This is a genomic window from Cupriavidus sp. H18C1, from assembly GCF_049311595.1.
Taxonomy (GTDB): domain Bacteria; phylum Pseudomonadota; class Gammaproteobacteria; order Burkholderiales; family Burkholderiaceae; genus Cupriavidus; species Cupriavidus cauae.
Genome location: NZ_CP186008.1, coordinates 296782 through 758154 on the forward strand (window position 1 = coordinate 296782; position 461373 = coordinate 758154).

312 protein-coding genes, 9 tRNA genes and 89 pseudogenes (2 of these 410 cut by a window edge) are annotated in these 461373 nt (G+C 68.2%); 181 read left to right on the forward strand and 229 right to left on the reverse strand.

Annotated elements, in window-relative coordinates; all coding sequences use genetic code 11:
- Positions 1 to 962: the 5' portion of a sigma-54-dependent Fis family transcriptional regulator gene (locus OJJOAM_RS01480; RefSeq protein ID WP_422648667.1), read on the reverse strand. Its footprint begins 1060 nt before the window's first position; the window shows 962 of its 2022 coding nt (coding positions 1-962); it begins with the start codon at positions 960 to 962; its stop codon lies beyond the left edge, outside the window.
- 289 nt (positions 963 to 1251) lie between these two features.
- On the opposite strand from OJJOAM_RS01480, the pseudogene pedF reads away from it, so the two are divergent.
- Both pedF and OJJOAM_RS01490 read left to right on the forward strand, forming a co-directional pair.
- A pseudogene (pedF, locus tag OJJOAM_RS01485) lies at positions 1252 to 1738 on the forward strand (cytochrome c-550 PedF).
- 132 nt (positions 1739 to 1870) lie between these two features.
- Positions 1871 to 2752, forward strand: coding sequence for a substrate-binding periplasmic protein (locus OJJOAM_RS01490; RefSeq protein WP_422649461.1), 882 nt, complete (start codon positions 1871 to 1873; stop codon positions 2750 to 2752).
- A gap of 13 nt (positions 2753 to 2765) precedes the next feature.
- Here the strand turns inward: OJJOAM_RS01490 and OJJOAM_RS01495 are convergent, their stop codons facing one another.
- The 5 genes and pseudogenes from OJJOAM_RS01495 to OJJOAM_RS01515 all read right to left on the reverse strand — a co-directional run bounded on the left by OJJOAM_RS01495 (position 2766) and on the right by OJJOAM_RS01515 (position 8263).
- Positions 2766 to 3482, reverse strand: a complete 717-nt coding sequence (locus tag OJJOAM_RS01495) for a DUF2894 domain-containing protein (RefSeq protein ID WP_422648668.1) — start codon at positions 3480 to 3482, stop codon at positions 2766 to 2768.
- Positions 3475 to 4122 carry an OmpA family protein gene (locus OJJOAM_RS01500; RefSeq protein WP_422648669.1) on the reverse strand — a complete coding sequence of 216 codons (648 nt, stop codon included), beginning with the start codon at positions 4120 to 4122 and terminating at the stop codon, positions 3475 to 3477. The genes OJJOAM_RS01495 and OJJOAM_RS01500 overlap by 8 nt, the downstream gene beginning before the upstream one ends.
- Positions 4119 to 6398, reverse strand: a complete 2280-nt coding sequence (locus OJJOAM_RS01505; RefSeq protein WP_422648670.1) for a DUF802 domain-containing protein — start codon at positions 6396 to 6398, stop codon at positions 4119 to 4121. Before OJJOAM_RS01505 ends, OJJOAM_RS01500 begins: the two co-directional genes overlap by 4 nt.
- A 10-nt stretch (positions 6399 to 6408) precedes the next feature.
- Positions 6409 to 7216: pseudogene (locus OJJOAM_RS01510) on the reverse strand (DUF3348 family protein).
- Positions 7217 to 7360: 144 nt separating this feature from the next.
- Complete coding sequence (locus OJJOAM_RS01515) at positions 7361 to 8263, reverse strand: LysR family transcriptional regulator (protein WP_422648671.1); 903 nt, start codon at positions 8261 to 8263, stop codon at positions 7361 to 7363.
- Between the two features lie 187 nt (positions 8264 to 8450).
- Here OJJOAM_RS01515 and OJJOAM_RS01520 point away from each other — a divergent pair, with 187 nt between their 5' ends.
- Entirely contained in the window at positions 8451 to 9659 is a 1209-nt protein-coding gene (locus OJJOAM_RS01520; RefSeq protein ID WP_422648672.1) for an amidase, read from the forward strand.
- A 14-nt stretch (positions 9660 to 9673) separates the two neighbouring features.
- On the forward strand, positions 9674 to 10735 hold the full coding sequence (locus tag OJJOAM_RS01525) for a Bug family tripartite tricarboxylate transporter substrate binding protein (protein WP_422648673.1): 1062 nt from the start codon (positions 9674 to 9676) through the stop codon (positions 10733 to 10735).
- On the opposite strand, the gene OJJOAM_RS01530 is transcribed toward OJJOAM_RS01525, so the two are convergent.
- Complete coding sequence (locus OJJOAM_RS01530) at positions 10713 to 10967, reverse strand: hypothetical protein (protein ID WP_422648674.1); 255 nt, start codon at positions 10965 to 10967, stop codon at positions 10713 to 10715. The genes OJJOAM_RS01525 and OJJOAM_RS01530 overlap by 23 nt on opposite strands.
- 388 nt (positions 10968 to 11355) lie before the next feature.
- Positions 11356 to 11511 (reverse strand): hypothetical protein, encoded by a 156-nt coding sequence (locus OJJOAM_RS01535; protein ID WP_422648675.1) that lies wholly within the window; start codon positions 11509 to 11511, stop codon positions 11356 to 11358.
- Between the two features lie 100 nt (positions 11512 to 11611).
- Here OJJOAM_RS01535 and OJJOAM_RS01540 point away from each other — a divergent pair, with 100 nt between their 5' ends.
- Positions 11612 to 12022 (forward strand): hypothetical protein, encoded by a 411-nt coding sequence (locus OJJOAM_RS01540; RefSeq protein ID WP_422648676.1) that lies wholly within the window; start codon positions 11612 to 11614, stop codon positions 12020 to 12022.
- Positions 12023 to 12032: 10 nt separating this feature from the next.
- Here the strand turns inward: OJJOAM_RS01540 and OJJOAM_RS01545 are convergent, their stop codons facing one another.
- Positions 12033 to 12779 (reverse strand): NADPH-dependent F420 reductase, encoded by a 747-nt coding sequence (locus tag OJJOAM_RS01545; protein WP_422649462.1) that lies wholly within the window; start codon positions 12777 to 12779, stop codon positions 12033 to 12035.
- A gap of 393 nt (positions 12780 to 13172) precedes the next feature.
- On the reverse strand, positions 13173 to 13517 hold the full coding sequence (locus OJJOAM_RS01550) for a hypothetical protein (RefSeq protein WP_422648677.1): 345 nt from the start codon (positions 13515 to 13517) through the stop codon (positions 13173 to 13175).
- Positions 13518 to 13863: 346 nt separating this feature from the next.
- Between OJJOAM_RS01550 and OJJOAM_RS01555 the strand changes: the two genes are divergently transcribed.
- From OJJOAM_RS01555 to OJJOAM_RS01565, 3 genes and pseudogenes are all read left to right on the forward strand, one after another.
- Positions 13864 to 14685 carry a methyltransferase domain-containing protein gene (locus OJJOAM_RS01555; protein ID WP_422648678.1) on the forward strand — a complete coding sequence of 274 codons (822 nt, stop codon included), beginning with the start codon at positions 13864 to 13866 and terminating at the stop codon, positions 14683 to 14685.
- Between the two features lie 214 nt (positions 14686 to 14899).
- Positions 14900 to 15022 (forward strand): annotated as a pseudogene (locus tag OJJOAM_RS01560) (LacI family DNA-binding transcriptional regulator); the annotation flags it as partial.
- 358 nt (positions 15023 to 15380) lie between these two features.
- The gene (locus OJJOAM_RS01565; RefSeq protein ID WP_422648679.1) at positions 15381 to 15950 is read left to right on the forward strand and encodes a substrate-binding domain-containing protein; all 570 of its coding nucleotides are present in this window, start codon (positions 15381 to 15383) and stop codon (positions 15948 to 15950) included.
- A gap of 24 nt (positions 15951 to 15974) precedes the next feature.
- Here OJJOAM_RS01565 and OJJOAM_RS01570 read toward each other — a convergent pair whose 3' ends face one another.
- The 4 genes and pseudogenes from OJJOAM_RS01570 to OJJOAM_RS01585 form a co-directional block, all read right to left on the reverse strand.
- Positions 15975 to 16685, reverse strand: coding sequence for a sulfite exporter TauE/SafE family protein (locus OJJOAM_RS01570; RefSeq protein WP_422649463.1), 711 nt, complete (start codon positions 16683 to 16685; stop codon positions 15975 to 15977).
- Positions 16685 to 18106, reverse strand: a complete 1422-nt coding sequence (locus OJJOAM_RS01575) for an amidohydrolase family protein (protein ID WP_422648680.1) — start codon at positions 18104 to 18106, stop codon at positions 16685 to 16687. Before OJJOAM_RS01575 ends, OJJOAM_RS01570 begins: the two co-directional genes overlap by 1 nt.
- Positions 18107 to 18345: 239 nt before the next feature.
- A complete protein-coding gene (locus tag OJJOAM_RS01580) occupies positions 18346 to 19677 on the reverse strand; it encodes a uracil-xanthine permease family protein (protein WP_422648681.1) in 1332 nt (443 codons plus the stop codon).
- A 265-nt stretch (positions 19678 to 19942) separates the two neighbouring features.
- Positions 19943 to 20843: pseudogene (locus OJJOAM_RS01585) on the reverse strand (LysR substrate-binding domain-containing protein).
- A 109-nt stretch (positions 20844 to 20952) separates the two neighbouring features.
- Between OJJOAM_RS01585 and OJJOAM_RS01590 the strand changes: the two are divergent.
- The 4 genes and pseudogenes from OJJOAM_RS01590 to metC form a co-directional block, all read left to right on the forward strand.
- Positions 20953 to 21552, forward strand: coding sequence for a cysteine dioxygenase family protein (locus OJJOAM_RS01590; RefSeq protein ID WP_149318761.1), 600 nt, complete (start codon positions 20953 to 20955; stop codon positions 21550 to 21552).
- A 145-nt stretch (positions 21553 to 21697) separates the two neighbouring features.
- Positions 21698 to 23392 (forward strand): rhodanese-like domain-containing protein, encoded by a 1695-nt coding sequence (locus tag OJJOAM_RS01595; RefSeq protein ID WP_422648682.1) that lies wholly within the window; start codon positions 21698 to 21700, stop codon positions 23390 to 23392.
- A 50-nt stretch (positions 23393 to 23442) separates the two neighbouring features.
- A pseudogene (locus OJJOAM_RS01600) lies at positions 23443 to 24442 on the forward strand (Bug family tripartite tricarboxylate transporter substrate binding protein).
- A 22-nt stretch (positions 24443 to 24464) separates the two neighbouring features.
- Positions 24465 to 25628 (forward strand): annotated as a pseudogene (metC, locus tag OJJOAM_RS01605) (cystathionine beta-lyase); the annotation flags it as partial.
- 98 nt (positions 25629 to 25726) lie between these two features.
- Here the strand turns inward: metC and OJJOAM_RS01610 are convergent.
- Positions 25727 to 26728, reverse strand: coding sequence for a tripartite tricarboxylate transporter substrate-binding protein (locus tag OJJOAM_RS01610; RefSeq protein WP_422648683.1), 1002 nt, complete (start codon positions 26726 to 26728; stop codon positions 25727 to 25729).
- A 250-nt stretch (positions 26729 to 26978) separates the two neighbouring features.
- On the opposite strand from OJJOAM_RS01610, the gene OJJOAM_RS01615 reads away from it, so the two are divergent.
- Positions 26979 to 28301 (forward strand): NAD(P)/FAD-dependent oxidoreductase, encoded by a 1323-nt coding sequence (locus tag OJJOAM_RS01615; RefSeq protein WP_422648684.1) that lies wholly within the window; start codon positions 26979 to 26981, stop codon positions 28299 to 28301.
- Here the strand turns inward: OJJOAM_RS01615 and OJJOAM_RS01620 are convergent.
- Positions 28277 to 29200, reverse strand: coding sequence for a LysR substrate-binding domain-containing protein (locus OJJOAM_RS01620; RefSeq protein WP_422648685.1), 924 nt, complete (start codon positions 29198 to 29200; stop codon positions 28277 to 28279). The two genes, OJJOAM_RS01615 and OJJOAM_RS01620, sit on opposite strands and share 25 nt — an antisense overlap.
- A gap of 635 nt (positions 29201 to 29835) precedes the next feature.
- On the opposite strand from OJJOAM_RS01620, the pseudogene OJJOAM_RS01625 reads away from it, so the two are divergent.
- Together OJJOAM_RS01625 and OJJOAM_RS01630 are read left to right on the forward strand one after the other, a co-directional pair.
- A pseudogene (locus OJJOAM_RS01625) lies at positions 29836 to 30588 on the forward strand (porin); the annotation flags it as partial.
- Positions 30589 to 30604: 16 nt separating this feature from the next.
- Positions 30605 to 30928, forward strand: coding sequence for a hypothetical protein (locus tag OJJOAM_RS01630; protein WP_422648686.1), 324 nt, complete (start codon positions 30605 to 30607; stop codon positions 30926 to 30928).
- Here the strand turns inward: OJJOAM_RS01630 and OJJOAM_RS01635 are convergent.
- Together OJJOAM_RS01635 and OJJOAM_RS01640 are read right to left on the reverse strand one after the other, a co-directional pair.
- Positions 30919 to 32025, reverse strand: a pseudogene (locus tag OJJOAM_RS01635) (glycine betaine ABC transporter substrate-binding protein); the annotation flags it as partial. The gene OJJOAM_RS01630 and the pseudogene OJJOAM_RS01635 overlap by 10 nt on opposite strands.
- Before the next feature lie 108 nt (positions 32026 to 32133).
- Positions 32134 to 32521, reverse strand: a pseudogene (locus tag OJJOAM_RS01640) (glycine betaine ABC transporter substrate-binding protein); the annotation flags it as partial.
- On the opposite strand from OJJOAM_RS01640, the gene OJJOAM_RS01645 reads away from it, so the two are divergent.
- The 4 genes and pseudogenes from OJJOAM_RS01645 (at position 32427) to OJJOAM_RS01660 (ending at position 36820) form a co-directional block, all read left to right on the forward strand.
- A complete protein-coding gene (locus tag OJJOAM_RS01645) occupies positions 32427 to 32798 on the forward strand; it encodes a hypothetical protein (protein ID WP_422649646.1) in 372 nt (123 codons plus the stop codon). The pseudogene OJJOAM_RS01640 and the gene OJJOAM_RS01645 overlap by 95 nt on opposite strands.
- Before the next feature lie 110 nt (positions 32799 to 32908).
- Positions 32909 to 33790, forward strand: a pseudogene (locus OJJOAM_RS01650) (LysR family transcriptional regulator); the annotation flags it as partial.
- Between the two features lie 300 nt (positions 33791 to 34090).
- Positions 34091 to 35597: pseudogene (locus OJJOAM_RS01655) on the forward strand (NAD(P)-binding domain-containing protein).
- A gap of 56 nt (positions 35598 to 35653) precedes the next feature.
- The gene (locus OJJOAM_RS01660; protein ID WP_422648687.1) at positions 35654 to 36820 is read left to right on the forward strand and encodes a CMD domain-containing protein; all 1167 of its coding nucleotides are present in this window, start codon (positions 35654 to 35656) and stop codon (positions 36818 to 36820) included.
- A 244-nt stretch (positions 36821 to 37064) separates the two neighbouring features.
- On the opposite strand, the pseudogene OJJOAM_RS01665 reads toward OJJOAM_RS01660, so the two are convergent.
- The 3 genes and pseudogenes from OJJOAM_RS01665 to OJJOAM_RS01675 all read right to left on the reverse strand — a co-directional run bounded on the left by OJJOAM_RS01665 (position 37065) and on the right by OJJOAM_RS01675 (position 42220).
- Positions 37065 to 40448: pseudogene (locus OJJOAM_RS01665) on the reverse strand (DNA translocase FtsK 4TM domain-containing protein).
- Positions 40449 to 40544: 96 nt separating this feature from the next.
- Positions 40545 to 40958, reverse strand: coding sequence for a DoxX family protein (locus OJJOAM_RS01670; protein ID WP_422648688.1), 414 nt, complete (start codon positions 40956 to 40958; stop codon positions 40545 to 40547).
- A gap of 295 nt (positions 40959 to 41253) precedes the next feature.
- Positions 41254 to 42220: pseudogene (locus OJJOAM_RS01675) on the reverse strand (LysR family transcriptional regulator).
- Positions 42221 to 42370: 150 nt separating this feature from the next.
- Between OJJOAM_RS01675 and OJJOAM_RS01680 the strand changes: the two are divergent.
- Complete coding sequence (locus OJJOAM_RS01680; RefSeq protein WP_422648689.1) at positions 42371 to 42994, forward strand: FMN-dependent NADH-azoreductase; 624 nt, start codon at positions 42371 to 42373, stop codon at positions 42992 to 42994.
- A 245-nt stretch (positions 42995 to 43239) separates the two neighbouring features.
- A pseudogene (egtB, locus tag OJJOAM_RS01685) lies at positions 43240 to 44542 on the forward strand (ergothioneine biosynthesis protein EgtB).
- 39 nt (positions 44543 to 44581) lie between these two features.
- Here egtB and OJJOAM_RS01690 read toward each other — a convergent pair.
- The 6 genes from OJJOAM_RS01690 to mltG all read right to left on the reverse strand — a co-directional run bounded on the left by OJJOAM_RS01690 (position 44582) and on the right by mltG (position 49588).
- The gene (locus OJJOAM_RS01690; RefSeq protein WP_422648690.1) at positions 44582 to 45298 is read right to left on the reverse strand and encodes an ankyrin repeat domain-containing protein; all 717 of its coding nucleotides are present in this window, start codon (positions 45296 to 45298) and stop codon (positions 44582 to 44584) included.
- Positions 45291 to 46088, reverse strand: coding sequence for a TatD family hydrolase (locus tag OJJOAM_RS01695; RefSeq protein ID WP_422648691.1), 798 nt, complete (start codon positions 46086 to 46088; stop codon positions 45291 to 45293). The genes OJJOAM_RS01690 and OJJOAM_RS01695 overlap by 8 nt, the downstream gene beginning before the upstream one ends.
- 108 nt (positions 46089 to 46196) lie before the next feature.
- On the reverse strand, positions 46197 to 46715 hold the full coding sequence (locus OJJOAM_RS01700; RefSeq protein ID WP_422648692.1) for a GNAT family N-acetyltransferase: 519 nt from the start codon (positions 46713 to 46715) through the stop codon (positions 46197 to 46199).
- 78 nt (positions 46716 to 46793) lie between these two features.
- A complete protein-coding gene (locus tag OJJOAM_RS01705) occupies positions 46794 to 47831 on the reverse strand; it encodes a DNA polymerase III subunit delta' (RefSeq protein WP_422648693.1) in 1038 nt (345 codons plus the stop codon).
- Positions 47832 to 47960: 129 nt separating this feature from the next.
- The gene (gene tmk, locus OJJOAM_RS01710) at positions 47961 to 48575 is read right to left on the reverse strand and encodes a dTMP kinase (RefSeq protein WP_422648694.1); all 615 of its coding nucleotides are present in this window, start codon (positions 48573 to 48575) and stop codon (positions 47961 to 47963) included.
- 17 nt (positions 48576 to 48592) lie between these two features.
- Entirely contained in the window at positions 48593 to 49588 is a 996-nt protein-coding gene (gene mltG / locus OJJOAM_RS01715; protein WP_422648695.1) for an endolytic transglycosylase MltG, read from the reverse strand.
- Positions 49589 to 49940: 352 nt separating this feature from the next.
- Between mltG and OJJOAM_RS01720 the strand changes: the two genes are divergently transcribed.
- The 3 genes from OJJOAM_RS01720 to OJJOAM_RS01730 all read left to right on the forward strand — a co-directional run bounded on the left by OJJOAM_RS01720 (position 49941) and on the right by OJJOAM_RS01730 (position 52264).
- Positions 49941 to 50948, forward strand: a complete 1008-nt coding sequence (locus OJJOAM_RS01720) for a YgfZ/GcvT domain-containing protein (RefSeq protein WP_422648696.1) — start codon at positions 49941 to 49943, stop codon at positions 50946 to 50948.
- 122 nt (positions 50949 to 51070) lie between these two features.
- On the forward strand, positions 51071 to 51361 hold the full coding sequence (locus OJJOAM_RS01725; RefSeq protein ID WP_422648697.1) for a DUF4936 family protein: 291 nt from the start codon (positions 51071 to 51073) through the stop codon (positions 51359 to 51361).
- A gap of 60 nt (positions 51362 to 51421) precedes the next feature.
- Entirely contained in the window at positions 51422 to 52264 is an 843-nt protein-coding gene (locus OJJOAM_RS01730) for an NRDE family protein (RefSeq protein ID WP_422648698.1), read from the forward strand.
- 111 nt (positions 52265 to 52375) lie between these two features.
- Here OJJOAM_RS01730 and OJJOAM_RS01735 read toward each other — a convergent pair.
- The 5 genes and pseudogenes from OJJOAM_RS01735 to OJJOAM_RS01755 all read right to left on the reverse strand — a co-directional run bounded on the left by OJJOAM_RS01735 (position 52376) and on the right by OJJOAM_RS01755 (position 57280).
- A pseudogene (locus OJJOAM_RS01735) lies at positions 52376 to 53489 on the reverse strand (MFS transporter).
- Positions 53490 to 53839: 350 nt separating this feature from the next.
- A complete protein-coding gene (locus OJJOAM_RS01740; protein WP_265632385.1) occupies positions 53840 to 54280 on the reverse strand; it encodes a GNAT family N-acetyltransferase in 441 nt (146 codons plus the stop codon).
- Between the two features lie 306 nt (positions 54281 to 54586).
- Entirely contained in the window at positions 54587 to 55024 is a 438-nt protein-coding gene (locus OJJOAM_RS01745) for a YbgC/FadM family acyl-CoA thioesterase (protein WP_023264187.1), read from the reverse strand.
- 188 nt (positions 55025 to 55212) lie between these two features.
- A pseudogene (locus tag OJJOAM_RS01750) lies at positions 55213 to 56200 on the reverse strand (tripartite tricarboxylate transporter substrate binding protein).
- A gap of 102 nt (positions 56201 to 56302) precedes the next feature.
- Positions 56303 to 57280 carry an alpha/beta hydrolase gene (locus OJJOAM_RS01755; RefSeq protein WP_422648699.1) on the reverse strand — a complete coding sequence of 326 codons (978 nt, stop codon included), beginning with the start codon at positions 57278 to 57280 and terminating at the stop codon, positions 56303 to 56305.
- Positions 57281 to 57654: 374 nt separating this feature from the next.
- Between OJJOAM_RS01755 and OJJOAM_RS01760 the strand changes: the two are divergent.
- Together OJJOAM_RS01760 and OJJOAM_RS01765 are read left to right on the forward strand one after the other, a co-directional pair.
- Positions 57655 to 58804 (forward strand): annotated as a pseudogene (locus OJJOAM_RS01760) (iron-containing alcohol dehydrogenase).
- 105 nt (positions 58805 to 58909) lie between these two features.
- Positions 58910 to 59446, forward strand: a complete 537-nt coding sequence (locus OJJOAM_RS01765; protein WP_149318789.1) for an O-acetyl-ADP-ribose deacetylase — start codon at positions 58910 to 58912, stop codon at positions 59444 to 59446.
- A 119-nt stretch (positions 59447 to 59565) separates the two neighbouring features.
- Here OJJOAM_RS01765 and OJJOAM_RS01770 read toward each other — a convergent pair whose 3' ends face one another.
- From OJJOAM_RS01770 to OJJOAM_RS01855, 18 genes are all read right to left on the reverse strand, one after another.
- Positions 59566 to 60483 carry an alpha/beta fold hydrolase gene (locus OJJOAM_RS01770; RefSeq protein ID WP_422648700.1) on the reverse strand — a complete coding sequence of 306 codons (918 nt, stop codon included), beginning with the start codon at positions 60481 to 60483 and terminating at the stop codon, positions 59566 to 59568.
- Positions 60484 to 60586: 103 nt separating this feature from the next.
- Positions 60587 to 61489: an SDR family oxidoreductase gene (locus OJJOAM_RS01775; protein ID WP_150082965.1), complete on the reverse strand. Its 903-nt coding sequence runs from the start codon at positions 61487 to 61489 to the stop codon at positions 60587 to 60589.
- 113 nt (positions 61490 to 61602) lie between these two features.
- A complete protein-coding gene (locus OJJOAM_RS01780; RefSeq protein WP_422648701.1) occupies positions 61603 to 62466 on the reverse strand; it encodes a class II aldolase/adducin family protein in 864 nt (287 codons plus the stop codon).
- Positions 62467 to 62526: 60 nt separating this feature from the next.
- The gene (locus tag OJJOAM_RS01785) at positions 62527 to 63537 is read right to left on the reverse strand and encodes an NADP-dependent oxidoreductase (protein ID WP_422648702.1); all 1011 of its coding nucleotides are present in this window, start codon (positions 63535 to 63537) and stop codon (positions 62527 to 62529) included.
- Positions 63538 to 63619: 82 nt separating this feature from the next.
- Positions 63620 to 64885 (reverse strand): serine hydrolase domain-containing protein, encoded by a 1266-nt coding sequence (locus OJJOAM_RS01790; RefSeq protein WP_422648703.1) that lies wholly within the window; start codon positions 64883 to 64885, stop codon positions 63620 to 63622.
- 216 nt (positions 64886 to 65101) lie between these two features.
- Positions 65102 to 65548 (reverse strand): PaaI family thioesterase, encoded by a 447-nt coding sequence (locus OJJOAM_RS01795; RefSeq protein ID WP_149318794.1) that lies wholly within the window; start codon positions 65546 to 65548, stop codon positions 65102 to 65104.
- Positions 65545 to 66351, reverse strand: a complete 807-nt coding sequence (locus OJJOAM_RS01800) for an SDR family oxidoreductase (RefSeq protein ID WP_422648704.1) — start codon at positions 66349 to 66351, stop codon at positions 65545 to 65547. The genes OJJOAM_RS01795 and OJJOAM_RS01800 overlap by 4 nt, the downstream gene beginning before the upstream one ends.
- Positions 66352 to 66411: 60 nt before the next feature.
- The gene (locus OJJOAM_RS01805) at positions 66412 to 68277 is read right to left on the reverse strand and encodes an acyl-CoA dehydrogenase (RefSeq protein WP_422648705.1); all 1866 of its coding nucleotides are present in this window, start codon (positions 68275 to 68277) and stop codon (positions 66412 to 66414) included.
- An 80-nt stretch (positions 68278 to 68357) separates the two neighbouring features.
- Positions 68358 to 68783 (reverse strand): PaaI family thioesterase, encoded by a 426-nt coding sequence (locus OJJOAM_RS01810; protein WP_422649464.1) that lies wholly within the window; start codon positions 68781 to 68783, stop codon positions 68358 to 68360.
- Positions 68784 to 68896: 113 nt separating this feature from the next.
- Complete coding sequence (locus OJJOAM_RS01815) at positions 68897 to 70075, reverse strand: acetyl-CoA C-acyltransferase (RefSeq protein ID WP_422648706.1); 1179 nt, start codon at positions 70073 to 70075, stop codon at positions 68897 to 68899.
- 73 nt (positions 70076 to 70148) lie between these two features.
- A complete protein-coding gene (gene pncA / locus OJJOAM_RS01820) occupies positions 70149 to 70796 on the reverse strand; it encodes a bifunctional nicotinamidase/pyrazinamidase (protein ID WP_422648707.1) in 648 nt (215 codons plus the stop codon).
- 35 nt (positions 70797 to 70831) lie between these two features.
- Positions 70832 to 72925: a 3-hydroxyacyl-CoA dehydrogenase NAD-binding domain-containing protein gene (locus tag OJJOAM_RS01825; protein ID WP_422648708.1), complete on the reverse strand. Its 2094-nt coding sequence runs from the start codon at positions 72923 to 72925 to the stop codon at positions 70832 to 70834.
- 321 nt (positions 72926 to 73246) lie between these two features.
- Positions 73247 to 73960 carry an ABC transporter ATP-binding protein gene (locus tag OJJOAM_RS01830; protein ID WP_422648709.1) on the reverse strand — a complete coding sequence of 238 codons (714 nt, stop codon included), beginning with the start codon at positions 73958 to 73960 and terminating at the stop codon, positions 73247 to 73249.
- Positions 73960 to 74784, reverse strand: coding sequence for an ABC transporter ATP-binding protein (locus OJJOAM_RS01835; RefSeq protein WP_422648710.1), 825 nt, complete (start codon positions 74782 to 74784; stop codon positions 73960 to 73962). The genes OJJOAM_RS01830 and OJJOAM_RS01835 overlap by 1 nt, the downstream gene beginning before the upstream one ends.
- Entirely contained in the window at positions 74781 to 76094 is a 1314-nt protein-coding gene (locus OJJOAM_RS01840; protein WP_422648711.1) for a branched-chain amino acid ABC transporter permease, read from the reverse strand. Before OJJOAM_RS01840 ends, OJJOAM_RS01835 begins: the two co-directional genes overlap by 4 nt.
- 4 nt (positions 76095 to 76098) lie before the next feature.
- Positions 76099 to 77046, reverse strand: coding sequence for a branched-chain amino acid ABC transporter permease (locus OJJOAM_RS01845; RefSeq protein ID WP_150082973.1), 948 nt, complete (start codon positions 77044 to 77046; stop codon positions 76099 to 76101).
- 168 nt (positions 77047 to 77214) lie between these two features.
- A complete protein-coding gene (locus OJJOAM_RS01850; protein ID WP_422648712.1) occupies positions 77215 to 78453 on the reverse strand; it encodes a branched-chain amino acid ABC transporter substrate-binding protein in 1239 nt (412 codons plus the stop codon).
- 158 nt (positions 78454 to 78611) lie between these two features.
- Entirely contained in the window at positions 78612 to 80237 is a 1626-nt protein-coding gene (locus OJJOAM_RS01855; protein WP_150082975.1) for a 3-(methylthio)propionyl-CoA ligase, read from the reverse strand.
- A 567-nt stretch (positions 80238 to 80804) separates the two neighbouring features.
- Between OJJOAM_RS01855 and OJJOAM_RS01860 the strand changes: the two are divergent.
- From OJJOAM_RS01860 to OJJOAM_RS01880, 5 genes and pseudogenes are all read left to right on the forward strand, one after another.
- Positions 80805 to 82338: pseudogene (locus tag OJJOAM_RS01860) on the forward strand (protein adenylyltransferase SelO).
- 116 nt (positions 82339 to 82454) lie between these two features.
- Positions 82455 to 82895: a peptide-methionine (R)-S-oxide reductase MsrB gene (msrB, locus tag OJJOAM_RS01865; RefSeq protein WP_422648713.1), complete on the forward strand. Its 441-nt coding sequence runs from the start codon at positions 82455 to 82457 to the stop codon at positions 82893 to 82895.
- A gap of 86 nt (positions 82896 to 82981) precedes the next feature.
- Positions 82982 to 83545 (forward strand): septation protein A, encoded by a 564-nt coding sequence (locus OJJOAM_RS01870; protein ID WP_422648714.1) that lies wholly within the window; start codon positions 82982 to 82984, stop codon positions 83543 to 83545.
- Positions 83546 to 83559: 14 nt separating this feature from the next.
- Positions 83560 to 83888, forward strand: a pseudogene (locus OJJOAM_RS01875) (BolA family protein).
- 75 nt (positions 83889 to 83963) lie between these two features.
- Entirely contained in the window at positions 83964 to 84758 is a 795-nt protein-coding gene (locus OJJOAM_RS01880) for a peptidylprolyl isomerase (RefSeq protein ID WP_265632377.1), read from the forward strand.
- Between the two features lie 196 nt (positions 84759 to 84954).
- Here the strand turns inward: OJJOAM_RS01880 and OJJOAM_RS01885 are convergent, their stop codons facing one another.
- Both OJJOAM_RS01885 and OJJOAM_RS01890 read right to left on the reverse strand, forming a co-directional pair.
- The gene (locus OJJOAM_RS01885; protein ID WP_149318809.1) at positions 84955 to 85557 is read right to left on the reverse strand and encodes a DUF1439 domain-containing protein; all 603 of its coding nucleotides are present in this window, start codon (positions 85555 to 85557) and stop codon (positions 84955 to 84957) included.
- Between the two features lie 82 nt (positions 85558 to 85639).
- Positions 85640 to 85840 (reverse strand): SlyX family protein, encoded by a 201-nt coding sequence (locus tag OJJOAM_RS01890; RefSeq protein WP_149318810.1) that lies wholly within the window; start codon positions 85838 to 85840, stop codon positions 85640 to 85642.
- A 794-nt stretch (positions 85841 to 86634) separates the two neighbouring features.
- On the opposite strand from OJJOAM_RS01890, the gene OJJOAM_RS01895 reads away from it, so the two are divergent.
- On the forward strand, positions 86635 to 87675 hold the full coding sequence (locus OJJOAM_RS01895) for a DMT family transporter (protein WP_422648715.1): 1041 nt from the start codon (positions 86635 to 86637) through the stop codon (positions 87673 to 87675).
- Between the two features lie 210 nt (positions 87676 to 87885).
- Here OJJOAM_RS01895 and OJJOAM_RS01900 read toward each other — a convergent pair whose 3' ends face one another.
- From OJJOAM_RS01900 to OJJOAM_RS01910, 3 genes are all read right to left on the reverse strand, one after another.
- On the reverse strand, positions 87886 to 88260 hold the full coding sequence (locus OJJOAM_RS01900; RefSeq protein WP_422648716.1) for a hypothetical protein: 375 nt from the start codon (positions 88258 to 88260) through the stop codon (positions 87886 to 87888).
- 58 nt (positions 88261 to 88318) lie between these two features.
- Complete coding sequence (locus tag OJJOAM_RS01905) at positions 88319 to 88837, reverse strand: deaminase (RefSeq protein ID WP_422648717.1); 519 nt, start codon at positions 88835 to 88837, stop codon at positions 88319 to 88321.
- 72 nt (positions 88838 to 88909) lie between these two features.
- Positions 88910 to 90322, reverse strand: coding sequence for a nucleobase:cation symporter-2 family protein (locus OJJOAM_RS01910; RefSeq protein WP_422648718.1), 1413 nt, complete (start codon positions 90320 to 90322; stop codon positions 88910 to 88912).
- 165 nt (positions 90323 to 90487) lie between these two features.
- Between OJJOAM_RS01910 and OJJOAM_RS01915 the strand changes: the two genes are divergently transcribed.
- Complete coding sequence (locus tag OJJOAM_RS01915) at positions 90488 to 91510, forward strand: LysR family transcriptional regulator (RefSeq protein ID WP_422648719.1); 1023 nt, start codon at positions 90488 to 90490, stop codon at positions 91508 to 91510.
- Between the two features lie 169 nt (positions 91511 to 91679).
- Here OJJOAM_RS01915 and OJJOAM_RS01920 read toward each other — a convergent pair whose 3' ends face one another.
- From OJJOAM_RS01920 to OJJOAM_RS01990, 15 genes and pseudogenes are all read right to left on the reverse strand, one after another.
- On the reverse strand, positions 91680 to 91889 hold the full coding sequence (locus tag OJJOAM_RS01920) for a hypothetical protein (RefSeq protein WP_422648720.1): 210 nt from the start codon (positions 91887 to 91889) through the stop codon (positions 91680 to 91682).
- 58 nt (positions 91890 to 91947) lie between these two features.
- Positions 91948 to 92535, reverse strand: a complete 588-nt coding sequence (locus OJJOAM_RS01925) for a hypothetical protein (RefSeq protein WP_422648721.1) — start codon at positions 92533 to 92535, stop codon at positions 91948 to 91950.
- A gap of 19 nt (positions 92536 to 92554) precedes the next feature.
- Entirely contained in the window at positions 92555 to 93178 is a 624-nt protein-coding gene (locus OJJOAM_RS01930; RefSeq protein ID WP_422648722.1) for an energy transducer TonB, read from the reverse strand.
- A 260-nt stretch (positions 93179 to 93438) separates the two neighbouring features.
- Positions 93439 to 94371: a DUF6708 domain-containing protein gene (locus tag OJJOAM_RS01935; protein WP_422648723.1), complete on the reverse strand. Its 933-nt coding sequence runs from the start codon at positions 94369 to 94371 to the stop codon at positions 93439 to 93441.
- A 1-nt stretch (position 94372) separates the two neighbouring features.
- Complete coding sequence (locus tag OJJOAM_RS01940; RefSeq protein WP_422648724.1) at positions 94373 to 96934, reverse strand: T6SS effector BTH_I2691 family protein; 2562 nt, start codon at positions 96932 to 96934, stop codon at positions 94373 to 94375.
- Between the two features lie 162 nt (positions 96935 to 97096).
- Positions 97097 to 97966: a DUF4123 domain-containing protein gene (locus tag OJJOAM_RS01945; RefSeq protein ID WP_422648725.1), complete on the reverse strand. Its 870-nt coding sequence runs from the start codon at positions 97964 to 97966 to the stop codon at positions 97097 to 97099.
- 5 nt (positions 97967 to 97971) lie between these two features.
- Positions 97972 to 100815, reverse strand: a complete 2844-nt coding sequence (locus OJJOAM_RS01950) for a type VI secretion system Vgr family protein (RefSeq protein ID WP_422648726.1) — start codon at positions 100813 to 100815, stop codon at positions 97972 to 97974.
- Positions 100816 to 100861: 46 nt separating this feature from the next.
- Positions 100862 to 103617: pseudogene (gene tssH, locus OJJOAM_RS01955) on the reverse strand (type VI secretion system ATPase TssH).
- Between the two features lie 33 nt (positions 103618 to 103650).
- The gene (gene tssG / locus OJJOAM_RS01960) at positions 103651 to 104844 is read right to left on the reverse strand and encodes a type VI secretion system baseplate subunit TssG (protein WP_422649465.1); all 1194 of its coding nucleotides are present in this window, start codon (positions 104842 to 104844) and stop codon (positions 103651 to 103653) included.
- Positions 104841 to 106696: pseudogene (tssF, locus tag OJJOAM_RS01965) on the reverse strand (type VI secretion system baseplate subunit TssF). The gene tssG and the pseudogene tssF overlap by 4 nt, the downstream one beginning before the upstream one ends.
- A 116-nt stretch (positions 106697 to 106812) precedes the next feature.
- On the reverse strand, positions 106813 to 107286 hold the full coding sequence (tssE, locus tag OJJOAM_RS01970; protein WP_149318824.1) for a type VI secretion system baseplate subunit TssE: 474 nt from the start codon (positions 107284 to 107286) through the stop codon (positions 106813 to 106815).
- Positions 107287 to 107384: 98 nt separating this feature from the next.
- Positions 107385 to 107888, reverse strand: a complete 504-nt coding sequence (locus OJJOAM_RS01975; RefSeq protein ID WP_006577978.1) for an Hcp family type VI secretion system effector — start codon at positions 107886 to 107888, stop codon at positions 107385 to 107387.
- A 99-nt stretch (positions 107889 to 107987) separates the two neighbouring features.
- Entirely contained in the window at positions 107988 to 109475 is a 1488-nt protein-coding gene (tssC, locus tag OJJOAM_RS01980; RefSeq protein ID WP_149318825.1) for a type VI secretion system contractile sheath large subunit, read from the reverse strand.
- The gene (gene tssB, locus OJJOAM_RS01985; protein ID WP_149318826.1) at positions 109468 to 109989 is read right to left on the reverse strand and encodes a type VI secretion system contractile sheath small subunit; all 522 of its coding nucleotides are present in this window, start codon (positions 109987 to 109989) and stop codon (positions 109468 to 109470) included. The genes tssC and tssB overlap by 8 nt, the downstream gene beginning before the upstream one ends.
- Positions 109990 to 110074: 85 nt before the next feature.
- Positions 110075 to 110708, reverse strand: a pseudogene (locus tag OJJOAM_RS01990) (hypothetical protein).
- Between the two features lie 302 nt (positions 110709 to 111010).
- Between OJJOAM_RS01990 and tssJ the strand changes: the two are divergent.
- The 6 genes and pseudogenes from tssJ (at position 111011) to OJJOAM_RS02020 (ending at position 118744) form a co-directional block, all read left to right on the forward strand.
- Positions 111011 to 111641: pseudogene (tssJ, locus tag OJJOAM_RS01995) on the forward strand (type VI secretion system lipoprotein TssJ).
- 71 nt (positions 111642 to 111712) lie between these two features.
- Positions 111713 to 113060, forward strand: a pseudogene (tssK, locus tag OJJOAM_RS02000) (type VI secretion system baseplate subunit TssK).
- A complete protein-coding gene (icmH, locus tag OJJOAM_RS02005; RefSeq protein ID WP_149318828.1) occupies positions 113057 to 113848 on the forward strand; it encodes a type IVB secretion system protein IcmH/DotU in 792 nt (263 codons plus the stop codon). Before tssK ends, icmH begins: the two are co-directional and overlap by 4 nt.
- An 82-nt stretch (positions 113849 to 113930) precedes the next feature.
- Positions 113931 to 116768, forward strand: a complete 2838-nt coding sequence (locus OJJOAM_RS02010; RefSeq protein ID WP_422648727.1) for a type VI secretion system Vgr family protein — start codon at positions 113931 to 113933, stop codon at positions 116766 to 116768.
- Positions 116708 to 118189 carry a hypothetical protein gene (locus OJJOAM_RS02015; protein WP_422648728.1) on the forward strand — a complete coding sequence of 494 codons (1482 nt, stop codon included), beginning with the start codon at positions 116708 to 116710 and terminating at the stop codon, positions 118187 to 118189. The genes OJJOAM_RS02010 and OJJOAM_RS02015 overlap by 61 nt, the downstream gene beginning before the upstream one ends.
- A 228-nt stretch (positions 118190 to 118417) precedes the next feature.
- A complete protein-coding gene (locus tag OJJOAM_RS02020) occupies positions 118418 to 118744 on the forward strand; it encodes a hypothetical protein (RefSeq protein WP_422648729.1) in 327 nt (108 codons plus the stop codon).
- Between the two features lie 1331 nt (positions 118745 to 120075).
- Here the strand turns inward: OJJOAM_RS02020 and OJJOAM_RS02025 are convergent.
- The 4 genes and pseudogenes from OJJOAM_RS02025 to OJJOAM_RS02040 form a co-directional block, all read right to left on the reverse strand.
- Complete coding sequence (locus OJJOAM_RS02025) at positions 120076 to 120213, reverse strand: hypothetical protein (protein WP_422648730.1); 138 nt, start codon at positions 120211 to 120213, stop codon at positions 120076 to 120078.
- A gap of 472 nt (positions 120214 to 120685) precedes the next feature.
- Positions 120686 to 122368, reverse strand: a complete 1683-nt coding sequence (locus OJJOAM_RS02030; RefSeq protein WP_422648731.1) for a M23 family metallopeptidase — start codon at positions 122366 to 122368, stop codon at positions 120686 to 120688.
- Between the two features lie 24 nt (positions 122369 to 122392).
- Positions 122393 to 125234 (reverse strand): annotated as a pseudogene (locus tag OJJOAM_RS02035) (type VI secretion system Vgr family protein).
- Between the two features lie 140 nt (positions 125235 to 125374).
- Positions 125375 to 126148, reverse strand: a complete 774-nt coding sequence (locus tag OJJOAM_RS02040; protein WP_422648732.1) for a hypothetical protein — start codon at positions 126146 to 126148, stop codon at positions 125375 to 125377.
- Positions 126149 to 126640: 492 nt separating this feature from the next.
- On the opposite strand from OJJOAM_RS02040, the gene OJJOAM_RS02045 reads away from it, so the two are divergent.
- From OJJOAM_RS02045 to OJJOAM_RS02065, 5 genes and pseudogenes are all read left to right on the forward strand, one after another.
- The gene (locus OJJOAM_RS02045; protein WP_422649466.1) at positions 126641 to 127486 is read left to right on the forward strand and encodes a M15 family metallopeptidase; all 846 of its coding nucleotides are present in this window, start codon (positions 126641 to 126643) and stop codon (positions 127484 to 127486) included.
- Between the two features lie 105 nt (positions 127487 to 127591).
- Positions 127592 to 127843, forward strand: a pseudogene (locus tag OJJOAM_RS02050) (PAAR domain-containing protein); the annotation flags it as partial.
- A gap of 1735 nt (positions 127844 to 129578) precedes the next feature.
- Entirely contained in the window at positions 129579 to 133547 is a 3969-nt protein-coding gene (tssM, locus tag OJJOAM_RS02055; RefSeq protein ID WP_422649467.1) for a type VI secretion system membrane subunit TssM, read from the forward strand.
- Positions 133544 to 134570, forward strand: a pseudogene (gene tagF / locus OJJOAM_RS02060) (type VI secretion system-associated protein TagF). The gene tssM and the pseudogene tagF overlap by 4 nt, the downstream one beginning before the upstream one ends.
- A gap of 75 nt (positions 134571 to 134645) precedes the next feature.
- Positions 134646 to 135374: pseudogene (locus OJJOAM_RS02065) on the forward strand (OmpA family protein); the annotation flags it as partial.
- A gap of 160 nt (positions 135375 to 135534) precedes the next feature.
- Here OJJOAM_RS02065 and tssA read toward each other — a convergent pair.
- From tssA to OJJOAM_RS02100, 7 genes and pseudogenes are all read right to left on the reverse strand, one after another.
- The gene (gene tssA, locus OJJOAM_RS02070; protein ID WP_422648733.1) at positions 135535 to 136632 is read right to left on the reverse strand and encodes a type VI secretion system protein TssA; all 1098 of its coding nucleotides are present in this window, start codon (positions 136630 to 136632) and stop codon (positions 135535 to 135537) included.
- Between the two features lie 102 nt (positions 136633 to 136734).
- Complete coding sequence (locus tag OJJOAM_RS02075) at positions 136735 to 137112, reverse strand: helix-turn-helix domain-containing protein (protein ID WP_422648734.1); 378 nt, start codon at positions 137110 to 137112, stop codon at positions 136735 to 136737.
- A complete protein-coding gene (locus OJJOAM_RS02080; protein WP_422648735.1) occupies positions 137109 to 137366 on the reverse strand; it encodes a type II toxin-antitoxin system RelE family toxin in 258 nt (85 codons plus the stop codon). Before OJJOAM_RS02080 ends, OJJOAM_RS02075 begins: the two co-directional genes overlap by 4 nt.
- 164 nt (positions 137367 to 137530) lie before the next feature.
- A pseudogene (gene purL / locus OJJOAM_RS02085) lies at positions 137531 to 141579 on the reverse strand (phosphoribosylformylglycinamidine synthase).
- Positions 141580 to 141789: 210 nt separating this feature from the next.
- Positions 141790 to 143307: a hydantoinase B/oxoprolinase family protein gene (locus OJJOAM_RS02090; RefSeq protein ID WP_422649468.1), complete on the reverse strand. Its 1518-nt coding sequence runs from the start codon at positions 143305 to 143307 to the stop codon at positions 141790 to 141792.
- A gap of 83 nt (positions 143308 to 143390) precedes the next feature.
- A pseudogene (locus OJJOAM_RS02095) lies at positions 143391 to 145505 on the reverse strand (hydantoinase/oxoprolinase family protein); the annotation flags it as partial.
- An 82-nt stretch (positions 145506 to 145587) separates the two neighbouring features.
- Positions 145588 to 146151 carry a winged helix DNA-binding protein gene (locus OJJOAM_RS02100; protein WP_422648736.1) on the reverse strand — a complete coding sequence of 188 codons (564 nt, stop codon included), beginning with the start codon at positions 146149 to 146151 and terminating at the stop codon, positions 145588 to 145590.
- Positions 146152 to 146645: 494 nt separating this feature from the next.
- Between OJJOAM_RS02100 and OJJOAM_RS02105 the strand changes: the two genes are divergently transcribed.
- From OJJOAM_RS02105 to pgi, 8 genes and pseudogenes are all read left to right on the forward strand, one after another.
- A complete protein-coding gene (locus tag OJJOAM_RS02105; RefSeq protein ID WP_422648737.1) occupies positions 146646 to 148013 on the forward strand; it encodes an amidase in 1368 nt (455 codons plus the stop codon).
- A gap of 205 nt (positions 148014 to 148218) precedes the next feature.
- Positions 148219 to 149208, forward strand: coding sequence for a TRAP transporter substrate-binding protein (locus tag OJJOAM_RS02110; RefSeq protein ID WP_422648738.1), 990 nt, complete (start codon positions 148219 to 148221; stop codon positions 149206 to 149208).
- A gap of 284 nt (positions 149209 to 149492) precedes the next feature.
- Positions 149493 to 149888 carry a TRAP transporter small permease gene (locus tag OJJOAM_RS02115; RefSeq protein ID WP_422649469.1) on the forward strand — a complete coding sequence of 132 codons (396 nt, stop codon included), beginning with the start codon at positions 149493 to 149495 and terminating at the stop codon, positions 149886 to 149888.
- A gap of 44 nt (positions 149889 to 149932) precedes the next feature.
- Positions 149933 to 151232 (forward strand): annotated as a pseudogene (locus OJJOAM_RS02120) (TRAP transporter large permease).
- A gap of 5 nt (positions 151233 to 151237) precedes the next feature.
- Positions 151238 to 152512, forward strand: coding sequence for a D-amino acid dehydrogenase (locus OJJOAM_RS02125; RefSeq protein ID WP_422648739.1), 1275 nt, complete (start codon positions 151238 to 151240; stop codon positions 152510 to 152512).
- A 33-nt stretch (positions 152513 to 152545) separates the two neighbouring features.
- Positions 152546 to 154244: pseudogene (locus OJJOAM_RS02130) on the forward strand (NAD(P)H-hydrate dehydratase).
- Between the two features lie 551 nt (positions 154245 to 154795).
- A pseudogene (locus OJJOAM_RS02135) lies at positions 154796 to 155185 on the forward strand (EamA family transporter); the annotation flags it as partial.
- An 81-nt stretch (positions 155186 to 155266) separates the two neighbouring features.
- On the forward strand, positions 155267 to 156931 hold the full coding sequence (gene pgi / locus OJJOAM_RS02140; RefSeq protein ID WP_422648740.1) for a glucose-6-phosphate isomerase: 1665 nt from the start codon (positions 155267 to 155269) through the stop codon (positions 156929 to 156931).
- 21 nt (positions 156932 to 156952) lie between these two features.
- On the opposite strand, the gene OJJOAM_RS02145 is transcribed toward pgi, so the two are convergent.
- The gene (locus OJJOAM_RS02145) at positions 156953 to 157651 is read right to left on the reverse strand and encodes an ABC transporter ATP-binding protein (protein ID WP_053823111.1); all 699 of its coding nucleotides are present in this window, start codon (positions 157649 to 157651) and stop codon (positions 156953 to 156955) included.
- A gap of 88 nt (positions 157652 to 157739) precedes the next feature.
- On the opposite strand from OJJOAM_RS02145, the gene OJJOAM_RS02150 reads away from it, so the two are divergent.
- Entirely contained in the window at positions 157740 to 158399 is a 660-nt protein-coding gene (locus tag OJJOAM_RS02150) for a GDSL-type esterase/lipase family protein (protein ID WP_422649470.1), read from the forward strand.
- Between the two features lie 153 nt (positions 158400 to 158552).
- On the opposite strand, the gene OJJOAM_RS02155 is transcribed toward OJJOAM_RS02150, so the two are convergent.
- The 8 genes and pseudogenes from OJJOAM_RS02155 to mnmC form a co-directional block, all read right to left on the reverse strand.
- The gene (locus OJJOAM_RS02155) at positions 158553 to 160487 is read right to left on the reverse strand and encodes a SurA N-terminal domain-containing protein (protein ID WP_422648741.1); all 1935 of its coding nucleotides are present in this window, start codon (positions 160485 to 160487) and stop codon (positions 158553 to 158555) included.
- Positions 160488 to 160683: 196 nt separating this feature from the next.
- Positions 160684 to 160760 (reverse strand) — tRNA-Asp (locus OJJOAM_RS02160).
- 68 nt (positions 160761 to 160828) lie between these two features.
- A tRNA-Val gene (locus tag OJJOAM_RS02165) sits at positions 160829 to 160905 on the reverse strand.
- A 229-nt stretch (positions 160906 to 161134) separates the two neighbouring features.
- Positions 161135 to 163549 (reverse strand): endopeptidase La, encoded by a 2415-nt coding sequence (lon, locus tag OJJOAM_RS02170; protein WP_422648742.1) that lies wholly within the window; start codon positions 163547 to 163549, stop codon positions 161135 to 161137.
- 242 nt (positions 163550 to 163791) lie between these two features.
- Complete coding sequence (gene clpX / locus OJJOAM_RS02175) at positions 163792 to 165066, reverse strand: ATP-dependent Clp protease ATP-binding subunit ClpX (protein ID WP_149318861.1); 1275 nt, start codon at positions 165064 to 165066, stop codon at positions 163792 to 163794.
- 215 nt (positions 165067 to 165281) lie between these two features.
- Positions 165282 to 165932, reverse strand: a complete 651-nt coding sequence (gene clpP / locus OJJOAM_RS02180) for an ATP-dependent Clp endopeptidase proteolytic subunit ClpP (protein WP_006575957.1) — start codon at positions 165930 to 165932, stop codon at positions 165282 to 165284.
- 83 nt (positions 165933 to 166015) lie between these two features.
- The gene (tig, locus tag OJJOAM_RS02185; RefSeq protein ID WP_149318862.1) at positions 166016 to 167374 is read right to left on the reverse strand and encodes a trigger factor; all 1359 of its coding nucleotides are present in this window, start codon (positions 167372 to 167374) and stop codon (positions 166016 to 166018) included.
- A 362-nt stretch (positions 167375 to 167736) separates the two neighbouring features.
- A pseudogene (mnmC, locus tag OJJOAM_RS02190) lies at positions 167737 to 169707 on the reverse strand (bifunctional tRNA (5-methylaminomethyl-2-thiouridine)(34)-methyltransferase MnmD/FAD-dependent 5-carboxymethylaminomethyl-2-thiouridine(34) oxidoreductase MnmC); the annotation flags it as partial.
- Positions 169708 to 169967: 260 nt separating this feature from the next.
- Between mnmC and OJJOAM_RS02195 the strand changes: the two are divergent.
- On the forward strand, positions 169968 to 170825 hold the full coding sequence (locus OJJOAM_RS02195; protein ID WP_422648743.1) for a 23S rRNA (adenine(2030)-N(6))-methyltransferase RlmJ: 858 nt from the start codon (positions 169968 to 169970) through the stop codon (positions 170823 to 170825).
- An 81-nt stretch (positions 170826 to 170906) separates the two neighbouring features.
- Here the strand turns inward: OJJOAM_RS02195 and OJJOAM_RS02200 are convergent, their stop codons facing one another.
- The 5 genes and pseudogenes from OJJOAM_RS02200 to OJJOAM_RS02220 all read right to left on the reverse strand — a co-directional run.
- Positions 170907 to 171380: an aminoacyl-tRNA deacylase gene (locus tag OJJOAM_RS02200; protein ID WP_149318865.1), complete on the reverse strand. Its 474-nt coding sequence runs from the start codon at positions 171378 to 171380 to the stop codon at positions 170907 to 170909.
- 274 nt (positions 171381 to 171654) lie between these two features.
- Positions 171655 to 172053 (reverse strand): hypothetical protein, encoded by a 399-nt coding sequence (locus OJJOAM_RS02205; RefSeq protein WP_422648744.1) that lies wholly within the window; start codon positions 172051 to 172053, stop codon positions 171655 to 171657.
- A 166-nt stretch (positions 172054 to 172219) separates the two neighbouring features.
- Positions 172220 to 172307 (reverse strand) — tRNA-Leu (locus OJJOAM_RS02210).
- A 219-nt stretch (positions 172308 to 172526) separates the two neighbouring features.
- A complete protein-coding gene (locus tag OJJOAM_RS02215; protein ID WP_422648745.1) occupies positions 172527 to 175634 on the reverse strand; it encodes an efflux RND transporter permease subunit in 3108 nt (1035 codons plus the stop codon).
- 164 nt (positions 175635 to 175798) lie between these two features.
- Positions 175799 to 176947: pseudogene (locus tag OJJOAM_RS02220) on the reverse strand (efflux RND transporter periplasmic adaptor subunit); the annotation flags it as partial.
- Positions 176948 to 177362: 415 nt separating this feature from the next.
- Between OJJOAM_RS02220 and hpnC the strand changes: the two are divergent.
- From hpnC to OJJOAM_RS02240, 4 genes are all read left to right on the forward strand, one after another.
- A complete protein-coding gene (gene hpnC / locus OJJOAM_RS02225) occupies positions 177363 to 178262 on the forward strand; it encodes a squalene synthase HpnC (protein WP_422648746.1) in 900 nt (299 codons plus the stop codon).
- Positions 178263 to 178380: 118 nt separating this feature from the next.
- The gene (gene hpnD, locus OJJOAM_RS02230) at positions 178381 to 179217 is read left to right on the forward strand and encodes a presqualene diphosphate synthase HpnD (RefSeq protein ID WP_422649471.1); all 837 of its coding nucleotides are present in this window, start codon (positions 178381 to 178383) and stop codon (positions 179215 to 179217) included.
- Positions 179190 to 181043 carry a hydroxysqualene dehydroxylase gene (locus OJJOAM_RS02235; RefSeq protein WP_422648747.1) on the forward strand — a complete coding sequence of 618 codons (1854 nt, stop codon included), beginning with the start codon at positions 179190 to 179192 and terminating at the stop codon, positions 181041 to 181043. The genes hpnD and OJJOAM_RS02235 overlap by 28 nt, the downstream gene beginning before the upstream one ends.
- Before the next feature lie 35 nt (positions 181044 to 181078).
- Entirely contained in the window at positions 181079 to 182341 is a 1263-nt protein-coding gene (locus OJJOAM_RS02240; protein WP_422649472.1) for a Zn-dependent hydrolase, read from the forward strand.
- Between the two features lie 84 nt (positions 182342 to 182425).
- Here the strand turns inward: OJJOAM_RS02240 and OJJOAM_RS02245 are convergent, their stop codons facing one another.
- Positions 182426 to 182815 (reverse strand): hypothetical protein, encoded by a 390-nt coding sequence (locus OJJOAM_RS02245; RefSeq protein WP_422648748.1) that lies wholly within the window; start codon positions 182813 to 182815, stop codon positions 182426 to 182428.
- A 205-nt stretch (positions 182816 to 183020) separates the two neighbouring features.
- Here OJJOAM_RS02245 and ompR point away from each other — a divergent pair, with 205 nt between their 5' ends.
- The 5 genes and pseudogenes from ompR to OJJOAM_RS02270 all read left to right on the forward strand — a co-directional run bounded on the left by ompR (position 183021) and on the right by OJJOAM_RS02270 (position 187464).
- Positions 183021 to 183743, forward strand: a complete 723-nt coding sequence (gene ompR, locus OJJOAM_RS02250) for a two-component system response regulator OmpR (protein ID WP_006576352.1) — start codon at positions 183021 to 183023, stop codon at positions 183741 to 183743.
- Between the two features lie 15 nt (positions 183744 to 183758).
- Positions 183759 to 185109: pseudogene (locus OJJOAM_RS02255) on the forward strand (ATP-binding protein).
- A gap of 354 nt (positions 185110 to 185463) precedes the next feature.
- Entirely contained in the window at positions 185464 to 186012 is a 549-nt protein-coding gene (locus tag OJJOAM_RS02260; protein WP_422648749.1) for a peroxiredoxin, read from the forward strand.
- A gap of 109 nt (positions 186013 to 186121) precedes the next feature.
- On the forward strand, positions 186122 to 186643 hold the full coding sequence (locus OJJOAM_RS02265) for a carboxymuconolactone decarboxylase family protein (protein ID WP_006576349.1): 522 nt from the start codon (positions 186122 to 186124) through the stop codon (positions 186641 to 186643).
- 245 nt (positions 186644 to 186888) lie between these two features.
- Positions 186889 to 187464 carry a GNAT family N-acetyltransferase gene (locus tag OJJOAM_RS02270; RefSeq protein ID WP_422648750.1) on the forward strand — a complete coding sequence of 192 codons (576 nt, stop codon included), beginning with the start codon at positions 186889 to 186891 and terminating at the stop codon, positions 187462 to 187464.
- 104 nt (positions 187465 to 187568) lie between these two features.
- Here OJJOAM_RS02270 and ispF read toward each other — a convergent pair whose 3' ends face one another.
- Positions 187569 to 188078 (reverse strand): 2-C-methyl-D-erythritol 2,4-cyclodiphosphate synthase, encoded by a 510-nt coding sequence (gene ispF / locus OJJOAM_RS02275; RefSeq protein ID WP_422648751.1) that lies wholly within the window; start codon positions 188076 to 188078, stop codon positions 187569 to 187571.
- A complete protein-coding gene (locus OJJOAM_RS02280; protein WP_422648752.1) occupies positions 188075 to 188920 on the reverse strand; it encodes an IspD/TarI family cytidylyltransferase in 846 nt (281 codons plus the stop codon). The genes ispF and OJJOAM_RS02280 overlap by 4 nt, the downstream gene beginning before the upstream one ends.
- A 206-nt stretch (positions 188921 to 189126) precedes the next feature.
- On the opposite strand from OJJOAM_RS02280, the pseudogene mfd reads away from it, so the two are divergent.
- The 10 genes and pseudogenes from mfd to OJJOAM_RS02330 all read left to right on the forward strand — a co-directional run bounded on the left by mfd (position 189127) and on the right by OJJOAM_RS02330 (position 201850).
- Positions 189127 to 192601, forward strand: a pseudogene (mfd, locus tag OJJOAM_RS02285) (transcription-repair coupling factor).
- Between the two features lie 241 nt (positions 192602 to 192842).
- Positions 192843 to 193532: pseudogene (locus tag OJJOAM_RS02290) on the forward strand (M20/M25/M40 family metallo-hydrolase); the annotation flags it as partial.
- Positions 193533 to 193569: 37 nt separating this feature from the next.
- Positions 193570 to 194094, forward strand: coding sequence for a M20/M25/M40 family metallo-hydrolase (locus OJJOAM_RS02295; RefSeq protein WP_422649473.1), 525 nt, complete (start codon positions 193570 to 193572; stop codon positions 194092 to 194094).
- A 250-nt stretch (positions 194095 to 194344) separates the two neighbouring features.
- A complete protein-coding gene (locus OJJOAM_RS02300) occupies positions 194345 to 195838 on the forward strand; it encodes an amidohydrolase (protein WP_422648753.1) in 1494 nt (497 codons plus the stop codon).
- Between the two features lie 178 nt (positions 195839 to 196016).
- A complete protein-coding gene (serB, locus tag OJJOAM_RS02305; RefSeq protein WP_422648754.1) occupies positions 196017 to 196871 on the forward strand; it encodes a phosphoserine phosphatase SerB in 855 nt (284 codons plus the stop codon).
- Between the two features lie 257 nt (positions 196872 to 197128).
- A complete protein-coding gene (locus OJJOAM_RS02310) occupies positions 197129 to 197404 on the forward strand; it encodes a hypothetical protein (RefSeq protein WP_422648755.1) in 276 nt (91 codons plus the stop codon).
- The gene (locus tag OJJOAM_RS02315; RefSeq protein WP_149318875.1) at positions 197401 to 197685 is read left to right on the forward strand and encodes a hypothetical protein; all 285 of its coding nucleotides are present in this window, start codon (positions 197401 to 197403) and stop codon (positions 197683 to 197685) included. Before OJJOAM_RS02310 ends, OJJOAM_RS02315 begins: the two co-directional genes overlap by 4 nt.
- 10 nt (positions 197686 to 197695) lie before the next feature.
- Positions 197696 to 199329, forward strand: a pseudogene (locus OJJOAM_RS02320) (PepSY-associated TM helix domain-containing protein).
- A 26-nt stretch (positions 199330 to 199355) separates the two neighbouring features.
- Positions 199356 to 199487, forward strand: coding sequence for a hypothetical protein (locus OJJOAM_RS02325; RefSeq protein ID WP_422648756.1), 132 nt, complete (start codon positions 199356 to 199358; stop codon positions 199485 to 199487).
- A gap of 149 nt (positions 199488 to 199636) precedes the next feature.
- The gene (locus OJJOAM_RS02330) at positions 199637 to 201850 is read left to right on the forward strand and encodes a TonB-dependent siderophore receptor (RefSeq protein ID WP_422648757.1); all 2214 of its coding nucleotides are present in this window, start codon (positions 199637 to 199639) and stop codon (positions 201848 to 201850) included.
- 138 nt (positions 201851 to 201988) lie between these two features.
- On the opposite strand, the pseudogene OJJOAM_RS02335 reads toward OJJOAM_RS02330, so the two are convergent.
- The 8 genes and pseudogenes from OJJOAM_RS02335 to phaC form a co-directional block, all read right to left on the reverse strand.
- Positions 201989 to 203159: pseudogene (locus OJJOAM_RS02335) on the reverse strand (cystathionine beta-lyase).
- A gap of 455 nt (positions 203160 to 203614) precedes the next feature.
- Positions 203615 to 204049 carry a hypothetical protein gene (locus tag OJJOAM_RS02340; RefSeq protein WP_422648758.1) on the reverse strand — a complete coding sequence of 145 codons (435 nt, stop codon included), beginning with the start codon at positions 204047 to 204049 and terminating at the stop codon, positions 203615 to 203617.
- Between the two features lie 2 nt (positions 204050 to 204051).
- Positions 204052 to 205236 carry a beta-ketothiolase BktB gene (bktB, locus tag OJJOAM_RS02345; RefSeq protein WP_422648759.1) on the reverse strand — a complete coding sequence of 395 codons (1185 nt, stop codon included), beginning with the start codon at positions 205234 to 205236 and terminating at the stop codon, positions 204052 to 204054.
- 121 nt (positions 205237 to 205357) lie between these two features.
- Positions 205358 to 206770: a 30S ribosomal protein S12 methylthiotransferase RimO gene (gene rimO / locus OJJOAM_RS02350; RefSeq protein ID WP_422648760.1), complete on the reverse strand. Its 1413-nt coding sequence runs from the start codon at positions 206768 to 206770 to the stop codon at positions 205358 to 205360.
- Positions 206771 to 206954: 184 nt separating this feature from the next.
- Positions 206955 to 207523: pseudogene (gene phaR / locus OJJOAM_RS02355) on the reverse strand (polyhydroxyalkanoate synthesis repressor PhaR).
- Positions 207524 to 207992: 469 nt separating this feature from the next.
- Positions 207993 to 208733 (reverse strand): 3-ketoacyl-ACP reductase, encoded by a 741-nt coding sequence (locus OJJOAM_RS02360; RefSeq protein ID WP_149318881.1) that lies wholly within the window; start codon positions 208731 to 208733, stop codon positions 207993 to 207995.
- Positions 208734 to 208831: 98 nt separating this feature from the next.
- Positions 208832 to 210010, reverse strand: coding sequence for an acetyl-CoA C-acetyltransferase (locus OJJOAM_RS02365; protein WP_149318882.1), 1179 nt, complete (start codon positions 210008 to 210010; stop codon positions 208832 to 208834).
- Positions 210011 to 210185: 175 nt separating this feature from the next.
- Positions 210186 to 211913 (reverse strand): class I poly(R)-hydroxyalkanoic acid synthase, encoded by a 1728-nt coding sequence (gene phaC, locus OJJOAM_RS02370; RefSeq protein WP_422648761.1) that lies wholly within the window; start codon positions 211911 to 211913, stop codon positions 210186 to 210188.
- Positions 211914 to 212350: 437 nt separating this feature from the next.
- On the opposite strand from phaC, the gene OJJOAM_RS02375 reads away from it, so the two are divergent.
- Positions 212351 to 212671: a hypothetical protein gene (locus OJJOAM_RS02375; RefSeq protein WP_422648762.1), complete on the forward strand. Its 321-nt coding sequence runs from the start codon at positions 212351 to 212353 to the stop codon at positions 212669 to 212671.
- 79 nt (positions 212672 to 212750) lie between these two features.
- Here OJJOAM_RS02375 and pgeF read toward each other — a convergent pair.
- Positions 212751 to 213655, reverse strand: a pseudogene (gene pgeF / locus OJJOAM_RS02380) (peptidoglycan editing factor PgeF).
- Positions 213656 to 213664: 9 nt separating this feature from the next.
- Positions 213665 to 214885, reverse strand: a pseudogene (locus OJJOAM_RS02385) (RluA family pseudouridine synthase); the annotation flags it as partial.
- A gap of 16 nt (positions 214886 to 214901) precedes the next feature.
- Here OJJOAM_RS02385 and OJJOAM_RS02390 point away from each other — a divergent pair.
- Positions 214902 to 215737 (forward strand): annotated as a pseudogene (locus OJJOAM_RS02390) (outer membrane protein assembly factor BamD).
- Between the two features lie 308 nt (positions 215738 to 216045).
- Here OJJOAM_RS02390 and OJJOAM_RS02395 read toward each other — a convergent pair.
- The 3 genes from OJJOAM_RS02395 to OJJOAM_RS02405 form a co-directional block, all read right to left on the reverse strand.
- On the reverse strand, positions 216046 to 218352 hold the full coding sequence (locus tag OJJOAM_RS02395) for an ATP-dependent DNA helicase (protein ID WP_422648763.1): 2307 nt from the start codon (positions 218350 to 218352) through the stop codon (positions 216046 to 216048).
- An 80-nt stretch (positions 218353 to 218432) separates the two neighbouring features.
- Positions 218433 to 218636 carry a DUF465 domain-containing protein gene (locus tag OJJOAM_RS02400; RefSeq protein WP_149318886.1) on the reverse strand — a complete coding sequence of 68 codons (204 nt, stop codon included), beginning with the start codon at positions 218634 to 218636 and terminating at the stop codon, positions 218433 to 218435.
- Positions 218637 to 218671: 35 nt separating this feature from the next.
- A complete protein-coding gene (locus OJJOAM_RS02405; RefSeq protein WP_422648764.1) occupies positions 218672 to 219535 on the reverse strand; it encodes a hypothetical protein in 864 nt (287 codons plus the stop codon).
- A 151-nt stretch (positions 219536 to 219686) separates the two neighbouring features.
- Between OJJOAM_RS02405 and OJJOAM_RS02410 the strand changes: the two genes are divergently transcribed.
- The gene (locus OJJOAM_RS02410; protein ID WP_422648765.1) at positions 219687 to 222041 is read left to right on the forward strand and encodes a Tex family protein; all 2355 of its coding nucleotides are present in this window, start codon (positions 219687 to 219689) and stop codon (positions 222039 to 222041) included.
- A gap of 172 nt (positions 222042 to 222213) precedes the next feature.
- On the opposite strand, the gene OJJOAM_RS02415 is transcribed toward OJJOAM_RS02410, so the two are convergent.
- From OJJOAM_RS02415 to OJJOAM_RS02460, 10 genes and pseudogenes are all read right to left on the reverse strand, one after another.
- Entirely contained in the window at positions 222214 to 222888 is a 675-nt protein-coding gene (locus OJJOAM_RS02415) for a DUF799 domain-containing protein (RefSeq protein ID WP_422648766.1), read from the reverse strand.
- The gene (locus OJJOAM_RS02420; protein WP_422648767.1) at positions 222889 to 223302 is read right to left on the reverse strand and encodes a DUF4810 domain-containing protein; all 414 of its coding nucleotides are present in this window, start codon (positions 223300 to 223302) and stop codon (positions 222889 to 222891) included.
- Between the two features lie 30 nt (positions 223303 to 223332).
- Positions 223333 to 223977: a CsgG/HfaB family protein gene (locus OJJOAM_RS02425; protein ID WP_149318955.1), complete on the reverse strand. Its 645-nt coding sequence runs from the start codon at positions 223975 to 223977 to the stop codon at positions 223333 to 223335.
- A gap of 306 nt (positions 223978 to 224283) precedes the next feature.
- Positions 224284 to 226183: pseudogene (locus tag OJJOAM_RS02430) on the reverse strand (potassium transporter Kup).
- A 367-nt stretch (positions 226184 to 226550) separates the two neighbouring features.
- Positions 226551 to 227252, reverse strand: a complete 702-nt coding sequence (locus OJJOAM_RS02435) for an ABC transporter ATP-binding protein (protein ID WP_422649474.1) — start codon at positions 227250 to 227252, stop codon at positions 226551 to 226553.
- 102 nt (positions 227253 to 227354) lie between these two features.
- Positions 227355 to 228116, reverse strand: a pseudogene (locus OJJOAM_RS02440) (ABC transporter ATP-binding protein); the annotation flags it as partial.
- Positions 228113 to 229234, reverse strand: a complete 1122-nt coding sequence (locus OJJOAM_RS02445; protein ID WP_422648768.1) for a branched-chain amino acid ABC transporter permease — start codon at positions 229232 to 229234, stop codon at positions 228113 to 228115. The pseudogene OJJOAM_RS02440 and the gene OJJOAM_RS02445, both read right to left, overlap by 4 nt.
- A gap of 4 nt (positions 229235 to 229238) precedes the next feature.
- Entirely contained in the window at positions 229239 to 230105 is an 867-nt protein-coding gene (locus OJJOAM_RS02450) for a branched-chain amino acid ABC transporter permease (RefSeq protein WP_149318893.1), read from the reverse strand.
- A gap of 114 nt (positions 230106 to 230219) precedes the next feature.
- Positions 230220 to 231414, reverse strand: a pseudogene (locus OJJOAM_RS02455) (ABC transporter substrate-binding protein).
- 360 nt (positions 231415 to 231774) lie between these two features.
- Positions 231775 to 233449 (reverse strand): annotated as a pseudogene (locus OJJOAM_RS02460) (benzoate-CoA ligase family protein).
- 252 nt (positions 233450 to 233701) lie between these two features.
- Here OJJOAM_RS02460 and OJJOAM_RS02465 point away from each other — a divergent pair.
- The 12 genes and pseudogenes from OJJOAM_RS02465 (at position 233702) to OJJOAM_RS02520 (ending at position 244454) form a co-directional block, all read left to right on the forward strand.
- Positions 233702 to 234631 carry a helix-turn-helix transcriptional regulator gene (locus tag OJJOAM_RS02465; RefSeq protein ID WP_422648769.1) on the forward strand — a complete coding sequence of 310 codons (930 nt, stop codon included), beginning with the start codon at positions 233702 to 233704 and terminating at the stop codon, positions 234629 to 234631.
- A gap of 353 nt (positions 234632 to 234984) precedes the next feature.
- Positions 234985 to 235381: pseudogene (locus tag OJJOAM_RS02470) on the forward strand (MbcA/ParS/Xre antitoxin family protein).
- Positions 235341 to 236099 (forward strand): RES family NAD+ phosphorylase, encoded by a 759-nt coding sequence (locus OJJOAM_RS02475; protein WP_150083088.1) that lies wholly within the window; start codon positions 235341 to 235343, stop codon positions 236097 to 236099. Before OJJOAM_RS02470 ends, OJJOAM_RS02475 begins: the two are co-directional and overlap by 41 nt.
- Before the next feature lie 79 nt (positions 236100 to 236178).
- Positions 236179 to 236255: transfer RNA gene (locus tag OJJOAM_RS02480), tRNA-Met, on the forward strand.
- Between the two features lie 175 nt (positions 236256 to 236430).
- Entirely contained in the window at positions 236431 to 237015 is a 585-nt protein-coding gene (locus tag OJJOAM_RS02485; RefSeq protein ID WP_053821981.1) for an NUDIX hydrolase, read from the forward strand.
- Positions 237016 to 237180: 165 nt separating this feature from the next.
- Positions 237181 to 237930, forward strand: coding sequence for a leucyl/phenylalanyl-tRNA--protein transferase (gene aat / locus OJJOAM_RS02490; RefSeq protein ID WP_422648770.1), 750 nt, complete (start codon positions 237181 to 237183; stop codon positions 237928 to 237930).
- A gap of 46 nt (positions 237931 to 237976) precedes the next feature.
- Positions 237977 to 238729 carry an arginyltransferase gene (locus OJJOAM_RS02495; protein WP_149318899.1) on the forward strand — a complete coding sequence of 251 codons (753 nt, stop codon included), beginning with the start codon at positions 237977 to 237979 and terminating at the stop codon, positions 238727 to 238729.
- 354 nt (positions 238730 to 239083) lie between these two features.
- The gene (locus OJJOAM_RS02500) at positions 239084 to 240118 is read left to right on the forward strand and encodes a quinone-dependent dihydroorotate dehydrogenase (RefSeq protein WP_422648771.1); all 1035 of its coding nucleotides are present in this window, start codon (positions 239084 to 239086) and stop codon (positions 240116 to 240118) included.
- A gap of 130 nt (positions 240119 to 240248) precedes the next feature.
- Positions 240249 to 241307, forward strand: a complete 1059-nt coding sequence (locus OJJOAM_RS02505; RefSeq protein ID WP_422648772.1) for an aldo/keto reductase — start codon at positions 240249 to 240251, stop codon at positions 241305 to 241307.
- A gap of 282 nt (positions 241308 to 241589) precedes the next feature.
- Positions 241590 to 242561, forward strand: coding sequence for an ABC transporter substrate-binding protein (locus OJJOAM_RS02510; RefSeq protein ID WP_149318902.1), 972 nt, complete (start codon positions 241590 to 241592; stop codon positions 242559 to 242561).
- A gap of 199 nt (positions 242562 to 242760) precedes the next feature.
- Positions 242761 to 243658, forward strand: a pseudogene (locus OJJOAM_RS02515) (ABC transporter permease).
- A 1-nt stretch (position 243659) separates the two neighbouring features.
- Positions 243660 to 244454 carry an ABC transporter ATP-binding protein gene (locus tag OJJOAM_RS02520; protein WP_422648773.1) on the forward strand — a complete coding sequence of 265 codons (795 nt, stop codon included), beginning with the start codon at positions 243660 to 243662 and terminating at the stop codon, positions 244452 to 244454.
- Between the two features lie 165 nt (positions 244455 to 244619).
- On the opposite strand, the gene OJJOAM_RS02525 is transcribed toward OJJOAM_RS02520, so the two are convergent.
- From OJJOAM_RS02525 to OJJOAM_RS02535, 3 genes are all read right to left on the reverse strand, one after another.
- On the reverse strand, positions 244620 to 244856 hold the full coding sequence (locus OJJOAM_RS02525) for a hypothetical protein (RefSeq protein ID WP_422649475.1): 237 nt from the start codon (positions 244854 to 244856) through the stop codon (positions 244620 to 244622).
- Between the two features lie 98 nt (positions 244857 to 244954).
- Positions 244955 to 246367 carry a LutB/LldF family L-lactate oxidation iron-sulfur protein gene (locus OJJOAM_RS02530; protein WP_422648774.1) on the reverse strand — a complete coding sequence of 471 codons (1413 nt, stop codon included), beginning with the start codon at positions 246365 to 246367 and terminating at the stop codon, positions 244955 to 244957.
- A 51-nt stretch (positions 246368 to 246418) separates the two neighbouring features.
- Positions 246419 to 247144 carry a (Fe-S)-binding protein gene (locus tag OJJOAM_RS02535; protein ID WP_422648775.1) on the reverse strand — a complete coding sequence of 242 codons (726 nt, stop codon included), beginning with the start codon at positions 247142 to 247144 and terminating at the stop codon, positions 246419 to 246421.
- A 251-nt stretch (positions 247145 to 247395) separates the two neighbouring features.
- Between OJJOAM_RS02535 and OJJOAM_RS02540 the strand changes: the two genes are divergently transcribed.
- Together OJJOAM_RS02540 and OJJOAM_RS02545 are read left to right on the forward strand one after the other, a co-directional pair.
- The gene (locus tag OJJOAM_RS02540; RefSeq protein ID WP_006578410.1) at positions 247396 to 248181 is read left to right on the forward strand and encodes an IclR family transcriptional regulator; all 786 of its coding nucleotides are present in this window, start codon (positions 247396 to 247398) and stop codon (positions 248179 to 248181) included.
- A 142-nt stretch (positions 248182 to 248323) separates the two neighbouring features.
- Positions 248324 to 249737, forward strand: a pseudogene (locus tag OJJOAM_RS02545) (FAD-binding oxidoreductase).
- 130 nt (positions 249738 to 249867) lie between these two features.
- Here the strand turns inward: OJJOAM_RS02545 and pbpG are convergent.
- The 3 genes and pseudogenes from pbpG to OJJOAM_RS02560 all read right to left on the reverse strand — a co-directional run bounded on the left by pbpG (position 249868) and on the right by OJJOAM_RS02560 (position 252939).
- Positions 249868 to 251100, reverse strand: a complete 1233-nt coding sequence (gene pbpG / locus OJJOAM_RS02550; RefSeq protein ID WP_422648776.1) for a D-alanyl-D-alanine endopeptidase — start codon at positions 251098 to 251100, stop codon at positions 249868 to 249870.
- A 402-nt stretch (positions 251101 to 251502) separates the two neighbouring features.
- A pseudogene (locus OJJOAM_RS02555) lies at positions 251503 to 251948 on the reverse strand (acyl-CoA thioesterase).
- Positions 251949 to 251994: 46 nt separating this feature from the next.
- The gene (locus tag OJJOAM_RS02560; RefSeq protein WP_422648777.1) at positions 251995 to 252939 is read right to left on the reverse strand and encodes a DMT family transporter; all 945 of its coding nucleotides are present in this window, start codon (positions 252937 to 252939) and stop codon (positions 251995 to 251997) included.
- A 509-nt stretch (positions 252940 to 253448) separates the two neighbouring features.
- On the opposite strand from OJJOAM_RS02560, the gene OJJOAM_RS02565 reads away from it, so the two are divergent.
- A complete protein-coding gene (locus OJJOAM_RS02565; RefSeq protein ID WP_149318958.1) occupies positions 253449 to 254024 on the forward strand; it encodes a phasin family protein in 576 nt (191 codons plus the stop codon).
- Between the two features lie 279 nt (positions 254025 to 254303).
- Here the strand turns inward: OJJOAM_RS02565 and lpdA are convergent.
- The 3 genes and pseudogenes from lpdA to aceE all read right to left on the reverse strand — a co-directional run bounded on the left by lpdA (position 254304) and on the right by aceE (position 260715).
- Positions 254304 to 256125, reverse strand: a pseudogene (gene lpdA / locus OJJOAM_RS02570) (dihydrolipoyl dehydrogenase).
- 24 nt (positions 256126 to 256149) lie between these two features.
- A pseudogene (gene aceF / locus OJJOAM_RS02575) lies at positions 256150 to 257842 on the reverse strand (dihydrolipoyllysine-residue acetyltransferase).
- A 185-nt stretch (positions 257843 to 258027) separates the two neighbouring features.
- Positions 258028 to 260715: a pyruvate dehydrogenase (acetyl-transferring), homodimeric type gene (gene aceE / locus OJJOAM_RS02580; RefSeq protein WP_422648778.1), complete on the reverse strand. Its 2688-nt coding sequence runs from the start codon at positions 260713 to 260715 to the stop codon at positions 258028 to 258030.
- Positions 260716 to 261172: 457 nt separating this feature from the next.
- Between aceE and OJJOAM_RS02585 the strand changes: the two are divergent.
- The 7 genes and pseudogenes from OJJOAM_RS02585 to OJJOAM_RS02615 all read left to right on the forward strand — a co-directional run bounded on the left by OJJOAM_RS02585 (position 261173) and on the right by OJJOAM_RS02615 (position 273652).
- Positions 261173 to 263754, forward strand: a pseudogene (locus OJJOAM_RS02585) (PAS domain S-box protein).
- A gap of 150 nt (positions 263755 to 263904) precedes the next feature.
- Positions 263905 to 264537, forward strand: a complete 633-nt coding sequence (locus OJJOAM_RS02590; RefSeq protein WP_006578226.1) for a response regulator transcription factor — start codon at positions 263905 to 263907, stop codon at positions 264535 to 264537.
- A 356-nt stretch (positions 264538 to 264893) separates the two neighbouring features.
- Positions 264894 to 267104: a hypothetical protein gene (locus tag OJJOAM_RS02595; protein WP_422648779.1), complete on the forward strand. Its 2211-nt coding sequence runs from the start codon at positions 264894 to 264896 to the stop codon at positions 267102 to 267104.
- A 234-nt stretch (positions 267105 to 267338) separates the two neighbouring features.
- Positions 267339 to 268190: a bifunctional methylenetetrahydrofolate dehydrogenase/methenyltetrahydrofolate cyclohydrolase FolD gene (folD, locus tag OJJOAM_RS02600; RefSeq protein ID WP_422648780.1), complete on the forward strand. Its 852-nt coding sequence runs from the start codon at positions 267339 to 267341 to the stop codon at positions 268188 to 268190.
- Between the two features lie 190 nt (positions 268191 to 268380).
- The gene (locus OJJOAM_RS02605) at positions 268381 to 270465 is read left to right on the forward strand and encodes a M3 family metallopeptidase (RefSeq protein ID WP_422648781.1); all 2085 of its coding nucleotides are present in this window, start codon (positions 268381 to 268383) and stop codon (positions 270463 to 270465) included.
- Between the two features lie 104 nt (positions 270466 to 270569).
- On the forward strand, positions 270570 to 271367 hold the full coding sequence (xth, locus tag OJJOAM_RS02610; protein WP_422649476.1) for an exodeoxyribonuclease III: 798 nt from the start codon (positions 270570 to 270572) through the stop codon (positions 271365 to 271367).
- A 362-nt stretch (positions 271368 to 271729) separates the two neighbouring features.
- Positions 271730 to 273652: a SulP family inorganic anion transporter gene (locus OJJOAM_RS02615; RefSeq protein ID WP_422648782.1), complete on the forward strand. Its 1923-nt coding sequence runs from the start codon at positions 271730 to 271732 to the stop codon at positions 273650 to 273652.
- 166 nt (positions 273653 to 273818) lie between these two features.
- On the opposite strand, the gene OJJOAM_RS02620 is transcribed toward OJJOAM_RS02615, so the two are convergent.
- Complete coding sequence (locus OJJOAM_RS02620; protein ID WP_006579010.1) at positions 273819 to 274082, reverse strand: DUF1488 domain-containing protein; 264 nt, start codon at positions 274080 to 274082, stop codon at positions 273819 to 273821.
- Between the two features lie 214 nt (positions 274083 to 274296).
- Between OJJOAM_RS02620 and OJJOAM_RS02625 the strand changes: the two genes are divergently transcribed.
- Positions 274297 to 274372 (forward strand) — tRNA-Lys (locus OJJOAM_RS02625).
- Between the two features lie 273 nt (positions 274373 to 274645).
- Here OJJOAM_RS02625 and OJJOAM_RS02630 read toward each other — a convergent pair.
- The 3 genes and pseudogenes from OJJOAM_RS02630 to OJJOAM_RS02640 form a co-directional block, all read right to left on the reverse strand.
- Positions 274646 to 276025 carry an 8-oxoguanine deaminase gene (locus tag OJJOAM_RS02630; protein WP_422648783.1) on the reverse strand — a complete coding sequence of 460 codons (1380 nt, stop codon included), beginning with the start codon at positions 276023 to 276025 and terminating at the stop codon, positions 274646 to 274648.
- A 260-nt stretch (positions 276026 to 276285) separates the two neighbouring features.
- Positions 276286 to 277013: pseudogene (locus OJJOAM_RS02635) on the reverse strand (LysR substrate-binding domain-containing protein).
- Positions 277014 to 277073: 60 nt separating this feature from the next.
- Positions 277074 to 277199, reverse strand: a pseudogene (locus OJJOAM_RS02640) (helix-turn-helix domain-containing protein); the annotation flags it as partial.
- 167 nt (positions 277200 to 277366) lie between these two features.
- On the opposite strand from OJJOAM_RS02640, the gene OJJOAM_RS02645 reads away from it, so the two are divergent.
- The 6 genes from OJJOAM_RS02645 to OJJOAM_RS02670 all read left to right on the forward strand — a co-directional run bounded on the left by OJJOAM_RS02645 (position 277367) and on the right by OJJOAM_RS02670 (position 287092).
- Positions 277367 to 277442: transfer RNA gene (locus tag OJJOAM_RS02645), tRNA-Lys, on the forward strand.
- A 242-nt stretch (positions 277443 to 277684) separates the two neighbouring features.
- The gene (locus OJJOAM_RS02650) at positions 277685 to 278674 is read left to right on the forward strand and encodes a Bug family tripartite tricarboxylate transporter substrate binding protein (protein ID WP_422648784.1); all 990 of its coding nucleotides are present in this window, start codon (positions 277685 to 277687) and stop codon (positions 278672 to 278674) included.
- Positions 278675 to 279009: 335 nt separating this feature from the next.
- On the forward strand, positions 279010 to 283869 hold the full coding sequence (locus OJJOAM_RS02655; protein ID WP_422648785.1) for an NAD-glutamate dehydrogenase: 4860 nt from the start codon (positions 279010 to 279012) through the stop codon (positions 283867 to 283869).
- A gap of 490 nt (positions 283870 to 284359) precedes the next feature.
- Positions 284360 to 284815 (forward strand): hypothetical protein, encoded by a 456-nt coding sequence (locus OJJOAM_RS02660; protein ID WP_422649477.1) that lies wholly within the window; start codon positions 284360 to 284362, stop codon positions 284813 to 284815.
- Positions 284816 to 285572: 757 nt separating this feature from the next.
- A complete protein-coding gene (locus OJJOAM_RS02665) occupies positions 285573 to 286106 on the forward strand; it encodes a GMC family oxidoreductase (protein ID WP_422649478.1) in 534 nt (177 codons plus the stop codon).
- Between the two features lie 50 nt (positions 286107 to 286156).
- Positions 286157 to 287092 (forward strand): aldo/keto reductase, encoded by a 936-nt coding sequence (locus tag OJJOAM_RS02670; RefSeq protein WP_422648786.1) that lies wholly within the window; start codon positions 286157 to 286159, stop codon positions 287090 to 287092.
- A gap of 129 nt (positions 287093 to 287221) precedes the next feature.
- Here OJJOAM_RS02670 and OJJOAM_RS02675 read toward each other — a convergent pair.
- Positions 287222 to 287501, reverse strand: a pseudogene (locus OJJOAM_RS02675) (hypothetical protein).
- Between the two features lie 122 nt (positions 287502 to 287623).
- Between OJJOAM_RS02675 and OJJOAM_RS02680 the strand changes: the two are divergent.
- The 8 genes from OJJOAM_RS02680 (at position 287624) to OJJOAM_RS02715 (ending at position 291608) form a co-directional block, all read left to right on the forward strand.
- Positions 287624 to 288046 carry a YkvA family protein gene (locus OJJOAM_RS02680; RefSeq protein ID WP_422648787.1) on the forward strand — a complete coding sequence of 141 codons (423 nt, stop codon included), beginning with the start codon at positions 287624 to 287626 and terminating at the stop codon, positions 288044 to 288046.
- 107 nt (positions 288047 to 288153) lie between these two features.
- Entirely contained in the window at positions 288154 to 288378 is a 225-nt protein-coding gene (locus OJJOAM_RS02685; protein WP_149319205.1) for a DUF2188 domain-containing protein, read from the forward strand.
- A gap of 34 nt (positions 288379 to 288412) precedes the next feature.
- Complete coding sequence (locus OJJOAM_RS02690) at positions 288413 to 288664, forward strand: DUF2188 domain-containing protein (protein ID WP_187829258.1); 252 nt, start codon at positions 288413 to 288415, stop codon at positions 288662 to 288664.
- A gap of 64 nt (positions 288665 to 288728) precedes the next feature.
- Positions 288729 to 289016 carry a DUF2188 domain-containing protein gene (locus OJJOAM_RS02695; protein WP_422648788.1) on the forward strand — a complete coding sequence of 96 codons (288 nt, stop codon included), beginning with the start codon at positions 288729 to 288731 and terminating at the stop codon, positions 289014 to 289016.
- Positions 289017 to 289093: 77 nt separating this feature from the next.
- Complete coding sequence (locus tag OJJOAM_RS02700; RefSeq protein ID WP_422648789.1) at positions 289094 to 289741, forward strand: sugar O-acetyltransferase; 648 nt, start codon at positions 289094 to 289096, stop codon at positions 289739 to 289741.
- Positions 289742 to 289775: 34 nt separating this feature from the next.
- Positions 289776 to 290327: a GNAT family N-acetyltransferase gene (locus OJJOAM_RS02705; protein WP_422648790.1), complete on the forward strand. Its 552-nt coding sequence runs from the start codon at positions 289776 to 289778 to the stop codon at positions 290325 to 290327.
- A 58-nt stretch (positions 290328 to 290385) separates the two neighbouring features.
- Positions 290386 to 290820, forward strand: coding sequence for a hypothetical protein (locus OJJOAM_RS02710; RefSeq protein WP_422648791.1), 435 nt, complete (start codon positions 290386 to 290388; stop codon positions 290818 to 290820).
- A 554-nt stretch (positions 290821 to 291374) separates the two neighbouring features.
- Positions 291375 to 291608, forward strand: a complete 234-nt coding sequence (locus OJJOAM_RS02715; protein WP_422648792.1) for a hypothetical protein — start codon at positions 291375 to 291377, stop codon at positions 291606 to 291608.
- A gap of 482 nt (positions 291609 to 292090) precedes the next feature.
- On the opposite strand, the gene OJJOAM_RS02720 is transcribed toward OJJOAM_RS02715, so the two are convergent.
- Positions 292091 to 292321 (reverse strand): hypothetical protein, encoded by a 231-nt coding sequence (locus OJJOAM_RS02720; RefSeq protein WP_422648793.1) that lies wholly within the window; start codon positions 292319 to 292321, stop codon positions 292091 to 292093.
- A 362-nt stretch (positions 292322 to 292683) separates the two neighbouring features.
- Here OJJOAM_RS02720 and OJJOAM_RS02725 point away from each other — a divergent pair, with 362 nt between their 5' ends.
- Both OJJOAM_RS02725 and OJJOAM_RS02730 read left to right on the forward strand, forming a co-directional pair.
- Positions 292684 to 292908 (forward strand): DUF2188 domain-containing protein, encoded by a 225-nt coding sequence (locus OJJOAM_RS02725; protein ID WP_422648794.1) that lies wholly within the window; start codon positions 292684 to 292686, stop codon positions 292906 to 292908.
- 349 nt (positions 292909 to 293257) lie between these two features.
- Positions 293258 to 293698 (forward strand): acyltransferase family protein, encoded by a 441-nt coding sequence (locus OJJOAM_RS02730; RefSeq protein WP_422648795.1) that lies wholly within the window; start codon positions 293258 to 293260, stop codon positions 293696 to 293698.
- A 529-nt stretch (positions 293699 to 294227) separates the two neighbouring features.
- On the opposite strand, the gene OJJOAM_RS02735 is transcribed toward OJJOAM_RS02730, so the two are convergent.
- The 13 genes and pseudogenes from OJJOAM_RS02735 to OJJOAM_RS02795 all read right to left on the reverse strand — a co-directional run bounded on the left by OJJOAM_RS02735 (position 294228) and on the right by OJJOAM_RS02795 (position 306497).
- Positions 294228 to 294304: transfer RNA gene (locus OJJOAM_RS02735), tRNA-Pro, on the reverse strand.
- 58 nt (positions 294305 to 294362) lie between these two features.
- Positions 294363 to 294806 carry a MerR family transcriptional regulator gene (locus OJJOAM_RS02740; protein WP_422648796.1) on the reverse strand — a complete coding sequence of 148 codons (444 nt, stop codon included), beginning with the start codon at positions 294804 to 294806 and terminating at the stop codon, positions 294363 to 294365.
- Positions 294807 to 294964: 158 nt separating this feature from the next.
- Complete coding sequence (locus OJJOAM_RS02745) at positions 294965 to 295384, reverse strand: integration host factor subunit alpha (protein ID WP_422648797.1); 420 nt, start codon at positions 295382 to 295384, stop codon at positions 294965 to 294967.
- A gap of 61 nt (positions 295385 to 295445) precedes the next feature.
- A pseudogene (gene pheT / locus OJJOAM_RS02750) lies at positions 295446 to 297894 on the reverse strand (phenylalanine--tRNA ligase subunit beta).
- A gap of 122 nt (positions 297895 to 298016) precedes the next feature.
- Positions 298017 to 299054 carry a phenylalanine--tRNA ligase subunit alpha gene (pheS, locus tag OJJOAM_RS02755; RefSeq protein WP_190286290.1) on the reverse strand — a complete coding sequence of 346 codons (1038 nt, stop codon included), beginning with the start codon at positions 299052 to 299054 and terminating at the stop codon, positions 298017 to 298019.
- A 176-nt stretch (positions 299055 to 299230) separates the two neighbouring features.
- Complete coding sequence (gene rplT, locus OJJOAM_RS02760; RefSeq protein WP_006575465.1) at positions 299231 to 299587, reverse strand: 50S ribosomal protein L20; 357 nt, start codon at positions 299585 to 299587, stop codon at positions 299231 to 299233.
- Positions 299588 to 299615: 28 nt separating this feature from the next.
- Positions 299616 to 299813: a 50S ribosomal protein L35 gene (rpmI, locus tag OJJOAM_RS02765; RefSeq protein ID WP_006575466.1), complete on the reverse strand. Its 198-nt coding sequence runs from the start codon at positions 299811 to 299813 to the stop codon at positions 299616 to 299618.
- Between the two features lie 162 nt (positions 299814 to 299975).
- Positions 299976 to 300497 (reverse strand): translation initiation factor IF-3, encoded by a 522-nt coding sequence (gene infC, locus OJJOAM_RS02770; protein ID WP_149319229.1) that lies wholly within the window; start codon positions 300495 to 300497, stop codon positions 299976 to 299978.
- A gap of 41 nt (positions 300498 to 300538) precedes the next feature.
- A complete protein-coding gene (thrS, locus tag OJJOAM_RS02775; RefSeq protein ID WP_422648798.1) occupies positions 300539 to 302446 on the reverse strand; it encodes a threonine--tRNA ligase in 1908 nt (635 codons plus the stop codon).
- A gap of 327 nt (positions 302447 to 302773) precedes the next feature.
- Positions 302774 to 302850: transfer RNA gene (locus OJJOAM_RS02780), tRNA-Val, on the reverse strand.
- A gap of 21 nt (positions 302851 to 302871) precedes the next feature.
- On the reverse strand, positions 302872 to 305100 hold the full coding sequence (locus OJJOAM_RS02785) for a RelA/SpoT family protein (RefSeq protein ID WP_422648799.1): 2229 nt from the start codon (positions 305098 to 305100) through the stop codon (positions 302872 to 302874).
- An 87-nt stretch (positions 305101 to 305187) separates the two neighbouring features.
- On the reverse strand, positions 305188 to 305550 hold the full coding sequence (locus OJJOAM_RS02790; RefSeq protein WP_422648800.1) for a RidA family protein: 363 nt from the start codon (positions 305548 to 305550) through the stop codon (positions 305188 to 305190).
- Between the two features lie 56 nt (positions 305551 to 305606).
- Positions 305607 to 306497 (reverse strand): alpha/beta fold hydrolase, encoded by an 891-nt coding sequence (locus OJJOAM_RS02795; protein WP_422648801.1) that lies wholly within the window; start codon positions 306495 to 306497, stop codon positions 305607 to 305609.
- Positions 306498 to 306701: 204 nt separating this feature from the next.
- Between OJJOAM_RS02795 and OJJOAM_RS02800 the strand changes: the two genes are divergently transcribed.
- Together OJJOAM_RS02800 and OJJOAM_RS02805 are read left to right on the forward strand one after the other, a co-directional pair.
- A complete protein-coding gene (locus OJJOAM_RS02800; RefSeq protein WP_149319234.1) occupies positions 306702 to 307478 on the forward strand; it encodes a 3-hydroxybutyrate dehydrogenase in 777 nt (258 codons plus the stop codon).
- A gap of 22 nt (positions 307479 to 307500) precedes the next feature.
- Positions 307501 to 307998: pseudogene (locus tag OJJOAM_RS02805) on the forward strand (DUF411 domain-containing protein); the annotation flags it as partial.
- A 221-nt stretch (positions 307999 to 308219) separates the two neighbouring features.
- Here OJJOAM_RS02805 and OJJOAM_RS02810 read toward each other — a convergent pair.
- Both OJJOAM_RS02810 and OJJOAM_RS02815 read right to left on the reverse strand, forming a co-directional pair.
- Positions 308220 to 308858, reverse strand: a complete 639-nt coding sequence (locus OJJOAM_RS02810; protein WP_149319238.1) for a CoA transferase subunit B — start codon at positions 308856 to 308858, stop codon at positions 308220 to 308222.
- An 18-nt stretch (positions 308859 to 308876) separates the two neighbouring features.
- Positions 308877 to 309578, reverse strand: a complete 702-nt coding sequence (locus OJJOAM_RS02815; RefSeq protein WP_149319239.1) for a CoA transferase subunit A — start codon at positions 309576 to 309578, stop codon at positions 308877 to 308879.
- Between the two features lie 173 nt (positions 309579 to 309751).
- Between OJJOAM_RS02815 and OJJOAM_RS02820 the strand changes: the two are divergent.
- Positions 309752 to 310298, forward strand: a pseudogene (locus tag OJJOAM_RS02820) (LuxR C-terminal-related transcriptional regulator).
- Between the two features lie 56 nt (positions 310299 to 310354).
- On the opposite strand, the gene OJJOAM_RS02825 reads toward OJJOAM_RS02820, so the two are convergent.
- The 5 genes from OJJOAM_RS02825 to OJJOAM_RS02845 form a co-directional block, all read right to left on the reverse strand.
- Entirely contained in the window at positions 310355 to 310768 is a 414-nt protein-coding gene (locus OJJOAM_RS02825) for an acyl-CoA thioesterase (RefSeq protein ID WP_422648802.1), read from the reverse strand.
- A gap of 125 nt (positions 310769 to 310893) precedes the next feature.
- On the reverse strand, positions 310894 to 311922 hold the full coding sequence (locus OJJOAM_RS02830; RefSeq protein ID WP_149319241.1) for a DctP family TRAP transporter solute-binding subunit: 1029 nt from the start codon (positions 311920 to 311922) through the stop codon (positions 310894 to 310896).
- An 89-nt stretch (positions 311923 to 312011) separates the two neighbouring features.
- Positions 312012 to 313316: a TRAP transporter large permease gene (locus OJJOAM_RS02835; RefSeq protein WP_422648803.1), complete on the reverse strand. Its 1305-nt coding sequence runs from the start codon at positions 313314 to 313316 to the stop codon at positions 312012 to 312014.
- On the reverse strand, positions 313313 to 313918 hold the full coding sequence (locus OJJOAM_RS02840) for a TRAP transporter small permease (RefSeq protein ID WP_422648804.1): 606 nt from the start codon (positions 313916 to 313918) through the stop codon (positions 313313 to 313315). Before OJJOAM_RS02840 ends, OJJOAM_RS02835 begins: the two co-directional genes overlap by 4 nt.
- A gap of 410 nt (positions 313919 to 314328) precedes the next feature.
- Complete coding sequence (locus tag OJJOAM_RS02845; RefSeq protein ID WP_006578585.1) at positions 314329 to 315114, reverse strand: SDR family oxidoreductase; 786 nt, start codon at positions 315112 to 315114, stop codon at positions 314329 to 314331.
- Positions 315115 to 315532: 418 nt separating this feature from the next.
- Here OJJOAM_RS02845 and OJJOAM_RS02850 point away from each other — a divergent pair, with 418 nt between their 5' ends.
- Positions 315533 to 317221, forward strand: a complete 1689-nt coding sequence (locus OJJOAM_RS02850) for an electron transfer flavoprotein-ubiquinone oxidoreductase (RefSeq protein ID WP_149319244.1) — start codon at positions 315533 to 315535, stop codon at positions 317219 to 317221.
- Here the strand turns inward: OJJOAM_RS02850 and OJJOAM_RS02855 are convergent.
- Positions 317148 to 318173, reverse strand: coding sequence for a flagellar brake protein (locus OJJOAM_RS02855; protein WP_422648805.1), 1026 nt, complete (start codon positions 318171 to 318173; stop codon positions 317148 to 317150). The genes OJJOAM_RS02850 and OJJOAM_RS02855 overlap by 74 nt on opposite strands.
- Before the next feature lie 412 nt (positions 318174 to 318585).
- On the opposite strand from OJJOAM_RS02855, the pseudogene OJJOAM_RS02860 reads away from it, so the two are divergent.
- Together OJJOAM_RS02860 and OJJOAM_RS02865 are read left to right on the forward strand one after the other, a co-directional pair.
- Positions 318586 to 319306, forward strand: a pseudogene (locus OJJOAM_RS02860) (FadR/GntR family transcriptional regulator).
- 114 nt (positions 319307 to 319420) lie between these two features.
- Complete coding sequence (locus tag OJJOAM_RS02865; RefSeq protein WP_422648806.1) at positions 319421 to 320521, forward strand: NAD(P)/FAD-dependent oxidoreductase; 1101 nt, start codon at positions 319421 to 319423, stop codon at positions 320519 to 320521.
- A gap of 226 nt (positions 320522 to 320747) precedes the next feature.
- Here the strand turns inward: OJJOAM_RS02865 and aroC are convergent, their stop codons facing one another.
- The 3 genes from aroC to OJJOAM_RS02880 form a co-directional block, all read right to left on the reverse strand.
- Positions 320748 to 321860: a chorismate synthase gene (gene aroC / locus OJJOAM_RS02870; protein ID WP_422648807.1), complete on the reverse strand. Its 1113-nt coding sequence runs from the start codon at positions 321858 to 321860 to the stop codon at positions 320748 to 320750.
- Positions 321861 to 322054: 194 nt separating this feature from the next.
- On the reverse strand, positions 322055 to 323962 hold the full coding sequence (locus tag OJJOAM_RS02875; RefSeq protein ID WP_422648808.1) for an MFS transporter: 1908 nt from the start codon (positions 323960 to 323962) through the stop codon (positions 322055 to 322057).
- Positions 323963 to 324171: 209 nt separating this feature from the next.
- A complete protein-coding gene (locus tag OJJOAM_RS02880; RefSeq protein ID WP_149319249.1) occupies positions 324172 to 324618 on the reverse strand; it encodes a CBS domain-containing protein in 447 nt (148 codons plus the stop codon).
- Positions 324619 to 324916: 298 nt separating this feature from the next.
- Between OJJOAM_RS02880 and OJJOAM_RS02885 the strand changes: the two genes are divergently transcribed.
- A complete protein-coding gene (locus OJJOAM_RS02885; RefSeq protein ID WP_422648809.1) occupies positions 324917 to 326263 on the forward strand; it encodes an O-acetylhomoserine aminocarboxypropyltransferase in 1347 nt (448 codons plus the stop codon).
- Positions 326263 to 327090 carry an alpha/beta fold hydrolase gene (locus tag OJJOAM_RS02890; protein ID WP_422648810.1) on the forward strand — a complete coding sequence of 276 codons (828 nt, stop codon included), beginning with the start codon at positions 326263 to 326265 and terminating at the stop codon, positions 327088 to 327090. The genes OJJOAM_RS02885 and OJJOAM_RS02890 overlap by 1 nt, the downstream gene beginning before the upstream one ends.
- A 121-nt stretch (positions 327091 to 327211) precedes the next feature.
- On the opposite strand, the gene OJJOAM_RS02895 is transcribed toward OJJOAM_RS02890, so the two are convergent.
- Complete coding sequence (locus OJJOAM_RS02895) at positions 327212 to 328582, reverse strand: YihY family inner membrane protein (RefSeq protein ID WP_422648811.1); 1371 nt, start codon at positions 328580 to 328582, stop codon at positions 327212 to 327214.
- A gap of 196 nt (positions 328583 to 328778) precedes the next feature.
- Here OJJOAM_RS02895 and wrbA point away from each other — a divergent pair, with 196 nt between their 5' ends.
- The 8 genes and pseudogenes from wrbA to OJJOAM_RS02935 all read left to right on the forward strand — a co-directional run bounded on the left by wrbA (position 328779) and on the right by OJJOAM_RS02935 (position 336731).
- Positions 328779 to 329399 carry an NAD(P)H:quinone oxidoreductase gene (gene wrbA / locus OJJOAM_RS02900; RefSeq protein ID WP_422648812.1) on the forward strand — a complete coding sequence of 207 codons (621 nt, stop codon included), beginning with the start codon at positions 328779 to 328781 and terminating at the stop codon, positions 329397 to 329399.
- On the forward strand, positions 329396 to 329851 hold the full coding sequence (locus OJJOAM_RS02905) for a DUF2069 domain-containing protein (protein ID WP_422648813.1): 456 nt from the start codon (positions 329396 to 329398) through the stop codon (positions 329849 to 329851). The genes wrbA and OJJOAM_RS02905 overlap by 4 nt, the downstream gene beginning before the upstream one ends.
- 90 nt (positions 329852 to 329941) lie before the next feature.
- Entirely contained in the window at positions 329942 to 331375 is a 1434-nt protein-coding gene (locus OJJOAM_RS02910; RefSeq protein ID WP_422648814.1) for an FAD-binding oxidoreductase, read from the forward strand.
- Between the two features lie 259 nt (positions 331376 to 331634).
- Positions 331635 to 333045: pseudogene (locus tag OJJOAM_RS02915) on the forward strand (selenium-binding protein SBP56-related protein).
- Positions 333042 to 333698, forward strand: coding sequence for a hypothetical protein (locus OJJOAM_RS02920; protein WP_422648815.1), 657 nt, complete (start codon positions 333042 to 333044; stop codon positions 333696 to 333698). The pseudogene OJJOAM_RS02915 and the gene OJJOAM_RS02920 overlap by 4 nt, the downstream one beginning before the upstream one ends.
- Before the next feature lie 200 nt (positions 333699 to 333898).
- Positions 333899 to 334894: a Bug family tripartite tricarboxylate transporter substrate binding protein gene (locus OJJOAM_RS02925; RefSeq protein ID WP_422648816.1), complete on the forward strand. Its 996-nt coding sequence runs from the start codon at positions 333899 to 333901 to the stop codon at positions 334892 to 334894.
- Between the two features lie 121 nt (positions 334895 to 335015).
- Positions 335016 to 336371 carry an acyclic terpene utilization AtuA family protein gene (locus OJJOAM_RS02930; RefSeq protein ID WP_422649479.1) on the forward strand — a complete coding sequence of 452 codons (1356 nt, stop codon included), beginning with the start codon at positions 335016 to 335018 and terminating at the stop codon, positions 336369 to 336371.
- Positions 336372 to 336380: 9 nt separating this feature from the next.
- On the forward strand, positions 336381 to 336731 hold the full coding sequence (locus tag OJJOAM_RS02935) for an AtuA-related protein (RefSeq protein ID WP_422648817.1): 351 nt from the start codon (positions 336381 to 336383) through the stop codon (positions 336729 to 336731).
- Here the strand turns inward: OJJOAM_RS02935 and OJJOAM_RS02940 are convergent.
- Both OJJOAM_RS02940 and OJJOAM_RS02945 read right to left on the reverse strand, forming a co-directional pair.
- Complete coding sequence (locus tag OJJOAM_RS02940) at positions 336699 to 337547, reverse strand: IclR family transcriptional regulator (protein ID WP_422648818.1); 849 nt, start codon at positions 337545 to 337547, stop codon at positions 336699 to 336701. The genes OJJOAM_RS02935 and OJJOAM_RS02940 overlap by 33 nt on opposite strands.
- 10 nt (positions 337548 to 337557) lie before the next feature.
- Positions 337558 to 338751, reverse strand: coding sequence for an acyl-CoA dehydrogenase family protein (locus OJJOAM_RS02945; RefSeq protein WP_422648819.1), 1194 nt, complete (start codon positions 338749 to 338751; stop codon positions 337558 to 337560).
- 346 nt (positions 338752 to 339097) lie between these two features.
- Between OJJOAM_RS02945 and OJJOAM_RS02950 the strand changes: the two genes are divergently transcribed.
- Positions 339098 to 340258 (forward strand): mechanosensitive ion channel family protein, encoded by a 1161-nt coding sequence (locus OJJOAM_RS02950; protein ID WP_422648820.1) that lies wholly within the window; start codon positions 339098 to 339100, stop codon positions 340256 to 340258.
- Between the two features lie 88 nt (positions 340259 to 340346).
- On the opposite strand, the gene OJJOAM_RS02955 is transcribed toward OJJOAM_RS02950, so the two are convergent.
- From OJJOAM_RS02955 to tilS, 4 genes and pseudogenes are all read right to left on the reverse strand, one after another.
- Complete coding sequence (locus OJJOAM_RS02955; RefSeq protein WP_422648821.1) at positions 340347 to 341189, reverse strand: hypothetical protein; 843 nt, start codon at positions 341187 to 341189, stop codon at positions 340347 to 340349.
- Between the two features lie 419 nt (positions 341190 to 341608).
- A tRNA-Ser gene (locus tag OJJOAM_RS02960) sits at positions 341609 to 341702 on the reverse strand.
- A gap of 136 nt (positions 341703 to 341838) precedes the next feature.
- Positions 341839 to 343090 (reverse strand): annotated as a pseudogene (locus tag OJJOAM_RS02965) (aspartate kinase).
- Positions 343091 to 343408: 318 nt separating this feature from the next.
- Positions 343409 to 344762 (reverse strand): annotated as a pseudogene (gene tilS / locus OJJOAM_RS02970) (tRNA lysidine(34) synthetase TilS).
- Here tilS and OJJOAM_RS02975 point away from each other — a divergent pair.
- Entirely contained in the window at positions 344643 to 344912 is a 270-nt protein-coding gene (locus tag OJJOAM_RS02975; RefSeq protein ID WP_422649647.1) for a hypothetical protein, read from the forward strand. The pseudogene tilS and the gene OJJOAM_RS02975 overlap by 120 nt on opposite strands.
- Here the strand turns inward: OJJOAM_RS02975 and OJJOAM_RS02980 are convergent.
- From OJJOAM_RS02980 to cysS, 3 genes and pseudogenes are all read right to left on the reverse strand, one after another.
- Positions 344887 to 345858: an acetyl-CoA carboxylase carboxyltransferase subunit alpha gene (locus OJJOAM_RS02980; RefSeq protein ID WP_023264370.1), complete on the reverse strand. Its 972-nt coding sequence runs from the start codon at positions 345856 to 345858 to the stop codon at positions 344887 to 344889. The genes OJJOAM_RS02975 and OJJOAM_RS02980 overlap by 26 nt on opposite strands.
- A gap of 146 nt (positions 345859 to 346004) precedes the next feature.
- Positions 346005 to 346904: a DNA-3-methyladenine glycosylase family protein gene (locus OJJOAM_RS02985; RefSeq protein ID WP_422648822.1), complete on the reverse strand. Its 900-nt coding sequence runs from the start codon at positions 346902 to 346904 to the stop codon at positions 346005 to 346007.
- Positions 346889 to 348278: pseudogene (gene cysS, locus OJJOAM_RS02990) on the reverse strand (cysteine--tRNA ligase). Before cysS ends, OJJOAM_RS02985 begins: the two are co-directional and overlap by 16 nt.
- Before the next feature lie 8 nt (positions 348279 to 348286).
- Here cysS and OJJOAM_RS02995 point away from each other — a divergent pair.
- The 4 genes and pseudogenes from OJJOAM_RS02995 to OJJOAM_RS03010 all read left to right on the forward strand — a co-directional run bounded on the left by OJJOAM_RS02995 (position 348287) and on the right by OJJOAM_RS03010 (position 351493).
- Positions 348287 to 349321: a tetratricopeptide repeat protein gene (locus tag OJJOAM_RS02995; protein ID WP_422648823.1), complete on the forward strand. Its 1035-nt coding sequence runs from the start codon at positions 348287 to 348289 to the stop codon at positions 349319 to 349321.
- A gap of 151 nt (positions 349322 to 349472) precedes the next feature.
- Positions 349473 to 350081 carry a peptidylprolyl isomerase gene (locus OJJOAM_RS03000; protein ID WP_422648824.1) on the forward strand — a complete coding sequence of 203 codons (609 nt, stop codon included), beginning with the start codon at positions 349473 to 349475 and terminating at the stop codon, positions 350079 to 350081.
- A 12-nt stretch (positions 350082 to 350093) separates the two neighbouring features.
- Positions 350094 to 350594 carry a peptidylprolyl isomerase gene (locus tag OJJOAM_RS03005; protein WP_023264649.1) on the forward strand — a complete coding sequence of 167 codons (501 nt, stop codon included), beginning with the start codon at positions 350094 to 350096 and terminating at the stop codon, positions 350592 to 350594.
- A gap of 115 nt (positions 350595 to 350709) precedes the next feature.
- Positions 350710 to 351493, forward strand: a pseudogene (locus tag OJJOAM_RS03010) (UDP-2,3-diacylglucosamine diphosphatase).
- A gap of 52 nt (positions 351494 to 351545) precedes the next feature.
- Here OJJOAM_RS03010 and cysE read toward each other — a convergent pair.
- Both cysE and OJJOAM_RS03020 read right to left on the reverse strand, forming a co-directional pair.
- Positions 351546 to 352289, reverse strand: coding sequence for a serine O-acetyltransferase (cysE, locus tag OJJOAM_RS03015; protein WP_006577564.1), 744 nt, complete (start codon positions 352287 to 352289; stop codon positions 351546 to 351548).
- A gap of 386 nt (positions 352290 to 352675) precedes the next feature.
- Complete coding sequence (locus OJJOAM_RS03020; protein WP_422648825.1) at positions 352676 to 353635, reverse strand: RNA methyltransferase; 960 nt, start codon at positions 353633 to 353635, stop codon at positions 352676 to 352678.
- Between the two features lie 196 nt (positions 353636 to 353831).
- On the opposite strand from OJJOAM_RS03020, the gene OJJOAM_RS03025 reads away from it, so the two are divergent.
- From OJJOAM_RS03025 to OJJOAM_RS03045, 5 genes are all read left to right on the forward strand, one after another.
- Positions 353832 to 354650, forward strand: a complete 819-nt coding sequence (locus OJJOAM_RS03025; protein ID WP_149319271.1) for an inositol monophosphatase family protein — start codon at positions 353832 to 353834, stop codon at positions 354648 to 354650.
- 160 nt (positions 354651 to 354810) lie between these two features.
- A complete protein-coding gene (locus tag OJJOAM_RS03030) occupies positions 354811 to 354987 on the forward strand; it encodes a type II toxin-antitoxin system HicA family toxin (protein WP_422648826.1) in 177 nt (58 codons plus the stop codon).
- 40 nt (positions 354988 to 355027) lie between these two features.
- Complete coding sequence (locus OJJOAM_RS03035) at positions 355028 to 355444, forward strand: type II toxin-antitoxin system HicB family antitoxin (RefSeq protein WP_174105795.1); 417 nt, start codon at positions 355028 to 355030, stop codon at positions 355442 to 355444.
- A gap of 194 nt (positions 355445 to 355638) precedes the next feature.
- Positions 355639 to 358326: a DNA mismatch repair protein MutS gene (gene mutS, locus OJJOAM_RS03040; RefSeq protein WP_422648827.1), complete on the forward strand. Its 2688-nt coding sequence runs from the start codon at positions 355639 to 355641 to the stop codon at positions 358324 to 358326.
- A complete protein-coding gene (locus OJJOAM_RS03045) occupies positions 358323 to 359426 on the forward strand; it encodes a hypothetical protein (protein ID WP_422648828.1) in 1104 nt (367 codons plus the stop codon). The genes mutS and OJJOAM_RS03045 overlap by 4 nt, the downstream gene beginning before the upstream one ends.
- A gap of 75 nt (positions 359427 to 359501) precedes the next feature.
- On the opposite strand, the gene OJJOAM_RS03050 is transcribed toward OJJOAM_RS03045, so the two are convergent.
- Positions 359502 to 360029: an FKBP-type peptidyl-prolyl cis-trans isomerase gene (locus tag OJJOAM_RS03050; protein ID WP_006576455.1), complete on the reverse strand. Its 528-nt coding sequence runs from the start codon at positions 360027 to 360029 to the stop codon at positions 359502 to 359504.
- Positions 360030 to 360040: 11 nt separating this feature from the next.
- Here OJJOAM_RS03050 and OJJOAM_RS03055 point away from each other — a divergent pair.
- Positions 360041 to 361250 (forward strand): annotated as a pseudogene (locus tag OJJOAM_RS03055) (JmjC domain-containing protein).
- 199 nt (positions 361251 to 361449) lie between these two features.
- Positions 361450 to 361686 (forward strand): hypothetical protein, encoded by a 237-nt coding sequence (locus OJJOAM_RS03060; RefSeq protein ID WP_043437644.1) that lies wholly within the window; start codon positions 361450 to 361452, stop codon positions 361684 to 361686.
- 141 nt (positions 361687 to 361827) lie between these two features.
- On the opposite strand, the gene OJJOAM_RS03065 is transcribed toward OJJOAM_RS03060, so the two are convergent.
- From OJJOAM_RS03065 to OJJOAM_RS03100, 8 genes and pseudogenes are all read right to left on the reverse strand, one after another.
- Positions 361828 to 362616 carry an MBL fold metallo-hydrolase gene (locus OJJOAM_RS03065; RefSeq protein WP_422648829.1) on the reverse strand — a complete coding sequence of 263 codons (789 nt, stop codon included), beginning with the start codon at positions 362614 to 362616 and terminating at the stop codon, positions 361828 to 361830.
- 106 nt (positions 362617 to 362722) lie between these two features.
- Positions 362723 to 363961, reverse strand: coding sequence for an outer membrane protein assembly factor BamC (bamC, locus tag OJJOAM_RS03070; protein ID WP_422648830.1), 1239 nt, complete (start codon positions 363959 to 363961; stop codon positions 362723 to 362725).
- A 58-nt stretch (positions 363962 to 364019) separates the two neighbouring features.
- Positions 364020 to 364904: a 4-hydroxy-tetrahydrodipicolinate synthase gene (gene dapA, locus OJJOAM_RS03075; RefSeq protein ID WP_422648831.1), complete on the reverse strand. Its 885-nt coding sequence runs from the start codon at positions 364902 to 364904 to the stop codon at positions 364020 to 364022.
- A gap of 161 nt (positions 364905 to 365065) precedes the next feature.
- Positions 365066 to 365647 (reverse strand): class I SAM-dependent methyltransferase, encoded by a 582-nt coding sequence (locus tag OJJOAM_RS03080; protein ID WP_422648832.1) that lies wholly within the window; start codon positions 365645 to 365647, stop codon positions 365066 to 365068.
- A 65-nt stretch (positions 365648 to 365712) separates the two neighbouring features.
- Positions 365713 to 366915, reverse strand: coding sequence for a tryptophan--tRNA ligase (locus OJJOAM_RS03085; RefSeq protein ID WP_149319277.1), 1203 nt, complete (start codon positions 366913 to 366915; stop codon positions 365713 to 365715).
- A gap of 40 nt (positions 366916 to 366955) precedes the next feature.
- A complete protein-coding gene (locus OJJOAM_RS03090; protein WP_422648833.1) occupies positions 366956 to 367621 on the reverse strand; it encodes a site-2 protease family protein in 666 nt (221 codons plus the stop codon).
- An 82-nt stretch (positions 367622 to 367703) separates the two neighbouring features.
- Positions 367704 to 368327: an L-threonylcarbamoyladenylate synthase gene (locus tag OJJOAM_RS03095; RefSeq protein ID WP_422648834.1), complete on the reverse strand. Its 624-nt coding sequence runs from the start codon at positions 368325 to 368327 to the stop codon at positions 367704 to 367706.
- A 16-nt stretch (positions 368328 to 368343) separates the two neighbouring features.
- Positions 368344 to 369190 (reverse strand): annotated as a pseudogene (locus OJJOAM_RS03100) (3',5'-nucleoside bisphosphate phosphatase).
- A gap of 321 nt (positions 369191 to 369511) precedes the next feature.
- On the opposite strand from OJJOAM_RS03100, the pseudogene OJJOAM_RS03105 reads away from it, so the two are divergent.
- Positions 369512 to 370610 (forward strand): annotated as a pseudogene (locus OJJOAM_RS03105) (NAD(P)/FAD-dependent oxidoreductase).
- Positions 370611 to 370641: 31 nt separating this feature from the next.
- On the opposite strand, the gene OJJOAM_RS03110 reads toward OJJOAM_RS03105, so the two are convergent.
- Positions 370642 to 371535 carry an alpha/beta fold hydrolase gene (locus OJJOAM_RS03110; RefSeq protein ID WP_422648835.1) on the reverse strand — a complete coding sequence of 298 codons (894 nt, stop codon included), beginning with the start codon at positions 371533 to 371535 and terminating at the stop codon, positions 370642 to 370644.
- 288 nt (positions 371536 to 371823) lie between these two features.
- On the opposite strand from OJJOAM_RS03110, the gene OJJOAM_RS03115 reads away from it, so the two are divergent.
- Complete coding sequence (locus tag OJJOAM_RS03115) at positions 371824 to 373578, forward strand: acyl-CoA synthetase (RefSeq protein ID WP_422648836.1); 1755 nt, start codon at positions 371824 to 371826, stop codon at positions 373576 to 373578.
- Between the two features lie 96 nt (positions 373579 to 373674).
- Here the strand turns inward: OJJOAM_RS03115 and OJJOAM_RS03120 are convergent, their stop codons facing one another.
- The gene (locus OJJOAM_RS03120; protein ID WP_422648837.1) at positions 373675 to 374580 is read right to left on the reverse strand and encodes a ferritin-like domain-containing protein; all 906 of its coding nucleotides are present in this window, start codon (positions 374578 to 374580) and stop codon (positions 373675 to 373677) included.
- A 215-nt stretch (positions 374581 to 374795) separates the two neighbouring features.
- Here OJJOAM_RS03120 and OJJOAM_RS03125 point away from each other — a divergent pair, with 215 nt between their 5' ends.
- The 3 genes and pseudogenes from OJJOAM_RS03125 to OJJOAM_RS03135 all read left to right on the forward strand — a co-directional run bounded on the left by OJJOAM_RS03125 (position 374796) and on the right by OJJOAM_RS03135 (position 377115).
- Positions 374796 to 375320 (forward strand): gamma carbonic anhydrase family protein, encoded by a 525-nt coding sequence (locus tag OJJOAM_RS03125; RefSeq protein WP_149319284.1) that lies wholly within the window; start codon positions 374796 to 374798, stop codon positions 375318 to 375320.
- A 37-nt stretch (positions 375321 to 375357) separates the two neighbouring features.
- Positions 375358 to 376386 carry an Hsp33 family molecular chaperone HslO gene (locus OJJOAM_RS03130; RefSeq protein WP_422648838.1) on the forward strand — a complete coding sequence of 343 codons (1029 nt, stop codon included), beginning with the start codon at positions 375358 to 375360 and terminating at the stop codon, positions 376384 to 376386.
- A 323-nt stretch (positions 376387 to 376709) separates the two neighbouring features.
- Positions 376710 to 377115 (forward strand): annotated as a pseudogene (locus tag OJJOAM_RS03135) (hypothetical protein).
- A gap of 168 nt (positions 377116 to 377283) precedes the next feature.
- Here the strand turns inward: OJJOAM_RS03135 and ftsB are convergent.
- From ftsB to edd, 11 genes and pseudogenes are all read right to left on the reverse strand, one after another.
- Positions 377284 to 377627, reverse strand: a pseudogene (ftsB, locus tag OJJOAM_RS03140) (cell division protein FtsB).
- Positions 377628 to 377721: 94 nt separating this feature from the next.
- On the reverse strand, positions 377722 to 379011 hold the full coding sequence (gene eno / locus OJJOAM_RS03145; RefSeq protein WP_422648839.1) for a phosphopyruvate hydratase: 1290 nt from the start codon (positions 379009 to 379011) through the stop codon (positions 377722 to 377724).
- A gap of 136 nt (positions 379012 to 379147) precedes the next feature.
- Positions 379148 to 379439, reverse strand: a pseudogene (locus OJJOAM_RS03150) (DUF1330 domain-containing protein).
- Positions 379440 to 379569: 130 nt separating this feature from the next.
- Positions 379570 to 380440, reverse strand: a pseudogene (kdsA, locus tag OJJOAM_RS03155) (3-deoxy-8-phosphooctulonate synthase).
- 25 nt (positions 380441 to 380465) lie between these two features.
- The gene (locus OJJOAM_RS03160; protein WP_149319290.1) at positions 380466 to 382121 is read right to left on the reverse strand and encodes a CTP synthase; all 1656 of its coding nucleotides are present in this window, start codon (positions 382119 to 382121) and stop codon (positions 380466 to 380468) included.
- 136 nt (positions 382122 to 382257) lie between these two features.
- Entirely contained in the window at positions 382258 to 383079 is an 822-nt protein-coding gene (locus OJJOAM_RS03165; RefSeq protein ID WP_422648840.1) for a peptidase, read from the reverse strand.
- A 259-nt stretch (positions 383080 to 383338) separates the two neighbouring features.
- Positions 383339 to 384157 carry a transglutaminase family protein gene (locus OJJOAM_RS03170; RefSeq protein ID WP_422649480.1) on the reverse strand — a complete coding sequence of 273 codons (819 nt, stop codon included), beginning with the start codon at positions 384155 to 384157 and terminating at the stop codon, positions 383339 to 383341.
- Between the two features lie 71 nt (positions 384158 to 384228).
- Positions 384229 to 385182, reverse strand: coding sequence for an alpha-E domain-containing protein (locus tag OJJOAM_RS03175; RefSeq protein WP_422648841.1), 954 nt, complete (start codon positions 385180 to 385182; stop codon positions 384229 to 384231).
- Between the two features lie 90 nt (positions 385183 to 385272).
- Positions 385273 to 386745 (reverse strand): annotated as a pseudogene (locus OJJOAM_RS03180) (circularly permuted type 2 ATP-grasp protein).
- Between the two features lie 211 nt (positions 386746 to 386956).
- Positions 386957 to 387466, reverse strand: coding sequence for a gluconokinase (locus tag OJJOAM_RS03185; protein WP_149319295.1), 510 nt, complete (start codon positions 387464 to 387466; stop codon positions 386957 to 386959).
- Positions 387467 to 387706: 240 nt separating this feature from the next.
- Positions 387707 to 389576 (reverse strand): annotated as a pseudogene (edd, locus tag OJJOAM_RS03190) (phosphogluconate dehydratase).
- Positions 389577 to 389874: 298 nt separating this feature from the next.
- On the opposite strand from edd, the gene OJJOAM_RS03195 reads away from it, so the two are divergent.
- Positions 389875 to 390879, forward strand: a complete 1005-nt coding sequence (locus tag OJJOAM_RS03195; protein WP_422648842.1) for a MurR/RpiR family transcriptional regulator — start codon at positions 389875 to 389877, stop codon at positions 390877 to 390879.
- 90 nt (positions 390880 to 390969) lie between these two features.
- On the opposite strand, the gene OJJOAM_RS03200 is transcribed toward OJJOAM_RS03195, so the two are convergent.
- A complete protein-coding gene (locus OJJOAM_RS03200; protein ID WP_422648843.1) occupies positions 390970 to 393393 on the reverse strand; it encodes a DNA internalization-related competence protein ComEC/Rec2 in 2424 nt (807 codons plus the stop codon).
- A gap of 128 nt (positions 393394 to 393521) precedes the next feature.
- Here OJJOAM_RS03200 and OJJOAM_RS03205 point away from each other — a divergent pair, with 128 nt between their 5' ends.
- The gene (locus OJJOAM_RS03205; RefSeq protein ID WP_422648844.1) at positions 393522 to 393716 is read left to right on the forward strand and encodes a hypothetical protein; all 195 of its coding nucleotides are present in this window, start codon (positions 393522 to 393524) and stop codon (positions 393714 to 393716) included.
- A gap of 112 nt (positions 393717 to 393828) precedes the next feature.
- Here the strand turns inward: OJJOAM_RS03205 and OJJOAM_RS03210 are convergent.
- From OJJOAM_RS03210 to OJJOAM_RS03220, 3 genes and pseudogenes are all read right to left on the reverse strand, one after another.
- Positions 393829 to 394666 (reverse strand): annotated as a pseudogene (locus tag OJJOAM_RS03210) (TatD family hydrolase).
- Between the two features lie 26 nt (positions 394667 to 394692).
- Positions 394693 to 395440, reverse strand: a pseudogene (gene lolD, locus OJJOAM_RS03215) (lipoprotein-releasing ABC transporter ATP-binding protein LolD).
- Entirely contained in the window at positions 395433 to 396683 is a 1251-nt protein-coding gene (locus tag OJJOAM_RS03220) for a lipoprotein-releasing ABC transporter permease subunit (RefSeq protein WP_149319302.1), read from the reverse strand. Before OJJOAM_RS03220 ends, lolD begins: the two are co-directional and overlap by 8 nt.
- Positions 396684 to 396874: 191 nt before the next feature.
- On the opposite strand from OJJOAM_RS03220, the gene OJJOAM_RS03225 reads away from it, so the two are divergent.
- Positions 396875 to 398053 carry a hypothetical protein gene (locus OJJOAM_RS03225; RefSeq protein ID WP_422648845.1) on the forward strand — a complete coding sequence of 393 codons (1179 nt, stop codon included), beginning with the start codon at positions 396875 to 396877 and terminating at the stop codon, positions 398051 to 398053.
- Positions 398054 to 398234: 181 nt separating this feature from the next.
- A pseudogene (gene recJ / locus OJJOAM_RS03230) lies at positions 398235 to 399934 on the forward strand (single-stranded-DNA-specific exonuclease RecJ).
- A 147-nt stretch (positions 399935 to 400081) separates the two neighbouring features.
- Here the strand turns inward: recJ and OJJOAM_RS03235 are convergent.
- A complete protein-coding gene (locus tag OJJOAM_RS03235; RefSeq protein WP_422648846.1) occupies positions 400082 to 400825 on the reverse strand; it encodes a peptidoglycan DD-metalloendopeptidase family protein in 744 nt (247 codons plus the stop codon).
- A gap of 327 nt (positions 400826 to 401152) precedes the next feature.
- Here OJJOAM_RS03235 and prfB point away from each other — a divergent pair.
- From prfB to lysS, 3 genes and pseudogenes are all read left to right on the forward strand, one after another.
- A protein-coding gene (prfB, locus tag OJJOAM_RS03240; RefSeq protein ID WP_422648847.1) for a peptide chain release factor 2 occupies positions 401153 to 402258 on the forward strand; the annotation gives its coding sequence in 2 pieces (ribosomal slippage) (positions 401153 to 401224 and positions 401227 to 402258; 1104 coding nt in all).
- A gap of 119 nt (positions 402259 to 402377) precedes the next feature.
- A complete protein-coding gene (locus OJJOAM_RS03245; RefSeq protein WP_422648848.1) occupies positions 402378 to 403160 on the forward strand; it encodes an SDR family oxidoreductase in 783 nt (260 codons plus the stop codon).
- 41 nt (positions 403161 to 403201) lie between these two features.
- Positions 403202 to 404734, forward strand: a pseudogene (gene lysS, locus OJJOAM_RS03250) (lysine--tRNA ligase).
- A 186-nt stretch (positions 404735 to 404920) separates the two neighbouring features.
- On the opposite strand, the gene iscX reads toward lysS, so the two are convergent.
- The 11 genes and pseudogenes from iscX to uvrB all read right to left on the reverse strand — a co-directional run bounded on the left by iscX (position 404921) and on the right by uvrB (position 415877).
- Positions 404921 to 405115 carry a Fe-S cluster assembly protein IscX gene (iscX, locus tag OJJOAM_RS03255; RefSeq protein WP_149319309.1) on the reverse strand — a complete coding sequence of 65 codons (195 nt, stop codon included), beginning with the start codon at positions 405113 to 405115 and terminating at the stop codon, positions 404921 to 404923.
- Positions 405116 to 405181: 66 nt separating this feature from the next.
- The gene (fdx, locus tag OJJOAM_RS03260; protein WP_053821506.1) at positions 405182 to 405520 is read right to left on the reverse strand and encodes an ISC system 2Fe-2S type ferredoxin; all 339 of its coding nucleotides are present in this window, start codon (positions 405518 to 405520) and stop codon (positions 405182 to 405184) included.
- A 54-nt stretch (positions 405521 to 405574) separates the two neighbouring features.
- Positions 405575 to 407441, reverse strand: a pseudogene (hscA, locus tag OJJOAM_RS03265) (Fe-S protein assembly chaperone HscA).
- A gap of 124 nt (positions 407442 to 407565) precedes the next feature.
- Positions 407566 to 408084 (reverse strand): Fe-S protein assembly co-chaperone HscB, encoded by a 519-nt coding sequence (gene hscB / locus OJJOAM_RS03270; protein ID WP_422648849.1) that lies wholly within the window; start codon positions 408082 to 408084, stop codon positions 407566 to 407568.
- Positions 408085 to 408199: 115 nt separating this feature from the next.
- Complete coding sequence (iscA, locus tag OJJOAM_RS03275; protein ID WP_023263777.1) at positions 408200 to 408520, reverse strand: iron-sulfur cluster assembly protein IscA; 321 nt, start codon at positions 408518 to 408520, stop codon at positions 408200 to 408202.
- Between the two features lie 23 nt (positions 408521 to 408543).
- Positions 408544 to 408948 (reverse strand): Fe-S cluster assembly scaffold IscU, encoded by a 405-nt coding sequence (gene iscU / locus OJJOAM_RS03280; protein WP_053821503.1) that lies wholly within the window; start codon positions 408946 to 408948, stop codon positions 408544 to 408546.
- 48 nt (positions 408949 to 408996) lie between these two features.
- The gene (locus tag OJJOAM_RS03285; protein WP_422648850.1) at positions 408997 to 410214 is read right to left on the reverse strand and encodes an IscS subfamily cysteine desulfurase; all 1218 of its coding nucleotides are present in this window, start codon (positions 410212 to 410214) and stop codon (positions 408997 to 408999) included.
- 64 nt (positions 410215 to 410278) lie between these two features.
- A complete protein-coding gene (gene iscR / locus OJJOAM_RS03290) occupies positions 410279 to 410848 on the reverse strand; it encodes a Fe-S cluster assembly transcriptional regulator IscR (protein ID WP_422648851.1) in 570 nt (189 codons plus the stop codon).
- A 129-nt stretch (positions 410849 to 410977) separates the two neighbouring features.
- Positions 410978 to 413204: pseudogene (locus OJJOAM_RS03295) on the reverse strand (site-specific recombinase).
- An 88-nt stretch (positions 413205 to 413292) separates the two neighbouring features.
- Entirely contained in the window at positions 413293 to 413769 is a 477-nt protein-coding gene (locus OJJOAM_RS03300; protein WP_422648852.1) for a low molecular weight protein-tyrosine-phosphatase, read from the reverse strand.
- Positions 413770 to 413780: 11 nt separating this feature from the next.
- The gene (gene uvrB, locus OJJOAM_RS03305; protein ID WP_422648853.1) at positions 413781 to 415877 is read right to left on the reverse strand and encodes an excinuclease ABC subunit UvrB; all 2097 of its coding nucleotides are present in this window, start codon (positions 415875 to 415877) and stop codon (positions 413781 to 413783) included.
- A gap of 153 nt (positions 415878 to 416030) precedes the next feature.
- Between uvrB and OJJOAM_RS03310 the strand changes: the two genes are divergently transcribed.
- Both OJJOAM_RS03310 and OJJOAM_RS03315 read left to right on the forward strand, forming a co-directional pair.
- Complete coding sequence (locus OJJOAM_RS03310; protein ID WP_149319317.1) at positions 416031 to 417227, forward strand: amino acid aminotransferase; 1197 nt, start codon at positions 416031 to 416033, stop codon at positions 417225 to 417227.
- A gap of 376 nt (positions 417228 to 417603) precedes the next feature.
- A pseudogene (locus OJJOAM_RS03315) lies at positions 417604 to 418846 on the forward strand (polyhydroxyalkanoate depolymerase).
- Between the two features lie 162 nt (positions 418847 to 419008).
- On the opposite strand, the gene OJJOAM_RS03320 reads toward OJJOAM_RS03315, so the two are convergent.
- Complete coding sequence (locus OJJOAM_RS03320) at positions 419009 to 419644, reverse strand: TetR family transcriptional regulator (RefSeq protein WP_006577706.1); 636 nt, start codon at positions 419642 to 419644, stop codon at positions 419009 to 419011.
- A 32-nt stretch (positions 419645 to 419676) separates the two neighbouring features.
- Between OJJOAM_RS03320 and OJJOAM_RS03325 the strand changes: the two genes are divergently transcribed.
- The 3 genes from OJJOAM_RS03325 to nth are packed head-to-tail and all read left to right on the forward strand — an operon-like array spanning position 419677 to position 421336.
- Positions 419677 to 419853, forward strand: coding sequence for a hypothetical protein (locus OJJOAM_RS03325; RefSeq protein WP_422648854.1), 177 nt, complete (start codon positions 419677 to 419679; stop codon positions 419851 to 419853).
- A 47-nt stretch (positions 419854 to 419900) separates the two neighbouring features.
- Positions 419901 to 420695, forward strand: coding sequence for an electron transport complex subunit RsxB (rsxB, locus tag OJJOAM_RS03330; protein WP_422649481.1), 795 nt, complete (start codon positions 419901 to 419903; stop codon positions 420693 to 420695).
- The gene (gene nth, locus OJJOAM_RS03335) at positions 420692 to 421336 is read left to right on the forward strand and encodes an endonuclease III (protein WP_422648855.1); all 645 of its coding nucleotides are present in this window, start codon (positions 420692 to 420694) and stop codon (positions 421334 to 421336) included. The genes rsxB and nth overlap by 4 nt, the downstream gene beginning before the upstream one ends.
- Positions 421337 to 421411: 75 nt before the next feature.
- Here the strand turns inward: nth and OJJOAM_RS03340 are convergent, their stop codons facing one another.
- Positions 421412 to 421999, reverse strand: a complete 588-nt coding sequence (locus OJJOAM_RS03340; protein ID WP_422648856.1) for a malonic semialdehyde reductase — start codon at positions 421997 to 421999, stop codon at positions 421412 to 421414.
- Between the two features lie 84 nt (positions 422000 to 422083).
- On the reverse strand, positions 422084 to 423016 hold the full coding sequence (locus OJJOAM_RS03345; protein ID WP_422648857.1) for a DMT family transporter: 933 nt from the start codon (positions 423014 to 423016) through the stop codon (positions 422084 to 422086).
- Positions 423017 to 423272: 256 nt separating this feature from the next.
- Here OJJOAM_RS03345 and OJJOAM_RS03350 point away from each other — a divergent pair.
- Positions 423273 to 423705, forward strand: a pseudogene (locus tag OJJOAM_RS03350) (DUF1841 family protein).
- Positions 423706 to 423842: 137 nt separating this feature from the next.
- Positions 423843 to 425144, forward strand: a complete 1302-nt coding sequence (locus OJJOAM_RS03355; protein WP_422648858.1) for a phospholipase A — start codon at positions 423843 to 423845, stop codon at positions 425142 to 425144.
- Positions 425145 to 425263: 119 nt separating this feature from the next.
- On the opposite strand, the gene OJJOAM_RS03360 is transcribed toward OJJOAM_RS03355, so the two are convergent.
- Complete coding sequence (locus tag OJJOAM_RS03360; RefSeq protein WP_422648859.1) at positions 425264 to 425680, reverse strand: thioredoxin family protein; 417 nt, start codon at positions 425678 to 425680, stop codon at positions 425264 to 425266.
- An 89-nt stretch (positions 425681 to 425769) separates the two neighbouring features.
- A pseudogene (gene grpE / locus OJJOAM_RS03365) lies at positions 425770 to 426361 on the reverse strand (nucleotide exchange factor GrpE).
- A 264-nt stretch (positions 426362 to 426625) separates the two neighbouring features.
- Between grpE and OJJOAM_RS03370 the strand changes: the two are divergent.
- Positions 426626 to 426811: a hypothetical protein gene (locus tag OJJOAM_RS03370; RefSeq protein WP_422648860.1), complete on the forward strand. Its 186-nt coding sequence runs from the start codon at positions 426626 to 426628 to the stop codon at positions 426809 to 426811.
- A 36-nt stretch (positions 426812 to 426847) separates the two neighbouring features.
- Here the strand turns inward: OJJOAM_RS03370 and OJJOAM_RS03375 are convergent, their stop codons facing one another.
- The 3 genes and pseudogenes from OJJOAM_RS03375 to hrcA form a co-directional block, all read right to left on the reverse strand.
- A complete protein-coding gene (locus OJJOAM_RS03375) occupies positions 426848 to 427243 on the reverse strand; it encodes an RNA-binding S4 domain-containing protein (protein WP_422648861.1) in 396 nt (131 codons plus the stop codon).
- Positions 427240 to 428356: pseudogene (hemH, locus tag OJJOAM_RS03380) on the reverse strand (ferrochelatase). Before hemH ends, OJJOAM_RS03375 begins: the two are co-directional and overlap by 4 nt.
- 64 nt (positions 428357 to 428420) lie before the next feature.
- Positions 428421 to 429458, reverse strand: coding sequence for a heat-inducible transcriptional repressor HrcA (hrcA, locus tag OJJOAM_RS03385; protein WP_174105851.1), 1038 nt, complete (start codon positions 429456 to 429458; stop codon positions 428421 to 428423).
- Between the two features lie 102 nt (positions 429459 to 429560).
- On the opposite strand from hrcA, the gene OJJOAM_RS03390 reads away from it, so the two are divergent.
- The 4 genes from OJJOAM_RS03390 (at position 429561) to mprA (ending at position 434809) form a co-directional block, all read left to right on the forward strand.
- Entirely contained in the window at positions 429561 to 430478 is a 918-nt protein-coding gene (locus tag OJJOAM_RS03390) for an NAD kinase (RefSeq protein ID WP_422648862.1), read from the forward strand.
- A gap of 63 nt (positions 430479 to 430541) precedes the next feature.
- Positions 430542 to 432263 (forward strand): DNA repair protein RecN, encoded by a 1722-nt coding sequence (gene recN / locus OJJOAM_RS03395; RefSeq protein WP_422648863.1) that lies wholly within the window; start codon positions 430542 to 430544, stop codon positions 432261 to 432263.
- A gap of 190 nt (positions 432264 to 432453) precedes the next feature.
- Entirely contained in the window at positions 432454 to 432945 is a 492-nt protein-coding gene (locus tag OJJOAM_RS03400; protein WP_422648864.1) for a hypothetical protein, read from the forward strand.
- Positions 432946 to 433180: 235 nt separating this feature from the next.
- The gene (gene mprA, locus OJJOAM_RS03405; RefSeq protein ID WP_422648865.1) at positions 433181 to 434809 is read left to right on the forward strand and encodes an MprA protease, GlyGly-CTERM protein-sorting domain-containing form; all 1629 of its coding nucleotides are present in this window, start codon (positions 433181 to 433183) and stop codon (positions 434807 to 434809) included.
- Between the two features lie 100 nt (positions 434810 to 434909).
- On the opposite strand, the gene rrtA is transcribed toward mprA, so the two are convergent.
- The 3 genes from rrtA to OJJOAM_RS03420 form a co-directional block, all read right to left on the reverse strand.
- The gene (rrtA, locus tag OJJOAM_RS03410; protein WP_422649482.1) at positions 434910 to 435491 is read right to left on the reverse strand and encodes a rhombosortase; all 582 of its coding nucleotides are present in this window, start codon (positions 435489 to 435491) and stop codon (positions 434910 to 434912) included.
- Positions 435492 to 435584: 93 nt separating this feature from the next.
- A complete protein-coding gene (gene glnE, locus OJJOAM_RS03415; protein ID WP_422648866.1) occupies positions 435585 to 438500 on the reverse strand; it encodes a bifunctional [glutamate--ammonia ligase]-adenylyl-L-tyrosine phosphorylase/[glutamate--ammonia-ligase] adenylyltransferase in 2916 nt (971 codons plus the stop codon).
- 46 nt (positions 438501 to 438546) lie between these two features.
- Entirely contained in the window at positions 438547 to 440124 is a 1578-nt protein-coding gene (locus OJJOAM_RS03420; protein WP_422648867.1) for a hypothetical protein, read from the reverse strand.
- Between the two features lie 205 nt (positions 440125 to 440329).
- Between OJJOAM_RS03420 and OJJOAM_RS03425 the strand changes: the two genes are divergently transcribed.
- The 4 genes from OJJOAM_RS03425 to aroG all read left to right on the forward strand — a co-directional run bounded on the left by OJJOAM_RS03425 (position 440330) and on the right by aroG (position 446991).
- Positions 440330 to 442969, forward strand: coding sequence for a YhdP family protein (locus tag OJJOAM_RS03425; protein WP_422648868.1), 2640 nt, complete (start codon positions 440330 to 440332; stop codon positions 442967 to 442969).
- Between the two features lie 119 nt (positions 442970 to 443088).
- Positions 443089 to 443901 carry a carbon-nitrogen hydrolase family protein gene (locus OJJOAM_RS03430; protein ID WP_422648869.1) on the forward strand — a complete coding sequence of 271 codons (813 nt, stop codon included), beginning with the start codon at positions 443089 to 443091 and terminating at the stop codon, positions 443899 to 443901.
- Positions 443902 to 444049: 148 nt separating this feature from the next.
- Positions 444050 to 445510: a metalloprotease TldD gene (gene tldD / locus OJJOAM_RS03435; RefSeq protein WP_422648870.1), complete on the forward strand. Its 1461-nt coding sequence runs from the start codon at positions 444050 to 444052 to the stop codon at positions 445508 to 445510.
- Positions 445511 to 445911: 401 nt separating this feature from the next.
- The gene (aroG, locus tag OJJOAM_RS03440; RefSeq protein WP_422648871.1) at positions 445912 to 446991 is read left to right on the forward strand and encodes a 3-deoxy-7-phosphoheptulonate synthase AroG; all 1080 of its coding nucleotides are present in this window, start codon (positions 445912 to 445914) and stop codon (positions 446989 to 446991) included.
- A gap of 49 nt (positions 446992 to 447040) precedes the next feature.
- On the opposite strand, the gene OJJOAM_RS03445 is transcribed toward aroG, so the two are convergent.
- The 4 genes from OJJOAM_RS03445 to OJJOAM_RS03460 form a co-directional block, all read right to left on the reverse strand.
- The gene (locus OJJOAM_RS03445; RefSeq protein WP_422648872.1) at positions 447041 to 447295 is read right to left on the reverse strand and encodes a DUF2442 domain-containing protein; all 255 of its coding nucleotides are present in this window, start codon (positions 447293 to 447295) and stop codon (positions 447041 to 447043) included.
- Positions 447296 to 447299: 4 nt separating this feature from the next.
- The gene (locus OJJOAM_RS03450) at positions 447300 to 447560 is read right to left on the reverse strand and encodes a DUF4160 domain-containing protein (protein WP_422648873.1); all 261 of its coding nucleotides are present in this window, start codon (positions 447558 to 447560) and stop codon (positions 447300 to 447302) included.
- A gap of 126 nt (positions 447561 to 447686) precedes the next feature.
- On the reverse strand, positions 447687 to 448085 hold the full coding sequence (locus OJJOAM_RS03455; protein WP_422648874.1) for a c-type cytochrome: 399 nt from the start codon (positions 448083 to 448085) through the stop codon (positions 447687 to 447689).
- Positions 448086 to 448096: 11 nt separating this feature from the next.
- Complete coding sequence (locus OJJOAM_RS03460; protein WP_006578948.1) at positions 448097 to 448444, reverse strand: c-type cytochrome; 348 nt, start codon at positions 448442 to 448444, stop codon at positions 448097 to 448099.
- Positions 448445 to 448769: 325 nt separating this feature from the next.
- On the opposite strand from OJJOAM_RS03460, the pseudogene OJJOAM_RS03465 reads away from it, so the two are divergent.
- The 3 genes and pseudogenes from OJJOAM_RS03465 to OJJOAM_RS03475 all read left to right on the forward strand — a co-directional run bounded on the left by OJJOAM_RS03465 (position 448770) and on the right by OJJOAM_RS03475 (position 451613).
- Positions 448770 to 449662, forward strand: a pseudogene (locus OJJOAM_RS03465) (AAA family ATPase).
- A 69-nt stretch (positions 449663 to 449731) separates the two neighbouring features.
- Positions 449732 to 450337: a GNAT family N-acetyltransferase gene (locus tag OJJOAM_RS03470; RefSeq protein ID WP_422648875.1), complete on the forward strand. Its 606-nt coding sequence runs from the start codon at positions 449732 to 449734 to the stop codon at positions 450335 to 450337.
- 100 nt (positions 450338 to 450437) lie between these two features.
- Entirely contained in the window at positions 450438 to 451613 is a 1176-nt protein-coding gene (locus OJJOAM_RS03475; RefSeq protein WP_422648876.1) for a vWA domain-containing protein, read from the forward strand.
- Between the two features lie 113 nt (positions 451614 to 451726).
- Here OJJOAM_RS03475 and gcvA read toward each other — a convergent pair whose 3' ends face one another.
- Complete coding sequence (gcvA, locus tag OJJOAM_RS03480; RefSeq protein WP_006578944.1) at positions 451727 to 452629, reverse strand: transcriptional regulator GcvA; 903 nt, start codon at positions 452627 to 452629, stop codon at positions 451727 to 451729.
- Positions 452630 to 452827: 198 nt separating this feature from the next.
- Here gcvA and OJJOAM_RS03485 point away from each other — a divergent pair, with 198 nt between their 5' ends.
- The 3 genes and pseudogenes from OJJOAM_RS03485 (at position 452828) to OJJOAM_RS03495 (ending at position 455815) form a co-directional block, all read left to right on the forward strand.
- Entirely contained in the window at positions 452828 to 453814 is a 987-nt protein-coding gene (locus tag OJJOAM_RS03485) for a Bug family tripartite tricarboxylate transporter substrate binding protein (protein WP_422648877.1), read from the forward strand.
- Positions 453815 to 453839: 25 nt separating this feature from the next.
- Positions 453840 to 454724, forward strand: a pseudogene (locus tag OJJOAM_RS03490) (N-formylglutamate amidohydrolase).
- A gap of 263 nt (positions 454725 to 454987) precedes the next feature.
- On the forward strand, positions 454988 to 455815 hold the full coding sequence (locus OJJOAM_RS03495) for a BspC domain-containing protein (protein ID WP_422648878.1): 828 nt from the start codon (positions 454988 to 454990) through the stop codon (positions 455813 to 455815).
- 149 nt (positions 455816 to 455964) lie between these two features.
- Here the strand turns inward: OJJOAM_RS03495 and OJJOAM_RS03500 are convergent, their stop codons facing one another.
- Positions 455965 to 457122, reverse strand: coding sequence for a M14 family metallopeptidase (locus tag OJJOAM_RS03500; protein ID WP_422648879.1), 1158 nt, complete (start codon positions 457120 to 457122; stop codon positions 455965 to 455967).
- 126 nt (positions 457123 to 457248) lie between these two features.
- Positions 457249 to 458046 carry a peroxide stress protein YaaA gene (gene yaaA / locus OJJOAM_RS03505; RefSeq protein ID WP_422648880.1) on the reverse strand — a complete coding sequence of 266 codons (798 nt, stop codon included), beginning with the start codon at positions 458044 to 458046 and terminating at the stop codon, positions 457249 to 457251.
- Between the two features lie 188 nt (positions 458047 to 458234).
- On the opposite strand from yaaA, the gene OJJOAM_RS03510 reads away from it, so the two are divergent.
- A complete protein-coding gene (locus OJJOAM_RS03510) occupies positions 458235 to 458678 on the forward strand; it encodes a putative toxin-antitoxin system toxin component, PIN family (RefSeq protein ID WP_422648881.1) in 444 nt (147 codons plus the stop codon).
- Positions 458679 to 458772: 94 nt separating this feature from the next.
- A pseudogene (locus OJJOAM_RS03515) lies at positions 458773 to 459937 on the forward strand (pyridoxal phosphate-dependent aminotransferase).
- Between the two features lie 236 nt (positions 459938 to 460173).
- Here the strand turns inward: OJJOAM_RS03515 and OJJOAM_RS03520 are convergent.
- Complete coding sequence (locus tag OJJOAM_RS03520; protein WP_422648882.1) at positions 460174 to 460818, reverse strand: glutathione S-transferase; 645 nt, start codon at positions 460816 to 460818, stop codon at positions 460174 to 460176.
- A 162-nt stretch (positions 460819 to 460980) separates the two neighbouring features.
- On the opposite strand from OJJOAM_RS03520, the gene OJJOAM_RS03525 reads away from it, so the two are divergent.
- On the forward strand, positions 460981 to 461373 hold the 5' end (the start) of the coding sequence (locus OJJOAM_RS03525) for a 3-hydroxyacyl-CoA dehydrogenase (RefSeq protein ID WP_422648883.1). Its footprint extends 1131 nt past the window's final position; 393 of the gene's 1524 nt are visible here — the first part of the coding sequence; the start codon lies at positions 460981 to 460983; the stop codon falls past the right edge of the window.

Below are 461373 nucleotides of genomic sequence, written 5' to 3' on the forward strand. Positions count from 1 at the left end.
GGCTGCTGGGCGTTCGGCAGGCGGCCGCGCCGCGGCGCAGGCGTTTCGCGGGCCTCGGGCATCAGCCCGCCGGACGGCACCACCGTCGAGCGCGTGATTTCGACCCGGGCCCAGACCTTGACGCCGCTCGACAGCTGCAGCGGCATCACGCCGCCGGGCGCGCTGCGCAGCGCGTCGAACAGCTGGCCCATCGACAGCCCGAACAGCGACGAAAACGTATGCGCCCGCAACGCGCCCACCGACAAGCCGAGCTGGAACTGGCCGCTGCGGTTGGCCGACAGGAAGCGCCCGCCCGGCGTGAACGAGGCCAGCCCCTCGGCAATTGTGCCGATGAACTCCTGCCGCGCGTGGAAATGCACGCGCACCATGTCCTGGAAGGCGTTCTCGAACAGATGGTTCTCGATCATCTGCGCCGACATGCGCACCAGCGCCATGGTGTGCTTGTGAAAGCCCCGATGGTCGCCGGTCACGTCGAGCGCGCCGACCGTCTTGCCGTAGGGATCGAAGATCGGCGAGCACGAACAGGTCAGGAAATGATTGGCGCGCAGGAAGTGTTCGTCGCCGTGGACCAGCGTGGGCAGCCCCTCGGTCAGCGCGGTGCCGATCGCATTGGTGCCTTTGCTCTCCTCGGACCACACCGCGCCGGGACGCAGCGCGACCTTGTCGGCCTTTTCGAGGAAGTCGTCGTCGCCCAGCGAATGCAGGATCAGGCCGGCCGTATCGGTCAGGATCACCATGCTGTGGGTGTTGACGATCTGGTCGTACAGCATCTCCATGACCGGCAGCGCGTGCGTGAACAGCGACTGGCTCTTCTCGATCTGGCTGCGCAGGTCGACCGGCGCGACCGGGCCGAAGTCCGGCGACTCGTAGGGGCGCAGCCCGTAGGACTGCGATCGCTGATGGGCCTGGGCGATGGTGTCGGCGTGCGTGCCGCCGTGCGGCTCCGGCTCGTGCGGGGTCATGGATTGTCTCCTGTTCGGCTGCCCGGCATCTTGGTGCCGGATCTTCGGCGATCGGCGCATCCGGGCGAAACCTGCGCACAGTGGGGTGCGCAGTGTTCCGCCGGGGCACTGTTGCATTGTGGAGCAAAATGCTTGCCAGGGTGTTGAATTCGAGGGCGCCCCGGCGGCCATGCTGCGACGCGAGGACGCCGCCGCGTGGCGATTTCCGCCGTTTCCTGGGCCTGGCGCGAGTGGCACAGCTCTTGCGGACGATCGGGACAAACGATCCCGACAACACCAGGAGACCCCCATGGCGACTTTCCGCCCGCTTCTTTCCGCCCTCGCCCTCTGCGCCGGCCTGGCCGCCGCCACGATGCCCGGCGCCGCCCATGCCCACGGCGACGTCACGCCCCAGGCCGTCGACACCAGCACGTTGCCGCAGCTCGGCAAGGAGTGGAAGCAGGAAAACCCCCTACCGCACGGGCCCCGCGCACGACGAGGCGCTGCGCATCGGCAGCTCCGCCTATAACCAGAACTGCGCGCGCTGCCACGGCCTCGACGCGATCTCGGGCGGCATCGCGCCGGACCTGCGCAGTCTCGACTCCGACTGTTCTGCGCTGGCCGACCCGAAGAAGAAGCAAGGCTGCTACAGCGAGATCGACCAGTACTTCGCCACCACCGTGCGCCGCGGCCGCACGCGCGACGGCCGCGTCTACATGCCGCCGTTCGACGAGACGCTGACGCAGGAAGCCGTGTGGGCACTGAAGACCTATCTGGAATCGCGCCGGCCGCAGTGATGGCACGCCGACGAGGCGCTCGCCGCGCGCGGGCGCGCCCGATTCCGCTGCCCTCCCATTCCATTCAGGAGACGACGATGCCCACGCCGCCCCCGCTGTCCCCTCTCTCCCCCGCTGTCCCCTCTCTCCCCGCTGTCCCCCGTGCCTTCGAGGCGCGCCGGTCCGGCCGCGCGCCGCCGCCGCGCCGTCGCCTTGCTGCTGCTGTCGGCCGGACTGGCATGGTCCGCCGGCGCCTGGGCGGATCTGGCCAGGATCCGCGAAAGCGGGCGGCTGAAGGTCGCGGTCTACAAGGCCTTCGCGCCCTTCTCCGATGTCGTCGACGGCAAGCCGACCGGCGTCGATGTCGCGATCGCCGAAGCGCTGAGCCGCCAGCTGAATCTGTCGCTGACGCTCTTGCCCTTCGACGCCGACGAGAACATGGCCGACGACCTGCGCAATATGGTCTGGCGCGGCCACTATCTCGGCTATGGGCCGGCCGACGTGATGCTGCACGTGCCGGTGGACCGCGCCTTCATGCGAGAGAACGACAAGGCGACGATCTTCGCGCCGTACTATCGCGAGCAGTTCGTGCTGGTCCACGACACCGCGCGGCTGCCGCAGATCCGCGATCTCGCCGATCTGGCAGGTCTGCCCGTCGGCGCGGAAGCCGGCTCGGCCGGCGCCAATGCGCTGCTGGCCGGAGCCGGCGGCACGCTGCGCGACAAGGTCCGCATCTATCCGTCGCCGCGCGACACGCTGCGCGCGCTGTTTGCCGGCGAAATCGCGGCCGCGATGGTCACGCGTTCGCAGTACGAGAGCGCCCTCAAGGCCGATGGCCGCACGGCGTCGCAATACGCCGCGGCCGAGGTCTCGTCGCCGCTGCTGCCGCCGCGCGGATGGGCGGTCGGCATGGCGGTAAAGGCGGACAACGCGGAACTGGCCGACGCGGTGCAGCGCGCTGTCGATACGCTGCGCGGCAACGGCGAACTGCAGAAGATCTTTACCGCGGCAGGACTGACGCCGGTGGCGCCGTGATGCGGGTGAGGCGCTACGGTTTCGGCGGCGCCGCGGGCCTGGCGCGCGACTGACGCGCCTTGCCGCGTACGGCCTTCGCCTGACCGCCGGCCGGCGGCGCGCCCTTGCTGTCCGGCGCACTATTGCCGTTCATGCGCTCGAGCCGCGACAACGTGTCGACATAGGACAGCAACTGCTGCAGATAGCCGGGCGACAGCTCGCGCATCGCGGACAGCGCGCGGTGGATCAGGTGGTTCGAGTTCAGCGGTCCGGCGTTTTCCGGGACGCGTTCGAATGACTGCCGCCAGGCGCGCTCCGCGCTGAGGCGGGTCCATGTCTGGCGGACATATTCGACCAGCGCCGGGTCGGGCTGGGGCGGGTGACGCGGCGCGATCGCGGTGGCGGTGGCGGTGACCGTGGATATCGCCGCAGGATCGGCGCCCTGCCCGTCCACATCGCCCCTGAGTTCGCGCGCCAGTGCCGCCAGCGGTCCTGCCATGCGCTGGCGTTGCGCCGGACCTTGTCCGGCCTGAGCGGACTCGGCCTTTGCGCGGCCGAGCGCATCCTCAAAGGCCTGCACCAGCTCCGCCAGCCTTTCCGCCAGCCGCCGCCGCGCCTCGCCGCGATGGGCGGACATCCGTCGCGCCAGTGCCTCCAGCAGGCGAAAGCGGACCGGATCCACGCGATCCGCGCCGCTGTCGCGCCATGCCGCGATGCGCGCCAGCATGTCGTCGGCGCCGAGGTCAGCCACCGGACTTCCCCGTTCCCATCGACACGCGCGGGATCGGCGCGATCTCGACGCGGCGGTTGCGGGCGCGGCCCTGCGCGTCCTTGTTCGAGGCCACCGGCTGCTGCGAGCCGAAGGCCGCCGAGAATACCGACGCGGCCGGCACGCCCGCGTCTATCAGCGCGCGCGTCACCGTCAGCGCGCGCTGGGCCGACAACTCCCAGTTGTCGGCGAACTGGCGGTTGCCGTCGCGCACCTGCCGGTCGTCGGTGAAGCCGCTGACCATCAGGATCTCGTCGCGATTGCGCAGATAGGCCTTCAGGGGCGCTGCCAGGCTCTTGAGCACCTCCTGCCCCTCGGGCTGCAGCTCGGCCGAGTTCAGCGCGAACAGCACGCTGCCGCTGATGCCGATGCGCCCGTTCACCAGCGTCACGCGCCCCGCGGCCAGCGGGCCGGCCAGCGCCTGTTCCAGGCTCTCGCGGCGATGCATCTCCTGCTGGCGCTGCTTGACCTCGTTGTCCAGCCGCGAGGCGAGTTCGAGCTGGATGCCGATCACCCCCAGCAGAATCAGCACGAAGGCGCCGAGCACCACCGACATCAGGTCGCCGAAGACGGCCCAGGTCGGTACGGTCGGCTCGACGCCGGCGTCGATCTCCTCTTTCATGCCGCCTCTGCGTCCGGTGCGCGTTGGCCGGCGACCTGTTGCAGGTCTTCGAGGATCTGCTTCTGCGAGCGCATGCTGAGGTCAACCACTTCGCGGGCCTGCGCCACGTAGTAGGCCAGCTGCTCGTCGCTGCGGGCCATCGACTTGTCGAGCGCGGCCTCGATGCGCTGCAGATGCGCGACCAGCTTGTCGTTCGATTCGCTGAACAGCTGCACCGCCACGCCGAACGCTTCGCCCAGGCTGGCGACCTCGGCGGCGCTGCCGGTGACTTGCGCCGCCACGTCGGTCAGCTTGCCGGTCTCGGCCTCGACCTTGTCGGTGAAGCGCGAGCCAATGCGTTCGAGCAGTTCCGCGCTGGTACCGACCAGCGTGTCGACCGCCTCGCGCTGCGCGGTGGAGGTCCGGCTGACCTGTTCGAGCAGCGTGGACAGGCTCTCCATCAGCCGGGTGCGTTCCTCCAGCATCGCGTTGTCGCGTGCCATTTCATCGGACAGCTTGCGCCGCAGTTCGGCAATGGCGTCGGCCGCCACGCGCGGCGCTTCGCCGGCGACCTGCGCCAGACGGGCGACTTCGGCGATGGTGGCACCGGCCTGCGCCTGCGTCTGGGCAGTGATGTCCTGCGCGGTGCGCTCCAGCGTCTCGCAAATCTGCTGCTGCCGCTCCACGGTCTGCGCGCCGGTCGCTTCCCATTGCTGGCGCAGCCCCGCGGCAATGCCGTCCAGCGTCGCGCTCCAGTTGGCGAGGCGCTGTTCGTCCTGCGCGGCCAGTTGCGCGCGCAGCTCGGCCTGCGCCTGCGCGACCGTGGTCAGCAGCGTGCCGGCATTCTGCTCGAAGGCGCCGGCGGCCCTCGCCAGCGCCTGCTGGTTTTCGCTTGCGATCGCACCGATGGCGCGTTCGTGGCTGGACAGCGTCGCGCTCCAGTTGGCCAGGCGCTGTTCGTCCTGCGCGGCCAGCTGCGCGCGCAGCTCGGCCTGCGCCTGCGCGACCGTGGTCAGCAGCGCGCTCGCATTCCGTTCGAAGGCGCCGGCGGCGGTCGCCAGCGCCTGCTGGTTCTCGCTGGCGATCGCGCCGAGGGTGCGCTCGTGGCCGGACAGTGCTTCGTTCCAGCGGGCCGAAGTCGCGGCGGCTGCCGTGTCCATGCGCTGCGCGACCTGCTCCAGCCATCCCGCCGAGCGCTGCTCGAAGTTGGTGGTGAACCCGTCGAGCGTGCCGCGCAGGCCGTCGGCCAGCGCCGCGCTGGTACGCCGATGGTCCGCCAGCGCCTCGCTCCACAGGCCGGCCACCTGCGTCGTGGTGGCGTCGAAGCGCGACGCCAGGCCTTCCAGCTGCTGCTGCATCGATTGCGTCACGGTGTCGCGCAGCCCGGCCGCTTCGCGCGCCAGCCCGCTCATGGTGGCTTCCACCGCCGGCTGGATCGCCGCGCTGGCGGCGCGCGCGCTCTCGGCCACGCCGTCCTTCAGCGATTGCTCGACGGACGCGGCCAGGCGCATGTACACCGCTTCGGTCTTGCCGTGGAAGGCGTCCTGGCTGGCGGCGAGCCGTTCCGTCAGCGCCTGGCTCTGCTGCTCCATCGCGGCCATCATCGCGTTCAGCCGGTCGACCAGCACCGGCATCGTCTCGGCCTGGCGCTGCATCAGCCTGAACGCCTCCTCGCGCTGATGGACTCGCGAGTGGACGCGCAAGGTTGTCGCGATATGGGCGTCCAGGGCCTGCGCGGCGTCGATCCGCTCGCGCCGGCACAGCGCCGACAGCAGGCCCAGCATGGCCGAGGTCGCCACGCCCGCCACCGAGGTACCGAAGGCGAAGCCCAGGCCCTTGACCGGCGCGGCCAGCGAGGCGCGGATCGCCTGCAGGTCGGTCGCGGTTTCCAGCGCCAGGCCGGTGCCCTTCAGCGTGGCCACCATGCCCAGAAACGTCCCCAGCATGCCGAGCAGCACCAGCAGGCCGACGAAATACGAGGTCAGCGCGGGTCCCGGCAAGGCGACGCGCTCGCCTTCGACGCGCAGCCGCACGGCCTGGCGCAGGCCCGGATCGATGCGTTCGAGCCAGGCGGCCAGGGTCGCCGGCGTCTCGGACAGGCCGCCGACGGCCTGTGTCAGGCTCGCCGTCGCGCGGCGATAGCGTTGGAGCTCGTAGGCGCCGCCGACATAGAAGCCGCCGATCAGCAGCGTCACGGCGAACGCCAGCGCATTCGAGCCCGCGTAGCCGGCGCCGATCCAGCAGACGGCCAGCAGGCCCGCCAGGAACACAACAAGTTGAATAGGGAATCGGATCATGATGTTCTGGTTAGCTGCCGGGTCGATTGGCGCCAAGGGCCGCGACCAATCCCTCGACGGGTTGGAAACGCAGGTCCAGCTCGGCCAGCAGCAGGTCTTCCATATCGCGGCGGAACACGCGGCGCCATGCGCCGGGCGTAACCGTCGCCGCCACGCCGGCCGGCTCGGGCCTTGCGGTGGTGTCGGTGGGTTGCGCGGCTTCGGCGGCTTTGGTTGCTTCGGTGGCTTCGGCCGTATTGTCGGTATTGGCGGTATTGACCGTACTGGCGCTCGCGGCCTGGGCCAGCGCGCTTTCCTCCGCCTGCCGCAGCCGCTGGTAGTGCGCCTCGAGCACGGCCGGGACGTTCGCCAGCAACGCCTTGCTCGCGCGCGCCCATCACGCGTTCCATCACCGCATCGAGCATCGCCAGCCTGCCCTGCCCGGGACGCCGCGCCAGCGCCGCGCGCAGGCGGCCGCGCAAATCGCCGATGGCGGTCTCCATGCGCTGCTGAAGCGTCTGATAGCGCTGGCGGTAGATCGCAAAGTCGGCCGAGGCATCGAGCGCCTCCTGCGGCAAGGGCCGGACCGGACTGCGCCGCCCCCTGGCCGAGGCCCGGTCGTCGCGGATGGCGTCGACCAGCATCGCCCGCACCCGCGCGCTGTCGGCGGCTTCGTCGCCGACGGCCGCACGCGCGCCGGCCGCGGGCACGGCCGGCGGATTGCCGTTGAGTGCCGACGACAAGGCGATCGCATCGGTCCAGCCCAGCCATTGGCTCAGCTGTCCCGACAGCGACGGGGCCGATTCGGGGGCCTGGGCTTCGGTCAGGTGCGCAAGCAGCCGGATCAGCGTCTGTCCGCCGGGGCCTGCGCTCGGGGGGCACTTGCAACATAGCGCCTGAGTGAAAAACCCCGCAGTTTTACACTGCCCGGACCGCGTTTCGGCCGCGGCGCGGGCAAGCCGGCTGCCAGCAGCGTCCCGCGCTCATTGGCGGGCCGGCCGGCGGTCCGCCTGGCGCAGCGCGGCGCGGAAATGATCGACGGCCGGATTGGCGCGCCGGTGCAGGCTGGCGACCACGATGGTGGCCATCGCGTGGGACGGGTCCTGCAGCGGCACGAAGGCGAGCGACTCGCTGCGCAGGCGCGCCAGCGAGCGCGGCACGATGGCGGCGCCGACGCCGATCTCGACCAGCGTCAGCACGGTCGGTATCACGCTGTCCTGCACGAAGCGCGGCGACTTGCCGGCGTCGGTGAACATCGCCTGGAGCATGCCGCGGAAATACGGCGACGCCTGCTGCGAGTAGCCGATCAGCGGCAACGTCGCCGCCTGCTCGACGCTGACGCGGCGGCGGCCGGCCCAGGGATGGTCCCGCCGCAGCGCCAGCATCATCGGCTCGCGGAAGACCTCGACGCGGTCGAACTCCGGATCCAGCGACATCGGCCGCATCACCGCGACATCGATCGTCTGCGCGCGCAGCATCGCCTCCATCGTCACCGAGTTCATCTCGCGCAGGTCGAGCGTGACGTGCGGATGCGCGACGCGGTAGCGGTACAGCGCCTCGGCGACCGGCGAGTACGCGGCGGTCGGCGCGATGCCGACCACCAGCGAGCCGCCCTCGCCTTCGGCCGCCTGCCGCACCGCGCGCAGCATCACGCGCGTCTGCCCGGCGATGGTCCGGGCGTGCTGGTACATGACCTCGCCGGCCGGCGTCAGCCGGACCGATCGCGTGGTGCGCACGAACAGTGGCGCGCCCACCATGGCCTCGAGCCGCTTGATCTGCTGGCTGAACGGCGGCTGGCTCATGAACAGGCGCGCCGCCGCGCGGCCGAAATGCAGTTCCTCGGCCGCCGCGCAGAAGCAGGCCAGCAATCGGTCGTCGACAAACATTATGTCGCTGTTGGTCATAATGCAGGCTGGATTTGGAATTGGACGATACACAGTAGTGTAACTAGCATTGGGGCATCTTTTTGGTGTCCCATCGTGATTCGCTATTCCGCTTCTTCCTTCCCCTCCCCTCGCCGACGCCGACGATCTGTCGCGCTGGGTCCGCCGCGTGGCCGAGCAGGATCGCGCCTTGCACGCCTGGGTTCGGCTTGCCGGCGATGCCGCCCTTCGCGACGCCGGTGTGCGGGCCGGCCCGCTGCAAGGCATGCCCTTCGGCGTCAAGGACGTCCTCGATGTGGCCGGCATGCCGACGCGGTGCGGCTCGCCCGCAAGTGCGGACGACCCTGCGCCGGCCGACGCCGATTGCGTCGCACGGCTGCGCGCGGCAGGCGCGGTGCCGATAGGCAAGACGGTGACGGCGGAGTTCGCCCATGTGACACCTGGGCCAACATGCAATCCCGCCAATCCCGGCCACACACCGGGCGGCTCGTCGAGCGGGTCGGCGGCGGCGGTCGCGGCCGGCATGGTGCCCTTTGCGCTCGGCACGCAGACCGGCGGGTCGATGATCCGGCCCGCGGCGTTCTGCGGGGTGGTGGGCTTCAAGCCGACTTACGGGCTGCTGTCGCGCCGCGGCATGCGCGTGATGTGCCCCTCTTTGGACGTGATCGGCTGGCATGCCGACACGATGGACACCGCCGGCCGCGTCGGCGCCGTGCTGCTGCCGGGCGGCGATGACCAAGCCGACGCGAGCGCCGATGCCGATCACGGCTCCGCATTGCGTATCGGCTTCCTGCCCGAGCCGCCCGGGTATCGGCTCGAACGGGCAGCGGCCAACGTCCTCGAGCAGGCGCGTCGCGATCTGCTCGAAGGGGGCCATGCGGTGGCGATCGTTGCCCCGCCGCCATCGTCGATGCGGCTGCTGGACGCGCACGGCGTGCTGGTCGCTCATGAGATGGCGCGCCGCCTGGCGCCCATCGCGTCCGCCTCGGCCGCGCTGCTGAGCCCGGCGCTGCGCGACACGATCCGCCGTGGCCTGTCGCTGTCCGATGCCGATCATGCGCAGGCGCGCCGCTTGCAGGAAGCCGCGCGCGACAGCTGGGAGCACGGCTTCGGGGACCTCGACCTGGTGCTGACCAGCAGTGCATTGGGGCCGGCGCCGGCAGGCCTCGCGCATACCGGAAATTCCGGCTTCAACAAGGCCTGGTCGGTGCTGGGCTGGCCCTGCCTGCATCTGCCCGTGACGTTCGATGCCGCCGGGTTGCCGCTGGGCGTGCTGCTGGTGGCCCGGCCCGGCGCCGACCGGCAACTATTGGCCTGGTCCCGCCGCCTGCATGCCGCGATCGATCGGCGCGGCACCGCGCCGCATACGCGCCATAACGCTTACCCTTCCCTACCATGACGGAGACCTCCACCATGATCCTCGCCATCCGAAAGCTGGCCGGCCATGCCGCCCTGCTGGCGACCGCCGCGCTGACCGCTGCGCTGACCGTTCCAGCCCCCGCCGCGCTCGCCGCCTATCCGGAGCGTCCCATCGCCATCACCGTGCCCACGGCACCGGGCGGCACCGTCGATATCGTCGCGCGCATCATGGCGGAGCAGCTCGGTGGCACGTTGGGTCAGCCCGTGGTGGTCAATAACAAGGCAGGCGCCGGTGGCGTGGTTGGCACGCAAGCGGCCAGGCGCGAAGCTGCAGATGGCTACAACCTGCTGTTCACCGCCAACAGCAATCAGCTGATCGTGCCGTGGGTGTACAAGAAGCCGGGCTTCGATCCCATCAAGGACTTTGCGCCGATCGCCGCGGTCGGGATGGTACCCAACGTGCTGTGCGTCCATCCGTCGTTTCCCGCCAAGGACCTGAAGGGCTTTCTGGCCGAAGTGAAGGCGAATCCGGACAAGTACCGTTATGCCTCGGCCGGCAGCGGCACGCTGAATCATCTGCTGGGCGAGATGATGAACGAGAAAGGCGGCCTCAAGATGCAGCACATCCCCTACAAGGGTGTCGCGCCGGCGATGACGGACGTGCTTGGCAATCAGGTGCCGATGCTGTTCGCCAGCCTGCCTTCCGCGGTGGAGGCGGTGAAGGCCGGCAAGCTGCGGGCCATCGGCGTCAGCAGCGCGACGCGCGCCCCGCTGCTGCCGGACGTGCCGGCGATCGCCGAGGCACTCCCCCGGGTTCAGCGGGGACCTGTGGGTTGCCTTCTACGCGCCGCGCGGCACGCCGCAGCACGCCGTCGACAAGCTGCATGCCGCGATCCGGAGCGCGCTCGCTTCGCCTGCCCTGCAGCAGCGCTTCCAGCAATTGGGCGTGACCGTGCTGCGCGACGGCCCCGAGCAACTGGCCGCGCGGCAGGAGAAGGAATTCGCGCAATGGAAGCAGATCGTCGAGCGATCCGGCGCCGCGGTGGACTGAGCGTTGGGGCGTGGGCGTCGCGGCGGTGCAGGCCGGTGACCGCTACGGTCGGGCCTGCGCCCTGAGCTGATCGTTCGCCAGTTGCAGCATGCGCAGCGCTTCGTCGAAGACGCCGGCAGTACGTGGATCGGCCAGCCCCTGCGCCTGCGCGCCGTCCCGGTCCGCCGTGACACCGCGGATCAGCGCATCCAGCATGCCGGGCTGCTGCTGTTCCGCGCGCTGCAGCAGCATGTGCAGCAGGTAAGCGCAGGCGCCGAGGCGGTGCTCGTCGGGGTGCTGGGGAATTGGGGCGCTCATCGTCATCCTCCCTGGTCGATGTCACCGGAAATCCGGCCGTTGAGACGGAGCGGTCCGGCGCGCAGGCATTCTACCGTCGCGCGGCGCAGGGGCCGGCGACATTGCGTGCTGCGGCGCGACACGCTTCCTGCGGTCCGTGCCGCAAATCGGAAGCGCGCGGCGGCGGGGCTCGCCAAAATCGCGCGGTCCGCATCGCGGACACGAGCCGGACCGCGGTGGCGGCGCAGCAGCACGCCAGCCGGCACGCCGCGGCTCCTCCCTCAACGCTTACTTCCTGACTTCACCCATGCACACCTCTTCGATGGGCGCCGCCGCGCCCCAGCAGCTCATTTTCCTTCCTCTCCCGCCCGAGTCCGACGCCAGACCGGCGGCAGCCGGCGAATTACCTCTAGTGGAGTCCGGCGCCGGCGAAGCGCGCGTCGCGCTCGAATCGCGCCCCGACAGCCTCCCCTTGAACGAGGTATTCGCAGCGCTGGAACAGGAAAGGCAGCGGGATCCCGGCGCGCACCCGCGCGATCTGCTTGGCACGCTGCTGGAAAGCCATCACCTCCGGCTGAGCAACTGGCTGATCCAGGACGTCGAGCAGGCGGCTGGCCTCACCAACCGGCGCGACACCACGTCGGCCGAAACGCTGGCGGCCAGCATTGCGCCGTACCTCGCCGGCCCGAATCCTCTGCGGGATGACACGCTGCGGGGGGCGTCTCGCCTCGGCCCTCGGCGACGCCGAGCGGCCGCAGGCAGCCGGCGGGACAACGGCGCGCGCCGAACTGCTGGAGCAAGCCGTCCACCTCGCGCTGCGTCCGGACGCTTCCCCTGCGTTGGTCTCCGCCATGGAGCAAGGGCTGGCAGCGATGCCGGCGGATCTGCAGGCGGCCTGGCTGGCCGAATGGCTGTCGTGGCCGCAGCCGCCCGCCGGCCTCCAGGACAAGGCGATGGCGCTGATCCACGGCGGTCAATTGAGCGACGCGGCGCGGACCAATCTGCTGGCAAAGGTCACCGTGCGCAATCTGATGGGTCCGCAGGCAGGCTCGTCAGCGTCCCTGCATCGGCTCTGACCGTCGAGCGCTAGCGCCCGGCAGGCTGCGCCGGCACTGCGGCCCTCGCCTTCTGCCGCAGTTCCTCGGCGCTGCCGACCTGCCGGAACAGCGGCCCGCCGGGTGCGAAGCTGTCGGCAATCTTCAACGGGCCGACGACGACGGGCTCGAAGCCCGCGGCCCGCACCAGTTCGGAGGCGGTGTCGAGCGCGGCCCGGTCGTCCCCGGCGATCGGTATCGCGATCCGCGGTTCCTGATGGTGCCGGGTCGCAAAATCGCTGGCGCTGGTGAAATTGAAGGCGCGCACGATGCGCGCCCCCGGCAGGTATTTCGACGTGGTAGGACCGATGCCGTTGGCCAGCGCATCCTCGCCGGCGGCGCCATCGCGATGGCGATACGCGTTGGTCGCGTCCAGCACCACCTTGCCGGCCATTCCGCGGGCGTGTTCCTTGCCAATCTCCGGCAGCGCGCCATAGGGCACGGCAACGAACAGCACGTCGCCGAACGCGACCGCTTCCGCCACGGTGCCCGCCCGGGCCAGCGGCCCCAGGCCATCGACGAGCGGCTTCAGCTGTTCCGGATGCCGCGACGAGAACAAGACCGGATAACCGGCCTTGACCCATAGCCCTCCGACCGTGCCACCGATCCGGCCGCTGCCGATCACGCCGATCTGCATCGGCTTGCTGCCCGATGGACGGGGCACCGACTGCTGCGGCGATGGCGAAGGCGAAGGAGATTGCGCCGAGGCGAGGCCGGGCCATGCGGCCGGCAGCAGCATCGCGCCACCGACCTCCAGCAGCCGCCGCCGGTGTGGATCGGGCCGCTGCCGCAGCGGCAATGGATGCGACGGCGGCAACGGGGTCCGTAACTGAGTCGGCAACTGAAGCGGTAACCGGGCCGGCAACCCGGTCAGTAGCAGGCGCGGAAGCCGACGCAACAACGGGCGGTTCATGGCGATGTCCTCCAAACGGCAAGCGGTGGCGGGAAGCGCGGCGCGAACGCTGCCCTGACCGCGGCCACTGACGCCACTCTAGGTCAAATTGCCGGCGCCCTCCATGCCGCGCCCCACTGGCCGCGGCATGGGGTTGCTGCGGATGACGGTGCCGGAATATCACCCCACAGCCGAGTAGCGGTCAGGACGCCGCGGTGCCGGGCCGCTTCCGCTCATGCGCTACCCCAACACGCGGTTCATGATGCAGCTTCCCGCGCAGCCCATCAGGGTGTTGCCCAGCCCAAATACCGCGGCCGCGGCGAGCCAGTCATGCGTGGCGGCGAAGGTGATGCCGCTCGCGCCAGCGACCAGGCCGAAGGCGACGGCGCCAGCCAGCACGCCGGCCAGTTTGGGATGGGCCAAGCACCAATGGAGGCGGGCGCCATCCCGCCCTGCATCGGTGTCGATGGCGATGCGTGTTTCGCGAAACAAGCCGTAGCCATCATGGTGATCGTCCTCAAGGTCGAGCGTGGCAAGGTTGACGGCAAGGTGAGGCGGAAGCAGCGGAGTACGGTTGGTCTGCAAGATCAGGCTCCTGAGTAGATGGATTGGTGGATCGATGGTTGGAACGACGCGGTGCGCCGATCGCCCAGCCGCTCGGCATGGCGATGCGCCGGATCGTATGCAGCCGGGTCAGGCGGCCAAAGTCCCGCGCTTTGCCTCGCGCCCGAGAACGAACAAAGCGAGCACAAAAGCACAGATCGAGGTCGCGGGCCTTGCGCCCGCCTTGGTGAAGCCGCGCCGCCTGCGCATTTCGCCGGTAGGTCCTCCGGTCGCGCCGCCCCGGCCGTGATCGCCGTCTAGCATGGACTGGCAGGACAAATGAAGCGGCGGGCGCCCCGCCCCCCGCAGGCCTGCCAGGAGACCCGCCATGACCACACCGAATGCCGACAAGCTGTTCACCGGCCCGATTCCCGAGCTGTACGAGCAATACCTGGTGCCGATGATCTTCCAGCCCTATGCCGACGACCTGGCCCGCCGCGTGGGCGAGCGGCGCCCTTCCCGCGTGCTCGAGATCGCCGCCGGCACCGGCGTGGTGACGCGCGCGATGGCCAGGGTGCTGCCCGACGAGGCCGAACTCGTCGTCACCGACCTGAACGCGCCGATGCTGGCGCGTGCCGAGGCGGCGGGCCTCGACGGCCGCGTGGCCGAATGGCGCCAGGCCGATGCGATGCAGTTGCCGTTCGACGATGGCAGCTTCGATCTGGTGGTGTGCCAGTTCGGCGTGATGTTCTTCCCGGACAAGGCCAGGGCTTTCGCCGAAGTGCGGCGGGTGCTGCGGCCCGGCGGCACCTTCGTGTTCAATGTCTGGGACCGCATCGAGGAGAACGACTTCGCCAACGCGGTGTCGCGTGCGCTGGCCGAGTGCTTTCCCGACTCGCCGCCGGACTTCATGGCCCGGACCCCGCATGGCTACCATCAGCGCGACGCCATCGAACGCGATCTGCGCGCGGGCGGCTTTACCTCGGCACCCAGCTTCGACACGGTAGGCAAGCGCAGCCAGGCCGCGTCGGCGCGCGTGCCGGCGGTCGGCTTCTGCCAGGCGACGCCGATGCGCGCCGAGTTCGAAGCGCGCGGCGGCGATGCGATGCAGCGCGCCACCGGCCATTGCGAGGCCGCGCTGCGCAGCCAGTTCGGCGAAGGACCGATCGAGGGCCGGATATCGGCGCATGTGATTGCGGTGACCGCCTGATGGCGCGCCCTGCATGATGGCGGGGGGCTGCATGATGGCGCGGGCTGCATGATGGCGGCATGACAGCTGCATGGCGGCGCGGCGCGATCGCTGGTGTATGCTTGCCACCGCGCCGATCGAAGGCGGCGCGATCGCGCGCATCGTCGAGGCGATCGCCGCGACGTCGCTTCCCGCGCGGCATTCCACCGCTACCCTGCTCCGTCACCGACAACGCATGAAAGACCCGAGGCCGAGCGCATCCGCCCCGCACCGACGCATCACCATCCATGACGTGGCCCGCGAGGCCGGCGTCTCGCTGACGACGGTATCGCATGCGCTGAACGATCGCGGCGTGGTCGACCCGGCCACGCGAGCTCGGGTCAAGCAGATCGCCCAGCAGCTCGGCTATCGGCCCAGCGTGCGCGCGCAGCGGCTGCGCTCGGGACGCGCCAACAGCATCGCGCTGGTGTCGTCGATGCCGTTCGCGGTGGCCGGCGGCACCTCGCGGCTGGGCTTCATGATGGAAGTGGCGGCCATCGCCGCCGAAGCGGCGCTGGGCCGCGGCCTTGGCGTCGTGCTGGTGCCACCGCTGGAGGGCGCCGGCGGCCTGCTGGACAGCCTGGACATCGATGGCGCGATCGTCATCGAGCCGGTCGCCAATGACGCGCATATCGCCCTGCTGCGCCAGCGCGGCGTCAGCATCGTGTCGATCGGCCGTGAGCCCGGTACGGACGACCCGGTGCCCTTCGTCGATCTGCAATCCGGAATACACCGCGCGGCTGCTGCTCGAGCATCTGCATGCGCAGGGCCGACGCCGCATCGGCCTGCTGATCGGCGCGACGCCGCGCCAATCGTATGTGGAAACCGAGCGCGCCTATCGCGCCTTCGTGGCCGCGGCCGGCCTGCCCTGCCATATCGTCACCGCGCAGGAGAGCGAAGGCGAAGCGGGCGGCGCCGCCGCGTGCGCGACGCTGCTGCGCGAGCAGCCGGACATCGATGCGCTATGCGCGCCGGTCGATGCCTTCGCGGTCGGCGCGATCGCGCATGCGCAATCGCTCGGCAAGCGGGTACCGCAGGACCTGATGGTGGTGACCCGTTACGATGGCATTCGCGCGCGCAGCCACCAGCCGCCGATCACCGCGGTCAATCTGCATCTCGAACGGGTCGCGTCGCTGGCCGTCGAACTGCTGTTCGAGCATATCTCGGGCGGGCGCGAACGCGCGTCCGTGGCGGCGCCGCTGCCCGAGCTGGTGCCGCGCGAATCGTCGGCTACGTCGGCTACCTAGACCACGTCCGCTACGTCCGCTGCGTCAGCCGCGCACCAGCACCACCAGTCCCGATACCAGCGCGAACACCAGCACGCCGATGCGCAGCATGCGCTGGTTGATGCGCCGGTGGACCAGATGGCTGGCCAGCATGCCGGCGCCCAGCACCGGCAGCATGCCGAGCGCGTAGTGCCACTGCGACGCGCCCAGCCGCTCGCCCACCGCCAGCACGATCAGCGAGATGATCTCGCCCACCAGGAAGCACAGCGCCACGGTCGCGCGCAGCGTGGCCACCGGCGCATGCTGGTAGGCCAGCGCGAGCGGCGGGCCGCCGACGCCGGTGGCGGTCTCGGTGACGCCGGTGATCAGGCCGGTCGAGGCGAAGGTCATCTTGCCGGGCGTGAATGCCGGCGCAATCAGCGACACCACGGCCGCCAGGATCGTGCTGCCGCCGACCAGCGCATTGAGCCAGGCCATCGGCACCGCCACCAGCACCCACAGGCCACCGAAGGTACCGGCCAGCCGTCCGGCGCTGATCCAGCCGGCGCCGCGCAGATCGATCGCATGCCGCTCGCGCCAGGCCACATAGGCGTTCAGCGGCAGCATCGCGATCAGCAGCGAACCGGGCAGCATCGCGGGCGCGGCCAGCGCGAGCACCGGCACCACGATCAGCGCGAAGCCCATGCCGGTGGTGCCCTGGACCAGCGCGCCGGCGAACACGGCGAGCCAGACGCTCAGCATCGTCGTATCGAACATCATGCCTGCGCCCCGCCCTTCGCCGCCTCGGGACGCGACGCACGATTGGCGGCGCGGTGAACGTCGGCCGGATCGTGCAGTTTGGTGATCGGCGCGTTGGCGATGGTCTGTTCGGCCATCTGGCGGATCTCGCGCATCAGCGCGCGCGCATCCCAGTCCAGCGGCCAGCCGTCCCACAGGCGAAGCCGGCCGTCGACGAAGACGCCGCGGATCTGGTCGCGATTGGCCAGCCGCACCAGCTCCCAGCTCAGGTCCCACGACGGCGTCATCTCCGGCACATCGCAATCGACCAGCAGGAAGTCGGCCTGCTTGCCGGCCGCAATCTCCCCAGTGACCTTGCCCAGGCCGGCCGCATCGGCGCCGTCGTGCGTCGCCATGTCGAGCCAGCGCCAGCCGGCGCCGCAGGACGAGTCGCCGACGCCGATGCCGAAGGCGAAGCGCTGCGCGGCCTCGGCATAGTCGAGCAAGCGGAAGCCGTCGCTGCGGGTGCCGTCGGTGCCCAGGCCCAGGCGCACGCCGAAGGTCGCCATGGTCTCGGCCGGCGCCACCGCATTGCCCTTCCAGGCGCTGGCGACGGGGTTGTAGGCCACCGCCGCGCCGCGCTCGGCCAGCAGGCGGATCTCGTGCGGCGTCACCAGGGTCGCGTGCGCCAGCAGCGCGGCCGGGCCCAGCGCGCCGACCGCCTCCAGATGTTCGATCGGCCGCTGGCGGCGCGTATTGAGCGAGCGCTCGACCGCGACCAGATGTTCGTTGGCGTGCGTCTGGAAGACGCGGCGCGCTTCCTCGCACAGGCGATAGACGTCGTGCAGCATCGCGTCGCTGGCCACCTCGGGAATCGAGATCGCCAGCGACGGCACCACCAGCGGATGATCGTCGTACATCGCCAGATGGCGCTCGGCACGGCGCAGGATCGGCTCGGCGTCGAGGGTCTGCCCGCCGGGGCGATCGTTGCAGATCAGGCCCAGCACGCAGCGCACGCCGGCCTCGCCGACCGCCTGCGCGATTGCCTCCAGACCCGCATCGGCACGCGTGCCGGCATCGCAAACCGTGGTAAAGCCGCCGCGCAGCGCCTCGAGCGCGGCCAGCTTCGACGACAGGTACAGGTGCGTCTCGGTCAGGCTGCCCTCCAGCGGCACCCACACGCGCCGGAAAATCTCCGAGGGCTCGCCGAACACCAGCGACTTGCCGAACGATTGCGTCAGATGATGATGGGTATCGATCATGCCCGGCATCAGCAGCATGCGCGTCAACGACAGCGTGGGCAGATGCGGGAATTGCGCGGCGATTTGCGCGGCCGGGCCGACCGCGGCGAAGCGGCCGTCCTGCACCACGATCGCGTGGTCGCGCACGATGCCGTCGCGCAGCAGGGTCCATTCGGGCAGCAGCACCTGCGGGCGGTCGAAGGACGCGGGGCGCAGCACGGCGCGGTCTGAATCGGCGGAGGGATCGGTGAAGCGATCGGTGAAGGGAGCGGGGGAAAGCGGAGGAAGAATGCGACATACGTTCTACGAGTTGCGGCGCATGCAGGCGGCGGCATGGCCAGATAAGCGGATGACTGCCCCCTCTCCCGCTTGCGGGAGGGGGAAAAAACCTGCGGACTACAAGGCGCGACTCAATGCGCGACTCAATGCGCGACTCAATGCGCGACTCAATGCGCGACTCAATGCGCGACCGGCACCTTCTCCATGCCGCGCCGCAGCCCGGTATGGAAGAACAGGAAGTTCATCAGCGCCGCCGTGATCGCGCCCATCGCCACGCCGTTGCCGACCAGGATGCGGATGTTGGCCGGCACGCTGGCATAGATGCCCGGCACGAGGATCGGCAGCAGCCCGACCGCCAGCGCCACCGCGACGATGTACATGTTGGCGTGGTCGCGCAGGTCCACCTTGCGCAGCATGTCGATGCCCATGGTGCCGACGATGCAGAACACGATCAGCCCGGTGCCGCCGACCACGGCCTCCGGAATTGCGGCGATCAGCGACGACACCGGCACCAGCAGCCCGAACACCACCAGGATGCCGCCCGATACCGCGGTGACGAAGCGCGAGCGCACGCCGGTCGCCCGCACGATGCCGATGTTCTCGCCGCTGGTGATGATCAGCGAGGTGCCGAACAGCCCGCCGAGCAGCGAGGTCAAGGCGTCGCCGCGAATCGTGCGCGGCACGTCGCGCTGCTCGTCGATCGGCTTGCTAACCGCATCGCCGATCGCGATGGTCTGGCCGGTCGCCTCCACCATCGACACGATCGAGAACACCATCAGCGGAATCGCCGCTATCAGGTCGAACTTCGGCATGCCGAACGGCAACGCGGACGGCAGCGCCAGCACCGGCCACAGCGACAGATGCTCGCTGTGGAAGGCACCTACTCCGACCGCCACCAGCGCCCCGCCCAGCAGCCCGAGCAGGATCGCCAGCTGCCCCAGCATGCCGGTCAGCACGCGCGAGAACAGCACGGTAAAGGCGATCGTGGCGAACGCCAGCAGCAGGTTCATCGGCGCGCCGAAGCCCGGCGTGCCCGGCTGCCCGGCGATCAGCTTGCCCGAGACCTGCGCCAGGTTGATCGCCACCAGCAGCAGCATGGTGCCGACCACCGCCGCGGGGAAATAGCGCAGGCAGCGCCGAAACACCGGCAGCACGAGGAAATAGAAGACGCCGGTCAGGATCACCGCGCCGGCCGCCGTCTGCACATCGGTCTGCTGCGCGATCAGGATGAACAGCACGATCGGCGCGCCGCCGGGCAGCATGATGAACGGCAGCCGGGCACCGATGCCCTTGGGCCCGAACGATTGCAGCAAGGTGCCCAGGCCGCAGATCACGAAGGTCGCGCTGAGCAGCTGCATCGCCAGCGCGGGCGGGAAATTGAGCGCCTTGCTCATCAGGAATACCGAGGCAATCGGCGATGCGGCCATCACCAGCACATGCTGCATGCCGAAGGCGAACAGCCGCCGCCATGGCAATACCTCGTCGACGGCCGCGGGAGCGGGTTGGGTCATGGGGATCTCCTCCTTGGATGGCAGCGGCGTGTGTTGGCGAGTGGCGCGATCGGTGAGCCGCGCCGGTGCCTCTATGCCTTTATGCGTCTATGCGCCCGTCTGTGCGTATTCGCCGCTGAATGATAAAAACCGCGTAACCAAAACGTTTTGGTTAGTCTATGCGGAAATCGGCGGCCGTGCAAGCGGGCGTTCCAAACCAGCGGTATCGGCTGTGTTGCCCTGTGCTGTGGGCCGGCGAAGGTCGTGACGGGAATGCGCGACAGAATCAGGCCGGCGAAGGTCCGGCCACGCTTGCATTCAGTCCCAGCGTGGCATTCAGTCCCAGCGTGGTCTTGAGCATCTCGTAGACCTGCCGCGTGGCCGGATTGATCACGTCCGGACGCATCCACAGGTAGTACGCGACATCGGGCAGGCGCGGCATGCCGTCGTTCTCGCCCAGCACGCGCATATCGGGGGCCCAGCAGTTCGATGCTGCGCGCGGTCACGCCCAGGCCGGCGCGGATGGCGGCCTTGATGCCGATCAGGTTCGGCGCCAGATAGCCCGGCCGCCATGGCACCTGCGCCAGTTCCAGCGCCTCCAGCGCGAGCCGGCGGAACAGGCTGGGCTCGTCGGCCAGGATCAGGGGCACCGGCCGCGAGATGTCGTGCACGTAGTCTGCCGCGCAGATCCATACGGTCGGCGAGGTCCGCAGCACCACCCCTTCCAGCGTCGGATCGCTGCGCGTGGACAGCGTCAGGTCGATCTCGCCCCGGCGCAGCGATTCCATCAGGAAAGGGCTGCGCCCCACGTGGATTTCCAGCTGCAGCTTCGGCGAGCTGCGCGCGATATGCGCCAGCAGCGGCGGCAGCATGGTGTCGGCGATATCGTGCGGCGCGCCGATCCGCAGCGCGCCTTCCAGATTGCCCTCTCGCAGCGCGCGCAGCGCCTCGTCGTTGATCGCCAGCATGTGCTTGGCGTATTCGAGCAGCTTCTGCCCATGCGGCGACAGCCGCTTGCTGCGCCCGAGCTTGTCGAACAGCGGCAGCCCGACCTGCTCTTCCAGCCGCTGCATCTGCTGGGTGACGGCGGACTGGGTCTTGTGGGTCGCATCGGCCGCGGCCGCAAAGGTGGTGTGCTCGGCGATGGCGACCAGCGTCCGCAGCAGTTCGAGGTCGAGATGACGCATGAATGATATATAAGGGATGCTTATATGATTGCGCAATATTCTAAGTTGTTCGGCCCGATCGCGTTCAGTACAGTGTGGCTCCAGACCCGTATCTTTCAGGAGTTGTTCGATGAGCCTCGCTCCCGCGCGCGCCGAAGCCCGCACCGCAGCCGTCCAGGGCGCCATGCAAAGCATTAAGGATATTGTTGAAAACAAGGCGCTGACGCGCGAGGCGCTGGACCGGGTGCTGGCCGTGGTCAAGGACCTGGCGTCGCACCGCGAATGGTGGAGCGAGGCCGATTTCGCGCCGCCCGAGGCCGGCGAGCGCCAGGCCCGCTATCTGATCACCGAAGATCCGGACCAGCGCTATGCGCTCTATCTGAACGTGATGCGCCCGGGCAAGCGGATTCCGCCGCATAACCACACGACCTGGGCCTGCATCGCCGCGGTCGAGGGCGAGGAACAGAACTACGTCTATCGCCGTCTCGATGACGGCTCGCAGCCCGGCATCGGCCAGCTCGAGCAGATCGATACCGTTCGCGTCGGCCCCGGCGAAGGCATCGCGCTGATGCCCGACGACATCCACTCGGTCGAGATCCAGGGCGAGCAGATCATCCGCCATCTGCACATGTATGGCCGCGCGCTCGAAACGCTGAAGGAACGCATTGCGTTCGACCTCGAGACCGGTCGCTACCAGGTGATGTCGGTCGGCGTGCAAACGCGCCGCTGACCTCCCGCGGCCGTCCTCGATCCGCGACAGCGCGGCGACGGCGGCCCACCTCCGACCCATTCCCCCTCCCCTTGCCACGCATGGCTGTCCTCGGCCAGGGGAGCGTTTTGCCCGAATTCGGCCGCCCTGGGCGGCCCGTGAGCCGATGACCGATTCCGTGACCGATTTCAATCCCGCTTCCAAGCCCGCTTCCATTCCAGCTTCCGCGACCCATGCCGTCACCGATCGCGCCACTGATCGCGCCACCGATCGCGCGGCCGATTACGTCGATGCCCGGACCTTGAAGGCCTGGCTGCACGACGGCGCCGAGTTCGCCCTGCTCGATGTGCGCGAGCACGGCCAATACGGCGAATCGCATCTGTTCCTTGCCGTGCCGCTGCCCTACAGCCGCCTCGAGCTCGAGATCGGCCGCCTGGTGCCGCGCCGCGATGTGCGCGTGGTGGTCTACGACCATGACGAGAGCGTCGCCGTGCCGGCCGCCGCCGCGCTGCGCGCCGCGGGCTACACCAACGTGCACGTGTTGCGCGGCGGCACCGCGGCGTGGGCCGCGGCAGGCTATGCGCTGTTCGCCGGCGTCAACGTGCCATCGAAGACCTTCGGCGAGCTGATCGAACACAAGCTGCATACGCCGCGCATCGGCGCCGAGCAGCTGCACGCGATGCAGGCCCGCGGCGACAAGCTGGTGGTGCTCGACGGGCGGCCGCTGTCCGAATACCGCAAGATGAATATCCCCGGCGCGATCTGCTGCCCGAACGGCGAGCTGGCCTATCGGCTGCGCGACCTGGTGCCCGACGACGACACGCCGATCGTGATCAATTGCGCGGGTCGCACGCGCAGCATCATCGGCGCGCAGACGCTGATCAACCTGGGCATCCCCAATCCGGTCTACGCGCTGGAGAACGGCACGCAGGGCTGGTATCTGGCCGACTACCAGCTCGAGCACGGCAACGACCGCCACTATCCCGAGAAGACGGACACCACCGGGCTCGAACCGATGCGCGCGGCGGCGGCACGGCTCGCCGAGCGCCACGGCGTGGCCACCGTCGACGCCGCCACCGTGCACGGTTGGGCCCGCGACACCACGCGCACGCTGTTCCTGTGCGACGTGCGCACGCCGGAGGAATTCGCGCGCGGCACGCTGCCGGGCGCGCAACACACGCCCGGGGGCCAGCTGATCCAGGCCACCGATCAATACGTCGGCGTGCGCGGCGCGCGGCTGGTCCTGTTCGATGACGACGGCGTGCGCGCGCCGGTGGTGGCGAGCTGGCTGCGGCAGCTGGGGCACGACGCCCATGTGCTGGAGGACGGCCTGCGCAGCGGCCTGGCGTTGACCGGGCTAACGGTCCCCGCCACCGCCGCGCTGCCGGCCCTGCCGGCCCTGCCGACCGTCGATGCGGCGCGCCTGGCCCGCGCGCTCGACAGCGGCGAGGTTGTCGCGATCGATCTGCGCGCCAGCATGGATTACCGCAAGGCCCACATCCCCGGTGCGCGCTGGTCGATCCGCCCGCGCCTGGCGCAGGCGGTGGCCAACGACGGCCGCCCACTGGTGCTGATCGCCGATCAGCCGGAGATCGCCGCGGCCGCCGCGCTGTCGCTGCCCGCGCCGCAGCGCACGCTGGCGCGCGTGCTCGACGGCGGCATGGCGTCGTGGACCGCCGCGGGCCTGCCGCTGGCCGCCTCGCCGAACGAGCCTGCCGATCGTGACTGCATCGACTACCTCTTCTTCGTGCACGACCGCCACGACGGCAACAAGGCCGCCGCGCGCCAGTACCTGGCGTGGGAAACCAATCTGATCTCCCAGCTCGATGACGCCGAGCTGGGCAGCTACCGCCTGCCGTAGTCCCCACCACGCCTGGAGGAGTCCCCATGAAAAGAACCCTATCCCTGTCGATGCTCGGCCTGCTGACCGCGGCGCAACTGACCGCGGTCCCCCTCGCCACCGCCACCGCCATCACCACCGCGAGCGCGCAGCCGCTGACGCCGGTCGGCGGCTATCCGAGCCAGCCGATCCGCTTCGTCTCGCCCTTCCCCTGCCGGCGGCGGCAACGATGCGATCACGCGCATCGTCACCAACAAGCTGGCCGCCATCACGGGCCAGCCCGCGGTGGTCGATAACCGCGGCGGCGCGGGCGGCAATATCGGCGCGAAGCTGGTGGCCGAGACCAAACCGGATGGCTATACGCTGCTGACCTCTCAGGTGTCGCTGATGGCCGTCAATCCGACGCTGTACTCGTCGGCGGGCTTCGATCCGATCAAGAGCTTCACGCCCATCACGCAGCTGAACGCCGCGCCGCTGGCCATCGTCGTCGCCGCCGATTCGCCGCTGAAGACCTTCGCCGATCTGGTCACGCAGGCCAGGGCCGAGCCGGGCAAGCTGACCTACGCGACGCCGGGCAACGGCACGCTGTCGCATCTGGTCGGCGTGGTGCTGGACAAGGACCACAGGATCGCGCTGACGCACGTGCCGTACAAGGGCGCGGGCCCGGCCATCACCGATCTGCTCGGCGGCCAGGTGGCGACGCTGATTACCTCGACCTCGTCGGTCGCGGGCTTCGTGCAGAGCGGCAAGATGCGCGTGCTGGCGGTGACCAGCCCGAAGCGCCTGGGCGTGTTCGCCAAGGTGCCGACGCTCGACGAGCTTGGCTACAAGAACACCAGCTTCGAGGACTGGTACGGGATCTTCGCGCCGGCCGGCACCTCGTCGGAGCGCGTCGCCTACCTGCGCGCCTCGATCGTGCGGGTGCTGCAGTCGCCCGAGGTCGTCAAGCTGATCCACGACGGCGGCAGCGAGGTCGTCGCCAGCACGCCGGAGGCCTTCGCCGCGCAGCTCAACAGCGATATCGCGAAGTGGTCGCGCATCGTCAAGCTGTCGGGCGCGAAGATCGACTGATTGCCGATGCCGCTTGGACGCCATGCCAGATCCCACCCAACATTCGCCGCTGACCACGCTGGTCCACGCCGGCAAGGCGCTCGACTATCCGGGCGGCCGCCCCGTCAATCCTCCGGTGGTGCGCAGCAGTACGGTGCTGTTCGACACGGTGGCGCAGCAGCGCGAGGCACGCGCACGGCGCGGCGAGGAACGCCTGTTCACCTACGGCGCGCGCGGCACGCCGACCAGCTTCGCGCTCGAGGACGCGGTCTGCGCGCTCGAAGGCGGCCACCGGACGCGTCTGTATCCGACCGGGCTCGCCGCGATCGGCATGACGCTGCTGGCCTATCTGCGCCCCGGCGACCATGTGCTGATGGCCGACTGCGTCTACGAGCCGGTGCGCCATCTGGCCAATACCTTCCTGCGCGATCACGGCATCCGCGTCGATTTCTACGCCGCCGACGGCAGCGATATCGAGGCCCGCATCGAGCCCGCCACGCGCATGCTGTACGCCGAATGCCCGGGCTCGCTGGTCTACGAGATGTGCGACCTGCGCCGGCTGTCGGCGCTGGCGCAGCGGTACGGGCTGCTGCTGGTGGCCGACAACACCTGGGGCTCCGGCCTGCAATACCGGCCGCTGGCGCTCGGCGCCGACGTCTCGATCATGGCCGCGACCAAATACCTGTCCGGGCATTCCGACGTGATGATGGGCACGGTGACGACCACCGAGGACGCCTGGCAGCCGCTGTCCGCGCTGGCCGACAGCTTCGGCATCGCGGTGAGCCCCGACGATGCCTATCTGGTGCTGCGCGGCATCCGCAGCCTGGCGCCGCGGCTGGCGATGCACGAGGCCAACGCGCTGGCGGTGGCCGACTGGCTGACGCAGCGTCCCGAGGTCGCCACGGTGTTCTGCCCCGCGCTGCGCGGCGATCCGGGCCACGCGCTGTGGCAGCGCGATTGCACCGGCACCAACGGCCTGCTGTCGTTCGAACTGCGTAGTCACGACCTTGCCGCCGCGGAGCGCTTCGTCGATGCGCTGACGCTGTTCGGCATCGGCGCTTCCTGGGGCGGCTACGAAAGCCTGGCCACGCTGTCGGACGTCAAGCGCGCCCGCAGCGTCGGCGACTGGTCGGGCCGCGGGCCGATCGTCCGGCTGCATGTCGGGCTCGAGGATCCGCGCGATCTGATTGCGGATCTCGAGCAGGGGGCTGGCGGCGATGGGCCGATGAACTGCAGGACGGCCGCGCAGCCGCCCGCCGTCGATCGCCCTTATCGCCCTTATCGCCCTTATCGTCTTGAGCGCCCTCAATCGCCCTTGTACCCCGAGGTCCGGACGATGGGCGTCCATTGTTCGCTCAGGCGCTTCCTGCGTTCGACCACCTGTGCCGGCGTCGAGCCCGGCTGCGGCTCGTATCCGATCGCACGAATGCGTGCCTGCACGTCGGGCTGGGCGAGCACGGCGCGCATGGCCGTGTTCCAGCGCGCGATCTGCGCGGGCGGCGTACCGGCCGGCGCGTACAGGGCATAACCGGAGCTGGCCAGCAGCGACGGGTAGCCCTGCTCGCCAAAGGTCGGCACATCGGGAAGCTGGCTGCTGCGCTGCTTGCCCGATACGGCCAGCACGCGCACCTTGCCGGCGCGGTGCTGCTCGACGAAGACGCCGATCCCGTCGATCGCCGAGCCGATCTGGTTGCCCACCAGATTGGTCACCATGGCGGGCCCGCCCTGGAACGGCACGATCGACATGTCGACGCGGGTCTGGCGGGTGAAATCGAAGGCGAGGAAGTGCAACACCGATCCGAGTCCCGAAACGCCCAGCGTGGCGGCGGCGGGATTCGCGTGGGCCGCCTTGACGTAGTCGTCCAGCGTCCGGTAAGGCGAACTTCCGCTGACCGCGATGCCATAGTCGAGCCCCGCCACCTCGGTGATCGGCGCAAAGTCCTTGTCCGGGTCGTACCGCAGATTGCGGTAGACCAGCGGGGCAATGACCATCGTGTCGAACAGCGTCATCAGCACCGTATTGCCATCGGGCGCCGCCTGCTTCAACGTTTCGGCGGCCACCCGGGTGCTGGCACCGGGCCGGTTTTCCACGATCACCGGCTGCTTCAGCTGGTCCTTCAGCCGGTCCACCAGCACGCGCGCCATCGCGTCGGCCGCGCCACCGGCGGGAAACGGAACGATAAAGCGGGCCGGCGCCTCGGCACGGGCCTGTCCCGGCGAACCCAAACCCAGGATGCAGCCCGCGGCCAGCGCGGAAATGGTGCCAATGGCGCGACGGCGCCCCGCTCGTGTTGCATTGCTCGACATGCGTGGTCTCCCCTTGTCGTGTCTCGTGTGCTCGTGTGCTCGTGTGCTCGTGTGCTCGTGTGCTCGTGTGTCGTGTTCTCGCGTGCTGGTGTGCTCGTGCCCTGTGGCGACGCCAGGTCATCATGGTCAAGCCCGGCCGGAATGTCGAATCACGGTTCTGAATGCGCCATCACGAATCCGAAATGGCGGGACGGCGAGGCGGTGCCGCATGATGGCGAGGCGTATTTCCGCCGACTCATCGTCTTGACCCATGTCCCTGTCATCGCCCTGCACCGTCTCGACCACCGCTGTTCCGCCACGGCCGCATGCCGCGCCACGCCGCCCGGCCGCTTCGGCCAGGATCGCCGTCGTCGGCGCCGGCATCGTCGGGCTGTGCATCGCGCTGTCGCTGCGGCGCCTGGGCCGCGATGTGGTCCTCTATGATGCGTTGCCTCCCGGCGGCGGCGCGTCGTTTGGCAATGCGGGCCTGATCAGCGTGGACAGCTGCATTCCGATCGCGCTGCCCGGCATGGTATGGCAGCTGCCGAAGTGGCTGCTCGACCGGCACGGGCCCCTGGCGATCCATCCGCCGCGGCTGCTGGCCGCCGCGCCATGGTTGCTGGCATGGGTGCGTGCCAGCCGTCCGCGGCAGGTCGCGCACGCCTCGCGCGCGCTGCGCGCCCTGCATGCGCCGGCGCTCGACGGCTATCGGGAACTGCTGGGCGACACCGCGGCCGGCGCGGTGATCCACGCCACAGGCCAATTGCACCTGTGGTCGGCGCAGAGCCCGCCATCACGGGCCGATCGGCTCGTCGCGCGCTTGCGGCAGGAACAGGACGTGGCCACGGAACCGTTGACGCAGGCCCAGCTGAAGGCCCTGATGCCGGACCTGGCCGATCACGTCCGAGGCGGCATCCGCTTTCCGCGGCATGCGCACGCGATCGATCCGCAGCGGCTGACGCAAGCGCTGGCAAGCCAGTTCGAGCGCGAAGGCGGCAAGATCCGCCTGCGCCGCGTGCAGCGGCTACAGCCTTGCCACGACGGCGGCTTCCGCTTGTGGACCCATCAGGGTGACGACCGTGCCGACCGTGTGGTGGTGGCGGCCGGCGCCTTCTCCGGCGAATTGCTCGAGCCACTCGGCGTGCGCCTGCCGCTGGAGGCCGAACGGGGCTATCACGTGCAATTGCCCAACCCCGGCGTGGCGGTGCCGGTGCCCTTCATCTACAAGGATCAGGCGGTCGCCGTCACGCCGATGGAAGGTGGCCTGCGCTTCGCCGGCACCGTCGAAATCGCCGGGCTGCGCCATCCGCCGGACGAGCGCCGCACCGAGGCGATACTGGCCACCGCGCGCCGCTTGTTCCCGGGCATCGATACGCGGGGCGCGAGCGTCTGGCTTGGCCTGCGGCCCTCCACGCCGGACAGCGTGCCGATCATCGACGAGCTGCCCGCGCATCCGGGCCTGTATCTCGCCTGCGGCCACGGCCACACCGGCTTGACGGGCGCGCCGATGACCGGCCGGCTGATGGCCGCGCGCGTGGCCGGCGTGCCGTGCGCGCTCGACCCGTCGCCCTACCGGCTCTCGCGCTTTTTCTGAGTCCCCATCTGCAGCAGGATGTCGCGGGCCAGGTCGATCAGCGCGCGCGGCTGCAGCTCCTGTGTTCGCGATTTCAGCCAGTAGGCGCGGTACGACAGCCGGCGCGACGACGACAGCGGCAGCACGCTCAGGCGGGAAGCCCCGAACAACTGCGCCGGCAGGCCGTCGAACAGCATGAAGCCGAGCCCCTCGGCCACCATGCCGCACGCCGAGATCGCCGCCGGACATTCGGCGACGGGTACGGGCATGGCGCCGCAGGGTTCGAACAGCCGCTCCACCACGTCCTCGATGCCCTCGATCCGGGACAGCGAGATCATCGGCTCGTCGAGCAACTGGCTCGGCTCCACCACCGCCTGGCGCGCCAGACGATGGCCAGGCGGCAGGTAGCACACCATCGGCAGCTCGGCCAGCAGTTCGCTCTCGACGCCCGGAATATCCGGGACCTCCAGCGCAAAGCCGATGTCCGCCTTGCGCGAGCCGATCAAGGCGGCCACATGGTGCGCGACGCGCGAATGCACCGAGAAAAAGATATCGGGATACTGCCGCGCATAGGTGGCGGCGAGCCGAGGCAGCACGGTCGCGCCAAAGGCCGGCGTGCACGCGATCGAAATCCGTTGGCGCTGGTCTTGCTCGATGCGCTGGCAGAAGGCGTTGATGGCATCGAGGCCAATGAAGGACTTCTCGATTTCCTCGAACAGCATGTCGGCACCGGGCGTCGGCACCAGCCGCCCGCCACGGCGATCGAACAGCAGGAAGCCAAGGCGCTCCTCGGCGTCGCGCAGCACGTTGCTGATCGCGGGCTGCGTCACATGCAGGCGGGTGGCCGCGCCCGTCACCGAACCGGTCAGGATGATCGCGTGGACCGTTTCGATATGGCGGAAACTGAGTTTTCTTCTCATGACGGTACCGGGAATGGCCGGTGGCCTGCTGCCTGCGGCCGGGTGGAGGCACATCGTAGGACGGCGCGCAGAGCTGGCGATCGGGCTGTCGCTCGCGCTCCTCGGCGTTTAATCGAAGCTGTTTACCGATTAAATCTAGCCCACTTTCACAAAAATTATTTAAACATCACATTTCAGCGATGCCGCGAGGGCGTTCGCCAGGACAGTTTTCGCCGGCCAATGGCGCCCGTCACGCGGTCCCCAGGACCGCGTTTTCCGGGCCGGCTCGGCAAAGCAGGTAAACTACCGCCCGTTCGCCGTACCGGGGACGACCCGGAACACGCCTTCACCGTCCGCCCTGCACGAGCCGGAACGACGCGCGAGGTGGGCGCCGGCGAACCCAGCCACAAGGCCCTCGGGCCCACTCCCGCGGCGCCGGACCGTCCGGCACCGCACAGGCTTGCCCGGCTCCACTGCCGGCATTCGCCGCCAGCAAGGCAACGTCGCCCACCTCGACCTTCGCCCGGGACACGCGCCACCGCGCACGTCCCGATGACGACCCGCGTGCCCGCGCGGGACTGGTACCGCAGGCCATCGGTCTGACGGGTCCGCCGGCGCCCTGCGTGCCGGACGGGTCCGACCTCGGAGGACAATCCATGAAGAAGACAGCCAGCCCCTGGCTGCTGGCGGCCGGGCTGTTGCCCGTCGCCGCTCTCCCCGGCGCCGCGCAAGCCGAGCCCGGCGTCACGCTGTACGGCATCGTCAGTTCGGCGGTGCGCTACACCTCGAACCTCGACGGCCATCACAACGACCAGCTTGCGCTGGTCTCCGGCGGCATGGTCGGCAGCCGCTTCGGCATCAAGGGCGACGAAGATCTCGGCGGCGGCAATCACACGATCTTCCAGCTCGAAGCGGGCGTCGGCAGCGACGACGGCCGCCTGGGCTACAACGCGCTGTTCGGCCGGCAGGCCTATGTCGGCCTGAAGGGCGACTGGGGCAGCCTGACCTTCGGGCGCCAGTACAACGCGCTGAACAATATCGGCTGGGCCTTCAATCCGCTCGACCAGGGCTGGGGCAACTTCTGGTCGGACCCGCTGTACCTGGGCGGCGACATCTTCATCCAGGACTACCGCATCAACAACAGTGTGGTGTACCAGCGCACGATGGGCCCGCTGACCGTGCAGCTGGACTACGGCGCCGGCGAGCAGCCCGGCAGCATGGTCCGCGGCACCACGCTGGGCGGCGGCGCGCTGTACCAGCAGGGAGCGGTCGCGTTCGGCGTCGCCTACGACCAGCGCAAGAACGACGATGGCAGCGGCACGGTGCGCAACTACACGGTCGGCGGCTCGTATGCGTTCGGCAAGGCCAAGGCGTTTGTCGGCCATATGGGCCGACGGGAATCGGCCAGCGATGCGCGCTACGCCATTGCGTTCGCGGGGGCTCGGCTATCAGCTGACGCCGGCGCTGCATCTGTCGGGCGCCTACTACCGCTACTGGCAGAACGGCAACGTGGCCACGCAGTTCCAGGAAGTGCCGGTGCCGCTGGGCAGCGGCAATGCCGACAGCGTCGCGGTGGTGGCCGACTACGCGCTGTCCAGGCGCACCCACGTCTATGTCGAGGCCGATGCCGCGCGAGCGCGCGGTGGCGCGGTCGGGCGCGAGACCGAGTACTGGGCCGGCACGCCCGCGCTCGATGTCGACAGCACCACGCGCGTCGGCGTGATGGTCGGCATGCGTCATCACTTCTGAGCGTTGCGCTGGCCGCGGAACAGCAGCCAGCGCTCGATGCCCTCGAAGATGCCCTGCGCCAGCAGCGCGAGCAGCGCCGAGGGAATCGCCCCGGCCAGCAGCAGCGTGTCGTCGTTGAGCGCGAGGCCGGTGGCGATGCGCTCGCCATAGCCGCCGGCGCCGACGAAGGCCGCCACGGTGGCCGTGCCGACGCTGATCACGACCGCCGTCTTGATGCCGGCGAGAATCACCGGCAGCGCCAGCGGCAGTTCGACATGCCGCAGGCGCTGGCGCGCGGTCAGACCCAGCGCGCGGCCCGCGTCCGACAGCCCGGCCGGCACCTGCTGCAGGCCCGTGCAGGTATTGCGCACGATCGGCAGCAAGGCGTAGAGAAACAGCGCCACCATCGCGGGCCACAGGCCGATGCGGCCGAGCAGCGGAATCAGTCCCGCCAGCAGCGCGAGCGACGGCACGGTCTGCAGCATGCCGGCGATGGCCAGCACCACCTGCCCGAGCCGCCGGCGGCGCGCGGCAACCACGCCCAGCGGCACACCGACCACCACCGCGGCGCCGACCGCGCCGGCCACCAGCGCCAGATGCTGGCAGGTCAGCCGCCAGGTGTCCGGCCCCAGCAAGGCGCCGAGCAGCCCTGCCCGCTTGTCCGCCGCCGCGCCATCGCCCTGCAGAAAACCCCGCGCCACCGACGCGAAGCTGGCGCCGTCGAGTTCGGCCTGCGCGTTCATCGCGATCATCCGCTCGCCGTCGATGCGGCCTTCCAGCCCGGCGATCGCACGCCATCCGGCGGGATGGCGCTGCGGCACGTCGAGGCGGTACAGCACGATGGCGTCGTAGCGCGGAAACACATGGCGGTCGTCGTCGAGCACGCGCAGCCGATAGGCGCGGATCTTGGCGTCGGTCGAATAGATGTCGATCGCATCGACCTGTCCGGCCGCCAACGCTTCGTAGGCGATGCCGTGGTCCAGTCCGACCGGCTGCTGCGGCAGGCCGTAGCGGCTGGCCAGCATGGGCCAGCCGTCGGCGCGGCCGAGGAACTCGTGCGACAGGCCGAGCCGCAGTGCCGGTGCATGGGCCAGGTCGGACAGCGTACGCAGGCTGGCGGGCGCGGCGGCGGCCTGGGCGCTTTTGCCCCCCATGCGACCCGTGCCGCCCTCGCCGCCCGCCGCAGCGGCGTGGGGGGCTCTTGTCGCCCGCGCCTCCCATGCCGCCCGTGGCGCCCTCGCCGCGCACCGCGATCGCATAGGTGTTCTGGAAGCCGAACGGCACCGCCGCGCCCAGGCCCAGCGGCGCGAGGGCCGCGTTGATCTGCGCCAGCGTCGCGGTGGCGGGCAGCTTCAGCAGCTCGGCCGCGACGGTGCCGGTGTAGTCGGGATACAGGTCGATGCTGCCGGCGCGCAGCGCGGCGAAGACGATCGCGGTATTGCCGAGCCCGGCCAGATGGCGGGCGGGACCGGCCGTCGCAGCGGTCTGGGTCAGGATTTCGCCGAGGACATAGGACTCGGTGAAGCGCTTCGAGCCGATCTTCAGCGGGGCATTGGCGGCGGGAGCGGCGGGAACGGCGGACGAATCGCCCTGCGCCCAGCCGGCGGGCGGCATGCCGAAGAACAGGGACAGCACGGCCAGCAGGCCCAACAGCGGCCGCCACAGCGGCTCCAAAAGTGGTCCCCGCAGCGGCCGCAAGAGCGATCCCCGCGGCGGCTTCAACAGCCGCCCCAACAGCGGTCCCCGCAGCGTGCCGGAAGCCCGGCCGCATGATTGCCTCATCCCGTCTCTCCAGGCACACGACCGGCCCATGATAGCGACCCGCCGCCGCGACGCACCTGCCGGCCCGCCCGGCATCGGCGCCGGGCGGCAGAAGCGTATGCCGAAATAGTATTTGCATTCGGCATCATAAGCGCGCAAGAATGCGATATACGCATAGTGCGCTGCGTGCCTTGAGTCAGGGCCCTGCGTGCCTCACCAGCCTGTTTGCCACCCGGAACCATGGAAATCCGCCAGCTCGAAGCTTTCGCCGCAGTGATGTCGACCGGCAGCGTCACCGCCGCCGGCCGCCTGCTGGGCCGCTCGCAGCCGGCGATCACGCGCTCGATCCAGGAGCTGGAGAGCGAACTGGGCTTCGCGCTGTTCGCCCGCAGCGGCCCCCGCGTCAGCCCGACGGAGCGCGGCTTCCTGCTGTACGAGGAAGTCGAGCCGGTCCTGCTCGGCATGCAGCAGATCCGTGCCAGCGCCGCGGTGATCGGCCGCGAAGGCAGCCGCTCGCTCAATGTGGTGGCGACCCCGGCGCTGGCCGCCGGCCTGGTGCCCGCCGCGCTGGCCGCCGATCCGGCACTGCCGGCGCAGATCCATCTGCACAGCGCCTCGCCCGAGAAGGTCGTCCACGCGGTGCTGACCGGCGCCGCCGAGGTTGGCGTCACGAGCCTGCCGCTCGAGCACCGCGGCGTGGCGGTGCACTGGATCGGCGAGGTGCAATGCGTGGCCGCGCTGGCCGCCGACGATCCGCTCGCCGCCGCCGATACCGTGCCGCTGGCCGCCTGCGCCGAACGCGCGCTGGTGACGATGCAGAACCCCTACCGGCTGCGCCAGCTGGTCGACCGGGCGCTGGAGGACGCCGGCATCGCGGTGCCGCGCCGGATCGATACCAATACCTCGCTGAACGCGCTGGCGCTGGTGCGCGCCGGCCTTGGGCTTGCCGTGCTCGAGCCCGTCACGGCGTATGGCATGCCGGTCGACGGCGTGGCCGTGCGGCCGATCGACGTGCCGATCCCCTTCCATTTCTGCGTGATCACGCCGCAGGGACGGCCGCCGACGCCGGCCGTGCAGAGCCTGACCGAACAGCTGGCCGTGGCCGCGGCGCGGCTGCTGCCGGGCTTCGTGCGGCGCGACGAGCGCGAGGGCGACGGCCTGGTGGCGCAATACGAAACGGGCAGTGATGCGGGCAGCGACGCGAGCAGCGACACCGGCGGCGGCTCCGGTGACCGCACTGCCGACGACACCGCGCGCGAGTCGGTCCGCACCGGCGCGCGCCGACGCCAGCAGCCAACCCGGCCGGCCCCATCCACCCACGCGGCCGAACCCACCCGATCTGCCCAGGCGGCCCAGGCAGACCAGATGGCCCGGCGCGCTCCATCCCGACAGAACGATTGATGTCCGCCTGAGATGTCCCAGATGTCCACCACCGAATCCACCCTCTCCCCCGCTCCTGGCGGCCTGCCCGCGCTGGAAGCCCGCCTGCGCCAGGACCTCGCCTGGCTGGACCTCCCCCGCCAAGCCCTGGGTGCCGCCGCGCCAGTTCGACGGCGCGCCGGTGCTCGACGTCGCCATCATCGGCGGCGGCATGGCCGGCCTCGCGGCCAGCGCGACGCTGAAGCATCTGGGCATCGAGGCCCGCATCTTCGACCGTGCGCCGGCGGGCTTCGAAGGGCCGTGGGCCACCACCGCGCGCATGGAGACCTTGCGCTCGCCCAAGCAGCTGACCGGCCCGGCGCTGGGCCTGCCGGCCCTGACCTTCCGCGCCTGGTACGAGGCGCAGTTCGGCACGGCGGCCTGGGACGCGCTCGACAAGATTCCGCGCCTGCAATGGATGGACTATCTGCGCTGGTACCGGCAGGTGCTGGAACTTGACGTCGCCAACGAGCACACCGTCGACACCGTGGTGCCGCGCGCCGACGGCCTGGTCGAGCTGCGCATGACGACGCCCGCCGGTCCGCTGCGCGTGATGGCGCGGCGCGTGGTGCTGGCCACCGGCCGCGACGGCCTGGGCGGCGCACTGCTGCCGGCCTTCGCGCAGGACCTGCCGCGCCATCTGTGGGCGCACTCGTCCGATCCGATGGACTACCGCGTGCTGCGCGGCAAGCGCGTCGGCGTGGTCGGTGCCGGCGCTTCGGCGATGGACAGCGCCGCCACCGCGCTGGAGGCCGGCGCGGCCAGTGTCGACCTGCTGATCCGCCGCGCCGAGATCCCGCGCATCAACAAGAGCAAGGGCTCGGGCAATCCGGGGCTGACGCACGGCCACTACGGGCTGCCCGACCAGTGGAAATGGCGGCTGCGCCATTACATCAACAGCGAGCAGGTGCCGCCGCCGCGCGGCAGCACGCTGCGCGTTTCGCGCCATGACAACGCGCGCTTCCATGTCGGCTGCCCGATCGAGCGAATTGAGGTCCACAGCGACGTCCGCAGCGACGTCCGCGGCGACACGCTGCATGTGCACACCGCCAAGGGCCTGTTCGAGCTCGACTTCCTGTTGCTGTCGACGGGGTTCCGCGTGGATTTCGGTGCGCGCCCCGAGTTCTCCGTCATCGCGCCGCAGATACGCCTGTGGCGCGACCGCTTCCAGCCGCCCGCCGGCCAGGACGACCAGGAACTGAGCGATTCGCCCGACCTCGGCCCGGTGTTCGAATTCCAGGAGAAGACGCCCGGCGCCTGCCCCGGCCTGTCGCGCGTGCATTGCTTCTGCTATCCGGCCGCGCTGTCGCACGGCACGATCTCCGGCGATATCCCGGCGATCAGCGACGGCGCGCGCCGGCTGGGCCAGGGCATCGCCGCGCTGCTGTACCAGGAAGACGTCGAGACGCACTTCGCCGACCTGCAGGCCTATGCAGAGCCGGAGCTGTATGGCGACGAATGGACTCCTGCGCCGCCGCCTTCGCAGCCCGGCCAATGCATGGGCCAATGAATGGGCCCATGCATTGGCCCTGCTCCGCTGACCGCTTACTTTTTCATCCCGACACCATGACCGCTTCGTCCACCCAAGCCAACGCCACCTTCGAACTCGACCTGATCGACCGCCTCGCCGGTCTTGCCGCCGGCAGCGCCACGCATGCGCTGCGCCATCAGCGCGACAAGGTGGCGGTCGCCACCGAAGGCAGCTATCGCACGATGTTCGATCCGGCCCTGCCCGGCCTGACGCTGACCGAACGCCTCGCGGTCGCGCTGTACGCGTCGCGGTTGACGCCGTCGGCCGAACTGGCCGCGCACTATCTCGATCGCCTGCAGGCGGCCGGCGCCGATGCGAAGACCGTGGCGGCCGTCGATGGCGCCCGCCTCGAGGCCGTCGCCGATGCGCGGCTGCGCGCGATGCTCGCCTTCACGCGCAAGCTGATCGAAAAGCCGGTCGAAGGCGACCGCGCCGCGCTGCTGAGCCTGCCGGCCGCGGGGCTGTCGACGCCCGAAGTCGTGACGCTGGCGCAGCTGATCGCCTTCCTGTCGTACCAGGCGCGGCTGGTCGCGGGCCTGCGCGCGTTGAGCGGCGCGGCGCAGGGCGAGGCGCTGCCGAGCGGCCTGGCGCCGGCCGCGGCGGCCACCACCAAGCCGGGCGACACGATCCGCATCAACGGCTTCACCAACGAAGTGCTGGACTGGAAGGCGTGGCTCGACGTGGTGCCGGTGGACCGCGCGACGCCGGAGCAGATCGCGGTGCTGGAGGAAAGCCACCCGAAGGCCAAGGTGTCGGACTACTACCTGTTCCTGGTGCACCAGCCGGAAATCCTGCGGCAGCGTTCGGCGGCATTCAACGCGATCATGTACGCGCCCGGCGGCATGGCGCGCGCCGAGCGGGAACTGGCGAGCACCGTGGTGTCGTGCATCAATGGCTGCGTCTACTGCGCGTCGGTGCATGCGCAACGCTTCGAACAGCTGGCCAAGCGCAATGACGCGATCGCACAGGTCTTCGACAATCCGCGCACGGCGGGCACCACCGCTCGCGAACAGGCCATCGCGCGCTTCTCGGTGGCGCTGACCGAGCATCCGGACCGCATTGGCGCCGCCTCGCTGGCGGCGCTGCGCGAGGCGGGACTGAGCGACGCCGAGATCCTCGACGGCATTCACGCCATCGCGATTTTCGCGTGGGCGAACCGGTTGATGCTCAATCTGGGCGAGCCGGTGGTGGCGCAGGCGTAAGCGGGGATCGGTTGCCCTCTCCCTCAGCCCCTCTCCCGCAAGCGGGAGAGAGGGGGAGCAACAGCGCGCGCAAGCAAGGGCGGCGTATTCTCCTTCGCCCCAAGCGGGAGCAGCGAGCAACCAATCGCGTAAGCAAAGGCTGGGAGTGTCCTCCCTCTCCCGCTTGCGGGAGAGGGCCGGGGAGAGGGCAAACAGCGCCCGCATGACCGCGATCGTCTGACCCCGGCAACATCAATCCAAGCCCCTACTCCTGCCCCCCAGGCGCCAGCACGTCGCGCGCGCCATTGCGCCCCATCGGCGAAACCAGCCCCGCCACTTCCATCTGTTCGATCAGCCGCGCCGCACGGTTGTAGCCGATGCGCAGATGGCGCTGCACCGCGGAGATCGACGCGCGGCGCGACGTCAGCACGAAGGCCGCGGCCTCGTCGTACAGCGGATCGGCCTCGGCATCGCCGCCGGGCCCGTCGCCGAACAGATCGCCGCCGCCGGCCTCGGCCGGGTCGGGCGCCAGGATCGCGTCGTCGTAGTCCGGCTCGCCGAACTGCTTCCAGTGCTCGACCACGCGATGGACTTCGTCGTCGCCGGCGAAGGCGCCGTGCACGCGTTGCGGATAGCCGGTGCCCGGCGGCAGGAACAGCATGTCGCCCTGCCCCAGCAGGCTTTCCGCACCCATCTGGTCCAGGATCGTGCGCGAGTCGATCTTCGACGAGACCTGGAAGGCCACGCGCGTCGGGATATTGGCCTTGATCAGGCCGGTGATCACGTCGACCGACGGGCGCTGCGTGGCCAGGATCAGATGGATGCCGGCCGCGCGCGCCTTCTGGGCCAGCCGCGCGATCAGTTCCTCGATCTTCTTGCCGGCCACCATCATCAGGTCGGCCAACTCGTCGATCACCACTACGATCAGCGGCAGCGTCGACAGCGGCTCGGGCGCGTCCGGGGTCAGCGAAAACGGATTGCGGACCTTGTCGCCCGCGGCCTCCGCGGCGCGGATCTTCTGGTTGTAGCCGGCCAGATTGCGCACGCCCAGCGCCGACATCAGCCGGTAGCGTTTCTCCATCTCGCCGACACACCAGTTCAGCGCGTGCGCGGCCTGCTTCATGTCGGTGACCACCGGCGCCAGCAGATGCGGAATGCCCTCGTAGACGGACAGTTCCAGCATCTTCGGATCGATCATGATCATCCGCACGTCGTCCGGCGTCGCCTTGTACAGCATCGACAGGATCATCGCGTTGATCGCCACCGATTTGCCGGAGCCGGTGGTGCCGGCGACCAGCAGGTGGGGCGCGCGCGCCAGGTCGGTGACCACCGGATTGCCGGTGATGTCCTTGCCCATCGCCAGCACCAGCCGCGACGCGTGGGACTGGAACGACGAGGCTTCGACGATCTCGGACAGGCGGATCATCTCGCGGCGGGCGTTGGGCAATTCGAGACCCATGCAGGTCTTGCCCGGAATGGTCTCGACCACGCGGATCGAGCTGACGCCCAGCGCGCGCGCCAGATCCTTCATCAGCCCGACCACCTGCGCGCCGCGCACGCCCATCGCCGGCTCGACCTCGAAGCGCGTGATGACCGGACCGGCCGAGGCGCCGACCACGGCCACCGGCACCTTGAACTCGGCCAGGCGCTGCGCGATCAGCTCGCCGGTTTCGGCCAGATGCTGCTCGGAGACCTGCTCGGCGTGTTCGACCGCCGGTTCGAGCAGATCGATGCCGGGCAGGCGGTAGTCGACGATGCGGGGCGGTGGTGGCGGGGCAATCGGCGCAGCCGGGGCGATGGCCGCTGCGGCCGCGGCGGGCTTCGCCACGGCATTGGCGCCGGGCGGCTGCGATGCCGCGTCGAGCGGCACGGCGCGGCCGACCACGGCCGGCAGCACGATGCGGGGCTTTTTGGGCCGGAGGCGGCGTGGGGGCCGTCGATTCGGCCGATTCGGTCGATTCGATTGATTCAGCTGCTTCGGTCGGTTCGAACGTCTCGGATACCTGGGCCGCCGTTTCCGTTGATTCCGTTGCTTCGGTTTCCGTTGGTTCGGCTGCCGCGGCGATCTCCGCGGCCGATTCCTCCCACGGCGGTTCCCACGCGGCCGTGGGCGTCGCGACAGTCGCCGGCGCCGGCTCGTACACGGCTACGGCGTCGGGCTTGGGCTCGGCGTCCTGCGCGGCCGTGTCGGTCGCAGGCACGAACGCAGGCGCCGGCTCGGGCTGGGACGCTTCGGGCAACGTCAAGGCCGGCGTCGCGACATCCCGCTGCGTTGGCGCAGCCTCGGCGCTGCCGGCAACCGGGATGTCCTGTGCCTCGACGGGATCGCCTCGCACGCCGTCAGCCGCGGGCTCGCTCACCGGCTGTCCTTCCTCCGCGCCGGCCAGGGCGCGCAATTCGGCCAGCAAGGCCTGCGCCTCGGCGCGGATCGCCTCGTAGGCCGCGGTCTGTTGTGCGTCGGCGAGCTCGGACTCGGCTGCAGCAGAGTCGGCCGGCGTGGGGGGCCTGTTCTACAGCCAGGGCTGCGGCATCGGCAGCATTTGAAGCAGCATCGGCAGCGTTTGGCCCGGCGGCGGCATCGGTTAGCGAGGTGGTGCCCTGCCCCCGCGGGCGGCGCGACCGACGAAGGCGCGGCTACGGCCCCATGCAGCGGCGCAGCGCCTGCCGGCCTCGCCTGCGGCTGCGCTTCGGGCAACGTCGTGATCGCGCTGCGCAAACCCAGTTGCGGCTGATGGAAGGGGCTGGCGACGACGGTGGCGCGCAGCTGCCCCCGCGAGGCTGCAGAGGCTGCAGAGGCGGAAGCAGCGGCAGAGGACGCGGTCGAGGCCGTGACGGCCGGCGCGGCGACACCTGCCGGGCGCGATGGCGCCGCAGGGGCCGGACGGACCGAAGGAGCCGAAGGAGCCGAAGGAGCCGAGCCGGCAGTCCTGGCCGGCGCCGCTCGTTGCGCTGGCGGCGTCGGCGCGGAAGGGGTCGGTTGAGCCGAGTGAGCCGAGTGAGCCGATTTAGCCGATTGAGCGGCCCGGGCCGGCTGCCTCGAATGCAGCCAGATCTCGCCGGGCTGCGGCGGCGATACGCGCGTGCGCGGCGGCGGTTGCCACGCCGGGGCGCGCCGCGCCGATACCGCTTCGATGCCCTTGTGGCGCGCCGTGGGCCGGCGCGCGCTGTCGTCGCCGACCGGCGTCCAGCGCGTCGCCACCGGGGCCGGCATGGAGGCTTCGCGCACCGGCCGCGAGGCGGCCGGCATCGCTTCATCGCTCGCGTCGGCGGCAGCGGCATGGCGCCGCGGCTTGCGCGCGAACAGGCTGTGCCACGTCTCGCCGAACACCATCGGCGCGGCCAGCGCCAGCACACCGAGCATCAGCAGCAGCGCACCGGTCCAGCCGAACAGGTCGGCGGCGATGCCCGCCACCCCTGCCCCGGCGGCGCCGCCGGAGGATGCGGTGGGTTCCACATCGGACGACGCCGACGTACTGGCGGTCAGCGCTTCGAGCGTCGCGCTCGCGCACAGCGTCAGCGCACTGCCGAGCCAGACGCGCAGCGTGCCGGGCCCGGAAAACACCGGCTGTCCCGCCAGCATGCGCGCCACCATGCGCCACGCCAGCGGCAATAGCCAGAAGGTCGACAATCCGAACCAGCCCAAACCCATATCGCTACGCCATCGAAAAAACCACGGGCAGCGATTGTAGCGGTTATGCCGCCGGTGCCGGCCCTGCCACAAGCAAAAAACGCCGCGCGGGACGTATCAATTCAGCGGCCCGCCCGCTCCGCCGACGCTGAAGCGACCCGCACCGAGCAGCATCACCGCGACCGCGGCGCCGAGGAACATGCCCTGCAGCTCCAGCTCCCAGCCACCGCTCTTGTTCAGCATGCCGAGCTGATGCATGTGGACCAGGCCGACCGCGAACAGCATGTTGATGGCGATCACCAGCGCGGCGGCGCGCGTCCACAGGCCGATGATCAGCAGCACGGGCGCCAGCACTTCGCCGATGTAGACGCCATAGGCGATGAAGGAAGGCAGGCCCGCCTGGTCGACCATCTGCACGATGCCTCCGGGGCCGTTGATGACCTTCGCGATGCCGTGCAGCAGGATCAGTATCCCCAGCACGATACGCAGCACCGCCTTGCCCAGATCCTGAGAACCATGAGTAGCAGCCATCGATGTCACTCCTTTGGTGGTTGACGCAAACGGGTCCCCGGTTCGATCCGTGCGCAGAGGTTGTAGGCGCCTTGCGCTGCACGCGCAGGCGCCCCTGTACCTTAGCGCCGGTTCGCGTGAAGGTAAAGCCGCAAATGCGCGCCGAACCCTTGCTGGGCGCGGGTTGTGGCGCCGACCGCAACACCGCGGCGGACCACGCTTCCCGCCGCGCGGCCAACGGCGGCGCGTTGCGCCGCTCGCAGCGCGGGCAAGGGCGGCGGCCGCCCGCCTCGGAACCCGGTGAACGGCGAGCGGATCAGCCCGGCGCCGTCGGCGGCAGCGGCTGATGCATGCCGGGCGGCATGATCGGCTGCATGCCGGCCTGGCGCACGTTCTCCGGCAGGATCTCGGTCAGGAAATCCAGGAAGCGCCGCACTGCCGGCGGCATGCCGTGCCGCGACGGGAATACCGCGTGCAGCGTGCCGACCGGCATGCGCCATTGCGGCAGCAGCACCTCCAGGTCGCCGCGCTCGATCGCCTCGCTGCAATACATGCGCGGCAGCATCGCGACGCCGATGCCTTCGACCGCCGCCGACAGCAGCACGGCGAACTCGTCGCAGACCAGGCGGGGATCGTAGGGAATCTGCGTGGGCGGCTCGTCGCCGATGGACAGGTTCCACACATGGCGCCCGTCGTGGGGTTTTTGCCCGACGCCGGGGACGCCCGCCAGCGCCTTGGGCGTGCGCGGACGGCCAATCGCGTCCAGCAGGCCGGGGCTGGCCACCAGCGTCAGCGGGCTCGAGCCGAAGGTGCGGATCGCCAGCGACGAATCGTCGAGCACCTCGCGCACGCGCAGCGCCAGGTCGTAGCCCTCCCCCGATCACGTCGACGCGCCGGTTGGTGGCGTCGATCTCGACCTGCACGCCGGGGTTCTCGCGCATGAAGCGCCCGATCGACGGCGCAAGCAGGTTCTGCGCGATGCCGACCGCGCAGGCCACGCGCAGATGGCCGCCGGGCTGGGCGCGCGCCTGCTCGACGACGTCGCGGGCGGCCTGCGCCTCGGACAGCATCGCCTTGCAGCGCTCGTAGAAGGCCTCGCCCAGCGGCGTGACGCGGACCTGCCGGGTGGTCCGGCGCAGCAGCTGCACGCCAAGCTCCCGTTCCAGCTGGGCGATGCGCCGGCTCAGGCGCGACTTGGGCACACCGGTGGCGCGGCTGGCGGCGGAGAAGCTGCCGTGCTGGACCACCTGGGCATAGAGATAGAGATCGTTGAGGTCTTGCATGGTCGCCATCGTAAGGGCTGGGCGGCCGCTCGGGCCGGCGCAATGCGTTCCACAAGTAGAACAATAATTTCCATTATGGATCACTACCGACATCAATCGCCAGCCTTTATCTTTCCTCACATCCAAACCAATTCCGATGTGGAGAGCGTGATGAAGATTCTGCAAATCGATTCGAGCGTGCTGGGCGACAACTCGGTGTCCCGCAACCTGACGGCGCAAGTGGTGGCGGATCTGCGCACCCGCCATCCGGAAGCGACCCTGACGGTGCGCGACCTGGACAAGGAGGCCGCGCCTCACCTGTCCGGCCATCTGCTGCCGGTGCTGGGCGGCCCGAAGGAAGGGCTGGACCCGGTGCAGCAGGCCGAGCTGGAGCGCACCGAGGCCTGGCTGAAGGAATTCCTCGAGGCCGACGTGCTGGTGCTGGGCGTGCCGCAATACAACTTCGGCATCCCGAGCCAGCTCAAGGGCTGGATCGACCGGATCGCCCAGGCCGGCCGCACCTTCCGCTATACCGAAAACGGTCCGGTGGGCCTGGCCGGCGGCAAGAAGACCATCGTCGTGTCCTCGCGCGGCGGCGTACGCCAGGACCCGAACGGGCTGGACCTGCACGAGGTCACGATCGACACGGTGCTGCGCTTCCTCGGCATCACGGACATCACCTACGTCCGCGCCCATGGCCTGGCGATGGGCCCGGAATACCGGGCCGCCGGCCTGGACGCCGCCAAGCGCGAGCTGGCCGCGCTGAACGACGAGGACGGCCGCCTGGCCGCCTGATCGCGGTGCTCCCGCGTGGGGCGCCGGCGCGGTGCTTGGACATGCCGCTGGCGGCCCGCGCCGTCAGCGGTTGACCGACTCCCCGCAGGGAGGGATCGCGTCTATGATGGAGCGGTTCGTACCTGCGGTTTCGGCGTACGCCCACTCGGGGGGAGCAGGCGCTGCCGCGCGATGCGCGGGCTGGCCGGAACCGGCCACGGCGACGGTGCCAGGCAGGCATCGGCGCCATCGACCCCGGAGCCCGCATGCCCTCTTCCCTGTTGCCCGCCAGCGTCGTCCATCCTCCCCAGGAACCGGCGCTGCTGTCCCGGTATCGCCATATCCGCGCCGCCACCGAAGCGATGGTGGCCGATATCAGCGACGCCGACGCGACGGTGCAATCGATGGACGATGCCAGCCCGGCCAAATGGCATCTGGCCCATACCACCTGGTTCTTCGAGGAATTCGTGCTGACCGCGCGCATCCCCGACTACGAGCCGGTCGATGCGCGCTACCGCTATCTGTTCAATTCGTATTACGAGGCGGTCGGCGCCCGCCATCCGCGCCCGCGCCGTGGCCTGTTGAGCCGGCCCACGCTGGACGAGGTGCTGGCCTACCGGGAAGCGGTCGACGAGGCGATGTTCGACCTGCTGATGCGCGCGCAGACCGACGAGGAAGCCGCGCTGATCGAGCTGGGCCTCAATCACGAGCAGCAGCATCAGGAACTGCTGCTGACCGACATCCTGCATCTGTTCGCGCAGAATCCGCTCAAGCCGGCCTTCGCGCCCGAGCTGGTGGCACCGGTGATCGCCGACCCGCGGCCGGTGCCGGAATGGCTGACGTTTTCCGGCGGCGTGGTGGCGATCGGCCATGAGATGGGCCCGGACCGCGCGGGCTTCGCCTTCGATTGCGAGGGGCCGCGGCACCAGGTGCTGCTGCGCCCCTATCAGCTGTGCTCGCATCCGGTAACCAACCGGCAATGGTTCGAATTCATCGAGGATGGCGGCTATCGCAGCGCCGGGCTGTGGCTGTCGGACGGCTGGCGCTGGGTCGGCGAGCAAGGCATCGAGGCGCCGCTGTACTGGGAGGAGCGCGACGGCACCTGGTGGCAGATGACGCTGCGCGGTATGCATCCGGTCGATCCGGAGAGCCCGGTCACCCATATCAGCTACTACGAGGCGGACGCCTTCGCGCGCTGGGCCGAGCGCCGGCTGCCGACCGAGGCCGAATGGGAGCACGCGGCGCGCAACCTGCCGGCCACCGGCAATTTCCTCGAGGGCCGTGCGCTGCGGCCGCTGCCGGACCGGCAGAACACCGCCGGCGCGCTGCGCCAGATGTACGGCGATGTCTGGGAGTGGACCGCCAGCGCCTTCCTGCCCTATCCGGGCTTCCGCCCCAGCCCCGGCGCGGTCGGCGAGTACAACGGCAAGTTCATGAGCAACCAGATGGTGCTGCGCGGGGGGATCGTGCGTGACACCCGAATCCCATATCCGCGCGACCTACCGCAACTTCTTCTATCCCCACCAGCGCTGGCAGTTCACCGGCGTGCGGCTGGCGGACGACGCCTGAGCGGCGTGAACGGAGTCAGCGGCGTCAGCGGCGCAGCCCCTACCAACCGGCCTTGCCCTTCCCCTTGCCGCCGTCCATCGGCGTGTCCGGGAACTGCTTCTGCCAGCGCGAGCGCAGCCCCTGGGCGATCTCGGGCTGGTTGTAGCGGTCGGCGAAATCGATCGCCGTCATGCCCTGCTGGTTGCGGATCCGGATGTCGGCGCCCTCGTCCAGCAGCAGCTTGACAGTCTCGATATGGCCGCCGCGCGTGGCCATCATCAGCGGCGTGGTGCCGTTCGGGCTCTCCGCGTCGACATAGGCGGATTCCTCCAGCAGGTAGCGGACGATCTCCAGATGGCCGTTGGTGGCGGCGTAGTGCAGCGGCGTCCAGCCGGTCTTGTTGATCTCGACCTGGCGCTGCTCGACCATCCGCTTGACCATGTCCAGCTGCCCTTGCAGGCTCGCCATCATCAGCGCGGTCTCGCCGGCGGCGTTGGTCTTGTCGAAGTCCAGGTTCTTGGCCTCGATCAGCGCCTCGGCCGCCTTCAGCGACTTTTCCCGCAGCGCCGCCACCAGCAGCGGATCGCCGCGGCGGTCGGTCAGGTTCGGATCGACGCCGCGCGAGAGCAGCTTGCGGACTTCATAGCCATTGTCGAGTTCGACCGCCAGCCGGAGGTCGTCGGCCGGCGCCGCCAGCACCGGCAGCGCGCCGCCGGTCAGCGCCGCGGCCAGCACGGTGGCCAGCAAGGGGCTGCGCAACGACTTGATATCAAGCATTAGCAGTCCTTTCCATGTGCTTGAACAAATTGAAGAAGTTGTCCGTCGTCTGCTGCGCGACCTGCTCCACCGGCAGCCCGCGCAGCGTGGCGATGAACTCGCCGACATGCCGCACCCAGGCCGGCTCGTTGGTCTTGCCGCGGTACGGCACCGGCGCCAGGTATGGCGAATCGGTCTCGATCAGCATCCGCTCCAGCGGCACCTTGCGCGCGGTCTCCTGCAGGTCGACCGCGTTCTTGAAGGTCACGATGCCCGAGAACGAGATATGAAAGCCCATGTCCAGCGCCTGCCGGGCGACGTCCCAGGTCTCGGTGAAGCAGTGCAGCACGCCACCGACCGCGCCGGCATCCTCTTCGCGCATCAGCCGCAGCGTGTCCTCGGCCGACGAGCGGGTATGGATGATCAACGGCTTGCCGGTCTGCCGGGCGGCGCGGATATGGGTGCGGAAACGCTCCCGCTGCCACTCCATTTCGTCGATGCTGCGGCCGTTGAGCCGGTAATAGTCCAGCCCCGTCTCACCGGTGCCGACCACGCGCGGATGGTTCGACAGCGTGACCAGCCGCTCGACCGTCGGCTCCTCGGCGCCCTCCTCGTAGTCCGGATGCACGCCCACCGAGGCGTACAGGTTCGCATGCTGCTCGGCCAGCGCCAGCACGCGCGGGAAGTCCTCCAGCGTCACCGAGATGCACAGCGCATGGGTGACCTGGTTCTCCCGCATGTGCGCCAGCAGCTCGGGCAGCCGCGCGGACAGGTCGGGGAAATCGAGGTGGCAGTGGGAGTCGACGAACATGGCAGATGGGGAATCGGACGGGCGGGCGGATTTGAGCGGATTGGAGCGGATCTGGGCGGATCTGGGCGGATTTGGGTGAGTGATGCGAATTTGAGCCGATTGGTCGGATCAGGCGCCCTGATCGACGCGCCGCCCCATGATGATCAGGTCGCGCTCGATGCCATCGAGCACCGCGACGCGCGGCAGCTCGCCCCAGCGGGCAAAGCCCAGCCGCTCGAACAGCGCCAGGCTGGGCGCGTTGTGGCCGAAGATGAAGCCGAGCAAGGTGTTGACGCCAATGGCGGGCGCGTGGGCCATCGCCCGTTCCAGCAGCAGCCGGCCCAGGCCCTGGCCGCGGTAGCGATCGTCCAGGTAAATGGAAACCTCGCTGGTGCCCGCATAGGCCGGACGGCCATAGAAATCCGAATAGCTGAGCCAGCCGGCCAGTTGGCCGCCGGCGTCCTCGACCACCCACAACGGCCGGCGCTCGGGGCCGTGGGCATCGAACCAAGGCTGGCGCGAGGCGACGCTGACCGGCTCGGTATCGGCGGTGACCATGCGCGAGGCAACCGTGCCGTTGTAGATCGCGACGATGCCGGGCAAGTCCTGGCGCTGTGCGTCACGCACGGTGAAACCGCTTGCTTCCATGTTTCTCTTCTTTTAAATCAAGTCGTTATCGTAGGTACTTCAAGTCTTGCATAAGGTTACCGTGGCGCCGGGCACCGGTCACGCCGAGGCCGGCTGCCGCTGGAACAGGTGCCGGTAGTCCATCAGCACCGCCTCCATCACCAGCCGCGCCGCCAGCGGATGCTGCTCGTGGCGCCGCTGCTGGACCAGCCGTGCCGCAAACGCCTGCAGCCGATGCGCGTCGGTCGCGCCGGCGCAGCGCCGCAGCGCCGCCATCTCGCCGGGGAAGTAGCGCGCCCCGGCCTCGCCGCCCAGGCACAGCGCCAGCAGATCGTAGGTCCAGCGCTGCAGGATACCCAGTACCGACGGCACCGGCAGTTTCTGCAGCTGCTCAGCGGCGGCCAGCGCGTCAAGCGCCGGCCCGTTGGCGAGCTGGCCCACCAGCCAGCGCTGCAGCGGCAGCTCCTCGGCTTCGGCCGCATGCAGCGCGGTCAGCGGCGCGCCGCCGGCCTGGGCCAGCTGGGCCGGCGCGTCGGCGACGCCTTGGGCTTTCAGCCATTCCAGCGCGGCCTGCTCGCTCGGCCGGCGCAGCGCGACCTGACGGCAGCGCGACAGGATGGTCGGCAGGATCCGGTCGATGCGGTCGGTGACCAGCAGGAACACCGTCGCGGGCGGCGGCTCCTCCAGCGTCTTCAGCAGCGCGTTGGCGCCCTCGTGCTGCAGCGCATCGAGTGGGTAGACCACCACCGGGCGCAGGCCCGAGCGGTGCGTGCCGATGCCGACCGCCTCGATCAGCGCGCGCACCTGCTCCATCCGGATGATCTTGCTGGGCGCCTTCTTCTTGCCGCCGCCGTCGTCCGCCTTGGCGTCGGCATCCGCATCGCCGCCCTCCATCGCCTCCGGCCGCACCACGGTGAAGTCCGGGTGATTGCCCTGGCCGAACCAGTGGCAGGCGGCGCAGGTGCCGCAGGGCTGGCCGTCGGCGAGCGGCGTGTCGCACAGCAGCGCCTGGGCAAAGTGCAGCGCCAGGTCGCGCTTGCCGATGCCCTGCTGGCCATGCAGCAGCAGCGCGTGCGGCAGCCGATCGCGCAGCGCCATCAGTTGCCGCCAGTCTTCGGTTTGCCAGGGATAGAGCATGGAAATCAAGGGGTTATCGGCAGAAGTTGATGTTGCTTGAGAGAATGTGGCGTGGTTGCGGCGTTATTGCGGTTTCCGCAACGACGACGCACCCCTTTCATATCATCGGATGCTGATACAGCCATAAAATCAAAGACTTGCAAGAATCTGCTCAAGCGTTTTCTGAATCTCCGCGATCGGCCGCGTGCTGTCGATCAACCGGAAGCGCGCCGGCGCCTCCTCGGCCCGCCGCAGGTATTCGGCCCGTGTCCGCGAGAAAAAGGCGGCCGATTCGGCCTCGAACTTGTCGGGCTCGCGCGCCCCGGCCAGGCGGGCGCTGGCCACCTCGAGCGGCACGTCGAACAGCAGCGTCAGGTCCGGCTGCAGATCGCCCTGCACCCAGCGCTCCAGCGTCTCCAGCCGCTCGCGGGCCAGGCCGCGGCCGCCGCCCTGGTAGGCAAAGGTCGCATCGGTAAAGCGGTCCGAGATGACCCAATCGCCACGTGCCAGCGCCGGTTCGATGACCTCGGCCAGATGCTCCCGGCGGGCGGCAAACATCAGCAGCGCCTCGGTCTCCAGATGCATGGACCGGTGCAGCAGCAACTGCCGCAGGTCCTCGCCGAGCGCGGTGCCGCCCGGCTCGCGGGTGGTCACCACGCGCCTGCCCTGCCCCAGCCGCTGCTGCAGCCGCTCGGCGAACCAGGCGAGGTGGGTGCTCTTGCCGGCCCCGTCGATGCCTTCGAAGGTAATGAATGTTCCGCGCATGGCGATGCTGTTCGTGATTATTTGCCGCGCTGGTATTGATCGACCGCGCGATTGTGTTCGGGAAGCGAGTTGGAGAAGTGGCTGGTGCCATCGCCGCGGGCAACGAAATACAGCGCGTCGGTCGGCGCCGGCGTGGTCGCCGCCGCCAGCGACGCCACGCCCGGCAAGGCGATCGGTGTGGGCGGCAGGCCGGTGCGGGTGTACGTATTGTACGGAGTGTCGGCCTGCAGATCGCGCTTGCGCAGGTTGCCGTCGAAGACCTCGCCGATGCCGTAGATCACGGTCGGATCGGTCTGCAGCATCATGTTCTTGCGCAGCCGGTTGATGAAGACCGCGGCGATCATCGGCCGCTCGGCCGCCTGCCCGGTCTCCTTCTCTACGATCGACGCCATGATCAGCGCCTCGTAGGGCGTCTTGTACGGCAGGTCGGGCGAGCGCGCGTTCCAGGCCTCGTTCAGCCGTCGCTGCATCGCCCGGTAGGCGTGCTTGTACAGCTCGACGTCGCTGCTGCCGCGCGCGAACAGATAGGTATCCGGGAAGAACAGCCCCTCGGCCGAGGGCTCGGTGGCGCCGATCACCTTCAGCAGCTCGGCCTCGCTCATGCCTTTGGTGTCGTGCCGCAGCGCGGGATGGGCGTCGACGGCGGCGCGCATGCGGCGGAATTCCCAGCCCTCGATCACGGTCAGCACATGGTGATTGACCTCGCCGCGGGCGATGCGGCCGATTACCTGCAGCGGCGTGACGCCGCTCTCGAACTGGTAGCCGCCGGCCTTCAGGCTGGCGTGGTTGCCGGTCAGCCGCGCCAGCAGCACGAACAGCCGGGCATCGATCGGCACGCCGCCGCGGGCCACCTGGCGGGCGACGCTCGGCACGCTGGAATTGGGTTTGATGATGACTTCGAGCGGCGAGCTGCGCAGCGTCAGCGGCTGGTTGGCCCACCAGGCGAAGGCGCCGGCGGCGGCCAGCGCGAATGCCACGGCGGCCAGAACCAGCCGGGAAAGAAAACGTTTCATCGACAAGCTTGGATAAGAGCGGATCGGAATGCGGACTTAAGGGCGGATCAAATGCCGACCAGTTTCGGATTGAGTGCAGATCAAGCGCGGATCGGGCCGCGGGTCTGCGTGAATCGAGGCCGCCGGGCCTGCCGGGCCGCCGGAAACGGACAAACGGCAGTCGGCCAGGCCCGGCGAATAACCAACGAGTGACCGGGAAGACGGCCGCCGGCCGCAATGACGGCAGACCCATATAATACCGGGAGCCTTGTCCGGGGCCGCCGCTCACCGCGTCACAAGTTGTGACAGGCCCTGCACAAGCCATCCGCCAACCGTGCCGGCCCGCGCGCCGGCTTCGACTCGAATTCCATCCATGCACGCCCCCAATCCCGCCCGCGCCGCCCAGTTCGCCGCCCTGCGCCAGGACGGCGTCGTTTGCCGCCCCGCCGATCTGGGCCTGATCCGCGTGGCCGGCGATGACGCCGCCACCTTCCTGCATACCCAGCTCACCAATGCCGTCGAGGACCTGCCCGCCGGACAGGCCCGGCTGGCCGGCTACTGCTCGCCCAAGGGCCGCCTGCTGGCGACGCTGCTGATCTGGCGCGATGCGCAGGGCATCGCCATGCAGCTGTCGGCCGACCTGCAGCCGGCGATCCAGAAGCGGCTGTCGATGTTCGTGCTGCGCGCCAAGGCCAGGCTGTCGGACCTGGGCGCCGAATCGGGCATCGTCGGGGTGGCCGGCGACAAGGGCGCCAGCGCGCTGTCCGCCGCCGGTCTGCCCGCACCCGCCGAGCCCTGGACCACCGCCAGCGCCGGCGAGGCGACCGTGATCCGCCTGCCCGACGCCGACGGCGTGCCGCGCTGGCAGGTCGTGGCGCCGGCCGCGCAGGCCGAGGCCCTGCGGGAAACGCTCGGCACCACGCTGCTGCCGGCCGACGCCGAGCTGTGGGACTGGCTGGAGATCCGCGCCGGCATCCCGCGCATCGTGGTCGCGACGCAGGAACAGTTCGTGCCGCAGATGATCAATTTCGAGCTGATTGGCGGCGTCAATTTCCGCAAGGGCTGCTATCCGGGCCAGGAAGTCGTCGCGCGCAGCCAGTATCGCGGCACACTCAAGCGCCGCATGTGGCTGGTCAGCGGCGAAGGCGAGACGCCGGACGCAGGCGCCGAGATCTATCGCGCAGACGATCCCGGCCAGCCGAGCGGCATGATCGTCAACGCCGCGCCCAAGCCCGATGGCGCCGGCTGGGACGCGCTGGCCGAGCTGAAGATCGATGCGGCCGGCGCCAGCCTGCACCTGCGCCATGCCGAGGGGCTGGCGGTTACCGTGGGCGAGCTGCCCTACCCCGTGCCGCTGCTGGCCACCGATCCCGCCGCGTGACGCCTCGTGAGGCCGGGCAGACCGCAGTGTCCAAAAGGTCCATCAATGGTCAATCAGCTCCATCAGGCCCATCTGGTCCATCAGGCCCATCAGGTCCATCGGGTCCGCAAGGAGACGCCGCGATGAGCGACCACCTGTTCGTCTACTTCCGCGTGCGCGAGCACGAGGCCGCCGAGGCGCTGCCGCACTGGCACCGCTGGATGGCCACGGTGGCCGAAGCCACCGGGATCGGTGGTACGCTGATGCGCAGGCCGGAAACCCGCGCCGGGCTGCAGACCTGGATGGAGGCCTACGCCGACGTGCCGCCGGCCTTCGATGCGACGCTCGACGGTCTGTGGCGGCAAAGCGGTTTGCAGCACTGGCTCGAAGGCGAGCGCCAGGTCGAACGGTTCGTCGACCTGGACCTGTTGTAGCGCGGCGCCGCTGCACGGATGCACTGCACCAATGCAGCGGCCCGCAACAAGGAATGGCTTATGTGTTTGATCCTCGTCGCCTGGCAGGCCCACCCCGACTATGCGTTGGTGGTCGCGGCCAATCGCGATGAATTCTATGTCCGCCCGGCGGCGCCGGCGCACTGGTGGGACGATGCCCCCGAGGTGCTGGCCGGGCGCGACCAGGCGGACGTAATCGGCGAGCCCGGCACCTGGATGGGCGTGACCGCCGGCGGGCGCTTTGCCGCGCTGACCAATTACCGCGCGCCCTCCGAGAAGCGCACCGATGCGCGCTCGCGCGGCGAACTGGTGGCGGGCTTCCTGCGCGGCGAGGCTTCGCCGGAGCAATATGTCGGGGATCTCGCCCGCGGTGCCGGCATCCGCGGCCCCGGCGCCTACAACGGCTTCAATCTGCTGGCGGGCGATCTGGATGCGCTGTGGTGGTACAGCAACCGCTCGCCCGACGGCGCGCCGCAGCGGCTCAAACCCGGCCTGTACGGCCTGTCCAACGCGCTGCTCGACACGCCCTGGCCCAAGGTCCGCAGCCGCGTCGGCGCGCTGGCCGAGACGCTGGCCGCCGATACCGGTGCGCCCAACGCCAGCGTCGAACCCTATCTGGCGCTGCTGGCCGATACCCGCCAGGCCTGCGATTTCGAATTGCCGCAGACGGGCGTCGCGCCCGAATGGGAAAAGCTGCTGTCGTCGGCCTTTATCCGCTCGCCCTCGTACGGCACGCGCGCCAGCACGGTGCTGCGGGTGCGCCACGATGGCCGCTTCGACCTGAGCGAGCGCAGCTTCGATGCGGCCGGCCCGATCGGCGAGGTGTCGTACCGCGGCCAGATGAACGTGGCCAGCCGCGCCGGGACGATTCCGGCGCCACGCTGATTCCTTGCGTCGTTCCCGCGCAGGCGGGAACGACGCGACGTTGACGAGCGTAGACCCGTAGGCCGATAAGCACGCCGGGCCCCGCGTGCGCGCGGCCGGCAACCTTGGCACTCAGCTCGACAGATAGCGCCGCACCGTCCGCGCCCCCGCCAGCGCGATCCATCCCATTGTCAGCGCCACCAGGCCGAGCCCGTAGCGCAGGTCGCTGGCATGCGCGACGCCGCCGATCATCACCGGCCCAAGCATCAGCCCGATATAGCCGAAGCGCGCCACCCGCGAAATCCCCCTCGGCCGGCGGGACCCCCGGCAACTTCGACGCCGCCACGAAGAAGATCGGCACCATATTGGCCGCGCCCAGGCCCATCATGGCAAAGCCCAGCAGGCTCGCCCACGGCGCGGGCCACAGCAGCGCCAGGCTGATGCCGACAAAGGCCAGCCAGGCGCTCGCCGTCAGCGTGCCGGCGTCGCTCCAGCGCGCCCGCGCCAGATCGCCGGTGAAGCGGCCGACCGCCATGCCGCCGGAGAAGGCGGCATAGCCGAAGCTGATCCAGCCGATCGGCGCCTGCGCGATCTCGCGCATATAGACGCTGGTCCAGTCGTACATTGCGCCCTCGCCCACCAGCCCGAGAAACGCCATCAGGCCCAGCAGCCACAGCGCGCGGCCGGCATGGTCGTGGCCCTTGTCGGCGTGCGGCGCGGTCGGATGGTCCGGCAGCAGCCAGCATTTGGAGGCCAGCCCGACGCCGGCGGTCAGCAGCGCCATGCCGATCGCGTGCGCCAGCGGCGCGACCTGCAGCGACAGCAACAGCCCGCCCACTGCCGCGCCGACCATGCCGCCGAGGCTGAACATGCCGTGCAGCGCGGACATGATGGGTTTGTGGCGCTGCGATTCGACCGTCGCGGCCTGCGCGTTCATCGCCACGTCGAACACGGCGCTGGCCATGCCGAAGGCGATCAGCGCCGGCACGAGTGCGTAGAAATGCGGCATCGCCAGGATCGCGATGGTGGCCAGGCCATAGGCGACGCCGCCCGACATGCAGGCGCGCGTGCTGCCGACCCTGGAGATCCACCGTCCCACCGGCCCCATCGCGATGATGGCGCCGAAGGCGACCGCCAGCATGGCCATCGACAGCACGGCGTCGGAGAGGCCGAAGCGTGCCTTGATGGTCGGGATATGAACGCCCCAGGTGGCGAAGGTCGCGCCATTGACGAAGAACAGCGCCATCGTGGCCCAGGTGGCCGGCGCGGTGCGCGGCGGCGGGGGCGGATCGGCGGGTGCGGGAGATGGCGATACGGGCGCGGCGGACGGCCGCGGCAGATCGGTCGAAAGGTCGTTCATGCGAGACGGTTGGTACGGCTCGGCGCGGCTTGGTGCGGCTTGCGGCTTGGTGCGGCTTGCGGCTCGATGTGGCTTGGCACGGCGCCAAACGAGGACAGCCGCGCCAAGTGCAAAGCAATCTCAAGGCATGCCCAAGAGTGCGCCGACGGACCCTGCATGGTCTCATACCGCCGCCGCGGCGGCCGTCGGCCGATGGCTGACGCGCCGGCCGTCCGAAGTCCCGAGCCCGCCCGGGACTAGCCTTGCGCCCCGCCCCCCAGCCGCTTGCGCATCTCGATATGGGGAATGCCGGCTTCCTCGAACGGCTCGCCGACCTGCTGGAAGCCGACGCGGGCGTAGAACGGCGCCGCATGCGACTGCGCGTTGAGCACCAGTTCGGGATAGCCGAGTTCCTCGGCCTTGGCCATCAGCGCATCGAGCACCCGCGCGCCGATGCCGGTGCCGCGCGCGCTGGCCAGCACCGCCATGCGGCCGATATGGCCGTCCGGCAGCAGCCGGCCGGTCGCCACCGGGACGCCCTGCGCGTCATAGGCGATCGCATGCCAGCTGGGCTCGTCCCACTCGTCCCATTCGAGTTCGACCGGCACGCCCTGCTCTTCGACGAACACGGCATAGCGGATCGCGCGCGCGGTCTCGCGCGCTTCGGACCAGGGCAGCAGGCGAACGGTGAGAGTCATGATGGGAGGGATGACGCGACGGTTGCGAGGATCGGCATGATACTCGCGTCGGGCCGATCTTTCAGCGGACCTGGTCGGCGCCGGCGGGATGGCGAGATCGCGGGATGGCGAGATCGCGGGATCGCGAGATGGCGAGATGGCGAGATGGCGAGATGGCGAGATGGCGAGATGGCGAGATGGCGAGATGGCGAGATGGCGAGATGGCGAGATGGCGAGATGGCGAGATGGCGAGATGGCGAGATGGCGAGATGGCGGTCGCGCGCGGCAGGCGCGCGACCGCCTCTCGACCACCCCCCGAAGGCAGGCTTACTGCTCCGGCGCCACCGTCTCGTAGGTCACGATCGCCTCGCGCACCGCGGCCGGCACCGGCGCCGAACGCTGCGTCGCCGGATCGGCGCAGACGTAGACGATCTCGCCGGTGATCAGGTGCTCGTCGCCGCGGTACATCTCGACGCGGAACAGCATGCTGGAGCGGCCGATGCGCGCGATGCGGCCGCGAATGTCGAGCATGTCGTCGAAGCGGGCCGAGCCGTGGTATTCCAGCGTCGATTTGACGACGTACATGTCCACGCCATGCGCGTGCAGCACGTCCTCGGGATAGCGGATGCCGACCGCGCGCCAGTACTCGGTCACGCAGATGTCGCAATAGGTCAGGTAATGCGCGTTGAAGACGATCGACTGCGGATCGACCTCGGCCCAGCGCACGCGCAACGGCATGCTGTGGCGAAACTCTTCCTTGGCCATGCGGATTCCTCGGAGTGAGTCGTGAAGGAGGCCGTCGTCCCGGCTTTGGCGGGGACGACGGCGAGGACAGCGGCGGCGGGCCCATGTTGGGGCGCCTTGCGCCGGCCCTTATTGCGAGCCCTTATTGCGAGCCCTTATTACCGGCCCTTATTGCCGGCCCTTGCTGAGGGCCCTTACCGCAGGGACCCTTACTGCGGCCGTGCCAGGCCCAGCTTCTCGATGATGGCCTTTTCCTTCTTGACCGTGTCGGCGGCGAACTTCGCGTACTGCTCGCTGTTCATGTAGAACGGCTCCATGTCGAACTTGGCCAGCGACTCGCGGTAGTTCGGCATTTCCATCGCCTGCTTGAAGGCGTCATGCAGCTTCTTGACGATCTTCGGATCGGTGCCCTTGGGCGCGGCCAGGCCGAACGGCGAGGTCTGCACGATGCCCAGGCCCAGCTCCTTCAGCGTCGGCACGTTGGGGAAGCGCGGCGAGCGCTTGTCGCCCCACACCGACAGCAGGCGCAGGCGGCCCTGTTCGACGTACGGCGCCCACGCCGGCGTGTCGGCCACCGACATCACGTGGCCACCCAGCAGCGCCTGCATCGACTCGGAATTGCCCTTGAACGGGATGTGCGAGAACTGGACGTTCTGCTTCATCGCCAGCTCTTCCATCGTCAGATGCAGCGTCGTCATCGAGCCGGGCGTACCGTAGGTCAGCTTGCCCGGATTGGCCTTGGCGTAGGCGATGTACTCCTGCATGGTCTTGATCGGCGAATCGGCCGGCACGACCAGGCCGAAGGCATAGCCGGCCAGGTTGATCACATAGGTCAGGTCCTTGACCGGGTCCCAGTTGATCTTGGTGGTGTACGGCAGGCGGAACACCGGCAGCGGGATCTGCGCCAGCGTGTAGCCGTCGGGCGGCGTGGCCTGCATCATCTGCGCCGGCAGCACGCCGCCGGCACCGGGCTTGTTCTCGACGATCACCGGCTGGCCCAGGATCTTCGAGGCATTCTCCGCGAGCACGCGGAACGGGATATCGGTGGATCCGCCCGCCGTGTAGCCGATGATGAGGCGGATCGGCTTCTGCGGGAAATTGTCCGCCTGGGCGTGGGCCGCGGGGGGTGGCGGCCATGCCGGTGACCGCGGCGGCGGCGATGGCGCCCGCACGGGCGAGGAAGTGGCGGCGTTGCATCTGTAGTCGTCTCCTGTTGCTACAAGGTACTGCTTGGGTACGCGATAACTGCCTGAAAAACCGGGGTTCTGCGACCGCCTTGGCTTGGCATCGAGCGCGGCCCTAGACGGGCGGCGCGGTGCCGAAGGCCGTTCGCAACGCGCGCACGGCATCGTCGTGCGCGCGCGCCACTGCCGGGACAAAGCGTCCCAGCTTGAAGAAATCATGGATCATGCCGGGGTAGTCCGCCACTTCTGCCGGCACGCCGGCCGCGCGCAGCTTCCGCGCATACGCGACGCCTTCGTCGTGCAGCGGGTCGTAGCCCGCCACCGCGATCCAGGCCGGACAGCAACCGGCCACCTCGGCACCGCTGCCGCCGCCGTCGAGCGGCGCAAAGCGCCAGTCGTCGCGGCTCTGCTCGCGGTCCAGATACTGCGCGAAGAACCACTGGATCATCGACGCGGTCAGCAGGTAGCCGTCGGCCAGCGCTCGCTGCGACGGCGTGTCCTGGCGCGCACTGGTGCCCGGATACAGCAACATCTGCAGCACCGGCGCGAGGCCGCGCTCGCGCGCCTCGACCGCGCAGGCCGCCGCCAGCGTGCCCCCGGCACTGTCGCCGCCGAGCGCGATGCGGCTCGCATCGGCGCCGAGCCGCGGCGCCTGCTCGAAGACCCAGTGCAGCACGTCGAAGGCATCGTCGACCGCCGTGGGGAACTTCCATTGCGGCCCGAGCCGGTAGTCGACCGACAGCACCATCGCATCGGCGCGCGCGCACAGCAGCCGGCACAGCGGATCGTGCGTGGCGATGCTGCCGACCGTGAAGCCACCGCCGTGGAAGTACAGCAGCAGCGGCAAGGGCTCGGCCCAGCTCGCCTCGCGCGGCGCATAGAGCCGCACCGGAATCGCATGGCCGTCGCGCGCGGGCACCGTCATGTCCTCGACGCCGTGCACCGGTGCGGGCGCCACGTCCAGGATCAGCGCGCTTTTCTCGTAGGCGATCTTCGCGTCGGCCGGGTCCAGATGATGCAGCGGCGGCCGCTTGGCGCGCGCCACCATGTCCAGCAGCTGCGCGATCTGCGGATCGAGCGGCTGCGCCGGCATGCCGGGCGGGATCGATGAGGCGGGGGACGCGGGGGAACGCGGACGGAACGGCTGACATGAAGGCGAGGCGACGGTGCGGTGCGTCTGGCTTGGGCCGCGAACGGCGGAGATCCTTGGGGTTCGTCCGGCAGTTCGTCCGGCGAAGTTCGAATTGTGAACGAGCGTTCGATTTTAGTATGATGCCACTGCTTTGTGGGCATACCGGCATGGAAAATGTGGCAATGCGACACCGCGTTTGCCCCCTACCCGTCCGACGGAAAACGCTGCGACAATCGTCCGGGCCTGGATTTGCAACGCCCCGCCGGCATGGCAGCGCAGCACGACGCCGCCACCCGCCCGCCCTCGCCGACATAACAATCACGGAGACAAGCACGATGGCCTTTATCTATTACCTGACCCATATCCATCTCGATTTCGGCGCGGTCAAGCTGCTGAAGTCGGAATGCGAGCGCATCGGCATCCGCCGGCCGCTGCTGGTCACCGACAAGGGCGTGGTCGCCGCCGGCATCGCGCAGCGCGCGATCGACGCGCTCGAAGGGCTGCCGGTCGCCGTGTTCGACGACACGCCCTCCAATCCGACCGAAGCGATGGTGCGCCAGGCCGCGGCGCAATACCGCAGCGAGGGCTGCGACGGCCTGATCGCGGTCGGCGGCGGTTCCTCGATCGATCTGGCCAAGGGCATCGCGATCCTGGCCACGCACGAGGGCGAGCTGACCACCTACGCCACCATCGAGGGCGGCAGCGGCAAGATCACGGAGCGCGCCGCGCCGCTGATCGCAGTGCCGACCACCTCGGGCACCGGCAGCGAGGTCGCGCGCGGCGCCATCATCATCCTCGACGATGGCCGCAAGCTCGGCTTCCACTCCTGGCATCTGCTGCCCAAGTCGGCGATCTGCGATCCGGAACTGACGCTGGGCCTGCCGCCGGGGCTGACGGCGGCCACCGGCATGGACGCGATCGCGCATTGCATCGAGACCTTCCTCGCCCCCCGCCTTCAACCCGCCGGCCGACGGCATTGCGCTCGACGGGCTGGAGCGCGCCTGGGCCCATATCGAGCGCGCCACGCGCGACGGCAGCGACCGCGAGGCGCGCCTGAACATGATGAGCGCGTCGATGCAGGGCGCGATGGCCTTCCAGAAGGGCCTGGGCTGCGTCCACTCGCTGTCGCACCCGCTCGGCGGCCTGAAGATCGACGGCCGCACCGGCCTGCACCACGGCACGCTGAACGCGGTGGTGATGCCCGCGGTGCTGCGCTTCAACGCCGACGCGCCGAGCATCGTGCGCGAGGACCGCTATGGCCGCCTGCGCCGCGCCATGCATCTGCCGGCGGACGCCGATGTCGCGCAGGCGGTGTACGACATGACCGCGCGCCTGGGCCTGCCGACGGGGCTGGCCGCGATGGGCGTCACCGAGGCGATGTTCGACAAGGTGGTGGCCGGCGCGCTGGCCGACCATTGTCACAAGACCAATCCCAAGGAAGCCAGCGCCGAGGACTACCGGCGTATGCTGGCGGAATCGATGTAAGGCTCGATCGGTGTAGGGCGCAGTCGATGTAAGACGCAGTCGGTGTGAGGCTCGATCGTGTAAGGCTCAACCGATGCCACGCGCATCGGGTCCAAGGAGGCAGGCATGGCTGGCGAACACTTGCAGGTGGTGCACGGCGATATCACGCGGATGGAGGTCGATGCCATCGTCAACGCGGCCAACAGTGGCCTGCTCGGCGGCGGCGGCGTCGATGGCGCGATCCACGGGGCGGGCGGTCCGGCCATCATGGCGGCCTGCCGCGAGATCCGCGAGCGCCAGGGCGGCTGCCCGACCGGCGAGGCGGTGATCACGACCGGCGGGCTGCTGCCGGCACCCTACGTGATCCACGCGGTCGGCCCGGTCTGGCGCGGCGGCGGCGAGAACGAAGACGCGCTGCTAGCCAGCGCCTATCGCAACAGCATCAGGCTCGCCGCCGAGCATCGGCTGCGCACGCTGGCCTTCCCGAACATCAGCACCGGCGTCTACGGCTTTCCGCGCGAACGCGCGGCCGATATCGCGATCGCCGCGGTGCGCCAGGCGCTAGCCGAGGCCGACACCATCGAACAGGTGACCTTCGTCTGCTTCGACGACGAGAACTACCGGCTGTATCGGGAGCGGCTGGGAGCGTTCGGGGGGCTTTGATTCAACCGGCGAAAAGGCGCGCGCTTGCCCGCTCCGCCGCGCCCCTCTCCCGCAAGCGGGAGAGGGGCTGGGGGAAAAGGCAACAGCGCACCAGCGCTTGCTATCCCCTCCGCACCCCATTACCCCAACGCGCTGCGGATCAAGCGATTGATCCGTTCCGGCTGCTCGTGCACGACCCAGTGCGTGCCTTCCGGAATCCGCTCCAGCCGCAGCTGCGGCACGAAGCGATCGAGCCCGTCGACCAGCGACTTCGGCAGCGCGCGATCGTTCTCGCCCCAGATCACCAGAGTAGGCACGCGCACGACGAAGGCCTCGGGATCTAGCCGCGACAGGTCGGGCGGCGGTTCGCCCGGCGCCGGCGGATGCAGCGGCGAGGCGCGATAGTAGTTGACGCTGCCGGTCAGCGGATGGGAACCGCCCTCGCCCGGCTGCGACCAGGCGGCGAGATACTTGTCGCGGGTCTCGCCGGTAAACCAGTCGGGCGGCGTGTCGCCGCCGGACAGCAGCCCGGCCAGCTTGGCATGGTTGTCGGCCGCCAGTACTTCCTCGCAGCCCGGCTTGCGCAGCCAGTTCATATAGGCCGATGCCGCCTGCTGCCGCGGGTCCTCCGCCAGCGCGCGGGCGAACAGATACGGGTGCGGCGCGTTGACGATGACCAGCTGCTCCACCAGCGCCGGGAACTGGATCGCCAGATTCCAGCACACCGCCCCGCCCCAGTCGTGCGCCACCACCACGCAGCGGTCGTAGCCCAGCGCGGCGATGAACTGCACCAGGTCCTCGACCAGATGGCGCGGCTTGTAGGCCTCGACCGCGGCGGGCTTGCTCGACAGGTTGAAGCCGCGCAGATCCGGGGCAACCGCGAAATGGGTCTGGCCGAATTCGGCGAGCTGCGCCTCCCACGCATACCAGAACTCGGGAAAGCCATGGACGAACAGCATCAGCGGCTTGCCGCGCTGCCCCGCGCTGGCGTAATGCAGCCGCGTGCCGTTCGGCAGCGAGGCGTACTGCAGATGATGGATCACGGCCGATGTGCTCATGGTCTCCTCTCTGTGGTTTGCCGTTGTCGTCGCGCCCGCCCCATGCGGGCGCGGCGCCGGCCGTGCCGATGCACGCTCCGTGCCTGCGCGCGAATCGCCCGCCTCAGCCGCGCAGCGCCGCCACCAGCTCGTCCCGCACCTGCGGCTTGCCGGCGAACGGATCGCCGGGATTGCGCTGGCCGACGATGTCCTCGAAGCGCTGCTGCACCGGCGCCAGCGCGTGCGGATGCGAATAGATGTAGAAGCGCTGCTCGCGGATCGCGTCGAAGGTCATCCGCGCCACGTCCTCCGCGCTGACCTTGCCCGAGGTGACCGCCTTGTCCGACAGCGCCTGTGCGACCAGCTGCGAACGCGTCGGCGGCGCCTCGTTGCTGAGGTCGGCGGGACGATTGCGGTGCGACTGGTGGATGCCGGTCGGCACGAAATACGGGCACAGCAGCGAGCAATGCACCTGTTCGGTCACCAGCGCCAGGTCCTGGTACAGCGACTCGGACAGCGACACCACCGCATGCTTGGAGACGTTGTAGATGCCCATCGCCGGCGGATTCAGCAGGCCGGCCATCGACGCGGTATTGACGATATGGCCCTCGTACGAGGCATCGCGCGCGGCGGCCTCGAGCATCAGCGGCGTGAAGATGCGCACGCCGTGGATCACGCCGTGCAGGTTGACGCCAAGCACCCAATCCCAGTCCTTCTGCGAGTTTTCCCAGACCAGGCCGCCGGCACCGACGCCGGCATTGTTGAACAGCAGGTTGACCTCGCCGAAGGCCTCGATCGCGGCATCGGCCAGCGCCTGCACCTGCTCGGCCTTCGATACGTCGACGCGCAGCCCGATCACGCGGGCGCCCTGCGTGCGCAGCTCGGCCACGGTGGCGTCGAGCGCGTCCTGCTGGACGTCGGCCAGCACCAGCCGCATGCCCAGCGCCGCGCCGAGGCGCGCGAATTCCTTGCCGAATCCCGACGCGCCGCCGGTGATCACGGCCACCCTTTCCTGGAACTGCTTCATCGTGGTCTCCTTCTCGATGCCGGCGCGGTCCGGTGTCGGTGCGGTTTCCCGCTGGCCCGCTCTGCCGGCGGCCTTCCGCGTTGCGCGCGCCGGTCTCCCCGGCCCTGCCTGCCTCAATCGAGCAGGTCGGGCTGCTCCTTGACGATGCGCGCGTACAGCGGCTGGAACTGGAACCAGCCGGCCTGCGCGGTGCCGACGATCGAATAGGCCTGGCGCGCGGCGGCGTCCGAGATCGTCTTCGGCGCGCCGCCGGTGCGCGCCGCGGCGGCCTCGGCCAGCAGCTGCACCTGGCACGAGCGCTCCATCGTGATGAACCACCAGGCCGCCTCGTCGACGGTGCGGCCCACCGTCAGCAGCCCGTGGTTCTGCAGGATCACGGCCTTGTTGGGCCCCAGCGCATTGGCGATGCGCTGGCCTTCGTCGAGCTCCACCACCACGCCGCCGAAGTCGTCATAGACCGCGTGGTCCTGATAGAAGGCGCAGACGTCCTGCGTCAGCGGATCGAGCGGCCGGCCCAGGGTCGACCAGGCGCGCCCATAGGTGCTGTGCGAATGCGCGGCGGCGACCGCGTCCTCGCGCGTCTGGTGCACGCGCGAATGGATCGCGAAGGCGGCGGCGTTGACCGGATGATCGCCCTCCACCACGTTGCCGTGGTGATCGCAGCGGATCAGGTTCGATACCTTGACCTGGCTGAAATGCACGCCGAACGGATTGACCCAGAACGTATCGGGAAACTCGGGGTCGCGCGCGGTGATATGGCCGGCCACGCCCTCGTCGAAGCCGAACTTCGAGAACAGCCGGAAGGCCGCCGCGAGCCGCTGCTTGCGATGCAGGCGCTCCTCGGCATGGGTCTCGAAGCGCGGCGGGCGCGGCAGCACGCGGTACTTGGCCTTGATTTCCTCGGGCAGGTCGGCGCCGATCTCGTCGGCACGGCTGGCACGCTGCGGTGCCTGCGTGGCATGGATGGGAGCGTTCATCGCGGTCTCCTGCGGGTAGCGGGTAGCGGGGAGCGGTAGCCGATAAGGGGAGCCGGCCGATCAGATCAGCTTGACCAGCTGCTTGCCGAAGTTCTTGCCCTTGAGCAGGCCCATGAAGGCCTCGGGCGCGCTCTCCAGCCCCTGCGCCACGCTCTCGCGGAACTTGAGCTTGCCCTGCGCCACCGCGCCGCCGAGCTCGGACAGCGCCTGCGGCCACACGTCCATGTGCTCCGAGACGATGAAGCCCTCGATCTTCAGGCGCGACACCAGGATCAGCTGCGGATTCTTCAGGGGCAGCGGCTCGCCGTCATAGCCGGCGATCATGCCGCAGACCGCGATGCGGCCGAACGGATTCATGCGCGACAGCACGGCATCGAGGATCTCGCCGCCGACGTTCTCGAAGTAGCCGTCGACGCCCTGCGGCGTGGCTTCCTTCAGCATCGTGTACAGCGCCTTGGGATCGGATGCCGCCTTGTAGTCGACGCAGGCATCGAAGCCCAGCTCGTTGACCACGTAGTCGCACTTCTCCTTGCCGCCGGCGATGCCGACCGCGCGGCAGCCCGCCATCTTCGCCAGCTGCCCCACCACGCTGCCGACGGCGCCCGAGGCCGCGCTGACCACCACGGTCTCGCCGGCCTTCGGCGCGATGATGCGATTCAGGCCGTACCAGGCCGTGACGCCGGGCATGCCGACCGCGCCCAGGTAGGCCGACAGCGGAATCCGGCTGGTGTCGACCTTCTGCATGCCGCTGCCGTCGCTGACGCCCATCTCCTGCCAGCCGAACATGCCCAGCACCTTGTCGCCGACCGCGTACTTCGGATTGCGCGAGGCCACCACCTCGCCGACGGTGCCGCCGATCATCACCTCGTTCAGCGGCTGCGGCGTCGCGTAGGACTTGCCTTCGTTCATGCGGCCGCGCATGTACGGGTCGAGCGACAGAAAATGGTTGCGGACCAGCACCTGGCCGTCGGCCAGTTCGGGCACCGGCACCTGCTCGAGGCGGAAGTTGTCCGGCGAGACGGCGCCGCTGGGACGGGAGGCGAGGACGATGCGCTTGTAGGTATCGGACATGGGACGTTCCTTTGTCAGGGGGTCGTGGGACGTTGTTGGGCTGGATGTTGGCCTTCGGGATCCGTGCTGCATCGACGTGGCATCAGCGCGGCATCAGCGCGAGCGCCAGCGCGCGGTAGGCGCGCAGCGTGATCGGGTCGTTGGCGGCATTGCCGGCGATCGGGTGCGAGGCGTAGCGCACGATGGTCATCTCGGCCTTCGGATCGATATGGATGCGCTGGCCGAAGATGCCGCGGGCCTCGAACACGCCATGATCGTCGTGCGAGACCCACCACATATCGCGGTAGCTCCAGCCAGACAGATGAGCATAGACCGATTTGGCGAACTTCGCGCGATCGCCGCCGGCGCGCACGTCGGCAACCACCGCGCTGGGGATCACCTGGCGGCCGTTGAAGCGGCCGTCGTTGCGCATCGCCTCGCCGAAGCGGGCCAGGTCGCGCAGCGTGGTGCTGATCGCCCCGCCGCCGCCCGGCGTGCCGATGCTGTCGACGGTGAAATAGGCGTCCTCCTCGGCGCCAAGTGGCTGCCACAGCTTGTCAGACATCAGCTTGGGCAGCGGCACGCCCGAGGCGCGCTGGACGATCCACGCCAGCACCTCGGCGTTGACGGTCTTGTAGGCGAAGGCCTGGTCGTGCTCGCCCTCCTTGCGCAGCGTGGTCAGGAACTCGTAGAAGCTGCGCGGGCCCGCATAGTCCGGCGCGCGCGGAATCATGCCGCCGGCGCGCGCATAGTCGTTGACCTCGGCCTTCGGATCGGCGTAGTCCTCGGAGAATTTGACGCCGATCGTCATGTCCATCACCTGGCGCACGGTGGCGTCGCCATAGGCGGTGTCCGCCAGTTCCGGCACGTAGCGCGTGACCGGCGCCGCCGGATCGAGCTTGCCCTCGGCCACCAGCATCGCGGCCAGCGTGCCGACGAAGCTCTTGGTGATCGAGAACGCCGCGTGCGGCAGCTGCGGCTGCAGCGCGCCGAAGTACTTCTCGTAGACGACCTTGCCCTTGTGCATCACCAGGATGCCGTCGGTATAGGTCAGCGCCAGCATGTCGGCGAAGGTGCGGCGCGTGCCGTCGGCATCGACGAAGGGCACGCCGCCGATGTCGCGCTCGGCGCGCGGCAGCGCGGACACGGGGCCCGGGCCGCGCCACACGGAAACGGTGGGCACCAGCTCGCGCACGTGCGAGAAGGTCCAGCGGTGGCGCGGGAAGCCGTTGCTCTTGCCGCTGAAGCTGATGACCTTGTCCGGCGCCGGCGGAAAGCCCTGCATCCATCCCATCGTGACGGGATCGGTGGCGGCCGCATCGGCATAGGTACGCGCGGGCGGCGTCTGTGCTTGCGTGGGAATCGTCATGGCGGTCAGCAGCACGGCCGCGACGGACAGCGGCGAGGGGACGAAACGGCGGACACTACGACGAACGATGCGCCGAGCGATACGTTGAACGATCTGGCGAAGGCGCGTACGCCCGCGTCGATTGGCCTGCATGGTGTCTCCATTTGTTTTTTCTCTTTGGATTCGTTGGGTGCCGCGCTGCGGGCCGCGCAGCGATCTGCGGTCTGCGCGCGGCGGTCAGCCGTCGGCGCCGGCATCCGGCGCGGTCTCGGCCCGCTGCGGCGGCGAGCGCCGCACGTACTTGAAGGTGCCGGAACTGCGCGCCACCAGCTTGCCGTCGGCATCGACGATCTCCGCCTCGCAGAACGCCATCGACGTGGTGCGATGCACGCAGTCGCCGCGCGCGATCAGCGTGCCTCGCCCCGGCGCCATGAAGCTGGTCTTCATCTCGATGGTGACCACGCCGCGCCCATCCTCGGTATCGGCCGAGCGGCAGGCCACCGCCATCGCGACGTCCAGCAGCGTCATCAGCACGCCGCCGTGCGCCATCTCCCAGCCGTTGTGATGGCGCGGCTCGATCTCCAGCTCGAGCTCGCTGACGCCGCCGCCCATATGGGTGCAGCGCAGGCCGAGGTCGTCGACGAAGGGAATCGGGATCGGGAAACCTTTGCGGGGCTCGGTCATGGTGTGGTGGTCCTTTGGTTCAAATCGCGCTGACGCCCCCCATCCACCGCCAGGATCTGCCCGGTAATGTGCTTGCCCGCCTCGGTCGCGAACAGCAGCGCGGCGCCCTTCAGGTCCTCGTCGTCGCCCAGCCGATGCAGCGGCACGCCCTCGCACATCTTGTCGACGCCCAGGCGCGCCAGCGAGCCCTGCGTCATCTTCGACGGGAAGAAGCCCGGCGCCAGTGCGTTGACGGTGATGTTGTGCTCGCCCCATTCGGCCGCCAGCGTGCGCGTGAAATTGACCACCGCGCCCTTGGACGTGTTGTAGGCGATCGTCTCCATCGTGCCCGGCGGATTGCCGGCGAGCCCCGCGATCGAGGCGACATTGATGATGCGGCCATAGCGGCGCGGAATCATCGACTGCTTGCCGATGCGCTGCGTCAGCAGGAACAGGCCGCGCACGTTCAGGTTCATCACCTTGTCCCAGGCCTCGACCGGATGGTCCTCGGCGGGCGCACCCCAGGTCGCGCCGGCGTTGTTGACCAGGATGTCGACATGGCCCAGGCGCGCCAGCGACTCGTCGGCCAGGCGCGCGATCTCGTCGTCGCGCGAGCCGTCGGCGGCGATCCAGTCGGCCTCGATGCCGCGCGCCTTCAGATGTTCCTGCGCGGCCTTCAGCTCGTCGGCCTTGCGCGCCGACAGCACCAGCCGCGCGCCCTGCTCGCCCAGCGCCTCGGCGATCTGCAGGCCCAGCCCGCGCGAGCCGCCGGTGATCAGCGCGGTGCGCCCCTTCAGATCGAACAGCTGTGCGATCGTCTTCATGGTGTCCCCTCCTTGTCCTGCGTGTCCGATGTCTCGTGGATGCTGGTGAATGCGCCCGTTCTAGAACCAGGCGTCCTGCATGTCGAGCGTGGTGCGGTCCAGCGACGCCAGCAGATCGAGCTGCGGGCCGACCTTCGGCAATTCCCAGCGGAAGAAGTAGTCCGCCGCCGCGAGCTTGCCGCGATAGAAGTCCGCGTCCGCATGACCCGACGGCAGCGCCGCCAGCGCGCGGTGCGCCAGCATCGCCTGCTCCAGCCAGATCCAGGCGACCACCACGTGGCCGAACGCCTCCAGATAGACCGAGGCATTGGCCAGCGTCACCGCCGGATCGCCGGCCGCCCACAGTTGGGCCGTGACGTCGGACAGCCGCGCAACGCGCGCCGCCAGCGCGCGCGCATGCGTGCCCAGCGCCGCGTCGCCGCTGGCCATCGCGCGCTCGATGGTGGCCTGCACCACCTGCCCCAGCGCCTTGAAGGCGGCGCCGTCCTTCATCACGACCTTGCGCCCGAGCAGGTCCAGCCCCTGGATGCCGTGCGTGCCTTCGTGGATCGGATTCAGGCGGTTGTCGCGATAGAACTGCTCGACGTTGTACTCGCGCGTATACCCGTAGCCGCCATGCACCTGGATCGCCAGGCTGTTGGCCTCCAGGCACCATTGCGACGGCCAGCTCTTGGCGATCGGCGTCAGGATGTCGAGCAGCAAGGCGAGGCGCTGATGCTCGGCCGTATCCCCGGCGGTGGCCGCGGCGCGCTCCTCGTCGACCAGCCGCGCGCAGTACAGGTTCAGCGCGAGCCCGCCCTCGACGTAGCTCTTCTGCGCCAGCAGCATGCGGCGCACGTCGGCATGCTCGACCAGCTTGACCTGCGGGCTCGACGGGTCCTTGCCGCCGGGGCCGACCGGCCGGCCCTGCGGCCGGTTGCGCGCGTAGTCCAGCGCGTGCAGATAGCCGGTATAGCCGAGCATCACCGCGCCCAGGCCCACGCCGATGCGGGCCTCGTTCATCATGTGGAACATGCAGGCCAGGCCCTGGTGCGGCTGCCCGACCAGGTAGCCGATCGCGCCCGGCTTGCCGCCGGGCCGGTAGCGCGTGCCCTCGCCGAAGTTCAGCAGGCAGTTGGTGGTGCCGCGATAGCCCATCTTGTGGTTCAGGCCGGCCAGCACGACGTCGTTGCGCTCGCCCAGCGAGCCGTCGGCATTGACCAGGAACTTGGGCACGATGAACAGCGAGATGCCCTTGACGCCGGGAATCAGCTTGCCGTCCGGGTCCGGGATCTTGGCCAGCACCAGATGCACGATGTTGTCGGACAGCTCGTGCTCGCCCGCCGAGATCCACATCTTGTTGCCGCGCAGCCGGTATTGCGCGCCCAGCGGCGATTCGCCCTCGTACTCGGCGCGCGTGGTGATGTCCGACAGCGACGAGCCGGCCTGCGGCTCGGACAGGCACATGGTGCCGAAGAAGCGCCCTTCCAGCTCCGGCTTGACGAAGGTGTCGATCTGCGCCGGCGTGCCGTGCGTCAGCAGCAGATTGGCGTTGCCGATGGTCAGGAAGGGATAGGAGCTGGTGCCGACGTTGGCGCCCTTGAAATACGCGAAGCCGGCCTTCTCGACCACCACCGGCAGCTGCATGCCGCCCAGTTCGTAGTCTTGCCCGGCCGCCATCAGGCCGGCGTCGCAGAACGCCTTCAGCGCGGTCCTGACTTCGGGGATGATGGTGACGGTGTCGCCGTCGAAATGCGGTTCCTGCTGATCGTTCTTCTTGTTGTGCGGCGCGAACAGATCGGTGGCGATCTTCTCGCAGGTATCGAGCGCGGCGTCGAAGGTCTCGCGCGAGTGGTCGGCATAGCGCGGGATGCGCGTCAGCGTTTCGACATCGAGCCACTCGTAGAGCAGAAAATCGAGGTCGCGGCGGGAAAGGATCAACGACATGGCGATTGCCGCTCCTTGGGATGGGAATGGATGGGGGGGAATGCGGACGTCGCCGTCCGCATCGCCGCCGGAAGGACCGCTCAGCCCGCCTCGCCCATCCGCGCGATGGTGCCCTGCGCGACCGCGCACAGCTTTTCCTCGCCGTCCTGGACGGCAAAGACATCGCAACGGACCACGGCCTGCTGCCGCCCGCGGCTGACGCACTCGGCACGCGCGATCAAGCGCTCGCCCAGCGCGGGGCGCACGTAATTGATCTTGTATTCCGAGGTCACCACCGGCGCCGCCATCGCGGCGCCGCCGGCATAGGTCAGCGCGTTGTCGGCCAGATAGCTGACCACGCCGCCGTGGGCAAAGCCATGCTGCTGCCTCAAGGGCTGGCGCAGCGGCAGTTGCAGCTCGGCGCGCTGCGGCGTCAGCGCGGTCAGCTCCGCGCCGAGCAGCACCGAGAACGGCTGCTCGGCGAGGATCGCGCGGCCGTGGGCCAGCAGGTCCTCCGACGCGCCCAGGTCGCGCGGCTGGCCGCGCTCGCCGGGCTCGTTGGCAGAGCCTGCAGAGCCGTTGGCCGCGGCCGAGCCGGCGGACGGTGTGGCGGACGGTGCGGACACCGGGGGGCCTCGGCTTACAGCACCTCGAACAGGCCGGCCGCGCCCTGGCCGCCACCGATACACATGGTGACGACCACGTACTTGACGCCGCGGCGCTTGCCTTCGATCAGCGCATGGCCGACCAGGCGCGCGCCCGAGACGCCGTACGGGTGGCCCACCGCGATCGCGCCGCCATTGACGTTCAGGCGGTCCATCGGGATGCCCAGCGTGTCGGCGCAGTACAGCACCTGCACGGCAAACGCCTCGTTCAGCTCCCACAGGCCGATGTCCTCGACCTTCAGGCCGGCCTTCTTCAGCAGCTTGGGCACCGCGAACACCGGGCCGATGCCCATTTCATCGGGCTCGCAGCCGGCCACCGCGAAGCCGCGGAAGGCGCCGAGCGGCTTCAGGCCGCGCTGCTCCGCCAGCTTGGCGTTCATCACCACCGCGGCCGAGGCGCCGTCCGAGAACTGCGACGCATTGCCGGCCGCGATCACGCCGCCGGGCATCGCCGTGCGGATCTTGGACACGCCTTCGTAGGTGGTATCCGGGCGGATGCCTTCGTCGGCCGAGACCGTGACCTCGCGCGTCACCAGCTGCCCGGTGGCCTTGTCGGCGACGCCGGCCAGCACCGTCAGCGGCACGATCTCGTCGTTGAACTTGCCGGCCTCCTGCGCCGCCGCCGCGCGCAGCTGGCTCTGCACGCCGTACTCGTCCTGGCGCTCGCGCGGGATGTTGTAGCGCTTGGCGACGTTCTCCGCGGTCTGCAGCATGCTCCAGTAGATTTCCGGCTTGTTCTTGACCAGCCAGCCTTCCTGGATCATGTGGCGGTTCATTTCCTGCTGCACGCAGGAGATGCTTTCCACCCCGCCGGCCACGAACACGTCGCCCTCGTCGGCAATCACGCGCTGCGCGGCCATCGCGATGGTCTGCAGGCCCGACGAGCAGAAGCGGTTCACCGTGGCACCCGGCACCGTTACCGGGCAGCCGGCGCGCAGCGCGATCTGGCGCGCGATATTGGCGCCGGTTGCGCCTTCGGGATTGGCGCAGCCCATCAGCACGTCCTCGACCTCGCCCGGCTCGATGTTGGCGCGCGCGATCGCGTGCTGGACCACATGGCCGCCGAGGGTGGCGCCGTGCGTCATGTTGAAGCCACCCTTCCAGCTCTTGGCCAGACCGGTCCGTGCGGTCGATACGATCACTGCCTCGTTCATTTGTTGCTCCTCAGTATTCTCGGTGTCTGGTGTGTCTCGATGTCTCGGTGCCCGCGCCCTCGCGCGGGCCATCTCAGCTCAGCAGCTCGGCGGCGCGTACCCTGCCGACGCCCGCCTCGGCGAGGCTCGCCCAGGCGGCGTCCAGCGATCCGTTCAGGTCGATCGCGCGGCAGGCGTCCTCGACCACCACCGCGTCGAAGCCCGCCGCGCGCGCGTCCAGCGCGCTCCAGGCCACGCAGTAGTCGGTCGCCAGCCCGACGCAGACCACCCGGCGCACGCCATGCTCGCGCAGGTAGCCGGCCAGCCCGGTCGGGGTCGTGCGATCCGCCTCGACAAAGGCGGAATAGCTGTCGACCTCGCGCTGATGGCCCTTGCGGATCACCAGCCGCGCGTGCGGCACCGCCAGTTGCGGATGCAGCTCGGCGCCCGCTTGCCCCTGCACGCAGTGCGCGGGCCACAGCACCTGCTCGCCATACGGCAGCGTGGTGGTCTGGAACGGCGCCGCGCCGGCATGGTTGACCGCGAACGACACGTGGTCGGCCGGATGCCAGTCCTGCGTCAGCACCACATGCGCGAACGCCTCGGCCAGCCGGTTGATCACCGGAACGACCTGGTCGCCTTCGGGCACGGCGAGCGCGCCGCCGGGCATGAAGTCGTTCTGCACATCGATCACCAGCAGGCAATCGCTGTTGCCGAAGCGTCTGCGCAAGGTCGTGTCCATCGCGTCGCCGTTGTCGCCGTGGCCGCCGTCGCCGCTCAGCCGTTGAAGCCCTTGCCCTCGGCCGCCAGCTTCTTGAGCAGCGGCGCCGGCTCCCACGCTTCGCCGTGGTAGCCCTTGGCATAGCGCTGCATCGACAGCAGCACGTTGTACAGGCCGACCTGGTCCGCGTACAACATCGGGCCGCCGCGATGCAGCGGGAAGCCGTAGCCGGTCAGGTAGACCATGTCGATGTCCGAGGCCTTCGAGGCAATGCCTTCCTCGAGAATCTTCGCGCCTTCATTGACCAGCGCGTACACCAGGCGCTCGACGATCTCCTCGTCCGAGATCTTGCGGCGCGTGATGCCGAGATCCTTGGAATGCTGGACGATCATCTCGTTGACCTGCTGGTTCGGATACGGCTTGCGGTCGCCCGGCTTGTAGTCGTACCAGCCCGCGCCGGTCTTCTGGCCGAAACGGCCCATCTCGCACAGCAGATCGGCGGTCTTCGAATACTGGATGTCCGGCTTCTCGACCGCGCGGCGCTTGCGGATGGCCCAGCCGATGTCGTTGCCGGCCAGGTCGCCCATGCGGAACGGGCCCATCGCGAAGCCGAACTTCTCGATCGCCTTGTCGACCTGCTCGGGCAGCGCGCCCTCGTCCAGCAGATAGCCGGCCTGGCGGCTGTACTGCTCGATCATGCGGTTGCCGATGAAGCCGTCGCAGACGCCCGACACCACGGCGGTCTTCTTGATCTTCTTGGCGACCTGCATGACCGTGGCCAGCACGTCCTTGCCGGTCTTGTCGCCGCGCACCACTTCCAGCAGCTTCATCACGTTGGCCGGGCTGAAGAAGTGCATGCCGACCACGTCCTGCGGACGCTTGGTGAACGAGGCGATCTTGTTGACGTCGAGCGTCGAGGTGTTCGAGGCCAGGATCGCGCCGGGCTTGGCGACTTCGTCCAGCTTCTTGAACACGGTTTCCTTGACGCCCATTTCCTCGAACACCGCCTCGATGATCAGGTCGGCGTCCTTGATGTCGTCATAGGACAGCGTCGTCGACAGCAGGCCCATGCGCTGCTCGACCTTCTCCTGCGTCAGCTTGCCCTTCTTGGCGCTGTTCTCGTAGTTGCGGCGGATCGTCGCCACGCCGCGGTCCAGCGCTTCCTGCTTGGTTTCCAGCACCGTGACCGGGATGCCCGCGTTCAGGAAGTTCATCGAGATGCCGCCGCCCATGGTGCCCGCGCCGATCACCGCGACCTTCTCGATCTTGCGGGTCGGCGTGTCCGACGGCACGTCGGGGATCTTGCTGGCGGCGCGCTCGCCGAAGAAGGCATGGCGCAGCGCGCGCGATTCCGGCGTATTGACCAGGAACATGAAGCCTTCGCGCTCCAGGCGCAGGCCCTCGTCGAAGGGCTTGAGCGACGCGGCCACGGCCTCGACGCACTTGCCCGGCGCCGGGAAGTTCTTCGCCACGGCGGCGACGGTGTTCTTGGCGAAGGCGAGGAAGCCTTCGGCGTTTTCATGGCGCACCTTCAGGTCGCGCACCTTCGGGTGCGGGCCGGGCGCGGACGCCGCCTTGCGCGCGAAGGCGATCGCGGCGGGCAGCACGTCCCCCGCAGTGGTCCCTTCCACGATCTCGTCGAACAGCTTGGTGCCGGCGAACTTCTCCGACGGCACTGGATTGCCGGTGACGATCATGTTGAGCGCGGCCTCCAGGCCGATCACGCGCGGCAGGCGCTGCGTGCCGCCGGCGCCCGGCAGGATGCCCAGCTTGACTTCGGGCAGCGCGATCTGCGCACCCTTGGCGGCGACGCGGTAGTTGCAGCCCAGCGCCAGTTCCAGACCGCCGCCCATCGCCACCGAATGCACCGCGGCGACGACCGGCTTGGTCGAATTCTCGATCACCTTGATCACCGAATGCAGCGTCGGCTCCTGCGTCGCCTTCGGCGTATTGAACTCGCGGATATCGGCGCCGCCCGAGAACGCCTTGCCGGCGCCGGTGATGACGACCGCCTTGACCGCGGCATCGTCCAGCGCACGGGTCATGCCTTCGACGATGCCAAGCCGGGTGCTGTGACCCAGGCCGTTGACAGGGGGATTGTCGAGCGTGATGACGGCGATGCCGTCCTGAACCTGATACTGCGCTGTCATGCTGGTTCCTTTGGTGTCTTGGTTGTCTCGGGATTCGAATTCTCGAATATTGTTTTACTTCGGCTGCGCCATGGGCACCCTGGAATGGTACGCGCGAGCGGCCGACCCGGGAGGCGCAGCGAAACAAGCATACACAAAATAGAACGGTCGTTCAATTTCTATTTTGGGGGGAGAAATTCGCCGCTGCAGGCACAAAAAAAGCGCGCCATGCGGGGGCTGCATGGCGCGCCTTCATGGCATGCATGGTCGAAACGGAAGCGGTCGATAACAGCCGCTTCACGGCCTCTTTAGCGGCCTCTTCAACAGCCTGTTCTGGGGCCCTCAAACCTCCAACCACTCCTTGCGCACCTGCGCATTGCCCTTCAGCTCGGCCGGCGTTCCCTCGAAGACGATATGGCCGTGGCCCATCACGTAGACGCGCTGCGAGATGTCGAGCGCGATCGCCAGTTTCTGCTCGATCAGCAGCACCGAGACGCCGCGCTCCTTCAGCACCTTCAGATAGTCGGCGACCTGGGCGACGATCATCGGCGCCAGCCCTTCGGTGGGCTCGTCGATCAGCACCAGGTCGGGGTCGCCCATCAGCGTGCGGCACAGCGTCAGCATCTGCTGCTCGCCGCCGGACAGCACGCCGGCCGGCGTGTTCTCGCGCTCCCTCAGGCGCGGGAACAGCGCGAACATGTCGTCGGTGCTCCAGCGCGGCCGGCTCTGGCGCGGGTTCGGCTTCTCTCCCAGCAGCAGGTTCTGGCGCACCGTCAGCGTGGGGAAGATGTCGCGGTTCTCAGGCACGTAGCCGACGCCCAGGTGCGCGATCTCGAAGGTACGCCGCCCGAGGATCTCGTCGCCGCGAAAGCGCACCGAGCCCTCGGCCTTGACCATGCCGAGGATGGCCTTGGCCATGGTCGAGCGCCCGACCCCGTTGCGCCCCAGCAGCGCGACGATCTCGCCCTCGTCGATATGCAGATCGACGCCATGCAGGATATGGCTCTTGCCGTAGTAGGCGTGCAGCCCCTGCACTTCCAGCATGCGCTTGCCCATCAGTGCGCCCCCTCGCTTGCGCTTGCGCCCACCGCGCCCTCGTCTTCGCCCCCGCCTTCGCCGTCGTCCAGCGTCGTGCCCAGGTAGGCCTCCTTGACGCGGCGATCGTTGCGGATGGCCTCGGGCGTGCCGGTGGCGATCACCTCGCCGTAGACCAGCACCGAGATGCGGTCCGCCAGCCCGAACACCACGCTCATGTCGTGCTCGACCATCACCAGCGTCTTGCCCACGGTGACCTTGCGGATCAGCTCGACCGCATGGTCCGACTCGGAGCGACTCATGCCGGCGGTCGGCTCGTCCAGCAGGATCACGTCGGCGCCGCCGGCGATGGTGATGCCGATCTCCAGCGCGCGTTGCTCCGCGTAGGTCAGCAGGCCCGATTGCGTATGGCGCCGGTGCTGCAGGCCGATCAGCTCCAGCACCTCCTCGGCCCGTTCCCGCGCGTCGCGCAGCTCCGACAGCCGGTGCCAGAACGAGTACTTGTAGCCCAGCGCCCACAGCACCGCGCAGCGCAGGTTCTCGAACACCGTCAGCCGATGGAAGATGTTGGTGATCTGGAAGCTGCGCGACAGCCCCTTGCGATTGATCACGAAGGGCTGCAGGCCGCCGATCTCCTCGCCATTGAGCCGCACCGAGCCCGAGGTCGGCGCGAAGCGGCCCGAGATCAGATTGAAGGTGGTCGACTTGCCCGCGCCGTTGGGGCCGATCAGCGCATGGCGCTCGCCGCGCGCGATGTTCAGCGTCACGCCGCGGATGATCTCGGTCTGGCCGAAGCGCTTGCGCACATCGGTCAGCTCCAGCGCCGCCGTGGTATCCCGCCTCATGCCGCTCCTCCCGCGATTTCCGCCTGCACCTTGTCCCAACGCAGGCGTGCCTGCCCCACCGTGAAGCGCCATGCGGCCAGCCCCACCAGCCACAGCGCGGCCGCCACGCCCCACGGCGCCAGCGTGCCGGCATCGAACGCGATGCCGAACAGCGACATCGCGGTGCCGTTGGCGCTGTCGACCTGCACCTTGTAGACCAGCTCCACCGTCAGGATGATCGCCGCCAGCAGTACCACCCCGGCCAGCGCGCACAGCCCGTAGGACGGCAGCATCTGGCGGAACTTGCCGCGCGCCACCAGCGGCAGCTGCATCATCAGCAGGCTGGCGAGCCCGCCCGGCACGAACATCACCATCAGCACGAAGAACAGGCCCAGGTAGAGCAGCCAGGCCTTGGTCAGGTCCGACAGCGCGACCGCGAACAGCACGAACACCACCGCGCCGATGATGGGCCCGAAGAAGAAGCCGGCGCCGCCGATGAAGGCGGCCAGCAGCACGCCGCCGGAGCGCACGGCGCTGACGTTCTCCGCCGACACGATCTCGAAGTTGATGGCCGCCAGCGCGCCCGAGATGCCGGCGAAGAACGCCGACAGGATCAGCACCAGATAGCGCACGCGCTGGGTGTTGTAGCCGATGAATTCGGCGCGCTCCGGGTTGTCGCGCACCGCGTTGGCGATGCGGCCCAGCGGCGTCTGCGTCCACGCGTACATCGCCGCCATCGACAGCAGGCACCAGATCGCGATCAGGTAATAGACCTGCCGGCCCGGCCCGAACGTGATGCCCAGGAACGGCTCGCCGACCACGCGGTTGGTCGAGATGCCGCCCTCGCCGCCGAAGAACTCCGGGAACATCAGCGAGCTGGCGAACACCATCTCGCCGATGCCAAGCGTGATCATCGCAAAGGTAGTGCCGGACTTCTTGGTCGTCACGTAGCCGAAGATCACGCCGAAGAAGGCGCCCGCCAGGCCCCCGACCAGCGGCAGCAGCGACACCGGCATCCATACCGTGCCGGCGCCGGCCATGTTGAGCACATGGACCGCGATGAACGCGCCCAGGCCGGAGTAGACCGCGTGCCCGAACGACAGCATGCCGGTCTGCCCGAGCAGCATGTTGTACGACAGCGCGAACACGATCATGATGCCCATCTGCGACATCAGCGTGATGGCAAACCCGCCGGTGAAGATCAGCGGCAGCACCAGCATCAGCAGCGCCGTGGTGCCCCACAGCAGCCAGCGGCCCAGGTTCAGCGGCCGGTAGCGCATCGTGCCGCCGCTCAGCGCGGTGTCTTGCGTGCGTTGCATCGTCGATTCCATCGCCTCAGCTCTCCCGGGTTCCCATCAGGCCGCGCGGGCGGAAGATCAGCATCACGACCAGCAGCAGATACGGCAGCACCGGCGCGACCTGCGCCACCGTCAGCCGCCACAGCGAATAGAACGGCGTTTCGCTGGTCACGTTCAGCCCCAGCGAATTGAACATGCCGGCCAGCGACGCGTCGATGGTCACCGCGAAGGTCTGCAGCAGCCCGATCAGGATCGACGCGATGAACGCCCCGACCAGCGAGCCCATGCCGCCGACCACCGCCACCACGAACACGATCGAGCCGACCGCCGCCGCCATCGACGGCTCGGTGACGAAGGCATTGCCGCCGATCACGCCGGCCAGCCCCGCCAGCGCGGCACCGCCGCCGAACACCAGCATGAAGACGCGCGGCACGTTGTGGCCCAGCGCCTCGACCATCTCGGGATGCGTCAGCGCGGCCTGGATCACCAGCCCGATGCGCGTGCGCGTCAGCACCAGGTAGATCGCCACCAGCATCGCCAGCGACACCAGCATCATGAAGGCGCGGTATTTGGGGAAGGCCGAGGTGAACACGGTGAAGAGCGGACCGTCGAGCTCGGCCGGAATCCGGTACGGCACCGCCGCCAGTCCCCACACCAGCTTGACGCCCTCCTCAATGAGGTACGCCAGGCCGAAGGTGAACAGCAGCTCGGCGACGTGGCCGTACTTGTGCACCGCCCGCAGGCCGAAGCGCTCGACCAGCGCGCCCGCCACCGCCACCAGCAGCGGCGCGACGATCAGCGCCGGCCAGAAGCCGATCGTGGTCGAGATCGAATAGGCGAAATAGGCGCCGAGCATGTAGAAGCTCGCATGCGCGAAGTTCAGCACGCCCATCATGCTGAAGATCAGCGTCAGGCCCGACGACAGCATGAACAGCAGCAGCCCGTAGCTGATGCCGTTCAACAGCGAGATGATGAAGAATTCCACAGCCAGTCCTTCCATCTGGCGCCGGGCCGGCGGCATGGGCCGCCGACCGGCGAAGGCGAAGCGAGGGCGGGCGCGGCGGCCGTATCTGTGCCCCCAGGGGCCGGCAGCATACCACCGGCACTGGCGGGCATCGACTCCACGGGCGCGCCGCGCGTGGCGCGTCCGGAATCAGCCTGGACGCTTCATCTGGCAGGAGGTGGGTTGAGCGGCGACATGCGCGTCCAGCACCGCGTTGGTCTTCCAGCCGTAGCCGGTGTTTTCCTGGTCGTACTTGACTTCCTTGCCGTCGACCTTGGTCCAGGTGGCGATGGTCAGCGGCTGCTGGGCCTGGTGGTCGGTGGCGCGCATCTCGACGGTGCCGTTCATGCTCTCGACCTTCATGCCCTCGAGCGCCTTGGCGACCTTGACCGGATCGGTCGACTTGGCGGTCTGGAACGCCTTGCTGAGCATGGCGATGCCGGTGTACGAAGCCATCACGTAGAAGTCGTCGTTGTACTTCTTCTCGTAGCCTTCGATGACGTCCGAGCCGCGGAAGCCCTTGTTGTTCGGGTTGTAGTAGCCGACATAGCGCACGCGGTCGGCACCGGCCGCGCCCATCGCCGTCGGCACCCCGGTGGTGCCCGCGTAGTAGGTGTAGAAGTTGGCGTTCAGCCCGGCGTCCTTGGCGGCCTTGATCAGGAGCGCGAGGTCGCTGCCCCAGTTGCCGGTGATCACGGTATCGGCGCCGGCGGCCTTGATCTTCGCCACGTACGGCGAGAAGTCCTTGACCTGCGCCAGCGGGTGCAGGTCCTCGCCGACGACCTGGATGTCGGGACGCTTGCGCTTCAGATATTCCTTGGCGGCGCGCGCGACCTGGTGGCCGAACGAGTAGTTCTGGTTGATCAGGTAGACCTTCTTGACGTTCTGGTCCTGCGCCAGATAGGTGGTCAGCGCCTCCATCTTCATGTCGGAGTTCGCGTCCAGACGGAAATGCCAGTAGTTGCATTTCGAGTTCGTCATGTCCGGATCGACCGCGGCATAGTTCAGATAGATGATCTCCTTGCCGGGGTTGCGCTCGTTGTGCTTGGCCACCGCGTCCTGCAGCGCCAGGCCGACCGACGAGCCATTGCCCTGCACCACGTAGCGGATGCCCTGGTCGACCGCCTGCTTCAGGATCGTCAGGCTCTCCTGCGGCGACAGCTTGTTGTCGAATCCCACGACCTCGAACTTGTGCCCGCCGGCCCAGTTCTTCTGATTGGCCAGCTCGGCGACGTACTGCCAGCTCTTGAGCTGGTTCTGGCCGACCGGCGCCATCAATCCCGACAGCGGATCGATGAACGCGATCTTCACCGTATCCGCCGCGGCGGCCCCCGGACCCAACGCAGCGAGCAATGCCACGCCGGCGACGAGCGGACGCAATCTGATCATGGTTTGTCTCCTTCTCTCTTTCTCTCGTTGGCTATCGTGATGAGCGGGCGACCGGGGCCGCCGCTTGTCTCGCGGCTTTCCCCATGGGCCCGTTTGCTTCTACGGCGGCGCCACCGAAGGCGCCGCCGCTGCTGCACGTGCTCTGCGACGGCCCCGCCTCAGGCCGTCGGCAGCCGATAGTCCTTGAACTGCTCGCGCAGCTTCAGCTTCTGCATCTTGCCGGTGGCCGTCAGCGGGATCTCGTCGACGAAGGCGACATCGTCGGGAATCCACCATTTGGCGACCTTGCCCTCGAAGAAGGCCAGCAGCTCCTCGCGCGTCAGCTCGGTGCCGGGCTTCTTCATCACCACCAGCAGCGGCCGTTCGTCCCACTTGGGATGGTGGACCGAGATGCAGGCGGCCATATGCACCGCCGGATGCGCCGCGGCCACGTTCTCCACGTCGATCGACGAAATCCATTCGCCGCCGGACTTGATCACGTCCTTGCTGCGATCGGTGATCTGCATGTAGCCGTCGGCATCGATGGTGGCGACGTCGCCGGTCGGGAACCAGCCGTCGACCAGCGGCGAGCTGTCGCTGCGGTAATAGCGGTCGATGATCCACGGGCCGCGCACCATCAGGTCGCCGAAGGCCTTGCCGTCCCACGGCAGCTCGCGGCCCTCGCCGTCGACGATCTTCATGTCGACGCCGTAGATGACCCGGCCCTGCTTCTCCAGGATGGCCTGCTGCTGCTCGGGCGGCAGCGCCAGATGCTTGTTCAGCAGCTTGCACGTGGTGCCCAGCGGCGACATCTCGGTCATGCCCCAGGCATGGATCACCTCGACGTCGAGCGCGTTCAGCGCCTTGATCATCGCCGGCGGCGCGGCCGAGCCGCCGATCACCGTGCGCTTGAAGCTGGAGAAGCGCAGCTTGTTGGCCTGCACGTGCTGCAGCAGGCCGAGCCAGACCGTCGGCACGCCGGCCGAGAAGGTGACCTGCTCCTGCTCGAACAGCTCGTACAGCGAGGCGCCGTCGAGCTTGGCCCCGGGGAACACCAGCTTGGCGCCGACCAGCGGCACCGAGTACGGCAGGCCCCAGGCGTTGACGTGGAACATCGGCACGACCGGCAGGATCACGTCCTTGGCCGAGCAGCCGAGCGCGTCCGGCAGCGCCGACGCATACGAATGCAGCACCGTGGAGCGATGCGAATAGAGCGCGCCCTTCGGATTGCCGGTGGTACCGGAGGTGTAGCAAAGGCTGGACGCGGTGTTCTCGTCGAAGCTCGGCCAGCTGTAGTCGCCGTCCTGGCTCTCGAGCAGATCCTCGTAGCACAGCAGCGGCAGCTTCGATTCGGCCGGCAGGTGCGCGCGGTCGCTCATCAGCACCCAGCCCTTGACCTGCGGGCAATGCGGCGCGAGGCCCTCGACCAGCGGCAGGAAGGTCAGGTCGAAGAAGACGTAGCGGTCCTCGGCGTGATTGACGATATAGGCCAGCTGCTCGGGGAACAGCCGCGGGTTGATGGTGTGGCAGACCGACCCCATCCCCGACACGGCATAGTAGATCTCGAGATGGCGGTAGCCGTTCCACGCCAGCGTGCCGACCCGCTCGCCGGGCTGCACGCCCAGCTTGCCCAGCGCCTGCGCGAGCTTGCGCGCGCGCAGCTCGCAATCGCGGTAGGTATAGCGGTGGAGATCCCCTTCGGTGCGCCGCGAGACGATTTCGGTGCTGCCGTAATGGCGGGCGGCGTGGGTGATGATGGAGGAAATGAGCAACGGCGCGCCCATCATTTGTCCCATCAATGCCATGGGAATGGTCTCCTGTATCGGTTGCGATGTCCGCTGCGGCCAAGCCGAGAAGCGAACAATCGTTCTTTTTTAGGCCGACAAAAACCTTCCAGCGGAAGGCGTCGACAAACACGCTCGCACTGCCCTCTCATGCACTACCCCCGGTGCACTGCGGGCGTGCAAGCGGGCGACATGACGGGAAGACTGCCGGTGATGGCCGCGCCGCCGCGATGGGAACAAGCGAACAAGCGGGAACACCGGCGGCGGCGCCGCGGTCAGACCAGGGAAAATGCGGCGTGCAAGTACAATACTGCCAGCCATGTTGCACCTCAACATGTCGTTTTCCCTAGCCTGCAAGCGCACTTCCAGGCAGGCCACCGATAGCAGGCTGTTGCACCGCGCCGGTCCCAGCCCCCCGCCTGCCCGGCGCGTCATGCCAAGGCCCCGATCTCATGTCCTCTCGTCCGTCTTCCGCTTTGCCACCGTCGGGGTCCACTCGGGCGTCCGACGATTCCCCCCGTTTTCACTGGACTCGATGCTTCGGCCGAGACGAGCGCGAATCCCGCCCCGAGCGAACCGCCCTTCTCCGTGGCGCCCGGTTTTGCCGCGCTCGGCGAGCGTTTCTTCACGCGCCTGCAGCCGACCCCGCTGCCCTCACCGTACCTGGTCGCCGTGGCCCCGGCCGCGGCGGGAACTGCTCGGCTGGCAAGCGGGCGACCCGACCAGCCCCGACCAGGCGCCGCCGCTGCAGGACTTCGCCGAGATCTTCATCGGCAACCGCGTGCCCGACTGGGCCGATCCGCTGGCGACCGTCTACTCGGGCCATCAGTTCGGCGTGTGGGCCGGCCAGCTCGGCGACGGGCGCGCGATCCGACTGGCCGAGGCGCAGACCGCGAACGGCCCGTGGGAGATCCAGCTGAAGGGCTCGGGCAAGACGCCGTATTCGCGCATGGGCGACGGCCGCGCGGTGCTGCGCTCGTCGATCCGCGAATACCTGTGCTCCGAGGCCATGGCCGCGCTGGGCATTCCGACCACGCGCGCGCTGTGCATCGTCGGCTCCGACGCGCCGGTGCGCCGCGAGACGATCGAGACCGCCGCGGTGGTCACGCGCCTGGCGCCCACCTTCATCCGCTTCGGCCATTTCGAGCATTTCGCCGCGCACGACGACGTGGCCGCGCTGCGCCAGCTGGCCGACTTCGTCATCGACCGCTTCATGCCGGAATGCCGCGACAGCGTCGGCGGCGAGACCGTCAGCCCCTACCAGGCGCTGCTGCGCGAGGTGTCGCTGCGCACCGCCGACCTGATGGCCCAATGGCAGGCCGTGGGCTTCTGTCACGGCGTGATGAACACCGACAATATGTCGATCCTCGGCCTGACCATCGATTACGGCCCGTTCGGCTTTCTCGACGCCTTCGACGCCAACCATATCTGCAACCACTCGGACAACCAGGGCCGCTATGCCTACAGCCAGCAGCCGCAGGTCGGCTTCTGGAACCTGCATTGCCTGGCGCAGGCGCTGCTGCCGCTGTGGCTCGAGCGCGAGGACGGGCAGGCCCCGACCGAGGCGGCCAAGGAGGCCGCGATCGAGGCCGCGCACGCCGGGCTCGATCCCTTCCGCGACCGCTATGCGCTGCGCTTCTTCCAGCTGTACCGCGCCAAGCTGGGCCTGGCCAGCACCGGTATCGACGACAGCGCCGACGAGGCGCTGCTGACCGACCTGTTCCGCCTGCTGCATACGCAGCGGGTCGACTACACCTTGTTTTGGCGCAATCTCGCCCGCATCTCCTCGGCGGACGGCAGCCGGGACGCGCCGGTGCGCGACCTGTTCATGGACCGCGCCGGCTGGGACGCATGGGCCGAGCGCTACCGCGCCCGCCTGCGCGCCGAGAGCTCGGACGACGCGGCGCGCGCGGTGTCGATGCTGGCCGTCAATCCGAAGTACGTGCTGCGCAACCATCTGGCCGAGGTGGCGATCCAGCGCGCCAAGGAGAAGGATTTCACCGAAGTGCAGCGGCTGCTGGCGGTGCTGTCGCGGCCGTTCGACGAACAGCCCGAGGCAGAGTCGTACGCCGCGCTGCCGCCCGACTGGGCGTCCGGTATCGAGGTAAGCTGTTCGTCCTGATCGCCCTGATCGCCCCGGCATCGGCCGAGACAGGCCGATACAGCCGATACAGGTCGATATAGGCCCATATCGCCCCCGACACCGACCGTCCGATCATCCCCACGAGGATCCGCATCATGCCCGTCAACAAGACCGAAGCCGAATGGCGCGCGCAACTGTCCGACATCGAATACCGCGTCACGCGCGAGGCCGCCACCGAACGCGCCTTTACCGGCCGCTACTGGGACCACTGGGAGCCCGGCATCTACCGCTGCGTGGGCTGCGGCACGCCGCTGTTCGAGTCCACCACCAAGTTCGACGCCGGCTGCGGCTGGCCCAGCTATTTCCGCCCCATCAACGGTGAGGTGATCGACGAACAGGTCGACCGCAGCCACGGCATGGTCCGCATCGAGGTGCGCTGCAAGGAATGCGGCAGCCACCTGGGCCATGTCTTCGAGGATGGCCCCGCCCCGACCGGCCTGCGCTATTGCATCAATTCGGCTGCGCTAAAATTCGACGACCGCGAGCCCGAACCGGGCGCCGCCGACGACGCCGGCCAGTCCGGCAACCCTGGCTGACCCGCGGCGCTGACCCTGCGGCCAGGCCCCACGATAACGATTCCGCGATGCCGCCTGCCGGCATCGCCTTCCCCTGACGGACCCGCATGAAATTTCTGTTCGACCTGTTCCCGGTCATCCTGTTTTTCGTCACCTTCAAGCTGGCGGGCATCTTCGCCGCCACGGCGGTCGCCATCGCGGCGACCATCGTGCAGATCGGCTGGGTCTGGCTGCGCCACCGCAAGGTCGAACCGATGCAGTGGATCAGCCTGCTGATCATCGTGGTGTTCGGCGGCGCCACGCTGCTGCTGCACAACGAGACCTTCATCAAGTGGAAGCCGACCGTGCTGTACTGGCTGTTCGCGGTCGCGCTGCTGGCGTCCGCCGCGATCTGGCGCAAGAACCTGATCCGGGCGATGATGGAAAAATCCGTCAAGCTGCCCGAGCCGGTCTGGGGCCGTCTCAATACCGCCTGGGCCGGCTTCTTCGCCGTGATGGGCGTGCTGAACCTGTGGGTGGCCTACCAGTTCTCGACCGACATCTGGGTCAATTTCAAGCTGTTCGGCAGCATGGGCCTGATGCTGGTCTTCATCGTCGCGCAAAGCCTCTGGCTGTCGCGCCATATGCACGAAAACGCGCCGGAAAAAGCGCAGGAACGCGCCCGCGACTGAGCGGGCATCGCACCATGAACGACGTCTCTTCTTCGCTGCCTCCCGAAGGCGCCGCCGGCACCGCCGACAACACCGCCGCGCAGATCGATGCCCTGCTGCGCGCCGAACTCGCCCCCCTCGCAACTGACGGTGCGCGACGACAGCGCGCTGCACGCGGGGCATCCGGGCGCCGCCTCGGGCGGCGGCCACTATCATGTCACCATCGTCAGCGAACGCTTCGCCGGCGCGAGCCGGGTCGCCCGACATCGCATGGTGTATGATGCGCTGCGCAGTCTCTTCCCCCATGCGGATCCATGCCCTGGCAGTGTCCGCATTCACCGAGCAAGAGTATTCCGCGCAATGATCATCATCCGCGCGGTGTCTGCACAAGCCTCTGCATATTCGTCCAGCCTTCCCCAGACTTCCCAACACTGATTCCATGAAGACCACTGTCCTCTCGTTCAGCCTGGCGGCTGTGCTTGCCGCTGGCAGCTTGCCCGCACTCGCCCAGAATGCCGCCGTCGTCAATGGCAAGGGCATTCCGTCGGCCAAGCTCGACAAGCTGATCGCCGGCACCGGCCAGCCGGATTCCCCGGAGCTGCGGGATCGCGCGCGCAACATGCTGATCGATCGCGAACTGCTGGTGCAGGAAGCGACCAAGCGCGGCGTGACGCAAAACCCGGACGTGCAGGAGCAGCTGGAACAGGCGCGCCTGAACGTGCTGGCCGGCGCGGTGTTCGAGGACTATGTGCGCACCCACGGCACCAGCGATGCCGAGCTGCGCAAGCAGTACGACAAGATCAAGGCCCAGTTCGGCAACGGCAAGGAATACCGCGCCCGCCATATCCTGGTCGAGAAGGAAGCGGAAGCGCAGGCCATCATCGCCAAGATCAAGGGCGGCGCCAAGTTCGCCGACGTGGCCAAGGCCTCGTCGAAGGACCCGGGCTCGGCCGCCAACGGTGGCGATCTGGACTGGGCCAGCAGCAACAGCTATGTGCCCGAGTTCTCGGCCGCGATGGCCGGCCTGAAGAAGGGCCAGATGACCGAGACCCCGGTCAAGACGCAGTTCGGCTGGCACGTGATCCTGCTCGAGGACGAGCGCGAGACCAAGATCCCGACCTTCGAGGAAGCCAAGCCGCAGCTGCAGCAGATGCTGATGAGCGATCAGAACTGGCAACGCGAGCAGTTCCAGTCGATGATGAAGTCGCTGCGGGACAAGGCCAAGATCCAGTAAGGCTACCTGCCCTGACGCCCCGGTCGAGACCGGGCGTCGACGAGAAAACCGGCGCTTCATGCGCCGGTTTTTCTTTGGGGCCTTGGGCCTTGGGGCTTGAACTTGGGGGGGCTTGGACTTGGGGGGCTTGGACTTGGGGGGCCTTGGACGCCTTGCCGCCCAATGGGGGGCATTCGCCCCGCGCGATGTCCGCGCCCTACTTCGTCTCGATCTTCACCGCGATACCGTCCTCGGTCACGGTGATCGCGCCGGGCTCGACCTGCTTGCCGTTGACCTGCAGTTCCTCGGGCTTGAAGGTGTGCAGCGGATAGTCCTTCAGCAGTTCCTGTGCCACCAGATTGCCCACCGCATTGAGCTGCGCGCTGTATTGGCCCGGCACGCCGTCGACCTGTACCTGCTCGACGGTCGGGTTGTCGAGCAGCACCGCGCGCTTGACCGGGTCGTAGCGCAAGCCGCTGTTCAGGGCCAGCGTGCCGTTGACCGGTGGCGCCGGCAGCAGGCTGTTGGTCAGCTGCGCGTCGACCTGCGTGGTGATGCGGTTGCCCACCGCATCGAGCGTCAGCCGCGGCCGGGTCAGCCGGACGTCGAGCACCTGGGCATAGCGCAGCGTCGCCGGAAAGCGGCCTTCGACGGCGCGCTGCAGCTCCTGCCTGGTGAAGGTGTATTCGCCGGTCCAGATGTTGTAGCCGGCGAGGGCCGCGCCGGACAGGACGCCAAGGCCCAGTGCCGCGGCGGCGGCCGTGGCCGCCAGGGGTCGCCGGATGCCCCGGCGGCGGCCGTGCGAAGAGATCGAAGACATGCGCGATGCTGGAGTGGTCACCTCGGTCAGACCCGGGCGGCGTCCCGGCGTTCCACCATCGGCAAATCAGCGCCGTGGGCGCTCAGTAGTGCGGCGGGATTTCCTGCACCGATCCGTCGGCGGCGGTGCCGGTGGCCGCGGGCAACTGCTGGTAGAGCGCCTGCATTTGCTCCTGCAGCAATTCGATCTGCCGCTGCTGCCTGGCGACGGTCAGGTTCAGCGTTTCCAGCAGGTCTTCCTGGAAGGCCAGCTTGACCTCCAGCTCGGTGATTCGCGATTCCATGAGGTCCTCCAATGCCAGATGTCAGACATGCGCGCAGGCATGTGCCCGCGGGGCGCGCATTGTACCGGACCGGCGCACCGGTCCGGGCGCAAGCGCGGGCGGGTTGTCAGCACATCATAGAGCGTGTACGCTAGCGCGAGTCGTGCCGCGGACGGCATTCGATGTTCATCGACGGTTCGTCGATTGATAGTCGATTGATAGTCGATTGATAGTCGATTGATAGTCGATTGATAGTCGATTGATAGTCGATTGATAGTCGATCCTACCCGCCGCCGGCGCACCGGCCGTCCCATGACGGTCGTGTGACGGTTTTCCACCCCCTTCGGTTCCATTTGGTTCCATGACGCCTGTACGCTGCGCTTCCTCGATTGCCGATCCGGTCCTGCCGGCCGGTGGCACGCGCGCGTCGGCACCTCCCCGCGTTTCTCCTGTCTGGTCGCCGCCGGCCGCTGTCGGGTCGCCGCCCGCCGCTGTCGGGTCGCCGCCGGTCGCCGCCGTCGTGGCAGGCGTAGCACCGCCCCGCGCTGTCGTGGCCGGTGTTGCACCGCCGCCGCGCGCCGTCGTCGCAGCGGCAGCGCCGCCGCCCGCGGCCGTCCGCGACCGCGTCTTCGGCCGCGTCTTCGGCTGACCCCAGCCGACCTCCCGTCTTCCGTCTGACCGTGCGCGCCCGGCGCGCGCGAACGCCTTTGCTGCCTGCTCGATGCCGCGCATCTCGACGATGCCCGGCTGGCATTCGCCGCCGGCGTTCGCCCACGGTCGGCCGAAGCCCGTCACCCCCAATGACAGGTGAAACGATGAACTTCCAAAGATTCGCGCATGCGGCGCGATCGACCTTGTCCCTGCTGTCCTTGTCGGCGCTGTCGTCGGCGCTCTCGTCCCGACTGAGCTCGTCCCGACTGAACTCGTCCCGACCGAGCTCGTCGCGGCTGACCTCGTCCCGGCCCTCCTCCTCCGGGCCGTCGTCACGCTCGCGCGTCAAGCTGCCCGATGCCTGGGCCGCCCACGGCTCCACCGCGCTGTTCGTGCTGCTGTGGAGCAGCGGCGCGATCGTCGCCAAATGGGGCCTGGCCTATGCCTCGGCCTTTGCCTTCCTGACGCTGCGCTTCGTGCTGGCCTTCGGCGTGCTGCTGGCGATCGCCGCATGGCGGCGCCGCTGGCTGCCCGAGCCCGGGCAGCGCGCGCGGGTCGCGATGGTCGGGCTGCTGCTGACCGGCTGCTATTCGATCTGCTATCTGCTGGCGCTGGACCGCGGCGTCACGCCCGGCATGCTCGCCACGCTGCTCGGCGCCCAACCCATCCTGACGCTGCTGCTGACCGAGCGCCGCTTCTCGCCGCTGCGACTGGTCGGGCTGATGCTGGCGCTGGCGGGACTGGTAATGGTGGTCTACCAGGGCATCGGCATCGCCGGCACGCCCGTGGCCGGCATGCTCTATGCGCTGACCGCGCTGGCCACGATGACGGCCGGCACCATCGTGCAGAAAGGCATCCGGCAGGCGCCGATCGACGTGATGCCGCTGCAATACGGCATCGCGCTGCTGATGTGCCTGGCGCTGCTGCCGTTCGAGCCGATCCAGGTCTCGCTGACGCCCGCGCTGCTGCTGCCGCTGGGCTGGATGGCGCTGGTGATCTCGATCGGCGCGACGCTGCTGCTGTACCGGATGATCCAGGGGGGCAATCTGGTCAACGTGACCAGCCTGTTCTACCTGGTGCCGGCCGGCACCGCGGTGCTCGACTATCTGATCCTGGGCAACCGGCTGGCGCCGCTGGCGCTGGGCGGCATGGTCACGATCCTGCTCGGGCTGGCGCTGGTGTTTCGCAACAAGCCGGGAGGCTGATTCGTGCCCTGCGCCGTCTCCGTCGCCGTCTGAACGACGCCTGCATGGCCTCTGAACGATGTCTGAACGCCGCCTAAACGCCGCTTGAACGCCGCTTGAACGCCGCTTGAACGCCGCCCCAACCGGCACCCAAGACGCCGTCCCAGCGCCGTCCCCGGCGCCGGCCCAGGGCGGTGGGCGGCACGGCTTAGCGCGGTGACCGGCGCCGGCTTACGGCGGCGGGCGGCGTCGGCGCGACAGCACGGCGCCGAGCACCAAGCCGATGACGAGGGCGATCACGATCCATAGCCACGAGGCCGCCATCGGCGGCGCGGTCGCCGGTGTCCCCGGCGTGCCCGGGGCGGCGGTCGGCGTCACGCCGGCCATCGTCGCGGTCAGCGCCTGCCAGTCGGCCTTCGTGATCTGCGTCATGCGGGCCGCATCGGGCAGCCCGAACACGCAGATCTCGCCGCCGGGCAGCTGGCAGAAGCGCTCGGCCGGACAGCTTTTCAGGATCTGTGGAGTCTCTCCCGTGCCGCAGCGCGCGCCGGCGCTGCGCAACACCTGCAAGGTGACGTCCGGATGCTTGGTCAGTTGTTCCGGCATGGTGCCTCCCGCTGACTACGGTGACAAACAGTCGCAAGCGCGAAGCCCCTGCCCCGCCTTACTTCCAGAACCCAGTATGGGAGCGCGCGGCCTCCTCTTCCAGCATCGGGCCGTGCACCTCGATATGGCGCTGCCCCCGCACGAACACCTCGCGGCATGGCAGCGAGAAGGTCGGATTCTCCGGATGGTCGCCGGTCAGCCCCAACAGCGTGTGCTCCGACAGCGCATAGACCACGCGGCCGATATTGCACCAGTAGATCGCGCCGGCGCACATGCAGCAGGGCTCGGCGCTGGTGTACAGCGTGCAGCGGGCCAGTTGTTCGGGGCTCAGGCGCCTGGCGGCCAGCGCCGCCGCGGCAAGCTCCGCATGCTGGGTCGGATCGCCCTGCGGCGGCATCGAGTTGTTGCCCGCCGAGGCGACGATATTGCCGTGCTCGTCGGCCACGATGGCGGCGAACGGATGGCGGCCGTTCTGCTTCGATTCCTCGGCCAGCGCGATCGATTGGCGCAGCAGACGGAGGTCGAGCTCGGTCAGGGTGTCGGTGGTGGTACGGGTCTGGGTGTCGATGGCTGGCATCGGACGATTCTCCTGCGAAGTAGGCGCCCTGGTGGCGCGATGCGATGGCGGCCGGCATGGCCGCGTCGGGAATCAAGGCTGGCTGGTGGCGACGGCGTCGGCATGCTCGCTGTCGATTGCCGCCGCTTGCGAAGTCCCGCGATTGAGCAGCAGGTTCAGCAGCACGGCCGTGATCGCCCCGAGAAAGATGCCACTGTCGAGCACCAACTTCAGTGGCCCTTCGACGCGCTCGAACAGCGCCGGCAGCGACATCGGCAGCACCCCCACGCTGACGGATGCCGCGACGATGATCGCGTTGCGCGTGCCGTCGAACCTCACGCGCGACAACTCCTGGATGCCCGCCACCGTCGTCATGCCGAACATCACGATCGCGCAGCCGCCCAGCACCGGCCGCGGTACCGAAGCAATCAGCGCGCCAAGCTTCGGGAACAGGCCCATCAGCACCATGATGGCGCCCGCCGATGCCACCACATAACGGCTCTTGACGTTCGAAAGCGCGATCAGCCCCGTGTTCTGCGTGAAGGCGTTATAGGGAAAGCTGTTGAAGACGCCGCCAAGCATGGTCGACAGCCCATCGGCGCGGAAGGCATCGCCCAGCGTGCGCTGCGTCGAGGGACGGCCGACGATGGTGCCGATCGCCAGCACATTGCCGGTGGTCTCGGCCATGATCACCAGCATCGCCAGCAGCATCACCAGCGTCGGCATCGGCGCGAACGACGGGGCGCCGAACGCGAACGGCGGGCTGATCTCGAACCAGGCGGCGCGCCCGACCGCGTCGAAGCTCGTCATGCCGCAGGCCATGGCGATCGCGGTGCCCGCCAGCAGGCCGATCAACACCGACAGATTGCCGATCAAGCCGGAGAAGCGCGCGTAGACGAACAGCGTGATGGCGATCGTCGCCAGGCCCAGCAACAGATTCGGCGTCGCGCCGAAGTCCGGCGCGGCCGGATTGCCGCCGCCCAGCCAGATCGCCGCCGCAGGCATCAGCGTGACACCGATGATCACGATCAGGCTGCCGATTACCACCGGCGGAAACCAGCGCAGCAGCCGGCTGAACAGCGGCGCAATCGCGATGGTCAGCGCGCCGGCGGCGATCACCGCGCCAAACACGTGGCTGAGCCCGTATTGCTGGCCGATCAGGATCATCGGCGCGATCGCGATAAAGGAACAACCCTGGATCAGCGGCAGGCGCGCGCCAAAGCGCCAGAAGCCCAGTGTCTGGATCAGCGTCGCGATGCCCGAGGTCAGCAGGTTGGCGTTGATCAACGTGACCATCTGCTGCTGGGTCAGGCCGAGCGCGCTGCCGAGGATCAACGGCACCGCGACGGCGCCCGCGTACATCACCAGCACATGCTGCAGGCCGAAGCTGGCCAGCTGCCGCAACGGCAATCGTTGATCGACCGGATGGACGGCCGGCTCCTTGGCCGGGTGCGCGGCGGGGTTCTGCTGCATCGGGTCGGGGTGCGCCTGCTGCTGCGAATTCATCGTGGTCTCCTCCGTCTGGTCTGTGGTCCCGCGCTTTTGCGCCGGCCGGATCGGTGCGCCATAATCCGGCGGGTTTGCGCGGCGGGCCAAATCGGCAGCCATCGATTTTTTTGATAGGCAGTTTTCTGACAGGCAGTTTTTTGACAGGCAGGAGTCCAGGCCGCGATGCGCTATTCGCTCGATCAGCTGGAAATGTTCACCCTGGTGGCCAGCACCGGCTCGTTCTCGGCCGCGGCCCGGCAATTGCGCAAGACGCAGTCCGCGGTCAGCACCGCCATCGCCAACCTGGAGGCCGACCTCGGCCTGGTGTTGTTCGAACGCGGCGGCAAGGCGTCGACGCTGACGCCGGCCGGAGAAAAGCTGCGTAACGAAGCCGAACTGGTGCTGGAGCGCTGCCTGCAGCTGGAGGCGCATGCCAACGAGCTGGGCGAACGCGTCGAACCGGCGCTGACGCTGGCGATCGAGGTCCCCTACTCGACCTTGATGCCGCCGCTACGCGACTTCGCCGAACGCTTTCCGCACGTCGACCTGCAGATTCGCCATCCGCTGCATGGCGACGTGGCCGAACTGCTCGCGCGCGGCGAAGCGGACCTGGGCATCGCGTTCTCGCAGCCCGCCTATCCGCGCGATCTGGGCTTCACGCAGATGGGCAAGCTGATCCTGTCGCACGTCGCGCACCGCGACCATCCTCTTTCGAAGCTGAAGCGTGTCGACTTCGCCGACCTGCGCGCGCACCGGCGCCTGGTGTTCAGCGGCCACAACCACAAGCTGCCCAGCAGCGAATACCTCGACGCGACGCGCTGCTGGCAGGCGGAAAGCTACGCGGCGCTGCTCGAACTCGCGCGCACGGGCCTGGGCTGGACCACGCTGCCGCGGCAACTGATCCTTTCGGAACTGGGATCAGGTGAATTGGTGGAGCTGCCGCTGACCGCCTATCCGTACACCGACTGGCTGGTCGGCGTGGATCTCATTTGGGCAAAGGCGCATGTGCTCGGCAAGGCCGGGCTGTGGCTGAAGCGGCGGCTGGGCGAGCACAAGGTGTTCGAGGTGGATCGGGAGGGGGAAGAGGACAACGTTGTAGCGCAGTATCACAGCGATGCAATCGCGCGGGCCAGCGCTTCCTCGGTACCCCAACGGCGCAGGAACGCCAGTTCATCGTCCTTCGACAGCTTGCCTTTGGCGCGATAGACCATCGCCGTCATGACCGCCCCCCGCCTGCACGGGCCTATCTTCCGGCTCGCCAACTCCAGAGTCGCTTTGCCACTCGTCCGGGAATCGTGGCCAGCGGCACGTTGCCTGGCTCAGCGTCTGATAGAAGGTCTCCATGACGCCCGGGCGCATTTCGAGCCTGTATTGTTCAGCGCTCGGCATTCCGCAGAAAGTCGTATAGATAGGGGGGAAGGTGTCTTGGAATGGCGCGATACCCCTCTGGAGCGTTCTTTGGGATGTATTCGACCGTCGGCCCCTCTTCCATATAAAGGCGGATGTATTCCCACAGACCTGCGGTGTACTCGTATGAAGGCATGGTCGGCCCGACGAAGATCACGTCCTCGTCCTTCCCCGACATGTCGGCAGGATTGGCAGGCGGGTGATATAGCGCCAGTGCTTTCAGAATCTGTCGATCCTTAGGTGCCGTCCCCCTCGGGCGCCAGCACCGCCAACATCCGGTCCCAGTCATACACCCGGTTTCCACCGCAACAGCGGGGACGCAGCACATAGACCTTGCGTGTCCTGCGATTGAAGCGGATGCGGCCTCGCGGGTAAGTGAAGAAGGCAGTGCGGCCCGCCATATGATGAAAGAATATCAATAAGAGCGCGGCCGCAGCGATCGCCATTGGGAAGAACAACAGCCACCCTCCCCAAAACAGCGGCGCCATATCGGACTCGTAGGGTAGCGAAGAAAAGAACGGAACAATAGTTCCGAACAAGAGCGGGTGAACGGCCACGCTGTACCAGGCCCAGATGGCTGGCGGGCAGAATATCAATACCGTTGCTGCCGCCATCGCGTACTTCCATTGATATTCCCAGCCTGGATTGGTCAACTCCAGGTAGGTATCGTTCTGGGCGTACACGGAGTGATTTGGCAGAATTACCCCCTCCTGATCCAGGCTCTCCTTGACGCTCCACAAGCGCTGTTCGTTGAGGCCGAGGCGTTCCCTGCTTCGGGCGATGGAGCTTCGGCTGCGCCAGTAGTCGTACTCACGAGGGAACATCGTCGCAGCAACTCCTTGGCTAGCCGCCTGCTCGTACCACAAACGACTGCGTCGTCGTGAACGGCACCAAGGCACCGCTACCTCGAGTCGAACAACGCATGCCGTTCATCGCCCGGCGCGCCGCGTTGTCGACAGGCTGAAAGCCCGACGGTTTTTCCACCGCGGTGCGGGCGACCGAGCCATCCTCGCCGATCCAGACCCGCACGGTCACGGAGACCGGCTTGTCAGGCAACTCGCTGACCAGGCTCAGCCGCGGCTGGGAGCAGCCGACATTGGGCGGCAGCCCTTCCCGATAGCTGGCCGGCGCGGACGCTGCGGGACGCGATGAGGTTTCTTCATTGCGGCAGATCGCCTGCTGCTCCTCGAACACCTTGCGCATCGCCTGCAGCGTCTTCGGTTGCGTGGCAGCGCCGGCTGACCACTTGGCCGCCAGCGGCGCCGGCAGCGCCTTGCCAACCGCCGCGGACTCCTCGGGCGTCAACCGGAAAACGAGATTGCCCGACGCCAGCCGTTCCGCTCGGGCTTGCTGGATACGCTTGCCTTCCGGGGTATCGAGGAAACGGGTCAGGGCCAGGAATTCCTCCTTGGAGAAATCCTCCGCCAGCGGATAGCCGATCCGGTTGGCGACCGTGCGCGGCTCCATCGCCGACAGGCAGGCGGCGCGTTGCGGCGGGACCTTGTCGCCTTGCTGCTTCAGTGTGCCCTTCGCGGCGGGGGATCACTTCGCCGGTGGCGACGGCTTCGGAAACGCGCTTGGCGGCCAATTCCAGCGCCGCGCTATCGGCGCCCGCTGCACCCGCCGCGCCCGCCACACCTGCAACGACCATCAAGGCCACCGCAGCCGTCAGCGACGCCTTCCATCCGGCGCGCCGCGACGCCCCGAAATCGCCCGCGACCCGGCGATCAGCGCAGATGGCGCGGATTGATGCTTGCATCCTTGACATAGGGATCGTCCTTCGAGACCGGCGCGGCCTCCTCGATGTTCTTGGGCCAGACCGGCACGCGGCAAGTCGCCATCACCAGCGCGCGGCTGCACGCCAGCAGAAGATTGAACGGCCACATCAGCCAATAGATCGGCGCGGAACCGGCGTCGTTGGCGAAGACACGTTCCAGGCCGACGCGAAAGCGCTCGCGCCGCCCGTCGATCGGCACACAGTACCGGATCCGCTCGATCACGTCCTTCGGCCCCTCTTCCATATACCGCCGCAGGAATTCCCAGTGCGCCTTCAAGCGCTGCGGATCGACTTCCCACAACGAGAACGCGAACTGCTCGCGCACCGTGACGCCGTCGCGATCCAGCACCAGACCGCGGATATCGCGCACGGGCTGAACCGAGCCGGAACAGCGCCCCAGCGTGAAGAACACATCGTCCCAGCGCACGCTCAGGATGCTGCCATCCAGCCGGAATACATGCAGCATCCGGTTGCGCCGATCCAGCCGGATCGGATAGTGCGTGTAGCGCCCGAGTTCCCGGCGCGCCATCCATACCGACAGCGCCACGATCGGCGCCATCACGAAGGCCGCGAACCCGAGGAAGGCGGCAACGGTGCCCGGCGTGTACAGGCCCAGCGCCAGCGGCCGCTGCGCGGCCAGGCTCATGGCGACGAAACCGCCGACGCAGACGGCGATCACGACCAGCGCCATCAGCGTCAGCGCACCGCGGGAATCGTAGTAGCGGTCGACCGAATCCAGATAGCTCGAATTGATCTTGATCACGCAGAGCTGATCGTGCGGTTCGACCTGCAGACGCTGCCCCTGGCGCAGGCGGTGAGCGCGCTCGTCGTCGTCGATTGGCCGGTTGACGCGATACTTGCGCACCAGTCCCGTGAAATCCATATCAGTCCTTCGTGGCCAGCTTCAGCTCTTCCATCTCCTCTTCGACGTCCCCGTAGCGCTCGTCGCTGAGGCTGCCCCAGTAGCAGCGTTCCAGCCAGTCCTGGATCTTGTCGTCGGCAAGCCAGGCGATCAGCCCCGCGATCACGAACATCACAATGGCAATCACGATGCCCCAGCCGGTCATGCCGACATAAACGGCCCAGACCATCAGCAAGCCCACCGCCGCCGACAGTACGTAGAGACCGCCGACGACGACATTGCCCTCCGAGAATTCGAGCCGCGCCTGGTTCAGGTCCAGCACGGCGATGATGACGCCACCGACCGCGGTCGCCCGGCGCCCCAGGCTCTCGAGCATCTTGGCCAGCGACGCGTCCAGTGCGCGGCCGAACTGCAGGCCGAATGTGACGCGCGCCTTGGCGACCTTCGACACCAACTCGATGATGCCGCCCGCCACGCCGACGACCCCGCCGAGGATGCGCCCCCAGGTATCGGCGACCTTGTGGTTCATCGAATCGTCGCTGTCGCTCCACAGTTTGATCAGCAGGACGATATCGAGAACGGACGAGGCCGCGCCGACGCGCACATCGGTATTGATGACGCCCTTCCAGGCGCCGGGCAGGCGCATCAGCGCATACTGGTTCGGCAGCCGCAACGAGCGCGCCAACCATGCCGTACGCTGCGCCTTGGTCAGACCGGAAGGCATGCTCTTCAGATGACCGGGATCGACCAGCACCAGGAACGATTTGCTTGTCGTTCCCTCCATCGGCAGCCCATGCACCTCGAGGCGCCGCAGTTCCAGCTCGACCGGGTCATACAAGGCCCGGCGCGACGGCACATCGTGCCCCGCCTCGGCGCTCAGGTTGCGGATCTTGCGGATCAGCTCGCGGCGGAACGTCCGGTAGTCGCCCTGGACCTGCAGCGGCACCATCGCCTTCCTGGACAGCATGCCGAACAGAACGGCGATGCCCTTGATGGGACCATCGGCGGTCGCCTTGCTCAGCGCCCACGCCAACGGGCCGTTGATGCCGAGGATGAAATTGGCGATCAGGCACGAAGCCGTGCCCGGGTTCGACACGCGCTGGAAGGCAAAGTCGTAGACCTTGATCAGCGAAGGCCAGGACAGGTTCCACGGATCCACGCCGCTCGACGACGCCTTGGCGGCCGCCGCGAGCACGTCCTGCTGATTGAAGCCAAGCGCGCGCAGCAGCAGGTTCTTCTGGTCGTCGGGACTGCCCTCCAGCCATTTCTTGTACAGCTCGAAGCAGACCGGCTTGTCCTGCGTGTTCCCGATGCAAAGCATGACCGCGCCGGTATAGGCCTCGCCGCTACGCATATTCGTCTCGTCGTAGTTGCAGGCGAACACGTTGGCCATGGACTCGCTCTCCAGCCAGGCACGGTGCGCCCTGGCGAGCGGATCGATCGTCTTCTTGTTGAACCCGTCCAGTGCCCGGTCGAATGCCTTCTGGAAATCGTCGCGCGCCTTCTCGTCATAGCGCTTCGCGCCGGTCACCATGCGCGTCTCGTACTTGGTCCACGAGTTGCTGCGCGCCTGGTGCAGGCGTGCCTTGGGCACGTCGCGGTAGGCCTCGGCGATACTGCGATTGCGCGCCTTCTCGGGTTCCCCGAGCAGCCATTCGGCCAGCATCTTGCCGGCCGCCATGGTCTCCGGACCCGCACCGCCCGGAATCGGCATCGCGTGCGGATCCGCGGTTCCGTAGATCTCGACGTTCTGGGCGCTCTCCTCGGCCGTACGCATGACCTCGAGTTCGGCATGGTTGCCGATCGACTCGCGTATCGACATGATCGCCTGCGACACGGCCAGCTTGCGCGCGCGGTCGGGGTCCTCGTACAGGAAGTCCTCGTAGCACTGGTGCATCAGCGGGTCGAGGTCGGAGGCGATGCCGACCGGGTCCCACAATGCCGCAAGGGCCGGCCGATACGGGGCGGCGGCCGTCTCGGCCCATTTGAGCAGATCGGCCTCCTGCTCCTTGCAGGCGTTGAAGTCGTGCGGCGAGAAGCTGAAGGCAGGATATGCCTTGACCACGATGGTCGGCAGGGTGATCGCGTCCGGGTGGCTTTCCGACATGGGCGCCGCGGGCGTGTCCTCGACCGTCGCGCCCTCCGCACGGAACTCGGCCACCAGCTTGCTGGCGTCCGTCAGCGGGGCCACGTGCGGCAAGGCCGCGCCGCCCCCGCGCCATTTGTCGATATCGATCCGACGCATATGCTTCTCGCGCCAGGCCTGGCGCTTGTGCCGTTTCTTGACCTCCTCGGTCCACATCACGTCCGAGAAGCCCATCCAGACCGGTCCGGCGACATGGGCGTCCTTGACCGTGATGCAACGCGCGATCACCGCATCCTGCTTGTTGCTGCAGGTGAACTCGATGTCCTCGGGCAGCGGCGGCGCCGGGTCGTTGAAGTCGAATTCATACAAGTAGCCGGCCTCCGTCACGACGTAGGCGGACCACAGGCCGCGCTTCTCGTTGAAGACGTAGAGGTAACCTGCGCGGAGCAGCCGCAGCGTGTAGCGCGCCACGTCCTCGGGCAACGGGATGGCCGTCACCTTGTCCCCCGAACTGCGGATCCAGCACCGGCGGCACCGGCCCCAGCGGCCGGCCGCTCTTGCTCTTGCCGGTGCGGCCGATCGCGTAGCGGACGGGCAGGATCGGCAGGCCTTCCTTGTCGCAGAACGGGCATTTGGACGCTTCCTCGATGGCGGCTGCGTTCATGTCGCTTTTTCCCATAGTCGATCGTTGTCGTGCGTCCCGGTCGCAGGCGGAACGCCCAGCGGGTCATCGGTCAGTTCGGCACAGGCGCCGACGTAGCTCAGTTCGCCGGCCTTTGCCCTCGACAGTGCTGCCTTCAGGGCGGGATGCGCCTCCGGGCGGCCTTGCATCGCCACACACTGGACCGCGTAAAGCCGGCGGTCCGCTTCATCGCGCAAGCCGTGCCCTTGCGTGGCCTCGACCAGCGCGTCATCCAGCTGGCGGCCCAGCGAAACGGCGTCCGTGCACGGCCAACCGCTTCTGACCAGCGTTTGCAGGCAGCCGTTGACCAGGCCCACGCGACGCAGCGGCCCGATCTGCCTGGCCCGGACCCGCAGCGGCAGATGGGGATCGTGGCTCGACAGGCGCTGGCGCCGCTGTCCGGTCGGATCGACCCAATGCCACTGCGCCACCGGCCCCATCAGGGCGTCGAGTTGCGCGTCGTCGAGGATGCCGAGCAATTGCGTCATCACGCGCGGATCGGTGAAGCGCAGCAGAAAGCGGCCGCCGTCCGGCACGCTCAGCAGCTGCGCCGTACCGAGATGATGGGCAAGCCGTTCGGTCGAATGCTCGCTGACCAGGCAGGCGCTGAAATACGGGCGCCGGTAGTCCTCTTGCCAGCGCAACGCGGCATCGATCAGGCCGATTCTTGCCTGCCGATCCAGCTCCGCCAGCGCCAGCAGTGCCGGCATCAGGTGCGGCTGCACGTCGACGCCGCGAGGAAGCAACGGCGTCACCGGATACGCCGCCACGGCTTGCCGTCCCAGCTGCAGCGGGCTCAGCACGACGTGCGTGAAATCGTCCAGAAAGCGATGATGCAGATCGAACATCGCCATCAGCTCAATGGCACCAGCGCATCGCCGGCGGCTTCCGCGCCGCGCGTCTTGAACTCGCACAGCCCCAGGTCACCCTTGGCCAGCGAATTGCTAGCCTCGCCGCCGCCCGGTCCCACAAACCGATGCCCCGCCCCCTTGAACTCCACCTTGCCCGGCGCATGCAACTCAATCTTGCCGCCCAGCACGCGAATCTGCGCCCCGGCGGCGTTCAGCAGCACATGCTGCTTGCCCTCGACGGTGACATTGGCCTGCGTCGAGGCGATCGTCACCGTGCGCTCGGCGGCGTAGCGGCTGGCGCCGGTCAGGCTGGCGACTTCGACCTTGCCGGTGGCGGCGTGCAGGGCCATGCCGTTCGCGTCGCCGCCCTTCTGCGCGGCCTGCGTTCGCTGGCCACTCGATGCGGAGCCCGATCCGGAGCCCAATACCGAGCCCGATCCGGCGCCCGCCCCGGAACCAGATCCCGCCGATCCGCCCTGCCCATCGGTAAACAGGCTCAAGCCATCGGCCACCGCGACGGCCAGGTTGCCGCCGGCCGCCACATTGACATGCTCGCCCGCCACCAGCGTTGCATTGGTGCCAGCGACCAGCACCGCATCGGCCGGCGTCGACAGCGCCACGCCTTTCGGGCCCGACACGACCAGATGCGGCTCGCTGTAGGCGATCGCCGAGCCGCCGTCCTCTGCCTTGGCTTCGGTCCGCAACACTTCACCGCTGCGCTTCAGCGATTCGAGCGCCGGCAGCGTATCGGCGGCCGGCTCGCCTGGCAGCGCGGCCTTCTGCTTGGCCGCCTGCTGCGCCAGCGTGCGGGCGAGCTCCAGGCTGTCCTCGACCTGCGTCGCGGCCTGCTCGCTCTGCAGCAGCGGTTGCGTGACGCTGCCGTCCTCGGCGGCGATCAGCAGGCCGGAGCCGGCGCGGACGCTGCCGGAGGCGTCGGTGGCCAGCGCCGCGCCGTGGCCCAGATCGGCCTCGCGGGCGTTGTCGCGCTGGAACAGGTGGTGGCCCAGCGTCAGCGACGTCGCGGCCTGCGTGGTCGACAGCAGCGTGCGGCTCTGACCCTGGGTGTCGTCGAACACCAGCTGGTTGTAACCGCCGTTGCCGGTCTGGCTGGCGGACAGCGCCTGCGTCTTGATGCCGGACAGCACGGCGTTGTGCGCGTGCGCCTTGTCGTTCTTGCCCTCGCCGGCAAACCAGGCGGGCGCGTTGCCGGTCGCGTTCGCGGCGCCGGCCTGTTGCTTGTTGATCTGCGCGTCGGTCTCGCCGGCGCCGTTGTAGGCCGCGCCGACGACCACCGGGCGGTCGATATCGCCATTGACGAACTCCACCACCACTTCCTGGCCGACGCGCGGCAGCGCGACGCCGCCCCAGTTGTCGCCGGCCACCGGCGTGGCGACGCGCAACCAGCAGCCCAGCGCGGACTCGGCGCGGGCGTTGTCGTCGCCGGCGGGGTGGGACTGCCGGCTGGACGAACGCCCCCCGCGTTGCCAATGGAATTGGACCTTGATGCGGTGATCGCGGTCGGTGTGGACGGGCCCGCCATCGCCCACGACCAGCGCGGTCTGGCTGCCGCGCACGGTCGGCCGCGGATGCAGCAGGCGGCCGTCCTCGCCGCGCAGCGCCGGCCGGTATGGGACGCTCGCGCGCACGGCGGTGAAGCGGTTGCGGTATAGCGGCAGGGTTTCGTTGTCGCCCGCGGTGGCAAGGCCCGTCATTGCCAGCAAGGCCTGGCCGAAGCCCTCGTTGAAGTTGTTGCGCGCCTCGTGCGTGACCGACAGCACCACGAAGCGGCGGCCGTCTTCCTCGTCGCCATCGTGCTCGTAGTGGTCCAGCAGCGAGAACGCGGTGGCCGGCGCCAGCGTGCGGACCGTGCCGCCGCCATGGAAGGCCTTGTTGCGGACCTCGAGCGATTCCATCGCGATGCGTGCGATGCGCTGCGCCTGCTCGGCGTCCTCGAAGGCGTACTGGCCGACGTAGTCGGTGTCGGTCAGCGGGCTGGCCTGCTCGCCGTTGTCATGGTGCGTGCTCAGCGTCGCGCTGCGCAGCGAGGCGGTGCGATAGTCCCAGGTCGCCAGTTCGACCGCATTGGTCTGCCATTGCCGCTCACCCTGCCATTCGGTGATCACGTCCTCCGAGGCGGTGGCATCGGCGCGGCCGAAGCGGATGCTGGCCTGGGCGTTGTCCTTGAAGACATCGTTGCGATCGGCGATCACCATCCGATGCAAGCCGAGGGCATCGCCATCGGCCGCCTCGTGCTCGAAGTAGTAGAACAGCCCTTCCTCGGCCAGCAGCCGGGTCACAAAGTCGAAATCCGACTCGTCGTACTGCGTCACCACGCTGCGCTTGGGGTAGACCGCGGTGTCCGCCACCGCCCAGCGCCATTCCGGCACCAACTTGCCCTGCCCGCGGTAGTCGCCGAGCACGCTGTCGACGACCTCGATCACCGACATGTCCTGGAACAGGAAGCTGTCGCGGCGATGCCGCAGGAAGGCCAGCCACGGTTCGATCACGAGCCGGTAGCGCGCCAGGCCGCCATTGGCGCCGACGCGCTCGAACACCGTCACATGCCCGTGCAACGCGCGCGGCTTGTCGCGGCTGAGCTGCGTCAGCAGATCGATGCGGACCGGCTGCCCCAGCAAGGCGACCGGGTCCAGCCTGGCGTCGTCCGACAGCGCCGACAACTCGATGCGGAAGCCGCCGCCATCGAGCTGTTCGCGCGCGAGCAGACGCTCGGCAAGCAGCACGTCCTCGCCCAGCGGCGTGGCAAGCCGCAGCAGCCGGTCGTGCTGGCGGAAGGCGGCGCGCAGTTGCGCCGCCAGTTCATGCGCCATATCGGTCAGTACGCCCATCGCTGCCTCGACTGTGAGTGACGGAGTCAATTGATTTCAATGGATTTCAATTGACCTTGTAGCGGAAGCCGCCGTTCTTGTTGACGCCCACCTTGATCTTCTGGATCGCCTCGCCCTGCGCCATCTTCGCCAGCACCGACTGCGCGATCTCGGGCAGCAGCGTGCCGTTCAGGATATGGTCGACCGCGCGCGCGCCGGTATCGACTTCGGTGCAGCGCTGCAGCACGGCCTCGGTCACGGCCGCTTCCCATTCGAACGCCGCGCGGTGGTTCTGCTGCACGCGCTCGCCGATGCGGCGCAGCTTCAGCTCGATGATCTCGGCCAGCGTGTCGTCGCTGATCGGGTAGTACGGCACCACCTTGGTCCGGCCGATAAAGGCGGGCTTGAAGGTCTTGTACAGCGTCGGGCGCAGCGCCTCGGTCAGCGCGTCGGCATCCGGCAGTTCCTCGGCGGACTTGTTCAGGCACGCCTGCATGATCGAGGCCGAGCCCGCGTTCGAGGTCAGGATGATGATGGTGTTGCGGAAGTCGATGGTCCGGCCCTCGGCGTCCTCCATCCAGCCCTTGTCGAAGACCTGGAAGAACATCTCGAGCACGTCCGGATGCGCCTTCTCGATTTCGTCGAGCAGCACCACGCTGTACGGGTTGCGACGCACCGCCTCGGTCAGCACCCCGCCCTCTCCGTAGCCGACATAGCCCGGCGGCGAGCCCTTGAGCCCGGAGACGCTGTGGGCCTCCTGGTACTCGCTCATATTGATGGTGATCAGCTTGCGCTCGCCGCCGTACAGGATGTCGGCCAGCGCCAGCGCGGTCTCTGTCTTGCCGACGCCGGATGGGCCGACGAACAGGAACACCCCGCGCGGCTTGTGCGGGTCTTCCAGATTGGCCGCCGCGGTACGCACGCGCTGCGCCACCGCTTCGAGCGCGTGCGGCTGGCCGACCACGCGTTCCTCGAGCAGCGGCTTCAGGTTCATCACCGTATGCAGTTCGTCCTTGACCATGCGGCCCAGCGGAATGCCGGTCCAGGCCGAGACGATCTCGGACACGACCTGGCCGTCGACCTGGATCGGCACCAGCGGCTTTTCGCCCTGCAGTTGGCGCAGTTCGTCCTTCAGACGCGACAGTTCGTCGGTGGGCGCGATCGGGGCGGCCGGGGTGGCGGTCTTGCGGCGGCGGCCGGCGGGGGGCGATATCGCTGTTGGCGGCCACCGGTTCGGCCTCCTCGGTGGCGATATCGACCGTGTCGGCGCCGGTGTCGCCAACCGCGACCGCATCGCCCGCACGCGCGTCGCGCGAACGCAGCAGTGCGACGATCCGCTCGACCAGCTCGCGCTCGCGTGCAAGCCGTTCGTTGCCGGCGGCAATGCGCTCGCGCAGCGCCTGCTCCTGCTTTTGCAACTCGGCCAGCCTCGCCTGGTGCTGTCCGCCGGTCGACAGCTCGCGTTGCAGCGCGCCGATCTCGACGGTCAGGCGCTCCAGCGCCTTCTGGTCCTGCTCGATCTCGGCGGGCGTCGCGCTCTGGGCCAGCGCCACCTTGGCGCAGGCGGTGTCGAGCACGCTGACGGCCTTGTCCGGCAACTGCCGGCCGCTGATATAGCGGTGCGACAGCCGCACCGCCTCGGTGATCGCCTCATCCAGCACGCGGACGTCGAAGTGCCGCTCCATCAGGCCGACCATGCCGCGCAGCATCGCCGACGCCAGCGCCTCGTCCGGCTCCTCGACCTTGACGACCTGGAAGCGCCGCGCCAGCGCGGCATCCTTCTCGAAGTACTTCTTATATTCGGCCCAGGTCGTCGCCGCGATCGTACGCAGTTCGCCGCGCGCCAGCGCCGGCTTCAGCAGATTGGCCGCGTCGTTCTGGCCGGCCTGTCCGCCCGCGCCGATGATCGTGTGAGCCTCGTCGATGAACAGGATGATCGGCTGCGGGCTGCGCTTGACCTCGTCGATCACGTTGCGCAGCCGGTTCTCGAACTCGCCCTTGACGCTGGCGCCGGCCTGCAGCAGGCCCATGTCCAGCGTACGCAGCGCGACGCCGCGCAGCGGCGGCGGCACGTCGTCGGCGGCAATGCGCAATGCCAGCCCTTCGACCACCGCGGTCTTGCCGACCCCCGCCTCGCCGGTCAGGATCGGGTTGTTCTGGCGGCGGCGCATCAGGATGTCGATCATCTGGCGGATCTCGGCGTCGCGGCCGATCACCGGATCGATGCGGCCGTCGCGCGCCGCCGCGGTCAGGTCGAGGGGTGTACTGGTCGAGCGCCGGGGTCTTCGACAGCGCGCCCTGCCCGGAAGGCTCCTCGGCCGGCGCGGCGCCCGCGTCCGCGAAGGCCACCGCCTGCTCGGCCTCTTCCGAGCCCTTGGTCAATGCGGCCAGTTCATGCTTGAGGCGTTCGACCGGGAATTGGCCAAAGCGCCGGGAGCCGCGCTCGGCCAGCGGCGCCAGGCTCGGCTCGGTCAGCAGCGCCAGCAGCAGATGGCCCGAGCGGATGCGCGTGGTCTGCGAATCCAGCGAGGCGATCAGCCAGGCATGCTCGAACAGCTTGGGCAGCCAAGGCGAGAACGCCGGCGTGCGGCCATTGCCGGTCTGGAAGCGGCCGAGCTCCCTGTCGAGGTCGCTCTGCAACGCGGCAGGATCGATGCCGCTGGCCCGCGCCGCGACCGACACGTCGCTGCGCGGATTCTCCAGCAGCGCCAGGAACAGATGCTCCAGGTCGACCTCATAGTGGCCGCGCGCCATGCATAGCGAGGCGGCCCGTTCGGCGGCCTGCCGGCTGGTGGCATTGAGCTTGGCGATCAGCGTCTTCAAGGGGGGTGGCCATGATGGCTCGGCTCCGGTCTATCAATGAATGGGCGACAGCGTGTAATGCGCGTCGCTGCGATCCTGCGTGGCGGGTCGCGAAACGAGGAAGGTGTCCCAGCCGACGTGGCCGCTGCCCGCGGCGCCGAGCCGGGACCCGGTCACGTCCTGCCGGCGCAGGATCGGCTTGACTTCATATTCGAGCGTGGCGCCGCCGAGCACGGTCAGCATCTTGCGCAGCGCCAGCGCGCCCTCGGCGCCGGGCAGGAAGGCGCGGTACTGCTCGCGCGCCAGCGGACCGATCCACACGCGCACCCGCAGGTCGCGCTGCCAGACGCGCTGGCCGGCCAGCGCGGTGGCACCGAGCACGTTGTTGACGCCGCCCAGGCGCGACCACTGCGATGGCGGCACCCGATACCAGCCGCCGACGAACTGCTCGACGCGGACGGGCACGCGGAAATAATCGGACAGCACCTGCTGCAGATACGACGCCGACATCGGCCGATGGCGCACCGCGGTCGCATAGCCGGCGACCGCCTCGTCGTGGATGGTCCCCGGCGTCTCGCGCAGGCCGCGGCGGACGCCCGCATCGGCCACGCCGGCCAGCGACAGCAGCAGCGGCAGGTAGTGGCGCGTGCGGTCGACCTCGTGCTGGAACGGCAGCCGGTACTTCTTCCACGCCAGATAGAAGAGCGCGGCGGCGCGGTTCGAGAAGATATCGAAGAAAGCGCGCGCGGCGCCGTCGCGGCGCAGGGTTTCGCGCTCGGCCACCACTTCGGTGTAATGCAGCGGCAGCGCGCCCTGCCCGCCCAGCATGCCAAAGAAGGCCGGCGTCACCGCCACGTCGTCGAGCGGACGCTCGGCGATCGCCTCGGCGAAGGCCGCATCGCTGTCGAGCGCCTGCTGCGCGATGCCGCCGGCCTCGGCCTGCACGATCTCGCTGGCGGGAAACGACAGCGACAGCGCATTGGGAAAGCGCACGCGCGTGGCGAGCTGGTGTTCGGGGGTGTCGGCGACACGGGCGACGGCATTGCCGTTCGCGGCGCCGTACGCCGCGCCGTTTGCGCGATTCGCCACGCCGTTCGCCGAGCCGTTCGCTGTGCCGGTCGCCACGCCATGCATGCCGCCATTGGCACCGCCCTGCGCCCTGCCCTGACGCGCGAACTGGATCTGCAGCAGCCGCACTGCCTGGAAGAACTGGAAGCGATACGGCTGCCGCAGCAGCCGGCGTATCACACCAGGATCGATTCGCCGCTTCGGGGGAGCGCATTGGATCAATTCCTTGCCGGTGCGGCGCGAGACGGCGACGAGCTGCACAAAGCTGTTCAGATGGACGTAAAGGCCGAAGAAATGGTCCATCACGCGGATGAAGCGGTGCAGGCCGGTGCCGACGAAGGCTTCCTCGTCCAGCGTCAGGCGGACCTGCAGGCCGCGCACGAACGTTGCAAACGGCTTGCCCGCCAGCCATTGCGTGCTGGGCTGATAATCCAGGCCGACGATGCCCTCGATCTGGCGCGCCGAGATGCCGCTGCGGGCCAGGTCGTGCAGCCGCAGCATCTCCTTGAGCGCCGGCAGACCGTCCTGCACCAGCGACAGGTGGTTCAGCGCCAGCAGCGAGATCAGGCGCCATTGCGCCGCGCGGCCGCCGGGCAGCCGCAGCGACGGCGTCGGCTTGCGCAGGAACGTGATCTGGCGCGCGATCGACGTGCCTTCCATGGTCAGGTCGCCGTCGGCATGGCCGAACGACAGGCTGGCCGGCAGATCGCGATTGGTGCAGGTGACGTCGATGCTCAGCGTATCGGTCTGCGGCTGCGCCGGATCGAAATCCAGGTCGACGATCGAGATCTCGGTCTCGTAGCCCGGGCTGCGGCGCGCCACCAGCTCGTCGCGGCGCGCCAGCCAGAAGTGGCCCGCGCGGTTCGGATCGTCGGCGTGATGCAGCGAATAGAACGGCCGGAACTCGATCACGTCGTTGCCGTTGGCGGTCTCGCGCACCAGGTGGACGCGGTCGATCGAATAGATGTCGTAGCCGTGCGCACGGCGGCCGTCGGCCACCACCGGATAGGCGCTGGCCGTATGCTCGATGCGGATCGGATCGGCCTTCTGCGCGAACAGGTTGACCACCGGCGTGCAATGCAGCCGCAGATGCTCGGCCTGCAGGCTCTCCAGCAGGCGCGCGGTGTGCGAGTCGCTGCGGATGTCCGTCATCACCAGATGCAGCTGCAGGCGTCGGGTGTTGCCGCCCGCCAGCCCCAGCGCACGGCGCAGCGCCGCCAGGTCGATGTCGACGAAATTGAATTTCTCGGCGAAGGCGAAATGCTCGCTGAGCAGGCGATAGGCCGGATGCGAGCGCGCCGGCGTGTCGATCAACGCTTCGTTGGCGGCAAAGCCCACCTCGCGCAGCGGCACGCCGGACAGCCGCTGCCAGACGCCGGGCCGTGGTCCCTCCAGATACGCCGCCGCGGTATGCAGGAACAGCGCGTCGCCGAGCGCAGCGACGAAGGACGGCTCGCCGTCCAGATAGACGCGCAGCGTATCGAGCGCCAGCGTGTCGAAGCCGCCCCGCTCGCCCTGGTATTCGAGCGAAATGGTGAGCGCCCCGGTCGCGCCCTTGGGCAGCACGGTGGCGGCCGGCGCCACCGCCGCGCCCCGATAGCTGGCCTCGGCGATGCGGACCGGGGGCGAACGTCACGTCGTAGGCGGTACGGAAGCGGCATTCGACCCGGTTGACCGGGCGGGTGCTCAGCATCGTGCCGCGCGGCACCGTCATCGGCGCGGACAATTGCGCGGCCGCGCCACGGACATCGAAATGCGCGATCGAGCAGGACGGAAACGGCCGCAGGTAATGCGGATACATGACCTCCAGCAGCGCTTCGGTCAGTTCCGGGTAGTCGTCGTCGAGTTTCTTGCTGATGCGCGCCGTCAGGAAGGCGAAGGACTCGACCATCCGCTCGACGTGCGGATCGTCGCAACCGTCGGCCGACATGGCGAGCCGCCCGGCGATCTTGGGATATCGCTCGGCGAAGTCGCGCGAATACCGGCGCAGATACGCCAGTTCACGCTCGTAGTAAGGCAGTAGCTCTTCCATGGCTGCTCGGCGGTCGGTGCGTGGCGGTGGCGGATGGGATCGGCTCGGGCATGGAGGCTGGCATGAACGAGGGCGTCGAGCCCGTCAATGTCCCGGCCATGCGCGTGCCCGCCCTGTCAGGTTCGTCCGCGCGTCACCGAGTACTGCAGCGTCGACGGCTGCAGCAACGCATCGAAACTGACCGGCTCCCGCGCCGGCCCGACCAGCAGCATGGCGGTAATGCCGAAGCACAACGCATTGGTGTTGCGCTCGCTGACATCCAGCGACACGGTGACATTGCGCAGCCGCGGCTCGTGGCGCTCGATGGCCTTGGTCAGCGACTGGCAGATGTAATTGCGGTCGTAGTAGCTGGCCAGACTGAGCCCGGCGAAATCGTTGAGCCCGTACGTCAGCAGCGAACGCTTGCACTCCGGCAGGCCGCCCAACTGCGCTTCGTCGATCACGATGCGCGTATTGAGCAGCGCCTCGATGTCGCGCGCGACCGTCGACTTCAGCTCCTCGAGCGTCAGCTGCCGCATCGCGGTGGGCAGCGGCGCGTGGGGCTCGTCGTCGAACAGCTTGTCGAGCAGACTCGGTTCGAAACCTTTCATGGCAAGCGCCGGCACCCCGGCAATAGGCGCGTTGTCGCGCCGAATCGCCAGGATGCCGGCATCCGCATCAACCGATCATCGGCTGACCAGGAACGGCATCAGACCGAGTAGGTCTTGTCGTTCTTGGTCAGGCTCCAGGCGCCCTGCGAGTTGCCGCCCTGGTTGCCGCCGATCTTCTGCTGGGTGTACTTCCACTGCACCGCGGCGTACTTCAGCGAGAACTTGTCGGTCGGCAGGCCTTCGGCCGCGACCTTCGCGTCCACCGCGCCCAGGATCGCGTTCTTCAGCTTGATTTCCAGGTACTTGACGCGCTTGCCTTCGCCGTCGGCGCGCATGAAGTCGATCGTGACCTCGTCGAAGGTCGTGCCGCCCGACGCGTGCTGATACAGCAGCGGGCTCACCACGTCCATGTCCTTGGTAAAGATCATTTCGCCGTGCTCGCAGCGCTCGGCGGTGTGACCGCCCGCGGTCGAAGCGGTCGCCGAACGCGGCTGCTTGATGTTGTGCTCCCAGCTGAGGACTTCGATCCAGTCCTTGTGGTCCTTGTCCTGGGATTCACCCTTGATGGCGGGATTACCGAACTTGACGTAGATATCCTTCATGAGACCCTCGTTGAGATTGTGGCTTTGTTTTCGCCTGATAAGTACTGCTGCCTCGACCGACGGACGCCGGCACGAACGCCGGCGCCCGACGGCAGCCGGTTACGAGTTGGCGGCCTGCGGCAGGTCGGCGACCAGACGCAGCGAAATCGACAGCTCGTCGAGTTGGAAATGCGGACGCAGGAAGGCTACCGAACGGTAAGCGCCGGGCTTGCCCGGGATTTCGGAAACCTGGATCGACGCTTCGCGCAGCGGGAACTGCGCCTTCTGTTCCTGGCTGGCGTTGTCGTCCAGCAGAACGTATTGCGAGATCCAGCGGTTCAGGAAACTTTCGACGTTCTGGGCCGAAGCGAAGCTGCCGATCTTGTCGCGCATCATCGCCTTCAGGTAATGGGCGACACGCGAGACCGAGAAGATGTACTGCAGCTGGGCCGACAGCACCGCGTTGGCATTGGCGCTGTCTGTGTTGTACTTCTTCGGCTTCTGCACCGATTGCGCGGCGAAGAAGGCCGCGTAGTCGGAATTCTTGCAATGGACCAGCGGGATGAAGCCCAGGTCGCTGAGCTCCTTCTCGCGGCGATCGGTGATCGCGATCTCGGTCGGGCACTTGAGCGCAATCTCGCCGTCGTCGGTCTTGAAGGTGTGAGTCGGCAGGTCTTCCACCAGGCCGCCACCCTCGACGCCGCGGATCGCCGCGCACCAGCCGAAGTCCTCGAACGCGGCGGTCAGGCGCGCGCCGAAGGCCCAGGCGGCGTTGCACCACAGGTACTTGCTGTGGTCGGTGCCATCGACGTCCTCAACGAAGTTGAAGCCCTCGACCGTGGTGCCGTCCTTCGGGTTGTACGGCAGGCGGCCCAGGAAGCGCGGCATCGTCAGGCCGACATAACGCGAATCCTCGGATTCGCGGAACGACTTCCACTTGGCGTATTCGACCGTATCGAACACCTTGGCGAGGTCGCGCGGCTTGCCCAGGTCGGCGAACGACTCCAGGCCGAACAGCTCCGGCGAGGCCGAGGCGATGAACGGCGCGTGCGCGGCCGAGGCGACGTGCGACATCTGCTCGATGAAGTAGATGTCTTCCGGCTGGCGCGTGATTTCATAGTCGCCGATCAGCGCGCCGAACGGTGCGCCGCCGAAGGTGCCGAACTCTTCCTCGTAGACCTTCTTGAACAGCGCGCTCTGGTCGAAATCGATCGCGGTCTTGAAGTCGCGCACCAGGTCGCGCTTGGTCGCGTTCAGCGCCTTGATCTTGATCATCGTGCCGGTCTGCGTTTCCTTGACCAGGTACGACAGGCCGCGCCAGGTGCTTTCCAGTTTCTGGAATTCCGGGGCGTGCATCACGGCGCTCAGCTGCGCCGAGATCAGCCGGTCCAGCTCCGCCACGCGGGCATCGAGCGTGGCCGACAGGTTGTCCGACACCACCACGGTGCCGTCCAGCACTTCCTTGACCAGTTCGCCGATGATGTCCTTGGCGCGCGCGTGTTCGGCGTCGGACTTGGCGACACGGCTCTGCTCGACGATCTCGTCGAGCAGGCTGGCATTGGCGACGGGCGCCGCCTGCGCGGCGACTGCGGCTTGCGTCTCAGGCATCCTGACCACCCTTCGGTTCATTGCCGCCATGGCCGAGCTGCTGCAGCTTCTCGGTATTGGTCAGCACTTCGCTAAGCAGATCTTCGAGCTTGTCGTTGCCGGCAAGCTTGTTGCGCAGGTCGGCCAGCTTCGAACGGGCCTCGAGCAGCTTGCGCAGCGGCTCGATCTGGTCGACCACCGCTTCCGGGCTGAAGTCGTCGAGCGAGCGGAACTTCAGGTCGACCCCGAACTTGCCGCCGTCCTCGGACAGCTTGTTGGGGACCTGGAAGGCCGCGCGCGGCTCGACCGCCGACATCACGTCGTCGAAATTGTCCCGATCGATATTGACGAACTTGCGGTCGCGCAACTTCGGCAGCGCGACTTCGGACTGACCGGACAGGTCCGCCACCACGCCGACGACGAAGGGCAATTCCTTCTGCTCGATGGCGTCGCCCTTCTCGACGTCATAGGTGAGCTGCACCCGGGGCGGACGCACCTTCTGCAGACGCTTTTGCACGCTTTCCTTCTTGGCCATGCGGATTCTCCGGTTGTTCCGGTCGTGTGTTTGTCGGGAAGTCGGGACGTTTGTGACGTTCGGGACTTGGGCGCCGGAGCGCCGGTCAGCGCAGCGCGCCGAACGGATCGGCGGAACCACCGCCGGCATTGGCGGCGGCCGGCGCGGCCGCCGGAGCAGCCTGCTCGGCCGGCGCGGCCTTGGCGCGCGGCGCCGGACGGGCGACCGGACGCTTGCGCACCGGCGGCTTCGCCTTTTCCTCGGGGGAACAGCACCTGCTCACCCAGCGTTTCGCGCAGCATCTTGGCCAGGACCTGCGCGTCGGTGCGCACGTCCCCGGCCAGCGCGCTGTCGTCGCGCAATTCCATCACCGAGCGGCGGGCCACGCGCAGGCCGCTGACGGCCAGGATGCTCTTGGCCTTGCGATCGTTGCCGTCGCGCTGCAGCGCCTCTTCGGCGGCCAGGATCGCCTGCGGATACTTTTCGTCGGCGTACTGGATCTGCGCGATCTGCGACCACGGCTCCTGGCGCGCGGGATTCGTCTTCGCGATCTCTTCGTACAGGCTCACCGCCTGCTCACGCTGGCCGCCCTTCAATGCCGCGTCGGCCTGCGCCATGCTTTGCGCGAATGCCTCCTCCGATTGCGGACCCGTCGTGCTCCCAGTGGAGGCGCAACCGGAAAACAATGCGGCGGCACCAATGGCAATTGCAAAAGATCGTGAAAAGCGAAAAGGGATCATGGCTCTGACCGTCGCGTGGCTTTGTTGTTGACGTATTGTTCGATGCCGTCTCCGCAATGGATAAAACAAGGCGGAGTAATAGATTGGCAAGCAATATTGGCCCAATCGGCGCGCAATAGTACACTCTGCGCGTCGCGGCTGACAACCATACCGAGGGTAGGTTCCAAACCGTGAATTAAATGAAACTGAACTCTGGTTTTCATGCGGCAATGCACCGTTGTGCAAGCCTTTTCATAACGCTGCAACCAGTCGCCAGGGTCGCGCGCCGCATAGCACAGGCCAATAAGAAGAATCCAATTTGTATGACTTTTTTACAATTCTTTATAAATCCACGGACGGTGCTGGCCGGACTGGCCGTCGTCACGCTGGCGTCATGCTCAGTTGGTACGCAGGTGCTGGCCGGCGCGGCCGGTGGAGCGCTGGAGGCGCTCGGAATCAAGCCTACCAACGTACCGGATGCGCAAAAGCCGCCGCGGCAGGTACCATTGCGGCTTTATGCCGGCAATAACCTGAATGCGGCCAATGACAATCGGGCGGCGGCATTGGTGGTGCGGGTTTTACACCTTAAAGGAATCGACCGCCTTTATGCAGGCGCCCTTCGACGCCTTTGTCGATCCGGCGCGGGAAAAACAGGTGCTGGGCTCCGAATTGGTCAATGTTCGCGAAATCACGCTGATTCCGGGACAGCGTTATGACGTGATGGAGAAAGTCTCGCGCGAAGCAGGTGCGATCGGGGTGGTCGCCTTGTTCCGCAGTCCGGCGCCGCAGCGCTGGAAATTCGCCTTCGATGCAGCAAAGGGAGAGAAGTCCGGTATCACGATCGGCCTGCACGCCTGCGCCATGACGCTGACGGCGGGCGAACCGCTGACGCCCAGCGATGGCGTGCCGCGGTCCTCGTTGAACCTGCTGTCGCCGACCAGTTGCCGGGCGTGAGACCGCAGCCATGATGGCGATCCATTGCCGGCCGCCTGGCCAATTGGAAAAGAAAGACAACAAGGCTTATTGTGAGTGATTCCGCCAAGATCCTCTGGGGCGAAGGGCTATTCCTTCGCCCGCAGCATTTCCAGCAGCAGGACGCCTATCACGAGGCGCGCCTGCACGCCACCGCGCAGGCGATCCAGCCCTACGCCTGGGGGGTGCGCCATGCCCGCTTCGATACCGACGCGCTCGCCAGCGGCATGCTGCGCATCAGCGAACTGTCGCTGTTCTTTCCCGATGGCGAATGGTATTGCGCGCCGCAATCGGACGAATTGCCGGCCCCGCTAGCCCTGGCCAATCTGCCGGCCGGCGTTTCCGAATCGACCTTCCATCTCGCGCTCTATCCTTTGCGCGATTTCGGCGGCAATTACCGCGAGGCCACCGAGGGCTCGCCCTCTTCCCCGCTTCGTCGGCCAGCAGCGCGATACCGCGGACCTCTTTACCGAGGCCGAGCCGGCGTCCATTACCTATCTGAAAAAGGCGGTCAAGCTGATCGCCGATTCCGAGCCGCGCGACCAATATATTTCGCTGCCGATCGTCCGCGTGCGCCGCACGGCCACCGGCGGCTTCGAACTCGACGAGAACTTCGTGGCGCCGAGCCTGGCGATCAATGCCTCGGCGGTGCTGTACCAACGGCTGCGCCGGCTGCTCGATGCCTTGCAGGCCAAGGTCAATGCGCTGTACGGCTTTCATCGCGAGCCGACCAAGAACATCATCGAATTCCGCTCCGGCGATATCGCGTCGTTCTGGCTGCTGCATACGGCCAATGCCTCGTTCGCCGCGCTGTCGCACCTGTACCACCATCCCGAGGTCCATCCCGAACGGCTGTTCCAGGAATTGCTGCGGCTCGCCGGCGCGTTGATGACCTTCTCCAAGTCGTACTCGCTGGCCGACCTGCCGGTCTACGACCACGGCAATCCGGGCAAGGTCTTCGCGCAACTCGACACGATGGTGCGCGAGCTGCTCGATACCGTCATTTCCACGCGCTATTTCGCCATTGCGCTCGACGAATCGCGGCCATCCTTCCATCTGGGCCGGCTGGACTCCGGCAAGATCGACGACAAGACCCGCTTCTACCTGTCCGTCTCGGCCGATATGCCGACCGTCGAACTGGTCGACGCGATTCCGGCGCGCTTCAAGGTCGGGGCGCCCGACGATGTCGACAAGCTGGTGCTGTCGTCGATGCCGGGCGTGCCGCTGACCTATACGCCGCAGGTGCCGCCGGCCATTCCGGTGCGTCCGGGGGCCTGCTACTTCGCCGTCGAGGCGCGCGGGCCGCTGTACGAACGCATGCTGCAGGCGGGCACGATCACCATCTATACGCCGGCCGGTATCCGGGAACTTCAACTTGAACTGATCGCGGTGACCTCATGAGCTCCACTTCGATGCCCTCGCTGTTTGGCGATGCCCCGGCCGGCACGGCCAGCACCTTCGCCGATGGCGGCGACGCCTCGCGCCACGCGCGCACGCTGCTCGATCTGCTGTACGACGGCTTCTTCATGCTGTTCCTGCTGCGCAATGGCCAGCCGCCGGACAGCGCCGAGAATTTCCTCGCCAAGGTGCGCGGCTTTCTCGACGAGTTCGACCGCGGGGCCAAACGCCTGCACGTGTCGGCGGACGATGTCTTCGATGCCAAGTACGCGTTCTGCGCGGCGATCGACGAGACCATCCTCGCATCGGACTTCGCGATCCGCGCCGATTGGGAACGCCGCCCGCTGCAACTGGTGCTGTTCGGCGAGCAGCTTGCCGGCGAGACCTTCTTCACCAAGCTCGAGGCACTGCGCGCGCAGGGCGCCCCGCGGCTGCAGGCGCTGGAAGTCTTCCACATGTGCCTGCTGCTGGGATTCCGCGGTAAATACATTCTCGAAGGACCGGAGAAGCTTTCCTACCTGACCGCGCGGCTCGGCGACGAGATCGCGGCAATCAAGGGCAAGCGCGCGCCGTTCGCCCCGCACTGGCCGCTGCCCGACAAGATCGCGCACACGCTCAAGCGCGAGACGCCGCTGTGGATCTTCGGCGCCGTGTTCGCGCTGATCGCGCTGCTGGGATATCTCGGCCTGTCGTCGGTGCTGAACAAGCAGACCAACGATGCGATGCAGGAGTACTCGCAGGTGATCAAGCTCGGCCCGCGCTTCTCGCATCTGACGATTTCCCTGCCGTAAGGCCAACGTCCATCGATCATCGGGTGGCCGTGCGCCGACCAAGCCCGACGCCGGACGCCAACCACCACTCGCCAAGGTAGCCATGATGCCCACCACGTCGCTGCCGTCGGCCGTACTTGCCACGCTGCTCGGCCAGGGCACAAGGCAGATCGCGCTCGACACACCGCTTCGCGATGCGAATCTGATCGTCGAGCGCTTTACCGCGATCGAAGCGGTCTCGCGGCCCTTCGCCATCGAGATCGACTGCCTGTCGCCGTCCGCGCATCTCGATACCGTCGAGCTGGCGCGGCAGGAGATCACGCTGCGGCTGATGCTGGCCGATGGCCGCTACCGCGCCTGGCATGGCTTCGTCGTCGATTGCGCGGCAATGGGCGGAGACGGCGGACTGGCCCGTTACCGGCTCACCGTCGCGCCGTGGCTCGAACGCCTGCGCGGCCGCGTCGACTGCTACGTCTACCAGGACAAGACCGCGCAGGAGATCGTCGAGGAGGTCTTCCGCGACTATCCGGCCGCCAACTTCCAGTTCACCGTCTCGCAACCGCTGCGCCGCCGCTCGATCTGCGCCCAGTATCGCGAGAGCGATTTCGACTTCGTGCAGCGGCTGCTGGCCGAGGAAGGCCTGTCGTATCGCTTCGAACACCTGCAGGGCGAGGACGACAAGCCAGAAGGCAGCCAGGCGCGCCATCGTCTGGTGGTGTTCGACAACGATGCCGAACGGCCGCCCTGCCCTCAGTCAAGCATCCGCTTCCATCGGGCCGACATGACCGAGGAGTCGGACACGATGACGGTCTGGTCGACGCGGCACAGTGTCGGATCCAACGCGGTCACCGTCTCGTCCTGGGACTACAAGACGCTGACCGCCGCCTCGGCGCAGGCCAATGCCACTTCGGTGCCGGGCGAATGGCCGGCCCTCGAATCGTTCGATGCCCAGGGCCCCTATCGCTATCCCGATGCGGCGACCGCCGACCGGGCGGCGCAACTGCGCATGCAGGCCGAGGAAAGCGGCTTTGTTCGCTTCGACGGCGCCGGTACCGTGCGTCAGCTGGGCGCCGGCCAGCGCTTTGCCCTGACCGAACACTTTGCCGGTGACGGCGACGAATTCGTCGCGCTGTCGGTGCGCCACGAGGCCGCCAACAACCTCGGCACCGATGTCGCCAGGCTGCTCGGCACCACCGAGGTCGAGGCCGGCGGCTATCGCAATACGCTCGAAGCGGTGCGCGCCGATGCCCCGATCGTGCCGCGATTCCGCGCCAAGCCGACCGCGCCGGAAGGCCAGACCGCCATCGTGATCGCCGAGGGCGAGATGCCCCTGCACACCGATCGCGATCATCGCGTACGCGTTCGCTTTCCGTGGCTGCGGGCGCCTGCGCCGGCAGACCAGACGGGCAACGCGGGCCAAGCTGCCGCCTTCGCCGATCCCGCTTCCGATGACCTGACACAGGTCACCGCCTGGGTGCGCGTCGCCGGCGCCATGGCCGGTCCCAACTGGGGCACCCACCACCTGCCGCGCGTCGGCACCGAACTGCTGCTGACCTTCCTCGACGGCGACATCGACCGGCCGCTGGCCGCGATGCAGCTGCACAACGAGCAGGACACCCCGCCCTGGGCCAACGACGACAAGCCGCTCGCTTCCGTGCTGTCCGGTTGGCACACGCGCGGCCTGGGCGGCGACGGCTACAACCAGTGGGTCGTCGACGACTTCAAGGGCCGGCTGCGCATGCGGCTGGCCAGCTCCGCGGCGCAGACCCAGCTGAACCTCGGCTATCTGGTCGCCCAAGGTCCGCAGGACGCGCAACGCGGCCCATGGCGCGGCACGGGTGCCGAACTGCGCAGCGATGCGTGGGCGACGGTGCGCGCCGGCCAGGGTCTGCTGCTGTCGACCACGGCGCGGCCTCGCGCCACCGGCACCGTGATGGGCATGGCCGAGGCGATCGCGCTGCTCAAGGGCGCGCAACGCACCGCCGACCGCTTGTCAACCGCCGCGCAGACGCAGACCGCCCTGCCCCTGGCCGCCAACGCCGTCTTCGAGCCGCTGCTGACGATGGTCGAGCCGGAGCAGGATGGTCACTACACCGACACCGTCAACGGCCAGGACGCCAAGCAGCCGGACGGCAAGCCGGTTGAGCGATTTGCCGAGCCGCTGCTGGTGGCGGAGGCCCCCACTTCCATCGCCGTGTCGAGCCAAGAGACCACCGCCGTCTATTCAGGCCGACATCTGCATGGGACCGTGCAATCGGACTGGCAGCTGACCGCCGGCAAGACCATTGCGATGGCTGCTGCGCAAGGCGTTTCGCTGTTCGTGCAGCGCAACGGCCTGAAGGCCGTTGCCGCCAACGGACCGTTGTCGGTGCAGGCGCATGGCGGCGCGATGTCGATTCTGGCGGACAAGGAAGTGGTGGTGACTTCGTCAAACGAGGCGGTCGAGATTCTGGCGAAGAACACCGTCGTGCTGCATGGAGCGGATTCGGCGATACGGCTGGAAGGGAATGCGATTACCTTCGAGACGCCGGGGATGTTTGAGGTTAAGGGGGCTGGCCATCCGTTTAGTGGTGGGGCTGGAAATGCCGCTAGCCTCGCCGCGCTGCCCACCGGCGCCACCGCGCTCGACCATTGGATCGAAATCGATCACCGCGACGTTGACGGTGAGCCCTTCGAAGGTCAAGCCTACAAGATTCACTTCGAGGACGGTCAAATCATCTCGGGCAAGCTCGATGCCGCCGGTCATGCCCGCCACGACGGTGTACCGCCTAACGCCGTCCGCGTCGAATACGAAATACCCTCCCCCCGGCGAAGACGAGCCGTGGGATCCCATCGCCAAACTGATTCAAGCCTCTCGCTCCAAGCTCGGATAAAAGAACAATGTGGGAAGAACTTGAGAACGCGCTTGCGTGGTTCAAAAGCGCACCATCCGACTGGGTAAAGAGCGGCAAGCAGAATCTCGCTGCGGCGGCCGAGTGGATCTGGACCGTGATCCAGGGCGATTTCGCCGACGAGCAATCCACCGCGCAAGTGGCAACGGGGACGGTCATCTCGATGATTCCCTTCGTCGATCAGCTTTGCGACGTGCGAGACGTGGTCGCCAACTGCCGCAAGATCAATCAGGACACCTCGAACAAATGGGCCTGGATCGGGCTGATCCTGACCCTCATCGGGCTGTTTCCCGTGCTGGGCTCGCTGGCAAAAGGCTGCTGCAAGATTTTGTTTGCATATGGACGGAAGTCCGTATTCCGCGCCGGCAAGGCCGCGCTGGACTCCAACTTCTGGAAGGCTAGCAAACCGTTCGTGGAGGCCGGTATCCAGACCCTCAACCGCCATCTGAAAACGCCCGCGGTACGGCGCGCACTCAAGGTCGCAAAAATTGCCAACCCCTATAAGTGGTTGGCGGGCAAGGTGAGGGAAGTCATCGGCAAGCTCAACGCGCGGGAGCTGACCGCCGCCTTCGACAAGGTGATGGTGGCATTCAAGTACTTTGTCGACCTGATCAAGCGCTGGGGCACGGACGCCATGGGTTCGCGCGCGGGTCAATTGTTAGCCAGCGTGCAGCGCATTCGCCAGATGCTGACCAGCAAGCTGGACGAGTTGCTAGGGCCGGTGATCGATTGGCTCAACCGGCTCGCGCGCCGGCTGGAAATCGAAGGCGACATGCTGTATCGCGCCAACGTGGACGCGGTGAATCCCCACAAATATCAATGGCTAAAGCCGGATGACGAGGCGAGATTGCTCGATGGGCATCCGCCGAAGTGGGTGGATAAGACTGGCAAACTCCCCTATCAGCCGATGACGCGCTTCCGCCCTGTTGCGGGCTGGCCGGACCTGAATCCGACGGTTAAACCTGGGGAACGCCACCCTCTGAAGACGGCGTATAACACCTTCCACCGTGCCCGTAATGTCACCATCAGGCCCGGCGAGGTGCTGTATCGTGTTGTGGACCCCTCCTCCGCAGATAACAGCATCTGCTGGATGCGAAAGGAAGAATTCCTGAAGCTGAAGAGCCGCAGCGATTGGCGCCGCCGCTTTGCAGTCTGGCGCCATTGGAACCGAAACGGGGAGTACATCACGTACACCGTGCCTCCCGGTGCGGGGCTGAACGTATGGGAAGGGCCGGCCGCCAGTCAAAGCCTGGCAGGACATCCGCAGTACGTACTGGAAGGCGGTGCGAACCAGATCGTCCTCGATCCGAAACACCTGCATCCGGAATACCTCAGCAAGCGCAAAGCGACGGGCTGGGGCTATACCGATTTCCCCGGTGAAACCGATCAATTCCTCGGGTTGCCGAAGCTCACCAATAACGTGAATCCGAACCTTCTTCCGGACAACCACCCCATGAGAGGCAAAAAGTGAGCACCCCGCTCTACCCCCAGGAGATCTACCTGCTGGAGCGCTATAGCTCGGTCGAGTATTTCGATGCCATGCGCCGCGCATGGGAAGCCATGCTCGATCATATCGAGGACTGCATGGCACGCTTTATGACGCAGTTGCCTCCCGATTACCGCAGTCGTCCGCAGCCGCTGCAACCGGATATCGTCTGGGGGGCAGCGCGTCATTCCAAATTTCCGCAACACTTCGCTGGTGTTGGACGACGGTTTTATCAAACTCACGCACGGCGACGCCCAAGGACTTTTTGCTGCATCCGGCATCGTGGAAGGTGTACGGGGACAACGCGACTTTTCAGCCGACTGGATGGACGAAGTCACCCCGGGTGCTGCGGCACGCTATGAAGCTCTCCTCTACGCCGCCCATGACTACGCCATCAATGTCAGCACGACGGCTCAAGCCGGTTGGGTGACGACGGTCCTGTCCACCGATTACTCGGACCAATTTCAGGGCCCGTTAAATCCCCCCAGCAACTTGGCCGCGTTACCAGTTGGACAGTGCCGTTCGAGTGTCGAGCGATGATGCTGTTCCTGAATCCGGCGTCTATCTTCCCGATGTGGACGATTCGTGCGCACAGTTTCTGATTGCTGGAAGTCAAGCTCCGGACGCCCCGGTTGGCTTCGATGGACAACAATATGTTTCGAAGACTGCAGCCCTTTGGACCCGCGTCCGTCGCGTGGAAGGGCAAACCGTAGCCGACGGCCTGACCGATCTGACAGCCTCGACGGAGGTTCGACAGTCTGCCCGTGTGCCTGGCGGCGACGTATGCCCAAGCAGCGGATGGTGGTTCACACCATCGAAGTCCGATTCCCGGCGGTATTTCAAGCAGGGGGGAAGTATTTCCGATTGTGGAAGGAAGCGAGTATGGCGCGACCTTCTGGCAGTGGGATATCGATCAGACTCAGCCGAAGTTGTAAACGCTCACCTCGGATCGACGTGCCATACCGATTCAGCAAGTCCATCTTCGGAACGCTCGCGCCCTCAAATTTTGCCAGTGATAGCGTCCATGCCGCTCCAAATCGCTTCGGCACTTGAAGTTGTACGCTCGTGAAGTCCCCACATGTTGCGTTCAGCACCGTTTCTGTTTAGCGGGCGACGCCGATCGGCGATTCACACGCACATTCTTGTATTTTTTGGGCTGCCCCTCTCAATAATACGTCCCAAGCACAAAACCTCTATGAAGAGGGAAACAGAGTTCGACACCATTCCTCTACGGCCTCGCTTCCTTTTTCCAGCACCTTCTTGGGTGCGACGACCTTCCGATTTTTTTAATATATCCCATACACCTGGATAAGCGTTAGGTCCGCAATCTATCTCACCATTTGGTGATACATAGCGCCCATCCAATGATATCCTCCCTCTAGCCCGCGATTCGTCATACGAAAAACCAAATCTTTGGAGCTGGTTTAAAGAAAGGGATTCCACATACGATCCAGGTATCGTGGTCAGATTTCGAGAAGTTCCCACACGAGCCACCGTAGCAAGAAAACTAAGTGGCGAGGTCGATATTGGATCAATAGCAAGATAAACACGCTTTCTTATGTTTATATCGGCCAATGTTCCAACGGTGCTAGGAATACTACTCCTCCGTGGTCTCACCTTGTCGCAGGAAAACAAGTCTTTTGTCGGAATATATTCCGTATCCGACACAATAAGGGCATCCCCATCTGAAGATGGCTGCGCACGCGTCGCCGAGAATCCTAACGGGCAAACGTGCTTGTTCCTTTCATCTACCTGTATAGCGACCTCTCGACCATCGGCCTCAAGCGTAAACTGGGGGTGAGGTGGCGCCTTACCTTCCGAATGAGCAATAGAGGTAAAAGATAAAATGACCAACCCAATAATTCGCAAGATCACAATAGCACCTCTTTTGCGCGTCGCGAATATTGCAAACGTCTCACTTCATCAATGTAGCCGCCGTTGATGGCGTAAGTTACGCGTCGCGAAATTTGCTGCTCAGCAGCACGCTCAGCTTGTGTATTTGCTTCCACGCGCCTGTCGGCATCAATAGTTCTAATAACATTAGGGCGCCTGAAGGTCATGTACCACCCACCACTATCCATACAAGAGTGCGGGTCCGCAGATGCAACCTGCGGGTTATTGATTATTGGTGGCCGTCTATTCATTCTGGCGACATTTCTTTCACGATATTGTGGATCATCCCACCACCGCGCCGAGAAGCTTCCACGCGCTAACCAGCCGCGATAAACCCAGTACTCAGCATAGTTATCCAACCCCGTCAGTTGCTTGAATCCTCGCCCGCGAAATTTTTGGGCGTCAATATCACCGCAGTTCCCATTAACCCAACTATACGATCCGGTAATTCGGACGCCTCTGCTATTATATTTTTCAAGATAAAACCAAGGATCTGTTTCGCCGTCTGCGGCACCATACCAATGCCCGAGCTGATTCTCTGACTGTGCAGACCTCGGGTTTATACGGCGCCCGCGCACACGACCTTCTTCAACCCGCCCCCTCCATGCTCTTTTCTTGCATGGATCTTAGGAAATCGGATTCCACTGCCCCTTGTCCGAGAAAGTGACTTTGTCGAACTCCGCTGGTTATCATGTACTTGCGCATCATCCGGCTTAAATGAGGCGCGTAGTCAGACATAGTTGGAGCCGGCGTTTCAACATATATACGTTGAAGCTCACTAGCGCTTAGCCATCCGCAACGACTTAGAACGCGGACGAATTCTCTTGGATCAAGATGCCAATGTGCTCCGTGGAGGGGCCGTTGATTCGTTGACTCGCCACGTTCGTACACCGGCACCTGCAACGCAGCCTGCCCCCAAAACGCCAACGCTTCAATATGCGCCCGAAACCGCCCAAACTGATCTTCCGTCATCGGCCTCGGATTGTTCGGGCTCTGTGCCTTCAGCCATCCCCATCGCGCTTCTACTGTACTGGCATCCCACTCAGTCGGAAACTTGCAGATCAGCCGCTTCAAGAACGCCTGAATCTGTGGCGACCTCAGGCGCTCATGCGCTTCGTCTGCTGAGACACTGCCGTCGCGATTCATATCGACTGCGCGCAGGATGGTTGGTGCATTGCAAAGGCTGTTGCCGTCCTGAGTGTCTTCAATCAGAAACCAACCGCGCCAGTGCGGAAAATCTGCATCGCTGTACTTCGTTACTCCAGCGGCGTTGAGGTTCACCCAACCCGTACCAGCAGGCGTACGAATTTGGCGCCAGTGCGGTACGTCCTCAGGCGCCAAGGCGTCAGGTCCTATAACACGCCCGAAGCGAAGCAGCTCATATACCGCGCTCGGTGCCGGGCGAGCGTTGGCCGGATAGGCCTCGCTGATGGCATTGGCATCGCGATACAGATTGTATTCAGCGTCGCGTTCAGTGAGCGGGTCACCCAATGCCGTTCCGACCGGACGATAGGTCGTCACGTACGCATTGCCGCGCGCGTCTTGCGCGCCGTCTCCTTCGGCATAGCGTAGGCCAACAAAGAGCTCTTCACCGAGTGGCGTGCCGCCTGCGGGCGCGGGTTGGTTCAGTGGCGGACGTTGTGCGTATACCGGTGTATTGGCTGGCAGCCTGAAATAGAGCTCGCCGAACACCGCGTCGTCACGGCCATTCTGGGTTAGCGGGACATCGCCGCTCGTCCTGCCGATCAGTTGGCGCAGGTTGTCGTCGTCACAGATGATTTCGAAGTGAATCCGATTCGCCTGCCCGCGCACGTATCCTGCCTGTCCAAGTTCCGCCTTTCGATTGACTCGACTGCCGACCTGAACCGTGTTCCGGACCGTATGCAAGTGCATGTAGATGGAGAAGAACACCACACGGGTTGGTGCATTGCCCTGACGAGCGGCGCCAATCTCCGTCTCATGCCGAATCACGATCACGCCATCGCTAGTCCTACCACCGAAACTCAACGGGCTGTCAGCAGCAGGCGGAGGCGGCGGCTCGTGTGAACCGCGTCGATAAACCACAGTGCCATCGGCAATGGCTCTCACCGGCTCGGTGCCATTGGTGCCGCGCGCAGGCGCGGTCAAGTGCAGGCCTCCGTGCCAACCGAGGTTGTAGCTGACCGGATACGACCCGTCGCCCGGCTCACCGCCAGGCATTGCGGCGTCGATCCACTCGCTTTCGGTTTGGTTGGCGCCGCGCGGTGGGAGAAAGGGAGGACTGATCAGCATGGGACTTAGCCTGAGAACTCAGGCTCAGATAGAGAACGGGTAGTCGTTATCGAGGGAAATGCTGTTCTGCGGGAATAGCGGCAGATCACGATCCGTACGGACCGGCCCCTCAAACTTCCTCTGCGCACTCTTGTACGTAATCGCCCCCGGACACTCGACCGTAATATTCCCACCCTCGATCGTGATCGACGCCCCACCAGCCGTCGCCACCCGAATCCGCTTCGCCGCAGCAAAGTCCACCTGCATATTCGCCGACACGACCTTGAGTTCATCCTTGGCCTGCAGCTTCATCACATCGTGCTGCGCCTGCACGTCGATGTCCTCGCTGCCGGCGATCAGCTTCAGGCCGGTGTCGCCCTCGCCCGCTTTCTCCAGCGCCGCGGCGATGCCGATGGCCTGACCGCTGTGCAGGCGCCCCTGCTTGCCGATTGCCAGGTTGGTGTCCTGGCCCGACACCAGGCCCAGCGATTTGCCGTTGACCAGCTGCAGTTCCTGCCCGGCGACCATGGCAAGGCCCGCACGGCCAGCAAGCTGGACGATCGCTTCGCTCGGATGCGGTACCTTGCCTTGCGTCTGCTGATTGCCGCTGGCCGCGTCCTGCATTGCCGCGTCGTAGTCCTTGCCGTCGACCATGCCGGACGCCGCGGTTTCCAGCTTGGCCAGCGGGGCCTCGTCGTCCTTGGCGGTCAGCAGTGCAGCGGTCTGGTGCTTGACCGCGCCCTCGCCCAGCGTCTGCGTCAGCGACTTCGCCTGGCGGATCAGCGCGATGCCCGCCGCGTTGTCACCGGTGGGCACCGGCCGCTGGCTCTGCGCGTCGCGATAGGTGCTGATCAGCACGCCAGCCTTGCCGCGAATCGCGCCGTAGCCGTCGGTGCGCAGCTCGAAGCCTTCGCCGCGGAAGCTGCCGCGGTAGTTGTCCTGCTGGTGGATCAGGTGACCGAGATTGAGTTGGGTGTGCTGGACCGTGGTCGCCAGCTGGCTGCGCAACTGGTTGTCGCTGTCGTCGAACACCAGCTGGTTGGCACCTTCGCCGCCATGTTCGCGGCTCTTGAAGCCGCTCAGGGCGGCGGCGTTGCGATGGCCGTCCGGGTCGGCACTCATGCCGTGCCAGGCGGGAGCATGGCCGTCGGCCACATTGGCCTGTGCGCTGGGCGCGGTGTCGCTGCCTTGCTGATAGACGGAGCCATCGGTAGCAGCCGCCTGCTTGCCGCCCGGCGTCGGCGCAATGCCGCCCTCGCCCTGTCCGTTGTACAGCGCGCCGATCACGATCGGCTGGTCGATATCGTCGTCGGCGAACTTGACCAGCACCTCCTGGCCGATGCGCGGCAGCCATTGCCAGCCCATGCCGGCACCAGCCTGGCGCTGCGCCACCCGGATCCAGCGGGTGCTGCGGTCGTCCTCGCGCTCGCCCTTCTGCCACGGGAAGCGGACCCGGATCTCGCCGCGCGGGCTGACATGGTGTTCGGCATCGCCGCTCGGCTGCGTCTCGCCTTGCGGGCCGACCACGGTGGCGGTCTGCACGCCGAGCGCGGTAGGAGCGGAGAACAACCGTGCACCATCGGCATCGACCACGCGCGGGCGCCACGGGCGCCGCGCATCGCAGGCGCGGAACAGGTTGGCGTAGCCGTATTGCTCGGCGGCCTGGCGCAGCGAGGCCGTCGGCACGCTGCGTTCCACCGTATGACCCTGCGCCAGGAAGCCCATCGTCATCGGCCCATTCTCCGGCGCGCTGGGCGGCGTATCGAAGCACAGCGCCGCATCGAGCGGGCCGAGCCGCTGGCCCAGCGCCGCACGCGTCTCCGCTGCCAGATTGTTCAGCCCACAATGCTCGACGATATCGAGCAGCAAGGGATACGCGGCCTCGGCGTCTTCCTGCCTGGGCAGGTGCGGGCAATCGGAAACGGCCACACGGGTGCCGCTGGCGAAGGTGCGCACCGTGCCCTGCCCGGCGAACAGCTGCGCGCGTGCCTCGATGCTCTCCATCAATTGCTCGGCCAGCCGCTGCCCGCCGGCCGCATCGCCGACCACCGACTGGCTGACCGACAGATAGGGCTCCGGGCATTGCGCGCCGCCGCCGAGCTTGGCCGGGGCATGGCCGCGCAGCGTACGCTTGCCATTGCCGTCCCATGCCACCACCGCGACACCGGGCACCGTCACGCGGCTATGGCAAGCGAGCTGCTGCACGGCATCGGCTTCTTCCTGGCTGTGGGCGCGGTGATAGCGAACCGAAGGCGATTGCCCCTCGGGCAATTGCGGACTGTCGGCGAAGATGGATAACGCATGGCCCGACGGCGCCTGCTCGTCCTCGACAAAGCCAAAACCCAACCCCGCCTCGGCCAGCAGCCGCGACAGGAACGCGTAATCGGTCTCGCGGTATTGGCTGACGTGCTCGCGCGGGCCCAGCGCGTCGATGCGCTGCTGCGCGCCCGCGGTGTAGCGCCACACCGCATGCGGTGCGTATGGCGTCAGGATCTGTTCGGCGATATCGGCAAGTGTACGGTGCTGGAATACCTGGCTGTGCCGCTGCTGCGTGGCCAGCCACAGCCACGGCACCACGGTCAGCCGATAGCGCGCCAGGCTGCCATCGGCGCCGAGCTTCTCGGCCTTGCGCACCAGGCCGCTGCGGCGAATACGCCCGCCGTCGGCCAGCGTGGTCCACAGCGTCACCTTCGCGCCGAGCAGCGACTTGAGCGGCAATCGCGCGTTGGCGCTGACCGCGACGATGCGCCATTCGCTCAGCTCAGACAGCGCCTCGCGGCCGAGCCACGCCTCGACGGCCAGTTCGCCGATGGCCCCCCTCGCCTTCGAGCTGGAACAGCCGCCGCGCCGGGGAAAACAGGGTCTGAATCAGGGTGGTGTGGTCCATGGCGGTTCGGTGTTACAGCGGGTGTCGCAGCAAGGTGTCACAGCGAAGGACAGATACGCCGATCAGCTGCCCGACAACGTCAATGGCCGCGTCCACGCCGCGGCCATGTCCTCTGTCAGCACCCTTGCCCCTCGCCGTCGTTACTGCGAACGCTGGGCGGTGCCGCTCTTGCGCGTCCGCGAAGCGGTCGTGGTTTTCTCTTCGGGCGTGGGCGCCAGCAATGCCGCGAGCAATTCGGCGTCGCGATCATTGCCCATATTGGCGCCCGTCTTTTTTGAAACTCGGCGCGTATTGTTGGAGGCAATACGCGAGCGCTCGGTTTTCGTCTTCCCTACGGTCGTAGGGCCGGTATTCGAACGCGACGCGACCTTGGTGTCGGTATTGGAATGTTGCCGTTTTGCAGCGGCCTGATTCGACGCAGTGATCTTCGTCTTATTTACTTCTTGATTTCGGATTTTTTTATTCGGCTCGTTGGAGGCCACTGTCGCCGTTTTGGACTTGTTGCCGGCGGCGGTTTTCTCCGGAGTCCGAGTCGCGTTGGCTGCCAGCGCGGTGCCGCCCGCCAGTGCCGCGGCACCGAGCCCGGCCGCGGCCAGATCGCCCGACGGCATCTTGCCGAGACTGTCCAGCGCATCGTCGTCGGCATCGCGCGCGGGGCTGACATCGACAATGGTGGCCGAACCGGCCGGCGCGTCGATAAGAGCGTCAGCGGGCGCTGCGCTGGCCGCAGCGGCCTGCATTTCAGGGGGCTGGATCACGCTGGAAGCGGCCCCAGTGGCGGGCTCGGAGGCAGAATTGGCGCTCTCCGCGGGCACAACGGTGGCCACCATCGGGGCCTCGCCATCGCTGCCCTTGCCCAGCCAGAAGGCCACGGCGCCCGCGCCGACCAGCAGGAGCGCCAGCGTGGCGAACACGCCGTGGCGCTTGATGGCGGGGGGTCTTCTTGACGGGCGCGTGACTGGCGACCCGCCCTTCGAGGCTGGCCAGAATGCGCGTATCCGGTCCCTGGCTGTCGGCATTGCCCGAGCCGAACAGCGACGGCGGTCCATTTCCTTTCAAGTCGTCGCTGTGGCTCATCTTTTGGCTCTCGAATTGCAATAAAATGCGCGTCGGGCAGCGCAGGGATGGAATTGAGTCAAGCGATCGGCAACATAACTCGAAGACAGGGCCCGAGCAGAAATTCGACGAGGTGGCGCCAGCTGCCGATGCGGACGAAGCGCGCAGATTTTATAGCTGGCTGCAACAAAAATGCAAATATGTGAACGCCGCCGTGACAACTCGCAGACGGCGAATTTTTTGCAGCCGAATGTCAGCCCGGAATCGAGCCAAATAAATGTCACAAAATGTAACTATTGAAGCGGCTGTCATGCGCGGTTTGGGCGTCGCGTGGTACGCGGACTGAGCGGATGATCTTTATTACGCTGTTCTTCTATTTCGCGCTGATGGTCGCCATTGCGGCCATTCTGCTGCTGCCGGACGTGCGCGAGCGGGTGGTGCTGGCCGCGCGTACGCAGTGGCAGCGGCTCAGTATCAATGCGAGCGCGGCAAGCCAGCGCTCGGCCGGAACCCTACGAACGTCGGCTTCCCAGGCGGCCGATTCGATGGAAGCATTGCGCGCCTTCGTTGCGCGCCGAAAGGTCTTTCTGCTGTGCGCGGCGGGCGTCGTCGCGACCCCGCCGATCGTCGCCCTCGCCTTGCGACCGAAACTGCTGTTCGAGTACGATGACGCGCTGCGCGAGCCGGACCAGAAGATTTCCGCCTTATTGAATGGCGAACGGCTGATTCCTCCGGCGCCATTGCCGCCCGAGGTATTCACCACGCAGGAAGTCGAACGGATTCGCCCGACCATTCGCGAAGCCAGCCGCAATTGGGATCTGCTCGACGCCGATTTCCGTCAGCGCCTGCTGCTGGTCTACAAGATCATGCGCGACGAGCATGGTTATGAAATGGCGCTGCTGGAGGGCTATCGCAGCCCCGAGCGCCAGGCCAGGCTCGCCGCGATGGGCACGCATGTCACAAAAGCGGGCGCCTATCACAGCTACCATCAGTTCGGCCTCGCCGCCGACAGCGCCTTCTATCGCGACGGCAAGCTGGTGATCAGCGAGAAGGATCCGTGGGCGATGCGCGGATACGAGCTGTACGGGCAGATCGCCGAGTCCGCGGGGCTGACCTGGGGCGGGCGCTGGAAGATGATGGATCTTGGGCACGTCGAGTTGCGCCGGCCCGGCGTGCTCGGCAAGAAGCCCGGCTAGCGTGCGATGTGCGGGGGGCACGGCGCAGGCAACGGCGGCCGGCGAAAGCAGGCCGCGAATCGATAGCTGTTGGCGGGATCGCCCTTCTCAGTCGAGAGAACAACAATGACACGGCCATTTATCGTATTGGGTGACAAGACCGACCACGGCGGCGTCGTGATCAGCGCGTCGGGCACCACGTCGACCAACGGCAAGGGCATTGCCTGCGTCGGCGATCGCGTGACCTGCCCGAAGTCCGGCCATGGCGAAACCACCATCGTCACCGGCGATCCGACCGTGATCATCGACGGCCGCGCCGCGGCCCGCCACGGCGACAAGACGGCATGCGGCGCGACGCTGCTGTCCAGCCAGGGGAGTCACCGGCAGCGCGTAAGCGGGCGCCGTTCCGCTGCCGCGCTGTTGCGCTCCCTGTGCCGACCCTCCCCCGACACCATGCTTGCACGCCTGTTCCGTTCCGGCCTGATCCTGTTCGCCGTCTTCGCGCTGGTCTGGACCGCGACGATCCTGTGGTGGCAATCGATCCATCGGATGCCGACCACGACCGATATCGTCACGCATCTGTTCCTGCTGCCGGCCGGCATGATCGCGGGCTATCTGGTCATTCGCCGCGCGCTGGACGGTATCCGCCGCAATGTCGCGGCCGCGGTCAGCACGCCGGCCGCCGCGCAGGATGGCGTGGCTCCGTCGGACGGCGCCGTGCCCGACGACGACCCCAGCCGCCGCTGGCGCGCGCTGGTATTGGGCGCCGCCCTGCATACCGCCAAGGGCGGCGACACGGCCGCCACCGCCGCGGCCACCGCCGAGCAGCAGCGGCCGGACGTGGTCGACGTACTGCACGATGGCATGCCGATCTTCGCCGCGCCCGCCGAGGACATCGATGTCGATGGCACGCGCGAGGCGCTGGAGCAGGCCTTCGCGGATCTGCCGTGGAATGACGAGGCCGTGCGGACCGTCGCGCTGGCCAGCGACGTGGCCGAGCGGCTGGTGGCCCAGGTCCTGGAGCAATATCCCGGCCTGTACTTCCCTTCCGCCGACGAGACACCCACGGCGCCGCAGGCCGAGGAGCCGCCGCGGCTGGTGCTGACGCTGCTGCTGCCGGAGCGCTGGCAGGCGCCGATGGCGGCGGCCGCCGGCCAATACGTGCGCGGCCGCCTGACCGGGCTGTGGCCGATCGAGCGGATCTCGATGGAGACGTTGACCGCCAAGGGCGACGGCGATGCGATGGTGCAGGTCGATCGCGCGATCCTCGCGCTGCATCGCGAACCGACCCACGAATTGCGCGGCGTGATCGCCGCCGATTCGCATATCGGGGGCCGAAGCGATCGACCGGCTGCGCGCGACCAACCGGCTCTTCAGCGCCCAATGCGAGCACGGCGTCGCGCCCTCCGAGGCGGCGGCGGGCATCCTGCTGTATCCGCCGCAGGGACCGCTGGCCGCGATGCTCGCGCAGGACGCGCCGCCGACATCGATCGTCCGCGCCACGCTGACGCGGCTGGACGCGCCGACTCCCGACAAGGGCCAGCCGCGTACCGCGGCGCTGGATCAAGCGATCGCGCAGACGCTGGGCCTGCTGGCCGAACCGGCCGACGGCTCCAAGGCCCAGGCCAAGGACAAGGACGAGAAGCCCGAAGCGTCCGCCGCCGAGCCGGCGCCCGCGCCCCAACCTATCGTGGTCACCGCCGACATCAGCCCGCATCCGGTCCGCACCGTCGAACTGGCACGGGTGTTCTCCGAACGCTTCGGGGAGCTCGACGTCAGCGCGGACCTGCTGCCGGTGGGCACCGCTTGCGGCCACACCGGCAATGCCGGCGCGCTCTTGGCCATCGTGCTCGCCCATCAGCAGTGCGCCGAGCGTGGGGGGCCCGGCGCTGGCGCTGACCGCGGCCGACCCGCAGCAGCGCGGCGCGATCGCGGTGGTGCCACCGGCCACCGCCTAACGGACATCCTCGCCAAGCACGAACAAGTCAGAACAAGCGAGAACGAGCAAGAACAAGCCAAAGCCCAAGCCCAAGCCCAAGCCAGGCAAGCACAAGCAAAACGCACCAGCAAACGCACCAGAACCAGCACACGCATTCGCAAACCGCAGGCCAACATGCACCGATTCCTCAGTTTCCTGACCAACACGCGCACGCTGTCCGTGATAGGCGTCGTCGCGCTGACGCTCTTCCTGCTGCTGGCGGCCGATACCTTCGAGGTCGGGCTGACCTGGGTCGGCATCGTGCTCGGCCTGCTGGTGGTGGCGTGGCTGATCGCCTTCGCGTGGCGGCACTATCGCGCGCGACAAGCCAGCGGCAAGCTCGGCGCGCTGCTGGAGCAGCAGGCGAATGCGGCCGCCCAGGAAGCGCCGCAGGAAAAGCGCGGCGAAGTCGAGGCCCTGCGTACGCGGCTGGTCGATGCGGTCAAGACGATCAAGACCTCCAAGCTTGGCCAGTTGTCGGGCAACGAGGCGTTGTACGAACTGCCGTGGTACATCGTGATCGGCAACCCAGCGGCGGGCAAGAGCACCGCGGTGCTGAACTCGGGCCTGCAATTCCCGTTCGCCGACAAGAACAACGCGATCATCCACGGCATCGGTGGCACGCGTAACTGCGACTGGTTCTTCACCACCGAGGGCATCCTGCTCGATACCGCGGGCCGCTATTCGGTGCACGAGGAAGACCGCAAGGAATGGCTCGGCTTCCTGGACCTGCTCAAGCGCTACCGTCCGCGCGCGCCGATCAACGGCATCGTGGTCACCGTCAGCATTCCAGAGCTGACGCAGAACCGCCCCGAGTTCGCCATCCAGCTGGCCAAGAACCTGCGCCAGCGCGTGCAGGAACTGACCGAACGGCTTGAAGTGTTCGCGCCGGTCTACGTGATGTTCACCAAGGCGGACCTGATCACCGGCTTCACCGAGTTCTTCGGCGACAGCGACAAGCACGAGCGCGACCGCGTCTGGGGCGCCACCCTGCCCTTCGAGCCGGGCGAAAAGCGCGATGCCGCCGCGATGTTCGACGAGCGCTTCGACGAGCTCTACGACGGCCTGAAGGAAATCAGCGTGGCGCAGATCGCCCAGCACCGCAACGGCAAGCTGTCGCCAGGGCTGCTGAGCTTCCCGCTCGAATTCGCGTCGATCAAGCCGGCGCTGCGCGCCTTCCTGGTGACGCTGTTCGACGAGAACCCGTTCCAGTACAAGCCGGTGTTCCGCGGCTTCTACTTCACCAGCGCGGTGCAGGAGGCAAGCACCACCAGCGCCTCCGCCGAACGGATCGCGCGCCGCTTCGGCCTGAAGCTCGACAGCGCCGCGCATAGCCGCGAGGTGTTCTCGAAGAACGGCTTCTTCCTGCGCGACCTGTTCTCCAAGGTGGTGTTCGCCGACCGCAAGACCGTGCGGCAGTTCTCGAGCCCGGCCAAGACGCGGATGCGCTTCGTCACCTTCTTCGGCCTGGTGCTGGTGCTGGGCCTGCTGCTGGGCGGGTGGACCTGGTCGTTCATCGGCAACCGGCAGCTGACGGCCAACGTGCAGGCCGACCTCGACAAGATCGTCAAGCTGCAGCAGAACCGCATCGACCTGCAATCGCGGCTGGAGGCGCTCGATATCCTGCAGGACCGCATCGAGCAGCTGGAGCGCTTCCGCGCTGATCATCCGATCGCGCTGTCGCTGGGCCTCTATCAGGGCGATACGCTGCAGCACAAGCTGCTCGACGAGTACTACAACGGCCTGCGCCAGGTCATGCTGAAGCCCGTCGGCACGTCGATCGAACGCTTCCTGGCCGAGGTCAACGCGCATCCGGACCAGCTCGCGCAGAACGTGCGTGCCCCGGCCGCCAATGGCGCGGTGGTGCCGGCCTCGGCCCAGTCCGGCGCGGCAGGCGCGAGCGCGGCGGCCGCCGCACCGGCTGCCACTACGGCCACGGCTGCCGCGGCCGCCGCGACCGGACCGTCCGCGGCCGACATGACGGCGGCCCTCAACACCGAATCGCCGAACGCCAAGCGCTATGCCGATGCCTCCCCGACCAACGTCGAGGACGCCTACAACGCGCTGAAGACCTATCTGATGCTGGCGGACAAGCGCCATGTCGAGGTCGCGCACCTGACCGACCAGGTCACGCGCTTCTGGCGCGGCTGGCTCGAGGAAAACCGCGGCAACATGCCGCGCGAGCAGCTGATCCGCGCGGCCGAGCGCAACATCTCGTTCTACCTGGCGCGCGTCAACGACGACAACTGGCCGCTGCTCGAGAGCAACCTGTCGCTGATCGACCAGACCCGCGAGAACCTGCGCCGCGTGGTGCGCGGCATGCCGGCGCGCGAGCGCGCCTACGCCGAGATCAAGGCGCGCGCGGCGACCCGCTTCGCCCCGATGACGGTGGCCCGCATCGTCGGCGACGCCGGCGCGACGGTGGTCGCCGGCAGCTACGCGGTGCCCGGCACCTTCACCCGGGAAGCCTGGCTGCAATACGTGCAGCCGGCCATCCGCGAGGCGGCCAGCAAGGAGCTGCAGAGCAAGGACTGGGTGCTGAACGTCGCCGCCCGCGATGACCTGACGCTCGAGGGCAGCCCGGAGCAGATCCAGAAGACGCTGGTGTCGATGTACAAGAACGAATACGCCAAGGAGTGGCAGCGCTTCATGCAGGGCGTGGCCGTGCAGGAGTTCAAGAGCTTCGACCAGGCCGTGACCGCGATGAACCTGCTGGGCGATCCGGTCAACTCGCCGATCCGCAAGCTGTTCGACGCCGCCTATGAGCAGACCTCGTGGGACAACCCGTCGATCGTCAACGCGGGCCTGAAGCAGGCCAAGACCGGCGTGATCGAATGGTTCAAGCGCTGGGTCTCGCGCGGCACGCCGTCCGGCGTCAGCGTCAATGTCGACAGCGCGAGCCTGGCCTCCGCGTCCGACGCCGGCAACATCCCGATGGGGCCGGTCGGCAAGGAGTTCTCGGGCCTGGCCAAGATCGCCGTGATGCGCGACAACAATTCGCTGCTGCGCGGCTATATGGAGGCGCTGTCGAAGGTCCGCACGCGCTTCAACACCATCAAGAACCAGGGCGACCCCGGCCCCGGCGCGCGCCAGCTGATGCAGCAGACGCTCGACGGCAACGGCTCCGAGCTGGCCGACGCGCTGAAGTACGTCGACGAGCAGATGCTGACGGGCATGACCGACAGCCAGCGCCAGACGCTGCGTCCGCTGCTGGTGCGTCCGCTGCTGCAGTCGTATGCGGTGACGATCCGCCCTGCCAGCGTCGAGATCAACAAGGTGTGGAACGCGCAGGTCTACCAGCCGTTCATGCAGACGCTGGCGACCAAGTACCCGTTTGCCTCGGATGCCAAGATCGAGGCCAGCGCGGCCGAGATCGGCCAGGTGTTCGGTCCGGACGGCGCCATCGCCAAGTTCGCCGGCACCACCATCGGGCCGCTGTCGGTGCGCCGTGGCGACATGATCGCCGCGCGGACGTGGGGCGATCTGGGCGTGACCTTCGCGCCGGAGTTCACGACCAACTTCACGCGCTGGATCGCGCCGCTGACCGGCGGCGCGGCGGCCGGTGCCGGCGGTGCCGCCGCTGCCGCCCCGCAGACGGTATTCCAGATCCTGCCGTCGCCGGCGGCCGGCACCACCGAATACACGATCGAGATCGACGGCCAGCAGCTGCGCTATCGCAATACGCCGCCGCAGTGGACCAACTTCGTCTGGCCCAATCCGCAGGGCACGCCGGGCGCGCGCATCACCGCGACGACCTTCGATGGCCGCACCGTCGAGGTGCTCAGCGAACCGGGCCGCTTCGGTCTGGAACGCTTGATCGCCACGGCCTCGCGCAAGCGTCGCCCGGATGGCGCGTTCGAGCTGTCGTGGACGCAGGGCGGCACCACCGTCGCGGTGGCGCTGCGCATCGTCAGCAGCCCGCAGACCACCACCGCGGCCGCCGACTCGCCGCAGGGACAGGGCCTGCGCGGCCTGAAGCTGCCGCCGGCGATCGCCGACGCGTCGGCGCCTGTCACCGCCACGGAGGCGGCGCAGCCTGCCCCCGCCGCCTCGGCTCCCGTCGCGCAGTCCGGCGCACCCGTGCGTGCAGGAGGTGCGCAATGAGCCAGGCAGCGCAATTGCAGCTCGCGTACTTCGGCAAGCTCCCGTCGCGCGGAGACTTCGTCAAGAGCCCGAACCAGACCCAGCTGCTCGATACGCTCGATCGCTGGCTGTCGCAGGCGATGGAGATGCTGGCCGAAGACCCGGGCTGGAAGACGGTCTACGACGCGTGGCAGCCGGTCCAATTTGCCTTCCTCGGCTCGCAGAGCCGGCTGGCGATCGCCGGCACGGTGATGGCCAGCAACGACCAGTCGTCGCGCCGCTTCCCCTTCCTCGCCGCCGCCGCGCTGGAGATCGACCAGCCGCTGCCGTTTATCGCGCGCAGCCCGCTGGCGCTGACGCGGCTGTGGACGCGTGCCAGCCATCAGATGCAGGAGCTGGTCTCCGCCGCCGATCCGGCCGAGGGCCTGCGCAATCTGGCGCAGACCCAGTTCGCGGTCGAGATCGGCGCGGGCGCGCAAGCCTACGACGCCAGCTTCAAGGACTTCATCGAATTCCAGACCGTAGCCGGCCTGGAGCAGATGCTGCGAGCCGACGGGCAGACGCTGTGCCTGCGCCGCACGCTGGTCGCGCTCGGCATCCTGCTCGAACCGGTGATGAGCGCCGGCACGTCGCGGCTCGACAAGGGCCTGACGCTGCCGTTGCCGTCCGACCCGGTCTATCGCAGCCTGGTGGCGAGCTTCTGGCTCGACCTGGTGTCGGGCTTCCTGAAGCGGGGGCGACTTCGAGCTGTCGCTGTTCCTGGGCCGCGTGGGTAACGAGACCACGGGACAGGGACAAGGACAACGCGGCCGCAGCGAGCGGCTGGTGATCGGCTTCAACGGGGCCTCGTCGCGCACGCTGCACGGCATCATGTCGCCGCTGGCGTACGGCGAAGTCAATATCGACATCGACGACCCGCAGTGGGTGGACCAGCATGCCGGCTCGCGCTATGGCGTGGCCAAGCTGGCCAGCTATCTCGAGCAGCCGCAGCTGTCGCTGCGCGCGGCGCTCGACACCTTTCGCGAAGTCTTCATCGGAGAATGATCATGCGTTCGGTTTTCCCGGCCTGCCGCGCTGTTGCGCTGGCGACGGCCCTGACCTGGCTGCTGGCGGCGCCCGCCTCCGCCCAGACGCCTTGCCGGCGCGGATGCAGCGGCAGGCCGCGTGGTGGCCGGCGGCGCGGTGCCGGACGAGGCCACCAAGGCCGAGGTATTGGCGCGGCTGCGCGAGCTGTATGGCGCGGCCAATGTCGTCGATCAGATCGAGGTCGGCGGCGTGGTGTCGCCACCGAACTGGACCGCCAACGTGCAGAAGGTGCTGTCGCCGCAGATCAAGCAGGTCAAGCGCGGTCAACTGAGCATCGACGGCACGCAGATCGCGCTGTACGGCGATGTCGCCGACGAAGGCCAGCGGCAGCAGATCGCCACCACGATGTCGAGCGGGCTGGGCCAGAACTATACGGTCAAGAACGGCCTGCGCGTGCCGGCCTCGGGGCAGGATCTGCTGGATCGCACGCTGGCGAACCGGATCATCGAATTCGAGACCGGCAGCGCCACGCTGACGCCGAAGGGCCGCGTGATTCTCGACGAGATGGCGGCGGTGCTGCCGAAGCTGTCGGGACGCAAGATCGAGATCGTCGGGCACACCGACAATTCGGGCAGCCGCGCGCTCAATCTGGCGCTGTCGCAGTCGCGGGCGGAGACGGTCAAGAGCTATCTGGCCGGCAAGGGGATCGAACCGTCGGTGCTGTCCGCGGTCGGCGTGGGACCGGATCAGCCAATCGCGCCGAACGACAAGGAAGAGAACCGGGCACGGAATCGGCGCATCGAGTTCAGGGCGAGTCAGTAAGGGCTGGCGGCACTGACTGTGTCGTCCCAGCTTTCGCGGGAACGACGGTGTCGGGGCCGCCTGTCCACGACTTCCGGTCACGACGGTTTCGGCGGGGTGTTTGCCCCCACCGTCTTTCTGGGACGACGGTGTCGGTGAGGCGTCGGCCCCACCGTCACCTTCAATGGCTCGAATCGCTCTCCGCGTCCGGCATCACGCCCAGCAATTCCTCGATCTGCGACAGCGTGGCGTCGTCCTTCACGACGGTGCGCAGCCAGGCGTGCAGCGGCATCTCGCCCCACTTGGCCGCGCGCGCGGCCAGGTACGCGACCGGGCTGTGCGGCTCGGTACGGCGGAAGAAATCGGCGACTTCGCGCAGCTGCGCGAGGGCCTGCTGGCGCGTGCGGATCGGGCCGCTGACCGCGGCTCCGCCCTGCCCGCCGACGACCGGCGCTTCGGCGCGGCTGACGGCGGCAGGCGTGGCCGCCTGCCCGGCCTCGTTCGCGCCGGCAGCCGGCGCGGCGGGCTTGCCGACGAAGCGCTCGACCAGCGCCCGCACGGCCTCCAGCGCTTCACGCGCCTGCCGGAAGCTCGGCGCGTGCTCGCCGGCCTTGGCGTCGAGCACATCGCTGAGCCTGGCCAGCGCCTGCTGGCACGACACCACGTCCTGCAGCAGCGCGACATGGAAGTCGGCCGGCGTCGCCTTGCGCGCGGCCTCGAACGCTTCCTGCGTGACCTTGCCTTCGGCCAGTTCGTCGGCGTGGTCCGGATCGCGGCGGATCGCCTCGGTCAGCGCGGTCGCGACCTCCCAGTCGACATAGCCGTAGCCGCCCGCTGCCTCGTCGACCAGCGGAATCTCGCGAATCAGCTGGCGCGAGCGCGTCGCCAGCCAGGCCACGCTGCCGGTGCGGTATTCGAGATCTTCCTCGTCGGCGCGCGGATGCAGCCCGCTCCAGAACGCCTCGCACAGCTGCGCGGCCAGCGTGTAGCCGTCGCGCAAGCCGGCGAATCCTCTTGTCTTGGCCAGCGCCTCGGTCAGCCACACCGCCAGCCGCAGATCCTTGGTCCGCTCCGACAGCAGCCGCGTCGACAGCTCGACCACCTGGCGCCAGTCCGCCTCCTTCAACTCGGTCACCCACTCGCCCTGGTCCAGCGAGGGATCGTCGAAACGGCGCGCCTCCTGAATGCGGTCGAATTCGGCCGAGAACAGCAGATCCTCGCCGCAAGGGTCGTCGCCCGAAACAGGTTGCAGCAAACGGTCGAAGGAGAGAGTCGCCATATCAGCCCGCAGGAAATGGAATGGCGGGTAGTGTAGCGCGTGGACATGCTGACAACCAATGCCAGAGCCATCGCCGCGGAAACGGATGCCGCATTGGAAGACTCAGTCGCGTCGTTCGAGCAACAGTTCGATCGGTACGTTGAGCGCATCGGCAAGGCTCTGCAACACATTGATGCTGCCGCCCCGCTTGCGGCCCTCGATCTGGCTGAGATAGGGCTTGCTCAGGCCCGCGGCGTTGGCCAGTGCATCCTGCGTCAGCCGGCGATAGTCGCGCCACGCCTTTACGGGATGGTCTCCGGCCAGTTCGGCGTCCAGTACGGCCGCCGGAACATGAAAGCCGTCGTCCTCGGACTTCGCACGGTCGAACAGCGCGACGTCGTCCAGGTCCTCCATCAAATGCTTGACCTGCTCCCAGACCTCGATGGGAACAACGGCAAACTGCGGCTTGCCGTCGCGCTGGATGAATTGGATCTGGGTCATTGGTATGCACCTCCGCGTGGTTTTACAGCCAGCACCACGATAACCAGCCGGCCATCCTCGATCTGATACAAGACTCGCCAGTCGCCGACGCGCAAGCGGTAGCCGTCGCGGCCTACCAGTTTCTTGACGTTGCGATTCGGCGCGAAAGGATCGGCGGCAAGCGCTTCGATCTTTGCCCGAATATTGACGGCCATGTTCGTCGGCATTGCCCTCAGCGCCTGGGCGGCCTGCCTGGTGAATTCGACGGAGTACATGGCCGCATGTTAGCGGCCAGCTAATATTGTAGCTAATAAAGTTAGCTACGAAAAGGTGAAGATTCGTGTCACCCCGACAAAGCAAAAAAGGCCCGCATCACGCGGGCCTTCTGCTTCAATCGAACCTCAACCGGAATCGAAACCGGAATCGGAACCGGAACGGCTTACCCCACCCACTTCCGCGCATTGCGGAACATGCGCATCCACGGGCTGGCGCCGTCCGGGATCTGCTTCCAGGCGTCGGGGGCCCAGCTCATCGTGGCGGCGCGGAACACGCGTTCCGGGTGGGGCATCAGCACGGTGAAGCGGCCGTCGACCGTGGTCACCGAGGTGATGCCGTCCGGCGAGCCGTTCGGGTTCAGCGGATAGGCCTGCGTCACCGCGCCGCGGTTGTCGACGAAGCGCAGCGAGACGTCGACCTTGCTCTTGTCGCCCTGCTGCGAGAAGTCGGCGTAGCCCTCGCCGTGCGCGACGACGATCGGGATGCGGCTGCCTTCCATGCCGGCGAAGAAGATCGAGGGCGATTGCTGGACCTCGACCGTGACGAAGCGCGCTTCGTACTGCTCGCTCTGGTTGCGCGTGAACTTCGGCCAGGCACCGGCGCCGGGGATGATCGGCGCGAGGTTGCTCATCATCTGGCAGCCGTTGCAGACGCCCAGCGCGAAGGTGTCGGTGCGGTTGAAGAAGGCCGCGAACTGCTCGGCCATCGCACCGTTGAACAGGATGGTCTTGGCCCACCCTTCGCCAGCGCCCAGCACGTCGCCGTAGCTGAAGCCGCCGCAGGCGACGAAGCCGACGAAGTCGTCCAGCTTCGCGCGGCCCGCGATCAGATCGCTCATGTGGACGTCGTAGGTATCGAAGCCCGCGCGGTCCATGCTGTACGCCATCTCGATCTGCGAGTTGACGCCCTGCTCGCGCAGGATCGCCACGCGCGGCCTGGCGCCGCTGGCGATGAACGGCGCGGCGATGTCCTCGGCCGGATCGAAGGTCAGGCTCGGCGTGATGCCGGGATCCGCGGCGTCGAGCAGCAGCTCGTATTCGCTGTCGGCGCAGGCGGGGTTGTCGCGCAGCCGGGCGATGCGCCAGCTGACCTCGCTCCAGACCCGTTGCAGCTCGGCACGCGGGGCGCCGAAGACCTTCTTGGCGTCGCGATAGATCTCGATCTGGTCGCTGCCGTTGGGCTTGCCGACCACATGGCTGCAGGCCGACAGGCCGGCCTCGCGCAGCGCGGCGAACACGGCGTCGCGATCCTCGAGCTTGACCTGGATCACCGCGCCCAGTTCTTCCGAGAACAGCGCGCGCAGCGTCTGGTCGTTGCGGCGCTCGGCGATCTGCTGGGCCCAGTTCTTGGCGTCGCCGTAGTCCTGCTCCTGCGTCGGATCGAGCGTTAGCATGTCGACGTTCAGCGACAGGCCGCAATGGCCGGCAAACGCCATCTCGGCCAGCGTCGCCATCAGGCCACCGTCCGAGCGGTCGTGATAGGCCAGCAGCTTGCCCTCGCGGTTCAGGCGCTGGATCGCGTGGAAGAAGTTGCGCAGATCGGCCGCGTCGTCGACGTCGGGAACGCTGTCGCCGACCTGTTGGGTGACCTGCGCCAGGATGCTGCCGCCGAGGCGGTTCTTGCCGCGGCCCAGGTCGATCGCGATCAGCACGGACTCGCCCAGGTCGGTGCGCAGCTGCGGCGTCAGCGTGCGGTTGACGTCGTCGACCGCGGCGAACGCCGAGATGATCAGCGACACCGGCGCGACCACTTCCTTGGCCACGCCCGCATCGTCCCACTTGGTGCGCATCGACAGCGAATCCTTGCCGACCGGAATGCTGATGCCCAGCGCCGGGCACAGCTCCATGCCGACCGCGTGCACCGTGTCGTACAGCTTGGCGTCCTCGCCCTCGACGCCGCAGGCGGCCATCCAGTTGGCCGACAGCTTGACCTTGCCGAGGTCCTTGACCGGCGCGGCGGCCAGATTGGTCAGCGCCTCGCCGATCGCCATGCGGCCCGAGGCCGGGGCGTCGATCACGGCCAGCGGGGTGCGCTCGCCCATCGTCATCGCCTCGCCGGCCTTGCCCTGGTAGTCGAGCGTGGTGACCGCCACATCGGCCACCGGCACCTGCCACGGGCCGACCATCTGGTCGCGCGCGTTCATGCCGCCGACGCTGCGGTCGCCGATCGTGATCAGGAAGGACTTGCTGGCGACGGTCGGGTGTCGCAGCACGTCGCGCACCGCCTGCTCCAGCGCGATGCCGGTGACGTCCACCGCCGGCAGCGATTGCTCGACGCGCTTGACGTCGCGATGCATGCGCGGCGGCTTGCCAAGCAGCACGTCCATCGGCATGTCGACCGCGTAGTGCTCCTTCAGCGCCTGATCGACGCTGGCATCGACCAGCTGCAGCTGCTTTTCCTCGGTGGCCACGCCGACCACCGCGAACGGCGAACGCTCGCGCTCGCACATCGCGGCAAAGCGCGGGAAACTGTCCGGCGCGATCGCCAGCACATAGCGCTCCTGCGATTCGTTGCACCAGATCTCCGCCGGCGACAGGCCCGACTCTTCCAGATGGATCTGGCGCAGCTCGAAGCGCGCGCCGCGGCCGGCGCCGTCGACCACTTCGGGGGAAGGCATTGGACAGGCCACCCGCGCCCACGTCGTGGATCGACAGGATCGGGTTCTCGTCGCCGAGCTGCCAGCAGGCGTTGATCACTTCCTGCGCGCGCCGCTCCATTTCCGGGTTGCCGCGCTGGACCGAGTCGAAATCGAGGTCGGCGGTATTGGCGCCGGTCGCCATCGAGCTGGCCGCGCCGCCGCCCATGCCGATGCGCATGCCCGGGCCGCCCAGCTGGATCAGCAGCGAACCGGCCGGCAGCGGCTCCTTGTGCGTATGCGAGGCGTCGATATTGCCGATGCCGCCGGCAATCATGATCGGCTTGTGGTAGCCGCGCACGGTGCCGCCGACGTTCTGCTCGTAGACGCGGAAATAGCCGCCCAGGTTGGCGCGGCCGAATTCGTTGTTGAAGGCGGCGCCACCGAGCGGGCCTTCGATCATGATCTGCAGCGGCGAGGCGATGCGCTCGGGCTTGCCGGTCACGGCGGGCCGTTCGTCGGGATTGCGGAAGGCCAGCGGCTGGGCGGCGTCGCGCGCGTTCTCCCACGGCTCGACCGCGTCGGGCAGCATCAGGTTGGACACCGTGAAGCCGGTCAGGCCCGCCTTGGGCTTGGCGCCGCGGCCGGTCGCGCCCTCGTCGCGGATTTCGCCGCCGGCGCCGGTCGAGGCCCCGGGGAACGGCGAGATCGCGGTCGGGTGGTTATGCGTCTCGACCTTCATCAGCGTATGGGTCAGCGCCTGATGGCGGCCATACTGGTGCGCGTCGCCGCGCGGGAACCAGCGTTCGGCGACATCGCCCTCCATCACCGCCGAGTTGTCCGAATACGCGACGATCGAACCCTGCGGGTTCAGCTGGTGCGTGTTGCGGATCATCGCGAACAGCGACTTGTCCTGTTCCTCGCCGTCGATGGTCCAGGTCGCGTTGAAGATCTTGTGGCGGCAATGTTCGCTGTTGGCCTGCGCGAACATCATCAGCTCGACGTCGGTCGGGTTGCGGCCCAGCTTGGCGTAGGCATCGACCAGATAGTCGATCTCGTCCTCGGACAGCGCCAGGCCCATCGCGACGTTGGCCTCGGCCAGCGCGGCACGGCCGCCGGCCAGGTCGATGAAGCGCAGCGGCTTGGCCGGCAGTTCCTCGAACAGCGCGGCCGCGGCGTCGCGCGTGGCGACCACGGTCTCGGTCATGCGGTCGAACAGCAGCGCGGCCACGGCGTCGCGCGTCAGCGGGTCCAGCGTCTTGCGGCCGCGCAGCAGGCCCTTCTTGCAGATCACCGTGAATTCGATGCCCCGCTCGATCCGGTGCACATGCGACAGGCCGCAGTTGTGCGCGATATCGGTGGCCTTGCTGGCCCACGGGGGAAATCGTGCCGAAACGCGGGATCACGACGAAGCGGTCGCCCTCGGGCTGCTCGACGAACGGCGCGCCATAGGTCAGCAGCGCGCGGATGCGGTCGGTATCGCCCTTGTCCAGCGGCTGGTCGGTGTCGACGAAGTGCAGGAACTGGCCGTGCACCGACTCGATGTCGGTGTCGATCTGTTGCAGGGCGGTGAGCAGGCGTTGCTGGCGGAAGGCCGACAGGGCCAATGCGCCGGGGAAGCACGAGAAATGCGCCATGATCTGAGCGGTCGGAGGGCGATGGAGGTGGGACTGCGGCCGGGACCCGGCCGTGGCGTCCGGCCGGACGGGCCGCAAGCCAGCCGGGCGGCGCCGGCGAAAACCGCTATTGTACCCTGCCGAGGGGGGATTTCTTGCAGTGCAGTATCGGGCGCGGATTGGGCGGATCGGCGGATCGGAGCGCCGGGGCTGCCCTCTCCGCCGCCCGGCCTACGCCGCCCCGTATCCCCCGCCTCCCGGCGTCTCGATCACGAACACATCGCCCACGCCCATCTCGGTGCGCGCCACGTGGGGCAGCGTCTCCTCGCGGCCATCGGCGCGGATCACGCGGTTGCGGCCCGTCGCCCCGGGCTCGCCACCCGCCATGCCGAACGGCGCATGCACCCGGTTGTTCGACAGGATCGACGCCGTCATCGGCTCGAGGAAGCGCACCTTGCGCACGCCGCCGTTGCCGCCGTGCCAGCGCCCCGTCCCGCCCGATCCGTGCCGGATCTCGTAGCTGTCCAGCCGCACCGGGAAGCGCCACTCCAGCACCTCGGGATCGGTCAGGCGCGAGTTGGTCATATGCGTCTGCACCACGTCGCAGCCGTCGAAGCCGTCCCCGGCGCCGCTGCCGCCCGAGATCGTTTCGTAGTACTGGTAGCGCGCGTTGCCGAAGGTGAAATTGTTCATCGTGCCCTGGCTCGCGGCCACCACGCCGAGCGCGCCGTACAACGCGTTGGTGATGCACGACGACGTTTCGACATTGCCCGACACCACCGAGGCCGGATAGCGCGGATTGAGCATCGACCCTTCGGGAATCACCACATGCAGCGGCTTCAGGCAGCCGGCGTTCAGCGGGATGTCCTGGTCGACCAGCGTGCGGAACACGTACAGCACCGCCGCCATGCAGACCGCGCGCGGGGCATTGAAGTTGTTCGGCAGCTGATCCGACGTGCCGGTGAAATCGACGGTCGCCTCGCGGCGCTCGCGGTCCACCGTCACCCGCACGCGGATCTGCGCGCCATTGTCGAGCGGATAGACGTAGCTGCCGTCCTTGAGCGCCGTGATCACGCGCCGCACCGCCTCCTCGGCGTTGTCCTGCACATGGCCCATATAGGCGCGCACCACCGGCAGGCCGAAGTGCGCGACCATCTTGCGCAGTTCCTCGACGCCCTTCGCGTTCGCCGCGACCTGTGCGCGCAGATCGGCCATGTTCTGGTCGGCATTGCGGGCCGGGTAGCGCGCGCCGGCCAGCAGTGCCCGCATGCCGGCATCGTCGAGCACGCCGCCGTCGACGAGCAGGAAGTTGTCGATCAGCACGCCCTCCTCCTCCACCACGGTCGAGTCCGGCGGCATCGAGCCCGGCGTGATCCCGCCGATATCGGCATGGTGGCCGCGCGAGCCGACGTAGAACAGCACCTCGCGGCCCTCGGCGTCGAACACCGGCGTGATCACCGTCAAGTCGGGCAGATGGGTGCCGCCGTTGTACGGGTCGTTCAGCACATAGACGTCACCGTCCTTCATCCGTCCGGCATTGCGCGCGATCACGGTCTTGATGCTCTCGCCCATCGAGCCCAGATGCACCGGCATATGGGGCGCGTTGGCGATCAGATTGCCTTCGGCGTCGAAGATCGCGCAGGAGAAGTCGAGCCGCTCCTTGATGTTGACCGAGTAGGCGGTGTTCTGCAGCCGCAGGCCCATCTGCTCGGCGATCGACATGAACAGGTTGTTGAAGACCTCGAGCATCACCGGATCGGCCTCGGTGCCGATCGCCCGTCGTTGCTGACGCGGCACTGCGCGCGTCAGCACCAGATGGTCGCGCTCGGTCAGCAGCGCCTGCCAGCCGGGTTCGACCACCGTGGTGGCGTTCTGCTCGGCGATGATCGCCGGGCCCGCGAGGCGGTCGCCGGGACGCAGCGTATCGCGCCGGTAGAGGCCGGTGTCGTGCCAGGCGCCGCCGCTGAACATGCGTACCGTCTCGGCCGGCTGTGGCGGGCCCTCGCGCGGTACCAGCGCGGGCGGACGCTCCTGCGGTGCCTGCGCGACGCCCACTGCCTCCACCGACACCGCCTCGACGATCAGGCCCTTGTCGGGCATCAGGAAGGCATAGCGCTGGCGGTACGTGGCCTCGAAGCCGGCGCGCATCGCGGCGGCGTCGCCGAACGGCACCACCAGCGCCGAATCGGTACCTTCGTAGCGCAGATGGACGCGCCGCAGCACCTCGATGCGGCCGGCGTCCTCGCCCTGCTCCAGCAGCTCGTCGCGCGCCTGCTGCGCGAGCGCATCGAGCCGCTGCGCCAGCATCGGCACCGCGGCCTCGTCCAGCTTCGCCTCGATCGACAGCTCGCGCATCGCCGTGCGGTCGGCCAGGCCCATGCCGTAGGCCGACAGCACGCCGGCCAGCGGATGGACGAACACGGTCTGCATGCCCAGCGCATCGGCCACCAGGCAGGCGTGCTGCCCGCCGGCGCCGCCGAAGGTGGTCAGCGTGTAGCCCGTCACGTCGTGGCCGCGCTGCACCGAGATCTGCTTGATCGCGTTGGCCATGTTGCCGACCGCGATCTCGATGAAGCCCTCGGCGACCTGCTCCGGCGTGCGGCGGTCGCCGGTCTGCTCGGCGATTTGCGCGGCCAGCTCCTCGAAGCGCGCGACCACGGCATCGCGATCGAGCGGCGCGTCGGCGCGCGGGCCGAACACCGCCGGGAAATGCGCGGGCTGGATCTTGCCCAGCATCACGTTGCAGTCGGTCACCGCCAGCGGGCCGCCGCGGCGATAGCTGGCCGGCCCGGGATTCGCGCCGGCCGAATCGGGGCCGACGCGATAGCGGCTGCCGTCGAAATGCAGCACCGAGCGCCGCCGGCGGCCACCGTATGGATGCTCATCATCGGCGCCCGCATGCGCACGCCGGCCACGCTGGTCTCGAACACGCGCTCGAAGTCGTTCGGGTGCCTGCCGCTGAAGTGCGACACATCGGTCGACGTGCCGCCCATATCGAAGCCGATGATGCGGTCGAAGCCGGCGCGCTGCGAGGCGCGCACCATGCCGACGATGCCGCCGGCGGGCCCGGACAGGATCGCATCCTTGCCCTGGAAACGATGCGCATCGGTCAGGCCGCCGCTGCTCTGCATGAACTGCAGGTTCACGCCCGGCATCTCGCGCTCGATCTGCTCGACATAGCGGCGCAGGATCGGCGACAGGTAGGCGTCGACCACCGTGGTGTCGCCGCGCGGCACCAGCTTCATCAGCGGCGATACCTCGTGCGACACCGAGACCTGGGCGAAACCGAGCTCGCGCGCGATCCGGGCGGCGCGGGCCTCGTGATCGGCATGGCGATAGCCGTGCATCAGCACGATCGCCACCGCGCGGATGCCGTCAGCCCGCACGCGCAGCATCTGTTCGCGCAGCGCCGCCTCGTCCAGCGGCTGTACTACCTCGCCATGCGCGCCGATGCGTTCGTCGACTTCCACCACCTCGCGATACAGCAGCTCGGGCAGCACGATGTTCAGGTCGAACAGCCGCGGCCGGTTCTGGTAGGCGATGCGCAGCGCGTCGCGATAGCCGCGCGTGATGAACAGCGCGGTGGGCTCGCCCTTGCGCTCGAGCAGCGCGTTGGTGGCCACCGTGGTGCCCATCTTCACCGCGGACACCAGGCGCGGCGTGATCGGCTCGCCCGGGGCCAGACCCAGCAGATGGCGGATGCCGGCCACCGCCGCATCGGCGTATTGCTCGGGGTTCTCGGACAGCAGCTTGTGCGTGACCACGGTGCCGTCCGGGCGCAGGCCGACGATATCGGTGAAGGTGCCGCCGCGATCGATCCAGAACTGCCAGCGTGGGTCGGGCGTGGCGGCTTGCGTTTCGGCTTGCGTTTCGGCTTGCGTTTCGGCTTGCGATGCGGACTGCGATGCGGCGGACTGCGATGCGGCTTGCGACTCGGAATGGGACACGCGGAAGTACCTCGGAAGGAAATGAGGATCGTCGTCGGGCGTGCAGCCGCACGCGAGCTCGACGCGGTGAATTCGTGCGGCGCTACAGCGACGTGGCGGAACGCGCCGCCTGCTCGTACAGTCCGGTCAGCACGCGCAACAGCCGTGCCAGCTCGCCGATCTCGGCGTTCTCCGCGCTGCCCGGGTTCATATTGCTGGTCAGGCATTGCTCACGGATTTCGCGATACCGCGCGCACGCCTCGGTGCCGGCGGCCGTGGTGCTGTAGGTCGCCTCCTTGCCCACGCGCACACCCGCGACCAGGCCCATGCCCTGCAGCTTCTTCAGCGAGTAGGTCACCAGATGGGTGTCCTCCACGTTCAGCACGAAGCAGATGTCGGCGAGCCGCTTGGCGCGGCCCCGGTGGTTGACGTGGTGGAGCACCAGCACGTCGAGAAAGGTCAGGTCGCGCACGCCGGCCGCGCCCATGCAGCGCACCACCCAGCGGCTATAGGCGTTGTAGGCGGTGTTCAGGCCGAACTCGAATTCGGACAGCTCGGGACTGCGCGACGACACCAGGTGCGCGGAGGACACGATGCCGGCGCCGGCCTTTCGCGCAACACCATCGGTGGCCGCGGCATCGGTGGACGCGCCCCCGGCGGCAGGCATATCGGGGGGAAGCAACGTCGTCGCGGCGGCTCGGCTTTCGGGCCATGGACAGGACTCCTGCAGTGGGACAGCGGAGAACGAACGGCTTGGCGCGTCGCGGATCGCGTGGTTTGTGGATCGCGGATTCCTGATCGCGAATCTTCGATCACGGGCGCCGTCTAGGGATTTCCCGGGGGCCGCGGCAGTAATTTCAGCTTGACAGTTTATCGACAAATTATGAGCATGAGTACCCGGTAACGATGGGGATTGCGCGGCACCGCAGCGACCGCTTCCGTGCGCAATTCGCGCACGAATCCTGGGCATCCGGGGCACCGCGCACTGTCGCGGGGCAAGCGGGAACGACATTCAGGGCGCGCGCCCGCCTGCGTCTTCACGCTTTCCCTTGTCTGCATTGTTTGCCTTATCGTTGTCTGCTTGCAGCGAACGTACGGTCTCGATGCGCATTACCGTTCCCGACTCGTATCCAACGCTGTTCACCGCCCGAGCCTGTACCGATGACGATGCCCGCCGCGCTGCTTCCCGATATCGACACGCTGAACCGACTGGCCCGCGATGGCCGGCTCTCGCGCACGGCGCTGTTGCAGCAGGCGCAGGCGCGTGCCAAGGAACCGGCGGCACAGGCGGTATTCCTGCAGACCAGCTTCGATACCGCCGCCAGCGCGGCGCAGGCTGCCGATGCCGCGGCGCTGGCCGACAAGCCGCTGCATCCGCTGGCCGGGCTGCCGGTATCGATCAAGGACCTGTTCGATATCGGCGGCGAAATCACGCGCGCCGCCTCGACGGTACGCGCCGATGCGGCACCGGCAAGCGAAGACGCGCCCGTGGTCGCACGGCTGCGCGCGGTGGGTGCCGCGCTGGTCGGCCGCACCAACATGACCGAGTTCGCCTTCTCCGGCGTCGGCATCAACCCGCACTACGGCACGCCGGTCAATCCGCACGACGGCGCGGTGGCGCGCATCTGCGGCGGCTCGTCGTCGGGCGCCGCGGCCTCCGTGGCGCTCGGCCTCTCTGTCGCGGCGCTGGGCAGCGATACCGGCGGTTCGATCCGCATCCCGGCCGCTCTGTGCGGCCTGACCGGCTTCAAGCCGACCGCCCGGCGCGTGCCGCTGACGGGTGCCTTTCCGCTGTCCTTCTCGCTCGACACCGCCTGCGCGATGGCCCGCACCGTGACCGACTGCGTGCTGGTCGACGGCGTGATCGCGGACCAGGCGCTGGTCCCCGTGCGCAAGGCCGCCGGCGCGCTGCGGCTGGCGGTACCGCGTCAGCTGCTGCTCGACGATCTCGACGAGACCGTGTCGCGCGCCTTCGATCGCGCGCTCGGACGGCTGTCCGCCGCCGGCGTGCAGATCGAACATGTGGACCTGCCCGAGCTGCTGGAACTGTCGACGCTGAACGCGCAGGGCGGGCTGACCGCGGCCGAAGCCTACGCGATCCATCGCGGCACGCTGTCTTCGCGGCGCGCGCTGTACGACCCGCGCGTGGCGGCGCGCATCGATCGCGGCGCCGCGATCGGTGCCGCCGACTATGTCGATCTGGTTCGCGCCCGCGCCGCCTGGAGCGCGCGCGTGATGGCGCGGCTCGACGGCTACGACGCGCTGGCCTGCCCCACCGTGCCGGTGGTCGCGCCGCCGATCGCGCCGCTGGTGGCCGACGACGCGCTGTTTACGCGCACCAATGCGCTGCTGCTGCGCAATCCCTCGACCATCAACTTCCTCGACGGCTGCGCGATCTCGCTGCCCTGCCACCAGGCCGACGAACTGCCGGTCGGACTGATGCTGGCGCATGGCCCGATGCGCGACGCTTCGCTGCTGGGCACGGCGCTTGCATTGGAAGCCGTGGTCGCGCCCGCGCCGCAGGCCTGAGCCGGGCCGCCGGACCGGGACACCGGCGAGCAACGACGCGCGACAACCTAGTGGACGACCCAGTGGACGAGCCACCGCTGGCGGCGCAAGATCCTCGCACGCGCAACGATCAGGCGCACCGACCACGCGCGACGACGGCGCGCACCGGCGACGCCCAAAAAACGACGCGCAACAACGCGGTAAAGACACAACCAGGAGAGAAATGATGCAGCGCAAGGGATTGCTCAAGTCGATGTCTGCGTGCGGGCTGCTCGCCTGCGCCTTCGCGATGGCGCCGCTGGCGCAGGCCCAGGTCAAATGGGATCTGCCGACCGGCTATCCGGCCAACAACCCGCACACGGTCAACCTGGACCAGTTCGCCAAGGAGGTCAGCGCCGCCACGCAGGGCAAGCTCGCCATCACGCTGCATCCGAACGGCTCGCTGTTCAAGGCCAACGAGATCAAGCGCGCGGTGCAGAGCAACCAGGCCCAGGCGGGCGAGGTGCTGATGTCGCTGCTGGAGAACGAGAATGCGCTGTTCGGCGTCGACGCGGTGCCCTTCCTCGCCACCGGCTTCGATGCCTCGTACAAGCTGTGGCAGGCGCAGCGCCCGGTGATCGACCGCCTGCTGGACCGCCAAGGCATCAAGCTGCTGTATGCGGTCGCGTGGCCGCCACAGGGCATCTACGCCAAGAAGGAAATCCGCTCGGGCGCCGACATGAAGGGCCTGAAGTGGCGCGCCTACAATCCGGCCACGACGCGCATCGCGCAGGCGGTCGGCGCGCAGCCGATGACGATCCAGGCGGCCGAGCTGTCGCAGGCGCTGGCCACCGGTGTGGTCGACAGCTTCATGTCGTCGGGCGCCACCGGCGTCGACAGCAAGGTCTGGGAGAGCCTGTCGCACTTCCATACGGTGGACGCCTGGCTGCCGAAGAACATGGTGATCGTCAACAAGCGCGAGTTCGACAAGCTCGACAAGCCGTCGCAGGAGGCGCTGCTGAAGGCCGCGCAGGCGGCCGAGACCCGTGGCTGGCAGCGGATGCGCGAATACACCCAGCAATCGCTCGACACGCTGGCCAAGAACAAGATGACCATCGTCAAGCCCACGCCGCAGCTGCAGGCCGACATGAAGAAGATCGGCGACGAACTGCTGGCCGAGTGGGAAAAGAAGGCTGGGCCCGAGGGCAAGGAAATCATCGCGGGGTATCGCAAGTAAGGCGAACAAGATGGTGCCGGCCTGTCCGTGATGCCTTCGTCCCCGCGAAAGCGGGGACCCCAGGAGGCTCGCGAAGAAGCAGCAGGTCCTCGCCCTCGCGGGAACCACAGCAAGACACCGGCGCGGCACCGCCCTCCGCTTCCCTCCCCTGCCTTCCGGACGCATCATGACTTCCCGCTTCCAGTGGTTCTACCCAGGCGCTCGGCGCGCTGGCCGCCGTCTTCATCTGCCTGACGCTGCTGATCGAACTGGCCATCATCGTCGGGCGCTTTGCCAATTTCCAGATCGACGGCGGCGACGCCTATGCCGGCTATTTCATGGCCGCAGGGTCCTTCCTCGCGCTGGCGGCGACGCTGCGCCAGGGCGACCATATCCGCGTGACGCTGATCCTGCAGCGCCTGCATGGCAAGCCGCGCGTCTGGGCGGAGATCTTCTGCCTGGCGGTGGCCACGCTGCTGACCGCGTACTTCACCTACTACGCCGGCAAGCTCGCGTACGACTCGTACATCTATCACGACATCTCGCAGAACACCGACGCCACGCCGCTGTGGATTCCGCAGCTGTCGATGGCGGTGGGCCTGTTCGGGCTGTTTGTCGCCTTCGCCGAGGAGTTCGTCTACGTGCTGCGCACGCGCCGTCTGCCGCGCGAGGAAAGCGGCGAAATGGCGCGCACCGAGTAACGCCGACGTATCGACCGGTCAGCCCCCCACAGGAACGCAACCACATGGATCTCTGGATCACCTTCTTCCTGATCGTCGCCATCTTCGCCGTGCTCGGCGCCGGCGTCTGGATCGGCATCGCGATTCTCGGCGTCGCCTGGATGGCGATGGAGCTGTTCACCAACAAGGTCGGCGGCGAATCGATGGCGCTGACCGTCTGGGGCTCGCTGTCGAGCTGGACGCTGACGGCGCTGCCCCTGTTCATCTGGATGGGCGAGATCCTGCTCAAGACCAAGCTGTCCGAGGGCATGTTCCGCGGGCTGTCGCCGTGGCTGCAGCGCCTGCCCGGCCGGCTGCTGCATGTCAACGTGATCGGCTGCACGATCTTTGCGGCGGTGTCGGGCTCGAGCGCCGCGACCTGCGCGACGATTGGCAAGATCTCGCTGCCCGAACTGGCCAAGCGCGGCTATCCCGAGTCGATGGCAATCGGCTCGCTGGCGGGCGCCGGCACGCTGGGCCTGCTGATTCCGCCGTCGATCATCATGATCGTCTATGGCGTCACCGCCGACGTGTCGATCGGCAAGCTGTTCATCGGCGGCGTGCTGCCGGGCCTGATGCTCGCGCTGCTGTTCATGGGCTACGTCGCGGTATGGGGCTGGCGCCATCGCGATGCGATTCCGGTGCCCGAGCACCGGCTGGACCTGCATGCCAAGCTGGCCGAATCGCGCCACCTGATCCCGGTGGTGCTGCTGATCGGCGCAGTGCTGGGCTCGATCTACGCCGGCATCGCCACCGCCACCGAGGCGGCCGCGCTCGGCGTGGTCGGCGCGCTGGTGCTCGCGCTGGCGCAGCGCACGCTGACGTGGGAGACGTTCCGCGATTCGCTGATGTCCGCCACACGGCTGTACTGCATGATCGCGCTGATCCTGGCCGGCTCGTCGTTCCTGACGCTGGCGATGGGCTTCATCGGCCTGCCGCGCCATCTGGCCGAATGGATCGTCGGCCTGAACCTGACGCCGTTCATGCTGATCATCGCGCTGATGGTGTTCTTCATCATCCTGGGCTGCTTCCTCGACGGCATCTCGATGGTGGTGCTGACGATGTCGGTACTGCTGCCGACCATCCAGGCGGTCGGCATCGACCTGCTGTGGTTCGGCATCTTCGTCGTGCTGGTGGTCGAGATGGCGCAGATCACGCCGCCGGTCGGCTTTAACCTGTTCGTGCTGCAGGGGGATGACCCGGCGCAATATCAGCTATATCGCCTGGGCCGCCTTCCCCTTCTTCGTGCTGATGGTGGTGGCGGTGCTGCTGATCTGGGCCTTCCCCGGCCTGGTGACCTACCTGCCCGCGCAGATGAAGATGTAGGCGCCATGCGTGCGATCGTGATCGGGGCCGGCGTGATCGGCGTGTGCTCGGCCTGGTATCTGCGCGAGGCCGGCTTCGAGGTCACCGTGCTGGACCGGCGCGCCTCTCCCGCGCAGGAGACCAGCTTCGGCAACGCCGGCGTGATCGCGCCCGGCTATGTGACGCCATGGGCCGCGCCGGGGATGCCGGCCAAGGTGCTGCGCACCCTCTTCGCCAGCACCTCGCCGGTGGTGTTCCGGCCCAGCGCGGACCCCGCGATGTGGCGCTGGATCGCGCGCTGGCTCGGCGAATGCCGGCTCGAACGCTACCGCGTCAACAAGCTGCGCATGCAGCGGCTGGCCTTCTACAGCCGCGCCTGCCTGCACCAGCTGCGCGACCAGCTGCAGATCGACTACGAGCAGTCGCAGGGCTATCTGCAGCTGTTCAGGACCGAGCGCGATCTCGACATGGCCCGGCCCGCGCTGGCGCTGCTGCGCGAGAACGCGGTGCCCCACCGGCTGATCGATGCCGCCGAATGCCGCCGCCTCGAGCCCGGCCTCGCTCCGGATACCGCGCTGGCCGGCGGGCTGCATCTGCCCGAGGACGAGTCGGGCAATTGCCCGATGTTCACGCGCCGGCTGCGGCAATTCGCCGAGGCGGCGGGCGTGCGGTTTCAGATGGACACCACCGTGCACGGCATCGGCGCGCCTCGCGACGGCATGCTGTCCGTATCGCTGCGGCACCAGGGCAGCGAGTCGACCCTGCGCGCGCCGCACGTCGTGGTGGCCGCCGGCGTCGCCAGTGCCGCGCTGCTGCGCCCGCTCGGCCTGCGCGTGCCGCTCTATCCGGTCAAGGGCTATTCGGCGACGGTGCCCGTGCGCGATGCCCTGCAGGCGCCGCTGGCCGCGCTGATGGACGAGTCGTACAAGGTCGCGATCACCCGCATGGGCAATCGCATTCGGCTGGCCGGCACCGCCGAGCTCGGCTCGCGCAAGCTGGACCTGCGCCAGGCCGCGGTGCGCACGCTGCTGAAGGTGGGACGCGACTGGTTCCCGGGCGCCGCCAACTACGGCGAAGCGTCGCTGTGGACCGGTGCCCGGCCGATGCTGCCGGACGGACCGCCCTTGATCGGCGCCACCGCCGTGCCGGGGCTGTTCCTCAATCTCGGCCATGGCTCGACGGGCTGGGCGATGGCCTGCGGCTCGGGCAAGCTGCTCGCGGCGCAGGTGGCCGGCGCGCCGGCCGAGATCGACCTGGAAGGGCTGACGCCGGACCGCTACGGCCTCGGTCCGCGGCGATGAGCCGCATGCCGGCGGCGCTGCGATAATGCGCCGATGACGCCCTTCTCCTCTCCCGGCGCTGCGGGGACGGCCGCTGCAGGGACGGCCGCCGATACCGCCCACGCCGCCCAAGCCACCGAAACCACCAAAACGGCCCAAGCCACCGTGAGCGCGGATTGGCTGCGCTTCGATCCCGCCAGCGGCACGCCGGTCCCCTTGTTCGACAGCGCCGCGATCCGCCGGCTCGAACAGGCGGCCTACGCCAGCCTGTCGCCATTCACGCTGATGGCCCGCGCCGGCGCCGCGACTGCCGCCTGGCTGAATGCCCACGCGCCGGCCGGACCGCTGCTGCTGCTGGCCGGTCCCGGCAATAACGGCGGCGACGCGCTGGTCGCGGCCACGCACCTGCATCGGGCCGGGCGCGAGATCCAGGCTTGGCTGCTGGCCGACCCCGCGCGCCTGCCCGCCGACGCCGCGCGCGCGTGGCAGCAGGCAAACGACGCCGGCGTGCCGCTGCAGGTGCTGGTGCCCGATCCCGCCGCACCGCAGACCGCCCCGCCCTGGCCCGCGACGGCACCGCGTTTTGCCGCGGTCGTCGACGGCCTGCTGGGCATCGGGCTGAACCGTCCCGCCAGCGGCGCGCTCGCCGAATGGATCGCGCGCCTTGGCACCCTGGCCGACCAGGGGGTGCCGGTATTCGCGCTCGATGCGCCGAGCGGCCTGTCGGCCGATACTGGCGCCGGTGCGCCCGCGGTGCGCGCGACGCGCACGCTGACCTTCATCGCCGCCAAGCCCGGGCTGCTGACGCTCGACGGCCGCGACTGCGCCGGCGAGCTCGATATCGCGCCGCTCGGCCTCGGCTATCCGCCGCAGGACACGCCGGCGGCCTGGGCCAATACGCCGGCCCGCTTCGCCGCCGCGCTGCCCGGCCGGCGGCATGCCACCCACAAGGGCAGCTTCGGCACGCTGGCGGTGATCGGCGGCAGCATCGGCATGGTCGGCGCGCCGCTGCTCGGCGCCCGGGCCGCGCTACATCTGGGCGCCGGACGCGTGCATATCGGCTTTCTGGCCGACCCCGCGCCGCCGTTCGATCCGGTACATCCCGAGCTGATGCTGCATCCGGTCGACCGGCTGCAATGGGCCGAGATGTCGGCGCTGGTGGCCGGTCCCGGCATGGGCACCGGCGACGGCGCCCGCCAATGGCTCGAGGCGGCGTTGCGGGCCGATACCCCCCACCGTGCTCGATGCCGATGCGCTGAACCTGCTGGCGACCGACACGGCCTTGGCCGCGATGGCCAGGGCCGGCACTGCGCCGCGCGTGCTGACGCCTCATCCGCTCGAAGCAGCGCGGCTGATGGGCTGCACCGTGGCGGAAATCCAGCGCGATCGCCTCGCCGCGGCGCGCGCGCTCGCCGCGCAATGGCAGGCGGTGGTCGTGCTCAAGGGCTCGGGCACCGTGATCGCCAGTCCCGGCCAGAACGCGGGCGAGCACGCGGTCACCATCAACCCGACCGGCAATGCGGGCCTGGCCACCGCCGGCACCGGCGACGTGCTGGCGGGCATGATCGGCGCGCTGCTGGCGCAGGGCATGGCGGCCGAGCCCGCGGCGCTGGCCGCCGTCTGGCTGCATGGTCGCGCCGCCGATCGCCTGGTGGCGGGCGGCGAAGGCCCGGCCGGGCTGACGGCCGGCGAATTGCCCCGCGCCGCGCGGTACGAACTGAACGCGCTGACCATGCAAGGTGCGCGGCAATGAGCGGCGCGATCCCGATACAGGGCGCGGCGCCGAGCCGCCGGCAACTGTTGACCGGCATCGCGCTGCTGGTGCTCGGCCAATGGATCCTGACGCTGCTCGATGCCACCGGCAAGACGCTGACCCAGCAGGGGCTGCCGATCATGGCGGTCGCGTGGGTGCGCTACGTCGGCCATGTGGTCGCCATCTTCCTGCTGCTCGGCCCGGCGCGCTTCCGGGCACAGGTCCGCACCGGCCAGCCACGGCTGCAATGGATGCGCGGCGGCCTGATGCTGGCCTCGACGCTGGTGTTCTTCTCGGTGCTGAAGCTGATGCCGTTGGCGACCGCCACCGCGCTGAACTTCTGCGCGCCGCTGTTCGTCGTCGCGCTGTCGCCATGGCTGCTCGGCGAACGCCCGGGCCGCCACGCCCGCCTGATGCGCTGGAGCGGCGTGCTGATCGGCTTTGCCGGCATGCTGGTGGTGGTGCGTCCCGGCGGCGAGCTGACGCCGGGCGGCGTGGCGCTGGGCCTGACCTCGGCGCTGCTGTTCGCGCTGCTGCAAATGCTGACGCGGCGCATGGCGGCCCACGATGCGCCGATGACCACGCTGATCTGGAGCGGCATCACCGGCGCCGCGCTGACCACGCTGCTGGTGCCCTTCTTCTGGTTCACCGCGATGCCGACGCCGCTGCAATGCGCGCTGCTGCTGTCGGCCGGCATCACCGGTTCGCTCGGCCACTACTTCGTGATCCGCGCCTTCCAGTACGCCGACGCATCGTTCCTCAGCCCCTTCCTCTATCTGCAGATCATCTCGGCGACCACGGTCGGCTTCCTCGCCTTCGGCCAGCTGCCGGACTGGACCACGGCGCTGGGCATCGCGGTGATCTGCGCGGGCGGCGTGTGGGTCGCGGGCGGCGAATCGGCATTGCGGCTGGTGGCCAGGAGCCTGGGCGGAACGCGCTGATTGCGGCGTTGTCTGACAGTTCTCGCGGAATGTGCACGCTATACTCGGCACATCCTGCGTCTTCTCCGCACGTATTTCGCAATGCCCACTCACCTTCCCGCCTGGCAACGTCTGCAGCAGCACTACCAAGCGATTCGCGACCAGCGGATGCGCGACTGGTTTGCCGCGCCGGACGCCGGCGAGCGGGTCGACCGGTTCTCGCTGGAAGCGGCCGGCCTGTTCCTGGACTACTCGAAGAACCGCATCGTGCCGCAGACGATGGACCTGCTGGTCCAGCTCGCCGAAGAGGCCGGCGTACCCGCGCGGCGCGATGCCATGTTCGCTGGCGCACATATCAATGCGACCGAGGATCGGGCCGCATTGCATATGGCGCTGCGCGCCGCGCCCGATGCCGCGTTCCAGGTCGACGGCAAGCCGGTGATGCCGGCGGTGCACGATGTGCTCGCGCGCATGCGCGACTTCTCGCAGCGCGTGCGCAGCGGCGAATGGAAGGGGCATAGCGGCAAGACCATCACCGACGTGGTGAACCTGGGCATCGGCGGCTCGGACCTCGGACCGCGCATGGTGTGCCGCGCGCTGGCGCATCTTGCGGGCGATGGTCGCGATGACGGCAGCGTTGGTGGCGCTGCAGCGGGGCCGCGCGTGCATTTCGTCTCCAACGTCGACGGCACCGAGCTGGCCGAGACGCTGGCGCGGCTCGATCCCGAACGCACGCTGGTGATCGTCTGCTCGAAGACCTTCACCACGCTCGAGACGATGGCGAATGCCAACAGCACGCGCCAGTGGTTTGTCGCGCGCGGCGTGCCGGAGAGCGGACTGGCGCGCCATTTCGTCGCGGTATCGACCAATGTCGAAGCCGTACGCGCCTTCGGCATCGACCCGGCCAATATGTTCGAGTTCTGGGACTGGATCGGCGGCCGCTTTTCGCTGTGGTCGTCGGTCGGGCTGTCGATCACGCTGGCGCTGGGCTTCGAGGCCTTTGCCGAATTGCTGGCCGGCGGCCGCGAGATGGACGAGCACTTCCGCACCGCGCCGCTCGCGCGCAACATGCCGGTGATCCTGGGCCTGCTGGGGGTCTGGTACCGCAATGTGTTCGGCCTGCCGACCAGCTGCATGGCACCGTACTCGACCTCGCTGGAACTGTTCCCCGCCTTCCTGCAGCAACTGGAAATGGAGAGCAACGGCAAGTCGGTGCAGCGCGACGGCCAGCCGGTGCGCGTCGACACCTCGCCCGTGGTCTGGGGCACGGCCGGCACCAATGGCCAGCACGCCTATTTCCAGCTGATCCACCAGGGCTCGCAGATCGTGCCGGTCGACTTCGTCGCGCCGCTGTCCGCCCCGCGCACGCTGCCGGGCCATCATGCCAAGCTGCTGGCCAACTGCTTCGCGCAGGCCGAGGCGCTGATGCGCGGACGAACCGAGGAAGAACTGCGCGCGGCCGGCGTCGTCGAGCCCGAGCGCATCGCGCATATGCGTTTCGCGGGCAATCGGCCCAGCAATATGCTGCTGATCGAGGGCATCACGCCGCGCGCACTGGGCGCGCTGATCGCGCTGTACGAGCACCGCACCTTCGTGATGGGCGCGATCTGGAATATCAACTCGTTCGACCAGTGGGGCGTCGAACTGGGCAAGCTGCTGGCGCGGCCGATCGAGGCCGAGCTGAACGGACGCGGCGAAGGTCCGCACGATCCGTCCACCAGCGCGCTGATCGCGCGCGCCAGAAGCGCGCTGGCCCGAGGAGGCTGAGCGCCGGCCCCGGCCGCGTGCTCAGACCTCGGCGCCCATCCACTCGTCGCTGGCGACCTTCCCTGCCTCGATGGTCAGGATGCGGCCGCAGCGCGCCGCGACCGAGCGGTCGTGCGTGACCAGCACCAGCGTCGAGCCGGCGTCGCGGTTCAGTTCGAACATCAGCGCGATCACCGCTTCGCCGGTCGCGGTATCGAGGCTGCCGGTCGGCTCGTCGGCGAACAGGATATCGGGCCGCGTGACGAAGGCACGGGCCAGCGCCACGCGCTGCTGCTCGCCGCCCGACAGCGTGCGCGGATAGTGCGACAGGCGCGCGCCCAGGCCGACCCGTTCCAGCATCGCCTTGGCGCGCTCGCGCACGCCGTCGGTCTCGCCGCGCAGCTCCAGCGGCAGCATCACGTTCTCCAGCGCGGTCAGATGGCCGACCAGCTGGAAGGACTGGAACACGAAGCCGACATGCCGGCCGCGCAGCGCGGCGCGCTGGTCCTCGTCGAGCGCGAACAGATCGTGGCCGTGCAGCGACACGGTGCCGCGGCTCGGCAGATCGAGGCCCGCCATCAGCCCCAGCAGCGTCGATTTGCCCGAACCCGAGGCGCCGACGATGGCCAGCGTTTCGCCGGGCGTGACGGAAAAGGACACGTCGTGCAGAATCGTCAGCGAACCGGTCGCGTCCGTCACGGTCTTTCCCAAGGATTCGACAGCAAGAATGGATGAGGACATGAGCAAGGGTTTCCGGAACGGTTTCTGGCGGGACATCGGTGGACGCTGGCGCGCCCTGGTGCTGGGCGGGCTGCTGGCGCTGGCGGCGATGCCCGCGCTGGCGCAACGCTCACCCACCATCCTGGTGCTTGGCGACAGCCTGTCGGCGGAATACGGCATCGCGCGCGGCGCAGGATGGGTCAAGTTATTGGAAGACCGCCTGCGCGCGGAGAGGTTCGATTATAGCGTCGTCAATGCAAGCATCAGCGGCGAGACCACGGTGGGCGGCAAGACCCGCCTGCCCGATCTGCTGACCCGCCACCGGCCCGCCGTCGTGGTGGTCGAGCTCGGCGCCAACGACGCGCTGCGCGGCCTTGCCGCTGCAGAGCACCGAGGCCAATCTGCGCCAGATCGTCACCAGCGCGAAGGCGGCCAAGGCCAGCGTGCTGCTGATCGGCATGCGGATCCCGCCCAACTACGGGCCCGACTACACCGAGCGCTTCTTCGCGCTGTATCCGAAGCTGGCGAAGGAATATCAGCTGCCGCTGGTGCCCTTCCTGCTCGACAAGGTGGTGACGCGGCCCGACTGGTTCCAGGACGATCGCATCCATCCGACCGCGCAGGCCCAGCCGGCGCTGCTCGATACCGTATGGCCGCAGCTGGAGCCGCTGCTCAGGCGCCAGCGGCGCAGCGCGGAGGAAGGCAAGGCGCAGCAGCGCCGCGGGTAAGCCGCAGCACGTTGCCCTGCGGGGATGAATGGATGAATTGATGACCGGCGGCACGGTGGCCTGACCCCCGGCGCATGAACGATAGCCCGGTGGCCCTGACCACCGGCGCATGAGAAAAGGGCCCCGCGGGGCCCCTTTTCTCTGTGCGTCGTCTATGACTACCGGGCAGACCCTGCAGGGCCTGCCGTTCGCCATCAACCTGCCGGCTGCGATTCCGCCGGCGCCGCGGGCTTGAGCACCTCGACGTCCGACCGCGCCTTCAGACTCTCGAAGAACGCTTCCAGTTCGCTCTGGCCGGCCAGCTGCGACAGCTGCTGGGCATCGGCCTGGCGCTGCGCGGGATTGGCCTGCGTCGGCTGCGAAACCTTGGCGATGCGATAGATCGCATAGCCCTGCGCGCCCAGATCGACGCCGACCATCGCCGGCAGCTTCGACGCATCGGCACGCATCACGGCCTCGACCGCCTTCGGCGCCAGGCCGGACGGCTGCTGGCGCGACACCGTCACGGACGCGCCGAAACCGTCGGCCGAACCGCTCTGCTTGAGCTTGGCCAGCTGCGCTTCGCCGTCCTTGCGCGCCAGTTCGGCGGCCTGCTCGGCGACGTACTGCGCGCGGACCTGGTCGCGCACCGCGTCGAACGGCCGCACCGATGCCGGGCGATACTCGACTACGCGGCCGGCAACCAGCGTTTCCGGACCGACCTGGATCGCCTCGGTGTTGCGCTTGTTCTTGATCGCGTCGTCGCTGAACAGCGCGGTCAGCACCTTCTCGTTGTTCAGCGGATTGTTGGCGCCCAGCGCGGGGTTCGGCGCGCGGGTCACGTTGTCGGCGGTCTGGATTGTCAGCTTGAACTTGTCGGCGGCCGGCTTCAGGCTGTCCGCTTGCTCATAGACGGTATTGCCGAAGGCATCGGCCTGCTCGGTGAACTGCTTGGCCGCCAGCTGCTTGCGCAGTTCGGCCTCGAGCTCGGTCTTGACCGCCTCGAGCGGACGCGTCTGCGCCGGCTTGACCTCGGTCACCTTGATGATGTGATAGCCATAGTCGGTCTCGACCACATCGCTGAGCTGGTTCGGCTGCAGCGCGTACATCGCGTCCTCGAACGGCTTGACCAGCGCGCCGCGGCCCATGAAGCCGAGGTCGCCGCCCTTCTCCGCCGAGCCCGGGTCCTGCGATTGCTTGCGCGCGACGTCGGCGAAGGTGTCCGGCTGCTTGCGCAACTCTTCCAGCAGCTTGGTCGCCTTGTCCTTGGCGGCCTGGCGTTCCGCGGCGGGCGCGTCCTTCGAGGCGGCGATCAGGATATGGCTGGCGCGGCGCTGCTCGTCGGTACGGAAGCGGGCGATATTGCTGTCGTAGTAGGACTTGAGCTGCTCGGGCGTGATGCTGATGCCGGCGGCCAGCGCATCGGCGGACAGCACCAGGTATTCGACCTTGGCCTGCTCGGGCACGCTGAAGGCCTGGCGATGCTTGTCGTAGTACGCCTTCAGCGCGGCGTCGTCGGCCGTGACCTTGGCGGCGTAGTCGGTCGCCTTCAGCAGCAGCGGCTGGACCTCGCGCTGCTGGTCGCGCGCGGCGATCAGGCGGTCGAGCAGCGACTTCGGCATGAAGGCCGTGGCACCGATCGACTGGCCGAGCTGCTGCGTCGCCAGGTCGAAGCGCATGCGTGCGTCGAACTGTTCGGGCGTCATGCCCTGCGAGGCCAGCAGTTCGATATAGGCCTTGTCCTCGACCGTGCCGTCCGCCTTCTTCGGCAGCTGAGCGATCGCGGGGATCGCGATGATCGCCTCGTACAGGCGCTCGTTCGACACGGTCAGATGCTCGCGATTGACTTCGTCGGCGACCACACGCTGCAGGATCAGCTGGTCGAGCACGGCCTTGCGCGCCTCGGGCCCTTCGAACTGGCGCGGATCGTAGGCGGCGCCCAGCACCTGACGCATCCGTTCCGACTGCTCGCGCAGCACGTTATCGACTTCCTGTTGGGTGATGGCGCGGCCACCGACCTTGGCGGCGTCGTGCGAGCTGTCCATGAAGCGCGAATAGCTTTCCACGCCGAAGAACACGAACGACGGAAACACCAGCACCAGCAGCAGCAAAAGCATCAGGCGCCGGTTGTTGCGAACGAAATCAAGCATGCTGACTCGGGATCAAGTTGGGACGGAGGTCAAACTCCGCGATTCTAGCAGGCTGCGCAGGGTCGCCCGATGGATGTGGCGTCGGCGGCCGCTGCGGGCGGGGCAAAAAGACGAGCGACAAGACGGGCTACAAATGAAAACAGCCGCATGGAGGCGGCTGATTCGGCCGGCCACCTGGCGGTGCCCGGATGCAATGTGGCGGAGTGGACGGGACTCGAACCCGCGACCCCCGGCGTGACAGGCCGGTATTCTAACCGACTGAACTACCACTCCGATGTCGGTCTCGCTGCCGGCGACACGGCCTGACGACGCGGAGGCATGGCGATCGGGCATCGAGTGAGTGGTGGGTGCTGAGGGGGATCGAACCCCCGACCTACGCCTTGTAAGGGCGCCGCTCTACCAGCTGAGCTAAGCACCCGCTCGATGTTGCCGCGATGTGGCCGCAATGCCGCCAATCAGGCTGTATCGCCGCGCACGTATCAGCCGTTGACTGCCGTTTGCGCTGCGAGGCCGCAAGTGTAATACAGCGTGTTTGGCTTTGCCAAGCCGAACACCGCGCGGCGCGCAAAAAAACCGCAGGGCGAACCCTGCGGTTTTGCGGTGCCGGCGGGCGCGGGTGGGATTGCCCCGCCCCGCCCCTCACGCGATCAGTGGTGAATCATCTCGTGCGTGGCGGCCGCGCCCTTGTCCTTGACTTCGGCAGGGCTGGCAACTTCTTCCGGCAACGGCTCGGGCTTGCGCTCGAGCGCCATTTCCAACACCTTGTCGATCCAGCGCACCGGAACGATCTCGATATTGTTCTTGACGTTGTCCGGGATGTCGGCGAGGTCCTTGACGTTCTCCTCGGGAATCAGCGCCAGCTTGATGCCACCGCGGTGGGCGGCCAGCAGCTTCTCCTTCAGACCGCCGATCGGCAGCACTTCGCCGCGCAGCGTGATCTCGCCGGTCATCGCCACATCGGCGCGCACCGGGATGCCGCTGAGCACCGACACCAGCGCCGTCGTCATCGCGATACCGGCGGACGGACCGTCCTTCGGCGTCGCGCCCTCGGGCACGTGGATGTGGATGTCCCGCTTCTCGAACATCTCGTCGGTGATGCCCAGCCGGCGGGCGCGCGAACGCACCACCGAACGGGCCGCCTCGACCGATTCCTTCATCACGTCGCCCAGCGAGCCGGTGCGGGTGATATTGCCCTTGCCCGGCATCAGCGCGGCCTCGATCGTCAGCAGATCGCCGCCAACCTCGGTCCACGCCAGACCCGTGACCTGGCCCACCTGGTTTTCCTTGCCGGCCAGACCGAAGTCGTACTTGCGCACGCCGAGGAATTTGTCCAGGTTCTCCGAATCGACCTTGACCGTGCCGCTCTCCTTCTTCAGCAGCAGCATCTTGACCACCTTGCGGGCGATCTTCGACACCTCGCGTTCGAGCGAGCGCACGCCGGCTTCCCGGGTGTAGTAGCGGATGATGTCGCGGATCGCCGCTTCGGTGACCTCGATCTCGCCCGGCTTCAGCCCGTTGTTGCGGATCTGCTTCGGCAGCAGATAACGCTGGGTGATATTGACCTTCTCTTCCTCCGTGTAGCCGGACAGCCGGATCACTTCCATCCGGTCGAGCAGCGGCGGCGGAATGTTCAGCGAGTTCGAGGTCGCCACGAACATCACGTCCGACAGGTCGAAGTCCACCTCGATGTAGTGGTCCTGGAACGTGTGGTTCTGCTCCGGGTCCAGCACCTCGAGCAGCGCCGACGACGGGTCGCCGCGGAAATCCATGCCCATCTTGTCGATCTCGTCGAGCAGGAAGAGCGGATTGCGCACGCCGACCTTGGTCAGGCTCTGCAGGATCTTGCCGGGCATCGAACCGATATAGGTCCGGCGGTGACCGCGGATCTCGGCCTCGTCGCGCACGCCGCCCAGCGCCATGCGGACGAACTTGCGGTTCGTGGCACGCGCCACCGACTGGCCGAGCGAGGTCTTGCCGACCCCGGGCGGCCCGACCAGGCACAGGATCGGCGCCTTGACCTTGTCGACGCGCTGTTGCACGGCGAGGTATTCCAGGATCCGTTCCTTGACCTTCTCGAGGCCGTAGTGGTCCTCGTCCAGCACGCGCTCGGCGTTGGCCAGGTCGTTATTGACCTTGCTCTTCTTGCGCCACGGCAAGTTGACCAGCGTGTCGATGTAGTTGCGCACGACGGTCGCCTCGGCCGACATCGGCGACATCAGCTTGAGCTTCTTGAACTCGGCCTCGGCCTTCTTCTTGGCCTCCTTCGGCATGCGGGCGGCCTTGATGCGCTTGTCGAGCTCCTCGAGATCGGCGCCCTCTTCGCCCTCGCCCAGTTCCTTCTGGATGGCCTTGACCTGCTCGTTCAGGTAGTACTCGCGCTGGCTCTTCTCCATCTGCCGCTTGACGCGGCCACGGATGCGCTTCTCGACCTGCAGGATGTCGATCTCGCCCTCGAGCTGCGACAGCAGGCTCTCCAGGCGCTCGGTCACGTTGACCATCTCCAGGATCTTCTGCTTCTGCTCGAGCTTGATCGGCAGATGCGCGGCGATGGTATCGGCCAGGCGACCCGGCTCGTCGATGCCCGACAGCGAGGTCAGGATCTCCGGCGGGATCTTCTTGTTCAGCTTCACGTACTGGTCGAATTGCGACACGATCGCGCGGCGCAGGGCCTCGGTCTCGGCGCTTTCGCCCGGGCCCAGGGGCACCGGCACGGCCTCGCACATGAAATGCGAGTCGTCCTCGCTCACTTCGCGGATATTCGCGCGCTGCGTGCCTTCGACCAGCACCTTCACGGTGCCGTCCGGCAGCTTCAGCATCTGCAGGATATTGGCGATGCAGCCGACCTCGTACAGGTCTTCGGCGGTGGGCTCATCCTTCGCCGCCGTCTTCTGGGCCACGAGCATGATGCTCTTGCCCGACTCCATCGCAGTTTCCAGCGCCTTGATGGACTTCGGGCGACCCACGAACAGCGGGATCACCATGTGCGGAAACACCACCACGTCGCGCAGCGGCAACAGTGGGAGGCGAATCGGCTCAGCCGGGAGGAGTTGTGTTCCAGACATCAGTTTCCCCAGTCAGTCATTTAAGGCGTAAATTGGGTCGCACGAACCGATTACAAGACAGCAATCACCGGTTCGCAGCGTCAGTCAAATGACGGCCCCGACACTTGCGAATCCCGCGCAAACAGCATACCCGCGTTTCCTCCCGTTCGTTTGGCGAAATGAAGAAAAAAGCCGCTCGCTTTTCGCGAACGGCCTGTCGGTTGGCTGCCGGCGTGGGATCCGCCCATGCGCCGGCGTTCGCGTCAGTTGGAGCCAGCCACTTTGGGCTGGTCCTCGTACATCAGCAAGGGAGGTGCGTCGCCCGTGATGGTGCTTTCGTCGATCACGACTTTTTGCACGCCCTTGTAATTCGGCAGGTCGTACATGACATCCATCAGCGATTGTTCGAGGATCGAACGCAGGCCACGCGCGCCCGTCTTGCGCTTGATAGCCTTGCGGGCAATCGCGGACAGCGCTGCCGGCCGGATTTCCAGTTCGACGCCTTCCATCGCCAGCAGTTTCTGATACTGCTTGACCAGCGCGTTCTTGGGCTCGACCAGGATCTGCATCAGCGCGGCCTCGTCCAGCTTGGACAGCGTCGCGACCACCGGCAGGCGGCCGATCAGCTCGGGGATCAGGCCGAACTTGATCAGGTCTTCTGGTTCGGTCTGCGGCAGGACCTCGCTGACATCCCGCTCTTCCTTGCTCTGGACCTGCGCGCCGAAGCCGATGCCGGTCTTGTCCGAACGCTGCATGATCACCTTCTCCAGTCCATCGAAGGCGCCGCCGCAGATAAACAGGATATTGGTGGTATCGACCTGCAGGAAGTCCTGGTTCGGATGCTTGCGCCCGCCTTGCGGCGGCACCGAGGCCATGGTGCCCTCGATCAGCTTCAGCAGCGCCTGTTGCACGCCCTCGCCCGACACGTCGCGCGTGATGGACGGGTTGTCCGACTTGCGCGAGATCTTGTCGATCTCGTCGATATAGACGATGCCGCGCTGGGCCTTCTCGACCTCGTAATTGCAGTTCTGCAGTAGCTTCTGGATGATGTTCTCGACGTCCTCGCCGACATAGCCGGCTTCGGTCAGCGTGGTCGCGTCGGCGATCACGAAGGGAACGTTGAGCAGGCGTGCCAGCGTCTGCGCGAGCAGCGTCTTGCCCGAACCGGTCGGGCCGATCAGCAGGATATTGCTCTTGGAGAGCTCGACATCGTCCTTCTTGCCGAGATGCTTGAGCCGCTTGTAGTGGTTGTAGACAGCCACGGCCAGGATCTTCTTGGCCTGCTCCTGGCCAATCACATACTGGTCCAGGCTTTCGCGGATCTCGTGCGGCGTCGGCAGATCCGACTTGGCCGCGGCCGGGGCGTCCTTGTCGGCGCCGGCGGCTTCATCGCGAATGATCTCGTTGCACAGGTCGATGCATTCGTCGCAGATGAACACCGACGGGCCGGCGATCAGCTTCTTGACCTCGTGCTGGCTTTTGCCGCAGAAGGAGCAATACAGAAGCTTCTCGCTGGATGAACCTTTTTTGTCCGCCATAGGAATCGTCACATTAGCAGGGGCGCGCCAGGGCGCAGAAAGGACCTTGGCGATACGCGTCAAACGCATCATACGCCAAAACCTTTCGGGCAGCGGGCGGAACCCCCAAGGTGTGGGGGCAAACACCACAAACGAGGCGCGGGGCCTCGTTATGTGGTGTAGGCTTGGCCGTTTGAGGCCGGATCAGGGTTCGAAGCCGGCGCGCCGCGCCAGGCTCAACCGCGGCGGGCAATCACCTTGTCGATCAGGCCGTAGTCGACCGCCTGGTCGCCACTCATGAAATTGTCCCGGTCGGTATCGCGGGCAATCTTCTCGACCGGCTGACCCGTGACCTCGGCCAGGATCGAATTCAGGCGCTCGCGCAGATAGAGGATCTCGCGCGCCTGGATCTCGATGTCCGAGGCCTGGCCACGCGCGCCGCCCAGCGGCTGGTGGATCATGATCCGCGAGTTGGGCAGCGCCAGGCGCTTGCCCTTGGCGCCGGCGGCCAGCAGGAACGCGCCCATGCTGGCGGCCATGCCCATGCACAGCGTCGACACGTCCGGCTTGATGAACTGCATCGTGTCGTACACCGCCAGACCGGCCGATACCGAACCGCCCGGCGAGTTGATGTAGAGGAAGACATCCTTGTCGGGATTCTCGCTCTCCAGGAACAGCAGCTGCGCGATCACCAGATTGGCGGTCTGGTCGTTGACTTCGCCCACCATGAACACCAGGCGCTCCTTCAGCAGGCGCGAGTAGATGTCATAGGCGCGCTCGCCCCGACCGGACTGCTCGACCACCATCGGCACCAGCCCGAGGCCCATGGTCTCCAGCGCCGAGGCTTGCGTGGTGGCGAGACGATCGAGCAAATCATTGCGGGTCATGCAGGGTTCTCCAGAATTCGGTGGCAGGCCAGTGGCCTCGGCGAAAGGCAAACAAGCCGCCCGAAGGCGGCTTTTTCTTTCGATCAGGCTTGCTGGCCGCCGTTGCCTTCGGCCGTCAGCTCCTCGAAGGACACCGGCTTGTCGATGACCTTGGCCTTCTCGCACACGAAATTTACCACGTTGTTTTCGAGCACGTAGGCTTCCATCTCCGCCAGGCGCTGCTGGTCGCCGTAGTACCAGCGCATGACTTCCTTCGGATCTTCGTAGCTCTTGGCGAACTCCTCGATCTCGGCCTTGATCTGGTCGGCCTTGGCTTCCAGACCGTTGGCCTTGACGATCTCGGCCAGGATCAGGCCCAGCTTGACCCGGCGCTCGGCCTGCTGCGCGAACATCTCCGGCGGGATCGGCATGTCCTTGGCGTTCGGCATGCCACGCTGCTCGAGGTCGCGGCGGGCCATCTGCACCAGGCGCTCCTGGTCCTGCTCGATCAGTGCCTTGGGCACGTCCAGCTCGCTGGCCTTGATCAGCGCTTCCATGACCTGGTCCTTCAGCATCGCGTGCGTGCGGCGCTTGACCTCGCGCTCCAGGTTCTCGCGGATGTCGGCGCGCATCTTCTCGACGCTGCCGTCGGCGATGCCCAGCGACTTGGCGAAGTTGTCGTCGACTTCAGGCAGGTGAGCCCACTCGACCTGCTTCATCGTGATGGTGAATTCGGCGGTCTTGCCGGCGACTTCCTTGCCGTGATAGTCCTCGGGGAACGCCAGCGGGAAGGTCTTGCTCTCGCCGACCTTCAGGCCCAGCGCGGCCTGCTCGAACTCGGGCAGCATGCGGCCTTCGCCCAGCACGAAGACGAAGTCCTCGGCCTTGCCGCCGGCGAACTCGACGCCGTCGATCTTGCCGACGAAGTCGACCGTCACGCGGTCGCCGTTCTTGGCCGCCACTTCACCGCCGCCGTCGCCGTGCTCGCCGGCTTCGCCGCGGGCGTGGTAGTGGACGCGCTGCTTGCGCAGGATCTCGATGGTCTTGTCGATCTCGGCGTCGGTGATCTCGGTCTTCGTGCGGACCACTTCGGCGGCCGACAGGTCGCCGATCTTGACTTCCGGGTAGACCTCGAAGGTGGCGTCGAATGCCACTTCGTCGTCCGCCACGCCTTCGGTCTTGATCTCGAACTTGGGCTGGCCGGCGACCTTGACGTCCTGCTGCTGGGTGATGTCGAAGAACTTGCGGGCGGCCTTGTCGAAGCGCACTTCGAACTCGACCTGCTGGCCGTATTGCTTCTCGACCATCTTCATCGGCACCTTGCCCGGGCGGAAGCCGGCCATCTTGACCGTCTTCGACAGGCGAACCAGGCGCTCCTGCTTCTCCTTCTCGACCTCGGCCTTCGGAATGGCCAGGGTCACCTTGCGGTCGAGTTTGCCGAGGTTTTCAATCACATTCGACATGGTCGTCAATCCAATCCAGAAATGTTGTTGTGTTCGTCAGCGCGTTCCGCTTGCGTGCCTGCGTGCAGGGATTTTCTCCCTCAGGCCGTCGAACGGTTCGCACGCACCAGCCACGCATGGAGCACGCGGACACGCCGCCTGAGCCCCGATCGCGAACTCGCGCAAACAAACACACCGCGCAAACGGAAAACGCGGATTATCGCACGGTTTCGATCCGGTTCCGGCAGTTTTTACCCTGACAGGGCCTGACCGGGCCGCTCGGCGCCCTGCCCGGCATCCCGTTCGGCATCCCGTTCGGCATCCCGTTCGGCATCCCGTTCGGCATCCCGTTCGGCATCCGGCTCGGCATCCTGCCCTGCGCCGCCATGTTGCCCATGCCGCAGCGCCCGCAGCAGCAGCCGCGCCGGATCCAGCGCGTCGGCCAGATCGCTTTCGATCGGCAGCGGCTCGCCCTCGATCCGGCTGGCCAGCAGTTCGCCGGCCAGCGCCGCCCAGGTCAGCCCGCGCGAAGCGAACGCCAGCGCCACATACAGGCCCGGCACCCGCGGCAGATCGCGCAGATGCGCGCCGCGCAGCGAGGCCGCCCGGCGCTCGCACTCGGCCTCGTCGGCCACCTGGCCGACCCACGGCAAGCGATTGTGCGAGACCGCTGCGCACGCCGACATAGCCATGCAGCTTGGCGGGGTCCAGCCCGTCCAGTGCAGCGCTCCTGTCGGGCAACAGCATCGACAGCCGGCGCAGATTGTCGGCATGCGTCTCGACCCGCTCGGCCAGCGGTCCTTCGTCGGGCTCGTAGCTGGACCCGATTCTGGCGCTGCCGTCCCCGTCGCGCGGCAACAGGTAGCCGCTGCCCGTCACCACACAGTCGGGCCAGCGGCCCAGCCGGGCGACATCGCCGGGCTCAAGCGTGGTCAGCTGCCCCCGTACGCGCCGGATCGGCAAATGGCGCAGCGGCAGCAGGCCGCTGGCGTGGTGCGCATTGGCGAGCACCAGCACCGGGGCTTCGGCCACCGGCCGCCCCGCCTCGTCGAACACCTGCCAGCCGTCATCGGTCCGGTGCAGGGAGGCGATACGGCAGCCGAACCGCGTCTCCACGGCCGCCCCTGCCATCGCCAGTTGGGCGCGACAGACGTCGGGCGGCGCGACCCATCCCCCCTGGGGGGAACCACAGGCCGCCGCGCGCCACCGTGGCGCCATGCTCGTCGGCGGCCTGCTGCGCGGACATCCAGCGCACGTACTCCGGCGGCAGCCCCAGTTCGGCGAGCGCGCGCTGCTGAAGCGCCGTGTCTTCGTCGTCTTGACCGACCTGCAGCACGCCGCAGCCATGCCAGCCGACCGGATGCCCCGCCTCGGCCAGCGCCTGCCAGGCCCGCAATGCATGGAGATTGCCGGCGCGCGACAGCCGCGACAGCACGCTGTCGTCGGGCGACAGATGCGGGTGCATGGCCGCCGCGCGATGCGCCGAGGTCTCGCGCGCCGGGCCGTCGTGCGCGTCGATCAGCGTCACGCGCCAGCCACGCGCCGCCAGCCGCTCGGTCACAGCGCAGCCGGCGAGCCCCGCCCCGACCACGATCGCGTGGCGCCGCGCCCAGACACCGGGCGAAGGCGGCGCATGGCGGCGCCGGCGCTCGGCCGGCACGCGCGCGACCGTCATGTCTCGCTTGCTGCCGAAGCCCGGCGCCTTGCTGACCTCGAACCCCGCCGCCTGCAGGCCGCGCCGCACGAAGCCGGCGGCCGTATAGGTCGCCAGCGTGGCACCGGGGGCGCGCCAGCCGGGCGAGCCCCTTCATCACCACCGGGTCCCACATGTCGGCATTGCGCGCCGGGGCGAAGCCATCCAGATAGAAGGCGTCGGCGCCGACGGCCAGCCGCGGCAGCAGCGCCTGCACGTCGCCCAGTGCCAGCGTCAGCACCACCGCGCCGCCGTCGAAGACGAGCCGATGCAGCCCCGGCAGCGCCAGGGGCCACGCGGCCTGCAACTGCTGCGCGAGCGGCGCCAACTCTTCGAGATCGACATGCAGCGCCGCCAGGCCTTCACGGGTAAACGGATGCTTCTCGATCGAGACGAAATGCAGGCGCGCGCAGCGGCACGGGTCGTCGCGCCAGGCTTGCCACGTGGCCAGGAAATTCAGTCCCTGGCCGAAGCCCGTCTCGACGATGACGAATTGTTCCCGCCCCTGCCACGCCTCGGGCAAGCCATTGCCGCCGAGAAAGACATGCCGCGCCTGCGCCAGCCCGCCCTCGACGCTGTGATAGACGTCGTCATAGCGGGGCGAGTACGGCGTACCCTGGTCGGACAGGATGGGCTCGGCGGGATAGAGGGCGCGGGGCATCGGGAGAACGGAAAAACAGGGAACGACGGCGGGGCAAGGCGTCTCGCGGCACGGAAAAATCGGCGCATCACCGGCGCATCACCGGCGCATCACCGGCGCATCATCGGCGCATCACCGGCGTAACAACCGACGCAGGAACCGACGCAGGAACCGGCGCAAAAACCGCCGTAAACCCGGCGCAAACCGCCGCATGACGGCCGCCGCCGCCGCGAAAGGTCGGCCGGATGGTAGCATGGCGCCCTGCTCCGCCCGCCCCTGCCATGCTCAGCTATCGCCACGCCTTCCACGCCGGCAATCACGCCGACGTTCTCAAGCACGCCATCGTCACCCATCTGCTCGATTACCTGACGCAGAAGGACAAGCCGTTCTGGTACATCGACACGCACGCCGGCGCCGGCCTTTACGCGCTGGACGAGGGCTATGCGACCAAGAAGTCGGAGTTCGAGACCGGCATCGGCCCGCTGTGGCGGGCCGCCGCGGACGGCCGCCAACTGCCACCGCTGCTGCAGGAATACCTGGACCAGGTGCGCACGCTGAACCCGGACGGCCGCCTCCGGCACTATCCCGGCTCGCCGTGGCTAGCCTGGCAGATGCTGCGCGACGCGGACCGGCTGCGGCTGTTCGAACTGCACAGCACCGAGATCCAGGTGCTGCGCGAGAACTTCCGCGGCGCGGGACGCCGCGTGATGCTGTACGACGGCGACGGCTTCGGCGGCATCAAGGCCATCCTGCCGCCTCCGCCGCGCCGCGCGCTGGTGCTGATCGATCCGTCGTACGAGGACAAGCAGGACTACGCCCGCACCGTGCAGTGCCTGCGCGACGGGCTGCAGCGCTTCGCCACCGGTACCTATGCGGTCTGGTATCCGCAGGTGCAGCGGCGCGAGTCCGCGCAATTGCCGGTCCAGATGAAGGCGCTGCCGTTCAAGAGCTGGCTGCATGCCACGCTGACGGTCAAGCACCCGGTGCCCGGCGGGCTCGGCCTGCATGGCAGCGGCATGTTCGTGGCCAATCCGCCGTGGACGCTGCGGGCGGCGCTGGAGGCGGCGCTGCCGGCGCTGGTCGAGCTGCTCGGCCAGGACGCCGGCGCGACGTTCACGCTGGAAGGCGAGCAGCCCTGACGGCGCGGCGGCGTTTCGCATCACCGGCGCCGTGCAGCGCGCCGACAGCTACCGTCCGCGCACGGCCGCCCCGCTTCCGCGCTACATCATGCGGCGGGTGAACTGCCCTCGCTCCGCGCCGGCCATCAGGTCGAGGAAGGCCTCCGTGGTCATATGGATCAGTTCCTCGTGGTCGCCCGCCTCGAAGTAGACCTCGGGCTGGCCAAGCAGGCTCTCGTCGATATACGTGCGCATGCCATAGGCCATGCCGACCGGCGGGATCGCGCCCAGCACGCAGTCCTTGAACACTTCGCGCACTTCGTCCTCGCTGGCCATCGTCAGCCGGCGGCCGGTGCGCTCGCATAGCTCGGACAGATCGAGCAGGCGCGTCGACGGCATCACCGCCACCACATAGCCGGCCTCGTCCTCCAGCAATACGGTCTTGACCAGGCGATCGCCCGGAACATGGGCCGCCTGCGCGGTCGCCATGCTGCCCAGCGCATAGGGGTGGCGGATGATATCGAAATGGCTGTTCTTGCTGCTCAGGCAAGTCGCCAGGGTGGTTGCCAGTGCCATGATGGTTCCCCTCTTGGAGATACAGGGATGGCGCGCACTGGCGTGAGGCGCGTGGCGCGCCGTCCGCGAACGGGGGCGCCGGTGCAACGCTGGCCTGCGGGTATCTACTATAGGACGCGGGAACGGGACGGGGGAACGCGGGCGGCGGCGCTCGCACCGCCCGCTGGAACGGGCAAGCCGCGGGATTCAGCCGGGATTCAGCCGGGATTCAGCCGGGATTCAGCCGGGATTCAGCCGGGGTTCAGCAGGGAATCAGCGGCAAATCAGCGAGGAGTCAGAGAAGAGTCAGCGAGGCGTCAGCGAGGAACCACCGGCGGAGCCACGAGCGGATCACCGCGGGAATGTCACGGTGCCGTGCACGGTGACGCCCGGCGGCACATAGACCGGTGCCGGCTCGACATAGACCGGGGCCGGCTGGACATAGACCGGCGCCGGGCCGTAGTACCCGTAGCGCGGTCCCTTGCACTTGCGCTCTTCCCTTGTAGTCGCCGTTGCCCTTGAACTTGCGTTCGACCTTGCAGTTGCCGTCCCAGTACTCTTCCTTGTAGTCGCCACCATGGTGATGGCCGCGCCATTTGCCATGGCCGCTCTCGTCCTTCCAGGGATCGGCGTGGACGGCCAGCGGCAGCGCGAGCAAGGCGGCGAGACAGAGGGTTTTTGCTGTGAGGGTCATGATGTTGTCCCGATTCGACGGGGGCGCGACGGCGTTCTTCTTGTCGGGGAGCTTAGCGCCGGCGCGGATCCCCGGCGAGCCATCCGGTGAAACGTCGGTAAGCAAATGTTTCACCAATCGCGGCGGCCGGGCGCTGCCGTACGGGAAACGAGACGATCAGGAAGTGTGGTGCGAGGGAGGGGGACTCGAACCCCTACACCATTGCTGGCGTCAGGACCTAAACCTGGTGCGTCTACCAATTTCGCCACCCTCGCGGTCCAAGCGGTGCCGCCCTGACGGGAGGCTCCGCGGTCTGTCGGGCATCAAGGCCGAAAAAACAAAGGAGGCGACCGGAACTGCATGCGCCCCCCTGCTTCTCCGACCGGCCTGCGGCGTTGCACCGCTGCCCGGCAAAGACCGCGGATTGTAGCGCATGGTTCGGCGCGAATCCAGTCCCCCGGGCAGCCCATCGCCAGGCCGCGATCAGGCCCCGATCAAGCCATCACGCCGCTGGCCTCCTCCGGCCGGCGCACGCGGAACCAGGCGGCGTACAGCGCCGGCAGGAACAGCAGCGTCAGCACCGTGGCAACCAGCAGGCCGCCCATGATCGCGACCGCCATCGGCCCCCAGAACACCGAGCGCGACAGCGGGATCATCGCCAGCACGGCGGCCGCCGCGGTCAGCATGATCGGCCGGAAGCGGCGTACCGCGGCCTCGACGATCGCGGTCCAGGCCGGCACGCCGGCGCGGATGTCCTGCTCGATCTGGTCGACCAGGATCACCGAGTTGCGGATGATCATGCCGACCAGCGCGGTGATGCCCAGCTGGGCGACGAAGCCCATCGGCGCCTGCAGCAGCAACAGGGTCGCCGCGGCGCCGATCAACCCGAGCGGGCCGGTCAGGAACACCATCACCGCGCGCGAGAAGCTGTGCAGCTGCAGCATCAGCAGCGTGAAGATCAGGAACACGCAGAGCGGCAGCTGCGCGGCGATCGACGCGCCCGCCTTGCCGCTCTCCTCCTCGGCGCCGGCCACGGTGATCAGGTAGCCGGCCGGCAGCTCGGCGCGCAGCTTGTCGAGCTGCGGATCGATCTGCGCGGTCACGGTCGGCCCCTGGATGCCGTCGACCACGTCGGCCTGCACGGTCACGCCGAAATCGCGATTCTCGCGCCAGACGATGCCCGGCTCGGAGCGGATGCCGATGCGCGCGACCTGCGTGAGCGGCACCGCGCGCCCGCTGGCGGTCGGCACCTGCACGTTGTGCAGATCGGCCAGCGCCTCGCGTTCGTCCCGGGCCGAGCGCATCACGATGTCGATCAGCTTGTCGCCGTCGCGATACTGGCCGACCGGCGCGCCGGTCAGCACGGTCTGCGTGACGCGGGCGATCGCATTGGTGGTCACGCCGAGCGCGCGCGCCTTTTCCTGGTCGATGTCCAGGCGCAGCACCTTGACGTTCTCGTTCCAGTTGTCGTTGACGCCGACCGTATTCGGATTGGCGCTCATGATCGCCTTGACCTGATCCGCGATCCGCCGCACCCCCGCCGCCTCGGGCCCGATCACGCGGAACTGCACCGGATAGGCGACCGGCGGCCCGTTCGGCAGCAGCTTGACGCGGCCGCGCAGCTGCGGGAAGTCGCTCGCCAGCAGCGCGATGATGCGCTGGCGCAGCCGCTCGCGCACCTCGACGTCGACCGGCAGCACGATCAGCTGCACGACATTGCTCTGCGGGAAGATCTGGTCCAGCGGCAGATAGAAGCGCGGCGCGCCGGTGCCGACGAAGGTGGTGATGCTGCCGACATCGGCATCGCCGCGCAGCGCGGCCTCGAAGCGCCTGGCCTCGGCCTCGCTCTGCGCGAAGCTGGCGCCCTCGGGCAGCCACATCTCGACCATCAGCTCGGGCCGGCTGGAATCGGGGAAGAACTGCTTCTCGACGAACTGGAAGGCGAAGATGCCGAGCGCGAAGGTCGCCAGCGTGATCGCGATCACGGTCTTGCGCCAGTCCACGCACCAGTCCACCGCGCGGCGGAAGCGCGCGTAGAACGGCGTGTCGAACACCTCGTGATGGCCGCCCTCGCTCGGCTTGACCTTCAGCAGCAGGTAGCCCAGATACGGCGTGAAATAGACCGCCGCCAGCCACGACAGCACCAGCGCGAGCGCCGTCACCGCGAAGATGGCGAAGGTGTATTCGCCGACCGTCGAACGCGCGAGACCCACCGGCAGGAAGCCCGCGGCGGTGATCAGCGTGCCGGTCAGCATCGGCATCGCGGTCGAGGTATAGGCGAAGGTCGCGGCCTCCATCTTGGAGAAACCCTCCTCCAGCTTGCGCACCATCATCTCGACCGCGATGATGGCGTCGTCGACCAGCAGCCCCAGCGCGATGATCAGCGCGCCAAGCGAGACCTTGTGCAGGCCGATATCGAACACGTTCATGAACAGGAACGTGACCGCCAGCACCAGCGGGATCGTCAGCGCCACCACCAGGCCGGGGCGCGCGTCGAGCCGCAGCGGTTTGGTGTGCAGGCCCAGCGAGATGAAGCTGACCGCCAGCACGATCACCACCGCCTCGATCAGCACGCGCACGAACTCGCCGACCGAACGCTTGACCGCCTCGGGCTGGTCCTGCACCTGCTCCATCTCGATGCCGACCGGCAGCTGCTTGCGCAGCGTGTCGGCCTCGGCGCGCAGCGCCTCGCCCAGTGCGATGATGTCGCCGCCCTTCTCCATCGAGATGCCCAGGCCGATCACGTCCTTGCCGTTGAAGCGCATGCGCGGCGCCGGCGGATCGACATAGCCGCGATAGACACGCGCGATGTCGCCGAGCCGGATGTTCGCCGCGCCGTTGGGCCCGCGCAGCACCATATTGCGCAGATCGCCGACATCGGCGAACTGGCCCGACACGCGCACCTGCACGTTATCGCTCGGCGTCACCAGCACGCCGCTGGCGGTCAGGTTGTTCTGCTCGGCGATCTGGTCGGCGATCGCGTTCAGGTCCAGCCCGAGCTGCGCGAAGCGGGTCTGGTTGAACTCGATATAGATCTTCTCGTCCTGCAGGCCGATCAGCGACACCTTGGCGACCGACGGCACGCGCAGCAGCTGCTGGCGCACCAGGTCGGCATATTCGCGCAGCTCCTTGTAGGTGAAGCCGTCGGCGGACAGCGCGTAGATGGTGCCGTAGACATCGCCGAACTCGTCGTTGAAGAACGGCCCGCGCACGCCGGCCGGCAGCGTGCCGGCGATATCGCCGATCTTCTTGCGCACCGTGTACCAGATCTGCGCGGTCTCCTTCGCCGGCGCGTCGTCGCGCAGCTGGAAGATCACGGTGGTCTCGCCCGGCTTGGAGAAGCTGCGGATCTTGTCCGCGTAGGGCACCTCCTGCAGCTGGCGCTCGAGCTTGTCGGTGACCTGCACCGCGATCTGCTCGGCGGTGGCGCCGGGCCAGAAGGCCTGCACCACCATCACGCGGAAGGTGAACGGCGGGTCCTCGTCCTGGCCCAGCTGGAAATACGACATCAGGCCGGCCAGCAGGAACACCACCAGCAGATAGCGCGTCAGCGCCTGGTGCTCGAGCGCCCAGCGCGACAGATTGAATCGGGAATGCTCCATCGCGGCGCCCTTAGCTGCGAGCGGCCGGCGCGCTGGCCGGGGCGCTGGTGGGCGCAGGGGCCGGCGCACTTGCCGGCGCGCTGGCCGCAGCAGCGGTGGGCGCAGGGGCTGGAACCGCGGTACCAGCTGACCCCGGAGTTGACCCCGGAGCCGCCCCCCGCAGCCGCCCCAGGCGCCGACGCGGACGCGACCGACTGCAGCGGCCGCACCTTCTGTCCCGGCTTGAGCAGATGCACGCCCGCGGTGACGATGGTCTGGCCGGGACGCAGCCCGCTCCTGACCTCGATCTCGTTGCCGATCGGCTGGCCCAGCGTGACCGCCACCGGCTGCACCGTGCCGGCCGCGCCGTCGTAGACCCATACCTGGTTCGTGCCCTGCTGCTGCAGCAGCGCGGTCAGCGGCACGCGCACCGCGGGCGATGCCCCGGTCCGCACGAAGGTGACCATCGCGGTCATGCCGAACTTCAGGTCGGCGGGCGGATTGGGCACCGTGATGCGCGCCGCGTAGGTGCGCGTCACCGGATCGGCGGCCGCGGCGATCTCGCGCACGCGGCCCGGCAGGATGCGGTCGGGCTCGGCCCAGGTCCGCACGCTGACGTCGCGGATATTGCGCAGCCAGTCGACCTGATCCTCGGGCAGGCCGATCGCGACCTCCTTCTCGGCGGTCTGCGCGACCCGCACCACCGCCTGCCCCGCGCTGACCACCTGCCCCACTTCGGCGTCGATCGCGGTGACCACGCCGTCGGCATCGGCGGCCAGCACGGTATAGCCGGTCTGGTTGCTCTGCTCGCGCAACGCGGCCTCGGCCTGGCGCAGCCGCGCGGCCGCGGCCTCGTAGCTGGCCTGGCGCCGGTTCTGCTCCGCCGCGCTGATAAAACCCTTGGCGAACAGGTCGTTGTAGCGCTTCAGATCCGCGGCGGCCAGGTCGCGGTCGGTGCGCGCCGCCTCGTACTGCGCGCGCGAGCCCTGCTCGGCCAGGTTCAGATCGGTCGGATCGAGCCGGGCCAGCGGCTGCCCGCGCCGCACCGTGGCGCCCACGTCGACCAGGCGCGCCGCGATCTTGCCGCCGACGCGGAAACCGAGCCGGGATTCGATACGCGGCCGCACGTCGCCGGAAAACTCGTAGGAGGACTGGCCGGTGGCCGACTGCAGTTGCAGCAGACGCACGGGCCGGACCTCGGGCGCGCGCTCGGGCTCGCGCGAGCAGGCGCCGAGCACCAGCACGGCACCGAGCAACACCGCGCCGACGATCGACGGCGAGGTCCTGAAAACGTTGACGGCCGCGACTTCCGGCCCGGGACAAGGCACTGGCATGGGATGGCGATAAGACGGGTGCAACGGCATGACGGGAGGCGACGTGCGCCGGCACGGCCGGACTGGCGGCGAGCAGCAACGCTGCCGCGCGACACGACGATGGCGCCGCCCCGGGGACGGCGGGTCCGGCAGTAAATAACCGGCCGGTCAGCAATATATCGAGCCGTTTGGGGTGCGTCAAACGCGACGCGACGAATCGACAGATTTGCGGACCGAAACCGGGGATTTACCCGCTATTTGGCGTCCGATGCGTGCCGGCATGCCCCCTATCGGTAGGGTGGAAAGCGGCACATGGGCGCCCCTTGCGCGGCTTGCAGGTGCTCGGTGGCGCGCCGGTGATTACAATGCTGCGGCCATGTCCCACCCCGGCGCGCCCAGCGCCGCCGACGCGATCCCAATCCCAATCCAAGTCCCGATGCCAATGCCGACGCCGCCCTCCGCAGCCGCCCCCGACGGCCTGGCCATCGGCCACTACGAGAACTTCCCGGTCGCCAGCGTGCTGCTGCCGCGCCGGCTGCGCCGGCCAGTGGCGGTGATCTACCGCTTCGCCCGCACCGCCGACGACCTGGCCGACGAGGGCGATGCCGCGCCGCAGGAGCGCCTGGCCGCGCTTGGCGCGCTGTCCGATGCGCTCGACCGGATCGACGCCGGCACCGATCCGGGCACGCCGATGATGCGCGCGCTGGCCGACGTCATCGCCGAATACCGCCTGCCGCTGCCGCTGTTCCACGACCTGCTCGATGCCTTCCGACAGGACGTGACCGTGCACCGCCATGCCGACTGGGACAGCCTGCTCGACTACTCGCGCCGCTCGGCCAACCCGGTCGGCCGGCTGATGCTGCATCTGTACGGCGCGGCCACGCCGGACCGCTTCGCGCGCGCCGATGCGATCTGCACCGGCCTGCAACTGGTCAACTTCTGGCAGGACGTCGCGATCGACTTCGCGCGCGGCCGTGTCTACCTGCCGGCCGACGCGATGGCGCGCCACGGCGTCGACGACGACGCGCTGGCCGAGGGCCGCTGCGACGTGCGCTGGCTGGCGCTGATGGAGGAGCTGAAGATACGCACGGAGGCGATGCTACAATCCGGCGCTTCGCTCGCGCTGGACCTGCCGCGGACGGCGGACTGGCGCATCGGCTGGGAGTTGCGGCTGGTGGTGCAAGGCGGCCTGCGCGTGCTGGAACGCATCGAGGCCGTCGGCTACGATGTCTTCCGGCGCCGCCCGACGCTGGGGCCCGCCGACTGGCTGCTGCTGGCTTGGCGAGCGGCAACCCGCTACCGCACCGGCACCGCGCCGAGCAAGCCCGCTCATTGAGCCCAGGCATTTGAATCCAGCCTGAGCCCACATAGAGCGCGCATTGAGCCCGGATAGCGCCCGGATAGCGCCCCAGACAGAGTCCCCGAGTGTGTCCCCTAGCGAGCCCGAGACCGGCGTGACGCCCGATCAGTACTGCCAAGACAAGGCCGCCCAGAGCGGCTCCAGCTTCTACTACAGCTTCCTGTTCCTGCCCCCGGAACGGCGGCGCGCCATCACCGCGCTCTATGCCTGGTGCCGCGAAGTCGACGACGTCGTCGACGAGACCCAGGACCTGACCGTCGCCCAGCAACAGCTGGCCTGGTGGCACGGCGAGCTGAACCGCCTGTTTGCCGGCGCCCCCACCCATCCGACCACGCTGGCGCTGCAGCCGCATCTGGCCTCCTGCGGCCTGACGCAGCCGATGCTCGCCGAGGTGCTGGAAGGCATGGAGATGGACCTGATGCAGACGCGCTATCTGGACGAGGCCGGCCTCGACCGCTATTGCCATTGCGTGGCCGGCGTGGTCGGTACCATGAGCGCGCGCATCTTCGGCTACCGCGACCCGCGCACGCTCGAATTCGCCGAGAAGCTCGGGCGTTCGCTGCAGCTGGTCAATATCATTCGCGACGTCGGCGAGGACGCGCGGCGCGGCCGGCTCTATCTGCCGGTCAATGTGCTGCAGCGCTTCGAGGTGCCGGCCGCGGACATCATGCAGGGCCGCCATTCGCCGCGTTTCGTCGCGCTGATGGCCTATCACGCCGAGCGCGCGCGCACCTTCTATCGCGAGGCGCTGGCGCTGCTGCCGGAGGTCGACCGCCGCGCGCAGCGTGCGGGGCTGCTGATGGGCGCGATCTACCACGCGCTGCTCGACGAGATCGAGGCCAGTGGCTTCCAGGTATTGAACCAGCGCATCTCGCTGACACCCATGCGCAAGCTGTGGATCGCATGGAAGACGTGGATACGCAACCGCTGACCACCGCGATGGCGGAAGGCTCCGCCACGCCCGACGCCACGTCGCCGCAAGCCGGCGGCGGGGTCGGCGCGGTCAGCTCTGTAAGCGCGGGCACCGCTGCGGGGGCTGTGGGCGCTGTGGGCGCCGTGCACCTGGACGGCGCAGTGGGCGGCGCAGTGGACGGGGACGGCTCGGTCGGCATCATCGGCGGCGGCTGGGCCGGCATGGCCGCCGCGCTCGAACTGGCGCAGGCCGGCCGCGTGGTCCATGTGTTCGAGGCCGCGCCGGTGCTCGGCGGCCGCGCGCGCCGCGTCGCCCGGCGCCATCCGCAGGTCGCGGGCGAACTCGACAACGGCCAGCATCTGTTGCTCGGCGCCTATCGCCATACCCTTGCCCTGATGCGCCGCGCCGGCGTCGATCCCGAGGCCGCGCTGCTGCGGCTGCCGCTGCAGATGGCCTATGCCGACGGCTGGCGGCTGCAGGCGCCGCGCCTGCCCGCGCCCTGGCATCTGGTCGGCATGGGGCTGACCGCGCGCCGGCTCGGCTGGCATGAGCGCGCGGCGTTGGCGAAGGTGCTGGCGCGGCTGCGGGCGGACGACGAGGCGGCGCATGCCGCCTGCGCCTCCGCCGCCTGCGCCAAATCCGCGGCCTCCGCCAACTCGGCCAACTCCGCCAACTCGGCCAACTCCGCCAACTCCGCCAACTCCGCCAACTCGGCAAATTCCGCAGACTCTGCAAACTGTGCGAACTCCGCCGGCGAGACGGTCGCCGCGTGGCTGGCACAGGCCCCGCCCTCGCTGCAGAAGCGATTGTGGTTCCCGCTGTGCGTGGCCGCGCTGAACACGCCGGCGGAACAGGCCGATGCCCGCGTGTTCCGCCGCGTGCTGCGCGACAGCCTGCTGGCGGCGCGCGACGACAGCGACATGCTGGTGCCGCGCTGGGACCTGAGCCGGCTGTTCCCCGAAGCCGCCGCGCAGGCGATCGTGGCCGCGGGCGGCACGGTCCGCACCGGCGCCGCGGTGCAGGAGATCACGCAGACCCCGCACGGCTGGCTGCTGCGGACCGGCTCCGGCGAGCAGCAGGTCGCGCAACTGGTCGTCGCCACCGCGCCGCGGCAGGCGGCACGGCTGCTGGCGCAGATATCGCTCCGCTCGGACCAGGCCGCGCATCGGCCCGAGCCTGCCCACCAAACCACGCACGACGCCGCGAACCAGACTGCGCACCAAACCACGCACCACGCCGCGAACCACGCCACGCACCACGCCGCGCTGCAGGCCGCCGCCGCAAGGCTGCACGCCTTCGACCATGTGCCGATCGTCACGCTGTACCTGAACGTCGGCGCGCTGCGTTTGCCGCGTCCTTTCCTGGCGCTCGACGCCAGTGCCGCCGCGCCCGGGCAATTCGTCTTCGATCGCGCGGCGCTGTCCGCCGACGACAACAGCGCATCGCAGGACCCCGCCCACGACAACGTCTGGTCGGTCGTCATCAGCGCCGCCGACGATGCCGCCGCGCTGCCGCAGGGCGAGCTGGCGCGGCGCGTGCGCGCGCAACTTGCCACGCAACTGGCGCCCTTGCTTCCCGATGCCGCCCGCCTTGCCGAAGCGCGCGGCGAATTCGTGATCGCCGAACGCCTCGCCACGTTCCGCTGCGTGCCGGGCCTCGCGCGTCCCGGCAACGATATCGGCGTGCCGCGCCTGGCGCTGGCGGGCGACTATACCGACGGGCGGGACGCAGACGGCGGCGCCTACGGCCCCTACCCGGCCACCATCGAAGCGGCGACGCGCAGCGGCTCGGCGGCCGCGGCGCTGCTGCAGCGCGAGCGCGTGCCGTCCGCCCCGACGGCATGATTTCCCTTTTCACCGACGTACCGAAGAGCCAGCACATGCATTCCCCCTCTCCTTCCCTGGGCCAGTCCATTCTCGATGCCGCCGACGCGCTCGCGCGCTACTCCGATATGGAAGGCGGCCTGACCTGCGCCTATCTGACGCCGGCCCACCGCGCCGCGGCGGCCATGCTCGCCGAGCGCATGCGCGCGGCCGGCATGCAGGTGCGCGTCGATGCGATCGGCAACGTGATCGGCCGCTACGAGGCCGATCCGTCGGCCGGCCCCGACGCGAAGGTGCTGATGACCGGCTCGCATTTCGACACGGTGCGCAACGGCGGGCGCTATGACGGGCGCCTGGGCATCCTGCTGCCGATCGCGGTGGTCGGCGCGCTGAACGAGGCCGGCATCCGGCTGCCCTATCACTTCGACGTGGTGGGCTTCGCCGAGGAGGAAGGGCTGCGTTTCAAGACCAGCTTTCTTGCGAGCAGCGTGCTCGCCGGCCGCTTCGATCCGGCCCTGCTGGCGCGCGCCGACGCCGACGGCATCACGCTGGCGCAGGCGCTGACCGAATCCGACCTGCCTGGCCGCGGCGATCCCGATGCGCTGCGCGCGGCCGCCGTCGATCCGGCGACGCTGCTCGGCTTCGTCGAAGTGCATATCGAACAGGGACCGGTGCTGCTGCACCATGACCTGCCGCTGGGCATCGTCACGCAGATTGCCGGCAGCAGCCGCTTCCAGGTGCGCATCGACGGGTTGGCCAGCCACGCCGGCACGACGCCGATGACGATGCGCAAGGACGCCGCCGCCGCGGCCGCGGAGATGGTGCTGCTGGTCGAATCGCGCTGCGGCCAGGCGCCGACGCTGGTCGGCACGGTCGGCCAACTGCAGGTGCCGAACGGCTCCAGCAACGTGATTCCGGCCGCGTGCCACTTCTCGATGGACATCCGCGCCGGCGAAGATGCGGTGCGCGAGGCCGCGATCGCCGATATCGTCGCCGGCATCGAGGCGATCGCCGCGCGGCGCGGCGTGCGTGCGGAGGTGGAACGGGTGCCACCGGTCAACAACGCGCCGTGCGCGCCGTGGCTGCGCGCGCAGTTCGCGGCGGTGCTGAACAAGCGCGGGCTGCAGGCCTTCGAGCTGCCGTCGGGCGCCGGGCACGATGCGATGATGATGCAGCGGATCACCGATGTGGCGATGCTGTTCGTCCGCTGCGGCAATGGCGGCATCAGCCACAACCCGCTGGAGACGATCACCGCCGAGGACGCGCAGCTGGCGGCGGAAGTGTTCGTCGATTTCCTGCGGCATTTCAAGCCGCGGTGAGCGGGGCCGCGCAGATGGAGCCGCCCGCTCCCTCGGCGCTTGCGGGAGAGGGCAAACCGAATGCATGGCCGATGCCATTGCCACTCAGTTGCCCTGGTACATCTCCCTGCTGATGTCGTAGAGGCTCTGCCGCAGCTTGCGCCGTTCGTCGGCCGACAGCTTGCCGCCGCGGCCCTGCCGTTCGCCGGCCTCGCGCTCGGCGCGCTGGCGGTTGGCGCGGCCCCGGGTTTCGCGCGGCGAGGGCCGCTCGCGATCCTGGCGCGCATGGCCGGAATGCCCCGGATAGCCCTCCGCACCCCGGCCCGGATGGCGCCCGTGCCCCTGCAGCAGCGCGCCGAGTCCCGGCGACTGCGCGGACGCGCTCGCGGCATGCAGCAGCATCGACGGCAGCAGCAGCGCAAGCAGGGCTCCGGCGACACGGCGTCGGGCGCCGGAGGCGCGGCGCGGTTCGGACCGGGTGGATTTCGCTTTCATTGATAATGGCGGTCTGGGGCTTGCCCGGTTCGGGCTTCCGCTGGACGACGCCAGGGCTCCCGGAACGAGGCTGACCGATTTGCCCTTTGCGGGCAGCGCGCAGTGTAAACGCTGCCCGCTGTGCACTTGGCGGGCCGCAAGGTAAAGTATGTAACCTTTTGTTAAGCCATTTTGACCCCTAGCGAGACTCGCTAAGATTAGCGCCATGGAAAATACCAGCCACAAGATTCTCGTCGTGGACGACGACCCCCGTCTCCGCGATCTGCTGCGCCGCTATCTCGGCGAGCAAGGCTTTACCGTGCTGGTCGCGGAAAACGCCACCGCCATGAACAAGCTCTGGCTGCGCGAGCGTTTCGACCTGCTCGTGCTCGACCTGATGATGCCGGGCGAAGACGGCCTGTCGATCTGCCGCCGTCTGCGCGGCGCCAACGACCAGACCCCGATCATCATGCTGACGGCCAAGGGCGAGGACGTGGACCGCATCGTCGGCCTCGAGATGGGCGCCGACGACTATCTACCCAAGCCGTTCAACCCGCGCGAACTGATCGCGCGCATCCACGCGGTGCTGCGCCGCAAGGGCCCGGCCGAAGTGCCCGGCGCCCCGTCGGAAACGCCGGAGACCTTCGCCTTCGGCGACTTCGTGCTGAACCTGGCCACGCGCACGCTGACCAAGAACGACGAGGAAATCACGCTGACCACCGGCGAGTTCTCGGTGCTCAAGGTGTTCGCCCGCCATCCGCGCCAGCCGCTGTCGCGCGAGAAGCTGATGGAAATGGCGCGCGGCCGCGAATACGAAGTGTTCGACCGCAGCCTGGACGTGCAGATCTCGCGCCTGCGCAAGCTGATCGAACCCGATCCGGGCAATCCGCGTTTCATCCAGACCGTCTGGGGGCTGGGCTACGTCTTCATTCCCGATGGCGTGAAGTAAGTCCCGGCCGTTATCGTGGCGACTGTGATCCGCCGCACGGCCACGCGTTTCTTCGGTTCGCTGTTCTGGCGAACCTTCATGCTGATCGCGCTGTTGCTGGCCATCTCGCTGGGCATCTGGTTTCAGAGCTACCGGCTGTTCGAACGCGCCCCTCGGGCGCAGCAGATCGCGATGCAGGTGGTCAGCGTGGTCAAGCTCACGCGTGCGGCCCTGCTCTATTCCGACCCCGCGCGGCGTCGCTTCCTGCTACTCGACCTGGTGCAGAACGAAGGCATCAAGGTCTATCCGCGCGAGCGCGACGACGACTTCACCACGCCCACCGCGAACCCCTTCCTGACCCAGCTGGTGCAGCAGGAAATCCGCAGCCGGCTGGGCGGCGATACCGTGATCGCGACCACGGTCAACGACATTCCCGGCGTCTGGGTCAGCTTCGAGATCGAGGGCGACGACTACTGGGTGGCGATCAGCCCGGAGCGCTTCGAACGCGTGCCCGGACTGCAATGGCTGTGGTGGACCGTGGCCGCGGTGCTGCTGTCGATCTTCGGCGCGGCCTTCATCACGGCGCGGGTCAACCGGCCGCTCAAGCGCCTGGCCGATGCGGCGCGCGCAATCGGTTCGGGGGGGCGATCCCCCGCCGCTGCCCGAGCGCGGCGCCAGCGAGGTCGCGCAGGCCAACCACAGCTTCAACCAGATGGTGCGCGACCTGCGCCAGCTCGACGACGATCGCGTGGTGATGCTGGCCGGCATCTCGCACGACCTGCGCACGCCGCTGACGCGGCTGCGGCTCGAGACCGAGATGTCCCCCGTCGACGACACCACGCGCGAGGCGATGATCGCCGACATCGAGCAGATGGACGCGATCATCGGGCAGTTCCTGAACTACGCGCGCCCCGCGCAGGAGAGCAGCGAGCCGGTGGACCTGTCCTCGCTGGTGCGCGACGCGGTCAACGTCTATGCCGCGCACGACGACATCCGCATCCGCGTGCATGCGCCCGAGCCGGTGATGGCGATGGCCAACCGGATGGAGGTCCAGCGCATCCTCGACAACCTGGTCGAGAATGCGCGCCGCTATGCCAAGCACCCGGACAGCGGCATCGCCGAAGTCGAGATCACCACGCGCAACCATGACAAGGAGGCGATGCTGGTCGTGGCCGATCATGGCGACGGCGTGCCCGATGCCCAGCTGCCGCTGCTGACGCGGCCGTTCTATCGGCTCGACGCGGCGCGCAGCGAGGCCAAGGGCGCGGGGCTGGGCATGTCGATCGTCAACCGGATCATGCAGCGCAACGGCGGTCGCCTGGTGCTGACCAACCGTCCGTCGCCGGGCAGCGGGCTGGTGGTCAGCGCGTGTTTCCGGCGCGCTTGATGCACGCCTCACTCCCGCCTGAGTCACGCTCCAAGCGTGCTTGATGCACGCCTCATTGCGTGCCTGGTGCATGCCTGGTGCATGCCTGATGCACGCCGCGTCGCCGTTCCGTCATCGCGATCGTGTATCGTTGCCGGACGGCGCAAGCCGGCGTGCCACGCCGCTTTCGCGCCGGGCCTCGCAGTTTCCGCGGCTATCGGGCTCTTTGAGATTTTCAATTAGCCGTGCCGAACAGGATGCTGCATACTTCCCATTCGTTGCGTGGCACGCGCAGCGGCCCGAGAAAATCGTCCTCGACGATGGCCGCTTGCGATGCCCCGCTGGCGTCTGTTCAACCGTATCCAGGAGAAGTCCATGAAGACCGTTGGTGACAAGCTCGAACCGTTCCACGTCGTCGGTGTCAAGCCGGGTTTCAACGCCCACGAAGAAAACGGCCAGTCGGCCTTTGAAGACATCACCGAGAAGTCGTTCGAAGGCAAGTGGAAAATCATCTACTTCTACCCGAAGGACTTCACCTTCGTGTGCCCGACCGAAATCGTGGCCTTCGCCAAGCTGAACCAGGACTTCGCCGACCGCGACGCCGTCGTGCTGGGCGGCTCGACCGACAACGAGTTCGTCAAGCTGGCATGGCGCCGTGAACACAAGGACCTGAACAAACTGAACTCGTGGCAGTTCGCGGATACCACCGGCTCGCTGGTCGACCAGCTGGGCGTGCGCGAGAAGGAAGCCGGCGTTGCGCTGCGCGCCACCTTCATCGTCGACCCGGACAACACCATCCAGCACGTGTCGGTGAACAACCTGAACGTCGGCCGTAACCCGGACGAAATCCTGCGCATTCTGGACGGCCTGCAGACCGACGAGCTGTGCCCGTGCAACCGCGCTGTCGGCGGCTCGACGCTGTAATTCGCGCCATGTCGATGTTGCCGGCGGCCCCGCCGCCGGCGACGCGCCCCAGTGCGCACCGAAACCCGCCCACGCGGGTTTTTTTCGCCCAAAGCGATAGGAGAATTTGATGGAATTCCTCAACACGATCAAGAATCTCATTCCCGACTATGCGAAGGACATCCGCCTGAACCTGGACGGCACCATCGCACGCTCCTCGCTGGAGGGCAACGATGCGGTGGGCGTCGCGCTGGCCGCCGCCTTCGCCGCCAAGAGCAAGATCATCGTCGACGCGATCCGCAACGCCGGCGTGCTGTCGCCCGAAGAGCTGAACGGCGCGCTGACCGCGGCCGCGCTGATGGGCATGAACAATGTCTGGTATCCGTATGTCGAGATGGCCGCCGATCCCGATCTGGCAAGCCAGCCCGCCGGCCTGCGCATGAATGCGTATGCGACCCACGGCGGCGTCGACAAGCGCCGTTTCGAGATGTACGCGCTGGCCGCGTCGATCGTCGGCAAGTGCCACTTCTGCATCCGCTCGCACTACGAGCTGCTGAAGAACGAACAGGGCATGACCTCGCAGCAACTGCGCGATGTCGGCCGTATTGCCGCCGTGATCACGGCCGCGGCCAACGTGATCGCCGCCGAGTAAGGCGGCACACGCGGGACAGGGGCTTCCCCAGGCCTTCTGCAGGCCCTTCCGCAGGCCTTTCTTGGGGCCCTTCCCGCCGACGTTTGTCGATGTTTGTTGATGTTGGTCGATGGCCGCCGCGCGCGGCCATCGGCATTGCAGGGCCCGCGAAACCGCCGCGCATGCGCCGCGCGTCCGCATTTCTCCGACTGCATTTGTGCACGGTCCGGCCTACAATCGAGGCAGATTCTGCTTCGCGGACCATCATGAGCCAACTGCCCTCGCCCTCCTCGCCGCATTTCCACTATCGTCTCGCCACGGCTTCCGACTGGGGCCAGATCGCCGCGGTCACGCAGGAAGCGTATGCGCAGTACGAGCTCGAAATCATGGAGGACTGCCGCGCGTCGTTCCAACAGGGCATGCGCTCGGTGCTGGCGACCAATACGTCCGATATGGAATGGTGGGTTGCCGAGACCGATCACGGCATCAGCGGCGCGGTGCTGTTCTGCCATCCCGGCGCGACGCTGCAGGCCCTGGACGGCAGCACGGTGACGCTGGCCCTGCCCGAGGCGCGGCTGCTGTCGGTCAGTCCGCAGGCACGCGGCCTGGGCCTCGGCCGCACGCTGATGCAGATCTGCATCCAGCGTGCGCGCGATATCGGCGCGCAGGCGCTGGTGGTGCGCACCATGCCGGAAATGGGCGCCGCCAACCGCCTGTGCCAGCAGATGGGCTTCGTCAAGCGGACCGAGGCCGGCGCGCGCTCCGGCCCGCTGGAACGGCTGGTCGACTACGTCTACGCGATCGAGCCGAAGGAAGCCGACGCGCCGCAGCCGGGCCTGTAACGGCCCGCACGACCGCGCGGCGCAGCACGTTCAGCCCACGGCGCGACGATGGCGCGCGCACCCTGCTCAGTCCCGCGGCGCAACGACGGCGCCCCGCAGCGTGCTCAGTCCTGCGGCGCGACGATGGCGCCGCGCCACAGCAGCACCGCCGCCTGCGCAACGATCCCTTCCTGGCGCCCTTCGAAGCCCAGCTTCTCGTTGGTCTTGGCCTTGACGTTGCAGCGGCCGGCCGCGATGCCCAGATCCTCGGCCAGATTGGCCACCATCGCACCGATATGCGGCGCCAGCTTCGGCGCCTGCGCGATCACCGTCGCATCGACATTGCCCACTTCGTAACCGGCCTCGCGCACGCGCCGCACCGCCTCGCGCAGCAGCGCGCGGCTGTCAGCGCCGGCAAAGGCCGGATCGGTATCGGGGAAGTGCCGGCCGATGTCGCCCAGCCCCGCGGCGCCGAACAAGGCGTCGGTGATCGCATGCAGCAAGGCATCGGCATCGGAATGGCCGAGCAGGCCGCGGTCGTGGGGGATCTCCACGCCGCCGAGCACCAGCTTGCGGCCCGGCACCAGCGCGTGCACGTCGTAGCCTTGTCCCACGCGGATATCGAAGGGCATCATCGCGATCGGTCTCCAGAAGAACCAGAAGAGGGAGCGGCTGACGAGCCGCCGAGCAGGACTTCGGCGAGCGCGAAGTCCTCGGGATAGGTCACCTTGAAATTGCGCAGCGAGCCGTTGACGAGCCGCGGCTTCAGGCCCAGCCGCTCGATCGCGCTGGCCTCGTCGGTCACGACCGCGCCGCTGGCGAGCGCGTCTTCCAGCGCCTGGCGCAGGACGCCGACGCGGAACATCTGCGGGGTCTGCGCCTGCCACAGCCCTTCGCGCGGCACGGTGCCGCCGATGCGGGATGGCTGCGGGGGCTGCAAGGACTGCGAAGACTGGGACGGCCGGGAAGATTGCGACGGCTCGCTCGGAGGCGGCGGCCCGGCCTCCGCGCGCTTGAGCGTATCGGGCACCGGCACCGCCAGGATGCCGCCGATCGCCGCGTCGGGACCGTCGCCATCGTCCCCTTCCACCGCGCGGATCAGCGTATCGATCATCAGCGGCGTCAGCCCGGGCCGCGCGGCATCGTGCACCAGCACCCAGTCCTGATCCTCGGCGCCCAGCTGGACCAGATGCCGCAGCCCGTTGAGCACCGATTCATGGCGCGACTGGCCGCCGACGAAGGCCGTATCAAAGCGCAGTCCGGCAAAGGCCGCCGAGCCGAAGCGCGCCTCCAGCGGCAGATCGTCGGGCGCGAGCACCAGCGCGGTGGCGCTGATCGACTCGCACGCCGAGAACGCGGCCAGCGCGTACCAGATCATCGGATGGCCGGCCAGCTCGCGATACTGCTTGGGCAGGCCGCCACCCGCGCGACTGCCGCTGCCGGCACAGGGAATCAGGGCAAAACGTCGTTCGGACATGCGGCGGACTTGCGGATAAGGGAAGGTGCGAACGTGGCCGGAGTGCGGCCGGATTGCGGCCGGCATGCAGCCGGCCTGCACCGGGAATGCGGCGCCGGCATGCGACGCCGGATGGCCGGGCGCTGCGCATTCTATAATACGACCCTCTTCTCGACACCCCCGCCCGCGCTGCCGGCGGGGTGTCGTCGTTTGAACCGAACCGCTTTATGTCCGACGCCAAATCGCCTTCCGCGCTCCCCGTTTCCACTCAGCTGCCGCTGGTCAAGGCCGGCCAGCGCCATCAGATCGCCGGCCTGCACGGCTCGGCCGATGCGCTGGCGCTGGCCGCCTATGCCCGCGCCCACCACGGCCAGATGCCGATGCTGGCGGTGATGTGCGCCAACGCGGTCGACGCGCAGCGGCTGGCCGACGAGATCCCGTGGTTCGCGCCGGAGCTGCGCGTGCGCGTGCTGCCCGACTGGGAGACCCTGCCCTACGACAGCTTCTCGCCGCACCAGGACCTGGTGTCGGAGCGCCTGGCGACGCTGCACGACATCCAGACCGGCCAGTGCGACGTGATGCTGGTGCCCGCGCAGACCGCGCTGTACCGGCTCGCGCCGCCGGCCTTCCTCGCCGCCTACACCTTCTTCTTCAAGCAGGGCGAACGGCTCGACGAGGCCGCGCTGAAGGCGCAGTTCACGCTGGCCGGCTACGAGCACGTCAGCGCGGTGATGCGGCCCGGCGAATACAGCGTGCGCGGCGGCCTGATCGACCTGTTCCCGATGGGCTCGGCGCTGCCGTACCGGATCGACCTGTTCGGCGACGAGATCGAGACCATCCGCGCCTTCGATCCGGACACGCAGCGCAGCCTCTATCCGGTCAAGGAGGTGCGCCTGCTGCCCGGCCGCGAATTCCCGCTCGACGAGGCCGCGCGCACCGCGTTCCGCGGCCGCTGGCGCGAGGTGTTCGAGGGCGACCCGAGCAAGTCGCCAATCTACAAGGACATCGGCAACGGCGTGCCGTCGGCCGGCATCGAGTATTACCTGCCGCTGTTCTTCGACGCGGCGGCGACGCTGTTCGACTACCTGCCGGCCGGCACGCAGCTGGCCTATGTCGGCGCGATCGACGAGGCGATCCGCCGCTTCTGGACCGATACGCAGCAGCGCTACGACTTCATGCGGCACGATCGCGAGCGGCCGCTGCTGCCGCCCGCGCAGTTGTTCCTGAACGAGGAGCAGTTCTTCAGCGCCGCCAAGCCGCTGGCGCGGCTGGTGCTGCAGGAAGGCCCGGCCGGCGCCGACGCCGCTCCGCTGTCGGCCGCGCTGCCCGACGTCTCGGTCAATCGCCGCGCCGAGGACCCGCTGGTCAATCTCGAGGCGCTGCTGCTGCGCAAGCAGGCTCGCGTGCTGATGTGCGCCGATTCGGCGGGCCGCCGCGAGACGCTGCTGCAGCTGTTCGCCGACAGCGGCCTGCGTCCGCATCCGGTCGAGGATTGCGCGGCCTTCCTCGCCGGCGACGCGCCGTTCGCGATCGCGGTGGCGCCGCTGCAAAGCGGCTTCGCGCTGCCGCCGATGGACGGCCAGCCGGGCCTGGCCTTCGTCACCGAGGCCGAGCTCTATGCGAATACCGCGCGCCGCGCCGGCCGCCGCAAGCAGGAGCAGGCCAGCAGCGTCGACGCGATGGTGCGCGACCTGGCCGAGCTGAAGATCGGCGACCCGGTCGTGCACAGCGAGCATGGCATCGGCCGCTACCAGGGCCTGGTCACGCTCGACATGGGCCAGGGCGACGAGGAATTCCTGCATCTGGACTACGACAAGGGCAGCAAGCTGTATGTGCCGGTCCACCAGCTGCACGTGATCTCGCGCTATTCGGGTGCCGATCCGGAGACCGCGCCGCTGCATTCGCTCGGCTCCGGCCAGTGGGACCGCGCCAAGCGCCGCGCCGCGCAGCAGATCCGCGATACCGCGGCCGAGCTGCTGAACCTGTACGCGCGCCGCGCGCTGCGCGAGGGCCATGCGTTCGCGCTGGCGCCGAAGGACTACGAGACCTTCGCCGAGAGCTTCGGTTTCGAGGAGACGCCGGACCAGGCCGCGGCAATCGCCGCGGTGATCGCCGACATGACCTCGGGCAAGCCGATGGACCGGCTGGTCTGCGGCGACGTCGGCTTCGGCAAGACCGAGGTGGCGCTACGCGCGGCCTTCGTCGCGGTGATGGGCGGCAAGCAGGTGGCGATGCTGGCGCCGACCACGCTGCTCGCAGAGCAGCATTTCCAGACGCTGTCGGACCGCTTCGCCGACTGGCCGGTGCGCATCGTCGAGCTATCGCGCTTCAAGACCAAGAAGGAGGTCGACGCGGCGATCAAGCAGATCAACGACGGCACCGTCGATATCGTGATCGGCACGCACAAGCTGCTGTCCGACGACGTGCGCTTCCAGCGGCTGGGACTGGTCATCATCGACGAGGAACACCGCTTCGGCGTGCGCCAGAAGGAAGCGCTGAAGACGCTGCGGGCCGAGGTCGACGTGCTGACGCTGACCGCGACGCCGATCCCGCGCACGCTGGGCATGGCGCTCGAAGGGCTGCGCGACTTCTCGGTGATCGCCACCGCGCCGCAGAAGCGGCTGGCGATCAAGACCTTCGTGCGGCGCGAGGGAAGACGGCGTGCTGCGCGAGGCCATCCTGCGCGAGCTCAAGCGCGGCGGCCAGGTCTACTTTCTGCACAACGAGGTCGAGACCATCGAGAACAAGCGCGCGCGGCTGGCCGAGCTGGTGCCCGAGGCGCGCATCGCGGTGGCGCACGGGCAGATGCACGAGCGCGAGCTCGAACGTGTGATGCGCGATTTCGTCGCGCGGCGCGCCAACATCCTGCTGTGCACGACCATCATCGAGACCGGCATCGACGTGCCGTCGGCCAACACGATCCTGATCCACCGCGCCGACAAGTTCGGCCTGGCGCAGCTGCACCAGCTGCGCGGCCGCGTCGGCCGCTCGCACCACCAGGCCTACGCCTATCTGCTGGTGCACGATCCGGAAGGGCTGACCAGGCAGGCACAGCGCCGGCTCGAGGCGATCCAGCAGATGGAGGAACTCGGTTCGGGCTTCTACCTGGCGATGCACGACCTGGAAATCCGCGGCGCCGGCGAGGTGCTGGGCGACAAGCAGTCGGGCGAGATCCACGAGATCGGCTTCCAGCTGTACACCGACATGCTGAACGCCGCGGTCAAGGCGCTGAAGGCCGGCAAGGAGCCGGACCTGATGGCGCCGCTGGCGGCCACCACCGAGATCAACCTAGGCACGCCGGCGCTGCTGCCGAGCGACTACTGCACCGACGTGCACGAGCGGCTGTCGCTGTACAAGCGGCTGGCCAACTGCGAGCGTCCCGAGCAGGTCGACGACATCCACGAGGAGCTGGTCGACCGCTTCGGCCGCCCGCCGGCGCAGGCGCAGGCGCTGATCGAAACGCACCGGCTGCGCATCGCCGCGGTGCCGCTGGGCGTGCGCAAGATCGACGCCGGCGAGGCCTCGATCAGCGTGCAGTTCGTGCCCAACCCGCCGATCGATGCGATCCGCATCATCGACCTGGTGCAGAAGAACCGGCATATCAAGCTGGCCGGTCAGGACAGGCTGCGCATCGAGGCGAAGATGCCGGACGTGGCGGTGCGCGCGCAGACGATCAAGCAGACGCTGCGGCAGCTGGCTTGAGGGGCGGCGGAGGCCGGTTGCCCTCTCGCCGACGCTCTGCCCGACCCTCTCGCCGACCCTCTCCCCCATGCGGGAGAGGGAGCCGGTTTGCGGCGCTTCGGCAGAGGCCGACGCCGGCAGCAGGCGCCCCTCTCCCGCCCAGCGGGAGAGGGGTCGGGGAAGAGGGCTAGCGGAGCGGCAAAGTGGACCCCGGCACATATCCAGGTGTAGGATCGGACATCCATCAGCGTGATCCTGCCGCATGCCAGCCCATATCCCTGCCCCCGCCGACACCGCCCCCGACGCCCTCGCCGACGCCACCACGGACGCCCTCGCCGACGCCCCCGAACACTCCGCCCTCGACTGGACCCGCCGGCTGATCGAATTCGACACCACCATCCGCGAGTCCAATCTCGGCCTGATCGAAACGGTGCGCGACCACTTCGTGGCCCGGGGCCTGAAGCCCCACCTGAGCTACAACCCGCAGCGCAACAAGGCCAACCTGCATGTGACCGTGCCCGCCGCCGACGGCAGCGAGCAGCGCGGCATCGTGCTGTCGGGGCATACCGACGTGGTGCCGGTGGACGGCCAGGACTGGAGCACCGATCCATTCCGCCCGGCGCTGCGCGACGGCAAACTCTACGGCCGCGGCGCCTGCGACATGAAGGGCTTCATCGGCACCAGCCTCGCGCTGCTGCCCACGCTGCTGCAGGCACGGCTGCGCGAACCGGTGCACTACGCGCTGTCGTTCGACGAGGAGGTCGGCTGCATGGGCGCGCCCTATCTGATCGACGACCTGCGCGAGCGCGGCATCCAGCCGGCCGGCTGCATCGTCGGCGAGCCGACCAGCATGCGGGTGATCGTCGCCCACAAGGGCATCAACGCCTATCGCTGCTGCGTCAGGGGCCAGGCCGCCCATTCCTCGCTGACGCCGCGCGGCGCTCAACGCGATCGAATACGCGGCGCGGCTGATCTGCTTCATCCGCGATCTGGCCGACGAGTTCCGCGCCAAGGGTCCGTACGACGAGGCCTTCGATGTGCCCTTCACCACCGCGTCGACCGGCACCATCCAGGGCGGTATCGCGCTGAACACGATCCCGGCGCTGTGCGAGTTCGTGTTCGAGTACCGCAACCTGCCGGGCGTCGATCCCGAAGCGATCCGCGCGCGCATCGAGGCCTATGCCAACGACGTGCTGCTGCCCCGCATGCGCGCCGAGCATGCCGACGCGGACCTGAGCATCACGCGCATCGCCGCGGCGCCGGCGCTCGATGCCGCCGAGCGCGACGCGATCACGCAGCTGGTGCGCGCGCTGACCGGCGACAACGCGATCAGCAAGGTGGCCTACGCCACCGAGGGCGGCCTGTTCCAGCGTGCCGGCATCCCGGCCGTGGTCTGCGGCCCCGGCGACATCCAGCAGGCCCACAAGGCCGACGAGTTCGTCGCGCTGGAGCAGCTCGCGCAATGCGAGGCCTTCCTGCACAAGGTCGTCGACAGCCTGCGCATCGTGGCCTGACGGTTCCCGCCGCCACGCCACGCCACCAAGACACAGCAAGACACCCGAGACACCCACTCCCGGAGGCGCATCGCGCCTCCTCACCGATGGCCTGAACGGCCGGGCCGCCGATGGCCCGGCCGCATCGACAAGGGGCACGCAGAGGCCCCGTTGCAACACGTGTCGCGACCCGTGTCGCAGCACGTGTCGCGACATCGGCCGCAACGCCGGCCGCAACACCGACCACAACGACATCAAAGGAGAACTCGACATGGCAGCACGCCGCTCCCCCGCTTTCGCCCGCTCCCGACGCTTCCTGCCGCCGCCGGCCGCCATCCCGGCGCTGGCCGCGGCGGCCAGCCTGCTGTGCGGCTCGGCCCTGGTCTCGCCTGCGTTAGCGCAGACCGCGACGCCGGCCGCATCGGCTGCAACACCATCCGCGACATCGGCTGCAACGCCGTCCGCCACACCGGCCGCGGCCTCGCCGGGCCAGGCGAGCACCGGCGATCCCGCCCTGCACGCGCAGATCGAGACGCGCGCCAAGGCCGCCGAGGCACGCCTGATCGCCTGGCGCCGCGACATCCACCAGCACCCGGAGCTCGGCAACTACGAGACGCGCACCGCGAAGCTGGTGGCCGACCATCTGCGCAAGCTCGGCATGGAGGTCAAGACCGGCGTCGCCAAGACCGGCGTGGTGGGCCTGCTCAAGGGCGGCAAGCCGGGACCGGTGGTGGCGCTGCGCGCCGACATGGACGCGCTGCCGGTCAAGGAGCGCGTCGACGTGCCGTTCGCCTCGAAGGCCAAGGGCAAGTACCTCGGCAAGGAGGTCGACGTGATGCACGCCTGCGGCCACGACACCCACGTCGCGATTTTGATGGCGACCGCCGAGGTGCTGGCCGGCATGAAGGACCAGCTGCCCGGCACGGTCAAGTTCATCTTCCAGCCGGCCGAGGAAAGCCCGGCGGACATCGAGCCGGACGGCACCAATATCTGGGGCGCCAAGCAGATGGTGGCCGAGGGCGTGCTGGAGAACCCGAAGGTCGATGCGATCTTCGGCCTGCATGTCAGCAGCGGCATCGAGTCCGGCAAGCTGGCCTGGCGCAGCGGCCCGGCGATGGCCGCCGCCGACCAGTTCTGGATCGACGTCAAGGGCCGCCAGACCCATGGCGCGCGTCCGTGGGGCGGCATCGATCCGATCGTGGTGTCGTCACAGATCGTGCTCGGCCTGCAGACCATCCAGAGCCGGCAGGTCAATGCGATGCTCGAGCCCTCGGTGATCACGGTGGGCACGATCCATGGCGGCAACCGCATGAACATCGTGCCGGAGAAGGTCGAGATGATGGGCACCATCCGCACCTATGACGAAGGCATGAAGAAGGACATCCATGCGCGCATGAAGCGCACCACCGAATCGATCGCGGCCAGCACCGGGGCCGAGGCGACCTTCCGCGTGGTCGAGCTCTACAACGCCACCGTCAACCAGCCAGCGCTGACCGAGAAGATGGCGCCGACGCTCAAGCGCGTGGCCGGCGACGGCAACTGGATGCTGGCGCCCAAGGCGACCGCCTCGGAGGACTTCTCGTTCTACCAGGAGAAGGTACCGGGGCTGTTCTTCAATCTGGGCGTGACGCCGAAGGGCACCGACGTCACCAAGGCGCCGTCGAACCACTCGCCGGAGTTCTACGTCGATGAGCCGGCGCTGATCAACGGCGTGCGGGCGCTGTCGAACCTGACGGTCGACTTCATGACGATGGCGCAGCGCTGATCGGCATGGCGCAGGGGCAGGCGCGGGGCGATTACAATAGCGTCCTTTCACCGTCCCCCGTGCCCTGCACCGTCGTCCCCCGCGCATGCGGGGGCCGGCGGCTTCGGCGCCGCTGCCGGCCGAACAAGCCGCTGGATCGCTGCCTGCGCGGGGACGACGCAAGATTCCAACTTCTCTCATGCCCCTGATCGTCCAAAGCCTGCAACCCATCGCCTCCGCGGATATCGACGCGCTGCGCATCCTTGCCGACGCGCCCGGACTGAGCCTGCGTGGCGACACCGTCGCCAGCGCCGAGGCCTGCGCGCCGCTCGACGCGCGGCTGCGCGATGCGCTGGAGGCGTTCTGCGAGCCGCGCCGGCTCGACTGGGCCGTGCTGCCGACGCACCGGAAGCTGTCGGACTTCCGGCTGGTGGCGATGGACATGGATTCGACGCTGATCACGATCGAGTGCATCGACGAGATCGCCGATTTCTGCGGGCTGAAGGCCGAGGTCTCGGCGATCACCGAGGCCGCCATGCGCGGCGAGATCACCGACTTCAACGAAAGCCTGCGGCGCCGCGTCGCGCTGCTCAAGGGGTTGGATGCCGGCGTGCTGGACCGCGTCTACGAGGAGCGGCTGCGGCTGTCGCCGGGCGCGGAGCGGATGCTGGAGGCCGCCCGCGCCGCGGGCCTGCGCACGCTGCTGGTGTCGGGCGGCTTCGTCCACTTCACCGAAAAACTGAAGGCCCGTCTGGGCCTGGACTTCACCCGTGCCAATACGCTGGAGATCGTCGACGGCAAGCTGACCGGCCGCGTCGAAGGCGAGATCGTCAATGCCGAGGTCAAGGCCCGCACCGTGCGCGAGACCTGCGAGGCGATCGGCGCCGATTCGCAACAGGCGATCGTGATGGGCGACGGCTCCAACGACCTGAAGATGATGGCCATCGCCGGCCTGTCGGTCGCCTTCCGCGCCAAGCCCGTGGTACGCGCGCAGGCCAGCGTGGCGTTCAATCATGTCGGGCTGGACGGGTTGCTGAATCTGTTCGCGGATTGATCTCCTTCGGCCGGCTGCTGCCGGCCCACCCTGTAGTCCCCCCCGGTAGTCCCACCGGTAGTCCCCGGGTAGTCCCCGGGTAGTCCCCGCCGCCGCTCTGCCCACTCCCCCCATGTGGGCAGGGTCCGGGAGATGGCGACCTCCGCCTGCAGCCCCTTCCCCCGTCTACCAATACATTGCAAACAATATCAATAACTTGCATCGCCAAATACGAATCATTACCATTTGTGTTTTGAATTCCGTAACAAAATCTTGCGATGCAACTCTTTGCCGCTCTCCTCGGCCTGGCGGGCGCTGCCTGCCTGTATCTGGCCGGTCCCAATCAGGTGCTGCTGCGCCAGCCGCCCCAACGCCGCATGATGGTGTGGCTCGGCATCGTGCTGACGTGCTCCGGCGCTGTGGGCTGGTCGGTCGAGCACAGCTGGCCCTCGTCCATCGCCGCGACGCTGGCCACGCTCGGCACCGGCCTGTCGCTGTGGCCCTTCCTCGGCTGCTATCTGCACAAGCGCCGCGGCGGCGAGGAGGCGGCATGAACGGCGGCATCGGCACCAAATGGCTGGCCGGCACGCTGCTCGGCTTCCCGCTGTCGCTGGCGGTCTGCACGCTCGCCATCCTGTGGCTGCCGGGCGGCTGGCAGAGCGGCATCATCGGCGCGGTGACCGCCAGCCTGCCGCTGTGGGTCGCCATCATCAGCACCAGCCTGCTGTTTTCCAGCAGCCGCGCAGCCTGGCTCTGGCTGGGCGCGGCCAACCTCGTCTGTTTCGGTGCGTTGTGGGGATTGCGGCTGATGGCCGTGCCCGGCGCGGCCGCGTAAGGAGTACCCCATGAAGGCTGCAACGCTGCGCGTTTTACCAGACGCTGCATACCTGGGTCGGCCTGATGGCCGGCTGGGCCTTGTTTATCGCGTTCTTCGCCGGCGCGATCACCGTGTTCCACCACGAGCTGCACGAGTGGCAGTCGCCGGCGCGCATCCGCGGCGAGACCCATACCGCCGCCAAGCCGTCGCCCGAGGATCTGGACCGCTTCGTCGCCGCGCTGGTCAAGGCCCATCCCGAGGCGGCGGCCAGCGTCTATATCGGCCTGCCGACCGAGGGCGAGCCGCACACCACCGCCTACTGGATGGACGCCAAGGGCGAGTGGCAGACCACCAACGAGGAGAAGCTCGGCGCGGGCCGGACCTCGCCGCAGGACACCTCGCTCGACGGCGTGCGCGGCGAGCTGTCGAACTTCCTGAACGCCCTGCACTACACGCTGGGCCTGCCGATGCAGGTCGGCATGCACTTCATGGGGGGTGGTGTCGGTGCTGTACGGGCTGGCGCTGGTCTCCGGCGTGCTGCTGCACCTGCCGCGGCTGAAGAAGGACCTGTTCGCCGTGCGCCCGGGCCGCAACCTGAAGCGCTTCTGGATGGACGCGCACAACGTGATCGGCCTGTTCAGCCTGCCCTTCCATCTGGTCATCGCGATCACCGGCGCGCTGTTCTGCGTGTCGATGACGCTGGCGATGGCCTTCAACGTGCTGACCTTCGACGGCAAGCTGATGTCGGCGCTGCCGACCGCGATGTCGTCGGTGCCCGAGGTGCAGGCGGCCGGCAAGCCGGCGCCGCTGATGCCGGCGCGCGAGCTGATCGAGATCGCGCAGCGCACCGCCGGCGAGGGCTTCAAGCCCAATTCGGTGCGCTACCAGCGCGTGGGCGACGCCAATGCGCTGATCGAGGTGCGCGGCGACAGCGAGCGCGCGCTCGGCAACTTCGGCTCGGTGGGCATCCACGCCGCCGCCGGCCAGCCCGACAGCGGCCGCGTGATCGCCAACCAGACCGCCAGCGGACGCGACGCGAACCACGGGCTGTACAGCGCCCTGTTCGCGCTGCATTTCGGCACCTACGGCGACCTGGCGCTGCGGCTGGTCTATCTGATCGCCGGGCTGGCCGGGGCCTTCCTGTTCTACTCGGGCAACCTGCTGTGGATCGAATCGCGCCGCAAGGCGCGCCAGGCCGAGCAGCCGCGCGTGCACCGGCTGCTGGCGCAGGCCACCGTCGGCGTCTGCATCGGCTGCTGCGTCGGCGTGGCGGTGGCCTTCACCGGCGCGCTGCTGTGGCCGGAGCGTCCGTCGTCCTTCGTCTACTTCCCGGTGTTCTTCGCCGCGCTGGCCTGGGCGCTGCTGCGCCCCCCGGTGCGCGCGGCGATCGAGCTGCTGTACGTGGCGGCGCTGGCCTACCTGGTGGTGCCGGTCGCCAACGCCATCCTGACCGGCGACCATCTGCTGCGCAGCGTGCAGCAAGGCGAATGGGCCGTGGCCGGCTTCGACATCGGCGCGCTGGTGTTCGCGGTCGGCTTCGTCGCGCTGGCGCGCGCCACGCAGCGCCGGGCACGGACCGGACCGGCGGATTCGGTATGGGCGCCGCGCCCGAGCCGCGGCGATCCCGGGCCGTCGGCCCCGCCGGTGGTCGACGCGCCGTGACGCTTGCCGCGCCAGCCGCGCCGATCATGTCCATCGTGCCGATCATGTCGTTCATCCAGATCGCGCCCAGCATGCCGATCGTGCAGATGATGCCGATCTCGCCAACCGCTCCACCCGAGGCGCGGCGGGACTGGTCGGCGCCCCGATTGGCGATCTGATCGGCGCCCTGGCCGGCGCCATTCGCAGCGCCCCGCCCCACTAGAACCACACCCCCAACCCAATTTGCACTGCTCTCAGGCGCACGCGGTTCTCCGCGGCGTCCGGGGAGCCGTGCGCGTTCGCACAACAAACGAAGAGGAAACGAGCCATGTCCACCCCCCGCCGCAGCCGCCCCGCGCTGACACCGCTGGCGCGCCAGCTGGCCCTGATCGTCGCCGTCGGCGGCGCCGCCGCGCCGGTGCTCGCGCAGACCGCCACCGCCGGCACCACTGCCAGCACCACCGCAAGCCCCACGGCGACCGCTACCGCGCAAGCCGAGCTGCCGACCGTCCATGTCACCGCCGGCAGCGAGCCCGCCTATCGCGCCCGCGACGCCAGCACCGGCGCCCTCGGCGACAAGCCGCTGCAGGACACGCCGTTCTCGGTCTCGGTGGTGCCGCAGGAGCTGATCGAGAACCGCCAGGCCATCACGCTGGGCGACGTGTTCCGCGGCGATCCGTCGGTCGCGCCGATCGGCGACGGCTATATCGGCGAGTCGGCGGGTTTGACCATCCGCGGCCTGCATCTGGACCTGCTCGAGGGCTACAAGATCGACGGCCTCGCCATCCCGAACTGGGGCAGCGACGTGCCGCTCGAACACTTCGAACGCGTCGAGCTGCTCAAGGGCCTGGGCGGCTTCATGTACGGCTTCGGCGCGCCCGGCGGCATCGCCAACTTCGTCACCAAGCGCCCCACCTCGAAGTTCGCCGGCAGCGCGTCGCTCGGCTATGTCTCCGATGGCGTGCTGCGCGAGGCGATCGACGTCGGCGGCCGCTTCGGCGCCAACGACATGTTCGGCGCGCGCGTCGGCTTCGTGCACGAGGAAGGCGATACCTTCGTCGACGGCGGCCATATCAAGCGCGATTCCGCCTCGGTGGCGCTCGACGCCAGGCTGAGCCCCAACCTGCGCTGGTCGCTCGACGGCCTCTACCAGCAGCGCAACGTCAAGGGCGCCTACTACGGCATCATTCCGGGCCAGGACTTCGGCGCGCCGGTGACCGAGTTTGTCAACACGCCACGCACGCTCGACGGCAGCCAGCGTGTGGCCAGCAAGGGCACCTATTACGAGACCGAGATCAAGAGCATCGGCACCGAGCTCAACTGGGGCTTCGCCGACGACTGGAACCTGCGCACCTCGTACCGCTTCACGCAGCAGAATCGCGGCAATGCCGACAGCGCGATCCTGCTGCTGGACAACGCCGGCAACTACGCCGAGAACCAGTACAGCTCGTATTCGCGCTACCACTACCAGCACGCGCAGACGATGGCGACCGGCAAGGTCCGCACCGGCGGCATCGAGCACGACATCGCCGCGGGCCTGTCGTGGCAGAGCCTGGTGCAGAACTGGGGCAGCTTCAGCGGCGGCGGCGTCATCGGCTTCGGCAATCTGTACGATCCGGGCCAGTTCGTGCCGACCGGGCTGCCGCTGTCGCGCGTGCCGTCGTCGGACGTGCTATACCGCGCCTCGAAGATCGAGCAGAAGTCGGTCTTCTTCAGCGACACCATCAAGTTCAACGAGCAGTGGTCGGTGTTGGCCGGCCTGCGCTACACCCGCTACGACCAGACCGGCTACACGCCGGAGGGCGCGATCTCTAGCACCTACAAGAAGTCGCCCGTGACGCCGACCGTCGCGCTGATGTACAAGCCGGTGCAGCCGCTGACGCTGTACGGCAGCTATGTCGAATCGCTGGAGGCCGGCGGCTCCGCGCCGCTGACCGCGCGCAACGCGGGCGAAGTGTTCGGCCCGCTGAAGAGCCGCCAGTACGAGATCGGCGCCAAGGCAGAACTGGAGGACTGGACGCTGAACGCGGCGCTGTTCCAGATCCAGCGCGGCCTGAATTACCTGCGCAACGACAACGTCTACACGCAGGACGGCGAAACCCGCTACCGCGGCATCGAGCTGTCGGCGCGCGGCAAGCTGGCGCGCGACTGGACGCTGATGGGCGGCGTCACGCTGCTCGATTCGGAGAACGTCGAGGCCTCGCCCGACGTGCTGGGCAAGCGCGCCTACAGCGCGCCGACCTTCAAGGCCACCGCCTATGTCGAGTACGCGGTACCGCCGGTGCCGGGCCTGGTGCTGAGCGCCGGCGGACAGTACGTGTCGAAGATGGCGCTCGAGGCCAACAACAGCAACTGGGTGCCGGCGTACCACACCTTCGATGCGGGCATCCGCTACTCGACGAAACTGGGCAAGACGCCGGCGGTGTTCCGGCTGGTGGTCGACAACCTGACCAACGAGAAGTACTGGCTGCCGAGCTACGGCTTCATCCTGACCCAGGGCGCGCCGCGCACGGTGCGGGCCAGCGCGACGTTCAGCTTCTGAGGCTGCGAACGCGGCCCGGCGGAGGGTTTGTCCGGCGGGCCCGCGAATGTGGGATGCCAAGCGGCCCTCGGGCAGGATGCTGGGCCCTCCCCTTCGCGCGGACGACCTGCACCGGTCGCAGACGATTCCGCGCCCCGGTCAACCGATCAGCTTCGCCTCCATCGCCGCCTTCAGGTCGGCGATCAGGTCGCGCGTATCTTCCAGCCCGATATAGAGCCGCACCAGCTCGCCGGCGTCCTGCCAGCCGGCGGGCGGCCAGCTGCCGGCCGGGCGCATGGTCTGCACGTGATATGGCACGGCCAGGCTGTGCGCCCCGCCCCAGGACCAGCCGATCGAGAACAGCCGCAGCGCTTCGACGAAGGCGTCGACCTGGGCGCGCGGATAGCGCGCGCGCAGCACCACCGCGAACAGGCCGCTGGCGCCAGAGAAGTCGCGGCGCCAGAAGGCGTGGCCGGGGCAGTCGGGCAAGGCCGGATGCAGTACCCTGGCGACCTCGGGCCGCTGCGCCAGCCACTCGGCCACCTCGCGGGCGGCGCGGTCGTGCGCCGCGAGCCGCACCGGCATGCTCGGCAGCGAGCGCAGCACCAGGTAGCAGTCGTCGGCCGACACGCCCCAGCCCATCAGCATGCGCACGCGCTTGATGCGCTGGTAGAGCTTCTCGTCGCGGCACAGCACCGCGCCCATCAGCACGTCGCTGCCGCCCGACTGGTACTTGGTCAGCGCCTGCACGGAAATATCGATGCCCTTTTCGAAGGGCCGGAAATAGAGGCCGGCCGACCACGTGTTGTCGATCGCCGTCAGCACGCCGCGCGTCCTGGCGGCGGCGACGATGGCCTCGCTGTCGGGCACTTCCATCGTCACCGAGCCCGGCGCCTCCATCCAGATCAGCCGCGTATTGGGCTGGATCAGCTCGGCGATGCCGGCGCCGATCATCGGGTCGTAGGGCCGCACGGTGATGCCGAAATCGCGCGCCAGCCATTCGCCGTGCTCGCGATTGGGACCGTAGACGTTGTACGGCACCAGCACGTCGTCGCCGGCCTTGAGCAGCGCGAAATAGACCAGCGAGATCGCGCCCAGGCCCGACGGCAGCAGCAAGGCGTGGCTGGCGCCTTCGAGCATCGCCAGATGCTGGCACAGCGCCTCGCTGGTCGGCGTCGCGTGGATGCCGTAGCGCCAGTAGGTGGTGGCCCCGTCGCCATGCGCGCGCAGCTCGGCGAGATTGCGGAACACCACGGTGGAGCCGCGCTGGGTCGGCTGGGAGAAGGAGGCGAAACCGGGGGGGAACCTGCAGGGGCGGCTGCACCGCCAGCGTCTGCACGTAGCAGTCGGGCGTTGCGGCGGGATCGTTGTCGTTCGGGGGAAGCGGCGTTCGTATCGGTCAGGGGACGGTCGGACACGGCGGATTCCTTGTCTGGCGAGTGCGGATAGAGCCTCCGAGCTTACCAGCAATGACGGCGGCGCCGCCATGGGGCCGATGGCCGCTGCGCGGCCCGCCGCGCTTAACGTGCTTGATCGGCTTGACGTGCTTGACCCGCTTGTGCGGCGTGACCGCTTGATCTGCTCAAGCCGCTTGGCCCGCTTGAGCCCTTGAGCCCTTGAGCCCTTGAGCCCTTGAGCCCTTTGAGCCCCTTGAGCCCCTTGAGCCCCTTGAGCCCCTTGAGCCCCTTGAGCCCCTTGAGCCCCTTGAGCCCCTTGAGCCCCTTGAGCCCCTTGAGCCCCTTGAGCCCCTTGAGCCCCTTGAGCCCCTTGAGCCCCTTGAGCCGCTTAACGCTTGCGGTCTTCGACGATCCCCGAGCGCGGCGGCGGCGGTCCGTAGACCACGCCGCTGTTGGGCGTCATGTCGATCGACGGCACCGCGACCACGCCGTCGGGACCGACATAGACGGGCATTTGCTGGCCGGAAGGATAAGGCTGGGGCGGCGGCAGGGCCGGCACCGCCGGGACCGCCGGCATGCCGCGGGCGGCGTCGCGCTGGCGTTGCGCCGGCGCCTTGGGGTTGCCGTCAGCGGTGCCGGTGCCTGTGCGGGCGCCATTACCGACACCATTACCGCCGCCAACGCCCGCGCGCGGCGGCGACGCGGTCGACAGCACCGTGTCGCCGGCCGCGGCGGCCGGCGCGGACCACGCCAGCACGGCGGCGGCCGCGACCCCGGCCGCGCCGATCGCTGCAACCAGGCCTGCCACGCGCCGCCGGCTCATGGTCAGATCCGCTCGAAGATCGCGGCGATGCCCTGGCCGCCGCCGATGCACATCGTCACCAGCGCATAGCGGCCCTGCACCCGCTGCAGCTCGTACAGCGCCTTGACCGTGATCAGTGCGCCGGTGGCGCCGATCGGGTGGCCCAGCGAGATGCCCGAGCCGTTCGGATTGACCTTCTGCGGGTCCAGGCCGAGCGCCTTGTTGACCGCGCAGGCCTGCGCGGCGAACGCCTCGTTGGCTTCGATCACGTCCAGATCGGCGACCGACAGGCCGGCGCGCTCCAGCGCCTTGCGCGTGGCCGGCACCGGGCCGATGCCCATGGTCTTCGGGTCGACGCCGGCATGGCCGTACGACACCAGCCGCGCCAGCGGCTTCAGGCCGCGCCGCTCGGCGACGCTGCGCTCCATCAGCACGACCGCGGCCGCACCGTCGTTCAGGCCCGACGCATTGCCGGCCGTCACGGTGCCGTTCTCCTTGACGAAGACCGGCTTGAGCCTGGACATGTCCTCGGCCTTGGCATCGTGGCGCACATGCTCGTCGGTATCGAAGACGACGTCGCCCTTGCGCGACTTCAGCGTGACGGGAAGGATCTGCTCCTTGAAGCGCCCTTCGCGGATCGCGGCCGAGGCGCGGCGATGCGATTCCAGCGCGGCCTCGTCCTGCTGCGCGCGGCTGATGTCGTATTCGCGCGCGACGTTTTCGGCCGTCACGCCCATGTGGATCGAATGGAAGGGGTCGTGCAGCGCGCCCAGCATCATGTCGAGCAGCCTGGCGTCGCCCATGCGCGCGCCCCAGCGTGCCGCCGGGGCCAGATACGGCGCGCGGCTCATGCTTTCGGCGCCGCCGCCGATGGCGACATCGGCGTCGCCCAGCATCACGGTCTGCGCCGCGCTGACGATGGCCTGCAGGCCGGAGCCGCACAGCCGGTTGACCGTCAGGGCCGGCGCGTCGATCGACACCCCGCCGTCCACCGCCGCCACACGCGCGAGATACATGTCGCGCGGCTCGGTCTGAATCACGTTGCCGAACACCACGTGGCCGACTTCGTCGCCCTGCACGCTCGCGCGGGCCAGGGCCTCGCGCACCACCATCGCGCCGAGCTCGGTCGGGGACAGGTCTTTCAGGCTGCCGCCAAAGGTTCCGATCGGGGTCCGTACGCCGCTGACCACCACCACTTCACGGGTCATGTCTGTCTCCATTGGGTAATGTTGCACCGCAAAGTATAGTCCTGCGGTCCATTTTCCGAACGATCGTACTTTTACCTAATGTCGGCACGGCGGCCGGGGCCCGGCTGGCATGCCGGAAGCGTTACGCCACCGCCTCGCCCCACAGGTCGTGGCCGTCGGCGCCGGTGATCCGCACCGAAACGAATTCGCCCGTCTTGTAGCGCTGGTACGGCTTCGCGGGCGGATCGATATAGACCAGGCCGTCGATCTCGGGCGCATCGGCGGCCGAGCGGCCGATGCCGCCATCCTGGTTGACCTCGTCGACCAGCACGCGCAGCGTCTGACCGACCTTGCGCTGCAGGCGCGCGGCCGATACGGCCTCGGCGACTTCCATGAAGCGCGCACGGCGCTCCTCGCGGACCTCGTCCGGCAGCGCACCAGGCAGGTCGTTGGCGGTGGCGCCCTCGACCGGTGAGTAGGCGAAGCAGCCGACGCGGTCGAGCTCGGCCTCGGCGATGAAGTCGAGCAGCGTCTGGAATTCGGCCTCGGTCTCGCCCGGGAAGCCGGCGATGAAGGTGCTGCGGATGGTCAGGTCCGGGCAGATCTCGCGCCAGGCACGGATCCGCTCCATGGTCTTCTCGGCGTTGGCCGGGCGCTTCATCCGCTTGAGCACGTCCGGGTGCGCGTGCTGCAGCGGCACGTCCAGATACGGCAGCACATGGCCGTCGTTCATCAGCGGGATGATCTCGTCGACGTGCGGATACGGATAGACGTAGTGCAGCCGCACCCAGGCGCCGTACTCGCGCGCCAGCTCGCCCAGCGCGCCGACCAGTTCGGTCATGCGCGTCTTCAGCGGGCGGCCGTTCCAGAAGCCGGTGCGGTACTTGACGTCGACGCCGTAGGCGCTGGTGTCCTGCGAGATCACCAGCAGTTCCTTGACGCCCGACTTGAACAGGTTCTCGGCCTCGAGCATCACCTCGGCGACCGGGCGCGACACCAGGTCGCCGCGCATCGACGGAATGATGCAGAACGAGCAGCGGTGATTGCAGCCTTCGGAAATCTTCAGGTAGGCGTAGTGCTTGGGCGTCAGCTTGATGCCGGCGGGCGGCACCAGATCGATGAAGGGGTCGTGCGGCTTGGGCAGGTGCGTGTGCACCGCCTGCATGACCTCGCCCAGCGCATGCGGGCCGGTGACGGCCAGCACCTTCGGATGCACGCTGGTGACGATATCGTTGCCGCCGGCGTCCTTCTTGGCGCCGAGGCAGCCGGTGACGATCACCTTGCCGTTCTCGGTCAGCGCTTCGCCGATCGCGTCCAGGCTCTCCTGCACCGCCTCGTCGATGAAGCCGCAGGTATTGACGACCACCAGGTCGGCGCCGTCATAGGTGCCGCTGATGGCATAACCCTCGGCACGCAGCTGGGTGATGATCTGTTCGGAATCGACGAGGGCCTTGGGGCAGCCGAGTGATACGAAGCCCACCTTCGGCGTGGTGGCAGCCGCGCCAGGGACGGCGCCGGCGGAAGACGAGGACGGAGAGGACGACTGAGACGACATGGATTTCGCGGTGTGGGGGGGCGCGCCTTTGGGTGGCGCGCGCTGTCTTGGGCCGCGACCTGCCATCCCGAAGACGGCCGTGGCGGCGGAACGACCGCGATTCTACCCCGAGACCACCGCGTCGGCAGGCGGGCGCCGCGGCCCGCCGTTACTGCAAAGCTACTGCAGTGGACGCCGTCGCCGCTCAGCCCTGGCCGGTCTTCTTGTTGTTGTCCGGCTGGTTGAACGGGAAATTGCCGAACATGTTCTTGGCCTGGTTCTGCATCTGCTCCTGCATCTGCACGAACAGGTTCTTGCTCTGCTCGATGTAGTTGCTCATCATGCCCTGCATCATCGGCGCCTGCATGTTCATGAATTGCGACCACATGTCGGGGCTGAAGGCCTCGCCCGAATACAGGCCCTTGGAGTTCTCGGCCAGCTTGTTCTGGATGTCGATGAAGGCCTGGATGTTCTTCTCCAGGTAGGTGCCCATCATGCCCTGCATCGCGTGGCCGTAGAAGCGGATGATCTGCGACAGCATCGCGCTGGAGAACATCGGCACGCCACCGGTTTCTTCCTCGAGGATGATCTGCAGCAGGATGCTGCGCGTCAGTTCGTCCCCGACTTGGCGTCGACGACCTTGAACTCCTCGTTGTCCATCACGAGCTGCTTGACATCGGCTAGGGTGATATAGGTGCTGGTCTGCGTGTCGTAGAGCCGGCGATTGGGATATTTCTTGATCAGTCGCTCTGCGCCTTTCTTGGTGGTGGCCATCGGTGCTCTATCCTTTTGTAATCCGCTGCCGGTGCGCTGACGCCGCAGCCCGTGCTCGTGCGGCACGGTCGATCGTTCGCTGTTGCACCGCATGCCGTGCAGTGCGCAATCCGGCAACGCTTGCGGCGCGGGGCCGACCCGCCGGCCAAGGGCGCGATCCATGTCGAATTTCCGGATGTCCCAAATTGGTGCCGACGGCGTTGATTTCCTGATTCTATGCTTAACAAGGCACTGTGAAAAGGCGCGGGCGCTAAGGAAAACCCGCAAGCAAACGCGCGAAATCGCCGGGTAAAAAAGGGAAAAAGCAGGGGAAAAAAGCGAGGTGCGAGAGCCGGCCGCGCGCACGCGCCGGCACGGTGCTGCGGCGCGTCCAACGCAGCGCAACACCGGCCCGGGCCATGTCGGCGTCGGGCCGGTGCTGGACCGATGTCAGGCCAGCGTCGGGCCGGCATAGCGCCGGCCCGGTCGGTCAGCCCATGTGCAGGCCGCCGTTCAGCGAGAAGTCGGCACCGGTGGCGAAGCCCGATTCCTCGGAGGCCAGCCAGGCGCAGATCGAGGCGATCTCTTCCGGCTGGCCCAGGCGCTTGACCGGGATCGTGCCGACGATCTTGTCGAGCACGTCCTGGCGGATCGCCTTGACCATATCGGTCGCGATATAGCCCGGCGACACCGTGTTGACCGTCACGCCCTTGGTCGCCACTTCCTGCGCCAGCGCCATCGTGAAGCCATGCAGGCCGGCCTTCGCGGTCGAGTAGTTGGTCTGGCCGAACTGCCCCTTCTGCCCGTTGACCGACGAGATATTGACGATCCGGCCCCAGCCGCGATCCGCCATGCCGTCGATCACCTGCTTGGTGACGTTGAACAGCGAGGTCAGGTTGGTATCGATCACCGCGTCCCAGTCGGCGCGCGTCATCTTGCGGAACACCACGTCGCGCGTGATGCCCGCATTGTTGATCAGCACATCGACCTCGCCGACCTCGGCCTTGACCTTGTCGAACGCGGCCTTGGTGGAATCCCAGTCGGCCACATTGCCTTCGGAGGCAATGAAGTCGAAGCCGAGCGCCTTCTGCTGTTCCAGCCAGCGTTCACGGCGCGGCGAATTGGGGCCGCAGCCCGCGACCACGCGATAGCCTTCCTTGGCCAGGCGCTGGCAGATCGCGGTACCGATGCCGCCCATGCCGCCCGTTACGTATGCAATGCGCTGAGTCATATCCACTCCTAATCAGATTCTTGTTATCGACGCCGGCGCGCCGGACGGACGGCGCCATGCCGCCCGCATCCACACCCTGCCCGCCGGCACACCCCTCCTCACCGTTCCACGGCGAGCGCCACTCCCATGCCGCCGCCGATGCACAGCGACGCCAGGCCCTTCTTTGCATCGCGCCGCTTCATCTCGTGCAGCAGCGTCACCAGAATGCGGCAGCCGGAGGCGCCGATCGGATGGCCGATCGCGATCGCGCCGCCATTGACGTTGACCTTGTCGGTGTCCCAGCCCATCTGCTTGTGCACCGCCAGCGCCTGCGCGGCGAAGGCCTCGTTGATCTCCATCAGGTCCAGGTCCTGCACGCTCCAGCCGGCGCGCGACAGGCAGCGCTGCGAGGCCGGCACCGGGCCCATGCCCATCACCTTCGGATCGACGCCGGCGTTGGCGAAGGCGCGGATCGTGGCGAGCGGGGTCAGGCCCAGCTCGCGCGCCTTGGCGGCCGACATCACCACCACCGCGGCGGCGCCGTCGTTGATGCCCGAGGCATTGGCCGCGGTCACGGTGCCGGCCTTGTCGAAGGCCGGCTTCAGGCCCGCGATGCTCTCCAGGGTGGCGCCGTGGCGCACGAACTCGTCGGTGGCGAAGGCCAGCGGCTCGCCCTTGCGCTGCGGGATCATCACGGGGACGATTTCCTCGTCGAAGCGCCCGGCCTTCTGCGCGGCCTCGGCCTTGTTCTGCGAGCTGACCGCGAACTCGTCCTGGGCCTCGCGCGAGATGCCGTATTCCTTGGCCACGTTCTCGGCGGTGATGCCCATGTGGTACTGGTTGTAGACGTCCCACAGGCCGTCGACGATCATCGTGTCGATCAGCTTGGCGTCGCCCATGCGGAAGCCGTCGCGCGAGCCCGGCAGCACGTGCGGCGCCGCGCTCATGTTCTCCTGGCCGCCGGCCACGACGATCTCGGCATCGCCCGAGGCGATCGCGTTGGCGGCGAGCATCACGGCCTTCAGGCCCGAGCCGCACACCTTGTTGATCGTCATCGCGGGGACCATATGCGGCAGCCCGGCCTTGATCGCCGCCTGGCGCGCCGGGTTCTGTCCCGAGCCGGCGGTCAGCACCTGGCCCATGATCACTTCGCTGACCTGCTCCGGCTTGACGCCGGCGCGCTCGAGCGCGGCCTTGATGACGATGGCGCCCAGTTCGGGGGCCGGCACCTTGGCCAGCGACCCGCCGAATTTGCCTACCGCGGTGCGTGCGGCCGATACGATCACAACGTCAGTCATGTTCAGTCCTCTCAATGGAATACGGATACTGCGATTCAGGAAGTCGATGTCGCTGTCTGTCGGTTTCGATGTCGATGTCGATGCCGGGGCGCGGACGGGAAGCGGCCGATGAAGGCGGTCGCCCTGGGCGGCTTGCCGGTCCGGTGTTCTCCCCCTCTCGCGTTGCCCCGGTTGCCTAGGCCTTGGCCTTGACGTAGCGGCCCGGCGCCGGCTCGATGGCCGGATAGTCGCGGCTGCCGTACTGGGTCGGTGCCGCCTTTTTCGCGCCGGCGTGCTTGCCGAGCCAGGCAAACCAGTCCGGCCACCAGCTGCCCGGCGCCTCGGTCGCGCCGGCGAACCAGTCGTTCGGACTGTCGGGCAGGTCCTCGTTGAGCCAGTGGCTGCGTTTCTTCTTCGCCGGCGGATTGATGACCCCGGCGATATGGCCGGAGGCGCCCAGCACGAAGCGCAGGTCGTTGGACAGCAGCCGTGTCGACGCATACGCCGCGGTCCACGGCACGATATGGTCCTCGCGCGAACCATACAGATAGGTCGGCACGTCGATCTTGCCCAGGTCGACCGGCACGCCGCAGACGGTCAGCTTGCCCGGCACCTTCAGTTCGTCCTGCAGATAGGTATGGCGCAAATACCAGCAATACCAGGGACCGGGCAGATTGGTGGCGTCGCCGTTCCAGAACAGCAGGTCGAACGGCACCGGCGTATTTCCCTTCAGATAGTTGTCGACCACGTAGTTCCAGACCAGATCGTTCGGCCGCAGGAACGAGAACGTGTTGGCCAGCTCGATGCCGCGCAGCAAGGCACAGGGCGCGCCGGCCGCGCCGCCGAGCGTGGCTTCGCGCAACTGCACGTGCGCTTCGTCGACGAAGACGTCGAGCACACCGGTGTCCGAGAAATCGAGCAGCGTGGTCAGCAGCGTCAGGCTCTGCGCGGGACGCTCGCCGCGGCCGGCCATCACCGCGAGCGCGGTCGAGACAATGGTGCCGCCGACGCAGAAGCCCAGCACGTTGATGCGGTCCTGCCCGCTGATCGCGCGCGACACCTCGATCGCGCGGATCGCGCCGTGCTCGATGTAGTCGTCCCAGGTACGCGCCGCCATGCTCGCATCGGGATTGCGCCACGACACCAGAAACACGGTATGACCCTGCTCGACGATATGGCGCACCAGCGAGCTCTCCGGCTGTAGGTCGAGGATGTAGTACTTGTTGATGCAGGGCGGCACCATCAGCAGCGGGCGCGCATGCACCTTGGCGGTCAGCGGCTTGTACTGCAGCAGCTGGAAGTATTCGTTCTCGTAGACCACCGCGCCCTCGGTGATCGCGACATTGCGGCCGACCTCGAAGGCCGACTCGTCGGTCTGCGAGATCTTGCCGCGCGTCAGGTCCTCGAGCATGTTGCGCAGGCCCGCACGCAGCGATTCACCGTTCGACTCGATCAGGCGCCGCTGCGCCTCGGGATTGGTGGCGAGAAAATTGGCCGGCGACATCGCGTCGACCCACTGCGCCACGGCAAAACGGATGCGCTGCCGCGTCTTGGCATCGGCCTCGACGGCGTCGGCCATTTCGCTCATCGCGCGCGCGGTCAGCAGATAGAAGGCGGCGGCGTAGCGATACGGCGCATTGCTGCGCCAGGCATCGCCGGCAAAGCGCCGGTCGGTCAGTTGCACCTGCTGCTGGTCGCCTGCCGCCATCGCGCGCCACAGGTCGGTGAAACCCTGCATGAAGCGCTGCTGGATCTCGGCCAGTTGGGCCGGGGCAATCTTGATACCGGGAAATGCACCGCCGGGAAATCCGGCACCGGGGAATGCGCCGCCGGGGGAATGCGGCCCCGGGGAATGCGGCCCCGGGGAACCCACCCCACGCGGCAAACGCTTCCGCGCCCGGCATGCCGCCGGCCGCCCGGCCATTGGCTTGGGCCTGCCTGGACCACTCCAGCCATGTCGCTGGATCGAATGGCCCCGGCGTCGATGAAAACGGTGTGGTCTTGTCTTCCTGTCCGGAAGTTGCCGCGCCTTTGCCGGTCGCCATGATGTCGTGTCTCTCTGCCGTCTGATGAGTGAGCCGGCCCGGAACGCCGTTCTGCGATTCGCTCCGGGAGAACCGGCACGCGTCGCGCTCCTCCGGCCACGGAGCGCGTGCGGTATGCTTGCCGAATGACGGCCAGCGCGCTTTCCACGGCATACCGTGGTGCGGGGGCGCTGCGGACCGCACAGTTACTCGCCGTCCGGGGCATTGTTGCCTTGCAACGATGACGCTGTCAATGCGGGAAACGTCTTGACGCAAAGGCGCTCCGCGGCCGGCAATTCGTGCCCCGGGCAGTGTCCACGAAGAGGATGAAATTCCGATGTATATCGTCGCGATCGGCTGGCTCTACGTCGCGCTGATGATGGCCATCACCGAACACACGGTGGTGGCCGCGATCGCCACCTTTCTGTTGTATGGCGTCGGCCCGGTCGCGCTGCTGCTCTATATCCTCGGCACGCCGGGACGGCGGAAGCGGCGGCGTGCCGCGGAACAGGCTGCGGAACGGGGCGCGGAGCCGGCTGCCGAACGAGGCGCGGAATCGGCTGCAAAACGGACAGCCGAAGAGGCGGCAATACCAGGGGCACAGCGAGCCGTCGTCAAGCCTGCGCCAGCGACGCCGCCGGACGGCGGCGCGTCGTGAGATCAAATGTCATGTCGTCCGGACAATAGAGCAGATGCATTCCGTGCGGCTGCCCTGCCCCTTGTCCGGCCGCTTCTTCTTATTTTTCCTTCGATGCCGGCTCGAGCCACACCAGGCTCGCCATGCGCCCGGTCACCCCATCGCGCCGATACGAGTAGAAGCGCTGCGCATCGCTGACCGTGCAGGCATCGCCGCCGTAGACGTCGACACAGCCGGCGCGCGCGAGCCGGATGCGGGCGAGCGCGTACAGGTCGGCCAGATACTTGCCGGCCGCGCCGGGGCGAAACGCCTGCTCCACCGCATCGCGCTCGTGCGGCATGGCGTGCTCCAGAAACGCGGAACGGACTTCGGCGCCGACCTCGAACGCATCGGGTCCGATCGCGGGACCGAGCCATGCGAGCCACTGCGGCGGCGATCCGGTGTCCGCGCGTTGCTTCTCCATGCGCGCCAGCGTGGCCTCGATCACCCCCGCACACAGGCCGCGCCAGCCGCATGCGCGGCACCGACCACGGTGCCCGCGCGATCGCACAGCAGGACCGGCAGGCAGTCCGCCGTCATCACCGCGCAGACCTGTCCCGGCGTCGTGCTGATGCTGGCATCGGCGCGCGGCGGCGCGTCCGGTGCCGGGCGATTGCGGGCCTCGGCGCCATCGGCCTCATCGGCGGCATCGGCGGCATCGGCCTGATCGACTCCATCAACTCCATCGACTCCATCGGCCGTCACCACAGCGCAGCCGTGCACCTGTTCGAGCCAGCGCGGCGCCGATGGCAGCCAGGCCCGCAGGCGCCGCCGGTTCTCCGCCACCGCCTCGGCATCGTCGCCGACATGGGTGCCGAGATTGAGCCCGCCCGCGCTGCCATCGGCCAGTCCGTACGGACCTCGGCTGACGCCGCCGATGCGCGTGGTGGACAGCGCCCGTACGCCCGACGGCGCGGGCCAGTCCGGGATCAGCTGCGCCAGGCGGCCGTCGTCAGCGTCCGTCATGCGCGCCCCCTCTCCATCGTCGTCCTCTTCGTCATCGCCATCCTCGTCGCCCTCGAACAAGACGCCATCCCAATCCTCGTCGTCCTCGTCGTCGTAGCGATCGCGCTCTTCCAGCGTGGTGAAGTCCAGCGCGTCGATCAGCGCCTGCAGATCGTCCGGCGCGGGCGCGCGCCACGACATCGCCTTGCCGCTGACCGGATGCACCAGCCCCAGCCGATAGGCATGCAGCGCCTGCCGTTCGAACGGCACCGGCAGCGGCGCCTTGATGGCCGGGCGCTGGCCGCGCTGGGTGGCGCGGTGATAGACCGGGTCGCCCAGCAGCGGATGACCGATCGATTCGAAATGCACGCGGATCTGATGGGTGCGGCCGGTCTCGAGCTGGCACATCACCATCGACACGCAACCACGTCCGAGCGGCGCCACGCCCAGCGTGCGGAAATGCGTGCGCGAGGGCTTGCCGCTCGAGGTATGCACGATCGCCATGCGCGTGCGCTCGCGCGGATCGCGGCCGATCGGCGCATCGATGGTGCCCTCGTCGGGCGCCTCGCCCCACACCAGCGCGAGATAGGTCCGCTTGACCGTGCGGGCCTGCAGCTGCCGCACCAGGTCGGTCTGCGCGGTCAGCGTGCGGGCCACCACCATCAGGCCCGAGGTCTCCTTGTCGAGCCGATGGACGATGCCCGCGCGCGGCAGCGAGGCCGCGGCCGGATCGCGATGCAGCAGCCCGTTGAGCACGGTGCCGCTCCAGTTGCCGGCGGCGGGATGCACCACCAGGCCGGCCGGCTTGTCGATGACCAGCAGCGCCGCGTCTTCGTAGACGATCTGCAGCGGCACCGGCTCGGGCGTGAAGGCCAGCGTTTCGGGCGCGGCCTGCGGCCGGACCTCGATGCGCTGCCCCATCTGCACGCTGTCGCGCGGCCGGCGCACGACGCCGTCGACGGTCACCGCGCCGCTGTCGATCCACTGCTGGATGCGGCTGCGCGAGAATTCGCTGAGCTGCCGGGCCAATAATTTATCGAGCCGTTCTCCGTGTGCGGCGCTGTCGACTTCCAGCACCACGGGGACCATGTCGGCGCCGCTTTCCGCCTCCACAAGTGCGGCCGCGGGCAGCTCGTCGAAATCCTCCAGCTCGGTTTCGACCGCCGCATCGCGTGCGGCCTCGCTGTCGAGGGCCGCTTGCGGGCTGGCGACCGAAGGGCTTGGGCTATAATGCTTGACGCTTTTTTTCATCCGGAATAGGTTGCCCATGCAATCGATGAGCATGAGACGCGCCAGTTGGCGCGCAAGATTTGGAGCGATTCTGCTCGCGGGCGGCTGCGTCATGCTGTCGGCATGCGGCCTGCTCTCGGAACAACCCGACGAAACGGCGGGTTGGTCAGCCAACAAATTATATTCGGAAGCCAAGGACGCCCTCGACAGCGGCGACTATCCGCGCGCGGTCAAGCTGTACGAAAAGCTCGAGGGCCGCTACCCGTTCGGCCGGTTCGCGCAGCAGGCGCAGATCGATACGGCCTATGCCAACTACAAGGGATGGCGAAACCGCCGCCGCGCTGGCCTCGGTCGACCGCTTCATCCAGCTGCACCCGAATCACCCCAGCGTCGATTACGCCTACTACCTGAAGGGGCTGATCAACTTCAACGACAACCTCGGCTGGCTCGGCCGCTTCTCGGGCCAGGACCTGAGCGAGCGCGATCCGAAGGCGGCGCGCGCGGCCTACGACGCCTTCCATACGCTGGTCACGCGCTTCCCCGAAAGCCGGTACACGCCGGACGCGGCCGCGCGGATGCAGTACATCGTCAATTCGCTGGCCCAGCACGAAGTCCACGCGGCGCGCTACTACTATCGCCGCGGCGCCTACCTGGCTGCGGTCAACCGCGCGCAGCAGGCGCTGAAGGAATACGATGGCGCGCCGGCCAACGAGGAGGCGCTGTACATCATGATCCGTTCGTACGAGGCGCTGGGCATGAAGGACCTGCGCGACGACACGCTGCGCGTGATGGAGATGAACTTCCCCCAACAGCGACTTCATGAAGTACGGCGAGCGCCGCGAGAAGGACAAGCCGTGGTGGAAGCTGTTCTGAACGATCTGACGCCACTGCGACGGGCATGAGAAAAGCCCGGTTCGATTCACCGAACCGGGCTTTTTGTTTTGGCGGCGGAATTGGGAGCGTTGGGCGTTGGGCGTTGGGCGTTGGGCGTTGGGCGTTGGGCGTTGGGGGCGTTGGGGGCGTTGGGGGCGTTCGGGGCGTTCGGGGCGTTCGGGGCGTTGGGGGCGTTCGGGGCGTTCGGGGCGTTGGGGGCGTTGGGGGCGTTGGGCGCGTTGGGCGGCGGTACCCGACCGCGCTCGCCGCTGGGACCCGCGCTCGCCGCCGCGCCGCTACGCCTTCCGCTACGCCTTCTTCAACCCTTCCAGAAACGCCACCACCGTGTCCCGCTCGCGCGTGCGCTTGAACGGCGGCAGGCTCTGCCAGATCTGGCGTCCGTAGGGTTTCTCGACCAGCCGCGTGTCGCAGATCACCAGCACGCCGCGATCGGTCTCGGAGCGGATCAGCCGGCCGGCGCCCTGCTTCAGCGTGATCACCGCGTGCGGCAGCTGATGCACGGCGAACGGGCTCAGCCCCTTTTTCTGCAACGCCTCCATGCGGGCGGCCAGCACCGGATCGTCGGGCGGCGCGAACGGCAGCTTGTCGATCACCACCAGCGACAACGCTTCGCCGCGCACATCGACGCCCTCCCAGAAGCTCTGGCTGCCGACCAGCACCGCATTGCCGAGCTCGCGGAAACGATCGAGCAGCTCGGTGCGGCTGGCCTGGCCCTGCACCAGGATCGGCAACTGCAGCCCGCGTTCGGCGAAGGCCTCGTACAGCAGATCGGAGGCGCGCTGCACCGCGCGCAGCGTGGTGCAAAGCAGGAAGGTGCGCCCGCCGGCCGCCTCGATCAGCGGCAAGGCGGCCGCCACCACGGCGTCGGTGAACTGCGGCGACTGCGGCGCCGGCAGGTCGCGCGGCACGTACAGCAGGCCCTGCTCGCCGTAGTCGAATGGGCTGGGCAGCGACAGCGAGCGATCCTTGTCGAGCCCCAGTTGCGCGGCATAGTGGGCGAAATTACCTTTGACCGACAGCGTCGCCGAGGTAAAGATCCAAGCGCGCGGATGGCCCGCGCGCTGCCGCGAGAAGATCGGCGCGATCGACAGCGGCGTGCGGTGCAGCTGCACGGTATGCGAGAACACTTCGACCCAGCGCACCGTTTCGGGCGGGTTCCAGGCCGGCGTGGAGGCGGCCGCCGGGTCGGATGCCGAAGCGGACGCGGACGCAGACCCGGAAGCAGACCCGGAAGCCACATCGGCAGCCGCATCGGACATCGCATCTGCAATCGATTCCCCAAGCGCTGCATTGGACTCCGACGACGCGGACCCCGACAACGCGCCCCCCGGCAACGCCGGCTCCGACAACGCCGCCAACGCCGGCTGCACGCCCTCACCGCCAGTCCCGCCCGTCCCGCCCGTCCCGCCCGCCTCCACCGCCGGCTGCGGCGCCGGACTGTCGTCGCGCCAGGCCGCCAGCCGCTGCGCCAGTTCCAGCGCGCGCCGATGGCACTGCTCCAGCGATTCGGCGCGCTCGGCCTGCCCCTGCAGCAGCGCGACCACATCGCTCAACGCCTTCTCCAGCGCGTCGAGCGTGTCGAAGAACGGCTCGCCGATGCGGGCGTCGGCCTCGATCTGCCCCAGCGCCAGCCGTACATTGTCCTTGCCGAAGGCCAGCCGCAGGTCGCGCGTGGCGCGCTCGAGCGGCGCCACGATGCCGACCCAGTCGGCCGCATCGCGCGCATGCGACAGGCCCTCGGCGACCGTATCGCGCGCCAGCTCCAGCAGCTGGCTGGTCGACAGGCTGTCGCCGAAGAACAGCGTCGCGGTTTCCGGCAGCTGGTGCGCCTCGTCGAAGATCACCGTATTCGCCGCCGGCAGCAGCTCGGCCATGCCGGTATCGCGCAGCACCACGTCGGCGAAGAACAGATGGTGGTTGACCACCACCAGGTCCGCCTGCTGCGCCTCCTTGCGCGCCCGCATCACGAAGCACTCCTTGTGGTGCGGGCATTCGGTGCCGAGGCAGTTGTCGCGGGTCGAGGTCACCAGTTGCCATACCGGCGCGTTCTCCGGCACGCTGGCCAGTTCGGCCTTGTCGCCGGACGAGGTGGTCTTGGCGAAGTTGGCGATCTCGCGCAGCCACGCCGCGTCCTGCCTGGACGCCAGCCGCCCGTTCAACTGCGCCCGCTCCATGTGGTAGTGGCAGACGTAGTTGGCGCGGCCCTTGAGCAGCGCGACCGAGACCGGCACATTGAGCGCGCGGCGCACGGTCGGGATGTCGCGCAGGAACAGCTGGTCCTGCAGGTTCTTGGTGCCGGTCGACAGGATCACCTTGCCGCCCCACAGCATCGCCGGCACCAGATAGGCGAAGGTCTTGCCGGTTCCCGTGCCGGCCTCGACGATCACCGTATCGTGCGCCTCGATCGCATCGGCCACCGCGGTGGCCATCTTCGCCTGCGCATCGCGCGGCCGATAGCCGTCGATGGCCTGCGCCAGCGTGCCGGTCGGCGCGAAGATGCGCGCCAGCGCTGCGGCGCGCGCGTCGGCGGCGTCCGGCTGGATGGCGGGACCGGCGGCATCGTCGCCGGGATGGGAGAGATCGGAATCGGACAAGGCTGGCAGGAATTCGGTGCGCCGCAGGTGGTGGCCGGCGGCGCTGGCATGGCGGCCCGCGGGATCGCGGACCGGGGGGATCAGGCGGGTACGTCGGGTTCGAGCTGCAGCTGCAGCAGCGTGATGGCGTCCTTCAGCTTCAGCCGGCGCTTCTTGAGCCGGCGCAATTGCAGTTCATCGTGGCCGGCCTCGCCGGACAGCCGGTCAATCAGGTAGTCCAGATCGCGGTGCTCGATCTGCAATTCGATGATCTGGCGTTCGAGGGTGTTCAGATCGCGGTCCATCGTCCATTGGCCTCCCCCACCGGCGACGTCCATCATCAGAAGCCGAACGGCCGCGGCGACTCGCCGCTGCCCTGCTTTTCCCTGGCCTTGGCGCGGCGCTCCTCGACCTCGCGCTGGCGCTGGATCGCCTGCTGCTGCTTGGACTCGTAAGCCTTGACGTTCTCGGCTCGCTGGCGGGCCTGCTCGGCACCGCGCTCGCGCGCCTCGCGCATCCGCGCGTCGTAGTCGGCCTGCTTCTGCTGGTACTCGGCGGCATTGGCCGCGCGCTGCGGCGCCTCGGCCTGGCGCTGCGCGTCGCGCAGCTTCTGCTCCTGCTGCTTGCGTTCGAACTCGGCGCGATTGGCCTGTTCGTCGGCCGCGCGCTGCGGCTGGCTGGCCTCGTACTCGGCCTGGCGCAGCGCCTGTTCGCGATCGCGTTTGGCGGCCTTGAAGGCACGCTCGGCCTCGCCGATCTCGAGCTCGCGTTCGCGCAGCACGGCCAGCTCGGTGCGCTGGGTTTCCTTGGCGCGCTCGATGCAGTTGGTCACGAAGAACTTGTCGTAGCAGGCGCGCTCGGCGGTGGCGAAGCGGTAGTTGGTCCAGGCGCGCGAATCGGCCACGGCCTTGCGCTCGGCGTCGAAGTCGCGCGTCGCCTGCAGTTCGCCCGCGGCAGAGGCGGAGCCGGTGGCGGACGGGGAAGCGGCCGCCGGGGCCGAAGCCGCGCCCTGCGCCAGCGCGGCGGGCAGCGGCACGGCCAGGCACGCCAGCGCCAGTGTCCGTGCCAACGTCCGCACCAACGTCCGCGCCAACATCGGCGCCTGCATCGGGACCCTGGCCAGCCTGCCGGCAGGCGTCGTTGCCGCGCGATCGGCGGCCGGAAAACATGCCGGCAGAGCGGCCCGTTGTGGCTTGAGGTTCATGGGCGGATTCTACCATCGGGGCATGCCGCCGCGCCCGCGCACGGCCTGCCCGCAAGGGCGATTCAGAATCGATCCCCGTGCGTACCGCATGCCGGATGAAGCGCCGTTCGCTTGTGGCAAAATGCCCCGCTTTCGACTGAGTGTTTTTCCGATGTCCAACCTGCCAGCTTCCGTCACGCAAAAGATCGTGTCGCTCATCGCGGCCGAGCTGTCCGTCCAACCCCGCCAGGTGGCGGCGGCCGTCGAACTGCTCGACGAAGGCGCCACCGTGCCGTTCATCGCGCGCTACCGCAAGGAGGTCACCGGCAACCTCGACGACACGCAGCTGCGCGCGCTCGAGGAACGGCTGCTGTACCTGCGCGACATGGAGGAACGCCGTGCCGCGATCCTGGCCTCGATCGAGGAACAGGGCAAGCTGACCCCCGATCTGCGCACCGCGATCGAAGCCGCGGTCACCAAGCAGGCGCTGGAAGACCTGTATCTGCCCTACAAGCCCAAGCGCCGCACCCGCGCCCAGATCGCGCGCGAATGCGGGCTGGAGCCGCTGGCCCATGCGCTGCTGGCCGACCCGACACTGGACCCGCAGGCCGAGGCGGCCAAATACGTCAACGGCAAGCCCACCGCGGACGGCGGCGTGCCCGACGTCAAGGCGGCGCTGGACGGCGCGCGCGACATCCTGTCGGAGCAGTTCGGCGAGACCGCCGAGCTGCTGGGCAAGCTGCGCGAGCATCTGTGGTCCAACGGCGTGGTCACCTCGTCGGTGGTCGAAGGCAAGGAAACCGCCGAGGAAGAGAAGTTCCGCGACTACTACAACTACAGCGAGACCATCCGCACGATTCCGTCGCACCGCGCGCTGGCGCTGTTCCGCGGCCGCAATGCCGGCGTGCTGATGATCAAGCTGGGCCTGGGCGAGGAACAGGACGCACTGGTGCCCCATCCGTGCGAGGCGATGATCGCGCGCCATGTCGGCATCCAGAACCTGAACCGCCCCGCCGACAAATGGCTGGGCGACGTCTGCCGCTGGTGCTGGCGCGTCAAGGTGCAGCCGCACCTGGAAACCGAACTGCTGGCGCAGCTGCGCGAGAGCGCGGAAGGCGAGGCGATCAAGATCTTCGGCCGCAATCTGCATGAGCTGCTGCTCGCCGCCCCGGCCGGCCCGAAGGCCGTGATGGGCATCGACCCGGGCATCCGTACGGGCTGCAAGATCGCGGTGGTCGATGCCACCGGCAAGCTGCTGGAAACCGCCACGATCTACCCGCACGAGCCGCGCCGCGACTGGAACGGTTCGCTGGCCACGCTGGCGCGCCTGGCCAAGCAGCATGGCGTCTCGCTGGTGTCGATCGGCAACGGCACGGCGAGCCGCGAAACCGACAAGCTGGTGCAGGACCTGATGCGCCAGGCGCCCGAACTGAAGCTGACCAAGATCGTCGTCAGCGAGGCCGGCGCCTCGGTCTATTCCGCCTCGGAGCTGGCGGCCAAGGAATTCCCCGATCTGGACGTGTCGCTGCGCGGCGCGGTGTCGATCGCGCGGCGGCTGCAGGACCCGCTGGCCGAACTGGTCAAGATCGATCCGAAGTCGATCGGCGTCGGCCAGTACCAGCACGACGTCAACCAGCGCGAACTGGCGCGCACGCTCGATGCGGTGGTCGAGGACTGCGTGAACGCGGTCGGCGTCGACGTCAACACCGCCTCGGTGCCGCTGCTGGCGCGCGTGTCGGGCCTAAACAGCGTGCTGGCGCGCAATATCGTCGAGTTCCGCGATGCCAATGGCGCCTTCCCCAATCGCGACGCGCTGAAGAAGGTGCCGCGGCTGGGCGACAAGACCTTCGAGCAGGCGGCCGGCTTCCTGCGCATCAACGACGGCGATAATCCGCTGGACCGCTCCTCGGTCCACCCGGAGGCCTACCCGGTGGTCAAGCGCATCCTCGACCATATCAAGAAGGACCTGCGCGACGTGATGGGCAATCGCGACGCGTTGCGCGGGCTGTCGCCGACGCAGTTCACCGACGACACCTTCGGCCTGCCGACCGTGCGCGACATCCTCAGTGAGCTGGAAAAGCCGGGCCGCGACCCGCGTCCGGAGTTCAAGACCGCCACCTTCCAGGACGGCGTCGAGGACATCAAGGACCTGCAGCCCGGCATGGTGCTCGAGGGCGTGGTGACCAACGTCGCCGCCTTCGGCGCCTTCGTCGATATCGGCGTGCACCAGGACGGGCTGGTCCATATCTCGGCGCTGTCGACCAAGTTCGTCAAGGACGCGCACGAGGTCGTCAAGGCCGGCCAGATCGTCAAGGTCAAGGTGATGGAGGTCGACGTCAAGCGCAACCGGATCGGCCTGTCGATGCGCCTCGACGACGAGCCGGGCCAGAGCGGCAACCGCGCCGCCGGCGGCGAGCGACAGGAGCGCGGCGGCAACCGCCCGAGCCGCGGCTTCCAGGGCGGCGGCCGGCGCGAAGCCGAACCCGCCGGCGCGATGGCGGCGGCGTTTGCCAAGCTGAAGCGTTAAGCAGATCCGGGCGGCTCTGGTGCCGCCCGCGGGGCCCGGCGCCGCCCCGTGCGCATCCCCACGGCAATGCGCTGACTCTCCCGCTGACTTGACGGAATCCCGATCCATCGCGATCGGCACTCTCCCCCGGCGGGACACCGCATCGGCGGCCCGCCGGGACCCCTTGCCGGGATCAGTCCGCGTTGTACTTCGGCGAACGCGGGCCGTACAGCAGGCCGCCAGGCTGTCCCGCCGTCAGCAGGCGGCTGGTGGTCACGCCCGCCACGTTGTGGCCGGCATCGGTGGCGCTGTTGATGATCTGCTTGACCGCCGCCGCGACCAGCATGCCGATCAGGCCGCCGCCCGAACTGTTGCCGCCCTCGTTGTTCGAGGCCGATGCAACGCCCGTCCACAGCTCCGTGCCCGTCTTCAGGTCGACCAGCTTGGCCTTGGCCGTCACCACCGTCGCGCTGTCGATCACGTAGTACTTGGTGCCGTAGCTCATGATGTCGATGTACAGCGCGGCGTCCGCGCCGAAGATCTCCCTTAGCTTGGCCGGCGCCACCGCATGCATTTCGCCGGGCTGCGTGATGCCGTTCTGCTTGAACGTCTCGTCGACCAGCGTCACCGGCAGCACGTAGTAACCGGCCTCGGCCAGCGGATAGGTGGCGTGCGACAGCACGCTGTAGGTCGCCAGCACTTCGGGCGATTCGTTCTGCGGCGGCAGCACGAGGATGGTGCGCGGACGTGCCTGCTTGAAGGCGGCATAGTCGACCTGCCGGGGCGTGGCACAGCCGGTCGCGAGCGCGGCGACGGCCGCGAGCGGAAGCAGCCGCGAGAACAGCGTGCGGTAAGACAGTGTCTTCATTTACTTGACCTCGACCTTGTTGCCGCCGGCGTCGGCCTTCGCTTCGGCCTTCTTCTCCGGACGCTTGATATTGCGCAGCAGGAAATCGACATAGGTGCCCGACTCCGGAAACAGCGCCTTTTCCGTCTGGAACTGGCGCACCATTTCGTCGTCCTTGCCGAGATCGGCGTAGAGCAGCCCCAGGTGGGCGTGATAGCCCGGCGGCGGGAGCTTGCCGGCGGCCTTGATCTTCTCGAGGTCGCGCTCGAGCACGATCACCTGTTCCTGCTTCGGCTCGCCCTTGAAGTAGTTGTAGACCTGGGGTTGATACCCCTCCCACTGGTACAGCGTGTTCTGGCTGGCGCAGCCGGCAAGCAGCGCGCCGCACGCCGCGGCGGCCAGTGCCAGCCGCGACGTTTGCAACGTCGTTTTCATGACCCGTTCCTCGAAGAGGTGTTGTTGGTGTTATTGGATGGCGGGCTTCCAGGCCCCGCTCTCGATACCGCTGACCAGCTTGGCAATCGCCTCGCGCATCGCCAGGTCGAGCACCTTGCCGTTGAGCGTCGAGTCATAGCTCTGCGTGCCGCCGAAGCCGATGATCTCGCGGCTCGACAGCTCGTATTCGCCTGCGCCCTGGGTCGAGTACACGACCTCGGACGTGTTGATGTTGACCACGTTCAGCGCGACCTTGGCGTATGCGACCTGCGACTTGCCGCGGCCGAGCAGGCCGAACAGCTGGCGATCGCCGACTTCCTTGCGGCCGAACTCGGTCACGTCGCCGGTGATCACGTAGTCGGCGCCCTTCAGGTTCTGCTGCTGCTTCTTGATGCCGGCTTCGCGCTTGATCTCTTCCATGTTGTCGCGGTCCAGCACGTTGAAACGGCCGGTCTGCTGCAGATGGGTGATCAGGATGGTCTTGGCCTGCCCGCCGAGGCGGTCGACGCCGTCGGAGAACACGCCGCGCATATAGCTGGAGCGGTTGTCGAACTTGCCGACCGCGATCGGCGCGCGCACGCCCTGGTACGGGCGGCTGGCGCTTTCGACCTGCTGCACGGGCAAGGCCCGCGACGATTCCGTGGCGCATCCCCCTGCGGCGAGCAGCGCGAGCATCCCGATCAGGGAAACTGCATGGACTTTCTTCACTACCGGTTCTCCTGGTTGAACGACATAGAGCGACGTGCATCCGAGCCCCTGCGCGCTGCGAGGACGTGCAAGCGGACGCATGCGAGCGCATGCGGGCAGGTCGGACGGACGTCCCCCGGGAGTTTACGGTGCCGTCCTCCGAAAGTTGACACCTCGGCACCTCACTCCCCTCGTCAGTAGGGCAAGCGGCAACAAAAAAGCCTGCAAACGGCAGCGCCGCATGCAGGCTTTCCGGTGATGCGATCGGCGGCGCCCGCAGGCGCCACCCCGCGCTCAGATCTCGACCTTGGTTCCCAGCTCGACCACCCGGTTGGCCGGAATGCGGAAGAAGTCCGACGGCTTGGCGCCGTTCTGATGCATCCACGCGAACAGCGTCTCGCGCCACATCGGCATGCCGGGCAGGCGCGACGGGATCACCGATTCGCGCGCGATGAAGAACGAGGTCTCCATCAGCTCGAACTCCATGTCGAGCTTGCGCTTGGACAGGTCGAGCACCTTGTGCACGTCGGGGGTTTCCTTGAAGCCGTACTCGGACTTCAGGATGAAGACGCCGCCGCCCAGGTCCTTGCAGCTGAGCCGGTGATCGTCGTCGACATAGGGAATGTCGCGCGTGACGAAGCTCAGGAACACCACGCGCTCATGCAGCACGCGGTTGTGCTTCAGGTTGTGCAGCAGCGAGACCGGCACGAATTCGGTGTTGCCGGTCAGGAAGACGGCGGTGCCCTCGACGCGGTGCGGCGGATGGGCCAGCAGGCCGGCCATGAAGGGCTCGAGCGGGATGCCCTCCTCCAGGCTGCGCGCGCGCAGCAGCTTGCGGCCGCCGTACCAGGTCATCAGCAGGAAGAATGCGGCGCTGCCCAGCAGCAGCGGGAACCAGCCGCCCTCGGCGATCTTCAGCAGGTTGGCCGACAGGAACGACAGGTCGATCACCAGGAAGGCGGCGCCCGCGATCCCCACCACCGCCGGCGGCCATTTCCACACGTGGCGCATCACGACGATCGACAGCAGCGTGGTGATCACCATCGTCGTGGTGACCGCGATGCCATAGGCGGCCGCCAGGTTCTCCGACTTCTTGAAGGCCAGCACCACCAGCACGACCGCCACCAGCAGCACCCAGTTGATCACCGGCAGGTAGATCTGGCCGATCTCGGCCTCCGAGGTGTAGCGGATCCGCATGCGCGGAATGAAGCCGAGCTGGATCGCCTGGCTGGTCAGCGAGAACGCGCCCGAAATCACGGCCTGCGAGGCGATCACCGCGGCGCAGGTGGCCAGCAGCACCATCGGGATCAGCAGCAGATCGGGCACCATCAGGTAGAACGGATTGCGCACCGCGCTGGGGTCGCCCAGCAGCATCGCGCCCTGGCCGAAGTAGTTCAGCATCAGGCAGGGCATCACGATGGCGAACCAGCCGCGGCGGATCGGCGCGGGACCGAAATGGCCCATGTCGATGTACAGCGCCTCGGCGCCGGTCAGCACCAGGAACACCGCGCCGAGCACGATGAACGCCTGCAGCGAATGCTCGATCAGGAAGCGCACGCCGTACAGCGGATTGATCGCGGCCAGAATGGCGGGCGACTCGATCAGGTGGTAGATGCCCAGCCCGCCGAGCGACAGGAACCACACCATCATGATCGGACCGAACAGCTTGCCGACCGACGAGGTGCCGCGCCGCTGCAGCAGGAACAGCACCAGCAGGATGGCAAGGGTGATCGGAATGACGTAGTGCGACAGCGCGGGCGTCGCGATCTCGATGCCTTCCACGGCGGACAGCACCGAGATGGCCGGCGTGATCACCGCATCGCCGTAGAACATGCAGGCGCCGAAGATGCCCAGCATCATCAGCACCTTGGCCCGCCGCGAGCGCGGTGCGGCGCTGCGCAGCGCCAGCGCCATCAGCGCCAGCACCCCGCCTTCGCCGTCGTTGTCCGCGCGCATCACGAACACCACGTACTTGATGGAGACCACCAGGATCATTGCCCAGAACAGCAGCGAGATCACGCCCATCACCGCTTCCGGACTGAACGGAATGCCATGCTCGGCGCTGAAGCACTCCTTCAATGCATAGAGGGGGACTGGTGCCGATATCGCCGAAGACGACACCGATCGCCGCGAGCACCAGCATGCGCATGCTGGGCGTCTCGACGAAATAATGGCTCGTGGTGGGTTGTGTCATGGATTCGGAGCGGGAGGCCCACTATGCCGCGGCCGGCCGCATCGTTCGAGGATTTTTGCAATGCACAATCGGGCGCCATTCTAGTGGAAACGGACCGGCAGCGTCATCAGGAATCTTTTTGAGACCGCGTCTGGCGCGCCGCGGGTGGCGCCGACGCAGACGCTGGTTGGCCGTTGATCGCCCCTACCCAGGAACGCAAGGATGCGAGCGAAGCGGCGCTCGGTCAACCCCGGGGTGTGGCGCGCCCGCCATAGAAAAACGGCGCGACAAGCGGTATTCGCGCCGTTTCGTGTCTGCCATGTCTGCTATGTATTCCATGTCCCCCCGCGGTCAATGCGGCAGCGGATACGGCCGAACATTCGGGCGCTCAGACGCCCAGATACCGTTCGAGCAGGCCCGGCGTGGCCGCCAGCTCGGCCGCGGAGCCGCTGGCAGCGACCAGCCCCTTCTCCAGCACCACCACGCGGTCGGCCTGCGCCAGCACCGCGCGATAGTTGCGGTCGACCACCACGGTGGAGATGCCGGTGCCGCGCACGGCGGCGATCACGTCCCAGATCTCGCGCACGATCTTCGGGGCCAGCCCTTCGGTGGCCTCGTCCAGGATCAGGCAGTCTGGGTTGGTCATCAGCGCGCGGCCGATCGACAGCATCTGCTGCTCGCCGCCGGACAGTTGCTGGCCGCCGTGGTCGAGCCGCTCCTTGAGCCGCGGGAACAGGTCGAGCACCCTCGCCTCGTCCCAGTCGTGGCGGCCGTTGCAGCCCTTGCGCGCCGCCATCAGCAGGTTCTCGCGCACCGACAGGTTGGGGAAGATGCCGCGCCCTTCGGGCACGTAGGCGACGCCCAGGCGCGCGACATCGTATGGCCGCGCGCGCGACACGTCGCGGCCGGCGACCACGATGGTGCCGGCGCGCTGCGTCACGTGGCCGAGCAAGGTCCGCAGCAGCGTGCTCTTGCCCATGCCGTTGCGCCCGAGCAGGCCGACGGTCTCGCCGGCATCGACGCGAAAGTCGACGCCGCGCAGCACATGGCTGGTGCCATACCAGGCCTGCACGCCGGTGGCTTCGATCATCGGCTTCACGCTGCGCACTCCTTGCGCGTGCCGGCGGCCGCGCCGGCGCCTGCGCCATGGGGGATTGGCGTCGTCCGCGACAGCGGCAAGCTCGCCGGCGCCCTCGTCGTCGCCCAGGTAGGCCTGCTGCACCTCCCGATTGGCCCGGATCGCGGCCGGTTCGCCCGAGGCGATCACCACGCCGTTGACCATCACGGTGATGCGGTCGGCCACCGCGAACACCGCGTCCATATCGTGCTCGACCAGCAGGATCGCGTGGCCTTCGCGCAGGTCGCGCAGCAGCGCCAGCATGCGCGCCGATTCCTCGGCGCCCATGCCGGCCAGCGGCTCGTCGAGCAGCAGCGCCACCGGCTGCGTAGCGAGGCACATCGCGACCTCGAGCTGGCGCTTCTGGCCGTGCGACAGCGCCATGGCGGGCAGCGCCGCGCAATCGGCGAGACCGGCGCGCTCCATTGCCTCGTCGCCGAGCGCGCGCGCGGTGCGGCAGGACTGCGCGCTTTCCCACAGGCGCCAGGCACGCTGCGCGCGCGATTGCGCCGCCAGCCGGCAGTTCTCGCGCACGCTCAGCGGCGCGAACACGTTGTTGCGCTGATAGCTGCGTCCCACGCCGGCGCAGGCAAGCCGCGGCTGCGGCCAGCCGGTGACATCGTTGCCGTGCAGGAACAGCTGGCCCGCGCTCGGCGCCAACTCGCCCGACAGCAGATTGATCAGCGTCGACTTGCCGGCGCCGTTGGTGCCGATCACGGCGTGGATCTGATGCAGGTCCAGCGCAAGATCGACGCCGGACACCGCCGTCAGGCCGCCGAAGCGGCGCGTCAGTCCGGCCGCGCGCAGCACCGGTTCGTTGCCATGGCGCGCGTTCATCGCCGCTCTCCCCGCATGTCGCTCACTTTGCCGCCCGCTTTGCCTTCCGCTTTGCCGCCCGCCTTGCCTGCGGCGCCGCGGCCCGCGCCTCCCCCCAGCCGGCGCCGCAACAGCCCGGCCAATCCGACCAGCCCGCCCGGCAGCAGCGCCACCGCGGCGATGATGAAGCCGCCCATCAGCAGTTGCCAGTGCTTGGTCAGCGTACTGAACCACTCGGCCAGCAGCACGAAGGAGAACGCGCCGATCACCGCGCCGGCCAGGCTGCCGACGCCGCCCAGGATCACCATCAGCATCGCGTTGCCCGACTGGTGCCACGACGCGATCTCCGGATTGACGAAGCCGAACTGGATCGCATACAGATAGCCCGCCAGCCCGGCGAACGCGCCGCCGGCGACGAAGGCGCCGAGCTGGTAGCGGTAGGTGGCGAAGCCCGCCGCGCGCATGCGCTGCTCGTTGTGGCGGATGCCGATCAGCGCGTGGCCGAAGCGCGAGCGCAGCACCATCGCCAGCGCGGCCACGGTGAAGATCAGCGCGCCCAGCACCAGCCAGTAGAAATGCACGGGATCGTCGATGCCGAGCGGCCGCGCGCCGAACACGCCGAATTCGGGCCGGAAATAGATATAGGTGCCATCGCTGCCGCCGGCGATCTTGGTGTCGTGGAAGATGAAGTACACCATCTGCGCGAAGGCCAGCGTGACCATGATGAAGTAGATGCCGCGCGTGCGCAGCACCAGCATGCCGACCAGCAGCGCGAGCACCGCCGCGGCCGCGACCGCCGCCACCAGCAGCCACCAGCCGTTGCCCGGCTCGGACTGCGGCGCCAGCATCGCGGTCGCATAGGCCGCGGTGGCGAAGTAGGCGGCGTGGCCCAGGCTGACCAGGCCCGTATAGCCGATCAAGAGCTGCAGCGACAGCGCGAAGATCGCCATGATCATGACCTTGCTGAGCAGGTCGATATAGAACTTGTTGCCCTCGCCGCCCAGCGCGAGGGGCAGCGCCGCCAGCACCGCGAAGGCAATCGCCCACGCCAGCGTGGTCCAGCGCAGGCTGGCGCGCCGCTGCAGGTCGAAGGCCGCGCCGATGTCGGCGCCGAGATCGGTCGGAGGTGTCGATGCCATCGCGCTAGCCCGCCTTGAACAGGCCCTGGGGTTTCCAGAGCAGAATGATCGCCATCAGCAGATAGACCAGCACGCCCGCCGCCTCCTGCCAGAACACCTTGCCGAAGGTATCGACGAAGCCAAGCAGCAGCGCGGCCACCATCGCGCCCTTGACCGAGCCGATGCCGCCGATCACCACCACCACGAAACAGACGATCAGCACCTGGCTACCCATGCCGGGATAGACCGACGACACCGGCGCGGCGATCATGCCGGCCAGCACCGCCAGCGCGACGCCGAGCGCGAACACCAGCCGGTACAGCCGGCCGATATTGACGCCCAGCGACTGCACCATCTCGCGGTTGCTGGCGCCCGCGCGGATCGTCATGCCCAGCCGCGTGCGGCGGATCACGTAGTACATCGCCGCGGCCACCAGCAGGCACACCGCCGAGATGAACAGCCGGTAGACCGGATAGGTCATCTCGTTGCCGATCGGCAGCGCGCCGTCGAGCAGCGGGGGCACCGGCACGCCATGCACGTCGTCGCCGACCAGGATGCTGCGCATCTCCTCGAACACCAGGATCAGCCCATAGGTCATCAGCACCTGCTGCAGGTGGTCGCGTTCGTACAGATAGCTGAAGAACACCCACTCGAGCAGATAGCCGAACGCGACCGCCAGCACGATGCCCAGCGGCAGCGCGATGAACAGGCTGCCGGTCATGCTCGCCAGCGTGAAGGCCAGGTAGGCGCCCAGCATGTAGAAGCTGCCGTGGGCGAGATTGATCACGCCCATGATGCCGAAGATCAGCGTCAGGCCGCTGGCGACCAGGAACAGCAGCAGGCCGTACTGCACGCTGTTCAGGCACTGGATCAGGAAGGAGACGAGGTCCATGCGAGGCGATCGGTCGTTGACGGGGCCGCGGCCGGCGCGAGCCGGTATGCCGCGGCCGTTAAGGCATGCACGAGGCAGGCGATCGAGTGGCCGACTGGCGCGGTCAGCCTCACATTACAGGCGGCAGCCGCGCGCCGGATCGGCCAGCGCCTTCACCGCGATGCCGCTGACCTTGTTCTCGCGCCCCTCGACCTTGCGCAGATAGAAGTCCTGCACCGGGTTGTGGGCGCGCGACAGCGTGAAGGTGCCGCGCGGGCTGTCGATGCGCGCCGCGGCGATCGCCTTGTAGACGTCCGCCTTGCGGCTCATGTCGCCCTTGACCGCGCTGGCGCCGGCGGCCAGCATCTGCGCGGCGTCGTAGCCCTGCACCGCATAGACATCGGGCTGCAGCTTGTAAGCCTTCGCATAATTGAGCCGGAACTGCTTGTCGCGCGGATTCTGCAGGCCGTCGGCGTAGTGCAGCGTGGTCTCCAGGCCTTGCGCGGCGGCGCCCTGCGCCTCGAGCGTGCCGTCGGTCAGAAAGCCCGACGCATAGAGCGGAATCTTGTCCTTCAGGCCCGCCGCGGCCCAGTCCTTGACGAACTTGACCGCGCCGCCGCCGGCGAAGAAGACGAACACGGCATCGGGCTTGAGCGAGGCGATCTCGGTGATCTGCGCCTGGAATTCGACGTTCGGGAACGGCAGGCTCAGTTCCTTGACGATCTTGCCGCCCTTGGCCTCGAACGCCTCCCTTGAAGCCGCGCACCGACTGCTCGCCCGCCGCGTACTTCCACGTCAGCGTGACGACCCGCTTCATGCCGCGTTCGGCCACCACCTGCCCCATCGCATAGCCCGGCTGCCAGTTCGAGAACGAGGAGCGGAAGATATTGGGCCCGCACAGCGGACCGGTGGCCTCGTCGGCCCCGGCGTTCGGGATGATCAGCAGCGTGTTGCTTTCCTTGGCCACCTTGACGATGCCCATCTGCACGCCCGAGTGCACGGTGCCGACCACCACGTCGACCTGGTCGCGCTTGACGAGCTTGTTGGCGTTCTCGGGCGCCTTGGCCGGATCCGATTCATCGTCGACCTTGAAGTACTCGACCTCGCGCCCGCCCAGCCGGCCGCCCTGCTCCTGCACGTACATGCGGAAGCCGTTCTCGATCGCCGTGCCGAGCGCCGCGTAGGTGCCGGTGTAGGGCAGCATGAAGCCGACCTTGATCTTGCCGGCCGCGGCGGATGGCGCGGGCTGCCCCGTGGCGGCGCCCGCCAGCGTCAGCGCGGCGACGGCAACACAGGCCGGCGCCAGGCGGCGCGAGATGAAGCGATGCATGGATGTCTCCTCCTGGTGGTTCAGCGGGTCGCTCGCGCGACGGTGCGACGGCGTCCGTTCCATTGCGCCATGCCTGCCCGCCGAAACCGCGTGGTTGCTTGCGAAGTTGCATGCGGTGCGGCCTGCGGTCGGGCGTGGCATCGCGGCGGTGCGGCGGTGCGGCGGTGCGGCGCCAATTATTTTAGGTTTGAAGTTTTCGCCGTTATAAACCCCGCCATGGATGGCGTCAATGCAGTGGAACCCGGCGCCGCGGCCACAAAGGCTGGCGGGCCACCGGGGCTATTGAAGCGACCGGGCCGACCGGCTCGCGCCCGAGTGTAATGACGCGCGGGCCGCGGGGATATCGCGGCTTACCCTGTCTCATGGCGCGGATGGCGAGGGAATGGCGCCCGCCGCGTCGGTCGCGGCCGTGCGCGCCTGCTCCGCGTCGGTCGCGCCCTCGCGTGCCTGCTGCTCGCGCTGCCGCAGGCGGAAGCGCTGGATCTTGCCGGTCGCGGTCTTGGGCAGCTCGGCCACGCATTCGATCCGGCGCGGATACTTGTACGGCGCCAGGCTGCTCTTGACGAATGCCTGCAGCTCCGCCTCCATGCCGTCATGCCACGCATGGCCGGGGCGCATCACCACGTAGGCCTTGGGCTTGACCAGGCGGTCGGCGTCCTCGACGCCGATCACCGCGGCCTCCAGCACCGCGGGATGGCGCGCCAGCGCCGCCTCGACCTCGAACGGCGAGACATAGATGCCGCCGACCTTCAGCATGTCGTCGCTGCGCCCGGCATAGACGTAGTAGCCGTCCGCATCGCACAGATACTTGTCGCCGCTGCGGGTCCATTCGCCGACGAAGGTATCGCGGGTCTTGTCGCGATTGCCCCAGTACATCAGCGCGGCCGACGGCCCCTTGATGTACAGGTCGCCGATCTCGCCAGGCGCGCAGGGCTGGCCGGCGTCGTCCAGCAGTTTCAACTCGTAGCCGGGCACCGGCTTGCCGGTGGTGCCGTAGCGGACGTCGCCGGGACGATTCGACAGGAAGATGTGCAGCATCTCGGTCGAGCCGATGCCGTCGAGGATGTCGCAGCCGAAATGGGCGCGGAACCGCTCGCCGATGTCGCGCGGCAGCGCCTCGCCGGCGGAGGTGCAGACGCGCAGCGCGACCGCCTCGGGCGCCGGCAGGTCGGGGGGCGGCCAGCATGCCGGCAAACAGCGTCGGCACCCCGCAGAAGACCGTCGGGCGCTGCCCGGTCAGGCGGCGGAACACCGCCTGCGGCGTCGGCCGCTCGGCCATCAGCACCGTGGTGGCGCCGACCGACAGCGGAAAGGTCAAGGCGTTGCCAAGCCCGTAGGCGAAGAACAGCTTGGCGGCGGAGAACACCACGTCGTCCTCGCGCAGGCCCAGCACCTGGCGGGCATACAGATCGGCGGTATGGAACAGGTTGCCGTGCGTATGGACGGTGCCCTTGGGGCGACCGGTCGAGCCCGACGAATAGAGCCAGAACGCCATGTGGTCCGGCCCGGTGGCCGCGGGGTGCGCCAGCGGCGTACCGCTGCCGGCCAGGCCCGCCACAGTGGCCGCCGCGGGCGCCTCGCCTTGCGGCAGGTGTCCATCGTCGGGCAGCGGCGCCGCGACGATCCACAGCGGCTCGACCCCGGCGCGCTGCGCCGCCTCGCGCAGGGCCGGCAGCAGCGGCGCGGACACCACGGCGGCACGCGCGCCGCTGTGTTCAAGCATGTAGGCGTAATCGTCCACCGTCAGCAGCGTGTTGACCGCGACCGGCACCACGCCGGCCAGCAGGCAGCCGAGGAACGCCACGGGAAAATCGATGGTGTCGAGCGCGCACAGCAGCAGCCGCTCCTCGGGCCGCAGCCCCGCCGCCAGCAGCGCGCCCGCGAAGCCGCGGCTGCGCGCATCGAGCTCGGCGTAGGTCAGCGTCGCGGTGTCGTCGCGATAGGCCAGCTTGTCGCCCCGGCCGGCATCCAGATTGCGCGACAGCAGATCGGCGGCGGCGTTGTAGCGCGCCGGCAAAGCGGTCGGGGACGTCATGTCTCACTCCTTGGGCGGCCCGAAGGCGGCCTCTTGTCGGCCGTTGGTGCACGCCCCGGCGGCAATTTTTGCGGCGGCACCTTATCGTTGTTGATGCATTTTATTGCACATCGACTAAGATGCAAGCTCAGGAATGCACTATATGGCAGCGAAAAAGGCTTGGGGTGAACCCCGGGGCATGCCGTCCGTGTGCCCTATAATGCCGCACCCAGCGACCGTCGCTGCTTCCCTCCATCCCAACCCTTGCCCGTGATGCGCCGCGCCACCGAAGCCACTGCGCCTTTGTCCGACGCCGAGCCCCGCCAGCCCGGCGAGCGCGATCCGTATCTGACCCAGCTGGGCGAGCGCATCCGTTCGCTGCGCGCGGCCCGCGGCATGTCGCGCAAGGATCTGGCGCGCGGCGCCGGCGTCTCGGAGCGCTATCTGGCCAATCTCGAAACCGGTACCGGCAACGCCTCCGTGCTGCTGCTGCGCCAGGTGGCCGCCGCGCTGAACGTGCCGCTGCCGGTGGTGCTGGCCGAGGCCGACGGCGGCAACGGCGCCCGCGCCGCCGAGTTCGGCCAGCTTCTGCAGTGGCTGGCGCAACTGCCGCCCGCCGATCTGGCCCGCGTGCGCGAGGCCTGCCGCAATGCCCTCGCACCGTCCGCCCCCTTCGACGCCCGCCATCAGCGGATCGCACTGATCGGCCTGCGCGGCGCCGGCAAATCGACGCTGGGCCGGGCGTTGGCCGAGGCGCGCGAGCTGCCCTTCGTCGAGCTGAACGGCGCGATCGAACAGGAGGCCGGCGCCACGCTGTCGGAAATCCATTCGCTGTACGGCCAGGCCGCCTACCGGCGCTACGAACTGCGCGCGCTGGAGCGCGTGCTGCGCGAACACGATCGGCTGGTGCTGGCGACGCCGGGCAGCCTGGTGTCCGAGCCGGCCACCTTCAACCTGCTGCTGGCCAACTGCTACACGGTGTGGGTCAAGACCTCGCCCGAGGAACACATGGCGCGCGTGGTCGCCCAGGGCGACATGCGGCCGATGCAGGGCAACAGCGAGGCGATGGCCGACCTGCGCCGCATCCTGCAGGCCCGCACGCCGCTGTACGCGCGCGCCGACGCGGTGATCGACACCAGTGGCCAGAGCCTGGACGCATCGCTGCAGGCGCTGCAGACGGTGCTGCAAGACGCCGGCGCCTGAGCCGCGGCCGCCGGCCGCGGGCCGGTTTGCGCCGGCGCCGAGCTACCGGCCTCGGCGGCCGTTGCGCCGGCACCTGAGCCACGGCCCCGCGGCCGGTTCGCACTATATTTCATCGCCGTGCTGCCACTCCCCCGGGAGCCGGGTGTCCGCGCGGTTTGCTTCGCCGCGGGACGGCCCCGGAACGGCCCAGGAATGGCCTAGGAATGGCCCAGGAATGGCCCTGGAACCGCCCCGGGGAACAGCGCCGGAAAGGCGGCGGTCGAACGGGCGTACGCAAGGAATCCCCGCAAAAGTGGTTTTCCTGCTTCCCTTGCGAAACAAGTGGCCTATAATGTTTCCAAGGAAACAGGAGCATGGCGATGCAGACCAAGCAACTTCGGCAGCAGCTTCCCGCCGGGGCCCCGGATGCCGGGGCGACCCTGACTAAGGCCGTGATGCGCGCGGCCGGCTTCCTCGGTATCAGCCAGGCCGTGGTCGCCAGCGTGCTCGGCATCAGCACGGCCTCCGTTTCGCGCATGGCCTCCGGCCACTACGTGCTGGACAATCACCGCAAGGAATGGGAGTTCGGCGTGCTGTTCGTGCGCCTGTTCCGCTCCCCTCGATGCCATCCTCGGGCATGGCGACCAGGCCCGGCTATGGCTGGCCAATGACAATCTCGCGCTGGGCGGCAAGCCGCTCGAACTAATCCGTACTACCGAAGGCCTGGTTCGTGTCGTTCACTACCTGGACGCCACCCGCGGTCGCATCTGAGCGCAAGCCGTTTGCGCTCACGTTGTGGCGGGCGGTGGAAGCCCAGCATGTGGTTTCCACGATGCCGCTGGTCGACAGCCTAGAAGAACAGGCTGTGCTGGAGGCCGTACTCGATGCCGGCAAGCCGGCGGTTCCCTCCTACGCGCGCCACCTGCACTACCTGCTGTTCACGCCGTTCCGCTATCCGCCGTCGCCGTGGGGCTCGCGCTTTCGCGCGGCGCACGACCCCGGCGTGTTCTATGGCGCCGACGAGATCCGCACCGCCTGCGCGGAGCTGGGCTACTGGCGCTGGCGCTTCCTGCGCGACAGTCCCGCCCTGCCGCGCATCGATGCGCGCGCGCAGACGCTGTTCCAGGTCGGCGTGCGGACCGACGGTGTCGCGCTGGACGAGGCGCCGTTCGCGCGCGATGCCGCGCAATGGCAGGACCCGGTCCACTACGAGGGCTGCCAGGCCTTCGCCCGCGTCGCCCGCGAAGCCGGGCTCGGTCTGATTCGCTACCGCTCGGTGCGCGATCCCGGCCAGGGCCATTGCGCAGCCGTGCTGACGCCGCTGGCCTTCTCCTCGCCCGCGCCGCTGGTCACCACCACGTGGATGCTGACGGTGCGGCCCGACCGCGTGATCTGGCAACGGGACGATCTGCTGCAACGCGAGAATTTCGAGTTCGAGGCGGTGCTGTGGGAACGCCCGAACGGCAATGCGGCCCCTGCAAGCGCTTGAAATGCGGTGCGCGATACTTTCGCCCACATCTCCTGTTGCATTGCGAAAGCGCTTGCCATATAATCACTTCTTCGACGGACGCGGGGTGGAGCAGTCTGGCAGCTCGTCGGGCTCATAACCCGAAGGTCGCAGGTTCAAATCCTGCCCCCGCAACCAACCGATCGAATCCAGCAAAAAGCAGCCGCCCCAATTCACCGGGCGGCTTTTTTGTTTCTGCGCGAATTGCGCCGATCCGCGCCGCTCGTTCGAGCGCGCACAAAGGTCGCGGCCCCACGGTCGTGCCGCCCCAGGGCCGGTGATAAACTGCGCCCATTCCTCCCGGACCGAATCCATGAAATTCTGCTCGAACTGCGGCCATGCGGTCGTGCTGCGCATCCCCGATGGCGACAACCGGCCGCGCCATCTCTGCGATCAATGCGGCACCATCCATTACGTCAATCCGCGCAATGTGGTCGGCACCGTTCCGGTCTGGGAAGACAAGATCCTGCTGTGCAAGCGCGCGATCGAGCCGCGCTACGGCTTCTGGACGCTGCCGGCCGGCTTCATGGAGATCGGCGAGACCACCGCGCAGGCCGCCGCCCGGGAGACGCTGGAGGAAGCCGGCGCGCGCGTGCAGATCGGCGAGCTGTTCTCGATGCTGAACGTGCCGCACGTGCATCAGGTCCATCTGTTCTATCTGGCCAGGCTCGAAGACCTCGACATCGCGCCGGGCGAGGAAAGCCTCGAGGTCAAGCTGGTCGACGAGGCCGACGTGCCCTGGGACGAGCTGGCCTTCCCCACCGTGATCCACACGCTGCGCTGCTTCTTCGCGGACCGCGCCGCCGGCCGCATCGCGGACGGCAGCTTCCGGCTGCATACGCTCGATATCGACAAGCCGATGCGCCCGCTGGCGGCGCGCGCGACGGTGGAGCCCTGAACGCGCGGGCCGCCTTCCGAGCCGCCTACCGAGCCCGCCTCAGCGCCGCATGCAGAGCCAACATCCACGCTGCCACCGCGCCGCTCCCGTGACGATCGCGCTCCCCGCCCCGTTCAATCGCGCCTTCCACCGCGCCGTCTCCCCCGCCCTCGCCTCCTCTCGCGCATGATCGCCTGGCTCGACCCGCACGATCCGTTTCCCCCGGTCGATGCCGCGCTGGGCCCCGACTCCGAAGCCCCCGGCCTGCTGGCCGCGAGCCGCGACCTGACCCCGCAGCGCCTGCTGCTGGCCTACCGCCATGGCATCTTTCCCTGGTACGCCCAGGGCCAGCCGGTACTGTGGTGGAGCACCGATCCGCGCATGGTGCTCGCCCCCACCGCATTGCGGGTTTCGCTGAGCCTGCGCAAGACGCTCAAGCGCGTGCTGCGCGAGGACGACTGGCAGATCCGCGTGGACGACGATTTCGAAGCGGTGATGCGCGCCTGCGCCGAGACGCCGCGCGCTGGCCAGCACGGCACGTGGATCACGCCGGAGATCGTCGAGGCCTACGGCGCGCTGCATGCGCGCGGCATGGCCCATTCGGTCGAGACCTGGTATCGCGGCGAGCGCGTCGGCGGGCTGTACGGCGTCGCGCTGGGCCGCATGTTCTACGGCGAGTCGATGTTCGCGCGCCGCACCGACGCCTCGAAAATCGCGCTGGCGGCGCTGTGCGGCTTCCTCGCCGGCCACGGGGTGACGATGATAGACTGCCAGCAGGAAACCGAGCACCTCGCCTCGCTGGGCGCGCGGCCGATTCCGCGCAGCGAGTTCGTCGCGCATCTGCGCACGGCGACCGCGCAGCCGCAGATCGTGCCGTGGCGGTTCGACAAGACGGTGCTCGAATGGTGGACACGGGCGCGCGAGGCCGAGCGCTAGCGGCCCGCGCTCCGACCGCGGCAGCACCCGACGGCAGCATCCGATCATGAGCAAGCTCAAGGAATTGCCCCTTTCCGCGCTGCAGTTCTATGCAACGGCGCCCTACGCTTGCAGCTATCTCGAAGGCCGCATGGCCCGCTCGCAGGTGGCCACCCCCGCGCACCTGATCAATGCCGACGTCTATTCCCGCCTGGTGCGCGCCGGCTTCCGGCGCAGCGGCGTCTTCACCTACCGCCCCTATTGCGACGATTGCCATGCCTGCACGCCGTGCCGGCTCGCGGTCGACCAGTTCGAGCCGGACCGCAGCCAGCGCCGCGCCTGGCAGCGCCATCGCCATCTGCAGGCGCTGGTCGCGCCGCTGACCTACGTCGAGGAACACTACGCGCTGTATCTGCGCTACCAGTCGATGCGGCACGCCGGCGGCGGCATGGACCAGGACAGCCGCGACCAGTACGAGCAGTTCCTGCTGCAGAGCCGCGTCAATTCGCGGCTGGTCGAATTCCGCGATCCGCCCGACGCCGCCGAGCCCGGCAAGCTGCGCATGGTCAGCATGATCGACGTGCTCGACGACGGCCTGTCGTCGGTCTATACCTTCTACGATCCGCTGCAGCCCAAGACCAGCTACGGCACCTACAACATCCTGTGGCAGATCGAGCAGACCCGCGAGCTCGGCCTGCCGCATCTGTACCTCGGCTACTGGATCGCCAACAGCCGCAAGATGGCCTACAAGGCGCGCTTCCAGCCGCTGCAGGTGCTGGTCGGCAACCAGTGGCGGCCGTTCGAGTCCGAGGGCGCCTGAGCGCGCGGCTCAGCACGCGCATCACGCCCTCACGCTCTACCGCACGATCCACGGCCGCGCATCACCGCATCACCGCATCACCGCATCACCGCATCACCGCATCACCGCATCACCGCATCACCGCATCACCGCTTCACCGCTTCACCGCATCACCGCTTCACGGCGTCACCACGGTATCTACCCCCGCGCCGGCCTCCCCGGCGCCCCAAGCGCCGCTGCCGTTACAATATCGCCCTGACCGCGCCGCCATCCGCGCCCGCGGTGCATCGCCGGACCCGCCCCGCCGCTCTCCGCCTGGTCGCCCGTGGCCGCCCGGTCTCCGATTCCCTGCCCGATTCCCTGCCGATTTCCGCCGTGCTCAACGCGCTCTACCCCCTGTTTCGTCCCGCCCTGTTCTCGATGGACGCCGAGGACGCTCACCACCTGACCCTCGACAACCTGCGCCGCGCGCAACGCCTTGGACTGGCCGGCTGCCTCGGCAACCGCATCGAAGACGATCCGCGCACCGTGATGGGCGTGCGCTTTCCGAATCCCGTCGGACTGGCGGCGGGCCTGGACAAGGACGGCGCCTATATCGACGGCCTGGCCGCGTTCGGCTTCGGCTTTATCGAGGTCGGCACGGTGACGCCGCGCCCGCAGCCCGGCAATCCGCGCCCGCGTATGTTCCGGCTGCCGAAGGCCGACGCGCTGATCAACCGGATGGGCTTCAACAACGGCGGCGTCGACGCCTTCGTCACCAACGTCAACGCGTCGCGCTGGAAGGCCGAGGGCGGCGTGCTGGGGCTGAACATCGGCAAGAACGCCGATACGCCGATCGAGCGCGCGGTCGACGACTACCTGTATTGCCTGGAACGCGTCTATCCGCACGCGAGCTACGTCACCGTCAATATCTCGTCGCCGAACACCAAGAACCTGCGGCAGCTGCAGGGCGCCAGCGAACTCGATGGCCTGCTGTCGGCGCTGAAGACCGCGCAGCAGCGGCTGGCGGACCAGCATCGCCGCTACGTGCCGCTGGCGCTGAAGATCGCGCCGGACCTGGACGCCGACCAGATCGGCAATATCGGCGACGCGCTGGTGCGCCACCGGATCGACGGCGTGATCGCCACCAACACGACGATCTCGCGCGAGGCGGTCAAGGGCCTGCCGCATGCCGAGGAAGCCGGCGGCCTGTCGGGCCGGCCGGTGTTCGAGGCGTCGACCGCGGTGGTGCGCGCGCTGCGCGCGGTGGTCGGCGACGCGCTGCCGATCATCGGCGTCGGCGGCATCTTCGACGGCGCGCAGGCGCGCGCCAAGATCGACGCGGGCGCGCAACTGGTGCAGCTCTACACCGGGCTGATCTACCGCGGCCCGGCGCTGGTCAAGGAATGCGCGGCCGCGCTGCGTGCTTGACAGGCGCACGATACGCGCCGGATGCGGGATTGACGCCGGATTGACGCGCACTTGATAAACACGCGATGCGGGATGGATGCGGGATGGATGCGCCCTTCCCTTCATCCCGCCCCATATAGAGGAACACCGCATGGAAACGATCCGACTAGGCCAGAGCGATTTGCAGGTCTCGCGCATCTGCCTCGGCACGATGACCTTCGGCGAACAGAACACCGAGGCCGAAGGCCACCAGCAGCTGGACTATGCGCTGTCGCGCGGCATCAACTTCATCGATACCGCCGAGATGTACCCGGTCAAGCCGCGCGCCGAGACCTATGGCCGCACCGAGCAGATCGTCGGCAGCTGGCTCAGGCGCCAGCCGCGCGACCGCATCGTGCTGGCCACCAAGGTCGCCGGCCCGGCGCGCATGCCGTGGATCCGCAACGGCGGCGACCTGACGCCGCAGAGCATCCGCGCCGCGGTCGACGAATCGCTCAAGCGCCTGCAGACCGACTACATCGACCTGTACCAGATCCACTGGCCGGCCCGCAACGCGCCGATCTTCGGCCAGAAGCAGTTCGACCCGTCGCGCGAGCGCGCCTGCACCAGCATCGCCGCGCAGCTCGACGCGATGGCCCAGCTGGTGCGCGCCGGCAAGATCCGCCATGTCGGCGTGTCGAACGAAACGCCGTGGGGCATCGCCGAATTCGTCAAGCAGGCCGAGCTGCACGGGCTGCCGCGCATCGCCACCGTGCAGAACCCCTACAACCTGGTCAACCGCAGCTTCGAGCAGGGCCTGGACGAGGCCTGCTACCGCACCGGCGTCAGCCTGCTGATCTACAGCCCGCTCGCCTTCGGCCAGCTGACCGGCAAGTATCTGCGCGCGGACGCCTCCCAGCCGACCTTCGATCCGTCGGCGCCGGGCCGGCTGACGCGCTTCCCCGCGGACTGGAGCCCGCGCTATATGCGGCCGGAAACGCTGGCCGCCAGCGCCCGCTACGTCGAGCTGGCGCGCGCGCACGGCCTGTCGCCGGCCACGCTGGCGCTGGCCTGGTGCTACTCGCGCTGGTTCGCGCACAGCACCATCATCGGCGCGACCACGCTGGCGCAGCTGCAGGAGAACATCGACGCCTGGGGCGTGCAGCTGCCGGAAGAGGTGCTCGCCGGCATCGAGCGGATCCACGCCGAGATCCATAATCCGGCGCAATGACGGTGCAATGACGGCGCAATAACCACGCAATAACCGCGCAATAACGACGCAATAGCGGGGGCCATAAATCCGCAGCGAAACCCGACCTCGGTGGGGGTCCCGCACCGCGCCGCAACAGGGCACCGCGGGCCGGGGAAATGGTATCCTCGCGGGCTTGACGCCGCCCCCGTTGGCGGTGCGCGAACCACGCGCGCCAGCCGGCGATCCACTGGAACCACCGAGGCAGAGGGGCGGCCGACCCAACCGAAACCCACAACCAAATATTCGAGGGGAGATTCGACCATGACCATGCTGAAAACTTCGACCAAGACCTTGCTCGCCGGCGCCGTCGCGCTGGCCCTGCTGCACGGTGGCGCGGTGAACGCGCAGACCGTCAAGGTGCTCTCGATCGTCGATCACCCCGCGCTGGACGCGATCCGCGACGGCGTGCGCGCGGAACTGAAGTCGGCCGGCTACGACGCCGACAAGAACCTGAAGTGGGAATACCAGAGCGCGCAGGGCAACACCGGCACCGCCGCGCAGATCGCCCGCAAGTTCGTCGGCGACCAGCCGAACGCGATCGTCGCCATCGCGACGCCGGCCGCGCAGGCCGTGGTGGCCTCGACCAAGACCGTGCCGGTCGTCTACTCGGGCGTCACCGACCCGGTCGCGGCGCAACTGGTCAAGGGCTGGCAGGCCAGCGGCACCAATGTGACCGGCGTGTCCGACAAGCTGCCGCTGGACAAGCAGGTCGCGCTGATCAAGCGCGTGGTGCCCAAGGCCAAGACCGTCGGCATGGTCTACAACCCGGGCGAGGCCAACTCGGTCGTGGTGGTCAAGGAACTGAAGTCGCTGCTGGCCAAGGAAGGCCTGACGCTGAAGGAAGCCGCCGCGCCGCGTACTGTCGATATCGGTCCGGCCGCCAAGAGCCTGGTCGGCAAGGTCGACGTGATCTACACGAATACCGACAACAACGTGGTGTCGGCCTACGAGGCGCTGGTCAAGGTCGCCAACGAATCGAAGGTGCCGCTGGTCGCTGCCGATACCGACAGCGTCAAGCGCGGCGCGATCGCGGCGCTGGGCATCAACTACGGCGACCTGGGCGTGCAGACCGGCAAGATCGTCGTGCGCATCCTGAAGGGCGAGAAGCCGGGCGCGATCCCGTCCGAGACCAGCGACAAGCTGGAGCTGTTCGTCAATACGACGGCCGCCGAGAAGCAAGGCGTGACGCTGTCGCAGGACCTGATCAAGGAAGCCAAGCAGGTCATCAAGTAATGACGCAGTGACGACCCGCCGCCCGGCTGCCGGCATGCCGTGCAGCGGGCGGCGGGCCGGCGCCACGCCCTACCGGGCCGCGCGCCGACGCCGCTGGTTGCAGCCTGCGGCCCGCCCAGGCGCATGATCCGCCGGCGGCGTCCGCGCCAGTCAGCACGCCCGGCCACCGGCGGGCGCGCATACCGCAACAGGATTCACCATGTCCCTCTTCTCCCTTCTGGGCGCGCTGGAGATCGGCCTGATCTTCAGCCTGGTCGCCCTCGGGGTGCTGATCTCCTTCCGCATCCTCAATTTCCCCGATCTGACCGTCGATGGCAGCTTTCCGCTGGGCGGCGCCGTCGCGGCCACGCTGATCGCCATGGGCCAGGACCCGTTCCTGGCCACGGCGCTCGCCATCGTCGCCGGCGCGATTGCCGGGCTGATCACCGGCTGGCTCAATGTCCGGCTCAAGATCATGGATCTGCTGGCGTCGATCCTGATGATGATCGCGCTGTACTCGATCAATCTGCGCATCATGGGCCGGCCCAACGTGCCCCCTGATCACCGAGCCGACGATGTTCACGGTGCTGCAGCCGGAATGGCTGCCCGACTTCATGCTGCGCCCGCTGGTGCTGGTGGTGATCGTGATCGTCGCCAAGCTGGGCCTGGACTGGTTCTTCTCGTCGCAACTCGGGCTGGCGATGCGGGCGACCGGCGCCAATCCGCGCATGGCGCGCGCGCAGGGCATCGCCACCGGCCGCGCCACACTGGCCGGCATGGCGCTGTCGAACGCGCTGGTCGCGCTGGCCGGCGCGCTGTTCGCGCAGACCCAGGGCGGCTCGGACATCTCGATGGGCATCGGCACCATCGTGATCGGCCTGGCCGCGGTGATCATCGGCGAGACCATCCTGCCGGCCCGCCGGCTGGTGCTGACCACGCTGGCCGTGGTGCTCGGCGCGATCCTGTACCGCTTCTTCATCGCGCTGGCGCTGAACAGCGATTTCATCGGCCTGAAGGCACAGGACCTGAACCTGGTCACCGCGCTGCTGGTGACGGTCGCGCTGGTGCTGCCGGCCACGCGCAAGAAGCTGTTCGGCCGCAAGGCGAATGGAGGCTGACATGCTGCGCGCACAAGACCTGAAGCTGACCTTCAACCCCGGCACGCCGATCGAGACGCGGGCGCTGCGCGGGCTGAGCCTGGAGATTCCGTCGGGCCAGTTCGTCGCCGTGATCGGCTCGAACGGCGCCGGCAAGTCGACCTTCCTGAACGCCATCAGCGGCGACCAGATGGTCGACGCCGGCTCCATCACGATCGACGGCAACGATGTCACGCGCAAGCCCGCGTGGGACCGCGCGCCGCTGGTCGCCCGCGTGTTCCAGGACCCGATGGCGGGCACCTGCGAGGCGCTGACGATCGAGGAAAACATGGCGCTGGCGATGGCGCGCGGCTCGCGCCGGGGCTTCCGCCCGGCCCTGAACCGTTCGTCGCGCGAGCTGTTCCGCGACAAGCTGCGGCTGCTGAACCTGGGGCTGGAAAACCGGCTGACCGACCGCATCGGCCTGCTGTCCGGCGGCCAGCGCCAGGCGGTCAGCCTGCTGATGGCGTCGCTGCAGCCCTCGCGCATCCTGCTGCTGGACGAGCACACCGCCGCGCTGGACCCGAAGACCGCGGCCTTCGTGCTCGAGCTGACAGCTCGCATCGTCGAAGAAAACAAGCTGACCACCATGATGGTGACCCACAGCATGCGGCAGGCGCTGGACTACGGCCAGCGCACCGTGATGCTGCACCAGGGCCAAGTGGTGCTCGACGTCGCGGGCGAGGAACGCAAGGGCCTCGACGTGCCGGACCTGCTGCGCATGTTCGAGCGCAGCAGGCACGAGCAACTGGACGACGACGCGCTGCTGCTGGGCTGATTCGTCCGTCCCTCGCTGGTTTGGCAAGCAAAAACCCCGGCCTTGGCCGGGGTTTTTTGCTTGCTGCCTGGTTGAATCGGGCGGTTGGATCGGGCGGTTGGATCGGGCGGTTGGATCGGGCGGTTGGATCGGGCGGTTGGATCGGGCGGTTGGATCCGGGGCTAATCAGGCCGTCGCCGCCTTCGCCAGCCACCGCTCCAGCTGGTCCGTCACCGCGGTGCTGGAAAACGAGCAGCTGTCCTGCGCGAACACCGCCGACATCTCGAGCCGGCGCAGCAGTTCCTCCATCGCCTGGCCGAACACCGGCGGCAGCGTCAGCGCCGGCGCCTGCTCGCGCCAGGCGCGCACCAGGGCGTCGGCGGGCAAGGCGCCGGCACGATGGCGGTCCAGCGCTTCGCGCATGGCGCGCAGCGGCGCCTGGTTGGGGTGATTGCTCGCGGGATTGCTCCGATCGGCCGGGTTGGCCTCACGGGTCGGGTCGGATGGTTTCGCCGGATCGCTCATGCCTTCGCCCTCCTCTCCTTGTAGAGGTCGCGGAAGGTACGGCCGCTCGGCGCCGGCATGTCGCGCGTATCGGTCCAGCCCCGGCCGCCCAGCGGCAGCTTGCCGATGCGTCCGTCGTTGCGGCCCATGCGCGCCAGCAGGCCAGCCCCGAGCCGCGTGGCGAAGGCGTACAGGCCCGGCCGCCTGGCGACATAGCCCCAGGCGCGCAGCGCCCAGCGCTCCTGCCAGGGCCGCATGCCGCGCTCCATCTGCTTCTCGCGCAGCTTGCGCAGCAGGTCCGACAGCGGGATCGACGCCGGGCAGACGCGGTTGCACTCGCCGCACAGCGTGGCCGCCTGCGGCAGGTCGATGGCATTGCCCAGGCCCACATAGCTGGGCGTCAGCACGCTGCCCATCGGCCCCGGATAGACCCAGCCATAGGCGTGGCCGCCGATCTTCTGATAGACCGGGCAGTGGTTCATGCAGGCACCGCAACGGATGCAGCGCAGCATCTCCTGGAAGTCGCCGCCGATCAGGCCGGTGCGGCCGCCATCGACCAGCACGAAGTACATATGCTCGGGGCCGTCCTGCTCGCCGGGCGCGCGCGGGCCGGTCAGCAGCGAGAAATAGTTCGAGATCGCCTGCCCGGTGGCCGAACGCGGCAGCAGCCGCATCACGGTGGCCAGGTCCTCCAGCGTCGGCAGCACCTTCTCGATGCCGGTGACGGCCACGTGCACGCGCGGCATCACGGTACACATGCCCTCGTTGCCCTCGTTGGTCACCACCGCCACCGAGCCGGTTTCCGCGATCAGGAAGTTGCCGCCCGTCACGCCCATATCGGCCGACAGGAACTCGGGGCGCAGCACCTCTCGCGCTTCGCGCGTCATGTCGGGGATCTCGGTCAGCCGCGGCTTCTGGTGGACCTTGGCGAACAGATCGGCGATCTCGTCCTTGTCCTTGTGCACCACCGGCGCAATGATGTGCGACGGCGGCTCGGCATCGTTGATCTGCAGGATGTATTCGCCCAGATCGGTCTCGATGCTCTGCACGCCCAGCTCGCCCAGCACCTCGTTGAGCCGCATCTCCTCTGTCACCATCGACTTGCTCTTGATGACCTTGCGCACGCCGTGGCGCTGCGCGATCTCGCCGACCAGGCGCGCCGCGTCGGCGGTCGTCTCGGCGAACAACACCGTGGCGCCGCGGCGCGTGGCGTTCTCCTCGAACGTCGCCAGCCAGACGTCCAGATTGGCCAGCGCGCGGTCGCGGCGCTCCTTCAGCGCCTCGCGCGTGGCGGCGAAATCGATGTCCTCGATCGCCGCCGCGCGCGCGGTGACGAACTTGGTCGACAGCTTCTTCAGGTTCTGCTGCAGGCGCTGGTCGGCCAGTTTCTGGCCGGCGCGCGCCTTGAATTCCATGCTGTGGACTTGCATGCGTGGGGGCCTCTTGCGGGATGCGGCGTGGATCCGCGATCGATGCGGGGGTCAGGCGTCGCCGGCCAGGACCTGGGCGATATGCAGCACGCGGGTGCGCGTATCGCCGGTCCGGCGCAGGCGGCCTTCGATATTGAGGATGCAGCCCAGGTCGCCGAGCACCACCGCCTCGGCGCCGCTGGCGGCGATATTGGCGCACTTCTCGTCGACGATCGCGGTCGAGATATCGCCGTACTTGACCGAGAAGGTGCCGCCGAAACCGCAGCAGGCCTCGCAGTCCTTCATCTCGGTCAGCTGCACGCCTGGGAGCTTGCCCAGCAAGGCGCGCGGCTGCTGCTTGACGCCGAGTTCGCGCAGGCCCGAGCAGGAGTCGTGGTAGGTCACGTGGCCGGAAAAGCTGCTGTCGAGCGTGTCGATGCGCGCCACGTTGACAAGGAAATCGGTCAGCTCGTAGACCCGCGTGCGCAGGCGCTCGTAGCGGCCGTTCAGTTCGGGATCGTTGCGCAGCAGGTCGCCGTAGTGGTGCAGGATCATGCCGCCGCAGGAGCCCGACGGCACCACCACGTAGTCGAACATCTCGAACTCGCGCAGGAATTTCTCGGCCAGGTCGCGCGAGGCGGCGCGCTCGCCGGAGTTGTAGGCCGGCTGGCCGCAGCAGGTCTGGGCCTCGGGGACCATGACCTCGTAGCCGGCCTTCTCGAGCAGCTTGAGCACCGAAAAGCCGATCTCAGGCCGCATCAGGTCCACCAGACAGGTGACGAACAGACCGACTCGCATGGTTTCCTTACCTTTTTCCAGACCCAAAACCCCGCAATTATGCGCTTTTGCGCCGCGGGTTCGCCACTGCGGCGAGCCGCCACGGCCGCTTTTTATCGCCCGCCGGCGCGTTCCGGGGACCTTCCGCTGCCCCAATTTGGGGCTTTCGATGTGCCGAATGCCCGACTGTGACATTTCACGTATTGAAATTTTCACGATGCGAGATAGAATCAGGCAGTCGCTTAATATGCCGCATGGCAACAATTTCCCCCATGGCTGAAGCAGAGAAGGAACCCGGCAAGACGTCGATCCAGGTGATCGAACGCATGATGACGCTGCTCGATGCGCTCGCGCGGCATGCCGATCCGGTCAGTCTGAAGGAACTCTCCCAGGCTACCGGGCTGCATCCCTCGACGGCACACCGCATCCTCAACGACATGGTCGCGTGCCGCTTCGTCGATCGCTCCGATCCGGGCAGCTACCGGCTCGGCATGCGCCTGCTGGAGCTCGGCAATCTGGTCAAGGCCCGGCTTTCGGTCCGCGAGGCGGCGCTGGCGCCGATGCGCGCGCTGCACCGCGTCACCGGCCAGACCGTCAACCTGTCGGTGCGCCAGGGCGACGAGATCGTCTATATCGAACGCGCCTACAGCGAGCGCTCCGGCATGCAGGTGGTGCGCGCCATCGGCGGCCGCGCCCCGCTGCATCTGACCTCGGTCGGCAAGCTGTTCCTCGCCGCGGACGAGGTCGCGCGGGTGCGCAACTACGCCACGCGCACCGGCCTGGCCGGCCATACCCGCACCTCGATTACCGACTTGTCGAAGCTGGAGCGCGAACTGAACTGGGTCCGCACCAACGGCTATGCGCGCGACAACGAGGAGCTCGAGCTCGGCGTGCGCTGCATCGCGGCAGGGATCTACGACGACTCCCGCCGGCTGGTGGCGGGCCTGTCGCTGTCGGCGCCGGCGGATCGGCTGCAGGACAGCTGGCTGCAGAATCTGAAGGAAACGGCGTTGCAGATTTCGCGCGGCATGGGCTATACCGCCGATAGTGACGTGTAGCGGCATGCGGCGGGGCGCAGCCTCGCGCCCGCCCCTTGCAGCCGGCCCTGCCCGCCCTTGCTGCCGCCCCTCACGCCACGCCCCGGAGCGCGATCCCACGCGCTCCGCCCCCTCCCGATATCGACAGACAGCACACGACGAGATGCAAGACTCCGGTTTTCTGCCGCGCCTGCTCGAGGCGCTGGGACCCGATGTGGTGACCACCGATGCGCAGGCGATCGCGCCGTGGCTGAGCGACTGGCGCGGGATCTACCGGGGCGATGCCCAGGCCGTGGTGCGGCCCCGCGATACCGACGAAGTCGCGCGCTGCCTGGCGCTGTGCCAGCAGTGGCGCGTGCCGGTGGTGCCGCGCGGCGGCAACACGGGGCTATGCGGCGGCGCCACGCCCGACGACCGCCCCGCCAACGTGGTGCTCAGCCTGGACCGGATGAACGCGATCCGCTCGGTCGATACCATCGCCAACACGATGGTGGCCGAGGCCGGCTGCATCCTAGGCAATCTGCGCCGCGCGGCGCATGACGCGGACCGCCAGCTGCCGCTGTCGCTGGCCGCCGAGGACTCGTGCCAGATCGGCGGCAACCTCGCCACCAATGCCGGCGGCGTCAACGTGGTGCGCTACGGCATGGCGCGCGAGTTGGTGCTGGGACTGGAAGCGGTGCTGCCCGACGGCGAGGTCTTCCACGGACTGCGCACGCTGCGCAAGGACAACACCGGCTACGACCTGAAGCAGCTGCTGATCGGGTCCGAAGGCACGCTGGGCGTGATCACCGCCGTGGCGCTGCGGCTGCTGCCGCGCACCGATCAGCGCGCGGTGGTGCTGGCCGCGGTGGAATCGCCGCAGCAGGCGCTGCAGCTGTTCTCGCTGCTGTATTCGCGTTGCGGCGCGCGGCTGCAGGCCTTCGAATTCTTCACCGGGCCGTGCCTCGATCTGGTGCTGACGCATGCCGAGGGCGTGCAGGCACCGTTTGCCGACCGCCATCCCGCCTATGTGCTGGTCGAACTGGCCGACACCACCGACGAGGCGGGGCTGAATTCGCTGCTGGAAGCGACCATCGGCGACGCGCTTGAACAGGGCCTGTGCCTGGACGCGGCGGTGTCGGCCTCGCTGAGCCAGGTGGAGGCGATGTGGAAGCTGCGCGAGGAAATCTCCGAAGCGCAGCGCGCCGACGGCCCGCACCTGAAGCACGACATCTCGCTGCCGATCGAATCGATCCCGGTGTTCATGGAGCGGATGGAGGCGCGGCTGCAGCAGTTGGATGCGGCGATCCGCCCCTTCGTGTTCGGCCACTTCGGCGACGGCAATCTGCACTACAACCTGTCGCGCCCCGCCGGCGCGCCCAGGGGAGTGGGCGACGACCCACGGCGAGGCCGTCACGGCGGAGGTACTGGACGAGGTCATGCGCCATGGCGGCAGCATCAGCGCGGAGCATGGCATCGGCCAGCTCAAGCGCGAGTATTTCCACCGCTACAAGGATCCGCTCGAACTGCGCTTGATGGTCGGCATCAAGCGGCTGCTCGATCCGGCGGGCATCATGAATCCGGGCAAGCTGCTTTGATCGGCTGACTGCCGCCAGGCCAGGCAGCCGGCCAATCGGCCTGCGGGTTCCCCCAAACGACGACGCGCCCTCGAGGGGCGCGTCTTTCGTTGGGTCTTTCGTTGCGGGAGGGGCTCGCCCGCCCCGCCGTTCAGATACCGCGGGCCTGCTGCGACGTCAGCACGTAGTGCGGCGAGTTGGCTGGGCCTTGCGTTAGATTGGGCGTGCTCGGGAAGCGGTTCGGCGCCGACGGCGGCGAATGCTCGAGCCAGTCGCGCACGCGGTTGGCATCGGCGAAGCGCGTCAGGTTGCCGGACGAGTCCAGGAACACCATCACCACATCGCGGCCGCCGATGCGCGCCTGCATCACCAGGCAGCGCCCGGCTTCGGAAATGAAGCCGGTCTTCTGCAGGCCGATGTCCCAGTTGCCGCCGCGCACCAGGCGATTGGTGCTGACGTAATGCTGGGTGCGGCCGAGCACGTTGACTTCATGCTCGGTCTGCGTCGAGAACGCGCGGATGGTCGGATTGCGATAGGCCGCCTTGACCAGCCGGGCCAGGTCCAGCGCCGACGAGACATTGCTGCTCGACAGTCCGCTCGAATCGACGAAGTGGGAGTCGTTCATGCCCAGCTCGCGCGCCTTGCGGTTCATCGCCTGCACGAAGGCCGGCAGGCCGCCCGGGTAATGGCGGCCGAGCGCCGAGGCGGCACGGTTTTCCGACGACATCAGCGCCAGCAGCAGCAGTTCCTGCCGGGTCAGCTGCGTACCGAAGCGCAGACGCGAGCTGCTGTGCTTTTCGGTGTCGCGGTCTTCCTCGGTAATGGTCAGCACCTCGTCCATCGGCAGGCGCGCGTCCATCACCACCAGCGCGGTCATCAGCTTGGTGATCGAGGCGATCGGCAGCACCGCGGCGGCGTTCTTCTGGAACAGGACTTCGTTGCTGTTCTGATCCATCACCAGCGCGACGCTGGAGCGCAGCGACAGCGCATCGTCGGTATCGCGCAGTCCAAGCGCCTCGCCCAGCGAGGGGCGCGACGGCGGCGTGAAGGCGGCGCGCACGGGCGCGGCTTGGCGCTGGACCAGAATGACCTTGCGCTTGCCATTCTTGGAAACGATGACCTTGCGGCTGGTGGTCTTGGCGACGGTCGAGCGCTTCGACGCGTTGCTCGCCTTCGTCGACTTAGTCGACGACTTTGACGATTTAGCCGAGGATTTTTGGACTTTAACGACCTTTTCGGTCTTTTTAGCGGATTTAGACGATTGACTCGCCGCCTCCGCCATGGGCGCGGCAATCAGCGCCGCCGACACCAGCATGGTCGCCGCCACGGAGGGCAGAGGCAGGGTGCCGAGAAATCTCAGAAATGGGAGGTCGAACCGGGACATGATTCTCGGGCGCGCATCGGGAATGGCGCCAGTGTAGAAAAAAAGAATTTGTTAGCAAGATTAATGACTTACACAGCGGACTTAAAGTTTCCATTACAGACATTTCCGTAATACGAAAAATAAGACGCTTGCAGCACATGGAAATCTGCATGACGCGGCCTCCGGGCCCGGCAATCTTCCGCCCTGCGCACGCGCATGCCTCACTAACGTCAGATCTGGCGGGAAATTGAGGGGTCGGCGAGAGAGCGGCCGCGTCATCTCGATCAGCAACGCGCGAAACCGTGTTCCGGTTCACATCCGCACTGCAACATTCGTCGCGCGGCGCGCTTCCCTGCCCTGCCCCCGATACCGGGCGCGAGGGACAGGCGGGTACGGCACCTGCGCGCGTTCACGTTCACGCTCCTACCGATCCGCAGCCGCCACCAGCAGCGGCTCCAGCGCCTTGCGCAACGGCTCCGGCAAGGCGACCGGGCGGCGCGTCTGGCGATCGACATAGACATGCACGAAGTGCCTTGCGCGGCGGCGCTGTCCTCGCCCTCGCGAAACAGCCCCACCTCGTAGCGCACGCTGCTGTTGCCGAGCCGCGCGACGCGCAGACCCGCGACCACCGTTTCGGGAAAGCTAAGCGAGGCGAAGTAGTTGCACTGCGTCTCGATCACCAGTCCGATGGTGTCGCCTGCCTCGATGTCGAGCACGCCGCGCTCGATCAGGTAGCGATTCACCACGGTGTCGAAATAACTGTAGTAGACAACGTTGTTGACGTGGCCATAAACATCGTTGTCCATCCAACGCGTGGTGATCGGCAAGAAGTGGCGATAGCAGTCGCGGGTCTGGGCTTGCGGCTTCATGGCAGGCAATAACGGTGAGCGGGAAGGAAGGTTGGAGGCTGGCCGTTCAAGCCCGGCGCGGCGACGCCGCCGCACCGCGCATCACCAGCGCGACGCCGGCGGCGGCGAGCGCCATGCCGGCGGCGGCCATCGGCGGAAAGCGTTCGTCGAACAGCAGCCAGGCCATCACGGCCGTGGTCGGCGGCGTCAGGTACATCAGGCTCGATACGCTGGTCGCGGCGCCGCGCCGGATCAGCACGAACAGCAGCGAGATCGCGCCGATCGACAGCGCCACGATCGACCATGCCAGCGCGCCGATCATCTCGGCGTTCCAGTCGACCTCGCGCGTCTCGAACAGGAACATCCACGGCAGGCAGGCCAGCGCCGCCGCGGTGAACTGGATCAGCGAGCCCATGCGCAGGTCGAACACCGGGCAGCGATGCTTCTGATACAGCGTCCCCACGGTGATCGACAGCAAGGCGCCGACGGCGAGCAGCACGCTGAACGGTGTCGCCGCGCCGACCGACAGCTTGCCGGCCACGACCAGGCCGACGCCGACGATGCCGAGCAGCAGGCCGGCCCACTGCCAGCCACGAAGACGCTCGCCGAGACGCAGCGAAATCAGCGCGGTCAGCAGCGGCTGCATGCCGACGATCAACGCCGCCATGCCGGCCGGCATGCCGAGCTTGACCGCGGCCCAGACGCCGCCCAGATAGCCGGTCTGCAGCAGCAGCCCCGCCAAGGCAATGCGGCCGATCATGGCCCAGTCCACGCGGCCGTCGCGCCGCGGCAGCGGCACGCGCGCCAGCGCGACGAACGGCACCATCAGCACCACCACGCCGGCAAAGCGCAGGAACAGGAAGGTCATCGGCTCGGCATGGGGCATGCCGTACTTGGCGACGATAAAGCCCGTGCTCCAGATCAGCACGAACAGCCAGGGCATCGACACCAGCCACACGTTGGCGCCGGTGGATGCGGTGCGGCCCGGGGTGGTTTCCGCGGCAGGCCTCATGCGCGCCCCTGCAGGCATACGGCCACCGCGAAGCGGTTGTCGGGAGATGGAATCGCGATGCCGGGAAGGCGGCAAGGGGCGGCTTGGCGGGACATCGGCAAGATCGGTGGAAACGGGCGGGCCGCGCGGGGCTGGGCGCGGAGCCCCTGCCCCGCCCTGACGGAACGGAATGCGCGATGGTAGCACCGCCCTGTTCGTCACGTGTCCGGGGACGGCTTGAGTGACCCAAGGTCGGCAATGTGACGAAGTCGCCAGGGGGTTTACCCCAGGCTGGTTGTGCGATGCACAAAAACCGCTTGACACACCAAACATGGTCCATACAATACGGAATTGTTGCGACGCACCATTGCCCGAAAGACGGTTTCCGGACCGGCCGATCGGCGCTCTGGAGCGGAACGCACAAAACCATTCACGCGCCTGGGCTGGCCACCGCAACGTCACGGCCTTGACATCTAGGCGACCTATTTTTGAGTTCGCTTGAACTCGACTTCATTCTGATGGAGACCAGCATGTCCTTTACCCCCGAACAAGTTGCCGCCGCCCACAAAGCCAATCTGGAAACCCTGTTCGGTTTGACCACCAAGGCCTTCGAAGGCATGGAAAAGCTGGTCGAACTGAACATGCAAGTCGTCAAGACCACCCTGGCCGAAAACGTCGAGCACGCCAAGCGCACGCTGACCGCCCGCGACGCCCAGGAACTGGTCGCGCTGCAGGTTTCGCTGATCCAGCCGGTCGCCGAAAAGGCCGTGGCCTACAGCCGCCACGTGTACGAAATCGCGGCCGACACCCAGTCGGAATTCACCCGCGTCGCCGAAGCCCAGCTGGCCGAAAGCTCGCGCAACGTGCAGAGCCTGGTCGACAACTTCGCCAAGAACGCCCCCGCCGGTTCGGAATCGACCGTGGCGATCGTGAAGTCGGCCATCTCGGCCGCCAACAACGCCTACGAGTCGGTCCAGAAGGCCACCAAGCAAGCCGTGGAAATCGCCGAAAGCAATTTCCAGGCGGCCGCCACCGCCGCCACCAAGGCTGCCCAGCAAGCGAGCGCCACCGCCCGCACCGCTGGCAAGAAGACCACCGCAGCCTGATCGCGCTGGCTGGTGCTCCCTCGCGGGGCACCAAGCGTCTACGCTGACCTCCGAAGCCCGGCATTCATGCCGGGCTTTTTTATTGGCTTCGGCACCATGGCCGGCTCGCCGGCCTGACGCCGCGGGAGTTTTTCGGGGTGGCCTGGTGGCCGACCGCCCTGCCAACTCGGGGCGCAGCCGCCGACGGCCGTTCGGCAATGCTGGCGGTTAATTGCGTTATCAAATAGAACAAGGCCCGCCATCCCGGCGGGCCCTGTCTGTGCTGCTACAACCGCCCGTTCAGCGCTTGCGCGGCGGCGGGACGTCCGTGCAGACGCCCTCGTAGATTTCCGCCGCCATGCCGATCGACTCACCGAGCGTGGGGTGCGGGTGGATCGTCTTGCCGATGTCCACCGCGTCGGCGCCCATCTCGATCGCCAGGCACACTTCGCCGATCAGGTCGCCCGCGTGCGTGCCGACGATGCCGCCGCCGATGATGCGGTGGGTTTCCTCGTCGAACAGCAGCTTGGTGAAGCCCTCGTCGCGGCCGTTGGCGATCGCGCGGCCCGAAGCGGCCCACGGGAATACGCCCTTGCCGTACTTGATGCCCTGCGCCTTGCACTGTTCCTCGGTCAGGCCGGCCCAGGCCACTTCCGGATCGGTATAGGCCACCGACGGAATCTGCTTGGCATCGAAGTAGGCCTTCTCGCCGTGCGCGGCTTCCCGCGGCCACGTGCGCCTCGTGCACGGCCTTGTGGGCCAGCATCGGCTGGCCGACGATGTCGCCGATCGCGAAGATGTGCGGCACGTTGGTGCGCATCTGGCTGTCGACCTCGATGAAGCCGCGGTCGGTCACCGCGACACCGGCCTTCTCCGCGCCGATCCGCTTGCCGTTGGGCGCACGGCCCACCGACACCAGCACCAGGTCGTAGCGCTGCGGCTCCGCCGGGGCCTGCTCGCCCTCGAACTTGACGTAGATGCCATCGGCCTTGGCTTCTACGCCGACCGTCCTGGTCTTGAGCATCACCTTGTCGAAGCGATGCTTGTTCATCTTCTCCCAGACCTTGACCAGATCGCGGTCCGCGCCCTGCATCAGGCCGTCGAGCATTTCGACGACGTCGATGCTGGCGCCCAGCGTGCTGTAGACCGTGGCCATTTCCAGCCCGATGATGCCGCCGCCGATCACCAGCATGCGCTTGGGGATCTCGCGCAGTTCCAGCGCGCCCGTCGAGTCGACGATGCGCGGATCTTCCGGGATGAACGGCAGTTTCACCGCCTGGCTGCCGGCCGCGATGATGGCCTTGTCGAAGCGGATCACCGTCTTCTTGCCGGTGGTGTCCTTGCCGTCGCCGGCGGTTTCCTCGACCTCGAGATGATGCGGGTCGAGGAAGGTGCCGACGCCGCGCACCACCTGCACCTTGCGCGCCTTGGCCATGCCGGCCAGACCGCCGGTCAGCTTGCCAACCACCGATTCCTTGTACTTGCGCAGGCCGTCCAGGTCGATCTTCGCCTCGCCGAACACGATACCGTGCGCGGCCAACGCCTTGGCCTCGTCGATGATCGCGGCGTTATGCAGCAGCGCCTTCGACGGGATGCAGCCGACATTCAGGCAAACCCCGCCCAGGCTGGCATAGCGCTCGACCAGCACGGTATTCATGCCGAGGTCGGCGCTGCGGAAGGCCGCCGAATAGCCGCCCGGGCCGGCGCCCAGCACCAGCATCTCGCACTGGATATCGGCGCCGCCGGCATGCGTTGCCGCAGCCGCAGCCGGTGCCGGTGCCGGTGCCGATGCGGCTGCGGGAGCGGGCGATGCGGCCGGAGCCGGCGCGGGAGCCGGGCCGGCAGCAGCCGGAGGCGCTGCGGGTGCCGGCGCCGCGGCCGCGGCCTGCGCCTCCACCGTGCAGATCACCGTGTCCTTGGCCACCTTGTCGCCGACCTTGACCTTGACCTCGACGACCTTGCCCGCCGCCGACGACGGCACGTCCATGCTGGCCTTGTCCGACTCCAGCACGATCAGCGACTGCTCCTGCTCGATCGTGTCGCCCGGCTTGACCAGGACCTCGATCACCTCTACCGCGTCGAAATCGCCGATGTCCGGCACCTTGACTTCGATCACACTCATGCTTTGCTCCTGTGGCCGGGCCGCTTACAGCAGAATGCGGCGGAAATCGGCCAGCAGCTGACCGAAGTAGGTATTGAAGCGGGCCGCCTCGGCGCCGTCGATCACGCGGTGGTCCCACGACAGCGACAGCGGCAGCGTCAGGCGCGGCACGAACTGCTTGCCGTCCCAGACCGGCTTCTGATACGACTTGCAGACGCCCATGATGGCCACTTCGGGCGCATTGATGATCGGCGTGAAATAGGTACCGCCCAGGCCCCCGAGCGAAGAGATCGAGAAGCAGCCGCCCTGCATCTGGTCGGGCTTGAGCTTGCCGTCGCGCGCCAGCTTCGCCAGTTCCGCCATTTCCTGCGCGATCTCGATCACGCCCTTCTTGTCGGCGTCCTTGATCACCGGCACGACCAGGCCGTTCGGCGTATCGGCGGCGAAGCCGATGTTGAAGTACTTCTTGAGAACCAGGTTGTCCCCGTCCAGCGAGGCATTGAAGTTCGGGAACTTCTTCAGCGCGGCGACCGTGGCCTTGATCATGAAGGCCAGCATCGTCACCTTGACGCCCTGCTTCTCGTATTCCTTGTTCAGCTGCACGCGGAAGGCTTCGAGCTCGGTGATGTCGGCCTCGTCGTGATTCGTGACGTGGGGGATCATCACCCAGTTGCGATGCAGGTTCGCGCCGGAAATCTTCTTGATGCGCGACAGCGGCTTGCTTTCGATCTCGCCGTAGCGGGTGAAATCGACCTTCGGCCACGGCAGCAGGCCCAGCTCGCCGCCACCGGCGCCCGCGCCGGCGGCTTGCGCCGGGGCCGCGGCCTGGCCGCTCATCACGCCCTTGACGTAGCGCTGCACGTCCTCATGGGTGATCCGGCCCTTGGGACCCGAGCCCGGCACGCGCGACACGTCGACGCCCAGTTCGCGCGCGTACTTGCGCACCGAGGGGCTGGCGTGCGCGGCCTTGCCGCTGACGCCTTGCCGGCGCGGCCTGCGCGGCGGCGGCCGGTGCGGGAGCGGCAGCAGAAGCCGGCGCAGCTGCCGGTGCGGGCGCAGCGGCCGGAGCGGGAGCCGGTGCCGCGGCGGGCGCCGGCGCAGCAGCGGGCGAGGCCGCGGCAGCAGCGCCGCCACCGGCGCCTTCCAGAATCACGATCAGCGTGCCTTCGGACACGTTGTCGCCGACCTTGACCTTGACTTCCTTGACCACGCCGGCCGAAGGCGACGGCACGTCCATGGTCGCCTTGTCCGATTCGAGCGTGATCAGCGAATCCTCGGCATTGACGCTGTCGCCGGGCTTCACGTGGACCTCGATGACGGGCACGCCGTCGTAGTCGCCGATATCGGGAACCTTGACCTCGACGGTGCCGCCACCGGCAGCGGCCGGCGCGGAAGCCGGCGCAGCGGCGGGAGCCGGTGCCGGGGTCGCAGCAGCGGCAGGGGCCGGAGCCGGAGCCGCGGCGGCCGGAGCGGGAGCCGGCGCAGGAGCAGCGGCGCCCGCGGGTTCGAGCATCACCAGCACCGAGCCCTCGGCCACGTTGTCGCCGACCTTGACCTTGACTTCCTTGACCGTGCCGCCCTGCGGCGAGGGCACGTCCATCGTCGCCTTGTCCGATTCCAGCGTGACCAGCGCATCCTCGGCGTTGATCGTGTCGCCCGGCTTCACGTGGACTTCGATGACGGGAACGGCGTCGTAGTCGCCGATATCCGGCACCTTGATTTCAATCGCTTGACTCATTCAGTGTCTCCTGGACAGGACGGCGCGGGTGACAACAAGAAACAGGAGCGTCGAGATTACTTTGACGCACGTGCCTTGTCACGCCGCGGCGCCCCGGCCATTTACTGGACAACGCCCAGGCAAGACCCGGGCGACCCGGGCGCGGCGTTGCCGTGCCCGGGGGGTTCGCGGGAGTGACAGCCGGATCAGACCGTCATCGGGTTCGGCTTGTTGGGATCGAGGTTGTACTTCTTGATGGCCTCGGCGACCTTGTCGCGCGGGATGGCACCCTCGTCGGCCAGCGCCTTCAGGGCGGCCAGCGTGACCCAGTGGCGGTCCACCTCGAAGAAGTGGCGCAGCTTCTCGCGGGTATCCGAGCGGCCGAAGCCGTCGGTGCCCAGCACCACGTAGCGGCGCGGCACGAACGGGCGGATCTGCTCGGCGAACGCGCGCACGTAGTCGGTCGACGCGATCACCGGACCGCGCACCGACTTCAGGCACTGGGTCACGTGCGATTCGCGCGGCGTCTCGGTCGGATGCAGCAGGTTCCAGCGCTCGGCGGCCTGGCCTTCGCGGGCCAGCTCGGTGAAGCTCGGGCAGCTCCACAGATCGGACTCGACGCCCCAGTCCTTCTTCAGCAGTTCGGCGGCGGCGATCACCTCGCGGAAGATCGTGCCCGAGCCAAGCAGCTGCACGCGCGGGGCGTTGCTGTTCTCGGCGCCCTTGCGGAAGGCGTACATGCCCTTGACGATGTCCTTCTCCACGCCAGCCGGCATTTCCGGATGCTCGTAGTTCTCGTTCATCACCGTCAGGTAGTAGTACACGTCCTCCTGCTCGGCGTACATGCGGCGCAGGCCGTCCTGCATGATCACCGCCAGCTCGTACTGGAAGGTCGGGTCGTACGAGATGCAGTTCGGGATCACCGCGTGGAACACGTGCGAGTGGCCGTCCTCGTGCTGCAGGCCCTCGCCGTTCAGCGTGGTACGGCCCGACGTGCCGCCCAGCAGGAAGCCGCGCGAACGCATGTCGGCGGCGGCCCAGCACAGATCGCCGATCCGCTGGATGCCGAACATCGAGTAGTAGATGTAGAACGGGATCATCTGCACGCCGTGCGTCGAGTACGACGTGGCGGCCGCGATCCAGTCGCACATCGCGCCGGCTTCGTTGATGCCTTCCTGCAGCACCTGGCCAGTCTGCGATTCCTTGTAGAACATCAGCTGGTCATGGTCTTCCGGCACGTACTTCTGGCCCTGCTGGTTCCAGATGCCGATCTGGCGGAACAGGCCTTCCATGCCGAAGGTGCGCGACTCGTCCGGGACGATGGGCACCACATGCTTGCCGATCTGCTTGTCCTTGAGCAGCGTGTTCAGGATCCGCACGAAGGCCATCGTGGTCGAGACCTCGCGGCCCTCGCCGGTGGCCTTGAGCAGCGCCGAGAACGCCGACAGCTCGGGCACCGGCAGCGGATCGGCCTTCTGGCGGCGCGTCGGCAGGTAGCCGCCGAGCTCCATGCGGCGGGCGCGCATGTATTCGAGCTCCTTCGAGCCTTCCTCGAAGGTCAGGTACGGGACTTCTTCCAGCTTGTCGTCCGGCACCGGCAGATTGAACTGGTCGCGGAAGCGGCGGATCGCCTCGACCGGCATCTTCTTCTGCTGGTGGGTGATGTTCATCGCCTGGCCGGCATCGCCCATGCCATAGCCCTTGATGGTCTTGGCGAGAATCAGCGTCGGCTGGCCCTTGTGCTCGGTGGCGGCCTTGTAGGCGGCGTAGATCTTGTGCGGATCGTGGCCGCCGCGGTTCAGGCGCCAGATGTCGTCATCGGACCAGTCGGCCACCATCGCCTTGAGCTCGGGCGTGTTGAAGAAGTGCTCGCGCACGTAGGCGCCGTCCTTGGCCTTGAAGGTCTGGTACTCGCCGTCGACGCATTCCATCATGCGCTTCATCAGCAGGCCCTTGGTGTCGCGCGCCAGCAGCGAATCCCAGCGGCTGCCCCAGACGACCTTGATCACGTTCCAGCCGGCGCCGCGGAATTCCGACTCCAGCTCCTGGATGATCTTGCCGTTGCCGCGCACCGGACCGTCCAGGCGCTGCAGGTTGCAGTTGATGACGAAGACCAGGTTGTCCAGCTGCTCGCGGCCGGCCATGCCGATCGCGCCCAGCGATTCCGGCTCGTCGGTCTCGCCGTCGCCGAGGAAGGCCCAGACCTTGCGGCCTTCCGTATTGACCAGGCCGCGGCTCTGCAGGTACTTCATGAAGCGGGCCTGGTAGATCGCCATGATCGGGCCCAGGCCCATCGACACGGTCGGGAACTGCCAGAAGTCCGGCATCAGCCACGGGTGCGGATACGACGAGATGCCCTTGCCGTCGACTTCCTGGCGGAAGTTGTCGAGCTGCTCGGTGGTCAGCCGGCCCAGCAGGAAGGCGCGCGAATAGACGCCGGGAGCCGAGTGGCCCTGCACGAAGACCAGGTCGCCGCCGTGCTTGTCCGACGGCGCATGCCAGAAGTGGTTGTAGCCGACGTCGTACAGCGTGGCCGCCGATGCGTAGGACGAGATGTGGCCGCCGACGTTGGTGTGCTTGTTGGCCCGCAGCACCATCGCCATCGCGTTCCAGCGCGAGTACGAACGGATGCGGTGCTCGATGTCCTGGTCGCCCGGGATGCGCGCCTGCTGCTCGACCGGGATCGTGTTGATGTACGGGGTTTCCGCGTGGAACGGCTGGGTGACGCCATTGACGCGGGCATATTCGATCTGCTTGTCGATCAGGAAGGCCGCGCGCTCGCTACCTTCCGCGCCGATCACGCCCTGCAGGGCCTCCAGCCATTCTTGGGTTTCCTGCGGGTCGGCGTCGTTGGCGCCGGCTGCGCCGAGGATCTGCTCTGGTACGGCTGACATGGATCGTCTCCTGTGGAATGCGTGCGCCAGCAACGGCCGCTTTCGTGGGTGGCTGGCCTGGCGCTGTCTGACGGGGGTGCGGAGCGAGGCGTGGATGGGCGGATGGGCTGGCCTGTCGCCGGCGTGTCGCTGGCACCCGGACAAGGTCCGACCGCCTTCCTCCCGCATCGTTCGGTCGGCACCGATTCTATGGAAGGCCATTTCTCAGCACAAGCGAAATTTTCAAATTACGGTATCGTTTCTCATGATGCGAAATATTGCCGCAACGCACCACGAGACCGCCAGCCGCGCCCGCACGCGGCCTGCGGGCAGACGGGGCGCGGCGCGTGCCGCATAGGCGCTTTCCCCAAGCGACGCACTGCAGCAATCGAGCTACACTGCCCGGTCAGTCGTCAATCCCATCATGCTGTCCATCCACCGCCTCGTCCGCCGGCTGCTGCCGGCCCTCCGCCTGCCGATGATTCCCCCCGCCGCCGATGCCTCCCGCGATGCCGGCGGCGCCGGGCTCCCTGGCGGCGGCCCCGGCGCGATCGACCAGTTGAGCGCGCTGACGCCGCTGGACGCGCTCGAGGGGCTGGGCCCCGCCGACGAGGCCGCCGACGGCCGCCCCTTCACCGGCCCGCCGCGCGGGCTGTGGTGGCTGCGCTGGCGCAACCTCGTCGCGACCAGCTGGTTCATGTTCATCCCGCTGGTGGCGATCGTGCTGTTCTCCGGCGCGATGGGCGTGATCCTGTGGTCCCTGCACGAGACCGAGCGCCAGCAGCAACGCGACGCGCTGTATCGCGACGCCGCCTGGGCGCAGCAACGCGTGCGGCTGTCGTTGCTGAGCAATCAGGACCAGCTCGCCTCGCTGGCGCGCGACATCGCCGCGGCGCAGCTCGACCAGCGCGCCTATCGCACCGCCGCGCAGGAGGTGCTGCGCGAGAATCCGGAGATCGTCTTCATCAACTGGCTCGACGCCACGCGGCGCGCGCGCTGGTCGCTGCCGTCCACGTCGGAATTCGCCGCGCGGCTGCGCGAGACGCCGGAGCAGCCGCTCGAGCCCGACGTGCTCGACACCTTCGACACCGCGCGCGAGACCCAGCGCGTGGTCTATTCGCGCCCGCTGGTCAACGAACGCGGCGACAGCTTCATGCTGATGCAGGTGCCGATCGTGCGCGACAACGAGTTCCTCGGCACGCTCGGGGCGCTCTATTCGATCAACGGCATCCTGACCCATCTGCTGCCGCCCGAGCTGACCGAGCGCTACCGCTTCTCGCTGATCGACAAGAACAACCAGCTGCGCGCCAGCACCTCGCTGCGGCCGGTGCCCGCCACCGCGCTGTCGTACGAGGTGCTGCTCGACCCGCCGGGCCATTCGCTGTCGCTGCGCGCCGATGCCTATCCGCCCGCGTCGAACCTGCCCAACAACATGCTGCTGTGGCTGGTGGTCGGGCTGTCGTGCTTCCTGCTGTGGAGCCTGTGGAGCATGTGGCGGCATACCAGCCGCCGCTCCGAGGCGCAGCGCGCGCTGCTGGCCGAGACCTCGTTCCGCCGCGCGATGGAAAACTCGATGCTGATCGGGCTGCGCGCGCTCGACCTGAACGGGCGCATCACCTATGTGAATCCGGCCTTCTGCCGCATGACCGGCTGGCAGGAGCACGAGCTGGTCGGGCGCGTGCCGCCCTTCCCCCTACTGGCCGCCCAACGACCAGCAGGAGATGCAGCGCCAGATCGATCTGACGCTGCAGGGCAAGTCGCCCACCGGCGGCTACGAGATGCGCGTGATGCGCCGCGACGGCACCAGCTTCTTCGCCCGCATGTACGTGTCGCCGCTGATCGACAGCCGCGGCCGCCATACCGGCTGGATGAGCTCGATGACGGATATCACCGAGCCCAAGCGCGCGCGCGAGGAACTGGCCGCCGCGCACGACCGCTTCACCACCGTGCTGGAAAGTCTCGATGCCGCGGTGTCCGTGCTCGCCACCGACAAGCCGGAGCTGCTGTTCGCCAACCGCTATTACCGGCAGCTGTTCGGCTGGGAGCCGGAGGGGCATCTGAAGCTGGCCGGTGGCGAGGTCGAGCAGGAACAGGTCACCAGCGACCATACCGATTTCGTCGACGCCTATGCCGGCCTGCCGGCCTCCGAGCTGATGCCGTATGCGTCCGACGCGCGCGAGATCTTCGTGCCCGACATGCAGAAGTGGTTCGAGGTGCGGCGCCGCTATATCCAGTGGGTCGACGGCCATCTGGCGCAGATGCAGATCGCCACCGACATCACGGTGCGCAAGGCGGCCGAGGAAATGGCCCGCCAGCACGAGGAGCGCCTGCAGTTCACCAGCCGCCTGACCACCATGGGCGAGATGGCCTCGTCGCTGGCGCACGAACTGAACCAGCCGCTGGCGGCCATCAACAACTACTGCATGGGCGCGGTGGCGCGGCTGCGCTCCGGGCGCAGCACGCCCGAGGACCTGATGCCGATCCTGGAAAAGACGTCGGCCCAGGCGGTGCGCGCGGGCACGATCATCAGCCGCATCCGCGGCTTCGTCAAACGCAGCCAGCCGCAGCGGCGCGAGACCGCGCTGCACGATATCGTCGCCGACGCGGTGGGCCTCGCCGATATCGAGGCCACGCGCCGCCGCGTGACGATCCTGACCCGGCTGCCGCCTCCGCCGGTCACGCTCTATGTCGACCCGGTGCTGATCGAGCAGGTCCTCGTCAATCTGCTGAAGAACGCGGTCGAGGCGATGTCGGGCCTGCCAGCGATGCGCGCCGCGGGCGTGGGTGCGGCTGCACGCCCGCATCGACCAGGGCGAGCTCGGCCAGACCGTCTGCATCGACGTGATCGACCAGGGTCCGGGCGTGGACGAGGCCACCAAGGAACGGCTGTTCGAGCCCTTCTTCAGCACCAAGTCCGACGGCATGGGCATGGGCCTGAATATCTGCCGCTCGATCATCGAGTCGCACCAGGGCCGGCTGTGGGTCGAAAACAATGCGGACGGCATCGGCTGTACGTTTAAAATCATGCTGCCGCTGGAGCCGGAGGTTGCCGATCAGTGAGCGCCCTCGATGAGGGCAGATCGGCAGGGCCGGATCGGCAAGATCCATCGGAGATCCGGCCGCCCCGCTGCCCCCGCCGTGGCGGGTGTGCGGCGCGCGCGGCCGGAGTTACACTAGCCGAATCGCACAGACGCAGCATCAGGAGACTTCATGACCGTAGCGCCAAACCCCACTCCCCACCGCGGCGAGACCGTCTTCATCGTCGACGACGATGAAGCGATGCGCGACTCGCTGACCTGGCTGCTGGAGGGCAATGGCTACCAGGTTCGCAGTTTCGCCAGCGCCGAGCAATTCCTGGCCGCCTACGATGCCAACCAGGTCTCCTGCCTGATCCTGGACGTGCGGATGCCGGGCATGAGCGGTCCGGAACTGCAGGAGCGCATGATCGCGGAGAACATCCATCTGCCGATCGTCTTCATCACCGGCCACGGCGACGTGCCGATGGCGGTATCGACGATGAAGAAGGGCGCGATCGACTTCATCGAGAAACCGTTCGACGAATCCGAGCTGCGCGCGCTGGTCGAGCGCATGCTGCAGAAGGCCAGGGCCGACCATTCGGCCGCGCGCGAGCAGCGCGCCGCGCAGGATCTGCTGGGCAAGCTGACCACGCGCGAACAGCAGGTGCTCGAGCGCATCGTCGCCGGACGCCTGAACAAGCAGATCGCCGACGATCTGGGCATCTCGATCAAGACGGTGGAGGCGCATCGCGCCAACATCATGGAAAAGCTCAACGTCAACACCGTGGCGGACCTGCTGCGGCTCGCGCTGTCGCGCAACAGCTGATCCACACCGGCGGATCTTCCACGGCGGATCCGCTCGCCGCTTCCCGGCTCCCCCTCCTTTCTCCCCATCCCTTCCGACCAGCGGCCGGCACCACGCCGGGCGCTGGCCGGCCCTCGAAAAAGCTAGCGTTCCGGCGGTTCCGCGACAGCGTGCGCGGCAGCCGCCGAGCATCGTTCGGTTCCCCCGGGCGCGGTCCGCCGTTGCCGTTCCGGCTTGGCCGCTCCCGCCGTTCCCCCTGCCGGAGCCGACCGATGCTGAACCCCTCGCCATTCGCGCCGTCCTCACCCTCCTCACCCTCCTCACCGCCCTCACCGTCCGCATCATCGAACGCCTCCACCGCGCCTGCCGCCCACGCGGTGGCAGCCGAAACGCCGCGCCCCTGGCTGACGCTGCTGCCGCAATCGATCCTCGAGCACGTGCTCGACTTCCTGTCCCTGCATGACCGCGTCACGCTGGAGCGCAAGGCCTGCCATGCGCTGACCCGCAGCCTGCGGGCGCGCGCCGCCGTCGACGGCGTGCTAATGCAGGTCACCGACATCTGGTCCGCGGCATCGCTGCAGGCGCGGCTGGGTGCCCTGCCGCAATCGAACCTGCCCGCGTTCGGACGCGCCCAGGTGATGGCCGGCATGCTGGCGCGCCTGCCCGAATTGCCGCATGGCGAACGCTGGCGCGCCATCGAAGCGGTAGTCGACCGACTCGATACGGTGACCGGCGCGGCCGGGCCCGTACTGGACGCGCTGGCCGCCTGCATCGCCGATCCCCTCGCCAGCGGCGAGCTCGACGAGCCGCAGTGGCTGCGCCTGGCGCAGGCCATCGCGATGGTGCCGCTGACCGTCGGCGCACGGGCCCGGGTCGCGGCCATGCGCCGCGCCGTGGGACCCCGGCCCACGCCATGGGCTCGGCGGCTCGCGACGACGCTGTTGCCCGACGCCGCCCACGCACTGGCCGTGGCGCGTGCCTTGCTCGCCAGCGAGCAGCGCCAGGGATGCGAGCAGTTGCTGTGCGCGCTGATGGCCGGTTCGCGCGATCACACCGCCTACGCGGCGGACTGGTCCGCGCTGCTGGCGGCGGCCGCCCGCGAGAGCGGCCGCGATGCCGCCTTCGCCGCGCGCCTGTTCTGCGCCCTGCTGACGTTGCTGCCCGGCGGCCGCACCGCGAGCGAGTACCACGGCCGGGCGCCTTCACCGGACGAGGCGTTGCAGCGCTGGAGCGCGGTGCTCCATGGCGCGGCGGCGCTGCCCGGCGACGCCGGCTTCGCGGTCGCCCGTGCGGCCATCCGCACCGCCACGGCCACGCTGCTCAGCGATCCCGATCGCGCCGAGCCGGCGATCGCGTCGCTGCTTGCCCATCTGCAGGCATCGCGGATGGAGACGGCGCAGCAGCTCCATGTGCGCGCCGAACTGGTTCCCTATCTGCCGGGCGCGCAGCAGGCTCCGGCATGGCACGCGCTGTGGGACGAGGTCGAACGGCGGTCGCTGCCGTCGCTGGCGATCCAGCTGATCCATGTCCAGCGCTGGCACCCCTGCGATCCGGTCCACGCGTGGCGGCGCGCGCAAGCCTATTGCCTGACCGCCACCGCGCCGGCACCCGAACAGCGTGCCGCGCTGATGTGCCAGGCGGGCATCTACTGCGCACCGGGCACGGCCGACGCCGAAGCCATGTTCGATGCGATCAGCGAACTGGCCGTGCGCCACCACCAGTTGCTGCCGCTGGTGCAATGGGTGGCCACCGACGACGATCAGCCGGCCGACCGCATCCTGTCGGTCATCTGGAAGTTGCCGCCGCCGGTGCAGGCGCGTGCCTTCGCGCAATGGCTGGGGCTGCGCGGATGGGTCGACGAACTGCTGCCCGTGCCGCTGCCGCTGGCCCGGCGACTGCAGGCAATGGGCTGCTGGGAGGAACTGAGCGAGATGGCCGCCGCCTGGGCCCGCCGCTGCAGCCGCCTGCTGGAAACCGGGCCGACGCTGTTGCCCTCGCCGGCGTACGCCGCCTTGCCGGAACTGGCCACGGACATGCTGGACGTGCTGGAGGCGTCCGCCCCCGCCGCTCGCCCGCCGGAGCTGCTGGCGGAGGTCGCCCAACTGACCAGCGGCCTGTGGCTGCAGGCAGCTGCATCGCCGCTGATCGATCGCACCTGGGACCTGATCGACCGGCTCGATGCGCCGGCGGTGCGTACCGCGATGGAGACCCTGTACCGGCTCAAGCAGGCATCCCGCAAGCTGCCCGGCGACGACGACCTGCTGCTGGGCGAGTGCTGGGCCAGGCCGACGCTGCTGCGCGCCGCCGAGCTGGTGCGCGCCCGCTTTACCGCGCCCGAGCGCCGCCGCTGGCTGGCGCGGCTGGTCGAAGCCGAAGGCCGGATGGGCGATTTCCGCCCGGACGTGGAGCGCAACCGCTTCGATGCAGTCCGGCAGGCGCTGTGGCGCCTGGCGACCACGCTGCCGGCCGATGCCGTCGATGCCTCGCATGACACGATCGCGGCCTGGTTCGCGCCGGCCTCGCGCGATCCGCTGCACCTGGACGCCTGGCTGCAGGCCGCGGCCCGGTTCGCGTCGTACCGACGGTAGGCTGCGCCGCCTGGCGCCGTGGCGTGCGAGCGGTGTGCGCCCGTCCCGCCGCCGCGCGAGCCCTTATAATGTCACCCCTGCGACCCGGCGGCCGCTTTGCCGATGCGCCGTCATGCGTCCGCGCATGCCGCGCCGGTGCCTGCAAGCACCATGCAAGGCCGTGCAAGCGCCGGCCGCCAATCGTCGTGTCGCTCCCCGATTTTCCATCTCCCAGCCGCCTCTGCGTCCCCGCCCATGCCCGCCCAATTGATCGACGGCAACGCCCTTGCCAAGCAAATCCGTTCCGAAGCCGCCCAGCGCGCCGCCCGCCTGACCGAACGCGGTCACCAGCCCGGGCTCGCCGTGGTCCTGATCGGCGAGGACCCGGCCAGCCAGGTCTATGTCCGCAACAAGGTCAAGGCGTGCGAGGACAACGGCTTCTACTCGTCGCTGGACCGCTATCCGGCGGACCTGTCCGAGGCGGACCTGCTGGCCCGCATCGACGAACTGAATCGCGATCCGAAGATCCACGGCATCCTGGTGCAGCTGCCGCTGCCCAGGCATATCGACAGCCACAAGGTGCTGGAGGCGATCGCCCCGGAGAAGGATGTCGACGGCTTCCACGTCGCCAACGCCGGCGCGCTGATGACCGGCGCGCCGCTGTTCCGCCCCTGCACGCCCTATGGCTGCATGAAGATGCTCGAGTCGATCCAGTATCCGCTGCGCGGCGCGCAGGCGGTCGTGGTCGGCGCCTCCAACATCGTCGGCAAGCCGATGGCGATGCTCCTGCTGCAGGCCGGCGCCACCGTGACGATCTGCAATAGCAAGACGCGCGACCTCGGCGCCCATACCCGCCAGGCCGACGTGATCGTCGCCGCGGTCGGCCGCCGCAACCTGATCACGGCCGACATGGTCAAACCCGGCGCGGTGGTGATCGATGTCGGCATGAACCGCGACGACGCCGGCAAGCTGTGCGGCGACGTGGACTTTGCCGGCGTGCGCGAAGTGGCCGGCTATATCACGCCGGTGCCGGGCGGCGTCGGGCCGATGACGATCACCATGCTGCTGGTCAATACGCTGGAGGCGGCCGAGCGCGCGGCAGGCTGAGGCGAGCGCCGGTACACTCGGCAAAACGCTGGGCAAGCCCCGCTGGCCGATCCGCTGGACGACCCTCTGGACAACCCGCCGGACAACGCGCTGGCCTCCTCGCTGCACAGCCACGCTGGAAAACCGCGGAGTTGCCCCAAGCTGCGGAATATCGACCGTCAACCCCAACGCCAACGCGAACGAACAAGCCATGGACCAAGCCGACAAGAACGCCAACCCGCTGCTGGACTTCAGCGACCTGCCCCGCTTCGCCGAGATCCGCCCCGAGCATATCGGCCCGGCGCTGGACGTGCTGCTCGAAGCGGCGCAACGGGCCGTCGCGCTGGTCGAGGATCCGGCCCGGCCCGCCACGTGGGCCGATACCGTCGACACGCTCGAGCAGGCCACCGAGCCGCTGGGCCGCGCCTGGGGCGTGGTCGGCCACCTGAGCTCGGTCGCCGATACGCCCGCGCTGCGCCAGGCCCACGCCGAAAACCTGCCGCGCATGACCGAGTTCTGGTCCTCGCTGGGCCAGAATCTGGCGCTCTACGAAAAGTACAAGGCGCTGGCCGCCAGCGCCGAATACGCGGCGCTGAGCCCGGCCCGCAAGCAGCTGCTCGACAACGAGCTGCGCGGCTTCCGCCTCGGCGGCGCCGAGTTGCCGGAGGACCAGAAGCCGCGCTTTGCCGAGATCCAGGAACAGCAGGCACAGCTGGGCAAGGCCTTCTCCGACCACGTACTGGACGCGACCAACGCCTACTCGCTGGTGGTCGAAGACCCGGCGCGTCTGGCCGGCCTGCCGCCCGACACGCTGGAAGCGGCGGGCGAGGCCGCGGCCAAGGACGGCAAGGAAGGCTGGAAGTTCACGCTGCATTTCCCCTCGTATTTCCCGGTGCTGCAGTACGCCGACGACCGCGCGCTGCGCCGGACGCTGTACGAGGCCAACGTCACGCGCGCCTCCGAGCTGAGCCCGCAATACGGCACCGGCCAGGCCGACTGGGACAACACCGCCAACATGCGCGAGCAGCTGGCGCTGCGCCGCGAAGAGGCCCGCATGCTGGGCTACGGCTCGTACGGCGAGGTGTCGCTGGTGCCCAAGATGGCCGATTCGCCGGCGGAAGTGCTGCGCTTCCTCGACGAACTCGCCGCCAAGGCCCGCCCCTATGCCGAGCGCGACTGGGCCGAGCTGCGCGAATTCGCCGCCAAGGAGCTCGGCCTGGCCGAGCTGGCGCCGTGGGACGTTGCCTATGCGTCCGAGAAACTGCGCCAGCAGCGCTATGCCTTCTCGGAACACGAGGTCAAGCAATACTTCCCCGAGCCCAAGGTGCTCGAAGGCCTGTTCGGCGTCGTGCAGAAGCTGTTCTCGGTGCGGATCGCGCCGGACGAGGCGCAGACCTGGCACAAGGACGTGCGCTTCTACCGCGTCACCAGCCCGGACGGAACGCTGCTCGCGCAGTTCTATCTGGACCTGTACGCGCGCGAAGGCAAGCGCGGCGGCGCCTGGATGGACGACGCGCGCGGCCGCCGCGAGCGCGGCGACGACAGCGTGCAGACGCCGGTCGCCTACCTGACCTGCAATTTCTCGGCGCCGGTCGGCGACAAGCCGGCGCTGTTCACGCACGACGAGGTCATCACGCTGTTCCACGAGTTCGGCCACGGCCTGCACCATATGCTGACCCAGGTCGGCGAGCTGGGCGTGTCGGGCATCAACGGCGTCGAATGGGATGCGGTCGAGCTGCCCTCGCAGTTCATGGAGAACTTCTGCTGGGAATACGAGGTGCTGGCCGACATGACGCGCCACGTCGATACCGGCGAGCCGCTGCCGCGCGCGCTGTTCGAGCGCATGCTGGCCGCGAAGAATTTCCAGAACGGCATGATGACGCTGCGCCAGATCGTGTTCTCGGCGTTCGACATGCATCTGCACACCGACTTCGATCCGGACGGCGACAAGTCCGTGCTGGAACTGTCGCGCGAGATCAACGACCGCATCCACGTGGTGCCGCAGTACCCGCTGTCGCGCTGGCCCAATACCTTCAGCCATATCTTCGCCGGCGGCTATGCGGCGGGCTACTACAGCTACAAGTGGGCCGAGGTGCTGTCGGCCGATGTCTACGCCGCCTTCGAGGAAGCGGCGCAGCTGACCGGCAGCGTGCTCGACAGCGAGACCGGCGCGCGCTATCACCGCGAGATCCTGTCGGTCGGCGGCAGCCGTCCGGCGATGGAGTCGTTCACCGCGTTCCGCGGCCGGCCGCCGCAGATCGATGCGTTGCTGCGCCACGGCGGGATGGCGGCATGAGCGGCGCGCCCGACGACCTGCTGGCCGGCATCGACGGCGCCGCGGCGGTGCCTGCCCCGGGCAGCACGCTGCCGCCGGCGCTGCCCGCCACCGCGCCGGCCACGCTGCGGATCGCCTCGTGGAACGTCAACTCGCTGAAGATCCGGCTGCCGCAGGTGCTCGACTGGCTGATCGCGCAGGAGAACGCCGATACGCCGATCGACGCGCTGTGCCTGCAGGAACTGAAGCTGCCCGAGGACAAGTACCCGCTGGCGGAACTGGAGAGCGCCGGATTTCACAGCATCTTCGTCGGCCAGAAGACCTATAACGGCGTGGCGATCCTGGCGCGCAACACCACCATGCCCGCCGCGACCGACGTGGTGCGCAATATCCCGGGGTTCGAGGACGCGCAGCAGCGCGTGGTCGCCGGCACCTATGGCGACGTGCGCCTGGTCTGCGCGTATTTCCCCAACGGCCAGGCGCCCGACAGCGACAAGTTCGCCTACAAGCTGCGCTGGCTCGAGGCGCTGACCGCGTGGCTGCGCGAGGAATTGCAGCGCTATCCGAAGCTCGCGCTGCTGGGCGACTTCAATATCGCGCCCGAGGACCGCGACGTGCACGACCCGAAGAAGTGGGAAGGCCAGAACCTGGTCTCGCCGCCGGAGCGCGCCGCCTTCCAGACGCTGCTCGAACTGGGCTTCGCCGATGCCTTCCGGCTGTTCGAGCAGCCCGAGAAGAGCTTCTCGTGGTGGGACTACCGCATGCTGGCCTTCCGCCGCAATGCCGGCCTGCGGATCGACCATATCCTGCTGTCGCCGGCGCTGCGCGAGCGCTGCACCGACTGCACGATCGACCGTACGCCGCGCACCTGGGAACAACCGTCGGACCATACGCCGGTGGTCGCCACGATGCGGCTGGGGTGAACGCGAGCGGCCGTTGCGGCGATGGCTGCGGCGGCCGTTTCATCGGCCTGCCTTATCGTCTGCCGCATCGCGTCCGCCTTATCGCCTGCCTCATCGTCCGCCTTATCGCCTTCATCGGGTCACCATCGGCCCCGAGACATCGCCCGCCCCCGGGGCGATGTTTTTCGAATGACGGTGGCATCGCTTATCATGCGGGGCAGAGACACCACCGACGCGCCGGACCACGAGCCGGCGCGCGGTCCCTCGGGCCCGCCATGCAAGCCGTGCAACCGTTCCCCTTCCTTCGCCTTTCTCCCCGTCCGCCTGACGACCGTCGCCGGCGCCACTGACCTGCCGCGGGACGCCGTTCCCGCGACCGCCCGGTGACCGCGCCGGCGGCAAGCCGCTCCGCCCGCGGCTGGCAACGGCTGCTGCCGGCCTGGCGCCATCGCGTCACCCCGGCGACGCTGCGCGCCGATCTGCTGGCCGGCCTGCTCGGCGCGGTGCTGGTGCTGCCGCAGGGCGTGGCGTTCGCCACGCTGGCCGGGCTGCCGCCGCAATACGGGATCTACGCGGCCGTGGTGCCCTGCATCGTTGCCGCGCTGTTCGGCTCCAGCTGGCACGTGATGTCGGGCCCGACCAATGCGAATTCGCTGGCGCTGTTCGCGATGCTCAGCCCGATCGCCTTCGCCGGCAGCCCCGAGTACATCAACCTGGCGCTGGTCGTCACGATCCTGGTCGGGGTGCTGCAATTCGCGGTCGGCACGCTGCGGCTCGGCTCGCTGGCCAACTTCATCTCGCCGTCGGTGCTGTTGGGGTTCACCTGCGGCGCGGCCTCGCTGATCGCGCTGTATGCGCTCAAGGACCTGTTCGGGCTGCAGGTGCCGACCGGCACCAGCGCCTTCGGGGTCGTGCGCCACCTGGCCGAGCACGCCGCCACCATCAACTGGAGTGCGGCGGCGGTGGGCGCGGTGACGCTGGCCGTCACGCTGGCGGTCAAGCGCGTCTCGCGCCGGCTGCCGTTCATGCTGCTCGGGCTGCTGGCCGGCTTCGTGTGCGCCTGGCTGCTGAACCGCAGCGGCTGGGGCGGCGCGCATCATGTCGACGTGGTCGGTCCGATCCCGGCCGCGGTGCCGCCTTTCCGCGTCCCCGATATTCCCTGGGACCGGCTGTCCGATCTGCTGGGCATCGCGTCGGCGCTGACCATCGTCGCGCTCGGGCAATCGATCTCGATCGCCAAGGCGGTCGCGCTGCGGTCGGGCCAGCACATCGACGCCAATCGCGAATTCATCGGCCAGGGGCTGTCGAACATCGCCGGCGGCTTCTTCTCGGCCTATATCTCCTGCGGCTCGCTGAACCGCTCGATGCCCAATTTCGAGGCCGGCGCGCAGACGCCGCTGGCCAGCGTGTTCTCCGCCCTGCTGCTGGTGGCGCTGGTCGCGGTCAGCGCGCCGCTGCTGGCGCAGATTCCGCTGGCGGCGATCGCCGCGATGCTGCTGCTGGTGGCCTGGGGCCTGTTCGATTTCGCGCGCCTGCGCGGCATCGCGCGGCTCTCGCGCACCGAGTTCGCGATCGCGCTCGGCACCTTCGCCGCCACGCTGGTGATCCGGCTCGAAATGGCGGTGCTGCTGGGCACGGTGCTGTCGCTGGTCGCCTATCTGTACCGCACCTCGCGGCCGGCGGTGCGCACGCTGGTGCCGGACGCCGACGATCCCGACCGCCGCTTCACGCCGCTGGACGAGCTGCGCCGTCCGCAGCCCGAATGCCCGCAGCTGAAGCTGATCCGGATGGAAGGCGCGATCTTCTTCGGCGCGGTGCAGTACGTCACCGACCGGCTGCACGAGGCGCGCGCGCAGATGCCGACGCAGACACGGCTGCTGGCGATGACCAAGAGCATGAACTTCATCGACCTGGCCGGCGCGGAAATGTGGGAGGCGGAGCTGGCCGAGCGCCGCGCGCTGGGCGGCGATCTCTATTTCCACCGCCCGCGCACGCAGGTGCTGCAGACCTGGGCGCAGACGGGCTTTATCACCAAGCTCGGCGAGGACCATATCTTCGCCACCAAGCGGCACGCCCTGCACAGCATCGTACCCACGCTGGATCCCAGGATCTGCGCGACGTGTACGGTGCGGGTGTTCGAGGAGTGTCCGCACGAGGCAGCGGCGCCGGGGAACCCGGGTGAACCGATGCAAGCGGTGCAGGCAATGCGGGAGACGAAGGCGGACGGAGCGGATGACGTGGCCGAGCCGGAAGCGGCGGCTGGCGGGATCGAAGTGGTGAAGCGAAACTCAGCGCGGCGGGAATAAGCGCCGCGGGAATCAGCGTGGCGGGAAGCAGCGCGGCGGAAACAGGCGCAGCGGGATTGCGCGAAGCCGAAATGAAAAACGCCGGTATGAAACCGGCGCCAGACTGGGTCCAGACGCAGCGCGCCCTGTTGCCCGGACCGTAGCGGCCCGGTGCGGGCGCCCCTGCTCAGACGGGCGCCACGTGCGCGCGCTTGACCACGATGGGCTGCGGCACGCCCTGTTCGATCAATACGACAGCGGCGCGTTCGATGGTATCGCGGCCGGCGCGGAATGCTTCTTCGAGCGACAGCACCTGGTCGGCGCTGAATCCTTCCCACAATGCCTCGCGCGTGACCACGCAGGTCACCTTCTGGCCGTCGACAATGGCGTGAAACAGCAAGCCCTCGTTATTGATGTCATAACGATCTTGCTCCTGGAATTTGATCTCCATCGGTACAGCCCTCCATTGCAAGTGAGTGGGCATCCTAACATGGGTCCCGCCGACGTCGCACAAAAGTCCTTTGCGAAGATCGGTCATCTGCCGAGACTGCCGCCGCCATTCCGAGTTCCATCGCCGCCCGCAAATTTCGTCACGCGGATCGCAGCGAAATCCCGCGCCGGGATTTGACAACTTTGCAAATAATGCTAGAATCTCGGACTTCGTTGGGGCGTTAGCTCAGTTGGTAGAGCAGCGGACTCTTAATCCGTAGGTCGAGTGTTCGAGTCACTCACGCCCCACCAGCGAATATTGTAGAAAAGGCCGGGCTGCTTCGCAGCGCCGGCCTTTTTGTTTGGGCTCGAATCGGGCACCGATTGGTAGCCGAGGACGGTCGCTTAGGACGGTAGAACCGGCGGCAGATTCCAATGGCAGGGCGGTAGATCCGGCGGTAGATCCCGATGGCAGCCCAGGGCGGTAGATCCGGCGGTAGATCCCGATGGCAGCCCAGGGCGGTAGATCCGGCGGTAGATCCCGATGGCGGCCCCGGGCGCCAGCGCCGGCCATTCGACGCCGCTTCAACGCCGCACCGCAGCCAATTCCCGCGCCAGGCGGCGATGCTCCGCCAGCACCGTCGGCAGATCCGCGCTCTGCAGCACGCCGTCGCGCACCACCACCCTGCCGTTGATCACGCTGGTCGACACCGTGCCGGGCGTGCAGAACACCAGCGCGGCGACCGGATCGTGACCGGCGCCGGCATAGCCGACCGCCGACATGTCGAACGCGACGACGTCCGCCGACATGCCCGGCGCCAGCGCGCCGATGTCGTCCCGGTTCAGCACCCTGGCGCCGCCCAGCGTGGCGATCTCCAGCGCCTCGCGCGCGCCCATCGCCGCGGGTCCATAGCCGACACGTTGCAGCAGCATCGCCTGGCGCGCCTCGCCCAGCATGTGCGCGCCGTCGTTGGACGCGCTGCCATCGACGCCGAGGCCGACCGGTACACCGGCGTCGCGCATCGCGCGCACCGGCGCAATGCCCGAAGCCAGCCGCATGTTCGAGCAGGGACAGTGCGCGATGCCGGTGCCGGTGCGCGCGAACAGCGCGATGCCGTCGGCGTCGAGCTTGACGCAGTGCGCGTGCCAGACATCGTGGCCGACCCAGCCCAGGTCCTCGGCATACTGCGCCGGCGTCATGCCAAAGCGCTCCAGCGAATAGGCGACGTCGTTGTCGTTCTCGGCCAGATGGGTATGCAGCGAGACGCCATAGTGGCGCGCCATCGCCGCCGACTCGCGCATCAGCTCGCGCGACACCGAGAACGGCGAACACGGGGCCAGTACCACGCGCAGCATCGCGTGGCGGGAGGCATCGTGGTACTGCTCGATCAGCCGCTGGCTGTCGCGCAGGATCGCCTCTTCCTGCTCGACCACCGCATCGGGCGGCAGCCCGCCCTTGCTTCGTCCCACGCTCATCGAACCGCGCGCCGCATGAAAGCGCATGCCCATCTGCGCCGCGGCCTCGATCGCGTCGTCCAGCCGCGAACCGTTGGGATACAGATAGAGGTGGTCGCTGGTGGTGGTGCAGCCCGACAGCATCAGCTCGGCCATCGCGGTGCGGGTCGACGCGGCGATCATGCGCGGCGTCAGGTTGGCCCACAGCATGTACAGCTCGCTGAGCCAGCCGAACAGTTCGGCGTCCTGCGCGGCCGGCACCGCGCGCGTCAGGCTCTGGTACATGTGGTGGTGCGTGTTGACGAGGCCGGGCAGCACCACATGGCCGCGCATGTCCAGCACCTGCGCGCTGCCGTCGTCGATGCGCGCGCGCCAGGCGGCCGGCAGATCGGCGGTCGCGCCGACCCACTGGATCGCCGGCCCTTCGGCGACCAGTGCGCCGTCGGCGATCTCGCGGCGGTTCGCGTCCATCGTCACCAGGACGTCGGCGTGGGTCAGGATCAGCGTCATCTCGTGGTCTCCGGTCTCCGTGGTGGGTCAGATAGCGGACGCCAGTCTACGGCGCGGGGCCGCGCGCGCGATAGCGCCGATTTGCGCCCACGGTGTGCACATCGCGCGCACACCTGCCGGCCACGCCGACGCCGACGCCGACGCCAACCCCAACGCCAAGGCCAAGGCCAACGCCAGCGCCAAGGCTCAGGCCCAGGCTCAGGCTCAGGCTCGGGCCTACGCCTACGCCGCCGGATGCCGTCGCCGACGGACAGCCGACGCTAATGCCCCGCCCCGCCACCCGACAGCGCCTTCAGCGCGGCCCCGATCCGCTGGGCCATCAGCGAGGCCGCCGAATCCAGCGGGCCGCGTGCCCGCGCAAACAGCGTCAGCCGTTGCAGCGGCAAGGCCGGATCGCGCAACGGCACGAACACCAGCGTGCCGGCCTCCAGTTCCTCGATGGCGTCGAGCGGATTGAGCAGCGCGATGCCGGCGCCCAGCATCACCAGCCGGCGCATCAGCACGGTGGAGCCGGCCTCGACCGCCGCGGGCACCGGAATCGCCGCGCGGACGAGGCGTCGTCGAGCAGGCTGCGGATCGACATCGTCGCCACCGGCAGGATCAGCGGATAGCCGACGCACTCGGCGAGCAGCGCCGACGATTGCTCGGCCAGCGGATGGCCGGGCGCGACCACCGCGCCGATCGGCCATTCGCCGGCGGCCAGCGTGACGAAGGCCGGCGTCGGCGCCAGGTCGTAGCCGAGCCCGAGCTCGGCGTCGCCCTCGGCCAGCGCGGCGACGATCTCGGCCACCGGCAGGTCGAGCACGCGCACCGCGATGCCGGGATGCCGGCGGCGGAAGTCGTTAACCAGCGCAGGCAACAGGGAGCCCGCCAGCCCGGCGGTGGTGGCCACCGTGACGATGCCCTGCTGTCCCGCGTTGTAGGCGGCGATGCGTTCGCGCAGCGCGTCGTGCTCGCGCAGCGTCTGCCGCACGTGGGCCAGCACCATCTCGCCCAGCGGCGTCAGCCGCAGCCGGCGCTGGATGCGCTCGAACAGCGGCGCGCCCAGTTCGGCTTCCAGGTCCAGAATCTGCCGGTTGATGGCGGTCGGCGCGACGTGCAGCGCTTCGGCCGCCTTGCGGATCGAACCGCGGCGGACCACTTCATCCAGATAGCGCAACACACGGGCATGCATCGGACCAGGTCTCCGGAGAACGGCGGCGCGGCGGTGGGCCGCGCGGACAGCGGGGCATTGTAGCCGCGCGGACGTTGACCGCCGTCCCGGCGACCCAGCCGAGCGTCCCCGAGATCGCTTCGGTACTTGCAAACCCAAAAGTCCACGCTAGAATAGCGGACTTCGATGGGGCGTTAGCTCAGTTGGTAGAGCAGCGGACTCTTAATCCGTAGGTCGAGTGTTCGAGTCACTCACGCCCCACCAGCGAATTCCCGAAAGGCCGGACTGCATCGCAGCCCGGCCTTTTTTGTTTGCCTGCTGTTTGCCTCTTTCCCTGCGGCTGCGGCCCGAGCGCCTGTTACGGGTTGTTACGGATATCCCCGCCGCGCCTTTCCGGGTTGAATGCCGGTCCGGGCATATTACGAAACCAAGTTCCGCAATACGGAACCCTGCCCGACCCCGACCGGCGCCCTCCGCTTCGCGCGACGCGCCGGCCAACGCAACAGATGGAGGCATTCTTGAAATCCGCATTGACCGCCAGCGTGGCAGCCTGCCTGGCCGCACTCGGCCTGACTCACGGCGTCGCGCACGCCCAGGCCTATCCCAACAAGCCGGTGCGGCTGATCGTTCCGTTCGCCGCCGGCGGCACCACCGATATCGTCGCCCGCGCCGTCTCCGACGCGCTGGGCCGCGCGCTGGGCCAGCCTGTGGTGGTGGAGAACCGTGGCGGCGGCGGCGGCGCGATCGGCGCCGACGCGCTCGCCAAGTCGGCCCCCGACGGCTACACGATCGGCATCGCCACGGTCAGTACGATGGCGACCAACCCGGCCACCAATCCGAAGAACCCGTACGACCCGCTGAAGGACTTCGCGCCGATCACCAACCTGGTCAACGTGCCGAACGTGCTGACGGTCAATCCGAAGGTGCCGGCCAAGAACCTGAAGGAGTTCATCGCGCTGCTGCGCGCCGAACCCGGCAAGTACAGCTACGCGTCGGCCGGCAAGGGCAGCATCTCCCATCTGGACGGCGAGCTGTTCAAGCTGACCACCAAGACGGACATGGTCCACGTGCCGTACCGCGGCTCGGGTCCGGCGCTGAACGACACGCTGGCCGGCCAGGTCAGCGGCCAGTTCGACAACCTGCCGTCGTCGATGCCGCATATCCAGGCGGGCAAGCTGCGCGCGCTGGCGGTGGCGGCGCCCAAGCGCGTCGAGGGCCTGCCCGATGTGCCGACCTTCGCCGAGGAAGGCATGAAGGACAACAACAATATGGCCTGGTACGGGCTGGTCGCGCCGGCCGGCACGCCGCCCGCGATCGTCGCGCGCCTGCACGACGCCGCCGTCAAGGCGCTGCAGGACCCGGCCGCCAAGCGCCGCCTGACCGAGAGCGGCGCCTATCCGGACGGCAACACGCCGCAGCAGTTCGCCGCGCAGATCAAGCGCGAACTGGAACTGCGCAAGAAGATCGCGCAGGAGCAGAAGATCACGCTCGAGTAATTCCGCTGCTCGGACGGATCGGCGGACCGCCCCACTCGGCGGCGGTCCGCCCGCGGTTGGGCTGTTCCCGCCCGCCTCAGACGCAGGCTCACACGCAACCGCATCACCCGGCCTCGTCACGCAGCCTCGTCACGCCGCCTCGTCACGCCGCCTCGTCACGCTGCCCCCCTCGCAGCGCCGGCCACGCCGGTCTCCCTCCCCCGCTCTCCCCCCTTTCCCGCCACCGCTGTATTTTTGCTCTACATTAAGAGCAGGCACCGGCACTCGCCCTGGCCGGACGCGGTGCAGCGCATCGCGCCGGCACGATCGGCGGCGGCTTTCCCCAAGGAGAGATCATGCAAGCGGACAGCGAAGAACGCGTCGAACAACGACTGGCCGATCTGGTGGAGTTCGCGCGGGCCCGGCTGCCCGAGGCCACCTTCGCCACCGCCGAACCGCTGCTGCGGCACTACTACGACGTGTCCGATGCCGAGGACCTGGCCGAGCGCGATATCGCCGACCTCTACGGCGCCGCGATGGCGCACTGGCAGACCGCGCAGCGCTTCGTGCCGGGCCGCGCGCAGGTCCGCGTCTACAACCCCAATCTCGAGCAGCACGGCTGGCATTCCGACCACACCGTGATCGAGATGGTCAACGACGACATGCCCTTCCTGGTCGACTCGGTGACGATGGAGATCAACCGGCATGGGCTGACCCTGCATTCGGCCTTCCATCCGGTGTTCCGCGTCTGGCGCGGCCAGGACGGCGGCATCGCGCGCATCGCGCTCGGCGGCGACAAGGCGCCCGACCCGGAATCGCGGCTCGAATCGTTCATCCACTTCGAGGTCGATCGCTGCAGCGAACCGGCCCAGCTGGAAGCGCTGCGGGCCGGCATCACGCGCATCCTCGGCGATGTGCGCGCGGCGGTCGAGGACTGGCCGAAGATGCTGGACATCGCGCGCGCCAGCATCGCCGACCTGCAGCGTCTGCCCGGCGGCAACGAAGGCGATACGGCCGAAGCCTGCGCGCTGCTGCAGTGGATGGTCGACGACCACTTCTGCTTCCTCGGCCATCGCGACTACCAGCTGGTCGAACAGGATGGCCGGTTCTGGCTGCGCGGCGTGGCCGGCTCGGGCGCCGGCATCCTGCGCGAGAGCCGCCGTGCGCCGACGGCCGAAGAGCTGACGCCGCTGCCGCCCGCCGCAACCAGCATCATCCAGGGCGAGGCGCCGATCTTCCTGACCAAGGCCAACTCGCGCTCGACCGTGCATCGGCCGGGCTATCTGGACTACATCGGCATCAAGCTGCTCGACGCCGAAGGCAAGCTGTTCGGCGAGCGGCGTTTTCTCGGGCTCTACACCTCGACGACCTACATGGTGTCGACCAGCGAGATCCCGCTGGTGCGCCGCAAGTGCGCCCATATCCTGGCGCGCGCGGGCTTCCTGCAACGCGGCCATCTGTACAAGTCGCTGGTCACGATCCTCGAGCAGTATCCGCGCGACGAACTGTTCCAGGCCAGCGAGGACGAGCTGTTCGAGATCGCGCTGGGCATCCTGCGGCTGCAGGAACATCAGCGCATCCGGCTGTTCGTGCGGCGCGACCGCTTCGACCGCTTCGTCTCCTGCCTGGTGTTCGTGCCGCGCGACAAGTACAACACCGATCTGCGCCAGCGCATCCAGAAGCTGCTGATGCAGGCGTTCGGCGGCACCAGCTGCGAGTTCACGCCGCAGCTGTCGGAGTCCCCGCTGGCGCGCATCCACCTGACCGTGCGCGGCGAGCCGGGCACGATGCCCGAGGTCGATACGCGCGCGCTAGAGGAACGCATCGTCGCGGCGACGCGCCGCTGGCAGGACGACCTCGCGGTGGCGCTGCTCGACAAGGCCGGCGAGGAACAGGGCAACCGGCTGCTGCGCCGCTATGGCGACTCCTTTCCGGCCGGCTATCGCGAGGATTATCCCGCGCGCACCGCGGTACGCGACATCGAGCTGATGGAGCAGGCGCGCCGGCGCGGCGGACTGTCGATGAACCTGTACCGACCGATCGAGGCACCGCCGCGCGCGTTCCGCTTCAAGGTCTATCGCGCCGGCGAGCCGATCGCGCTGTCGCACAGCCTGCCGATGCTCGAGCATCTGGGCGTGCGGGTGCACGAGGAGCGCCCCTACCGGATCGAGCCCGACGAGGGCGCGCCGCTGTGGATCCATGACTTCGGCCTCGAACTGGTCGGCGGCGCCGAGCTCGACATGGCGCGCGCCAAGGACCTGTTCGAGGACGCCTTCGCGCGCGCCTGGGATGGCGCGATCGAGAACGACGACCTGAACCGGCTGGTGCTGCTGGCCGAGATGCCGGCACGCGAAGTCACGATCCTGCGCGCCTACGCCAAGTATCTGCGGCAGGTCGGCTCGACCTTCAGCGACGCCTATATCGAGCGCGCGCTGACCGGCAATCCGCGCATCGCGGCGCTGCTGGTGGCGCTGTTCGCCGCGCGTTTCGATCCGGCGATCGACCCGGGTTCGGAGCCGGCGCGCGAGGCGCGCTGCGCGCAGTTGCTCGAGGCGATTGGCGCCGCGCTCGACCAGGTGCCCAATCTCGACGAGGACCGCATCCTGCGGCAGTTCCTCGGCGTGATCCTGGCCACCACGCGCACCAATTGCTTCCGCCAAAGTGCCGACGGCTCGCCCCGCCCGTGCCTGTCGTTCAAGCTCGATCCGGCCCGCATCGCCGGCCTGCCCGAACCGCGGCCGATGTTCGAGATCTGGGTCTATTCGCCGCGCGTCGAGGGCGTGCATCTGCGCGGCGGCCGTGTCGCGCGTGGCGGACTGCGCTGGTCCGATCGGCGCGAGGACTTCCGCACCGAGGTGTTGGGGTTGATGAAGGCGCAGATGGTCAAGAACACCGTGATCGTGCCGGTCGGCTCCAAGGGCGGCTTCGTCGTCAAGCGCCCGCCCTCGCCCACCGACCGCGATGCGTGGATGGCCGAAGGGGTGGCCTGCTATCAGACCTTCCTGCGCGGCCTGCTCGATGTCACGGACAACCTTGCGGGCGGCGCCGTGGTGCCGCCGCCCCAGGTGGTGCGCCACGATGACGACGACCCCTATCTCGTGGTCGCCGCCGACAAGGGCACGGCCAGTTTTTCCGACTATGCCAATGCGATCTCCGGGGAATACGGCTTCTGGCTCGGCGATGCCTTCGCCTCGGGCGGCTCGGTCGGCTACGACCACAAGAAGATGGCGATCACCGCGCGCGGCGCCTGGGAATCGGTCAAGCGGCATTTCCGCGAGCTCGGCACCGACATCCAGTCGACCGACTTCACCGTCGTCGGCATCGGCGACATGTCGGGCGACGTGTTCGGCAACGGCATGCTGCTGTCGCCCCATATCCGCTTGCTCGCCGCGTTCGACCACCGCCATATCTTCCTGGACCCCGACCCGGACCCGGCCGTCAGCCTGGAAGAGCGGCGCCGGCTATTCGCGCTGCCGCGCTCGAGCTGGGCCGACTACGATGCGGGCAAGATCTCGGCCGGAGGCGGCGTGCATCCGCGCAGCGCCAAGACCATCGCGCTGACGCCGCAGGTGCGCGCCGCGCTCGGCATCGAAGCCACCGCGCTGACGCCGGCCGAGCTGATCCAGGCCATCCTGACCGCGCCGGTCGACCTGCTGTACAACGGCGGCATCGGCACCTACGTCAAGGCCCCCGACGAGACCCACCAGCAGGTCGGCGACCGCGCCAACGACGCCGTGCGCGTCAATGGCGCGGCCCTGCGCTGCAAGGTCGTCGGCGAAGGCGGCAACCTCGGCTTCACGCAACTGGGCCGTATCGAATACGCGCGCGCCGGCGGCCGCATCCATACCGATGCGATCGACAATTCGGCCGGCGTCGACTGTTCCGATCACGAGGTCAACATCAAGATCCTGCTCGGGCTGGTGGTCGCCGACGGCGAGATGACCGACAAGCAGCGCAACAAGCTGCTGGCCGAGATGACCGACGAAGTCGCGGCGCTGGTGCTGCACGACAATTACTACCAGACCCAGGCGCTCTCGATCGCCAACCGCCGCGCCGCCGAACTGCTCGATATCGAGGCCCGGCTGATGCGCGCGCTCGAGCGCGCGGGCCGGCTCAATCGCGCGCTCGAATTCCTGCCGCCCGACGAGGAGATCGTCGAGCGCAAGGCCGCGGGGCACGGGCTGGCCTCGCCCGAGCGCGCGGTGCTGCTCGCTTACAGCAAGATGTGGCTGTACGACGCGCTGCTCGCCTCGGACGTGCCGGAAGACCCGACGGTGGCCGGCCTGCTGGCCGACTACTTCCCGCAGCCGCTGCGCCTGCGCTACGCCGACACGATGCAGCGGCACCCGCTGCGGCGCGAGATCCTTGCCACCTATCTGACCAACACGCTGGTCAACCGCGTCGGCCCGACCTTCGTGCATCGGATGATGGAGGAGACCGACGCGCGGCCTGCCGATATCGTGCGCGCCTGCCTGACCGCCCGCGATGTGTTCGGGCTGACGGGGCTGTGGCAGGCCATCGATGCGCTCGACAACCGCGTCGCCGACGAGGTGCAGGCCGGCATGTTCGCCGGCCTCGCGCGCTTGCTCGAAGGCGCGACGCTATGGCTGCTGCGGCGCCGCCCGACCAACGGTGCGCCGGCGGGCACGCGTCCCGACTACGCCGCCGCCGCGGTCTGGCTGACGCCGCGGCTGCCGACGCTGCTGGCCGAGCACGAGGCCGCCGCGCTGACCCAGCGGCGCGAGGCGCTGACCGCGCTGGGCATCGACGACGCGCTGGCCCTGCAGGTCGCGGCCGGCGATATCGCGGTCGCCGCGCTCGATATCGCCGAGGTGGCCTCGGGCTGCGAGCGCAGCCTCGCGCAGGTAGCCGACGTGTATTTCGCGCTGGACCGGCATCTGAGCTTCGGCTGGCTGCGCGAACGCGCACAGGCGCTGCCCGCGGATACGCACTGGGATCTGCTGGCCCGCACCACCACGCTCGACGATCTGGACCGGCTCAAGCGCGCGCTGACCGTCAGCGTGCTGCAGCAGGCCGGCCCGAGCGCGCGCGAGGAAGGCGCCGACGGCCTGATCGAGCGCTGGCGCCAGGCCCGTCATGCGCCACTGGAACGCTTCGGCCGCATGCTGGCGGACCAACGCGCCGCCGGTGCCACCGGACTGTCGATGCTGTCGGTGGCGACGCGCGAGATCGGCATGCTCGAGCACGCGGCCTGAGGCGTCGGGCGGCGGCAGCGCCTGCAACGAGGGAATCGCACGCGGCGTCGCGCAGGCCATCGCGAATAAGATCGCAAAGACAATTACGCGGGCTTTTGCGCAGGGTATCGCGAAGACAATCGCCAAAACATTTGCGCAGAAAGTCGCCAAGACAATCGCCAAGACAATCGCCAAGACAATCGCGAAGGCCATCGCATGCCCTTCGCACAGGCCCTCGCGCACGCACTACGCTGGCACGCGCTCTTGCGCAGCGCAACACTGCGTGTGGCAACGTACGGACGCTGGCCACCCCGGCCCATAGATTGTGCGTGTCGAACCGGCCCATGCCTCTCGCGCCCCACCCGGGCGCGCGGCAGGCCGTGCCGCGTCATCCCGCGATCGCCAGGCTGCCGGAGAACTCCCATGGTACTGCGTCCCCCCCTCGCACCAAGCGAGCTTGCGTACGACCGTCTGCGTGGTCGGCTCAGGGCCTGCCGGCATCACCTGCGCGATGGAGCTCGCGCGCCGCGGCATCGCGGTGATGCTGGTCGAAAGCGGCGGCGAAACCTTCCAGGACGAAGCGCAGGCGATGTGCGATGCCGAGCTCGCCGATGCGCGCCGCCATGCGACGATGCAGGACGCCGTGCGGCGCGCGTTCGGCGGTACGTCGTGGCTCTGGGGCGGGCGCTGCATCCCCCTTCGATCCGATCGACTTCGAACCGCGCGACTACGCGCCCGGCACCGCCTGGCCGATCCGCTACGACGAGCTGTCGCCCTACTATGCGCGCGCCTGCGAGTACACCAACTGCGGCCAGCCCGCCTTCACGCTCGATCGCCTCTCCGCCGAATCGGCTCGCCGGCCCATCACCACGCGCTTCCAGCCGGGCGACGTGATCGCCTCCGACCTGGAGCGCTGGAGCGGCGAGCCGAACTTCGCACGCCGCTATCGCGACTGGTTCGAGCGTGAACCCGGCGTGCAGCTGCTGCTCGGCGCCACCTGCGTCGATATCGAACCGACCGCGGACCGCGAGCATGTCGCCAGCATCGTGGTGGCCCGCGGCGCGGCGCGCACGCGCATCGTCGCCGACCATTTCGTGCTGGCCTGCGGCGGGCTGGAAGCGACGCGGCTGCTGCTGAACGTCAACGCGCGGCACGGCGACCGCCTGGGCAATCGCAGCGGCCTGCTGGGCCGGCACTACATGGGCCACATCTCCGGCAAGATCGCCAGCGTGCGGTTCGACTCGGAGGCGGCGCGCACCGTCTACCATTTCGAGCGCGATGCGCAGGGCTTCTATGCGCGGCGGCGCTTCACCGTGCCGGCCCGCGTGCAGCGCGAGCAGCAGTTGCTGAATACCGCGATGTGGCTGGACAACCATCCACCCGCCGACCCCGCGCACGGCAACGGCATCCTGTCGTTCGCCTACCTGGCGCTGTGCACGCCGGTGATCAGCCGCTATCTGGCGCCGCCGGCGATCGCCAAGCTGGTCGCCAACGCCAGCGCGCGCAAGGACCGCGGCGCCCATGTCCGCAATGTCTGCAAGGATCTCGCCAAGATCGCGACGTTCGTGCCGCCCTTCGTCTATCGGCGCTACTTCGCGCGGCCGCGGCTGCCGGGCTTCTTTCTGCCGAGCCCGAACAATGTCTACGCGCTGCACTACCATGCCGAGCAGTTGCCCTCGCGCGAGAGCCGTGTGACGCTGGCCGAGACCACCGACTGCCACGGCATGCGGCGGCTGCGCATCGATCTGCGCTATCAGCACGCGGACGCCGATTCGGTGGTGCGCTGTCATGCGCTGCTGGACCGGCACCTGCGCAAGACCGGTGCCGGCCGGCTCGAATACTGGATGCCGGAGGCCGAGCGCGTCGAGTCGGTGCTGGCGCAGGCCGCCGACGGCTTTCACCAGATCGGCACCGCGCGCATGGCGGCACACTGGCGCGACGGCGTGGTGGACCCGCGCTGCCGCGTGTTCGGCACCGATAATCTGTACGTCGCCAGCAGCGCGGTATTCCCGTCATCCGGACAGGCCAATCCGACGCTGACCATCGTCGCGCTGTCGGCGCGCATTGCCGACGACATCGCGGCACAGCTCGCCAGGCCGAGCGCGAACGATGGGGCAAACGATACCGAGAACCGAACCGGCGCCCGCATGCCTAACGACATGCCGACCGACGCGACGCCCGTGGCGGATCGGATTCCCCCGGCCGTCGAGCCGATCGACGAGCCCGTTGCCGTAGCGACCGCAGGAGCGCCAAGGTGAGTGAGCATTCCAAGGAACTGTCTGGCCGATTGGGTTTCGGTTGTGCTCCCATGCTGGGCCGGGTGGGCAGGAAGGAATCTCTGCGGGCGCTGGCGGCGGCGTATGACAACGGCATCCGTCATTTCGACGTGGCGCGCTCCTACGGCTTCGGCGAGGCCGAGGCGCTGCTCGGCGAGTTTCTCGCCGGCAAGCGCCAGCACGTCACGGTCACCAGCAAGTTCGGCGTGGTGCCGCCGCGCAATACGCGCGCGCTGAGCCTGGCCAAGAGTCTCGCGCGCGGGTGGATCAAGCGCATGCCCGGGGGCCGCCGCATGGTGCATGCCGCCTCGCGTGTCGCTCTGTCGCAGCGCAACTATGAGGTCGGCTATGCGCGCGCGTGCCTGGATCAATCGCTGCGCCAATTGCGCAGCGAGCGCATCGATTACTACCTGATCCACGAACCGCATTCGCCCGACGTGCTGACCGACGAACTGCAGCGCTTCCTGGACGAGGCCCAGCGCGACGGCAAGATCGGCCAGTGGGGCGTGACCATCGATTCGCCCGAGATCATTGCCACGCCGCTGGCGCAGCAGGCGCCGGCGTGGCTGTTCGAGGCCAATCTGAACGTGCTCGACCGGCTGCATCCCGGCATGGGCGCCGGGCGGCACCGTTTTCTGACGCGGCCCTATGGCGGCGGGCCCGACAGCCTGGCGGCCAGCGCCGCCAGCCCGCCGGTGCGGGACGCCGTCAGCAAGCTCGGGCTGGAGGAGCTGACCGAACAGGAGCTGGCGATGCATTTCGCGCTGAGCCTGGCCGGCGAGCACGGCATCGTCATCACCTCGATGTTTTCCGAGCAGCATATCCGCGAGAACCTGGCCCTGCTGGACCGGTATCGCGCGCTGGGCGAGCGCGGGCGCGCGCTGGCGCCCACCATCCTCGGCGACGGTTCGCCGCGCCCCTGCCGCAACGGGCCCTGCTCCGATATGCCGGAACACGAGCCGGCATGAGGCGGTGATTCGCGCTTGGGGTGTGCTTGGGGTGCGCTTGGGGTGCGCTTGCGGTGCGCTTCGGTTGCGATCGGGTTGCGCCTAAGGTCCGCTCAAGTTTCGCCCAGGCAGCGCAGCTCGTGACGCCGGTCACGATGCCGGCGCGAAGGGATCCGTTGGCGCGGCGGGGGTTGTCGGACAGATCGAATTCGTCGCGCACCTTGTCGACCACGGCACGGATCGCGCGCTCATGGCCGCGGACGTGGCCAAAGCCCTGCATATCCCAGTTGCGCCCGCGCGCATCGCGCGGATGCGGCTGCGGCACGGGCACCCGCACCTTCAACCCCTCGTCGACGATCTCATCCAGTCGCTGGATACGCCGGCTCACTTCGTCCTGCAGCGCACGTGCGGGCCGTTCGCGCTTGGCCATGATGTTCTCTCCCGTGACCTCGATCGGGCCATGCTAGCATGCGCGCTGCCGCGCCAACGTGCGCTATCCGCTCCAGCCCCTTTCTTTCCCCCGGCCACTCCGCCATCCCTGCCATCCCCGCCATGCTCGAGACCTTGCGCGCGTGGGCCCGACGACTGCGGCGCGACGTGCTGACGCTGTGGTTCGCCTGCCGCCATCCCGCGACGCCCTGGCTGACCCGCGGCCTGTGCGCGCTGATCGTCGCCTATGCGTTCAGCCCCATCGATCTGATTCCCGACTTCGTGCCGGTGCTCGGCTACCTCGACGAGATCATCCTGCTGCCCGCGCTGGTCTGGTGCGCGCTGCGCACGCTGCCGGCGCCGCTGGCCGATTCCTGTCGCGAGCAGGCGCGCCGCTGGCTCGACGAGCGGCGCGGCAAGCCCCGCAGCTACTGGGGCGCCGCGATCGTCGTGGCCCTGTGGCTGGGGGGCCGCGCTGCTCGCCTGGCGGTGGTGGCGCGGCTGAAGCGGCCCCGTCGCGCCACGCGCTGCCTCTGCGGCCTTTGACCCGGCGCGCGCCATCCCGCGTCCTGCGTACTGTCGGACAGCCACCGATACCACGCGCCCCGCCCCCGCTCTAGAAAGGAAGAAAGTTCCGATCAAGAGGTGCCACCATGGCAGGACGCAACATCCATGTGACGCCGCATGGCAGCGGCTGGAATGTCAGCCGCGAAGGCGAACCCGTCGCCAGCTCGCATCACGAGACCCAGGAAGAAGCCATCGAGGTCGCCACCGACGCCGCGCGGCGCGACCGTGTCGAACTGCTGGTGCATGGGCGCGACGGGCAGATCCGCATGCGCAACAGCTTCGGCCACGATCCGGCGGCGTCCAAGGGATGACGTAGGACGAACTCGCATACTGAGCGGCATCCCGATGCACTACGATGCAAGTTCCCTCCGCTCTCGACCGAAGACCATGCCTCGCAACTTCGTATTGAAAGCCACCCATACCGGATGGGAATTGACCGTCGAAGGCCAGGCGCAATCGATCCTGCGCTACGACGGCCGCGATGACGCCCTGCAGCTCGCCATGGCCGCCGCCCGGCGGCGCGGCGTGGGCCTGCTGGTCCAGGAGGCCGACGGCGAAATCCGCCGCCTGACCGAACAGGAAAGCCTGGCGGCTTGACCCCCGGCAGCGCGGTGGCCAGGGCCGCCATGCCCCCGCCCGCTGCCGGCAATGGAACACGACCATGAACCGTACCGTCCACGTGCTGCCCGCCGACCGCGGCTGGGCGGTGACCGTCGAAGATACCGACGGCGCCACCTCGCACTACCCTTCGCAGGAAGAAGCCATCGCGGCCGGACGCGAAAAGGCCAGCAAGGATCAGGTCGAACTGGTGATTCACGGGCCGGATGGACAGGTCCAGCAACGCACGCGCTTTGACGGCGGCGATGGCCACGGCCATGAGGGCGATGCGGGGGGATGGTGGGGGCGACGGCGGCGACTGACGTGCGGGCTTGCGGGCGAAGCTGTCTGATCGAATGCCAGTCGGCCGGGTTTCGCAACGACGTCCTGCTATGATCGGCCGCGCGACAACGAACCCTCAGCATACCCATGTCGAGTACCGACACCGATCATACCGATAGCACCAACCACATCGACCACAATCACGTCGACCATCGCAGCCAGAAGGAAAGAATGCTTGCCGGCGATCTCTATATCGCCGAAGACGCCGAATTGCAGGCCGCATCGCGCCGCGCGTATCGCCTGTCGCGCGAATACGAGACGCGCTATGCCGTGGACCTCGACAGCGCGCAACAGGTTCTGCATGAAATGCTTGGCGCCGTTGGACCGGACGTCAATATCAAGCCACCGCTTTACGTTGACTACGGCAAGTACATCACCGTGGGCGCGCGTACCTTCGTCAATTACGGCTTGATGGCGCTTGACGTCGCGCCGATCACGATCGGCGAAGACGTGCAGATCGGACCCAATGTGCAATTGCTGACGCCGACACATCCGGTCGATCCGGAATTGCGGCGGCAGAAATACGAAGCCGCCAAACCCATCGTGATCGGCAACAACGTCTGGCTCGGCGGAGGCGCGATCGTGCTGGCAGGTGTCACGATCGGCGAGAACAGCGTGATCGGCGCAGGTGCGGTGGTCACGCGCGATATTCCGCCGAATGTGGTCGCGGTTGGGAATCCGGCGCGCGTGATCCGCGAGATCGCGCAGCCGCCGAACGACGGCGCCGAGGCATGATGCCGTCGAACACTACTCACAGCATGCGCCAGCAATGACGCCGCTGATCCGGGCTGCCACCGGCGGCGACGCGTCATCGCTGCCGGACATCGAACGCTCCGCCGCCGAACTGTTCAGGACCGTGCCGGCATTGGCGTGGATCGCCGACGACGACGTCCTGTCACCGGAAGTCCACCTTCGCTTCATTGCGGCGGGCACTGAATGGGTTGCGGAGGACGACACCGGCAAGGTGCGCGGCTTTATCAGCGCCGAGCAATTCGGGCAAGCGTTGCATATCTGGGAGCTCGCCGTTCATCGCGATTGCCAAAGCCAGGGATACGGCCGTGCCCTCGTCTCGCAGGCCATTGCGCATGCACGTCGGCAACGGCTGGCGGCCGTCACGCTGACCACATTTCGCGACCTCCCGTGGAACGGGCCCTTCTACGGCCGGCTGGGATTCGACGCGATCGAAGGCGATGCGCTGGACGAACGGCTCGCCGCCGTGCTCGAGCACGAACGCGACCTCGGCTTGCCGGTGCATCTGCGCTGCGCGATGCGGCTCTCGCTGGATGCGGCTCCCGCTGGACGCGCCTCGCACGGGCAATGATGCCGCCCCGCCGGCATCGCCGTAGAATCGCCGATATTCGAAACCGATGGGACTTCGTATGGCACGCTCGAACCGACTGCATCGCGCCCTGCTGGCCGCCCTCGTCGCGACGGCCGCCTACCCCGTCGCCGCCCAGGACAGCAGCCCATTGACGGATTCGCAACGACAGGCGCTCGACCGCGCCATCGGCACCTTGCGCACGCCCGCGGACCGCAATGTCGCCAGTCAATGGAGCGACGCCAAGAAAGTCGCCGAAGTCATGTGCCGCCCGCTGGCCCTGCAGGAACTGAAGCGCACCGACGCCAAGGTCGATCGCGTATTCCTCGGCGACGACACGCCGCAAAGCCTGAGCCTGAACGGCAATACCGTACTGGAAGGACGCGGCCAGGCCCGCGGCCGCAGCGGATGGCGCAATTTCACCTTCACCTGCGCGCTCGACCCGCAAACGGCACGGGCCACGGCGTTTGAGGCGACGTTCGAGGGCCGGAAATAAGGCCGTGCGTGGGGCGTCGCCATGTTGAAAGCGGCCACCTGCGAAAGGGATCAATGAAAAAAGCCCGATGCCAACGAAGGCATCGGGCAAATGCAACCGACTAGGAAATGGGCTCGGACGTGACGCGGCGACCGGTGCATTGCCGCTGATGGGGGCAGCGGCGCGGTTACCAACCTTCGCATCTCGTCCTCGCCCGGCAATACCTTAGTTGCGGCGTGCCATACCTCATACCGAAAACGGGCTCGATTCTGTAGACAAGCGTCGGCACTGGCCGAAGCGGAAAGCGACGACGGGCCGATCATCGCGAAAAGGACGCGTCGAGGCCCTGCGACGCGGCTCTTCCTGGTTGCCCAGCCGTGCTCCCACTCGTCGTTGCGCGCCCGCAATCCGAACTGACTCAGCGAGCTCGAACGCCTGACGGCGAGCCCTGCCAGCCTCCCTCTCCCGGAGGCCGGCGGACTCAGCATCGAATGTGAAAGAAGGAAACTCGAATCCGACAGAAGCTCCTCCGACTGATGGCGTAATGGCTGCCCGGCCCTTTTCAAGGAGGAGATATGCCGTTCTGCAACGACACCCGCTATTTCACGCAAGAGGAAGACCCTGCCTACGAGCTCGTCCTCGCGCCCGGCGCCCAAGCCCCGTACTCAGGCATCTACCGATGTGAGGGCTGCGGTTCCAGCGCCATCTCAGCCCGCGAACACCCCTTGCCGCCGCCGAATCACCATGTCCATGGGGCGCTGCAGGGACACATTCGCTGGCGGCTGATCGCGAGAACCACCCACCCGTAACCCCGATGCCCGTGATGGGCTGACCCGTTAGGCCGGTACCGAGAACGCCCGATGAACCTCATCGGGCGTTTTGTATTGGGCCCCGCCAGAGCGGCGGTGGGGATGGCAGATGCCAACCACCGGCTTGCTCGATTGGCGCACGGGCAATAGAAAAAGCCCGATACCGGTGAAGGTATCGGGCAAATGCAACCGACTAGGAAATAGGCTCGGGCGGGACACGGTGACCGGCGCATTGCCGCTGATGGGGGGCATCGGCATTGTTGCCAGCCCACGCATCTCGCCCTTGCCTGCCGATACATTAGTTCGAGGCTGTCATCCGTCATACTGAAAACGGGCGCGGTTCTGTAGACAACGGACGAGCGCGGTGCAAGCGCGAAACCATGATCGCCCCACGCATCGCGAAGGCCTCCTCCGCGTACACAACAAAAAGCCCGCGTGGCTCGAACCACGCGGGCTTCTTGTTGTGCTGCCCTACTGCGCTTCTACTCGTCTTCCAACGCCGCAATCAAGGCGTCCGCGTACTGAACAGACCGCTTCGCGGCAGCCTCGACTTCCATTTCCCCCGACATACTGGTGACCAGTCCCTGCATCGCCATCGCGGCGAAATGCACTCGCTGGCTTGTCGACGAGGCGGCGTAGTACGACATGTCGTCGAGACGTTCGACGATCTCTCTCAGATGCTTGACCAGCTCTTGGGAATGATTCTCGTCCATACGTTCTCCCGTTAGGGGGTTGGGGAGCTGTCATGGTGCCAAGCCGATCGCGAACAATGAAGCGAGCGGTGACGGGAATCTCGGGTACTGCGCTCGAAATCGAACATTTGCGGTGCACGTCCTCGGGCTTGCTGCGTCTATGAGACGTAGCAGTGGTACGTCGGCGCCTCTCAAGCGGTGAGCGACGGCCCGGACCAAGGAACAGTTACAGCAGCTGGAGGCGACGCACGATGATGAGCGCCGATCAATAAGCGAAGCGCCGATGGATCCCGTGCCCCCTCGCTCGCGCGTGTCGGACGTGGCCCTATACCGGTTTCCAATGCCCTTGCGTACAACGGAACTGACATCCCTAGGAGGCAACCATGGCAGGAAATGTCCACGTCGTTCCGGAAGCCGGCGGTAAATGGGCGGTCCGGATTGAAGACACTGACGGCACCGGCCCGACTTACGATACCCAGCAGGAAGCGATTGCATCCGGCACCGAAGCAGCACAGCAAGCAAAGGTCGAGCTGATCGTCCACGGCCGCGACGGCCGGATCTGCGAGCGAAACAGCTTCGGCAACGATCCGCGCAACATCAAGGGATAGATCTAGTCCGGACTTGGCACGCTTGAGGACTCTACCCCGCCAAAAGCAAAAGCCCGCTAATCTTGCGATCACGCGGGCTTTATTCTGGGCAAAAGGGAAATACCCATGTGCGGCAGGCATGAAAAGCTGCCGGAAGGCCGCTGTTAGAATCACCAGCTTCAGACGAGCGGCGCAGTATTGCTATGGCAACGACAAAGAACAATGACATTCAGTGCCTGCGGGCGGTCGCCATCTTGATGGTGCTCCTGCAGCATTACCGCAGTCGGCTTCCGACACCAGACGCCTACTACCGAGTGTTCGACCACTTCGTGTATTCGCACCGAGGTCCGGCGCGCTTCCCCGCCTTTCCATGCCCCGATGGGTTGCGGTATCCACTCTTCTGATCGGGGTCCTCATCTGCGCAATCGCGCCGGCAAGTCTGCCTCAACCGTTCGTGCTTCCGATTATCGCAATTGGCTCGGTGATCTGCCTTGTCTCTTCCTTGCGAGGCGACGCATTCTCCGGCTCACCCGTCGCCAAGCCGCTGGTCTGGTTCGGCGAGAGGTCCTATTCGATCTACCTCTGCCACTTGCCAATCATTCTCGTCACTCGTGAGGCCATGCAGAGAACGATCGGCCTGGAACCGACAATTGCCAATGTCATCGTGGCGATCGTCTCCGCCGGCGGCCTGATTGCCGTGGCGGCGGACCTTTCATACCGCTGGATCGAGTTGCCCTTCCAAGCCATGGCTTCGAAAAGGACGTCGGCAAACGTCAGTGCCGACCGTGAACCCTCCGTACTATCACGGTAACGGCCGACCGCGAACGGCCTGGCGGCCTTCGGTCGCTGAGCCGCTGCACATTGTTGAGCGGCTTGACGGATGGCGGCGTGGCGCCGATGTATGCCCCCCTACTGTACTGATTGTCTTGAATCGCCTCGATCTCGCCGTTCTGCGCTCACAGGCAAAGGGACTGTCGAAAGTTCTTAAAGGGAACCAATCAAGGTCGAGGCGGAGGTGCCGACCGGCGATGGAATGCAAGTGATCGTCGACCTTTGCTATCTGACGTGCCAACACTCCACAGATATCTGCAACGTGCGCCGTTCGCGGGAGGATGAGACGGCCGTCGTGATCCTTTGCGGAAAGCCCGCAATACCTTCGTGCACTTGAGCACCGCGGCAATCTTCAGGCGTGGTCGACCAGTCCACCGGGCTCCGGTGCTCTTCCCCGTTTTGCGGTTGCCAACGCCTGATATTGGATGTTATCCAATAACTTACCTTAATCGCGCTACCGCGCACAAAGCAAAAGCCCGCATAACCAATCGATTATGCGGGCTTCAATTTGGTCGGGGCGAGAGGATTTGAACCTCCGACCACCTGCACCCCATGCAGGTACGCTACCAGGCTGCGCTACGCCCCGAAAGCACAAGAGTATATCAGAAGCCACGCCAAAATGAATAGGCGGTGGAGCGCATTTTTTACTCCTTGGCGGCGATCTGCTTCAGTTGGGCGAGCACGTGCTGGACCTCGATCAGTTCGCTGCGCAAGGCGGGAACGTCCACGGTCAGTACCGACGCCGAAGGGGCGATGCCCGTGCTCGCGGGAGGCAGCGGCGCGGCTTCTTCCGGCATGGCCGGTTCGGCGTGATGGCGCCCTTCGTCGAGCCGGTTGCGCGCGCCGTTGATGGTGAAGCCCTGCTCGTACAGCAGCTCGCGGATGCGGCGGATCAGCAGCACCTCGTGGTGCTGGTAGTAGCGCCGGTTGCCGCGCCGCTTGACGGGCTTGAGTTGCGTGAATTCCTGTTCCCAATAGCGCAGCACGTGCGGCTTGACGGCGCACAGTTCGCTCACTTCACCGATGGTGAAATAGCGCTTGGCGGGAATGGGCGGCAACGTGATGCGCTCGCTCGATTTATCCGACATGCAGTGGACGGACGGGTTTCAGGCCGGGCCGGCGGTGGTTGGAGTGGGATGGCGCGCCGACTCGGCGCGCAGCAGCAGCATACAGACTGGCCGCGGCAGCGGCAATGGACCGCGCGGGATGGCTATCGACGGTCAGTCAGCCAGGGCGGTAAGTCAGGTCAATCAGTCGCTGGCGCCAGGCCGGCGCGTTCCTCCACCAGGCTCTTGAGCTTCTGGCTGGCGTGGAAGGTCACCACGCGGCGGGCGGTGATCGGGATGATTTCGCCGGTCTTCGGATTGCGGCCGGGGCGTTGCGGCTTGTCGCGCAACTGGAAGTTGCCGAAGCCGGACAGCTTGACGCTGTCGCCCTGCTCCAACGCTTCGCGGATCACGTCGAAGAAGGCTTCGACCATGTCCTTCGATTCACGCTTGTTGAGACCGACCTGGTCGAACAGCATCTCGGCAAGTTCGGCCTTGGTCAGGGTCGGCACCTCGGTGACGCGCGGTTCCGGCGTTTCGTCCGCCTGCGTAGCCGCGTGCCGGTCGCCAGCTTCGCCCAATGCTGCTGCGGTCATCAGAGTCGCGTGTTGGTCGTTCATCTCGTCAGTCTGCCGCCCGGATGCGGGTGCCCGGGCGGCCCATTCAGGGTTCGGGCTGTGGCTAGCCGCGCAGCCGGGCGCCGAAGGCGGCGGTGGCGGCTTCGACCATGCAGCGCACGGCGCTGTCGACGGTCTCGTCCTGGAGGGTCGCCCCAGTATCTTGCAAGGTCAAGCGGAAGGCAAGGCTTTTCTCGTCCGCGCCAATGGCCGCCGAAGCGGCCTTCGGGCGGAATTCGTCGAACAGCGCCAGGCTCTGCAGATAGCGGCCGAAGCCCTGCTTGTCGAGCGCGGCGCGCATCGCATCGGTCAGGTCCTGCACGCGCACGGTCTGCTTGACCACCAGCGCCAGGTCGCGCACGGCGGCGGGGAATTTCGAGATCTCGGTGTAGCCCGGCAGACCGATGTCCCGCACGGCATCCAGGTCCAGTTCGAACAGCACCGGCGCATTGCTCAGCTCATACGCCTTGCAGCCACTGCGGATGCAATTCGCCGATGACGCCGATCGGCTTGCCCTCGAGCAGCACGCTGGCGGCACGGCCCGGATGCAGCGCGGGATGCGAGACCGGCTCGAAGCGGGCCTGGCGCGGATGCAGCAGCGCCTCGACATCGCCCTTGATGTCGAAGAAGTCGACCGGTCGCGTCGGCACGCCCCACTGCTCCTCAAAGGCGGGGCCGTAGGCGATGCCCGCCACGCGCATCGGCTGATCGTAGCCGGCGACGGTCAGGCCGCCATCGGCGGTGCCGGCATTGCGCAGGAACACGCGGCCGACCTCGAACAGGCGCACACGCGCGGCCTTGCGATTGAGGTTGTAGCGGACCTTGTCGAGCAGTCCGCCGATCAGCGTCGAGCGCATCACGGCGAGCTGGCTGGCGATCGGGTTCAGCAGGCGGATCGGATTGTCGTTCGCGGCGAAATCCCGCTCCCACTTCTCCTCGACGAAGGCGAAGTTGATCACCTCCTGATAGTCGCGGGCGGCGACGGCATGGCGAACCGCATGGGTCGAACGGCGCGCCTCGCCGGTCGGACGCATCTCGCTCTCGGCCACCGGCGGCCGCGCCGGAATGCGCTCGAAGCCGTAGATGCGGGCGACTTCCTCGATCAGGTCCTCTTCGATTTCCAGATCGAAGCGATAGCTCGGCGGCGTGACCTCGAACACGGTGCCTTCGGCGCCCTCACCCTGCGTGAACGGCAGGCCCAGGCGCTGGAACACGTCGGCGATCTCGGCGGGGTTCAGCGCGATGCCGAGCACGCGCTCGGCGCGCGCGACGCGCAGCCGCACCGGCGGACGCTGCGGCAGATTGACCGCCTGATCGTCGACCGGGCCGGCCTGGCCCCCGCAGATCTGCAGGATCAGCGCGGTAATGCGCTCGATATGCTCGACGGTGGTCGCATAGTCGACGCCGCGCTCGAAGCGATGCGCGGCATCGGTCGAGAAGTTGTAGCGGCGCGCGCGGCCCTGGATCGCCTGCGGCCACCAGAAGGCAGCCTCCAGGTAGATATTGGTCGTGTCCAGCGTCACGGCGGTGCTGTCGCCGCCCATGATGCCGGCCAGGCTCTCGATTTCCTTGTCGTCGGCGATCACGCCGACGGTCTCGTCGACCTCGACGGTATTGCCGTTCAGCAGCTTCAGCTGCTCGCCCTTGCGGCCCCAGCGCACGTCGAGCCCGCCGTGGATCTTGTCCAGATCGAACACGTGCGAGGGACGGCCCAGCTCGAGCATCACGTAGTTCGAGATGTCGACCAGCGCCGAGATGCTGCGCTGGCCGGCGCGCTCGAGCCGCTGCACCATCCACGCCGGCGTCGCGGCGCGGGCATTGACGCCGCGGATCACGCGGCCGCTGAATCGGCCGCACAGATCCGGCGCGGAAATCTTCACCGGCAGACGGTCGTCGATCGTGACCGCCACCGGCTCCATCGCCGGCAGCGTCAGCGGCGCGCCGGTCAGCGCGGCGACTTCGCGCGCGACCCCGTGGATCGACAGGCAGTCGGCCTTGTTCGGCGTCAGCTTGATCACGAAGACCTGATCGTCGAGGTCCAGGTAGCGGCGGATGTTCTCGCCGACCGGCGCGTCCTCGGGCAGGATCAGCAGCCCTTCATGGTCCTCCGACAGCTTGAGCTCGCGCGCCGAGCACAGCATGCCGTAGCTCTCGACGCCACGCAGCTTGCCGACCTTGATCTCGAACGGCTTGCCGCCCGCTTCTGTCGGCGGCAGCACCGCGCCCACCAGCGCGCACGGCACCAGGATGCCCGGCTTGACGTTGGGCGCGCCGCAGACGATCTGCAGGGTCTCGCCGGTGCCGGCATCGACCTGGCAGACGTTGAGGCGATCGGCGTTCGGATGGCGCTCGGTGGCCAGCACGCGGGCGACCACGATCTTGTCGAACGGCGGCGCGACCGGCCCGACCTCCTCGACTTCCAGCCCGGCCATGGTCAGGCGGTGCGAAAGTGCGTCGGTGGTCAGATTGTCGGGATTGACGAAGGTACGAAGCCAGGATTCCGAGAATTGCATGGCGCTACTGATCCGGTGGGTATGCTGTGGGCGGCGGCATGGCGCCGCCAGGGTTCGACGATGACGCTACGGCCGTTCGGGGAGGCAGGCAAGGCGCGGAAAACACACGCGCCCGATGCCTTTCACGCAAACTGGCGCAGGAAACGCACGTCGCCTTCGAAGAACAGGCGCAGGTCATTGATGCCATAGCGCAGCATCGTCAGCCGCTCCAGCCCCGAGCCGAATGCGAAGCCGATATAGCGCTCGGGGTCCAGTCCCATGTTGCGCATGACGTTCGGGTGCACCTGGCCCGAGCCGGAGATCTCCAGCCAGCGGCCCGCGTTCTTGCCCTCCTCGAACGCCATGTCGATCTCGGCCGACGGCTCGGTGAAGGGGAAGTACGACGGACGGAAGCGCACCTGGATATCGTCGCGCTCGAAGAACTTGCGCAGGAAATCGGTATAGACGCCCTTCAGGTCGGCAAAGCTGACGTTCTCCCCGATCCACAGGCCCTCGACCTGGTTGAACATCGGCGAATGGGTCGCGTCGCTGTCGACGCGATAGGTACGCCCGGGGCAGATCACCTTGATCGGCGGCATCGCCTTGCCCCGGTACTTCTCGACGTGCATGCGCGCATAGCGGACCTGCATCGGGCTGGTATGCGTGCGCAACAGCAGCAGCTTGTCGTCGCTGTCGCGGCCGTCGACGTAGAACGTGTCCTGCATCGAACGCGCCGGGTGATTGTCCGGGTTGTTCAATGCCGTGAAATTCATCCAGTCGGTCTCGATCTCCGGACCGTCGGCAACATCGAAGCCGATCGAGCCGAAGATCTGCTCGACGCGCTCCCAGGTCCGCATGACCGGATGCAGGCTGCCGCGCGCGACCGCGCGTCCGGGCAGCGTGACATCGATCGCCTCGGCCGCCAGCCGGGCGTTCATCAGCGCGTCGGCCAGCGCCTGGCGGCGCGCCTGCAGCGCGGCCTCGACCTGCTGCTTGGCCTGGTTGATGCGGGCGCCCTGCTCCTTGCGGGCTTCCGGGTCCAGTTTGCCGAGGCCCTTGAGCAGCTCGGTCAGCGCGCCGGTCTTGCCGAGAAAGCGCGCTTTCTCGTTTTCCAGCGTGGCGTTGTCGTTGGCGGCGGCGAAGGCGGCCTGCGCGTCGGCGACGATTTGGTCCGGATCCAGTGACATGGCGGTGGTCGGCGATGAATGGTGTATGGCTCCCGGTCCCGCACACGGCAGGACCGGCAAAAAAAACGGGACTCGATTAGGAGCCCCGTTTCGGCGGCCCCTTGGCGGAGGCCGCTTTCGACCTTGCGGTCGGTGCATGCGCCCGGTCGCTTGCGCGACCGGAACCGGCATCAGGCAACGGCGGCTTTCACCTGGTTGACGATGGCGGCAAAGGCAGGCTTGTCGTGAATCGCCATGTCCGACAGCACCTTGCGGTCCAGCTCAATCGAGGCCTTCTTCAGACCGTTCATGAACACGCTGTAGGTCATGCCATGCTCACGCGTCGCCGCGTTGATACGTGCAATCCAGAGGGCGCGGAACACGCGCTTCTTGTTGCGACGATCGCGGTATGCGTACTGGCCAGCACGCATGACCGCCTGCTTGGCGATGCGATAGACATTATTGCGACGGCCGCGGTAACCCTTGGCAGCGTCGATGACTTTCTTGTGGCGGGCCCGTGCGGTGACCCCACGTTTGACTCGAGGCATGAAACTCTCCTTTCGTTTTCGTCAGGGGTTAGGCGTAGGGCATCATCGCGCGAACGGACTTCAGGTTCGTCTCATGGACGTCCTGAGTGCCACGCAGTTGACGCTTGTTCTTGGTGGTCTTCTTCGTCAGGATGTGACGCTTGAAGGCCTGGCCACGCTTGAACGAACCGTTCGGACGCGCAGTAAAGCGCTTGGAAGCGCTTTTCTTGGTCTTCATCTTCGGCATGAAAAACTCCAGCTCTATGACATGCATGCAGGTGGACGGCTGACGCCGACGCTTGCAAGACCCGCATCCACTTGTTTTGCACGGCGCCGCGAGCGGCCCGCGCTGTGTTCGCGCGTCGTCCGGGCGCACAACCGGCGCCCGCACGCCACGCAAAACCCTGGCTTACTTTTTCTTCTTGGGAGCCAGCACCATGACCATCTGGCGGCCTTCCATCTTCGGCATCTGCTCGACCTGGCCGAACTCCTCCAGATCGCTCTTGAGCCGCTCCAGCATGCGCGCGCCGATTTCCTGGTGGGCCATCTCGCGACCACGGAAACGCAACGTGATCTTGGTCTTGTCGCCTTCTTCCAGGAATCGCTTCAGATTGCGCAGCTTGACGTTGTAGTCGCCGTCATCCGTGCCAGGGCGGAATTTGACTTCCTTGACCTGGATGATCTTCTGCTTCAGCTTGGCCTCGTGGGCGCGCTTGGCTTCCTCGTACTTGAACTTGCCGTAGTCCATGATGCGAACCACGGGCGGAGCCGCGTTGGGCGCGATCTCCACCAGATCCAAGTCCTTGTCTTCTGCCAGCCGCAGTGCGTCCATGAATTTGACGATGCCCAGCTGTTCGTTATCAACCCCTACCAGGCGCACTTCGGGCGCGCTGATTTCGCGGTTGATGCGATGACCTTTGTCCGTAGCGATGTTCCGTTACCTCAAGAAGAAAAAAACAAGCCGTGCTCCCATCAGGCTTTGGTGGCGACGTCGTTGTTCAGACGCTCCACGAACGCGGAGACGGGCATCACACCCAGATCCACGTTGCCACGGGCACGCACGGCCACTTGATTGGCATCCCGCTCCTTGTCGCCGACCACGATCAGGTACGGCACCTTCTGCAGCGAGTGCTCGCGGATTTTATACGTAATTTTCTCGTTACGCAAATCCGCCTTGGCCCTAAACCCTTGTTTTTGCAGCAGTTGCACGACGTTTTCCGCATATTCCGCCTGCGAATCTGCAATATTCATCACCACGACCTGATCCGGGGCCAGCCAGGCCGGCAGCGCGCCGGCGTGGTTTTCCAGCAGGATGCCCAGGAAGCGCTCGAACGAGCCCAGGATGGCCCGGTGCAGCATCACCGGCCGCTTGCGCGAGTTGTCCTCGGAGACGAACTCGGCACCCAGGCGCTCGGGCAGTACCAGATCGAGCTGCAGCGTGCCGCACTGCCAGGAGCGGCCGATCGCGTCCTTGATGTGGTACTCGACCTTCGGACCGTAGAAAGCGCCCTCGCCCGGCAGTTCCTCCCACTGCACACCGCAGGCGCGCAGGGCCATGCGCAGCCCTTCCTCGGCGTGATCCCACACCTCGTCGGACCCGGCGCGCTGCTCCGGGCGCAGCGACAGCTTGACGGCCACGTCCTTGAAGCCGAAGTCGTCGTAGACCGAGAACGCCAGGTCGTTGAAGGCCTTGGCCTCGGCGACGATCTGCTCTTCCGTGCAGAAGATATGGGCATCGTCCTGCACGAAGCCGCGCACGCGCATCAGCCCGTGCAGCGCGCCGGACGGCTCGTTGCGGTGGCAGGAGCCGAACTCGGCCAGCCGCAGCGGCAGGTCGCGGTACGAGCGCAGGCCATGGTTGAAGATCTGCACGTGGCCCGGGCAGTTCATCGGCTTGATCGCGTAGTCGCGCTTCTCCGACTCCGTGACGAACATGTTTTCCTTGTAGTTCTGCCAGTGGCCGGACTTCTCCCACAGCGAACGGTCCATCACCTGCGGCGTGCGCACTTCGCTGTAGCCGGCCTCCGTCAGCCGGCCGCGCATGTACTGCTCGACCGCCTGCCAGATCTGCCAGCCCTTCGGATGCCAGAACACCATGCCGGGCGCCTCTTCCTGCAGATGGAACAGGTCCAGCAGCTTGCCCAGCTTGCGATGGTCGCGCTTCTCGGCCTCCTCCAGCATGTGCAGGTAGGCGTCCTGGTCTTCCTTGCGGGCCCAGGCCGTGCCGTAGATCCGCTGCAGCATCTCGTTGTTGGCGTCGCCGCGCCAGTAGGCGCCGGCCACCTTCATCAGCTTGAAGACCTTGAGCTTGCCCGTGGACGGCACGTGCGGGCCGCGGCACAGGTCGACGAACTCGCCCTCGCGATACAGGCCGATTTCCTCGCCGGCGGGAATCGACGCGATGATCTCGGCCTTGTACTTCTCGCCCATCGACTCGAACAACTTGACCGCCTCGTCGCGATCCCACACCTCGCGCGACACCTTCTCGTCCTTCTTCGCCAGCTCGGCCATCTTCTTCTCGATGGCGGCCAGGTCCTCCGGCGTGAAGGGGCGCTTGTAGGCGAAGTCGTAGTAGAAGCCGTTCTCGATCACCGGGCCGATCGTGACCTGCGCGTCGGGATAGAGCGACTTGACCGCGTAGGCCAGCAGGTGGGCCGTGGAGTGGCGAATGACGTCGACGCCCTCCGGATCCTTGTCCGTGACGATGGCCAGCGAGACGTCGCGGTCGATCAGATAGCTGGTATCGACCAGGTTGCCGTCGACCTTGCCGGCCAGCGCGGCCTTGGCCAGGCCGGCGCCGATGCTCTGCGCGACCTGGGCGACCGTGACGGGTTCGGGGAACTCGCGGCGGGAGCCATCCGGCAGCGTGATTGCGATCATCTTGGACCTCTTACAGGGAATCCGCCGGCAAGGATCGTTGCCTCGGACGGATGAATATTTCTCGACTGGCCGCCCCGCACGGGACCGGGCGACCGGCAGCTTATCAGGGTGCTGGCAGGCGACAGGCGAAAAAAACGCGGCCAAGGCCGCGTTTTTCATAATTTCACCCAATCGATCGACCCGATGTTCCGGGCGACCTGGGACGAAGACGCACCTCGACCTACTGTCGCTTGTCAGCGGTAGTAGTTCGCGGTGTCATAACCATGGCGTCTGGATGTCCTTCGGTGAAATGTCTTGGGTACTGCTGTCTTCGGTACTGCAATTCGTTGGTAGGCTCGATTGGACTCGAACCAACGACCCCCACCATGTCAAGGTGGTGCTCTAACCAGCTGAGCTACGAGCCTAGCGAAGCCGCAAGTATAGCATCACTTTCTTTGAGCCTGCAACACCCCGGACACCTCTTCGATCAACCCAAGCGCGCGCTGCAGCTGCGTGGCCTCCGCCACCTCGGCGGTGAACTGCATCCGCGCGACGCCCTTGCTGCTGAGCGTCTTGACCCCGGTGACGTTGATCTTCTCGCGCGACAGCACCTCGGAGATATCGCGCAGCAGCCCCTGGCGGTCGATCGCCTCGACGTGGATCGTGACCGGATAGACCGCGTCGCTCTTCTTGCCCCATTCGGTCTGGATGATGCGCTCGGGCGCGCGCGCCGCCAGCTGCTGGAAGGTGTGGCACTGGCGCCGGTGGATCGACACGCCGCGTCCGCGCGTGACGAAGCCGACGATGTCGTCGGGCGGCGCCGGCTTGCAGCAGCGCGACATCTGCGTCATCAGCGAATCGACGCCGACCACCAGCACGCCGCTCTTGGCGCCGCGCGCGACGCTGGTGGCGCGGCTCTTCTTGGTGACCGCCTCCTCCTCGCTGACCTGCGGCGCGGCCTCGCCTTCCGGATGGCGCAGCGCCTGTTCGACGTGGCGCAGGCTGAACTCCTCCTTGGCCACCGCCGCGTACAGCTCGTCCGGCGTCTTGAAGCCCAGCCGCGTCGCCAGCACGTCCAGGTTGACCGCGGTCTTGCCCTCGCGCTGCAGCGTCTTGTCGATCAGCACGCGGCCCTGCGCGATCGTTTCCTGCGAATCGAGCGCGTTGAACCAGGCGCGCACCTTGGCGCGCGCCCGCGAGCTGGCCAGGTAGCCGAGATCCGCGTTCAGCCAGTCGCGCGACGGCCCGCCCTGCTTGACCGCGACGATCTCGACCGTCTGCCCGTTCTTCAGCGGCGTGTTCAGCGGCACCATCGCGCCGTCGACGCGCGCGCCGCGGCAGCGATGGCCGAGGTCGGTATGCAGGTAGTAGGCGAAGTCGACCGGCGTCGCGCCCTGCGGCAGCGCCACCACGCGCGCCTGCGGCGTCAGCACGTAGATGTGGTCGTCGATCGCCGCGTGCTTGAGCTGCTCCCACGGCGACTCGTCGTGCGCCACCGTGTGGTCGGCATCGTCCTTCCACGCCAGCAGCTGCCGCAGCCAGGCGATCTTCTCGTCGTAGCTTTCGTTGGCGGCGAACTGCCCGCTGTAGCCCTTGCCGCCCGCCTCCTTGTAGCGCCAGTGCGCGGCCACGCCGTACTCGGCGAAGTGGTGCATCTCGTGGGTGCGGATCTGCACCTCGAAGGCGCGCCCGTCGTCGCCGATCACCACCGTGTGCAGCGACTTGTAGCCGTTGGCCTTGGGACGGGAGATGTAGTCGTCGAACTCGCGCGGAATCGGCTGCCAGACGTGATGGACGATGCCGAGCACGGTATAGCAGTCCTTGATGTCGTCGACGATCACGCGGAAGGCGCGCACATCGTACAGATCGGCGAAGTCGAGATCCTTGCCGCGCATCTTCTTCCAGATGCTGTAGATGTGCTTGGGCCGGCCGCTGACCTCGGCGCGGATGCCGGCCGCGGCCAGCTCGCGCTGCAGCCGTTCGATGGCCTGCGAGATATAGCCCTCGCGCTCGATGCGCTTTTCGTCGAGCAGCCGCGCGATGCGCTTGTAGGTGTCCGGCTGTTCGAAGCGGAAGGCCAGGTCCTCCAGCTCCCACTTCATCTGCCAGATGCCGAGCCGGTTGGCCAGCGGCGCGTAGATGTCCAGCGTTTCGCGCGCCACGCCGGGCAGCGGCGCGTTCTTGGTCTGCGCGAGCCAGCGCAGCGTCTGCAGCCGCGAGGCCAGGCGCACCAGCACCACGCGGATGTCCTGCGCGAAGGCCAGCAGCATCTTGCGCAGCGCCTCGACCTGCTCGTGGCGCGCCTGCGCCTCGTTGCGCGAGGACGGCGCTTCGACGGTGTCGCCGCGATTGACGGCGATCGCGCCGATGCGCAGCAGCTGGCGCACGTCCTTGACCAGGCGCGCGACCTCGTCGCCGAAGCGCTCCGCGATCTCGCCCTCGGTTTCCGGCACGAAGGCCGCCACCGGGAACAGGCAGGCCGCGGCGCGCGCGGCGTCGTCGATGCGCAGGCCGTCGAGGATGCGCAGCATCCCCTCGGCATGCGACAACACGCTCTCGCCGGTGGGCAGCGCCACCGCCTCGCCATGCTCGCGCGCATACGCCAGCGCCTGCTCGACCAGGCCCGCGTCCGGCGTGCCGGCGATCTGCCCGGTCGCGTCGGTGGACGTCACCATGTCACCACTTCCCCTGCTGCCCCTGCCACGCCATTCCAATCCATGCGCAAATCGATGCGCCAATCAATACGCCTTGCCGCCCGACGCTCAATTGAGCGCCGCGGTGACCACCACCTCGATCCGATACTTCGGATTGGCCAGCTTGGCCTCGACCGTCGCGCGCGGCGGCGTATTGCCCTGCGGCACCCATTCGTCCCAGACCTCGTTCATCGCGCCGATATCGGCGATATCGGTCAGGAAGATCTGGCACGACAGGATGCGCGTCTTGTCGCTGCCGGCCTCGGCCAGCAGCCGGTCGATATGGCCGAGCACCTCGCGGGTCTGGCCGCGGATATCGGCATCTGGATCGACCTCGGGCACCTGGCCGGCCAGATAGACCACGCCGTTGTAGACGGCATATTCGGAAAGACGTTTGCCCACATGGGCGCGTTTCAATGCGGTCGTGCTCATCGTTCGTTGTATGGATGCAGCCTGCGCTGCTCTGGGTTATTGGCGCGGCGCGGGAATCAGGCCCCGGCCGTGCCGACAAAAAATTCGCGCGCAATCGCGATCTGCGCCGGATCGACGAAGGTCGGCGCATGGCCCACGTCCGGCACCTCGACCGAACGCACCTGCTTGCCGCGCGCCACCATCTCCGCGACGGTCTCGCGCGTCAGCAGGTCCGACTGCGCACCGCGCACCACCAGCACCGGCACCGCGATCGACTCGAACATGCGCCACATCGCGGCCTCGCCGGCCGCGGCCATCTCGGGCGTGGTCTCGCGGAACGGCACCGCCAGCGCCGGATCGTAGTGCAGGCCCCACTCCAGGCCCTCCGTGCCCTGCACCGGCTTCAGGATCGCGCCATTCAATTCGCGCCACTGCTCCGGCGTATGGCGGCCGAACGAGGCGCTGATGGTCTGCAGATACGCCAGGCCTTCCTCGAAGGTCTTGAAGCGGACCGGCAGCCCCAGGTAGGAACCGATCCGCTCCAGCGCCGAGGCGGCGATGCGCGGGCCGACGTCGTTCAGCAGCAGCTTGCGCACCGGGCTCTTCGGCAGCGCGGCCAGGCCCATGCCGATCAGTCCGCCCATCGAGGTGCCGAACCAGTCCACCTGCTCGACGTTCAGGCGCGCGATCAGCGTCACCATGTCGGAGACGTACTGCGGCACGATGTAGCGGCGCGGATCGGCAAGCCAGTCGGAACGGCCGCGGCCGGCCACATCCGGGCAGACCACGCGATATTCGCCGCTGAACGCGCGCGCGATCTCGTCGAAATCGCGGCCGGTGCGGGTCAGGCCGTGCACGCACATCAGCACGCGCGGATTGGTAGGGTCGCCCCACTCGTGGTACGCCATGCGGTGCAGGCCAGCGGGGCTGATGCACTGCACGAAGCCGAGGCGCGGACTGGCTGACATCTTGACTCCCTGCGCGAGAAACGCGAATAAGGCGCGGCAATGGCGCTCAACGAAAACCGCGACACGTGAGCGTCGCGCATGACACCGCGAGGCGGCGCCGGCTGGGCAAAGCCCGATTGTACGCCAGCGCTACAATGCGACAGCAACGACGACCGTGCCGCGGCGGCACGGCGCATTGCACCCCATTTCTCCACGGAGGCTCATATGCTGAAGGGCAAGACGGCGCTGGTGACCGGTTCGACCAGCGGAATCGGTCTGGGCATCGCCCAGGCGCTGGCCGCGCAGGGCGCGCATCTGATCGTCAACGGATTCGGCGATGCCGACGGCGCCCGGCGCCAGATCGAGCAGGCCGGCAGCGGCATCCGGGTGGGCTATCACGGCGCGGACATGAGCAAGGCCGACGAGATCGAGGACATGATGCGCTATGCCGACAGCGAGTTCGGCGGCGTCGATATCCTGGTCAATAACGCCGGCATCCAGCATGTGGCCAACATCGAGGACTTCCCGATCGAGCGCTGGGACGCGATCATCGCCATCAACCTGACCTCGGCCTTCCACACCACGCGGCTCGCGCTGCCCGGCATGAAGCGCAAGGACTGGGGTCGCGTGATCAACGTCGCCTCGACCCACGGGCTGGTCGCCTCGGCGCAGAAGTCGGCCTATGTCGCCGCCAAGCACGGCATCGTCGGGCTGACCAAGGTCACCGCGCTCGAGACCGCGCAGACCGGCGTCACCGCCAACGCGATCTGCCCGGGCTGGGTGCTGACGCCGCTGGTGCAGAAGCAGGTGGAAGCGCGCGCCGAGCGCGAGGGCATTCCCGTCGAGCAGGCCAAGCGCGAGCTGGTGCTGGAGAAGCAGCCCTCGGGGCAGTTCGTCACGCCCGACGAGCTGGGCGCGCTGGCGGTCTTCCTGGCAAGCGATGCCGCGCGCCAGGTGCGCGGCGCGATCTGGAACATGGATGGAGGCTGGGTCGCGCAGTGATGGCGCGCCCCACGGACAAGCGATGAAGCGAAGAGACGTACTGAAAGGCCTGCTCGGCGGCGCCGCGCTGTCGGCCGGCCTGGCGCCGCTGGCCCGGGCCGCCACGCCCGCCGCGCCCCCCACGAAAGCGGCAGCGGCGAAGAACCCGATCGAGGTCTACAAGAGCCCGCTGTGCGGTTGCTGCGATGGCTGGGTCGCGCATCTGCGCGAGCATGGCTTCGCGGTCAAGGTGCACGACGTCGAGGACACCGGCGTGCACCGCGCCCGCCTCGGCATGCCGGAGCGCTTCGGCTCCTGCCACACCGGTATGGTCGAAGGCTATGCGATAGAGGGCCATGTGCCCGCCGAGCAGATCCGCAAGCTGCTGGCGGCCCACCCCAGGGCCGTCGGCCTCGCGGTGCCCGGCATGCCGATCGGCTCGCCGGGCATGGAACAGGGACCGCGCGTCGATCCCTACTCGGTGCTGCTGGTGCGCGCCGATGGCGCCGCGTCGGTGTTCGCGCGCTATCCGGCGCGGGCGGCGGCGCACCCGCACCCGCACCCGCACCCGCACCCGCACCCGCACCCGCACCCGCACCCGCACTCGCACCCGCACTCCCACTCGCACCAATAGGCAATAGCCGCCGATCCCCTGCCGCTTCCTGCCCCATTTCATCGGCGGCAAGGATGCGCACAAGAAAAAGCCCCCGCCTTTCTTCAAGGCGGGGGCTTGTCTTCCTGCCGCGGCGCGCGGCGCCTGCCTTACAGCAGCGGCACGCCGGTCTTGCTCTGGATTTCCTCGCGGCTGACGCCCGGTGCGGTCTCGACCAGCTTCAGCCCTTCCGGCGTGACGTCCATCACGCCGAGGTCGGTGATGATGCGATCGACCACGCCCACGCCCGTCAGCGGCAGCGTGCAAGCCTCCAGGATCTTCAGGTCCTCGCTGCCGTCCTTCTTCTTGGCGGTATGTTCCATCAGCACCACCACGCGGCCGACGCCGGCCACCAGGTCCATCGCGCCGCCCATGCCCTTGACCATCTTGCCAGGGATCATCCAGTTGGCCAGGTCGCCCTTCTGGCTGACCTGCATCGCGCCGAGGATGGCCAGGTTGATATGGCCGCCGCGGATCATCGCGAACGAGTCCGCCGACGAGAAGATCGACGAGCCCGGCAGCGTGGTCACGGTCTGCTTGCCGGCATTGATCATGTCGGCGTCGACCTCTTCCTCGGTCGGGAACGGGCCGATGCCCAGCAGTCCGTTCTCGGACTGCAGCCAGACCTCGACGCCCGGCGGCACATGGTTGGCCACCAGCGTCGGCAGGCCGATGCCCAGGTTCACATAGAAGCCGTCCTGCAGCTCGCGCGCGGCGCGCGCCGCCATTTCATCACGTGTCCATGCCATGATCTGTCTCCTTGATCGTCAGGCCGCGGCACGCACGGTGCGCTGCTCGATGCGTTTCTCGGGATGGGCGTTCAGCACGAGGCGCTGCACGAAGATGCCCGGGGTGTGGATCTCGTCCGGATCGAGTTCGCCGATCTCGACGATCTGCTCGACCTCGGCGACGGTGACCTTGCCCGCCATCGCGCACATCGGGTTGAAGTTGCGCGCGGTGCGGCGGTAGATCAGGTTGCCGGCCTTGTCGGCCTTGTAGGCCTTGACCAGCGCGACATCGGCGGTCAGGGAGCGCTCCATCACGTATTGCTCGCCGTCGAATTCGCGGATCTCCTTGCCCTCGGCCACGATGGTGCCGACGCCGGTTTTGGTGAAGAACGCCGGGATGCCGGCGCCGCCGGCGCGCAGCTTCTCGGCCAGCGTGCCCTGCGGCGTGAATTCGAGCTCGAGTTCGCCGGCCAGGTACTGGCGCTCGAACTCCTTGTTCTCGCCGACATAGGACGAGATCATCTTGCGGATCTGCCGCGTGGCCAGCAGCAGGCCCAGGCCGAAGCCGTCGACGCCGGCATTGTTCGAGATGCAGGTCAGCCCTTTCGCGCCGCTGTCGCGCAACGCCGCGATCAGGGCTTCCGGGATGCCGCACAGGCCGAAGCCGCCGACCGCGATGGTCTGTCCATCGCGGACCACGCCGGCAAGCGCCTCGGCGGCGCTGGCGTAGACCTTGTTCATATCGTCTCTCCTTCCTCGATGATGTTCCCGGACGAGGCGGCGACGCCGCTCGCGGGTAACGTTACAATCGCTACGGCCGCGCCGGGCGGGACCCGCGCGCCGGCCGTCGACAGCGCTCCAAAGGATACGCAAGCCCCGCAGCGGACGCCAGTACGTAGAAATACATAAGGACAATGCCTGCCATCGACTATCAGACCGCCTTCCAGCTGGCGCCGGTCGGCCTCGTGCTCTCGCGCGAGCGCAGGATCGAGGACTGCAACGACGAGGTCTGCCGCATCTTCGGCACGACCCGGGAGGCGCTGATCGGCCAGTCGTTCCAGGTACTGTACCCGACCGCCGACGAGTTCGAGCGTACCGGCGCGCGCATCGTGCCGATCATGAACGCGCGCGGGCTCTATTCCGACGAACGGATCATGAAGCGGGCCAACGGGGGAATTGTTCTGGTGCCACGTCACCGGCCGCGCGCTGGACCGGCAGCAGCCGCTGGGAGCCGGCATCTGGAGCTTCGAGGACCTGTCGCAGAAGCGCCCGGTGACCGCGCAGCTGACCGCGCGCGAGCGCGATATCGCGGCCCAGCTGGTCGAGGGCAAGACCAGCAAGCAGATCGGCAAGTCGCTATCGATCAGCCCGCGCACCGTCGATATCTACCGGGCGCGGCTGATGAAGAAATACGGCGCGCATACGGCGGTGGACCTGGTGCAGCGGCTGGTCAATCATTGAGGTTGCTCCCCTCTCCCACAAGCGGGATCGGAGAACCCCCCCCGTAGCCGGGTCCCTCAGCTCTCCAGCAGCGTCCGGATCGCCGCCGGCAGCGGCACCGATTTCTCCGCCTCGTAATCGCACCAGACCACCTTGGCGCCGCCATCGGCGAACACGGTGTCGGCGTTGGTGTCGTCGTCATCGCAGCGGCGGATCTCCGTGCGCGTCTCGAAGCTGCTGCGGCCCAGCTCGCCGGCGTAGACGCGGCATTCGATGTCGCCCGGATAGCGCAGCTGGCGCCGGAAGTTCATATGGGCGTTGACGATCACCGGCCCCTGCCCGTTCTCGTCGCGCCCGTTGCAGCCCAGCGACTCGAACCACGAGATGCGCGCCTGCTCCAGGTAGCGGAAATAGACGGTGTTGTTGACGTGGCCCATCGCGTCCATGTCGCCCCAGCGGATCGGCATGCGCAGCGTGAAGACGTGTTTCATCGCGTGTGGTTCGGGGTTGCCGGTGGTTCGGGATTGTGGATCGGGAGTGTGGATCAGGGTTGCCGTGTCGCCCACGGCAGCCTGGCGTTCCCGCGCGCGGGGCGCGGGAACGGCTCACGCCCGGATCAGCGCTTGGCGATGGCGGCCTCGGCCTTGCCGACCAGATCGGCGCCGATCTGCTTCTTCCACTTGTCGTAGACCTTGGCCGTCGCCTTGCGGAAGGCGTCATGCTCGGCGGGGCTCAGGTGCGTGACCTTGACGCCGTGCGCCTCCATCTCCTTCCAGGCCGGCGCGCCCGGCTCGGCCAGGCCCTTGCGGGCCAGCGCCACTTCCTGCTTGCCGGCATCGATCGCGGCCTGCCGAACGATCTCGCGATCGGCAGGCGTCCAGCTTTCCCAGATCTGCTTGTTGACCACGAAGATCAGCGGATCGGCGACATAGCCCCAGGTCGTCACGAACTTCTGGCCGACCGTGTACAGCTTGGCGGCGGCGAACACGGACTGCGGATTCTCCTGGCCATCGACCGCGCCCGAGGCCATCGCCGGCTGCGCGTCGGCCCAGCTCATCTGGGTCGGATTGGCGCCCAGCGCGTTGAACGTGTCGATATACAGCGGCGAGCCGACGACCCGCAGCTTCAGGCCCTTCAGGTCCTCGGGCTTGCGGATCTCGCGCTTGGAGTTCGACACCTCGCGGAAGCCGTTCTCGCCCCAGGCCAGCGGCACCACGCCGGCCTTCTCCAGCGTGGCGAACAGCTGCTTGCCGACCTCGCCCTGCGTCAGCGCGTCGAGCGCCTTGTAGTCGGGCATCAGGAACGGCAGCGAGAACAGGTTCAGCTCGCGCACCTGCGGCGACCAGTTGATGGTCGAGCCGATCGCCATGTCGATCACGCCCTGGCGGATCGCCGAGAATTCGCGGGTCTGGTCGCCGGCCACCAGCGAGGTGCCCGGGTAGAGCTTGATATTGATGCGGCCGTTGGTGCGCTGGCGGACCAGGTCGGCCCAGATCTCGCCGCCCTTGCCCCACGGGAAGGCCGGGCCGAGCACCAGCGACATCTTGTATTCGGACTTGTAGGTCTGCGCCATCGCACCGGCGGGTGCGAGCGCGGCGGCGGCGATGGTGGCGGCCATCGACAGCATCAGGACACGGCGTTTCATGAGTCAGTTCTCCTCTCGGGAATCGTTATTTGGACTGAATGGACTGAAGATCAAGCAGAAATACGGGGGCCGGCAGCGAACCTCGATACTCAATAGCCCAGCTTCGCCGGCAGCCACGTCGCCAGCGGCGGGAACGCCAGCACCAGCAGCATCGCGCCGAACATCGCCAGCAGCATCCACACCACCCAGGGCACGGTCTCCTCCATGCGCACGCGGGCGATCCGGCAAGATACCATCAGGTTCACCGCCAGCGGCGGCGTGAACTGGCCCAGCGCGACCTTCAGCGTCAGCACCACGCCGAACCACACCGGGTCCCACTGGAAGGCATTGGCGATCGGCAGCAGCAGCGGCACGAAGATCAGGAAGATCGAGATGCCGTCAAGGAACATGCCGACCGTGATCAGCAGCAGCACGATCAGCGCCAGCACGCCGTATTCGCCGACGCCCGAATTGGCGATCGCCTGCGCGAGCGGATCGATCACGCCCAGCGTCGACAGCGCGTAGGCGAAGATGCCGGCCAGCGCCACCACCAGCAGGATCACCGACGAGGTTTCCGCGGCCTCGCGGAAGATCACGTACAGGTCGCGCAGGCCGATCGAACGGTAGACCACCATGCCGACGAACAGGCCGTAGACCACCGCCACCACCGCGGCTTCGGTCGGCGTGAACCAGCCCGCGCGCATGCCGCCCAGGATCAGCACCGGCGCGAACAGGCCCCAAGCCGCCTCGCGCAGGCTGCGCCAGAACGGCGGCCGCGGCAGCGAGGCCTCCGCCGCGCCCATCCTGTGCTTGCGCGCCAGCCAGACCGCCGGCACGATCAGCGCGATGCCGGCGAGCACGCCGGGAATCATGCCCGCGGCGAACAGCGCCGGCACCGAGGCGCCGGGCACCAGCACGCTGTAGACGATGAAGGCGACCGATGGCGGAATCAGGATGTCGGTGGCCGCGGCCGCGCCCACCACGGCCGCGCTGAACGAGCCCGGATAGCCGGCGCGCGACATCGCGGCGATCATCACGCCGCCGACCGCGGCCGCGTTGGCCGGGCCCGAGCCGGAGATGCCGCCGAGAAACATCGCCACCAGGATCGCCACCAGCGGCAGCATGCCGGGCCCGCGTCCGACCACGGCGATCGCCAGCGTGACCAGCCGCTGCGCGACGCCGGAGCGGTCGAAGATCGAGCCGACCAGCACGAACATCGGAATCGCCAGCAACGGGTACTTGGCCAGGCCCGCGTAGAAGTTCTGCGGCACCGCCAGCAGGCCGAACATCTGCGTGTCGAGATTGGACAGCCCGATCGCCGCCAGGCCGCCGAGGCCGAGCGCGACGCCGATCGGCACGCCGAGCAGCATCAGCACGATGAAGACGGCAAACAGCACGATGGCGATCAGCGTCATGGCTGGCGCTCCCCGCCGTCCTGCACGCGCTGCGCATGCAGGGCCTTCAGCGCGCGCAGGTTGCGGCCGGCCAGCGCCAGCGCACGCAGCGCGATGCAGGCCGACAGCAGCGGCAGCCAGACCGAGTACCACCAGCTGGGCACGCCGATGCCCGGCGAAGTCTCGCCGTAGGTGTATTCGTCCCAGGTGATACGCGCGCCGAGCACCGCCAGCGCGACGAACATGATGGCGACGGCGACCGCCGACACCACTGCCAGCCGGCGCTGGCGTGCCGCGCTGCCGCGCTCGAAGAAGAATTCGATGCGGATATGCCGGTCGCGCGCGACCGCGGCGCTGCCGCCGACCAGCGCCAGCACGATCATCAGGAAGACCGAGAATTCCTCGGTCCAGGCGAACGATTCATCGGTCAGATAGCGCACCGCGACGTTGGCGAAGGTGATGACCACCAGCAGCATCATCACGACGATGCCGATCCAGTCTTCGATGCGGGGGCTGATGCGGAATTCGGCATCCGCTGCCTGGTCCACGGGTTCGGTGATCAAGGCCGAATCGACCGCGTGCTGTGGCGCGGCGTCGCGCCGCGCCTGCTCTTGCTGCTCCATCTCCCCGGCCTCCGGTCCGGTCTGCCGGGCCTGCAGGACCGCGGCAGCTGCTGCATGACGCCTTGGCGGCGTACTTTTGTGAATGCCTTGTCGTCGCCGACGCTGTCGCTGGCGTTCCCTCGTGCACGGGGCGTGGTCCCAGCGATCGGGCGCAGCTAATTAAAGGCTTATGGAATCGGCACCAGCGAATTATGCCCACACTGGCGATGGGCGGACACCTCCAATACCCTAGGGGATTGGCAGCGGCATGCAGGTGGCCAGGCGTCGGCCGTGGCGCCCGAGGGGGACCGGATAAGCCCCGGGCTGAAGGGCCCGCCCCGCTTCTGGCGGGAGTCGGGCACAGGCGAACGCCGGTGGGCGCGCTCGCCGACTCGTGGATGATTCGATATCGGCGGCGCGCGCGGCTGGCTTTATACCATACCGTCGTCGGCGGTGATCACGGCGCCGTTGATGAACTGCGACTGGTCCGAGGCCAGCAGCAGCAACAGGCCGTCGAGGTCTTCCGGCTTGCCCAGACGCTTGCGCGGCAGCAGCTGGATCAGCTTCTGGCCGGCATCGGTGTCCCAATGATGGTGATTGATGTCGGTGTCGATATAGCCCGGGCAGATCGCATTGACGTTGATGCCGTAGCGCGCCCACTCGAGCGCCATCGCCTTGGTCATATGGACCACCGCGGCCTTGCTCATGCAGTAGACGCCGATCTGCGACAGCACCTTCAGCCCCGCCACCGAGGCGATATTGATGATGCGCGACTGCGGCAGCGGCGTGCCGTTGCGCTCGGCGCCCTTGGACCGCGCGATCATCCGCTTGGCCACTTCCTGCGCCACGAAGAAGGCGCCGCGGGTGTTGGTGTCGAAGACGAAGTCGAAGTCCTCGGCGGTGACATCGGTCAGCCGCTGCGTGGTCGACACGCCCGAGTTGTTGACGACGATGTCGATCGCCCCCGCCTCGGTCTCGGCATGCGCCACCGCGGCGCGAATGCTGTCGGGGTCGGTCACGTCGAGCCGCACCACATGCGCGCTGCCGCCGTCGGCTTCGATCGCCGCGCGCAGTTCCTTGAGCCGTTCGGCGCGGCGCGAGGCCAGCACCACCTTGGCGCCGGCGGCCGACAGGACCTGCGCGAAGCGCATGCCCAGTCCGCTCGACGCACCGGTCACCATCGCGACCTTCCCTTCGAGATTGATCGACAAACCCATATGGACCTCTGCAGTGGAACGCGCCGCGGCTGGCGCCGGCATGCGCGTTCGATGGCCGCCCCGTTGCGTGGGAAACGGAGGCAGTATATTAAAAAACGAACGATCGTTCCAAAAAATTGCTTGCCTGTGGGTGTCGAGTCCCGGACAATGCCGGAGATTCTAAGAACTCGGGCACAAAAAGGAAACAGCGAGGCGACAGCGTGCGAGCGAAACACCGCGCGCCGATCCATCGCGATCCAGCAGAAAAGCCGACCACAAGCAGCCGGACCACGCGTCAATCCGCAGCATTCCGTCCCCGCCTGCCGGCCCAATGCCATCCTTGCCGACCTTGCCGTCGCCCGGTTCCGGCGACACAGGCCACCCCGGATCACCGCTTCCCCATACACAAGTACGCAGCAACAAAAGAGGGTTAGAGACAATGGACCAGCAGCAGCTCGTGGAGCAGTTCGGCCCCCGCGAATCCATGGAATACGATGTCGTCATCGTCGGCGGCGGTCCCGCCGGCCTGGCGACGGCCATCCGCCTGAAACAGCTGGCGCAGGACAACGGCAGTGAAGTCAATGTCTGCGTGCTGGAGAAGGGTTCGGAGCCCGGCGCCCACATCCTGTCGGGCGCGATCATGGACCCGCGCGCGCTGAACGAACTGCTGCCGAACTGGAAGGAGCTCGGCGCCCCGCTGAACCAGCCGGTCACCGAGGACCAGTTCCTGTTCCTGAACGAGACCGGCTCGCGCGGCACGCCGCCGGCGCTGCTGCCCGAGTGCTTCCATAACGAAGGCAACTACATCGTCAGCCTGTCGAACTTCGTGCGCTGGCTCGGCCAGCAGGCCGAGGCGCTGGGCGTGGAGATCTTCCCGGGCTTCCCGGCCGCCGAGGTGCTGTACAACGAGGACGGCTCGGTCAAGGGCGTGGCCACCGGCAACCTGGGCATCGGCAAGGACGGCGAGCCCACCGACAACTTCCAGCTCGGCATGGAGCTGCACGCGAAGTACACGATCTTCGCCGAAGGCTCGCGCGGCCATCTGGGCAAGCAGCTGATCGAACGTTTCCGCCTCGACGCCGGCAAGGACCCGCAGAGCTACGGCATCGGCCTGAAGGAGCTGTGGGAGATCGACCCGGCCAAGCACAAGCCCGGCCTCGTGGTCCATACCGCGGGCTGGCCGCTGGACCCGGCGACCTACGGCGGCTCCTTCCTCTATCACATGGAGGACAACAAGGTCGCGGTGGGCTTCGTCGTGGGCCTGGACTACACCAACCCGTGGCTGTCGCCGTTCGAGGAGTTCCAGCGCTTCAAGACCCATCCGGAGATCCGCCAGTACTTCGAAGGCGGCAAGCGGATCGGCTACGGCGCGCGCGCGATCACCGCGGGCGGCCTGCTGTCGCTGCCCAAGACGATCTTCCCGGGCGGCGCGCTGGTGGGCTGCGACGCCGGCTACCTGAACGCCTCGCGCATCAAGGGCAGCCACGCCGCGATCAAGACCGGCATGCTGGCCGCCGAGGCCGCCTTCGAGGCGCTGCAGGCCGGCCGCCAGCACGACGAGCTGACCGCCTACCCGGCCGCGTTCGAGAACAGCTGGCTGTACAAGGAACTGCTGCAGGCGAAGAACTTCAAGCAGTGGTTCAAGAAGGGCCGCACCACCGCCACGCTGATGACCGGCATCGAGCAATGGCTGCTGCCCAAGCTCGGCATCCGCAACCCGCCGTGGACGCTGCACCGGGAGAAGCCGGACCACGTCTACCTGAAGCCGGCCGCCGAATGCCAGCAGATCGTCTATCCGAAGCCGGACGGCAAGCTGACCTTCGATCGCCTCAGCTCGGTGTTCATCAGCAACACCAACCATGAGGAAAACCAGCCCGCTCACCTGACGCTCAAGGATGCGAGCGTGCCGGTGCAGATCAACCTGGACAAGTACGCCGGCCCCGAAAGCCGCTATTGCCCGGCGGGCGTGTACGAGTTCGTCGCCGACGAGGAACGCGGCGGCCAGCGCCTGCAGATCAACGCGCAGAACTGCGTCCACTGCAAGACCTGCGATATCAAGGACCCCACCCAGAACATCGTCTGGGTGACGCCGGAAGGCGGCGGCGGTCCGAACTACGTGGGGATGTAAGCAGGCGCACCGCCACGCGGTGCTGCCCTTCCCCCCAGCCCCTCTCCCGCGGCGCGGGAGAGGGAGCCATCCCCCCTACACCGGCATCCTCGCCGCGGCCAGCAGCTGCTCGTAGATATAGCAGTGCAATAGCGCGGCCTCCCTTTCCCCCCAGCAGATCGAACGCCACGCCGAACGCCGGAAACTCGGCGTCGCCGTCGTCGCGCGCGGGATTGCGCGCCCACGCGTCGACCGTGATCTCGCTGTCGGTGCCGACCGTCCGCAGCACGAACCGCAGCTGCAGGCGCGTGCCGGGCGCGGGCAGCGGCGCCGCGGTCTGCACCAGCGCGCCGCCGGCGCTGAGGTCCGACAGCACCGCCAGGCGCGGCGCACTCGCCGTCTCGTCGTCCTGATGCATCAGCTGCGCCGCCAGCCGGGTCTGCACGCGCGGACTGCTGCGCACCGGCACCTGCTGCACCTCGGTGGGAACGGACAGCACCAGATAGCGGAACGGGCTGCGGCACACCGCGGTCACGGTGCAGCGGAAGCTGTGGATCGACCGTCCGGTGAAGCCGCGCAGCAGCACCTCCTCGCCCGCCCGGAAGGTAGCATCCTTGCCGCCGAACTGCGGCCAGCTGACGAACAGCCCCTGGTCGATAAAGCCGATCAGCCGGCTCGCCGCGGCACGGCCGCCGTCGTCGGGCGCCTTGATCTGCAGCAGCGTGCCGACCTGCAGCCCGAGCGGGCCCGACGCCTGCGGGGCCACCGCGTCCGCCGGCGCGGCATCGTCGGCCGGCAGCGAGACCGGCAGCGGATCGGGCCGGCATACCGAGCCGTGGCGAAAGACCAGCGCAACGTCGCGGCCGTCGGCGAGTACCTTGCCGCTGCCGAGCAGCAGGTTGCCCTGCCCATCGAGCAGCGACCAGGGCAAGGGCTGGCCGACCGGCAGGTCGTTCGGTGTCAGAGGAATCATGGGCATCCCAGTCTCTTTGCCCACCGGCGTGGGCGTCTGTGCGGAGGCGGCCGCCGGGCCGCGGTCGCGCCTTCCCGATTCCACAGCTATCGGCGCCACGCCTCAAAGGTTTAGCAACCCCCTACCTAAGGGGGGATAGCGGAACGATTGGCGGGGCGGAGGACGGCGGCACGGCTGGAACCGGCGGCCCGTCGCCGCACCTTGGCGCCGGCGCCGACAGCGGCGCGCAAGGCGGGACGGAGCGGGCACGGCGCGCACCGGTGGCCCGTCGTCCGCGCCTTGACGTCGGCGCAAAGGCGGGCCAAAATCGCGCAAAAGCTGTCTGATAGCCTTACAGATTTATGCAGCGGGCCGGCTTGACGCCGGTCCTCCCGTATTCACAAGCCCCGCACAAGCCGCCGGAACGCTCCGCTTGGAACCGCTCACCCGCCCCTCCTCCCTGGCTTCACGCATCGCCGACGCGATCCGCGCCGATATCGGTGCCGGCCGCTTCGTCGCCGGTGCCCGCCTGCCGGCCGAGTCCGCGTTGGCGGCCGCCTTCGGCGTCAGCCGGCCGATTGTGCGCGAGGCCATCGCGCAACTGAAGGCCGACGGCGTGCTGGTCACGCGCAAAGGGTCCGGGGCCTACGTCTCCGACACGCCCGGCGGACAGGTCTGGCGGCTGCGCGGGGGACGCCGCCGGCGCGGACGGCGACCCCGGCACCGCGCCGACGCTGGCGCAGCTGTTCGAACTGCGCGTGATGGCCGAGACGGCCTGCGCCGAGCTGGCCGCGCGCCGCCGCACCGAGGCCGATCTGGCCGCGATCCACGCCGCGCTGGCCGCGATGCGCGCGCAGCGCGACGACCCGGCCAGCGCGGCGGCGGCCGACGTGGCATTCCACCAGGCCATCGCGCAGGCGGCGCACAACCCGTATATGGCGGGGCTGACCGATTTCGTCGGCCAGCAGCTGCTCGCCGCACGCCGGCTGGCCTGGGAAAACGCCGCCCGCTATCGCGGCGGGCCCGGCGCGGCCGAGGAAGAACATGCGGCCCTGGCCGAGGCGATCGCGGCCGGCGACGCCGGCGCGGCACGGCAAGCCGCCCGCCGCCATCTGGAAGCCGCGGCGGCGCGCATGGGGCTCGACCTGGATTGATCGACGAGACGAGCGAGCCGGTTCGCGATGGCAGTCGCTGTCCCGCACCGGCGCGCTCGAGACACAAGGCAAAGCAACTTAAAGCAACGCAAGGCAGAACAAGGAAAGCAAGGCATGGAATCAGTGGATTGCGTGGTGATCGGCGCCGGCGTGGTGGGCCTGGCGGTCGCGCGGGCGCTCGCCCGGCAAGGGCGCGAAGTGGTGATCCTGGAGGCGGAGAACACCTTCGGCACGATCACCAGCGCGCGCAACAGCGAGGTGATCCACGCGGGCATCTACTACCCGGCCGGCTCGCTGAAGGCGCAACTGTGCGTGCAGGGCAAGGCGATGCTGTACGACTATTGCCGGAGCCACCAGATCGCCCACCAGCGTTGCGGCAAGCTGATCGTCGCCACCAGCGCGGCGCAGGTCGCCACGCTCGAAGGCATCCGCGCAAAGGCGGCCGCCAACGGCGTCGACGACCTGCGCCTGCTGTCGCGCGACGAGGCGCTGGAACTCGAGCCGAACCTGCAATGCGAGGCGGCGCTGCTGTCGCCGTCGACCGGCATCGTCGACAGCCACGGGCTGATGCTGGCGCTGCTGGGCGATGCCGAGCAGGCCGGCGCGATGCTGGCGGTATGTTCGCCGGTGCTGACCGGTGCGGTCACCGCCGACGGCATCGTGCTGGAAGTCGGCAGCGATACCGCGACCACGCTGCTGGCGCGCACCGTCGTCAATGCCGCGGGGCTGACGGCGCCCGAGTTGGCGCGCCGGATCGACGGCATGCCGGCGGCGCATGTCCCGCCGCAGTACTACGCCAAGGGCTGCTATTTCACGCTGGCCGGCCGCGCGCCGTTCTCGCGCCTGATCTATCCGGTGCCCGAGGCGGCCGGCCTGGGCGTGCATCTGACACTGGACCTGGGCGGCCAGGCCCGCTTCGGCCCGAATGTGCGATGGATCGACCAGATCGAATATGGCGTCGATCCGCACGATGCCGACAGCTTCTATGACGAGGTGCGGCGCTACTGGCCGGCGCTGGCGGACGGGGCCCTGCAGCCGGGCTATGCCGGCATCCGCCCGAAGATCAGCGGCCCGGGCGAGCCGGCCGCGGACTTCCGCATCGACGGCCCGGCCACGCATGGCGTGCCGGGGCTGGTGCATCTGTTCGGGATCGAATCGCCGGGGCTGACGGCGTCGCTGGCGATCGGGGAGAGGGTGGCGGCGATCGCCGGATAGAGGCGACGCGCCCCGAATCAGGCTCCCCTCTCCCGCTTTGGCGGGGAGAGGGGTTGGGGGGAGAGGGCACGGGCAGTTGCAAGACCAGCGTGGTCAGCCACTGGTGACGCCCCTTGCCCTCTCCCCCGTCCCTCTCCCCAAGCGGGAGAGGGGGAGAAAACCTGCCGCTCAACCCTGCGCCTTGGGACCGTCTCCCGCCAGCGGGAGAGAGCGGAAACCCTGCCGCTCAGCCCTGGGGCTTCGGCGCCTGCGCCGGAATGCGCGGCGTCTCCACCCGCACGTCGCCGCATTGCGCGCGATGACGCAGCGCATGGTCCATCAGCACCAGCGCCAGCATCGCCTCGGCGATCGGCGTGGCGCGAATGCCCACGCAGGGGTCGTGGCGGCCGAAGGTCTCGACCGTGGCGGCCTGTCCGGCCTTGTCGATCGATTCGCGCGGGGTGCGGATGCTGGAGGTCGGCTTGATCGCCAGCGACACGGTGATGTCCTGACCCGTCGAGATGCCGCCCAGCACGCCGCCGGCATTGTTGGTGCGGAAACCCGCCGCGGTCAGCTCGTCGCCATGGACGCTGCCGCGCTGTGCCACGCTGGCGAAGCCGGCGCCGATCTCGACGCCCTTGACCGCGTTGATGCCCATCATCGCGTGCGCGATATCGGCGTCGAGCTTGTCGAACAGCGGCTCGCCCAGGCCCACCGGCACGCCGCTGGCCACCACCTCGATGCGGGCGCCGACAGAATCGCCGTCGCGGCGCAGCGCATCCATATACGTTTCCAGCTCGGGGACGATATTGGCGTCGGCGGCGAAGAACGGATTGCGCGGCACCTCGGCCCAATCGGTGAACGGCACCTGGATCTCGCCCAGCTGCGACATATAGCCCCGGATCTCGGTGCCGTACTGCTCGCGCAGCCATTTGCGCGCGACCGCGGCGGCGGCCACCACCGGCGCGGTCAGCCGGGCCGACGAACGGCCGCCGCCGCGATGGTCGCGGATGCCGTATTTCTGCCAGTAGGTGTAATCGGCGTGGCCCGGACGGAAGGTCTCGACGATATTGCCGTAGTCCTTGCTGCGCTGGTCGGTATTGCGGATCAGCAGGCAGATCGGCGTGCCGGTGGTCTTGCCCTCGAACACGCCCGACAGGATCTCGACCTGGTCCGGCTCCTTGCGCTGCGTCACGTGGCGCGACGTGCCCGGCTTGCGGCGATCCAGGTCGCCCTGGATATCGGCCTCGCACAGGCTCATGCCCGGCGGGCAGCCATCGACCACCGCGCCAATGGCGGGTCCGTGCGACTCGCCGAAGGTGGTGACTGTGAAGAGCAGGCCGAGGGTATTGCCGGACATGATGAAAACCACGCAGGAATTGGGAAAGGCCTACATTGTACGGCCTGGCGTCACGCCACGGCGCCGCCCCGCTGCCCTGCCGCCCTGCCGCCCTGCCGCCCTGCCGCCCCGCTGCTCCAGCTGCTCCAGCTGCTCCCGCTGCTCTCGCTGCTCCCGCTGCCCCTGCTGCCCCGCTGCTCGTGTGGCCGCGCCGGCTACCGCCATTCGCCCCGGAGACCCTGCACCACCTGCTGCAGGCCTTCCGGCGTGGCCTGCTCGGGGTCGATCGGCTCGCCCACCACCAGTTCGAGCCGGGACAGGATGCCGCGCCGGAACGGCCGCGTCATGGCCGCCCCGCCCTTGCGCGAGAAAAAGCTGCCCCACAGGCCGCGCAGCGCCATCGGCACCACCGGCACCGGCGTGCGCCGCACGATCTGCTGCACGCCCTGCTTGAACGGATTGATGTCGCCGCTGGCGGTGATCTTGCCCTCCGGGAAGATGCAGACCAGCTCGCCGCCGGCGAGCGCGCGCGCGACCTCGTCGTAGGCCTGCTTCAGCGTCTGCGGGTCTTCATGCGCGGGCGCGATCGGAATCGCGCGCGCCTGCCGGAAGAACCACGACAGCAACGGTACCCCGAAGATGCGGTGGTCCATCACGAAGCGCACCGGCCGCGGGCTGGCCGCCATCAGCACCACCGCGTCGGCGAAGCTGACGTGATTGCAGACCAGCACGGCCGGCCCCTCGGCGGGAATACGGTCGGCGTGGGTCCGCTTGAGCCGGTACACCGTATGCACCAGGATCCAGGCGACGAAGCGCAGCAGGAATTCCGGCACCACCGAATAGATGTAGATCGCCACCACCGCATTGAGCAGCCCCACCGCCAGGAACAGCTCGGGAATGCTGTAGCCGGCGCCGGTCATCGCCATCGCCAACAGCGCCGAGGCGATCATGAACAGGCTGTTCAGGATGTTGTTGGCGGCGATGATGCGCGCGCGATGCGTCGGCGCGCTGCGGCTCTGGATCAGCGCGTACAGCGGCACGCTGTAGAAGCCGCCGAACATCGCCAGCAGGAACAGGTCGGCCAGCACGCGCCAGTGCGCGGGCTCGGCGATGAAGGCCGCGACGCCGCTCAGCGTGGCCGGCGCCTGGCCGCGGCTGGCGAAGTACAGGTCGATCGCGAACACCGTCATGCCGATCGAGCCGAACGGCACCAGCCCGACTTCCACATGCCGGCCCGACAGCCGCTCGCACAGCAGCGAGCCGACGCCGATGCCGACCGAGAACACCGCCAGCAGCAGCGTCACCACGCTCTGGTCGCCGCCCAGCACGGTCTTGGCGAAGGCGAAGAACGAGGTCAGGAAGGTCGCGCCGAGGAACCACAGCCACGAGATGCCCAGCAGGCTCAGGAACACCGTGCGGCTCTCGCGCGCCAGCATCAGGTTGCGCCAGGTCTCTGTCACCGGATTCCAGTTCAGCCGCAGGTCGGGCTGCGGCGCCGGCGACAGCGGCACGCGCGAGGCGGCCACACGGCCCGCGATCGCCAGCGCCACGCAGGCCGCGCCGATATAGAGCGTGGCGGGGATGCCTTGCCGTGCCGCCGCCCCACCGGCCGCCGCCAGCTCCCCGCCGAGCACGGTGCCGAGCAGGATCGCAACGAACGTCCCCATCTCGACCAGCCCGTTGCCCCCGACCAGCTCGCTCTCCTGCAGATGCTGCGGCAGGTAGGCGTACTTGACCGGACCGAACAACGTCGAATGCAGCCCCATCAGGAAGGTGGTCAGGTACAGCAGCGACGCGCTATACCAGGCGAAGCCCGCCAGCCCGACCAGCATGATGGCGATCTCCAGCGATTTGACGAACCGGATCAGCCGCGACTTCTCGATCTTGTCGGCGATCTGGCCGCTGGTCGCGGAGAACAGCACGAACGGCGCGATGAAGATCGCCGAGATCAGGAAGGCCGCGCTGGCGCCGTCCACGCCCTCGAAGCGCGCGGTCTGGTAGGTCACCAGCGAGGTGAACGCGACCTTGAACACGTTGTCGTTCATCGCGCCCAGGAACTGGGTCCAGAAGAACGGCGCAAAGCGGCGCTCGCGCAGCAGGCGGGACTGGCTCGATTGGCTCATGGAATGGGCTGGGGGTGCGGGAATGGCGCGGGGAGATGGTACGACAGACTGCGCGAAGGGCGGCGCGAAAAGGAGCGCCGCGGACGGCGCAAGGGACAGCGCGGCAAGCGCGATCGACTCCGCGGACGCGGGGATCGGAATCGGGGGCAGTTGGAATCCGCCGGGCGGCACCGTCACGGTCCGCCCGCGCTCCGCGAGACCGGTCTGGCTCAGCTGGCCTTCTCTTCCGGCCAGTCGCGGATATAGGCCTTGAGCATGCGGTTCTCGAAGCTCTGCTCCTCGACCACCGCCTTGGCCACGTCGTAGAACGAAATCACGCCCATCAGCGTGCGGCTGTCGAGCACCGGCATATAGCGGGCATGGCGCTCCAGCATCATGCGGCGGACCTCGTTGACGTCGGTCTCGGGCGTGCAGGTCAGCGGCGCGTCGTCCATCACGCGGCGGATCGTCGTGTTGCCGACATTGCCGTTGTTCGAGGCCAGCGTCTGGATGATCTCGCGGAAGGTCAGCATGCCGACCAGCTCGCCGTACTCCATCACCACCAGCGAGCCGATGTCGCGCTCGGCCATCGTGGTGACCGCCTCCAGCAGTGACGTATCCGGCTTGACGGTATAGAGCGTATTGCCCTTGATCTGCAGGATGTCGCTGACTTTCATAATGGTCTCCCCTCGATGATGCCGGTGCGGCGGGCGGCGGGCATCGCCTGCCTGAACCGCCCGAACCGCGTGGCGGCGCAGGCCTTGCGCGCCATCCGCGATAGATGGGCCGATGCTAGCCGAAAGCGGGCGCCCAAGTAAAGCCGGGGCCCTGCGGCGAGGCGGTCCGCCGCGAGCAGGCCAATGCTACGATGCAGGCCGGCACATCCGTATGCCGCCGCACGGCCCGCACTGCGGAACCGTGCCGTTGCCGGCCGCTGTCAGACCGCTTCGCTGGAACCACGATTCGATAGAGACCATGTCCGATACCCGTTTCGATACCCTCGCGCTGCACGCCGGCGCCGCGCCCGACCCCGCCACCGGGGCGCGCGCCACGCCGATCCACCTGACCACCTCCTTCGTGTTCCGCGACAGCGAGCACGCGGCCTCGCTGTTCAATATGGAACGCGCCGGCCACGTGTATTCGCGCATCTCGAATCCGACCGTGGCCGTGTTCGAGGAGCGCGTGGCCGCGCTGGAGAACGGCGTCGGCGCGATCGCCACGGCCTCGGGCCAGGCAGCGCTGCATCTGGCGATCGCCACGCTGATGGGCAGCGGTTCGCATATCGTCGCCTCGTCCGCGCTGTACGGCGGCTCGCACAACCTGCTGCACTACACGCTGCGCCGTTTCGGCATCGAGACCACCTTCGTGCAGGCGCGCGACATCGACGCCTGGCGCGCCGCGATCCGCCCCGAAACCCGGCTGCTGTTCGGCGAGACGCTGGGCAATCCGGGCCTGGACGTGCTCGACATCCCGACGCTGGCGCAGCTCGGCGACGAGCATGGCATTCCGCTGCTGGTCGACTCGACCTTCACCACGCCCTATCTGCTGCAGCCGTTCGCGCATGGCGCGGCGCTGCTCTACCACTCGGCGACCAAGTTCCTCGGCGGCCATGGCACCACCATCGGCGGCGTGCTGGCCGAAGGCGGCAACTTCGATTTCGAGGCCTCCGGGCGTTATCCGGAGCTGTCCGAGCCGTATGCGGGCTTCCACAACATGGTCTTCACCGAGGAAAGCACCGTCGCGCCCTTCCTGCTGCGCGCGCGCCGTGAGGGCCTGCGCGACTTCGGCGCCTGCATGAACCCGATGGCCGCGTGGCAGCTGCTGCAAGGGATCGAGACGCTGCCGCTGCGGATGGCGCGCCATGTCGACAACGCGCGCCGCGTGGTGCAGTTCCTGGTCTCGCATCCGATGGTCGAGTCGGTGGCCTACCCCGAGCTCGAATCGCACCCCGACCACGCGCTCGCCAGGCGGCTGCTGCCGCGCGGCTGCGGCGCGGTGTTCAGCTTCAACCTGAAGGGCGACCGCGCCGCCGGCCAGCGCTTCATCGAGAGCCTGACGCTGTTCTCGCATCTGGCCAATGTCGGCGACGCGCGCTCGCTGGTGATCCATCCCGCCTCGACCACGCACTTCCGCATGGATGCCGCGGCGCTGCGCTCGGCCGGCATCGCCGAGGGCACGATCCGCTTGTCGATCGGCCTGGAGGATGCGGATGACCTGATCGACGACCTGAAGCGCGGGCTGAAGGCGGCGCAGAAGTCGATGGAGAAAGGCGGAGGCAGCAGCAACGCCGCCGGCAACAAGAGCAACGGAGGGAAAGCCTGATGTACCTGAACGTCGATGGCCAGCGGGCCTACGCCTATACCGGCGGCAAACCCTTCGATCCCGCCCTGCCCTGCGCCGTGTTCGTGCACGGCGCGCAGAACGACCACAGCGTCTGGGGCCTGCAGACGCGCTGGTTCGCGCATCACGGCTTCTCCGTGCTGGCGGTGGACCTGCCCGGCCACAACCGCAGCGAGGGGCCGCCGCTGGCGAGCGTCGAGCAGATGGCCGACTGGGTCGCCGCGCTGCTGCGCGCGGCCGGCGTCGCGGCGCCCGCGCTGGTGTTCGGCCACAGCATGGGCTCGCTGATCGCGCTCGAATGCGCGGCACGCCATGCCGATGCGGTGCGCGCGATCGGGCTGCTGGCGACCGCCTATCCGATGAAGGTCTCGGACGCGCTGCTCGATGCCGCGCAGAACCGCGAGCACGAGGCCATCGCGATGGTCAATGCGTGGTCGCATTCGAGCCTGGCCAACAAGCCGTCGGCGCCGGGTCCGGGCTTCTGGATGCATGGCGTCGGCCAGCGGCTGATGGAACGGGTCGGGCGCCGCAATCCGCAGGCCCAGGTGTTCCACACCGACTTTGCCGCCTGCAACGCCTACGCCAACGGCGAGCGCGCCGCGGCGGGCCTGCAGTGCCCGGCGCTGGTCGTGGTCGGCAGCAAGGACATGATGACGCCGGCCCGCTCGGCTCGCGCACTGGCGGCGAGCATGCCGCGCGCCAGCGTGGTGGAAGTGCCTTGCGGCCACGCGATCATGGGGGAAAAGCCCGATGAGGTGCTGGACGCGCTGGCGGGCTTTGCGCGGCGCGTGATGGCGAATCGCGACTAAGCGCGCTCGCGCTGCGGCCCGCGAGAGCGGCGAGCCAGTGGCTTCAAAAGACGCTGGCTTCCCGCTCTCGCAGGAATGACGCGGTCGTCGGCGCCCCCGCTTCGGCGCGCCGAAGCGCCGCTCAGACCTGCCCGTGCCAGCCTGGCGGGACCACCTCCAGCGTGCGGCGCTGCCCCTCCTGGGTCGGCGTCTGCGGCGTCTGCGGCGGCGATGCCGCGCCCGGCTCGAAGATCTCCTGCAGCGTCTTGTCGAGCATCGGATTCTCCAGCACGCCGCGCAACGCCTCCGCGCCGCTGAGCAGCTGCGCCACCGCGGTGCGTGGCAGGCGCGGCAGGTTCAGCACGAGCCGGTCGTGCAGCAGGCGCAGCGGCACGCGCGCCGGGTCGCACAGCAGCGCCCAGTGCGCCTGGCCGCGATGGTGCTGCAGCTTGCCGACCAGATGCATCGCATTGAGCTTGCCCAGCAGCACGGCCAGGTAGTCGGCCTCGACCCGCAGCTTGCGGCCGAGATCCAGCTCGCCGACGCTGCGCGGCGCCTGTTCGCGCGCGCGGTACAGCACGTACAGCACGCCGAGCGCATCGTAGAACTCGCTGCCGGCAAAGGTACGGCGGCGCCAGTAGCCCTGCCGCACCACCGGCAGGTTGGCCGCGATGGTGGCGCCCAGCAGCGTCACCAGCCAGCTCAGGTAGATCCACAGCAGGAAGATCGGCAGCGCGGCAAAGGTGCCGTAGACCGCGGTATAGGTCGGGAAACGCGTGATGAAATAGCCGAAGCCGCGCTTGGACAGCTCGAAGGCCAGCGCGGCCACCAGCCCCGCCGCGATCGCGTCGCGCCATTCGACATAGGCATTCGGCACCGCGGTATAGAGCAGCGCGAAGGCGATCGCCGACAGCAGCACCGGCGCGAGACTGACGGCGAAGCCGACGCCGAACGGCATCGTGCCGACATAGCCGGCGGAGATCGAGATCAGATACGAGCTGATCGACAGGCTGCCGCCGATCAGCACCGGGCCGCAGGTCAGCACTGCCCAGAACACCAGCACGCGCTGCGCGAAGCGCCGCTTCTGCTTGACGCGCCAGATCGCGTTGAGCGCGTCCTCGACCGTCAGCATGGTCAGCACCGCGGTGACCATCAGGCCGACGAGACCCACCGCGGTCAGGCCCTTCGCATTGCGCGCGAACTGGCTGACATAGCCGGTGATCGAGTCGGTCAGGTTGCCCGGAATCAGGTTCTGGAACAGGAAGCCTTCGATGGCGTTGCGGAAGTTCGCGAACATCGGAAAGGCGGCGAGCAGCGCGAACGCGACCGTCAGCACCGGCACCACCGACAGCACGGTGGTGAAGGTCAGGCTGGCCGCGACCTGCGGCAGGCGGTCCTCGCCGGCGCGCCGCGCGGCATAGCGCAGCAGTGCGCGCAGCTTCTGCCAGTTCCATTCGCGGCGCAGGCGCGCGATGCGGTTGGTGCAGCGGGACAGCAGACTGGGATGGGACATGCGGGGCAAACTCCAGGGCGGCGGGCGCCGAGCCCGCCACTATAATACGCCGGTTGCATTGCACGCGATGCCTGTGCCGCCAGGCCGAAGCGGCCGCAGCCCCGCAAGCCGAGGCCCTTACCGCGCCCTTTCCGCACCCTGACCGGCCTGCTGCACGCTCCCTGCCGCTTCCTGATCGCCTTTCTCCTGCGCCCCTATGTCCGACATCCTGGTCCTCTACTACAGCCGCCACGGCAGCACCCGCAAGCTCGCCGAGCTGATCGCGACCGGCATCGACAGCGTGCCCGGCGCCCACGCGCGGCTGCGCACGGTGCCGCCGGTGTCGACGGTGTGCGAGGCCACCGCGCCCGATATCCCGGCCGACGGTCCCCCGTATGTCGAGCTGCGCGACCTGCACGAGTGCATCGGCCTGGCGCTCGGCAGCCCGACCCGCTTCGGCAATATGGCGGCGCCGATGAAGTACTTCCTCGACGGCACCATCGCCGAGTGGCTGTCGGGCACGCTGACCGGCAAGCCGGCCTGCGTGTTCACGTCGACCGGCAGCCTGCATGGCGGCCAGGAAACCACGCTGCTGTCGATGATGCTGCCGCTGCTGCATCACGGCATGCTGGTGATGGGCCTGCCCTACAGCGAGCGCGGCCTGATGACGACCGCGGGCGGCGGCACGCCGTATGGTCCGAGCCATCATGCGCTGGGCGACAACAGCCGGCCGGTCAGCGAAGACGAATCGGCGCTGGCGATCGCGATGGGCAAGCGGCTCGCGCAGACCGCGCTGCGGCTTGCGCAGGACGCCCCCGCCAACGGAGCCGCGCGATGAGCGACACCGATACCCGCGACGATGCCGCGCTGCACAGCCCGCTGCTGTATCGCCTGAGCATCGCCAGCCTGCTCGCGCTGATCGTGCTGTCGATCGCCTGGGAGTGGTTCTTGGCGCCGCTGCGGCCGGGCGGCTCCTGGCTGATCATCAAGTTCCTGCCGCTGCTGCTGCCGCTGCGCGGCATGCTGACGCGCAACCGCTATACGATGCAGTGGTCGTCGATGCTGATCCTGCTGTATTTCACCGAAGGGGTCGTGCGCGCCACCAGCGACCGCGCGCCATCGTCGTGGCTGGCATGGTGCGAGGTGGCGCTGACCCTGCTGTTTTTCTTCGCGACCATCTTCTATCTGCGCCCGTACAAGCGCCGTGCGCGTGCGCAGACCCGCGCGCCCGAGTCTGCCCGGAACAAGGCCGATGCCGACGCAGCGGCTTCCACGCCAACGCGGCGCTGAAGCGCCACGCCCTTGCTTTCGAGCTTCACCGAATCGACCCTCATCGAATCGACCCTCACCGAATCGACCTTCACCGAATCGACCGCAGCCATGACGCAAGCCCCGACCGACGCCCGCCTCCACTCCTTCCTGTCGCTGTGCCGCGCCGCGCTGGGGCCGACGCATGTGCTGACCGACGCCGAGGACACGGCGGCCTACCTGACCGACTGGCGCCGCCGCTATACCGGCGAAGCCCTGGCCGTGCTGCTGCCGGGCACCACCGAGGAGGTGGCCGCGGCGGTGCGCGCCTGCCATGCGCACCAGATCGCGATCGTGCCGCAGGGCGGCAACACCGGCCTGTGCGGCGGCGCCACGCCGGACGCCTCGCAGCCGTCGGTGGTGCTGTCGCTCAAGCGCCTGAACCGCATCCGCCAGGTCGATCCGCTGAACAACACGATCACCGTCGAGGCCGGCGCGATCCTGCAGCAGGTCCAGCAGGCGGCCAGCGAGCACGACCGCCTGTTCCCGTTGAGCCTGGCCGCGGAAGGCAGCTGCACCATCGGGGGCAACCTGGCCACCAACGCCGGCGGCACCGGCGTGCTGCGCTATGGCAATACGCGCGAGCTGTGCCTGGGACTCGAGGTCGTGACCGCCAGCGGCGAGGTCTGGCACGGCCTGCGCGGCCTGCGCAAGGACAACACCGGCTACGATCTGCGCGACCTGTTCATCGGCGCGGAAGGCACGCTCGGCGTGATCACCGCGGCCGTGATGAAGCTGTACCCCGCGCCCCGCGCACGCGTGACAGCGCTGGCGGCCGTGGAGGACCCGCGCGCCGCGCTGGCGCTGCTGGCGCTGGCGCAGCGCCACGCCGGCGCGATGCTGACCGGCTTCGAGCTGATGTCGGCGATGTGCCTGGAACTGGTGACGCGCCACTACCCGCAGCTGCGCTATCCGTTCGACCGGCCGCATCCGCAGGTGGTGCTGCTGGAGCTGTCGGACAGCGAGAGCGCCGAGCATGCGCGCGCCACCTTCGAGACGCTGATGGAAGCGGCCTTCGACGCCGGCATCGTCGCCGATGCCGTGGTGGCCGAATCGGTGCAGCAATCGCGCGACTTCTGGAACCTGCGCGAGCACATTCCGCTCGCGCAGGTCGAGGAAGGCAAGAACATCAAGCACGACATCGCGGTGCCGATCTCGCGCATCGGCGACTTCATCGCCAGCACCGACGCGCAGCTACAGGCGGCGTTTCCGGGCGTGCGCATGGTGACCTTCGGCCATCTGGGCGACGGCAACCTGCACTACAACGTGTCGCCCCCGGCGGGACAGGACCACGATGCCTTCCTCGCGCATCAGGACGCGATCAACCGCATCGTGCACGACAGCGTGCATGCGCATGGCGGCTCGATCTCGGCCGAGCATGGCCTGGGCCAGCTCAAGCGCGAGGAGAATCGGCGCTACAAGAGCGAGGTCGAGCTGGCGATGATGCGGGCGATCAAGCAGGCGCTGGACCCGCTGGGGCTGATGAATCCGGGCAAGGTGGTGTGAGGCCCGGCGGCGATGGGCTTGCCCGCGCGTCCTGTGCGCGGGTGCCATTGCCGCGGTACGCATCGTGGAAGCCATTGCGCGCGGCATCGCGGCACGCACGTTGGAAGGCGCCGCAAGACAGCGGGCAAGACAGCGCGAACGACACATAAGCTCATTCGAAATCCTTCGTAGCGCAGGCCCGCCTTTCGTTGACGCCTCTTTCGCCGCGACCTAGTGTAGATAGGTTCGCGCGGCATATCCGTGCCAGGAGGGCCATTCCATGAGCCTGCGGCCAGATCCCACATTCCACGCCTCGCCGGCACTGGCGATGCAGGCGCCGCCCGAGGAGTACGCCTACACGGTGATGCTCAGCCCGGATGCCTCGCAGCCCGATGCGCTCGCCGTCATCGACGTCAAGCCTGGCTCGCCGACCTACAGCCAGGTGGTGCATACGGTGCCGATGACCCACCGCGGCGACGAACTGCACCACTTCGGCTGGAATGCCTGCTCGTCGGCGCTGTCCCCGCTGACGGGGCACGCGTTTCTCGAACGGCGCTTCCTGATCATCCCCGGCATGCGCTCGTCGCGCATCTATATCGTCGATACCAAGCCGCATCCGACCCAGGCGGCCATCCACCGCGTGATCGAGCCGGACGAGATCTTTCGCAAGACCGGGTATTCGCGGCCGCACACCGTGCACTGCGGTCCCGAGGGGGATCTACGTGAGCACGCTCGGCGGCGGCGGCCAGGACGGAACGGACGGCGCGCCCGGCATCTTCATCATGGACTGCGAGACCTTCGACGTGCTGGGGCGCTGGGAGATCGACCGCGGCCCGCAGGACAAGCACTACGACTTCTGGTGGAACCTGCCGCGCGACTACATGGTGTCGAGCGAATGGGCGCTGCCGCCGCAGTTCGAGAACGGCCTGGTGCCCGAGGACCTGCTGTCCAATCGCTACGGCCACCGCCTGCATTTCTGGGACCTGCGCGCGCGGCGCAACGTGCAGACCATCGACCTCGGCGCCCAGCATCAGATGGCGCTCGAAGTGCGCCCCGCCCACGACCCGGTGCGCGAATACGGCTTCGTCGGCGTGGTGGTCGACACCACCAACCTGGAAGGATCGATCTGGACGTGGTGGCGCGAGGACGGGCAGTTCCACGTCGAGAAGACCGCGACGATTCCGGCCGAACCCGCCGCGGCCGATCAGCTGCCGCCGATGCTTCGGGCGTTCGGCGCGGTGCCGCCGCTGGTGACCGACATCGACCTCTCGCTCGACGACCGCTTTCTCTACGTTTCCTGCTGGGGCACCGGCGAGATGCGCCAGTACGACGTCACCGATCCGCGCAAGCCGAAGCTGACCGGATCGGTTCATCTGGGCGGCATCGCGCGCCGCACGCCGCATCCGAACGGCAAGGCGTTCGCGGCGGGACCGCAGATGGTCGAGATCAGCCGCGACGGCCGCCGCGTCTACTGGTCCAATTCGCTCTACTCGAGCTGGGACAACCAGTTCTATCCCAACGGCGTGCCAGGGGCCCAGGTCATGGCGCATGCCGATCCCGACGGCGGCCTGACGCTGGCCGACGACTTCTGGGTCGAGTTCCCCGCGGGGTACCGCGCCCATCAGATCCGCCTCGAAGGCGGCGACTGCTCGACCGATTCGTTCTGCTATCCCTCCGTCGGCCCGCGATGACGTGGGAACAGGCCGGCCTCTGGACCGGCGTGCTGGTCAGCGGCCTGTACCACGGCCTGAGCCCCGCGATGGGCTGGCCGCTCGCCGTGTCGAACGGCTTGATGGCGCGGCGCGACGACGCCGTGTTCGCCGCGCTCGGCTATCTGGGTCTCGGTCACGCCGGCGCGGTGATGGCCCTGACGCTCCCGTTCGGCCTGCTCGCGTCGCTGGCCGCCTGGCAGCGCGAGATCCGCTTCGTTGCCGCCGCCCTCGTGATCGGCTATGGCATCGCGCTGCTGGCGCGGCGGCGCCATGCGCGCGCACTCGCCCGCATCCCGCCGTCGCGGCTGGCCCTGTGGTCCTTCGCGATCGCGCTGGCGCATGGGGCGGGGCTGATGCTGGTGCCGCTCTATCTCGGCCTCTGCGGCACCGCGGCCGGCACGGGCCATCAGGCCGCGGCCTCGCTCGCCTTCGGCAACGCCGGCATGGCCGTGCTCGTCGCGCTGGTCCACACCGCGGCGATGATCGCCGGCGGCGGCGCGATGGCGTGGGTCGCCTATCGCCACGTCGGCCTCGCGCTGGTATCGCGCAGCTGGCTCAATACCGAGGCCGCCTGGGCGTTGAGTCTCGTATTGGTGGGTGGGATGTCGCTGATGGCCGCGACGGCGCGCTGAACGTACCTGCTGCCCATCGCGCCTGGCGCGGGAGGCAAGATGTCGCGCGACGCGACCGGGCCCCGCGCACACCAGAATTTTCATCCAATGAAAATCTGATCGCTTCGTTTGACGCTGCTTTCGGCGCCGCCCTACCCTGTGCCGCACAGAGTTTCCATTGACGAAACCAGCGTGCGCCTTGGCGCCGAGGAGACAAACCGATGAAGCGTCATTCCCCTGCGCGGCGCGCCCTGCTCGCCGCGATGGCGGTGCTGTGCGGCGCGGCCGTCCCCGCGATGTCGGCCATCGCGGCCGAGGCCTTCCCCACCCGGCCCATTCGCCTGATCGTGCCGTTCACGCCGGGCGGCACCACGGACATCCTGGCGCGGCTCGTCGCGCAGAAGGCCGGCGAGGTACTGGGCCAGCCGATGGTCGTCGAGAACCGTCCCGGTGCGGGCGGCAACATCGGCGCGGAAGCGGCCGCACGCAGCGCCGCCGACGGCTACACGCTGGTGATGGGCACGCTCGGCACGCAGGTCACCAACCAGTTCATCTATCCGCGCATGCCGTATGACAGCGCCAAGGACTTCGCGCCGGTGACGCTGGTCGCCAATTCGCCCAACGTGCTGTTGGTCAACAGCACGCTGCCGGCCAACTCCATCGGCGAGCTGATCGCGCTGGCAAAGCGCGAGCCCGGCAAGATCAACTACGCGTCGACCAGCACCGGCGGCTCGCCGCATCTGTCGGGCGAGCTGCTGAACATGATGGCCGGCGTCAGGATGCAGCACGTGCCGTACAAGGGCGCGGCGCCGGCGATGACTGATCTGCTTGCCGGTCAGGTCAACCTGATGTTCGACAACCTGCCGTCCGCGCTGGCGCAGATCCAGGGCGGCAAGATCAAGGCGCTGGCCGTCACCGGCGTCAAGCGCGCCTCGGTGCTGCCATCGGTGCCGACGGTGCGCGAGTCGGGGTTGCCGGACTACGAGGTCAATTCCTGGTTCGGCCTGCTGGCGCCGGCCGGCACGCCGCCCGAGCGCGTGCGCCAGCTGCAGCAGGCCGTCGACAAGGTGCTGGCGATGCCAGACGTGCGCAAGCGCATCCAGGAACTCGGCGCCGAGCCCGGCGGCGAAGGCTCGGCGGCCTTCGCGGCGCAGATCAAGGCGGATACCGACAAGTGGTCGCGCGTGATTCGCAGCGCGGGGATCAAGGCGCAATGAGCGTGCTGCACGTATCGGACGTACCGCGCGTACTGCACGTACCGCACGTCGTTCACGTACGGCTCGTATGGCACGCACGACACGTACCGCAGGAAAGAAGGACCCAGGCATGACGGACACCATGACTCGCGGCAGCACCCTTCGCATCGGCTCGGGATCGGGCTGGTGGGGCGACCGCGTCGAGCCGGCCGAACGCTCGGCGCGCCTCGGCAAGCTCGACTATCTGTGCTTCGAGACCATGGCCGAGGCCACGGTCTCGGCCGCACAGGTCCGCAAGCGGCGCGATCCGGCCTTCGCCGGCTACGACACCTATCTCGACGAGCGCATGCGCGCGGTGCTGCCGCACTGCATCGCCAACGGCACGCGCATCGTCAGCAATCAGGGATGGATCCATCCGCTCGGTGCCGCCAGGCGCGTGGCCGAGCTGTGCGACGAGTTGGCGCTGCCCGGCGTCAGGATCGCGGCGATCACGACCACCGACCTGACCGGCAACATCTGCGAGCTCGACCTGACGCTGCTGGAGAGCGGCGCGCCGGTGTCGTCGCTGCGCGGCACGCTGATCAGCGCCGAGCCCTACGAGGGCGCCGCGCCGATCGTCGAGGCCCTGCGCGCCGGCGCGCAGATCGTCATCACGGGCCGCGTCGCCGATCCCTCGCTGTTCCTCGCGCCGATGATCGCGCATTTCGGCTGGTCCCCCGACGACGTGACGCGTCTCGCGCGCGGCAGCGCCATCGGCCATCTGCTCGAATGCGGCGCGCAGGTGACCGGCGGCTACTTCGGCGATCCGGGCTACAAGGACGTGCCCGAGCCATGGAATCTCGCCTTCCCGATCGCGGAGGTCGAGGCCGACGGCAGCGCCGTGATCGCGAAGGTCGAAGGCAGCGGCGGACGCATCGACCTCCAGACCGTCAAGGAGCAGATGTTCTACGAGGTCCACGATCCGCGCCGCTATATCACGCCGGACGTCATCGTCGACTTCTCGACCGCGGTGCTGGAACAGGTGGGGCCGGACCGTGTGCGCATCGACGGGGTCTCCGGGCTGCCGGCTACCGACACGCTGAAGGTGTCGCTGGGCTGCACCGAGGGCCATATCGGCGAGGACATGTTCTTCTATGCGGGCCCGGGCTGTCTGGACAAGGCGAAGCTGGCCAGGCGCATCCTCGAGGAACGCTTCGCCATCGCGAAGCTGCAGGCCGACGAGCTGCGCATCGACTTTCTCGGCGTCAACGCCGTGCATGGCGCCGCCTCCCCCGAACCCGCTTGCGAGCCGAACGAGATCGCGGTACGCGTGGCGGCACGCACGCGCACGCGCGAGGAGGCGGCCAAGGTCGGCCGCGAGATCGACAGCATGGCGGTCTGCGGGCTGGCCTCCACCGGCAAGCGCGTGCCGCATCAGGACCGGACCCGCGAGATCATCGGTGTCTGGTCGGCGCTGGTGCCGCGCGCGCTGATCCGGTCCGAGATCCACTATCTGTAAGGAAGCGCCATGCGTGTACCCCTGCGGCGTCTGGCCCATAGCCGCTCCGGCGACAAGGGCAACACCTCGAACACGGCCGTGATCGCCTATGCGCCCGAGTTCTATCCGCATATCAAGGCGCAACTGACGGCGGCCGCGTTCAAGTCGCTGTACGGCACGCTGATCGCCGGCGAGGTGACCCGCTACGAGGTCGACGGGCTGCAGGTGCTGAACTTCGTCGCCGAGGGCGCGCTGGGCGGCGGCGTGTCGCGCAGCCTAGCGATCGACAACTATGGCAAGGCGCTGGCCAGTGCGGTGCTGCGCTTCGAGGTCGAGATTCCGGACGAACTAGCGCCGCTGCTGCGCGGGCCGGCGCGATAGGCGCACTGCCGTCCCGCGCGCTGTCACGCGCGCTGTCACCTGGCCTGGCTCGCCCTGCGGCGACAACACCGAGCCGGTCCACGCGCTGGCGATGTGGCTGGCCTCCGCCCTCAGCCGCCGCGCAAGGGCGGCCTCGCGCGCCCGCAAGCGTACCGTCTGCGCCGCGACGCTGAGCGCGCCGATCGGCCTGCCCTGATCGTCGAGAATCGGCACCGCGATGCCGCCCATGCCTTCGACCACCCAGTCGAGAAACAGTACGTGCCCGCGCGAGCGGGCCGCCTCGATTTCCGCGGCGATGGCGGCGGCGTCGAGCCGCGGATAGTTCGCCAGCTTGCGCGAGGTCTGCTGCAGGCGGTGCGCGCGTTCGGGGGCCGGCAGCCACGCCAGCACGGCCAGGCTGCCCGCTCCCACGCCGAGCGGTCGGCGCGTGCCGACCGAGACGTAGTTCGCGCTGAGCGGAACCGTGCCCGGCTCCACGTCCGAACAGACGGCCTCGCCGCGGCTGGCCTCGGTCAGCACGGCGGTATCGCCGAATTCCGCGACCAATCGCTGCAACGCCGGTCGTGCCAGCTTGCGCAGCGCGGCCCGGCGCTGCGCGACGTCGGCGAGCTGGAAGATCTCCGGGCCGATGCCGTAGCGGCGCATCTCGTCGCGCGTGGCAAAGCCCTCCTGCACCAGCAGGTCCAGCATGCGCGACGCGGTGGCGGGATCGAGCCCGGTCGCCCGCGCGACATCGCTCATGCGGCGCACTTCGGGATCGGACAGCGCGCGCAGCACGGCAAGGGCGCGCTGCACCGGTGAGGGACGCGACGGCATGGCGCGACGTTCAGCGCGCCGGGGTGCCGGCCAGCGTATCGCGCTTGATCTTCTTCGCGAGCGACCACTTGTGGACCTCGGTGGGACCGTCGTAGATGCGGAAGGCCCGCACCTCGCGCAGGATCTGCTCGACGATGGTGTCGCGCGACACGCCCAGGCCGCCCATGATCTGCACGCAGCGGTCGGCCACGCGGTACAGCGCCTCCGACACCGCGACCTTCGCCATCGAACTCTCCGCCGTGCCGGCCGCGCCGCCGTCCAGCACGCCGGCGCACCAGTCGATCATCAGCGCGGCCTGCTGCAGGTCGATCCGATTCTCGGCCAGCATGAAGCCCACGCCCTCATGGTCGATCAGCAGCTTGCCGAAGGCCTTGCGCGTGGTGGCATACGCGCGCGCGATCTCGTCGGCGCGCACCGTGCCGCCGAACCAGCGCATGCAGTGCGACAGCCGCGCCGGCGACAGGCGCACCTGCGCATAGCGGAAGCCCTCGTTGACCTCGCCGAGTACCTGGTCGGCCGGCACGCGCAGGTCGTCGAGCAGGATCTGCGCATGGCCGCCGGGCATCGAGCTGTCGATGGTGTCGATCACGCGCTCGATGCGGATGGCCAGATGCGGCAGGTCCACCAGGAACATCGTCGCCTGCGCGTGTTCGCCGTCGCCGGTTCGCGCCATCACGATGCCCACCTGGGCCCCTTCGGCGCCGGTGATGAACTTCTTGCGGCCGCGGATGATCCAGTCGCCGCCGTCCTGCGTCGCCGTGGTCTGCAGCATCGATGGATCGGAACCAGCCCCGCCCTCCTCGGCGGGCTCTGTCATGAAGAACGCCGAGCGCGCCTCGCCGCGGACCAGCGGCTCGAGAAAGCGCTGCTTCTGCGCGGGCGTGCCGACCTTGCCGAGCAGGAACATATTGCCCTCGTCCGGCGCCATCGTATTGACGGCCACCGGTCCCAGCGGCGACAGGCCCGAGCGCTTGAGCACGGCCGCGGTTTCCAGCTGCGTCAGGTGCGAACCGTCGGGCAGGATATGCGGCGTCATCACGCCCGCGGCGCGGGCTTTTGCGCGCATCTCGTCGATCAGCTCGCTGGTCGGCCCGTGCGCCGTGCAGCGCGGATCGGCTTCATAGGGGACGACGACATCGCGGACAAAGCGCTCGACGCGGTCGGCAATGACGCCGCTGCGTTCGGTGGGACACGGGGTGAACATCGTGGCTGTCTCCTTGGGGTCGGTCGTGCGCGCCGATGGCTCTGCATCGTGCTTGCCCGCCGCCGATCGTGTGGGATGGGGTGACCCGATTGTAGGGGATTCCATCCCGCGGCCCGCCGGCCATGGGGACCATGTCAGCGTTTCCCTCGTTTGAATTTTCGAAGGTGGATCGCCCGCGGCCATCCCGATGCGCGGGCCCCTGCATCAAAAAGGCGCGTGCCGCGATCCGTTGAAATAGACCCATTCCGCGCCCTGTATGGCCTGGGGTGCCGGCGCCTGCCCGCGCAGTGGCATCAATCCTGCAAGCCCCTACCCCATGCGTCCGTCTCGGCACAGGAGGTAAGGCATGAAGGAATGGCTCGATCTGAACGTCTTCTTGGGCATCCCGGCGCTCAACTGGCTGCATGCCGGCATCGCCGCCGTCGTCAGCTATCTGGTGCTGGTCACGCTGCTGCGCTTTACCTGCGCACGCCTGGACCGGCTCGCGGCCCGGACAAGGCCGGTGATCATCGACCGCATGGCGGACATGCTGCGGCATACCTCGCGCTTCGTGCTGCTGCTGGCCGCGCTGCTGATCGCCGTCGACTTCCTCGACCTGCCGCCGAAATGGGCCAGCCGTATCGGCCATCTGTGGTTCCTGCTGATCGGGCTGCAGATCGCGATCTGGATCAATCATGCCGTGACGCTATGGACGTACGACCGGCTGACCGGCACCGGGCCCACGGCCCACAATCCCGTGTTCACCACGGTGATGGCGTGGGGCATGCGCGTGATGCTGTGGTCCGTGCTGCTGCTGGCGGTGCTGGCCAATATGGGCGTCAACATCACGGCGTTCGTGGCGAGCCTGGGCGTCGGCGGCGTGGCCGTGGCGCTGGCCGTGCAGAACATCCTCAGCGACCTGTTCGCGTCGCTGGCCATCGGCCTGGACAAGCCCTTCGAGAACGGCGATTTCATCGTGTTCGGCGACATCGCCGGCAGCGTCGAGCGCATCGGCCTGAAGACCACGCGGCTGCGCGCGCTGAGCGGCGAGCAGATCGTCTGCAGCAATACCGAACTGCTGAAGACGACGATCCACAACTACAAGCGCATGGCGGAACGCCGCATCCAGTTCAATTTCCGCGTGACATACCAGACGCCGCCGGAAACGCTGCGGCGCATCCCGGAAATCGTCAAGGCGGCCGTCGTCGCCGCCGGCCGCACGCGCTTCGACCGCGCGCATTTCAAGGGCTTCGGCGAAAGCGCGCTGGAGTTCGAGGTCGTCTACTTCGTTACCGATCCGGACTACAACCTGTACATGGATATCCAGCAGTCGATCAATCTGGCGATGGTGACGGAGCTGGCGAAGCTTGGCGTGAAGTTTGGGGTGCCGGTGCGCAAGGTGCAGGTGGTCGAAGCGCAAGCCGATGCCGAGGGAGGAGTGAAGGCCGACGCTCGCAGCGGTCCTCGCGATGCCGGCGGGCGGGAGCGAGGATGGGCGGGACCGCAGCTCGATCGGCGCCATGCATGACTGCCCCAGGGCGGACAGCGGCTGTAGAAACCACGCGCGGTCGATGCGGCGGCCCCCGGCGGTGCCGGCGAGTCGGCCGTGGCCGCTCTCAACCCGTCGCGCCACGAAGCCGGTGTTGATGCTCGCGCGGCAAGGTCGCAACGCGTGCCAATATCCGCTCTCGCAATTCCCGCTGTATGGACTCACCGAACCAGCCGGTCCCGCAGGCCAGCCCGAACATCGCCAGGCCTTGCAGTTCATCGGACCGCGATCGATCGAAAACGTGAAAGACGCGATCGATCATCGACCGGGCCTGACCATCCGCGTCGCCATTGAAGGCTAGACAGCAATAATCCACGCAGTGTTCGATCAAGGTCTGCCGACCGGTCTGCCTGGCCAGCACGGAGTCCGGTAAGGTGCCCAGGGCGTCGATCAGCGCGATTGCCGCATCCAGGCGATTGCACTTCGCCAGCGCGCGAAGCTTCGCCGATATGGCGAGCAGAATGGCGGCGGTTTCCTCGTGCCCCATCCGGGCGGCCATCACGTCGGCCACCAGCGCACGGATATCGGAGTGCTCGCCGATTCCGCCCACTTGCATCCGAAGCCGGGAAGGCGCGAGCAGCAGCCGATCGTTGTGCTGGAACAGCGCGCGCATCGATGCGCTGACGCTGGCCAGGTGCGCGACATCGCGGTGGTCCGTCAGCCAGTTCGTGATGGCGTGCATCAGTTCGATCGGCAGCGATTGGAGCGTGGCCGTGTTCCTGGCGGGCAACGCCGGCGAAGGCGGCGGCAGCGCGATGCAAGCCGGTGCGGCGGCGGCATCGGGCAGCGGGCTCGCGATATCGGCCGCGCCGCCGCGGTTGTGAAACAGGCGATCCACCACGGCGGTAAAGCTGTGACGGATGCGGGCAAACGGTCCGCGGTTCGCTTCGGCGCGATGCTGGGCTGGCATCGGTTCGATACGGACCTGGACTGTGCCTCCATGTTGCCCGGCCGGACTCAGGCAAACGCTGCCGTGTCGGGCAGAGGCGTCGCCGGCGCCAGTGGCTGGCGGCGATTCGGAGGACGACTGCGGGGTTGGCTGGGAGGACGGCTGGGAGGACAGCTGGGACAGCGCCGGGGGAGATCGAGGATCCGTACATGGCTCGCCTTCGAGGGGGGTTGAACGAACCCGGTACGGTAGTGGTCGATGGCAAACCGCGATATCGCGTGTGTGCGGCTCGTTCTTGTTTTTTGCTGTGGAGGCGGACAGCCATCGCCTGCGAGCCAGGAGCCCGGAGCCCGGAGCCAAGGGCCAGAAGACAGGCGCAAAAAAACAAAACCCCGGAAGACCGCGATCTTCCGGGGTTCCGCCGCCATGTACCGATGTACTGGCGGAGACGGAGGGATTCGAACCCTCGATCCAGGTTTTGGCCCGGATGCTCCCTTAGCAGGGGAGTGCCTTCGACCTCTCGGCCACGTCTCCCAAACTTGCGTTGTGCGAGGGAGGCCGCACAACGAAGCGCGTATTCTAGCGAGGGCGCGGCAATTGGTCAACGACGAATCGATGACACCGCACTTGCCCGCCCCTCGCCAGGGCCGGCGCGCGAATGCGCCGGAATTCAGGCCTGTTCCAGCTCGAACGCCTTGTGCAGCGCGCGCACGGCCAGCTCCATGTACTTCTCGTCGATCAGCACGGAGATCTTGATTTCCGAGGTCGAGATCATCTGGATATTGATGCCCTCTTCCGACAGCGTGCGGAACATCTTGCTGGCGATGCCGACATGCGAGCGCATGCCCACGCCGACCACTGAGACCTTCGACACCTTCGGATCGCCCGACACGCTGGCCGCGCCGATATGGCCCTTGACCGCGTCGTTCAGGATCGCCAGCGAGCGCTGGTAGTCGCCGCGCGGCACGGTGAAGGTGAAATCGGTCTTGCCCTCGACGGACTGGTTCTGGATGATCATGTCGACGTCGATATTGGCGTCGGCGATCGGGCCCAGGATCTGGTAGGCGATGCCGGGCTTGTCGGGCACGCCGAGAACGGTGATCTTGGCTTCGTCACGGGCAAAGGCGATGCCGGAGATGACGGCTGCTTCCATGTCAGGGTCTTCCTCAAAAGTAATCAGCGTGCCCGAATGCATTTCCTGCTCGAGCGGCATCAGGGGGGTCGGTCAGCGACGACAGCACGCGCGTCTTGACGCGGTATTTGCCGGCGAATTCCACCGAGCGGATCTGCAGCACCTTGGAACCGAGGCTGGCCATTTCCAGCATTTCCTCGAAGGTGATGCGGTCCAGCCGGCGCGCGTCTTCGACCACGCGCGGGTCGGTGGTGTAGACCCCGTCCACGTCCGTATAGATCAGGCACTCGTCGGCCTCGATCGCGGCGGCGATGGCGACGGCCGAGGTATCGGAGCCGCCGCGGCCGAGCGTGGTGATGTTGCCCAGCGCGTCGATGCCCTGGAAGCCGGTGACGATCACCACGCGGCCCGCATCGAGATCGCCCAGGATGCGCTCATCGTCGATCGATTCGATGCGTGCCTTGGTGTATGACGAATCGGTCTTGACCGGGACTTGCCAGCCGGTATAGCTGATCGCGTCGATGCCCTCGCCGTGCAGCGCGATGGCCAGCAGCGCGACGCTGGCCTGTTCGCCGGTCGAGGCCAGCATGTCGAGCTCGCGCGGGTCCGGCTGCGGCGAAATCTCCTTGGCGAGTCCCAGCAGGCGATTGGTCTCGCCCGACATGGCCGAAGGCACCACGACTACGCGGTGACCGGCGCGGTGCCACTTGGCCACGCGCTTGGCGACATTCTTGATGCGTTCCGTGGAACCCATCGAAGTGCCGCCGTATTTGTGAACGATGAGAGCCATCTTCTTGTCGACGCCAGCGATTGTGCAAAACCACTGAAAATACACCAAGCACCGGCGCCCGGCAAGGCGGAATAGCGGGCGTTTCGGCTTGTCAAGCCTTGCCGGAGCGACGTCTCGTGCGGTAGGCGGCGTGGCGGGCGCCGCGGGGCCGCGGCCATGAGCAGCCCCATCAAGGCCGCTCCGTCAGGGCGGGGGCCCGAGCGCCGGGCCTGAGTTCCGGGCCTGAGTTCCGGGCCTGAGCACCGGGCCTGAGCACCGGGCCTGAGTTCCGGGCCATGAGCCCCGGGCAGCGCCATGAGGGCCGCGGTTATGCGCCGGTCAATGCGGCGGCCCGGCTGCGTCCGGACCCCAGGCCTCCCATTCAACCCGCCAACGCGGGGCCGGCGCGGCGTCGGGCCAGCGGCGGTGCATGCCGAGTCCGGCGGCTAGCACGATCTGCTCCCGTGTGCCCCCCAGCCTCTCCCGCCCGCAGCAGCGGCAAATAGGGGGCGGCGCCAAGCCGGCACGGCCGCCTCCTGATACGCCTGCTTCAGCGCCCGGGCGGGGGCCGCCCGGCCGCAGCACGATGCGCTCGCCGCCAGTGCGGGGCCCCAACGTCAGCGGCTGCCGCAGCACGGCCTCGGGCACGCCGAAGGTGTCGTCGCGCGTGAAGCGCAGCTCGCCGCGCCAGGCGGGAACCGGCAGTCGGCCTTGCCCGCCCCACTGCAGCGGGATCGCCTCCGCCGGCGGCGCGGCCGGCGGCACACAGGCCAGCACACGGGAGCGGAAACGCCGCAGCACCAGGCCGTCATGCGGCAGCGCCGGCTCGCCGCCACGATGGTCGATCAGTTGCGCCCGCATCGCCGCCAGCCGGGCCACCGAGGGCGCGCGCACGCCGAGGTCGCGCAGCCACAGCCGCAGCACGGCATCGCCCTGCGCGGCCGGCAAGGCGCGCAGCCCGTCGAGATCGAGCTCGGCAAGCGTGGCGGCATCGCGGCCGGGATGCGCCAGCGTCGCCAGTTGCCGCCCGGCCAGCGCATCGAGCGCGTGGGCGGCTTCGGCCAGATGCGCGGCGGCCTGGGCGACGTTGGCGCGCAGCGCCGGGAAGGCGGCCAGCAGCCCCGGCAGCTGCTGGCGCAGCGCGTTGCGGGCGAAGCGGGTGTCGTCGTTGGAGGGATCGTCGATCCAGCGCAAGCCGTGCGCGTCGCCATAGGCCTCGATATCGCGCCGTTCGACCTCGAGCCACGGCCGCAGCAGCGCGATATCGCGGCGTTCGGCCAGGCGCCGCAGTGCCGGCATGCCGGCCAGGCCGTGCACGCCACTGCCGCGGAACAGCCGCATCAGCACCGTTTCGACCTGGTCGTCCAGATGGTGGCCGAACAGCAGCCAGCCGACGTTGTGCTGCTCGCAGAGCTCGGTCAGCGCCTGGTAGCGAGCACGGCGGGCGGCGGCCTCGAGCCCTTCCCCCGTGCGCGGGGACGACCGTGACCCGGGCGGAGCGGTAGTCGACACCCCAGTCCCGGCACAACCCGGCGCAGAAGCGATCCCATTCGTCGGCCTGGGCTTGCAGGCCGTGGTGGACATGCAGCGCCAGCAGGGGCACGGGCTCGGCCTCGTCGACACGGGTGGCGGCGAGCACGGCGCGCGTGGCATGCAGCAGCGCGACCGAATCGCGGCCGCCCGACAGCGCCACCGCCACCGCGCGCGGGCCATGTTGGCCGGCCCCGGAAACGACAAAGGCCGCACCGGCCTGCAGGGCCTGTGCGACCTTGTCGGTCAGCGTGGCGGTCGGGTCGCGCAAATCGGGCGCGGCGGGATCAGCCTTGTGCGCCGGTTTCCTTGAACTTGCCATAGGCCATCAGGCGCTCGTGGCGGCGCGCCTGCAGTTCCTTGACGCTGATGCCCTGGAACTGGCGCAGCGACTCGGCCAGCGAACGCTTGAGCATCGCGGCCATGGCCTTCGGATCGCGGTGCGCGCCGCCCAGCGGCTCGTTGACGATCTTGTCGATCAGGCCCAGCGCCTTCAGGCGATGCGCGGTCAGGCCCAGCGCCTCGGCGGCCTCGGGTGCCTTCTCGGCGGTCTTCCACAGGATCGACGCGCAGCCTTCGGGCGAGATCACCGCGTAGGTGGCGAATTGCAGCATCTGCACCACGTCGCCCACGGCGATCGCCAGCGCGCCGCCCGAACCGCCCTCACCGATGATGGTGGCGATCAGGGGCACCTTCAGGCCGGCCATCACGTACAGGTTGTGGCCGATCGCCTCCGACTGGCCGCGCTCCTCGGCGTCGATGCCCGGGAATGCACCCGGCGTGTCGACGAAGGTGAAGATCGGCAGGCCGAACTTGTCGGCCAGTTCCATCAGCCGCTTGGCCTTACGATAGCCCTCGGGCTTGGACATGCCGAAGTTGCGCAGTGCGCGCTCCTTGGTGTCCCGGCCCTTCTGGTGGCCAATGACCATGCACGCCTGGCCGTTGAAGCGGGCCAGCCCGCCCACGATCGACAGATCGTCGGCGAAGGCGCGGTCGCCGTGCAGTTCGTGGAAGTCCGTGAAGATCTCCCGCACATAGTCCAGCGTGTAGGGACGCTGGGGATGGCGAGCGATCTGGGCCACCTGCCACGGGGTCAGGTTGGCGTAGATGTCCTTGGTCAGCTGCTGGCTCTTGCCGGCCAGCCGCGAAATCTCTTCGGAAATGTCGACGGCCGAGTCGTCCTGCACGAAGCGCAGTTCTTCGATTTTTGCCTCGAGTTCGGCGATCGGCTGTTCGAAATCCAGGAAGGTGGTTTTCATTGAATCACACGTACCTGTCTGTGAAGGGGCGCATTCTACCGGAATTTCCTTGCGCTCCGGGCGCGGAAATCGGGCCGGATGCGTCGCATGCGCCGCCTGTAGATGGTGAAAGAAGCACTTTCGTGCTTCGACTATCGAATGCCAGACTAGTAAGTGACAGGCAGCGGATCAAGGCTGCGCCACATGTACCAGGTCGCCACGGTGCGCCATGGCTCCCAGTTGGCCGCGACTTCCCGCGCCTCGCTGCGCGTGACGGGTTCGCCGCTGAAATAGTTGGCCGAAATCGCGTTGATCAGGCCGATGTCGTCCAGCGGCAGCACGTTGGGCCGCATCAGGTTGAACATCAGGAACATCTCGGCGGTCCAGCGGCCGATGCCGCGAATCTGCGTGAGCTCGGCGATCACCGCCTCGTCGTCCATCTCGGCCCATTTGTCGACATGGACCCGCCCCGCCTTGAAGTGGTCGGCCAGGTCGACGATGTATTCGGCCTTGCGGCGCGACAGGCCGCAGGCGGCCAGCTTGTCGACGCCGGCCCGCAGCAGCTGCGCCGGCGTCAGCTTCGGGCAGGCGGCGGCCAGCCGGTCCCACACCGATTGCGCGGCCTTGACCGAGATCTGCTGGCCGACGATCGAACGCGCCAGCGTGATGAAGGGATCGCCGCGCGAAACCAGATGGGCCGGCCCGTAGGTCGGGATCATCTTGCGCAGGATGCGGTCGCGCTTCATCAGATCGGCGCAGGCCTCGTCCCAGTAGGCGGGACGCACCGCGCCCTCGACCGTCTCGACCGGCAGCGGGATCGTCGCGGCCTCGGGCAGCGTTGCCTTGGGAGCGCGCGCGGTCTTCAGGACCGGCTTGCCGTCGGCTTTGGTCACCGTGCGGGCCTTGGGCGCGGCCACGCCGCCGGCGGCCGGCGCCTTGGCGACCTTCGCTGCCTTGGTCGCCTTGGTCACCTTCAGGGCCGGCTCTCCGGTGGGCCGCGCCGGCTTGGCGGCCTTGGCCGCCGTGCCGGGCGTCTTGCGCACGGCAGCGTTCAAGCACGCCTCCATTCGGTCACGCCGCCCGGCTTGTCCTCGAGCACGATGCCGGCCTCCAGCAGCTCGGCGCGGATGCGGTCGGCCTCGGCGAAATTGCGGTCGGCCTTGGCCTGCTTGCGCGCGGCGATGCGCTCCTCGATCTGCTCCGGCGCGATGCCGGCCGCGTCGGCGCCACCCTGCAGGGAAGGCGTGCGCGTCGCGCCCGAGCAGGCCCAGCGTGGCGGCCAGGCCCTTCAATTGCCGCGCCGCGGCGGGCGAGCCGCTGCGGTTGACTTCGCCGGCCAGGTCGAACAGCACCGACACCGCGATCGGCGTATTGAAGTCGTCGCCCATCGCCTCGGCGAAGCGGCGCGCGTGCGGCTCATCCCAGTCGAGCGGCTCCGTGTCGGGCTGCACGTCCTTGAGCGCCGTGTAGAGACGGGTCAGGCCGTGGCGTGCGTCGTCCAGATGCGCGTCGCTGTAGTTCAGCGGGCTGCGGTAGTGCGCGCGCAGGATGAAGAAGCGCACGACCTCGGCGTCGTACTGCTTGAGCACCTCGCGGATCGTGAAGAAGTTGCCGAGCGACTTCGACATCTTCTCGTCGTTGATGCGCACGAAGCCGTTATGCATCCACACGTTGACGAAGGGCTTGCCGCTCGCGCCTTCCGACTGTGCGATCTCGTTCTCGTGGTGCGGGAACTGCAGGTCGGCGCCGCCGCCATGGATGTCGAAATGCTCGCCCAGCAGCGCGCAGCTCATCGCCGAGCATTCGATATGCCAGCCCGGACGGCCGACGCCCCACTTCGAAGACCACTTGCTTTCGGCCGGCTCGCTGTCCTTGGCCGACTTCCACAGCACGAAGTCGAGCGGGTCGTGCTTGGCATCGTTGGCGGCCACGCGCTCGCCGGCGCGCAGGTCCTCCAGCGACTTGCCCGACAGCTTGCCGTAGCCCGCGAACTTGCGCACCGCGTAATTGACGTCGCCATCGCTGGCCTGATAGGCCAGGCCCTTCGCTTCGAGCTTGCCGATGATGTCGAGCATCTGCGGCACGTATTGCGTCGCGCGCGGCTCGTGGTCCGGGCGCTGGATGCCCAGCGCGGCCGCGTCCTCGTGCATATAGCCGATGAACCGCTCGGTCAGCTCGCCGATCGTCTCGCCGTTCTCGGCGGCGCGGCGGATGATCTTGTCGTCGATGTCGGTGATGTTCTGCACATAGGTCACCTCGTAGCCCGCGGCGCGCAGCCAGCGCTGCACCATGTCGAACACCACCATCACGCGCGCATGTCCGACGTGGCAGTAGTCGTACACCGTCATGCCGCAGACATACATGCGGACCTTGCCGGGTTCGATGGGCACGAAGGGCTGTTTCTCGCGCGCGAGCGTGTTGTAGATGTTCAGTGGATGCATGAAACGAGGTGTTCGAAGAGAATGCGTGGCGCCTGTCGCGCGCGAGCCGGTGCCGACTTGCCGGCCGCGCATCGGTCGACTTGCCGGACAGCGTGACCGGGCGATTCGTTTGGAACGCTGCCGCGGCGGCGTGGACATCGGTTCGCCGAGCGAGGCCATATCTTACCGGAAGCCTTCGCGCGTCGGCGTCGATGCCGCGCTTTGCTAGAATGCCGCGAAGTATAAAGGACCGCACCTACATGAGCTTGCCATCGCCCAACGTCGCGACCGACGCCATGCATCACGTCACGCCCGGCATCATGACCGTGCGGCGGCGCGCCGCCGCAGCCACCGTACGCAGCGTGCGCGCGTGCGCCCTCACCGTGGCGAGCGCCGCCGCGCTGCTGTGCGCCCTGCCCGCTGCGCCGGCCCTGGCGCAGTCCGTCGGCTTCCCCGGCGGCGGCACGGCCGGCGCGAAGGGCTTCCAGCCCTCCGGCGATCCGGGCATGGCTGAGGCCGAGAAGGCCGCGCAGCAGCGCCGCTATGCCGAGGCGATCGAACGCTTCGACCGCGTGATCGCCGCGAACCCGCGCAACGTGCAGGCCCGCTTCGAGCGCGCCTGGGCGCTGTCGCAGGCCGGCCGCGAGGACGAGGCGGTGCAGGCCTTCCACGAGATCGCACAGGAATATCCCGAACTGCCCGAGCCGCACAACAATCTGGCGCTGATCTATGCGCGCCGGGGCGATCTGAAGCGCGCCGAGGCCGAACTGCTGGCGGCGCTCGAAGCCAAGCCCGGCTTTGCGATCGGCTATACCAATCTGGGCGACGTCTATCGCAAGCTCGCCGAGCGCTCCTACGCCGAAGCGATCAAACGCAATCCCGGCGATGCGCGCGCCCGCAGCGGCCTGGCCGCGGTCGGCACCAAGGCGCCGGCCAATACGTCGGCAAATCCGCCCGCCAGCCCGCAGCCGCGTACGCGCCAGCCCGCCGCCGAGCCCCAGGCACCGCTCGCGGCGCCGCCGCTGCCCCGGCCGCCCGGTCCGGATCGCGAAGACCTGGACTGAGCGGTCCGCAGCACTGCCCCGCTCGCGCCCTGCGCTGTGCAAGGCGTAGCGAGCGGGTGCGATCGTTATCCATGCGGGGCGACTGCCGGGACGGCGCGTCCATCGACGCCGGTATCCGCCGATCGCCCTCGCCCACTCCCTGGAGATCCCCATGTCCCTGACCCGACGCGGCGCCCTCGGCGCCATGCTGGCCGCGCTGATGGCCGGCACCCTGAGCTACGGTGCCGCCCACGCGCAGGCGCCGGCCTCGGCCGCTGCCCAGGCCGCCGAGCGCGTGCGTTTTGCCACCAGCGCCGGCAGCTTCACCATCGAGGTCTATCCCGAGGCCGCGCCGAAGACCGTCGCCAACTTTCTCGAATACGTGAACAGCGGCTTCTACAGCGGCACGATCTTCCACCGCGTGATCAACGGCTTCATGGTGCAGGGCGGCGGCTTCGATCGCGACATGAAGCAGAAGCCGACGCGCGCGCCAATTCCGCTCGAAGCGCAGAACGGCCTGAAGAACAAGGCCGGCACCGTGGCCATGGCCCGCACCGGCGATCCGAACTCGGCCACGGCGCAGTTCTTCATCAATGTGGTAGATAATCCGAGTCTCGACTATCCGCAGCCGGACGGTAACGGCTATGCCGTGTTCGGCAAGGTGGTCGAAGGCATGGATACCGTCGATCGCATCAAGAAGACGCCTACCACCGCCTACGGCCCCATGCGTAATGTGCCAGCCACGCCGATCGTCATCGAGTCGGCCACCATCGTCAAGTAACAGAGGAAAGCCATGTCCAAGGTCCAGCTCCAAACGAATCACGGCGCCATCGTCATCGAACTCGACGCCGACAAGGCGCCCAAGACGGTGGAGAACTTCCTGTCGTATGTCCGCAAGGGCCACTACGACAACACGATCTTCCACCGCGTCATCAAGAACTTCATGATCCAGGGCGGCGGCTTCGAGCCGGGCATGAAGCAGAAGCCCACCGACGACCCGATCGACAACGAGGCCGGCAACGGCCTGAAGAACGACCGCTACACCGTGGCGATGGCGCGCACCAACGCGCCGCACTCGGCCACCGCGCAGTTCTTCATCAACGTGGTCGACAACGACTTCCTGAACTTCACCTCGCCGACCCCGCAGGGCTTCGGCTACGCGGTGTTCGGCAAGGTCGTCGAAGGCACCGACGTGGTCGACAAGATCAAGGGCGTGCGTACCGGCAGCGCCGGCTTCCATCAGGACGTGCCGCTCGAGGACGTCGTGATCGAGAAGGCGGTGGTGCTCGAGTAATCGTGCACTGGATTGACTCGGCACAGCGCGCGGCACGGCAAGCGACACAACGCGTGCGCTGCGCCCGCGCCAATCACGGCGGCATGCCCTCGCCCATGGAAATCGTTCCGCATCGATGAGCCCTGCCGCCAGCACGCCGGCTGCCTCCACCCTCGCGGTGGAAGCGCCGGCGTGGTTCATTTCCGACCTGCATCTGACCCCCAGGCATGCCGCGCACGCTGGCAGCCTTCGAGCGCGTGCTCGAGCGCGCCGCCGAACAGGCGCGCACCCTCTTCATCCTCGGTGACTTCTTCGAATTCTGGATCGGCGACGAGGAAAGCGAGGCACCGTTTCCGCGCGCCGTCGCCGCGGCGCTGGCGCGCCTGGCCGCGCGCGGCGTCCCGGTCTACCTGATGCACGGCAATCGCGACTTCCTGCTCGGCCCGCGCTTTGCCCGCGAGGCCGGCGCGACGCTGCTGCCCGATCCGACCGTGATCGATTGCGCGGGCCATCGCGTGGTGCTGACCCACGGCGACATGCTGTGCACGGACGACACGCCTTATATGCGCTTCCGGCACTGGACGCGCAAACCGTGGGTCCAGCGGCTGTTTCTGGCGCTGCCGCTATCGTGGCGGCTGGGCATCGCGCGCAAGCTGCGCAGCGACAGCGAGGCGGGCCGCCAGCGCCCCGGGCCGCCGCGCGACTATGGCGATGTCGCGCCGGCCGCGGTGGCGGCGCTGCTGCGCGACAGCGGCACGGCGGCGATGGTGCATGGCCATACGCACCGGCCAGCCCGGCATGACGAGCCGCATGGCCTGCGCTGGGTGCTGACCGACTGGGACCTCGATGGTTCGCATCCGCGCGCGGCGGCATTGCAGCTCGACGCCGAGGGCTTTCGCGAGTTGCCGCAGCTCGACTGAAACACCAGGGGCGAAGCCGATGCGGCCCGCCCCTGCCCTTCATGCCATCGCGTTACTTCATCAGCTTGCGCAGCTCGCTGGCATCGAAGCGATCGTTCGGCGTGTTCTCCAGATGCTCGCCGAGCCGGTCCAGGGCCGCCTGCACAGCCTCGAGCTTTTCCTGCTGGCTGGCGGCATGGTCTATCAGACTTTTCAGCGCCAGCGACACCGGATCGTCGGCATTCGGCGTGATGCCGTAGGCCGAGAACTCCTGCCGCGCGCCCTGCTGCGAAGGCGGCGCGTCCGGCAGGATGATCCGGGCCGGCACGCCCACCGCGGTCGCGCCCGGCGGCACCGGCTTGAGCACCACGGCATTGGAGCCGACCCGCGCGCCATCGCCGATGGTGAAGCCGCCCAGCACCTTGGCGCCGGCGCTGACCACCACGCCGGTGCCCAGCGTCGGATGCCGCTTCTGGCCCTTGTACAGCGAGGTGCCGCCAAGCGTCACGCCCTGGTAGATCGTGCAGTCGTCGCCGATCTCGGCGGTTTCACCGATCACCACGCCCATACCGTGATCGATGAACACGCGCCGGCCCATCTTCACGGCCGGGTGGATCTCGATGCCGGTCAGGAAACGCGACCAGTGCGAGATCCAGCGGCCCAGCCAATGCATCCCCGCATTCCAGCAGGCGTGCGCGAAGCGATGAAACACCACGGCATGCAGGCCCGGGTAACACGTCAGCACCTCCAGCCGGCTGCGCGCGGCGGGGTCGCGCTGCATGATGGTGTCGATATCTTCCTTGAGGCGAGAGAACATCTTGGTCGTGTGCGATTGCCCGCCGTGCCGCGCGCCATCGGAGCGCGCATGCCGCCGGGGTCGTGTCCGGGCAAGGCCCTGAGGAAACGGAAGCAGGGAGTGTAAGAGATTTGGCACCCTGATGCCGTCATGGGCATCGGGCGCCGCACCTGCCCCGCCGCTACGTCGACACGCGCGGGAGAAGCCCGGGCGTGCGCGGCGCGGGCATCAACATCGCTCGCGGTGGAAGGCGTGGGCAGCGTGGGCAGCGGTGCGCATGGCGCGCTCGCGTCGCACGAGCGACGGACGGCCGGCCCGCTCGCGACGTGCGTGAGGCGCTTCGGTGCGCCAGGCTTCGACGCGCCAGGGTTCGATGCACCAGAAGTAGGCGGCGATTCGCGCCAAGGTCATGCCTCCATGCTGTCGCCACTGCGGTCGCCGCTGCGGCCGCCACTGCCCTCGACGCTGCTGTCGCCGCTGCGCGGTCCGCGCCCGGCCAGCGTCATCTGCTTGGCGATGCCGCGCAGCAGGTTGACCTCCTCCTGCTCCAGCCCGCTGCGCGCGAATAACCGGCGCAGCCGCGGCATCAGCTTCTTCGGATGGGCCGGATCGAGAAAGCCGATCGCCTCCAGGCCCTGCTGCAGATGCGCGAACATCGCCTCGATCTGCTCGGCCGTGGCGGCCTGCCCAGCATAGCCGATATCGCTGGGAGGCGCCGCGCGCTCCTGCAGCAGTGCCAGCCGCATCTCGTAGGCGATCAGCTGCACCGCCTGGGCCAGGTTCAGCGACGCGTAGGCGGGATTGGCGGGAATATGGGTCACCACCGAGCAGCGGTCGACGGCCTCGTTGGGCAGGCCGAAGCGTTCGTTGCCGAAGACGAAGGCGACGTCGGTCAATTCGGGGGTGATGTCCGGGGTGAATTTCTGTGTGGCTTCGGCGGTCGATTCGGTCCCGATGCCGGCCGCGGCCGCCAGCAGATGCCCGCTCGCCCGCGCCGTCGCGTCGCGCGGCAGCAGCCGCGGCGGCCCGAACTCGCGCTGGCGCGCCGTCATCGCGACGGTATAGGAGGCGCCCGCCAGCGCGGTTTCCAGATCGTCGACCACGCTCGCGGTGCGCAGCACGTCGTCGGCACCGCTGGCCAGCGCGACGGCCTCCGGGTGCTCGCGCACCGCCGGCTCCCGCGGCGACACCAGCACCAGCGTGCCGGGCCGGGCGCCAAAGCCCATGGTCTTGATGGCGCGCGCCACCGAGCCGACGTTGCCGGGATGGCTGGTTTCGACCAGCACGAAGCGCACGCGGGCGAACGCGGCGTCCAGGGCGGTCTGTGGCGCGCCCGGGGCTGCGTTTGCGTGCTCGCTCGTGTCCATTGCCGGGTTCCTATACAATGCAGGGTTCCAATTTATTAGGCGCGCCGCTCCGCCGCCCTGGCCAAGGCTTCGATGCCGGCCAGCGGAGACAAGGTCGACGCACCCGTTCTTCTACAATCCGTTGTGTTGTCCGCCGGGAGCCGCGCGCGCCATGCCGTCCGCAGCGCTGCCCGCTTTTCGGCGGCTGGAGAGATTCATGCATCCGATGCTCAATATCGCCATCAAGGCCGCTCGCAAGGCGGGTTCCATCATCAACCGCGCGTCGATGGACGTGGATCTCCTGCGGGTTTCCCGCAAGCAGCACAACGATTTCGTCACCGAGGTCGACCGCGCCGCCGAGGCCGCGATCATCGAGATCATCCGCACCGCCTACCCGGAACACGGCATTCTAGCGGAAGAGTCCGGCCAGTCCTGGCGGGAGGACGAGGAAGGCCACGAGTACACCTGGGTCATCGATCCGCTCGACGGCACCACCAATTTCATCCACGGCTTCCCGCAGTACTGCGTGTCGATCGCCCAGCTGCACAAGGGTTCGCCGGTGCAGGCGGTGGTCTACGACCCGACCCGCGACGAGCTCTTCACCGCCACCAAGGGCGCCGGCGCCTTCCTGAACAACCGCCGCATCCGCGTCAGCCGCCGCGACAAGCTGGCCGACTGCCTGATCGGCACCGGCTTCCCCTTCCGCGACCTGGACGGCCTCGAGGCCTATGTCGAAGTGTTCGCGCTGATGACGCGCAGCTGCGCCGGCCTGCGCCGCCCGGGCGCCGCCGCGCTGGACCTGGCCTATGTCGCCTGCGGCCGCCTGGACGGCTTCTTCGAGACCGGCCTGAAGCCCTGGGACATGGCGGCCGGCATGCTCCTCATCACCGAAGCCGGCGGCCTGGTCGGCAACTACGCGGGCGAGGCCCGCCAGCTCGAACAGGGCGAGGTGCTGGCCGGCAACCCGAAGGCCTTCGCGCAGATGGTGCGCCTGCTGACGCCGTACTCGCTGGATAACGGCGGCCCGGCGGCCTGAGGGCGGGAAAGCGGCTGACGATGTCCGACGGTGTCCGCTGGTCTCCAATACGCCGTCGCACTGAAGTCGGCGGGCAATATACGCAAAATTGTTTATATTGACCAAAGACGTATGAGCGAATCCAGCTGACACTTCGCCTCCGTTCGAGGACGGAGGCGAAGTGAAGCAGAGCGAGTTCAAACGCTGGCTTTGCCGGCAAAGCGCGACCTTCGTCGACGGCGGAAAGCACCTGAAGGTCTACCTCAATGGCCGGCAGAGCACGATGCCGCGACATCCCGGAAGGGAGATCACCGAGCCGACGCGCAAGGCCATCCTGAAGCAACTTGGATTGGCGTGAAGCCGGAACCGAATCGGTCCACCGCACAGGAGTACTCGACATGCTGCGCTACCCCGTCATCCTCACCGCCGACGACGATGGTGTGGCGGTTTCCTTCCCGGACATCCCCGAGGCGCTGACCTGTGGCGACTCGCGCGAAGACGCCCTTGAGATGGCCGCCGACGCCCTCGTCACGGCGATGGAGTTCTACTTCGAGGATCGGCGACCTGTGCCGATGCCCTCGGCCCCCAAGGCAGGGCAAGAACTGGTCGACTTGCCAGCGAGCCTGTCCGCGAAGGTTTTGCTGCTGAACGAGATGCTTGCGCAGAAGGTCAGTCAGTCGGAACTGGCACGGCGGCTCGATACCCGTCCGCAGGACGTTCAGCGCATCGTCAATCTCGATCACGCCACCAAGATCGACACGATCGAGGCCGCCTTCCGCGCCCTCGGCAGGCGGATGGAACTGCGTATCGCCTGAGGGCTCGGACCCCGGGCGCGCTCGCACCGCTCCGCCGCCCCATTCGCGGCGCCCTCCCGCCTTTTTCATCCAATTCCTCTCCGTCCCCCGCCGCAACGCGCAGTAAAATGCGCATTTGCGTCCGATGCCCACGGCCTCGCGCACGCTCCGAACCCGGCCGCTGCCCATGCGCAGCGGCCCGCCGAGAGGATTGCATGTCCGAAGACCTGCCAACTACCGCGGCCGCCAGCGCATCGGCTGGTGCCACGGAAAAACATACGCCGATGATGCAGCAGTATTTGCGCATCAAAGCGGACCATCCGGACACCTTGCTGTTCTACCGGATGGGCGATTTCTACGAGCTGTTCCACGACGACGCCGAGAAGGCCGCGCGGCTGCTCGATATCACGCTGACCGCGCGCGGCAGCTCCAATGGTGTGCCGATCCGCATGGCCGGCATCCCTTTTCATTCGGTCGATCAATACCTGGCCCGGCTGGTCAAGCTCGGCGAATCGGTCGCGATCTGCGAGCAGATTGGCGATCCGGCGACGAGCAAGGGCCCGGTCGAGCGCAAGGTCGTCCGCATCGTCACGCCCGGCACGCTGACCGACGCGGCGCTGCTGCCCGACAAGGCCGATACCTTCCTGATGGCGGTGCACCAGCAGACCACGCGGCGCGGCGTCAGCAAGACCGGGCTGGCCTGGCTGAACCTGGCCAGCGGCGAGCTGCGGCTGATGGAATGCGAGGCCGCGCAACTCGCGCGCGAACTCGAACGCATCCGCCCCGCCGAGTTGCTGCACACCGATGGCATCGAACTGCCCGGGCATCCGTGCGCGCGTACCCGGCTGCCCGAGTGGCACTTCGATCAGGACGCCGGCGCGCGCCGCCTGCGCGAGCAACTGGGCGTCGCCAGTCTCGATCCGTTTGGCTGCCGCACGCTGGGCGCGGCGCTCGGCGCGGCCGGCGCGCTGCTGAACTACGCGGCGAGCACGCAGGGCCAATCGCTGCGCCATGTGCAGGGTGTCACGGTCGAGCACGAAACCGAGTTCGTCGGGCTGGACACCGCCACGCGCCGCAATCTCGAACTGACCGAGACGCTGCGCGGCGGCGAATCCCCGACGCTGTTCTCGCTGCTCGATACCTGTGCCACGGCAATGGGCAGCCGGCTGCTGCGCCATTGGCTCCATCACCCCTTGCGCGAACGCGCGATTCCGCAGGCGCGGCAGCAAGCCATCGGCGCACTGCTGGCGCAGGATCTCGATACGCTGCGCGCGCGCCTGCGCCGGCTCGCCGATGTCGAGCGCATCACCGCCCGGCTCGCGCTGCTGAGCGCACGGCCGCGCGACCTGTCGTCCCTGCGCGATACGCTGGCCGCGCTGCCCGACGTACAGGCCTGCGTGGCGCCGGACGACACCGCCCCGCTGCTGGCGCAGACGCTCACCGAGCTGGCGGTGCCGCAGGAGTGCCTGGACCTGCTGTCGCGCGCGATCGCACCCGAGCCGTCGACGGCTGTGCGCGATGGCGGCGTGATCGCCCGCGGCTACGACGCCGCGCTCGACGAGCTGCGCGACATCTCGGAGAACTGCGGCCAGTTCCTGATCGACCTGGAGGCGCGCGAACGCACCCGCACCGGCATCGCCAACCTGCGCGTCGAATACAACCGCGTGCATGGCTTCTACATCGAGGTCACCAACGGCCAGGCCGACAAGGTGCCCGACGACTATCGCCGGCGCCAGACGCTGAAGAATGCCGAGCGCTATATCACGCCGGAGCTGAAGGCCTTCGAGGACAAGGCGCTGTCGGCGCAGGACCGTGCGCTGGCGCGCGAGAAGCAGCTGTACGAAGAGCTGCTGCAACTGCTGCTGCCACATATCGGCGAGCTGCGCCGGGTCGCGGCGGCACTGTCGCGCCTGGACGTGCTGGCCGCCCTCGCCGAACGCGCCCGCACGCTGGACTGGTCGTGCCCCGAGCGCGTCGACGAGAACGTGATCGACATCGTGCAAGGCCGCCATCCGGTGGTCGAGGGCCAGCTGGCCGCGGAGTCGACGCCGTTCATCGCCAACGACTGCCACCTGACCGAGGCGCGCAAGCTGCTGCTGATCACCGGCCCGAACATGGGCGGTAAATCGACCTTCATGCGGCAGACCGCGCTGATCGTGCTGCTGGCCTGCGTCGGTGCCTACGTGCCGGCGCGGCGCGCGACGGTCGGACCGATCGACCGGATCTTCACGCGCATCGGCGCCGCCGACGATCTGGCCGGCGGCCGCTCGACCTTCATGGTGGAGATGACCGAGGCGGCCGCGATCCTGCACAACGCGACGCCGCACAGCCTGGTGCTGATGGACGAGATCGGCCGCGGCACGTCGACCTTCGACGGACTCGCACTGGCGTGGGCCATCGCCCGCCATCTGCTGGCGCACAACCGCAGCCACACGCTGTTCGCCACGCACTATTTCGAGCTGACGCAGCTGCCGCAGGAGTTTCCCCAGGCGGCCAACGTGCACCTGTCCGCGGTCGAGCACGGCGACGGCATCGTCTTCCTGCATGCCGTGCAGGACGGCCCGGCCAGCCAGAGCTACGGCCTGCAGGTCGCGCAGCTGGCGGGCGTGCCGCAGCCGGTCATCCGCGCCGCGCGCAAGCATCTGGCCTGGCTCGAGCAGCAATCGACCGACGCCACGCCGACGCCCCAGCTGGATCTGTTCGCGGCGCCGACGGTGCCGGATTCGGACGATGACGACGACGATGACCGCAACGGTGGCTCGGCCGCGTCCATCGCACCTGGGAACGATGCGCTCGGCGAGGCGATGCGCGATCTCGATCCCGACAGCATGACGCCGCGGCAGGCGCTCGACGCGCTGTATCGGCTCAAGGCGCTGGCCGAGGAATCCGGTCAGCCGGCATGACGATGGCAAGCGCGCGCCGCCGGGCACCGTGGTGCCGACCGCTGCTGGCCATCGCGCTGGCGGCGGCGCTGCTGGGCGCGTGGTCGACGCAGAGCGCCGCCACCGCGCAGCCGGTCGCCGCCAAGGCGCGGTCGGCGGACAGCAAGGCCGGTGACAAGGCCAGCGGCAAGGCCGCCGACGCGCGGCTCGTGCGCATCGCGCTGATCGCCGACTTGCCGCAATGGCCCGACGCCGAGGCGCCGACGCAGCAACTGCTGGACAACCTCGCGCAACGCAAGCTCGCCTTCGTGATCCATGCCGGCGGCATCAAGGGCGACACCGAGTCGTGCGCCGATGCGATGCTGGCCGGCCGGCTGCGGCTGCTCGACCAGTCGCCGCTGCCGCTGGTCTATATCCCGGGCGAGACCGACTGGGCCGAATGCGAGCAGGCGATCAATGGCAGCTTCGATCCCGACGAGCGGCTGGCGCGGCTGCGCGAGCTGGCCTTTCCGGACGACGATTCGCTGGGCCAGCGCAGGCTTCGGCTGATCCGGCAATCGGACCAGGCCAAGTTCCGCAGCTATCGCGAGAACGTCCGGTGGACGGCGGGCAAGGTGCTGCTGGTCGGCATGAACGTGCCCGACGACAACAACCACTATCGCACCGAGGCCGGTCGCAACGGCGAATTCGAAGACCGCCGCGAGGCCAACCGGCAATGGCTGGCGCGCGCGTTCTCGGCCGCCGAGCAGGAATCGCTCGATGGCATCGTGCTGGTGATCCACGGCGACCCGCAGTTCGGCAACGGCTGGGAGAAGCGCGGCAAGCCGACGCTGCTCGACGGTTTTCTGCGCCATCGCCAGCGCGACGGCTATCTCGAATTCAAGCGGCAGCTGCGCGAGCTCGTCAGCGACTATCGCGGGCAGGTGCTGCTGATCCACAGCAGCATCGGCGGCTTCGGCATCGATACGCCGCTGCGCGATGCCAAGGGCAAGACGATCCGCAGCTTCACGCGCGTCGCGCTGCCGGTGGGCTCGCCGAAGCAGTGGACCGAGCTGACGATCTCGCCCGATTCGCGTTCGCTGTTCTCGGTCGCGCTGCAGGACGGCGCGGGCAAGAACTAGCCCCCCGCGCCGGCTCTTCAGAAAGCGAAAAAGCCGGCAATGCCGGCTTTTCCGTTCGATGGATGCATACGTCGATCAGTGCAGCGTCCGCGGGCTGTCGTCGTCCTCGTCCTCGTCGACCACTTCGATACCCGACGCGCCATGCGCGTGGCCATGCTCGACTTCCTCGGCGGTCGCTTCGCGGACCTCGGAGACCTTCAGCCAGAAACGCAGCGCCATGCCGGCCAGCGGATGGTTGCCGTCGAGCACCACCTTGTCCTCGGCGACGTCGGTGACGGTATAGATCACCGAATCCTCTTCGTCGCCGTCCTCGGGCACGCCTTCGAACTGCATGCCGACTTCGAGCGGTTCGGGAAAACGATCGCGCGGCTCGACCTTGACCAGTTCGGCGTCGTAGTCGCCGAAGGCATCCTCGGGCTCGAGCTGCAACTGCGTCTCGAAGCCTGCGGCATGACCGTCGAGTGCTTCCTCGATCTTGGGGAACGTGCCATCATAGCCGCCGTGCAAGTAGACCATCGGCTCATCCGATTCTTCGATCAGATTGCCCTGCGCATCCGACAGCTTGTACACCACGGACACAACCGTGTTCTTCGCGATTTTCAATTCTTCACTCCATGAACGATTCCGCATTATACGCGCAGGCCCTGCCCCGCGGCCCGGTGGATCCGGATGCGCCACTTCAGCTGCTCGGGGGCATGACGCCCGCCGCATTCATGCGTGATATCTGGCACCGCAAACCCCTGCTGGTTCGACAAGCCATCTCCGATATCGTGCCCCCCTGTCTCGCGGGAAGCGCTTTTCGAGCTGGCCGACCGCGACGACGTCGAATCGCGGCTGGTCACCCACTTCCGCAACCGCTGGAAACTGGCGCACGGCCCCTTTGCCGCCGACAATCTGCCATCGACCAAGGCGCGCCAATGGACGCTGCTGGTCCAGGGCGTGAACCTCCACAATAGCGCGGCGGCCGCGCTCATGGGGCAATTCCGCTTCATTCCCGACGCGCGCCTGGACGACGTGATGGTCAGCTATGCCACCGACGGCGGCGGTGTCGGCCCGCACTTCGACTCCTATGACGTGTTCCTGCTGCAAGTTTCGGGCCGACGCCGCTGGCGCATCTCGTCGCAAGACCTGCTCGAGCTGGTGCCCGATCTTCCTTTAAAGATACTGGCCGAATTCGAAGCGGAACAGGAGTTCGTGCTCGAGCCCGGCGACATGCTGTACCTGCCGCCGCAATACGCCCATGACGGCGTCGCCGAGGGCGAGTGCATGACCTGCTCGATCGGTTTCCGCGCGCCGGCCTACCGCGAGCTGGCCGGACATTTTCTGGCGTGGCTGTCGGAAACCGTGGAGGACAACGAGGCGCTGTCCGGGCGTTATGCCGATCCCGGACAAGCGGCCACTTCGCGTCCCGCGCAACTGCCCGCGGATCTCGCCCGAACCGTTGCGCAACGGCTGCAGGCGTTGCGCTGGTCCAATGACATGGTGTCCGAGTTTATCGGCACGCATCTGTCCGAACCGAAGCCCGGCGTGGAGTTCGCCGAGGTTCCGCAAATCGCCGCGGGAAAATACGCGAAACTGGCAAGAACGCACGGCATTGTGTTGGCGCCGGCCTCGATCGCGCTATACGACCGCAGCCACTTCTTCCTCAATGGCGAAGCTTACGAAGTCCCCGGCGAACTGGCCGGCTGGCTGCGTCGGCTGGCCGATCGGCGCCATTTGACCGCCGCCGAGGTCGGCGAATGCGCGGAGCTGCCGGAGCTGATGGAGACATTTCACCATTGGACGCTGGAGGGCTGGCTGCAGCTGGCACCGGCCGCGGTGTAATAATGCGTAACAGTGTGGTCAGCAAATGACGGCGCTACACAAGCCGGGAAAACGTGGATATAATCGCCAGCTGGCTCGTACTGTGGACCAATGCATTTACGGCACCGGGGAGAGCCATTAAATTGAAGTTCACGAGCGATAATTACCGGTAATTATTCATCGCCTGTTTTTCTTTCTATTACAAGTTAAAGGACGAACAATGAAGAAGTCTCTCCTGATCGCTTCCCTGCTGGCTGCTGTTGCCGTCGCCGCTTGCGGCAAGAAGGAAGAAGCCGCTCCCGCAGCTGACACCGCTGCTCCGGCTGCTACCGCTCCGGCTACCGAAGCTTCGGCTCCGGCTGCTGACACCGCTGCTGCTCCGGCTGCCGACGCTTCGGCCCCGGCTGCTGACGCTTCGGCTCCGGCCGCTGACGCTTCGGCTGCTGAAGCCAAGTAAGCGTTCGCCCGAACGAAAAAACCGGCCTTCGGGCCGGTTTTTTATGGGCGCTCGCCGCGTTGTGATTCCACATCCGGGCCTGGCGATTTATCGCGTCCGATTCATCCCTTCACCGCCTGCCAGCCAGGCCTTCGTACTGATTCATCCCTTCACCGCCTGCCAGCCCAGCCCTTCGTACTGGTCCGCCACCAGGATATCGTCCGCCACCGTGCCGAGCGCCGCGGCCAACGCCCCAGTCGCCAGGGCCGGCGTATTGTTCTGCTGGCTCAGATGGGCCGCCACAACGCGGCCAAGACCGCCGTGCGCGACGCGCGCCAGGATCGCGGCGGCCACCTCGTTGGCCAGATGGCCGAAGTCCCCGCCGATGCGCCGTTTCAGCGACGGCGGATACACCGAGTTGCGCAGCATCTCGCGGTCGTGATTGCACTCGAGCACCAGCGCGTCGACGCCGGCGAGACGGGCCACCAGGTATGGCGTTTCCATTCCCGCATCGGTCAGCACGCCCAGGCGCGCATCGCCGTCCGACAGCACGAACTGCACCGGCTCGCGCGCATCGTGCGGCACGGTGTAAGGCAGCACCTGCAGATTGCCGATCTCGAACGCGTAGTCGGCGCCGATCACCCGCACATCGGCCTTGTCGGCGCCGCGCAGATGCGAGGTCGCCAGCCAGGTGCCATGCGTGGTGAAGACCGGCAGCCCATGCCGGGCGGCAAAGGCGTAGGCCGAGCCGACATGGTCGCCGTGTTCGTGCGTGACCAGCACCGCGTCGAGCCCGTCGGGCGTGACGCCCAGCCGCTCCAGCCGCCGCGCGGTCTCGCGCAGGCCGAAGCCGCAGTCGAGCAGCACACGGGTCACGCTGGCGCCGTCACGCGATTCGATCAGCAGCGAATTGCCTTCGCTGCCGCTGCCGAGAAAGCCGAACCGCATCATCGCCGCGTCCACCCCATGCCCGGGCGGACCGCGGCGGCAAACCGGACCGCAGCGGCGCGGCGGCCCGGCATCGCAGGTCCGTGCAATGCAGCGCTCAATCCAGCGCTCAATGCAGCTGCTCGTCGAGCAGCGTCAGGATGCGCTTGGCGATCTCGGTCGACTCCGGCTGGCCGGCGTCGTTCAGCACGGTCACGGTGGTGCCCGAACCGCTGCCCTTCAGCGAGACGCGGTACTTCTTCGCCTGGCGCGCGGCATCGCCGCCGCTGCGCGTAAACAGCTTGGAGAAGAAGCCGCGGTTGTCGTTGACCGTGTCGCGCGTGTCGACATAGCGGACGTAGTACAGGCCCTGGCCGCGGTCGCGGTCTTCCACCGTGAAGTTGACGCGGTCCAGCGCGAGGCCGACCGAGCGCCAGGCGCGGTCGAACGGCTCGGGCAGCTGCAGCGCCTGCGCGCCGTTGACCTGGGTCAGATAGCTCGCCGAAGCGGCGGCGGTCGCAGCCGTCTTGCCGGCGCCGGCGTCGGCCGGTGCGGCCGGCTTGGCGGCGCCCGCCGGTGCGGGCAGCGTGCCGTTCTTGGCCATGCGGTCGGCCTGTTCCTTCTGCACGCCCAGGCGCTGCGCCAGGCGCGACAGGAATTCGGCTTCCAGTTCGGGATCGGCCGCGCGCGGGGTCCACACCGTCTGCGACTTGTCCAGGCCGGTCAGCTCTTCCTTGGCGCCGCGATGGCTGATGAAGACTTCCAGGTTGCCGTTCTGGCCCTTCTCGACGCGGCTGCGGAACTTGTCGCGCTCCGAGGTCGAATACAGGCTGTCGAACACCTTGCCGATCGTATTGCGGATGAAGTCCTGCGGAATCTTGGCGCGGTTCTCGGCCCAGTCGGTTTCCATGATGCCGGTCTCGGGCGAGTCCTGTACCAGCAGGAAGCCGTTCTCCTGCCAGAACTCGCGCATGGTCTGCCACAGCTGGTCGGGCGCCATGCCGTTGCTGATGACGAGCCAGCGCTGGTTGCCGTCGCGTTCGACGCGGATGCCTTCCGCCGACGGCAGCACGTTGGTGCCGGCGACCTTGGGCTGGGTGCTGGTGGCCTGCTGGTAGCCGGACAACGTCGCGCCGGCCTGCTCGGGCACCGAATAGCGGCGGTCGCCGTCGAGCTTGGTCAGGTCCGGCGGCACCTCGAGCGTCGAGGTGCGCTTGGCCACGGCGGCCGACTTGTAGTCGATCTTGTCGGCCTGCATCATGTCGTTGACGGTGCTGCAGCCAGCGGTCATGCCGAGCGCAAGCAGCGGCAAGACCAGGGCGGCACGGCGGCCGTGCGGCACGCCATGGCGGTTAAGCTTGAGTTTCATTGACACGCAATCCTAGTGAAGGGAATGACCGCTTGGCGCGAAAGAAAAAAGGGATCGATCAGGCGAGCAGCCCGGCGCCGGCCAGCGCGCGGCGCACCGTCTCGTGGTGGTCGGACGACAGCGGCGTCAGCGGCAGGCGGATGCCGCCGGCCATCTTGCCCATCTGTTGCAGCGCCCACTTGACGGGGATCGGGTTGGCCTCGATGAACAGCGCCTTGTTCAGCGCGATCAGCTCCATGTGGAGGCGGCGGGCGGTGATCGCATCGCCCTTGAGCGCCGCGACGCACAGCTCGTGCATCTTGCGCGGGGCCACGTTGGCGGTCACCGAGATATTGCCGTGGCCGCCCAGCAGCATCAGCGCGACCGCGGTGGGATCGTCGCCGCTGTAGATCGCGAAGCCTTCCGGCGCGTCCTTGATCAGCTGGGCCGCGCGGTCGATATTGCCGGTGGCCTCCTTGACGCCGACCACGCCCGGCACCTGGGCCAGGCGCAGGATGGTGTCGTTGCTCATGTCGGCGACGGTGCGTCCCGGCACGTTGTACAGCAGCACCGGCAGATCGACCGCTTCCGCGATGGTGCGGAAATGCCGGTACATCCCTTCCTGCGTCGGCTTGTTGTAGTAGGGCACGACCTGCAGCGACGCATCGGCGCCGACCTGCTTCGCGAAGGCGGTCAGCTCGATCGCCTCGCGCGTCGAGTTGCCGCCGGTCCCGGCGATGATGGGGATGCGCCTGGCGGCCTGCTCGACCGCGACCCGGATCAGCTCGCAATGCTCCTCGACCGACACGGTGGGCGATTCCCCCGTGGTACCGACGATCACGATGCCATCGGTGCCTTCGGCGACGTGCCAGTCGATCAGGCTGCGCAGCGCGGCGTAATCCAGGCTGCCATCCTCCTGCATCGGCGTCACGATGGCGACGATGCTGCCGGTAATCTGTGTCATAGCTCGTATGGTTTTCGAGATTTCGAATAGCGGGATTGTACCGGATACGAATTGGCCGCCGAAGCACACCGGCCACCCCTGCCTACCCGGGCAAACACTAAGTGGATGAACGCATCGGCCCGCTTGCAGGCTGACATCGCGCCGGCATCACCTGGCGCAAATCACCCGTCCAGCCGGTAGCGTGGCGGCCGCGCCGCCCCAGCGTCCTGCAGTGCCTCGCGCACGGCGCACATGCGCTGCACGAACGCCGTCCGGGGCACTTCGATCACGCCGTCCTCGTAGGCGACGACCCGCAGCCTGTCGCGCACCGCCTCCAGCAATTCGCTCGGCCGCAGCAGGAAATCGGGGTTGGACGGCTTGCCGACCGTCTCGTTCCCCACCGCGAAGGTTTCGTAGACCAGCACGCCGCCGGGCGCCAGTGCATCGATCAGATGCGGCCACAAGGGTCGATGCAGATAGTTGGTGACGATCACCGCGTCGAACGGCGCCTCGTCGGCCAGCGGCCAGGCGCCCTGCTCCAGGTCCGCCTGCCGCGTCCGCACCGGGCTTGGCAGCCCGGCCAGCGCGGCGGCATCGCGATCGACGCCAAGCACGTCGAAGCCGCGCTCCGCCAGCCAGCGCGCATGGCGTCCGCTGCCGCAGGCCAGGTCGAGCACGCGGCCGCCGGCGCGCAGCAACGGCGTCCAGCGCACCAGCCAGGGCGAGGGCTCGCCGATCGCGGCATGGGGCGCGCCGACGGGCATGGACGAGGGCGTGGGCGACGGCACGGAAGGCGGCATGGAGGGCACGGGCGGCGGCAGCGAGCCCATCAGCGGTATCCCAGCCCCATGGCCTCGCGCACGTCGCGCATGGTTTCCTGCGCGACCGCGCTGGCCTTGGCGCAGCCATGGTCGACGATATCGCGCAGCAGGGCCGGATTGTCCATGTACGGCTGGGCGCGCTCGAGCATCGGCTGCTGCTCGCGCAGGATGCCCTCGATCACCGGCTGCTTGCACTCGATGCAGCCGATGCCGGCGCTGCGGCAGCCCTTGAGCACCCATTCCTTCGTGGGCTCGTCGGAATACACCTGGTGCAGCTGCCACACCGGGCAGCGGGCCGGCTCGCCCGGATCGGTGCGGCGCACCCGTGCCGGATCGGTCGGCATCGTGCGGACCTTCTTCTCGACCGAGTCCTTGTCCTCGCGCATGCGGATCGTGTTGCCGTAGGACTTCGACATCTTCTGGCCGTCGAGCCCGGGCATCCGCGACGCGGCCGTCAGCAGCGCCTGCGGCTCGACCAGGATGGTCTTGCGCGAACCGGCCAGATAGCCGAGCAGCAGTTCGCGATCGTCATTGGACAGGCTCTGCGACTGCGCGACCAGCGCGCGGCCCTCTTCCAGCGCGCTGTCGGTGCCCTGCTCCTGGAAGGTCTTGCGCAGGTCGAGGAACACGCGGGTACGCTTGCCGCCCAGCTTCTTCGCGGCCTCCTGCGCCTTCTCCTCGAAGCCCGGCTGGCGGCCGTACAGGAAGTTGAAGCGGCGCGCGATCTCGCGGGTGATCTCGACGTGCGGCACCTGGTCCTCGCCCACCGGCACCTTGTCGGCGCGATAGATCAGGATGTCGGCCGCTTGCAGCAGCGGATAGCCAAGGAAGCCGTAGGTCGCCAGGTCCTTGTCCTTGAGCTTCTCGATCTGGTCCTTGTAGGTCGGCACGCGTTCGAGCCAGCCCAGCGGCGTGCCCATCGACAGCAGCGTGAACAGCTCGGCGTGCTCGGGCACGCGGCTCTGGATGAACAGCGTCGCCTGCTCCGGATCGACGCCGGCGGCCAGCCAGTCGGTCAGCATTTCCCAGACCGATTGGCCGATCACCTCGGGCGACTCGTAGTGCGTCGTCAGCGCGTGCCAGTCGGCCACGAAGAAGAAACACGGGTGCTCCGACTGCAGCTTGACCCAGTTTTTCAGCACGCCATGGTAGTGGCCAAGATGCAGCGCGCCGGTAGGCCGCATGCCGGAGAGAACGCGATCGGGGAACATGTCGTTGTAATCAGTCTTTCAGGAAATCATTGCGCCAGCGTCATTGCACCAGCGCCAGGATCGGCGCCAGCAGCAGCTGGACCAGCGAGCCCAGCAGGCCCATCACCGGCTGCATCCAGACCCGGGTGATGACGCCGGCGGCGACCAGCGCCAGCACGACGAAGATGCCGTACGGCTCGATCTTCGACAGCGCGTAGGCCATGCGCTGCGGCAGCAAGGCGCTGAGCACGCGCCCGCCGTCGAGCGGCGGAATCGGAAACAGGTTGAACGCCGCCACCACCAGGTTGACCAGCACGCCGGCGCGCGCCATCTGCGCGAAGAACGGTTCGTCGACCTGGGCCAGCACCAGCCCCAGCGCGACCAGCGCCCAGGCGAAGGCCTGCACCAGGTTCGCGCCCGGGCCGGCCAGCGCGACCCACATGCTGTGCCAGCGCGGATTGCGCAGCCGGCCGAAGGCGACCGGCACCGGCTTGGCGTAGCCAAACACGAACTGACCGCTGGTGACCAGGTACAGCAGCAGCGGCACCGCGATGGTGCCGATCGGATCGATATGGCGGACCGGGTTGAGGCTGACCCGGCCGAGGATATAGGCGGTGTTGTCACCGAACAGCTTGGCCACATAGCCATGCGCGGCCTCGTGCAGCGTGATGGCGAACAGCACGGGCAGCGCGTAGACCGCGAAGGTCTGAATCAGAGAGGCGTCCATGGGGCGCTATTGTAACGGCGGGCACCGGCCGCCACGCCGTTTCGTGGGGCGGTCCGGGCCGGGCAGCGGCATGATGCCGCGCTCACAGCCCGAAGCGGGCGACATCGCCGCGGCCGGCGCGCAGCAGCACCGGTTCGCCGCTGGTCAGGTCGATCACCGTACAGGCATGCGCGGGCGCGGTGCCGCCGCAGATCACCAGATCGAGCTGCTTCTGCAGGCGCTCGCGAATTTCCAGCGGATCGTCCAGCGGCGCGACGTCGCCGGGCAATTGCAGCGTCGAACTGATCATCGGCTGGCCCAGTTCGTTCAACAGCGCCTGGGGAATGGCATGGTCGGGCACGCGCACGCCGATGGTCTTGCGGGCCGGGTGGGACAGCCGCCGCGGCACTTCCTTGGTGGCCTCGAGGATGAACACGTAAGGCCCGGGCGTGGCGCCCTTGATCCAGCGGTACTGCCGGTTGTCGACCCGCGCGAAGTTGCCGAGCTCGGACAGGTCGCGGCACATCAGCGTCAGGTGGTGCTTGTCGTCGATGCCGCGCAGCCGGCGCAGACGCTCCACCGCGCCCTTGTCGTCGAGCCGGCAGGCGAGCGCATAGCTCGAATCGGTGGGCAGCGCGATCAGGCCGCCCTTGCCGACGATCTGGGCGGCCTGCTTGATCAGGCGCGATTGCGGATCGACCGGATGGATATCGAAGAACTGCGACATGGGGCGGTCCGGCGGCTTACCAGTCGTGCCAGACCGGCGTCAGCGACGACGGCAGCGGCGGCAGCGAGCCGATCTCGACCCGCCCCTCGCCCGGCCCGTGGAAGTCGGAGCCGCGCGAGGCCAGCAGCCCGTAGTGCCGGGCGACGTCGGCGTAGCGGCGGTACTGGTCCGGCGTATGGCTGCCGGTCACGACCTCGACGGCGCCGCCGCCAAGCGCGGTGAATTCGTCGAACAGCGCGTCGTGCTGGGTATCGGTGTAGTCGTAGCGGCCCGGGTGCGCCATCACGGCGATGCCGCCGGCGGCGCGGATCCACTTGACCGCCTCGCCGAGCGTGGCCCAGCGATGGCCGACATAGCCGGGACGGCCTTCGGTCAGATAGCGGTCGAACACCTCGGAGATATTGCCGCAGATACCCTCGTCGACCATCCAGCGGGCGAAGTGCGTGCGCGAGATCAGGTCGGGGGTTGCCGACATAGCGCAGCGCGCCTTCGTAGGCGCCCTCGATGCCGACCGCGTGCAGCGCGTCGCCGATGTCCTGCGCGCGCCGGGCGCGGCCCGAGCGCGTCGCGGTCAGGCCGTCGATCAGTTCGGGGCACAGCGGGTCGATCTGCAGGCCGACGATATGGACCGTCTGGCCGGCCCAGGTCACCGAGATCTCGACGCCCGGCACATAGCGCATGCCCAGCGCCTCGGCGGTCTCGCGCGCGATCAGCTGGCCGCCCAGTTCGTCATGGTCGGTCAGCGACCAGATCTCGACGCCGTTGGCGTGCGCCCGCTCGGCCACGACCGCGGGTGGCAGCGTGCCGTCCGAGATGGTCGAGTGGCAATGCAGGTCGGCGTTGATGGCGTGGGAAGCGTGCATTCCGTCATTCTACTCCCGCGCCTTCCGTGTCCGCAGAAGCCGGGCGCCGCTGCACCGCGGCGCACGGCCCGCCCATGGCGGTCCACGGCGACCCACGGCGGCCACTGCGGTCGACGGTGGCCACTGCTGTCAATGGTGGCCACTGCGGTCGACGGCAGCGACTGCGGCCAATGGTGGCCACTGCGGTCCACGGTGGCGCATAGCCATGCCGCCAACGCTGGCGTAGCCGGAAGCGCGGCGGCGCCGGGGTATAGTGGACGCCTCCCCAGTCTTTCAGCGCGACGTGCCGCCATGGCGCACGCCGACCGCAACGATCCGATCATGCAGAACTCCCATCCGGCCTCCTCCTCCCCCGACGTTTCCACCCCGCCCGCCGCGACGCACGCCGAACCGGTCCGCACCGACGTGCTGATCGTCGGCGCGGGTCCGGTGGGCCTGTTCGCCGCCTTCCAGGCCCGGGTGCTGGGCCTGCAATGCGAGATCATCGACGTGCTGGACCGCGCCGGCGGCCAGTGCACCGAGCTCTATCCCGAGAAGCCGATCTACGACATCCCCGCCGTGCCCGGTTGCCTGGCGCAGGACCTGGTCGACCGGCTGCTGGAGCAATGCGCGCCGTTCGCGGTGCCGATGCATTTCGGCCAGCGCGCCGAAGGCGTGCAGGAGCTGCCGGGCGAGCCGCAGCGGCTGCTGGTCGCCACCGATGCCGGCAAGCGTTTCGAGGTGGCGGCGGTGCTGATCTGCGCCGGCGCCGGCGCGTTCGCGCCGCAGCGCGTGTCGCTGCCCGAGGCGGCGGCGCTGGAGGGCCGGCATTTGCACTACGCGGTGCGCGACGTGTCGCGCTTCGCCGGCAAGCGCGTGATCGTCGCCGGCGGCGGCGATTCGGCGCTGGACTGGGCGCTGGCGCTGCGCAAGGTGGCCGCGCGCGTCACGCTGCTGCATCGGCGCGAGGGCTTCCGCGCGGCCGACCATACGGTCGCCGAGATGCGTGCCGCGGTGGCGGCGGGCGAAATGGACTTCGTCGTCGGCATGCTGGGCGCCCTGCAGACCGAGGGCGACGCGCTGGTGGCCGCGCAGGTGCGCACGCGCGAGGACACGCTGACGCTGCCGGCCGATGAACTGGTCGCGCTGTACGGGCTGGTGTCCGAACCGGGTCCGATCGCGCATTGGGACCTCGACATGCGCGCCGGCCGCATCCTGGTCGATACCACCACCTACGAGAGCTCGCGCCGCGGCATCTTCGCCGCCGGCGACATCGCCTTCTATCCGAACAAGCAGAAGCTGATCCTGTCGGGCTTCCACGAGGCCGCGCTGGCGCTGCGCCGCGCCTACCACTACGCGCTTCCCCGACAAGGCGCTGGTCCACATACACACCAGCAACAACGCCGCGCTGAAGGAAGCGCTGACGCACGGCACGGACTGAGGCTGAGGCTCAGGCCGCGCCCCGGGCAAGCTCAGCCGCAGAACGACTCGATCAGCCCGGCGACCGCTTCGGGCTGGTCGTGATGCAGCATGTGGCCGGCGTCGTCGAGAATCACCTCGCGGAAATCGCGGAACGCGGCGAAGCGCTGCTTGAACTCGGCGATGCTCTGCTTGTGGGCGATATGGCGCAGCGTCTCCGAGTCGCGCGCCTCGACGTGCAGCACCGGCGCGGTCGCCGCGGCCCAGATCGCCATCGCCTCGTCCACGCGATACAGCACCGGATTGATCAGCTTGTGCGCGGGATCGCCGAGGATCTCCCAGCGACCTTCGCCGTTGCGCCGCGACCAGTGTTCGGCGAGAAACGCCGCGCGGTCGTCACGCAGCCGCGGATTGGTCTTCTTCAGCCGCGCGGCGACCGCCTCGACGCTGTCGTAGGTCTTCAGCGTCGGCGGCTCGCGCAATTCGTCGAGCCAACGGGCGAAGCGCCGCGGCGCCTGCTCTGGCCGGGTGGCCGTCATGCCGAAGCCCTCCAGGTCCACCACGCGGCGTACCCGCTCGGGACGCACACCGGCGTAGAAGCACGCGATATTGGCGCCCATGCTGTGGCCGACCAGGTCCACCGCGCCGTCCGGCTGATAGTGGTCGAGCAGGACTTCGAGATCGGCCAGATAGTCGGGAAACCAGTACGAGGCCGTGCCCGGATGGCGGGTCGGCCAGCCGGTCTGGCCGAAGCCGCGCCAGTCCGGCGCGATCGCGTGCCAGCGGCCCTGCAGCGCGTCGACCAGGAACTGGAACGAGGCCGCCACGTCCATCCAGCCATGCAGCAGGAACAGCTTCGGCGCGCCCGCTTCGCCCCAGTGGCGCACGTGGTAATCGAGGCCACGCACCGTGATACATTCGGAGCGCGATGTGTCGCGGATCGTCATGGTCTGCCCTGTCCCGCCTTGTCGGCTGTGTGGTTGCGGCGATTGCTCTGCCTGTGGTGATGATTGCGATCGTGATGATCACGTTGATCGTGACGGTCACGATGGTCACGATGGTCGTTCCAAGGGTTGCCGCGAGGTCCGTCGATGGCCACCACGCCCTCAGTCCGACAAAATCGAACGCTCGTTCGATTTACCGCGATTGTAGCCACAAGCGAGTCCGCGACGCCAGCCAGCACGCCAACAAGATCCGCGGCACCCGACGCCGCGGACACAAGAACGGAGACCACCATGGCCGCATCCTCGCTGCCGGACAGCCGGCGCGACGACTATTCCGCGCTCTACCGCGACTTCCACTGGCACGTACCCGAAACCTTCAACCTCGCCGAAGCCTGCTGCGGCCGCTGGGCGCGCGACCCCGCCACGCGCGACCGCATCGCCGTCCATACCGAGCATGAGGACGGCCGGCGCGCGGCGCATCGCTACGGCGAGATCCAGCGCGACGCCAACCGGCTGTCGCACGCGCTGCGCGAACTCGGGGTCCGGCGCGGCGACCGCGTGGCGATCGTGCTGCCGCAGCGGATCGAAACCGTGGTCGCGCATATGGCGGTCTACCAGCTCGGCGCGATCGCGATGCCGCTGTCGATGCTGTTCGGTCCCGAGGCCTTGGGCTATCGCCTGCAGCACAGCGAGGCCTGCGTGGCGATCGCCGACGAGACCTCGATCGACAATCTGCTCGCCGCGCGCGGCGACTGTCCGGCGCTGCAGGCGGTGATCGCCGTCGGCGACGCGGCGGGCCGGGGCGACCGCGACTGGGACGCGGTGCTCGCGGACCAGGCCGACGCATTCACCGCCGAGCAGACCAAGGCCGACGAGGCCGCCGTGCTGATCTACACCAGCGGCACCACCGGCCCGCCCAAGGGCGCACTGCTGCCCCACCGCGCGCTGATCGGCAACCTGACCGGATTCGTCTGCTCGCAGAACTGGTATCCGCGCGAGGACGATGTGTTCTGGAGCCCGGCCGACTGGGCCTGGACCGGCGGGCTGTGGGACGCGCTGATGCCGGCGCTGTATTTCGGCAAGCCGATCGTCGGCTACCAGGGCCGCTTCTCGCCCGAGGTCGCCTTCGGCCTGATGGAGCGCTACCGCGTCACCAACACCTTCCTGTTCCCGACCGCGCTCAAGCAGATGATGAAGGCCTGCCCGGCCCCGCGCGAGCGCTACGACCTGCGGCTGCGCGCGCTGATGAGCGCCGGCGAGGCGGTCGGCCAGACCGTGTTCGACTGGTGCCGCGAGGCCTTCGGCGTGATCGTCAACGAGATGTTCGGCCAGACCGAGATCAACTACATCGTCGGCAACTGCACCGCGCAATACGACGACGATCAGCTCGGCTGGCCGGCGCGGCCCGGTTCGATGGGACGGCCCTACCCCGGCCACCGCGTCGCCGTGGTCGACGACGAAGGCCGTCCCTGCCCGCCCGGCGAGGACGGCGAGGTGGCGGTCTGCACCACCGACATCCACGGCCATCCCGATCCGGTGTTCTTCCTCGGCTACTGGAAGAACGAGGCGGCCACCGAGGGCAAGTTCGTCGAGCACGATGGCCTGCGCTGGTGCCGCACCGGCGACCTCGCCCGCGTCGATGAGGACGGCTACCTGTGGTACCAGGGCCGCGCCGACGACGTCTTCAAGTCCTCGGGCTATCGCATCGGCCCGAGCGAGATCGAGAACTGCCTGCTCAAGCATCCGGCGGTGTCGAACTGCGCGGTGGTGCCGTCGCCGGACCCCGAGCGCGGCGCCATCGTCAAGGCCTTCATCGTGCTGACGCCGGGCGTGCAGCGCTCGGCCGAGGCCGAGGCCGCGCTGGTCGCCGAACTGCAGCAGCACGTGCGGGGACAGCTGGCGCCGTACGAGTATCCGAAGGCGATCGCCTTCATCGACCAGCTGCCGATGACGACCACCGGCAAGATCCAGCGCCGCGTGCTGCGGTTGCAGGAGGAGGAAGCGGCGCGGCAGCGTGCCGCGGCACCGCGCGTGGGCAACGGCTAGGCGGTGAGCGGGTTGTAGGCGGTTGGGCGGGTTGGGCCAGCCGGTTGGTCAGGCGGTAGGGGCGAGCGGGATGGGTCAGCGGGTCGCGCCAGCCGGTCAGTCCTTCCTTCGGTTACCGGTTACCCCGCTGCCCGTCAGCCAGGCCAGCTCATCCTCGTCGAAGCCGGCCGCGCGGCGCGCCGCCAGATTGAACGGCGGCCGCAGCCGCGGCGCCTGGTGGCGCTCGGCCAGTTCGGCGTAGGCGGCCACCGGGTCGAGGCCGCGCTCGGCGCATAGCCAGCGATACCAGCGGTTGCCGATCGCCACGTGGCCGACCTCGTCGCGCAGGATGATGTCGATGATCGCCGCGGCCTCGGCATCGCCGGCGTCGGCCAGCCGCGTGCGGACCACCGGCGAGGCATCCAGCCCGCGCGCCTCCAGCGTGCGCGGCACCAGCGCCATGCGCGCCAGCACGTCGCCGGCGGTGCGGTCCGCCATCTCCCACAGGCTGTTGTGCGCCGGGAAATCGCCGTAGGCGAAGCCCAGCTTGCGCAGGTGCGCGGCCAGCAGCGTGAAGTGCAGCGCCTCCTCGTCGGCCACCTGCAGCCAGTCGCGGTAGTAGGCCGCCGGCATGCCGGCGAAGCGCCAGACCGCGTCGAGCGCCAGGTTGATCGCGTTGAACTCGATATGCGCCAGCGCGTGGATCAGCACCGCGCGCCCCGCCGGATTCTGCAGCGAGCCGCGCCGCTCGACCTTCTGCGGCGGCACCAGCTCGGGACGCGCCGGGCGGCCAGGCACTGGGCCGGCGGCGGCGATCGTCAGGGCGGCGCCGATGGCATCATCGCCGGCTTCCAGTGCGGCGGCGCGCAATGCACGGGCCGCGGCGGCCTTGGCGGCGGGATCGGGCTCCGCCAGCACGGCGAGCGCCCGATGGCGCAGGGAAAGCGGCGAGGAGGCCGCATCTGGATCGATCGGCGCCGTGGCATCGCGATCTGGGGCGGGTTCGGCAGCGTAGGCGGGCATGGGCGTAAAATCCGGTCTGCCGCGATTGTAGAGCCTTGCCGGCACCGCCCGGCCGCACACGACCTATGCCCGGGGTTACGCCCCGGGATTACGCCCCGGGGTTACGCCCCGGGGTTACGCCCCGGGATTACGCCCCGGGATTACGCCCCGGGATTACGCCCTTTAAGGCTCGGCGGCCATCCCCATGTAGAAACGAACCCCGTACAGGAGACCCCATGTCGCTTTACCAGCTCGGCGATACCGCCCCTTCCATCGATGCCGACGCCTACGTGGCTGCCGAAGCCACCGTCATCGGCAACGTGACGCTCAAGGCGCGAGCCAGCGTCTGGCCGGGCGCGGTGATCCGGGGCGACAACGAACCCATCGTCGTCGGCGAAGCGACCAACGTGCAGGAAGGCGCCGTGCTGCACACCGACCCGGGCTGCCCGCTGACGATCGGCGACCGCGTCACCATCGGCCACCAGGCCATGCTGCACGGCTGCACGATCGGCGAAGGCGCGCTGATCGGCATTCAGGCGGTGGTGCTGAACCGTGCGGTGATCGGCAAGGAATGCCTGGTCGGCGCCGGCGCCATCGTCACCGAAGGCAAGGTGTTCCCCGACCGGACGCTGATCCTGGGCGCGCCCGCCAAGGCGGTACGCGAGCTGAGCGACGAGGAAGTGGCGGGCCTGTACCGCAACACCGACACGTATGCGGCACGCCAGGCCGTCTACAAGAAGGAATTGAAACGCATCGGCTGAGCGCCCGCGCGCCGGCCGATCCCACCGATGGATGATCGTGACTGAAACCCAAACCCCGGACACCCTGCAGAAATTCCTGTTCGACGCCGCCCCGGTGCGCGGCGAACTGGTGCGGCTGCAATCGAGCTGGCAGGAAGCGCTGGAGCGCCACCACTATCCGGCTCCGGTACGCCGGCTGCTCGGCGAGATGATGGCCGCGGCCGCGCTGCTGTCGGCCAACCTGAAGTTCAACGGCGCGCTGGTGATGCAGCTGCATGGCGACGGGCCGGTGCGCATGCTGGTGGTCGAATGCCTGTCCGACCTGTCGCTGCGCGGCACCGCGAAGCTGGCCGAAGACGTCGAGATCGCCGACGATGCCACGCTGGCGGAGCTGGTCAACCAGCACGGCCAGGGGCGCTTCGCCATCACGCTGGACCCGCACGACAAGTTGCCGGGCCAGCAGCCCTACCAGGGCATCGTGCCGCTGGCCGACGCCCATGGACCGCTGACGTCGATCAGCGCCGTGCTCGAGCACTATATGCAGGCCTCCGAGCAGCTCGACACGCGGCTGTGGCTGGCCGCCGACGACCGCGTCGCGGCCGGCATGCTGCTGCAGAAGCTGCCCTCCTACGGCGGCACGATGGAGGGCAGGCCCGGCCGCCCGCCCGCGCAGGTCGGCGAGACCGGCGCGCCGCTGTCGGCCCACGGCCGCGCGCAGGATCTCGATACCTGGGACCGCGCCTGCCAGCTCGGCGCCACGCTGAAGACCGAGGAACTGCTGGCCGAACAGCCGGATACGCTGCTGCGGCGGCTGTTCTGGGAGGACCTGCAGGACGCCGGGCTGCGCGTGTTCGAGCCCGGCACGCCGCATTTCCGCTGCTCGTGCTCGCGCACCAAGGTGGCGAACATGCTGCAGTCGCTGGGCCAGGCCGAGGTCGATGACATCGTCGCCGAGCGCGGCTCGGTGGAGATCCACTGCGACTTCTGCGGCCAGGAGTACCGCTTCGACCCGGTCGACTGCGCGCAGCTGTTCAGCGGCGCGGCGATGCCGACGGGCGTCGGCGAGGGTGCGGGGCATCGGCACTGAGCGGCGCTGACGGGCACTGAGGGGGAACTGAGGGGGACCCGAGCGGCGCTGAACGGCGTCCAACGGCACTGAGCTGGGCCGCGCCAGTCTGACAAACTCCGCAGTTGTTCTCCCTCTCCCCCTCAGGGGGAGAGGGTTGGGGGAGAGGGGGGTGGTTTCGCGCCCCACCGCGATCCCCACCGCCGCTGCCCTCTTCCCCCCCCTCTCCCGCCTGCGGGAGAGGAAAAACCCTGTGGCGCCCCGTGAGCCGCAAACTTTGCTGGCTCACTAAAATCAAAGTCAACAAAGTCTCCCCGACATCCGCGCACCGCCTGGAGGTCATCATGCCGGCCATCCCTTCGTCGATCCGTCTTGCATTGCTGGCCGCGCCGCTGCTGGCCGCGGGGTGCGCCGCCAGTCTGCCGCGCGACATCAACGGGTCGCCGCCGACCGCCCGGCTGGCGCCCGATACCGGATCGCGCGCACCCGCCGCATCCCTGAGCCCCGAGGAACGCAAGCGGCTGGACGCGCTGAACAAGCAGGTGCTGCGCGAGCAGGAAGCCGCGATCGCCCGTGATCAGCAGGCCCAGGCGTGGGCGCGAGCGTCGACCTACGCCTATCCGGCGTATCCGCTGTCGAGCTGGAGTTTGTACTACGGGGGGATGGGGCCGCGGCCGCTGGGGCGGCGGGGTCAGCATCGGGTCGCCCGGCTATTGGGGCTGGGGCGGTTATCCGTACTGGTGGTGGTGAAGCGGGCTGCGTTAAGGCGGACTGCGGTGAAGCGGTCCGTGTGAATCGCGCCGTGGTGAAGCCGGCCGTGCTGAAGTGGGCGGCGGTGAAGCGGGGGGGCGGTGAAGCGGCTGGTGTGAGCGCCGAGCCGGCGACAGCCTGATGCTCGGTCGTTTCTCGGTCGCCCGCTCAGTGCCCGCCGGAGCCCGGCTTCGTCGCCGGAGGCGGCGGCAGCGGCGGCGTGGCGCTGACCTTGGGGGGCCGGTGCGACGAACTGGATGAACACCTCGCCGTCCTTGACCATGCCGAGCTCGTAGCGCGCCCGTTCCTCGACCGCGCCGGTGCCGTCCTGCAGGTCCAGCACCTCGCCCTCGAGCTTCGCGTTGCGGCGCTTGAGCTGTTCGTTGCGGGCGGTCTGCTCGCCGACCTGCTTGTTCAATTCCCACACGCGCAACCAGCCGCCCTTGCCCAGCCACAGGGGGATACTGGATCGCGAGCAGCACCACGAACAACAGCAACGTAATCAGGCGCATGGGCAATTAGGAAACGGACGACTGGGCGGGTGGCGGCGCCGGTGCGCGAGATGTGCGGTGGCCGAGGCCGCCGCACACCCGCCGACTCCCGGGCTTAGCGCAGATTGTAGAACGCGCTCTTGCCGGGGTAGCTGGCGATATCGCCCAGGTCTTCCTCGATGCGCAGCAGCTGGTTGTACTTGGCGATGCGGTCCGAACGCGACAGCGAGCCGGTCTTGATCTGGCCGGCGTTGGTGCCCACCGCGATATCGGCGATGGTGCTGTCCTCGGTCTCGCCCGAACGGTGCGAGATCACGGCCGTGTAGCCGGCGCGCTTGGCCATCTCGATCGCCGCGAAGGTCTCGGTCAGCGTGCCGATCTGGTTGATCTTGATCAGGATCGAGTTGCCGATGCCCTTGTCGATGCCTTCCTTCAGGATCTTGGTGTTGGTGACGAACAGGTCGTCGCCGACCAGCTGCACGCGCTTGCCCAGCTTGTCGGTCAGCACCTTCCAGCCGTCCCAGTCGCCTTCGGCCATGCCGTCCTCGATCGACACGATCGGGAACTTGTCGCACAGGTTGGCCAGGTAGTCGGCCCACTGGGTGGAATTCAGCGTCAGGCCTTCGCCTTCCAGGTGATACAGGTCCTCGCCCTCGCGGAAGAACTCGCTCGAGGCGCAGTCCAGCGCCAGCAGCACGTCCTCGCCGGCGCGGTAGCCGGCCTTCTCGATCGCCTGCAGGATGGTGTTCAGGCATTCCTCGTTCGAGGCGAAGTTCGGCGCGAAGCCGCCTTCGTCGCCGACCGCGGTGGACATGCCCTTGTCGGCCAGGATCTTCTTGAGCGCGTGGAACACCTCGGCGCCGCAGCGCAGCGCTTCACGGAAGCTCTTCTGCGACACCGGCATGATCATGAATTCCTGGATGTCCAGGCTGTTGTTGGCGTGCGCGCCGCCGTTGACGATGTTCATCATCGGCACCGGCATCTGCATCGCGCCCGAACCGCCGAAGTAGCGGTACAGCGGCAGGCCGGCTTCCTCGGCGGCGGCCTTGGCGACCGCCATCGACACGGCCAGCATCGCGTTGGCGCCCAGGCGGCTCTTGTTCTCGGTGCCGTCCAGGTCGATCAGCGTGCGGTCCAGGAAGGCCTGCTCGGAGGCGTCCAGGCCCATGATGGCTTCGGAGATCTCGGTGTTGATGTGCTCGACGGCCTTCAGCACGCCCTTGCCCAGATAGCGCGACTTGTCGCCATCGCGCAGTTCGATCGCTTCACGCGAGCCGGTCGACGCGCCCGACGGCACCGCGGCGCGGCCCATCACGCCCGATTCGAGCAGAACGTCGCATTCGACGGTCGGGTTGCCGCGCGAGTCGAGAACCTCGCGACCGATGATATCTACGATTGCACTCATGGATTCCTCTTGATCTAGATCTGGTGAAGCTCGGAATGTCCGTGCACTGCGTCCGTGCACTGCGTCTGGTACTGCGTTGCACCGCGTCGGAAGCGCTCCGCGTGGAGACCCGCGTCAGGCAACGCCCGGTCGAAGCTCAAAGGCCCTCGACCACGATCATGTTCATCCGGGCCGCATGCTCGCGCGCCTTACGGGCCGCGCGGTAGGTCTCGCCGTCATGGAACGCCTGTGCCGCCTCGACGCTGGGGGAACTTCAGCAGCACCACGCGGGTGGGCGCCCAATCCCCTTCGAGCGGGACCGTGCGGCCGCCGCGCACCAGCACCTCGGCGCCATGCTCCTGCATGGCCTTGCTGGACAGGACCTTGTACTGCTCGTACTGCTGCGGATCGGTGACGTCGACGTAGGCGATGATGTAGCCGGCGGCCATGCGTATCTCCAGGATGAATCTTATGGTTGTCATCGTTGCCGCCGGATGACGGCGGCAACGTGCGGAATCGGTGATCGGCGCGAAGGCCGTTGCAGCTGACGGTTGACGGTTGGCAGTTGGCGATGCGCGCTCAGGCGCAGGCCGGCCAGCCGAAATTGTCTTCGAGGAAGCCGGCGCGCTTGGTCAGCGCGTCGAGGTCCTTCAGCACGGCCAGCAGTTCGCGCATGCGCGACAGCGGCACGGCATTGGGACCGTCCGACATCGCCTTGCTCGGATCCGGGTGGGTCTCCATGAACAGGCCGGCGATGCCGACCGCCACCGCGGCGCGCGCCAGCACCGGCACGAACTCGCGCTGGCCGCCCGAGCTGGTGCCCTGCCCGCCCGGCAGCTGCACCGAGTGGGTCGCGTCGAACACCACCGGAGCGCCGGTCTCGCGCATGATCGCCAGCGAGCGCATGTCGGAGACCAGGTTGTTATAGCCGAACGACACGCCGCGCTCGCAGGCCATGAAGCTGTCCTCGGGCAGGCCGGCTTCGCGCGCGGCGTCGCGGGCCTTGTCGATGACGTTCTTCATGTCGCCCGGGGCCAGGAACTGGCCCTTCTTGATATTGACCGGCTTGCCACTCTGCGCGCAGGCGCGGATGAAATCGGTCTGCCGGCACAGGAAGGCCGGCGTCTGCAGCACATCGACCACCGCCGCCACCGGCGCGATCTCGTCGACCTCGTGGATATCGGTCAGCACCGGCACGCCGATCTCGCGCTTGACGGTGGCCAGGATCTCCAGCCCCTTCTCCATGCCCAGTCCGCGGAAGGACTTGCCCGACGAGCGGTTTGCCTTGTCGAACGAGGACTTGTAGATGAAGGGGGATGCCGAGTTCGCCGGTGATCGTCTTCAGCGCGCCCGCGGTATCGAGGGCCATCTGCTCCGACTCGATCACGCAGGGACCGGCGATCAGGAAGAACGGCTGGTCCAGGCCGACATCGAATCCACACAATTTCATCTTGCTCTCCTGCTATGCGGCCGCTTCAGGCGCCCTTGCGCCGCTGCTGGCCGGCCAGCGCGGCTTCCACGTAGGCCTTGAACAGCGGATGGCCCTCGCGCGGCGTCGAGGTGAATTCCGGGTGGAACTGCACGCCGACGAACCACGGGTGCAGCTGGGCCGGCAGCTCCATCATCTCGGGCAGGTTCTCGGTCGGGGTGCGGGCCGAAATCACCATGCCGGCCTGCTCCAGCTGCGGCACGTAGTGATTGTTGACCTCGTAGCGGTGGCGATGCCGCTCGTTGACCTCGGCGCCGTAGATCTGCGCCGCCTTGGTGTCCGGCTTGACCGGCACGCGCTGCGCGCCCAGGCGCATGGTGCCGCCCAGGTCGGAATCGGCCGAGCGCTGCTCGACCTTGCCGTCGCGGTCGACCCATTCGGTGATCAAGGCGACCACCGGGTGTTCGGTCTCGAGGCTGAACTCGGTCGAATTGGCGTCGCGCATGCCGGCCACATGGCGGGCGAACTCGATCACCGCCAGCTGCATGCCCAGGCAGATGCCCAGGTACGGCACCTTGTTCTCGCGCGCGTACTGGATCGCGCGGATCTTGCCCTCGGTGCCGCGCTTGCCGAAGCCGCCCGGCACCAGGATCGCGTCCAGGGGCTTGAGCACTTCGAGGTGGCCCGATTCCAGTTCCTCGGAATCGATGTATTCGATATTGACGCGGGTCGCGGTGTGCATGCCCGCGTGGCGCAGCGCCTCGATCAGCGACTTGTACGACTCAGTCAGGTCGACGTACTTGCCGACCATGCCGATCGTCACTTCGTGTTCGGGGTTTTCCTGCGCGTTGACCAGCTTCTGCCACATCGACAGGTCGGCCGGCTTCGGATCCAGGCGCAGCTCCTCGCAGATCAGCCGGTCCAGGCCCTGCTCGTTGAGCATCTGCGGGATCTTGTAGATGCTGTCGACGTCCCACACCGAGATCACGGCTTCCTGCGGGATGTTGGCGAACAGCGAGATCTTGGCGCGCTCGTCGTCCGGAATCGGCCGGTCGGCGCGGCACAGCAGCGCCGTCGGCGAGATGCCGATCTCGCGCAGCTTCTGCACCGAGTGCTGGGTGGGCTTGGTCTTGAGCTCGCCGGCGCTGGCGATGAACGGCACCAGCGTCAGATGGACGAAGGCCGCGTGGTTGCGGCCCATGCGCAGGCTCATCTGGCGGGCGGCCTCGAGGAACGGCAGCGATTCGATATCGCCGACGGTACCGCCGATCTCGACCAGCGCCACGTCGGCCTTGCCTTCGTGCGACGCGGCGGCGCCCTTCTCGATGAAGGCCTGGATCTCGTTGGTGATATGCGGGATCACCTGCACGGTCTTGCCCAGGTATTCGCCGCGCCGCTCCTTGCGGATCACCGATTCGTAGATCTGGCCCGTGGTGAAGTTGTTCGACTTGCGCATCTTGGCCGAGACGAAGCGCTCGTAGTGGCCAAGATCCAGGTCGGTTTCCGCGCCGTCTTCCGTGACGAATACTTCGCCATGCTGGAAGGGGCTCATCGTGCCGGGATCGACGTTGATGTAGGGATCGAGCTTGAGGAGGGTGACTTTGAGGCCGCGCGACTCGAGAATAGCCGCGAGCGAGGCGGCAGCGATGCCCTTGCCGAGGGAAGAGACGACGCCACCGGTGACGAAGACGAATTTGGTCATAAACCGAGCTTGCCGGGGAAATCGGGATTATACATGAGCGAGGCCGGATGGACGGGCGGAATCGGCGTGCCGGACTGTCCGCTCGCGTGCCGTTTCGGCGGCAGGCCCGGCATCGCGCAGGCCCTCGCCGCCGCGCTCACTGCGGTTCGCGCGGCCGCTCGCGCCGGGCCCGCACCGGCTGTCCCCAGCGGTCGCCCTCGCCCTGCCGCGTCAGCGGATGCTCGACCCGTGTGGCGGCATCCCATTCCGGGTTGTCGATCTCGCCGAACACCTGGCGCAGGCGCTCGCCCCAGGTCTCGCGGATCATGCAGAAATACGGGTTGCGGTCGTCGATGGTGGCAAAGCGCGTGACGTGCAGCGAATCGGCCTCGTAGACCAGCAGGTCCAGCGGCAGCCCCACCGAGATATTGGACTTGAGCGTCGAGTCCATCGAGATCAGCGCGCACTTGGCCCCTTCGGCCAGCGGCAACGACGGATGCACCACGCGGTCGATGATCGGCTTGCCGTACTTGGCCTCGCCGATCTGGAAGTAGCAGTTCTCCGGCGTCGCCTCGACGAAATTGCCGGCCGCATAGACGTTGAACAGGCGGACCCGCTCGCGGCCGATCTGGCCGCCGAAGATCAGGCTGACGTTGAACTCGATGCCGGCATCGCGCAGCGCGTCGGCATCGCGGCGGTGCACCTGGCGCACCGCGTCGCCGACGATCGAGGCGGCCTCGAACATATCGCGCGCGGTCCACAGCGAGCGTTTGCTATCGCGGCTTTCCATCAGGATCTGGCGAATCGACTGGCTGATGGCGAGATTGCCGGCGGTCATCAGCACCATGACGCGGTCGCCGGACTCCTCGAACACCGTCATCTTGCGCGCGGTCGAGATCGCGTCGACGCCCGCGTTGGTGCGGGAGTCGGACAGAAATACCAGGCCAGCATCGAGCCGCATGGCTACACAGTACGTCATGGTGTTGTCTTATTGTGGTGACATGGCGCGCGGCGGAACGCGCGGGGAGCATCCCGGCATTCTAGCGCCCTCGCGGGGCGGGCCGCGGCGCGGGCCACCGCCGGACCCCCCATCGGCCAACGATCGGCCAGCTATCGACCCGCAGTCAGCCCGCTATCACCGGTGATCAACCGGTGATCAACCGGTGATCAACCGGTGATCAACCGGTGATCAGCCGAGGATCGCCCCACGGCAAGCACGCCGAAGGCCGGCGCGGACCTCAGGCCGGCTCGATCAGGATCTGCACCGACAGCGATTCGGTGCCGCCGCCCTCGCGCACGCCGCGGATCGGCGCCGCGGAGCGGTAGTCGCGCCCCACCGCGAGGCGGATATGGCGGGTATCGGTGAAGCAGCCGTGCGTCACGTCGATGCTGCACCAGCGCTCCTGCTCGGTATCGACGCACAGGTCGGCCCAGGCGTGGCTGGCGAGCTCGGTCGCGGCCGGGTCGTGGAAATAGCCGCTGACATAGCGCGCCGGAATGCCGAAGGCGCGGCAGGCGGCCACCATCACCTGGGCTTGGTCCTGGCAGACGCCCGCGCCGAGCGCGAAGGCCTCGGCGGCGCTGGTGCCGACATCGGTGGCATTGGGCTGGTAGCGCACGCGCTCGCCGATGCCCTGGGCCAGCGCCAGCAGCGCCGCGGGATCATGGCCGGCGGCCAGATACGGCGCGGCAAACGTCCTCAGCTCGTCGGGGGCGCTGGTCAGCGGCGTGCCGCTGCGAAAGTACAGCGGCGACACGCGCGCCTCGCCCGGCGGCGGCGCGTCGCTGAAGCAGCCGTCCGCATCGGAGGCCGGCGTGATCTCGACCTCGCCGCTGGCGGCGATCGTGATGGTGTCGGCCGGCCGCGCCAGCGTGAACTGATGGACGATATTGCCGAAGCCGTCGAGCGCCTCGGACAGGTTGCCCGGCACCGACAGCTGCCACTGGTGCACGCGCTGCAGCGGGCCCGAGCGCGGCGCCAGCCGCAGCTCGTGAACGCTGCGGATCACCGGCTCGGCATAGCGGTAAACGGTGCGATGGTGGATCTGGTATTTCACGGTCATGTTGCGCTGCGCCGCCAGATCCGCCCGGCAGGTGCGCCTGGTGCGTCCGTGGGCGAATCCATCGGTCAGGCCGCCAGCGGCGGCACCAGGAAGTCCCGGCTGATGCCGCTGCCCAGATCGCCGATGCGTTCCAGGAAGCTGGTCAGGAAAGCGTGCAGCCCGACCGCGAAGATGTCGTCGATGCGCGCGTATTTGAGGTCGGCATGCAGTTTACCAGCCTGCCGCTCGGTCTCCGCCGACTGCTGGTTGCGCACCAGCGCCAGGATCGCCACCACCTCGTCCATGCTCGACACCAGCGAGCGCGGCATGTCGGGCCTCAGGATCAGCAGTTCGGCGACGCGCACCGGCGTGATCACGGTGCGGTAGATCTTGCGGTAGACCTCGAAGCCCGACACCGAGCGCAGCACCGCGGCCCAGTGATAGAAGTCCTGCTCGGTCCGTTCGCTGCCGCCGTTCTCGCTGCCGGTGGCCTGGAACTTGACGTCGAGGATCCGCGCGGTGTTGTCGGCGCGCTCCAGGAAGGTGCCCAGCCGCATGAAGTGGAAGGCGTCGTCCTTGAGCATGGTGCCGAACTGCACGCCGCGCGCCAGGTGCGAGCGGAACTTGACCCATTCGAAGAACTGGGACGGATCGTCGCGCAGCACGCCGTCCGAGATCATCCGCTGCACGTCCAGCCAGGTGGTGTTCAGCGTCTCCCACACCTCGGTGGTCAGCGAACCGCGCACCGCCCGCGCGTTCTCGCGCGCCGCGCGCAGGCAGCTCATGATCGACGACGGGTTGGTCATGTCGCGCACCATGAAGTCGATCACGTCCTCGCGCGACAGCAGTCCGTACTTGTGGTCGAACGCGTGCGTCAGCTCCGAGATATCGAGCATCGCCCACCAGCCCTGCTCGGCCACCTCGAGCGATTGCGGCAGCAGCGAGGTCTGGTAGTTGACGTCGAGCATGCGCGCGGTATTCTCGGCGCGCTCGGTGTAGCGCGCCATCCAGAACAGGTGGTCGGCGGTGCGGCTCAGCATGGTGGCTCTCCGTGGTCCGGTCGGAAGATCGCGGGGTCGGCAATGGCTGCGGAAAGGAGCGAAGGCTTGAAGGCTTGAAGGTTCGTCGGCTCAGCGCTCCAGCACCCAGGTGTCCTTGGTGCCGCCGCCCTGCGAGGAATTGACCACCAGCGACCCCTCGCGCAGCGCGACGCGCGTCAGCCCGCCCGGCACCATGCGCACCTCCTTGCCCGACAGCACAAATGGCCGCAGGTCGATATGGCGCGGCGCGATGCCGGCCTCGACATAGGTCGGGCAGGTCGACAGCGCCAGCGTCGGCTGCGCGATGTACTGATGCGGCCGTGCCTTGACCACCTCGCGGAACGCGTCGATCTCCGCGCGCGTCGCGGCCGGACCGACCAGCATGCCGTAGCCGCCCGCGCCGTGCGTTTCCTTGACCACCAGCTCGTCCATATGGTCGAGCACGTACTGCAGGTCGTCCGGGCGCCGGCACATCCAGGTCGGCACGTTGGCCAGCAGCGGTTCCTCGCCCAGATAGAAGCGGATCATCTCCGGCACATAGGGATAGATCGACTTGTCGTCGGCGACGCCGGTGCCGATCGCATTGCAGACCGTGACGTTGCCGGCGCGATAGACCGCCAGCAGGCCGGCCGCGCCCAGCGTCGAATCCGGCCGGAACACCAGCGGATCGAGAAAGTCGTCGTCGACGCGGCGGTAGATCACGTCGACGCGCTGCGGCCCTGCGTGGTGCGCATGTACAGATGGTCGTCCTGCACGAACAGGTCGCTGCCCTCGACCAGTTCGATGCCCATCTGCTGCGCGAGGAACGCATGCTCGAAGTAGGCGGAGTTGTACATGCCCGGCGTCAGCACCACCACGGTCGGATCGGCCACGCCCTGCGGCGACACGCTGCGCAGCATCTCGAGCAGCAGGTCGGGATAGTGGGCCACCGGCGCGACGCGGTTGCGCGCGAACAGCTCGGGGAACAAGCGCATCATCATCTTGCGGTTCTCGAGCATGTAGGAGACCCCCGAAGGCACCCGCAGATTGTCCTCGAGCACGTAGAACTCGCCCTCGCCGGCGCGCACCACGTCGATGCCGGCGACATGCGCATAGATGTCGCGCGGCACGTCGATGCCCAGCATCTCGGGCCGGTATTGCGCGTTGTCGTAGACCTGCTCGGGCGGGATCACGCCGGCGCGGATGATGTCCTGGCCGTGATAGATGTCGTGGATGAAGCGGTTCAGCGCGGCGACGCGCTGGCGCAGGCCCTTCTCCAGCAACGCCCATTCGCCGGCCGGGAAGATGCGGGGGAATCACGTCGAAGGGGATGGTGCGCTCGGTGCCGCTGTTGGCCTCGTCCTTGTCGCCATAGACGGCGAAGGTGATGCCGACGCGCCGGAACACCAGGTCGGCCTCGGCACGCTTGTTGGCCATGGTCGCGCCCGACTGGCGCGCCAGCCAGTCGGCGAACTGGCGGTAGTGCGGCCGGATCGCGTCCGGCGACAACGCCTGCCCGGCGGCGATGTTCGGGGGCGCCTCGTCGCGCCAGTCCAGCATTTCATCGAAAAACCGCGCCGCCATGATGCCCTCCCCCCAGTACCGGGCGCCCGACCGGCCGCCGCGCATCGTTGACTTCTACAGCATACGTCCGGCCGCTGCCCCCGAGAAGGAGGCCAGGTGCCTTGGCAGACATTCAAGCAAGATGCCTGCCAGTGGAAGACGGGCCGCGAACGGCGTGTTGGCGGGGCGCGGCGCCACGCAATGACGCGGGGACGCCGCCCCACACACCATTTCAGTGCACGGGCTGGCTGCCGCGGACGGGCGGACGTTCGGCCAGGATCTGGCGCACCAGCTCCTCGGGCGGCTTGCGGATATCGAGCACCAGCGCGTCGCGCGGCTCCTCGAGCGTATCGAGCTGGCTCTGCAGCAGCTTCGGATCGAAGAAATGCCCGCTGCGGCCGGCCAGGCGCGTGCGCAGCACGTCGATATCGCCCTTCAGGTAGATGAAGCTGACCCCGCCGTCGGGCGGCGTCAGGCGGTCGCGATAGATCTGGCGCAGCGCGGAGCAGGTGAAGACGTGCGGGCGGCCCTCGGCGCGGGCCTGGTCGATGGCGGCGCGCATCGCGTCCAGCCAGGGCCAGCGGTCCTCGTCGGTCAGCGGAATGCCGGCGGCCATCTTGGCCTTGTTGGCGGCGCTGTGGAATTCGTCGGCGTCATGGAAGCCGCAATGCAGGGCCTGCGCCAGCAGCGAGCCGACCGTGGTCTTGCCGCTGCCGGAGACGCCCATCAGGATATAGATCATGTCTGCTCCATCGATCAGGATCGGACGGTCGGGGCCGTCCTTGTTGGTCTGACCGCGCGGCGGCGGGTTCGCGCGCCCGCGGGTCGAGGCCGGACGCGGGGTCCGGCTCGTTTCGGGATTGGTTCGGTCCGGCTGCGGTCCGGCTTCGGTTCGGCTTCGGTTCGGCTTCGGGCCGGGGTTGCGTATCGCCCGCCGTATCGGCTGCCGTATCGCCTGCCGAAAGTACGCCCTACAGCACGACTATAGTGCGCGCGGCGCCGGCGCCGCCATCGCATCGGCCTCGCTGAGGTCCAGCGCGCTGCCGCCCTGCTCCGCGCCGCGCGCGTGGCGGCGGAACAGCCCAAACAGGCCGCGCCCCAGGCTGTAGTCGGCGAACGGGTCCTGCGGCGGTGCAGCAGGCGCGCGGGCCGCGAACTCGGCCGGATCGCCGAGCCACGCCAGCGTGCCGGCGACGGCGTCGACGCGCAGCCGGTCGCCGTCGCGCACGCGCGCCAGCGGACCGCCGGCGCTCGCTTCCGGTCCGACGTGGATCACGGCCGGCACCTTGCCGGAAGCGCCCGACATGCGGCCGTCGGTCACCAGCGCGACGCGGTGGCCCGCGTCCTGCAGCGCGCCCAGCGGCGGCGTCAGCCGGTGCAGTTCGGGCATGCCGTTGGCGTTCGGGCCCTGGAAACGCACCACGACGATCACGTCGCGATCGAGCTCGCCGCGCGTGAACGCGTCCTGCAGCGCCTGCTGCGAATCGAACACGCGCGCCGGCGCCTCGACGATCCGGTGCTCCGGCGCGACCGCCGACACCTTGATCACGCCGCGACCAAGATTGCCTGACATCAGCCGCAACCCGCCTTCGGGATCGAACGGCGCGTCGATCGGCGCGAGCACCTGCGCGTCGCCGCTTTGCGCCGGGGCTTCGCGCCACTGCAACGCGCCGTCGTGCAGCACCGGCTCCTGCGCATAGCGCGCCAGCCCCGGGCCGGCCACGGTCTCGACGTCCTCGTGCAGCAGTCCGGCGTTCAGCAACTGGCGAATCACGAAGCCGACGCCGCCCGCCGCATGGAAGTGATTGACGTCGGCCGCGCCATTCGGATAGACCCGCGCCAGCAGCGGCGTCACACGCGACAACCGGTCGAAGTCGTCCCAGTCGATCACGATGCCGGCGGCGCGCGCCATCGCCACCAGATGAATGGTGTGGTTGGTCGAGCCGCCGGTCGCCAGCAGCCCGACGATGCCGTTGACCACCGCCCGTTCGTCGACGATGCGGCAGATCGGCAGATAGCCGTCGCCCCGCGCCGACAGCGCCAGCGCGCGCTGTGCCGCCGCGGCCGTCAGCGCGTCGCGCAGGCCGCCCTCGGGCGGCACGAAGGCCGCGCCCGGCAGATGCAGGCCCATGATTTCCATCAGCAGCTGATTGCTGTTGGCGGTGCCATAGAAGGTGCAGGTACCCGCGCCGTGATAGGCCTGGCACTCGGCCTCGAGCAGCGCGTCGCGGCCGACCTGGCCGGTCGCATAGAGCTGGCGCACGCGCGCCTTCTCCTTGTTGGGCAGGCCGCTGGCCATCGGTCCGGCCGGCACCATTACCACCGGCAGATGGCCGAACTGCAGCGCGCCCATCACCAGCCCCGGCACGATCTTGTCGCAGACGCCGAGCATCACCACCGCGTCGAAGGTGTTGTGCGACAGCGCGATCGCCGCACCCATCGCGATCGCGTCGCGCGAGAACAGCGACAGCTCCATGCCGGGATTGCCTTGCGTGATGCCGTCGCACATCGCCGGCACGCCGCCGGCGACCTGGGCCACCGCCCCCACTTCGCGCGCAGCCGCGCGAATCAGCGCGGGATAGCGCTCATAGGGCTGGTGCGCCGACAGCATGTCGTTGTACGCGGTGACGATGCCGAGATTGAGCGCATGTTCGACGCGCAGCTTCAGCTTGTCGGCGGCCGGCAGCGCGGCGTAGCCGTGGGCCAGATTGGCACAGGACAGACCCTGCGCCGGCCCCCTGTTCGCGCTGCGCGCGGGCGCAGCGTTCCAGGTAGGCGGCACGGCTGGCGCGGCTGCGTTCGACGATGCGCTCGGTGACGTCGCGCACCGCGGGATCGAGAGTCTGTGGCATGCGGTATGGAGAGGCGAACGGGAAGATGGGCAGTCGATGGACCGGGAACTGGGGGTCCATCCCGGCGGGGTCGTTTTGTGTAGAATTTCTACATTCTACCGGAAGACAGGTCCGTTCCAGAAGCCCCCCGATTCGCGCCGATGTGCCGGCAATGCGGGAAATCCCGTTGGAAAACGGCCTTTCCATTGCCGAGCCTCAGGGTTATTCCCGACTGCGGCGAACCGCGATCGACCCGATCATTCGGCCCGCGAAGTAGAATCTCTACATACAACGATCCAATCCGACCCTTGCCGCCCACATGCGCGAACGCATCCTCGCCGTCTACGACTCCCTTCGCCCCTCCGAACGGCGCCTCGCCGACTACGTCGCGCGCCACGGCGCCAGCGTGATCCGGCTGTCGATGCCGGAGCTGGCGCGCCGTGCGGGCGTGTCGCAGCCAACCATCGCGCGCTTCTGCGCGGCGCTGGGCTACGACGGCTTTCGCGAGTTCAAGCTGCAGTTCGCGCAGACCGTCGGTGCCGGTACGCCCTTCGTACATCAGGACGTCAATCCGCAGGACCAGCCGGCCGATATCGCGGGCAAGGTGTTCGACCGCACCATCGCGACCCTGATGTCGGTGCGCAACGCACTGTCGGCCGACCAGATCGAGCACGGCATCGCGCTGCTGGCCGGCGCGCGCCGCATCGAGTTCTACGGCTGCGGCAACTCCGGCATCGTCGCCCTCGATATCCAGCACAAGTTCTTCCGCCTCGGCATGCCGACCGTCGCCTATTCGGATCCGCATGTGTTCAGCATGTCCGCGGCGCTGCTGGCGCCGGGCGATGTCGCGGTGCTGGTGTCCAACAGCGGCCGTACCTGGGACATGCTGACCGCCGCCACGCTGGCGCGCAGCGCGGGCGCCAGCGTGCTGGCGCTGACGCACAGCGGCTCGCCGCTGGCCGCGCTGGCCGACGTCTGCGTGTTCTCCGATGTCGAGGAGGACAGCGAGGTCTATACGCCGATGACCTCGCGCATCAGCCATCTGGTGCTCGGCGACGTGCTGGCGGCGGGCGTCGCGCTGGCGCGGGCCGATACGATGGCGGGCCGGCTGCAACGCGCCAAGGCCCATCTGCGCGAACGGCGCATCGCCAGCGCCGAGCCCAGCCATGCGCTGGAGGCGCTGCCGCGCGACAAGGCGCGCCGCAATGCGCGGCCGACGGGGAAGGCGGCAAGGTCGGCGGCGAAATCCGCGACGAAGCCCGCGGCCAAATCGGCGGCAAATTCGACCCGAAGGCCGGCTGCCCGGCGCGCGGCCAAGGGCTAGCCGACGCCTGCGCATCGGCGCATCGGCGCATCGGCGCATCGGCGCATCGGCAAGCGCCAACCACGGCCAATAAAGGTTCGACAGGCCCGCTCATTCCGGCGCATCCGGCGCCGGCCGCCAGTAGCGCCGCGCCTGCTGCCGAAACGACGCGATCGCGATGCCGCCGCGATCCGCGACGACTTCCACCGCGCCGGTGCGATCGCTGCGATAGCGCGCGATCCCGCGGCGCCCATAGCGCGCCCATACCTGTGCATGCGGATGCCGGTAGCGATTGCGATAGCCGAGCTGGAACACCGCCGCGGCGGGCCGTACCGCATCGAGCCATTCGTCGCTGGACGAGGTGCGGCTGCCATGGTGCGGCACCAGCAGCAGATCGGCACGCAGCGCATCGGGCGGCAGGCGCGCCACCATCGCCAGTTCGGCGGCGCGGTCGATATCGCCGGTCAGCAGCAGCGTGGCGTACGGGCTCGAGATCCGCAGCACGCAGCTGCGCGCATTGCTGCCGATCGCGGCGTCGTCGCCCTGCCCCGGCAGCGGATGCAGCAGTTCGAAGCGCACGCCGTCCCATTGCCAGCTGATTCCCGCTGCACACACCTCGCTGACATCCGGCCCGACGCCAGCCGGCAGGCGCCATAACGGATGGCCGCGCGGCAACGCCGCCCACATGCGCCGGACCGGCAGCGCCGCCATCACGTCGCGCGCGCCGCCGGCATGGTCGGCGTCCTCGTGGCTGATCACCAGCGCATCGAGCGAATGGATGCCGACCGCGCGCAGGAACGGCACCACCACGCGTTCGCCGGCGCTGGGCCGCGGCGCGTCTGCCGAACCGCTCGCCGAACCGCTGTCCGAACCTCTGTCCGAACCGCTGTCCGAACCTCTGTCCGAACCGCTGGCCGAACCGTTGGTCGGGCCATAGGCCGGCCCGGTGTCGTACAGCAGCCGGTGGCTGCGGGTTTCGATCAGCACCGCCGCGCCCTGCCCGACATCGAGTGCCGTGGCGCGGAACGCCGCAGCGGGCAGCGGCGCACGGCCGCTCGACAGCATCGGAATCAGCAGCACCAGGCCATGCACGCGCCAGCCCCAACCAAAGGCGCGCGGGGCGAGCAGCACCGCCGTGCCCAGCATGGCGAAGGCAAGCTCGACCGTGTCGGGCCGCGCCGCCTGCCAGACGGCCCAGTTCGGCGCCGCCAGCCGGACCAGCACGGCCGCCAGCCACGCCATCGCCTGATGCGCCAGCGTCAGCAGCAACGCGGCCGCCATCGCGATGGCGCCGCCGAGCGGCCAGTCCGCGGGCCACGCCGCCAGCAGCGCCGCGCTCAGCGCCAGCGGCGTCACCAGCAGGCTGACGACCGGAATCGCCAGCGCATTGGCCAGTGGCGACACCACCGATACCTGCTGGAACAACAGCAGCGTCGGCGGCAGCAGTCCGACGGTCACGGCCCATTGCGTGCGCGCGGCCTCGGCCAGATGCCGGCGCAGGCCATGCCAGCGCGCCTGCCAGACCGAAGGCGGTGGCGGCCCGGGGCCGGCATCGGCGACGGTGCGCTGCGACGCCGCCAGAAAGATCGCCGCGACCGCGCCGAACGACAGCCAGAACCCCGCCGCCCGCACCGCCCAGGGATCGAGCGCGAGCGCCGCCGCCGCGGCCCAGACCAGCACCAGCGAGGCCGGCGGCCGGCGCTGCCACCACAGCGCCAGCGCGGTCACGGCCACCATCGCCACCGTGCGCTGCGCCGGGACTTCCATGCCGGACAGCAACCCATAGGCCAGGGCCGATACCACCGCCACCAGCGCCGCCGCGCGCTGCGCCGGACAGCGCAACGGCAGCGGCCTGCGCATCCATCTGCCCAGTCCGAACGAGCGCCGCCACAGCGCGCGCGCCAGCGCGGCGGCCAGTCCGGAAATCATCGTGATATGCAGCCCCGAAATGCTGACCAGATGGCCGATGCCGGTGCGCGTGAACCAGCGCCACTGCTCGGCGGCGATGCCGCTCTGGTCGCCGATCGCCAGCGCCACCAGCACGCCGGCGAACGGCGCATCGGCCGGCATCGCCGCCAGCATCCGCGCCCGCATCTGCGCGCGCCAGCGTGCAATGCGCCAGGCGGGCCGCAGGCCCACCGGCGATGCCGGGTGGGCGGCCAGCACGTAGCCGGTCGCGCCGATGCCTCGCTGCAGCAGCCAGTATTCGTAGTCGAAGCCATGCGGATTGGCGAGGCCGTGCGGCCGCTTCAGCCGCACGGTCAGCGCCAGCCGCGTGCCGGGCAGCAGAGCGGGCGGCGCCTGTTGCCAGCCGAGCGACAGCAGCGCCGGCAAGCCCGCCGGTCGCTTGCCGTCGACGCTCAGGTTGAACCGCAGGCCCTCGCCGTTGCCGGTCGGCAAGCTGGACACCACGCCGGTCAGCGACAGCGTCACGCCTTCGAGCTCGGCGGCGAGCCGTTCGGACAGCCGGCGCTCGGCGCGCCAGGCCGCCCATGCCGCGCCAGCGGTCAGCGCGGCGAGCGCGGTCACCAGCACGGTGGTCAGCCAGCGGGCATGGAAGACAAGGGGAGGAAGGACGCGGGCCCGCCGGCACCGAAGGCCGGTGTCGTTCTGCAAGCGGCGACAGCGCGAGCAGCACGCCGAACGAAGCGAGCCCCGCGGTCATGCTGATCGGCGCGGACGGCAGCACCGGCAGCTGCTGCACCAGCCAGCAACCCGCCACGAAGGCGCACAGGGTCAGGCGCATCGCGGCGCCGGCAACGCAAGAACTACAGGAACAGCAGGAACAGCAGGGACAGCAACGAACGCCGGGCCCGATACGCCCGCAGCATGTCCATCTGCCGCCGGGCAAATCGTAGACACCGCAGAAAGCCCAAGGACCGCAAGCACCGCAGACATGCCCGCCCTCGTTCGAGGATCACGATGCCTGCGTTTATACCGCCGGGCGGCGGCCCAGAACGTGTCAGTCCGTCACGGCGGGGGAGACGGCGCCATCGTCGCGGCAAAGGCCGCCAGCCGGGGCAGCGCCTCGACCGCATTGCGCCAGGTCGCCTGGGCCAGGGTGGGGGGCCTCGATGCCGCGCAGTTCGGTCAGCACGCGCGCGACGCCCGCGACCTCGGCCGGTGTGTTGCGCACCTTGCGCTGTTCGCCGAACTGGTCGTCGGTCAGCCAGGCCGGCGCGATATCGGGCGCATCGGTTTCCAGCACCAGCGCTTCCAGCGGCAACTCCACCGCCAGCCGCCGGATCTGCCGCGCGCGGCTGAACGTCACGTTGCCGCCGAAGCCGAGCCTGAAGCCCTGCTCGACGAAGCGCTGCGCCTGCTGCGCGCTGCCATTGAAGGCGTGCGCGATGCCGCGCCGCACGCCGACGCGCCGCAGTTGCGCGGCAACCTGGTCCTGCGACTTGCGGACATGCAGCAGCACCGGCAGATCGAACTCGCGCGCGATCTTCAGCTGCTCGACGTAGAGCCAGGTCTGGTGCTGCGCGTCGAGTCCCGGCACGAAGAAGTCCAGGCCGATCTCGCCGATGCCGACGAAGCGGGGATCGGGCAGCGCGGCCTCGACCTCGCGCCGCAGCGCGTCGAGGTCGGGCTGCCCCGCGCCGGGCGTGCACAGCGGATGGATGCCGAGCGCATAGACGCAGGCCGGATGGCGATGCGCCAGCGCGCGCACGGCGGCGAAGTTCGACACCGCCACCGCGGGCAGCACGATGCCGCCGACACCCACCGCGGCCGCGGCCGCCACCACCGCGTCGCGGTCGTCATCGAACTCGGCCGCGTCGAGGTGGCAATGGGTGTCGATCCACATCGGGGAAGCTCCGGCGCGCCGCGGTATCAGCGTTCGCGATGCAGATGGCCGTCGCGCAGCCGCAGCACGCGGTCGCAGCGATTGGCCAGGTCGAGATCGTGCGTGACGATCACGAAGCTGGTGCCCAGCGTGCGCGACAGCTCCAGCATCAGGTCGTAGACGCCGCCGGCGGTGTGGTCGTCGAGATTGCCGGTCGGCTCGTCGGCCAGCACGCAGGCCGGCTGCCCCACCAGCGCGCGCGCGATCGCCACGCGCTGCCGCTCGCCGCCGGACAGCTCGCCGGGACGGTGCTTCGCGCGCTCGCCGAGGCCGACGCGCGCCAGCATCGCCTGCGCGGCCTCGCGCGCCTCGCCCTGGCGCAGGCCGCGGATGCGCATCGGCATCGCGACGTTGTCCAGCGCGGTGAACTCCGGCAACAGATGGTGGAACTGGTAGACGAAGCCCAGCGAGCGGTTGCGCACCAGGTTGCGCTCGGTCTCGCGCAGGTCGGTGAAGGGCTTGCCGAGCAGCGCGACGCTGCCCGAATCGGGATTGTCCAGCCCGCCCAGCACATGCAGCAGCGTGCTTTTTGCCCGAGCCGGAGGCGCCGACGATGGCGACCTTCTCGCCGGCATCGATGCGCAGGTCGACGCCGCGCAGCACCTCGACGTCGAGCCCGCCCTGGCGGAAACGCTTGCACAGCCCCTGCGCGGTCAGGATCGGCTGCGCGGCGGCGGTGGCGCCCGCCGGCGTGGCCTCGGGCGCGGCGGTGCGGTTCAGCATGGCCTCATTCATAGCGCAGCGCCTCCGCGGGGTTCACGCGGGCGGCGCGCCAGCTGGGATAGAGCGTGGCCAGGATGGCCAGCACGAAGGAAATGGTGCCGATGGTGGCGATGTCGTTCACGCGCGGGTCCGAGGGCAATTCGCTGATGAAGTAGATGTCACGGGGCAGGAACTGGACCTGCAGGATCCGCTCGATGAAGGGCACGATCACGTCGATATTGGTCGCGATCAGCGTGCCGCCGAGCACGCCGAGCACGGTGCCGATGAAGCCGATGGCCACGCCCTGCACGATGAAGATGCGCATGATCGAGCCGGGCTGCGCGCCCATGGTGCGCAGGATCGCGATATCGGCCTGCTTGTCGGTCACGGTCATCACCAGCGTCGACACCAGGTTGAAGGCCGCCACCGCGATGATCAGCGTCAGGATGATGAACATCATCCGTTTCTCGGTCTGCACCGCGGCGAACCAGTTGCGGTTCTGCTTGGACCAGTCGCGCAGATAGAGCTCGCCGGACAGCGTGCCGGCCAGCGCGTCGGCGACCTGCGGGGCGCGCTGCATGTCGGACAGCTTCAGCCGCAGGCCGTTGGGACCGTCGAGCCGGAACAGCGTCTGCGCGTCCTGGATATCGATCAGCGCCAGCGCGCTGTCGAACTCGTAATGGCCCGACGAGAACACGCCGACCACGGTGAACTGCTTGAGGCGCGGCAGCACGCCGGCAGGCGTGATGGTGCCCTGCGGCGCCACCAGCGTGACCTTGTCGCCCACGCGCACGCCCATCGCCGCGGCCAGCTCGCCGCCCAGCACGATGCCGAAGCCGCCGGGCTGCAGCTCGGTCAGGCTGCCGGCCTTGAACTGCTTGCCGATGTCCGAGACCTTGGGCTCCTCGGCCGGATCGACGCCGCGCAGCAGCACGCCGCGCACGGTGTCGTCGCGGGTCAGCATCGCCTGCGCGGCGACATAGGGCGCGGCGCCGACGACCTCCTTGTTGCGCATCGCCTCGGCGGCGGTGCGGCGCCAGTCGGGCAGCGTGGAAGGGCCGATCACCTCGATATGCGCGAGCACCGACAGCATGCGGTCGCGTACCTCCTTCTGGAAGCCGTTCATCACCGACAGCACGACGATCAGCGCGGCCACGCCGAGCGCGATGCCGAGCATCGAGATCATCGAGATGAAGGAGATGAAGGTATTGCGGCTGGCGCGTTTGCTGGCGCGGGTATAGCGCCAGCCGATCTGCCACTCGTAGGGAAAGTTCAAGACGGTTCCTGTGTTCGTTGCCAACGCGCGATGGCGCCCGTGAGGCCGGATCGAAGGCCCGGCCGGGCCGCCATCGCGCCCCCGGGCGCGTGCGAATCCGGCGTAATTCCGGCGCAAGTCCGGCGCAATGTCGTCCGAATTCGGTGAATCGGGACGCGCCGGCCACCCGCGAGTTTACAATCTCGCCAACCATGACGACGCACCTGACCCTGATTGTGCCCTTTTCGGTCCCGCCCGGCGCGGATACCGAGGGCCTGGACGAACCGAACGGCGCCGGCGGCGGCATTGCCGGCGCCCTGCTGCGCCAGTTGGAGTTGCCGGCGCTGGGAAAGTTGCTGACGCGCGCCGGCACGACTGCGCGCGAGCGCCACGGCGCCGGCTACGATCCGATCGCGCTGCGCTCGCTCGCCCATGAGCGCTGGCTGGCCGCGCGCGCCGGCCTGGACACCGCGCGCGTGCCCACCGCGCCCTACATGCGGCTGGCCGACCATGGCGGTGCCGACGCCAATCACGACGTGCGGTCCGGCAGCGATCCGCAGTCCTGGGTCTGCCTGCAACCGGTCCACATCCATGCCGCGCGCGATCACCTGGTGCTGATGGACCCGGCGCTGCTGACGCTGGACGCCGCCGAATCGGCCGCGCTGCGCGAGGCCATCGCCCCGCTGCTGAGCGATTCGGGGATCGCGCTGGATGCGCCCCACCCCGGCCGCTGGTATCTGCCCGAAGGGGTGTTCGGACCGCTGGATGCCACCCCGCCGCTGCGCGCGGCCGGCCGCAATATCGATGTCTGGATGCAGTCCGGCCCGCGCGAGCGCGACTGGCGCCGGCTGCAGAACGAGATCCAGATGACCTGGTTCGACCATCCGGTCAACCAGGCGCGCGAGGCCCGCGGCGCGCTGCCAGTCAACTCGGTCTGGCTGCATGGCGGCGGCGCGCTGCGGCCGGTGCCGCGGCTGGCCGATACGGTGCTGGCCGACGATCCGCTGCTGCGCGGGCTGGCCATGGCCGGCGGCGCCGCATGCCTGCCCTTGCCGCCTTCGCTGGCATCGCTCGAGTCGCTCGCATCGCCGGCATCGCTGCAAGCCGAGGGCAGCGCGATGGCGCTGCTCGATGCCTGCGCCTCGGCCTATCTCGCCGAGGACTGGGGCAGCTGGATCGAGCGGCTGCATGCGCTCGAGGCCGACTGGTTCGCGCCGGCGCTGGCGGCGCTCGAGGCGGGCCGGCTGCAGGCGCTGACGCTGGTGCTCGGCGGCGACGACCATCACGCCGAATTCACGGTGCGCCGCGGCGACCTGCGCAAGTTCTGGCGCGGCCTGGGCATGCGCGGCGACTGGCGCGCGCTGCTGTCCGATCTCGCGCTGGCCGCATGAGGGCGATCATGCCGACGCTGCTTCGTCCGCCTCATCCACTTGCTGCGCCGCGCCCGCTTCGTCTGTCACACCCGCTTGGTCTGTCGCATCCGCTTCGTCTGCCGCGTCTGCTTCCCCTGCTGCGGCCGCTGCGCCCGCTTTACCACCGCCCCGGCCCCTGCTCCGCTTTCGTTCCGACCCCATGACACGCATCGCGATCCGCCCCCCACCAGCCCGACCATGCCAGTGCCCTCGCCGCGCTGGGCCTGCATCCGACGCTGGCGCGCATCCTGTCGGCGCGCGGCGTCACCCATGCGCGCGAGCTGGCCACCGACCTGCCCGAGCTGATGGCCCCGCAGGCGATGAAGGGAATCGACCGCGCCGCGGTCTATCTGGCCGACGCGATCGCCGCGCGCCGCCGGCTGCTGATCGTCGCCGACTACGACTGCGACGGCGCCACCGCCTGCGCGGTGGGCGTGCGCGGCCTGCGCATGCTGGGCGCCCAGGTCGACTACATCGTGCCGAACCGCTTCGAATACGGCTACGGCCTGACGCCGGAGATCGTCGCGCTGGCGGCGCAGCGCAATCCCGACGTGATCGTCACCGTCGACAACGGCATCGCGAGCGTCGATGGCGTGGCCGCGGCCAATGCGCGCGGCATCGACGTGGTGGTCACCGACCACCATCTACCGGGCGACCAGCTGCCCGACGCGGCGGTGATCGTCAACCCGAACCAGCCGGGCTGCGGCTTTCCCAGCAAGAACCTGGCGGGCGTCGGCGTGATGTTCTACGTGCTGCTGGCGCTGCGCGCGGAATTGCGCCAGCGCGGCGTGTTCACGCCGGCCAATCAGCCGCGCCTCGACACGCTGCTCGACCTCGTTGCCCTCGGCACCGTGGCGGACGTGGTCAAGCTCGACACCAACAACCGCATCCTGGTCGCGCAGGGGCTCAAGCGCATGCGCGCGGGCCGCATGCATGCGGGCGTCGCCGCGCTGTTTCGCGCGGCCGGACGCGAGGCCAGCCGCGCCACGACGTTCGATCTCGGCTTCGGCCTGGGACCGCGGCTGAACGCCGCCGGACGGCTCGCCGACATGTCGCTGGGCATCGAATGCCTGCTCAGCGACGACGCCGAGCGCGCGTGGGAGATCGCGCAGCAGCTCGACGCGATGAACCGCGAGCGGCGCGATATCGAAGCCGGCATGCAGCAGGAAGCGCTGCAGATCCTCGAACGTCCGCTGGACGGGCTGGACCCGTCGTCGCGCTTTACCGTCAGCGTGTTCAACGACACCTGGCACCAGGGCGTGATCGGCATCGTCGCGTCGCGGCTCAAGGAGAAGTTCCATCGCCCGACCATCACGTTCGCGCCGGGCGACGAGGCCACCATCAAGGGCTCGGGCCGCTCGATTCCGGGCTTTCATCTGCGCGACGCGCTCGATCTGGTGTCCAAGCGCCATCCCGGCCTGCTGGTCAAGTTCGGCGGCCATGCGATGGCGGCCGGCCTGACGCTGCGCGCCGGCGATTTCGAGCGCTTCATGGATGCGTTCGAGGGCATCGGCCGCGAATGGCTGACCGACGACCACCTCGCCCGCGTGATCGAGACTGACGGCGAGATCGAGGACCACTGCTTCGATCCGGCCTTCGTGTCGCTGCTGGAGCAGCAGGTATGGGGCCAGGGCTTTCCGCCGCCGACCTTCTGCGGGGGAGTTCGACGTGCTGCGCCAGACCGTGCTCAAGGGCAAGCACCTGAAGCTGCAGCTGGGGCGCGGCAAGCGCCAGTTCGACGCGATCTGGTTCAACCACGCCGACACGCTGGGTGCCAGCGCGATGGTGGCCTACCGGCTCGACAACAACACGTTCAACGGCGTCACGCGCGTGCAGATGGTGATCGAGCACGCGCAGTAGGGAAAGACGTCTGGCAGCCGATTGGTCGTCCCGCGCAGACGCAGGCCTGGCGGCTTTCCGGGACGCCGGGTCCCCCCCTGCGCGAGGGCGACACGGACGGTGCATCGAAGCCTTACCCGCGTACCGGCATGGGCGGTCGTGGAGCCCCTACCCCCGCGCCGGCAGCATCGTGGCCGGATCGACCGGCTTGCCGTTGCCGCGCACCTCGAAATGCAGCTCGCTCGCCGCGGCGCCCATGCGGCCCACTGCCTGGCCCGCGTCGACGTGGGCGCCTTCCTTGACCATCGGCTGGTCGAGATTGCCGTAGACCGTCAGCCAGTCGTCGTTGTGCTTGACGATCACCAGCGTGCCATAGCCGCGCAGCGCGCCGACATGGATCGCCCAGCCGGCCGCGGCCGCGCGCACGGTGCCGTTGGCCGGCACCGCGATGCGCAGGCCCTTGCTCGATGGCGGCGAATAGCCGTGCGTGACCGTGCCGTCGGCCGGCCATTGCAGCGCGATGCGGCTGGACGGCGGCCGGCTCGACGGCGTGGCCGCGCGCGGGGTCTCCTCGACCGTGGCCGGGCCGCTGGTGTTGCTGGCGGCGGCCGCGGCGCCGGCCGGCGGCCGCACGCGGATCAGCTGGCCGACCTCGATGCGATCGGCGCTCGGCAAGGCGTTCCAGCGCACCAGGTCGCGCACCGAGCGGCGGTGGCGGCGCGCGATCGAATACAGCGTGTCGCCGGAGCGCACCCGGTAGAAGCCGTCCGGCGCGGGGCCGCCCTCGCCCACCGTGCCGCAGCCGGCCAGCGTCGCCAGCATCGTGGCGGCCAGCGCGGCGATGGCGCGCCGGCGGCCGATGGCCGGGGCGGTCGGTGCGGTCGCGGTCGGGAGGGTTGAAATGGCTGGCATCGTCATGGCTGCATCGGGAAGCTGGGCCCGCCCCATATCGCCCTGGCGGGCCGGAGCGGCGGAATGGATGGCGGACGGAACGGCGGATCGAAACGAGGCGGCGCCAACGAAGTAACGGTTGACGCACCCGCAACTGTAGACCATCGGTCACGGCCACAGTTCGACCCGGCGCCCGGAATCGCCCAGCGGTGACCCGTGCAGGACCCGAGCCGCCGCGGCGCCGGCATCGCCAAAGCGTGGGCGTCCGCGCGGCGCATTATCCGTCATTACCCGGGGAATGCCTCCCCGTTCCGCTATAATTCACGGTTTTCAAAGCGCAAGAACACCATGGAAGCAGAACGCCTCAACGCCATCTCCGGCGCCATCTCCGATCTCCGTTCCCGGACGGAAGATCTACGGGGGGTATCTTTGACTACGACGTCAAGGTAGGACGTCTGGCCGAAGTCAACGGCGAACTGGAGGACCCCGAGGTCTGGAACAACCCGAAGCGGGCCCAGGACCTCGGCAAGGAAAAGAAGATGCTCGAAGGCGTGGTCCAGGTACTGGGCAAGCTGACCGAGGATCTGGAAAGCGCCCAGGAGCTGTTCGAGCTCGCGCGTGAAGAGGGCGACGACGACACGCTGGTGTCGATCGAAGAGGACGTCAAGGGCTTCGAGGCGGCGGTCGCCGACATGGAGTTCCGCCGCATGTTCTCCGGCCAGCTCGATCAGGCCAATGCCTTCATCGACATCCAGGCCGGCGCCGGCGGTACCGAGGCGTGCGACTGGGCCTCGATGCTGCTGCGCCAGTACCTGAAGTACTGCGAGCGCAAGGGCTTCAAGGCCGAGGTGCTGGAAGAGTCCGAGGGCGATGTCGCCGGCATCAAGAGCGCGACGATCAAGGTCGAGGGCGAATACGCGTTCGGCTATCTGCGTACCGAGACCGGCGTGCACCGCCTGGTGCGCAAGTCGCCGTTCGACTCGTCGGGCGGCCGGCATACCTCGTTCTCGTCGGTGTTCGTCTATCCGGAGGTCGACGACTCGTTCGAGGTCGAGATCAATCCGGCGGACCTGCGCGTCGATACCTATCGCGCCTCGGGCGCGGGCGGCCAGCACATCAACAAGACCGATTCGGCCGTGCGGATCACGCATATCCCGACCGGCATCGTCGTGCAGTGCCAGAACGACCGCTCGCAGCACCGCAACCGCGCCGAGGCGATGTCGATGCTGAAGTCGCGCCTGTACGAGCACGAGATGCGCAAGCGCCAGGCCGAGGCCGACAAGCTCGAATCGACCAAGACCGATGTGGGCTGGGGCCACCAGATCCGCTCGTACGTGCTGGACCAGAGCCGCATCAAGGACCTGCGCACCAACGTCGAAATGTCCAACACGCAGAAGGTGCTGGACGGCGACCTGGACACCTTCATCGAAGCGAGCCTGAAACAGGGCCTGTAAGGGCCTCCAGGCGCAGGACCGAGCGTTGCAGCACAGCAGGACCGGCGCCCGCTCGCGCCACCCATCCCGCGGCGCGGCCGTGCCGCGGGGTCCGACCTCTCTCCGCCAGGGCGATATCCATGACCACTGCCGCATCGACTGACGCATCGACCGACGCATCCCATCTGATCATCATCACGGGCGCCTCGCGCGGCCTGGGCGCCGCCCTGGTGCGCGCGCTGATGGTCCCGGGCAACCGGCTGGTGTGCGTGGCGCGCAGCCGCAATGCGGAACTGGAGCAGGCCGCGCAGGCCAGCGGCGTGCCGATCGCCTGGCACCTGCAGGACCTGTCGAAGCCCGCGCAGGCGGCGAGCTGGCTGGCGAGCGTGCTCGACAGCGTCGACGCTCCGGCCAGCGCGACGCTGGTGCTGAACGCCGGCGTGATCGAGCCGATCGCGCCGATCGCCGAGCTGCAGGAGGCCACGCTGGTGCCGCACCTGATGACCAACCTGGTGTCGCCGATGACGCTGACCGCGGCCTTCCTGGCGCGCAGCGAGCGCTTCGGCTGCCCGCGCAAGGTGCTGGCGATCTCGTCCGGCGCCGCGCGCCGGCCGGTCGAGGGCTGGAGCGCCTACTGCGCCGGCAAGGCCGCGCTCGACATGTTCGTGCGCTCGGTCAATGCCGAGTACGCGTCGGTGCCGGCCGAGCGCGGCGTGCGCGCGGTGGCGCTGGCCCCGGGCGTGGTCGATACCGGCATGCAGGCCGCCATCCGCGAGGCCGACTTCGCGCAGGTCGAACGCTTCCGCTCGCTGAAGGCCAACGCGCAGCTGACCAGCCCCGAGGAGGCCGCCGCCCGCATCGCCGCCTATCTGCAGCGCGCCGACTTCGGCAGCACCGAACTCGACGATATCCGCAATACCTGACTTTCCCGCGCGGCCCCCGTGCCCCGCCCTTTGACGACATCATGACCGAACCCACCCGCGCGCCTGCCGAGCAGGCCCCGCCGTCGACGAAAACAAGATCATTGCCGAGCGGCGCGAGAAGCTGCAGGCGCTGCGTCAGCAAGGCGTCGCCTTCCCCAACGACTTCCGTCCGACCCATCAGGCCGCCAGCCTGCACGCGCAGTACGGCGACGCCGACCAGGCCACGCTCGAGGCCAATCCGGTCGAGGTCGCGGTGGCCGGCCGCATGATGCTCAAGCGCGTGATGGGCAAGGCCAGCTTCGCCACCGTGCAGGACGGCAGCGGCCAGATCCAGTTCTACATCACGCGCGACAAGGTCGGCGAAGAGGTCTACGCCAACTTCAAGCACTGGGACCTTGGCGACATCGTCAGCGCGCGCGGGCTGCTGTTCCGCACCAACAAGGGCGAACTGTCGGTGCAGGTGCAGGAACTGCGCCTGCTGTCGAAGTCGCTGCGGCCGCTGCCGGACAAGTTCCACGGCCTGGCCGACCAGGAGATGAAGTACCGCCAGCGCTATGTCGACCTGATCGTCTCGCCGGAAACGCGCGCGACCTTCCGCGCCCGCACCGAAGCGATCTCGTCGCTGCGCCGCCATATGGCCGAGGCCGGCTTCATGGAAGTCGAGACGCCGATGCTGCATCCGATTCCCGGCGGCGCCGCGGCCAAGCCCTTCATCACGCACCACAACGCGCTGGACATGCAGATGTTCCTGCGCATCGCACCCGAGCTCTATCTGAAGCGGCTGATCGTCGGCGGCTTCGAGCGCGTGTTCGAGATCAACCGCAACTTCCGCAACGAGGGGGGTCAGCCCGCGCCACAACCCCGAGTTCACGATGATGGAGTTCTACGCGGCCTATACCGACTACCGGTGGCTGATGGACTTCACCGAGGATCTGATCCGCAAGGCGGCGATCGACGCGCGCGGCAGCGCGACGCTGACCTATCAGGGACGCGAGCTGGACCTGTCGAAGCCCTTCCACCGGCTGACCATCACGCAGGCGATCCAGAAGTACGCGCCGCAATACACCGATGCGCAACTGGCCGATGCCGACTTCCTGCGCGCCGAGCTGAAGAAGTTCGGCGTCAATACCGGCGCGCCGCAATTCCTGAACGCGGGTCTGGGCACGCTGCAACTGGTGCTGTTCGAGGAGACCGCCGAGAGTCAGCTGTGGGAGCCGACCTTCATCGTCGACTATCCGGTCGAGGTGTCGCCGCTGGCGCGCGCCTCCGACACGGTGCCGGGCATCACCGAGCGCTTCGAGCTGTTCATCACCGGCCGCGAGATCGCCAACGGCTTCTCGGAGCTCAACGACGCCGAGGACCAGGCCGAGCGCTTCCGCAAGCAGGTCGAGCAGAAGGATGCGGGCGACGAGGAGGCGATGTATTTCGACGCCGACTACATCCGCGCGCTGGAATACGGCATGCCCCCGACGGGCGGCTGCGGCATCGGCATCGACCGGCTGGTGATGCTGCTGACCGACAGCCCGAACATTCGGGACGTCATCCTGTTCCCGCACCTGCGGCGGGAGGACTGAGCGGGGCCGCGCCGACGGGCGCGGGCTCGAGCCATAAAAAAGCGCGCTCCTGGAGCGCGCTTTTTTGTCCGCACCGCCGGCCGACGACGCGGCGCATGACCCGGCCGCGTCGGCACGACGTTCGTACCGCTACTGCACTACTGCACTACTGCACTGCTGCACTACTGCACTACCGCCCTGCCTACCCTACTGCGCTTCCTCGATCCACGCGGCCTGGATGGCCTCGAGGATCTTTTCGCCGGACCGCTCGGGCAGGTCGTCGAAGCCGTCCAGCTCCAGCACCCAGCGGCGCAGGTCGGTGAAGCGCACCGTCAGCGGATCGACATCGGGGTACTTGTCGTACAGCGCTGCCGCGATGTCAAAGGTATCCGTCCATTTCATCAGGGGTTCTCCAAGGTCTTCGTTCGCCATGGAATCGCCATGCCGCCGGGGCAGGCAACACGGGCCTCAGTGGCCTTCCTTGGCGTGGTTGATGGTGTATTTGGGAATCTCGATGGTCAGGTCTTCGTCGGCGACGATGGCCTGGCAGGACAGCCGGGAATTCGGCTCGAGGCCCCAGGCCTTGTCGAGCAGGTCTTCCTCTTTCTCTTCGGCTTCGTTCAGCGAATCGAAGCCCTCGCGCACGACCACGTGGCAGGTGGTGCAGGCGCACGACTTCTCGCAGGCATGCTCGATCTCGATGTCATGCTCGAGCAGCACGTCGCAGATGCTGGTGCCCTTCCTGGCTTCGATCACGGCGCCCTCGGGGCAGTATTCGGCGTGGGGCAGTACGACAATCTGTGGCATATGGGGTCCTGATATTGGGGATGGCGGGCGACGCGGGAAGTGAAATGGAGCGCCTCAGCCGAGCTCCTGCACCTTGCGGCCGGCCAGCGCTTGCTTGATCGAGCGGTCCATGCGGCGGGCCGCGAACTCGTCGGTGCCACGCGACAGCGTCTCGATGGCCGCCTTGATCGCCAGATGGTCGTCGCCGGCGGCGGTCTCGCGCACGCTGTTCATCAGGGCTTCGACCTCGGCGCGCTCGTCGTCCGACAGCAGGTCGCCGTCGGCCTGCAGCGCGCTGCGGGTGGCCTCGAGCAGCCGCTCGGCCTCGACACGCTCCTCGGCGAGCGCGCGGCTCTTCATGTCGTGCTCGGCCTCGCGGAAGCTGTCCTGCAGCATCCGCGCGATATCGTCGTCGCCGAGGCCGTACGAGGGCTTGACGGCGATCGAGGCCTCGACGCCCGACTGCGTCTCGCGCGCCGACACCGACAGCAGGCCGTCGGCGTCGACCTGGTAGGTCACGCGGATACGGGCCGCGCCGGCCACCATCGGCGGAATGCCGCGCAGCTCGAAGCGCGCCAGCGAACGGCAGTCGCTGGCCAGTTCGCGCTCGCCCTGCAGCACGTGGATCGCCATCGCGGTCTGGCCGTCCTTGAAGGTGGTGAACTCCTGCGCGCGCGCGACCGGGATCGTGCTGTTGCGCGGGATGATCTTCTCGACCAGGCCGCCCATGGTTTCGACGCCCAGCGACAGCGGAATCACGTCGAGCAGCAGCCAGTCGTCGCCCGGCGCGTTGTTGCCGGCCAGCAGATTGGCCTGCATCGCCGCGCCCAGCGCGACCACCTTGTCCGGATCGAGATTGGTCAGCGGCGGCTGGCCGAAGAAATCGGCGACCGCCTTGCGGATCGACGGCATGCGCGTGGCGCCGCCGACCAGCACCACGCCCTTGACCTCGTCGGGCGCCACGCCGGCATCGCGCAGCGCCTTGCGCACCGGCGCCAGCGTCTTCTGCACCAGATGCGCGGTCATCTCGCGGAACTGCTCGGCGGTGAGCGGCAGATGGACGATCTCGCCGGTGGTCAGCACCGCGTCGATCACCGTGCTGTCGGCCTCCGACAGCGCTTCCTTGGCGGCACGCGCGCGCACCATCAGCAGGCGGGTGTCCTCCGCGGACAGCGGCTGCAGGCCGGCCTGCTCGACGATCCAGCAGACCAGGCGCTGGTCGAAGTCGTCGCCGCCCAGCGCGGAATCGCCGCCGGTCGCCATCACCTCGAAGACGCCCTTGGTCAGCTTCAGCACCGAGATGTCGAAGGTGCCGCCGCCGAGGTCGTAGACCGCATAGATGCCTTCCGAGGCGTTGTCGAGCCCGTAGGCGATCGCCGCCGCGGTCGGCTCGTTCAGCAGGCGCAGCACTTCGAGGCCGGCCAGGCGCGCCGCGTCCTTGGTCGCCTGGCGCTGCGCGTCGTCGAAATAGGCCGGTACGGTGATCACCGCGCCGACCAGGTCGTCGCCCAGCGCATCCTCGGCGCGCTGGCGCAGCGTGGCCAGGATCTCGGCCGAGACCTCGACCGGGCTCTTGATGCCGGCGACGGTCTTGATCTGCAGCATGCCGGGCGCGTCGACGAAGTCGTACGGGCTGTGCTCGATATGCGCGACGTCGTGCAGGCCACGGCCCATGAAGCGCTTGACCGAGACGATGGTGTTCTTGGGATCGCGCACCGCCTCTTCCTGGGCGCGGGAAGCCGATCTGCGCGGTCTGGTTCGGCAGATAGCGCACCACCGACGGCAGCAGCGTACGGCCGCTCTCGTCGGCCAGCACCTCGGGAATGCTGTTGCGAACGGCCGCCACCAGCGAATTGGTGGTGCCGAGGTCGATGCCGACCGCGAGCCGTCGCTGGTGGGGTGCCGGCGACATGCCGGGTTCGGAAATCTGAAGCAGTGCCATGTCAATCTTCTGTTGTCGGGGCGAGCGGCGCGATGGCCGGGCGAAGGTCCTGCGCGCGCCGCCGCAATACCCGCTTTTGCCGGGGCGCCATTGTGTCATGGCCCCCGCGATGGTGCCTGCCGCGCTAGCCTTCGAGGCGGTCGATCGCCTCGCTCGCGTCGTGCTCGATCTTCTCGACGAACATCAGCTGGCGCGCCGCGGCGGCCGCGGCCTCGTCGTCGCCGGCATCGAGCAGGCCGCCGAGCGCGTTCTGGCGTTCGCGCTTCTCCTGGCGCAGCGAGCGCAGCAGCGCGTCCAGCGCCGCGGCGTCGCGCTGCTGTACCGCGTCCTGCAGCGCCTCGCGCCATTCCATCTGCTGCATCAGGAAGTCGGGCGCCATCGCCGTATTGTTCTCGGCCTGGATATCGATGCCGCGCAGCGACAGCAGATAGATCGCGCGCTTGAGCGGCTGGCGCAGGGTCCGGTAGGCCTCGTTCGCATGCGCGGCCCATTGCATCGCGACGCGCCGTTCGGCGTCGCCGGCATGGGCGAAGCGGTCCGGATGCGCCTGCGATTGCACCGTGCGGTAGGCGGCGTCGAGCGCGGCCTCGTCGACGGTGAAGCGGGCCGGCAGCCCGAACAGGGCGAAATAATCGTCTTTCAAGGTAGTCCTGCTGGAAGGCCATGGCGAAGGCGGCGGCGCCTCGTCGGTGAGGCACCGCCGCCGTGCCCGGCGCTCTCCCGCCAGCGGGGAGAGGAACACGCTCAGGCCGCCGGCCTTACACGCGGAACGATTCGCCGCACCCGCACTCGTCCTTGACGTTCGGGTTGTTGAAGCGGAAGCCTTCGTTCAACCCTTCGCGGGCGAAGTCGAGCTCGGTGCCGTCGATGTACGGCAGGCTCTTGGGATCGACCACCACCTTGACGCCGTGCGACTCGAACACCTGGTCCTCCGGCTGCAGCTCGTCGACATACTCGAGCTTGTACGCCAGGCCGGAACAGCCGGTCGTCTTGACGCCGAGCCGCAGGCCGATGCCCTTGCCCCGGCGGTCCAGATAGCGCGAAACGTGCTTCGCGGCTTTTTCGGTCAATGTGATCATCGCTACCACTTCCCTTCGATCGCTCAGGCGGCCTGTTGCGTCGGGGCGCCCGCGTGCTTCTTCTTGTAGTCCTCGACCGCGGCCTTGATCGCGTCCTCGGCCAGGATCGAGCAGTGGATCTTGACCGGCGGCAGCGCCAGTTCCTCGGCGATCTGGGTGTTCTTGATCTCCAGCGCCTGGTCCACGGTCTTGCCCTTGACCCACTCGGTCACCAGCGACGACGAGGCGATCGCCGAGCCGCAACCGTAGGTCTTGAACTTCGCGTCTTCGATCACGCCCTGCTCGTTGACCTTGATCTGCAGCTTCATCACGTCGCCGCAAGCGGGCGCGCCCACCATGCCGGTGCCGACGGCGTCGTCGTTCTTGTCGAACGAACCGACGTTACGGGGGTTTTCGTAGTGGTCGAGTACCTTGTTGGAGTAAGACATGTTGGCTACCTCTGTGACGTATCTTTTATGGGGTCGGAAGGACAGCGTTCAATGCGCCGCCCATTGAATCGAATTCAGGTCCACGCCGTCCTTGTACATCTCCCACAGCGGGGACAGGTCGCGCAGCTTGCCGATCTTGCTCTTCAACAGTTCGACCGTGTAATCGATCTCCTGTTCGGTGGTGAAGCGCCCGACGGTGAAGCGGATCGAGCTGTGCGCCAGTTCGTCGTTGCGGCCCAGCGCGCGCAGCACATAGGACGGCTCCAGCGAGGCCGAGGTGCAGGCCGAGCCCGACGACACCGCGACGTCCTTGATCGCCATGATCAGCGATTCGCCTTCGACGAAGTTGAAGCTGACGTTCAGGTTGTGCGGCACGCGGCGCTCGAAGTCGCCGTTCAGATAGACCTCTTCCATGCCCGACAGGCCGTTCCAGAGGCGGTCGCGCAGCATGCGGATGCGCTCGTTCTCGGTCGCCATTTCCTCGCGGGCGATGCGGAAGGCCTCGCCCATGCCGACGATCTGGTGCGTCGCCAGCGTGCCGGAACGCATGCCGCGTTCGTGGCCGCCGCCGTGCATCTGCGCCTCGATGCGCACGCGCGGCTTGCGGCGGACGTACAGCGCGCCGATGCCCTTCGGGCCATAGGTCTTGTGCGCGGAGAACGACATCAGGTCGACCTTCAGCTTCGACAGGTCGATCGCGACCTTGCCGGTGGCCTGCGCGGCGTCGCAATGGAAAATGATGCCCTTCTCGCGGCAGATCTCGCCGATCTGCTCGATGTCCTGGATCACGCCGATCTCGTTGTTGACCAGCATCACCGAGACCAGGATGGTGTCCGGGCGCAGCGCCTGCTTGAACACCTCGATGTCGACCAGGCCGTTTTCCTGCACGTCCAGGTAGGTGACCTCGAAACCCTGGCGCTCCAGCTCGCGCGTGGTGTCGAGCACGGCCTTGTGCTCGGTCTTGACCGTGATGATGTGCTTGCCCTTGCCCGAGTAGAAATTGGCCGCGCCCTTGATGGCGAGGTTGTCGGACTCGGTCGCGCCGGAAGTCCAGACGATCTCGCGCGGATCGGCGCCGACCAGCGCGGCCACCTGCTCGCGCGCTTCCTCGACGGCCTTCTCGGCTTCCCAGCCGTAGGCGTGACTGCGCGACGCGGGATTGCCGAACTGCTCGCGCAGATACGGAATCATCTTGTCCGCCACGCGCGGGTCCACCGGCGTGGTGGCCGAATAATCCATGTAGATCGGGAAATGTGGGGTGCTCATCGTTGTCACTGCCTTGTTTTGACTGCCTGGTGGGACACTGTGCGTCGCCTGGCTGGAGTCCCGCTCAGGACTGCGCCAGGCTGAAAACCGAATTCACCATCTTGGGCCGGGCGGGCTTGTCCGCCTTTTCCGCCGCGCCGGGCTGCGCCGTCCGCGCCGCCGGTGCGCTCTGGCGGGCGCTGCCCTCCTCGCGCATGTCGCGCAGCACGCCGGGCTGGCGGGCGCGCTGCTGCTCGACCAGATCCTTCAGCGAGACCGAGTCCAGATACTCGACCATCTTCTGGTTCAGGGTCGCCCACAGCTCGTGGGTCATGCAGCGGCCGGTATTCTCGTCGCCATTGCAATTGCCCTTGCCGCCGCACTGGGTGGCATCGAGCGGCTCGTCCACCGCGATGATGATGTCGGCCACCGTCACGTCCTCGGACTTGCGCGCCAGGCTGTATCCGCCGCCCGGGCCGCGCACGCTCTCGACGATCTGATGCCGGCGCAGCTTGGCGAACAGCTGTTCCAGGTAGGACAGGGAGATCTTCTGGCGCTGGCTGATGCCGGCCAGCGTCACCGGCCCCTGATCCTGGCGCATGGCCAGGTCGATCATGGCGGTTACCGCGAAGCGGCCTTTGGTCGTCAATCTCATGATTGCGGGGGTAATACCTGATGAATTTCGTCAAGTATAAATTTCCCGACTAAATCGGTCAACTACCCCATGTCACTTCTTCGGCAGATCCCCTTGTGATGGCAAGGGCATTGCCGCAGTCGGTGACGGTCAGGCTCGGTGGCCCTCCGCGTCAGCCGGCGCCTGGCGCGGCGGCACGATCAGCGACAGTGGATGGCGCAGGATGCGCGCCCGCACCGCGGCGCTCAGCGCGCGCCGGTCCACCCGACGCAGGTTGCGCGAGCGCAGCGCCATGTAGAAGGCCAGCGCGAAGCTGACGGCGACGTTCAGCAGGCCCATCAGCGCGATGCCGGCCACCGCCAGCCACAAGGCCGGCATCCGCAGCGCATCGAGGCCCAGCACGCCGATCGCGGTGCCGACCGAGCCCGTGGACAGCGTCACGTGGCGGACCTCCATATGGGGACCGAAGAAGCTCAGGATCTCCGGCCCCAGCCCCAGCAGGAAGCCCAGCGACACGTTGCCCGCGATGCCGGACAGGTTGCGTTTCCAGAAATCGGCCAGCCGCATGGCGCCCCGCTCGCCCAGCACATAACGCAGCCGGCGATGGTAGGCGAGCACGTCGTGCACGCGGTGCAGCGCGAACCAGTTGTCCGCCCACCCGGCAATCAGGCTCGACAGCCACAGCAGCACGCCGGTGAAGATCGCGTACAGCGGCGTCGGACCCAGGATCGAGAACGATTCGATGGTGGCGATCGCCTTGGCCGGCGTGATCAGGTTGACCGACAGCAGCTTGCCGGCCAGCCACTGGATCGCCAGCGCCACCGGAAACACCACCGCGAGATTGCCGACGATGGCCGCCGCGTTCGAGCGGATCATCGCGACGGTATCGTCGACGAACGCCTCCCTGCCTTCCGGCCGTCCCACCGCATCGAGCCGATGCGCCAGGGCCGGACCGGTCATCGCCGGCTGCTTGGTGGCCAGCGTGAAATGCGCGAAATGGATCGCCAGGAAGCTGCCGGCATAGTTCAGCGAGGCCAGCAGCCCTTCGATGAACTTGTCCAGATGCAGGCCATAGATCAGGAACTTCAGATAGACCGTGGCCACCGTGATCAGTCCGCCGCCGGCCGCGGCCCGCACCAGGTCGCCGTACTCCTTGCGGTCGCGCGTGATGTAGTGCTCGCCGGTCTCGGCCGAGCGCTCGACCACCTTGCGCGCCAGCTGCGAGAACGATTCCGCGGCCAGATGCTTGACGCTGCGGCGCGCCTGCGTCGAACGGATCAGTTCGCCGGCCAGCTGCGCGACCTTGCCCCGGCGCGCGGGATCGACCCAGGCGGCGAGCAGCATGTCGATACGGGCGAGCCGCACCTTCATCCGCTCGATCTGGAACACCACTTCGACCGAAACGCCGTTCTCTTCGAGATCCGCGTAGACATGGCGCGCGGCGTCGTGGCAGCCGTCGAGCAGCGCCCGGCAGTAGTTCAGGCGGTGCAGGAAGACATCGCTGTCGCGCGCCAGCCCTTCCTCGCACAGCGCGGCCACGGCGGCACCGAGCCGGAAGAACGGCGTGTCGTCGACCCGGCCCGGCAGCCGCGCGCGGATCGACTGGCTCAGCCCGGTAGCGCGCACCTGGCTGGCCAGCACCTGGATGCTGCTCGCCAGCGTGCGCTCGAGATGGTCCCAGTAGCGGGCGGGCAGGGTCTGGCGTGCGGCTGCGGCCTCGCCATCGCGCGCGCCCTCGTCCGCGCCTTCGCTGGCCCCCCTCGCTTTCGGCGGCGCCCGCACCTGCACCCGCCCCTGCACCGGCACTCGCGCCTTCAATCGGACCTTCGCCGGCGGCCTCGTCCGGCGCAAACATCAGCAGCGCGCCGAGCCGTTCGAGCAGCTCCGCATCGAGCGCCGCCACCCAGTCGGCGTCGCGCTCGCCGACGAACAGCAGCGCGAACAGATCCGCCATGTCACCGCGGTTCGGCGGCGGCGACAGGAAGCGCGCCTGCAGGCGATCCATCATCTCGCCCCAGAAGCCCGGGTGCGAGGCCACGCCGGTGTCGCAGAACAGCCCGGTCGGATCGTTGTCCCGCAGGATCGTGCGGACCGTGCGGGCAAAGCGTGCGGCCAGGTCAGGATTGCGTTCGAGCACCTGCAGCAGATAGCGCAGCCGCACGTGCTCGGGCCAGACATCGTCGCCGCGGGCCGCCTCGGCGGCCGCGGCAGTGCCCACGGCCGGCCAGCCATCGCGGCGCAGCCAGTAGCCCAATTCGATCAGCCAGCCGTTGCGCTCGGCCAGCGTGCCATCGGGATTGGCGGCGGACAGGATGGCGTCCAGCTGCAGGCTGGCATTACGCGACTCGCGCCATTTGCGAAGCAGGGTTCGGAACATCGGGAAGGAAGGGAAAGACTGGCGCGAATCGGGTCGGACGCACGCCGGTGAGCAGGCAGGCAGACGGGCCGCGGCGCGGCCCCCGCGGTCATTGCCGCTGGCGCAGCATCGCGACGATGCCCTCGCAGGCGTCTTCGACATAATCGAGCACGCGCTCGAAGCCGTCGCCTTCGCCGTAGTAGGGATCGGGCACCTCGTCGGCATCGTGCCGGGTGGCGAAGTGCATCAGCAGCTTCACCTTGTGGCGATGCTCGGGCGGGCACAGGGCCTGCAGCCGCGCGAGATTGTCGCGGTCCATCGCCAGCACCAGGTCGAAGCGGGCGAAGTCCTCGACCGCCGCCAGCCGCGCCCGCTGCCCGGCGAGGTCATAGCCGCGCGCCAGCGCGTGCTGCTGCGCGCGGCGGTCGGGCGCATGGCCCAGGTGATAGCTGTGGGTGCCGGCCGAATCGACTTCGACGGCGTCGGTCAGGCCGGCCTGCGCGAGCTTGGCGCGCAGCACGCCTTCCGCGGTCGGCGAGCGGCAGATATTGCCCATGCAGCACATCAAAATGGCAAAGCGTTTCATCGTTTCCAATCTCACGCCGGCAGCGCCCCGCCCTCGCCCGCCGCGCCGAACACCTGCTGCTTGAGCTTGCTCAGTTGGTCGCGGACCTGCGCGGCCTGCTCGAATTCCAGGTTCTTGGCATGGTCGAGCATCTTCTTCTCGAGCCGCTTGATTTCCTTGGCGACCTGCTTCTCGCTCATGTCCTCGTAGCGGGCGCGCTCCTCGGCGGCCATCAGCTCGGCCTTGACCTCATTCGGATCGTAGACGCCGTCGATGATGTCCTTGATCCGCTTGACCACGCCGCGCGGCGCGATGCCGTTGGCGGTATTGAACGCGATCTGCTTGGTGCGGCGGCGCTCGGTCTCGTCGATCGCCTTGCGCATCGAGTCGGTAATGCGGTCGGCGTACAGGATCGCGGTGCCGTTGACGTTGCGCGCGGCGCGGCCGATGGTCTGGATCAGCGAGCGCTCCGCGCGCAGGAAGCCTTCCTTGTCGGCGTCGAGGATCGCCACCAGCGAAACCTCGGGGATATCCAAACCCTCTCGCAGCAGGTTGATGCCGACCAGCACGTCGAAGGCGCCCAGCCGCAGGTCGCGGATGATCTCGACGCGTTCCACGGTGTCGATATCCGAATGCAGGTAGCGGACCTTGATGCCGTTCTCGGACAGGAACTCGGTCAGCTGCTCGGCCATCCGCTTGGTCAGCGTGGTGACCAGCACGCGTTCGCCCGCCTGGATCCGCAAATGGATTTCCGACAGCAGATCGTCGACCTGCGAGACGGCGGGACGCACGGTGATGATCGGATCGACCAGGCCGGTGGGCCGCACCACCTGCTCGACCACCTGGCCCGCATGGGCGCGCTCGTAGTCGGCCGGCGTGGCGGTGACGAACACCGCCTGCCGCATCTTGCGCTCGAACTCCTCGAACTTCAGCGGCCGGTTGTCCATCGCGGACGGCAGCCGGAAGCCGTATTCGACCAGCGTGGTCTTGCGCGAACGGTCGCCGTTGTACATCGCGTTGAGCTGGCCGATCAGCACGTGCGACTCGTCCAGGAACATCAGCGCGTCGGGCGGCAGATAGTCGACCAGCGTCGGCGGCGGATCGCCGGGACGCGCGCCGGACAGATGGCGCGAATAGTTCTCGATGCCCTTGCAGAAGCCCAGCTCGGCCAGCATTTCGAGGTCGAAACGCGTGCGCTGCTCCAGCCGCTGCGCCTCCACCAGCTTGTTTTCCTTGTAGAAGAAATCGAGCCGCTCGCGCAGCTCCGCCTTGATCGCCTCGATGGCGCGCAGCACGGTCTCGCGCGGGGTCACGTAGTGGCTCGACGGATAGACGGTGAAGCGCGGAATCTTCTGCCGCACCTTGCCGGTCAGCGGATCGAAGTACTGCAGCGACTCGATCTCGTCGTCGAACAGCTCGACCCGCACCGCCACCTCGGCGTGTTCGGCCGGGAAGATGTCGACGGTGTCGCCGCGCACGCGGAAGGTGCCGCGCTGGAAGTCGGTGTCGTTGCGGGTGTACTGCATCGCGATCAGCCGCCCGATCACGTCGCGCTGGCTGATGCGGTCGCCGGCCCGCAGAGTCAGAATCATCTGATGGTATTCGTTCGGGTTGCCGATACCATAGATCGCTGACACTGTCGCCACGATGATCGTGTCGCGCCGCTCCAGCAGGCTCTTGGTCGCCGACAGCCGCATCTGCTCGATATGCTCGTTGATCGACGAGTCCTTCTCGATGAACAGATCGCGTTGCGGGACGTAGGCCTCCGGCTGGTAGTAGTCGTAGTAGCTGACGAAGTACTCGACCGCGTTGCGCGGAAAGAACTCGCGGAATTCGGAGTAAAGCTGGGCGGCCAGCGTCTTGTTCGGGGCAAAGACGATGGCCGGCCGGCCCATTCGGGCGATCACATTGGCCATCGTGAAGGTCTTGCCCGAGCCCGTCACGCCGAGCAGCGTCTGGTAGGACAGGCCGTCCTCGATGCCTTCGACCAGCTGGCGGATCGCCTCGGGCTGGTCGCCGGCCGGCGGATAGGGCTGATACAGCTGAAACGGCGAACCGGGGAAGCTGACGAATTTGTCCTCGTCCGGGGTGTGAGCAGCATCCGCGAGAGGCACGGCGAGATTCGACATAGACGGGCAGAAAACCTTTGGAATACGGGCGGATACGCTAGAATCTCGGGGTTGCGCGGTCCGTTTCAAGGCGGACCCACCGCACGCCCCCAGCGCAGTCCGAGCATTCTACGCCTTCCCGTTTTGTTACATAGCTGACCACGAGAATCCCAAATGAGTTTGTTTTCTGCCGTCGAGATGGCCCCGCGCGATCCCATCCTGGGCCTGAATGAAGCGTTCAACGCCGACACCCGTGCCAACAAGGTCAATCTGGGCGTGGGCGTGTACTTCACCGACGAAGGGAAGATTCCGCTGCTGCGCGCGGTGCAGGAAGCCGAGAAGGCCCGCCTGACGACGGCCACCCCGCGTGGCTACCTGCCGATCGAAGGCATCGCGGCCTACGACCAGGCGGTGCAGACGCTGCTGTTCGGCAAGAACTCGCCGCTGATCACGGAGGGCCGTGTGGTGACGGCTCAGGCACTCGGCGGCACCGGCGCGCTGAAGATCGGCGCCGACTTCCTGAAGCGCCTGTATCCGGACGCCAAGGTTGCGATCAGCGATCCGAGCTGGGAGAACCACCGCGCGCTGTTCGAAGCCGCCGGTTTCCAGGTGGTCAACTATGCCTATTACGACGCCCCGAGCCACGGCCTGAATTTCGCCGGCATGGTGGAGTCGCTGAAGTCGTATCCGGCCAACACGATCGTCGTGCTGCACGCCTGCTGCCACAACCCGACCGGCGTCGACCTGTCGGCCGAGCAATGGCAACAGGTGGTCGGCCTGATCAAGGAACGGAACCTGATCCCCTTCCTCGACATGGCCTACCAGGGCTTCGCCGACGGCATCGACCAGGACGGCGCCGCGGTGCGTCTGTTCGCCGAGTCGGGCCTGCCCTTCTTCGTCTCGAGCTCGTTCTCGAAGAGCTTCTCGCTGTATGGCGAACGCGTCGGCGCGCTGTCGATCGTGACCACCGGCAAGGAAGAGGCGCAGCGCGTGATGTCGCAGGTCAAGCGCGTGATCCGCACCAACTACTCGAACCCGCCCACGCATGGCGGCACCGTGGTCGCGACCGTGCTGAACAGCCCGGAACTGCGGGCGATGTGGGAGGAAGAACTGGCCGAAATGCGCGACCGCATCAAGCAGATGCGCCACGCGCTGGTCGACAAGCTGGCCGCCAAGGGCGTGTCGCGCGACTTCTCCTTCGTCAAGGCGCAGCGCGGCATGTTTTCGTACTCGGGCCTGACCACCGAGCAGGTCGAGCGCCTGAAGTCGGAACACGGCATCTACGCGGTCGGCACCGGCCGGATCTGCGTGGCGGCGCTCAATAGCCGCAATATCGACGCCGTGGTCGACGCGATCGCCGCGGTGCTGTAAGCCTCAGGACCACTCCTGACGCCAGCGGGCCCATCGTCGATGGGCCCGCGTGCTTTCTGCTGCCCGTTTCAAACTCTCCCACCCGTTCCAATCGGCCCGGCCGCTCCAGCAGCGCCCGCCTCCGGCCGCTGGCGCCTCCCCGCTTATCGGCGCGCTTTTGTGCGCCGCACAGCACCCACATCGCCCGCCCTGTCGGTGTAGTCCAACACCGCGCCAGAATTACAGCCATTGTCCTATTGAGTTCCACTCACGCCGGCATACCTTTAGGTATATGCTGCGTTGCAAGATCGTGCGTACGGTCGTTCGCAAAACGAACAGGTTGAGCGCATAATCCGCCACAGCAGAAAAACCGATATCGAAAGGCAGGTGTTCGGCAATGCTTTACCAACTGCATGAGTTTCAGCGCTCGATCCTGAACCCGCTCACGGCGTGGGCCCAGGCGACGGCCAAGACGTTTACCAACCCCCCTGAGCCCGCTGTCGCTGGTGCCGGGGGCCACCCGGCTGGCCGCGGGCTATGAGCTGCTGTACCGGCTCGGCAAGGAATACGAGAAGCCCGCCTTCGACATCAAGTCCGTTCGCTCCAACGGCCGCGATATTCCGATCGTCGAGCAGACGATCATGGAAAAGCCGTTCTGCAAGCTGATCCGCTTCAAGCGCTACGCGGACGAACCCGAGACGATCAAGCTGCTGAAGGACGAACCGTCGGTGCTGGTCTGCGCGCCGCTGTCCGGCCACCATGCGACGCTGCTGCGCGACACGGTGCGCACGCTGCTGCAGGACCACAAGGTCTATGTGACCGACTGGGTCGACGCCCGCATGGTGCCGATCGAGGACGGCCCCTTCCACCTGGCCGACTACATCCGCTACATCCAGGAATTCATCCGCCATCTCGGCGCCGAGGACCTGCATGTCGTGTCGGTCTGCCAGCCGACCGTGCCGGTGCTGGCCGCGATCTCGCTGATGGCCTCGGCCGGCGAGAAGACGCCCAAGACGATGACGATGATGGGCGGCCCGATCGACGCGCGCAAAAGCCCGACCGCGGTCAATTCGCTGGCGACCAACAAGTCGTACGAGTGGTTCGAGAACAATGTCATCTACACGGTACCGGCCAACTATCCCGGCCACGGCCGTCGCGTCTATCCCGGCTTCCTGCAGCATGCGGGCTTCGTCGCAATGAACCCGGACCGCCACCTGTCCTCGCATTACGACTACTACCTGAGCCTGATCGAGGGCGATGCCGACGATGCCGAGGCGCATGTCCGCTTCTACGACGAATACAACGCCGTGCTCGACATGGCGGCCGAGTACTACCTCGACACCATCCGCGAAGTCTTCCAGGAGTTCCGGTTGGCCAATGGCACCTGGGAGATTCAGGGCGAGCCGGTGCGGCCGCAGGACATCAAGCACACCGCGCTGATGACGATCGAGGGCGAGCTCGACGACATCTCGGGCGCGGGCCAGACCGCCGCCGCGCACGACCTGTGCGCCGGCATTCCGAAGACCCGCAAGCAGCATCTGACCGCGCCGAAGTGCGGGCACTACGGCATCTTCTCCGGCCGGCGCTGGCGCGAGACCATCTATCCGGAACTGCGCGATTTCATCCGCAAATACCGCTGAGCGGGGCTGAGTCGAACTGGGCCGGGCCGAGCGACCGAGCCCGACTCGGCAGACTCACCGGACTCACTGGACTCAGCCGTCGACGGATCGCCGGCAGATCGCCAATGACAAACGGGACCGCCACGCGGTCCCGTTTGCTTTCCCTTTGCCGCTTTCCGCGGCCTAGCGCCGCGCCAGATACGCCAGCAGCATGTCCGTATGCAACTGGGCAAAGCGCTCGTGCTCGTCCTGCGAGGCCACGTCGCGGCCGATCACCGCGCTGATGGTGTAGCGATTCGACAGCACGTAATACCCCAGCGCCGAAATCGTCAGATAGAGCTGCGGCACATCGACGCCGTCGCGGAACACGCCCTGCCGCTGGCCGCGGCGAACGATCTCGGCCAGCACGTCCACCACCGGATTGACGAGGTCGTGCAATTGCGCGGATTTCTTCAGATGCCGCGCCTCGTGCAGGTTTTCGCTGTTGACCAGGCGGATGAACTCGGGATGCTGGTAGTACCAGTCCCAGACGAAGCGGGCCAGCGTGCGGACCGCGGCGACCGGGTCCTCGTCGCCGATCTGCAGGCGCTCCTCGGCGGCGCGGAACTGCGCATACTGCCGTTCGAGCACCGCGAGAAACAGCCCTTCCTTGCTCCCGTAGTAGTAATACAGCATGCGCTCGTTGGTCTCGGCGCGGCGGGCAATCTGGTCGACGCGTGCGCCGGCCAGGCCGCCCTTGGCGAACTCCTCGGTGGCCGCATCCATGATGCGACGACGGGTTCCTTCGGGATCGCGTTTCGTCTTGGTGGCGTTCGACATGCGTGGTCGGGGTCGATTTTGTGGATTATGGCATGGCGCACCTGCGCCACTGGCGCGGGCCGGCCGGGTTGATCAGCTTCCGCGCCATGGCGAAGCGCGCATCTTCATGGTTTCTGCGGCGCGGCGAAATCGGGGATAATCCTTGCCGCGTCAGCCGCACCGTACGGCTGCACCTTGTGTTACCCCGCATCGTTCCCCTGCTTTCGTGACCGCTTCCGCCGCCGATACCGCTCCCGCTTCCCCCGCCGATGCTTCCCTGGACGCCGGTCTGGCGGCCCGCGCCGACCGCCTCGAGGCCCTGCTGCCCCAGACGCAATGCACCAAATGCGGCTTTCAGGGATGCCGTCCGTATGCCGAAGCCATGGCGCGCGGAGAGGCTGACTGCAATCGCTGCCCGCCCGGCGGTGCCGAAGGCATCCGGCGGCTGGCGGCCGAGCTCGGTGTCGCGCCGTTGCCGCTCGATCCGAGCCACGGCACCGAACAGCCGCGCGCGGTCGCGCGCATCGACGAGACGCTGTGCATCGGCTGCACGCTGTGCATTCAGGCCTGCCCGGTCGACGCGATCGTCGGCGCCGCCAAGCAGATGCACACCGTGCTGCCGGACTGGTGCACCGGCTGCGACCTGTGCGTGGCGCCCTGCCCGGTCGACTGCATCGCGATGATTCCGGTCACCGGCGAGCGCACCGGCTGGGACGCCTGGTCGCAGCCGCAGGCCGACGCCGCCCGTGCCCGCTATCTGTCGCGCAGGCAGCGGCTGGTGCGCGAGCGCGAGGAAAACGAAGCGCGGCTGGCGGCCAAGGCCGCCGCCAAGCTGGAAGCGCTGCGCCAGGAAGCGGCATCGTCCGAGGCCGAACGCCAGGCGCAGGAACGCAAGAAGGCCATCATCCAGGCGGCGATCGAACGCGCGCGCCAGAAGCGGCAGGCCGCCCAGCCGCTCAACGCCGCACCTCCCGATCCGGTTGACCGCCCTGACGCCACGCCGGCCGCCGCGCCCGGGCATTCCGGCCAGCCCGACCATCCCGTCCCCTCCGACACCAAGCGACCACAATGAACGCCGCCAAGTGCCGCGCGCTGTTTGAAACGCTCAGAGAAACCAACCCGTCGCCCACCACCGAACTCGAGTACAGCTCGCCGTTCGAACTGCTGATCGCCGTGCTGCTGTCGGCCCAGGCGACCGACGTCGGCGTCAACAAGGCCACCCGCAAGCTGTTCGCGATCGCGAACACGCCGCAGAAGATCCTGGCCCTGGGCGAGTCCGGCCTGATCGAGTACATCAAGACCATCGGCCTGTACAAGACCAAGGCCAAGCACGTGATGGAGACCTGCCGGATCCTGGCCGAGCGCTATGGCGGCAAGGTGCCGGCCGATCGCGAGGCGCTGGAAGCGCTGCCCGGCGTCGGCCGCAAGACCGCCAACGTGGTGCTGAACACCGCCTTCGGCCATCCGACCGTCGCGGTCGACACGCACATCTTCCGCGTCAGCAACCGCACCGGACTCGCGCCCGGCAAGACCGTGCAGGCCGTCGAGATGAAGCTGCTGGAGGTGGTGCCCGACGAGTTCCTGCACGACGCGCACCACTGGCTGATCCTGCACGGCCGCTACGTCTGCAAGGCGCGCAAGCCCGAATGCTGGCATTGCGCGATCGAGACGTTGTGCGAGTACCCGGACAAGACGCTGCCGCCGCGGCTGTGACCACGCGAGCAGCCAGCGCGGTGACCTGATCGTCCGTCGACCGGTCACCCGGTCACTGGTCACCCTTTCACCCGATCAAACGATCCGGCAGGCCTCGTCGAAGCTCAGGCGGGGGTTGCGCGGGAACAGCTTGTCGGCGTCGCCATAGCCGAGGTTGATCAGGAAGTTGACCGACCATTTGCCGTCGGGGAAGAACGCCGCATTGACCTTGGCCGGGTCGAAGCCGCCCATCGGGCCGCAATCGAGGCCGAGCGCGCGCGCCGCCAGGATCAGGTAGGCGCCTTGCAGCGAGCTGTTGACCAGCGCGTCGCGGGCGATTTTCTCCGGCTGGCCCACATACCAGGAACGGGCATCGGCGTGCGGGAACAGCCTGGGCAGCTGCTCGTGGAAGGCGGTGTCGAAGGCGACGATCGCGGTCACCGGGGCCGAGCGGGTCTTGTCGACGTTGCCCGGCGACACGCATTCGACCAGCTTCGCCTTCTGCGCCGCGGTCTTGACGAACACGATGCGGGCCGGCGTGCTGTTGGCCGCGGTCGGGCCGAACTTCATCGCCTCGTACAGCTGATGCAGCACGGCGTCGTCGATCTGCCGGTCCTGCCAGGCGCTATGCGTACGGGCCTCGGTGAACAGTTGGGCGATGGCGGCCTGGTCGAGCGGTTTCATGCGGATTCCTAAGGGAAGTTCGGGAAAGGGCGCATTCTACCGGCGCGTCCCGTCCCTTCCCCGCCAAGGATTTCAGCAAGCCGTTCAATTTTGTTGTACAGGCGCGGGGGCCGTGCCCTTGCGCGTCAGCCACAGCACGCCGGCCAGGATCAGGCCGCCGCCGATGGCCTGGGTCATGCCGATCTGCTCGCCCAGCAGCAGCGCGGCCAGCAGCACCGTGACCACCGGCTCCAGCGTGGACAGCATCGAGGCCTGCGCCGCGCCGAGCCGTTGCAGGCCGGCGAAGAAGGTCAGGATGGCCAGCACCGTCGACAGCAGCGCGATCGCCGCCAGCGCCAGCCAGCCGCCGGCATCGGCCGGAAACTGCGGCGGCAGGCCGGCGACTCCCCGGGCCAGCGCGGCGCCGACATAGACGACGGCGGCCGCGGTGCAGACCACCGTGGTGGTCGCCACGGGGTGCACGCCGGGCGTCAACCTCGCGCCGACGATGATGTAGACGGAGTAGATCAGCGCCGACGCCAGCCCGAGGCCGATGCCGAGCGCGCTGCCCTGCCCGCCGCCGACGGTCAGGCCCGCGCCGACCGAGCACAGCACCAGCGCGGTCACGGCCACGCCGGTCAGCTTCTCCTTCAGGAACAGCGCCGCCATCACGGTGACGAAGACCGGATACAGATAGAGCAGCAGCGCGACCAGGCTGGCCTGCGCATGGTTCAGCGCGCTGAAGAAGCAGAACGACTGGCCGACATAGCCAATGCCGCCCATCGCCGCCAGCGCCAGCACGCGCGGCCACGGCGGCAGCGCGATCCGCTGCCAGCGCATCACCGCCGCCAGCGCGATCGCGGCCAGCACGAAGCGCACCGACAGCAGGCCATAGACGTCGGCGCCCGCGTCATAGGCGAAGCGGGCGAAGATCGCCATCGCGCCGAAGGCGCTGGCCGAGATGGCGATCAGCAGCACGCCGGCCAGCTTGTCGCCGGCGTGCCGCAGCAGGGTCGATGAGCGAGGGGTAGCGGTCATGGAGGGGGGCCGGGCCCTGTGGCGAGGTCTACGGAAGGTCCAACGTCAGGTCGAACACGTGGAACGGGTCGAATCGGTCGAACCGGTCGAACGGGTCGAACGCGCTCGAACGCTGGTAAAAACGCCCGGTCGAACGGCACGCCGGACGATCCCGCATTCTAGTCGGCAGGCGGCCCCTGCGGCACAGTGGCGATGCCATGCGCCGTGGACCGGCGCCGGCAAGCCCGCGGGCCGTCGTTTTACAATCCGCCCCATCATGTTCAATCCCTCCCGTGAAGAAGTCCGCCGGTTCTTTTTGCGAAGCCTGGCGCAAGCAAGGCGCCAACGAAGTCCTGACGCCGCTCGAGGCGATCGCCGTCGACTGGATCCGCCACCACCCCGAATACCACGACCAGCTGGCCGACGCCGACGCGGCCGTCGCCGAGGAATTCACGCCGGAGCGCGGGCAGACCAACCCCTTCCTGCATCTGGCCATGCATCTGTCGATCGCCGAGCAGGTGTCGGTCGACCAGCCGCGCGGCATCCGGCAGGCGTTCGAACAGCTGGCGCGCCGGCTCGATTCGCCGCACGAGGCCCATCATCAGATGATGGAATGCCTCGGCGAGATGCTGTGGCAATCGCAGCGCAGCGGGCTGCCGCCGGACGGCGAACACTACATCGCCTGCGTCCAGCGCCGCGCCCGCGGCTGATTTCCGGTGGATCCCCGGGCGAGCGCCCGTACAAATCGTCACAGCTAGCCCGGGCGGCGACGTGCTAGGCTTTGCCGCGTTGCCATTCCGGGCCGTGCCATGCGTCATATCCGGCACGCCCCTCCAAATTTCCCATGATGCCGATGCTCCGAAGCCCGTCCGCGGGTCGTCGTCCGCGCCTGCTCGCGCCCGCCGCCGCTGTTTCTGTCGCCCTCGCCGCCCTGTGCGCGCCGTCCGCCCACGCCGCGATCGCGCTGCTGCAGCCGCCGCGCGTGCTGGACGGCGCGCAGCCGCTGCGGCTGACGCTGCTGGTGACCGCCGACACGGCCAACCGCAGCTATCTGGTGCCCGATACGCTCGAAGTGGTCGCCTCGCCCGAAATGCTGGCGCCGATGCGGATCACGATGCGCCGGATCACGCCGGGGCCGGCCACGGTGCGCCTGCGCCGCGGGGAAAATCGCACCATCCAGTACCAGGGCGAGATCCCGCCGACGCTGCGCGGCCAGATCCGGCTCGATCCGGTCGGCCTCGACGCCGCGCCGGTGCTGGTAACGCTGAACCAGTCGGGCATCGCGCCTCCCGCCACCGGCGCACCGCCGGCGACGACCGCGGCCGCGCCGGCCGATCACGACGACCAGCAGGCGGATATCGCCGCGACGCCCGTCGAAACGGTGGTCCAGCCGAAGGGACCGGGGCAGCCGGTCTACGACCAGCCGATCCTGTCGGGCGGCAGCCGGCTGACCTTCAACGATCCGATGTACTACGCCGTCGGCGCGCACGGCGGCGCCAATGCCAAGTTCCAGTTCAGCTTCAAGTACCGGATCTTCGAAGGGCGCGACCCGAACTCGCGCTACTGGCTGGACAATCTGTACGTTGGCTACACGCAGTTCTCGCTGTGGGATCTGTCGGAGGAATCGAAGCCCTTCCACGACACCAACTACCGGCCAAGCATCTTCTATTACCTGTCCGATACCGGCGTGCGCAATCGCTGGATCAGCCGGCTGTCGGTGGCCACCGGCCTCGAACACGAATCGAATGGCCGCGACGGCGACCAGTCGCGCAGCATCAATACGCTGTTCCTGAAGCCGACCTTCCACTTCGGCGAGACGGACGACTGGCACTGGACCGTGACGCCCAAGCTCTACTACTACCTGGAGAAGAGCGACAACAGCGATATCGCGCGTTACCGCGGCTTCATGGATCTGCGGGTCGCCTACGGCAAACCCGATTCGTGGGAGCTGGCGGCGACGGTGCGCAAGGGCACCCGCCAGTGGTACGGCAGCGTCGACGCGCAGTTCACCTACCCGATGGGCCGGTTGATCCCGGGCACGGCCGGCTATCTGATGGCCGGCTACTTCGTCGGCTATGGCGAGAGCCTGCTCGACTACAACCGCAAGACGCCCTGGCAGTTCCGCATCGGCTATTCGCTGAACCGCTGAGAGGCTGAGCGCCGGCGACCGCCGAGCCGCTGCGCGCGGGCGATGGTCGGGGCTCCGAGCGCACGCGACCGCTGGGACGCCGGGCGCGCCGGGCCGCGGGTTGCGGCCCTACCGGACCGTCATCCGGCGAGCGGCTTGCCGCTGGCCTTCAGCCGCGCGTTGGCAACCGCCGCGGAGAACTGTCCGATGCCATGCCACCCGGTGGCGCGGCCGAGCTTCTTGCCGCGGTGGAAGAACATGAACACCGGGATGCCGTACAGCCCGAAGCGCCGTCCCAGCGCGGGATAGGTGTAGACGTCGGCGTGCAGCCAGTGCAGATCGAGCTCGCGCAACGGGTCCGGATTGGCCAGCATGGCCTTCTTGGCCATCTCGCAGTTGTAGCAGTCCTCGCCCCAGAAGAACACGCAGACCAGCTCGTCGCCGGCGGCGGCGAGCGCATCGTCGATGGTGTCATGATCGACCGCGCGCATGCCGAAGGCCTCGAACGCGCGGTGATCGGTGTGGGGCGCCGGCGCTGCGCCGAACGGGTAAGGCATCGCATTTCTCCACAAACGAGAACGCCCGGTGCCGAAACGGCGCCGGGCGTGGCTGCGCATCGGAGGCAGGCCGGTCTGCCCGCCGACCCTTACTTCGGCGCAGCCACCGTCACCAATGCAGGCCGCAGGACCCGGTCCGCGATCAGATAGCCGCGTTGCAGCACGGCCACCACCGTATTGGGTTCCTGCTCCGAAGGCACCATCGAAATCGCCTGGTGCCGATGCGGGTCGAACTTCTCGCCGACCGGATTCAGTTCGACCATGCGGCCCTTCTCGAAGGCGCTGGCCAGCTGCTTGGCGGTCAGTTCGACCCCCCTCGCGCAGCTTGGCGATATCGCCCGAGCCATCGGCCAGCGCGGCCTGCAGGCTGTCCATCACCGGCAGCAGATGCTCGGCGAAGCTCTCGATGGCGAACTTGTGGGCCTTGGCCACGTCTTCCTGCGCCCGGCGCCGGATGTTTTCGGCCTCGGCCACGGCACGCAGATACAGATCGTAGTTCTCGCGTGCCTTGGCTTCCTGCTCGGCCAGCTGTGCGGCGAGCTGGGTCGCCACGTCATCCGCGGCTGCGGCGGGCTCGGTCGTCTGGTTGGGCGTGGCCGATTGCGCGGCTTGCGCTTCGGCGGCCTGGTCGGCGGACGAGGTCGGCGGCGTGTTGGATGGCGTTTGCTTCTGGTCTTCCATGTCGATCCGTTTCAGAACAAGTTGCGGCCGCACGGGGCGGTCCGCCTGGGGTCAATCGGAATTCAGCTGGCAACTGGTGGCGCCAAGCCGATATTTCAAGAGCGGACGGACATCTGCAGGAAACATCAGCTTACAAACTTAAACCAGTGCTGCGGGGAGTGAAATTGCTTTGCTGCAGTGCAGCTTCTAAGATAAATCCAAAAAAACGACAAAACTGCCGGGGTGCCGTCCCATATTGAAGTCTTTCCTGCCGGGGGTAAGGCCATGCGCAAGCTGCCGAAGCCGTCGAACAAAACGCCGAAGTTTTCGCTCTTCACCCTGCTGGTACTTCTTTCGCTGGCGGCCCTGACCGTCTTCATCTGGCTCTCCGACGGACTGACCCCACGCGACAGCGTCGACGGCGGCGCCGATCCGGCGCTGCGCCAATACATCATCCAGTATTCCCGCTGACACACGGCCCGCCCAGGCGGGCCGTGCCGCTTCGGTTCACCCTTTCAGATCCTCGATGCGGCGGCGGTCGCGCTTCGTCGGGCGCCCCTGCAATTGCGACGCCGGCTCCACATGAAGACGCCGCCGTTCGGCCTCGGCGGCGCGCCGCGTCCGACTTTCCTCGGTTTCCTCGTAGAGCGTCTGCGCCACGGATGCCGGCCCGCGGGCCGGGGCGATGCCCTTGACGACCAGCTCCCAGCGCTGCTGATGGGCGTCGATGCGGATCGTGTCGCCCGGCTTGACCTCGCGCGAATTCTTGCATGGCTGGCCGTTGACCTCCACCCGGCCCCGCTCGACGGCCTCCGCCGCCAGCGAGCGGGTCTTGAAGAAGCGCGCGCACCACAGCCACTTGTCGATCCGCTGGCGCGCATCGTCCTCGTATGACGGGTTCATGCCGCTGCCCCCCTTGCCTGCGCCAGCGAGCGCCTGGCCTCCAGTTCGTGCGCGTGCGGCAGCCGCAGGGGCCAGCCCTGCATATGCTGCAGCGCGATCTCCGACAGCGCGGTGATCCAGAACGGCGCGTCGTTCAGGCACGGAATGAAGTGGAATTCCTTGCCGCCGGCGACCTTGAATTCGGACTGTCCCTCCATCGCGATCTCTTCCAGCGTCTCGATGCAGTCGGCCGGAAAGCCCGGGCAGAACACATCGACCCGCGCGGTGCCGACCTTGCCCAGCTCGGTCAGCGTCGGCGCCGTATAGGGCTGCAGCCACTCGGCCTTGCCGAAGCGCGACTGGAAGGTGACCTGGTACTGGCCCGGCTGCAGGCCCAGCGCCTCGCCCAGCATGCGGCCGGTCTTCAGGCATTCGCAGTGATAGGGATCGCCCAGTTCGAGCGTGCGCCGCGGCACGCCGTGGAAGGACAGGATCAGCCGGTCGCCGCGCGCGAAATCCGGCGCGCCGTGCTGAGCCCAGTAGGCGCCGACCTGCTGGTGCAGCGCGCCGAGATAGGCCGGATGATCGTGGAAATGCTTGACCAGCCGCAGCTCCGGCTGATTGCGCCATTCGCCCAGCACGCGGAACAGCTCGTCGAAGGCGGTCGCGGTGGTGGTGCCGGAATACTGCGGATACATCGGCAGCGCCAGGATGCGCTCGCAGCCCTGGCGCCGCAGCGCCTCCATCACCGAGGGGATCGACGGGTTGCCGTAGCGCATCGCGCAGGCCACCGTCACGTCGTGCCCCTGCTGCGCCAGCAACTGCTGCAGCGCATGCGCCTGCCGTTCGGTATGGACCAGCAGCGGCGAGCCGGTCCGGTGCGCCTCGCGCAGCCAGATCGATTCGTACTTGAGCGCCGACGCGCGCGAGCGCAGCGGCAGGATCAGCCCGTACAGCACCGGCAGCCAGGCCGCGCGCGGAATCTCCACCACGCGCGGATCGGACAGGAACTGCTTCAGGTAGCGGCCGACCGCCTTGGGGGGTCGGCTCGTCCGGCGTGCCCAGATTGATCAGCAGGATCGCCGTGCGGGGCGCCTGCCCATGCCGATAGGCCGGTTCTGCGGTAAATGTCATAGGGATTCCGGTATCGCGCGGGCGCGAAGGCCGCCCTGCGCGTGGCGGCCCGCCCTGGCCGCCATCAGTTCTGGCTGCTCAGCGCGCTCGACAGCAGCCGCGCCGTGATATCGACGATCGGGATCACCCGGTCATAGGCCATCCGCGTCGGGCCGATCACGCCCAGCGTGCCGACGATCTGGCCGTCGACCTCGTACGGGGCGGTGATCACCGCCATGTCCTCGAGCGGCACCAGCCGGCTCTCGCCGCCGATGAAGATCTGCACGCCCTCGGCATGGCTGGACACATCGAGCAGCTGCAGCAGGCTGGTCTTGTGCTCGAACACGTCGAACAGCCTGCGCAGCTTGTCCATGCTCGAGGCCAGGTCCTCGACCTCGAGCAGCTTGCGTTCGCCCGAGATATAGACCTGCTCGTCCTCGTCGGCCATCGCGCTGCTGCCGGCCTCGACCGCGGCCTGCATCAGCTCGGACATGTCGATGCGCAGCGCCTTCAGCTCGTCGCGCAGCCGCTCGCGCACCGTGTCGAAGCGCATGCCGGCGTAATGCGTGTTGATGAAATTGGCCGCCTCGACCAGCTGCGACGCGCTGTAGGGCAGTTCGGTCTGGATGATGCGGTTCTGCACGTCCCCTTCGGGCGTCACGATGATCAGCAGGATGCGCTTGTCGGACAGCCGCATGAATTCGATCTGCCGGAACGCCTGCGCGCGGCGCGGGGTCATCACCACCCCGGCGAACTGCGACAGGTTCGACAGCGTGCGCGCGGCCGTGGTGATCATCCGCTGCGGACTCTGTTCCTGCGCGCCGAGTTCGCCCTGGATCAGCCCGGCCAGCTTGGTGCGGTCGAACTGGTTGTCGAGCGGCTGGGCCGTCAGCATGGTATCGACGAACAACCGGTAGCCGCGCGGGGTCGGGATGCGCCCCGCCGACGTGTGCGGGCTGGCGATGAAGCCCATCTCCTCCAGGTCCGACATCACGTTGCGGATGGTCGCCGGCGACAGGTCCAGCCCCGAGTACTTCGACAGCGTACGCGAGCCGACCGGCTGCCCTTCGGCGATGTAGCGCTCGATCAGGGTCTTGAGAAGGGTTTTCGCTCGTTCGTCCATGGTGTCCCGATTTTACGCAAGTTTTGCGCGCCGGGGCTCGCGCTGGCACTCACTCCCCGGGCCGTGCTGACAATGGTCATGGCGGTATGGTCTAATCCGGGCATGTCTGCACACCCCAAGTCCGGCGCCGCGCACGCGCCCTTTCGCACGGTCGCCCTGGTCGGCAGGTATTCGACCGCGGGCATCGAGGGACCGCTCGAGGAACTGGCGGCCTGCATCCTGCGCAACGGCCAGGACGTGGTGTTCGAACGCGAGACGGCGCTGGCCACCGGGCTGACCGACTACCCCGCGCTGTCCGCCGAAGAGATCGGCCGGCAGGCCGACGTCGCCGTGGTGCTCGGCGGCGACGGCACGCTGCTCGGCATCGCGCGCCAGCTGGCCGGCTTCTCGGTACCGCTGATCGGCGTCAACCACGGCCGCCTCGGCTTCATGACGGACATCCCGCTGGAAGATGTGCAATCGGTGCTGCCGGCCATGCTCAGCGGCAACTACGAGCCCGAGAACCGCATGCTGCTCGAATCGCGCGTGATCCGCGACGAGGGCGTGATCTTCTCCGCGCTGGCCCTGAACGACGTGGTGGTCAACCGTTCGGGCATCTCCGGCATGGTCGAGCTGGCGGTCTCGGTGGACGGCTACTTCATGTACAACCAGCGTTCGGACGGCCTGATCGTGTCGACGCCGACCGGCTCGACCGCCTATGCGCTGTCGGCCGGCGGCCCGATCCTGCATCCGACGCTGTCCGGGCTGGTGCTGGTGCCGATCGCCCCGCATGCGCTGTCGAACCGGCCGATCGTGCTGCCGCACGACGCCGAGGTGTCGATCGAGGTCGCCACCGCGCGCGATGCCAGCGTCAACTTCGACATGCAGTCGCTGACCTCGCTGCTGCCCGGCGACCGCATCGTGGTGCGCCGCTCGGCCAAGACCATCAACCTGCTTCACCCGGTCGGCTACAACTACTACGCCACGCTGCGCAAGAAGCTGCACTGGCACGAGTACCCGACCGAAGACAACCGGCTCTGAGCGCAAGCGCGCCTCGCTGGCCCGATCCCCTCCCCAAGTCACCGCCGCCTTCCGTCTCCCAAGATGCTGCGCAGCCTGTCCATCCGCGATTTCGTCATCGTCGATACGCTCGACCTCGACTTTTCCGCCGGCTTTACCGTGTTCACCGGCGAGACCGGTGCCGGCAAGTCGATCCTGATCGATGCGCTCGCGCTGGTGCTCGGCGAGCGCGCCGATGCCGGCGTGGTGCGCGAGGGCGCGGCGCGCGCCAGCGTCAGCGCGACCTTCTCCACGCACCCCGCGCTGGACGCCTGGCTCAACGAGCAGGCGCTGGCCGAGGACGACGGCAACGTGCTGCTGCGCCGGGTCGTCGATGCCAACGGCCGCAGCAAGGCCTTCATCAACGGCAACGCCGCCACGCTGGCGCAGCTGCGCGAGGTCGGCGACCAGCTGGTCGACATCCATGGACAGCACGCCCACCAGCTGCTGCTGCGACCGGACGCGCAGCGGCTGCTGCTCGACGCGCATGCCGGCCTGACCGCGCAGTCGGCGGCGGTGGCCGAGGCCTGGCGCACCTGGCGCGCCTGCGTGCGCCAGCGCGAGGCGGTCGAACAGCAGTCGCGCGAGATGCAGCTCGAACGCGAGCGGCTCGAATGGCAGGTCGGCGAGCTCGACAAGCTGGCGCCGCAGCCCGGCGAATGGGAAGCGATCCAGGGCGAGCACAAGCGGCTCTCGCATGCGGCCAATCTGCTCGAGGGCGGCCGCGCCGCGCTCGATGCGCTGTCGGAGGCCGACGGCGCGGTGCTGTCCGCGCTCAACGCGATGGCGCACCGGCTGCGCCAGCTGGCCGAGGTCGACCCGGCGCTGGGCGATGTGGTGATCGCGCTCGAAGCGGCCGAGGTGCAGGCCGAGGAAGCGGCCCACTCGCTGACCCGCTACGTCGACCGGCTCGAGCTCGATCCCGAGCGGCTGCAGGTCGTCGAGGAACGGATGCAGGCCTTGCACACCGCCGCGCGCAAGTTCCGCGTGCCGCCCGAACAGTTGCCCGAGGAGCTGCTGGCGCGCCGCCAGCAGCTCGACGACCTGCAGGCCGCGCAGGACCTGAACAAGATTACCGCGCGCGAGGCCGCGGCCCGCGCCGCCTACCTGACCATCGCGCGCCATCTGAGCGACAGCCGGCGCGAGGCCGCCGAGCGGCTGTCGGCGGCGGTCACCGAGGCGATGCAGGGCCTGTCGATGGCCGGCGGCAGCTTCACCGTGGCGCTGCACCCGCTCGACGAAGGCGCCAGCCACGGGCTCGAGCAGGTCGAGTTCCTGGTGGCCGGCCATGCGGGGGTCAGCGCGCGGCCGCTGGCCAAGGTGGCTTCCGGCGGCGAACTGGCGCGGATCAGCCTGGCGATCTCGGTGATCACCAGCGAGGCCGCGCCGACGCCGACGCTGATCTTCGACGAGGTCGACACCGGCATCGGCGGCGCGGTCGCCGAGGTGGTCGGCCGCCGGCTGCAGGAGCTCGGCCGCGCGCGCCAGGTCCTGTGCGTGACCCACCTGCCCCAGGTCGCCGCGCAGGCCGGCACGCATCTGCTGGTCAGCAAGGAGACCGTCGGCGATGGCGGCGAGGCGGTGACGCGCTCGCAGATCCGCGTGCTCGACGCCGCCGGCCGCGTGGTCGAGACCGCGCGCATGCTGGGCGGCGCGACGGTGACCGCCACCACGCTGCAACACGCGGAGGAGATGCTGGCGCAGGGCGCGCGCGGCGTGCCGGCGGCGGCCAAGGAGGGCCGGCGCGCACGCCGGGCGGCGAGCTGAGCCGGTCGCGGCATTCGACGCACCCTGGCACCACCGATCAGCACGACCGACAAGCTTCACCGATCAGCAACACCGATAAGCACCGCCGATAAGCGCTACCGGTCATCACTACCGACAAGCACTACGGGTCAGCAACACCGACAAGCACGATCCAATCGCACCACCGATCGCACCGACCACAGGAAACCCCATGTTCTTCGCCAAGCCGCCCTCGCCCCTCGACGACCCGTCCGGCACGACCGGCTCCGCCGAAGCCACGCGCCGCCCGGTGAGCCGCCCTGCGCGCCGCGCCACGCGCCGCCTGACGCTCGCGGCGGCCCTGTGCGGCCTGGCGCTGGCAGCCGCCTGCAGCTCGAAGCCCGCCACCCCGCCGCCGGGCGCCATCACCGACGACCGCGCGGTCGGCGACATCCTGGTCCGCTTCACGCCGCCGGCCGTCGATACCTCGCTGCAGGCGGGCGAACTGCTGGCGCAGGCCAAGGGCCCGATCCGCTTCGTGGTCAAGCGCCCGATGTCCGGCGGCACCTGGCTGGTCACCGCGATCTCGCCGTCGCCGGAGGCGACCATCGAGCAGGCGGTCACCACGCTGCGCGCGCTGCCGCGGATCGAGGCGGCCGAGGCAGACCGCCGCCTGACGCCCAGCCGGCCCAAGCCGACCGGGCGCGACATGCCGGCGAACTGAAGACCGGGCGACGGCTGCCGTTAACCCGGATCGGGAAAGCGGCCAGGCAGGCGGACCACGCAGGCGGCTCAAGGCAGCCGATCGAGAAAGGCGAAACCGCCCCGGACGTCACCCCGATAGCGCGCGCTGTCGGACGAGCGCCGATTGCCCGGTCGCATTCCCCCAACTATCTTTGAGCCACATGCCCGCGAGCGCCGGCCGCTGCACCCCGGCTTCGCCCCTCCCGGAGGTGTTCATGCCGCGTTCGATCCCGCCCGTCGCCCTGCGTCTGGTCCTTGCCGCCGCCGTCTCGGCGGGCGCCATCCTGTCCCCCTTGGCCGCGACGGCCGCGACGAGCCCGGACGCCCATCCGGCCCCGGTCTACAGCGGCAACATCATCGTGCGCTGGAAGGACGCCCCCGGGGGCACCGCGCTGATGCCGGCCGAGACCGCCGCCGAACAGGTGCGCAAGGTCGCCGAGCAGACCGGCATCGGACTGACCGTCAAGCGGCAGATGGGCGGCAACCTGGCGTTGCTCGGCGTGCCGGCCGGCAAGGGCGCCGATCCGGAGGCGGTGGCCGCGAAGCTGCGCCAGGATCCGCGCGTGGCGGACGCGGTGCCGGACCGCTGGCTGCGGCCGCACGACACGGTGCCGAACGATCCGGAGTTCGCGGTCAACCAACCCTATCTGGGTTCTGCGGCGCTGGTGCCCGGGGCCGCGAATCTTCCCGCTGCCTGGGATCGGTCGCGCGGCCACGAAGGCGTGGTGATCGCGGTGGTCGACACTGGTGTGCTAAGGCATCCGGATCTGGCGGCGCGGCTCGTGGCCGGCTATGACTTCATTTCAGACCCGCAGTATTCGCTGGATGGCGATGGCCGTGACAGCGATCCTACCGACGCCGGCGACTATGAACCAAGCGAAAACAGCTGTCCCAGCGTCGAGTGGAGAAAGACCAACAGTTGGCATGGCACCCGCGTCGCCAGCGTGCTGGGCGCGGTGACCAACAACGGCCAGGACGTTGCCGGGGTCGACTGGAGCGCCCGCATCCAGCCGCTGCGCGTCTCGGGCCGCTGCGGTGCGCTGCTGTCCGACACCGTCGACGCGATGCGCTGGGCCGGCGGCCTGCCGGTGCCGAACGTCCCGAACAATCCCACGCCGGCGCGCGTGGTCAATATCAGCCTCGGCGCGAGTACCTGCAGCAGCTTCGAACAGCAGGCCGTGGATGAGCTCGCCGCGCGCGGCGTCGTGGTGGTGGCCGCCGCCGGCAACAGCGCCGGCCCCGTGGAAGCGCCGGCCGACTGCCGTGGCGTGATCGCGGTGACCGCCCATGTCAATGACGGCGAAAACGCCAGCTATGCCAACGTCGGCCCGCAGATCGCGATCAGCGCACCGGGCGGCGGCTGTGCCAACAGCAAGGTGTCCAACGGGACCTGCCTGGCCCCGCCGTCGACGATCCGCACGCTGACCAACGACGGCGACACCACGGCGCGCAACTACACCCTGGTGAACTCGCAGGGCACCAGCTTCGCCGCGCCGATGGTGTCGGGCGTCGCCTCGCTGATGCTGGCGGTCAACGGCAACCTGACCAGCGCCCAGGTCACCGAACTGCTCAAGAGCAGCGCGCGCCCGCATCCGGCCAATACCTATTGCACGACCGGCAATAACGCCGGCAATTGCGGCGCCGGGCTGCTGGACGCGAACCGCGCGCTGGCCGCGGCGGCGGGTGCACCGGTTCCGCCGGCGCCGCCCCCGGCCAACAACGGCGGCGGTGGCGACGATGGTGGCGGCGGTGCCGTGCCGCTGTGGAGCGGCGCCGCCCTGGCGCTGGCCGGTCTGTTCGCCGTGCTGCTGCCGTCCGGCCGTCGCCGCCAGGCGCGGCGCTGAACCGAGTGCCCTGAATCAAGGGCCCTGAACCGAGTGCCCTGAACCGAGCGCCCTGAATCGAGGGCCCTGAATCGAGGGCCCTGATTCCAGGACCGGCGCGCTAGCCCGCGGCGGCGCGCCGCTGCCCCCACCACTGCTGTGCGAGCCACCAGGCGAAGCCGGCCACCGCGCCGGCCGCATGGGCGGCGCGCACCACGCCAAACCCCCACGCCGCATCGAAGCGCACCGGCGCGAGCCACGACTGCTCCAGCCACAGCTTGACCAGCACGCCGGCGGCCAGCGCGACGCCGATCGCGCGCGACCAGCGGTCGGCGGCCAGCAGGCGCAAGGCGCCCCAGACCGCCAGTCCATGCAGCGCGCCCGACAGCCCACCATACCAGCGCACCGCCGGCTGCCACAGCAACGCGACCTGCACCGCGATCCCGCACACCAGCAAGGCCAGCAGCATCTGCCGTGCGCCGGCCGCGCGCCCGGCCAGCAACAGCAAGCCCGACGCCGCCAGCAGATTGCCGAGCCAGTGGCGCCCATCCAGATGGACCCACATCGCGGTCAGCAGCCGCCACCACTGGCGCTCGCCCCCGGGCAGCATCAGCGCATCGCGTAGATAGAGGCCGTGCGCATGGAGCCATGGCACGAAGGTGAAGGCGGCCGACAGCGCGCCGATCGCCGCCAGCGCGGCCATCGCGGCCAGGGCCGGCAGCGCGCGACGCCATGCGGACGGCGCCGCCGCGACCGGTACGGCGCCGCCGTCGTCGTGCTCGGCAACCACCGCCACTCAGTCCTGGCCGAACACGGCCTGCCAAAGCGCGCGCACGTCGCGCGCCTGCGCCTCGATGGTCTGCGGCGGCACCCGGGCCTGATCCTGGCCGTCGAGCCGCAACTTGTGCTGGCGCGCGCGGAAGGTCCGGTAGGCGTCGCCGACCGCCTGGGCCAGCGTCGCATCGATCAGGCCGAGCTGCCCAGCCATCCGCAGCAGCGCGATATTGCCCGCGTTGCGCGTCAGCTCGGGATGGGCGCGGCTGTGCAGCAGCACCAGGTACTGCACGGTGAATTCGATGTCGACCATGCCGCCGCGGTCGTGCTTCAGGTCGAAGCGGTCGCTGCGGTTCGGATGGCCCTCGGCCACCTTGTGCCGCATTGCGACGATCTCCTGCCGCAGCGTGTCGGCATCGCGCGGCTGGCACAGGACCTCCTCGCGCAGCCGCTCGAAGCGCGCGCCCAGCTCGCGGTCGCCGGCGCAGAAGCGCGCGCGCGTCAGCGCCTGGTGCTCCCACACCCAGGCGGTGTTGTCGCCCTGGCGCAGCTGATAGCGGCGGAACGACTCGAAGCTGGTGACCAGCAGGCCCGCGGCACCGTTCGGGCGCAGCCGCGTGTCGACGTCGAACAGCATGCCCGCCGCGGTATGGCTGGTCAGCCAGGTGATCAGGCGGCGCGCATAGGCGGCGTAGATCTCCGCGGCGCCGTCGTCATCGTCGTCGTGCAGGAAGATGATGTCGAGGTCGGACGCGTAGCCGAGTTCCTTGCCGCCCAGCCGGCCATAGGCGATCACCGCGAAGCGCGGCATGTCGCGATGGCGCATCGGCAGTTGCTGCCAGACCGCGGTCAGCGTGACGTCGAGCATCGCGTCGGCCAGGTCGGACAGCCGGTCGGCGATCTGCTCGACCGTCAGCCTGCCGTGCAGGTCCTGCAGCAGCACGCGGAAGGTTTCGGCATGGTGCTCGCGGCGCAGGATGTCCATCTGCGCCTCGACCTGTCCGTGCGCGGCCAGCAGGCGCTCGCCGAGCCGGGCGCGGAACCCGTCCCAGTCGGGCACGCTGGCCAGCGCCTCGGCGTCGAGCAGTTCGTCGAGCAGTTGCGGATGCCGCGTCAGATAGGTGGCGGCCCAGCGCGACGCGTGCAGCGTATGGGCGACGCGCTCCATCGCCTGCGGATACTCCGACAGCAGCGACAGATACGAGGCGCGCCGGCTGATCGCATCGAAGAAGTCGAGAAAGCGCGTGATGGTGGCATCGGCATCGTCCTGCCGTCCGGCCAGGTCCAGCGCGCGGTTGACCAGCAGGTCGAAGCGCGCGCGGCTCTGCTCGGACAGCGCGCGGTAGCGCGGCGAGGACGCCGTGGCGCGCAGCCGCTCCAGCAGCCCGCCGCAGTCCGAATAGCCCGCCTGCGCGAGCCGCGCGCACGGCGCCTCTTCGTCCTCGCCATGCGCCAGCGCCGGCCACAGCGTCTCGGCGGGCGCCTGGCCCTGCTCCGGGTCGGAGAAGGTGACCTCGAACTGCTGCGCCACCGGCTCCTGCAGCTCCGCCAGCCGCGCCTGCAGCGCGGGCCAGTCCGGGCAGCCCATCATGCGGGCGACGGCGGACTGCTCCTCCTCGCTGGTCGGCAGATGGTGGGTCTGCGCGTCGTCGCGATACTGCAGCCGGTGCTCGAGCTGGCGCAGGAAGCGATAGGCATCGGACAGCTGCAGCGCTTGCCCGGCCGGCAGCAGCCCGCGCTCGACCGCGATCGCCAGTACCTCCAGCGTCGGCCGCGCGCGCAGCGCCAGGTCCTGGCCGCCGCGGATCAGCTGGAACACCTGCGCCATGAATTCGATCTCGCGGATGCCGCCGCGCCCCAGCTTGATATCGGCCGAGCGCTGGTTGACGCCATGGCCGGCCAGGCCGCCGCTGCGCTTGGCGGCCTCGGCGCGGATCTGCGCATGCAGCGAGCGGATCGCGGCGATCACGCCGTAGTCCAGATAGCGGCGGAACACGAACGGCGTGGTCAGCCGCGCAAGCTGGTCGGCGGTGCGCTGCGCGTGAGGGGTAGCCAGCGACGACACCACGCGGCCCTTGATCCAGGCATAGCGCTCCCATTCGCGCCCCTGCACGACCAGGTATTCCTCCAGCATGCCGAGGCTGCAGGCCAGCGGCCCGGCGTCGCCGTTCGGCCGCAGCCGCATGTCGACGCGGAACACATAGCCGTCGGCAGTGGTCTCGGCCAGCACGCTGATCAGGCGCCGGCCCAGGCGCGTGAAGTATTCGTGATTCGACAGGCTGCGCTGGCCGCCCGCGGTGTCGCCGTCCTCGTCGTAGAGAAAGATCAGGTCGATGTCGGACGAGACGTTGAGCTCGCGGCCGCCGAGCTTGCCCATGCCGACCACGACCAGTTCCTGCACCTCGCCGCTGTGCTCGCCGACGGGCCGGCCGAAGGTCGTCGCCATGTCGTCGGCCAGCGTGGCCAGCGCATGCTGGATCGACAGTTCGGCCAGGTCGGTCATCGCGCCGGTGACCTCGGCCAGCGTGGCCAGGCCGCGCAGATCCCGCTCGATGACGATGCACATCACCTCGGCGCGCAATCGGCGCAGCGCCTGGCCGATCGCCTGCTCGGCATCGGCGGCAGGCTGCCGCAGCGCCGCCAGCCGCGCTTCCATCCAGACCCGCGTCAGCGGCTCGGCGCTGGCCTGGGCGACCAGCGCCGGCAGTTCGGGCCGGGCCTGCATCACGCGCCGCACGTAGTGCGAGGCGGCCGCCGAGTACAATGCGTGTCCCCCGCAATCGGCGGGGTCGAGACCGGTCGCCGCGGCCACCGCAAAGGCGCCGCTGGCCATGCCGCCCAGGCCGCCGGCCGCGGTGGCGGCATCGACGGCAACGGCGGCGTCGACGGCATGCCGACCGGCGCCCGCCTGGGAACTCGCGATATCTGGGGAAGTCATTCCTGTCACTTGGATGGATCGCGGCAGAGGAACGCCGCGCGAGGAATCATGCGCCACCGGTAACGCCGCCCGGGCTGGCTTCGAATTGGAGAGCGGCTAGTATTGTCGGATAATCTGCGCATGTCCAGCCGCGCCACCCCACCCGCCGAACGCCCCACCCCGTCCAGCGGCGCGGCAGCAACCCCAGGGTCCGCGGGCTCCGCCGCCGGTGCCGCGGCGGCCCAGGTTCCCGGTTCCGGTACCGCTTCCTCGACCTCCCCTCCCTCCGGCAAGTCGTTTTCGACCTCGGCCTGGCGCCGCCGGGCCGGCCAGCTGTTTCGCTCCCTGAAGGCCTCGCCGCGCGCCATCGGCCGCGCCGTCGCGGCAGCGGTGCGCCACCGCTGCTGGGGGCTGGATCGCGCGCTGGCTGCTGCGCATCGGCGTCACGCTGGCGGCCGTGGCCGCGGTGCTGTTCCTGCTGATGCGTTTCGTGCTGTGGCCCCAGGCCGCGGGCGCACGCGCCTGGCTGGAGCAACGCGGCTCGGAGGCGCTGTCCGCCCGCCTGACCATCGCCGCGCTGGAGACCACGTGGGATGGCTGGCATCCGGCCTTCCATGCGCGCGGCGTGCGTCTGGTCGACGACCAGCAGCGCGTGCTGCTGTCGGCCGAGACGCTGCAGGGCGCGCTGTCCTGGCAGTCGCTGAGCACGCTCGAACTGCGCTTCGCCCGCTTCGACGCCAACCACGCCGACGTGCTGGTGCACCGCTCGGCGCAGGGCCGGCTGGAGGTGGCCGGCATGCCGATGCGCACGCAGGACCGCAGCGGCGGCGACGATCATCGCTTTCTCGACTGGCTGCTGGCACAGGGCTCGGTCACGCTGACCGGCGGCAAGGTCCGCTGGCTCGACGAGCAGCGCGGCCTGCCGGTGCTGGAGGTCGGCGACATCCTGCTGCGCTCGACCCGCAGCGGCGCCCGCCACGACCTGCGGCTGGAAGCGCGCTCGGCCGCGCTGGCCGCGCGCCCGCTGGTGGTCACCGGCACCTTCCGCCATACCTATCTGCATGCGCAGGGCGACTGGCGCAACTGGCGCGGCCAGGCCAGCTGGGATATCGGCCAGTTGCAGCTGCCCGCGGTGCAGCGCTATCTGAGCCTGTTCGAGCGGGTCGACAGCGGCGTGCTGAGCAGCGACGGCACCATCGAGTTCGCCAATGGCGAAATGCTGCGCAGCCAGGCGCGGCTGCGCGCCAACGCGGTCGATCTGCGCCTGGCCGGCGCGGCCGAGCCCTTGCGGCTGAACCAGTCGCAGGCGCTGCTGCTGCACCGGCGCGAAGGCGCCGACAACCAGCTGACCGTCGACACGCTGCTGTGGGAGCCGGCCGGCGCGCAGGCGCAGGCCAGCGGCGGCGCCTGGCGCGAAGGCATGCGCCGCGTCACGCTGCGCTGGGCGCGCGACGACAACGGCGCGCTGCGGCGGCTGGCGCTGAAGGCGCCGACGCTCGACCTCGACGCGCTGCGCGCGCTGTCGACCGCGATGCCGCTCGATACCGCGCTGGCCCGCCAGGTGCGCGCGCTGCGACCGTCCGGCCGGCTCGACAACCTCGACGTCAACTGGACCCGCGAGCGCGGCGGCCTGCTGCAGCGGCAAGGCGGTCCCACCCGCTATCGGATCCAGGGCACGCTGCGCAACGTGTCGGTGCGCGAGCAGCCGGCCGAACCGGCGTTCGACAAGGACGGCCACGCCAACCTGGGCATTCCGGGCTTCAGCGGCCTGTCCGGCAACTTCTCCTTCGACCAGCAGGGCGGCAGCGCGCGCTTCGAGGGCACCCAGGCCACGCTGACCTTCCCCCGGCGTGTTCGAGGACCCGCGCCTGCCCTTCGACGAACTGGCCGGCGCATTCGAGTGGCGCCGCGAGGCAGGCAAGCTGGTGGTGCGCACCGACGGCATCCGCTTCGCCAACGCCGACACGGCCGGCACCGTGCGCGGCAGCTGGCGCGAAGGCGGCGACGGCCACGCCGGCATTGCCGAGCTCGATGGCGAACTCGCCCGCGCGCAGATCGCACGCGTGCCGCGCTATCTGCCGCTGCACGTGCCGGCGAGCACCCGGCACTATCTGGCCGGCGCGCTGGCGGGCGGCGAGTCCGAGGCGGTCCGCTTCCAGGTCACGGGCGATCTCGCCCACTTCCCGTTCCACGGCGACGCCGCCCGGCATGGCGACTTCCACGTGGACGTGCCGCTGCGGCAGGCGTCCTACCAGATCGACCCGCACGGTCCCGACGGCAAGCCGCTATGGCCGCTGTTCACCGAGATCGACGGCAGCCTGCGGTTCGAGCGCGGCGCGATGGCGCTGAACGTCGAGCGCGCCTCGGTGCAGGGCCTGGCCGGCGTGGCGCTGCGCGACGTCAAAGGCCGCATCGACGAGCTCGACCACCGCGGACGACTGACGCTGGACGGCAGCGCCAGCGGCCCGATGCAGGGCTTCCTGCGCTATATCGCCACCAGCCCGGTGCGCGAGTGGACCGGCAACTTCACCGGCGAGGCGCGCGGCCAGGGCCATGGCGAGCTGCGGCTCAAGCTCGACCTGCCGCTGGCCGATGCGACCCGCAGCAAGGTCGAAGGCCAGTACCGCCTGACCGGCAACGACGTGGTGCTCGCGCCGGGCCTGCCGACGCTGGGCGGCGCGACGGGCACGGTCGCGTTCAACGAGCACGGCTTCCAGCTCGATGCGGTGCGCGCGCGCCTGCTGGGCGGCGAGGTGCGCGCCAGCGGCGGCACCCAGTCCGACGGTACGGTGCGCGTGACGGCGGCCGGCAGCGCCAACTCGCGCGGCATCGCCGAGGCGCTGGCCGGCGCCGGGCTGACGCCGCTGGCGCGCCGCTTCGACGGCAATGCCAGCTACCAGGCGGTGATCGGCGTGCGCGAACGCCAGCCGGTGATCTCGTTCACCGCCGATCTGGCCGGCATGGCGGTCGACCTGCCGGCGCCGCTGGCCAAGCCCGCCGGGCAGCCCGCGCCGCTGCGCTTCGAACTGCGGCCGCTGGCCGGGCGCGCGGGGCATGAAGAGCTCGAACTGCAATACGGCGCGATGCTGAATGCGCGCTATCTGCTGCGCCGTGGCCCCGGCGGCGTCGAGGTAGTCAACGGCGGCATCGGCATCGGCCAGCCGACGCCCACGCCCGCCACCGGGGTCAGCGCCGCGCTGGCGGTCGAGCGTTTCGACCTGGACGGCTGGCGCGCGGCGCTCGCCGGCGCCCCCGCCAGCGGCCCCCCCGACGACAAGGGCGGCGGCGCGCGCGAACCGGTCACGGCCTCGTATCTGCCGGAGCGCATCAGCGCGCGTTCGCGCACGCTGCTCGCCTTCGGCCGCGAGCTCGACGACGTGACGCTGGACGCCGTGCGGGCGCCGCAGTCCGGCGATCCGGGCTGGCAGTTCCGCCTCGACTCGCGCCAGATCGCCGGCCAGATGCAGTGGCGCGCGGTGCCGTCCAGCCCGGGCGGCGCGCTGACGTTGCGGCTGTCGCGGCTGAATATCCCCGACAGCCAGGACACCAGCCAGGTGGCCGACGCGCTGGCCGGCCAGATCGAGGAACTGCCGTCGATCGACTTGCAGGCGGAGCGCTTCGAACTGCGCGGCCACGACTTCGGCAAGCTGCAGGTCAAGGCGCACAGCGCGCTCGACCATGGCGAACCGGTCTGGACGCTGGAATCGCTGACGCTGGAACAGCCCGGCGCGACCTTCACCGGCCAGGGCAGCTGGCGCGTGCCGCGCCGCGTGCGCGACAGCGACAAGGCCGGCGGCCAGCGCCGCACGCTGCTGAGCTTCAACGTCGACGTGCGCAATGCCGGCAATGTGCTCGACCGGCTCGGCATGCCGCACACGCTGCGCGACGGCAAGGGCAAGCTCGAGGGCCGCATCCGCTGGATCGGGTCGCCGCTGGCGATCGACTATCCCTCGCTGAACGGCCGCGTGGCGCTGAAGCTCGAGAACGGCCAGATCGTCAGCGTCGAGCCCGGCGCCGCCAAGCTGCTGGGCGTGCTGAGCCTGCAGAGCGTGATGCGGCTGGTGACGCTGGACTTCCGCGGCATCGCCGGCGAGGGCCTGGTGTTCGACGAGATCAGCGCGACCGGCACCATCGAGAACGGCATTGCCAGCACCAGCGATTTCCGCCTGAAGAGCCCGCAGGTCAGCGCGGCGATGAGCGGCAGCGCCAATCTGCCGCAGGAAACGCAGGATCTGGAGGTCGCGCTGGTGCCGCGCATCAACGCGACCTCGGCCTCGGTTGCCGCCGCCTTCATCAATCCGGCACTCGGGATCGGCACGCTGGCGGCGCAATTGCTGTTCGCCGACGAGTTCTCCAAGGCCTTCACGCAGCACTACAAGGTGACCGGAAGCTGGGCCGAGCCGCGGATCGCCAAGGTCGGCGACAATAACGCGGACGGGTCCAAGCGCGCTCCCGATCGCCGCCAGCCCGAGCAGTCCTATATGCCGTAATTGCGCCCACGCGCATCGAGGAAACGCCATGCCAGCCGCCGATCCCGCTACCCGCTCCGCCAGCACGCCAGCCAGCCCTGCCGCTTCCCCCCTCCGCCACGCCGAGCGCGACGCGTGCCATGCGTGTTGCCGCAATCCAGACCGTGACCGGCACCGCGCTCGACGCCAACCTGGCGCGCGCCGACGCGCTGATCGCCGAGGCCGCGCGCGGCGGCGCCGACCTGGTGCTGCTGCCGGAGTATTTCTGCCTGATGGGCCGCCAGGAGAGCGACAAGGTCGCGGTGCGCGAGCAGGACGGCGACGGGCCGATCCAGCGCTTCCTGGCCGATGCGGCGCGGCGCCACGGCATCTGGCTGGTCGGGGGCACGCTGCCGCTGTGGTGCGAGGACGCCGAGCGGGTCCGCAACAGTTCGCTCGCCTTCGATCCGCAGGGCGAACGGGTGGCGCGCTACGACAAGATCCACCTGTTCGGCTTCACCCGCGGCGAGGAGCGCTACGACGAGTCGCGCACCATCCTGGCGGGCCGCGAGCCGGTGACGTTCGATGCGCCGTGCGGCCGGGTCGCAATGTCGGTCTGCTACGACCTGCGCTTCCCCGAGCTCTATCGGCAGATGGCGAGCACCGACAGCGAGAACGGCCTGGCCTTGATCCTGATGCCGGCCGCCTTCACCTACACCACCGGGCAGGCGCATTGGGAGATCCTGCTGCGGGCCCGCGCGATCGAGAACCAGTGTTATGTGCTGGCCGCGGCCCAGGGCGGCAAGCACGAGAACGGCCGCCGCACCTGGGGCCATTCGATGCTGGTCGACCCGTGGGGCGAGGTACTGGCCATGCTGCCCGAGGGCGAAGGCGTGGTCAGCGGCACGCTGGACCCGGCGCGCATCGCCGAAGTGCGGCAGAACCTGCCTGCGCTGCGCCACCGGGTGCTGTAGCATGGACACCCGTAGGACCCGACCGAACCGTGGTACCTGACCGAACCGTAGTACCGAACATTCGCGCGCCGCACCAGGCGGCGCCCCACCCTTGCGGCTGCCGGCCCGATGCCGGGCAGCGCGACCCCGAATCCAACAGAGGACATTCATGAACGTCGGCGATCTCGGAATCCGCAATCTCGCCACCGCACAGCAGCTGCTGCTGAACCCGTACGGGCTCGACGAAGCCCGGCTGCAACGCGTGCTGGCCGACATCTTCACGCACAAGGTCGACTACGCCGACCTGTATTTCCAGTACACCCGCAGCGAGGCCTGGAGCCTCGAGGAAGGCATCGTCAAGTCGGGCAGCTTCAATATCGACCAGGGCGTCGGCGTGCGCGCCGTGTCGGGCGACCGCACCGCCTTCGCCTACTCCGACGAGATCAGCCTGGAGGCGCTGCTGCAGGCCAGTGCGGCCACGCGCACCATCGGCAAGGTCGGCAGCGGCCGCACCAAGGTGGCGGGTTCGCTGGCCTCGCAGGGCGGCCGGGACCTGTACGCGCCCAACGATCCGCTCGATTCGATGCCGGCGGCCGAGAAGGTCGCGCTGCTCGAGCGCGTCGAGAAGATGGCGCGCGCCAAGGATCCGCGCATCGTGCAGGTGATGGCGGGCCTGGCCGGCGAATACGACGTGGTGCTGATCGCCCGCAGCGACGGCGTGATCGCCGCCGACGTGCGGCCGCTGGTGCGCGTATCCGTCACGGTGATCGCCGAGCAGAACGGCCGGCGCGAGATGGGCACCTCGGGCGGCGGCGGTCGCTACCACTACGGCTACTTCAGCGACGAACTGCTGCGCACCTATGTCGACGAGGCGGTGTCGTCGGCGCTGGTCAACCTGGAGGCGCGCCCCGCCCCGGCCGGCGCGATGACGGTCGTGCTCGGCCCGGGCTGGCCCGGCGTGCTGCTGCACGAGGCGGTCGGCCACGGCCTGGAAGGCGACTTCAACCGCAAGGGCTCTTCGGCCTTCGCCGGCCGCATGGGCGAGCGCGTGGCGGCCAAGGGCGTCACCGTGGTCGACGACGGCACGCTGGAAGGCCGCCGCGGTTCGCTGAACCTCGACGACGAAGGCAATCCGACCCAGTGCACCACGCTGATCGAGGACGGCATCCTGCGCGGCTATATCCAGGACACGCTGAACGCGCGGCTGATGAAGATGCCGGTGACCGGCAACGCGCGCCGCGAGAGCTTCGCCGCGCTGCCGATGCCGCGCATGACCAATACCTACATGCTGAACGGCGACCGCGACCCGCAGGAGATCATCGCCAGCGTCAAGCGCGGCCTGTACGCGGTCAACTTCGGCGGCGGCCAGGTCGACATCACCAACGGCAAGTTCGTGTTCTCGGCCAGCGAGGCCTACCTGATCGAGGACGGCAAGATCACCGCGCCGGTCAAGGGCGCGACGCTGGTCGGCAACGGTCCCGAATCGCTGAAGGACGTCACCATGATCGGCAACGACATGCGGCTGGACTCGGGCGTCGGCGTCTGCGGCAAGGAAGGCCAGAGCGTGCCGGTCGGCGTCGGCCAGCCGACCCTGCGCATCGAGAACATGACGGTGGGCGGCACCGCCTGACGGCCCCCGCGCGTCGGCGCCGCTGCTGCGCCGACGCCACAGCCGGCCCTCTCCCGCCTTGCCCCGGCGTTTCGGCGCGCTTGCCAAGCGTGCCGAAACGGGCTATAAAGTGGCTTCGTCGCCGGCACTTGCCGCCTCGCCAACACGCGATACCGACGAAAACAGACGCAATACCAATCGCAAGACCGACCGAATACCGCGCTTTCCTCCCACATGTCCGCCAAGTTTTACTTTTACTTTTTTAGCGATCTCGCACCGCTGGCGGAAGGAGAGGATCAGTCGTAAGCGCCTCCCAAGATTGCAAAAAAGCCGCCAGCAGACCTGGCGGCTTTTTTTGGCCCGACTTTCCCCGCAGCATCGAATACCCCCACTCTCACGACCTGACAAGACCTGGAGCCATCATGTTGAAGAACACCGACGACCTTCGTATTCGCGAACTGAAGGAGCTGCTGCCGCCGGCGCACCTGATCCGCGAGTTCTCCCTGTCGGAGAAGGCGTCGGACGTCATCTACGGCGCGCGCCAGGCGATGCACCGCATCCTGCATGGCATGGACGACCGGCTGATCGTCATCATCGGCCCTTGCTCGATCCACGACACCCGCGCCGCGCTCGAATACGCCAAGCTGCTGAAGGAGCAGCGCGATCGCTTCAGCAACGAGCTCGAGGTCGTGATGCGGGTCTACTTCGAGAAGCCGCGCACCACGGTCGGCTGGAAGGGGCTGATCAACGATCCGCACATGGATGGCAGCTTCAAGATCAACGACGGCCTGCGCACCGCGCGCGAGCTGCTGCTCAATATCAGCGAGATGGGCCTGCCGGCGGGCACCGAATACCTCGACATGATTTCGCCGCAGTACATCGCCGACCTGGTCAGCTGGGGCGCGATCGGCGCGCGCACCACCGAATCGCAGGTCCATCGGGAACTGGCCTCGGGGCTGTCGTGTCCGGTCGGCTTCAAGAACGGCACCGACGGCAACGTCAAGATCGCGGTCGATGCGATCAAGGCCGCCTCGCAGCCGCACCATTTCCTGTCGGTCACCAAGGGTGGCCATTCGGCGATCGTGTCGACCTCGGGCAACGAGGACTGCCACATCATCCTGCGCGGCGGCAAGAACCCGAACTACGACGCCGACAGCGTGCAGCAGGCCTGCGACGCGATTTCCAAGGCCGGGCTCGCGGCGCGGCTGATGATCGATGCCTCGCACGCCAACAGCAGCAAGAAGCACGAGAACCAGATCCCGGTCTGCGAGGACATCGGCAAGCAGCTCGCCGCGGGCGACGACCGCATCATCGGCGTGATGGTCGAATCGCACCTGATCGCCGGCCGCCAGGACCATGTCCAGGGCGCGCCGATCGACTCGCTGACCTACGGCCAGTCGGTCACCGACGCCTGCATCGGTTGGGACGATTCGGTGCGAGTGCTGGAGATCCTGGCCAACGCGGTCAAGGCACGGCGGTTGGCGAAGGGCAGCGGGAACTGATGAACGCTGAGTTGGCGGTCACCGCGCCGCCACTCACCCGACGGGGCCCCTACGATCGGGTCAACGGGCGCCCCGTCACTTGCTCGTACATCGCATCCGGGGCGATATCGACCCCGTTTGGCCATACCACCGCGCCATCCGCAATGGAAGCCTTGGCGAAATAGGCTTCATCCGCCAACGGAGCAAAGACGCCACGAAAATCATCGCGCGACATGTCCACGATTCCGCGCGTGCCATCGGCGAATTCAACGTCCAGTCGATGATTTGGCAGGACAGCCAGACGGGTGACGTGCCACGCGACCATTGCATTACTCCAGGGGCGGAATGGGCTTTGGCATTTCGTGATTTCTGCAAAGCCGCCAATCTTCGGCCAATTCGTTTCGATGCGACGACGCCCATTCCAGCACCAGTGCAAGCGCACGCCGGGGCAGCGATCCGGCGATCACCTTCCGCGTATCGATTCGGATGATCGCTTCCGAATCGCCATAGCGCGCATGGAAATGGGCCGGTTCGTGGTCACGCCAATACATCATGATCGCGATCCCGAAAAATATGCTGAGGGTTGGCACGTTGGCTCCCGCTGTCGAGGGAGCGCCATCGTATTGCGGGGGTCATCATGCCTTCGATCGATCCATGCCGAAGATATAAAAAAAGCCGCCTCGAAGGAAGCGGCTTTTTGACGGCGGTATGCTGCCTTACCTCTTCAACACCAGATCGCCCGGCAGCGATTCGAGATAGGCGGCCATGTCCTTCAGTTCCTGGCGCGTGAAGGGGCGGGGCTTGCCGTCCTTGCCGACCACGCCGGGGTTGGCGTTGACCTGGCCCTGCATGATCGCGTTGGAGCGGCCGACCTGCGGGTTGCCGTGGATCTGGTAGGCGACCAGCGCGTGATACAGGTAGCCGGCGTGCTGGCCGGCCAGCTTCGGATAGTCCGGCGCGATCGGGGAATTCATGTCGGCGCCGTGGCAGGCGGCGCAATTGCCCTTCTGCACCAGGGCCTTGCCGGCTTCGATATCGGCGGCGGAGGCCGACATCGCCGAGGCACCCAGCACGAGTGCGCCGAGCGCGAACGAGAGCGTCTTGAGCGTCTTCATGTCGGGTCCTCTCACTTCTGCGGATTGTCGCGGGTATCGCGCTTCTGCTGCGCGTAGTACGCAGCCACGTCGGCGATATCCTGGTCGCTCAGCGTCGCCGCGATGCCGCGCATGGTCGGATGCTTGCGGCCGCCCTTCTTGTACTCCTGCAGCGCGTTCGCGATGTACTTCGCGCTCTGGCCCCCGATCATCGGCACTTCGTACACCTCGGGAAACGAAGCCCGATATCCCGGAATACCGTGGCAGCCGATACACATCGCCACCTTATCCCGGGCTGCCTCCACATTGCCCTTGACTTCCTGGGCCTGCGCTGCCGTCGCGGCGGCGCCCAGCACCACCATCGTGAGGAGCTTTTTCATTGTCGTAGTCGGATTGGAAGGATTGAACCCTGCGTGACCTGCCCGAGCGGCCAGACATGGAACTCCCGCCGAATGCACGGCCGGGGCCGTGCGCATCGACCGTCATGCCGGCCATTCTTTCGTGATCGCCGCTTCCCGACCAGGGCCGCCAGGGTGCGACGTGGGCGGCCGGGGGAAGGAGGATGGACGTGGGGGCGCGTCAAACCGGCGCATTGTACCGCACGCGGCACGCGGCAGTCCATAGAGCGGCGCCATGGTCGCACGCGAACGGGAAAGCTCTTTTATACTGGCCCATTCCGACCCGAACGAAGCCTCAGAACGCGACATGACCGATACCGCCCAAGCCGCCGCTGGCGCCTCTGCCGCCCCCCTCCGCCCGCTTCGAGGGCAGCGCCCACTACGTGGCCACCGACGACCTGAAGCTCGCCGTCAACGCCGCGCGCACGCTGCAGCGTCCGCTGCTGATCAAGGGCGAGCCCGGCACCGGCAAGACCATGCTGGCCGAGGAAGTCGCCGCGGCACTGGGCATGCCGCTGCTGCAATGGCATATCAAGTCGACCACCAAGGCGCAGCAGGGCCTGTACGAATACGACGCGGTGTCCCGCCTGCGCGACTCGCAGCTCGGCGACGACCGCGTGCACGACATCCGCAACTACATCGTCAAGGGCGTGCTGTGGCAGGCGTTCGAGTCCGACGAGCCGGTGGTGCTGCTGATCGACGAGATCGACAAGGCGGACATCGAATTTCCCAACGACCTGCTGCGCGAAATCGACCGGATGGAGTTCTACGTCTACGAGACGCGCGAACTGATCCGCGCCAGACATCGTCCGCTGGTCATCATCACGTCGAACAACGAGAAGGAACTGCCGGACGCGCTTCCTGCGCCGCTGCTTCTTCCACTACATCAAGTTCCCCGACGCCGACACCATGCAGCGCATCGTCGACGTCCACTATCCCGGCATCAAGCGCGAGCTGGTGTCCGCCGCGCTGGAGGCGTTCTACGAGATGCGCAACCTGCCGGGCCTGAAGAAGAAGCCGTCGACGTCCGAACTGATCGACTGGCTCAAGCTGCTGATGGCCGAGGACATTCCGCCCGAGGCGCTGCGCAGTCCGGACAAGAAGGCCGCGATTCCGCCGCTGCACGGCGCGCTGCTGAAGAACGAGCAGGACGTGCATCTGTTCGAGCGCCTGGTCTTCATGAACCGCGCCAACCGCTGAACGCCGCCCTGCCCTTCATCGAACTGCGAACCTCGACCTTTGAACATCCAACCCTCGCCAGGAACCCCGATGACCCGTCTGATCGCGCCGATCGTGCTGGAAGGCCGGCACGTCATGCTCGAGCCGCTCGACGCCGCGCATGAAACCGAACTGCGCGCGGCCGCGAGCGATGGCGAGCTGTGGAGGCTGTGGTACACCTCGGTGCCGACGCCCGACGGCATGCGGGCGTGGATCGACGCCGCGCTGGACCAGCGCGACCGCCTCGGCGCGATGCCCTTCGTGGTGCGGCGCGTGCAGGACGGCGTGGTCGGCCCGGTGGTCGGCTCGACGCGGATGTTCAATGTCGACGAGACCCATCGGCGGCTCGAGATCGGCCACACCTGGTATGCGCAGAGCGTGCAGCGCACCGCGGTCAACACCGAGTGCAAGCTGCTGTTGCTCGCGCATGCCTTCGAGCAGCTGCGTTGCATCGCGGTCGAATTCCGCACGCACTGGATGAATCACCAGAGCCGCGCCGCGATCGCGCGGCTCGGCGCCAAGCAGGACGGCGTGCTGCGCAATCACCAGGTGATGCCCGACGGCTCGCTGCGCGATACCGTGGTCTTCTCGATCATCGCCAGCGAATGGCCGACGGTGAAGCGCCATCTGCATTACCGCCTGGAGATGCCGCGCTGAGCGCCGCGTGCACGATCGCACCGACCGCACGCACACGACACACAGCCCGCACAGAGCGCAACGCACGCACCGCCAGCCCTCCGCGACACCGAGACCCGCCATGCTGATCGACTTCTTCTTCTCGCTGCGGCACGCCAAGCTGCCGGTATCCGTCAAGGAATACCTGACCATGCTGGAGTCGCTGAAGGCCCAGGTGATCGCGCCGTCGATCGACGAGTTCTACTACCTGTCGCGCATGACGCTGGTCAAGGACGAGAAGCACTTCGACAAGTTCGACCAGACCTTCGCCGCCTACTTCAAGGGCGTCGAGAACCTGGTCGACTGGAAATCCGACATCCCGCTCGACTGGCTGCAGAAGACGCTGGAGCGCGAGCTCTCGCCCGAGGAGAAGGCCAAGATCGAGGCGATGGGCGGGCTCGACAAGCTGATGGAGCGCCTGAAGCAGCTGCTCGAAGAGCAGAAGGAAAAGCACGAGGGCGGCAACAAGTGGATCGGCACCGGCGGCACCTCGCCGTTCGGCCACGGCGGCTACAACCCCGAGGGCATCCGCATCGGCGGCCCGTCCAAGGGCAACCGTACCGCGATCAAGGTGTGGGAGACGCGCGCCTATCGCGACTACGACGATCAGGTCGAACTGGGCACGCGCAACATCAAGGTCGCGCTGCGGCGGCTGCGCCGGTTTGCGCGCGAGGGCGCCGACACCGAGCTCGACCTGGACGACACCATCCATTCGACCGCAGCCAACGCGGGCCTGCTCGACATCAAGCTGCGCCCGGAGCGGCACAACAAGGTCAAGGTGCTGATGCTGATGGATGTCGGCGGCTCGATGGACGACCACATCAAGCGCGTCGAGGAACTGTTCTCGGCGGCCAAGACCGAGTTCAAGCACCTGGAGTACTACTACTTCCACAACTGCGTCTACGACTACGTGTGGAAGAACAACCGCCGCCGCCACGCGGAGAAGATCGCCACCTGGGACCTGATCCACAAGTACACGCCCGACTACAAGGTGATCTTCGTCGGCGACGCGACCATGAGCCCGTACGAGATCCTGCAGCCGGGCGGTTCGGTCGAGTACAACAATCCCGAGGCGGGCGCGGTCTGGCTGAATCGGCTGATCGACCAGTTCCCGCGCTTCGTCTGGCTCAATCCCGAGCCGGAAGGTCTGTGGCAGTACCGCCAGTCGATCTCGGTGATCAACCAGATCATGAAGGCGCGGATGTATCCGGTCACCATCGCCGGGCTCGAGCAGGCGATGAAGGTGCTGTCGAAGTAAGCTCGGCCATCGTCCCCGGGCATGCGGGGACGCGGTGGCGTTCGCCCACCGGCATCACGCCATTCCGCTCGCCGGTCCCCCGCTTCCGCTGGGGACCACGGACAGGCGACGCCTCACACCACCACGTCCACCCCTTCCATCAGCCACTGCCGGAAGGTCTGCAGCGCCGGCAGATGCTGCTTCTGCTCCGGGTAGCACAGGTAATAGCCCTTCTTGCTGAGCACCCGCGCGGGGTGCGCCACCACCAGCGCCCCGCTGGCCAGCTCCTGCTCGATCAGGCAGCGCGGGATCAGCGCGATGCCCAGCCCCGACAGCGCCGCCTGGGTCAGCAGCGAGAACTGGTCGAAGCGCGGACCGCTCCAGGCCTCGCGCGTGGTCACGCCAAGCTCGCCCAGCCAGTCGGACCAGGCCTCGGGCACCGTCGTATGGTGCAGCAGCGGATAGTTCAGCAGCGCCTGGGGGGACGCGGCCACGCCGTTGGGCTCGTTGGCCAGCAAACCCGGCCGGCACACCGGCAGCACCTCGCGGCCGGTCATGTAGTCGGCCAGGCTGCCCGGCCAGACGCCATCGCCAAAGCGGATCGCCGCGTCGAGGTCCGGCTGCGAGAAGTCATAGCCCTGCGCGTGCGGCACGAATTCCAGCGTGACCTCGGGATGGCGCTCGAAGAACTGCGGCAGCCGCGGAATCAGCCACTTGGCGCCCAGCGTCGGCATGCTGGCGATATGCAGCGTGCCGCCGCGGCCCTGGCTTGCCACCAGTTCGACGGTGGCGGCCTCGATCTCCTGCAGGCTGGGCCGGATCCGCTCCAGATAGCGGCGGCCGGCGTCGGTCAGCAGCAGGCGCTGACGGACGCGTTCGAACAGGTCCACGCCCAGCGACGACTCGAGCTGGCGGACCTGCTTGCTGACCGCGCCCTGCGTGACATGGAGCTCGCGGGCGGCCAGCGTAAAACTGAGATGACGGGCGGCGGCCTCGAAGGCCTGCAGCCCGGTCAACGACGGGCATAGGCGCCGCATGCGACTTCCTCGATTTCCCAGACTTCACGACCAAATGGAATGACCGTGCGATTTTAATTCGTTTGCACGGTTCTTGCAGATTTGCGCAGAATCGCAAGCAAAGCTCAACGAGGCTTTCTAGCACAGCAACGACGGGCGCGCCCTGCCGACGCCCTTTCTCCCCCATTTCCGTGTTGGACCCCCTTTTCAGGATCATTCATGCAACGCCGTAACATGCTCCGCCTCATCGCTGCCGGCTCGGCCGCCCTGGCCGCCGGCCTGTCGTTCCAGGCTGCCGCGCAGGGTTCGTATCCGACCAAGCCGATCACGCTGGTCGTGCCCTTCCCGGCCGGCGGCACCACCGACATCGTCGCCCGCATCGTCGCCGACAAGCTGGGCCAGCAACTGGGCCAGGCCGTGGTGGTCGACAACCGCGGCGGCGCCGGCGGCAGCATCGGCACCAGCTACCTGGCCAAGGCCACGCCGGACGGCTACACCATCGGCATCGCCACCGCCTCGACCCACGGCATCAACCCGGCGATCTACCCGCGCCTGCAGTACGACGCGACCAAGGACTTCACCACCATCACCAACCTGGCCTCGGTGCCGAACGTGATGAGCGTCCACCCGTCGGTCAAGGCCAACGACATGAAGGCCTTCATCGCGCTGGCGCAGTCGCAGCCGAACAAGCTGGCCTATGGCTCCGCCGGCAACGGCAGCGTGTCGCACATGATGGGCGAGCTGTTCAAGCTGAGCAGCAAGACCGAGCTGCTGCACGTGCCGTACAAGGGCGTCGGCCCGGCGCTGAACGACACGCTGGCCAACCAGGTCCAGATCCTGTTCGACAACCTGCCGTCGTCGTTGCCGTTCATCCAGGGCGGCAAGCTGCGCGCGCTGGCCGTGGCCGCGCCCAAGCGCGTCGCCGCGCTGCCGAACGTGCCGACCTTCGCCGAGCTGGGCCTGGCCGAGGTCAACGATTCGTCGTGGTTCGGCCTGATCGCGCCGGCCAAGCTGCCGCCCGACATCCAGACCAGGCTGCACGACGCCACCGTCAAGGTGCTGGCGATGCCCGAGGTCAAGGAAAAGTTCGAGAAGCTGGGCGCGACCCCGGTCGGCGACACGCCGGCGCACTTCGCCACGCAGATCAAGAACGAAGTGGCCAAGAACAAGCGCATCGCCGCCGCCGCCAAGATCTCGATGGACTAAGCCGCAAGACCAAGCCGCAAGCATCATGACCGAAGCAGACCGAAAGAGCGCGGAGCGCCCCTTACTTCCTGCAACTGCCGGAAGGCGAGAGCAGCCCGCTCTTTCTCGATTCGCCGCATAGCGCGACCACCTACCCGGCGGACTTCCGCTACGCCGCCGGGCTGCCCCTGAACCTGCTGCGCCAGGCCGAGGACACCTTCGTCGACGAGCTGTACGCCGACGCGCCGAAGCAGGGCATCGCGCTGCTGTGCGCGGGCTTTCCGCGCAGCTACCTCGATGCCAACCGCGGCATCGAGGAGATCGACCAGGCCCTGCTGGACGCCCCTGGCCGGGCCCGATGCAGGAAACGCCCAAGACCCGGCTCGGCAAGGGCCTGGTCTGGCGCGTGCTCGACACCGGCGAGGCGATCTATGATCGCAAGCTCAGCGTGGCCGAGGTGCAGGCGCGCATCGAGCGCTACTACCTGCCCTACTACGCCCAGCTGCAGAAGCTGGCCGACCGGGCGATCGCCGAGCACGGCAGCGCGTGGCACATCAACTGCCACTCGATGCCCAGCGAGGCGGCGCAATACGCCACCGAGCATCCGGGCCTGCAGCATCCGGACTTCGTGGTGGGCGACCGCGACGGCAGCACCTGCGACAAGCGTTTCACCGACCTGGTCGAGGGCGTGCTGAAGGAGATGGGCTACGACGTCTGGCGCAACCATCCCTACAAGGGCGTGGAGATCGTGCGCGTGGTCGGCCAGCCCCAGGCCGGCCGCCACAGCCTGCAGCTCGAGATCAATCGCAAGCTGTACATGGACGAGGTCGCGCTGACCCGCAATGCGGGCTTCGACAAGCTCAAGCAGAACCTGAACGCGCTGCTTGCCGAGCTCGACCGCTTCGCCCGCTCGGCCGCCGCGACGCGGTAAGCGCAAGCGCCTGGCGCGAGGCGCTAAACGCTAAACGCTGAGCGCTGCGCCAAGCGCCAGGCCGGGCCGGTATCGGTCCGGCCCGATCCGCTCCACCATGGCGCCGCAATGGCGTCCTGATGGCGCGAATCGGGCCGGGATCGGGCCCGGTCCGCGCTCGGGACTGACCCTAGGTTGGCTGCCGCGAGGAACTTTGTGCAAAGGGTTTCCTCTATCATGGCAGTCTTTTGCCAACCACTTCGCCCCCGAAGCAAGCAGATCCCGTGATCCGACGAATTTCCATGCGGCTGCGCGCCCTCGCCGCCGCGGCCGCCGCACTGATGCTGGCCGCCTGCGCCACCGCGCCCTCCGAGTCCGGCGACACCGCCGGCCAGCAGGCCCAGGCCCCCGCCGCCAGCCCCGCACCGCAGGCGCCCGCGCCCGCACCGCGCGGCGCGACTTCCTACTCCGACAAGCAGGCGGTACCGCCGCCGGACAACGACAACTCCCCGACGAAGACGGTCACGCTGCCGCCCACCGGCCGCGTCAGCCTGGCCGAATACCGGGCGCAGATGCGCCAGCAGCTGATGCGCAGCGAGAACGCCAGCGCGGACGTGGCCGACTGCGCCGCGCACGCGAGCTGGGTGGTGCCGCGCTCGGCGACCTACGACGCGCTGCGCATCCCGACCGGCGCGCTGGCGTCGGGACAGGCCTCGGTCGAAAGCTGGGAAGGCCGCTTCTCGCGCGGCAAGCAGGCGGTGCCGGTGACCTCGGTGGTGACTTTCTCCGCCGCCGCGCATCGCCGCAACGGCCAGTCGCGCTGGGACCCGGTCAAGGTCCGCTGCGGCTATGACGACGGCATGATGCTGGCCTACGAACTGCTGGACGACGACGGCGACATCATCGTCGAACCGGCCGCCAAGCCGGCCGTCAGCGTGGCGCCGCGCAACGCCACGGCCAAGGGCCGCAAGGCGAAGGCGACCAAGTCGAGCCGCTCGGGCAAGGCCGCGGCGTCGACGAAATCGTCGGGCGGCACGAAGAAGGCCGCGGCGAAGTCCGGCGCTTCCACCAGCAGCAAATCGACGAAGAAGACCAGCAAGTCGGCGCGCTGACGCTGCCGCGCGGCGTCGTCACGCTTGCTGCTGCGTTGGCGCTGCATTGCCGCTGTAGTGCGGCAATAGCGCAGCTGTAGTGCGGTCGACTTGCCGCTGAATTGGCGCTGATCTGCTCCTGAATCGCCGCATCCCCGCGGCGGCGCCGCTCAATCCAGCTGCGCGAGGATCGCCTGCAGCATCGCCGCGCCCAGCAGCGCGCTGCGGGCGCCGTTCCAGCCCACCTCGGGCTGCGGCAGGTCGGCGTTGTCCTTGAACGGCATCTCCAGCGTCAGCGACAGGCAGCCGAACGCGTGGCCGATGTACTTCGAGGCCAGCTTCAGCGCATCGGCGTTGTACTTGCTCGCCGCATAGCCATGCACGTCCTGGAAGTCCGGCGTCGCGCGCTTGAACGCCTCGACGAAGCGCGCCTGCGCGACGCGCTGGGACTCGGTGAAGCTGGGCAGCATCTCGCTGCCGGCGATGAAGTTGTACGGCAGCCCCTCGTCGCCGTGAATGTCGAAGAACAGGTCGCAGCCGGTCGACTCGATCGCGCGGCGCACATGATAGACCTCGGGGCTGGTATCGAGGCTCGGCGCCATCCATTCGCGGTTCAGGTTCGCGCCGGCCGCGTTGGTGCGCAGATTGCCCAGCGCCGCGCCGTCCGGATTCATGTTCGGCACGATATGGAACACGGCCTTCTGCAGCAGCCGCTCGGCCACGCCGTCGCCGGCCCAGATGCCGGTGCCGGTCAGCCGCTGCAGCACGCCCTCGACGAACCATTCGGCCATGGTTTCGCCGGGATGCTGGCGCGCGATCATCCAGATGGTCTTGCGGCCGGCATTGTCACCGTCTGCCGGCGCACCGATCGTCACCGCCGTCATGGCGCGGCCCTGGACCGTGCTGCCCAGATGCGTCAGCCGCGCACGCGGCGAACGCTGGCAGGTACCCAGCAGCGCCAGGTGGCGCTCCTCGGGATACGGCTCGAAATAGGCGAACCAGACGCTGTCATGCGTCGGCGTGAATTCGACCGTCATCACCTGCCCGTCGAAGCGCGTCGGCACGCGGAACCACTGCACGCGGTCGTACGAGGCCACGGCCCGGTAGTCGCGCCAGCCGTCCGGATAGGTGCAATCGCCGGCGTTCAGGAATTGCAGCCGGCAGGCCTGGCCGGCCGCGCCGTGCAGCCCGAAATGGAACCACTGGCGGAAGTCGGCATGCGAATCGGCGCGGATGCGCAGCCGGATATCGTCGGCGCGGTCCAGCGCCTCGACTTCGATCGCGCCGGAATCGAACCGGCTGGAGATATGCAGCGCTGCGGTCTTCATGTCTGAGCCTCGCAAGACGAATTTGTTGTTGGCCGCGTTATTGGCCGCGTTATTGGCCGCGTTGTTGGCCGCGTTGTTGGCCGGCCCGGCGCGTGGCCATCGGCCTCGCGCACCGGGCGCGCGGCGTCAGTCTTCCAGCCGGCGGCGGAACACCCAGCGCGCCGCGTCGGACGCCTTCGCGTCGTAGGCGTAGCCGTCCTCGGCGAACTTTTTCAGGCCGGCCGCATCGGTGATGCGCCGGGTCACCGCGAAGCGCGCCATCGTGCCGCGCGCGCGCTTGGCGTGGAACGAGATGATCTTGTAGCGGCCGCCCTTCCAGTCCTCGAACACCGGCGTGATCACGCGCGCGGCCAGCACCTTGGGACGGACGACCTTGAAGTATTCCTCCGAGGCCAGATTGACCAGCGTCGGCGTGCCCTCGCCCTTCAGCGCGGCGAGGTCCTTGTTCAGCAGCTGCGTCACGTCGTCGCCCCAGAACGCGTACAGGTCCTTGCCGGCCTCGTTGGACAGCCGCGTGCCCATCTCCAGGCGGTACGGCTGCATCCAGTCCAGCGGCCGCAGCACGCCGTACAGCCCCGACAGGATGCGCACATGGCGCTGCGCGAAGGCCAGGTCGTCATCGGACAGGCTCGGCGCGTCGAGCCCTTCGTAGACATCGCCGTTGAAGGCCAGCGCCGCCGGCTTGCTGTTGCGCGCGGTGAATTTGGGCGACCAGTCGGCGTAGCGGTTCGCGTTCAGCACCGCCAGCTTGTCGGAGATGTCCATCAGCGTGCCGATTTCCTGCGGCGCCAGCGCGCGCAGGCGTTCGATCAGCTGCGCCGAACGGGGGATCAGCCGCGGCAGGTGGCTGGCATTGAGCGGGGGCCGGACGCGGGGCGGCGTCTCGTAGTCCAGCGACTTGGCGGGCGACAGAACGATCAACATGGCAGAATGCGGCAGAAACAAAGTTCCGATTGTAACGAATGCTCAACCCCTCTACCGGACCCGCTATCGGGTCCAACGCCGGGTCCAACGCCGGGTCCAACGCCGGGTCCGCCACAGGATCCAGCGTCGCACCCGATCCCGCGCCCGCGCTTCCGAACACAGCGCCCGACGACACCTCCCCGCCCCGCGTGGTGCTGGACTCCAACGTCTGGATCGACCTGCTGGTATTCCGCGATCCGCATGCCGAGCCGATCCGCACGGCCCTGCGGGACGGCGCCATCGCGCCGCTGATCCGCGCCGATTGCCGCGAGGAATTGCGCCGCGTGCTGGCGTATCCGCAGTTCGCGCGCTTCGAGGTCGATATCGAGGAGGCGCTGGCGACCGTGGACCGGCTGACCACCGCGGTCGCACCGCCCTGCGCGACGCAGGCCGAGGCGATCCGGCTGCCGCGCTGCCGCGACGGCGACGACCAGAAGTTCATCGAGCTGGCGCACTTCGCCGGCGCCGATTGCCTGGTGTCGAAGGACAAGGCGGTGCTCAAGCTGGCGGGCCGGCTGCGCCGCAGCAGCGGCGTCGCGGTATTGACGCCGCAGGCCTTCGCGCCCTGGCTGGCGGCGCGGCCGGCGCGCTAGAATCGCCTCCGATCGCCAGCCTGCCACCCCCGCCTCCCCGCCATCCGATTGACGTTCGACCATTTGACGATTTGACGATTTGACGATTGACGCCATGTCCGCCGACGCCCCGCTGAGCCCTCCCCCATCCCGCCTGCCCAACGTGGGCACCACCATCTTCACCGTGATGTCGGCGCTCGCCGCCGAGAAGAACGCGGTCAATCTGGGCCAGGGGGTTTCCGGACTTCGATTGCGATCCGAAGATCGTCGACGCGGTCACGCGCGCGATGCAGGGCGGCCTGAACCAGTATCCGCCGATGGCCGGCGTCCCGAGCCTGCGCCAGGCCATCGCCGCCAAGATCGGCAAGCTCTATGGCCGCGCCTACGATGCCGACAGCGAGATCACGGTGACCGCGGGCGCCACGCAGGCGCTGCTGACCGCGATCCTGTGCGCGGTGCATCCGGGCGACGAAGTGATCGTGCTGGAGCCGTGCTACGACAGCTATCTGCCGGCGATCGAACTGGCCGGCGGCAAGCCGGTGCCGGTGATGCTGGACGCGCCGCACTTCCGCATTCCGTTCGACCGTCTCGCGGCCGCGATCACGCCGCGCACGCGGATGATCCTGATCAACACGCCGCACAACCCGACCGGCACGATCTGGCGCGAGGACGATATGCGCCAGCTGGCCGCGCTGCTGGCGGGCACGGACATCCTGCTGCTGTCGGACGAGGTCTACGAGCACATGGTCTACGACGGCCAGGCGCATCAGTCGGTGGCGCGCCATCCGGAACTGGCGCGGCGCAGCTTCGTCGTGTCCAGCTTCGGCAAGACCTATCACGTGACCGGCTGGAAGGTCGGCTATGTCGCCGCGCCGGCCGCGCTGATGGCGGAATTCCGCAAGGTCCACCAGTTCAATGTGTTCACCGTCAACACGCCGGTGCAGCACGGCCTGGCCGACTACATGTCGGACCCCGCGCCCTATCTCGAATTGCCGGCCTTCTACCAGGCCAAGCGCGATTATTTCCGTGCGGGACTGGCCGATACGCGCTTCAAGCTGCTGCCGTCGGACGGCACCTATTTCCAGTGCGTCGACTATTCGGCGATCTCGGACATGAGCGAAGCGGATTTCGCGATGTGGCTGACGCGCGAGATCGGCGTCGCGGCGATTCCGGTGTCGGCGTTCTATTCGCAGCCGCGCGAATCGGGCGTGGTGCGCTTCTGCTTCGCCAAGCGGGAGGAGACGCTGGCGCTCGCGCTGGAGCGGCTGCGCAAGCTGTGAGGCGGAGCGGGCGGTTGCGCAATGCGACCGCCCGCTGCCCCTCTCCCCGGCCCCTCTCCCCGGCCCTCTCCCCGGCCCTCTCCCGCAAGCGGGAGAGGGAGTACACCGAGGGTTATGAACACCGGCGCGCTACGAAGGACCGGCAACGAATGCCCGGCCCGGCGGGGTTCTCCCTCTCCCCCCTCAGGGGGAGAGGGTTGGGGAGAGGGGGGTGGTTCCAGACCGCGATCGCCCTGTTACGGCTTGTTCCGGCTCAGCATCAGCTCGGTGTTGGTCTTGCGGTCCGCGTTGACCTTCTGCACCGTCGGCCGCTCGCTCATCCGCTTCAGATAGTCCTTGACCGGCAGGTCGGCCAGCATGTCGCTGCCGTAGATGATCTTGGTGCAAGCCGACACCAGCGGCAGGTGCACCACCGCGGCGCAGTCCGCCAGCGTGAAGCTGTCGCCGGCCACATACGGCGAGAATTTCGCCAGCCTGGCGAAGGCGGGAATGTAGCGTGTCAGCAGCTTGTGCTGGCGCTCCTTGACCCCATCGCTGACCTTGCCCCCGAAAAACGCCTCGGGATAGAGCTCCCGCGCGGTCAGTTCCAGATACAGTTCCATGTAGGTGACCAGTTCGCGCACCTTGCCGGCCGCCAGCGGATCGGCCGGCAGCAGCGGATTCTGCGGATAGGCGGCCTCCAGATATTCGGCGATCACCTCCGATTCGCACAGCGTGCCGCCGTCGGCAACGATGTACGGCACCTTGCCCAGCGGCGAGGCGTTCAGGTCGGTCTCGCCGATCCAGGCCAGCACCTCCTCGAACGGCACATTCTTTTCCAGCAGCGCCAGCTTGACCTTGTTGTAGTAGTTGCTGGCGGCAAAGCCGCAGAGCTTCAGCATGGGTATGTCTCCTTTGTTGTGCTGCGTTCTCCCGGACGGGATCGGTGGCCGCGCCCCGGCTTTTTTGGCCGATCAGCGCACGCGCCGGCGCGGCAGTGTTCACGCAACGAGTGCAAAAACCGCACGAGCGTGCTAATTTAACCACAACTTTTTGGAAGCACGATGAGCACTTTGACTATCGACACCCTCGGCATCGTGGGCACCGGCGCGATGGGCCGGGGCATTGCCCAGATCGCGGCGCAGGCCGGCCTGACCGTCCGCCTGTTCGACACCAACCCCCAGGCCGTCGCGGCCGCCCGCCAGTATCTGCAGGACACGCTGAACAAGCTCGCCGACAAGGGCAAGATCAGCAGCGACGATGCCGCCGCGACGCTGTCGCGCGTGCAGCCGTGCGGTGCGCTCGAGGAAATGGGCGATTGCGACATGGTGCTCGAGGCCATCGTCGAGCGGCTCGAGGTCAAGCGCGAGCTGGTCGCCAAACTGGAAGCAATCGTGCGTGCGGACGCGGTGATCGCGTCGAACACCTCGTCGCTGTCGATCACCGCGATCGCGGTC

What these genes read in the sequence shown, in the direction of transcription:
- OJJOAM_RS01825 (WP_422648708.1), bottom strand. Translation starts at nt 72,925, where the DNA reads ATGACAGCGCAGTATCAGGTTCAGGACGGCATCGCCGTCATCACGCTC.
- OJJOAM_RS03095 (WP_422648834.1), bottom strand. Translation starts at nt 368,327, where the DNA reads ATGTCGCAGTTCTTCGATATCCATCCGGTCGATCCGCAATCGCGCCTG.
- mltG (WP_422648695.1), bottom strand. Translation starts at nt 49,588, where the DNA reads ATGAAACGTTTTCTTTCCCGGCTGGTTCTGGCCGCCGTGGCATTCGCG.
- OJJOAM_RS02030 (WP_422648731.1), bottom strand. Translation starts at nt 122,368, where the DNA reads ATGCTGATCAGTCCTCCCTTTCTCCCACCGCGCGGCGCCAACCAAACC.
- OJJOAM_RS02630 (WP_422648783.1), bottom strand. Translation starts at nt 276,025, where the DNA reads ATGACGCTGATCCTGACCCACGCCGACGTCCTGGTGACGATGGACGCG.
- OJJOAM_RS03455 (WP_422648874.1), bottom strand. Translation starts at nt 448,085, where the DNA reads ATGAAGACGCTCAAGACGCTCTCGTTCGCGCTCGGCGCACTCGTGCTG.
- OJJOAM_RS02245 (WP_422648748.1), bottom strand. Translation starts at nt 182,815, where the DNA reads ATGAAAGCGAAATCCACCCGGTCCGAACCGCGCCGCGCCTCCGGCGCC.
- OJJOAM_RS02400 (WP_149318886.1), bottom strand. Translation starts at nt 218,636, where the DNA reads ATGGACCGCGATCTGAACACCCTCGAACGCCAGATCATCGAATTGCAG.
- OJJOAM_RS02665 (WP_422649478.1), top strand. Translation starts at nt 285,573, where the DNA reads ATGCGGCGGCTGCGCATCGATCTGCGCTATCAGCACGCGGACGCCGAT.
- mprA (WP_422648865.1), top strand. Translation starts at nt 433,181, where the DNA reads ATGCCGCGTTCGATCCCGCCCGTCGCCCTGCGTCTGGTCCTTGCCGCC.
- OJJOAM_RS03195 (WP_422648842.1), top strand. Translation starts at nt 389,875, where the DNA reads ATGCGCGAACGCATCCTCGCCGTCTACGACTCCCTTCGCCCCTCCGAA.
- gcvA (WP_006578944.1), bottom strand. Translation starts at nt 452,629, where the DNA reads ATGCGGCGCCTATGCCCGTCGTTGACCGGGCTGCAGGCCTTCGAGGCC.
- OJJOAM_RS02105 (WP_422648737.1), top strand. Translation starts at nt 146,646, where the DNA reads ATGACGATGCCCGCCGCGCTGCTTCCCGATATCGACACGCTGAACCGA.
- OJJOAM_RS03005 (WP_023264649.1), top strand. Translation starts at nt 350,094, where the DNA reads ATGTCCAAGGTCCAGCTCCAAACGAATCACGGCGCCATCGTCATCGAA.
- OJJOAM_RS02700 (WP_422648789.1), top strand. Translation starts at nt 289,094, where the DNA reads ATGTCGAGTACCGACACCGATCATACCGATAGCACCAACCACATCGAC.
- OJJOAM_RS02890 (WP_422648810.1), top strand. Translation starts at nt 326,263, where the DNA reads ATGTACCTGAACGTCGATGGCCAGCGGGCCTACGCCTATACCGGCGGC.
- OJJOAM_RS02815 (WP_149319239.1), bottom strand. Translation starts at nt 309,578, where the DNA reads ATGAACAAGGTCTACGCCAGCGCCGCCGAGGCGCTTGCCGGCGTGGTC.
- aroG (WP_422648871.1), top strand. Translation starts at nt 445,912, where the DNA reads ATGTTGAAGAACACCGACGACCTTCGTATTCGCGAACTGAAGGAGCTG.
- nth (WP_422648855.1), top strand. Translation starts at nt 420,692, where the DNA reads ATGAACGCCGCCAAGTGCCGCGCGCTGTTTGAAACGCTCAGAGAAACC.
- OJJOAM_RS02075 (WP_422648734.1), bottom strand. Translation starts at nt 137,112, where the DNA reads ATGACCCAGATCCAATTCATCCAGCGCGACGGCAAGCCGCAGTTTGCC.
- OJJOAM_RS02650 (WP_422648784.1), top strand. Translation starts at nt 277,685, where the DNA reads ATGGAGGCATTCTTGAAATCCGCATTGACCGCCAGCGTGGCAGCCTGC.
- OJJOAM_RS02655 (WP_422648785.1), top strand. Translation starts at nt 279,010, where the DNA reads ATGCAAGCGGACAGCGAAGAACGCGTCGAACAACGACTGGCCGATCTG.
- aceE (WP_422648778.1), bottom strand. Translation starts at nt 260,715, where the DNA reads ATGTCAGCCGTACCAGAGCAGATCCTCGGCGCAGCCGGCGCCAACGAC.
- OJJOAM_RS02670 (WP_422648786.1), top strand. Translation starts at nt 286,157, where the DNA reads ATGCTGGGCCGGGTGGGCAGGAAGGAATCTCTGCGGGCGCTGGCGGCG.
- OJJOAM_RS02825 (WP_422648802.1), bottom strand. Translation starts at nt 310,768, where the DNA reads ATGAAACACGTCTTCACGCTGCGCATGCCGATCCGCTGGGGCGACATG.
- OJJOAM_RS03470 (WP_422648875.1), top strand. Translation starts at nt 449,732, where the DNA reads ATGACCCGTCTGATCGCGCCGATCGTGCTGGAAGGCCGGCACGTCATG.
- OJJOAM_RS02200 (WP_149318865.1), bottom strand. Translation starts at nt 171,380, where the DNA reads ATGGCACTGGCAACCACCCTGGCGACTTGCCTGAGCAGCAAGAACAGC.
- OJJOAM_RS01535 (WP_422648675.1), bottom strand. Translation starts at nt 11,511, where the DNA reads ATGGCTTTCCAGCAGCGTGCCAAGCAGATCGCGCGGGTGCGCGCCGGG.
- OJJOAM_RS03045 (WP_422648828.1), top strand. Translation starts at nt 358,323, where the DNA reads ATGACGATGGCAAGCGCGCGCCGCCGGGCACCGTGGTGCCGACCGCTG.
- OJJOAM_RS01545 (WP_422649462.1), bottom strand. Translation starts at nt 12,779, where the DNA reads ATGCTGCTGCCGGCCGCATGGCCCGGCCTCGCCTCGGCGCAATCTCCT.
- OJJOAM_RS02280 (WP_422648752.1), bottom strand. Translation starts at nt 188,920, where the DNA reads ATGTCCGAACGACGTTTTGCCCTGATTCCCTGTGCCGGCAGCGGCAGT.
- clpP (WP_006575957.1), bottom strand. Translation starts at nt 165,932, where the DNA reads ATGACCCGCAATGATTTGCTCGATCGTCTCGCCACCACGCAAGCCTCG.
- iscU (WP_053821503.1), bottom strand. Translation starts at nt 408,948, where the DNA reads ATGTCTTACTCCAACAAGGTACTCGACCACTACGAAAACCCCCGTAAC.
- OJJOAM_RS02235 (WP_422648747.1), top strand. Translation starts at nt 179,190, where the DNA reads ATGGAAGACGTGGATACGCAACCGCTGACCACCGCGATGGCGGAAGGC.
- OJJOAM_RS03165 (WP_422648840.1), bottom strand. Translation starts at nt 383,079, where the DNA reads ATGACGTACTGTGTAGCCATGCGGCTCGATGCTGGCCTGGTATTTCTG.
- OJJOAM_RS02945 (WP_422648819.1), bottom strand. Translation starts at nt 338,751, where the DNA reads ATGTTCACCCCGTGTCCCACCGAACGCAGCGGCGTCATTGCCGACCGC.
- OJJOAM_RS02485 (WP_053821981.1), top strand. Translation starts at nt 236,431, where the DNA reads ATGAAATTCTGCTCGAACTGCGGCCATGCGGTCGTGCTGCGCATCCCC.
- OJJOAM_RS01785 (WP_422648702.1), bottom strand. Translation starts at nt 63,537, where the DNA reads ATGTCCGATACCTACAAGCGCATCGTCCTCGCCTCCCGTCCCAGCGGC.
- OJJOAM_RS01660 (WP_422648687.1), top strand. Translation starts at nt 35,654, where the DNA reads ATGACCGCTTCGTCCACCCAAGCCAACGCCACCTTCGAACTCGACCTG.
- OJJOAM_RS02720 (WP_422648793.1), bottom strand. Translation starts at nt 292,321, where the DNA reads ATGGACGAGAATCATTCCCAAGAGCTGGTCAAGCATCTGAGAGAGATC.
- OJJOAM_RS02955 (WP_422648821.1), bottom strand. Translation starts at nt 341,189, where the DNA reads ATGCCAGCCCAGCATCGCGCCGAAGCGAACCGCGGACCGTTTGCCCGC.
- clpX (WP_149318861.1), bottom strand. Translation starts at nt 165,066, where the DNA reads ATGGCGGACAAAAAAGGTTCATCCAGCGAGAAGCTTCTGTATTGCTCC.
- OJJOAM_RS03000 (WP_422648824.1), top strand. Translation starts at nt 349,473, where the DNA reads ATGTCCCTGACCCGACGCGGCGCCCTCGGCGCCATGCTGGCCGCGCTG.
- OJJOAM_RS02495 (WP_149318899.1), top strand. Translation starts at nt 237,977, where the DNA reads ATGAGCAAGCTCAAGGAATTGCCCCTTTCCGCGCTGCAGTTCTATGCA.
- OJJOAM_RS03185 (WP_149319295.1), bottom strand. Translation starts at nt 387,466, where the DNA reads ATGATCTATATCCTGATGGGCGTCTCCGGCAGCGGCAAGACCACGGTC.
- OJJOAM_RS01570 (WP_422649463.1), bottom strand. Translation starts at nt 16,685, where the DNA reads ATGTTCGATACGACGATGCTGAGCGTCTGGCTCGCCGTGTTCGCCGGC.
- OJJOAM_RS01770 (WP_422648700.1), bottom strand. Translation starts at nt 60,483, where the DNA reads ATGAGCACATCGGCCGTGATCCATCATCTGCAGTACGCCTCGCTGCCG.
- ispF (WP_422648751.1), bottom strand. Translation starts at nt 188,078, where the DNA reads ATGATGCCCTTCGATATCCGCGTGGGACAAGGCTACGACGTGCACGCG.
- serB (WP_422648754.1), top strand. Translation starts at nt 196,017, where the DNA reads ATGCCCCTGATCGTCCAAAGCCTGCAACCCATCGCCTCCGCGGATATC.
- OJJOAM_RS02835 (WP_422648803.1), bottom strand. Translation starts at nt 313,316, where the DNA reads ATGACGCTGATCGCCATCGTGCTGTTTGCCGTCTTCATCGTGCTGATG.
- OJJOAM_RS01855 (WP_150082975.1), bottom strand. Translation starts at nt 80,237, where the DNA reads ATGGCATTGATGGGACAAATGATGGGCGCGCCGTTGCTCATTTCCTCC.
- OJJOAM_RS02725 (WP_422648794.1), top strand. Translation starts at nt 292,684, where the DNA reads ATGGCAGGAAATGTCCACGTCGTTCCGGAAGCCGGCGGTAAATGGGCG.
- OJJOAM_RS02340 (WP_422648758.1), bottom strand. Translation starts at nt 204,049, where the DNA reads ATGAGCCGGCGGCGCGTGGCAGGCCTGGTTGCAGCGATCGGCGCGGCC.
- ompR (WP_006576352.1), top strand. Translation starts at nt 183,021, where the DNA reads ATGGAAAATACCAGCCACAAGATTCTCGTCGTGGACGACGACCCCCGT.
- OJJOAM_RS01930 (WP_422648722.1), bottom strand. Translation starts at nt 93,178, where the DNA reads ATGGAGCCGCGCACGGTCGCCAACCGGATCGGCTATCCGCTGGCGGAG.
- OJJOAM_RS02270 (WP_422648750.1), top strand. Translation starts at nt 186,889, where the DNA reads ATGAGCCAACTGCCCTCGCCCTCCTCGCCGCATTTCCACTATCGTCTC.
- OJJOAM_RS01765 (WP_149318789.1), top strand. Translation starts at nt 58,910, where the DNA reads ATGGCTGGCGAACACTTGCAGGTGGTGCACGGCGATATCACGCGGATG.
- OJJOAM_RS02300 (WP_422648753.1), top strand. Translation starts at nt 194,345, where the DNA reads ATGGCAGCACGCCGCTCCCCCGCTTTCGCCCGCTCCCGACGCTTCCTG.
- OJJOAM_RS01590 (WP_149318761.1), top strand. Translation starts at nt 20,953, where the DNA reads ATGAGCCTCGCTCCCGCGCGCGCCGAAGCCCGCACCGCAGCCGTCCAG.
- OJJOAM_RS03115 (WP_422648836.1), top strand. Translation starts at nt 371,824, where the DNA reads ATGGCCGCATCCTCGCTGCCGGACAGCCGGCGCGACGACTATTCCGCG.
- OJJOAM_RS02710 (WP_422648791.1), top strand. Translation starts at nt 290,386, where the DNA reads ATGGCACGCTCGAACCGACTGCATCGCGCCCTGCTGGCCGCCCTCGTC.
- OJJOAM_RS01705 (WP_422648693.1), bottom strand. Translation starts at nt 47,831, where the DNA reads ATGCTCTATCCCTGGCAAACCGAAGACTGGCGGCAACTGATGGCGCTG.
- glnE (WP_422648866.1), bottom strand. Translation starts at nt 438,500, where the DNA reads ATGACTTCCCCAGATATCGCGAGTTCCCAGGCGGGCGCCGGTCGGCAT.
- OJJOAM_RS02785 (WP_422648799.1), bottom strand. Translation starts at nt 305,100, where the DNA reads ATGGTGACGTCCACCGACGCGACCGGGCAGATCGCCGGCACGCCGGAC.
- OJJOAM_RS02125 (WP_422648739.1), top strand. Translation starts at nt 151,238, where the DNA reads ATGCGTGCGATCGTGATCGGGGCCGGCGTGATCGGCGTGTGCTCGGCC.
- OJJOAM_RS03325 (WP_422648854.1), top strand. Translation starts at nt 419,677, where the DNA reads ATGGCGCACCTGCGCCACTGGCGCGGGCCGGCCGGGTTGATCAGCTTC.
- OJJOAM_RS01880 (WP_265632377.1), top strand. Translation starts at nt 83,964, where the DNA reads ATGAAGACCACTGTCCTCTCGTTCAGCCTGGCGGCTGTGCTTGCCGCT.
- msrB (WP_422648713.1), top strand. Translation starts at nt 82,455, where the DNA reads ATGCCCGTCAACAAGACCGAAGCCGAATGGCGCGCGCAACTGTCCGAC.
- OJJOAM_RS01730 (WP_422648698.1), top strand. Translation starts at nt 51,422, where the DNA reads ATGTGTTTGATCCTCGTCGCCTGGCAGGCCCACCCCGACTATGCGTTG.
- tldD (WP_422648870.1), top strand. Translation starts at nt 444,050, where the DNA reads ATGAACGTCGGCGATCTCGGAATCCGCAATCTCGCCACCGCACAGCAG.
- OJJOAM_RS02930 (WP_422649479.1), top strand. Translation starts at nt 335,016, where the DNA reads ATGACTCGCGGCAGCACCCTTCGCATCGGCTCGGGATCGGGCTGGTGG.
- OJJOAM_RS02145 (WP_053823111.1), bottom strand. Translation starts at nt 157,651, where the DNA reads ATGTCCTCATCCATTCTTGCTGTCGAATCCTTGGGAAAGACCGTGACG.
- OJJOAM_RS02260 (WP_422648749.1), top strand. Translation starts at nt 185,464, where the DNA reads ATGAAGACCGTTGGTGACAAGCTCGAACCGTTCCACGTCGTCGGTGTC.
- OJJOAM_RS03175 (WP_422648841.1), bottom strand. Translation starts at nt 385,182, where the DNA reads ATGCTGAGCCGCACCGCCGACCACCTGTTCTGGATGGCGCGCTACACC.
- OJJOAM_RS02520 (WP_422648773.1), top strand. Translation starts at nt 243,660, where the DNA reads ATGCTGCGCGCACAAGACCTGAAGCTGACCTTCAACCCCGGCACGCCG.
- OJJOAM_RS02705 (WP_422648790.1), top strand. Translation starts at nt 289,776, where the DNA reads ATGACGCCGCTGATCCGGGCTGCCACCGGCGGCGACGCGTCATCGCTG.
- OJJOAM_RS03500 (WP_422648879.1), bottom strand. Translation starts at nt 457,122, where the DNA reads ATGAAGACCGCAGCGCTGCATATCTCCAGCCGGTTCGATTCCGGCGCG.
- yaaA (WP_422648880.1), bottom strand. Translation starts at nt 458,046, where the DNA reads ATGTTGATCGTTCTGTCGCCCGCCAAGTCGCTGGACTACGAGACGCCG.
- OJJOAM_RS03520 (WP_422648882.1), bottom strand. Translation starts at nt 460,818, where the DNA reads ATGCTGAAGCTCTGCGGCTTTGCCGCCAGCAACTACTACAACAAGGTC.
- OJJOAM_RS01915 (WP_422648719.1), top strand. Translation starts at nt 90,488, where the DNA reads ATGCGCTATTCGCTCGATCAGCTGGAAATGTTCACCCTGGTGGCCAGC.
- OJJOAM_RS02240 (WP_422649472.1), top strand. Translation starts at nt 181,079, where the DNA reads ATGCATTCCCCCTCTCCTTCCCTGGGCCAGTCCATTCTCGATGCCGCC.
- aroC (WP_422648807.1), bottom strand. Translation starts at nt 321,860, where the DNA reads ATGTCCGGCAATACCCTCGGCCTGCTCTTCACAGTCACCACCTTCGGC.
- fdx (WP_053821506.1), bottom strand. Translation starts at nt 405,520, where the DNA reads ATGCCACAGATTGTCGTACTGCCCCACGCCGAATACTGCCCCGAGGGC.
- OJJOAM_RS02315 (WP_149318875.1), top strand. Translation starts at nt 197,401, where the DNA reads ATGAACGGCGGCATCGGCACCAAATGGCTGGCCGGCACGCTGCTCGGC.
- iscX (WP_149319309.1), bottom strand. Translation starts at nt 405,115, where the DNA reads ATGAAATGGACGGATACCTTTGACATCGCGGCAGCGCTGTACGACAAG.
- OJJOAM_RS03475 (WP_422648876.1), top strand. Translation starts at nt 450,438, where the DNA reads ATGCTGATCGACTTCTTCTTCTCGCTGCGGCACGCCAAGCTGCCGGTA.
- OJJOAM_RS01505 (WP_422648670.1), bottom strand. Translation starts at nt 6,398, where the DNA reads ATGATCCGATTCCCTATTCAACTTGTTGTGTTCCTGGCGGGCCTGCTG.
- OJJOAM_RS01515 (WP_422648671.1), bottom strand. Translation starts at nt 8,263, where the DNA reads ATGTTTGTCGACGACCGATTGCTGGCCTGCTTCTGCGCGGCGGCCGAG.
- OJJOAM_RS03310 (WP_149319317.1), top strand. Translation starts at nt 416,031, where the DNA reads ATGAGTTTGTTTTCTGCCGTCGAGATGGCCCCGCGCGATCCCATCCTG.
- OJJOAM_RS02110 (WP_422648738.1), top strand. Translation starts at nt 148,219, where the DNA reads ATGCAGCGCAAGGGATTGCTCAAGTCGATGTCTGCGTGCGGGCTGCTC.
- OJJOAM_RS02850 (WP_149319244.1), top strand. Translation starts at nt 315,533, where the DNA reads ATGGACCAGCAGCAGCTCGTGGAGCAGTTCGGCCCCCGCGAATCCATG.
- OJJOAM_RS03375 (WP_422648861.1), bottom strand. Translation starts at nt 427,243, where the DNA reads ATGAACCCGTCATACGAGGACGATGCGCGCCAGCGGATCGACAAGTGG.
- OJJOAM_RS01780 (WP_422648701.1), bottom strand. Translation starts at nt 62,466, where the DNA reads ATGAACGCTCCCATCCATGCCACGCAGGCACCGCAGCGTGCCAGCCGT.
- OJJOAM_RS02530 (WP_422648774.1), bottom strand. Translation starts at nt 246,367, where the DNA reads ATGCAAGTCCACAGCATGGAATTCAAGGCGCGCGCCGGCCAGAAACTG.
- OJJOAM_RS03125 (WP_149319284.1), top strand. Translation starts at nt 374,796, where the DNA reads ATGTCGCTTTACCAGCTCGGCGATACCGCCCCTTCCATCGATGCCGAC.
- OJJOAM_RS01595 (WP_422648682.1), top strand. Translation starts at nt 21,698, where the DNA reads ATGACCGATTCCGTGACCGATTTCAATCCCGCTTCCAAGCCCGCTTCC.
- dapA (WP_422648831.1), bottom strand. Translation starts at nt 364,904, where the DNA reads ATGACACAGATTACCGGCAGCATCGTCGCCATCGTGACGCCGATGCAG.
- OJJOAM_RS02195 (WP_422648743.1), top strand. Translation starts at nt 169,968, where the DNA reads ATGCTCAGCTATCGCCACGCCTTCCACGCCGGCAATCACGCCGACGTT.
- OJJOAM_RS01945 (WP_422648725.1), bottom strand. Translation starts at nt 97,966, where the DNA reads ATGTTCGATCTGCATCATCGCTTTCTGGACGATTTCACGCACGTCGTG.
- bamC (WP_422648830.1), bottom strand. Translation starts at nt 363,961, where the DNA reads ATGAAACTCAAGCTTAACCGCCATGGCGTGCCGCACGGCCGCCGTGCC.
- OJJOAM_RS02015 (WP_422648728.1), top strand. Translation starts at nt 116,708, where the DNA reads ATGTGGGAAGAACTTGAGAACGCGCTTGCGTGGTTCAAAAGCGCACCA.
- OJJOAM_RS03370 (WP_422648860.1), top strand. Translation starts at nt 426,626, where the DNA reads ATGCGCAAGCTGCCGAAGCCGTCGAACAAAACGCCGAAGTTTTCGCTC.
- OJJOAM_RS01690 (WP_422648690.1), bottom strand. Translation starts at nt 45,298, where the DNA reads ATGCTTGATATCAAGTCGTTGCGCAGCCCCTTGCTGGCCACCGTGCTG.
- OJJOAM_RS03110 (WP_422648835.1), bottom strand. Translation starts at nt 371,535, where the DNA reads ATGACGATCCGCGACACATCGCGCTCCGAATGTATCACGGTGCGTGGC.
- rrtA (WP_422649482.1), bottom strand. Translation starts at nt 435,491, where the DNA reads ATGGCCGCGCTGGCGGCGATCGGCGCGCTGTCGGCCGCCTTCACCTTC.
- OJJOAM_RS01890 (WP_149318810.1), bottom strand. Translation starts at nt 85,840, where the DNA reads ATGGAATCGCGAATCACCGAGCTGGAGGTCAAGCTGGCCTTCCAGGAA.
- OJJOAM_RS02010 (WP_422648727.1), top strand. Translation starts at nt 113,931, where the DNA reads ATGATGCCCACCACGTCGCTGCCGTCGGCCGTACTTGCCACGCTGCTC.
- OJJOAM_RS02840 (WP_422648804.1), bottom strand. Translation starts at nt 313,918, where the DNA reads ATGGAGCAGCAAGAGCAGGCGCGGCGCGACGCCGCGCCACAGCACGCG.
- OJJOAM_RS03020 (WP_422648825.1), bottom strand. Translation starts at nt 353,635, where the DNA reads ATGGACACGAGCGAGCACGCAAACGCAGCCCCGGGCGCGCCACAGACC.
- OJJOAM_RS02150 (WP_422649470.1), top strand. Translation starts at nt 157,740, where the DNA reads ATGCCCGCGCTGGCGCAACGCTCACCCACCATCCTGGTGCTTGGCGAC.
- OJJOAM_RS02330 (WP_422648757.1), top strand. Translation starts at nt 199,637, where the DNA reads ATGTCCACCCCCCGCCGCAGCCGCCCCGCGCTGACACCGCTGGCGCGC.
- OJJOAM_RS02680 (WP_422648787.1), top strand. Translation starts at nt 287,624, where the DNA reads ATGCTCGAGACCTTGCGCGCGTGGGCCCGACGACTGCGGCGCGACGTG.
- wrbA (WP_422648812.1), top strand. Translation starts at nt 328,779, where the DNA reads ATGTCCGACATCCTGGTCCTCTACTACAGCCGCCACGGCAGCACCCGC.
- OJJOAM_RS03390 (WP_422648862.1), top strand. Translation starts at nt 429,561, where the DNA reads ATGTCTGCACACCCCAAGTCCGGCGCCGCGCACGCGCCCTTTCGCACG.
- OJJOAM_RS02885 (WP_422648809.1), top strand. Translation starts at nt 324,917, where the DNA reads ATGTCCGATACCCGTTTCGATACCCTCGCGCTGCACGCCGGCGCCGCG.
- eno (WP_422648839.1), bottom strand. Translation starts at nt 379,011, where the DNA reads ATGAGTGCAATCGTAGATATCATCGGTCGCGAGGTTCTCGACTCGCGC.
- OJJOAM_RS02435 (WP_422649474.1), bottom strand. Translation starts at nt 227,252, where the DNA reads ATGATCGAAGCCACCGGCGTGCAGGCCTGGTATGGCACCAGCCATGTG.
- OJJOAM_RS01610 (WP_422648683.1), bottom strand. Translation starts at nt 26,728, where the DNA reads ATGTCGAGCAATGCAACACGAGCGGGGCGCCGTCGCGCCATTGGCACC.
- OJJOAM_RS02925 (WP_422648816.1), top strand. Translation starts at nt 333,899, where the DNA reads ATGAAGCGTCATTCCCCTGCGCGGCGCGCCCTGCTCGCCGCGATGGCG.
- OJJOAM_RS03345 (WP_422648857.1), bottom strand. Translation starts at nt 423,016, where the DNA reads ATGACCGCTACCCCTCGCTCATCGACCCTGCTGCGGCACGCCGGCGAC.
- OJJOAM_RS01975 (WP_006577978.1), bottom strand. Translation starts at nt 107,888, where the DNA reads ATGAAGGATATCTACGTCAAGTTCGGTAATCCCGCCATCAAGGGTGAA.
- hrcA (WP_174105851.1), bottom strand. Translation starts at nt 429,458, where the DNA reads ATGGACGAACGAGCGAAAACCCTTCTCAAGACCCTGATCGAGCGCTAC.
- OJJOAM_RS02450 (WP_149318893.1), bottom strand. Translation starts at nt 230,105, where the DNA reads ATGGACCTCGTCTCCTTCCTGATCCAGTGCCTGAACAGCGTGCAGTAC.
- lon (WP_422648742.1), bottom strand. Translation starts at nt 163,549, where the DNA reads ATGTCTGGAACACAACTCCTCCCGGCTGAGCCGATTCGCCTCCCACTG.
- OJJOAM_RS02795 (WP_422648801.1), bottom strand. Translation starts at nt 306,497, where the DNA reads ATGTCAGCCAGTCCGCGCCTCGGCTTCGTGCAGTGCATCAGCCCCGCT.
- OJJOAM_RS03430 (WP_422648869.1), top strand. Translation starts at nt 443,089, where the DNA reads ATGCGTGTTGCCGCAATCCAGACCGTGACCGGCACCGCGCTCGACGCC.
- pncA (WP_422648707.1), bottom strand. Translation starts at nt 70,796, where the DNA reads ATGGACACGACCTTGCGCAGACGCTTCGGCAACAGCGATTGCCTGCTG.
- OJJOAM_RS03035 (WP_174105795.1), top strand. Translation starts at nt 355,028, where the DNA reads ATGCTGCGCTACCCCGTCATCCTCACCGCCGACGACGATGGTGTGGCG.
- OJJOAM_RS02845 (WP_006578585.1), bottom strand. Translation starts at nt 315,114, where the DNA reads ATGGGTTTGTCGATCAATCTCGAAGGGAAGGTCGCGATGGTGACCGGT.
- OJJOAM_RS03090 (WP_422648833.1), bottom strand. Translation starts at nt 367,621, where the DNA reads ATGGACGCCTCTCTGATTCAGACCTTCGCGGTCTACGCGCTGCCCGTG.
- OJJOAM_RS01920 (WP_422648720.1), bottom strand. Translation starts at nt 91,889, where the DNA reads ATGTCGGGGAAGGACGAGGACGTGATCTTCGTCGGGCCGACCATGCCT.
- OJJOAM_RS02985 (WP_422648822.1), bottom strand. Translation starts at nt 346,904, where the DNA reads ATGGAGGCGTGCTTGAACGCTGCCGTGCGCAAGACGCCCGGCACGGCG.
- OJJOAM_RS02715 (WP_422648792.1), top strand. Translation starts at nt 291,375, where the DNA reads ATGCCGTTCTGCAACGACACCCGCTATTTCACGCAAGAGGAAGACCCT.
- OJJOAM_RS02690 (WP_187829258.1), top strand. Translation starts at nt 288,413, where the DNA reads ATGCACTACGATGCAAGTTCCCTCCGCTCTCGACCGAAGACCATGCCT.
- OJJOAM_RS02510 (WP_149318902.1), top strand. Translation starts at nt 241,590, where the DNA reads ATGACCATGCTGAAAACTTCGACCAAGACCTTGCTCGCCGGCGCCGTC.
- OJJOAM_RS01745 (WP_023264187.1), bottom strand. Translation starts at nt 55,024, where the DNA reads ATGGCCAAGGAAGAGTTTCGCCACAGCATGCCGTTGCGCGTGCGCTGG.
- OJJOAM_RS01790 (WP_422648703.1), bottom strand. Translation starts at nt 64,885, where the DNA reads ATGACGATTCCCACGCAAGCACAGACGCCGCCCGCGCGTACCTATGCC.
- OJJOAM_RS01795 (WP_149318794.1), bottom strand. Translation starts at nt 65,548, where the DNA reads ATGACCGAGCCCCGCAAAGGTTTCCCGATCCCGATTCCCTTCGTCGAC.
- OJJOAM_RS02360 (WP_149318881.1), bottom strand. Translation starts at nt 208,733, where the DNA reads ATGACTCAGCGCATTGCATACGTAACGGGCGGCATGGGCGGCATCGGT.
- OJJOAM_RS02540 (WP_006578410.1), top strand. Translation starts at nt 247,396, where the DNA reads ATGGCTGAAGCAGAGAAGGAACCCGGCAAGACGTCGATCCAGGTGATC.
- OJJOAM_RS02325 (WP_422648756.1), top strand. Translation starts at nt 199,356, where the DNA reads ATGTCCATCGTGCCGATCATGTCGTTCATCCAGATCGCGCCCAGCATG.
- OJJOAM_RS02565 (WP_149318958.1), top strand. Translation starts at nt 253,449, where the DNA reads ATGTCCTTTACCCCCGAACAAGTTGCCGCCGCCCACAAAGCCAATCTG.
- OJJOAM_RS02980 (WP_023264370.1), bottom strand. Translation starts at nt 345,858, where the DNA reads ATGAAAACCACCTTCCTGGATTTCGAACAGCCGATCGCCGAACTCGAG.
- OJJOAM_RS02605 (WP_422648781.1), top strand. Translation starts at nt 268,381, where the DNA reads ATGGACCAAGCCGACAAGAACGCCAACCCGCTGCTGGACTTCAGCGAC.
- rpmI (WP_006575466.1), bottom strand. Translation starts at nt 299,813, where the DNA reads ATGCCGAAGATGAAGACCAAGAAAAGCGCTTCCAAGCGCTTTACTGCG.
- OJJOAM_RS01740 (WP_265632385.1), bottom strand. Translation starts at nt 54,280, where the DNA reads ATGACTCTCACCGTTCGCCTGCTGCCCTGGTCCGAAGCGCGCGAGACC.
- OJJOAM_RS01680 (WP_422648689.1), top strand. Translation starts at nt 42,371, where the DNA reads ATGAAGATTCTGCAAATCGATTCGAGCGTGCTGGGCGACAACTCGGTG.
- OJJOAM_RS02265 (WP_006576349.1), top strand. Translation starts at nt 186,122, where the DNA reads ATGGAATTCCTCAACACGATCAAGAATCTCATTCCCGACTATGCGAAG.
- tig (WP_149318862.1), bottom strand. Translation starts at nt 167,374, where the DNA reads ATGTCGAATGTGATTGAAAACCTCGGCAAACTCGACCGCAAGGTGACC.
- OJJOAM_RS01900 (WP_422648716.1), bottom strand. Translation starts at nt 88,260, where the DNA reads ATGCCGGAACAACTGACCAAGCATCCGGACGTCACCTTGCAGGTGTTG.
- OJJOAM_RS02425 (WP_149318955.1), bottom strand. Translation starts at nt 223,977, where the DNA reads ATGCTCGCGCTGCTCGCCGCAGGGGGATGCGCCACGGAATCGTCGCGG.
- OJJOAM_RS01905 (WP_422648717.1), bottom strand. Translation starts at nt 88,837, where the DNA reads ATGCCAGCCATCGACACCCAGACCCGTACCACCACCGACACCCTGACC.
- OJJOAM_RS03300 (WP_422648852.1), bottom strand. Translation starts at nt 413,769, where the DNA reads ATGAAACGCTTTGCCATTTTGATGTGCTGCATGGGCAATATCTGCCGC.
- OJJOAM_RS01530 (WP_422648674.1), bottom strand. Translation starts at nt 10,967, where the DNA reads ATGAGCGCCCCAATTCCCCAGCACCCCGACGAGCACCGCCTCGGCGCC.
- tmk (WP_422648694.1), bottom strand. Translation starts at nt 48,575, where the DNA reads ATGCGCGGAACATTCATTACCTTCGAAGGCATCGACGGGGCCGGCAAG.
- OJJOAM_RS03080 (WP_422648832.1), bottom strand. Translation starts at nt 365,647, where the DNA reads ATGCCCGTCGGCGCGCCCCATGCCGCGATCGGCGAGCCCTCGCCCTGG.
- recN (WP_422648863.1), top strand. Translation starts at nt 430,542, where the DNA reads ATGCTGCGCAGCCTGTCCATCCGCGATTTCGTCATCGTCGATACGCTC.
- OJJOAM_RS01870 (WP_422648714.1), top strand. Translation starts at nt 82,982, where the DNA reads ATGAAATTTCTGTTCGACCTGTTCCCGGTCATCCTGTTTTTCGTCACC.
- OJJOAM_RS01935 (WP_422648723.1), bottom strand. Translation starts at nt 94,371, where the DNA reads ATGGATTTCACGGGACTGGTGCGCAAGTATCGCGTCAACCGGCCAATC.
- OJJOAM_RS02910 (WP_422648814.1), top strand. Translation starts at nt 329,942, where the DNA reads ATGACGCAAGCCCCGACCGACGCCCGCCTCCACTCCTTCCTGTCGCTG.
- OJJOAM_RS01840 (WP_422648711.1), bottom strand. Translation starts at nt 76,094, where the DNA reads ATGGAATCGACGATGCAACGCACGCAAGACACCGCGCTGAGCGGCGGC.
- OJJOAM_RS02865 (WP_422648806.1), top strand. Translation starts at nt 319,421, where the DNA reads ATGGAATCAGTGGATTGCGTGGTGATCGGCGCCGGCGTGGTGGGCCTG.
- OJJOAM_RS01580 (WP_422648681.1), bottom strand. Translation starts at nt 19,677, where the DNA reads ATGACCCAACCCGCTCCCGCGGCCGTCGACGAGGTATTGCCATGGCGG.
- iscA (WP_023263777.1), bottom strand. Translation starts at nt 408,520, where the DNA reads ATGATCACATTGACCGAAAAAGCCGCGAAGCACGTTTCGCGCTATCTG.
- OJJOAM_RS03340 (WP_422648856.1), bottom strand. Translation starts at nt 421,999, where the DNA reads ATGAAACCGCTCGACCAGGCCGCCATCGCCCAACTGTTCACCGAGGCC.
- OJJOAM_RS01925 (WP_422648721.1), bottom strand. Translation starts at nt 92,535, where the DNA reads ATGTTCCCTCGTGAGTACGACTACTGGCGCAGCCGAAGCTCCATCGCC.
- OJJOAM_RS01950 (WP_422648726.1), bottom strand. Translation starts at nt 100,815, where the DNA reads ATGGGCGTACTGACCGATATGGCGCATGAACTGGCGGCGCAACTGCGC.
- OJJOAM_RS03235 (WP_422648846.1), bottom strand. Translation starts at nt 400,825, where the DNA reads ATGCCAGCCATTTCAACCCTCCCGACCGCGACCGCACCGACCGCCCCG.
- OJJOAM_RS02090 (WP_422649468.1), bottom strand. Translation starts at nt 143,307, where the DNA reads ATGCTCGAGGTCTTCAACAACCTGTTCATGTCGATCGCCGAGCAGATG.
- OJJOAM_RS01850 (WP_422648712.1), bottom strand. Translation starts at nt 78,453, where the DNA reads ATGATCAGATTGCGTCCGCTCGTCGCCGGCGTGGCATTGCTCGCTGCG.
- OJJOAM_RS02620 (WP_006579010.1), bottom strand. Translation starts at nt 274,082, where the DNA reads ATGGAGATCAAATTCCAGGAGCAAGATCGTTATGACATCAATAACGAG.
- OJJOAM_RS02080 (WP_422648735.1), bottom strand. Translation starts at nt 137,366, where the DNA reads ATGTACTCCGTCGAATTCACCAGGCAGGCCGCCCAGGCGCTGAGGGCA.
- OJJOAM_RS03060 (WP_043437644.1), top strand. Translation starts at nt 361,450, where the DNA reads ATGAAGAAGTCTCTCCTGATCGCTTCCCTGCTGGCTGCTGTTGCCGTC.
- OJJOAM_RS02940 (WP_422648818.1), bottom strand. Translation starts at nt 337,547, where the DNA reads ATGCCGTCGCGTCCCTCACCGGTGCAGCGCGCCCTTGCCGTGCTGCGC.
- OJJOAM_RS03355 (WP_422648858.1), top strand. Translation starts at nt 423,843, where the DNA reads ATGCCGATGCTCCGAAGCCCGTCCGCGGGTCGTCGTCCGCGCCTGCTC.
- OJJOAM_RS01830 (WP_422648709.1), bottom strand. Translation starts at nt 73,960, where the DNA reads ATGGGCAAGCGCATGCTGGAAGTGCAGGGGCTGCACGCCTACTACGGC.
- OJJOAM_RS02375 (WP_422648762.1), top strand. Translation starts at nt 212,351, where the DNA reads ATGTATATCGTCGCGATCGGCTGGCTCTACGTCGCGCTGATGATGGCC.
- OJJOAM_RS01500 (WP_422648669.1), bottom strand. Translation starts at nt 4,122, where the DNA reads ATGAAAGAGGAGATCGACGCCGGCGTCGAGCCGACCGTACCGACCTGG.
- OJJOAM_RS02525 (WP_422649475.1), bottom strand. Translation starts at nt 244,856, where the DNA reads ATGCGCGAAGCGCTGGACCGCCATCGTGCCGGCGCCTTGCCCGCCGAC.
- OJJOAM_RS02215 (WP_422648745.1), bottom strand. Translation starts at nt 175,634, where the DNA reads ATGGAGCATTCCCGATTCAATCTGTCGCGCTGGGCGCTCGAGCACCAG.
- tssE (WP_149318824.1), bottom strand. Translation starts at nt 107,286, where the DNA reads ATGAAAGGTTTCGAACCGAGTCTGCTCGACAAGCTGTTCGACGACGAG.
- OJJOAM_RS01555 (WP_422648678.1), top strand. Translation starts at nt 13,864, where the DNA reads ATGACCACACCGAATGCCGACAAGCTGTTCACCGGCCCGATTCCCGAG.
- aat (WP_422648770.1), top strand. Translation starts at nt 237,181, where the DNA reads ATGATCGCCTGGCTCGACCCGCACGATCCGTTTCCCCCGGTCGATGCC.
- OJJOAM_RS02855 (WP_422648805.1), bottom strand. Translation starts at nt 318,173, where the DNA reads ATGATTCCTCTGACACCGAACGACCTGCCGGTCGGCCAGCCCTTGCCC.
- OJJOAM_RS01525 (WP_422648673.1), top strand. Translation starts at nt 9,674, where the DNA reads ATGATCCTCGCCATCCGAAAGCTGGCCGGCCATGCCGCCCTGCTGGCG.
- OJJOAM_RS03025 (WP_149319271.1), top strand. Translation starts at nt 353,832, where the DNA reads ATGCATCCGATGCTCAATATCGCCATCAAGGCCGCTCGCAAGGCGGGT.
- OJJOAM_RS02685 (WP_149319205.1), top strand. Translation starts at nt 288,154, where the DNA reads ATGGCAGGACGCAACATCCATGTGACGCCGCATGGCAGCGGCTGGAAT.
- OJJOAM_RS02695 (WP_422648788.1), top strand. Translation starts at nt 288,729, where the DNA reads ATGAACCGTACCGTCCACGTGCTGCCCGCCGACCGCGGCTGGGCGGTG.
- OJJOAM_RS03205 (WP_422648844.1), top strand. Translation starts at nt 393,522, where the DNA reads ATGCTGATCGGCGCGGACGGCAGCACCGGCAGCTGCTGCACCAGCCAG.
- OJJOAM_RS03445 (WP_422648872.1), bottom strand. Translation starts at nt 447,295, where the DNA reads ATGGTCGCGTGGCACGTCACCCGTCTGGCTGTCCTGCCAAATCATCGA.
- OJJOAM_RS02950 (WP_422648820.1), top strand. Translation starts at nt 339,098, where the DNA reads ATGAAGGAATGGCTCGATCTGAACGTCTTCTTGGGCATCCCGGCGCTC.
- OJJOAM_RS01725 (WP_422648697.1), top strand. Translation starts at nt 51,071, where the DNA reads ATGAGCGACCACCTGTTCGTCTACTTCCGCGTGCGCGAGCACGAGGCC.
- OJJOAM_RS03285 (WP_422648850.1), bottom strand. Translation starts at nt 410,214, where the DNA reads ATGAGCACCCCACATTTCCCGATCTACATGGATTATTCGGCCACCACG.
- OJJOAM_RS02875 (WP_422648808.1), bottom strand. Translation starts at nt 323,962, where the DNA reads ATGAGCCAATCGAGCCAGTCCCGCCTGCTGCGCGAGCGCCGCTTTGCG.
- OJJOAM_RS01800 (WP_422648704.1), bottom strand. Translation starts at nt 66,351, where the DNA reads ATGAAGACGATCGCACAGCTGTTCGATCTGAAGGGGCGCACCGCGCTG.
- OJJOAM_RS02660 (WP_422649477.1), top strand. Translation starts at nt 284,360, where the DNA reads ATGGAGCTCGCGCGCCGCGGCATCGCGGTGATGCTGGTCGAAAGCGGC.
- mutS (WP_422648827.1), top strand. Translation starts at nt 355,639, where the DNA reads ATGTCCGAAGACCTGCCAACTACCGCGGCCGCCAGCGCATCGGCTGGT.
- OJJOAM_RS02800 (WP_149319234.1), top strand. Translation starts at nt 306,702, where the DNA reads ATGCTGAAGGGCAAGACGGCGCTGGTGACCGGTTCGACCAGCGGAATC.
- OJJOAM_RS01895 (WP_422648715.1), top strand. Translation starts at nt 86,635, where the DNA reads ATGAACTTCCAAAGATTCGCGCATGCGGCGCGATCGACCTTGTCCCTG.
- tssB (WP_149318826.1), bottom strand. Translation starts at nt 109,989, where the DNA reads ATGGCCAAGAAGGAAAGCGTGCAAAAGCGTCTGCAGAAGGTGCGTCCG.
- OJJOAM_RS02740 (WP_422648796.1), bottom strand. Translation starts at nt 294,806, where the DNA reads ATGTCGGATAAATCGAGCGAGCGCATCACGTTGCCGCCCATTCCCGCC.
- cysE (WP_006577564.1), bottom strand. Translation starts at nt 352,289, where the DNA reads ATGTTCTCTCGCCTCAAGGAAGATATCGACACCATCATGCAGCGCGAC.
- OJJOAM_RS02420 (WP_422648767.1), bottom strand. Translation starts at nt 223,302, where the DNA reads ATGAAAACGACGTTGCAAACGTCGCGGCTGGCACTGGCCGCCGCGGCG.
- iscR (WP_422648851.1), bottom strand. Translation starts at nt 410,848, where the DNA reads ATGAGATTGACGACCAAAGGCCGCTTCGCGGTAACCGCCATGATCGAC.
- bktB (WP_422648759.1), bottom strand. Translation starts at nt 205,236, where the DNA reads ATGACCCGTGAAGTGGTGGTGGTCAGCGGCGTACGGACCCCGATCGGA.
- OJJOAM_RS02895 (WP_422648811.1), bottom strand. Translation starts at nt 328,582, where the DNA reads ATGTCCCATCCCAGTCTGCTGTCCCGCTGCACCAACCGCATCGCGCGC.
- OJJOAM_RS02465 (WP_422648769.1), top strand. Translation starts at nt 233,702, where the DNA reads ATGCGCCGCGCCACCGAAGCCACTGCGCCTTTGTCCGACGCCGAGCCC.
- OJJOAM_RS03120 (WP_422648837.1), bottom strand. Translation starts at nt 374,580, where the DNA reads ATGCCCGCCTACGCTGCCGAACCCGCCCCAGATCGCGATGCCACGGCG.
- OJJOAM_RS02905 (WP_422648813.1), top strand. Translation starts at nt 329,396, where the DNA reads ATGAGCGACACCGATACCCGCGACGATGCCGCGCTGCACAGCCCGCTG.
- OJJOAM_RS02405 (WP_422648764.1), bottom strand. Translation starts at nt 219,535, where the DNA reads ATGAACCTCAAGCCACAACGGGCCGCTCTGCCGGCATGTTTTCCGGCC.
- OJJOAM_RS01805 (WP_422648705.1), bottom strand. Translation starts at nt 68,277, where the DNA reads ATGTCGTTGATCCTTTCCCGCCGCGACCTCGATTTTCTGCTCTACGAG.
- OJJOAM_RS02590 (WP_006578226.1), top strand. Translation starts at nt 263,905, where the DNA reads ATGACCGTAGCGCCAAACCCCACTCCCCACCGCGGCGAGACCGTCTTC.
- OJJOAM_RS03485 (WP_422648877.1), top strand. Translation starts at nt 452,828, where the DNA reads ATGCAACGCCGTAACATGCTCCGCCTCATCGCTGCCGGCTCGGCCGCC.
- OJJOAM_RS03065 (WP_422648829.1), bottom strand. Translation starts at nt 362,616, where the DNA reads ATGATGCGGTTCGGCTTTCTCGGCAGCGGCAGCGAAGGCAATTCGCTG.
- OJJOAM_RS01885 (WP_149318809.1), bottom strand. Translation starts at nt 85,557, where the DNA reads ATGTCTTCGATCTCTTCGCACGGCCGCCGCCGGGGCATCCGGCGACCC.
- hpnC (WP_422648746.1), top strand. Translation starts at nt 177,363, where the DNA reads ATGCCAATGCCGACGCCGCCCTCCGCAGCCGCCCCCGACGGCCTGGCC.
- pgi (WP_422648740.1), top strand. Translation starts at nt 155,267, where the DNA reads ATGCCCACTCACCTTCCCGCCTGGCAACGTCTGCAGCAGCACTACCAA.
- OJJOAM_RS02155 (WP_422648741.1), bottom strand. Translation starts at nt 160,487, where the DNA reads ATGCTTGATTTCGTTCGCAACAACCGGCGCCTGATGCTTTTGCTGCTG.
- OJJOAM_RS02810 (WP_149319238.1), bottom strand. Translation starts at nt 308,858, where the DNA reads ATGGCATGGACACGTGATGAAATGGCGGCGCGCGCCGCGCGCGAGCTG.
- OJJOAM_RS01720 (WP_422648696.1), top strand. Translation starts at nt 49,941, where the DNA reads ATGCACGCCCCCAATCCCGCCCGCGCCGCCCAGTTCGCCGCCCTGCGC.
- OJJOAM_RS03400 (WP_422648864.1), top strand. Translation starts at nt 432,454, where the DNA reads ATGTTCTTCGCCAAGCCGCCCTCGCCCCTCGACGACCCGTCCGGCACG.
- OJJOAM_RS02415 (WP_422648766.1), bottom strand. Translation starts at nt 222,888, where the DNA reads ATGAAGACACTGTCTTACCGCACGCTGTTCTCGCGGCTGCTTCCGCTC.
- OJJOAM_RS02100 (WP_422648736.1), bottom strand. Translation starts at nt 146,151, where the DNA reads ATGCCTGCCGCCGGGGGCGCGTCCACCGATGCCGCGGCCACCGATGGT.
- OJJOAM_RS03225 (WP_422648845.1), top strand. Translation starts at nt 396,875, where the DNA reads ATGACGACGCACCTGACCCTGATTGTGCCCTTTTCGGTCCCGCCCGGC.
- OJJOAM_RS02410 (WP_422648765.1), top strand. Translation starts at nt 219,687, where the DNA reads ATGTCCAACCTGCCAGCTTCCGTCACGCAAAAGATCGTGTCGCTCATC.
- icmH (WP_149318828.1), top strand. Translation starts at nt 113,057, where the DNA reads ATGAGCTCCACTTCGATGCCCTCGCTGTTTGGCGATGCCCCGGCCGGC.
- tssA (WP_422648733.1), bottom strand. Translation starts at nt 136,632, where the DNA reads ATGGCGACTCTCTCCTTCGACCGTTTGCTGCAACCTGTTTCGGGCGAC.
- OJJOAM_RS02830 (WP_149319241.1), bottom strand. Translation starts at nt 311,922, where the DNA reads ATGAAACGCCGTGTCCTGATGCTGTCGATGGCCGCCACCATCGCCGCC.
- OJJOAM_RS01700 (WP_422648692.1), bottom strand. Translation starts at nt 46,715, where the DNA reads ATGGAAGCAAGCGGTTTCACCGTGCGTGACGCACAGCGCCAGGACTTG.
- OJJOAM_RS02445 (WP_422648768.1), bottom strand. Translation starts at nt 229,234, where the DNA reads ATGGCATCGACACCTCCGACCGATCTCGGCGCCGACATCGGCGCGGCC.
- OJJOAM_RS01815 (WP_422648706.1), bottom strand. Translation starts at nt 70,075, where the DNA reads ATGAACGAGGCAGTGATCGTATCGACCGCACGGACCGGTCTGGCCAAG.
- tssC (WP_149318825.1), bottom strand. Translation starts at nt 109,475, where the DNA reads ATGCCTGAGACGCAAGCCGCAGTCGCCGCGCAGGCGGCGCCCGTCGCC.
- OJJOAM_RS01620 (WP_422648685.1), bottom strand. Translation starts at nt 29,200, where the DNA reads ATGAGAAGAAAACTCAGTTTCCGCCATATCGAAACGGTCCACGCGATC.
- OJJOAM_RS02730 (WP_422648795.1), top strand. Translation starts at nt 293,258, where the DNA reads ATGCCCCGATGGGTTGCGGTATCCACTCTTCTGATCGGGGTCCTCATC.
- OJJOAM_RS01755 (WP_422648699.1), bottom strand. Translation starts at nt 57,280, where the DNA reads ATGCCGGCGCAGCCGCTCGATCCGCAGATCGCGCAGCTGCTGGACATG.
- OJJOAM_RS03320 (WP_006577706.1), bottom strand. Translation starts at nt 419,644, where the DNA reads ATGTCGAACGCCACCAAGACGAAACGCGATCCCGAAGGAACCCGTCGT.
- uvrB (WP_422648853.1), bottom strand. Translation starts at nt 415,877, where the DNA reads ATGTCGAATCTCGCCGTGCCTCTCGCGGATGCTGCTCACACCCCGGAC.
- pbpG (WP_422648776.1), bottom strand. Translation starts at nt 251,100, where the DNA reads ATGTCCCGGTTCGACCTCCCATTTCTGAGATTTCTCGGCACCCTGCCT.
- OJJOAM_RS03460 (WP_006578948.1), bottom strand. Translation starts at nt 448,444, where the DNA reads ATGAAAAAGCTCCTCACGATGGTGGTGCTGGGCGCCGCCGCGACGGCA.
- OJJOAM_RS03245 (WP_422648848.1), top strand. Translation starts at nt 402,378, where the DNA reads ATGACCACTGCCGCATCGACTGACGCATCGACCGACGCATCCCATCTG.
- rimO (WP_422648760.1), bottom strand. Translation starts at nt 206,770, where the DNA reads ATGTCGTCTCAGTCGTCCTCTCCGTCCTCGTCTTCCGCCGGCGCCGTC.
- OJJOAM_RS02310 (WP_422648755.1), top strand. Translation starts at nt 197,129, where the DNA reads ATGCAACTCTTTGCCGCTCTCCTCGGCCTGGCGGGCGCTGCCTGCCTG.
- OJJOAM_RS02205 (WP_422648744.1), bottom strand. Translation starts at nt 172,053, where the DNA reads ATGACCCTCACAGCAAAAACCCTCTGTCTCGCCGCCTTGCTCGCGCTG.
- OJJOAM_RS02045 (WP_422649466.1), top strand. Translation starts at nt 126,641, where the DNA reads ATGATCTTTATTACGCTGTTCTTCTATTTCGCGCTGATGGTCGCCATT.
- rplT (WP_006575465.1), bottom strand. Translation starts at nt 299,587, where the DNA reads ATGCCTCGAGTCAAACGTGGGGTCACCGCACGGGCCCGCCACAAGAAA.
- OJJOAM_RS01615 (WP_422648684.1), top strand. Translation starts at nt 26,979, where the DNA reads ATGTCCCTGTCATCGCCCTGCACCGTCTCGACCACCGCTGTTCCGCCA.
- OJJOAM_RS02505 (WP_422648772.1), top strand. Translation starts at nt 240,249, where the DNA reads ATGGAAACGATCCGACTAGGCCAGAGCGATTTGCAGGTCTCGCGCATC.
- OJJOAM_RS01670 (WP_422648688.1), bottom strand. Translation starts at nt 40,958, where the DNA reads ATGGCTGCTACTCATGGTTCTCAGGATCTGGGCAAGGCGGTGCTGCGT.
- folD (WP_422648780.1), top strand. Translation starts at nt 267,339, where the DNA reads ATGCCCGCCCAATTGATCGACGGCAACGCCCTTGCCAAGCAAATCCGT.
- OJJOAM_RS03360 (WP_422648859.1), bottom strand. Translation starts at nt 425,680, where the DNA reads ATGCCTTACCCGTTCGGCGCAGCGCCGGCGCCCCACACCGATCACCGC.
- OJJOAM_RS01695 (WP_422648691.1), bottom strand. Translation starts at nt 46,088, where the DNA reads ATGTTCGTCGACTCCCACTGCCACCTCGATTTCCCCGACCTGTCCGCG.
- OJJOAM_RS03160 (WP_149319290.1), bottom strand. Translation starts at nt 382,121, where the DNA reads ATGACCAAATTCGTCTTCGTCACCGGTGGCGTCGTCTCTTCCCTCGGC.
- OJJOAM_RS01775 (WP_150082965.1), bottom strand. Translation starts at nt 61,489, where the DNA reads ATGAAGCAGTTCCAGGAAAGGGTGGCCGTGATCACCGGCGGCGCGTCG.
- OJJOAM_RS02560 (WP_422648777.1), bottom strand. Translation starts at nt 252,939, where the DNA reads ATGAGGCCTGCCGCGGAAACCACCCCGGGCCGCACCGCATCCACCGGC.
- OJJOAM_RS02880 (WP_149319249.1), bottom strand. Translation starts at nt 324,618, where the DNA reads ATGAAAGTCAGCGACATCCTGCAGATCAAGGGCAATACGCTCTATACC.
- tssM (WP_422649467.1), top strand. Translation starts at nt 129,579, where the DNA reads ATGCACCGATTCCTCAGTTTCCTGACCAACACGCGCACGCTGTCCGTG.
- OJJOAM_RS02790 (WP_422648800.1), bottom strand. Translation starts at nt 305,550, where the DNA reads ATGAGCACGACCGCATTGAAACGCGCCCATGTGGGCAAACGTCTTTCC.
- OJJOAM_RS02535 (WP_422648775.1), bottom strand. Translation starts at nt 247,144, where the DNA reads ATGCGAGTCGGTCTGTTCGTCACCTGTCTGGTGGACCTGATGCGGCCT.
- OJJOAM_RS02365 (WP_149318882.1), bottom strand. Translation starts at nt 210,010, where the DNA reads ATGACTGACGTTGTGATCGTATCGGCCGCACGCACCGCGGTAGGCAAA.
- OJJOAM_RS01910 (WP_422648718.1), bottom strand. Translation starts at nt 90,322, where the DNA reads ATGAATTCGCAGCAGCAGGCGCACCCCGACCCGATGCAGCAGAACCCC.
- phaC (WP_422648761.1), bottom strand. Translation starts at nt 211,913, where the DNA reads ATGGCCGGGCGGCCGGCGGCATGCCGGGCGCGGAAGCGTTTGCCGCGT.
- thrS (WP_422648798.1), bottom strand. Translation starts at nt 302,446, where the DNA reads ATGATCGCAATCACGCTGCCGGATGGCTCCCGCCGCGAGTTCCCCGAA.
- OJJOAM_RS02920 (WP_422648815.1), top strand. Translation starts at nt 333,042, where the DNA reads ATGACGTGGGAACAGGCCGGCCTCTGGACCGGCGTGCTGGTCAGCGGC.
- OJJOAM_RS01835 (WP_422648710.1), bottom strand. Translation starts at nt 74,784, where the DNA reads ATGAGGCGGGATACCACGGCGGCGCTGGAGCTGACCGATGTGCGCAAG.
- OJJOAM_RS02935 (WP_422648817.1), top strand. Translation starts at nt 336,381, where the DNA reads ATGCGTGTACCCCTGCGGCGTCTGGCCCATAGCCGCTCCGGCGACAAG.
- OJJOAM_RS03085 (WP_149319277.1), bottom strand. Translation starts at nt 366,915, where the DNA reads ATGTTCCCCGATCGCGTTCTCTCCGGCATGCGGCCTACCGGCGCGCTG.
- OJJOAM_RS02745 (WP_422648797.1), bottom strand. Translation starts at nt 295,384, where the DNA reads ATGAACGACCAACACGCGACTCTGATGACCGCAGCAGCATTGGGCGAA.